Source organism: Bacillus cereus group sp. BfR-BA-01311 (assembly GCF_022664295.1).
Classification (GTDB): Bacteria; Bacillota; Bacilli; order Bacillales; family Bacillaceae_G; genus Bacillus_A; species Bacillus_A cereus.
Genome location: NZ_JAKUHC010000002.1, coordinates 1 through 461,373 on the forward strand (window position 1 = coordinate 1; position 461,373 = coordinate 461,373).

Below are 461,373 nucleotides of genomic sequence, written 5' to 3' on the forward strand. Positions count from 1 at the left end.
GTTTACATGACTATTTGGACTAATATAATGATAGTCTCCCTTTTCCATTCCTAATAATTCAAGCGCACGATTGGCAATGACTTCATTTGCATTCATGTTCATTGAAGTACCCGCTCCGCCTTGGATTGGATCTACGATAAAATGATCATGCCATTTTCCATCAAGAATTTCTTGAGCAGCTTCTGCGATCGCGCCGCCCTTGTTCAATTCCAATCTTCCTACATCTGTATTCGCAAGCGCTGCTGCTTTTTTTACAATTGCGAACGCTCTAATTAAACTTTCATGAATTTTATACCCTGTAATCGGGAAATTTTCAACAGCGCGTAAAGTCTGAATTCCGTAATATGCCTCAATAGGTAATTCCTTTCCTCCCAAAAAATCATTCTCCACTCGCACGTTCTTGTTTGTCATTGCCATTTTAATTTCTCCCCCATATTAAATGTAAAACCTAAATAAATCATATGAAGTCATTACCAATCCTTATCAGATTTTATTGTTAAATCGTAGGCTAAAGGCTCTTCAATAATTTTTTTAATCTCTTCTAATTTATTAGTTTTCCCAAGCGCCCACATCAATTTTGCTATGATGGCTTCCGTATTCATATCTCCAGACAATATTACTTGATGTTGCGCCACTTTCCGTCCTACTTCATAGAGAAGTATGTCTTCTCCTTCTTCCAGGCATTGAGTAGTAATCACTACAGCAATCCCCATTTCAGTCAACTCTTGAATTTTCGAAAGCAAGTTCCTTCCTTCAAAAGGTAATCCACCGTTTCCAAAACTTTCAATAATAATCCCTTTATACAAATCTTTTAAACAATCAAATACCTCAGGCTTTGTACCTGGATACAATTTCATAAGAAAAACATCCGTACATAAATTAGTATTTATTGAAAGTTCACTATGTGAGGAAGTTGGCTTCCAATGATATTTCACTTCATCTTCATTTACCTCAGCAACATATGGATAATTCACACTTTCAAATGCATCATAACTTTTTGTTCGCATTTTAACTGCTCTCGTCCCAATAATCACCCTACTATCAAAAACAATAAACACACCGCCAACATCCTCACAGGCAAACCTAAGAGCATCAGCTACATTTTTCTTTGCGTCTGTCTTTTTAAAACTAATAGGTACTTGTGAACCTGTTAAAACAACTGGTTTTCTTAAACCTTGCAGCATATAAGATAACGCAGAAGATGTATAAGCTAACGTATCCGTTCCATGTGTAATCACAAACCCGTCATAGTCATCATAGTGATTAAAAACAGCATTAGCTATTTCTTTCCAGTGCTCAGGTTGCATATTGGTACTATCAATATTCATTAAGATTTTGCAATCTATTTCTAAGTTTCGAGAAGACTTCGAAAAATAATTCAATAATTCCTCAGCGGACAATCCTGGAACAAGCCCCTCATTCCCCTCCACAGATGCAATTGTCCCACCAGTTGCAAGTAATAAAATTTTCTTCATACACAACCCCTCCATAAAATAAACAACGATATATCGTTCGCGTAATGCGTATTTATATTTATCATTATAGAACTTAATTTGAATTAATCAAGATTTTGTATTCAATACGCGTACTTTTTTTCTATTCTTGATTCTTTTTCTATGTTATAATTAATTTAATAAAATTAGATGGGGTATGAGACGAATGCTGGAACGTTTATCTAAATTAAGAAAAAATCAAAAATGGTCCTTACAAGAGACAGCAGATCGACTTGGGATTGCGAAAAGCACCTATGCCGGGTATGAAAATGGTTATAGATTACCTTCATTACAATCTTTATCAAAAATAGCCGATTTATTTGATACATCTGTAGATTATATATTAGGCCGAATTGATCATTCACATCAAAACAAAGATGTAATTGATATTACAAGACTCCTAAACGATCCAGATCCAACACTTTTAATAGATGGAGAAGCACTGTCAACAGAAGAGATAATAGATTTTATTGCTTTTGTGAGAAGTAAACGAGAACTAAGTTCCAAGAGAATAGAAAATATTGAACCAACATGTAAAAGTTGATTCAATAAAAAACGAAGACACTGTACTCTTTAAACTTAGAAATACTTAGACAATTAATTTGCAAACGGTTTATATAATGAATTCTTAGCAGCTGGCCTCACTCGGGGACTTATACTTGGAAACAATCCCATTGGTTATATGATTCAATTATTTTTCATCATTTGTGTAGTGGTAGCAGCTATTTCCGGAGGTTTCACATCCAATAAATCAATTATCATGAAACAAGGATTTCTCGCTATTTTAGCGTTGCTTGCCCTTTTATCTGTCATATAGAACTAAAACTTTTCAATAAAGGAACTCACTTTTGAAGAATACGCCATTCTTTCTGTAAATTTATAAGAAAGAATGGCGTTTTTGTATGTCTATTTCTGTATCGAAAGAATTTGAAAGTATAACAGAATTTAAACCAGAATTAGCAAAGTATATAAAATACTATAATCATGAAAGAATCAAGGAAAAATAAAAGGAAATGAATCCCGTATTGTACTAGGCTCATTCCCTAGAGGCTACTTAATAAACCGACCTTTCTAACTTTCGGGGGCACAGTCTAGTTGAAGTGCTACAAGCAACGAATTTACTATTTTAAAGTTAAGTGTTTAACCTTGAAGTACTTAAATTCTTTTTTCCAGACAAAGCATACATTATATCTTGATGCTTTATTGTCCTCTCATAATTATGTGGTATCGGGAATTTGTTTCGGTGTTCTTTTATTATAATTATGATTACTATAAGTGATAAAGCTACAGGTATAAAAACGATTAACGAAGCATCTTAATGTTTATGAAATTCTTTGTTAATCGTTTCTCTTCTCCCTAATCTCCTGCGAGACTATATTTTTTTACTAAAATTTTCCATATCTTATTTGATTTATTCTGTAACACCAGATTGGGTTACTTTTACATCAGCTGTTACACGAAAACGTAAATGTTTATAGGATTCTTCCCATTCTTGACTGTTCCATTTTCTTACGTGAGTTCTACCAAGCTTTCTAAGTCCTATAGGATCTGTGTCTTTTTTAATAAATCTCTTTATCAATGTAGTTGCTTTTTTTTCTATTTCTTTTTCCATAATTTTTTCTAATTTTTTTATTTCTTTAGGATTATCTAGATTTTTTGTTTTTGTAAATTCTTGAATTTCAGCTTTAACTTGAATATGAGCATTTACGAATGGATGCTTACTATTCCCCTCCATCTTATATTTTGTTCTAGCTTTTATATTCTCTATCGTGGCGTAAGTATTTGAGGAACCAGGTAGTTTGAATTGGTATGTACCTTGTTTAAAATTATCTGTCAACAATTTAAATACAAATAAATCTTTAGGGTTTACTTTATCAACCATTTTACATCTTTTAAAAAGTGCTATTCCATCTAACTCCAACACATTACCTTTTTTAGATATTATCGGTAAATATGAATCTCTCGCATCATCATTAAGTTGGTTTAAAAACATAAAAAAATTTGTTTTTGGCTGCGTTCCATTATCCATATTTTGCTCCAGTAAAGAGGATAGATAGGAAGCAATTTCTTTTTCTTCAGAATAGTTCCCCTTTAATAGTGATTCCCCTTTTACATTTGTAATTGCTAAATAAATTGCATTTCCTACACTAGGATTTCGGTTCAAAGTCTCTAAAATTTCCTGCATTCCCTTATCAATTATTTTTTCATTAAATATAATAACACGCAATTGCCCCAACTCTAGAGGTCCAGAAGATTTTTCGGATGCTCTTGCAAGAACTTCTCTACCAGTCTGGCCTGATGCTGAATAGATTTTCGTTTCACCTTCCCCGCCTCCTTTATAAGCTGAAATCGCAAAGGTTCCTTTTAGCTTACCTTTTGCTTCGGTATCATATGCCGCAACTTGAACTAAGTCAATGTCATCCACAATTTTCGTTTTAGCACAACCTATTAAGAAGACACTTACTATAAGGAAAAGTATCCATCGCTTCATGTTTATCTCCTTAACTTTATTTTGGCGGTTTGAATTAGCCATAATATAGGTAGGTATACATATATATATACAAAGCCAATTTGACCTGTCCAAGTATTTAATAAGTTAATTTTATTACGGTTATTCAAGAAAAATGATAAAACAAAGATGAACAGGATGATAACTGGCAAAACATATTTTTGCTTTATTCCCAGTGCCTCTTTTATACCACGACTTACTCCCCATAATGTAAAGGAAACATTGGGTAATATAAAAAAAGCCCAAACAGAAACAATAATGTATTCAAACCGCTCTATAAAGGGAAATTGTATAATTTTAATCATGCTTAAATATGCCCATATCGCGCTCGCTAGTTGTTTTTCACTAAAAAACGCAAGAGTTAAAATCATAAGGTATGTGTAGACAATAGTCGTTACTAAATTTGCATAGTGCGCATATTTTTGAGACGTTCTTGCCTTTTTAATAAATGGGTAGTATAACAATAACATTTCAAATCCAAAAAAACTAAACATATTTCCTTTCATTCCTTTCATAATTTCTAGGAATGAATGCTGTGCAATTGGAAATAAATTTTGGAAATCTGCATACTGCAAAGGATAAAAAAATGTGAAGATTAGAATGCTTGGGATAACGATTCCAAAGAAGCCGATTCCAGCAACTACACGAAATCCTCCAGTCACAATGTAATAACATAGACCCAAAAAAGCCCCTGCTATAATCCAAGATGAAATGGAAGGAAACATCCAAACATGTACTACTTCTATATAAGTATGTAGTGTTGTTGCACCTAACAATACAATATAAGATAAAAAAATGAAGTTGAACAATCCACCAATCCATTTTCCAAGTACGTCTTGATTGATTGCAATGATATCTCCATTACCCTGATTTAAAATCTGATATATAATCCAAATCATAAGATTAACAGATATTCCAAAAAGCAGCGTGCTAATCCACGCATCATTTCCAACTAATTTTGCACTAATCCTTTCAAAACCAAGCATACCAACCCCCATCTGTATAGTAATAATTAAAAAAAACACCATATATGGAGAGACTTGATACTCAATTGGGACCTGTTTCATAATGCTCCTCCCTGTTAATTTCAATCATCAAAATCATTTCGTGATTTGATTTTATTTTTCTCTACCTCTTCTGGATTAAAACGAAAACGCTGTTTAGACCTTGAAAAAATAGGACGTCGGAACATCGCTGAGATTGGCATACGTATAATGCTGTCTTTCCAATCTGTAGGGCGTGTAGGATAAAAAGGGAACAAATAAGGACGTCTTAATGATTCTGTACGTAATAGGCGTGCTAAAAGTAAAGAACTTGTTAAAACAATTCCTAATAAGCCCAACAGGTGTGCAGCTATTATAAAAGGAAAACGAATTACTCGAATTGTATTACCAATTCGATATATTGGTGCTGTAAATGAACTAAGAGCTGAAAGTGCAACAATAATAATAAGTACGTTACTTGTAAGACTTGCCTCTACCGATGCTTGTCCAATAACAATACCCCCTACTATACCGACAGTTAGACCCACTTTAGTTGGTAAACGTGTCCCCGCTTCTCTCAGTAATTCAATCGTTATTTCTAAAAAAAGTGCTTCAATGACTGGAGGAAAAGGTACTTTACTTCTCGATATGATCAACGTTTCAAGAAGTTCTTTTGGAATTAGCTCATAATGATATGTTAAGATCGAAACATATAATGGAGTCGTTAAAACAGAAAAGATAAAAGCAAAAATCCTTAACAGTCGAAAAAATGAGGCCATAATCCAAGGCATGGTATAATCTTCTGTCGTAGAAAAAAAGTCAATTAATGTTGTTGGAAGAGTGATAGCATAAGGCGAGCCATCTACAAAAAGTGCAATTTTCCCTTCTGCTAATACAGCTGCTACACGGTCCGGACGTTCTGTATTCAAAAATTGAGGGAATATAGAATTCGGGTTGTCTGCAATTAACTGAATCAAATAAGTACTATCCAAAACATGGTCTGTTTTTATTTGGCTTACCCGTTTTATAATTTCTTGTAGATTTTGATCATTTACAATTCCCTCAATAAATACAATTGCAACAGTTGTGTTAGAGAGCGCGCCTACTTTCAATTCCTTCATTTGTAAATAGGGTGTTGGAAGCTTTCTACGTACCAAATTTAAATTCACATCTAAATCTTCGACAAATGCGATTTGCGGACCCACAATATTGTATTCAATTTCAGCTTTTGTAATATCCCTTTTTTCTTTCTTTGACACATTTACTAACAAACAATTTAATTTATCTGTATCAAACTGAATCAGTATATAGCCATTTAAAATACTATCCTGAATATCTTTCATTTGATTTGTTATTTTTGAATTCTCAAAGGGTAAGACAGACTGAATATCTTGTAACGAATCGAAGCTCTTCTCTTTTATATAAGTCAAAACTTCTTCATGAAATATATTTACATCGATTAATGTTCTAAAATATGAAATGACTATAGAGGATTTATTAGAAGCAATTTCCAACGTTATAAAATCTTTAGATTTTTTTAGTAATTTCATTAAATCCTGCAAAGATTCTATTGGGTAAACAGATATTCTTTCATGTGGTTTCAATTGATAATACCCTTCCTTTCAGAAAGAAACTATATATAGTTTTCAGGAAATTGCAGTTTTTAAAATTAGAGATGGTGATATGTAAGTATACTTATTGAATTAATAATAACGCCTTTGAAAATAACTTAACCAAAATTAGTTAAAAAAATGTATTACAAGTAAATATCAGAAATATTTTCAAGAAGAATTACGATATTAAAAACATCCTTTCTTTTGGTTCTAAAGAAAGGATGTTTTTATAACAAGCTTTTTCAAATGTCTATTCTATAGGGTACAATTTTACCAGTGTTCTTCTCTTTATTATTTCATTAAGTAACATTAGCATTATATTCTGTATGGTTTCTTAAAAATTTCAGTAAAAGAATATATTAATTTTGAAGTGTACAAATAGGGAGAGTGACTTCAACTATAGTCCCCTTATTCACTTCACTCTCAATAAATACCTTTCCCTTATGTGTTTCAATGATTTTATAACAGATCATTAACCCTAAGCCAATCCCCTCTTCTTTAATACTATAAAAAGGTTCTCCGAGATATGGTATACGTTCTTTTGGAATCCCACACCCTTGATCGATAAAACGAATGCTTACTTGATTATTATCAAGTATATTTAATTGAATGAGAATTTCCCCTCCCATCGGCATAGATTCAATTGCATTTTTTAATATATTAACAAATACTTGTTTTAATTGATTTCCTTCACATGAAATCAATGGAATACCAGGGTTAAGATCGATTCTAAATTTTATATTATTCATTATTGCTTGAGGTTGTAGTAGCATTAAAACTTGATCCATTAGCACACTCATATTATTAGGTTGCATTTTTACCACCTGTGGTTTGGCTACCGCCATAAATTCAGTTGTAATGCTCTCTATACGCTCAATCTCTGATGATATTATATTAATATAACCCTGATTATTCTCATTTTCCGTTGATTTTAGTAATTGCATGAACCCTTTCATTGCAGTTAATGGATTATTAATCTCATGAGCCATTACAGTCGCCAATTGTCCTACAACAGCAAGTTTTTCAGATTTCCGTAATAATTCTTCTGTTTTTAGCCGTTCAGTGATATCACGAGAAATACTTAGGAAAACCTTTTTACCATTTAAGTTAAAAACACGAACACTAAACTCAGTTGTTATTACTTTTCCTGTTGGAAAAACATATTCATCTTGCAAAGTGAAGGAAGTTTCTCCCTTTTTAATTTTTTCTAATAGCCTTACGATCATTTGAGAATCTTGTGGTACTATATTTGAAAATGATAATGAGAGCAACTCTTCTCTACTATATCCAAATCTTCTACACCCAACAGGGTTTACCTCAATAAATCGACTTGGAGCATTCTCTTCATTTAGCTCTACTACATATACCGCATCAGTTGCTTGTTCAATTAGTGCACGGTACTTCATTTCACTATCTCTTAATTGCTGGTGTAATCGATGTCGTTCTCTTTCTGCTTGTTTTCTTTCAGAGATGTCTCTACATATTGCTGATAAAGCTATCACATTTCCTCTTACATCTAATATAGGAGAAACTGTCAGACTGACATCAAGAAGACTCCCATCGTTACGTTGTCTAACAGTTTCTAATCTAGTAACCACAGATTCTCCTGTTAGAATTTTCCGAATATTTTTAAGTGATTCTTCCATTAAAAAATCTGGTACACAAGGTAATCTCTTACCTATGATTTCTTGTGATGACCAACCAAATATCTTTTCATAAGCTTTATTCGCTTGTAAAATATACCCTTCTCGATCAGAAATGGTAATAGCATCTAGATTGTGCTTTATAAATGATTCTAATAATTCTTTGGTAGCTCTTAATTCTGATTCTACCTTTTTCCTTTCGGTTATATCAACTGTAGAACCAACAACTTCAATAACTTGTCCATTTCGTTTAATTGGCCTAAGCGCAATAAGAATAATAGTTTTATCATTTGGCCAAGGTAATTCAAATATAATTTCTTTTCCTTCCCATGCCTGGAGATAGTACTTCATCAATTGTGGAACTAAATGTGGAGGAATAATAGAAGCATCAATAGTACGTAAGCTTTTTCCTACCACCTGTTCAGAATAAAATCCGTTTTGATAATAAAACTGTCCATCACATAAAGTGTGTATAAAGTGCTTATCCACTTTTTTAAATTTAAAAATTCCTCCTTGAAGCTCATGTACGGTATCTGTAAGTTCTTGCTTCGATTTTTTTAATTCTCGATTCATTTTAGATAAGTCCTGTGTTAAATAATACAATCTCTGGTAGGCTTCCATAAGAAATAGCCCAATTAAAAGTCCTAACGCTATATATAATAAGCCTCCTGTGTAAAGTAATGTAGTGTTAAATAATACCCCAACTAACCACTTTATTCCAATAAAAACAGAAAAATATAAAGATGCACTTTTAAAAGGATGTAGTTTTTTTACATAAATTTTAAAAGTAGAAAATAGAATCCCCATACATAAATAAGCAATCACAGGAGGTTCCCAATACTCTCCAATGTAAAAAATACGCATTAATATTATGCTAATTAGCGTAATCCAACCAGCAATACGACCAAAGTAAATAAAAGATAGAATAAGAGGAACAACTCGAAGATCGTAGGAAAATCCCATGTATGGAAAAGAAAAGAACATTAACGTAACTGCAATAATCCCTCCATAGAGCTTTTCGAAATATCGACTAGAATTAATTGTAAACACTTGAATAAATATTGCTGCGCTAACTAATAAAGAAAAAATAGAAAGGTTGATGAAATAATCTTTAATAATCATGTAATGTCCCTCCTTGCATTAAGTGTATTCGACAAAAAAGCTAAAAATCCTACAAATTGTATAAACAGTTCAAATGCATAAATTTTAAACTAGGATAAAATCTGGAAAATTTAATGAAAAATAGTTCAAAAAAGATAATAGTAACCGTTGACTACTATTATCTTTTTTCTTTAAGTTATCGTAGTATGTCTGAAACTCTAAGGGACGTGGTATGTCATTTCATCAAACAACAATTATATACTGATTCATGAATATAGGAACTTCAACAGTAATTTTTGAAAAATAACATAAAAAACAAAACTATCTTTGAAAATGGAAAAAATCTATATGAATGTCAACTAATCTATGTACAAAAACGTTCACTTAATTTTGCATAAAGTCACTCCACTTAGGAAGCTAAGTAGTTCCTCAAGGTCGATAAGAACACCTGTAGATGCTTCAGGATAACTACATAATTGTATGAGTAATGTACTTGAAACCTTTCGGTAAAGCCATCCACATAATGCAAGTAACGCCTTGGTTCAATATTTACTTTTTCTTGAGCTAAGTATTCTATGACATAAGGAGAAATATGCCATTACAATTTTTCAATTAACTTGTTGTCTAGTTTATTGTCCAGCTCCAATTACTTCGTTACTTTCAGATTCAGTTCATTATATTTTGTACTTTGTCTTTATACACAACATATTCTTTACCATTCACTACTGCTACTACCGCAAATTCATCATTTGGATTGAATGAAAGCCAATCAGCCCACATGTTAGTATTAGCTCCTCCACTCCACATATTATGAACAGTGTTTTTAGTTAAATTCATAACTTTATAAGACGCATTTGGCGCATTTGTTCCAGTCTTTATTTCAAAAGTGTATGCGTTATGAATCTTTTTATAAAAGTAGAAAACGTTTGATGGACGAAGCTGATTCAAAAAATCCTGTTCTTTTTTCTCTGCAATTTTTATCCCTTCTTGCAAAGTGACAACATCTGTTTTTAATGTTTTCCAACTGTTTTTCGCTGCATTTAAGCTAGGGGTTAAGAATTTATATTTATTTTGATCAGCTTTTTGATCAGCTTTATCAATATGTCCCAGTACACCCGAATATTGAGAATCTAAATCCTCCCATTGCGTAGACATATAGGTAAGAGCAGTGATAGCACTATCAAGCATACTATGCATATCACTAATATTATGAAATGCAACTCCAACTACACGATTCAATGTTATTTTATAATCTACAGTCTGACGCAATTTTGCTAATTCAGGTTCTAGCCAACCTAACTTACCTCTTGCATCACCTATCATTATGCCACCAGCAATCAAGGTTGGAATAAAGGGAATTTTCACCATGTCTAACCCCTTAGATTCTATATCTTTCTGATATTTTACTTGTCCTAAAAGGTCCTCTAGACGCTTTTGGTCAGCCTCCACATCGGCACCTTGGTTTTTTAAAATCGATTGCAATGTCTCTTTATGACTTCCAAATGTTCTAACATCTTCTCCAATAGCATTTTTTAATTGCATTAATTCTTCTATTAATGCTTTTGTAGACTTTTGATTTTGTTGAATTCCTCCCTGTAAATCTGTAATCCCTTTTTTTAAAGTATCTCCATTTCCAGTATTGATCGCCTCTACTAATGTTTCATAATAATTTTCAAATTTTGTATCGTATCCTATAATGCCTGTCAATGTATCTAAAAGCTGTTTTTTTACTTGTGTATTCCATGTAACAGCATGTGCTCTTGCATTCTTTTGATCTTGTACAATTTTACTAGGTAAATCCGCATTTCCATTAATAGTTATTCCTTCAAAACTCACATCTGGATTATGAATTAGCAAATAAGAATATTCATTCATAGCTTTTGCAAATAAACCAGCATCTTGCAAAGCTTTTTTCATCTGTTCTTCATTTGCTGAAAGAGATATATTTTCAATGTTCGTTTGTTCAATTTCAATTGCAAAAGTTTCTAGTGGTATGACTGCATAAGTAGTTGTTATAGTTAAAAACGCTGATATAGCGAGTAGTTTATTAGGGATTTTTTTCATCATTTCGTATTCCTCCTATATAAGGTATGGTTTCAAGTTCTAATCTTATTAAAAAGCGATGTCTTTCAAAATGAGTTCTACATCTTTTATCAGTATCGTTTGAACTTTCTTTAGCAGCCTTCAAATCATTAAGTATTAAAGAAAATGTATATAATCTACTTCAAATTAACCGATTCTGTTGCAAATTTTAAAAAAGCAATTAAACTACAAGGTTATTTTTTATTCGAATCATACTTATATATAATTGAAAGGCGAAGTCTTTAATGAGACTCCGCCTTTCTGTTATATAAGGATTTATTAATTATTACTTTTCTGTTTAACAGTGTAATCATAGACTTTCCATGTTTTAGTTCACTTTACAACAGAATTAATATTTCCCTATTTTTGTGGAGTAACAGTTTCCACTTTTAATTCCTTTATTCCTTCTTTTAATGTAACAGCATCTGTTCGTAATGTTTTCCAACTGTCTTTCGCTGCATTTAAATTAGGTTTTAAGAATTTAAATTTATTTTGATCGGCTTTTTGAGCTGCATTCTCAATATGCCCTAGAACGCCCGAATATTGAGAATCTAAATCATGCCACTGCGTGGACATATAAGTAAGAGCGTTAATGGCATCATCAAGCGCCTTGTGCATTTCATTAATATTACTGTAAGCAACTCCAACTACACGATTTAAGGTTACTTTATAATCCACGGTCTGACGTAATTCTGCTAATAAAGGCTCTAACTTACCTAAATTATCCCTTGCTACTCCCACTATAATACCACCAATTATTGGTAGACCCAAAATAGCACCCTTCATTACATTAAACCCATCAGATTCTAATTGTTTATAATAGTTTACTGATCCTAATACTTCTTCTAGACGCTTTTGATCGGCATCAACATCTGCACCTTGATTTTTTAAAATTGACTGCAAGAGCTCTTTATTACTTCCAAAAGCTCTAACATCATGTCCAATAGAGTCTCTTAATTTAGTTAATTCTTCTATTAGTTGTTGTGCATACTTTTGATTTTGTTGAATTTCACCTCGCAAATCTGTAATCCCTTCTTTTAAAGTTTCTCCATCCCCTGTATTAATCGCTTCTACCATTGTTTCATAATAATTGTCAAATGTTGTATCGTATTCAACAATACCATTCAATGTATCTAAAAGCTGTTTTTTTACTTTCGTATCCCAAGTAACAGCATGTGACCTTGCATTCTTTTGATCTTGTACGATTCTACCAGGTAAATCTACATATCCATTAATGGTAATTCCCTCAAAATTCACATCAGGATTCTTAATTAACATATAAGAATAGGCATTCATAGATTTTGCAAATAATCCAGCCTTTTGCAAGGTCTCTTTCATTCTCGCTTCATTTGCAGAAAGAGCCGTATCTCCATTATTCGTTTGTTCAATTTCACTTGCAAAAGTTGTTACTGGTGAAACTACATTAGCGGTTGTAATAGTTAATAGCGTCGATACAGCTAGTAATTTATAAGGGATTTTTTTTATCATTTCATTTTCCTCCAATTTAGGTTTTATATTTCAGTTCTACTCCTGTTTAAAAGCAATATCTTTTGAAATAAATTCTGCATCTTTATGAATATCATTCCAACTTTCTTTAGCGGCTTTTAAATCATCTGGTATTAAAGAGAATTTGTGGTCTTGCATAGAATCGATATTATCCAGTAAATCTGTATAATTTGCGCCCATTGTATTCCATTGCTTTTGAATATTTGTTAGAGACAATATCGCTTGATCTACAGTCTGATATAAATATGCCAATGTTTCTTTCGCGTTAGTAAGCGAAAGAACTGCTTGATTAGCACGATCTGCTTTCATACTTAATTCTCCGATTTTGTTAGAAATTTCATTATAAGAGTCCATATGCTTAGATGCTGTGACACCAGCCGCAGTTCCTAGACCGATACCAGCTGCACCAAGAGCCGAGAGTCCACCAACAACAGCCGGTGTTGCTGTACCGCCAGTTACAACAATAACTACCGCTCCCCCAATAGCTGCAATAACTAAAATAGCTGCTCCCAATCCACCACCAATTGACCATGCTAATACATCATCAAAATGTTTTTTCTGAGTAGAACGAAGTTGCTCAATTTCAGCTTGAAGTTGTGGAATCGTTGCCTGTTGACCTGCTAATATTGCAGTTAATCCACCTTTCCCATCTGGACCACCAACATTATTTTTAAAATCTGTAGAATTTTGATATAGTTTCCCTTTGAAGTCTTGTAGCATCTTAATCACATCTGTAACTTCTTTTGAATTTGTATTGATTGTAGTAATTAAATCATTTATACCCTCTTTTAGACCTGCCTTATCTTTCTTTTGTACAGTTTCTACTAATGTGTCGTAATAATTTTGAAATTGTTCATCGTAATTTACAATATTACGAGCAGTTTTTTGAATCTGTGGCTTCGCTGTATCTAACCAGTAATTTGCATTGATTCGTGACAGCTCTTGATTAAGGTGAATATTTTTGAGCAACTCTCCCCCCTCTGAGCCTAAATCGATATTAGATAAATTTACATTTGGTTGCTTAATCATTGTTTTTGCGTATAAATCCATTACTAGAATATGAGACCCTGTTTCAGCCAATGCTTTCTTCAGTCCTTCGGGGCCTAATGCATAATTGCCTACTTTTTGTTCTTGAGCGGTCGTTTCTTGTGCAAATGCATGAATAGTGTTACCGGTAGTAGCAGTTATAACAGTTGCTAATGTAGCTAAAGTTAATACTTTGAATGGAAATTTTTTCATAACTATTCTCCTTCTTTCGCTAAATGCTTATAATCTTTATGAATTCCCCAAAAACGAAATATTAAAATTTATATACTTGTTCTTCAAGGTAACTTATTACATTTTTTAATTGTCTTAATGTATCTTTTTGAGACTGCTCGCTAGTTGTATCAACATTAGTAGATAATTTTGTAATGCTATTTTTTATTAGATTTAAATCTTCTTTATAGCGTTTTAGTAGATCAAGTTCTACATCTACTTGATTTGCAAACGTATGCAAATCATTTTGTGTAAGAAGAAGCATTGATTTTTGTAAATCAGCTATTGATAATTTCGTTGTTAAATCATATATCTTTTGATTTTGTTTCTCTAAATCATCTAAATATGCTCGCTGTTCTGCTGTTAATTTATTTACTTCAGCAAAAACGCCAAATGTTTTCTTAATCTTTTCGGTATCAATGACCTTCATCAGGTCATACTCTTGTGTTTTTGCTGCAGCTGCGGCTGCTATTTCACCTTGTTTGCTTTTCTCAATTGCTTCACGAGCTGCTTTTTTTGCTGATTCAATCTCTAGAGCAGTTTTACCTTGCTCTGTTGCTTCTTGCACTGCTTTTTTCTCAGCTTCTAGAATAGAGTTGTTAATTTCTTTTCCTTTGTTATACGCTGCCACCCCTGCTTGCGCAGCTGGTTCAATAATTTCTTTTGAAAGACTATAAACTTCTTTGAATATAGCAAATCCCTGTTCATTTAAAGCCCCTGGTATTAATGCAATTTGCTGTAAATCATTTTGAATTGCTTTTTTGGTATTTAATATTTCATTTTTTAACTGATCTATTTTTCCTGTTCCATCTGTACTTAGTATGCCTTGCGCAGTTGCCACATCAGTATCAAAATCTTTTAGTTTTTTATCAAGCTGTAATTTAAGATCTGTTAATTCATTGATTTGCCGTTGCGTATTTTCTTGATTCGTCATAGCCATTTCTTGAAGTACTTCAAGTCTATCCGAAAACCCTTCTCTATCTTCTTTATTGTCTACAAACGATTTTAATGTCGGGTAATAGCTATTAAATTTTGTTACAAATCCTTTACTTTTTGAATTTAATAGGATTAACTGTGGATAGAGTTCCGATGACCATTCCTTCATATCTTGTTTGATTAGGAATTGATTTGTATTTAAAGCTGTGACTTCCTCTAACTGTACATTAGGACTCGTTAAAGATTGATCAATATACGTTTGAATTAATTTAGATTGCGCACCTAATTTTCGTAATGAAGAGGAAATATCCATGCCTTCCTGTTGAGTTTCCGCTTGAACGATTGGTGTTGCGAGAGTATTGATAGGAATATTTCCTCCAGTTACAATGGATGTGACTAATAATCCTGTAATTATTTTAGTTTTCATTCTGTACACTCCTTTACCATTGTTTTTATAACTTAATTCATATAACTTGTACGACCTCTCTCTTTGTAAACTAGTTAAGAAGGAGAAATCTTTCAGATAGGGTAATATCGTTAGTTTTTACTTCTAATAGGATGTAAGGATTTTACTTATCTCTCATTTCGATACTCTATTTTTTCAAATATAAATAACAAAAATTTATTAACTATATTTGAATCAAGCACCCTATGAATAGTAAATTATTAATTCTTCCCTAGAATTGCGGTTTAACCTACACAACCGCGAGAATCAATAAACCAATGCTTACAGTTAATCTTGCCATAACATTGTTTAATTTCAATTTAATAATATATCTCTTAGTTTTGTCAGCAAACTCCTTACTAGATAACAAAAGGTGAAATTATACTGTACATCGCTTATACTTTTATTGCGGAATAACTTCACTTTTGTTATGCAGAAACTTAGGACACGTTTATTACAAATTTGATTCTTGACCTCTTGTAAATAAATACACTATTCAGAAAAATATACTCTACATAATGTTACTTACAACTTCACTATAATTCCTATTAGCGTAACCTTCTCCTTTCTGTCTGGTCATACCAGTTATGTTGTTCATTAAAACATTAAATTTTTAATGCGTAAATAGAAAAATTTTGTCGATTACGCTCGATAATTTACTGTTAAATAAAAATATGAACCGGAAAAAATTATATAAATATAGTTATTCGTAAATTTCATTTCTGTAATTGTAATGATTACAAATTAATGTGTATACGGTTAAAAATAACTATTTTAGCTCAACCAAGAAATTTTATTTTAGAAAAAATACTTATAGAATAATATAATAGGGCTTTTTATACTTTTTTACCTTTATTTAGTTATGTATAATTGCATAAAATGTAGATATATTTAGTAATATATGTTATATTGTTGATTTTTTTACAAAACATTTTAATATCATTATTAACAAATATACAATATGAAGATATTAGTCTATAAACTTAGGTTTTAAATTACAAAAAAGCTGCAAAGCTTACTTGAAACACTTTGCAGCCTTCTGTCTTTTTGTTTTCTTTAGCAAAATAATGGTTAGTGAATTTTCATTTTTGGGGATACTTATACCCATGTTTAAGTCTTTACATTGGAGACAGCAGATAACAAGCTTATATTACTGTATATTTTTCACGGTACTGCCTAGGAGTCATACTAGTGATTTTTTTGAAAACTCTTATAAAATAACTTTGGTCATTAAAGTTAAGCCAAGCACAGATATCTGATAACGAATAAGTAGTGAGTGTTAATAATTTCTTTGCTTCTTCCACTCGTTCCCTTTGAATATATTCGCTTAAAGTAATTCCCATTTCTTTTTTAAATAGTTTAGACAGATAAGTAGGCGTAATTTCTAAATGATTAGCAAGTTCATTCAGAGATATTCCATCGTAAACATTTTTATTAATATGTTTTATACATGTAGTAACCGCGTAAGAATACTTTTTTGCATTGTATTCTTTCACACGATCTGCAAAAGTACGTAAAGCATCCCCTGACAATCGCTTTACAGATTCTACATTATCTAATTGTTCCAGGGTTTGTATATATAAAATACTATGAGCAAAAGCAATATCTGGTGGCAGGTTTCCTTCTATTGCATATCGAGTGGCTAAGGTAATCGCAATAATTCCAAGGTTTTTTTGATTCCTGAGCGGATCCTCTATTAGCATAAGCTCAACATCTGCTTGCGAAACCGCATACATATACTGTATTAACTTTTTTTTATTCCCTTCTTTAATAGTCGAAAAGAAATCATTTACTAATGCCATATTGTGCGTTTTAGGTTTGTTTTGTCGACGTTTTAAAATATATAAATCAGGTTTCACATTTTTATTAGGAATTTCCTCTAGTACTTTATTTTTTTCCAAGACAATATCTACATCTAACTTTTCATTGAAAATCATGTAATGTAATAAAATTCCCATATCAATTAATGTAGTTTTTTTAATCTCAGATAAACACTGATAATATGCAAGTCTTTCTTGAATGTTATCATTTGCTTTAAATTCTTTCTGAAATTTTATGATCATATCATCTGAATCTTTTGGATGTATAGTAGGACCGATTATAATAGTCCCTTTAATATCATCATGATTTTCTATATGAATTAGAACAAAATTTTCAAGATAGTTGTTACTTCGGAAAAGTGGCAAGTTAAAGGGATCGTTTTCTTGATAAATATCAGTAAGATGTTCTTCTTTTGAAGAATAAAAAGGACTACAAACATTATCAGATGTAGAATGATATAAAATCTTTCTGTCTGCAGATAAAATATGTACAGGGGCATTAAATGCTTTATGTGCAAGATCACACAAGTGTTGTATATCGATAGAAGTATTCATTACATTCTCCTTTATAGATCCATAAAATATATTCTGTTAGATATAATTCACGACAAATAATACTATAAAATATCAAATTAGTACAATTCACAACAAAATATTACTATATCTTTTTTATAAAAATCATATATTATTTAATTGTAGTTAGCATCTAAACATCAGAGTAGATAAGTAAATGAAATAAGTTAAGTTCTTTTCTTAATTCTACAAGATATAATTATTGAACTTGAGAAAACAGTGAAATACTACAAAATACAGTGGTAGTCAATGCGAGGACCAAGCTGGAAAAAGATTTAAAATACAGCGAAAGTAACAGGAGATACTGTACCACCGCAAGAAACAACAGTCAAAGTTCCAATTCAATCACTTATACAAATTGAATTCAAAAAAATAAATACTGCTAATTTAAATATGAAACTGAAAAACTATTTTGCTCCAAATTTTAAAAAAAGATAATAAAGAAGTTGTGAAATTGGAAACAGATGAAAGCGATACGGCTATTTTTGAAGCACTATGCTTTGAAAAGTACAAGGTGGAGGAAATTCAAGTACTCAACTAAACATTTAATTGAGAGAAAGGTCTTTTCATCAACTAAAAATAAAAAAACGAATGGAATTTTCAAAAAAATGACACTATATTACTGGTCGCAACATTAGTTTACTTTCCACAAAAGAGGAAAATATATATAGACTTTACAAATACTAAAAATAGCAAACTAGATAGTTTTAGTACCGCATCACATAAAGTGAAACTTTAATCAGTGGGGGTTTTGTTCATCCCCACTGATTATTAGCCCACACCAATCGGGCTTTTACGGGCAGCCCGCCCCCCACCTAACTTCTTTGCTTCCGCTGAATTTTGAGGTGGGGGTCTTACTGCCCGGCAAATAGCGAGATAAACTTATTATTAATTTCCAAATACAATAGTTGTTAATCAACCAAAAACTTCAATAACCAAGGTGCACAGTAAATTGACATCAAAACAATTCTTACTACAATATCAGGTTTTGCTTATTCTATAAAAAAAGAAATATCACTTAAAAACTATTCCTTTATATCGATTTAGACATAAAACATTTTATTATATCGGCTTAAGTATTATGGAATTAAAATTGCAAATAACACCAAAACTCTTTAAAGGGTTCATACATCGCTCGTATCGAATTTATCACCTTTCGATACCTGCGTCATTAACATAACTAAAAAATATTGTTACAAAGGAATCTGAGAGGTTTTTTCAATTTCGAAATTTATTTTTTTGTAAATTAAAGGAAAAATAATCCGTATATATACGGATTATTTTCTTAGTGTAGTCTGTATTGACCTGTTAACTGTTTTTCAGCCATTCGAACTAAGCGTTTTGTAATCTCTCCACCGATCCGAACCATTTGCAGATGATGTGATGTATCAGGTCCCAGTGTGACCCCTAGTTCAAAAGCACTTTCATACTTCATTTGCTCAATAGTACTTGTAGTAGCAGAAATAAGAATTTCATTTGTATTACTTTCGCATGAGCAACCTAATTTATTCCAGTATTTTTATAGGAACCCTTTCCCTCCCCTTATTCCACCAATTAAATTTGAAACACAAATGTACATTGCATTTCAATATAACAATAAAAGCTACAAAAGCTACGAATTTACTATTTTAAAGTTAAGTGTTTAACCTTGAAGTACTTAAATTCTTTTTTCCAGATAAAGCATACATTATATCTTGATGTTTTATTGTCCTCTTATAATTATGTGGTATTGGGAATTTGTTTCGGTATTCTTTTATTATAATTAAAGTTTGAAGTTCTATGCTCAATACTTTTGCGAGGACATGATAGTTATATCCATTGTTTAACAGAGAAATTATGTCATAAAACATAGTTTTTCCACCCACTAATTTTACTAATTTATTCTTTAACTCATCCCCTTTTTCTTTAGCTTCATCAATTTCTAACAAAATAGATTTTTTATTTGTCTGCTTAATGTATTGAGTATACAACTCTGGGAATTCTTTTTGTACTTCTTTGTTTAATACTGGTTTATATTTAATCATATAAGTAACTTGTAACAAAGAGCGTTTTAACAAACTATCTTCAATGAGATACGCTACTTTATTAAATAAATGTACATATTCCTCAATATTGGAATAACTATTAAAATGAGCTAATACTCTACTTTTTATACTAAAAGCCTTGCCTACATAAATAATATTGTCATTATAATCTTTAATGAAATAAATACCACTGTCAGATTTTTTTAATTTATTATCAAATTCTTCTATACTCATAAAATGCAATTCACTCATACTTCTCTCTCCTTAGCAGTTTTAAATCGTAAAAAACAAGCAAGGTTTCTAAAAAAGTACTTAGCTGCCCTAGCATCTCTTATTTTATCTCTTGCTAAATGTCAAAAAACTGTTTCTATGTTACTCAACTATCAATATGATTATTAATAAAATTTTCGATCGTTATTATCTCGCAATTTTATCATGTAATTTCGAGATCGTTTCCTCATTTAAATTACTGTGTTTTATCGAATAAAGGAAATATACTACTACCCCAATAGTAATCCAAATACTAAAGTACACCCATGTCCTTAACGGTAAATTTAGCATTAAAAACACACAGCATACAATTGCAACGCATGGTAATACAGGTACAAAAGGCACCATAAATCCACGTTTTAAATTTGGGTGTGATTTACGAAGGATAATAACTGATAGACAAACTAACGCAAACGTCACCAAACTACCGATATTAACTAAATTAACTAATTCTTTCAAATCAATAAACCCAGCTATTATAGAGCTCCCTATTCCTGCTAATCCAGTTATAAAAGTGGGTGCTCCAGTTTTCTTATTAACTTTCGCAAATGATTTCGGTAACAATCCATCGCGACTCATTGCAAAGAATACTCGTGTTGCCGCATACATATTGGAAAAAATAACAGCCATAAGGCCAATTACAGCACCTGCAGCAATTGCACCAGCGACTTTTCCTTGTCCTACCACTTCCATTACATAAGCCATTGCCTCAGGGACATTTAATTCTTTATAGGAAACCATTCCTGTCATAACAAGGCATACCATAACATAAATAATTGTACATATGATTAATGATGCAATAATACCGATGGGAAGATTACGCTTCGGATCTTTTACTTCTTCTGCTGAAGTTGCTAATATATCAAAACCTGTGAAAGCGAATAAAATAGCTGCTCCACCCGTAAAAACCCCACTTAAACCGTATGGTGCAATTGGTATCCAGTTCATTGGTTTTACATAGAATATACCAACTGTAATAAACAACAAAATCATACCAATTTTAATCAATACCATTATATTATTGATTCGTTTACTTTCCCTTGTACCACGGGATAACATCCATGCTAATATCAATGTAATGATTACTGCTGGTAGATTCACAATACCACCATGTGAAGGGATCGTTACTAGAGCTTTAGGTATCTCTAATCCAAACCCTTTTATTAAATTGTGGAAATAGCCTGTCCATCCAGCAGCGACAGCCGCTGTTGCCACGATATATATTAACAGCAATGACCAACCTACTAGATGAGCAACAAACTCACCAATTGTTGCATATGAGTACGTATATACACTACCAGACGCCGGGAGTGTAGAAGCAATTTCCGCGTAACATAATGCTATAAATCCACATATAATTGCTGCAAGTATAAATGAAAAAATAACCGCTGGACCAGCATCTCTTGCTGCTACTAATCCAGTTAACACAAGAACCCCCGTTCCAACTATCGAGCCTATCCCTAACATAATTAAATCAAATGCTCCTAATGTTTTCGTTAAAGTCTTGCTTTGATTATGCTCTAACAATTGTGTAACGGATTTCTTTTTTAGTAAATTACTCATATTTTCTGTATCCCCTTTAAAATAAGGTTGGTTCTTCTCGTTAGTGTTGTATATAAATTTACTTAGTTATTAGATAGTCTTATAATATTTCTTTTACGTTAAATAGATTTGAAATATTATATAAATTCGCTTCTCACTTACTAGTTAAACTAGACATTTCCATAGATTTTTTCGTACAACGTTTCATAGCTGAAATGATAGCTGTTCTTAAACCTTTTTCTTCTAATGTTGCTACAGCTTCTATCGTCGTTCCCCCTGGAGAACAAACCATATCCTTCAATTCACCTGGATGTATTCCCGTTTCCAATACCATTTTTGCAGAACCTAATACAGCCTGAGCCGCAAATTTATAAGCGTGTTTTCTCGGCATACCGTCAAGTACAGCAGCATCTGCCATGGCTTCTATAAACATATACACATATGCTGGAGAAGAACCACTAATAGATGTAACAACATCCATTAATTTTTCATTTACGACCTCCGTCTGGCCGAAACTATTAAATATATTTAGTACCTCTTTTATATCTTTTTCTGTAACCATTTCATTAAAAGATAATGCAGACATTCCTTCCCCAACAAGTACCGGTGTATTCGGCATTACTCTAATAACCTTTAACTTTCTATCAAATTCATTCTCAGTGCTCTTAATACTTTTTCCTGCAGCAATAGTTACAACAATTACATCATTTTTTATTTGGTTTTTTATTTGGTTAATTACCGATGTGTATAAGTCTGGTTTAATTGATAAAATTAAAATGTCGGCACTGTTAGCAACTTCATTATTGTTAGTAGTTATAGTTATGCCATATTTATCACTAGCATTTTTTAAATTACTGACGTTTAAATCTGAACAAATTATTTGATTTGGAGACACTATATTTTTATTAATCATCCCACCTATCATAGCAATACCCATGTTTCCACATCCGATAAATCCTATTTGTTTATTCATAATAATTTGATCTTGCTCCTTCTATTCTAAACTTTATTGATTTTGAAATTATTATTCTAAGTTAGGGCTATTACAATTACTGGGTTTATCAATAGAATTTAAAAATTCTCCTTCCTATAATGAGTTATGTTTTCGTATGTACTTTACAAGCATGCATTTTAAAAAATGAAGCGACTTTCTATTCATAGAACTATTAAAAACAATAGTAAAATGGTGATACTTTTTCGGAATTAATATTCTTTAACTATTCACCATTTTAAATAGAGCTTACATATTCCTCTAATAATTACTTATTTTCAAAATTTATAGTTACGCTCAAGAAAATGTATTTAAATTCCAAATAATTATCCCCATAGATAATATGAAACAAAGTAATGCAGGAATTGCCATTAAAATAGATTGTTTTGCTCGAAAAATATGAGCATAAATGGCTCCGACCATGAGAACTGCTAATAACGTATTTGCTCCTAGCGCTAAGTATTGATTCCAAATACCACCGATTATACCTATTGCTCCAATAATTTCAATAAAACCAATTATAGACATAAACCATAATGAATATTGATATTGTCGCCAATGTTCTACCTGAAAAGATATACGGAAAATTTTTATGAATCCCCCTACTACAATAAAAATTGCTAAAACTACCTGAAGAACAATCATCATTTAAACTCGCTCCTTTTAAGACTTTGTTAATTTTCATACTTCACAAGGAATAAATATATGCGTTTTACAAATATCAGAAAGGGAGATATACATAATTTAACTTTTTATACGCTAAGAACTAAGTAGATAACCTTTACTACATAATATTTTCTTAAGAAAAATATTTATTTTAATATATTTACCTCTTTTGTTAACCTGAATAGATTGTTTTTAATTTCAGACATGCTGATATTTTTTCTTGAAACACCGGTTTCCACTGCAGCACGTGCGACAGCATATGCTACATGTGGCACCACCCTAGGATCAAACGGATTTGGAATGACATAGTTGACATGAAGCTCTTCTTCTGAAATTAACTCAGCTATTGCATAAACAGCTGCTAGCTTCATTTCTTCATTAATTTCTTTTGCTTGTACATCTAAAGCTCCACGAAAAACTCCGGGGAAAGCTAGTACATTATTTACTTGATTAGGAAAATCAGAACGTCCTGTACCAACTACTAGTGCTCCTGCTATTTTTGCTTTATTAGGCATAATTTCAGGTGTAGGGTTAGCCAAGGCAAAAATAATAGGATTATGATTCATAGAACGAATCATATCCTCATCAACTACATCTGCAGCTGATACTCCAATAAATACATCAGCATCAATAAGGGCCTCTGCTAATGTTCCCCGCTTCTGTTCTATATTTGTAATACGAGCTATTTCTTCTTTAAGCGCATTCATTCCAATAGGTCGCTGTTCATATATTATCCCTTTTGTGTCACACAAAATAACATTTTTTACATGCATATGAAGTAACAGCTTAACAATCGCTATCCCAGCAGCACCAGCACCATTCACAACGATTTGCACATCTTCAATTTTTTTATTTGTTAACTTAAGTGCATTAATTAGGCCAGCAATCGTTACAATAGCTGTACCGTGTTGATCATCATGGAAAACAGGAATATCACAAGATTTTCTTAGGCGCTCCTCAATTTCAAAGCATTGTGGTGCTGCAATATCTTCTAAGTTTATCCCACCAAAATTTGGTTCTAATAATTTAACAACCTCAACAATCTTATCCGGATTATTAGTGTTTAAACAAATAGGAAAAGCATCGATCTCAGCAAATGATTTGAAAAGTAAAGCTTTTCCCTCCATCACTGGCATAGCTGCTTTAGGTCCAATATTCCCAAGACCTAATACTGCAGTTCCATCAGATATAACTCCAACTAGATTCCCTTTCATTGTATAATCATATACTTTGCTTTCATCTTTATAAATCTCTAAGCATGGCTCAGCAACACCTGGTGAGTAAGCGAGACTTAAATCTGTTGAATTTTGTACTTTAACTTTAGAATAAACACCAATCTTCCCCTGTTTTTCTTTATGCATTTTTAATGCTTCATCTCGTAAAGGTGACATATAATTTCGCTCCTATAATTAAGTTAAGAGTTCATTAACTCTATCTTAAACTTGATATTGTATGATATAAGTAAGACTTCTAATATAATCATTATTTATTTTTATAACCTTTTAACATATCTTTTGCATAACGATTGGGGTATAAAGTATTTAACATATTGTATGGACTTCCCTTCCAATATCTTCTTAATGGTGTCCATAACTTATGTTTAATTAACCATCTTTGTGTGTAAATAGATAGTAATTGCCCCTCTGTTAGTTTTTCCTTTTCTTCAATAGTCCACTTCAGCGCCTCTAATGCTTTTTTTTCAGTCCAAAATCCGGTAGGTGTGAATTTATATTCCCATTCTTTATTTTGACCAGGATATAAGTCATTGATCATGGCGTACGGACTGTTATTCCAGAATATTTGACAAGGAGAAATTAAATTATGAATAGTAAGCCATTTTACACTGTAAACTTGTAATAATTGAAAAGAAGTTAATTTTTCTTTTTCTTCAATAGTCCACCTTAATGCTACCAATGCTTTTTCTTTAGTCCAAAAATTGTTAGGAGTCATACTAAATTCCCACTCTTTAAATTTATTAGGATATAAAGAATTTATCATTGCATAAGGACTACCATTCCAATACATAACTAATGGTGCACTGAGTTTATTTTTCTCTAACCATTTTTTACTATAGAATTTGAATAGTTCTACTTTACTTAGTTTTTCTTTTTCTTCAACAGTCCATTTTAATGCTTCAAGAGCTTTTTCTTTAGTCCAAAAATTTAATGGTGCCATACCAAACTCCCACTCTTTAAATCTATTGGGATATAAGTCTTCAATCATCTTATAGGGACTATTATCATAACTATGTTTGAGCGCGCCGAGTAATCGATATTTTATAATTAAAGGCGTATTCCATTTTTGTTTAATATCCTCTTCATTCCATTTTAAAATTGTTTCAATTAAATATTTTGTGACCCTTTTAGATAGCTCTCTATTGCTATCTTCTTTCCATGTATTCGGTGGAAACCTACTTCTTTTACCGTCTAATATTTCTTGATAGATTTCTTCTATTTGCACTGCTTTCGCTTGCACTTCAAACTCCCTCCTATTCAAGACATATAGCGATTCCTCTTTCCTAACGTTAAATAACACGCCAATAGTAACTATTGTGATTTACTTTTATAACGCAAAAGAAATGTATAGGGTAAAATCATTTCTTTAATTTATAATAAGAAGGACATAAAAAAACAAAAAGTTACAAAAGTTTTTAAATTAAAATTTTTGTAACTTTTTGTTTTGATGCAAATATAATTTCAATTAAGGTATCTCACCGTTTTAAACTTGACGCTCCATAATCTTGTATAGTTACATTTATATGATATTTAATCGGTACCTTACTAAATGTTCGATCCCAATCTTTTTTGACTTTCTCCCATGTTCTCGGGTGTTTAATTCTTAATTGGTTGCCAAAACCCGCAATATCGACTTGGTATTCTTTTTGTATTTTTTTTGTAACATGATGTACTAAGTGCTTTACCTCTTTTTCAATAGCTTTTTCTTCCCTTTTTAAAAATTCATTTTCAAAATCTTTTCCTGATTGCATCCAATTTTCAGACAAACGCCCTTCTGATTCAATGTTTACATCAAAGGAAATATTATTTCCGTTAACATGTGGTATGATTTTGCTTTTTATTGACTTTATTTCGTATATAATGAGTTTCTTTGATTCTTTATCAAAAGTTTTTACCACACCACCATTCCTTTTTCCGTTTATCCATACTACTCCTTCCAATTCCTGTTCATTTAAAAAGCCCATCAACTTTTTTGTCTTCCCTTTAATTACAGCAGCTCCTGCAAATTTCGTTTCTCCTTTTATCGAGATTACATTTTGCAATAGAAAGCTGGACCCTGACCGCATCTTTCCTTCCAATTTAGCGAGTGATACAGGAGGTAAAATCCTTGTTGTTCTCTTTCGATTATCTGCAATTCCAGACAAACGAAATGCTGGGATTTCTCCTTTTTTGTTTGATTCCAGTACCTCCTTCGCTAGACCCTTGCTAATTAAGATCATACAGCTAAGCCGAACTTCATTGTCGCGGAGATACTGTTCAAGTAATTGTTCTAAACTGTATGTACGTACAAGACTATCACTAATAACAATGTTTTTTAAATGTGGGCTGAACATTGCGCTCTCTCTTTTCAATGAAAACTCACGAACAATTTGATGAATGGAATCACCGGTCTCAGAAACATTTATATAACGTTTTTGTTGTCCGTTTCCTTTACTTTGTGCTTGCGAACTGACAATTTGATAAGTTGCTTTTATAAGATTTCTTTTAGGATAACCTCCTTCCTCATCCTCTTTCTCAATTGTTGAATCCTTCCCTTTATCTAGTGCTATACCTGCAGTTAAACTCAACTCTTCTACTTCTTTACTGCTCCAACATCCTGTTAAAAATAGAAGCAAAAGCGTACATAACAAAACCAAATAGAACCGCATATAATTAAATTTATTTTTCACACTACTCCTCCTTTTAATCGCTTAATAATAAGAAGAAGCAGTGGCAGTAAACCAAATAAAAATAAAGCAGCATTACCGAGCATATCCCCCAGTTTAAGCAAATCATTTATATTTTTCGAAGTCATAGCAATGATGTAAATGATTGGAATCAAAGCAAAAATAAACGGATGAATACTCTTTTTAAAGAGTTGTGCCAATCCTAATGCAGCTGCATAGTAACTAATTGTATAGGTAGCAAATATTTGCATAATCCATATTACAAGCAGTAAAGATTCAAAACGTTCAAATATTAAACCAGAAATTTCAAAACTGCGCATAAGGTCAATTGTCGGCCATGTTCTTGTTACAACCCCATCAATTGATAATGCACCAATGACCATTACAACAGTTATTACATAAAAGATTAACGGAATAGAAATTCCAACTAAAATAGCTTTTACTGCTTTCTTTCGTTGTTCCATAAACACCAAAAGAATTAACATAATTTCTGGACCTGTATATGCGAGAGACGTTGTTTTTACCCCATCTAACACCGGTTTAATTCCCAAACCTAATACGGGACGGAGATTATCTATCTCGAATATCCCTATACTCATAAAAGAAATGAGTAAAAAAATAAAGAAAGTAATAGGAAATATTATTTCAAACATCCGTGCAATCGAGTTAATACCACTCATAATCAAATAGAGACCTATCCACATAAAAGGCATAACAATAGCCCATGTGGGGGTTCCTTCTAGCAAAAAAAAGCTTATTACTTCTGCCATTGAACGAATTTGAAAGGCTGAAGTTGTAAGAAAATACCCTATAATAAGAAAACTAAGCAACCTGCCTATCCATTTCCCTACAATATCTTGACTGTATTGATAAAATGTTTTATCTGGAAACTGCTGACTTAGTTTGACCATAATTACTCCTGAAACCATTGCGAGTATCCCACCTAATATCACACTTAACCATACATCTGGTGTTTTCACTTTTTCTACAGATGCTCTGGGCAGAGTGAGGATTCCTGTTCCCAGTATGTAATTTACAATAATAACAACTGCTTGTGCAGTTGTTATTCGGTCTTTAGGTATAGTAATCACTGAAGGCCACTTCCTTTCGTCATCAGCTACCTTTTGCGGTTAGTTTTTTTGGTATGCATTATTTTCGGTCGACGTCTCATTATTTTTAATGGCATGCGAACCATAAAATCTTTCCAATCACTAAATCGGTACGGAACAGCAGGGCTAGTATAAGGAACGCCAAAACTTTTCAGTTTCACTAAATGACTGCAAAGTAAAAGAAAGAAGAGAATAACTCCATACAAGCCAAATATCGCAGCACAAAACATAGCTACAAAACGAAGAATGCGTAACGTAATTCCCACACTATATTGCGGAATAGTAAAAGAAGAAATAGCTGTTACCGCAACAACGATAACCATTATTGGACTAACAATTCCTGCTTCTACGGCAGCCTGACCAATTATTAAACCGCCCACAATTCCCATTGCAGGTCCAATTGGTTTAGGCAGACGTAAACCCGCTTCTCGTAAAACTTCGATAGCTACTTCCATAATTAACGCTTCTATTAAAGCGGGAAAAGGAACTCCTTCTCGCGATCCGAGAATAGAAATAGCGAGCTTAGTGGGAATTAATCCTGGATGAAACGAAATGAAAGAAATATACAGTGCTGGAGCAAATAATGAAACAAAAGCTGTCATGAAGCGTAATAAGCGGAGAAGCGTACCAGGAAGCCACCTTTCATAATAATCTTCTGGTGATTGCAGCAGCATACTAAATGTAACTGGAGCAATTAAAACAAATGGTGTTCCATCTAACAAAATAGCTACTCGACCTTCCATCAAAGCACTAATAACACGATCAGGTCGTTCTGTATTTTGAATCTGCGGAAAAGGACTGAGATAATTATCTTCAATAAGTTGCTCTATATAACCAGATTCGAGTACACTGTCTATGTCAATTTTCTGAATTCTGTTTTTTATTTCATCCACCAATTCTGTACTAGCAAGATCTTTAATAAATGCGACAACTAACTCTTTCTTTGCACGTTCTCCTACTGGTAGCTTTACTAATGATAAGCTCTCATCCGCACAGTGTCGTCGCAAAAGTGAGGTATTATCACTTAATACTTCAGTAAAACCGACCCGTGGCCCTCTGACTAATGCCTCCGATACTGGTTCTTCCATGTTTCGTTTATTTGCTTTTGTTGTACCAAGAATAAACACATCTGCTAAACCATCAATTAAAAGAGCTGTTGAACCTATCAATACTTTGGGTATTAAATCTTTTATGTAATGGACTTCTGCTACTTCACTAATTGTAAGAACTTTATTTTTAATATATTCTTTTGAAACAGTCCCCTCCACATAAGAAGATTCATTTTTATATTCATCAGAAAAATCATCCATTAGTAATTTCATAATATGTTTGTCAATTATCTCTTTATCTGATAGACCATCAACAAAAACGATCCCAGCCTGAATATCTGTGCGTCCAATATTAAACTTCCGAAAGCGAACATCAGAATTATGTCCGATTTGTTGCTTTATAAGTTCTAAGTTAGAGGCAAAATCATTTGTGAAATGAACGTTTGCATTTTGAGATGGTTTATGCTCTTGTTTCGTTTTACTTTGAATATTATTTTTTTTCACTTGTTTGTCTCTTGACTTCCACCAACTCATTCTTCCCACTCTTTCTCTGACATACGAACCCAATGAAAAAATCTTGAGATAGTATACGGAATTAAAAACAAGATAAACGCTTGTACAAAGACTTTCCAATCTGGAAGATAAGAAGTAATTATGTTCCACATTTTTATCACCCAATTTATATACTCTGCTAGGATTGAGATTTCTAAAAAACGATATGTACTTAATAAAAAATAACAATAAGATTAAAGAGCAGAAAAGCGAGACATTATGCTTATTTAGTACCAATAACCTAATTAGTATAAAAACATTTCTGACCTAAAATACCATTTCCAATTATAATTTGTTAAATATTATCTCCTTTTCCCTTATTTATATGCCCGCATTTGAATTTCAAATAATATAAGGATCAATGATATTTCCTCTTAAAGAAAAAAAGATGCTAGAAGATAGCATCTTTTTTTCAATTCAACTTACTATGTATTTATATTTTATTGTGAAAATACTCGTTTTTTTTATGAATATTAATGTTGAAAAAAATAAAAACTACATATTCTTTTGTTCTAAGTTCCTACACTTCTACCGAATCGATACGGAATTTTCTGATTTTAAAACTAATATGAAATAAAGGAGAATAAAAAGAAAAATTATATAAAAAAATAACATTAAAACAATTATCAATCTATCAATTGAAAATAATAATTAGCAAGAGTTTATCATCTTAACTCCAGGTGTATTCGTTTTGCTTCAAAATAAAGAACTTGAATAAATTTTTTCGTATCAATACGAGCAGGTAATGTTGGTTCATTATTCAATTCTGTCATCTTTCTCCTTACGGTAGTAAAATCAAAAAATCTAGAAGCATAATTTTCGAACTTCGGGTTTAAAAAATCAGTAAGTCCAAGGGATGCTAAATGGTTTAATGATTGATAAATTGCTCTCCGAATCCGTTGTTTGGAAGCTTCTATGAACCTTTTTAATTCGGCATCTTCAGCTGAATCCCCAAGTTTTTTTTGAGCCAAATTCATAAAAATCTCTTTTAGTGAGGGAAAGCCTTGCTCCAACGTGTTATCTTGTTCATATTTATATAAATAATCTAGCATATCCATTAAATCTTTACTTCCACTTTCACTGGCTATTCCTAATTCAGACAAAAGAAAATGAATGGAATTTTGAAAATGATTGAAAGTATTTAAATGTTTTTCACTACGGTATTTTTCTTGCGTACTTAAATTACTATCCAATTTTAGTACCATATTAAGCGATTCTTGAATGTTTTTTATTGATTTTTCCAAACGAATTCGTTCAATGACTTTCCGAACAACTGTTAATACTTCAATCCGGTTAATTGGCTTAATAATATAGTATTCAACACCAAGCGAATAAGCTTCAGCAATTAATTCTTTTGATTCTACTTGAGAGACCATGATGATTTTCCCTTTAAACGAAGGCTTTATTTGACGAATTGTTTTTATTCCATCTTGATTCGGCATTAACAAATCGATAAATAAAATGTCTATATTTTTAAGGATTACCATTTGTTGCTCTAAAGATAAACCATCCTCAGCTTCCCCTATAACCTCCCCAAGATCTTCATCCTCGATAATTTGAGCCAACATTGAGCGAACCGCTTTTTCATCATCTACTATATAAAAATACATAGAATCACCCTTTCGAAATTATATGATCAATCCCTAATCTAATTATAAAAATTGATCCTTTTCCTTCGGTTCTGTCCTCAAGCGTAACATCACCTTCAAGTTGTTCGACCATTTCTTTAACATACGATAATCCGATACCTGTCGATGGGTTGCCTAAATCATCATATTTAGAAGTAAACCCAGGCTCAAAAATTGAATCTTTATATTTTGAAGAAATACCAGGACCATTATCGCCTATTTGAAATTCAACAAAATGGTGGTCTTTATTAATGTCAATTGTGATGGTTCCCATACCTTGGATAGCTTCTACAGCGTTTGTAACGATATTATTTATAATAGATAAGATTGTGTAAATATGATAATGAGGATGCACACCATCAATTTTATACACAAATTGGATGTCTTTCTCTAGCAACCGTGCATATTTCGTATTTGCCCGTATAATGATATTTACTAGTTCATGCACAGACATATAATCTGTAAAACTTTCATCAGAAATTAATTTTGAAAGTCCCGCAAAAATACGTTGGTTATCCTTTTTAACGTCATGGACCTCACCAGCAATTTGTAATGCCTGTTGCCTTAAATCCTCAAACTGAAAATCCATCTGTTTGTGCTCAAAGGAGTCTAAGGTTTTATATAAATCATAGGATTTTTTTGTTATATTCTCAGCATCTTGTAATGTTTTCTTTAAATGAACAGCATCTTCATATAAATTAGAGATGAGCATGAGCATGTGTTCATTTTGCTTCTTTATATGTCTCTCCCTTGATTGTGCTTCATACAATTTCATCATATTGAAAAAGCTTAGAACTATAAAACTATGGGAACATGCGATAACAATGATCTCATTTATTGCCTCGGATGTGATCGATGTTTTTAATACGAAATATTGAATCATTAATTCCACACAGTCTGACAGTATTTCAATCATGCAACCAATAAAACCAATCATTAGTGGTTGATGATAAAAACGTTTGATTTTTGCTAAATGAAAGAGATACGAATAAGTAAAATAAAAGAAAAAACTAGGATAGTGAGTATGAAAAGCGGCTAGCCAATCCATATTTCCCTTTATAATGACATCCATTGAGATACGAAATACTACCACGACTATCGCTGTTAAAAAACCCGGTAAAAATGCTGGAATTCGTCGAAACAATAACAAAAAAAAGAAAAATGTTGGTGCGCCAAAGCTCATTCTAAATGTTTCATTTAAAGGAAATGACTTTATTTCACCTACTAAGGGTACTGTAAGTATCATTAAAACGAGAATATAGATGTCTTTTTTTACTAAATTACTAAGATTCAAAATAATCACTTCTCACTTTCGCCTAACAGTCAGTATACAAACCTATTTGCATTAATACAATACTTACTCTATTTTTTTCAAAAACTGATAAATAAGATATAAACGAAAGCATTATAGATTGTGAGTATTCATTACACCCTTCTACTTTAGAAAGATACTTTATAACTCAAAAATGTTCAGACACAATATAAGGTCTGAACACTTTTGGACTCGCTCTAACACCAAAATATCTGTGCTCCTTTTTAAAATATACTTAAATCCCATTCTTTTGCAATATGTTCTAACAACATAATTCCTGGTAAACTATTCCCATAATCATCAATGGCTGGTCCGTAAATACCAATACCACATCCATCTTGAAACGATAAATCCTTCCTAGATTTTGAGGGAACAAGTGTCATAATTCCGCCCGATACCCCACTCTTAGCTGGTAATCCAATGAAAGCAGCAAATTTTCCGGAAGCATTGTACATTCCACAAGTAAGCATTAAAGCTTTTGTTAACCTAGCTACTTCTTTAGGGAGCACTTGTTCTTTGCGAATAGGATGATATCCATCATGTGCTAGTATAAGCCCTATTAAGGCAATATCTTCTGTATTTATTTCAATCGAACATTGTTTTAGGTAAACCTCTAGTGTCTCCTCCACATCTGATTCTAGAAAACCATTCTCCTTTAAATAGTATGCTAATGCTCTATTACGATGAGCCGTTTCCCATTCTGATTGAAATACTATTTCATTAATAGCGGGACGCTTCTCTATCATTTTTTCAATTAATACGTATAGAGATTCTAATTTTTCTTGCACCGATGTCCCTGGCAAAAGTGAAGCTATCGTAATTGCTCCAGCATTGATCATAGGATTAAAAGGTTTTCCTGGTTTATGTATCTCTAAACGAATAATTGAATTAAAGGCATCTCCAGTTGGCTCTACGTCAACTCGTTCTAATACATAAGAAATACCGCGACTTAAACAAGCGGCTATAAAACCGATTACTTTTGATATACTTTGTAATGTGAAAGGTATCTCCCAATCTCCTGATTTTATCATTGTTCCATCTGGCTTTACTATACAAATACCTAACTGCGATACATTTATTTCCCTCAGAGCAGGAATATAACTGGCGCTTCGTCCCTTAGCTGCATACGTTCGATAATGAGCTACCCATTGATCTAAGCAAACTTTTTCTTGACTCTCAACTTGAACGCTAGAATCCTTTATCATTTAATCATATTCCCCCGTACTATTAACTTTATATAGAATAATTTTTTCTTTACTATAATCAATAATATTTGCACTAGAACCAAGAAAAATATTCAGACATATTGCAGTCTGAATATCCTTCTTATTACACACTTTTCTTTTTTGAAGTTTTCTCATAACTATCCCAACATTCAATATTTTCAAGCCCTTTAATGTTTTCTTTATAAAAAATAGGATCTTTACCAGCTTTTTTCTGGTTTATATAATCTTGTAACGCCGCAAATGCTACTTTTGAAAGTAAGGTAATAGCAATTAAATTAATAATAACCATAAAGCCCATAAATAAGTCCGCTAAATCCCATACAATTTGAATCTTTGCAACAGAACCAAATACAATCATAGCCAACACACTTATTCTGTATATCATTAACCACACTTTACTTGTATGTAAGAAGCGAATATTTGTTTCACCATAATAATAGTTGCCAATTAACGCACCAAATCCAAATAAAAAAACAAAGATAGCAAGACAACCCGATGCCCAAGGACCTATGTGTTCACTTAATGCTGCTTGTGTAAGTGCAATACCATTTAATCCCGGTTGTTTATATGCATCAGACAGCAAAATAATAAAGGCAGTGCTAGTACAAATGATCAGTGTATCCGTTAATACACCAAATGCTTGAATCAGTCCTTGTTTCACCGGATGACTTGTTGTTGCTGTTGCGGCAACGTTTGGTGCACTTCCCATACCAGCTTCATTTGAAAATAAACCACGTTTAACTCCATTCATAAGTGCTGCACCAATTGAACCGCCTGCTATTTGTTTAAAACCAAATGCGTTTTGAACAATAAGAGAAAGAACTTCCGGCATTTTTGATATGTTGGTAACTACAACAAATAATGCAACTCCAATGTATAATACCGCTAAAAATACCACCTTGTATTCAGCCATTTTTGCAATACGTTGTACACCACCAAAAATAATCGCAGCGAAAGCAATGGCCATGATTATCCCAACTGTTAGACGATCTGTACCAAATGAGTTTTGAAAAGCAATTGTAACTGTATTTGATTGTACTGAATTGAATACAAGACCAAAAGTAATTGTGATTAAAATAGAGAATAATACTCCCATCCAACGTTTATTCAACCCTTTTTCCATATAATAGGATGGACCACCGCGAAAACCAGTTTTATCTTTTACTTTATATATCTGTGCTAATGTGCTTTCGACAAAACTAGATGCCGAGCTGATAATAGAAATAATCCACATCCAAAATACAGCTCCAGGACCACCTAATGCAATTGCAATCGCAATTCCTGTAATATTCCCTGTTCCAACGCGGGCTGCCATACCAATACAAAACGCTTGAAAAGGAGAGACTTGATCTTTAGCACCACTTTTTCCCTCCATTAATACACGGACCATCTCTTTTAACATTCGAAACTGTACAAAATTCAATTTAAATGTAAAATAAATTCCGCAAATAACAAGCATAATAATTAACAATTTAGACCATAAAAAATCATTTGTTGATCCGACTAACTCTACAAAAAATATTTCCATATTATCACTCCATACCAAAAATTTATCTATCATAATCTATATAAAATCACCTATATTCCTTGGCATAAATACCTCATTCATATTCAAATACAACAAGGATAAAAATTTTCTATATGAATAGAATTGGCCTGTTTAAACAAACATCGCAACACGCAACTACAAAACTGAATCTTCTAAAAACTTACCGTTTATACACACGATGCTCTATCCCCTTTCTGCAAAACTAATATTTTTATCCACTAACATTGTTGTACTACTATGTTTGTTTCGTTTACCGGTGATTTAAATCATAATAATTAATAGTGATTAAGTGGTTTTTTGTTAAACTTCTCAAGAACATGGAAATATCTCCTTTCTCACTACTAATCTCAAAAATAGGCTAGGTAAAAACTTCGCGAAAACTCTATAAAGCGCTTTCACTATTCAACTAAGAAAATCTTGTCTTTAATTTATAATTAAAAGTACAGAATGTTACGAAAAAGTACAGATTTTTATAAAAACAAAAAATATTTTAAGTTTTTTCCATCTAAAAAACACTGAGATTTTGTGAATTTTATACAGTATCCAAACGTCGCAGATTCTGTTCTACCTAACCTTTGACAAGCCTCTATTTTCTTCATAAAAACATGCATACTTTTTCTCTTTTAGAACTTCTTATAAAGTATTTGAAATCAAGAATCAATAGAATATTATAAGAATATTAAAAAAATAAAGCATTTAATTTATTTATGGTATCATACAAAAAACATTTGTTTTCTCAATTAATCCCCCTAGTGAGATTTGTTGAATATCTATTATTAAATGTATATTTCCTTTGCGTTTCATTCTACTAACATAGATTACAGGTGGTGTATTGTGAAAGAAATAGTATTCGTTCAAAGTAAAAAAAGACTCCTTATGAAATTCGAATTTTTAAAAAAGGATTTAGTACTTACCATTTCACTGATACTAGCAATTGTAAGCTGCTTAATACATTCGCCAAAGATCGAATATATTAACTTTGAAGTGTTAATTAGCTTATTTAATCTAATGGTGGCCATTAAGGCCTTGGAACAGCTAAAGATATTAGACAAACTTGCCGTTGCGATTTTAAATAAATGCAATAACAGCAGGTCAATATCTATTATTCTAATTTTGTTATGCTTTATTTGCTCCATGTTTGTAACAAATGATGTCGCTCTCCTCACTTTTGTTCCAATAACACTTGTCATTAGTAAAAAAACACAAATGAACATGATGGATACAATCATCCTGCAAACAATTGCGGCAAACATCGGCAGTAGCTTGATGCCTATGGGAAACCCACAAAATTTATACTTATATTCTTACTATGGAATTAAGCTCATCCCATTTTTAGGTTCAATCCTGCTTTTAGCTGTACTTGGAATCAGTTTGTTATTTATATTTACTCAAAAACTTCAAAAAACAAATTTAAAAATAGAACTACCTGTTATTACCGTGAAGAATCGAAAAAAAGCTACCATCTGGATTTTGATACTTATCACTATCATTGCATCTATTTTTGGTGTCATTAATTATTACATTGCGCTAATAGTTACATTGATGGCAGCATTTACGTTAGATAGAAACTTACTATTTAAGATCGATTACTTTCTTCTAATAACCTTTGTCTGTTTTTTTATTTTTATCGGAAACATTTCCCATTCCGATGCGCTGGAGACATTTGCTCGCGCTAATTTAAGAGGAGATACTTCAGTCTTCTTTAGTTCCATATTCTTGAGTCAATTGATTAGCAATTTTCCTACTTCAATTCTTCTATCAAACTTTACTTCTGATTGGAAAGCTTTATTACTAGGAGTAAATATTGGAGGGCTTGGAACAATTATCGCATCTTTAGCCAGTGTAATTTCCTATAAACTATTCACTCAGGCCAATGGTAAAGAGAGTAAGGCGTATTTAATTAAATTTAGCATTTACAACTTTTCATTTTTAATCATACTTACATGTATACAATACTTTATCTTTAAATTTCTAAAAATTTTTTAAAAAATTGATTACTTTAAAAAAACCCAAATATCTCAGCATTAAATTGAGAAATTTGGGTTTTAATATAGGTATGTTTAAAGAGATACAACAAAGTTACCATCAATTTAATATTTTAAAATGTTCTCAAAGCGAAAATCTTTTAGCTTTTACGTTATTTATTAGAATTCAGTTCATTTTTTATGTACTCAGTTATATAATAAATGACTGAATTTATAGGGTAATAACTTTCAATTAATAATAGAAATATAACTTATTACAATGTTATTTCATTTTTGAAGTCCTCTTCACAAAATCCTTAATGTCCCTCAATTTTTTTCCGCTAATATTATCTTTGATCGTTGAATCTATGTCATTTTCAATATAAAAAGTTTTATTCTTAACCTTTGTTTCAAATTTATATTTATTTTTATCCCAATTTATTAGATTGCTCTTTAGGTGTGCAATATTTCTTACATCAAATTCAATCATAAAAGGTTCTAAAGCTGGATAAAAATGTCCAAGTTTATTATTTTCTTTTAAAAAAACTATATATGTCTCCTCGGATTTTGGTTTTATATACAATGGATCTTTATTTTCTACTTTTTTAGTAAACACTTTCGTAGCACCTTTCAGAATGATTCCATTTTTATCAATGATTTCATTACTTTCCTCTAATACGAGATTTTCTGAATATCTATGATTTATTAAGATTTCATTCTTTACATAGTCCCCTTTTAAGATTTCTTTGACATGAAAACTAAACAAATGGCCTTCAACATCTTCACTTTGAATCTCATGTGATGAACTGTTTGCCATATTCCATTTAGAGTATAAGCCGTCATATTCACCTAGTACAATAACGTCTGCTTCTTCAACCATTTCGCTTAAATGATTTGTAGTTTTGAATGTCTTATTTAATACTATAGTTTCAGAATTCGATGACACGCTAGACACTCCTGCCACATCTATACTGGACCAAATTGTTTTACCAATAATAATTAAAAAAGTAAATATGAATAAACATAGACACCATTTCATTGCTTTATATTTATACATTATAATAAAGTCTCCCTAAATTATATTTTCTCAATACAAAATATTCTAAATGTTAATTAAATATTAATCCAAAAGAAGAGAATGGTGCTATAATTCTCTTGTTAAAAATAATCTTTGGAGGGATAATATGAATTTTAAAAAAGGGATTACTGCATTTTTATTAGGTACTGTGTTTGTTTTTTCAAGCGTTGGCGTTTCAGAGGCTTATGTAAAAGAAGGATGGAAGCTGCCTTCAAAATCAGCTACATATAAATGGGGAGACAGATTAGACGATGGTTCAAGTATCATCAAATCTGGTTGGCAAGCTGCCGATTCAGCCTGGTACACTGCTTCTCGTATTAATTTTACAGTTTCCTCTTCTTCTGTGAACACATTAAACTCTTGGTTTGAAAGTTCCTCTACTTATTATGGAAGAATGAAGACATCTTATAATACATCCACTAAAAAAGTAACGAAATTTGCTGGTGATATTAACGCAGGTAATACAAATATTACAAAATCAAATGTTGCTAAAAGTACAGGAGTCCATGAGTTTGGTCATGCAATAGGAATAGGTCACAACAGTGGTACTTCAATTATGAACAGCAATCGTAATCGTACTACTATGCATGTCCCTCAAACTGACGATAAAAATGGTGTAAATGCAATCTATTAACAGAAAAAGGAGATGATTTCTTAATGTTAAGTAAAAAAGCAAAAACTATGGTAATTGCAATACCTTTGGCTACAGTAATTGGTTTGGGAGGATATTCAGCATTTAATAGTCACTTCTCCCCTGTTGCTGAAGAAGATAAGAATACCGAAACTGTTATTCTCAGTAAAGATTTCCCTGCTACAAGTGATTTAAATCAAATGATTAATGAAGCAGATCTAGTTGTAATCGGTGAATATGAAGGTCTTGACTCTAAGTGGAATATGGCACGTAATCCAAGTAATCCATCGGAAGAGGACAAAGAAAATTACGTTGAAGGACATCTATATAATTTCAACATTTCCGAAACAATTAAAGGTGTGAATGAAAATAAACAAATAAAAATCAATCATCGTTTCGCTGAAACTGTAAAACTTGAAGATTCTAATGCAGTTGTTGCACCAGATGGCACAGTTACAAAAAAGGCTACTAAGATAACTACTAAAGAGGTGCAAAATAAGGATCCTTTATATATCGAACCTATGGTTAATAAAAAATATATGATGTTTTTGAAGAAGGATCAATTATTTGGTAACTACTACGGAGCAATTGAACCATTCGCAATTACCTTTGATGAAAATAACAAAGCAGACCTTCAAACAAACATAGAAACTATTAATGAAAGTAAAATGTCTTCCAAAGCACAACTTGCAGGAAAAACAATTGTATTAAAAAATGAAATACATGAAACTATTACTGACAATATTAGCGGTAAGACCCTTGATGAATTAAAAGAACAAGTAAAACAAAAAAACAAGTAATAATTATAACTTATATTGATTTTCCCTATTTCATAAGATAATTAAAATTAATTTATAACTGTTATTACAGATTAAAGAAAAATCATTTTTTTCACCCAAAAGCAAAGCAACTGCCTATCAAATTTTTTAGTAGGCAGTTGTTCAATTATTAAAATAAAGTACCATACTGTTTAATTAAATACTATTTCCAAAACAAAAAAGTAAAGGTTTTCAATTCACTTGAGCTTTCTTGTCTCTAATTCATATATTCTTCTAAATTTATTTTTTGTATATCCCCAAAAAAAATCCTACATAGCGCATGTACCAAGATTCATCTGCATAACTAGTTACATTCTCCTTTTTCTATTGTTAATAGCTTCACAATAAAAGCTGTTAAACGGAAAAAGTGGGAAGTCTTAAATTAGACTTCCCACCTTATATAAATTTACAATTAGTGACAATACCCATACAAATACAATAGTATATATAATAATCACTCATTATATGTGTTGCTCTTTTAACCGGCCAATGTAACCCCTTAGCCATCCTTCATGATTGACTTGATTGTTTCTAGATACTTAATCCCTCTATACTCTTTCAAGCGGTAATCCATTCCGATGGAAATTACAAATGACAAAATTTATCCGTTTTTCCTACTTTCTAAATTCAGCAAGTAAAATGTTTTTAAAAACTTCCGGGTTATTAAGGTTTAAACTGTTCGAATTGATAGCGAGTGTATGTTTACCTTCAAGTGTTCCACCAGCAAAAGTGGAAAACCCTGGAACGGCCCCCCTGTGTCCCCATACCGAGACACCGTTCGGAAGCTTAATTTCAAGTATTCCAAGACCATATCCGGTTCCCTCTCTATTTGTAGGGACTGTAGTAAGCATTTGTTTTAGTTGCTGTTCCTTCAATAATTTGCCACCTAGTAAGCAAGAGAAGAATTTGTTTAAGTCGTCAGCAGTAGAAATCATATCTCCATCCGAGCTACCTGGGTTAATATAAGTAACATCTTTTAGCTCACTCGCTCCGTCTAGTTGCAAATAGCCACGGGCATGCTTGGTGCCTGGAATCACGCTTGAATTACCAGGTAGAAATGTATTTGACAAATCAAGCGGTTCAATAATCCGATTTTCAACCTCTTCCGCATAGCTGTTTCCTGTTACTTTTTCAATAAGGATTCCTAGTATTACATATCCTGTATTTGAATAAGACCAACCCTTTCCTGGGGCAAAGTCTGGGGGAAGTGAAATCCCCATCTTTACAAATTCTTCAGCCGTATACGATTTTTTTATATCCGTAATATCAAAGTCTTTTGAATTTATATAGTCAGCAATACCACTTGTATGATTCAATATTTGCCGGATCGTAATCTGGTTACCATCATATCCGTTTCCTTGAATAACACCAGGTAACCATTTTTCAATGGAGTCGTCTAGATTCAAACGGTTCTCTCCAGATAATTGAAGTAGAACTGTTGCAATGAACGTTTTCGTCACACTGCCAATGCGAAAGCGAAAATCTGCTTTCATTGGTTTCTTAGTTTTCAGATCTGCTACCCCAGCACTATAACTCCAAGTTTTACCCCCCTTAGAAATTTTAGCGAGTATTCCCGGGTATCCAAGTTGCAGTTCATCTCGCATTGCTTTCTTAACGGAAGTACGATCGCTTTTCGTACTTGTTTGTAACGAACTAGATACATTTTGCGTAGATTCTGCTTTTACAATTGATGTTGGTGTTATGTATAACAGGGAACTTCCACCTATTAAAAGTGCTAGACTTGCACATGTAATTTTACTGCTTGTTTTCATAAAGAATTCCTCTCTTCTATTAAAATCGTATTGATGGTTAATAACTATGTCATATGCTAACCACACAGCTATCAACTCTCCCAATGATAAAAGTCAACACTGAATTTGCAATCAACGCACTAATCATTATTTTCACAAACACCATTGTGTTCTAACAATCTCTAAATCACTCTTTTTCCACATACATATTAACCATAGAAATTACTTCTTTTCCTTAAAACACTCTTGTTACTGATTATTTGTTTTATATGTAGGCCGTACTTGTTCCCCCCCTTCATGCCTCCTTATATTTTTATCCTACACAATGAAAATCTCTTTTTTCTTACCTATTCCTTACAAATTCCTTACATACAAAATCACTTCTACAATAGGATTGAAGTAGCATCTGTGCCCGAAAGCGCAAAAAACACCGATGCTTTTCGCTTCAGTGTTTTTGCGCTTTACATATTGAAGATTCGTTTTACTCTTAACAGGTTAAACTGCTAATTTTTTCCAATGCGATTATTCTGCTTGCTATATAGAACAAATTTCATTGTGTTATATGAAACACTATGAAATTTGTCATTAAGGCACATGATTCTAAATTTATTGATGTACTTGAGATGGACTCACTTTTTGAATTTGAACAAGTATATCAAACGCTTTACCTAATGATATATCAACAGTTTTTGGTATATCAGGCCCTTCGGTAGTTATTCCAGCGAAAATTGGATGTTGTTCGTTTAACCAAGTTTTTGTCACGCCGTTCGCCTTACGTAAATCAATAAAAAATTGATCTTTTTTGACCTGTCCAAAAATGTAATTATAACTGTTTGGATCATCCGATTTTAATGTTCCATAGGGGCCAAATTCACCATTGCTATTCTTCACATTGTATTGTCCTTCATAAACTGACGTTCCAATAGATACGTACCGTTTTCCGTAATATTCTGCTAAATGCTGCCCTGCTACTTTAGGGTATATAAAAGAAAGCATATTTGTTTTCGAAACGTGTCCATTATGTCCCCATACAATGGTTTTTCCTAAATGTTCTTCAGTCCACTTCGCATTTTCATACATTGCAATATCATGTTTCAAATAAAAATCCGCTGGTTTATCAGGAGGTGTCGCTAACATTGTAGTAAACTGTTCAATAATACGAGCATTTTGCTTTATCCATGCAAACTCTTTAGATTTCCCATTTAAATAGCTTTTATTTTCCTCTAATAAAGCACTAATTTGTTTAGCATCTAAAACATACTTTTCTTTTTCTTCTTTCGTAAGGCTTTCAAAAGTATTCATATCCTTTGTTACAGGAATAAGCCCTTTTATCTTCTCTTCTACTCTAGGCAACAGTTTTGAATTGTTTGCTTTAATATATTCTATTATATTATTATAAACATTTTCGTTTACTGATTGAATGTCCATCCCGATGACACGTACTTTCGATTTATGTTTTGGATTAGCATTATATTGCCGAATCCAATCAAGTAAATCTAGCATTTCTTTCGTCTTAAATACAGGTGTTAGATGTTGGCTTGGGTTTCCCTTACCAGTAAGAACATATTGATCAAGTTCCAAGGCCCTGTCCCATCCCTCTTCTAAAACTAGATTGGTAAAGCCCTTTTCAGATACTAAATACTTAACAATGCGGTGTTTCATTGTAAAAACTTCATGAGCCCCATGCGTAGCTTCACCTAAACCTACAATTGAAGCTGAACCTACCATATTCTTAAGTGGTTTCAAATCATTAAGAGATGCAGTTGGATTAGTTGTTTTTAAAGGCTTTGCATGTGCTTCTAACCATTTCGCTATTTGATTTGTATTGTAGGGAGCTGTAACAGAAACCTCTGTTTTCGAATCTGCATAAGTATTTCCTACAAAATGAGTCATTGTTATAGCAGAAGCAACAATTGCAATAATTATTTTCTTTTTCATAAAAAACCTCCTGAAATATTTACTTATAGCTTTTTGACATACTCTGCCAACTTCCGTTTAAAACATTCATTTTCTTATTACTGTTAAGATACATTTATTCTAGTTCCTAAAACTCACTTATTTCTTAATAGGTTCTTAAGAAATTCTTAATTCACTTATACGAATATAAAACTAAATAAGCTTCAATTCATTGTATTGTAAATTCCTCATTGCATAACATTATAATGTACAGATATTCGTTATAAATGATGTTATCTAAAGTATTCAATTTCAGTATGTATTATTAACGTAGTTAATATATGGTTAATATGATGTTCCAAATTTTGATTGTTTGTAGTCTCTTTATCATAGGGTTAATTTAGGGGTTATTTTTTGTTCACTTCATTTTTTTCGGCACTCTGCATCTAGACGGTATACCCATTGGCCACAGTTAGACTATTTCAAATCAAAAAACTAGATTACCTGCACACTAAAGAGTATAGCGCACAGGTAATCTAGTTGTTTTTGAGATTAATAAAAAACTAATTTATCTTTTGAATTCTTCCATCAATAATAGACTGAATTGGTTCTTTTGATTTTTTTATATAATCTACTAATGCTTCAAAATCAGTTGGTCCTGTTTCAGCATCTTTACCGTTTTTAAAGGATACAAATCCATCTCCACCTGAAGCTAGAAATGCGTTCGCAACGACGCTGTAAGTTTTAGAAGGAATGATTTCTTCTCCATTTGCTAAGCGAATACTTGTTACTTTTTCTCCATTAGGCTTGTTCACATCCCAAGTGTATTGGATACCTGAAATTTGAAGCATTCTTGTTATATCTTTTTGCCATTGTTGATTTAAAATATCACGAATGTCTTGACCTGTTAAATTTACTTTTATTAATTGATTTCCGAATGGTTGAATACCATATATCTCTCCCCATGTAATATCACCAGCATCTAAGTCATTACGAATACCACCAGGATTCATAAGTGCAATTTGGGATTGCATTGTTGCACGCTGGGCATCAGCAACTAAATTTCCGAGAGTAGATTCACCAGCCGTATTGAGTTTACGATCTAGTGGAGCAATAGACTTACCTACAACTTCATTAACAAGAGGTGCGATTTTTGCTTGATATTTCTCCATCTTCTTCTTTATTTTTTTATCAGGCTCCATGCCTTCATGGTAAGTTGTAACAATTTCTGCTTTTTTCTCAACAATATCTTGTGTCTTACGATCAATCTTTACATCAACATCAGCAAAAGCCATACCATATGAATTTGCTTGTACGACAAGTTTATTATTAACAGTTCCATTTACATAAGTGTGGCTATGGCCACCAAAAATAACATCGACTTCTGGATCAGTCTCATTTGCTAATCGGACGATATCACCATTTGTTACGCCGTTCCCATCTGTTGTACCTCCGTTATGTGCAAGAACAACGATAGATTTAACGCCTAGTTTTTTTAATTGCTTTACGGATTTGTTAATAGCTTCAACTTCATCTGTAATTTCTACATTCTTTAGCATAGTAGGCATAACAAGGTTAGGAACATCCGTTGTTACGACTCCGATAAAGCCAACAGGCACTCCTTGTACCTTTTTTATAGTGAATGGTGGTAAAAATAGACGCCCGGTGGATTTATTATAGAAATTTGCAGCAACATATGGGAATTTTGCTCCTTTAAAATTACCTGTTTTCTCATGGTATCCACCATAAATAAGGCGGTTCATTTCTTCAACACCTTCATCAAATTCATGATTTCCTATCGTTCCAACATCGAATTTCAAATCATTTAGAAATTCAATCGTAGGTTCGTCTTGTAATAATGCTGAAACAGGAGTACTTGCTCCAACAACATCGCCAGCATGTACCTTTAATGTATTCGGATTTTGTTTTTCACGATCACGTAAATAAGCCCCTAAGTACTCAATTCCCCCTGCATCTTTATTGTTAATTTTTTTTACAGTGTCTAGTTGTCCATGAAAATCGTTAATACCGAGCATTTGTACATCTATGTAGCGGTTTTGTTCTGTACTTGCTTGGATTGAAGGCGCAGCAAATACACTAGTAAAAGTAACTGTACTTAATGCTAAAGCAACTGGAATGATTTTTTTCAACATAAAATTTCTCTCCCCTAATTAAAATCTGACATAATACGATGTTATTTTAATATATTAAGAGAATTATTTCCACAAAAATTCTACCAATTATAAAAATTAATAAGATTTTATTGTTTTCTGACAAGATATTTCTTCCTCAGAAAAATGTATATTTCTTTGTTTTGAGGATTATTCAAAATATTATCTTGATAGTAATATAACAATACTTCTAAGAAATCTAAAAAACTCTAATCAATATATTTTAGCTGTTAAGAAGAGTATTCACTCCAAAATTAATGGAGATTTATCAACCTAACATCTCAATATCACCATTTAAAAAGATGCTCCTGGATTTATCCAAGAGCATCTTTTATAAAGCTTTATTTTTTACTTATTTATAATTTATCAACTAACAATTATATAGTTGTAATCAGTCATTTAAAAATAATAGGAGTGCTTCATTAAATTCTTTAGCATGCGTTGCATTTAGCCCATGTGGACCACCCTTTATTAAGGCTACTTTAGAATTAGGAATTGCTTCATGTGTTAATTTCCCACTATATTCATATGGTACAGTTGCATCAGAATCACCGTGAATAATAAGAGTAGGTATATTAAACTTCTCCAAGTCTTTTCTAAAATCTGTCTTACTAAAGGCGGTAATACAATCAAGTGTTCCTTTAGGTGATGCACTGGCTGCAATATCCCAATTATATAAACGGAATGGTTCACTAACTAAATCTGTTCGATTACCAGCCGCGAAAAATCCCTTAGTAAATTCATCAAGAAATGCAAGGCGGTCATTTATCACACCACTTTTGAATGCTTCAATTGTAGCATCATCTAATGCCCCTTCAGGATAATCCTCTGATTTGTATAAATATGGAGGAACTGCTCCAGCAAAAACAGCCTTTTCAATACGACCTGTTCCATACGTACTAATGTACCGGGCTACCTCGCCTCCACCCATAGAAAAACCAACAAGTGTGACATTTTGAAGCTCTAAATGTTCTAATAGTTGATGTAAATCAGAAGTAAAGGTATCATATTCATACCCTTCCCACGGCTGAGATGATTGTCCAAATCCTCGACGATCATATGTTATAACTCTGTATCCAGCCTCAACAAGAGCGGGAACTTGGTATTCCCAAGATCGACCACTTAACGGCCAACCATGAATGAGTACAACTGGTTTTCCTGTGCCATGATCCTCATAATATATCTCAATTGGTTCTTGCTTTTCGGTTCCTACAGTAATTTTAGCCATGCTTCTACCTCCCAAAAATATTCTAATATGTATCCTTTTCTTCTATAATCTGGATGAATGTCATAACCTATTCATGCACGTTTATGTTGTGAATTCTAAGTATGAAACTCTATTGTTCCAATGCATTCATTTTCTCCTTTTGGAACAATCCCCCCTCTAATACCTTTTTCATCATAAAATAATTACTGAACATTACTCCTATTCAATTGTAATAACAAAAATAGGTGACTATCAATATCGTTCTATCTATAGGATGTATAGGTAAAACCAATCTATTTTATAGTGAAAACAACTATAGTTACGACCTATGAAAATTATAGATAATTTAGAATTGATTAATGAATCAGTTTTCAAATACTATAAATTTGTATAGCACTTCATGTTCTGTGAATGCTGCTATAACCAATATTATTGGTCAGCTTAGTTATAAACGAAGAAACTTATGATAGTATCCGACTATTTAAACTTTCTTCGATTACTTAATTTTTAGGAGGAATACATAATGACTGATCTCTATTCTCGTATTAACAAAGATGATGCTGTTGTGCTTTTAGTAGATCATCAAACTGGTCTTATGTCTGGACTAGTACGTGACTATGGTGTTGATGAATTCAAGAACAATGTTTTAGCTCTTGCTCATACTGCTAAGTTTTTTAATTTACCAGTTATTTTAACAACAAGTTTTGAAAACGGGCCTAATGGACCTTTAATGCAAGAATTGGTTGATCTCTTTCCTCATGCACCAAAAATAGCTCGACCTGGACAAATTAACGCATGGGATAATGATGATTTTGTAAAAGCAATCGAAGAAACTGGAAAAAAACAACTTATCATCGCAGGCGTAGTTACGGACGTTTGTGTTGCTTTCCCGGCACTTTCCGCTATAAAAGCTGGATATGAAGTATTTGCTGTTACTGATGCTTCAGGAACTTTCAGTAAACAAGTTGCAGATGCTGCCAATACACGTATGGCACATAGTGGCGTGCAACTTATGAACTGGTTTAGCGTAGCTTGCGAATTACAACGCGATTGGCGCAACGATGTCGAAGGTTTTGGCAATTTGCTTGCTAGCAATCTTCCAGGCTATCAAAATATAATTGGAAGCTATAGAGGAGCTCAGCGAGATCTTAGTAAACAAAATGCATAAATGTATCTCAAGGAAATAGCTTTAAATCACCTTTTTTAAAGTAGATAGTATAAATTTAGTGCTGATTAAATCAGCACTAAATTTAAATTAAAAAGTATAGTAGAGCTTCAATTGACAGAAGATACATTACTTTCAATAAACAATTGAAAAAGGAGCGTTTTATTATGAGTAATTTAGAATTGTTAAATCCGGAGAACAGTGCCTTAATTTTAATTGATTTTCAACCTCAAATGACTTTTGGAGTTGCAAGTATTGATAGACAAACATTGATTAATAACGTTATGCTACTTGCTAAATCAGCAAAAACTTTTAACGTACCTACTATTCTTACTACAGTTGAAACACGCAGCTTTTCTGGTTATTTTTGGCCACAAATTCTTGATATATTCCCAAACCATGAAATTATAGAACGTAGTTCAATGAACTCTTGGGAAGATCCGAAATTTGTTGAGGCAGTTAAAGCAACCGGTAGAAAGAAATTAATATTTGCAGCACTTTGGACTGAAGTTTGCCTTGCATTCCCTGTGCTTGAAGCAATTAAAGCTGGCTATGAGGTATATGCAGTTGATGATGCTTCAGGTGGTACTAGTTTGACAGCACATAACGCTGCTATGCGTCGTGTAGAACAAGCTGGTGCAATTCCAGTGACAGCAATTCAAGTTTTACTTGAATATCAACGTGACTGGGCACACAAAGACACTTATGATGCTGTAATGGAGATTGTAAAGGAACACACTGGTGCTTATGGTCAAGGTGTAGAATACGCATATACTATGGTGCATGGCGCGCTTCCAAGCAGGAAAATATGAAACAAGAAGGAGTAGCTGTCGAAGAGACTTATACAGGGAACACGATGGATGCCGGCAATCCAGTAACAACGATTGTTACATGGGAAATTCAAGAAGGTAGAGAAGAACAGTTTGAAACATGGAGACATGAAATTGAGGCTGCGGCTACTAAATTCCCAGGACATTTAGGTGTAAATCTAATAGTCCCAAGTAACGAATCCAGAGAGTATACTGTTATTTTTCGCTTTGATACGTATGAGCATCTACGTACTTGGCAAGAATCAGATGTTCGCCGGGATTTGTTAAAAACGGCGGAGCAATTTCAAGCCACTAATCCAACTTACAAAACTGAAAGCAGTTTGGCTTATTGGTTTGTTACTCCGAAAACGCCAGTTCCACCACCAAAATGGAAAATGTCTATCGTTACCCTTCTGGGTGTATGGCCTCTTAGCATGTTAGTTCCTAAAGTGATAGGACCTATTATAAAACATATGAATCCTATTATGTCAGCTTTTTTTGTTTCTGTATGTATCGTGTCCTTGCTATCATGGGTAGTCATGCCGATTTTCGGTAAATTATTTCATCCATGGTTACAAAATAATAGAAAGTAGACGAGGTGTGAACATGAATTTACCGGATATGATCTTATATAACGGGAAAATTACTACCCTTGATCCATCTCAGCCTGAGGTATCTGCTATCGCCATAACTGATGGTTTAGTCACTGCAGTAGGTGGAGATGAGCTTCTTAATAGTGCCACGGAAAAAACAAAAAAAATAGACCTTAAAAGAAAGAGAGCTATTCCAGGCCTGAATGACTCCCATATACACGTGATTCGTGGTGGTCTGCATTATAATATGGAATTACGTTGGGAAGGCGTGCCATCACTTTTTATTGCTCTAGAAATGCTCAAAGAACAGGCAAGGCGTACACCTGCTCCTCAGTGGGTAAGAGTAGTTGGAGGTTGGTCTGAATTTCAATTTAAAGAGAGACGGATGCCAACATTAGAAGAGATTAATGCTGTTTCTGAAGACACGCCTGTCTTTGTGCTACATCTTTACGATAGAGCACTTGTAAATCGTGCAGGGCTACGTGCACTGGGATACACGAAAGATACCCCAGACCCTCCAGACTGTTTAATTCAGCGGGATAAAAGAGGTAATCCAACGGGCCTTTTAATTGCTAACCCTAACGCTTCTATTCTTTATTCAAGTTTGGGTAAAGCTCCAGTACTTAATCTTGACGACCAGATTAACTCAACTCGCCATTTTATGCGTGAATTAAATAGATTAGGTATTACAAGTGCCATCGACGCAGGTGGTGGTTTCCAAAATTACCCTGATGACTACAAAGTTGTTGAACATTTAGCCGAGAAGGAACAATTAACTTTGCGTATTGCTTATAATCTATTTACGCAAAATCCTAATCATGAATATGAAGACTTTGCTTCATGGGCAAAAATTGTTTCTCCCGGTCAAGGAAATGATAAGTATAAAATGAATGGTGCCGGAGAAATGTTAGTATTCTCGGCAGCCGATTTTGAAAAATTTCAAATGCCACGGCCCGAACTAGCTACAGTAATGGAAGCCGACTTAAAGAAAGTAATTTCTCTATTGGTGGAAAACCGTTGGCCATTCCGTTTACATGCAACTTATGACGAGTCAATCACACGTTTCTTAAATGTATTTGAGGAAGTTAACAGAGAAATTCCTTTTAATGGGCTACGCTGGTGGTTTGATCATGCAGAAACAATCTCAGATCGTAGTATGGAACGTGTTAAGGCTTTAAATGGCGGTATTGCCATCCAAGACCGCATGGCTTTTCAAGGTGAATACTTTGTTGACTTATACGGAAAGGAAGCTGCAAAGCATACTCCTCCGATTTATCGTATGTTAGACCTTGGTATACCTGTTGGCGCCGGTAGTGATGCAACCAGGGTTTCCAGCTATAACCCTTGGGTTGCTCTTTACTGGATGGTTGCTGGAAAAACCATTGGTGGGCTTTCCATATACGATGAAAAAAATAAACTTGATAGAAAAGTAGCCCTGGAATTATATTCAAAAGGAAGTGCGTGGTTCTCTGGTGATGAAGGTAAAAAAGGAACCCTGGCAGTAGGTCAGTTTGCTGATATTGCTGTATTGTCTGCTGACTACTTTACTGTGCCGGAAGAAGAAATCAAAGACCTTGAATCATTACTCACCATTATGGGTGGGCAGGTTGTTTATGGAAATAATGAATTTAAAAACTTATCACCTGAATTGCCGCCAGCATCACCTGATTGGTCACCGACGGGCGTTTATGGTTATGGTGGTGCTAACCTAGCCAACACTATACTTTCTCACGATTCTCATGATAACAAGTTACATAGTTGTAGTAACCCTCTCCATCAACACACTCATACCGTAATAGGAAAAGATGGAACTAAATGGGGTATTGGTTGTACTTGCTTTGCTTTCTAAATCAAAACCACCGGTATAATGCCGGTGGTTTTCTTTCTACAATAAGGATATGTAAATTTAAAATAGTAGTGTATATCCCTAATGGAATCTGTTACTATGCGATAAGACCGAAGAATTAATTAACTTAACTTGTTTTTGACAGCCTTCTCTCCTTGCAAAGTCTTTCCTTTTTTCCTTAATTAAAAGTCAATGGTATCCCCTTTTGATCGACTACACCACACATATAAATCCACTGCCCTTTGACTTTAATATAGATCTTAATTTTTCAATTGTTACACTAAAATCATTATTATTTCTATTACACTGATACTTTTTGAGAATCATTTAACTTCTGCATAAAGATACGTGCTGCAAAACTTAAAAATTTATCATCAAAGTGAATAAGATTAATATCTTGACTTGGTGTTGGATCAGTAATACGAACTATGCTCAAAGTATCATTATTAACAAAATTAACCAGTGAAAGAGGTATTATGGCAACCCCATGTCCATTGTATACAAGGCTCAATAGAGAAATAGAAGATTTTGTTTCTATATTTGCTTCAGATAAAGATAACCCTAAACTCTCACAATATATCTTAATAGATTCACGACAACTACATGAAACCATTACTCTACTGAGCCCTACTAATTCTCGAAAAGAAACAAATGATTTTTCATTCAAAGGATGATTTTTTGGAATGACAAGAACGAGCTCTTCACTATACAAAAGGGTGCTTGTTAATGTGTCTGGAATTTGAGCACTACGTGTAATCCCGAAATCAATATTTTTGTCAACGATTTGATTTACAGCAACTTCGGATTCTATAATCTTTACTACAATGTTGGGATAATGTTGTTGAAACTTCATAATATAAGGTGTTAAATAAGTGAGATCCTCTAATAAACCTCCTATAGTAATCACACCTCTTTTTACACCCTTTAATTCAAAAATTTCATTATAAACGTCATCAAATTGTTGCATGATAAATTTTCCTTTATCAAATAGCAGCTTACCCGCTTCTGTCATTTTGATACCTCTTCCAACTCGATGAAACAAGGGTGTATCAAGTTCACCTTCTAAAACTCGTATTTGTTGACTTAAAGTCGGCTGTGAAATACCTAGAACTTCCGCAGCTTTAGTGAAACTATTATTATTACAAACTTGAATAAAATACTCTAAATGACGTAATTCCATTCTTGATACCCACTCTCCGCTTTATGAAAGATTTATAATTTAAAGGACGATATGTATACGTTAACATAACAACTTTATTTCATATTATACCGATTGAAATTACACGCTTTATTCATTTTGTATTATAATAAATTTACTACCATTTATTAATTTTTCCTCCTATTTATTTAAATTATATTTAATTAGGACATTACTAATTCGAGATATATTTCTAAAAATTTATAGTTCGAGTGCATAATACCCTAATTTTTTCAACTTTTCGATTATCATTTTTTTCTCAATATAGTCCAAACCACCAAATATTTGCTGAATCGCCTCTTTATGCTGAGGAAAAATAATATCCATTAGTTCAATACCTTCTGAAGTAATTGACGCATACGTGACACGGCGGTCTTTAGGACATGGTTTTCGTATTAAGAACCTCTTCTTTTCCAACTTATCCACTACATACGTGATACTACTACTTGCAAGTAATATTTTGTCTCCAATTTTTTGTATAGGCTGATCGCCTTTACTATACAGTAGCTCAAGCACTGCAAATTCAGTTGGATTAAGTCCATAACTTTTTATATCCTCTTCAATACGCTTAGTAATTGACTGTACTGCCCTTGATAATATAACAAATAACTTTAAAGATAAGCTCTCATCGTTAATCATGCTCATAATTACCAATCCCTTACAAGTTATCTTGAATTCGAGATTCATTATATTATCGTCAAAATATTATGTCAATCATTCATTTTAGCTTTATCAATCTATTTATAATTTATTTCTCAACATATGACATATGGAATTAGAAGAAAACAATTGTTAATATATAAGTATCTCAATTACGTTATTTCTTTTAAAGAGAGCTTGTTTTTAATCGCAAGTTCTCTTTTGCCATATTCTAAATTGAATCCGGACAAATTTCAGAGTATATGATATAGTTTTTAAACAAAGATTAGAGCTCTCCTACAGGAAGGAGAGCTCTAATCTTTCATATAAATATTCACCATTTTTATCATTGCGAGGACATCAAAACTTTAACTTGATGGGGATATGGTGCTATCTCAATTAATAAATATTACAAACCATATATCTATCATATTTTTTATAAACAGGATTAATTAGATTTAAAAAAAGATTTCTTTTTCTTTACTCGTAATAAGTCACCTGTCCATCCTTTGAATCGCATATACATATACATACCCGCTGTTGTGAAAATAATAAATAAGAGAGCGATTAAATAGCTATATTTCCATTCTAGTTCAGGCATGTATTTAAAATTCATACCCCATAATGCTCCTAAGGCTGTCAAAGGCGTACTCACAGCAGTTAATACAGTAAGAGCTTTCATAATTTCATTCCCACGATGAGAAGAAACAACTTCTTGTAAATGAATCATCGTGTCTAATTCTTCTTGGTACTCTTTAACAAGTTGTAATCCACGCTCTAATTTTACGTGTGTTTGTTTATAACAAAGGGTGTTTGTTAGTTTTTCTAACCAAGCTTCTTTTAGGCCTTGTAACACTTCTTGTATTAAGCGAAACACATGTGTGTTCATAAATAATTCATGACGAATATGATAAATCCTTTCTAAAACTGCTATGTTATTATGATGATAAAAATCCCATAATACATTTCTGAAATTGTTTTCAAAGTAGTCAACCTTTCGCAAATAATGAGATATAAACATTGATAAGATAGCACATAATCCTTCAGCGGAACTATTACAATTTTTTGTACCCATAGAGAAATTATGTATTAATTTTTGGAAATCCTCTTCCTCTTTTTCCTGAACTGTTATCAGTATTCCATGAGCTACGAAATAATGAAGAAATTTTTGAATTTTGGCGTCCTTTTTATCTTGATCATATAAAAACGAACCATATACACAAGTTTGACTTGGTGATAACGTATAAACATATAATCCATTTTCACAAGGAGAACTTATTTTCTTTACAAATTGAGCGAAATAAGATGTTACATCACGAGGGATTATAGAAGAAAGTTTTTCAAGCTCACTAGTTTTCACATGATACCAACTCCATTTCGTCATTTTTATGCATTCCATATTATTCTTCCTTTCTAAATAGTTTTATGTTTGATTGAATCATATCCGTAATACGCAATTTGTATGTAGGTATTCATGTCTTGGAGGAAAAGTTTTTAGATCATCTAAATTACAAAATAAATAACATAGGAGGTCTTATTCTTTTAAAAGGAAGACCCCCTATATATTAGTTATTTTTATTTTCAATTTTAAACATTTCCTCTATACAATCACTTTTTATCTTTTCTTATAAAGAATTTATTATATGTGGAAAAGAAGCTACATAATTTGGTACGTCTATTCAACGAACTCCATTTCATTCGTTATTATAATTTGGATTCATATGCAGATTGATTGGTGATGTCGTCAAATACTTGACTCCCAATAATGTAGTATCCATGGAGTGCAGCCTCTTTCGAAGCGTCTACCATACGGAAAGAAGAAATTTCACTTTGCATTTTTTCAATTCGTTTTTTGTGGAGATCTACTATTCCTCCTGTCCAAATAATAGTGTTATACTGTTCTAACTTAAATTGTTCTTGTAATACACGCATGGCGTCTTGGAAGTGTGCATCCAACTCTTTTTGAATCAAAGTATGAATTTGACTTGTCTCATGATTTTCTTCTCGACATTCATATCCTTTTTCTAATATGTTTGGCATGTCGTTAATATGCAATTGATTACTTTCACCCTCATGATTCTGCACGATATTCTTAATATTTTTCAAAGGCTTGCTACATCCTAGTTCCGCCTCATAATGATTTAAAATGACATTCTGTTTCATATCTGTCATTTCTACTGTACGAAATCCGCCATCAATAATTAAGATGCGATCTCGTTCCTGAATAATTCCCTCTTTTAAGAAATAGGCATGTAAAGCGACTGGTTGCTGAAGAATCAAAGCATTTTCCACCGTAATATGAATAAATTTCCCATCAATTTGTACGGAAGTTTCTTTTTTTAGTGCACGTTGTAATTGCTCATGCTGACTACCAAAACAAGTAACGGGAAGCCCGGTAACAACTAGAGGTAACACGATATTTTCTTTATAATCCTTTGCAATGCAACCAAATATTTGTTGTTTAAATCGTTCGCTTTCATAATAATTTTCTATTTCTTCGTCAAATGGAGGAAGAAACGAAGCGTCAGATTGATGTGCTTCATTTCCCATGTAGTATGCAAAATCTAAGTCTATAAAACTTACCTTTGTTAAATCTTCACTTTCAGCATGATTAGGTACAGGGGCTAGTGTGGAAGCTTCACTCTTGATTGTCATCTCAGAATCTACATCCTGTCGATATGCCCTTTTGGTAAAGCCAATTCCTACATCAATTGCATACAGAGATTTCATACTTTTTTCCTCACTTTCTATTTTTAGAATTAAATCTAGGCACTCTCTTCTTTCCCTTCTTTCACATATTTCTTTTCATTTTTCGTTTTTTCCCCGTCTAAGTTCTTACTATTTTCATTTATTTCGTAATCCTTTTCACCTGTTTTCTTTTTATTATTTTCGTTTTCTGTTAAGTCTTTAATGGTAGAAATGACAACTGGTGTGGCTGTAAGCAGTTGTGGTAATGTTTGTTTTGCAACATTAGCTGCAGTTACAGAAAATTGTTTACTTGTCTCAGTTACCTTCTCCAATGTTTCCTTTATGTTTCCTTCTTGTAGTTTTTCTTTTACGCTTTTTCCTTTTGTTTGTATAGCTTTCCGATTTTCTTTTTTTAATAGGGAGACTATGACTCCGGTCGTAATTCCAATCACAGCATATTTAAATATTGTATGTTTCATTTTTCTCATCCTTTTCTATTTTTATTTTCTTCCATGCTACAAACTAAAATAATTCCCTTACCTATTTATCAGATGTTGCAATCTATTACAGAGAATGATAGTTTTGCGGCTGCCTAGCATTCGCCATTGGTACTTCAGCTGTTACTAGGAGTAAAATCTTCCCTTGATCTAGTTTTTCTTCATATAAGTTAGCTTCCTCCTTCGACAACCCCATTTCTTCCATTTGATTTCGAAGTTCGTCCCCTTTTTTGGAGAAAAAGTTGATAATACTTGTTCCCAATCCTTGTTCTTTTACTCCAATCGTATTTGTGTTTGTATCATCCGCAATCCTTTTTGTTATATGTTTTTCATGTGCTAAAACATAAATGTCATCGTGGCGAACCCCTTGCAATTCTAGCTCTTTTACTTTCATAACTACTTCCTGTTCATTTTGATATTCATAAACTACCGTTTTTCTTTCATTCGTATGCATCGTATCTTTCCTCCTTTAGATTTTTTATTTTTTTATTTAGTTGTTATGTAATATGTAATACACCTATTTTAAAGATGTTAAACCTAAATTTTCAAAAAATTTTACACAATAGGTTATTCATGTTTTTAATATCAAAGAAATGTCACAAGCACTTTGCTTTGATAAAAGCGCTCCAAATAACGATTTGTTTGGAAGGTAAGCCCATTGTTTTATAGAAATCATAGCAAAATAAAAAAGCACTCCTTTTCAAAGAGTGCTTAAAAAAAACATACAACCTAATCAAAATATTTCTATTTTGATTACGGAAAGAAAGTCCTTATTAAAACATATGGTTGCTAATTTAATTGCGATCTGCCTTGCACCCAAGCAGCAATATCATTTATAACATACTCAGGGATATTAGCAGGACTATAATATTCATCTGGCTTACTTATTTCCCCATCACCCTCTGTAAAGAAATGATTTAACTTTGGATATAGTCGATAATCTACGTTATCTCGTTCTTTTAATTGTTCTTTCCAAAGAGGAATTTCAATTTTTGATTGAACTTGATAGTCTCTTTCTCCTTGAATAATAAGAAGCGGTGTCTTTTGTTCTTTTGACATTTCTGCCGCTTTAATTTTCCGTATAGAATCCCAAAATACTGCTGACCCTAAGTAAAAATCTTTTGGGGGATTCTGACCAGAGAAATTGGGATCATTTAATAATTCAAATTGCGATTTGTAGAATTTATATTGATCCAGGTTCATTGCTCCAATAGAGAAAAGGTACTCAAATTGATCTAAAACAACGTCTTGGATCGTACGAGCTGGCCCTCCCATTACAATTGCTCCAGCAATATTTTTATTTTGGTCTTTTTCAATCATTTTCGGAAGCATCATTCCACCTTGACTATGACCAAGAATATATATTTGATTCTTATTTATTAGAGGCTCATTTTTAAGAAATTGAGTTACAAGAAGAGCATCATCTGTTGTCTCTTTATCAACTGTATAAAAGGGACTGAATTGTGTTTTCAACCCATGTTCATACGTTCTTTTATTATAGCGAAGGACAGCAATTCCCTTCGATGCAAGACCTTCAGCTAAATCGCGAAATGGTTTTAAAGCAAACGCTGTTTCATCCTGATCAGTTGCTCCTGATCCTTGAACAAGAATAACCGCTGGAAAAGGCCCCTTTCCTTTTGGAACCGACAATGTTCCTGGTAATGGAAATGCACCACTTCCAACTACTACTTCTTTATCAACAAATGACTCAGGCTTACTATATGATGGACGCTCTGCAACAGGACTAAACGACATGCTGAGTTGAAAATCGTCTATTTTTCCAGATGGATCTAGTTTAATTAGTAAAGGTACAGTCATTTTTTCAAAAACTAATTGAATCTCCACATTTGTATGAACAGGATTTGTCTCTTTTTGTGTAACCTCTCCAATTTCTATAAAAGAACCTGCTTGTAATTGAACTGGCAGTCCCTCCCAATAGCTCTTCAACCATTCTTCGGATATTATTTTCTGTAATGACCTTGAGGTTAAATCAAATGCAGATTTATAATCTTCACTATTCATATGGCGAATAAATGAAAGAGTAGTAGATATAATAGGATTTTCATCATCACTATTGTCTACTTTTTTTATAGTTGTGTTTGCTTCCTTTAATTTCGAACTAAATTGGTAGTTAAACGGATAATTATATGTATCAGGATATAAGCTTGTTTTCAATATTTCCGTATTCCGTCCCTCATACAAACTTGAAGAACTCGTAAAATTTTCAGGTGAAATTACTTCCTCCGCATATGAGACTGAGGGAATTGCTATTGTAAAAATTGCACTGACAAGTAATAGCTTATTACTTATTCTTCTTTTCTTATCCATAATTATTGATTCTCCTTTCAAAATTAAAAATTTCTAATACAATATGCCAACTATAAGGAAAATAAAAATTATTAAAGAGATTAATAATCTATTTTACGATCCCCCCTAACTAGTTAAAAATCTATCATTAACAAACTTCAATAAAAAATGCCTTCCCCCTCTTTTTTTATCATTAGATTTTTCAGTGACATAGAAGCACAGCGCTGCATTACATGTAACTGACCCATGGGGTTCTCTATTCTAAAAGAAAGCAGCACCCCACAAGATATTTTCTTTAATTGTTCTCACTCTAATTTATTTAGATAATTCTCTTATTACTGTAAGATACATTTATTCTAAATCCTAAAACTCACTTATTTCTTGATAGGTTCTTAAGAAATATCAAAAAATAAAGAAAAAAGTTATTTGGTTATTCATTCCGCAAGCTTAATGCTCAAGTTAGTTTTTTTCACATGGTAAAACTTTATTAAGAAAACTTTAAGGAATTTCCCTCTATATTTATAAGAATTTTTTTCTATACTGAATCCTGTAAATGAACAAGAGGAGAAATGACCATGAAGAAGTTTGTAATTTGCATATTAGGAATAGGCCTTCCTATATACTTACTACCTTTCATATTACGCGGGGATTTAGACAGATTTAATCCGATTGCTGAAGAAAAAAATGTATATGCCGTTGCGAAAGGATATGGTGTTCCGGATTATCATCAAAAAGGAAAAGCTATGTACTCACTAAAAGCTGTTGATGAATTAAGCAATGAAAAAGAATATAATGTTGGAACGAACACGCCTAATGATTTTATAAGAAAAACTTACTTAAAAATTCATGTAAAAGGAAAGTATGTGTATTCTTACGATATTATTTCTAAAGAGGATATTCCGGAGAAAATAAGGGGACAATTGGAGATAGCAAATAAATAAAAGAGCCAATTCGTACGATTTGGCTCTTTATTCTCTCTCCCATCTACCGTTTGGATAATTCTTTCGGTAGATTTATTAAATTCGTTATCATTGTTTCAATAACCATTCTTCAATTACTTTCACTGTTTCATCTCGTTGTGCTTTTGCCGTAATTAAACTCGCATTATCACCTTTTTGCTCACCATACATGCCAAAATGAGCATGATTGCCCCCTTTTATCATGTGCATAGTTGTATTCTTTGACATGAACTTTTTATTGTTCTCTATTTTTTCTACAGTTGCTAAAGCATCTACTTCCCCGTAAATTGATAACATCGGAATCGACTTAGTAGAGAAGTCATCTGCAGGATACGAACCTAAGAAAATAATCCCGTCTACCTTTTCTTCATGTTGAAAGGCATACCTAGAAATCATAGCTCCGCCCATTGAATGCCCCGCAACATACCATTTTTGAACTTCAGGATACTGTTCAATTACACTATCTACCTCATTTATTCCAAATATCGCTAAGTTTAATGGTAACTTAGGCATTACTACAAAATGCCCATCTTTTGCAAGAGCTTCTCCTAAGTAACTATAAGCCTCGGCTTCTACTTTAGCTCCTTGATAAAAAATAACTCCTATATTTGCATCTTTCTCTCCAAAAACTATATAATCTTCATCTTTTTTATCATCTACTAAAGACAAAGCCTCTTTCGTTGGTTTATAAGTAAACTGAGACCAAGTTAAAAAAGTAATACTTCCAATCATTAAAATACCTAATACAGAGTACAGAACAATTTTTATCCATTTCTTCACACATATGACCTCCCTAAGATGTGTATATTCTATACTTTAGATTATCATTAATAAACATAAAAACTCGAGCATTTTCATTGTGCTCAAGTTTTCATTTACGTCTTTAATTTATACTATAAATTGTCCAAGATAAATATGTAGCAAATGCAGACCATAAAAAATATGGGATTAGCAACCATGCCGATACTTTAGATAAATTGGAAGAAAACATAATGAGAAGTAACGTAGTAATAGCGACTAGTAAACAATCTACTGTTGCTAAAAATAAATTTTTTTCACTAAATTGAAAGTAGCTGAACGCTTGATTGAACATATAATTTAAAAGGAAAATAAACCAAAATGTTTTTGGCTTGAATCCATAGTTGTTGTAAATAATTGCAACTGATAATGCAATAAGTCCAAATAATACAGCCCATATCATTCCGATTGTCATACCAGATGGTGTCCAAGACGGCTTTTCTAACGCATCATACCAAGTACGATCAATAGGGAATAAAACACTAGAAACATAAAACAAACCATATGTTAGTAAAAATACTATAATACTAGATTTTTTCATAAACATTCTCCTTTTTACTAGAAGATTATAGAAACTTTATATGATTAGTATGTCCTTGTAATGGATAAAATTCTAATATTAAAATTCAAAATACATATTGTTTAACCTATTTCATACAAATTCTTTCATACTTTTATATGCACAAAGGGCTCTCTCCCGTGCTGCCTTATGATCAACAATCGGAAAAGGATATGTATCCCCAAGTTTTATATTGGATTTTTGTAAAATATGCTCAGGTGCTTCCCAAGGCTTATGTATATATTTGTTTGGGATATCTCTTAATTCTGGTACCCATCTTCTTATATACTCTCCATTTTTATCAAACTTTTCTCCTTGTGTGATTGGGTTAAAAATACGAAAGTACGGTGATGCATCTGCTCCACTTCCAGCAACCCATTGCCATCCCATTGTATTATTTGCAATATCAGCATCTAGTAGTGTATCCATAAACCATTTTGCTCCTTCTTGCCACGGAATTAACAAATGCTTTACAAGAAAAGAGGCTACAGCCATTCTTGCCCGATTATGCATAAAACCTGTTTTCCATAGTTCTCGCATTCCCGCATCAATAAACGGATAACCAGTTTTCCCCTTTTGCCATACTCTTAATAACGCCTCTTCCTTATCCCACGGGAAATTTTCAAAGCTCTTATTAAGAGGTTTATATACTGTAAATGGATAATGATATAGTAAATAATAAGAAAACTCTCGCCAAATTAATTGACGTATAAAACTATTAACTTGTTTTTCAAAAAGACTACATTGTCTTTCGGTACTTTTATTTATTAAGTAGTGATACATTAACTTCACTGATATTTGGCCAAATGAAAGATATGGCGCCAACATCGAATGAGCATTTTGATCTGGAAAATCTCTTCCTTCACTATAAGAGGCTAATTTGCTAGAGAAAAATTTCTTAAATGCTTTATATGCCCCTTCTTCTGTCGGATCCCATATTGCTTCCATATGAGATGTCCAAGGTATAGTCGGCAACAAGTGTAATTCTGAAACAGATAAGCTTGCTGGTAAAGAGTTTCCCCACTTTATACTCTGCACTTTACTAATAGGCTTAGGTATTACCTGCTTTTGAAATGCATTGTAAAAAGGCGTAAACACCTTATATTCAGTGTTATCTTTCTTTTTAATAATCCACGGTTCTAATAATAAATGCGAATTAAATTCTTTACAGACAATACCCTTATCCTCTAACATCATTTTCATTTTTTGATTAGATTGTAATCTGTCCGGATCATAACAAATATTCCAATATACAGCCGTTATATTTAATTGTTCTATGAGAGAAAGTATTTCTTCCTCCGTACGTCCTTTACGAATTATTAAAGTAGAGCCCAATGCCTCAAGTTGCTTCTTTACATCTATTACAGCATGGTGCAACCACCACTTTGACGCACTTCCTATTGAAAAAGTTTCCTCTTGTATATATACAGGAAGAACCTCACCAGACTGAACAGCCTCAAATAGAGCTGGGTTATCATATAAACGAAAATCTTTTTGAAACATAACAATAATTTTATTTTGCATGGCTATCCCTTCTGATTTTTAAAACATAATAAATTTTATTATACAACAGCGATTTATACATAAGAATTTATTTGTCTTTCATAAATTAGTTAACTTTTTCAACTATCTTATTAGTAGGAATTTTAACAACCGTTTCTTTTTCCCCTGTTCTATCAATCTTGAAACCATGAACTTTAACATCAGACGGTACTAGTGGATGATGACAAATCATATCTATACTCTTCTCAATATTTTCACTAACATTTTCTTTTCCACTTAGCCATTCATCAAGGCTACCACTTGAAAATTCAGGCATGCAATTTTCAAAGAGATAGTCTAGTTCCCTGTTATTTTTTATGGAATCACGTTGAATTTGTAGATTAACTACATCAGTTTCTTTATCCTCTATTCCTACAACAAAAATTTCTTCAACATTTTCTTGATAAATAGCAATAATAATAGATCTCATTATATCTCCATAAGGATGTACAATTACAGAATCGTAGCTGTGTATAGTCAACATGTTTTCTTGTTGAATGTTAGTTACTTGTTGGATAATAGGCTCTATTTCATGTTTAATGTCTGTTAACAATAAAACTTTTTTATTCTTTGAATTCATATGGAGCACTCCTTCTTCATTATTGTATTTATGAAACTTTTAAGCTAGTAACAATAGTTGATAATTCATTACATGATTGTTACCAGTTTTTCCAGCGTCCCTTTGGATCAACACTTGCAAGTCTAACCCATCCATTTTGAACTTTTTCTCGAAATGTGAAATCATTATTTAGCAAACGTTCTATATATTGACTAGGCGCTTGAATTACAATTAGTAAACGAAGTGGTGAATGATACGTCTCACTATCTGACTGCATAACGGATTGCCAAGGTAAGCCTGGCAACAAATCACTTGCATTTCCCTGCATAACACCAAGACCCGCCGTTACAGTTTGGGTTGTTTTGTTTCCACTACCATAATAATGAGGAGCTACAGTTGAAGCGTAATATTGTAGATTTATCCACTGAGCTACTGTTCCTGGTCCTGCAATAATGTTAGCTAATATATCGCCACTTTCATCCTGTTTCCAATCATAATTATGAAGGAAAGCCCTACCTTCTAAGTCACAATCCTGAGTTAATTCTCGTTGCCCGATAATAAAAGATGCATTACGAGCTAATCCCCATTCTGGACGTATTTCACTCCAATCTTCTGCAAATCGATGTGCCTCTTTACTCGCATTTTTTATTTTCGTTTTAAAATTTGGTAATTGCGTTAAACGCTCTCTATTTGCATGTTGGCTCACATTTGGCATAATCGATTCGATACAATCAAATGCTTCTTGCGCAGTTTCCGAAAGTTCTGGGACGTAAATCCATTCCAATTCGTCCACTGTTGTTTTATGTTCAGCTGCTGCAAAAATGGTATCCTCAGGAATTTTAATACCTTCAGCAAACAACGCCTCTCTCACTTCTGGAAGATTACATAAAGTAGCAAAAACTCTTGCATTGAATCCTCCTGCTGCTCCGCCACAAGCACCACACTCAAGTGCTGCAGCATAAGGGTTGTTCGTACTTTGACTACTATGTCCGCACATTACAACTAAAGGAGCAAATTTTTCTGTCAGTCCCACCATTTTTAAAGCTTGACGCACATAGTTCACTTTTTCTTCTTTCGTAAAACCGATAGGTATCTCGCCCTTTGTGTCATGAACATGATTAAGCGAGAATGTTGTATCAGGTTTTTGTAACATAGTTTTACGAAGGTTACGAATGAAACCACCAACTCCTCTTGGGACAAAGCATCTTGTCACCATCTGTAGACCAAGTAAAGGACCACTTAACTCAGGTAGCGCCATACTTGTCAGTACGTTCTGTTTCATCGTTTTAAAAGTATAACGTACCGAACTGCCTACCCTCTTACGTTGCTCATAAGATTTAAGTTCATTTTCATTTGTGAGCTCTTTTATTTGATGTTTCGGTTTGAGTATAACTGGCAAAGAAGGATGGTTGTTATTACTACCTAGTTCACTAGTTGCAATTGGTAACCCAAAGAAACCAGCTATTCCAAATGTTTCAAACGGACCTAATTTTTCAAGGTGGCGACGAAACGGTTCTGAACGTACATCAATACAGAATGCTAATTGAGCTACTACACGCTTTTTATCATTGGTTGCACGTTGTGTAGAAGCAATCTTCTCCCTTAATTGCTCTGCATGCGTTTGTTCCCAAGCTTCCAGCCAAAGTTTCTTGCGAATATTTTCATCAAAACGATAAGCGAATACTAATAATTCACTTTGTTCAGTAGCAGGCATTTGTAACCATTCCCGTGTTGAAATATTCCCCCAATAAATCCAAGAAGCTATAAGTGGGACGATCGAAACTTTTTTCTCAACCTTTTGATTTTTTAAAGGTAAATAAGGTTTTACAATAGCCAGCTCCATAGAAATTCGAACTGCTAAATATTCTATGAGAAGTTCCTGTTCCTGAATTGATTGTTGTGAGCGCCATCGTATCATTCCTGCCCACCCAGGCAAAGAAAGTAAGTGCCCTTCAAGGTAAGATTGTATGTTAGATTCAGAAATTCCTAGTTCAGATAATGCTCTCGCTAAAGCTACTTCGGCATCTTGTGGCCAATTTTTTAAAACTTTACGCTCATTTTTACTGAGCGCTGGATCAAATTTAATAAGGTGTTGCCATGCGCGATAAAAACCTTTCTCTCGATTTGGCATCGTCCAATTTGATCCGGATTCATCAAGATATAATTTACACCATTTAATGATATGATAATTAAGAACATCAGATAGGTTTTCACTATTTTGACTCTCTATAAGCGAACTTATTGGCTGCATAACAGAGGCTTGCATACTTGCTGTATTTATATAATTCATTTCTTCTGCCAATTTATTTACTTCTGGCGATGATAATAGACTAGAAGGTAATTTTTCTAACTTTAAAGCTGCTTGGCAAAATCGCTCTGCTTTCTCTCGCGGAATATGAAAAGATTGTGAATCCAGCCAACGAGACAAACTCATTTGTAAAAGTGATTCCTCAATCTCACCTTTCGCTTTTGCCGAATGAATCATGGAGGCACTAGGATAGATATCCACATTACGAGCTTCTTTTAACCAATTTGCGACTTGTTCAAATGATTGCTTTTCAAGTCCCATCCAAGGGTGGTGAGCTGCAAACGTAGAGATAGGCCAAAGTGGCGCAATAACTCGGCTAGCAGATGCAACTAAATCATTTATATTATTTTCTTGCATATCAATGTTTGTATCTTTCTTTAATATTGACGATATGCTCATCACGAATTACCTCCCTTTGATACATAATGTTTCAGATAGCTTGGGTGACTTTCTACTGACTTTCGTCTCGCCTCACCTACTCGAACTAACCAAAGATAAAGTACAGCGAATAAAGTAGAAGATTGATGACGAGTAACGAAAGTACTAATAACACTACTAAATAGTAAAATACATATAACAAAGATAACGGCTGGAGCTGAAGGTTGAACACTTTGATAAATATCAGTATGCAACCATTTATAAAGAGAATTATGAACGGTAAAGTAAATGAGAGAAAATCCAATCAAAACAATTACGCCAGCAATTCGTCCCATTCTTCCCTCTCCAAAAACAACAAGCTGTTTCCATGAAAAGTATAGTGACCAGCCTAAGATTAACGCACTAACTAGTTGATACCCCTCTCCAGAAGTCATAAACCAGAAAGTAATTGCTATAAATAATCCTAAAACACGCCCAACTATAATCCATAAATTGGACATCTTTTCATTAGACTGATTCACTACCCCAAAACGTTGCACGGAAGAACCAGCTTGTAAAAATAGTGTAGCTTTAAACAAACCATGTAAAATTAAATGAATAATAGCCGCTAAATAGGCGCCTAATGCACATTGAATAAGCATAAATCCCATTTGTGCAATAGTTGAACCTACTAGCTGACGTTTATAATCAACTTGGACTAAACTAATTCCTGTACCTATTAAGATAGAAATACTAGAGAAAATTAGTAAAATTATTTGTGCAATATCATCATGAAAAAGAGGTGAAAATCTAGTTAACATGATACCGCCAGCATTTACTAAACCCGCATGCATAATAGCAGAAACAGGAGTTGGAGCAACAGCAGACTCAATTAACCATCTTTGAAAAGGCCATTGTGCTGCTGGAATCATCACCGCTAATATAATTAATAAGTTAATTCCTGTTCTCTCCAATGTTCCATGTAGCACTACATTTTCATTCGTTAAAACTGATGTTAACTGCCACTGTCCTGTTACTTGAAAAAGCCAAATGATAGCTGATAGTAAGGCAATCCAACTTATTGTAAATAGGTATCCAGAGATTTTAGTTGCTTCACTAACTACTTTCCACCCTTTATTTAGCCCTATAAGTAGAACCAGTCCTATAAGCGTTGCTCCCCAACAAATGAGCATTAAGCGAAGATCATCACTTAACCATGCAACCGAAGATACACCTGTAGTAAATGTAAAAAGTGCAAAGTATTTTCGATATGAGCGATCTCCCATTAAATAACGTACAGAGAAACGCTGAATGATTAAACCAATTGTAAGAACAAAGAAAGCCATTAACCAAGCTAAAGTATCTAGATGCCAAGGCCCCACAACTCTATCTCCATTGTTATTAACAAGTGCGAGTAAAGAAACCAATGAAGGTAAAGCAGCGATACCAATATGGATATGAACAAAACGTAAAGGTATCCTTGCATTTAAAAATAATAATCCACTTAGCCAAGAAGCACTAAGCGCCATAAAAAATAAAGTTAACAGTGTTGATGAACTCAGCGAAATTAACATGTTAAATACTCCCTTCTAAGCGAAAATAGCCTATAAAAATTCCTTTTCATTACGATAGTTTTTTTAATTTCAATTTTCATTCACTCTTTTTAGTACATCGTTTTTTCCCATAAAAAAAACCGACAACTTCCATAATTCAATGATTTTATATCATCATTGAATTATGGAGATTGTCGGTTTCACTTCAACTAACTTCAATAAAGTTTTTTGAAGAGCTCCCATTTTATAGAGGATAGTAATGTATGTATTACTCCTATTAAAAATAACAGTATATCTCTGATCTCCTAGATTATGCAATCAATATATCAATTTATGTTATGCGCTATCTTTCAATTAAGAAACTTTTTCATTTAGTCAATATTACATATTAAAAAAATGCTAAAGCCTTAATTATAGCAAACAGTTAAAATAAGCATCTATTAATTTTTTAAAACAATTATAAGATAAACTATATTAAGCAATTTGTCAATTTATTTATCATTTTTTTTGAGCGTTATTCCAATTAAAATTCAGTATACGTAAATAATTTCAAGTTATTAATTATTATCATGTTAATAAATTTAAATAAAGCGCAAAACTTTTAGGTTTCTTAATTATCTCCCACTAACCCTACGGTGGTTTTAATTTTTAAAATTTTTCCTCAAGATTATGAAACAATTTAAAAATCATTACTCGTTCACCAGTACGGGAGCTTATATCCGTATGAAAACTTTTCACTTTTTCTCCAGTTAATTCTAGTATAATCTCTTTCAAATCTTCAATTCCAGATTCAACTAGCTCCGAACGATTTTTCTTTATCGTTAGCATACCGTCTTTTGTTTCGCAAACCGTATATTCAGCTGGCGTTAAAATACCTTGTAAATTTACGATAATCATATCCCGTAATATATCTGTCTTAACGGATATAGACCCGCGTCCTAGGTAGTCCTTTTCCCAGTGAGTAATTGCTTTGCTTATCTCTGATTCAATAGAGCCTTTTGAGTTTTTCATCTTTGTATCCTCCTTCAATAAAATGTAATTACATTTATAATTACAATAACAATATAATAATCTGGATTGATTTTATTTTCAATTATTGAGAAGAATTTATAGGAATCGTTGTCATGTATCCTTTAGTATTAAGGTGAATTTTTATATTGTAATATACATTTTTTGATTATCCCCCGACAAAATACTCTTACTATAAAGACTCTGTTGCATAGATTTCAAAAAAGGACATTCCGGAGAAAATAAGAAAACTCTTGTAACGTAATATACAAACAAAAAATCCTACACTTATGAATAGGATTTTTCTCTTTTTATATTAGTCAAAAAACTAAAATTATACCTGCCCTCCAAACATATTACCGATTGAGTTTATGCATATTTCCTTCGAATTTTGCCAACCACCAATAACAGTAAAGGAATCCCTAGCTCATAAACGGGAAATGCAATTGGAATTACGAAAAATATGTAGTAATAATGGGTAAATGTTTGGATATTTTTAACTGACACAGCTATGATGAACGAAATAGGAGCAAGAACTAACGCTACTTTTCGCCAATCCTTCAAATGAAATATTTGTGCTGTTCCATAACAAGCGATAAACATGTATAACGCCAATTTCACAAAAATACTAAAAAACCAAATAATAACTATCAAAATATCCACATTTTGAATGAACTCCATGACAGATATGTATCGGCTCAAATCGTAAACCGGATACAAAAAACTTGAAGATAAATTCGGACCGAATGTTAAAATGACCGCTAATGTTCCAATCGTTACCATGAAAACGGCTAATCCTACCCCCAACATCGCCCTTGATGACGCTTGCTCTGGTTTATCCATAAAGAAAACGAACATCATCATCATAACAGCCTCTCCAAAAAATGCGGCTACAGGAGTATAGGAACCTTTAAGGATGGGAAGCCAGCCAGAATCGTGATAAATAGGCCGCATATAATCCCAATTCATATTGCCAACATTCAAAATGATTACAAACGTTATCATTAAAAGTACAATTGGCCCTATGATTTCACTTAAACGTCCAATACCTTCCACCCCTCCTTGGTAAATGATAAAAATGAGCAATAACATCGCAGTAAAGACAATGACCCACAAAGGTGTATTATGAAACAAAGCGATAATAATGAATTCACCAAATTCACGGACGGTTATCCAAATTATCATGTACCACCCAAAGAAGTAAGGAATCATCAGTAGCTTTCCTAGCCATTTACCAAGAATAGTTTGACTAAATTCAATGAGAGTTTGTTTCGGATAAAGCGAACCAAGTGTAGTTGCCAAAAAAGTAAGAGCAACCCCTATCAATCCTGCAATCAAAATCGAGATCCACGCATCTTGTTTGACAGTACGAATCGTCGCTGGAATAACTAGAAGGAGTGATTGTCCCACTTCAAAAGTGAACATCATCCAAAAGATTTGCCTGCCAGAGATTTTCATCGAATTTCTCACACTCTATATTCCTCCTTATTTTTTCATTTCATTTTTCTTCAACTGCAACGGTGGTCCAGTCAGTCCTACTCGCCGAATAGTAAGCTTTGTATGAAGAGAAACCTCCACTTTTCGAAATTGTTTACTCCAATTCTTTTTTAACTCTTTCCATTCGGATGGATATTTTTGATGAATGGCTTCTCCAAATCCAAAGATATCGGTTCCGTATTGTTTTTGAACCTTTTTAATAGTTTGGAGAGCTTCCTTTTCGGACTGTTTTTCCAATACATGTTCTAAAAGAGTAAGATTTTTTGGCTGCGAAAGATCTAAATTCGTATTGTTCTCCTGAATTGTTCCTTCACCAGAAAAAACAATGTCACACTTAATTGTGTCCCCTTGTATAGTAGGTATGATTTTTCTATTGATCTTTGTCATATATAAACTTGCACTACCATTTCCTTTAGAGGCCGTTGCTGTAACTGTCTGTTTACTTAAACGATTCACTATCCAAAGAGTAGTTAACCATTCCTGCATGTTCAAGTATCCTACCAATTTGAAATCGTTGTTAAATATAGCACCGCCTACAATTTGAAACCCTTTGACCTCAGTTTTTCCTTTTTTATGAGACACATTTAGTTTAATAACGGGTAAAATCGGAGTGATTCCATCACTCGTACCAGCAATAAGAAAATTTAATAAAGACATATCTCCCGCTGCCTCTATTTGCATATGCTCTTTAAGTGCCCCAAGTGCCGGGATAGACTCTAAAGGGATGGATGCTTTCAGAAAATCTTTTGCAGTATTCCCTTTTATGACAAACACACCTGCTCGTAATCGAATATCAGGATCGCGGCTATATGCATCTAAAACTGGAGCAAGACCACTTTTAGCCATTTTTTCTCCAATCAATATTACACGCTGGTGCCCTCGAAAAATTTCTCTCGACATTTTTGTTTGCATCATTTGTATAGCTTCATGTGTATCCCTTCCCGTTCCCGATTCTGTAAAAAACGCTTTTCCTGCATTACTTCTTCCGCTCTGTCCCATCCCCATTTTTGATGGAATAATAAACTGAGCACTAATTTCAATCTTATTATTCTTCGCTTGATCAAGTCCCCATCCTAATTCTATTGCCAAATCATTTAATTCTGTCCGATCCCAACATCCCGTCAAGAAGCATAAAGAAATGACCAGTATCATACAGAGTGCCTTGTGCAGGCTCATTCTGTTTCCCCTCCCCGTTTCTCATCTGGCTTTTGTCCACCTGGAAAACGGACTTTCTCTTCACCAGATACCATTATTGGGCGGTGGGTCATATTCCAACGAGGTGTTCGGAGAAAAACATCCTTTAAATCACGAGGAGTTTGTGGTGCAACTGGACTTAAATACGGAATGCCAAAAGAACGAATGTTAGTTAAATGAATCAAAATCGCAAGGGTACTTATTGCAACACCGTATAGCCCTAGCATCCCTGCCAATAACAGCATCGGAAAGCGTAACATCCGGTAAGCTGTTCCTAAGTTGTAGCGCGGGAACGCAAATGACGCAATACCGGTCGTCGCCACAACAATGACCAAAGGTGCGGAAATAATACCTGCTTGCACAGCAGCTTGCCCGATAACAAGTGCTCCGACAATACTAACTGCTGATCCAACAGGTTTGGGTAACCGAACCCCCGCTTCCCTCAAGCCTTCAAATAAAAACTCCATCATTAGCGCTTCTATGACAGCCGGGAACGGAATGCCTTCTCGCGCAGCTGCAATACTAATAAGCAAATTTGTCGGAATTAATTTAGGATGAAAGGTTGTAATAGCAACATAGAGAGAAGGAAGAAATAATGAAATATTAATTAATATTAAACGTATCCATCGAACAAAAGTTGTGTAGATGGAGCGTTCATAATAATCCTCCGCTGCTTGTAGACCAGTCCAAAATGTCATAGGAACAATCAAAACGAAAGGTGTGTTATCTACTAAAATGGCGACTTTCCCCTCTAATAAACTTGCACAAACCGCATCTGGCCGCTCAGTATTTTGAATTTGTGGAAAGGGTGAAAAGGGTTGGTCCTCAATAAACTCTTCAATGAAAGCTGACTCCAATACTCCATCAATTTGAATTCGCTTTACCCTTTGGCGAACTTCATCCAAAACCGAATCAGGTGCAATTCCCTCAATATAAGCAATTACCACATCTGTCTGTGACAATTCCCCAATCGAATAAGGTTCCATTTTTAGTTTTTGGCTTCGAATTCTTCGGCGAATCAGGCTCGTATTGACCCTTATCGTTTCCGTAAACCCGTCCCGAGGGCCACGAACAGAGATCTCGGCAGCCGGCTCTTCAATACCTCGTTTTTCAAAACCTTTTAAATCAGCGACTAGAGCTTGACTTTCTCCTTCTGTTAAAATGACGATATTCGCTTTCAATACTGCTTCTATAACCTCACGAACTTTAGAAATTGTCTTTACTTGAGAAACCGCAATTAGCTGATTTTGTATAATTTCTCCTACCGAATCCACACTCTTTACTCCACTAGGCAGACCTTCAAACATCATTGGTTTCAAAACAACTTGTTCCACAACTTTAGTGTCAACTAATCCATCTATATAAATAAAAAGAATTTTATTTTGACTATCTATGATTATTGGACGAAAAACAATATCGGAACAATTTTCAAAAACTTGTCTCAAAACTTCTTCATTCGCAGATACACTCTGCTTGAGTCCGCACTCTTGATCATTTTGGAGCAGCATACTTGCACTCTCAAGTTCCTGAATATCTTTTCTCAAACGCTTTCTACTAAGTTTTTTCATCATACTACCCCATTTATCGAGTGGTTTATGTTTTGAACCCAATTGTTAGTAATTTCTTGACAGAATAGCTTTAAAAAACCGTTCCACTAAATGTTTTTTGTAAGTAATCATTTATCTAGAAAACAAAAGGAAAATATCCCCTCTATATCCTTCTTAAAATTTCCTTACACATGAAAATTATTCAATTTTTTCTATAAGTTAGTTATTCTAAAATGAGGTATCCATAAAGTAACTTGTAAATTCTGCTTTGTTAAATTGGTAGTAATAAGCTTATAGAAGCGAGCAAAAAAAGCATGTCCTGAAGAAAGATAAATCAGAACATGCTCTTAATTTATTTATTTGATACTATAGACGTTGATCTTTCTGGAAGTTTAGTTGAAAATGATCCGCTTCATTGTATACCCCGAATTCATATCCTTTTTCCTTATAAAATTTAATAATTTCCGGAAGCGCTTGTAATGTCTGTAGTTTTTCATGCATTAGAACTACTTCCACATCTTCTGTTGTTGTACGCTTTACATTTTCTATAATTTGCTGTGGGTTACCTTTTAATTTCCAATCATTTGAATCTATCGTCCAATCCCAAACTTTTATTCCTGCTTCTACAATTTTGTTACGAATGTCCTGCCCCTTTAATCCTGGTGCAGATCCATATGGGGGACGGACTAGTTTAGGAGTTGTACCTGTAATATTATGAATAAGAGCTAACGTTTCTTTCATCTCCGTTACAAATTGTCCTTTTTTGTATAGCTTATCACTATTATGTGTCATACTATGTGCACCAATATAATGTCCTTCTTTTACTGCTCGTTTTACATTTTCCTGAAAACCGGTATTCTGTAAATTGCTACCTTGCATAAAAAATGTCGAAGCAACATGTTGCTCTTTTAGTACATCTAAAAATTTGCCAGTTAATTCGCTAGGACCGTCATCAAATGTTAAATAAACAACCTTTCCTACTGGTTTTCCATCAGCTCTTTTCTGTTTTGCCAGCGATGTGTCTTCTTTCTTTCCTTGTTGTTGCGTATTAGCTAGCCTAATATTTTCATTAGCTACCCCTTTCGCTGGGATAGAGTTCCATTTCCCTATTAAAAAGAACGTGAAAAAGGTCGTTGCTAAAACAACTCCTAGAGATAGTATTGCCTTAGTTACTACACTTGTTTTTTTCTTATTTTGTGATTCTTTCATTATGTTTCGATCCTTTCCCTACTCATTTTCATATTCATTATTTATGCAGCTAAACATTAACTTCAGCTGATATTTACAATAAATAGATTAATAGAGGAAGGCGAAGATAAAATGCAGATAATGTCGAAATTAGTTAAAGAATAGCCTATTACATCCACTCTTTAAAAAAATATTTGTTTCTCTACTACAGTTAAATTTGAAAACTGGATATACATCCAAAATAAAAAATATTACTCTTTCTAAATAACATTTTCACATCAAGATAATAGCATACCGGTATAAAGATAAAATACAGAGATGGCCGTACTATTGAAATTCTATTATAATTTTGTAATTGGAATTCATTTGAACCAAATGAAGAACTAGAAGAAATATTATTATGTGGAGGTACTCCGATGAACCTTGTAATTAGAGAGTTAGAAACAAATGATTTAGATAATCTCCCGGAGATTGATGACAGTTTTATAGTGAATGCTCGGTTAATTCTTTCTCTTTCCAAAGGAAATAGACGCATAGAATATACAGTAGAAGACGTTCCAAGTTATGAAAAAAGTTATTTACAAAATCAAGATGATAATGAAGAACTGGCTTACAATGAATATATAAATAAACCTAATCAAGTCATTTACATAGCTCTGTTACATAACCAAATCATTGGATTAATGGTATTAAAAAAGAATTGGAACCACTATGCTTACATAGAAGATATAACGGTAGATAAAAAATATCGTACACTCGGAGTTGGTAAAAGATTAGTTGATCAAGCAAAGCAGTGGGCAAAAAAAGGCAATATGCCAGGTATCATGCTTGAAACGCAAAATAATAATGTCACAGCATGTAAGTTCTATGAAAAATGTGGATTTGTAATTGGTGGGTTTGATTTTCTTCTTTATAAAGGTTTGGATATTGAAAATGATGAAGTTGCGATTTATTGGTATTTGCATTTCAAATGAAACTGTTTTAAACATGAAACAAAGTCAAAATAAAAACCCCAACCTCTCTATATTAAAATTGAGAAACTGGGGTTAAGTTACTTAACAATATTTTTCATTTAAAACAAATAACTAATTAATAATCCTGCTGATAATAAGAAGCCGAAAATCGTATTTGTCATCGCTGTTGATTTCATTGCGATGCGCATATATCCAGGATCCTTTGCCCCTTTTTGGAAACTTTGAATTGCAGAAATTGGCTTTCTCAAACCTAGGAACATAACTAATGCCCAAGGGCTTATATAACCCATTAATACAATTACGGCAATCCATAAATACGCAATGAAAAATGCTACCGCTAGTGTTACCACAGCTTTCTCTCTCCCAAGGAGGATTACTAATGTCTTTCTTCCACCTTTAATATCTTCTTCGATATCTCGGATGTTATTTGACATATTGATTGCACCTACTAAAATTCCAATTGGAATGGAAATCAATACACTTTCAATCGTTACAGTATTCGTTTGAATAAAGAAAGCAATGAGTACAAAACATGTCCCCATTAACAACCCAGAAACTAATTCTCCAAACGGAGTGTACGCAATTGGTAATGGACCGCCTGTATATAAATAGCCAACCGCCATTCCAATTAAACCGATGACGACTAACCACCAGCTGCTATTCATACAAATATAAACTCCAATAATTGCTGCTACTACATACAATAAAAGGGCAACTGTTAACACATTTTTTGGCTTCAATCCATGACGGACAATTCCGCCACCGATGCCAACGGATTCAGCGGTATCTAATCCACGTTTGAAATCATAGTACTCATTAAATAAGTTCGTTGCTATTTGCAGCGCTAAACATGCAAGCATCATCGCAATAAATAAAAGCCAATCAATTTTGGCAACATAAAGTGATGCCACTGTCCCTAAAATTACAGGAGAAAACGTCGCCGTTAATGTATGCGGGCGCGTCATCTTCCATATTAATTTAGCGGAACTAATTTCCTTTTCATTCCCCATAACTCTGTTCAATCTCCCTACATTTTAAGTATAAATTACTAGCAGTATCTTTCTATCTATTTCCTGCCACGCATCCATTCATTATAGCAATAAATGATTATCCTTTCTAACAAATCAACTTTTAATAAAGTAAAATTTATAAAATGAAACTTTAATCAGTAGTAACTTCTTGTTTTTGTTCACTCGAAACGAATTCAATTGTAAATGGAGCCCCTTCTTCTATCGCTCTTTTCAGTACCTCAAACGGTGCGAATGAGACAAGTTCTCCAAAACCATCAAACAATACAGTTTGTATTTTCATTTTTAGAACACCTCATATGTTTTGTTTTATAAATCCCAAAGGAGAAGAAAGGTTATCTACAAATTAATAATGAAGACAACCTCTCTCCCCTTACTCTATAAACCTTCAAATGTTCCTCTAACTGCCTCGCATCTTCTAATACACTTAGCGTTTTCTTCACAAAATTCCAATTCAAACTACCGGATAACCATAACAATGAAGAAAGTCTCTTATAATCATTTGGTGTTACAATATTATGTACCGTATACCCTTCTAAAAATGAACTAGCAACACTTGAGCATACTTCATGAGACTGTATTCCTTCTGTTCGCGAGTACCATTTTATTAAAAAGGCTAGTCCTTCAATACGATCAACATATCCAATTGATTCAAAATCTACAATTCCTTTTACACATTGACTTGAGTCCCATAAAACATTCAAAGGATTTAAATCTGTTTGTACAATAAACTGTAAATTACTCGTATATGCGCAATCTATATGATATGTAGCAAGATTTATGTACTCCCGTAATTCCTTACATGCGCTTACCTTACTTTCTAACATATCAATAAACTGGGCATACCCATCTAAATGGGATTTCTTTTGAAAAATCGAGCTTTGAAATGTACTAGAAATATCATGAATCTTTCTTGCCTTCTTTCCAAACGATTCTGCAATAGATTCTGTGCAGTGTGTAAGATGCTCTCCTTCAATCCAATTAGACAATACAAATCGGTACTGTTCATCATTCCAAGTGACTAATGTAAATGACTCCCCTGACGTATTCTTGTTAATTTGCATAAAAGGAATTCCATGCCCTCGTAAATAATAGGTAAAGCGTACTTGCTCTTTCAATTGTTCATTTGATAACGCTCCAAAAGCTGGATTGATTATTCGATTGCTATTCATAAACCGTGCGGAATATCGCTTTCCATTTACCATGATTTTATAGTGTAAATCTGTATGCCAGCTATTTATATGTAATTCTTCTTCTATTACTAATGAACGGATTTCTGTAAAATAATTCATTAATACATCTTTTATTATGTGCTTCACTTCCTTCTCTCCTTTCATACAAAAAATTAACGTACATGCAATCCATTCTATTCCCCATAACAAAATGTATTTCACTTCATTAAGCATAGCTAGGATATTTCAAATAGGAAATAGAATTATAGAAAATAGTAGATGGGGGGCATATTATTGAAGAGATTAACATTCGGTATGATTGGAGCATTAAGTATCACCTTATTAATTGGATGTACAAGTAATTCAAATGAAACGAAAGCTTCCAATAAAGAAGCATCCACAACAGTGAAAGAAAAAGAAATTGTATATGAAAACGTTATGTTTGAACAAAAAGAAGTGAGAAAACTTGAGATTAGTCCTGTAAATTCAAAAGGGAGTAATAAAATAGTAAATAAAACAAATATGAAAACAATTTTTACAAGTATGGAAAGCGCAGAGAAAAAAACACTCCTTCTAGATCAAGATGCAAAAAAACATATGCATTCAAAAATGAAGGTTACTTATCAAGATAAATCTATGCAGGAATTTTTTGTTTGGATAGAATCGGATGGTGACATCGTAATGGCAAAAGCGAGCGATGAAACACACGGTGAAGGTTATGATTTAAGTGAAGATAATTCTAAAAAAATCATTCAGTTTTTCGAAAAGGCATCCCAGTAATAATTATACAATAGATAAAAAGCCGCATTTGCGGCTCATAAACTTATTGAACTAACGAATACCTTACCGTTTAATCGCATCCACAATTAACGATGGGCAACCAAGTTTATCTCCTTGATTTCTAGGATCATATCTTTTTGATCGGAAAATAACGCCATCATTTGCATCCCATTCTTTGTAATAAAATTGCCCATTTTCATCGCAATATTCCAGTAAAACTATTTCAAATCCAGCTGTTTCAAACATTTTCGTTAATGTTTTATAATTATAAACGATTTTATGGCTTGCAGCTGGATGGTCTTTCGGGCCAGGTCCGCCTACTTGCACTATATTTTGATATGTTTCATCTTGGAAAAATGCATCAGGGACACCGCACCGAATATGGCCTGACGGTTTTAAAAATTTATAACAAATGCTAGCTGCTTTTACCCCTTCTTCAAAAGTAAGGTGCTCCCATACATGCTCTGCTAAAATAGCTGAAATGGAGTTATGTTCAAATCTTGCTTCCCACATTGTTTCAACTAATAAATTAAGATCATCTTCTTGCGTTTGAATCCAGCCCGGATTGTTATTAAATGCCCCAGCTGCCACTACTACTTTCATTTCGTCTTGTTTTATTACCATTATTTTCACCTCGTATGAATTTTAAGTCATTAGATTTTTCGTAAAATCGGATTTGCATGTCCTTTTCTTACATGTATGAATTAAAAAAACTACTTCTATATTCAACAGATTATTCAAATAGAAAATAATATCCTACATAATTAAATACATTTGTAAACCCTACATTTTCCACAACTGCAACAGAAGGCTTGTTCAATTCCATACAGTCCCAATATGGAATAATATCATTCTCCAAACAATCTTTCACAAAACTATGCGCTATCTTTTGAGCTAATTTTCTCCCTTGGTGACCTTTTATCGTTTCAATATCTATACAATGTATATTTTCAAAGACGAACCCTGAAAAACAAACACTCACAATTAAATCATCATAAACAATGCAATAGCCAATCCCCTCATTGAAAAAAGAATCCGGTGAAGACCAAAACTCTAAAATTTTTGATTGTAAAAAATCAATGTTCTTAAATGTATTATTATTATTTTCATAGAGAGCTTTACTCATTTTCAGTACAGTATATCTCTGTTCAAATTTAGGCTCATGATGATTTTCATAATCCTCTTTTCCTAGCATATACACTCTTTGATTCCAACTCTTTAATTTACGATGCTGAAATATTCTTTCGATTGTTTTATTCCACTTCGAATGATTCCCGATTCCTTCAAAGCAATCTAATCCTACTTTCCTCGCCTCAGGTACTATTACATGATTAATAAAACGATTCACTTCTTTATTAAACTCTTCATTTTCAGCATCTCCAATAAAGAAGAAGCCATCATTATTACCTAACCAAATGAGTCCCGAATTAGGAGAAGTCACGTTATCTACAAATATACGACCAGGATTCACTCCTGCAATTACAGCACGTACCTCTAATTGACCTTGTTCATTCACTAAACGATTACACCTATAAAAATCATCCTTGCTTAGTTCACAGATCATACGTTACACCCCTTTTTTAAACTGTTCTATTCTAACTTTACCATTTTACATAATATTCTGTATTTTTACTAAGAGTAGTTTTAAAGCGATGCGATAAGTAAATGAAATACATAATAAAAAAGAGCCAATCTCCAACACAATAGAAGATTGACTCTTTCCTTTATTTACTCACCTGTTTCAGAAAATCGTTTTATACGTTCACCAATTTCATCGCGAACACGTTGAAATTCAGACCATTCTTTTCCTGCCGGGTCATCAAATCCCCAGTGAACACGATTTACGTGCGAAGGTGTCGAAGGACAAACAGAATCCGCATGACTACAAAGTGTAACGACTAAATCAGCATTATTTAAAATGTTTGTATCAATCATATCTGATGTTTGATTTGTTATATCGATATTCACTTCATTCATTGCTTTAATCGCATTGGGATTCACTCCATGTGCTTCGATTCCTGCAGAATATACATTCCACTTACCTCCTAAATATTGTTTACCCCACGCTTCTGCCATTTGGCTTCGGCATGAATTTCCTGTACATAAGAAATAGATTGTTTTTTTGTTTTCCATGTTGTTTTCCACCTTTGTTTTTAAGTTGATTGATCATTAAAATATTTACGTTTAAACCAAAAAGCGACATTTACAAGTGCAATCATGACAGGTACTTCGACTAACGGTCCAATGACAGCTGCGAATGCTGCGCCCGAATGAATACCAAACACACCAACTGCTACAGCAATTGCTAACTCAAAGTTATTACTACCTGCTGTAAATGCTAACGTTGTCGTCACCGGATAGTTTGCACCAATTTTTCTTCCCATAAAGAAAGAAATAAAAAACATTACAATAAAATAGATTAATAACGGAATCGCTATTCTTACCACATCTAGTGGCACGCTAACAATCATCTCTCCTTTTAAAGAGAACATAACGATGATTGTAAATAGCAATGCAAGTAATGTAAGTGGACTAATTTTAGGTATAAACACTTTTTCATACCACTGTCTTCCTTTTAACTTAACTAGTACAAAGCGTGTCAACATACCTGCTATAAAAGGAATTCCTAAATAGATACATACTGATTTTGCTACTTCTATCATTGTAATATCGACAATAGCACCTTCAATCCCTAACCATTCTGGAATTACAGTTACAAATACGTATGCATAAACTGAGAAAAAGAGCATTTGGAATACCGAATTAAAAGCAACTAAACCTGCCGCATACTCTTTATCCCCATCAGCAAGGTCATTCCAAACAATGACCATTGCAATACAACGTGCTAACCCAATCATAATGAGACCAACCATGTATTCTGGTTTATCAGGAAGAAAAATAATTGCTAACACAAACATAAGTACCGGACCAATAATCCAATTTTGTACTAAAGATAGCACTAACACTTTTACATCTTTAAATACTCGGCCCATTTCCTCATAGCGAACTTTCGCTAACGGTGGATACATCATTACAATTAAACCAACAGCAAGGGGAATAGACGTCGTTCCAACCTGTAATGTATTCAGTCCGTCTACTACACTAGGAAACACAAACCCTAAACCAATCCCAACAGCCATCGCTAGAAAAATCCATAGTGTTAAATATCGGTCTAGAAAAGATAAACGTTTCATTTTATTTTCCATCTCCTATTAACAACAAGAATTTTTAGCTACCTCATTTGAAGTCGCGCAACAAGATGACTCTTCAATTTTGTGAACATTACTATCTGCTTTCGTATAAAAGAATTCCCACTCATTCCCATCTGGATCTGTTACCCAAAACTTATCTTGCACTGCATAGCAACAAGTCGTATCCATCTCATCACGCGCGAAGAAACCTTCTTTTTCTAATCGTTCTTTATGCAATGTAATTTCTTCAGCTGTATCCACTTGGAAACCAAAATGATTTACCTGATTTCCCTTCACTTCATCTCGTACGTTCAGCGTAAAATTAAGTCCTGGCGTCTCTAATAAAAATTTTGCATAATCTGTTTTCACTTTAACTGGTGAAACACCAAATACCTTTTCATAAAATTCAATAGACTTCTCTAAATTCGTAACGTTTATACCGACGTGAACATACCTCATACCTTATTCCTCCTTTTTATATATTATTAATCAATTTTTTTTGATTAATAACTCAAAATTTTAACAGCAACTACCTTTCCCTGTTTTTCTAAAGATACAGCACAATTCTTCTGATAATAAATTATTCACTTCCGCATCATTTAAATCATAATAACTCCACGTACCTTTTGTTTCTTTTACAATCAAACCTGCATCTAATAAAATTTTTAAATGATATGATAATTTAGATTGCGTCATTTCAAAAACTTCTGTTAAATCACATACACACGTCTGTCCTCGCTGGCAAAGTTCATACATGATTTCTAAACGTTTCTGATCCGCCAACGCTTTAAACTTTTTCTCATAGAGCTGAAAATTTTGTGCCACTGTAGTTCACTTCCCTTCATCAACTTTTTTTGATGTTTATAGTATATACGTAGATGAGTTCTATATGCAACTTATTAATCAAGTTTTTTTGATTTATCTAAAAAACTTCCTCGCATCATATCTTTATTACAATAAAAAAAGACCATAACCTTTTCAAAAATGAAAAACTATGGTTCTTTTTACAACTTAATAGTTACAATATTTCTGAGGAATGGAGTCTCTATAACTGTTTTAAATTTTAATTTGATCATTATAGAGTAGTGTCCCATCACCCTCAATCTAAGAAAAACAAATACCCCAAAATGAGAAAAATCGATATAACTCTTGTTTTTGGTGCATATTCATAAAAAGCACGTCAACCTTTCTCATTAACATAAGAGAATAGTAACGTGCTTTTAATTTCAAAAATAGTCTAAATCCTTAAGTTGATGGTTGTGGGGCGGGACCCCAATAAGAACGGTATCTAAGGTTGTATGAGAGGTGTTAATTCCATTCCAATGGCCTCAGCCGGCGATTAACTCAAATACCGATTTCGGATGACCCCCATGTGATGAAGTTCGTGTCCCGCGATGCCGTACGCGAGGGCGCGCGCCGTAATGCTTAGGTTGTTGGCTGTCCCCTTGCGGATCCACGCCTCCGCCGGTAGCCCGCGCAGCAATGTGATCGTTGATTGCCGTACGGCCCGGTAGTCTTCGGCCAATTGCGCCGTTGTCCAGCTTCCGAAAGGAGGCAGGAACAATTCCTGATCGAAACCGGTCAGAGGCGTCTGGTCCCCTCTTGCGAACCGGAGCAGGCGGTAGGTCATGACTCGTTCCGCGTCTGCAATGTGGCCCACGACTTCTTTCAGCGTCCATTTTCCTTCCGCATACCGATATGCGGCCTGGCTTTCGGTCAACGATGCCAGGAGCTCGGTCATTTGCTTTTCCTGGGCGAGCAGAATGTCGATGATGTTACCGTCCGGCGCCAAACGGATATATTCGCCGGAGCTCCCGGCGTATTCTTCTTCTGACGGTCTTTGATTCATGCGTAGTCACCTCTTTATGTAGATATAGAAAATTATAGCGCTCGTCTATGTCTAACAAATTCGCGAAATGATAGAACTTCCCTTCTAATAATTGAGGATAAGCAACTATTTAGTCGGTCGCCACACTATCCGGATTCGTTAGCACAATAAGCAATGCTAATCAATGATGCATAAAAATTATCTGTTATACAATATTTCGAAGTTATTAATATATATTGAGTTATTCCGAAACATACATAAATACATTTTGTCGAAACTATTTAAAAAGAGGAATTTCTCTAACTGAAGAATTAATAATTGTGTTACCAATATGTAAAAATCTCAATTTAAAACTAAAGGAGAATAAAATGGGACAAATAATTGTATCGATGTACCTCTCACTAGATGGTGTCATGGAGGAACCAGCTTGGACTGCTCCATATTTCAATGAAGAAGTAGCAAAGTTTCAATCCGATTTACTGTTTGAAAGTGAAGCTCTTCTACTAGGGCGAGTAACCTATCAAGGTTTTGCAGCTGCCTGGCCTTCTATGACTGATGAAGAAGGTTTTGCTGATAAGATGAACAGCATGCCTAAATTTGTTGCCTCAACAACATTGGAAAAAACCGAATGGAATGCAAATCTTATCAAGGGTAATATTGTAGAAGAAATATCGAAACTGAAGGAACAGCCTGGTCAGAACCTTTTAATTTATGGTAGTGGTGAGCTTATACAAACATTGATGCAACACGACCTCATTGATGAATATCACTTTATAATCAATCCCGTTATCGTAGGGAGCGGAAAGCGTCTCTTTAAAGACCAGAGTAATACAAAAGCATTAAAACTTATAGAAACAAGAACGACCAATTCAGGTGTCGTTATTCTTTCCTATCAGCCGGAGAAAAAAGAATAATTATTGATAAATTATATAAAAAAAGATTGACTCTTTCAGATCAGGAAAAGTTAAAAATAACTTCCAATAACGAGAATAATGTAAATAAGCTGTCCATGTAGACAGCTTATTGTTTTTTTGCTTAGCGTGCAAAATTCGCGTCTTGTTCGCGGGACCCCAAACAGTACGATTTTATTTCAAAGACACAACGATCTTACTACACACTTTTTATTTATCCCACACTCTCATCTGCTAGTATTACTATTTTTTATTACTAATGTTGCCGTTTCACTCGGATGGCTAAGAGGAAAATGATGGCCATATGGAACAAAATCAACCTTACCAAGATGCGATGGAGCAGAATAGGCTCTGTCATAATCCCCCCAAATAATGTGAAGATTATACTTTGTTACTTCATTGAAATCACCTTGATCGTTTTTCAGTAGTAAACTGTTAAGCTGAACCGTAGTATTTAAAATTCTAGGAGAAGTAAAACTTTTACTTATCTTTTCAATATAATGTTCAGGGATGCTCTCCGTACTTTCAAACAAACCATTACTTAATAAATAACGCCCTATCAAATTAGTAGTTGCCAGTTTTAATGTCCATTTGTTCATAACTTGAGGAACATTTAGCGATTTAGCATTTTTTTTAGCAACAGGTGGCTGAAGTAAAGTGATTGAATACTTCTTATCTATGTACTCTTGTACCAATGCTTCCAGAAGAATAAACGCACCGAATGAATGTCCAATTAGATGCGCACCATTAGTAGCTTTCTCCAATAACTTTTTCACTACATTCAAATAGATATCTAGAAGATTTTTCTCTCGTTTAAAAGGAGAACGTCCCAAACCTGGAAGATCCAAAATCCATACAGGTTGACCAGTTTTTTCATGAAGCTCTTGTGCTAAAGGAAATAAATCCTCTCCATCACTCAATAAACCATGTAATAAAATAAACGGTTTACCCGTTCCTTGTAATTGGTAAAGGGTAGTGTTATCGCATAATGTTCGTTTAAATAAATGATTATGCCGGCCATTTTGATACATCATTCGATAATCCAGATCTGCTACTACGGCAGGGAAAAATTTCATTACACTCGTCTTCTTAAACCAATCTCCTCCCATAATTTTTTTCGCTGAAACATTTGAAAATTTTTGTTTTGTAATAAAATTCAGTCCATCAGAAGGAATTTTTGTTATTTTACTTCCTCCACTATTCATAATTGCTTTCATAAATGGCATTGGAACAGAGATTTTTGGTGCCCTCATATTCATACTTTCCGACATAATACTTAATAATTCAGCAATGTTCTGATCGTGCTGTTTGTCTTCAACAAGTGTATATGTTTGAATAGTCGGTTGCTCCAATCTGAAAACCTGCACAATAAACTTCGCAAGCTCATCGTTTGAAATAAGTGGTAACCTATATCCCTTACCTCCAGGAATCACTGGCATGAGCCCTCTTCGCATACTCATTACAAGCAAACCTAATCCTGCTATCTGCTCTGTACTCCCTGTTTTACTACTACCGACTACAGTTGGCGGATTAATTACAGAAAGCGGATAACCTACTGCTGATGCCTGCTGACGGATATAAAGATCTGCTAAAAATTTTGTTCTCTCATATGGATTTTTTATTTTCAAATAATTGTTTCCTTCTTTAAACACATCAATTGCAATCTTGCTATTTTTATCATCAAAGGGACTCATATAACCTACAACATGAATAAATTGTTGCAAACCCTTCAATTGATGAATACTTTTAGCTAATTCACTAATATGTTTGGCGCCATTTAAAAATACGGAAGCTGCCTCTTTACTTGTCGCTTGAATATCCATGGGGCCTCCTGCATGAATAATCACATCCGTTTTCAATACCCTCTCCTTATCTTCAGCACTTAGACCTAAATCTATTTTCGTCAAATCACCTTCAATAAAGTGCATAACTTCCTTTTTTAAGATGCCTCTTTCTTGAAAAAGGCGTGTTGCTTTATTTTTCGACCTCACTAAAAGAAGAATTTTAACATCCTCTTTGGCTAATTCTTTTACTAATTGTTTTCCAATAAAGCCTGTTCCACCAGTTAAAAATACTGTTCTCATATAAAATCCTCCCTTTAGTACTACTTAGTACTAATTTGATGTAAAAAAAATGCTTCTTTTATCGAAGCAATTTTAAAAAATGATCTGCTGTTTTCGTGATTACAGTTGCATCCTTCAATGTTTCTGAAATAAATAACGCTCCTTCAAGATTTGTAATAAAAAGTGATGCAACCTCATCAATATTAATCGTATTTCTAAATTCTCCATTCTCTACCCCTTGTTTAAGTAATAGAGAAACTTTCTTTTGTAATCCTGTAAAAAAAAGACCTATTTTTTCTTTTATTTGCGTGGCCTGTGTAGGACTTTGAATATAAAGAGTAATAAATGGACAGCTTCCCTTATACTCTCTCGATTGAACTCCTTGTGATAATTGCTTTAAAAACAGTTGGATACGATCTTCAACTAAAAATTGGTTCTGAGAAAGTACGTCATCAATTGCAGATTGATACATTTCAATCCAATAATCAACGACCCCTTCTAATAATACTTCCTTATTAGAAAAGTGATAATACACATTAGACTTTGAAACTTTGCTTACACGTACCAATTCATCCATACTTGTATAAGCAAACCCTTTTTCTAAAAATAATGTTGCAGCTACTTCAATCACACGTTTTTGATTCATTAATTTGATCTTTGTCATAACTAGAACTATATAGTACTAATTTAAACATTGCAAGTATTTATGTTAATTTTTAAAAAAGTTTGATTAAAAAAGTTCCACTAACATTGATTTTACTGCAAAAAAATCTTATTTTGAATAAAGTTGAACTGAACCCCGAAATTGTTCATTCACTATCGTCTAATAGGGGGCACCATACATGCCCGTCAACTTAAGAAAAAGAAATGCCCCCTGATTCAAGTTGCCTAGCGAAAAAATCACGTTTTAATAGACTTCTTTAGTATGCCTATCTTTCTATAAATTACTAGATTAGCTTGATGGCTATGGAGTAGTGACCCTATAAACAAAACCCACCAGAAACATCTAAAATCTGCCCCGTTACCCAGCGGCTATCAGAAGAAGCAAGGAATGCTACTGCATCTGCAATATCTTCAACTTGCCCTATTCGTCCGAACACAGATGAGTTTGTAGCAAAATTTCGTATTTCTGGATTATCTAGCAATTTTGCATTGATATCTGTCTTCGTATATCCAGGCATAATTGTATTCACTGTTATACCTCTTTCTCCGAGATGTTTAGCTAGAGGAAGTGTCATCGTATTTAATGCACCTTTACTTAAACCGTATGCAATAGACCCTGTAAAACCAAGTCTTACTTCAGCTGATGAAATGTTAATAACGCGCCCCTCTGCTCGTAGTAACGGTAATGTTTGCTGAATTAAGAAGAATGGTGCTTTCATATTTACAGACATAATTTCATCAAAAACTTCTTCTGTCGTATTTTCAATCGTTCCTTGTGTACCTATCCCTGCATTGTTTACTAAAATATCAATCTCTGATGTACCAACTTTTATTTGTAATTCATTCTTTAACTGTCTTACTAGCTTTTTGACACCATCAATTGAATTGAGTTCAGCTTCAATTAAGAACGCTTTTCCTCCATTAGATTCAATCTCACTAATTGTTTCATCTGCAGCTGCCTTATTTCGGCCGTAGTGAATCGCTACTAATGCACCGTCGTTTGCCAATCTCATCGCAATCGCCCGACCAATACCGCGACTCGCCCCTGTTACTATCGCTACTTTCCCATCAAGATTCTTCATTTTTTCCATCCTTCCTAAATTTCCGTTTAATAAAAATCTATACTTATATTTTCATGTAAACCCCAATCATTTTAAATATAAATTTATAGGTAATTTAGTTCCTTTACTTATGATATTATAGTTATAAATCACAATTTACTTTAGAAAATAAATCAAGGGAGATACCCCAATGCAAAATGCAGTAAAACTGGATGAAATCGATCACAAAATAATGAACTTGTTGTATGAAAATGCGAGAATTTCCGTTTCAGAAATAGGACGAATTATATCCATGACGCAACCTGCTGTAAAAGAGCGTATTAATAAACTTGAAGATCAAGGAGTTATAGCGGCTTATCGAACGAAATTTGAGCCTGCAAAAATTAATAAAAACATTCAAGCATTCATCATGTTTAAAACGAGCCAATGCTCTGATTTTATTCAATTTTGTAATGCCGCTCCTGAAGTAACAGATTTATATCGAATTAGTGGGGAGTTTAATTATATGATGAAGGTCATGAGCGATTCGATGGATTCTCTCGCTACATTTTTAGACTCTTTAATGCAATTTGGCTTGTCATCTCCTTTAATTGTTTTAAAGAGTGAGTTTGAGGAGAAATTGTCATTCTAATAAAGGATACGTATTATCCTCCGCTAACAGTAAAAGCTTTTCCTTTATGAGAAAATCCAACAAAATTAATGATTAGTAACAAAAAAAGAACATTGATTTTCAATGTTCTTTTTTATATCTCTACTTATTATTTAGATTGCTATTCGAAAAAAGTACCTTAATCCCCTTACCCTTGATTCCTCTGCGCCTCTCTAAACTCCTCCTTCACCTTCTCTAACAACCCTTCTTCCGTAATTAATCGATACGCCGTATTTGCTAATGCTTTTGCCGATGTAATTAATGCTTTATCTCCAAGTTCTGAACGTGCTGCTTCTCTAAATTCATTCGTATGTGCAATTAAATCATCTGGTCCGATTTTAATGTACGGATGAATTGTCGGTACGACTTGACTTACGTTTCCTGCGTCGGTTGAACCGATTCCTACTCTTTCTTTACGATTTACATCTTCACCTAATAGTTCTAGTTCTTCCGCTACAATATCGTTATATGTTTTTGTTACGAGTAATTCATCGATTTCATTTTGGAATTGATGGATTTTTACTTTCGCACCTGTTGCTAACGCTGCTCCCTCAGCAATGTTTCTTACTTTTTTTGTTACTTCCGCGCATCTTTTTCGCGTTGCTGCACGGATGAAGAACCTAGCCGCGGCATAGTCAGGAATAATGTTAGGTGCTTTTCCTCCTTCTGTAATGACACCATGAATTCTCACGTCTGACGGAAGTTGTTGGCGAAGTGCATTAATACCGTTATAGAGCTGAATAACCGCATCTAATGCGTTAATCCCTTCTTCTGGCGAAGCTGCAGCGTGAGCTGTTTTTCCGTAAAAATGAAAATCAAGTGGATCGACTGCTAGTGAAGGACTCGTTGTCGCTGTTTTTCCGCTCGGATGAATCATAAGCGCCGCATCAATGTCTTTAAATAAACCTGCCTTTACATAACTTGATTTCGCGCTACCATTTGGCCCGCCTTCTTCTGCTGGCGTACCAAACACGACAACTTCTCCGCCAATTTCTTCAAGTGTTTCTGATAATGCAATTGCTGCTGCAACACTAATTGTGCCGATTAAATTGTGACCACACGCATGGCCAAGTCCTGGTAAAGCGTCGTACTCCGCTAAAAATGCAATTGCCGGTCCTTGTTTTCCAGAGCTTTTTCGCGCGATAAATCCCGTTTCATGTCCAGCTATATTGTGCTGTAACTGAAACCCTGCACTACCTAGTAATAAACTTAACGTTCTAGATGCATAAAACTCTTGGTTACCAATCTCTGGATTCGCATGAATATCATGACTTGTTTCTATGTACTTTTCCTTATTTCTTTCGATACTCTCTTCAATTGTTTTTCTTTGTGACGTTACTCCTGTAGCTCCCATTGTTCTTCCTCCTTTTATTTTCACGTAAAAAAGCCTCTTTCTAAAAGATAGAAAGAGGCTTTTGTATATACAGTCAAAATGAGCTTCTTTCTTATCTTTCAAGTTACCTTGCTGGAATTGGCACAGTATTCATAACGAATCCGCTGCCGAGGTATCATAGGGCCAGTCCCTCCACCTCTCGTGATAAGAATTTTCATAAAATTATATTAAATTATTTTTTATTCTAAGTTCATTCCAAGTAAAAGTCAAGGAATTCCTATCCGAATTTACCGAATATCTAAAAATCCTTTTAATACACCAATTGTCTCAGGTGCTTGCAGTCTTGCACATACGTACGGATATTCCGTACTACCTTCAAACATCATTTGAGATGTAAGCGGTGCGCCTGCCCAGAAGATTTCATCATCGATTACTAGGAACGGGGATGCTTTATTTTGTCTTTGTAACTTTACATTTTTCAGTGGAACTGGTCCGTCACTATACACTGTTATTTGCGCATTTGTACGCATTAACGCTTGCCATACTCGCTTATCCACTTGTTTTGTACTTGGAAGTGAAATAATAATTTTTCGTTTTGCTGCTAAAATATCTTTTAATAGCCCTTTCGTTTCCTCAAGATTCATTTCCATAAACCAACGTAAACGTTTCGATATTTTTCGTTCCCACAATTGTCTTGATGTCGTGCGATCATACACATCTCCGTGACGTTCTATATGAGCTGTTAATTGTGATAACGCTTGTTTTCTCGAAAGGTTTTTACGCATATAATGGCAATCTGATAATTGAATGAACTTCCCTCTCGCCCTTGTCACTGCTACATTGACGAGGCGATGGTTTTTATGGTCAAAGAATAATACGCCAGGTCGTTCTTGCGGATAACTGTCAACCGTATCAAAGATCATCATATCTCTTTCAGAACCTTGGAACTTATGAACTGTCGCCGCTAAAACTGGTATGTTTTGATATTTCGTTCTCTGCAACATTTCTCTAATACACGTCGATAAAAAGCGTGACTGCGCCCTGTAAGGTGTCACAATACCAATTGATTGAACACCGTCTAACAATCCGATTAACATCATTTGCATTGCTACTAAACCAGACATAATGTTAAAACGTGAACCAGAAGCAGCATCTTTTAACGAAAAAGCTCCCATTTGGCTCGTATCAAATAAAACACTCGCTTCATTTGCAAACGGCTGCAATTGCGCAAGTTCTTTACGCTCTGAAACAGACGGATGATCGTATACTCTATTTTTATAAATAAACGAATTCGTAAACTTCGATATATCCGCATGCATACGTCTTTGTTCCTGCAACATAAATAGGTTTGGGTGTGCTTCTGATTTATTAACAGACTCAACAATTCCAGCATGGTAAAACATATCTTCCCCAAGCCATTTGCGAACAAGTTCATGATTTGCCATCGCAATTGGAGGTAACTGTAAAAAGTCACCGCAAACGACGATACGTTTTCCAAGTGAAGCAGCTAATGCAATTTGCGGAACGAACGCCATACTCACCTCATCTACGACAACTAAATCAAATGTACGCTCATAAATTAGCGCATCAATAGCACATTTCGATAAAGTTGCGCCGATTACTTTCGCATTTTCAATATATTCTTTTTCTACTTCTTTAATTTTAGCCTTTTGCTTTCGAAGATCACTTTCAATCTCCTGCATACGCTTCTTATCAGAGGACGTTGCCTTATACGATAAGATTTTTTCACGAAGCTCTTGGCGTGTTTCTTCCAAGTAGAGTCTTTCCTCACCCCATGATCCGTTCGTCGTTTCAACTAACTTAGATGCAAGTAACGTTTCATGATTTCGTATATGTTCATGTTGACTATAACCGTAACGAACAATTTCGCCAGGCGTCCATTTCTTTTTCTTCTCAATTTGCTTCGTTACTTCACTCATTAATACGTCTACTGCCGCATTACTATGAGCTAACACAAGTACCGATTTTCCTTTTTGATAATGGGCCGAAATAATACGTGATAAATTGTAAGACTTCCCTGTTCCCGGCGGTCCCCATACGTACGTTGTCGGATTATAAAACGCGCGATATGCCAGTTCATTTTTTGGATTTTTCATCTTCTCAATATGTTTCGGGCTGCTCGTCCCATCAACAAGACGCTTTATACGATTACGTTTCAGCTTATCTTTACGTGCTTCTTTCAATCGCTCTTGCAGTTGCTCTAAAAGTTGCCACGGTTCACTGTATAAAACCGCTTCTCTTATTTCACCTTGTATATAATCATTTAATTTCAGTTCTATTTCTAATCCATGTACAGATAATACTTCTCCTGTCGCTTCCTCACCATCGAACTCAATTCGAATCGGTGAACCTTCAGGTAAGCTTACTTCCGAAATAAGCTGAAATACGTATACTGTACTTTCATAATCTGTATATAAAAAACGACCATTCATGATAGAAATTTTACTACCACCTATCGTTTTCCAATGTTTAATTTCATATGCTAATGCATAATGCCACTCTTTCATCGTTTCCGATAATGAAGGAGTTTGAGTAGTTGTATTCATCGTATAATCTCCTTCCTTCTCCCCAAACATACTTTCTCACTATACCATATAACACGCTAAAATTTGTAAGGTTTTTATCTTGCTTATTTTCTTAATTTTCAATAATATATTGTATATAATTTTCAGAAAGAAGGAATCTACATGCCAGTTAGAAGAATAGAACACGTTGGACTTATGGTTGCAAACTTAGAAGCATCTATCTCATTTTATGAAGAAGTAGTCGGCTTACAGCTCCTTAAACGTATGGGGCACCCGAACCCAGACTTAAAACTCGCTTTTTTAGGTGTGGAAGAATCGAAGGAAACGATACTCGAACTCATTGAAGGTTATAACTCTTCTCTTCCGGCAGAAGGAAAAGTACATCACATTTGCTTTAAGGTAGATTCATTAGAGGATGAAATTGAAAGAATACAAAAACACGGCGTAACCTTTTTACTAGGAGAAGAAATCGAAACATTACCAGATGGAACACGTTACATATTCTTCGCTGGCCCTGATGGAGAGTGGATTGAGTTTTTTGAGACGGAGAGATAAAGTGAAACTTTAGTCAGCCCACAATAAACGGGATAATAACTTTATGATTCACATAAGGAGTAGAAACTGATGAATACAGTTTTTATTATCGTTTTTTGGGTACTTATACTATTTCCACTTCTTAATATAATTCTGATAAAGAAGTGGAATATAAGTCCCATTGATCTCATGGGGGTATTTGGCAATTTAAAAATGCTGTTTACTTATAGCACTTTTACGAATGCAAAAATAGCCAAAATACGCAAGCAGTTTTGCATAAAAACTTGCATATTTTAGGCTGTTTAATTGTACTCCTTATTTTGTTAAAGTTACCGTCAGTTCAATTCCAAAGATCTCAGCTGACGATTAACTCAAGTACCGATTTCGGATGACCCTCATGTGATGAAGTTCGTGTTCTGTATCCGCTACACTATCTGTAGCAACAGTTGCTATCTCATTTTCTTCAATACTTGACATTGCTCGATTTATAGCCTGTTCTAGCTTTACGTTCTTCTTGTTCATAGCTGTTACTAAGCGTTCTATAGTTGCTACATCTTTATGATAAAAAATTCTAGAATTATTATTGCTACATTCTTTCATTTTATTAATTAGTATGATATACCATCACAGCACCAGAAAGACTAATATAAGCTAGTATCATCCATACGTTATCATTTCTAATCTATCCTGTTTAGAAATGATAACGTTTTTTTGTACTTAAAGGTATTAAAATTTCTTAAGTTGATGGGAATATATAGGTCCCCTATATGGTGGAGATAAAATCGTAGCGGATAACAAAGGAGAAAAACTAAACGGTCTAAAAGTATTGTATTTTAATATTGAAATTTTAAAAGTAGCCAACTATATAAAATGTAACACTGACGTTCCAGGGGATTATGTTGAATACAATAATGAGGAAAAATGGTTTATGTCTATATTATTTTCTCTTCCAATTACTATATCTTTTTAGCATACTATTAACTATAAGGAGGGAGTGCAGAAATGGAAGAAAAGAAAGTGACGTGGTTAGAACTCTTTTATGATTTGTTATTTGTGGCGGCAGTGACGGCTGCGACTCATGTTTTACTTCATGTTGAAGATGGTCAAATCCATGCAGAGTATTTGGTAAAATTTGTCTTAATTTTTATTCCGATTTGGTGGGCTTGGGTAGGGCAAACCATCTTTGTTAACCGGTTTGGAAAAGATTTATTTCATCAAAGAATTTTTTTGATCCTGCAAATGTTTTTTGTCCTAATAATGACATCAAGCTTATCAGCTGATTTTGATCCTTATTATCTTTCTTTTTTAATTGGCTATATTGGCTTAAGGGTCGTGACTGCAATTCAATATCTTGTTGTCCAGCGTATAGAAGAGGGGGCTCGAAAAAAAGCAGCACTCTTTTTAGGAAGATATTTTGGGATTGGAATCGTTATTTCGTTATTATCCGTCTTTTTTGATTCTTGGATTCGATATGCTGTGTTATATTTTGGGATTCTTATCGATATTATTGTCCCACTGCTTGGAAGGAAGTGTTTAGAAAAGGTTCCTACAAATACAGCCCACTTGTTAGAGAGATTTGGTCTATTTTCCATTATTCTCTTTGGGGAAGCTCTTGTAAGCACTCTTGTGGTCATTCAACCTAAACAAGGAAATTGGGATTCAATAAGCTTTGCGATCATTTCATTTATCCTCATTATTTCGATGTGGTGGCAATATTTCGATAACATGGAGAAGAAACTCGACAAGTCTAGACAAACTTCTGGTCAAATTATTATTTACGGTCATCTATTTATTTTAATGTCTTTGAGTATGGTTGCAGCATCCATTAGATTATTATTTTTACATGAGGTCTATTATTCTTTTATCTTATATTTTGTTTTTGGTTCTGTATTGCTCTATTTCCTGTCAACTACAATTGTTTTTCATCAATACAGGTTTGAACAACACCGCTTGAACATTTATCATTTGTGCTTGTTTTTAGGAATTTTAGCAGTCTTTTTTGTTATTAATTTAATTATAGTAGTGCCGAATATTGTGATAATAGGACAATTAACCTTATTTTTTATCATCTATGCTAAATTAACAAGCACATAAATAAAAGAATCAAATAAATTAGTATCAAACTATAATACTGGTTTATATATATTGGTAAATTTTATATTTATATTAAATCTTATAATTCACGGTGACTCTGATGCAACTGTACCTTTTGAGTTAAGTGGAAACGCACATATGATTCCATTCCTGATAGTAAACTTGCTCTAATACAAGTTGTCCTCATGGATTAAACGCAACTCCTACAAAAGAATTTAATGAAGTATTATTAACATTTTAAAAGAATAATCTTTGAGGAACTACCAGAGGCGGTTCAACAGCAATATCAAGAATAATAACACGAATTTATCGATTAGGGTTTTCCAAAAAGAGTAGCGCTATGCCTAATCTTTTGGAAAACCTTCTTTACATAGTTTTTTTAGGTCTCTTAGGGGAATCGTCACAGTGCTATCAAGTTAAAAAATACATTCTTCCCATAAACGAAAAAACGAACTGAACTTCTATGGACAACTATGAAAGAATGAAATTTTCGTTTTGGGGATAATTCAAAATCTTAGGTTGATGGCGATGTGGCAGTACCCCAAATCCAACATCTCTAGCTAGATTCTGTAAGGTATTTGGTGATAAAAGACTCTTAATCTCCTGTGCAAATAATTGTAAGTCGTCAGATACAGAATTAGACATAAAAAAACGTCATCCTTTCCTATAATTCTACCGTAAGAATAACGTCTTTATGGCGATATGGTGGTATACCTACTTAATTTAGCTTATTCTCCATTTTCGGGGATTTGGGCAAAATTACCCCACAAAAAAACAGCGAACCCTTCGAATATGTGGGTTCGCCATTATAAATCATTTATTTCACGTCTAATTTTTCTTTCACCTTCCCAGGAAGCTCGTCTTTCTTCACCTCTTCCCAAGCAGTTACACCTTTTTTATCGGAGTGGAATACGCGTAAGAATGCTTCTTTACGAAGCTCTTTAAATCCATTAAATTTCACTGTTTTTTCATTACCATTTTCGTCAAATCCTTGTAATTCATAATTATACTCTGTGTATTTATTTCCTTCTTTAGATACCCCTGACTTTATTTTCGCATCAGTTGTAATTTGAACATAGTATTCATCTTTTCCCATACGATTCACATCGCAACCAACTAACATTGTAGCAAATACAACTAGAATACTAAAAAGTGTAATATATCTTTTCACGTCATTCACCTCATGTGTTTTTTATTATGCTGTTATCATAACCCCTTTTTATTTGAGAAGAAATTCAAGAACATGACATGAAGATTACACTTTTGTAAGATAATAAAAAGACGACTACAATAGCTGCCTTTTTAATCAACATCACAACAATCACTTGCATTGTAGTCTAACATTTAAATAAACCAACCCATATAAACACAAAAAAGAGGAGTCACCCTAAGGTGACTCCTTACCTAAGATAACTCCCAAAATATAAGTTATACAACACCCTTAAAAAAATAAATAATTTACTCCGGTTGCTATGATAGAGAATCCCATAATAATTGCTATTACAATACTGTGACGTACACGATTCATAACGAAGATTGCAATATACTCTCGAATCATCGCATTTGGGCAATAATAGAAGGCTGTTTTTGAGCCAATTCCTTGGCTATTTAATCCTACTATTTTAGCGTATAATCCGGCGCGAAACACATGGAAGTTGTTTGTAGAAAAAATGCAGTTATACCGTGTTCCTTTTAATGATTCCATAATTCTCTTTGAAAAAAGCATATTTTGGTATGTTGTAGTAGAACGGTCCTCTTTTATTGTATTCTCTAGAGGAATCCTATTATTCACAGCATACTCCTGCATAGCTTTCGCTTCAGAAATATTTTCATCTGATCCTTGTCCACCAGAGAAAATAATCTTAGGTGGTGAGGAAACTGCTTCTTGTTTCTTATAAAATTCAATAGCTCTATTAATTCTGCTAGCTAAAAGTGACGTAACCTTAAATATTTAGAAATTTAAAAAGCCCCCTAATATTGTTAAAGGGGCTTTACTCATACGAATGATAATTTTTATAAATAATTGCTAAATAGTGAATTTACATAAATGCTTTTAGAAGCTCTTGAACTAATGGGATTGCTCCACCTATAAATTTTAAAACTGCCATTGCGATTTCCATATTATTTCCTCCTCTTTTGTTAATACTGGGATGTGATTAAACTTTATACCTTCATTATAGTAAACGCTTACATTTGTAACAATACATTTCTGTATGCAATATTGCATATTTATACGTTTTGACAATATTTGACCTCTATTAGCCATTCTTTAATGGTACCATAACGAAGTGAGAGTCTTTAAGGGTTCTCCTTAATAGGAGGAAATATGGAAAAAGTTCAAGATATTTACAGTTATATAAAATTTAAAAGTTGGTTTAAACAAGTATTAGCTGTAGGAGGAATATTAGGATTCTGCTACTTGGTGTTATATGGTTTTTGTTTTTTAGTTGATATGTAAATATTATACAACGATACTAGTGGAGTCTTGCCTACAGAGGTAAGACTCTTTTATTGTACTTGAGATGAACAAACTACATACAATAGCTTTCAGGTTCTTCAAATTTCTCTGTATGGTTCTTTGTTCCTCTATGTTCTAGACCCACTATTTCCTATCATTGAATACAAATGAACTTCCATTTATATTGAAAATACAATTTTATTGATAAAAAATGTCTTTTTACTAGATACATATTAAAAAGAAAAGTATAAGTTGTATTCCATTTCGGTACAATCTTTTTATCTTTGAAAAGGACTTAAATCTTATTAATAGATTTGAGTCTTTTTTGTATACATCAATCTCTATATAACCATATAAATATAATATATTAAAAATAATTTAAATGCAAGAATACTTGTAGAGGAACCGCCAGCACTTCGAAAAAAACAAGCTAAGCCAAAAAATACAATAAGCTGCCCATATGGACAGCTTATTTACACAATTTTCTTTATGGGAAGTACACTTAAGGTCATTTTTAACTTAATAGGAGTCTAATATCTCAAGTTTCTTAGCTAATACCCAGCTATTTAGGCCTAAAGATGCATAAATATTGTAATAAAAATAATTCCCGTTTCTCAATGTTTCCTATAATTCTTTAGTATCTTCATAGAACATAGGCCAACCTTGCATTAAGATATTATATATATATTTCTTACTACAAATATGGACGGTATAATCCTTGTTGCAGTTTTAATTTTAATCAGGTCTATTGTAATTACACAGATTGAAATATCTATTCAATTTTAAAAATAGTAAAGGAAATGTATATAAAAAGATCACTTGTCTTAGAAACAAGTGATCTTTTTATTAGATAAACTGCAACTTGCTAACAGCAGGTAATTGTTATCCTATTCATATGTTCAATAGATATCATAATACATTTTTTAGTTATATAGACGGAATTGTTTCTAATGAAATGAGACCAAAAATATTTCAAAAGGTACCATTAATTATTTAATGCTTTAAAAATGCAATTTTGAACCTTTCGAAGCACTAAATTAGATAGATTTTAATAAACTTCAAACTTTGTCTGCATCAGGATCTCACAATTGAGTCTGAGTAATTAATGCTGTCAACATAACAAAAGAGTCCTGATTGAAACAAACTCTTTTATGAGTTTTTACAAGAGTAAACTTTTAAGCACATAATTACATTTCTATTATTTATTTTACCACTTGTACAGATGCTGGTTTCCACCCTTGATTCTCTACCCAATCAATATTAACCTTATATTTTTTATTACTTTGTTTATCTCGTACATTACCGTAGGCTTTATTATTACCATTATTTCCAATAAAATCGAAAATCAATTGGCTCTCTGGAACATCAACAGCATAAGAGATTGCTTTTTTCATCTCACTCCAATCTACTGTTCCTTCTTTAAATTTCATATCAGGTTTTGCTCCTTGCTCTGTACCAATTGGCTTCCATGAAGGATTAGTTTGAGGATCCTTTTCTTGAGATACCGTTTTTTCTTCCTCTTTATTTTCGTTCGTTTTTACCGATTTTTCTACTTTTTGTTTCCCTTCTAACTGTGCTGCTTCTTTATCTTCGCTTTTCTTTTCTTCTATCTTTGCTATTTCTTTATCTTTAGTTTTCTTCTCTTCTAACTTTGTTGCTTCTTTATCTTCAGTTTTCTTCTCTTCTATCTTTGCTGTTTCTTTATCTTCAGTTTTCTTCTCTTCTATCTTTGCTGTTTCTTTATCTTCAGTTTTCTTCTCTTCTATCTTTGTTACTTTCTTTTCTTGAGCAATTGCTTTCGTTGATGTATTAGAAGGGGTAAACAATTGGTATGTCACTATACCAACTGTCACTAATACCAAAGTAAATGCAATATTAAAAATTGCCTTTTGACGACGATTCTGTTGTTTTTCTTGAAATCTGCTTACTTGTCCCATTCTTCAAACCTCCGTGTTTACTTTCTCCTCTACTCTTTATGTATTATCCCTAAAATTCTTAATATTTTTATTAAACAATAGAAATAAACTACACTTTCCATACAGGATTTCATATCATAATAAAATTTGTGTTTTTTCAAGTATCTGACATATGTTATTCAAAATAGTTTAATACATTAAAAATTGATAAGCTTCTGCACTTAAGAAACCTTCAATTTTATTCAAAGGTGATTCCAATTACGTCCACATTAGATCTCCTGTAGAAAGCTTTTTAACAATTAAACCTCTTCTTCCCTTATTAATAATTTTAAAATTAAATTTCCCTCTATAGTATAATAAAGATGTTTCGTTTTCTAATGGGGTATGTCGTAAAATCAAAAGAGATTTTATCTCTTTTACCTTCTTTTCAGAGTAAAGTTCACCACTAGGAAATTCTATTATTCCTAATGTAATCTTTAATTCGCTCTCATCAAAAGCCCACTCTTTATTAAGTTCTCTTATCTTTTGTATAAAGCTTCTTTTAGTTTGTCCTATATAGAGCAATGTTACATTCTTAGCATATACTCTAGAGATTGCAAATATCCCCTTCTTAGAAGCTTCTTCCCTATTATAAAAGTCATTTATACTATACATGCCATACCACTTAATATGTACTGTTTCTATGAATCTCACCTCATTTTTAGACAATATTATAATTTCTGAATGTTCAAATTATTACGGGTACATATGCTTGATTACTTGAATTATAAATTGTGCTTTTCAATAATACATTTTATTATTACTAATTTCAATAATGAAGAAAAAATACAATATTATAGTTTAATTACAAAGCTGTATAAAAACAAAGTGATGTCATGCCACATATTTTCTTTTTTTACAATTTCAAACTATCGTGAACAAAATTTTAAAATTTATGAAATAAAAATATAATGTGTATGTACATACACATTATATTAATTGAAGAAAAAGAGTAGAAATTTAATCTCTCTACGCTGTTAAAATTATTCAACTCCAAAAAAACTGTACATCTTCTAGAGATACTAATTTTCTAGTTTTGATGTTTTTATAGTGCTTGAGAGTGATATTATTCAAGCTTTTTCATTGAGAATGCATAAATACAAACAAAACCAGTAATACATCTTTTCTGTACCGTACTGGTTTTGTTTAAGATCATCTTAAATTATAGCTAGTTCACCGAGATTGCAAATTCCGATTTCGGTGCCCCAGCGAATACGATTGTTCCGTTCTTCGGCAGTTTCGCCTTGTTATTGCCACTCACGATGCTAAAGTTGACACAAACTCCCTTCTCATCATACACCGCAAACGAACCCTTTGGTGGCAACGTCACGGTCATTCTTTTCTCTGCTGCCGCTTGCGGAATTGTAAACCATTTCGCATGTCCATTTGCTCCCAGCGTAACTTGGGATGATTGGCCTATATCAATTGGTTTTACATTTGATTCACTTACGTATAACAACCCAGCCATCTTCATATATTCATTTCCACCTTCTGTATAGAAGTGTGTTTCCGTTGTATCACGGCCATTCATTACGGGAATTTGGAGCTGATGCGTTGCGGTATTCGGACCTGTAATTTTTCTGCCCCCCCAATAACCTGCTGGGCCTTCCTTGCGAGTAATTTGTGTACTAAGAAGTTTCGGTTGAACGAGATATTGAATAGAACTAAATTTCTCGTTTACAAGATAGAACTTGACACCTTCCCTCTTTGCCCATGCAGCAGCGGTTTTCTTCGATAGCACGTTGTCTTCTAGTTTCTCAGCTAAATAGTGGGTCATCACACTTTGCCCTAAACCTGGATGCGATTTATATGCGCTCTCCTTCAAATAAGTTCTTCCATTTTTCTCGGTTACGAAGTTGAGCTTTGAAGTCCCCTTCTCATTAATAAAGCTTCCATCAGTAGTATATACATATTTTTCTTCTGGATTAGATGGTAAGAACAGTTCTCCGTTCTTCGTAATTTCAATTGTGAAATGAGTTTCGCTATTGCCATAAAACCCTGCTTTCTTTGCTACGCCTTGAGGCATTTTGACTTTGACCGGCTTACCAAAGGATTTGTTCGGCTTGATTTCCTTAATAGTACCTTTTTCTTTAAGCGTAGCGAGCAGTAATTCAGTTGCCATTAGTTGATTTGTAGAGCTCCGTCCACCAGATGTCAATACAGCCGCTGCTATTTTCTGTTCCGGAAGCACGACTAATATAGCATGTTGCAGTGCCGTATCGCCGCCCTTAGTCAAAGCTTTGATCCCATATTCACTGAATGGGTATAGTTTCACACTATCCCAGCCAAGACCATAGTTAAAAATATTCTCGCCAGCCCCCGGCCACATTCCTTTTTTATATTCCTCTTGCTCCATCGCCTTGACTACCTTATCAGAGAGGATTCCTTTTCCCTGTCCCATAAATAGTTGTGAGAATCGCACCATATCTTCTGCCGTAGAAGATATGCCTCCCGTACCAATAACATTCACCGATTCAATTGGAAGTTGTCCTTGGTACGCCGGGAAATATAGTCCAGCCCGATTTTCATCCCTCCATTTGTCCTGCGGTGTTTTCGTATGATTCATCTTTAAAGGTCCTGTAAAGTTTTGATGTAGAAATTCAGTAAAACTCATACCACTAACTCTTTCCACCAAAATTTCGGCCAGCGTAAAGCCATCGTTACAGTAGACCGAGAAAGCACCAGGGTCCGCCTTCAAGTTTTGATTTGACAATTGCTGTAACAAGGTATCATGGGCATAGGTATCATTATCGTTAAATAAAAATGCATTACCTAACGTAGAACCTTGTAATCCAGAGGAGTGATTCAATAACATACGCGGTGTAATACGTTTGTATCGACCGTCCTTCATCTTAAAATCAGGAACATAGCGGACAACAGGAGCATCCAAATCGACTTTTCCTTCATCGACCAGTTTCATTACAGCCGCTGTTGCATACATTTTACTGACTGAACCAATCCCGTATAAAGTATCTTTGGTTAGCGGCTTTTCCCCTTCCATATCGTTCTTGCCAGCCTGACCCGACAAAATAAGTTTTCCATTATCAATTAGTGCATACTGCACGCTAGCTGCCCCATGGGACTTCGTAAGTAGCTCCGCCTTCTCTGCTGCAATCTTCTTCAGTTCCTGACTAGCTACTTCTTCACCAGTTACAACAGTAGTCTTACTTTCAGAAAATGCTTTCGTTCCTGTTGGTAGAATCATAGTTACCGCTAATGCAGTGGCTAACACACCAGTTAGCTTATTTTTCATCACGGAATTACCTCCTTAAATAATTGATCGTTTTCATCATTCATTTGTTTAACTATGAAACTATGATAAATTTTACCCGTTTTTACTTTTAGACTACTTGCTAAATTCAGCAAGTAAAATATTTTTAAAAGGATCAGGAGTATCAGCTTTAAGGCTGTTCAAATTGACTGCCAATGTATGCTTGCCTCCAAGTGTGCCTCCAGCAAAAGTTAAAAAGCCAGGAATGGTTCCTCCATGCCCCCATATCAATTCACCGTTTGAAAGCTTCATTTTGAAAATTCCAAGCCCGGAATCGCCAAGCTCATCTACTCCTGTAGGGACTGTTGTAAGCATTTGCTTTAGTTGCTGTTCTTTCAATAACTTGCCCCCAAGTAAATAAGAAAAGAATTTGTTTAAATCATCAGCTGTAGAAATCATATCTCCGGCCGAGCTCCCCATACTTGGGTTATAATAGGTAACATCTTTTGGCTCACTTGCTCCGTCTAATTGGATATATCCACGGGCATGCTTGGTTCCTGGAATGACGCTTGAATTTCCAGGTAAGAATGTATTCGCTAATTCAAGTGGTTCAATAATTCGATTTTCAATCTCTTCCGCATAGCTGTTCCCAGTTACTTTTTCAATAAGAATTCCTAGTAATACATATCCTGTATTTGAATACGACCAGCTCTTTCCTGGAGCAAAATCTGGAGGCATGGATATTCCCATCTTTACTAATCCTTCAGCAGTATAAGATTTTTTTGTATCCATCATATTAAAATCCTTTGACCTTGTGTAATTAGCGATACCACTTGTGTGATTCAATAATTGCCGGATAGTAATCTGTTTATCATCATATCCATTTCCTTGAATGACACCAGGTATCCATTTTTCAATAGAATCGTCTAGATTTAAGCGGTTTTCTCCTGCTAATTGAAGTATAACTGTTGCAGTGAACGTCTTTGTCACGCTGCCAATTCGAAAACGAAAATCTGTTTTCATTGGTTTCTTAGTACTCAGATCAGCTACACCAGCCGCATAACTCCATGTTTTTCCACTCTCAGAAGTTTTAGCAAGTATCCCTGGATATCCTAGTTTCAATGTATCCCGCATTGCCTCTTTGACGGAATTATGATCTCTTTGGGTGCTTATTTGTAACGAACTAGATACATTTTGAATGGACTCCGCTTTTACACTTGAGGTTGGAGTTGTATAAAACAGGGAACCTCCAGTTATTAAAAGAGCTAAACCTGAACATGTAATTTGACTATGCTTTTTCATCAAAATAATCCTCTCCCCTATTCATATTGTATAAATAGTTATTTGCTGTTTGGAACTAATCACACAGCTTTCTTCTTACCCCACTGCAAAAGGACGACATTGAATCTGTAATGTCTCTTTTCCTCCAAACAAGTCTTATTAATTGATTTGTTTTTTATAGAAATATATAGTATTTTTCTCCTCTCACTCTTCTTTACATTTTCATCTTACACAAGGAAAATCTCTTTTTTCTTACCTCTTCCTTACAAATTCCTTACGTTCAAAATTACTTTTATAATTGATTATTTTTTATTTTAATAACATTTAGTTGTATTAATTTGATAGGAATTTGACTTCACATAAAAGTTTATTTATTTCGAAAAATGAATTTAAATACAAATTTACTATTTAATATTCAACACCTCACCTATACATGTCCTAACATAAGTTTCTATCATCTATATGTATTATTTATTACAACAGCTTTCACGCTAAAAATAAGATATTTCAAAAAAGAGAAATATAGGTATCTCAACAAGAGATTACCAATATAAACAATGTGAAAATGTAAGAACCCCTGTATTACTGCTGATTTCCCTCTAACTAATACAGTTTCAAACATTAGACACAAATACTACATGTAATGTTGAATTTATTACCTATTCAAAATTCTGTTTGTTCATTTTTTCTTAAAATACAAAAATATTTAACTTATAAATATACAAGCTATAATAGGGACGTCTAGGGATAACCTATTAGCACCTTAGAAAATATCAACTTTCTAAAATTGAACAAGATGAAAAAATCACTCAAAGAAAGGTGTGTAATCAAAAAGAAAATTCATTAAAAATTCTTTAATAGTAAAAGACATCGCATTAGCTATGCCTTAGCAATGTCTACAATGTTGACGAGGTTATTGAAGTGATGTAAAGGGATGGAAGACAGATGTCTTACGAATTAAAAGCAATAGTTTTAGAGGAATTCTGGACATACTTACAATTTTTTAATCCTTATTCACTTAAATACACCCATCTACAATCAACAGATTTTGAAAGCGTTAACAAACATTGGGTTTTAGATTCAATTAGAGAAGAACACACGATTTGAGGAACTTGTAGGAGATTCATTTTCCAGAACGACTTATATTCCTAAGACTTAAGAATAGGATACAAGGAGGATTTATTATATGAATGGGAATACTGCTAAAAAAATAGAATTGCAATCTGAAAATACTGTGATTACAAACGAGAAATATTTGGATCCTAAAAAGTGGCATAAGCAAGATACTACGTGGGCATTGAGCCTTTTTGGGACAGCAATTGGAGCAGGAGTACTCTTTTTACCAATTAATGCAGGTTCAGGTGGTTTATTATCATTATTACTCATTACATTACTTGCCTATCCAGTTATGTATTACTCACATAGAGCGCTTGCTAAAATGATATATGCTTCCAATTCTGCCGATGAGGGAATTACGGGTACAATAAGAGAGTATTTCGGAAATAAGGCGAGTATTATTTTTAACATCGTATACTTCGTCTCAATTTATACAATTGTCTTGATGTATTCAGTTGCACTTACAAATACTGCAAGTAGTTTTATTGTGCATCAATTACATATGAAAGAGCCCTCAAGAGCCATTTTATCGCTTGTCTTAGTACTGGGTCTTATCGCTATACTAAATTTTGGTCAAGATATCACTGTAAAAATTATGAGCTTGCTAGTATACCCTTTCATAGCTTCTCTACTATTTATCGCAATATCCCTAATTCCTCAGTGGAACACATCAATGCTTAGTTTTTCAGATGTCTCTACTGCTTCAACCGGAACAGGATATTTGGGAACGATATGGATGATACTACCTATCATAGTGTTTTCATTTAACCATTCTCCAATGATTTCGTCTTTTGTGATAAAACAAAGATCTACGTATGGAATAGAAGCAACTGATGCTAAATGTGCTCAAATACAAAAAGTTTGTTATATCATGACGTTCGTTGTTGTTATGTTCTTCGTTTGGAGCAGCGCACTGAGTTTGACTCCAGATGATTTAAAAGTGGCAAAAGAGCAGAACTTATCAATCCTATCCTATCTCGCTAATGAACTTAATTCGCCAGTAATTACGATTGCAGCTCCTATTATTGCTTTTATGGCTATAACAAAGTCTTTCCTTGGTCATTATATAGGATCATATGAAGTAATGCGTGATATGATTATCAAATTTGGTAAAACACGTGGACAAGATATAGAAGAAAAAACAGTTAAGACAGTAATTCTTACTTTTGTCGTATTAACATGCTGGTATGTTGCTTATGCAAATCCAAGTATTCTTGGGCTCATTGACGCTCTAAGCGGTCCATTAGTTGCTGCTATCTTATGTCTATTACCAATGTATGCGATCCGTAAAGTACCGGTATTAGCTAAATATAGAGGTAAAATGAGCAATGTATTTGTTATTATTGTAGGAGTACTTACTATTCTAGCAAGTATTAAGTCATTATTCTAATTTACTATTTTTTGTTCTTTTGCAAAATATAATGAAAGACGGAGACTAGTCTGGTTCTACAGTAGGTGCAACTATTTTATCTATCTGAATGTATACTTTAATGAATTTTCCGAAAGTCATCTCCCACCTACTCACTGAGCTGTGACCCTTCACGCTCCTTGAGTAAGGAATCTTCTTGGTTAAAATCAAAAAAAAAACACCCCACTTAGTTAAGTGTCCAAGTGGGGTGTTCCTACTTTGTATAGATTATGCTTATGAAATATTCCTCTTCTAAAACAGCAAATTGTTTCATTCATAATTGATAGACATATATAATAGGAATGAGTCGTAAATGAACACGATAATACCTAGTAGTATCCCATCTCTTGTACTAGATTCTGGACTAATCGATGTAAGTTAAAATAAATCAAGTACAATCACTAATAATATAAGAAAACTTGTAAAGAGTGATTTTTTTGAATTCTTTTTCATATATTCATGTTGCACATTACTGCTCATGGATAGATACCCTTACATGACCGAAGTGATAATAAAGAGCATCTATAGCGGATTCTCTCGCATGTTTTCACCCCCATGGATCAAATCATATCCAAGAATGCAAAATCTACCTATTGTTTGTACAAAGAATAGAATACGTATCGTGATGGAAACTGGTCGAAGAATGTAGAAATTACAGATAGCTATCTATATGCTACCTTTTATGTACTTAATGAAATACAACGGTTATGTGCAACCCATCTCATAGGTAAATGGTTTATGTAAAAAAGACAGTGATTTATCCACTACCTTTGTTGTATTATCCAATTGGATTCAGTCACCATATAGTATTAGATGCGTTGAGTTTGGAAAAAACTATCTAATATACATTGAATCAGGCACAGACATTAAATAATAGAAAAGGTCGCCTACTATTCCACTAGTAAAAATAATAAATCCCATATAGCGTATACCTTTAATTTTTGACCGTAATCCAATGAATGCTGCTATTAGCCCAGTTAAAGAAAATAGAATCCAATATAGTTCGGTTGGAATGGGAAGATATTTATCTCCATCAACCCCCATACCCCAAAAAACATAAGGCAGTACGACAAAAGAAACGCTGAGTAATCCCATTACACTGGCTAGTAATTTGCGATATTTAACACCAGTAATAATTAGATAGATCCCACCGACAAAACCGCATAATACAAGATAAGGTACATAGAGAATCCAAAGAAAACTTAAGATAATCATATATAATTTCCTCCTAATTTATTTTCACTCATTATAGTTTTAAGGGGTTATTTAATTGTCTGAATCGGTTGCTAGTGTATCAAGTTGTTCTAACGCTTCTTCAAGATCGAACGAATTAAACCACCGGTAATCATGTTTGTCTAAAATACGATAGTGCTGACTTATTAGATTTTGTTGTAAACGAAAGTTCCCTTTTTCTTGAATCTGTTTCCACCACACTTTTCCTCCCAATGTTTTTTCTTTGAATTTGCTAGTGCTATTGTGGGCCATTGTCTCGATTACTACTAATGGATCATCCCCAAGAGAAGACTGTAAAACCTCACTATTCCTAAACAATGCACAAATAGCAACGGTATTGGTCCAACCTGCATTTGTTCTCCCTTTCTCAATTTGAACAAGCGTTTTTTTTGAAATGCCGAGAACTTCAGCCATTTTATCTTGTGTATATCCTTTTTCAGTACGTATTAACTTTGCTTTCGTTGAAATGAGTTCAATTATAAGCTCCTTATTCACTTTCTCCCCTCCAAGGTAACAAATGTTTATTTTAGTGTAATTTTACACTAAAATAAAACCCATTTTCAACTCCCACCTCTAAATCTTCTAAAAAATAATCGAAAAAGCTATAAAAATGCTCATTCTACAGTTATCCATGAGAAGTTAGCTCGGTTTGGAGTGTTAGAAAATTCTTAGCTGGATAGCGATGTAATCATGCCCTTTTTTAGATTCATACTATCAGTATATCTAAGATTAGGAGATCACTTGCAAGAGTCTTGGAAGTATTGCAACCGTGCTGTGTTATAATTCTAAAGTACTAACATTTCAAGTAGGACTTATAGATGTCGGTTTGACATATGAAATGTAAAACCAATCTGTTATTTTGAGGGTTCAGGCTACCAGTATTTAAACTAACATTCACACTAAAAGAAGTACAAGGAGGAAGGTATATCTATTAAAATAGTGAGGTATACCAAATTAGAAATGAACATTAAATTTAATAAAAAAGTAGTAGCATTCACGGCAGGATTAACGGTATTATCTTCACCATTGGTATCGTTTGCAGAGGAACAACAATTAGTAAACAATAAGCAACCTACAAACGTTCAGGAACAAAGTAAAACAACATCAGATGAACAAGCTTTAAAAAGTATTGAAGCTAGTTTTGAAGGGGTAGATGGACGTGGTGGAGGTACTGTCGACAAGAAAAAAACAGACAGTCTTCAACGTTCAGAAGGTATTCATGAAGAAACAGGTACATTAACTGTGCCTAGCAATTCAAACAGAATAAAACGTAGTCTGTCTCCCATATCACCTAGCACCTCTAGTACAATAAACGGTGTTCCATTCACTGAGTGGATTGTTCCAACAGGGAATGATAATATTCGTCCGCAAAATTACATGAGTCCAAAGTACATTACAATTCATGAGACTGATAATACTAGTGTAGGAGCAGGTGCTAGAAACCACGCTCAATACCTATATAACCAAGCAGTAGGGAACACAGACCGAGCTGCATCGTGGCATTTTACAGTAGACGATAAAGAGATTTATCAACATCTACCATTAAACGAGAACGGATGGCACGCCGGAGACGGTGATGGTCCAGGTAATAGAGAATCCATTGCAATTGAAATCGCAGTTAACAGTGACGGTAACTATAGTAAAGCAGTAGATAATGCTAAGAAACTTGTAGCTTATTTAATGAAAGAAACTGGTGTACCGTTAAATAACATTGTAAAACACCAAAAATGGAGTGGTAAAATCTGTCCTGCTAATATGATTAATAATGGACAATGGGATGCATTCGTAAATGGCGTTGGTGGGTATTATAATAATTTTTATCAACCAAAAGATGACATTACTGGAGGTTGGTATGAAGAAGCTATTCGAGAGTTAAATAGAAGAGGTATTATGATAGGGGAAGGAAACGGAGTTTTCGCACCTAATAGAGCGATAACAAGAGCCGAATTTGCTCAATTAATCTCTAAATCTCTAAACCTGCCAGCTGGAGATGCTTCATTTAAAGACCTAAACGATGCAAATACAACTTTACGAGATGGTATTAAACGTACTGCAAGTGCAGGTATCATTCAAGGTAGAGGAGATGGTTATTTTGACCCAAACACACCTATTACAAGAGAAGAATCAGCAATTATTGTAAACAAGGCTTTACAGTATAAAGGTATATGGGGACCAGTTGTAAACCTACCATTCTCAGACAAAGACCAAATTATTTATAAAGAAGACGTACAAAGACTGTATGGTCTAGGTATTGTAAGAGGTAAGGGTGACAATCAATACGATCCTAAAGGAACAACAACTCGTGGTGAAACAGCAACATTCATTCTAAATATGCTACAAGTAATTGAAAATGGTAGTGTTGAAAAGGTAATTGGAACGGCTCAAATTAATGGTATTGGAGTAAATGTTCGAAGCGGATCAGGTACAAACTATTCTATTGTTAGAAAGACAAGTAAGGGCGAAAAAGTTACAGTATATGAAGAAAAGAACGGCTGGCTAAGAATTGGAACAGGGCAGTGGATTTATTATGACTCTAGTTATATCGACTATAATAGATTATAAAAGACTTAATAGTTAAAAGAACAGAGTATATTTGGATATATAACTACTCTCAGGTTGTGAAGAAGACTTTCTCCACAACCTGTTTTTGTGTCTGGCCCCCTCTTTACCTACCAATACTGATAAAAAGAGGAAAAGGAGAGATTCATTATGATGGGTGCATCGAAAAATTACCGTGATCAGCGTGTATACAATTTAAAAACTAATGTTTTTCTAATAATTACGTAGGGATCACCGTACATGCCTATCCAGCTCATATTTTGAAATACCTCAAAACGAAATTTTGTTATAAGTTAGCACAAAATTTCGTTCTGGGGGTAGTTGTATTTTCTTAGCTTGATAGTGATGTGGTGCTACCCTTATATGGACTAAATATCATAAAATGTTAATTTTCTTTTACTTACCTATATATTCAATCGCCATCCAGCCATTTTTGGGTATGTTCGATAAAACGTTTTGTCGCTGGTAATGCGTGTTTAATTGAAGTAAGTGACAACCCAAGCGATCGTTTAGGTTTGTCTTCCAATTCCACAACCGTAACATTTTCGCATTGTCCTTGTAATGCGAGTTCAGACATGACACTGATTCCAAGCCCGTTCTCCACCATCGCGACAATCGCATGATCATCACCGGTTTCAAATTGGATATCGAGATGAATCCTAGCAGCTTCTAATACTTTCCTAACATCGTAACCACATGAAGAAGCAGGCATAATAAAAGGTTCTTTCTCGAGCTGATCGTACTGAATTATAGATTGTTTACTTAATGAGTGATTTTTAGGAAGGACACATAGCATTCGATCTTTTCTTAGTGGAATAGATTCTAGATGGCCCGACGACGGTAGTGACATAAAACCTAAGTCAATCACCCCTTGTTGAATCCACGTTTCAATCATTCCATAATCACCTTCCATTAATTTGATTTCAATTCGAGGATATTCCAAGTGAAATCGATGAATGATTGCAGGCAACCAGTGAATAGAAACGCTTGTAAAGGTTCCGATGCGCAAGGTTCCTGCCACTATCCCATTAATCTCTGCAACAGTTTGCTTCAATCGCTCATTATGATTTACTACTTCACGAACATGCGTTAAAACACGCTCACCATTTTCTGTTAATCGAACACCTGTTTTATTCCGGGATAACAGTTGAAAACCATACTCCAATTCAAGACTTCTAATCGCATGGCTGACACCTGACTGAGTCACATTCAGTGCTTCGGCCGCTCTTGATAAGTTCCCCATTTCAACCGTCTTCAGAAAGATTTCTAACTTAGTCAGACTCATCGATTCTCCTACTTTCTCATGTATGAATTTTGTTCAAGTATAACATTACATATATTCGTTTTACTAATACTTGAATCACAATTAAACTAAGTACATAAAAATTTTAAAGGAGAACTAAAAATGAAACCAATAAAGGCTAATCTTATGATCTTACTTGTTACAATGACCTGGGGTACTTCCTACCTTTTTATGAAAGTCGGATTGGAAACTGTCCCTTCATTTTCTCTTGTTGCATTACGCTTTGGTATTGCTTTTTTGGTTTGTGCTGCTGTTTTTTTTAAACAATTTCGTTCAATTCATTTTGTCACCTTAAAATACGGCTTTATTCTAGGATTTTTACTTTTCGTTGTATCTGCTTCAGTCATCTTAGGTTTAAAAACGACATCAGCTTCAAATGCTGGTTTTCTAGCCAGTTTGACCGTAATCTTTATCCCTTTATTATCTATCGTTCTGTTTAAGGATCGACTGAGCTACAGACTAATCATTAGTTCCCTTGTTGCAATGACTGGAATTGGTTTACTGACTTTGAATAATCAATTAACACTTAATTCTGGGGATTTACTCTGTATACTCGCTGCTCTCTTTTATGCTTTTCATATTATTGTCACCGGAAGGGCGGCTAAAGTTGCCAATACATTGCAGCTTGGAATTCTTCAGTTGGGATTTGCAGGAGGGTTTGGCGTACTCTCTGCCCTGATTTTCGAAGAGCCGCAACTTCCATCCACTAAAGAAAGTTGGATCGCTGTACTAGTATTAAGTGTATTCTGCAGTGCTTTTGCCTACATCATTCAGGCGATGGCACAGAAATACACAACACCGACACATACAGGACTCATTTTTTCATTAGAACCTGTATTTTCTGCACTATTTGCATACCTGTTCATGAACGAAGTATTGTCACTCAAAGGGTATATTGGAGCATTACTTATTCTAAGCGGTGTTATACTTGCTGAGATAAAAGTAAAACGAAAATCTACATTTAAAGCAAAAAAGAGAGAGATGGAATGCACAGAGTAATACTATTAATCTAAATTTCTATATATAAATATTTTTATCAAAGATAAAATTCTAGTACAAGTAAGCATTTATAATCAACCTTTGTTTCAACCCAACTTGCAACACGTTTGTGGTATCCTTGCTCAAATCATAATAAACATGGTATATCCAGCTGCTTAAGTCTTTTAATATAATAATTAAAAAGTGGATGTGCATAATCGCATATCCACTCTCCCCATCTATATACTTACCTTCGCTTCTCCAACATCTTGTTTTTTAATTATATCTAAGTAAAAATGTGAAACAGTTGTGTTGTAATAAGGAGAAATGAAAATAAAAGATAGATTAAATGTAAACATTCCTATAAAGGCGGCTAATAAAAACCAACCAATAAATGATAACCAAAGAACAAATAACTTTGACTTTTGTCCTTTCATTATTCTTTTACTTTCCCTCAATGCTTCACTTGCTGTATAATCAGGATTCTCTATTAATATGTAATAAGACATAGAATAAGAAAAATATTTAATAATACCTGGAACGATTAATAATAGACTCCATAAAAAAAGAAAAATTGCCTGTAACAGACCCAATTTTATTGACTTAAACACGTTGTTCTTCTTAAATCCCAAAAATACATCATCTACTTTAGCATCTTCACTTTTACCTAAATGCAAGGTGAAAACAGAGTATCCAAATTTAAAGATACCTTGTATGGAACTGTAAATAAAGAAACAAATAATTCCTAAAAATATATAACTTAGAATAAATAAAACTAGTGCAGTTGGATCTACTTGTGGTTCCCCACTAATCGAATAAATTAAGAACACATCCAAACCAATTACTCCAATAAATAAGCCAACTAATAAATACATGAAACCCGCGATTGCTGATGCACTAAGAGTGGGTACAAAATAGTTTAAAGCTGATACTCCAATCCCCAACCCCCATTTACCATCTAACGAATTAAGTGCTGCCTTCTTTAAATTTCTTTTCATACTTGTATTCCCTCCTTTTCTTATTTTCCTTTACTGAAAAAATAAAAGAACTTGCAGCAGGCCCCGCTACAAGTTCTTTTAGCTAAATTCTTTAGCTAATCAAAACAAATTATTTATTCTACACAATCGGGGATAATGCCTAAAATATGGTTTGTTAACATCATTATATAACATAATTATGAATTTTTGTATAAAAATTCTATATTTTTAGACAAATTACATCCGTTTTTTACTTGTTTTTAATTTTTATCTTCAAGATACTCTATAAAGTCATCATTTTCTCTTGTTAGAGGTAAATTTCCAACCTGATTATACAAATGAATAATAGGTAGCACTTCTAAAACCCAGTTTCTTAAACGAATCATTTTTTTAGCGTCTTCCGAGAAATTAGCTTATGAGAATTCACTGACTTCCTTTTCATTAGAAGGATAAAATTTAAATTTCTTAGGTTCGTTTATTTTTTGTAACTCTTCATATAAATTAAATGCAATATTGCCTTCCAGTTTACTAACATTGGTATCTTCTTTTATATCAATTAGTTTGCTTTATCTATTAACTCTGTTCTTAATTTTAAAATAGTAATCACATCACTTTTCAAACGAAAATAATTAATTAAGTTTTTACACTTTCTCAATATTACAGTATAAAATTTCTTATATAATTAAATTATTCTCTTTATTTATTTTATGTATATGTTCCCTTTGAACCCTACTATTATAGGGTTCCTTTTTTATAATCATATATTTATTAATTAATTTATCAATTTCCTGACTTAAACGGAGGACTTTCGTATGACTAAAGCCATGTTTATTTACCAGTTCTACTAATTCTAATTTTTTATTTTCTATTAGATTATTTAATTTCGCTACTAACATAAACTTTTTTCTTTCACACTCCCCCTGAGCAAAATAAAAAGAGCTGCTCCCAGCTCTTATATACTAAAAATCTTTATTATTGCAGTTTAAAATTTTCCATATTCTATTATAAATGAATATACATAAAGCTAACAACAATAATTGTTAGTGTATTAATAAAAAGTAGCAATATTTAATTACTGTTACAGCTTCTTGATACTTTTCTCGGGTTCAAATTTACACTACTAGATAAAAAAATCCTGCATGTTTCAAACATGCAGGATTTTTTCTATTCTTCGTTTTTCATAAAGTAAGAAACAAAACGGAGAATTTCAAGGTATAACCATACTAATGTCATCATGAGCCCTATTGCGCTATACCACTCCATATGTTTTGCTGCCCCGCTACGTGCACCATTTTCAATCGAATCAAAATCTAGTAATAAATTTAATGCAGCAACGAAAATCACAACGGCACTAATAATGATACTGATTGTCCCACCTTGGTGAATGTAAGAAACAGTAAAAACAAAGGTGTTTAGTAAGAAGACAATCAAATACATAATTAAAATGCCAAGTGTTGCAGCTGTTAAAACAGTACGGAACTTTTCAGTTACTTTTATTATACGAGTAGCATATAATACTAACATTGCAAATAAAATCGAAATGGTTAATAATACAGCAGTTAAAGCAATAGAATTTCCAAAACGCATTGTATAATATGCAGAAATACTTCCTAATAAAATTCCTTTTACCACAGCATAAATCGGTGCGCAAACTGGTGATATTCGAGGAATAAATATAGCTAAAAATGCAACTATTATATTAACCACTGCTACTCCAATTAATACCGACATTTTCATTGTACCTTGTGTTACCTGTAAATATGAATAGACAGACGCTGCAAGAAGTAAGACAAGCATAACGAATGTTTTTCTAACGGTTCCACCAATGGTCATCGTAGAAGTATTTGTTTGCTTTTTATGAAAAGCGTTCTTTTTTAACATTGGATTAGATGTTTTCATTATTTCCTCCTAAAATGTGTTTTGCGTATAAAGTGAATTTTTTATATCTCTAGTTTCTTATCGATGATGCGGCCAGTAAGCGCTACGAAGAAAATTATTAACAAACAGCTAAATCCTAGGTCAGTAATAGTACTCCACTCACTAGGATAAAAGGACGTATCAATAAAGCCATTCTGATCAATAAACTCATTGTTTTTTATAGTAACTACATATTTCTCTAATCTACTTAAAATATCCATTACTACTGTTTGGATTGTTACAAAAATAGCAAAGAAAATGATAAAGAAAAGTATCTTACTCACCGATTCCTTAACAGGAAACTGTTTTGTAATAACTATGATGAAATAACCAGAAACTAACAAAAACATGAAATCGATTCCCCACGAAAAAACAGCAAATACATGATGAAAGATGCCATATTCATATAACATATAAAAATCTTGTTGAAGACTCTCAGTCACTTTACTACCATTAGTATTTAAGGAAAAATAATACAAAAAAATTAGTCCTATTACTAGCAAAATAATAAATACGAGTGTGAAAAAAAATAAATTTGCATATATATTTCTTTGAGATGATATAGCTGTGTAGCGAATCATAGAATTTTTTATCGTTTTATTAAAAGATGACAACGCTAGTAAAAAAATAGAAAACGAAGCCATACATAATACTATTAGAAATATGGCTAATGTTATATCCTGTCTAAACGAATTCATTATTTTTAATGAACCTTTCACATGAAATAAAAGTAGCAAAGAAAAAGTGATAAAAACAAAATAAAAGATGGCTATGCTTCTTTTATTACACTTATATAAATAATGAAAAAGTGAATTCATTACTCAAAAACCTCCTTAAACAACTCATGTACTGCTTTCCCTTGATGAAAACGGATTTCCTCTACATTTTCATGTAATACAATATTTCCTTCTTTTAAAAAGATTACCTCATCAAATATATTTTCGATTTCTTCTATTAAATGAGTTGAAATGAGAATGGTACAATCTTCTCGGTAAAATTTAAGAATTAAATCTAATACATGTTTTCTAGAAACAAGATCAATTCCACCCAATGGCTCATCTAATATATATAACTTTGCTTTCCTTGAGAAAGTTAAGATAAGTTGTAATTTTTCCACTTCACCTTTGGATAAAGCAACTATATGCTCTTCTAATGGCATTTTAAATTCAGTTATTAATTCCATTGCTTGGTTTAAATCAAAATCAGGATAAAAATTCCGATAGAAAGCTACAGCATCTTTTATCGTCATCCACTCGTCAAAAACAGGACTATCAGGCATAAATGAAACAATTTTCTTTGTTTCTATTCCTACCTTCTGACCTTCAATTGTGATAGTTCCTTTAGAAGGATAACGCAAACCAGCAATCATTTTTAATAATGTTGTTTTTCCGCTACCATTATCACCAACAAGACCAATAATTTTCCCTTCAGAAATTGTTGCACTTAAATCTTGAAGCACTGTTTTTAAGTTATATCTTTTCCACAGATTCTCAATTTTTAATAACTCTGTCATTCGTTTTCCTTCCTTTTCTTTTCTAATGAAGAATGGAGGATTGGAAGAATTTCTTCTTTCGTAAATCCTAAATTGTCCATTCCATTTATAAAATTATCAAGCAACTCTGTTGCCATTTCTTTGCGTAGTTCAGTAATCATTTCTCTCTCACTCGTTACAAATCTCCCTGTTCCTCTTCGTGTCACAGCAATACCTTCTCGTTCTAGCTCTTGAAATGTGCGTTGAATTGTATTTGGATTCACTTGTAATTCACTGGCTAGTTCACGTACAGCTGGTATTTTATCACCCGGTGCTAAACGACCTGTTACAATTTCTTTTTTAATATATTCCATTACCTGAATATAAATCGGGATATTAGGAGAAAACTCAGTTTTCATTTCTCCCCTCCTCAGTATTAGTGTACTAGATGAATAATACACTAATACTGATTGTGTGTAAATGGTAATTTTCTCAAAAGATATATAGTAAATAAAAGACGATATATTTAGTGAATTAGTGTAACCAACTAAGTCCCATAAACGATCGTTTATGGGACTTTACTAATTTCTACCTAAACAGAGAAAAATACTATTCAAATTAAGTTGCAAAACTCATTACCAAAACAAAAGCTCCTAACATATTAGTCATGTAAAATATGTTAGGAGCTTGATATTTTAAGTGTTTTTTGGATTTAGGCCCTGATAACGTACGAAATTCGCTTTGTGTTGGCGCTATCCCATCGCTATCAAGCTAATATTTTATAGTACCCCCAAAACGAAAAAAACCACTTTGTATTAAAGTTGCAAATAATTTTTGCTCTCAAGTATTTTTCTTTTTTTAGTTGTTAGATGAGAATCATATATCTTAATAGGTTTTTTGTATTATAAAAAACCTATTAAGATATTAAACACAAATACCTATAGGTAATATTATATAAAAAATAAATGCGATGAAGAGAAGAGTAAATAAAGTGAATTCTATACAGAGAACCCTGGTAGCTGAAAAAGGGTTAGAATTTCTTTATTGAAGCAAGCCTCAGAGTAGCACGTCGGAACCTTTTAGGAGGGGGTTATGTGGCGGGATCTCCCGTTATAGAGCTAAGGTATAAGCATTTTTAAATGCCGTACCTGATAAAGTTAATATGGCGACATATTAATAAACTAGGGTGGCACCGCGATGATAAATCTCGTCCCTAAGACTTCAAGTCGTGGGAGTGGTATTTTTTTATTTTGTTTTAAGTGTTGCATTCTATCTGATTATATTTTAGGAGGAATTCAATTGAGTTTTAACAAAACATTGGAAATTTGGCGGTATCCATCTATCTTATTGTTTAATATTGGTGTTTCAAGTGTTGGAAGTTAGGTTTACTTTATTGCTCTAAACCTAATCGTTCTTAACATAACAGAATCAGCAATTACTGTCTCTGGTTTATATATTATTAGGGCTTTATCAACATTGTTTACCAATATTTGGTCAAGAAGTCTTGTAGATCGTTCAAATAAAAAATGTCTCATGATAGCACTAGGTTTATTTTTTATACGAGCCCCCTCACCATCAATTTAAGAATTAAAAAAGAGGGGATTATCCCCCTCCTTTTTACGCTTGCTCCGACTGTCGGAATTATTTAATAAAACCACGATTCAACTTAGTTAACTTTTCATTGATGTTAAAAATTCTTACTCTAATATCTTTAACACCAGCTGCTTCAAGTCTGTTCTTGTGCATTTCCGCGTATTTTTCAGCATCTTGTTTTTCTTCAAATACATAAATGCCTCCAGCTTCTTTTGTTTCTTCATTCTCAGTCCATATTTTCCAGTGGAATCCTTCTTCTTCGTTAATACTATTTGCTAAATCCCAAAATCCTTTTTCCATTTCTTCACCAAAAGGACCTTCAAACGGAAAATCAACTTGTAATAAATATGCCATTTTCACTCACTCCTATTTTTAATATAAAATTCTTCCCATTCTTTTACTGATTATGATTCAAATGATCATAATGTCTAAATTCGTATTGCTATTATTATTCAAGCACTAATTGGAGAATCCCCCTATTTGTAAACTAATCACAAAATGATAGTAAATTGAACGCATAAAGTTTAATAGTTTTCGGTTATGTTTAGAAAATGTGATATAAACTTATCCCTAAACTAAGGACAAACAAAACAAGCGCAGGTATCGCTTTCTTAAAAGGATCTCTCGCTAATACAGTTAGCGTTAATGCGGCTGCAAGCATCGTACCTCCTAATAACAAGCCTGCCCATAAAGCTACTGTTGAAATCCAAATTCCTATCAACATTCCAATCGCTCCTACAATCTCAAAAGCTCCAGTTAAGAAATTAAAAAACGAAGGTAAACCAAATCGTTTGAATTCATCTGCCATTTTCCCGGATATAATTTTCGTTCCTGTCATTAAAAAGAACAGAAACAACACTACTTTTACAATATTGATGAAAATTAAAATAGTAATCACACCTTTCTTATTATTTGATAAAAACTCAGTATTATTCAGGTAGTAGTCACTACCTTTACCCTATTTCCTGAGATTACCCGTATGGAAGTCGCTTCAATTTACATTACCCTTTTCAATATTAAAGGGCTGAAAATTATATGCTATAGCATATATAATACAAAAATTTGACTGGTACTAGGCAAAAAAGTGAACCTGAATCAGATATCATACAAAATAAAGCTATCTTCCCATTCGTCCAAACGAAATTACATGCTATAGCACATATAATACCTAAAACAAAGTTTGTTCCTTACGAATAGCATAGCATCAATAAGGAACAAATATTAATAGTGTGTATCATACAATTTGTTTAATAACGATTGTAATACTTTAATTTCTTCCTCGCTCAAATTACTCGTAACGAAATGGTGAGCGTCTTTCACTACAGGCAAGATTGTTTTCTTTAACTCGTCACCTTTTTCAGTTAAAAAAAGGTTATGTGAACGCCTATCTTGGTCATTCAAAGCCTTCTTTACAATCCCTTTTCTCTCCATTGACTGTATCATTCTAACGACAGTAGTTTGATCTTTATCAATAGCTTCCGCCAACTCTTTTTGAGTAGTGCTCCTTTGGCTACAAAGAACACTAATAATCCCCCACTGCTCTGGCGTAACTCCATACGGCTTTAATTTCTTTGTAAAATAATTGGTCATTTTCACATCAGTACGATGAACAAGATAGCCTATTAAATCATGTAAGTTCATATATCACCTCTATAAATTAAGATATAAAAGGATATAGCATACCAGTCAATCATTCACAATGAATGTATTTGTTTCACCATATATATGCTATGGCATATATATTAAAGTAGATCATTTTAATTGTCAAATGATTTACCTATTGTCAAAATCAATTTCATACATTCCTCCGGTGATTTTTGCTGCTTATTTCTTTTCCCTTCTACAGAAGCCTCTTAGATCCCACAGTTTCATATAATCGTAGTAATTTTTATCGCCTCATCCTCTTTCTGTATATATTGTTCTTATCATATTTTATAAAATATGATAAGAACAGATAACTACACATCTTTAAGGATACCTCATCCAGTTCTTTTTGTTACAAAATAAGCAGCATAAATACAATCCACATTAGAAAAAACATCAAGAAAAGACACTCCAAATATGGAACGTCTTCTTTCACTATGCCCATCAACTTAAGAATTTGATAGTTTCCCAAAACGAAAAAGATGAGTGTATTGCTTAACTTACTAGCGATGTAGCAGTCCCCTATTTAAAATAGTAAAGTATAAACATGAAAAAGCTCCTAACAAATTTTGTTAGGAGCTTTTTCAAATACGCGATATTTATTTAATCTTCATTATCGATTTCTATTGTACCCGTTCTAGCACTAACCTTTAAAATATTTAACAGATTATCAGGTGTCTTGATTTCCACTTCATATTCAAATTTTGATTGTGCTAAGTTGTCATCTTCTAATTCGAATTCTTTTTTCACATTAATAATTTCTCCATTTGTATGAGCTAAAGAAATTTCACGAACTTGTTTCTCTGTGTAGTTTTCATTCTTTTTTGCATAATTGTAACCCATGCCATAATATCCACTAATAATAGCAATACCACTTACTAAAATAGCAATTACACTTATCATTATTTTCTTTTTATGTTTTAACATTTCCATCCACTCCTTAATGATTAATCCTCTATTCCAAATCTTGCTTCAAGTGCATTTTCTGCTTGTTCTAATTGATCTTCCAGTATATCGTGTTCTCTTTCTTGCGTTTGATATTGTTCAACAGTTATCGTTCCAGCGTGATAATCTGCTTCTAGCTGATTATCAGATATATCTATCTTGTCATCCAATTGGTCAATTTCTTTTTTTGCTGCTAAGTACGTATTTAGGTTTTCTTCTTTTGCTCCAACTGGTTTCGTGTTATTTGCCTTTTCGACAATAGATGTGACTTCGTTTTTGAAATCTTGTGTTTGCTTCGTATCATTCGTAGCAGGCCCTATTTTGCTTGGTTCTTGTTGTAATTGAGCAACTTCTTTTTGTAATTTATCATTTTCCACTTTCAGTTGTTGTACTTCTGTATTGTTATCAGCTTGAGTAGAACAAGCTGTTAAGAATAAACAGGACATTGCTCCAATCAGCATCCATTTTCCCATTCTGTTTTCCTCCCTTTACATGTGCACCTTATCCTTGCCTTTATATTACTGAACAAACATTAAAGGAAGATTAATGTACAAAAAAATAAAGTGAAGGCTTTTACAGGCAGTTAATCCCTACCTACCTCGCATTCACCGAATTTTGAGGGAGTAGTCTTACTGCCCGTTAATGTGAGATAAAATGATATAATTAACTAGTTTCTAATCTTCCTTTAATGTTTTTGAATTATAGTGATACATACTAATAAGAAGAAAAGGAGAATGTTAATGCGAGTTCTTATCGTCGAAGATGAACAAGACTTACAAAATATATTGGTGAAACGATTAAATGCAGAACATTATAGTGTCGATGCATGTGGGAATGGAGAAGATGCCCTGGATTATATAAACATGGCTACCTACGATTTGATTGTACTTGACATTATGATTCCAGGAATAGATGGTTTACAAGTATTACAAAGATTACGCGCGGACAATAATGCAACTCCTGTCTTGCTTCTTACAGCTAAAGATACAATTGACGATCGTGTAACAGGACTCGACTTAGGTGCGGATGATTATTTAGTAAAGCCGTTTGCTTTTGATGAACTGTTAGCAAGAATTCGAGTGTTAATGCGAAGAAAAACAGGAAATACATCTAATGTATTTGAAATCGCTGATCTAGTGGTAGATTGCAATATGCATAAAGTAACACGAGGAGACCAAGTTATCACTCTTTCCAGTAAAGAATTTGCTATTTTAGAATATATGATTCGTAATAAAGAAGTTGTGTTGACACGAGATAAAATTGAGCAACATGTGTGGAATTACGATTATGAAGGTGGCTCGAATATTATTGATGTTTACGTCCGCTATCTTCGCAAAAAAATTGATAGCCAGTTTGAAACGAAGTTAATTCATACAGTACGAGGAACTGGTTACGTATTGCGAGTAGAATCATGAAAAGACTATCAATAAAAATGAGAGTAACTCTGTGGTATACGGGGCTAATTGTAATTATTATGGCACTCGTGTTAGCTTTTATTTTAACTTCTTCAGATAAAGTTTTGCTTTTTAATATGAAAGATCAATTGAAGAACACAGTAAAAGAAAGCATGGAAGATATCGAATATAAGCATGGGCAGTTAAAGATTGACGATGATTTTGAAACCTTAGAAGATGGAGTAAATATTAGTATTTATAGTAAACAAGGTGAGCTGTTGGTAGGACATAGTCCAACAAGCTTTAATAAAAAGATATCGCTTAAATCCGATGAAATACAAACCATTAAAGACGGCAATAAAGAATGGATAGTATATGATTTTCTCCATAATGCAGGCGGCGATGAGCAAGTCTGGGTTCGTGGAATAATGACTATGAACCAATTATCCTCAACGATGAATACGCTTATCGTGGTAACAATCATCTCATTCCCATTACTTATTCTTATTGCGGCATTCGGAGGATATTTTATTACGCAAAGGGCGTTTCGACCTGTGCAACAAATGAGTGATTCAGCCAGTAAAATTGGTGATGGTAAAGACCTTTCGAAGAGAATTAATTTACAAGGTTCACCGAAAGACGAAATGTATCATTTAGCACAAACCTTTGACAAAATGTTTGAGCGATTGGAGACATCATTCGAAAGTGAAAAACAATTTACATCTGACGCATCTCATGAATTAAGAACACCAACATCTGTTATTATTTCGCAATGCGAATACGCTTTATCGCAGAGAAATAATCCGAAAGAAATGGAAGAATCGTTAGAAGTAATTTTAAAACAATCACGTAAAATGTCCGCTCTAATCTCACAACTCTTATTATTAGCACGAGCTGACCAAGGAAACCATAATACTTTCCAATTTGAATGTATCAATATGAGTGAATTAACGGAAATCGTTGTAGAAGAGCTTTCATTAATGGTTCAAGAAGCTTCGGTTGAAATAACAACTAATATAGAGGAAGACCTATTTATTAAAGCAGATCAAACATTGATGATGCGTTTATTAATGAATTTACTAACGAATGCGATTGCTTATAGTAAAGCGAGCGGAACTGTGCATATGCAACTATTCCGTGATGAAACCAACATAATAGGTAAAGTCTCCGATAATGGCATCGGCATCAGCGAGCAACATATTACTAAAATATGGGACCGCTTCTATCGAGTTGACGCAGCACGAACATCTTCAAACATCGGAAACACAGGTTTAGGATTGTCGATGGTAAAATGGATTGTCGAACTACATGGAGGAGAAATTGCGGTTGAAAGTAAATTAGGAGAAGGCAGTACTTTTACATTTAAACTACCAATTGAAAAAAGAGCATAATTTATACGTGTCTGTCGCTTCAGAATAAAGATTGATTCAAAGGCTCTCTACAATCCTTATGTAAAAATAACTGAAGCATTTTAAACATCATCGATTTTATCATTTTGGACAACCTATTCTGTTAAATTAATATACATGCGAAAAAACTATCAAAATAAAACCCCAGAAATCCAATGGTCTCTGGGGCTTCATTATATATTTAGCTCTTTTTGCTTTTTGTTTTGTTTATGTCTATAGAGCAATTTACGACTTATTAGAGAAATCACTAATAAGGTCAGAATTAATAAGATAAGTTGCATAAATGATAAATCAAAATATTTAGCACCTGTAACGATTAAAAGTGTAGAAATCGTGCCTTTTACAACGAAAAAAATAATAACCCATAACCCGCCTTTTTTCCAGTTCATTTTATATTACCCTTTCCTACGTTTAAATTCTTAAAATATTTAATGATAGTTCGTAAATATGACAACTTAATAGAAATCTATTATATTAACAAAAAATTCATGTCTAATTAAATGCGACGATTCTATATTAAGTGAAAATGATATTCATTGTCAATTTTATTGATTATTTGAATACTTATTCTTAATCTCTTTCTACTTTGTTTCTTATTAACAATACACTTTTGTATTCAAACAAAAACACCTCCATTACATTTGCACACTTAGTATGCGAATGCAAGAGGTGTTTTTTCATATACCATCAGGTAAGATTTCCAGTTTTGTTTATTTCTTGATACGTAGCTATTTTTTAGTACACGATAACTGGATCATACGTGTTCAAACTATCATAGACAGTTTTTGCAACATTAGGAAGAAGGTTCACACACCCACCTGATCCTCCTGTTAAATAAGCGTTATTTCCCCAGTCTTTTCGCCAGCCGGCATCGTGGAATCCTTGACCACTATTTGTGAATGGAACCCAGTAATCTACTTTAACCGCATAATCAGCTTTCCCTACTGCGCTACCTCTTAGCGTGTATGGTGTTCGTTTATATAGAACGTACCACACACCTGGTGATGTATCTTCACCAGTACTATGTTTACCAGTTACTACATTTGTTGTAACAACTAATTTTCCATCTTTGTAAATCCAAATTTGTTGCTCTGCAATTGAAACTTCCGCATACGTGTCTCCGATGCCATTATTCGCTGTTGTTTTATAACCGATACCTTCCTTCTCCCAACCATTTCCGTGAATATTAGAAGCAGAAAGCGATTTTTCGCCTTTCTCAAAGGCTTGTTGAACTTGTTTAGTTTCTTTTTCAACATCTAGTGCCCAGCCGTAGCCTTGCCCTTTTACTGATATGACTGAACCAGAATGCGTTTTAAATGAGAAATCTTTATTTAATGTTGATTTGGCATTATTAATTTCAGTAATTTTTTTCTTAATGTCGCTCGCGTCAATTGTAACTTTCATATCCTTTGACATAGAAGCATTTTGAATTAAATCTTTCGCTTTTAAAGTATAAACTTCATTCTGCACTTTATACTCAACAGACTGCCCAAGAAGATTCTGTAGTGCTTTCTCCTCTTTTTTGACAATCGGATCGTCTTCTTTAATAGGTTTTATGTATGCAGACTTCAGATGAATTTCGCTTTTATATTTTTGCTTATCGTAATCTTTCAGTAGACTAGTAACGTCATACTGTTTTCCTTCAACACTTTTCGAAATAACAATTTTTCCTTGTTCTAGCTTCGCCATAGCATCTTGAGGCGCTTTTAATTTTTCATTCATAGAGATGAGCGTTTCTTCTACAAGTTTTTTCATCGTTTCACTACGATACTGATCTGCCTTCTCTGGTAGTAATGAATAATTTTCTCCCTTTGAGGAAGGGAAAAATGTCCACTGACTTTTTAATAGTTTCTTAACTTGAGGCAAATCTTTTTCCGTAAGTTCCGTTTTTGTATCTTTTTCATCTAAAATTTGTTGTTGATCAACATAGACTTTGTTTGCTAGTCCAGATGTCTTTAATTTCTGTATTGCCTGATCAGCGCTCAGACCACCAACTTTTGTGTCATTAATTGTAACATTCGAATTGAAGTGAGTTGCCTGATAATAACTCATTCCCCCAATAAGAAGTGCAATTACACCAATACCCGCTGCGATAAACTTCCAATTTGTATAACGTTTTTTTGATCTTACTCGTTTTTGATCAATTTCTTCAACTGATTCATTTGTTGTATTGTTGTTCATCAATCTTTCCCCCGTATGCATTAACGTCAAACGATTTTCAACTAAAATCATAGACTAGTGTACCTTATTTTTCCTAAAATTTCATTATTTCCGACCACATTTTATCGCAATTTAATGATTTAATTTAGATTTTTTAATAGTACGATGCATTGAACAGTCACTTACAAGTAATAAATCATTCAAAAGTGTTGCTTCCTTATATCTATCAATCTAACAGAATAAGTTGCTCCCAAAACGCTGCAAACGAACTAAATTCTCATGAATAACAGTTTGTATTCATATTTGGATACTTCAACATATTTAATTGATAAACATGAAAATTCCCCTTTAAGAAAAATATAAAAAATCAGACAGTATACTTGAATTGCTCTTCGCAAGAGAATATACTAATAAAGCAGGCTATGACGTTCCTTCCTTCTAACTTCTTTGGCGAAATAGGGATGTTACTTTCCTGCTAAACACATAGGCTATGACAATTCTTCCTTCTTTGTAGAAATTTCAAATTGTTTTAGAGTTGTCAATTTCCTATGAAAATAATTAGACTATAAAACCTCTTTCTTCTTTGGGTTTGAATAAACTTTAGTTTATCAACCATTGATGTAGAGGTTTTCTTTTCTTAATTAACAAATTACCACTTAACAACTAAATGTTATACCCCTAATTTTTCACTAAAAAATAGCTTTATACCCTCAGTGCATTTCTCTACAATTAGTGTGTTTATGCATGTAAAAATAAAAATCTACCACTGAAAGGAGGACAGTCAGACTATTCCCCTCTTTTATAAGGAGTGAATAGCTGGCGTTCTCATGAAAAACTCTATTTACATAAGAAGAAGTTTAAAAGTAATTATAAAAAGAGAAGAAAATAAACTACCGAACATGTATTTAGCCACTGCTTTAAAAAACTTGGAAAGTTTAGGATTTACTTTTTCTGAGCCTTTAATAGAAGAGTTGCAAACACTTTCGGTTGATACATTCACATCGTTTTACAAAGAGTTGGTAAAACATTTAAAAGAAATGGTTGGTGCACATATTCAGTTTACTCCTATGTATCCAAACTTTCCGCAACAAATGATGGATTTAAGTGACGCTGATTTATACATCAATGCCGTTATTCACTATGTGACGTTGCGCCTGCCTATATCAAAAGTAGAAGAACGACTTCCTCTTTTAGATAGCGTTGATTTGAAAGTTATTGACTTAGGAAGTGAAGAAGATTTCAATCAAATGATTTCTCAATTGATTCGTGCAAACAGCTCTATTTCCTCAACTGATAAGACAGATGTAGAATGGGCTATTACACACACTGAAGATGTTTCCTGTTTTCTACCTAATGTAATTCCTCATAAGGAAAATATGTCTTTTATAATTGGAGTTTTATTAATAAACAGAAAAATATCAGCCGATGCTGCTGCAAAGTATTTTAAAACAGCAACTGATGTTCTTCGCCTTGCAGTTGCTTTATCTGAAGGTGATGTGAGTTTAGCATCCTCCGTTCGATTCAAGAAGTTTAATCGAGTAGAAAGACGCTTCCTTTTAGGATTGTTAGAGCAATGCGGAAACATTACCGAAGATATGATTCGATACAAAAAACGTTGGATTCGTTTAGGTGAAATTCTTCATCCAGCAGAATATCATACTCGTTTCCCAAAAACCCACCGAGCATTTGAGATGCTTCGCAACAACATTAAAGTTGAAACATTTAATGGAAAAATAGAAGCAGCTTTGTTGAATCGTGATATCATGACAGCGAAAAATCTTTTAAAAACTCGCCCGGGGGAATTTGCCAGACGCTTGGATCATTTAATCCGTTTATGTAGTGATACGTCAACAGATGTTTTCAATATTCTCGAAGAGTTTCTAAGTATAATAGGAAATGTTTCTACTCCTGTATTACTTCAACTCACGGCTCATTTTAAGCATCGAAATGATAAAAATGAATTTCGCACCTTTTTTCCAAAGGGAAATGTAGCAAAAGCTATAGGTATTGAAAATACACTTCCATTTATCTCAGAGGATATTTGTTTAATGATTGTAAAAATGTGTGAAGATACTTTAAAAAATCGCTTCGCAGAACTTCCAAGTCTCGGAAAAGTATTTTTGGATGAACAGTTAAAAAATCACTTAGTTCCCTTCTCTCAACGTTCAGCCAGCAAAGCGCTTCGCACATTATCTCGAGGAAGTAAAGTAGATTTGCCAGAAGGAGATACGATTCGTTTTTTCCTATGGTGGAAAGAAGGCTATGTGAATGGACAACATACAGGACGTGTTGACATTGATTTGTCTGCTGCAATGTACGACGAAGATTGGCAATACAAAGAACATGTATCCTTCACGAACTTACGTTCAAAAAATTTCAAAGCCTACCATAGCGGAGATATTACTTCTGCACCAAAGGGAGCATCTGAATTCATTGATTTCGATATTCCGTCTGTGCTGAAATATGGTGGACGCTATGTAGTTATGACTTTGCTTTCTTACACAGACCAACCATATAAAGATTTACCAGAATGCTTTACTGGTTGGATGGTTCGTCAATATCCTGGTTCAGGTGAAATATTTGAACCTTCTACTGTTCAAGATAAAGTGGATATTACTGCCGACACCCAAATCTCTATTCCAGTTATTTTAGACTTAAAGGAACGAAAATTGATTTGGACAGATTTGTCTCTTACAAGAGATCTAACTTATGATAATACCATCGAAGCTAATCAAAAAGGTATGATACTAGTTGGAAAGGCTTTAACTAATTTAGTTAAACCGAATTTATATGACTTGTTCCGATTACATATTGAAGCTAGAGGTGAACTCGTTCAAGACATCGAAGAAGCAGAAACTATTTTCTCTTTGAATAAAGGGATTACTCCTTTCGATATCGAAAAAATAATATCTGATTTTATAGCTGACTCAAAAGGCTAACTACATTACAAACATTGATAATGTGTGGAAAATATCGATGTATAATGTCTATGTGAAACAGGACCTAATAGATGTATATCAGGTCCTGTTTTTTATTTAGTAGATACTAAATAATCTGGTTAATCACTATTCATCTAAATACACTATACTAATAAAGTGAAATTTATTCGAAAGAAGTTCATTAGTTAATATGTATCTAATTAAGAAACATTCATATACCAGCCCAAACATCTTTTCCATATCGCCCTTCATCTTGCACACGATCCAACCAATTTCTTGCTTCTTGTTCACTGACTTCATGAATTTCTTGATATGCTTGACAAAGGGTATCTTCTACATCCGGAGCCATTTTACTTCCATCACCACATATATAAAGATGAGCTCCATTATCTAATAACGAAATTAAATTGATTCTATCTTGTTTTATCAAATGCTGTACATATGTTTTTGGATGTCCCTCTAAACGAGAAAAAGCTGTGTGTAAAGAGATTAATCCATCTCTTTCATCATTTTCTAGTTCTGTACGATAGAGATAATCTTTTTCAGGATGACGACAACCAAAATATAGATGCGCTTGTCCTAAGTTAATACCTTGTTGCTTTTGAACACGACGCGCTTGCAAGAATCCACGGAATGGTGCAATTCCAGTACCTGGCCCAACCATAATAATTGGTGTTTCTGGATCTTTAGGTAATTCAAAGTTTGATTGTGGCGTTCGAATGAAACAGATAATCTCATCTTTATTATGACGCTGAGCTAAGTAATTAGAAGCGACTCCTTCATATGTCCCTTCCCCACTCCATGCAGGCGCATTAACAACACCGACCGTAATGCTCAGACGATTGTGTGCAACGAGTGGAGAGCTTGAAATAGAATAGTAACGCGGTTTGAGCGCAGGAAGAAGTTCTAAAAAGCGTTCAAATCGGATTTCACAAGCCTCATACTTTTCAAGAAGGTCCAACATTGAAATCCGTTTCTTTAATATTTGTTCATGGTAAACTCCTTCTTCTAATAATGCTTCCAATTCTTTTTTATGAGGAGGACATGCTGTGAATGTTACCATTTCTCGTATTTGTGCTCGAGTGGCAGCTTCTTGAACTTCAACACTATAACTAAGAAGGTCCAATAAACTAACAGGACTGTCTAAAGGTATGTGATTTATACTTCGTCCACTTGCACTCAGTATAACTTGATCCTTCCCATTTAACCCAAAACGTTTTAAAATTCGGTTGATATTTTTCTCGCTATTAACTGGCAACACTCCAAGGTGGTCTCCTTCTTTATATGTAGCGCATTCTGGCAAAGATACCTCGATATGTCGTGTACTTCTATCACTGCTGGGTGATTGGAGTTCACGATTTTCTAGTATAGATGCATAAACTGCTTCATATGTTCGTGCAAGAGGAGATCCTCCAAGACGACTGACAAATTGTAGACTCAAAGTACTGCGCTCTTTTTCCATATTTTTGTTGAGTTCCAATCCAAATGCCTTCATCGCATCAGACCACATACTTTGTTTCCATTGCTCAAGCTGTTCCTCGAAATCACCACTTGCATCTGCTTCTCCGCGTTTAGAAAATCTTGTTGCTCCTTTTTGAGCCATCTGCTCATCAATGTATCTTGGAATCCGTTGATAGGTACTAGCCCAATTATGATCTCCACAACCAAAAACTGCGTATTGAACACCTTTTAGCTCATCTGGTTTTAGTTCCTCCAACCATTGCACAAACTGCCCTGCATTACTTGGCGGTTTTCCATTATAAGAAGAAGTCACAATAAGTACCGCTCCTTCTTTTGGCAAACTTCCAATTCGATCATTAAGAGCTACCACTTCCGTTTGAACCCCTTCTAAACTAGCTGTATCTGCTAATTCTCTTGCAATACCTTCTGCCACACCTGTATCCGAGCCGTACAGAACAAGAAGTGAAAGATTATCGGCCCCAATAATAGAAGGTGTCTTCTGAACGTGCTGCTTAATTTCATCGTTTTTCAGCTTGTCCTCTGTAGGTGCAAGAACAGTAGGATGACTAATAGTTTGTTTTCGGGGTAGAATCCTAATCTTAAAATCACCGGGCTTTAGCGTTAATGTTTGTTTTACATCCAGCTGATAGTTTTGATAATCGATTAATTCAAAATGTTGAAGAAGCATTCCCATTACAAGAGTGGCTTCATGAAGTGCAAATTGCATACCGATACATGCTCTCTGGCCATTTCCAAATGGCTTATAAGCATGATGAGGAACCTTATCTAGCTCTTCAAATCGTTCAGGTTGGAATTCTTCCACATTGTCTCCCCATGCATCTTTATCCCTATGCAGCTGTGGAATAAGAACAGAAATACGATCTTCTCCTTTCTTAATTGGGTATTTCCCACCAATCACTGTATCTTCTTTTGCATAGAGACTGAATGCTGGAGCGGTAGGCCATAGACGTAGCGATTCATTTAAAATCATCCGTATATACTTCAGTTTCATAACTTGTTCGTATGTTGGAGTAGGATTTGTCAAAACACGGTCTACTTCTTCATAGGCTTTTTTCAACTTATCCGGATTCTTTAATAAAAAGTAAATTGCAAAAGATAACAATCCACTTGTTGTCTCATGTCCAGCTATTAAAAAGGTAATAATTTGGAAACGAATATTTTCATCATCTAATTTTTCACCAGTTTCCGGATCTGGCACATTTAACATACGGGAAAGTAAATCATTTTCTTCCTGATCTCCACTACTTTTACGTTCAGCAATAATATTATCTACTAAAGAAAACATAGATTGAATATCATGCTGAAATTGACGTTTCGTTCTCCACATAAGTTTGTCTTCTATATCCAGCCGCTGCAATTGGTGCATCGCCTCATCTAGAGCACGGGTCATGCTAGTAATAAAAGGATGAGGGGTCTCACGATAAAAGCTATTGAATCGGTAATTAAAACCACATAGACCAATTGTATCTAACGTAAGGCGAGTCATATCCTCCGGAACATCTACGTTTTCATTCGGATTAAGCCGTGCCCATTTTTGAACGAGTTGTACAGCAAGATCGACCATCATGGCATGGTAATCTTTCATTGCCCGTTGGCTAAATGTAGGCATCAAAATATTATGAGCTTTTTTCCAGTTAGGCTCGTGAGTCTCGCTAGTAAATAATCCGTCTCCAGCAAAGGCACGAACTTTTGCTAAAGCACCCTCTATACTTTTATCGAACCGTGTTTCGTCACAGACTTCTGCTACCAATTCATGTCCAGAAACGACAATGATGGTATCACTTAAAGTTTGAATTTGAAAAATGGGACCATACTCTTCCGCTATCTTGATAAAGGATAGGGTCGGTTTATCTTTATCGATTAATGGGAGATTACCCAGCGGTCCATATGTTTTCGGCTGAGGAATATCAGATACTTTTTTTTCCATTTAAAACACCCTTTCAAAAAAGCATGAAATAAAGATATGTAATTGATTACCTTATTTTATCTTTTCCCTAACTATTCATGATTATGATATTGCGTATAAGCTTGGCAATTAGATTTATAACTTGTAGAAAAATACTAAATTAAAATGAAGCGAATAAATATAGTTGGAGCCTTTTAATGTTGGTATTAAAAGATAATCTAAACTTGTAATGTTTATAAGAAATTGCAAACGGATCTCATCTCTTGTATTTGTTCATAAAAATGATTATTTTGATTCATTTTCTTCTAAAACACCCCAAAATAGAGAAGTTGACGAGCTTAAGATTGTAGTATTCGAAAAATCAGTAGTTTAGTTAAACCAATACGATAAGCAAGTATACCGTGCTACTAATGAAAGAGGACCTGATATGAACATCAGGTCCTCTTTCACTACATAATTATTTCCCTGCTTCTTTTAGTTTTTTCTAGCTTTAAATACCGGCGCCTTAGCAGCAAAAAAACTTGTAGGAATCTTTATCTAGCGTTTTATTCTTCTCTACCGATTTAACTTCTCGACGGCTTCCGCACTTGTATCTACACGTTTAACGAAAAAAACTAATAGTAGCGCAACAACATTCATGCCAAGCGCTACATAAAATGAATATTGAATTCCAGATAATAAAGCCTTCTGAGTTACTATTGCCTTCGTAGTTTCTGTAAAGGTTGTTGGATCTATATGAGACATTAAACTTTCAGCTTTTGTTTTTGTTACAGAGTTCATAATCGTAACAAGAATAGCAGTACCAATCGAACCGGACACTTGTTGAGCTGTATTATTAACAGCTGTACCGTGCGGATTTAAGCGCGTTGGCAATTGATTAAGACCATTTGTCATAAGTGGCATCATCACCATCGCCATCCCAAACATTCGCAGTGTATAAATAAGAATAATATGTGTATGACTAGAATCAATTTGCAGATTTGCCAACATATAAGTTGAAGCAGCTGTAATGGAAAGCCCTACTATGCCAAGAATCCGAGGGCCATATTTATCAAATAGTTTACCTGTAATTGGTGACATAACCCCCATTATTACTGCACCTGGAAGCATCATCAGCCCAGAGCTCAGCGGCGAAATACCACGGACGTTTTGTACATAAGCTGGTGTTAAAATCATACCCGAAAACATGGCCACCGCGTTAACAATTGCAATTACAGACGCAAGTGCAAACATTGGGTACTTGTAAACACGTAAATCCAATAACGGCTCATCCATTTTTAATTGACGAATAATGAAAGCAATTAGGGCAATAGCGCCTATGATTAAAGTTGTTAAGACAACTTTATTCGTCCAACCATCGGAGCTTGCAGAACTGAATCCATATAACAAACCGCCAAAACCGAGAGAAGATAATAGTAATGAGAGATAATCAAGTTTTGCATTTTTATTTTGTTTCATGACATTCTCAGATTTCCAAATCCCTAACAGTAAGCTAATGATTGCTAACGGTAAAATCATTTCAAAAAGCAAACGCCAGTCATAATACTCTACAATATAACCTGATAGTGTCGGCCCAATTGCTGGAGCTGTAATCATAACTAGTCCAAAAATCCCCATTGCTGTTCCCCTTTTTTCTCTCGGAAAGCTTACTAGCATAATATTCATTAACAAAGGTCCCATAACTGAAGAGCCTGCCGCTTGAACCATCCGACCAGTAAGTAATAAACCAAAATTCGGCGCTACAGCCGCTAAGGCAGTACCAAGAATAAAAATCACCATAGATGTAATAAATAGGCTCCTATTTGAAAAACGCGTTATTAAAAATGCTGAGGCCGGAATTAATATACCACTTACAAGCATATACCCTGTAGAAAGCCACTGGATCGTTGAATAATCTTGAATGTTTAAATCTTTCATTATTGATGGCAAGGCTACATTTAAAAGGGAGTTATTTAGAAATGAAACAAATGCCCCAATAAAAAGGATTACAAGCATTACATATGGTGGTTTTCTTTTATGTAATGTTTCATTCATATATTTAATTGCCCCTTCATTATAAATTTCATTGATTCGTTTAAATCGTTTACATATTTGCACAAGAAAATATTACCCTTGCAGTATTTTGCCAAACTCTTCGAATGGATATTCTCTTTTTAGCAATTCCACTTGCTCAACATACCATTTTAAAATCTTTTTGTTGATTAAACCTTTATAAAAATGTTTGTTACCGGAATTTAAATTAGGCTGAAATACAAAAAGAAGCAACTGAAAATACCCTTCTAAAATAAATTGAAACTTTAAATCAATGGGAATTTTACAGGCAGCGAGAAAAATCAAAAAGACCACGCACCCATTCCTTTAAATACAGGCTTGTAGATCTAGTTATGTAACCATCCATAAAAAAGAATATTACATAGGCTAAGTCTAACATTACATTTTTAAAGTGAGGGGAATTAGCGTATGCACCAATATTGGTATTTGAAGTCACAGGGAAACGGGGAACAATATAATAACAAAATTTCATTATATTCACAGCCCGAAATAACTAAATTTGAGGTAATGAATGATTTAAAGCCTCCTGAGAATTGGAGTTACCGAGTCTATCCAGTTAGTTGGGATTCATCAGCCAATTATACGGGGTTCAATCCCCAACCACCTCCCTTCTCTTGGGGGCAGCAGCCAATTAATTATGCAGGGATAATACCACAAGGTCACCCTGCTAATTGGACTCCATTACCAGGTCATGCAGGTTTTAATTTTCAAAAACCTCCCTTCCCCTGGGCGCAACCATTCAATCATACAGGGATGTTCGCACAAGGTCATCTTGCCGCTTTACTATCGCCGCCAGCCAAGCCTTTTCATTTCAATACCAATAACTCGGGTGTTTTTGGTAATCCTTCAGGCTGGGGTGGTCCGTGGGCCCCAATGGGATGGGGAAATAATGGAGGTAACGGTCAGCTTGGAATGCTTGGAAACTTACTTACAGCAGGAAAAGGCACCATGAGTGGAATAGGAATGATCAGTAGTTTAATCGGGATGGGGAAGTTCTTCTTTTAGTTAATTAGAACAGGAGAATGTGGCTGTAGCTTTAATCAGCCACATTTAAGGACAGTAATCTCCCACCTAACTTCCTAGCATAGCATTCGCGGAAATTTTAGGTGGATATGTATTGTTACAAGTTACTGTTTTACTTTGAGTACTCCTTTACTTTCTTATCAAGTGCCTTACTATAAGCATCTTTGTTTTCCTGTGATAACTCATAAATTGCTTTTTTCCAATGCTCTCCGTCTACACCTGATAAAAATTCAGTACCTTTCATTGCAGCTTCTTGAATCTTCTGTTTATCTTCTTTACCAGCATCCTTAATTAACTTCGTTGCTTTTCTTGCCTCTGTTACCCCTTCTTGTATGGATTTGTGAATGTCTTTGTATGTATCAGGTACTTTTATGTGTTCCATATTATCTAAAATTTTATCTATCTCGTTTGATGTTTTTAAAACAGCTTTTGCTTTTTCTTTATCCTTTAAGGATTCTCCTAAGTTTAGTAATAGTTCATCCTTCTTAAATTGGAACTCTACCACTTGCTCACATATGTAGTACGGATACTGTTGTTCGGAAATTACTGTTTTCGTTATTGCTTTACTAGTTTGCTCAGTCTTATGAGTAGAATCTTTATCTCCTACCTCGCATCCGACTAACAGCATAAATGGAACTGCTAACGTTACTAGTTTCTTTGCTCTCATTATGTATTCTCCTTGTGGAAAGTATTGTAAGTAATTAACATATCAAACTATAACATACATTACATTATGGTTCACTTCCATTACGCTTTTAAAATGTAAAATAAGAATACACCCCATAAGCCACAAATAAGATTAATAGAATAGAAATGCCAAGTACCGTATATATAATCCATTTTAAATTTGAATTCATATCATCCTCCTACCTCTCAATAATTCCAGTATATAACAAAAAAGCATTGGATACCCAATGCTTTTTACACTTACGCAAATAAAGAAGTATTCGCATATAAAGCTGGTGAACCACCTGAGTGTACGAATAAAATATTGTCTTCCTTATTAAATTTACCTTTTCTAATTAAGTCGATTAATCCCGCTACCGCCTTACCTGTATACACTGGATCAAGTAAAATACCTTCTGTTTTCGCAAGTAACTGAACTGCCTCTACCATTTCTGGCGTTGGTAACGCATAGCCTGGCCCTACATATTCATCAAAGCACGTAACAGCGTCGCGCGAGATAAAGTTTGGAATACCAACATGTGCTGAAGTTTCATCTACAAGTTTTGCTACTTTCTCTTCTTGCTCAGCTTTTCCTCTACTTACATTAATCCCGATTACAGGAATATGGCTTTGTGTTCCAGAAAAACCAGTAATTAAACCAGCATGCATACCGCCGCTACCACTTACACAAACAACTGAACTGAAATCAATTCCTTGCTCAAATGATTGCGCCATAATTTCTTGCGCACAAGCAACGTATCCCATAGCGCCTGTAGGGTTTGATCCACCAACTGGAATTACATATGGTGTATTTCCTTTTTCACTTACTTCTTTTGCTACTTTATGCATTTCTTCCATCAGGTCTGCTCCGTTCGGTACAACAATGACGTTTTCAGCACCTAATAAGTGATATAAGAAATAGTTTCCGTTAAAGTCTCTCTTCTCTTCTGGCTCAAGCCCTTCCTCTAATACAAGAATACATTTCATTTTTTCTTTTACCGCAGCAGCAAGTGTCAGGCGGCAATGATTTGACTGAATACCACCAGCTGTAATTAACGTATCTGCACCATTTTCCTGTGCATCTGCAACTAGAAATTCTAACTTTCTCGTCTTATTGCCACCGGCTGTTAAACCAAGTAAATCATCTCGTTTAAAATAAATAGTCGGACCACCAAGTGCTTCAGAAAAGTTGTTTAACTTTTCAATTGGTGTATATGATTCTGTATATTTTTTCCTCGGGAATTTAGCTAAATTCATTGTAACGCTCCTTTTGTACTTCTTTCACAATATATGTAACGTTACTATTATTACACGTAAAAATGGTGAAGTCATCTTTCTCGGTTAAAAATGTATTAGAATTTCATTTTGATAAGTAAAACCGTATTAATGATTTTAACTTAATTACGGTACATGAAATTTATATCAACGATTTTTTAAATATATCGTTCATTACTTACAATATATCAACGATTTTTCAAATATATCGATCGTAACTTGCAGTATATCAACGATTTTCTTAATATATCGATCTATCGACAAAAAACGACAGACAGGCAACCCCTTTCTCATCAACAAAAAAAGAGCCCACACATTCAAATGCAGACTCCCTCCAATCACTTATTTACCGAAAAACGAAGTAACTGCGTTAATCCCGCCTCTAAATTCATTTCACCTTTATGGCGTACGTATACAGTTTTATCTCCATCAAATTTCGGAGGATTTGCTTGACTATACGTATGCCACTCATTCGTTCCTTCTATAGAATACTCCATATATTCATTTGCACCGACAATTATATTTTTACGATCATCTGCCATTACATTTGGTGCCATCTGCGCAATTTTTGAATCACTAATTAATAACTTCTTTATATCCTTATCACGTTTGTAATCGTAAGCTGTCACAATTACATCGTTACCATATGCTTTCACTTGTAACCCTTGTTTAAATGAATAGCCATCTGGAGCAGTTTTCTCTCCTCCATTTGGTCCTGCTGACATCCAGCCTGTTTCAATCCCGCCCGTATTTACAACAGTGAAACCTTTTTCATCTCCGCCTGTAATTTTCTTTTTACCAGCCCAGTCAGGTAAGTTTAAATCCCAATGTGTATGACTCGTGAAGAAAACAACTTGCGGATAGTCTTTTAATATATCGTACAACTTATCGATGTTTAAATAATCTTGTAAGTACGGTGATTGTCTTGATCCAGATACTGTATCAGGTAAAACGTGATGAGAGAAAATAAAGATTGGCTTATTTTTATCTTTTTGACTATACTCTTCTAAATTTTGTTTTAACCAACCTAATTGCTCATCACTCATATATACTTCGTCCCACATTTTTGAATCGTGGTATTTCATATATTTTTCAGTTCCTAAAAATAAAAGTGGATACCCATCTAATTCTTTTTTATGATATACCTTTTCTTGTCCACTAAATTGTAAGTAGCGACCAAATAGTGTTTCTTCCGTTACACCATTTGGCCATGTACTTTGAGAAAGTTTCCCATCCGCTGTCCATTTACCAGCATAAAACTCATGATTCCCAACAGTAGACCATACATTTTCTGGATGCTTATTTTTATTTAACACACGCTTTACATCATCATATTGTGACTGTTGTCCAGTCGGCGTTATATCCCCATTCATAATAAGCGCTCTAGAAAGTGGCGTCACTTTGTTCATATCTTTTAGCACATGATCAAAATCCCCTAAATCACCTTGAATATCACTAATAACATTAAAAGTTGTAGCTGATTTTCGGACTTGCTCTTTCCCTTCCGCATGTGCTGAAAATGTCGGTAATAATGCTGCCATAACTGCTAACGAAGCAACTGTCTTTTTCATACAAATTCTCCCCCTAATAATAGAATGTACAAACTGACATGTTCTGCTTTCTCTTAGGTGCTTGTCCAATTCACATTATAAGGAGGGATTGTAAAGATAGATGGAGTTAAAAGTTAAGTGTTTTTTAAGAGATTTTGTCGTTTTTTGCACTCCACAATTCGCGATTCACGCCAATCTAACTTTCTAGTCTTTTACATTACATACATGTAAATTTTGATGTTAAATCTTTTCGTTTCATACGTTGTTTTTATTACTTTTAATTTTCGGGGAAAATCCACTAATTAATAATGTTATAATCCATACCATTATTAGAATGAAATTTATTGTATTACCGGAATTCAAACTAAACACTCTCCACAAATCGGCAGCACAAAAAACGAGAACAGCAGTAATAATAAGTAAAAATGTCCTAACTACTAATCCGATGTAAGATTTCTTCTCTTGCTTAAAAATGAACGTTCTTCTACCTTTGTACAAACTAATCACAAACAGTAGCAAATATATACTAAATGTGGCGCCAATAACAATTGATGTAATGAAGTTAGTTTTTCTCTGCTCAGCTAGAGCGAAGTAACTTTCAGGTAATTTTCCAGTTTCATATTCAATCCATGCGTGGTAAATATCCTGTCGTAAGTCTATACCACCTTCACCATTTGTAAGGATTACCAATCCATCCTTTGTATTAGGAATGAAACCATAAAAAGAATGCCAGCCACGATTGTCACCAGAATGATAAAGTAATTTCCATTGATTAGATAGTTTTTTTTCAAATATACCTAAACCATTCTCCCCTAATATCGGCTTTTGCATTTCCTCAACACGTTCACTTTTGATGACACCATTCCCTTTATTATTTGCATCCATGCTTGCAAGTATCAATGCCATCATATCGGTAACATTTGTCTTAAGACCTGCAGCAGCCTGTTCGGTAAATTGGTAACTAGGGAGCTCCTCTCCAAAATAACCATAAGCTTTTGAAAGGTTATGGTTTTCAGGACGTTGTAAAAATGAACTAGATTTCATTCCTAAAGGTTTCATAATTTGTTCTTCCATATAACGATCAAACGGTATTCCGGTAACTTCTTCAATTACAAGTTGTAAAATTGTATATCCGCCACCAGAGTAAATTGTTTCTGAACCTGGTTTATTGGTAACTTCCACTGGTTCATTAAGCCATCCTTTTCCAGACAGAGACTCCTCAATAGAGTCAAGATGTTTCCCTTGTGCAACCCCGAGATATCCTTTATGTGGAGACAGCCCTGCTGTATGACTTAACAATCTTCTTATCGTAACTTCATTATTATTAAACTCTGAATTAGATAATTTCCATTTGGTCAGATATTTTCCAACGGGATCATCTAGTAATAAACGCCCTTCATCTACAAGGTGCAAGATTCCCCACGCTGTAAGACTTTTAGATATGGAACCAGCCTGAAACAAAGTATCATCACTCACCGCTTTTTTTGTCTTTTTATCTACATAACCGTAGTTAAGTGTATAAGCAATACGTCCCTCATGCACAATTCCTATTGCAACCCCGGGTACCTCATAATCCTCCTGCCATTTTGGTACCTGTTCATCCAGCTTTTTTTTGAAATCCTCTATACTCCTATCAGTCAGCGTGCCCGATTCTGCCCTCACCACATTTGTAAACCATGCTTCATTCGTAATAAATATGCAAATAATTAAACATAAAATACTTTTGCATATTATCGATGCTTTTTGTCTATTCTTCATTTGCTCCGCCCCTTTTTTCAGAATATTCTATCCGTTAATCAGAGTATCCTATTCACATATCTAGTTCTATCGATTTTCATTACTTAACCTTACAAAATTGTAATAAAAATCAAAGATCTACATGCTTAGGGGTTTTACTGTTCTTTATTCGAGGGCAGGAAATTTAATACAAAAAAGACACAGAGATTCCTCCCCATGCCTACTAATTCCTTACTTCTTCACCGCATGCACATAATGCACCGTCTCAAAAGCTTCTAAATAATCGTTTCGTCCTTCAAAATATAATGCATTAATATCCTCTGGTGATAAATGCTCATAAATGAGTAAGCCCGCCTTCTCTAACAGCGCTTCCATTTCGGCATAAGAAAAACATGATTTCATCGGTTCTTCGCCTACTGCAGCCATTTTCACCATGTTTTCAACTCGATTGGACAGTCCTTTTTCCGTAAATAAGTTTTCATCTGGATAATCAAAAACGATAGAGCTTCCTTCTGGAACCATCTCGAATAGACATTCTATTAAACTGGAAAGTTCCTCTTTCGTTAAATAATATGAAACACCTAAAAGGCTAAAGAAAGTCTTTTTATTTTCAAATCCTTCATTGCGTAACTGTTCATAGGAAAATCCTTTCGTAAAATCCATTGAAACAAAATGAAGGTTTTTTGGAACTTCAAGTTCTGTTTCTTTTATTCTTTCCTTCTTAAACACCTGCGTAGAAGGATGATCCACTTCAAATACTTCTATTTTATTTTCTAATTCTCGGTGTCTAAAACTGAACGTATCTAATCCCGCACCGAGTATAACGTATTGTTTCGCTCCCAGCGTAATCTCGTGTAGTAATACTCTTTCACAATATGCCGCACGTGCTAAAGGTGTTGGTGATAACTGAACTTGCGTAATCCATTTTAATATTTCTTTTGGATTGTCTTGAAACTGCTGTGCAATGTCTTTATTGAAAAAGTGAATCCCTTGAACCATGTTCGTTTCAATATCTTTACGTTCTTTTTGTGAAATGAAATCTTTAGCTACATAATCATCAAAGATTTTAGGATTATCAAATTCACTATGATACGCCCTTCCGAAAGCTGATACTAACGACGTTACACTTGCTTCACCTTGTTTCACGCACATACACTCTCCTTCATTTTCACAACAAAAATAGGGTTCCCCTGGCCAGGAGAACCCTATTATACACCTTATTTTTATATTGGTAAATTATAGCATAAATAAGTTTTTTTGTCAAGCTCCCAGCCTACTAACGCTCCAATAATTTGTGTAATCTCTAGCAGGAAGATTTCGATCTACACCGAATATTCCAGTTCATAACAATACAAATGGAGGGCGTCATGAAAAGATTAGTTATCATTACAGTTGGAAAAACTACATTTGCTAAAGAGTACTCCCCTACCCCAAATAAGAGATTATAAAAATTACATAATCATAGATTATTATGCAAATACTTCCTCTAGACGGCGCAGATGGTATATAATGATGGAAGAATCTACTTCTATATGCTCATTTTTACACAAAACAGTTCATGCATATGAAAGAAAAGAGGTACAAAAATATGAAAACAAAACAAACAATCGCTGCGTCTACACTAGCTTTAGCAATGATTGCTGGCGCAAACTCTGCTCATGCGGAAGTAAATGATGCTACTTCTCAGCAAAGTACGGGAGATCGATTAGCTGAAATTAAGCAACATAAACAAGAGTTAGATGCGAAATTGCAGCAACACAAAGAAAACGTGGATCAAACATTGAATGAACTTAACAAGGTTAAGGAAAATGTTGATACGAAGGTGAATGAACTACATGAACGTAAACAAGTTGCTGATGAAAAAATTAACGAGATTAAACAACATAAACAAGAGTTAGATGCAAAACTTCAGCAAGACAAACAAATCGCCGAAGATAAAATCGCTGAAATTAAAGAGCATAAAAAACAAGTAGAAGATAAAGTTGCTGAAGTAAAAGAGCATAAACAAAATATCGATAACAAAGTGAATGAGATTAAAGAACATAAACAAACTGTCGATGAAAAAGTGAATGAAATGAAGCAACATAAAGAGAACATTGATCAAAAGGTTAATGAACTTAAGGAAGTTAAAAAACAAGTAGATGAAAAATTAGCTGAGTTAAAGAAAGCGAAACAAACTGCTGAAGACAAACTCGCTGAACTAAAAGAAAACAAGCCGAATACTGGTAACACGTTAGAGGAACTTAAGAAAATTAAAGGCAATTTAGACAGTCTTTCCGCTAACTTAGAACTAGCTAAACAAGATGTAAAAAACAAACTAGCTGAATTACAAAAGGCTAGAGAAGATTTACTAAATAAAATTAACGAAATTAAACAATCGAAACAAACTGTTTCAGACGATTTAACAAAGAAAAAACAAGACTTAGATATTAAAATCAACGACTTTAAGCATACTGAGAAAAAAATTGACGACAAATTAGCTGAGTTACATACAACGAAGCAAAATGTTGATAACAAGATTAATGAAGTATCACAGTCTAAACAAACGCAAGCAGATAATGGTACTAAAAACAATAACGCTAAAGAACTTCCTAACGCTGGTAGCGAGCAATCAAACAATATGGCTCTAGGAATGCTATCTGTATTAGGCGGGATTTTATTACTTACTCGTAATAAAATTAAAACGTTATTCTCTAAATAAATCCATTAAAAAAAGGAAAACCGCACATACATGTACGGTTTTCCTTTTTTTATATTAACTGTCCATCTCGAAGCGTCAATATACGATCACATACATCAAGCATTCTTTCATCATGTGTAATCATAATTGCTGCTTTTTGGCTCTCTTTCACTTCACGTTTCATCATTTCTACAACTTCACGTGCGCGTTTTGAGTCTAAGCTTGCCGTTGGCTCATCCGCTAATATTAAATCTGGGTTGTTCATGAACGCACGAGCGATTGCTACCCTTTGTTTTTCCCCGCCAGATAGTTGATTTGGATAATGATTCTTTCTTTCTCCTAATCCAAATGCCGCTAATAAATGATCCGCACGCTTTTCTGATTCTTGTTTACTTTCTTTTTTTAACTTAGCAATGTAAAGTAATTGTTCTTTCACATTTAAATATGGAACAAGATTTGCGAACTGGAAAATGAAGCCGATTTTTTTCAAACGAATGTCTGTCATTTCCTTTTCTGATAGCTTCGTAATATTTTGCTCACGAATGTAAATATCCCCTTTTGACGGTGATAATAGTGCACCCGCGATTGATAATAATGTACTTTTCCCTGATCCAGAAGGACCGACGATTCCGATAAACTCTCCAGCTTTCACATCAAGCGACATCGGATGAAGGGCCGTTACTTCCGTATTCCCTTCTCCGTACACTTTACTTACTTTGTCTAATTTCAATAATGAAGTCATTACATCCCGCCTCCAATTGCTTCTAATGCATCAACTTTTAATACTTGGTATAACGAAATAAGTGTTCCTAAAATACTAATTACGATAAAGATTGCTGCGTATTGTGCAATCATCGGTGTTGTTAATAAGAACGGCATACCCGCTGGTAAAATTTGTTCTAACCCTTGTACAAGAACGATACTAATTACCATCGCAACGACTGATAAGAATAACGCCTGTACGACTAAGCTATTTGCTAAATATGAGTTCTTTGTACCAATTGCTTTTAATACACCTAATTGCTGTGTTTTTTGTAGTGTAATAACATAGAAGAATACACCAATTAATAACGCAGCGATCACAAGTAAGAACGCAATGATCATCGTTAATGTTCCTTGCTCTTCTTTAAATCCTGGAATACTTTGCAGTACTTCTTTTTTATCAATAACGTGAGCATTTTTAATTTCTTTATCTGTGTTAAGTGCAATTGCACTATAATCTTTTTGGTTTGGTTGTGAAATAGATCCCCATACGTCTTCATTTACATAAACGACTGGTGTATGGCTAAACATTTGATCTTTCGTAAATCCGACGATTGTAAATTCTTTCTTTGAAACAGGATCGATAATTGTATCTCCAATATCGATTCCCTTCTCTTTAATCGATTCATCAGCAACCATCTCGTTGTTTGCTGTACCTAATTTCTCCCCTTTTACAATGTTCGGTTCTAAAAATGAATCTCGTTCGCTTGAGAAAATAGCGATATCAACCTTTTTCGAGCTATCTTTCTTTTCATATGTTGAAACTTTCACACGAAACGGAACTGCCTCTTTGTCACCTACTTGATTTACTACGTTATCTACATCGTCTTTCTTAATTTGTGAACGAAGTAATTTATTTTCCGCATCATCTGCTAAAACGAACTTATTTGCCTCCATATTTTGAATCGATGAAGCATTATCATATGATAATCCATTTGCTAATCCTGAAATAACAAGGACTAAAAATGATAATAACACCATAATAAGTCCGATTAATCCGTATCGTAATTTTGATTGTTTTAATTCACGCAGAGCTAAAAACATTTCGCTCGCTCCTTCCTCTTTCTTTCTATGCACTTATCATAAAAAAGAAATATGAACGGAATATGAACAGAAGATTACAGAGAGTAAGATTTAATTTTCAGAAAGTATTGAAAATAATTGAAATCCTTGATACAATTCAGTCAAATAATCTTGACCGAGTAATTTCATTTAAGGAGTTGATCATTTTGAAGCCCGTATTAACACTAACTACTTATAGCCAACTAAAAGCATTAAGCGATCCACTACGTTCCGAAATGATGATACGTCTATGCGAACGTCCTTATACTGGACAATTACTATCTGAGAAATTCGGCATTTCAAGGGCGAAAATTCATTATCATTTAAAAGAATTAGAAAAGAATGGTCTTATAGAGATCGTTTATACAGAAGAAAAGAATGGGATTGTTCAAAAGTTTTATCAATCTGTCGCGAAAGGCTTCACCCCTGCTGCAGATCTATTACCTCATTTAGAAATATTAAGCGAATCAGGTCGCCAAATCTTTTTACAAATGATAGAAAGAACGAAAAGCCAAATTCTCGCTGCACCAGAAGAAGCTTTTACATTACGAAATGCAAGTGAAGATCCAGCTAAGTGGAATTACGTTTCATCCTGCTGGGAATTTGATGCTACGCCAGAACAATTTCAAGTGTGGGTAAAAAAGTTTTATGAATTAATGGCTGAATTAAACGAAATCACAAAAGGTGCAGATAAAGACCCGAATAGTAAACCTTATTATATTTCTACTACTGCACTTCAAATCGCTGAGAGAACAATGCAGCAATTTATTAAAAAAGAAGAAAAATCGTAATACGATTTTTTTTACATAAACGGTCAAATTTATTTTACCGAATAAATTTATTATAAAGGAGTAGATAAAGTGGACATATTAAAAAACCGGAATTTCCTCTTATTATTTTTAGGGAGAATTTTTACAAACATAGGAGATAGTTTGTATTATGTAGCAGCGATGTGGCTCGTATACAAATTAAGTGGTAATCCTTTTTATTCTGGATTAGCTGGTTTTCTTACATTATTACCTTCTGCACTTCAATTTCTTACTGGTCCATTCGTTGATAGATGGTCCATTAAACACACCCTCGTCATCACACAAGTTTTGCAATGCATTCTTATTTTAATCATTCCTATTACACACTACTTCGACCTATTAACAGTCCACCTACTACTCATCATCATGCCAATCGTAGCCTTTATTGAACAATTCGCCTATCCCGCACAATCAAAAGCTTTACCACTTCTACTGCATAAAACACAATTATTAAAAGGAAATTCACTCTTTTCATTTGCGTATCAAGGCATTGACTTAATTTGTACGACTCTTTCTGGCATATTAGTAGCACTATTTGGCGCAATCACTTTATATGTAATCGACTCTTTTACATTCGCGATTACTGCCCTATTGTTCTTTTCATTGAAAATGCCAAAGCAAACTGAAGCAGGCACAACACTTTCAACCAAGCAATATTTCTCTGATTTAAAAGAAGGGTTTTCAATCGTCTTTCGTTCATTAATGGGCGTCTTCTTAATCGGTTCCGTTGTCGCTAATTTTTCAATCGGTATGACGATGGCCATACTCCCTTCTTTCGCTGATTCTTTAGGTGGTGTGAAATTATATGGTTTCTTCTTAGCTGCTATATCAGCAGGTAGTCTCATCGGTGCATTATTCAGTTCATGGGTTGGCAAACGTAATGTTGGCCGTGTCTCGATTATTAGCTTTGCGACTGGCGCTTTCTTTTGGTTTCTCTCAACGGTTGTACCGTTTCAATGGCTATCCATTTTTTTATTCGGCTTAGCTTGGATACCAATTGGTGCGACCAACATATTATTTGCGACTATTGGTCAAATTGTAATTCCAAATCAATATCTTGGGCGTATCAATTCAGTCACACGAAGCATGGGCACAATTGCTATGCCACTCGGCTCTTTAATTGGCGGATACACTGCGAATGTATATAGTAGCCAACTCATTTTCGCGCTTGCTAGCATTGGGATTTTATTCATTTCCCTCGTATGGCTACTTCATCCGAAATTACGGGCTTTTCCAAAAGCTGATGAAATTACAGCGGATACTTTTGAGCTTCGGTTTAAGGAAGAACGCGGGAAAGGTGCGGCTTTATAGCAAACCAAACATAACCCCGTTCTAAATTTGGGACGGGGTTAAAAATATAATAATAAAGTCGTTTGAATATCTAAAATTTATTCAACAATAGCACCAACTAAAAGGTTCCGTTAACGCTTTGATGGCCATGCCCCCTGCATTTTCCTTAATTGAATAATTTGGCCTGTATGATAAGCCTCATGAAGCATGATGTCCAGTAATTTACCTTCAAGTGAATTTTGTTCAAGCTCTCTTTCAGAAATTGCACTTAATACCTGTCTTAAATTACGCTGAGCATTTTCAGAGCGTTCAACGACTTCCTTCCATTCCGTATCATTATTAGATTGCTTAGTAAGATAAAAGGTGTCATTACCGTCAAGATTATGTGTCCATTCACGTCCTTCCAAGTTTGCAGCAAGTCTTTCTTTGTAATAAGTGAGATGATTAACATTCTCCCAAATGGTATTCGTTGTCTCTCCAGCTGGTTTCCACATAGCCTGTTCAGCTGTAAGTCCTTCTATAGCATGTTTAAACGGTGCATACCAACTCTCTTTATCGAATGTTGAATCTAGTGTGTTTAATAACAAGTCAATTCGTTTCAAAGTAATTTCCTCCCTACACAGTTCAAGTTTTAATACACTCCCTCTAACTCTGTAGAGATTCTACATTTTTAAATAAACTTCCTCCTAATCTTATTCTACAAACAAGTCCAATTATGGAATAGGATTACTCACATCTTTAAAACAACTCTTTTCACTTTACACATAGACTAACGAACAAAAAAGAGGCCGTTCCGAAACAGCCTCTTTCATCTATTTAGGAAGCTCAACCCGAACGGTCGTCCCTTCTCCCTTCGTACTATACACTGAAACGTTTCCATGATGCAGTTCAACAATCTTCTGCACGATCGATAACCCTAAACCGCTACCTTCTACATTTCTTGCCCTTGCTGTATCTACCTTATAAAAACGATCAAAAATACGCTCCATTTCTTCTTTTTCCATGCCGATTCCGTTATCGGATATAGAGATTATAACGCTAGACTCTAACTCTTCGACAAAAAACTCAATGGTCCCACCATCGTTTGAAAACTTAATACTATTCGTAAAGATATTACTCCATACTTGATGAAGTAAGTTTTCATCACCTTTTATAGTGATATCCGGCACATCAAATTCAACGGCAATATCTTTCTCGCGCCATTTCCACTCAAGCATAAAAATGACGTCTTTAATTTGCTTCTGCAGATTGAATTCTCTTATTTGCAGAACCTTTTCCTCTTTATCTAATGAAGCGAGCGTAAGTAACTGTTTACATAAACTAGACATTCGCTTACTTTCGCCCTCAATAATTTGTAAGTAATGATTTCTTTCTTCCTCACTCATCTTTTCTGTTTGCAACGTTTTTGAAAAACCTTGTATGGAAGAAAGTGGCGACTGAAATTCATGTGAAACGTTCGAAACGAATTCTTGTCTCATTTCATCTAGTTCTTTAATACTCTTCGTCATCTTTTGGAAGCTTGTAGATAACGTTCCTATTTCATCTTTTCGTTTTACATCTAATTCAATTTCATATTCCCCACTCGCAATTTTTTGCGTAGCGTTCGTAAATTTACGGATTGGGCGAACGATATAACCTGCTGCAATCGCTATAAAGATAATACTTAATAGTACGATAAACCCAAGTAATACCGCTAAGAAAATTCGCATCTCGCCAAATTGGTTCTGAATGTCAGGACGAATAAATAACGCGTACTGTTTATCACCGTGCTTTACCGGTACACCAACACTATTTATTAATTCATTATCGAAAAATCCTGTAATAAAAAGACGCGTTGGATACGTAGAAACACCATTAAACGTTTCTCCTTGCAATACTTTATGAACAGTAGCATCGCTAATAGACGTCTTACGAAACGCATTGCCGATACGCTTTCCATTCTTTTGATCATCGACAATATAAATTTCATACCCTAACTTTGCGATAGAATGTAAGTACGCCTCTTGATTTTCTTCACTTTGCTTTTCATATAACGATTTAACTTCTTCAGCATACTTTAAAATCTTTTCACTATTATACGGTTTTAACTTCACTTGATAATATACGTTCGTTAATAAAAAGCCGATAATACTACTAAGTAGCATAATGCCGACCGTCATAAATACAAATCTAGAATATAGTGATTTCATCTTATTTCAACTCCAACTTATACCCGAGGCCGCGCACCGTTGTAATTTGAAAATCATCCGTTCGTTTTGAGAAACGATCTCGTAGTCGCTTCACATGAACATCAACTGTTCGTTCATCTCCTTCAAAATCCATTCCCCATACTAATTCAATTAATTCTTCTCTTGAAAATGTTCTCCCAGGATAACTAGCTAGTTGTGATAATAATTCAAATTCCTTTAAAGGAAGTAAAATCGTCTGGCCGTTACACTTTACTTCCACACCTTTTCGATCAATTGTCGTTCCGTGCAACGTAATAATATCTGCACTCAGCATTTGATAACGACGTAATAAAGCTTTCATACGGAAAATGACTTCAGCTGGCTCAAATGGTTTTACGATATAATCGTCTGTACCAGAAATGAATCCTTTTTCTTTATCCACTAACTGGTCTTTCGCCGTTAATAAAATAACAGGAATATCATGATACTTCCGTATTTCTTCACATAACGTATAACCATCAACAAACGGCATCATAATGTCTACAATCGCAAGATGAATATTTTCCTTCTCTAATACGTCTTGCGCTACCTTTCCATCTTCAGCTTCAAAAACTTTAAACCCCTCTTTTTCTAAATGGTAATGCAATAACTCTCTAATATGTTTATCGTCATCAGCTAATAAAATATGTATCATCTTCATTAAACCCTCTCTCGTTCATCCTTCTACATCACTACATTAAAAAACAATTAGATTTTTTGCAAGAAAAAGAAAAGGATTCCTTAGAAGATACTCTTGTTATCATTGTGGTCAGCTGCTTTATTTTTCTTATAACTTGGTAATGTACTCTGGTGTACGAATAAGTGATCTAATACTTTTTTAGTAAGTGGCATAAAGGAATTCAGTAATAGCCCACCTAAACAAACAGTTAATATAGTCCCAACACCAATTGGTCCATGTAAAATCGTTGCCATTATTAAGAATATAAGGTAAATACATGTTCGTGATATAAAGATATTCGTTCTCGTTAATTCTTGTATGATTAAAGTTAATCGGTCAATTGGAATGGGAGCAAAATTTGTTTGTAAATATATTGCAGTTCCTAATCCTGTAATAACTAATCCGATTCCAAAATAAATCATTTTACTGTACCATATTTCAGGTGTAATTAAATTGCGTAATAAAAATAGCCACACATCAATACCAATACCCGTTATGAATGCTGTTAACAACCCTAGTACCTCTGGTCTTTTTCTTTTTAATATCGAATTACAACATATTAATAATAAAGCTATTATTATTTCCCAGCTTCCCACAGTAAGCCCCACATTTAAAGAAAGTCCTACTAAAAGTGCATCAAAAGGTGAAGTACCAAAATCTGATTGTATTGTGAAAGAAATACCAAGGGTTAATATTAAAATTCCTAATACATAAAAAACATACTTCACTTTAATCAACCTCTTCATCGTTATTTTTGTTGCATTTACAATAAAAATATTTTATATTAAATGTAACTTCAAATTGTTGCATTTGCAATAAAAATAAAAGATAAGGAGTTCATTATGAAAGAAATTCTTCGTGAAATTGGCATGATTGCAAGGGCATTAGATTCTATTAGTAATATAGAATTTAAAGAATATGAGCTTACAAAAGGTCAGTATTTGTACCTTGTGCGAATATGTGAAAACCCAGGAATCATTCAAGAAAAGCTATCTGAGATGATAAAAGTAGATCGTACAACCGCAGCCCGTGCTATCAAAAAGCTTGAAATCAATGGATTTATCGAAAAGAAAGAAGATGAATCTAACAAGAAAATCAAAAAACTTTTCCCAACAGAAAAAGGGAAAAACGTCTATCCTTTTATTAAAAGAGAAAATGATTATTCAAATACTGTTGCATTAGAGGGATTTTCGGAAACAGAAGCGGAAACTATTTCTAACCTCCTTCAAAGAGTAAGAAAAAATATAGAAAAAGATTGGGAATTTGTAAAAAAGGGAAATAAGAGAAATTATTGATTATATAAAGGAGCGAACTATTCAAATGACTACACATACAGAAAAGTGCACCCTTAAAGATATACACAGACTTCAAGAAATTAGTTATGAAACATTTAATGAGACTTTTAAACATCAGAATTCACCCGAAAATATGAATCACTATTTGGAAAAGGCATTTAACTTAAAACAATTAGAAAAAGAATTATCCAATGTCTCTTCTCAATTCTTTTTTGTCTACTTTAACGATGAAATTGCTGGATATTTAAAGGTCAATATTGATGATGCTCAGTCTGAAGAAATGGGCAATGAATCACTTGAAGTAGAGAGAATTTATATAAAGAGCTCCTTTCAAAAACATGGTCTTGGTAAATATCTACTAAATAATGCTATTGAAATTGCAATAGAACATAATAAAAAGAATATTTGGCTAGGCGTATGGGAGAAAAATGAAAATGCTATTGCTTTTTATAAGAAGTTAGGTTTTGTACAAGCTGGCTCTCATTCCTTTTATATGGGCGATGACGAACAAGTTGACCTTATAATGATTAAAACACTCATATAACTTTTTTTGAAAGGTGGGCTATTATGTATATTCCAAAGTATTTTAAAGTCACAAATGTTGATGAAATTTGGGATTTTGTTCAAAAAAACTCTTTTGGAACAATCGTCACAACAAAAAAAGAAAAACCAATCGCAACTCATTTGCCTTTTGGATTAACTAAAAAAGGTGATGACTATTTTATTACTGGACATATGGCTTATGGGAATCCTCAGTGGAGAACATTTGAAACTTGTGAAGATGTTCTTGTAATATTTCAAGGACCACACTCTTACATCTCTTCTTCTTGGTATGAACATGCAGAAGTTCCAACATGGAATTATCAAGCGGTTCATATATATGGTAAAGCAAGTATTTTAGATAAAGAGGAATTAATAGATGAATTAACAACAATGCTGAAAAAATATGAAGAGCAACGTGAAAATCCAGTATTATGGGATAAACTTTCCCCTATTCTGTTAGAAAATGAACTGAAAGGCATAGTTGGGTTTAAAATTAAAGTAGGAGACATCCAGGCTGCATATAAATTAAGTCAAAATCGAAATGAGACGGATTATATTAACATTATTGAGAAATTGTACGATGAAGAAAATCCAGATGCAAAACAAATTGCGGAACTCATGGGGAGTAGATTAAAAAATCGCATATAACCCATTGTTATTCAACTCTCACATTTCAAAATTAAAGAACAGACTGAAGCGCTTTATCGGCGGTTTTCTTTAGAACGTAAAAGATTGAACTGAAAGTGACTGGCGTTTAATTAAAAAAGAATCTATTTTGAAAAAAGATTATTCAAAATAGATTCTCACGTTTTAGTATTAAGTTTATTTTAATCAAAAACAATTTTTAAGCCTTCGAAATATCAACAAATCCTTCTCCGAACACATCACGAACATCGTGTATAGCGATGAAGGCAGCCGGATCTGTAGTTTGAACAATCCGCTTTAGCTTCACTACTTCTTGCTTATTAATAACAACATAAAGAATTTCCTTCGGCGTTTTCGTGTAATAGCCATGACCTGAATATACAGTAACCCCTCTGCCCATTAAAGTCGTCACCTTCCCGGCAATTTCATCTGGTTTATCAGAAATAATTGTAATGGCCTTTTTCGGATTTAAGCCTTCAATTACAAATTCCATTACTTTCGTTCCTACATATAACATAATAATTGTCAGCATCAGTTTTTCTGCACCAATGATGAAATAAGATGAAAACGCAACGATTAAATCGAAGAACAGTAGACCATAGCTAATACTCCAGCCTAAATACTTATGCGTCATTCTTGCTAAAATCGTAGTACCTGCAGTTGTTCCACCAACGCGAATGATAAGACCAATACCACACCCGATAAATATTCCACCGAAAATGGCATTTACGAGCATTTCATCAGAAGCAATTGTCCATCCTTCTGTTAAATGAAGAAATAGTGAGTTCGTAACTACAGCGATAATCGTATAAATTGTTGTAATCTTATTTAAAAATTTATAACCGACTATTAACAAAATCGCATTTAAAATTAAGTTAACTAAACCTGGTGACCACTCAAATAAATAGTACGTAATAATCGTGATACCTGTTACCCCGCCCTCACCAAACTCGTTCGGAATAACAAATAAATTGACACCTAACGCAAAAAGAAATGCACCGATAATAATAAAAATAATGTCTGTCGTTCTTTTTTTCATACAGTACCTCACTTCTTATGTAAATATTTATTCTGCCATAAACTCTCACTATTATATCGTGGAATATTCAAATCGAACAGTGGTTTGTTTTTATTTTAATATAAGATAAAAAATCAACATTATTTATTATGTACTGCAAATAAAGTTTTGATTTCACCCGTAATTTACTCTTAAAAAGAAATGCTGAACATTGACTTGCACAAATTTCAAATAAAAAAGTACCCATCTAATTGTCATACACAATGATAATTAGATGGGTACTGCATGATACATTTAGTTTTTACATATATTGTTTGGAGAAAATTGCAAATAACGACTTATACTCGCCTTATTAAGACCAAATCCATACATCATCATTATTTTCAACGTTCGTCTTTGCTTCATGAACTTTTTCAATATGGTCAACTGTGTTCCAGTTAATAGAACTTCCGCCCCAGCCTACATACTTCATATCAATTTCCACTTTCTCACCCACATTAAATACTTGTCCCTTTGTTAAGAAAACATCAATAATATCTTTCTTCCCATTTAACGATGGATACTCAACTACAACATATTTAGTAGCACCGTCTCCCTCATCTTCCATCGTTCCTACTTTTGATACTTCTCCAATTACATAATTAGGTGAGCCATCTTCTTTCATGTGCATACCTAACTTGTTTGTTGTATTTTCAACTGCAGTTGCAACCATATATTCTGTAAAATTACGCATCATAGATCCAGTAGCTTTTACTTCATCTCCTACTTTCACGTTTGAAAGTGAATCAATATACACACTAACAGGTTCCTCATATTGCTTAGATTTTACAACAATCACACCGTTATCTACTTCTACTACTCGTCCTTCTAACGTCGAGAAATTCGATTCAATAGAAGCTGCACTCGCTTTTGTTAGTTCTAATCCTGGTACATTTGTTCCTGATAATGCTGCGATTCCTAAAGCACCTGCTAAAATTATTTTTTTCATACCCATATGTAACATCTCCATCCATGATGATTTTATTTTTTTGATTGGTATCGACCAACCTGTAATCATTATAGTTACAGGTTGTGAAAATAACAACCGTTTTCCTCATGCAATGTTGCATACTGTGATTTTCAAATATAAATTTTAACCAAAAATGTTTGTAGATTATTCCTATATTCAGCACTAATACTAAATTCTCAAATTACAGCAGGTGAACTTATTGGAGGCGGAGAAACTAATGTCATGTACAATGTTCTTCAACTCTACGGTTTGTATAGCCGTAGTTCATTACATTATGTAGGAGCGGGATTCATATGTTAATAAAACCAAAGAGGTTACAAGCAGGAGATATCGTGGCGACAGTAAGTCCTTCATGGGGAGGCGCAGGTGATTCTGAAATAAGATGGCGATATGAGCAAGGAGTTAAAAGATTAGAAGAAGTTTTCGGTCTTACCGTTATTCCAATGCCAAATAGTTTAAAAGGTAGCGAATTCATTTATAACAACCCACAGGCTCGTGCAGAAGACTTAATGACAGCATTTAAAGATACACGCGTGAAAGCAATTATCGCGAATATTGGCGGTGAAGATAGCATCCGGTTACTTCCCTATATAGATTTTAATGTGATACGCGAAAATCCGAAAATTTTTATGGGTTACTCTGACGTTACTATTTCACATTTATTTTGTCATAAAGCAGGCCTTTCCTCTTTATATGGTCCAGCAATTTTGACCGATTTTGCCGAAAATGTAGAGATGGATCCATACACAATTGAAATGGTAAATCGTACTCTCTTTTCAAATGAAACGATTGGCGAGATTCAACCAGCTCATGAATGGACAAGTGAGCATTTAGAATGGATTACAATAAATAAGGATACAAGACGTACGATGCAGCAAAACAATGGATATGAGCTACTTCAAGGCTCTACCACTGTACAGGGGCGCTTAATTGGTGGATGTATTGAAGTATTGGAATTTGCAAAAGGAACGGAACTTTGGCCTGAGAAAAAACATTGGGAGAATAGTATTCTCTTCTTTGAAACTTCTGAAGATCATCCAGAACCAAGTTATATAAAATATTGGTTACGAAATTATGCAGCACAAGGCATTCTACAAAAAGCAAAAGGAATCATTTTTGGTAAACCGAAAGACGAAAAGTATTATGAAGAATATAAACGAGAAATACTGAAAGCTATGAAGGAACATAATTTAGAAGCTTTGCCGATTCTTTATAATTTAAATTTTGGCCATACTGAACCGAAGTTTATTTTACCTTACGGTGCGATGGCAGAAATTGATTGTGAAAATGGATCTTTCTCTATTTTGGAAAGTGGAGTGGAATAAAGTGAAACTTTAATCAGTGAGTGTTCCATTCACATCGCTATCAAGCTAACATTTTGAAGTTCTCCCAGAACGAAAATTTATTCTTTTCATAGGTATTCAAGGATGTAAAGCAAATTTTGTTTTTTGCATATCTTCTACAGGTTCTTTTTGTAGTATTTGGTTATTTTTAAATTTACCATCATTCAATTGAGCAATCATGAAATTGGCTACATCAATCCCTGTAGAAAACATACTCCCTTGTGGCATATCGGTTGGTCTAGTTTGATAAAATGGAATGGCATTACCTTTAGCATCATATCCTGTTGCAAGTTTTTCTTTAATAAAATTAGTCATAACAAAACTGCTATTATGCATTTCTAAAGGGTAAAAAAACATTTTTGGCCATAAACCTCAGCATAGTCATCAACAAAAACTGGTTTGCTTTCTTTTTCCTTAACATTTGTTTTGATTTTAGTTCGAACGGTATCCTCTCTAAAATCACTCTCAAATAAAAACCATAGTAAATCTATTAGATGAATTCCCAAATCTCCCAAGGCTCCACTAGTTCTATTACTTTGAAAATCATCTCGCCAAGTAAACGAAGTTCTCCTAAAAGCGCTATTTTTTTCAAAATGCAATCTTATTACTACCATTTCCCCTAATTCTTCATTTTGAATTAATTGCTTTAAAGCCTTAACATAGGATAAGTAGCGATAGTTAACCCCCATTGAAGCGACTAGATTAGTATTTTTTGCTATTGTCATCATGTACTTTGCTTCCTCACAAGAAATCACCATAGGCTTTTCACATAAAACATGTTTGTTTTTTAATAATGCTTGAACAGCTTGAGATTTATGACAAAAATTCGGAGAAGATATTATTACCTCATCAACTACTTCTAGTAACTCTTCATAGCTATTAAAAACCTTCCCACCAAAATCCCCTACCAATTTATCGGCATTCTCAGAATTAACATCATACACTCCAACTAATTTACAATTATCAATAGTTGATAATGCTCTAGAATGAGCTCTTGCAATACTTCCTGCACCTATAATCCAAATATTCATTATATGAACATCCCCTTTTAATTAATAATGTGCTTTAAAGTATTTAAAATTCCAATCGAGTATTCACCTTGAGCTAGCATTGAGTGTGTTTTTTTGGCCTCTTCTGTTGCATTTTCTACTAAATAGCCATGCCTTACAGCTTGTAGCATCCTTAAATCATTCCCACTATCTCCAAAAGCAATTGCTTTTGTTTTATCTAGTTCGTACTTGTCTAAAATAAATTTCACTATCTCATCTTTACCTGTTCCAAGTGGAATAAAATCTACATCATAGCAATTTTCTGGATCACCAGCTAATGGATTACATTTGTTAATATTAACTCCAACTTGGAATATCTCTCCGATTTCTCCTATCTTTTCTAAATTCTTTGCATCAATAAATTCATTTTGCTCTTCATAATAAAAATTAAATTTGTACTTAGAACTTCCTAATTGTGTCTGAGGTCTTAAAAAAATTTCATATTTTGATTCTAGCAATTTAATAATTCTTTCAATCTTCGAAGAATCAAAACCACCCTCTATAATTCTCTCTTCCCAAATTTGATCATCTATAGTAGTCCCGTTGCTATCAAAGTACGTTATTTCTGTACCTAATCCACTCGCCACAAAATGAGGAAAATACTGTATACCACCCTTTTTCATTTTTTCAACAATTGATTCTAAACTACTTCCCGTTACCCAACCAATTACTAAATCCCCTTTACTTCCTTGTTCATACAAATACTTTTCTAACAATTTCATATTGCTTCTTTTAGAATCATCCATGTTATGAGGATAATAAGTTTCATCAAAATCACAGAACACTACATATTTAGGCTTTTTAACCAGTGGTAGTCTTTCAAAATTTAAAGACTTTAAAACTTCATTATTTATTGACATTGAATAATCCCTCCAAAACGAAATTTTGCTCTTCTAACATCATATTTGGATGTAAAGGTAGATGTAATATTTCTTTATGAACTTGCTCTATATTTAACAGATTATTTCCCTTTACCCACTTGGTATTTTGCATATGAGATAATACTGGATAATAAATATCTGTTTCAATGTTATACAATTGGTACAATTTATTTTTCAACTCGTCTCTTCTTCCATTTTCAATTCTAATCGGAAAAAGGTGCCAGACATTATCTTCTGTCATCATAGGTAGCTTTATTAATTCTCTATCCTCTAAATCCTTCAACTCACGAATATATCGTTGAGCTAAATACGCTCTTTTTAAATTGTTGCATGATAAATACTTAATCCTTTCCAAACCAATAGCTGCTTGCAAATTATCAATTTTAGAATTGAATCCAAAGTCTAATACCTTTTTATTTTTTTATCAATTTCAAATCCATGATAACTATATTGATTACAACGTATTGCAAGATTTTCATTATTAGTAACTATTGCACCAGCTTTACCACATACACCAAAATTCTTGTATGGATTAAAACTAAGGACAATAATATCTCCATATTCTCCAAGATTTGAAGAACCAATAGCTTGACATGCTTCTTCAATAACTCTTAATTGATATATATCCGCGATTTCACAAATTTTTTTCATTTCACACTGCTTACCATACAAATGCACAGGTAAAATGCATTTAGTTTTTTTGGTGATAGCTTCTTCTATTTTAGATGGATCAATACAATAACTCTTCTGATCTATATCTGCAAATATAGGTTTTGCTCCGACCGCTAACACAACATTTTCAGTAGTAGCAAAACTATTAGCTGGCATAATTACTTCATCTCCCGGCTGAATACCAATAGATAACAATGACACCATAAGGGCATCTGTACCACTGCTTGTTGCAATTACAGACTTTTTATTTAAATAACTTCCGATTACTTCTTCTAGTTTTTTTGAAAATGGTCCACTTGTGAATTGACCTGTCGGTAAAATATTTTTTAAAACTGCTATAATTTTTTCAACCTCATCTTGAGAAATCAACCGATTAACTGGCATAAATTATATTTTCTGTATATTTTTTCTGCTATAATTGAACATATCTTTTTCTATATCAATATTCATTTTCAATTTGTTTTCCCTAAATAATTTCTCTTTCATCTTGTGATTCGGTAATATATTACTAATTTCAAATTCTTTTTCTTTTGTCCCCCCCCTGTAAGCACTTTAATAAAGCTAAATTGGCTTTACTATGTCAAGAAATTATAGTAAGAGTTTTCACGTTAAATTACCTCTAAGAAATTATTTTGAAAATCATGAGTAGACTATATTTTATGTTATCGATTACATGTCAACATATTTTTTACGGAGGGTTTCTCTATGGTAACAATTAATGAAATAGCTAAATTATGTAATGTATCAAATGCTACTGTTTCAAGAGTTCTAAATAATCATCCTTATGTAAATTCAGAAAAACGTGAGAAAATAATAAAAGTAATGAAAGAATTCAACTATACTCCTAGTTCTTTAGCTAGGAATCTTAGGGTAAATAAGACACAAACCATTGCTCTATCAATTCCAAATATAGATCATCCCTTTTTCGGGAAATTAGCTAGAGAAATTTCTAAAGAATTATTAAAACACAATTACAAATTGCTAATTTATCAGACTTTTTATGAGAAAAAAATAGAGCTTGAATTACTTTCATTACTAAAGAATAAAGCTGTAGATGGTGTAATTCTCGCATCTCTAGAAAATAGTTGGGAAAATATAGAGCATTATTTAGCTTATGGGCCTATAATACTTTGTAATGAGTATGAGGAAAATGCACCTATTCCGATAATTTGTTACGATGAATTTGAAGCGGGATACAAAGCTGTTAAACATTTAATAAGCAAAGGTTATAAAAAAATTGGCTTTTGTTTTGACTCTCTTAATAGTCAAGCACAATTAAAACGCCAACAAGGTTATCTGCATGCCTTAAAAGAAAAACAATTACCATTCAATAAAAATTGGCTATTTGGAGATGCAATTACTATTAATGATGGATTTAAAATTTTTGAGAAGCTAGATAAATTTAAAGATAAACCTACTGCATTATTTACTGGAAATGATCAAGTTGCTGCTGGAGTCATTAAAGGAGCTACTATTAGGGGGTATTCTATCCCAACTGACTTAGCTGTTTGTGGTTATGATAATCAATTAATTTGTACAGTTACAACCCCAACAATTAGTACTATTGATATTCCAATTGTTGAACTGAGTAAACGTACCGTTAACGAGATACTACTATATATAAATACAGATGAATCTATTAAACGTAAAATTATTGAATACCCTACAAACTTAATTATTCGTGAATCTACATAATTAAATTAAAGTTTTTGCTTAAACTGATGTGATTAATAAAAAGAGGTCGTAAATAATAATGCGTCCTCTTTTTATCATTTTAGGTATTAAATTCTACGTACATTCGACATAAATTGATTAGTTTTTATGAATTTTATTGAAAAAATTGTAAAACGCCTCCATTTCCCCTTCTATTTTGCTATGATAGTTACAATTAAATAGGATTAAGATATTTCTATAGGATGGGGGAGTATATAGTGAGTGTTTCAGTAAAGGGAAATGAGCAATTAACCTCTCTATTGAACGACTGGTATCGATCTATGCTATCTCAACAAGTTGTAAAAGCTACTAATCTAAAAAAGAAAATTGATGAAAAAATTACTAAGTTAAGCATTGAGTCAAATCAAGAACGTCAGGATCAAAATTTGTTACTATATTACTCACTACTTGAATTTCGTTACACAGTCTTAACAGATAGCCTCGGTATTCAACAAAATAGTTTTGATGCTATTAGTGATTATGATATGCCTACAGACCATTTTCTACGCTTCTACTATCACTTTTTCAAATCCATTCATTCCACTTTTATATCAAGTTTTACTGAGGCAGAGGAACATTATAAACTGGCAGAAAAGATACTAGTAAACATTCCAGATGAGATTGAACATGCTGAATTCTACTATAGAATTGCTACTTTTTATCATCATACCTATAACATGCTCACTGCTATCGAATACGCAAATAAATCGAGAGCAATCTTTTCGAAGTATGAAGGTTATGAAGTAAAAACAGCCTTTTGTAATAGTTTGTTAGGGGGTTGCTGTATCTATTTAAAGCAGTACGAACAGGCAGAAGAATATCTACATTGTGCAATTGAATTACTACAGAAGAATAAGGAAGAAGATTCCTTGTTATACGTAAAAAGTACTATGGGGTGGCTGTATTCTGATCAAAGTATGTCTACGTTAGCTATTCGTCACCTTTCAGAAGTAACAGAAAAAATCCCTACACACTTCAAAGCTATCTTCCTACAGGCTAAGGAACATTATAAATTAGGAGAACAATTAGCAGCTAGCAAACTCATTGATAGGGGATTACAGATCTGCAGAGGAATTCATAACGAAGAATACTCATACCACTTCTCTATTTTAAAAAGATTAAATGAAAATATTCCACTGGAAGAATTAGAAAAAATCATTCAAGAAGGAATCTTATACTTTGAACAAGAAGAATTATGGGAATATGTTGTCGAATACGCCGAATTATTTGCCACAAAATGTAGACAATTAGAGAACCACCAAAAGGTAAGTGATTATTTCCATATTTGTTATCAAGCAAGACGAAAATCAATTGAAAAAGGAGTGTTAAAATAATGAAAAAAATCAGCCTATTATTATCGGGTATTGCTTTTATTGGGATTCTAACGGTGGGAATTTCTCCACTTTCTAAAGCGGATCAGTTTGCTACTCATGGACATTACCCTGTTCCTACATATAGTGTTGGCAATCATGGTGGTGCACCACAACAAACTTAATATAAGTGTATGTAAAGACCCTTCATTTGAAGGGTCTTTACATATCAAAATATGTATTGTTCTTTTTGGCTACGCCAAATCAAAATTCTTCTCTCGCCTATCACCCTGCACTCTCTTAAGGCAGGATCATTCTTTCGGAAAATCCGTTAAATAATAGAAATAGACTAACTATTATATCTATCAACTCTTTATATGCAATATTACATGCGAAGTGCCTTAAATATTTTGTTATACTATGTATGTGGATTTTTCATCCAAAAATCCTCTCAAACGCATATTTATGTATATGCCACCCTAATTGATGAAAGTGAGAAGAATGTTTATCATTTTTCTCACTTTTTTTATTTAAATTATGTGCTTGTACTTATTCTTTAGTTATTTTAAATAATAAAAGCTCAAAAAGAGAATTCACTTTTCAAATCCAACCTATCGAATCAATTATTGTCTAATAATACCACACCATCTTTATCAACTCATTTTAGAATATTTGAACAATAATTTTATATACAAGCTCTGCATAAATTATTCATTTTCCTTTATATAAGGCCTGCATTTTTACTTCTGATAAATTATCAAATATTGAATTATTATACACAAATCAAAAAACACAAGGTATTTTGTAGAATTTTGTCTATCAATATGTATGTACACCCTTATGTAGTGGATATAGACTGTGAGGTGTAAGGAGGTACCTTACAAAATAATGAAAAGGAGATTATAAAATGATTAGATTAACAAAAGTCTCAAAGTTAGTATTTACAACATTAATTGTGGGAAGTAGTTTAAGCTTCTTTGTGTCGTCACACAGTGTACAGGCTGACACCTTAGATCATAATTACCAAGACACTCAAAAATTCATACCACCTTCTAGTGCTAGGCAAACATTGGAACAAAAAAACAATATTGTTCCAGAATCAAAAGTTATTAAAAACCATTATGTAAAATATTCTAAAGCACATTTCCAAACTAAAGAAAGTATACCAAAAGAGATTTATTATTCTTCAGAAGGCTTTAAAGGCTATATACAAGCAAGTACCGTTTGGGATATGGGAGATCATTTCGCAACACTATATTCCGGAACCGTTATTCGATGTTAGACTTTTAATCCCTTCTCTCCTAATGCTTATAATGATCAATAGCTCACTACCAATACTGTAATAGCTATTGTTCAAAAAATAAACCACAAAATCTTTTGATTTCATGGTTTATCAAATATAAAGATAATGCTAAATATATACTCTAACATTACCTTCCCCAAAGTTAATTATAGAGTATTTTCTCAAAAAAGACACTCTTGTAGTGTCTTTTTTATATTATTTTGATTTATTCCCATCTTACTTTTGTTAAACTCATATATGTAATAATGCATATTTTTTTGATTGCATATTATGATATGCTCTCATTGTGAGCTGATACATAATTTCTTTAGATTGGAAAACTAAAACCTCGTTTACCCAATTTTCGCGCGCCTTATGGCGTCTTTTTTTTGCTATTGAAGTAAAAAAATAGGACCGTAATATCATTGTTAAAAAAATTGTATACTTCAACAAGAATTCCACCTACTAACCCTTATTTTTTGCGGTTATTTATTTGTTTCAACATAATAATTTTTCATCTCGTATATGCAATAGACAATGATAGCTAAACTCCAACTGACACCATAGTAATCATGTGTGTAGAAGTCATAGCCTGCCTTAATACCTTTTTCCATTACAACTAACGTAAATCCTAACGCCACCCACTTGTTAATTTTCATCTTAATATACGTTATCGCTATAATTATTAAAAATAAAATATTTGTAAGGTAGTTTATCATTAGCTCATATTTTTGAATGTATACTGCCATTATACAAGCAACGATATTACTCGCAATGCCCAAGGCAACCACGGTTCTCCAAATCCTGTCCGAAATTCCCACTCCTGATTCAGTCCCTTCCTTAATCACATTCTTTTCCTTAATTCGTTCCTACACCCTATTCAAGGTATGCTGTATTATTCTTGTCTGATGAATATCTCATTATCTTTTCATATAGAGCAAACAAAATTTCCACTCATAATTTTTTCTTTCTTAGGCAAACTAGTTTTAAGCCGTTTGAACTAGCGGCTTCACTCTTCTGGTAATGGGGTAGTAAATTTATAGTAATTGACTAACTCATTCAGTCCATTGGCACTGGCAGGCGACAAAATTGTTGTCTGCCATTTTCATGTATACTTTTTCTTATTCCATTCCAAACCATATGTTTGCTGTACTGCTTTTGAAAAGAACGGTATTTGATTTTTGAATAAGTAAAAAAGATACAGCTCAGCCCACTTTTGGAATAGGACTTTTTCTTTTTACATATACTATTTTTGAGCCTTTTTACCAATACGTGTCCTATTGGTGTCTTGAATTCCTCCTAAAGGGGCGGCAGATACGACTGCATGCCCTTTTTATTTATACTGCTTTTCTATACCAATAAAACAGTTAAAAAATAAAAATGCACTATCACATATTTTTTCCAGTTCAGATTATGTTAAAATTTCTTAAGTTGTTTATTTCATAGTTGAATTATGATTTCATATCTAATTCAGCAATATGTGAGCTGTATCCCAAAAGAAAAGACACTCAAAAGGTGTCTTTTCTTCTTTTAATTTAAAAAACATTTTTCTTTTTTAAAGATTTTCTGTCTTGTTCTTAATTTTGTCAAAATCCTCATATAGCTATCAAAAACATATATGCTATTATGTTTTTAAGAAACTATATGTTCCCTTAACCCTGTATCCGACCCTGTATTTTTACAGGGTCTTTGTTTATTTTATTTACTTTCATTAGTTTATAAGAGTTAATACACATCCCATTTCAATTAAAATCGTTTAAATGTTAGTTAGTATTTGAAATGATAAATCTATTAGCTTTTTTGACAATGGTAATCTAATACTAGATTCCTAAATGTATACTACACTAAACATCAGTTAATACTATACATATAGTGTTAACTATCTTAATTGAATATTAGTAATAGTAAGTATAAATATTATCAATTTACTATATATTACATTTATGTAAAAATAGATGTATGTTAAGCTTTTTCAAAATCTTTCCCCTAATAAAGATTTGAAGTAGCATTTCATGATTCTCCTTACTGTTAATATGCCTTGAAAAAGAACCCAATAGGGTTCTTTTTCTTCTCATTACATCCTCAATAATTACTTATTTAAAATACAAAAAGAACTGACAATTTGAACTGTCCCCCAAATCATGGACACTTAAAAAAGCCCCATGATTCGGGATTTTTGTGTATTTTTATCAAAAAGGTTCTTTATCCAAACATGTAGAATTAGCACATATACAGTTTTTTATAAATGAAGAGGTGATTGTGTTGAAGTATTTAACAAAATCAAAAAACTCATCAGCAGGTCTGAGAGGGTATTTTGAATCCTATCCGTTAACTTCATTTTTCGTGATGGCATATTTATTCTCATGGGTTGTATTAATTCCATTTATCTTATCCCAATGGGGTATTTTCCCTAAAACAAAAGCATTTCATATTTTCTTTTTTGCCAATGCATTTGCAGGCCCTATGTTAGCAGCATATATCATGTTTCGAACTCTTGAAGGCAAAGAGTCATGGAAAAAAGTTAGAAAAAGCATTCTAACTACTAAGATCGGTTTGAAGTGGTACTTGTTTACTCTCATCGTTATCCCAACTACAATGTTTCTGGGGATGGTTATAGTAAATGGAGAGATACCAACTTTCCGTGACCTTAATTTTGAATTTTTTATAACCTATCTCTTCTCTTTTGTAGCAATTTTCTTTCTCGGTGGGCCTTTACCCGAGGAAATCGGATGGCGTGGTTTCGCTCTGCCTCGATTACAATTGAAATTTGGACCGTTAAAAGCTACATTACTACTTAGTGTTTTGTGGACTTTTTGGCATCTTCCACATTTCTTAACAGCTGCACAAAGGGGTGGCCCGGGTTCTGACCTTTCTCTCCTATATATTCATTTGCCAATTTTTATTTTACTATGTTTGCCAATCTCAATCATTCTTACTTGGGTCTATAACTGCAACCACGGTAACTTATTTATAATCATGCTAATTCATGCGAGTGTAAATACGTTTAGTTTAGCACAAACTCATTCCACCAACCCTGTTTTAAAAAATACGGATATATTTGTAGTGATAGGATTGGGATTTGTCGCTTTACTTATTCTTATTTTCACACGAGGTAATCTGGGGTATAAACAAACTTTTAATGAAGTAGAGTTCAGTAACAATAAAAATATAAGTAAATAGAAACAAAAATCATAGAATAATAGGTTGATGACAATAGTGTACCGCCACACTGCTAACAAGTTAACAATCATTTTCTTCTTCAAAAAACGCGCTTCTTTTTTCAACCTGAAATACAATTGTTTGCAAAGAGATTCTCCGGATATTTGGTATCATATACCTTGGATAAATTAGATAGAAAAATAGGGTCTTTTCAACAGGAAAATAATTTATAGTGGAAAGAATATATTTATATTGATTATAATAATGTGTTTTGAATTGTACATTTAAGGAGGCGTTGTCGATGAGAAAATATTTCTATTTGATTGGGCAAAAAAACAAGAGGATAACGTATCACTAGCACATAAACTACGTGCTTCCTCTTCAATATTGGAAGGAGAGTATCAGATTGAATAAGATTTATTTAAAGGCTATTGACAAAAATAATTGGGAAGAAGCAATTAAACTTTCGGTTAAAGAAGAACAACAAACATTTATAGCATCCAACCTTTATTCTATCGCAGAAGTTCAATTTCTAGATAATTTCTATACAAAAGGTATTTACCTTGAAGAAAAAATGATTGGATTTACTATGTTTGGGATAGATCCTGAGGATAATAATTATTGGATTTATAGACTTATGATTGATGAAAATTTTCAAGGAAAAGGTATAGGTAAACAAGCTATATATCTGGTAATTGATGAGATAAGAAGAAATAATAACGCAAACATTTCTAGAATAATGATTGGATATGCCCCTGAAAACCTTACAGCTAAATTTGCATATAAAAAAGCAGGATTTACTGAAACTGAATTATCATCTTGGGGTGAACAGTTAGCTAAGTATTCCTTATAAGCAATTGAATTCTGTACATTCACTTTTAGACTAATTAAAGAAAAGAGTTTGATAGTATAGTAATATAGATAGGAAATGATTAAACTTTTTTATAAAAGAATAAACCAACTGAGAATATTAAGAGCGTGTTTTGATTTACCTTTTTCAAAACACACTCTTTTATTCCGAGATATCATATTAAAAGAAAAGAACAAATATCGGGAATTATATACTCCCTCCTGAGGCTAATTCGGTTTTATTAGCTTGATAATGTTGTAGCTATACCCCTTGAACTGACAAATTATGAGTGAATGTCATTTTTCATCTTGTATTCTAACTAACAAGTCGTGAAATTCGTTTCTTCTTCCATGAAAGTTTATAATATCCATATTGCAAAAGTAAACTTACAATAAATGCAGCTGGATATCCAATCCATATTCCTTTTATACCAAGATTTGTATGATAAGAAAGGTAATAAGCAACTGGGACTTCTACAAGCCATATTGATACGACACCAATTATAGTGGGCCATAATACAGTTCCACTTGCTCGCATTGTCGCACCAATAATTTGAGCATGACCGAAAATTAAGTAACTCCAAAGCGTAATCATTACCAAACTATGTGCAATTTCGATTGTATTCGGACTCGTTAAGAATAACGATAAGATTTCTCTTGAAAACAAGTAAATAAAAGCGATTAATATACCACCAATTATATAGTTCATAACGATTCCAGCACGAATAACTTCCTGTAATCGATTAAATTGCTTTGCACCAATGGATTGCGCAGCGAAAATGGATACTGTAATTCCGAGACTGACTGCAGGCATCTGAACATAACTTGCAACCTGGTTTACAACCCCATATGCAGCAGTCGCATCCGAACCGAAACGATTCACAAATGCGATTACCGCAATCTCAGATAATGAAACAAGAATCATATTAATACTGGCTGGAATTCCAAGGCGTAATAATAGTTTTAACAAACCCCAATCCATACGAAGATATTTCCGTACTGTCTCATCTAATTGCAATGGATGATTCTTCTTCTTTAAATAAAAAATCATAACAATAAATGTTATAATGGTTGAGATAACAGAAGCATAAGCAGCTCCGTACACACCAATTTTGGGTATTCCTAGCCAACCAAAAATTAGAATAGGTAATAGCATTATATTTAAGACTGTACTAACAATTAAGAAATAAAACGGTGTCTTAGAATCTCCTGTACCCCTAATAAACGTTGTATAGGAGAAATATAGAAATAAAACTGGCATAGAAATAAATAAAATACGTGCATAATGCACACTCATATCAATTATATTTTCTGGCGTACCCATAAGACGCATAATGTTCAGAGCAAATACATTTCCCACTATTGCCAAAATAACTCCTATTATAAAGGTAAATGTCAACGTCGTACCAACAATGGCTTTTAAACGTTCTTCATTACGGGCACCAAATGCCTGACCAATTAAAATCGAACTACCTGACCCAATTCCAATTACAAACGAAACCAGTAAGAAGAATAATGGAAAAAATGCTGAAATGGCAGCTAATTCATTCACACCAATCCATCGCCCTACTACCACCATACCAAATAATTGTCCAACTGATTGTAATATGTTACTTAAAAGCAAGGGAACTAGAAACATAGACATTGATTTCCATGTTGCTTTCTCTTCCTTTTGTTGATTTTTTAATCTTTTACTTTCTTGAATACTATCTATCGATGATTTCATATTTGATTTCCCCTTTTATTTGGAGGATTTATATCATTTTGAGAATAATACGTTAAAAGTGAAAAAAATTTCAAGTTAACGTTATAATCTTATCTACATATTTCCCCCCTACGTAATAATGATTTTTGAGAATTTGTTTGTCATTCTTTTTTCTACACTTCTCCCTTTTGATTTACTCTTCAACATGTGCAACAGTTGGATTAATTTTCCTTGACCCGTTTATTTTAATAAAATTATTTATATTATTAAATGTAATAAACAATTAATAAATAAAATTGGTATAAAAAATGATTTTTGTAATTAACAAAGGTCATTTTTATTTTTAAATATTGTAATTACTTAATAGTAGTTTATTTAAGAGTTACAAAATAAATATTCTTCCCTTGATTTGGTCTTCGTTATAGCGGTTAACATAGATTATTGCTCTTTTATATTATATATTTTTTAATAATTTGTCTAAAATATAACTAACCGGTTTTAGAACAAATTGGTTACCGAGTAGTTAGCTTTTGCTAACTGCTTTTTATTAATTAAGTATGTTCCAAAATGATGAATTCCTAACTATTAGGTTAGCTCGTGCTATCTACAAAAGGAGTTTGACGTTTTACTTAAATACTACAAAGATACTCTACTCATATATTTTTCAATAAAAAAAGAGAGATATATAATCTCCCCTTCTAATCCATAAACTATATAATTAGCGAGTGAATCCTCCACCAAATTGTTGTTCAGCCATTGCCACTAGACGTTTTGTGATTTCACCACCAACAGATCGGTTTGAACGAACTATTGCGTCTGCACCAAGTTGTACACCAAACTCTTGTGCGATTTTTCATATTTCATTTGATTGATTGCACTTTCAGCACCACGAACTAATAATTCGTTACGGCTTCCACTATTATTGTTTGCCATCATTACGTATACTCGTTAATTTTCATGTCTATACTGTTTAGAGAAGGTATTCCATGCCATTCGGATTGCCCTCCAGCACATGATAAGTTTATAATCGTTCCTATAATTAGGAACGGTCTTATTTCATTCAACTATCCTTTTTAGTTACAGTAACTGTTTTTTTAATAAGCATTACTACACAGTTTCTTCTGTTCAAGATAAATTTTCACTAAAATCATTCAAATTCTCTTCACTATTTAATACATATGTTTCATATAATAGTCTTTAATATTCATTCATACGATTAAACCATAGTCTTTTATTTTTATAACTTTTACACTTAATTCTAATACACCCTTATTTGCATGATTAGAATGTGCAGCTTCATGTTGTCCAAAATAGCTTGTATTCTGCTCCATCTAAATAAATTAAAAGTTATAGCATGTATTTTTAGCTAGGGGTAACGATAACATTTCAGAAACCTCATGCTAAGCAAATTCGGATAAGAAAAGTGTCTCTGTTACACCCTGTACCAGAGACAAACTATTTACTTTTTCTTGATAACTAAACTTTTCACAAAGAAAGAATTTAAACAATTTATAGAATTAATACTTGAGAAAAAATAGGAGCAGCCTATCGTGACAGACTCCTCCTGAAATATACCCCATGTATACATATTGGATATGAATTTATTTTACAAATAATGAATATTCACCATTTTTATCATCAAACTTATAAACATTCAAATAATATTTCCCTGGTTTCGCTACGAATTTCCCCTTTATAGTATTTCCTTCATCTTCACCACAAGCTACGTAATTTTGCATGTCTGATTCATGATAAAGTACCCATGTCATCCCAATATTTTGTTCATTTACCACAGAAATATCTACTTCTTTTGGATCTGTAACATTAAACGTATAAACATCTGTTTGATCAGGAGTAATCAGATTTCCTTTTACAAGCGTATTAAACGGGAGTACCTTCTCCTCTTCATAAGATTCACCTGTTTGCGGATCTTGTTTTATAGTAACTTTTGTCTGTTCTTTGCTTTCTTTTCCTCTACTATCTTTCACTGTTAGTTCCACAGTGTATGTTCCTTTTTCTCCATATACATGGGTAGGATTTGCTTCTGTACTTGTTGTACCATCTCCAAAGTTCCATAGATAAGAAGTAACTTTTCCATTTTCACTTGTTGTACCATCGCTATGAAATTGAATCTCTTCATTTACTATCCCGCTGTATGGTCCATTCATATTTACTATAGTATTTGTTTTTTCCTTTTCCTCAGTTGCAACACCATGAAAAACAATATCATATTCAAACTGGTTAGCTGCATTCACACGATAGTTTACAAAATAGGCTGTAACTGTTTTATAACCACTCCAACCTTTTTGGGATAACTGCTCTAAAGTTCGATTTACTTGTTTACTCATCGTTTTCCAATCTTCAGACTCACCTTTTGATGTACCACCTGTATACTTGCCTTCCACGGTAAATGTATTAAAGAATTGCGACTCATATTTTGTAATTTTGGCATCTTTTATATTTGCTACATCCACAATTTCGTTTTTCACTTCAGCTAGCGGCTTTGGTGCGTGTTGAATTAAATAATCATTTGTTACTTGCGGTACATTATATTTATCTTGATTATCAATCAACTGCTGCATATATGCTTGATATTCTGCATTCAATTGTGTATTGTTGCTCAATGATTCACGATATGAGTCATAATTTTTCACATCGTTTGCACGGATTAAATCTTGAAGCTTATCAAATGTTTCAAATTGATGATTATACAAATATGACTGTAGTGCAAAGGAATACTTATAAAAGTCCCATGATCCATATTTTGAGAACAAAGTTTGCTTTGCTGTATAACGGCTTGCTGGATCAGATGATAAGCCACTTATCATACTTTTACGCGGAACAACATTATTTGTACGTGTAGATCCTGCAAAAAATTCTGCATTCCCTTCTTGGAACCAAGTTAATCGTTCATTTTGATACATTTCTCCGCTTCCAAATAAACCAGGAACCTCATATCTTCCTTGTAAATAGTGAGTGAACTCATGACGGAACAACTCTTCTAAACTATAAATACTCTGCTTTGGCGTACGCTCATATGTAAAGAAAGTCCCCTTCTCTTCAATATAAATTCCACCGTTGTTTGTTTCATATCCATATAATTGTCTATTTAATTGATATTCATCTGGATTATTATAAATTACTATTGTTAGTACATCATCAGCGTTACCCGGTTCTAGCGCTTTATCATTACCAATTACACGGTGATATTGTGCCTTTACTTCTTTGGCTGCCCAATATAATTTCTTAATTTTTTCTTCTGTTACTTTATCTCCCGTCTTGAAGACAATTGATCCGTCATCAAATGTATATGTTTTAGGTAGGTATTGTCGTTTCCCTTCTTCACGTATTTTCTGTAGATCTACTGCATTTCCACTATAATCTTTTCCACCATAGTTTGTTTTCATTTGTTCTACTGCTACAAAATAAGGTCCACTTAGACGAGGATACAAGCTCATCGCTTGTGTAATAACTTCCAATCCTTTGTTTGAATTACTATGAAATTTCCCTAAACGACCTGCATAATAAATACCATTATTAATTAGCCAACCATTTTCATTTGTTATATTCCCCACGAGAGCAATTCTATTAACCTCATTTATAAAGTTATCAATCTTTCCATACCACATTGTTTCATTAGGTTGCTTATTCGTATCCTGCAAATAAGACTGTATATCATAATCAATTCCTTTTATAATTTCATATATGGCTTGTCCTTTCGCATAATTGCTTACATACGTTGAAAGGTTATCATTATATTGTTTTAAAACATTTACTGCATACTGTATTGTTTCAGTATCACTAGAGGCATTACCAATTAATTTTCCATATGCAGCTACTACTCTATCTTGCTCAGCTGTACCTAATGTGAAGTTTGGATTTTTCGCAATCGCTTTCAATGCTGGTAAACACTTGTCATGGAAGCTTCTCTCTTTTAAATAACTTAATTCATTATTATAATATCCTACATAAAAAGCAGAACGTAATACTTCAACAAATGTTTCAATGCCCTTTGAGTTTTCTTTCGTAAACGTCTTTCCTCGTTGTCCTAATTCATTAATAATAACGTTCATGCGTTCTTTATTCTGATAAAATGCTTTCGTATCTTGATTGAATTGAAATAAATCCGTAATTTGATTCCAAGAAATTTTTGATAATGTATCAATGAGTTCGCTATTAGGCATTTTATTCAGTTCTGCCAGAGTATAGCTTTGCTTTAATTGAATTTCATCACGTTTCATAACCAGAGTAGGACGTTGTGAAAAATCTCCTATTTTTAAACGTTCTTCAAAAGTCAAAGTTTCGTCCGTTTTTGTAGCATGTACAATTTCATCTTTTGAAGTTTCTGTCCCCATTGGTTTCATCTGTAAGATATTATAGGGTGCTGTTTCTTCTGCTGATACCTGTGTTTGAATACTTCCAAATGATAATGCCATCGTACTAATCCCAATCATCATTTGGGTAAATTTTAAATTCTTGTTCATTACATTTCCTCCATTTATATATTCCATCCAAAAATATAACATTTTATCTTAATAAATCATTATAATATGTATTATTTCATATTTTATTACATGAATTTCCTTATAAACTGATATTAAATAAAATATTATAGAAGTTCTTTCTTTTTCATCCTTACTCATGAATTGGGTATATCTTTTGTTTGAAATTTACGGGTTCATCGCAAGAAACCAAACTCTCTGGCAAGATTTCATAAGATATTTGGTGATAAAAAGCTTTGGATTTCTTAAGCAAATAGTTGTAATTCAATGGATACAGAAATAGACATACAAAAACGTGATCTTTTCTTATAATTTTACAAAAAGAATAACGTATTTTTTTATAAAAAATACTCGTCAAAGTGTAAAATAAAAAGGGCTATCTCAGCCCTTTTTGTTTTATAAATCCTCTATATTATATTCAGTATATCCCTCATAATAGTAACTACTATTAATACTTTTCATGAATATTTCATGACTATTTATTTCATCTACTAATACATTTTGGAGTAAATGCTTAATCTCAATATCTTTAATTGGGCTGCGTTCCATTACAGTAAATAATCTTCTTTATCAATTTTATTGCAGTCGACCACCTGATGAAATTCATTTTTAAAGATTAAATCTCCCCATATTCTTGTCGCTCTATCGTTTCCTTCTCTAAAGGGGTCGGCTATATTCATTTCAACTTAAAGAGAGTCTGTGTTTTGACACAAGCTCTTTTTTATTGCATTTCAAATATATTCAACAAGGTGAGTCTTTTTCAATTACAGCAATATAGAAAAAAGTCTGGTTCTGATGTAAAAACTTCAAAATAACCGCAATTAATCTATAAAACTCGGACATACCAATGAAGAAGCATTCAAACGAATCCGGACTGTTTAAATTTGATTATAAAACTATTTTTCTCTAGCAAAATAAAGCAAGGCTATGGTCGGAAAAGCGATTCCTATCCATAATGTTAGATTCCATCCTCCTAAGGCATATGCCCATCCTCCAATAAAGGATCCAACAGCACCTCCTAAAAAGAATATAGCCATAAATAGCCCATTTAATCGACTACGAATTTCTGGACTCAACGAGAAAATTAAACGTTGGCTAAGCACAAGGTTTGCAGATACTCCCATATCCAACAGAATTGCAGCAATTACTAAAACAGCTATTCCTATGGGCGAACTACTTTGAATAATAAGTGGAAGTAATAAAGAAATAATAACAATAGTGAGAGCTATCCCAGTGGCGGGTCGTGTCCAGCCAAGATCAGCTAGACGACCACCTATTGGAGCGGCTATTGCACCTGTAATTCCGACAAGTGCATATAATGCTATGGCAGTCTGAGAAAAATGAAAAGCAGGACTAGATAATAATAATGGAACAGTGGTCCAGAATAAACTAAAAGCCCCAAATACACAAGCATGATAAATGGCGCGACGGCGTAAAATTGGAGTAGTACGTAGCAGTTGCCACATTGAATTAAGTAAGGCTATATAATTTGTTTTCGCCTTTGGTTTCCTAGTAGGGAGTACTTTCGATAATACAAACGCTAAAACAATAATTACAGTAGCAGATAAAGCAAATATTGCATTCCATCCCCACATATCGGCTACTAGACTAGATATCGGTCGCGCAAGCATAATACCTAATAACAGACCACTCATGACATTGCCAACTACGCGACCGCGTGCATTCTCCGATGAAAGATATGATACAAGAGGTACGAGTACTTGCGCTGCGACCGAACCCAGTCCAATAAAGAATGAAGCAATTAACAACAAGGTTGCGCTTTTTACAAAAACCATAGAAATGAGTGCAAATGCACTTAAAAATAACAATATAAGTATCAATTTTTTATTCTCAACAATATCCCCCAAAGGCACAAGAAATAATAAGCCAACAACATATCCAATTTGAGTTAGCGTTACAATTAATCCAGCGCTACTATTAGAAAGCCCAATTTCATTACTAATTACCCCAATTAAAGGCTGTGCATAATAAAGATTAGCCACAATAATACCACATGCAGTTGCTAAAAGAATGACTAAGCCTGATGAAATATCCTTATCAATTGCTTTATTTTTAAAATTAGACATAACTATTTCCTCCCATACTTTTATTTCAAAATTACTAAATCACCTTGGCAAGTACTACTGCGATGCCATTTTTTATTGTAATAAATTAAGTTTGAGCTACTTTCCATTCTGCTTTTAAAAGGTCTAATTTCTTCTCTTTTTTATCCCCCTTATCTAAATGTTTTAGCAATTTAATTTGTGATTTTTGGAACCTAAATATATCCATAACATTACAAGATGTTAGTTAGTTAATTAATAAACTAAACGTTCAGTTTATTAATTAACTAAAATATATACTAAACGTTCAGTTTTGTAAATAGGCTATTTTGTTTTTTGTTCGTATTAAGTATACTAAACGTATAGTTTAGGTTTTGAAAGGAATGATTAATGTGCAAGGTAAAAGAGGTCGACCACGTAATATTGAAACCCAAAAGGCCATACTTTCTGCGTCCTATGAGTTATTATTGGAAAGTGGCTTTAAAGCAGTCACAGTCGATAAAATTGCAGACCGTGCTAAAGTCAGCAAAGCTACGATTTATAAATGGTGGCCAAATAAGGCTGCTGTGGTAATGGATGGTTTTCTTTCTGCTGCTGCTGCTAGATTGCCTGTACCTGACACAGGTTCAGCATTGAATGATATTTTAACTCACGCTACAAGTTTAGCCAGTTTTTTGATCAGTCGAGAAGGAACTATTATCAATGAGTTAGTTGGTGAAGGGCAATTTGATTCGAAACTAGCAGAGGAATATCGTGCTCGATATTTCCAACCACGTCGACTGCAAGCAAAGCAACTTCTGGAGAAGGGAATTAACAGAGGAGAATTAAAAGAAAACCTCGATGTTGAATTAAGCATCGATCTCATTTACGGGCCAATTTTTTATCGGTTACTAGTAACCGGTGAGAAGTTGGATGATTCCTATGTACATGACTTGGTTATAAATGCATTCGAAGGGATACGTTTGAAGTAATTAACATATAAACAAAGATTTAGATTTCCACTGTTTCCTATACTGATGTAACTTGTATTAACTTAATAAATAAAGTATCTAATTTTTTAAAACTGTTGTATATGGGATCGTCCCCGTATGCATCAGTTTTAAAACAGGATTAATCAACAAGCTAATCACGCTTCCTTTTTGATTTTTTGCAGGTTGTAATGTTTATTAGTTATTCATTTTTCATTTGAAAATAGATTAAAACCACATAAGAACCCTGAATTTGTATTGTATACAGTTTACCTATTCTAATTAGTTCTCATAAAATATATTCTGTTTACACAGGAATGGATAGGTTTTAATCTCTTCTGAATCTAAGGTTTCATCAAATAAATGAATAGCTGTAATTTGTCTACAATCGTAGGTATGATAATAATATGTACTAGACTCCATACACATTGTGCTTGTATAGATGGTATTGTCTAATATCCCTTCTTCCGTGATTACTCCACCCTTAGGAACTTCGCAATTTGATAAGATATGAAAACCGACTGATATTCCCTCTTCTTTTGAATCGTGATATATTTTAGATGTTGATATCATTGGATTTAAGTAATAATTACTTAAAAAATTAATAAATAAAAACCCTCCACAGCTGCAATTCTATCCTCATTTTTATTAACCAAATCGTACTGTAAATCATTTGTGAGCATTGCATATTTCATAATAATCCTACCTCCAATTAGCTAAGAATTTAATTTTTCTAAAATACAATGTCCATTATTCCACCAGTAGTAAGAATATGTAAAATGTTATTTTATCTGAATTTTCTAGATGATTTTCTGAAAATTAATACCTAATAGGACTCTATTTCCTATTAGGTATTAATTTAACGCTTTTTATTTTGAATAATCACTCATATGTAATTAAAGTTTTTCACTCTCTGTAAAAAATGATTTATGTTCTACTGGAGAAGAAAGCACTATTAAGGTTGTAGGCTTTCCATATTCTAAGCACAAATTAATATAGTCTTCGAGTGTATGTACAGATTCCGTCACTACCTTTGTTAGATAACTATACATACCGGCAATACGGTGACATTCAACCACATCCGAATGTTCCATTGCAAACTTTTTATATTTATTGCAATCCCTTGGTTCCATCAAAACAAACGCAGTAATATGTTTTTTTAATTCTTTCGGATTAACAATCGTGCGATAACTTATAATTACTTCCTGTTCTTCTAGTCTTCTAACTCGCTCTGTAACAGAAGGAGAACTCAAACCTACCAGTTTTCCTATTTCAACCATACTTAAACGTGCATTTTCCTGAAGATGAGAAAGAATCTTTAAATCTGTATCATCCATTGCTTGGCCTCCCCTTGATTAATTAAGAAAATATTTAATAATTCTTAAATTCTTTAAGAAAATTATAATTAATACATAAATTATAGCATGTTATCTTTTTTTTAAACTTTATATAATTAATATCAATTAACGAAAGAGAGGCTGAGAATCTTGACACAACAATCATTGAAACGTTCAATTACTTGGGTACAGGGGACCGCATTAACCATCGGAGCTGTGTTAGGTTGTGGAATCCTTATTTTACCTTCAATTACTGCAAATAGCGCTGGACCAGCTTCAATTTTATCTTGGGTTATCATGTCTATATTAGCTTTTCCTATTGTAGCGACTCTAGCGCGTCTTGCTAAAATGATTCCTAGTGCTGGAGGAATTACAGCTTATGTTCAAATGGCATTTAATGCAAATACAAGTGCCATCCTAGGCTGGATTATGTTAGGTTCTATTCCTATTGGAGTACCTATTATTGCTTTAACAGGTGCCCATTATATTGGATATGTTTTTCCAATAAGCAATCTTAGTGTTATAGGAATTGCAGCATTAATTTTAATTACCTCTTTGCTCCTACATATAAAAGGGATAGAACTATCGTCAAAAGTTAGTGTGTTTGTAATTTGTATTATTTCACTTTTAATAGTTGTCGCTGTTATCGTTTCTATACCATATGTAAAATTAAGTTCTTTTACACCATTTGTACCAAACGGGTGGTCTTCCGTTGGCGCTTCTTCTGTAATTATCTTTTTCTCCTTTGTAGGGTGGGAAATGATAACCCCATTAGCTGAAGAATTTAAAAGACCTGCTAAAGATATTTCCATTAGTTTATTTTTAGGAGCAATTTGTATCTCCATTATGTACATTGCTATATCTTTTGTAACAATAGGTACTCACTCATATGGTGATAAGAATCAGATAGCTTCCCTTAGTATTCTAATATCAAAAGGATTAGGACCAATAGGTACCTATATAACAACTATCTTAGCAATTTTCATTTCGTTTAGTGCTGTACATGCTAACATTGCAGGTTTTTCAAGGATGATTTACGCTCAAGCTAGAGAAGGACATTTCCCTTCCTTCTTTGCTAAGTTACATTCTCAATTTCAAACTCCAATTAGGGTATTACTAGTTTTAGGAGGAATTTTTAGTTGTATTTTAATTTTTTATGGTATGACACGACCAAATTTAGAAATGCTTCTTAAAGGTCCTAGTGTAATATTTATTACCTCATATATTTTTACAATGCTAGCTGCTCTTAAATTATTAAAAGTGCGTGATATTGGTTGGTGGATGGCCTTCCTATCTCTAATTATATGTATTATTGTATACTCATTTAGTGGTTGGGCTATTTTCTATCCAGTTATCTTATCAATTATTGGTTGGATTTATATAGTTATAAATAAGAAGTATAGTACTATAACCAATCATCAAATAAATATATCAAATGAAAAGTAGTTTCTACTCCTATAAACTCATACCATAGATTATATACCGTTATTAGCACTATCCAGGTTGGAATAAGTACAGTTTCAGCTGACTTATAATTAGATCAATGTAATTTAATAAAATATGAATGATTAATAGAAGTTATTTTTCATCTTTCAATTAACAACCCTTTTTTATAACGTACCTCTGCAAAGAAACGTTATAAAAAAGGGTGATTGATTATGTGCAGACCCTCTTTCCCCTTACTTCACATATACATAAGTTTCATTTGCAATTACAAAGTAGGTTTTATCCTTACTGTTGTATATTTTATATTGTAGCGAACCTGCACCAAAACAGTATAAATATAGGTTCTCGTGCAGTTTTTTTCAAACTATAATAAACTCCGGAAAACCAACTAAGGAGCATAATAGATGAGATTTGTTAAAGAAAAGTAGTTTGAGAAAGATAATATGTCTGATATTCTAAAGGAACGTGGTATTTCAATTTATCCAACGACCATTATGCACTAAATTCGTGAATATGAAAATTTTATCCGTTATATTTGAAAAACAGCATAGCAAAAATACATTTAGAAATGGATGAACTATATATAAATGTCAACTAATCTATGTAGAAAAACGTTCACTTAATTGTGCATAAAATTACTCAACTTCGAGAGCTAAGTGATTCTTGAGGGATGATAAGAATATCTGTAGATGCTTCAAGGTAACTACATAATGGTGTGAGTTATATACTTACAATTTCGGGTTAAACCATACACATAAAACAACTAACTCCTTTGCTCAATATTTTCTTTAGCTAGGTGTTCTAGAGCACAAGGAAATATATGTCGTTGCAATTTCCCACTTAACTTAATGTCTAGTTTAGTGTACCACCTCCAATTACTGCGTTACTTTTCGGGTTCAATTCATTATATTTTCTACTTTATCTTTATACTCAACATATTCTTTTCCCTCCATCACCGCTATCACCGCAAATTCATCATTTAAAACCATTCAACCCACATGTTTGCATTAATCACTCCACATATAGTGATATATTTTATGCTACCTAGCCTTATCTCCCCTTCATTACTTCCTCTTCAAGTTGATTTCTATATGTAAGCATAGCAATTATCTTTGTACGATTTTTTTCATCAGATTCAAATTGCTCAATTGTTACGTCACAACGAATCGTATCCCCACTAAAAACAGGACGCAAAAATTCAAAATCCATCTTACGAGCTAATACGTTATAATCACCGCCGATTTTTGTAGAAAGTGTTGAAGTTAACAGTCCTTGTACAACAAATCTCCCTTGCTCATCTGGTGTAACATGGTGCGCCCCCTCATCCCTAGAAACCTCTGTGAATAAAGCAATATCTTCTTTCGTAAAAGTTCGTTCAAAGGTGATTTTTTCGCCTACTTGCAATTTCATCCATACCCCTCCTCAAAAAAACTTGTAAAATAAGAAAAACCGAAACTAAAAATCATTTCGGTTTTTCTAACTAAAGAAGTCTATTTATTTTAAAGAATGAACAAACAACCCACTACGAAGTTTCGGTTCAAACCACGTTGATTTCGGTGGCATGACTTCTCCGGCATCTGCGATTGCTAATAAATCTTCCATAGATGTCGGATATAATGCGAATGCTGCTTTGTATTCGCCGCTGTTCACAAGGCGTTCTAGTTCTTCTAATCCGCGGATTCCTCCGACAAAATCGATACGTGAATCAGAACGCGGATCATGTATTTCAAGTACTTGGCTTAATAAATGATCTTGCAGGATAGATACATCTAAACCTCTAACAAGATCATTCGCATCAAATGTTTCTTCTTTCACAGTAAGCTTATACCACTTCTTATTTACATACATACCAAATGATTTGGGCTCATTTGGTTTATACGGAGAAACAGTTGCTTCTTCTACATAAAAGTACTGCGTAATTTGATTTAAAAACTGTTCCTCTGATAAGCCATTTAAATCTTTCACAACTCGGTTATAGTCCCAAATCGATAATTCATCATGAGGGAATAGAACCGATAAGAAGAAATTAAATTCCTCTTCTCCTGTGTAATTTGGATATTGTTCTCTTCGCATAAGTCCTACTTTTGCAGCTGATGCAGAACGGTGATGCCCATCTGCAATATAAAGATTAGGAATATCTTCAAATGCGTTTACTAAAGTCGTAATTACATCTTCATCTGCAATCTTCCACGCAACATGCTTAACACCGTCTTCTGCTGTAAATGTATAAATTGGCGCATGCTCTTCTTTCCAGCTTCTAATTAAATGCTTTACTTCATCTTTTGTACGGTACGTTAAAAAGATAGGACCTGTATTGGCGTCACACACATCTACGTGGCGAATACGATCTAGCTCTTTTTCATGACGTGTTCTTTCATGTTTTTTAATTGTATCATCTTCATACTCATCAATAGATGTACAAACAACAAGACCTGACTGCGTTCTTCCTTGCATCGTCAGTTCATAAATATATAGCGCTGGCTCTTCCTCTTGTATGAACACTTCTTCTCGTATAAATTGCTTTAAATTGTCGCCCGCTTTTTCATACACGCGATCATCATACGGTGACAGTTCAGGATCTAAATCAATTTCTGCTTTATCAACATGCAAGAAAGAATATGGATTCCCTTTTACAACTTCCCTTGCCTCTTCACTATTTAATACGTCATACGGTAAAGCTGCCACTTGTGCCGCTTTTTCCTCTACTGGACGAATGGCCCGAAACGGTCGTATTTTTGCCACATTCCTCTCTCCTTTACACAATCATTCGAACGGCTACAACACCTGTAATTTTGCTTATATTTTCTACAATATTCTCTTTTATTATATCATCAATTCCGTTATCGATATCAATCATTGTGTATGCCCAAGAATGTTTACTACGATTAATCATATCGGCAATATTAATATGATGTTCCGCTAAGCATCCTGTAATTTGCCCTACCATATTCGGGACGTTTTGATGCATAATTGTAATGCGTTTCTTTCCGATATACGGCAGCTCAACATTTGGATAGTTGACTGAATTACGTATATTTCCTGTCTCTAAATATTCACGTAATTGACGTGCTGCCATTACTGCACAATTTTCTTCTGATTCAGACGTAGATGCTCCAAGGTGAGGCGTCGCTGTTACATTTTTCATCTTTATTACATTTTCATTCGGGAAGTCCGTTACGTAATGTGTAATAATATCTTCTTCTAATGCTTTTTGAAGAACCTTTTCATCTACAAGTTCTCCTCTAGAGAAATTAAATAGACGCATCCCTCTTTTCATCTTCTCTACAGCGTGTTCCCCAATAATCCCCTTCGTTTGATTCGTAAGAGGAATATGCAATGTAATATAATCACATGTTGCAAAAATTTCATCAAGGCTAAATGCTCTTTGCACATGTGTAGAAAGACGCCAAGCTGTTTCAACTGAAATGTAAGGGTCATATCCGATAACATCCATCCCTAACGCTAACGCATCGTTCGCAACTAAAGCACCGATTGCGCCAAGTCCGATAACACCTAGACGTTTCCCTGCAATTTCTGATCCAACAAATTGTTTTTTTCCTGATTCAACAAGCTGTGGTACTTCTTCACCCTCTAAGTTTTTCGTCCAACTTACACCATTAATAATATTACGTGAAGACATAATAAGACTGGCAATAATGAGTTCCTTTACAGCGTTTGCATTTGCCCCCGGCGTGTTAAATACTACAATTCCTTTTTCTGTACATCGCTCGACAGGAATATTATTTACACCAGCGCCAGCTCTTGCAATCGCCTTTAAGTCTTTTGAAAACTCTTCTTGATGTAAAGAGTAGCTACGAAGCAAAATTCCATCTGGATGATTGATTCTATCTCCTACTTCATAACGTTCTTCAGTAAAAACTTGCAAACCTTTTTCTGCAATTTGATTTAACGTTTGAACACGAAACATATCCCCATCTCCCTATCTATTCTCAAGCTCAAATTCCTTCATATAATTTACTAATTGCTGTACGCCTTGTACTGGCATCGCATTGTAAATACTAGCGCGCATACCACCGACTGATCGATGCCCTTTTAACGTAACAAGTCCTCGTTCTTTCGCTTTTTGTAAAAACTCACTGTTCAGCTCTTCTGACGGTGTTGTAAACGGAATGTTCATAAGTGATCGATACGTAGGATCAACTGGTGAAGTAAACAATTTTGATTCATCTAAGAAATTATAAAGAAGTGAAGATTTCATTCTATTTTGTTCTTCAATCGCAGATACTCCGCCTTGCTCTTTCAACCACTCTAGTACAAGTTTCGTTACGTAAATACTAAAGGACGGCGGTGTATTATATAAGGAGTTATTTTTACTGTAAGTTTCATAATTTAACATTGTCGGACAAGAGCGATCTGCTTCCCCAATTAAATCTCTTTTTATAATAGCAATCGTTAAGCCCGCAGGTCCTAAATTCTTTTGCGCCCCCGCATATATAAGACCAAACTTCGAAACATCATATCGCTCTGATAAAATATTTGAGGACATATCCGCAACGAGCGGCACTTTTTCTACATGTGGAATGTCCACATATTTTGTCCCCTCAATTGTATTATTCGTTGTAATATGTACATAATCTAGTTTTTCATCACTTAATAAACCGTCCAGTTTAGGAATCGTAGTAAACTTCTCTTGCTCGGAAGAAGCAATCACTTGTACTTCCCCAACTTTTTCGGCTTCTTGCAATGCCTTTTTAGACCATGAGCCAGTTAGTACGTATCCAGCTTTTTTATACGTATTCATTAAGTTCAACGGTATCATAGAGAATTGTAATGACGCACCGCCTTGTAAAAATAAAACTTCATACTCATCAGGGATGCTCATTAATTCACGAAGTAAGTTACTCGCTTCCTCTATAATACTTTGAAAATAAGAAGATCGATGACTCATTTCCATAATAGACATGCCTGTCCCGTTATAATTTAATAGCTCCTTTTGCACTTTCTCTAAAACTGGCAAAGGGAGTATTGATGGTCCTGCTGAAAAATTATAGACTCTCTCCATTACCCTCATAACCTCCCTATTTCTCATCGGATTATTTTTTAAACTTTCTGAATTATAACCTAAAATATAATATGTGGTCAATTTGTTTTCTATTATTAGGGCGCAAGACGCGATGGAATCGCTTGCAAGTGCAGACTTTTTTATGGACATATAAAAAAGTGTTAAGTACATAATCGTACTTAACACTCTAATAATGAAAGAATAATAGCTAATCGTTCGTAAAGAACCGATCAAAAATTTGATAAATAGCAGAGAGACCAATGAGCCAATAAATAGTGTCCACAAGCGCCGGCATAGAACCAAACCATTTCTCAACTACATTGTAATCTAACGCTACAAATAACCAATTCAAACCGCCAAGAATCACCAAAATTACTGTAAGGTAAGACAAAAATTTCATTATGATTGCCCCCTAGGTGATAAGATGGTGAAAGGCCTTTCACTAGAAATATATGTAGTAAACTTTAAAACTTACCTATTTTATAAAATTTATTTTCTGTACCACCCGTTAATAACTGCCTCTGCTTCTTTACTATGTATTTGATACGCATGTGTACTATCATTAGAGCCAATAAACCAAATTGAAAAACCTTTAAAATATGGTTTCGGTTCTAATACATCGCGGTAAGCACGCCATCCATTTAATTGCACATCCTTCGAAAACACATTTGAAACATCTGGATTCCATGGATTTTGTAATCCAAGTTCACGTGCTGGAACGTTAAATCCACCGAAGTAAACTGGCTTTCCTGTTGCATTATGTAATTGTTCCAATTGCTGAACAACATTTTGCCCACGATTATATACTGTTGTCGCAAATAAACTTTGCTTCACTTCTTCATATGTTGGATTTCTTTTTCCTGAAACTTCAAACCAACTGTCTATGCTAACAATATCCACCTTTTTTAAATACGGGCGATTGATTTTCTCTTCAAACTTCGCTTCATAAGAAGGGTCCCAGCTTGCTGTTAACCACCAGTTCATTTGATACAAAACATTTCCTTTATACTGATTACGAACAAAATCAATTGTATCGCTCCAGTATCCTTCTGCATACTCCATATTCACGAAATTAGAAGCAATCTTTAGTCCATACACATTGTATTTACTTGTAATGGAATTAAAAATATCTTGCAGAATAACCGTCTTCCAATTCCAGAAGAAATCATTAATGTTACTTGGGTTCCATTCTGTCTCTCCAACATTCCCCTGCTGAATATACGGGAACGGTTCCACTATAACTTGAATATTACGCTTTAATAATTCTTGAATTAAAATAATAGCTTGTTGCTTTTGCGCTTGATTAATTACCATGTTCGTAGAAGTCACATTTGGGATATCTACTTGAATCGGTACATTTACTGTATTTAAATTTAAACGCTCTACATCAGCTAACACTTTCGCTACATTTCCAACTTCCCATACTGTTACGTTTCCTGATTTGATTTTTCCAGATTGAACAGTATTTACATCTGCCTGTACATTTCCTTGAAAACAAAAAGAAAACAACATAAGAAACACTCCTAAAAAACTTATTAAACTCTTATTTTTCTTCACAACTTTCCCCCTATAATTTTTGGCTTTCTTGATTATTTTATACAACGTTTCATATATATTCCACAAAAAATCCAATAAATTTTTATTGATAAAAATGCTATTCATCCTTTATTCACATCTTACTCATACTAAGCTCCTAAAAATAGTAAGATAAATAAAAAAGGAACGGATTTCCGCTCCTTTTTTATCTTTTTACAATTATCAATCCATTTCCCTTTTAGGCTCTACCAACATGATATGGGATTCCTTTTCAGTGAAAGGTTTATGCTCAACGCCTCTCGGGACAATAAACATCTCGCCTTTAGAAATTTTCACCTGTCCATCACGAAAATCGATGAACATCTCCCCTTCAAGCACAATAAATAGCTTATCTGTATTAGGATGCTCATGCCATATAAAATCTCCATTAGCTTTAAAAAGCTGAATTTGATCGTCATTCATTTCACCAATCACTTGTGGATACCAATAATCGTTAATTTTAGATAACTCGTCATTTAGTTTAATAGGTTGGTAATGGATAATAATCTCTCCTCACTTTCAAATTCCACTATATTACAGTAATATAAGTAAAAAAGTCGTTATTACGCTTAAAAAGAAAATGCTCCGGCCAGAACTTTTCATTCAGATAGTACAAAGGAGTGATTTCAATGAAAGTACTTTCAATCCAATGTTTCCTTTAACTCTCCATAAGTATAGAACAGTGATTTTCAAATAAGAATGGACCCATGTTGACATTAGTATGGATTATTGATGAACTTCTCGCGATATTTAGTAGGCGAAATGCCAACTCGCTTCTTGAAAACTCTACTAAAATAAAAAGGGTCTGCGATTCCAACAGCCTGCGCAATTTGTTGTACAGGCACATCACTTGTACATAACATTTTTTGAGCCATCTTTATACGATAGTTCAATAAATATTCTGCTGGCCCCATACCTGCATGCTTTCTAAACACGTAAGAAAGACGATTTCGATTAACATTATTTTGTTCTGTAAGTGTATGAATTGTAATATCTTTATAATAGTATTTACGAACGTAACTAGATATTCGTTCGAATAAAGTATGCGACTCATAATTGCTTTCTCTATTGAAAACACTTAATAAAGCTTCATTCAACGCTTCGCGAAACAGCATTTCGGTCTGAAACATCGAAATGCCTCCACGCTGATTATATACATCCCAAAGACGCATAAGTAATTCGACAAGACGAGGAGATTGTCCTGTTAATAATTCAAAATGCTGATGAGTAAAGCCAGAGTCTTCTCGTTCTGAATTGCTTATCCGATATAAAACAAGAATATATTCCCAGTTTATTTCACCAAGCATTTTATGGGCTAATGTCATTTTTGCACCCCCATGTATAACTTTTCCTGGGGAAAGAGTATACGGCGTACCATTAAATTGAAATTGCGTCTTCCCTGTAATTGGAAATACAAATCCTGGGAAAGAATCTGTAGACTTAGCAAAAGGCACACCTGGATTTTTAGCATAACGATATACTCCTTCTACTCGGAAAGGAGTATTGGCAAGATACTCTGCTAACTCATTCACGTCTAACTTCACAATACACGCCTCATTTCAATAATAGTTTTCTTGTAATTCGCGAGATTAATTGGTGTACATTCTGGGAAACGCTAAACTAAAAATAGTACATACAACTTAACAAGATCTGTTTATTAACCTATAAATATATTGTTTTTCATTTATTGACCAAAGTATCCTCCCTATATTATTGATAATGATTTTCATTGTAGTTTGATAAAAAAACATTTGTCAAGTTGGCTGGCCTAGAAAAATGATGAAACAAGGGGGATAGAGGAACAGTTCTGTTGCAAATAATACCTAGTCTTTGTTAACTAATTCCCCTCAAAACTGGAATGATCATGTTAATAGTTGTAATGACTTTATTAGTTACAGCACTTACAGCATGTGGAAATAATCGTAATCCTGAAGAAGTTGCTACAGCGTATTTCGAAGATGGAAACAGCCTACTATCAAATTAAATGATAGTAGGCTGGCTGTTAAAATTATTTAAGAACTGGGTTATGTTCTAAATGATAAGCTTTCATTATCAAAAAGAGTATTACTAGTTCCCTCCACAAACAAAAACACCCTATCACTTCGGTTCTAAATTTAGCACCTTCCCCTCTATCCCCTCCGTATTCAATGTAGTCGTATGATACGTGCCATTTACCCAATCATCTATTTGATCATGATACCAATCGCTTCTAAAATGGCCCGACTGTCCTGGCCCTACGATATGATAACCGTTTGACATATCTTTCGTATCAATAATGAATCTCCAAGACGCCCCGTGATTTACAATGCCGTTTTCGCCGTAACTCGCTGCTTGCACGGTAACTTGGCTCCCACCAATCGGAACTGGTTTCTCACGATTAAAAGCGAGTAATGCTAACATACTCGATGATTTCGAAATTGGATGTGTAAAAGCGAGTTGATGGTAATCGCCCCACTTCCACTCTCCAATATCGGGTCCATATTCCTTCTGCAATTTCTTCATTACATTCTCGTACGATGTATGCACAACTTTTGTGAAACCTCCGTACTTCGTAAACCAAACGCTATTTTCTCCCGCTACTTCTTTTCGAATCAATTCATCAACAACTTGTGACTTCCCTTCAAATAACTCCATTACATCTTTCGGTATTTCTTTTGAAAATAACGTATTTGAAATCTCTTTCATTAACAAATGGAATATTAATGGTGCCGCTTCATCTTTACTATCGTAAAAATTCCACTTTGTTAATTGGTCTACGCCTTCTTTCTCTACCTCATTTAAAGATGCTTTATTTAACTCTTTTAAAAATATAGGAGTAAACTCTTTCCCATATAAATTCTTTTGATCCATTTGTAACTCTTCTAAATCTTTCACCGTATACTTTTCCTTCTCTTGCAAAAATTCTTGAATACGCATTTGCCTATATGGCTGCGCCCACGTATTACTAATATGATACGGATAATCATCATCAACAATTTTATTATTCGCAGTTGAAATAAACCCTTGTTTTGGATTAATTACTTTTGGAAGTTGATCAAACGGGATATACCCTTCCCATTCATATTCATCTGTCCATCCTGGAACAGGTAAGCTACCATCACCTTTTTTACGCACTGGTATATTTCCATTCGCTTTATAAGCAATTGTGCCGTCGTTTGATGCAAACACAAAGTTTTGGGTTGGTGTATGAAAATCTTGAAGAGCGGTTTCAAACTCATTCCAGTCTTTTGCTTTGTTCATATTTAATACAGCTTTTAACTCAGCTGACGGTTCTAAAGCTGTCCACTTTAAAGAGAATACTGTTTTCGTTTTCTCCTTCCCCTTATCCGCAAACTCTGAAATTACTGGTCCATGCCTCGTAATCGTAACGTTATAAGGAATTGTCTTCCCGCCTTTTACTTTAATAGACTCGTCTACAACGGTAGCTTTCTCCCATTTATCGTTATACAGAAATTCATTTTCATTATTAGGATTTCTCTTCTCAATATATAAATCTTGCACATCAGGCCCTGTATTCGTAACACCCCACGCTATTTTGTCATTGTGTCCTAATATAACACCTGGTACTCCAGCGAAAATAACGCCACTCACATTTAAACCTTTCATTTCAAGTCTCGTTTGATACCAAATAGAAGGCGTCGCAAGAGATAAATGAGGATCATCTGCTAAAATTGGCTTACCTGACGCACTCTTCTCACCGCTCACAACCCAGTTATTACTACCGTTAAACTCCGGCGGAATTATCGTTTTTGAAAAACTTTGTGCTACGTCCACATTTGTATTTTTCAGTTCAGCTAGCAATCTAGGAGTATCTTTCGGATATGCAGGAAATAGCTCATTCGCTTGCTCTTTCGGAAGATTTTTCAGCGCCCAATATCGAAATGCCTGTCCGTGCCAATGTCCTCCTAAGTCAAACGCCATATACTTCCCAATCGTTAAAGTATCAACAATTGACCACTCAGCAGGTTCATAACCTAATATAGTAAACTCAACTGGTAATTTCTTTTCCTTTTTCGCCTCACGTATAAAAGCGTTCACCCCATCAGCAAATGACTGCAGGGCATCTTTCGCTTCTCCATTATATTGACTAACTGAAGCTTCGGCCGCTCGCCGTAAACCGAGTGTTCGAAACAATTTATCTCGGTCAACAGCTGCTACCCCAACAACTTCACTTAACATACCAGACGCTTGTCTTCTACTTAAATCCATTTGAAACAACCGATCTTGCGCTTGTACATATCCTTGTGAAAAATATAAATCATGTGCATTTTCCGATTTAATATGCGGGACACCTTTACTATCCCGCTTCACCGTAACAGCGTGTTGTAAATCCTCTAGCTTTATCGTTCCATCTATCTTTGGCATAGATTTCAGCGTATATATGTTCAAAAAAATCGCAGCGGAAATAACTAACAAAAGAACGATACTACTAGCCCAAATAAAAATTCTTTTTCCCCTTTTTCGTTTCTTCTTTATAACGACTTCCATATAACCACCCCTTTCTCACACTATTCGCTTCTTTTTGAGAAAGAACCTTTTAAAGACATTGAAAAACCCCCTTCATTTTCCTACCAATGAAGGGGGTTTTTCTTATCGTTCGCTACGCCAACTTTCATTATGCCCAAGATTTGAATCTGTCGCTACTTGGACATTATATAACATTTCACTAAAGAAGCGTTTATCTACTTCTTTTGGTACAATGCGTCTTTCATCATCAATCTCATCGTATTCATATGAACCACGCTTCACTGTACCTGCTTTATAAAATTGAATGTCAAATACACATACATCTTCTTCATCTTCATAACCAATCGGAGCTCCGCTAAATGACAATTGCACGCCTAATCCGGTACGAGTATCTTCTTTGTAAAATGTATAATATACACCGCCATCTTGAACAGACCCACGGATCCATCCAAGCTTCGTCATCTTACCGAATAACGAACGACCATTTAGTAAAATACCGCCAAATCTCTCAATAGCACTCTCATCATTCTTTTCTACTACAAACACTGGACGCTCAATTTGTAGGAACGGCTGAACAATTCCCGCACTTTCTAATTGCTCTTTCCATAATTCCTTCTCCGCCCCAGACAATTCTAACGGATGAACGAAACCAATAACAGTGCCAGATGAAAGTTCATAACTCTTCCCGTCAATTGTACAGAACACGCCACCTTCTGCATAACGGAATGCCTTCAGCAACTTCCCTTCCTTATACTCACCCCAAATGAGTGAAATAGAAAATTGCTTCATAATTGGATTATCCATAAATACAGATTTCCATGCATTATGTGACCAATAACGCTTTAACGAAAGTGCCGCTTCTAATCGTTGTTTTTGCATTGAAAGAGTAGTTCGGAGTTCCTTCTTTAAAGAGGCTAATTCTTTTTTAGCCTCTTCAGCCTTTTCTACATCATCTTTTGCATTCGGCTTTGGAAGTGACTTCATACATTTTCCTTCTTCTGTCTCTAATTCAATTTTTGACTCTGTAGTTAAAATGGCAGTAAAACTTCGATTCCCGAAATCAATTATCTTTTCACCCTGTATAGTAAAGCCGAGGTCCGGCACCAATTGATCTTCCAGCTCTTCCTCTGTTATACCACGTGTTTTCGCAGCAAGACTTAGCGCTTCTTTTGCTGCATTACGTACTTGCTTATGTTTATATTTAAATGCTATTGCATGAATAGACATAAGTGCAAGCTTAGATGAAGACAAACCTAAAGCACGAACGGCATCCGCTGCTATCTTTCCTCTCATTTGAAGCACCCATTCATCAATTTGCTTTATAAGTATGTCGACCATTTTGTCGTCACTATACATTCCGTATAACGAAAGAATTCCACGCTTCTTCACATCTGCGTCTTGAGAAATCCATATTTGATATATTGTTTGCACACATTCTTTTAAGTCCTCTTCATTTAAAGCTCTACCAATTACTTCTGCCGTTTCTTTCTTCTCAATAACAGCATCTGAAATATACTGTTGTAAATAGGCTAACGGAATTGCAGCATCAGCAATTTCATCAGAGTCACGTAAACGGATTTGTGGCTCATCCCCAATCAATTGCAGAAGTGAATTTCTTGTTTGTTCAGTTAAAATACGTGCACATAGTTCTTCTATTTTTTCTTCCTCCGTTTGGAATAAAAATGAGAATTTTCCTGCGAAAGATTCATTTTTACTTTCTTGCAAAGCTTCCTGTACAAGTTTCGTATATTTTTCAAGCTTATACTCTATTAGTATTTTCATCACATTTTCACGAACAATCTTCTTTTTATTATGAAGTTCAACTGCTACATCTGCTGCAGCTTCCACATCTTTTGAAAGCAGTTTAACTACAGACTCACGCATTTTTTTAGATGAATCTCCTAAGCTTTTAATTAAAATTGGACGCATTTTAATCATGTTATCCTTTGCTAACTCTTCTAAAATATATGCTTTGGCCACAGCAGAATACTCATCAAATCTTTCAATGATGTACGCTTGTTCTTTTACAATTACACAAACAAGCGCTTCCTTCGCCTTATTTCTCTCTTCACTGTAGCATGCAGCTTCTTCAACTGCATAAGCCATAAGCTTTTCCTTACTTAACCCATACGAAAGCAGATCTTCTAATACTTGTTTCGGTTCTACTCCTCTGACAGAACATTCGTAAAGAAGTTCGTATAAATTAACACTATCATCATCTCCAAACTGTAGTGTAAGTACAGCTTCCCTCTTCGCTACATCATCTATATCCCAAAGAAGCGCAACCTCTAACACCGGCATAACCCAATACATACTCCTATATTTCGGATTTTTAAGTATTTGCTTCATATCCTCAAGTGACAATTTCCCTTGTAAATAATCACGATATGTATCCCGCACTGTAGACAATTTTATTTGCAAAGCAGCAACAAAAAATTCTTCTCGCATTTTCCCTATATTTAGCTCATATCCTTTTTCAGCTAACGTTCGTGCGATGATGAGATAATTCATTTTACTTACATATTGCAAAGTATGTTGAATACATTCAGGATCTTCCTCCAACATAAAGCATAGCAATTCATATTCATACGTCTTACAAAAATCCTCACTGTTCAAATCATGTTGCCTTAGACGATGCGCAAAAAATCTTTCCTTAGAAATCCAAAACTGTGTACAAAAACTTTGAATTTCTTCATATGTTTCTCTATTTACACTACCAGTTTTTTTGTAGTTTTGAGACTGACCGAGAGTGTGACACATATAACGTGTTGCATAGTTTATAAAACCCCAAACATTTTTCTTCGCCAATATTTCAATATATCGCCTCGCAACATCCGAATATTTATGAACACAAAATAATAGCCGCCAAATATGTTCCGGTAAATTCCCACCTATAAATACTTCACTATCATCTTCACCTTTTAAATACCGTTTAACTGCTTCAACCTTTTCCTTTTCCCCTAGCAGTTTCAATATAAATTCTGTATGTTCTTCTAACCTTTCATTCAATAAAGAACTATATGTACGAAACTTTTCATAATCTACATCAAACATTATGAGAAGTAATGTTAATTGTTGCTTAGTTGGTAAAGTATGTAATTGTCCCTCTATATAGTTCGGACTCTCTTTTGTTAACTCTCTAAGAAAAACATCTGCTTCATTTACATAACTTGAAATACTGGATAAATATTTACATGCGATTGCTACAAGTTTGTCCAAAGGAAGTGCACTTTTTTCTAAATAAATCTTCATTTTAGAAAAACTGACATGCGCAAAACGGACTACAAGAACATTTAATAATTGCTCCTCGAGTATATGGTAAAATAATCGAAAAAAATCCGGATCTTGTTTATGCACTTTCCTAAAATCGTTTATAAATCTCTCCGCAAAATCACTTCTTTTTTGATCACGAATTGTCGTTAGTTGAATATTTTTTAAAATCTCTTCTTCTTTTGTCTGTAAATATCGTTGTGATAATTGTTTCTGTTCTTCTGTCATATTAATATATTGAAACAACTCAGATGTACTAGTAGTCAAACTTTGTACCCCCCGCATCTTTTTATCTATTATAAAAATACCCTTATTTAATGGTAGTATAGCATAAAACTTACAAAAAACGAACGTACATTCTATATTAAATTAATGTAAATTAAAATACACTACTCAACATACATTTCCTTCTCTCTAAACTTCCCATTACAGACTTTTCCCCACTAAAATCCTTTAACTTTTTGCTACACCAATTCTTCAAAATCCCCTTCACATAAGCTAACGTTTTCTTATTATTTTCAAACGCAATTTTAAGTGCCTCTAACACTTTCTCTCCAGAAAGTCTTTGTATCCAATTCTTCAATTCCTTCACAATATATGGGGATAAACTACTAATATTTTGTTCATAAAACTTATAAACTTCACTATTTGGAACGTCCTCTTCTATGGTTTCCACCTCTATCTCTTCCGCTTCTTCTTTCTCTTCAATAACTACTTGTGAACTACTATTATCCTCTTCTTTTGGCATACCAAAATGCTGCAATAATAATGGAATCTTGTATTCTTCTTCAAGGCATTTACGTAAAAATATATGTATGAACTCATTACTTTTTATAGTCTTTAACTCACGTAATACGCACTTCTCCACATTCGTATTTGAAATAGGGTTATAGTGTAACCAGTTTATTATGAATACCTCTTTCGTTTCCGTATCATATAGAATCTTTCCATACTCAACAAACCTGTTTAGCAACTTCTCAACAGTCTCCATACTATAACCTGTTTCAAGCTCTGCCACACGCTTCGGTAATATGTAGATACCACATTGCTTCGTTTTCGTACCAGTTAACAAATATATGTAAAAATAACGCTCCTCTGGCGTTAAATCTAATATGAATTCATCTTGCCAAAAGTTCACCTGCACATTACGGTATACCGCCATATGTTTCCCTCCACTCTTTGCTAGTAAATAGGAAGATTTTAATCCTTCATTATAAAAATAGGCATGCGGGAATGGTTTTGGCATTCGAATTACATTTTTTTTTACTACTACAACGCCGGTTTCATTTTTTCGTGCTTGTTTTGTTCTTGTAGTTGTTTTTGTTTTTGTTTTTGCTTTTGTTTTTTCTTAGTGATTTATTACTTGGTAGGGGCTTATGAGGGGCTTGGAAGGGCATTCTACATTACAATCTATCAAATACAATTGTTCTTCCTACTAAATAGGAGCTATTCCAAATTATTATTTTGGATAGCTCCTTTCAAATTCTTCTTATTTTTTACTTCTACCAATGTCAGCTTCTACATACAATTTCTTCTGCTATTTGCGGGCAGTAAAACTCTCATTTCAAAATTTGGTGAATAAACTGCTTGATGTAAGTGCGAGTGGCCCTCACTGATTAAAGTTTCCTTTTATTTTTGCATTGAATCTAACATCTTCACAATAAAGGCAGCCGCCTGACCACGAGTTGCTGTGCCTCGAGGATTAAACTCATTATTTCCAATACCATTAACTACCTTTAAGCTGTATAATCGTTGAACCGATTCTTTGTATGTTATTAAATGCTTATCTGTAAATGGTAATGCTACTAACTCACCTGTAATTCCTTTATATCGTAATGCTTTGTCAATCATAATAGATACTTCTTCACGAGTAATTGGTGAGTTAGGATCAAAAATCCCTTCACCACGACCATTAATAATTCCTGCACTTGCACAACGTTTAATACCGTCATGAAGTGATGGATGTGCCTCATTGATATCTACAAATGACTTATTTCCCTCTGGTAGTTTAAGAGCATTCGAGATTAATTTCGCAAACTCCGCTCTCGTTACATTTCGATATGGAGCAAATACACCATTGCCTTCGCCTTGCATAATACCTAGACTGTTTAATTTACGAATATGCCCTTCAAACCAGCCACCTGTAATATCATCTTTTGGTTTTTGTACTTCTTCCTTAGGCTTTTGTACTTCTTCCTTTGGTACATTGTAGTTAATTTTAATCCAACTTGGGTCATAGAAAATCCATTCTCCATTACCTACTTTATACCAACCATTTTTAACCGCTAATACTTTGTAACGATCTCCGTTTGAAGCTTTACGTACAACACGATGTTCAATGCCCGCATCACTACGTACATTGATGCCACTACCATTTACCACTAGTTCCATGCTAGGTTCAGCTGGATTATTTTCATTTGGATTAAATGAGTCATTTTTATCTTGTAAAGGCGTATCAATCTGCGCATTTATATTTGCATACCACTGAATTCCTTGTACGAAACCAGCCCAATTACCTCGTGAAATTAAAATATCAGGACATTTTTTCCCACTCCATTGTTGATGCTTGTATATATGATCTGCACCAATTCCTTCTTTGTTCATTAAATAACCTGCAAGTCGTTTTGCATTTTCTAACGCTTTATTGTAATCACCGTCTTGGTTAACCGCAATCTCGATACCGATAGACTCCCTGTTTCCTGAACCATCTCCATCTCCTGCATGCCAACCATTTTCGTTTGTTGGTAAGTGTTGATAAATTTGTTTATCATCTACAGTAAAATGCCATGAAGCTGTTCGGAAAGTGCCTTCAGTTGCTTGCTTGTATAAATATTTCGCATGATTTTCAGCATTAGCACCAGCGGCTGTATTTGCGGTCTCATGGATTGTAATGTAACGTGCTTTCATCGGATTCGCAGGACGAATATCAGGATTTCCTGCTGGAACAATCCACTCCACAAATGGAACTCCTGCAAGTGTTCCATATTTCTTCGTACTCTGTGCACTATATTGAATACCTCTTGGCTTTGCAACAGGTTTCATTTGACGATCAGATCCATCATTTCGACCATCTACAGATTCAAATGCCTTTTCAATGTTTGAAATAGCTTCCTTTTCTGCTACTTGTCCCTTCTTAGCATCTTGCATTTTGTTTAATTCTTCTGTTTCATCATGTTTATGCTTATATTCTTCTAAAAGCATTTTTTCATTTTCAGATACTTCTGCTTCGTTAATTTGTACATGATCAGGAACTTCCAACTTGAAATTAGAATAATTTAATCCGCTCGTTCCGTGTTCTCCTTGGGCAATATTAAGTTGATCAGTTTGAGATTTGTTGATCTCTTCTGCTGATGCTGATAAAGGTACGCTCCCTAAAATCACTAGACTTGTTGATAGTGCGATTACTTGTTGTTTGATTGTCTTATTCATTATTATAATAAATACATACACATTCCCGCCGTGTATGTATCTCAACCTCCCTTTATTGTCACATTAATTTTTTAAAATATGAATCTACTATGTACTTCCAATGCATTTTCTTTTTATTTATATATTTAAATTACCATATTTTATACCCGTTAAGAAAATATTTATATGTCATCCCTACAGATGAATTTCATCTAACATACTTTTTATAAAATTCATCAACAAACATTATTTTACAACTAATTACAAATACCGTCAAAATAATCAATTTAAACTTAGACAAATAACTGGCATACAATTTTATAATAAGAGATCCTATACTATCGAAATACATCTATTCCAAATTCCCTTTAACGTTTTCAACAATCTCATTTATCGTATTCCGATCAAACTTATCACTAATTTCATATGACTCACGATCTCCTACGAATTGCACGCCTACGATATCATTGCGATCCTTACCGTATTGCACTTCAATAATAGATCCACGCTCTATTTGTTTCCAAATGAGACCTGCTTTATCTTTATTATCTAAAATAATGCAGTCTTCAATATTTTCGTCAATCCCAATTAACTTATTATCATCCATATATCCAATCTCGTATTGTTGCCGTTCTTTCGCTTTGCCACTTACTAATATACCTTTGCTACCATATGAGTAATCCATATAGTCCTTTTTCTCCGTTTGTACCGCTTTCGGCTTTTGTGTTTCAGCTTTTTCAGCAGCCCCACAACCTGTAATAAGACTGATTGGGATAACCACTATTAATACGAATCTAGTAAATTTTTTTATCATTTGTAACCAACCTCATATATTTAATGCAAAACTCCATTTATTACTCTATTAAAGAATAACATGATATTAAGTAAACAGAACGAAAGATAACATATTCTTTACATACCCACACTTTAATGAAGGACTAGGCCATTTAAACCTAGTCCTACATAACTTTAACTTTGCTTCACATACTTAATTGTATGAAATGACGTCTCATTAAATAATTGCAAGTTTTCCCCATCATAATCTTGAACTTTATATGCTATTTTCTTTTTTTGAATTGTATCTTCTACACCGTCTACTAAACGTTTATTGAGATGTAAATAGATTGTAAAAGCTTCCTTATCATATTCCCAAGTTCCTTCAATATAATTCTTTTTATTTGGATACTCACCTTTACCATACGTTTCAAATGTCTTATCACCTTTTAAAATGAGTGACATATTGAAACCGTCTGTTCCTTGGAATCCCCAATTACCGATTAATTCCGTACCATCTTTCACATTCTTCATAACGTTATCTGTATTAATTCCAGCTTTCTTATCTAACTCTTTCAAATCTTTCATAGATACTGTACCGTCACCGATTTTAATATCCCCTTCAAGATCTTTGAATGCCTTAAGCCAGTAAATATCTCCTTCTTTCACTAACTTTTCAGATTTCTCTATTAACTCTTTATCAGTCTTATCACCTTTTTCTCTTTTTTCTTTTCTGGTGAAGACTTCATTTATTAAAGAAAAAGACTCTCTAAAATAACTAATTGCTTTTTCAAAATCTTTTTGTTGGTTTACATACTCTGTAGGGGGATCTATCGACTCAAATTTATCTAACACTTTATTTAATTCTTTCACACTATCTACTATATCTGATTTCTTTTTCTTACCGTCAAAAACCTCTCTTGTAATATTGTTATGCTCCGCAAACAACTTATCAAACTCTACCCCTAATTTATACACTTTATTAGGATAGTCTTCCTTTGAAACTTTTTCTTTCTTACTATTAGACTTCGATTCTTTTACTTTAGACTCTTCCGTTTTCTCCTGTTTAGAAGTGTTCGTTTTCTCAGAAACTCCACAACCAAATAACAACATGACCGGAACTGCTACCCCTAGTAGTTTCTTTGCATTCATGACTGATTTCTCCTTCTACTTGAATAGATTACTCTTGCTATACCCATCCTCTTTTTTTATCTTGTAATTAAAGTTACAATCGCAATAACTCCTAGAATCGGTCCCCAATATTCCATTTTTATAAAAAATAATGAGTGCTTTTTGTTAAACATAACTTTTTCACCAGTTTCGGTATCTATATAAACTTTCCCATCTGGCTTATTAATATATTTACCTAAATACCAAGACATAATCCCTGATATAATAAACATTACCGCCATTGGCCAACTATGGTCTTGAAAATATGTAGCGTCCCCCGTTATAGATCCAAAGATAGCCTTACCCAAAAGAGTATTAATAATTACAATAATTGCGACTAAAAAACCCCAACCAGACCAAATAATCATCTATTTCTCCTCCTAAAGCGTACAACTTTGTACTTTATGTTAATTTGAACTGCAAACGAAAACGTTTAAAAAACCGAATATTCAGACGTTAATAATTATATTTAGCTTACATTCGATTCTAACTTTAATGTTCTAAATGCAAATGAACCAGATATAATTTGTAAAATTGTCGGAATAAGTAAAAAGAATAATGACATAAATAACATAACTATAGGAATCACAATCATACAAACTCCATAAACTTTATTATTAACCTTGTTTACTAAACACGATAAAATGAACAACCCTATTTGAACCGTTAAAATAATAGAGTAATAAGCTAAAAGTTCGTAATCAACACCTTCCATAATATTAAACGCTACAACTATTAATATTATAGAAATAATAATTCCCAAAATGCCACCAATTAAACCTAATACAAATTCAGGCGTTCTTTTCAATTCAATCCCCCTTTTATGAACCACTAACTGCTTGTATATTTTTCCCATTCAACATCATACCAAATATTTATTGGAAAAACTATACAAATCATTTTTATTCTACTGTACTTTACTTCTAACTATAGATAACTTGTAGCAGTTACAAAATTAAAACCTTCACAATTACTTATTGAATTGTCATATTGAAAATTATAAATTAAAACGATAGAATTATAGGATTTCTTTAATTTAACTTCTTCCTTAATTCGAGAGAGTATTTTATCATCATATGAACATCCCGTTAATAACATAGAAATGTCATCACTTGCTTCTTCTAACACTTCCTTTTCAATAAAATCCTCATCTACATCAATCATATCAATATTAAAATCAACAAAAAAACTCGCTGGTATAGCGTCTCCTTCTTCATCATACGTAACATCTATATATGTATCCAACTGATCTTGCGTTTGCATATTACCGAACCATATTGAAACCATTCCTTGTACTTCCATTAATAGCGTCCTCCATTATGAATATATATTCTCATTCAACTTACGCTTTAAAATTCATGATTTTTATAAAAACCATTTCTTCTTTCCTTTCAGTCAAATAGGATTATTCGGAAATTCATTGTCATACTTATGAATTAGCGCTTTATCATTTTCATTAATTGGTACTTCACCTAAGTATTTATGTTTCCAAATAATCATTTGATCACTAAAACTATATTCTGTTTCGAGCCAATTGGTATAATCGAAATGCATGTTAAATTCCCCACTATGTTCCAGAAACATTGTAAAAGAGTACCAAAGCTCTTGCTGATTATCTTTGAAAACATTTCTTAATTCCTTACTCAATTTATATAAAAAATCTTCTTTCCTTTCAAACTCCTCTTCATCAACTTCGTATTTAAAAGGAATTTCTACACTATACTTATAATTTTCTTTATTTCTGAAGTTGTTATAGAAAAAGTAAGTTCCCCCTCCAGCTTCTGATATTTGTGCATAAAAATAAAATTTCTCCCATTCTTCTGGAATCATGGCATAAACCGTTTCCGCTATCTCTCTATATAATCGATTCAATTTTATTTCCAATTAAATTCCCCCTATTTAATTTTCATCACTTACTTTTTCTATATTATACCATTCTTTTAATTAGCTCTTTATTTACACTAAAGTGTAATGTAGTTCATCTAAAAATCAAACCAAGTTTCGATGCCTTTAGAAAGTAGACATACCTCTTAAATACAATTAGTATTAAAATAAGAAATATGAAAGACTTAAAAAGGCTCTTACATGAAGGAAGGAAGTGCACAACTTTGGATTTTAAAACAGTTATGCAAGAACTTGAGGCTCTAGGTAAGGAACGAACGAAAAAAATATACATATCTAACGGTGCGCATGAGCCAGTATTCGGAGTAGCTACAGGTGCTATGAAACCAATCGCTAAAAAAATAAAATTAAATCAAGAATTAGCCGAAGAACTTTATGCCACAGGCAACTACGATGCTATGTACTTTGCAGGTATTATTGCCGATCCAAAAGCTATGAGTGAGTCTGATTTTGATCGCTGGATAGACGGGGCATATTTTTATATGCTATCTGATTATGTAGTGGCAGTAACTTTATCAGAGTCAAATATCGCACAAGATGTTGCTGATAAATGGATTGCAAGTGGGGACGAGCTTAAAATGTCTGCAGGCTGGAGTTGCTACTGTTGGCTTTTAGGAAATCGCAAAGACAATGAATTTTCCGAAAATAAAATTTCCGATATGCTTGAAATGATGAAAGATACAATTCATCATTCTCCAGAACGAACAAAATCCGCTATGAATAATTTCCTAAACACCGTGGCAATTTCATATGTACCACTACACGAAAAAGCAGTCGAGATTGCAAAAGAAGTTGGTATAGTTGAAGTCAAACGTGATAATAAAAAAAGCAGTTTGTTAAATGCTTCTGAAAGTATTCAGAAAGAACTTGATAGAGGAAGACTTGGTTTCAAGCGTAAGTATGTAAGGTGTTAAAAATATGAAGGTGTCAATCTAGGAGAGATTGACACCTTTTTTGTGGACATTACTAGACTAACGGAGCTGCAAGTTAAAGGGAACCAATCATTCATCTCCCGCTATACATCTCAACCTTCTTCTTTCAACTTATATACCCTATCTCTTTTCTCATCATCTTTGATAAAAATAAGTTTTCCTTCTGTAACAAAACCTTCTAATAGTAAACATACTTGTCCATATGCTTTAGGCTTATTCGTAGTGAATCTTTCATCGGGTATTTTACCAGATCGTATTAATCGTTCACATAGCTCAAGCGCACTTATTTCTTCAGAATCAATTAATTCTAAAATATCTTTTTGTAATGGTGATAAAGGGGCTGGTACCTTACATACCTCAGCTACCTCCACCTTTTCTTTTTCTTCTTCAAATAAATCTTCAAATGAAATTTGATTCATTACATCTTTTCCTTTCTAACGATTAATTTGTATAACATGAACTGAATCCTATAGCGTATTTATTATTATGTATTACTTACCTTTTTTCATAAATCTCAAACTCATGTACATCGTTTCATATAGTATGTTTTGATTATACCAAATATACGTTCTGTCTTCTATTGTAGAATTTTCATAACAGAAATGAAAGTAATAGTAAACATTTCTCTTCTCGTTAGTTATATAGAAAACTATGTAAAAAGTTTACATAATAAAATTATAGTGATCTGTTAAATTTCTATGCAAAAAAGAAGCACTTGTTGCCTCAAGTAGACAATCAAGTGCTTTAAGTTCATATGTTTTTAAGTAACATTAAATTTTTAAATTTTATTGTAACAGTTTGACACCTTTTATATGTCGTGACAACTACTACGTTAAAACTTACGAGTTTGTACGAGTTCGTTAGTTTTATGTCTCTTCCATGCGTTTAAATGTCATCTCGCCTAAGCTCGCACCTCTTTTTCTGTTCTATCATTGTACGTAACACTCCATGATGGTACAACCATCATGGAGTATCTATTTTCAAACACCCTATTATTTTTTCTATCCACTTCACATAAACTTTATTTTTTTAATCATGTAATTTATTTAAAAAATCAGTAAATGTATCTGCAATGTAAAATACATTCTCTCTTGCACGTTCTTCCACTTGTTCTTCTGTTAATCCTTCTTCTCGCAGCAACATTTCTTTTTCACCAGCATTTTCACGTTCCCAAAATACCACAACAGGGTTATTTTTGTCATTTTTATAGTCAAAACATATTAAATTTCCCGCTGGGTCAAAAGCAAAAGGAACTAATTCTGTTGGTAGTGTATCCTTGTAATCATCAAATACTTCCATAATATTTTCATCATCTTCCATATCGTAACTTAATAACGTTCCAAAAACCTTTCTTTTCCCTTCAACTTCAAACACCTCTGGACTAACATGCGCTCCATTATTATTCATCACACATTCTATATAATCTAAAGGAAAATTAATGTTCAATTCCTGTTCAACATTCTTTACATCTTCTCGTATAATAGGTTCATCTGGTGATCTCCATTGTACCTTACTCATCTGATTCCATCCCCCCATAATGCATTTCCACCTAAATGGTTAACTTTATGCGTTTTAGACACTACTAACTGCATTTTACCAGGTACTTGATGATCCATGTCTATCTAATAAAAAAGCACTCGTTGCCTTTAGTCGGCAATCAAGCACTCTAAATTCAAATAATATTTTCTAAGAGTTTAATTTATTGATTATATAAGACACACACGGAACCAATAGCAATTTTTCAACAATATTATTTTGAATTAATAATTGTATTAAACGGTTCTTAATTCAAATACCCTCTATTTTAAGCCCTAAAATCAGTTAATCAGTACTAGATATTTTCAATATATCCCCTAATTCGCCTAACAGTTCTATGTTTTTTAAAGCCAACTCAACAGGTATGTCTTTCATTAGCACGAATGGTAATTGTTTTGATCCTTTTAATAAGTCAAACAATCCCTTTTTGATGATAAATACCTCTTGTATTTTCCTTAAATCCATAGCCCCTCCTACTGGTGGACTTACCAATATAAGATTACACAGTTTTTCCTTAAACACTTCCTGTTCTTCGTCCACACAGTCAATATCTATCGCTCCGTCATTTATCCACTGTATTAAATTCTCACTTACTGTGGTTGCATAATTCGGATCCATAATCCCCGAATCAACTTGTACTAACTCTGTTGCGTTTTCATTTACAGTCATTAACAGTATTTTGCCTCCACCATTACTTCCTACAGCAACATAACCCTTTGCATATTCATGGACTTCATATGTTTTATTCATTTCATCTATTATATCCACTCCAAATATAACGACTCCATTATCGGACACAAAACCATTTGTATGCTTTAGTAATTTTTTATAAGCATTAGGGAGTATTAATCCCATTTCCTCTTCAATTTTTTTAATTTCATTTTCATCAACTGGAGAATATAATTCATAAGTCGACAATTTTTGAACATTTATCATTTAAATCCTCCTAATCCATCAAAATATCTATATGCTTCTCGCATTACTTTTTTTGCTACTTTTAAATCTACACCCACTTCAATCATTTCTTTATAGCTAATATTAAATTCGTATATTATATCCGTACTAAAACCTTCATTCCTTCTTCTAGCTCTTTGAAGAGCGGATATTATAGCATGTGGTTCACCAGAGGTAGATTTGAGTAATATTGATGGTGCTTGTCGACTGCTATAATTATTACCGCTTGTTTTATCCCATATCTTAGCCCATTCATCTTGTATTGCATGATGCGCTTGTACCAATCCATCATTTTTGGTATTCCGAAAACCTAGAGCACGATTCTTATTTGGACTCATTTTTTTATACAAGTCAACATCTTCAACAATATAACCTCCATTTTTAAGTTGACTCCTAGTGGACCTTTGCGGAAATGCAATACCAGCCCTTTCATTAATATTAGCATGGAGCTGTTCAGAAGTTAATTCGCCATATTTCCCTCTCAAATATTCTAATCTGGATTCTCCCGTACCCTTAACCCCACCACTCTCCAAATTCGAGATCCTACTCTGAATACTCGCCTTTGAGGCATCATGGGCTTCTTGGAATTTCCCGCCATAGTTCGTTCCAGTTCTAGCGACACTTCCATCTAGTAGCATTTCTACACCTTTAACGAATGGGGTTACGGAGTCCATACCTTTTGCTAATGTATTTTCAATTATATAATACTAGTAATTTCTGTTAGCTTTAATTCATAAAAATAACTTTTATAAATTTATGGTATACATTTCAATTAAAAAAGCACTTGTTGTCCCAAATAGACAATCAAGTGCTTTAAGTTTCATATGTTTTTAAGTAGCATAAATTTGTAAGATTTATAAGATCTGTAAGTTTTGTATTAACATTACGACACCTTTTACATGCCATGACAACTACTAAGTTAAAATTGACGAGTTTGTACGGGTTCTTAGTTTAATATACTTTCCATGTGATTATATTCATCACCCAGTAAAATGTCATCTCACCTAAGCTCGTACTTCGTTTTTTCGACGTACAATGAATTAGAGAATCTATTCAAAGTTGTATAAACTCTACCTACTAAATTAGGATTTTTTTGTTTATATAAAAACTTTGCAACAGAACCTTGAAACTAAACTTCAAATCCAATTACTATCCATTCATCAACTATGTCCCAAAAATTCATATTATATCTAGGCTCTTTATTCGTCCACCATAAAGTCGCATTATCATTATTAGAATTCTTATAATCTACTGCAACATAACCACCCGTACCACTTTTAAAGAAACCAAAAGTAGTTTGTAAATCAATTTGTAAAGGTTCTTCTAACTCCTCAATAATACCCCATTCATCATCATCAAAAAAAGTTACATTTTCTAAAGGAACTAAACCCATAGATTGACTCGCATAAAAATAGAAACCATTATGAACAGTTCGATAAAAATTTCGTATTGTTGAAGGAATCTTATCCCAAGATTTTTCTAATTCTTCATTATTAAACTCATCTTTGGGATTTCCCCCTTCATAATATAGAATTTCCTCATTATCTGTTTTAATAGTGTATAAAATTGAATATCTACCATTTGTGTTCATAAGCTCTACTTCTTCAAGGTGCCTAGACAAATAAGAAATAGTGTTTCTTAATTCCACTCCTACTTGCTCTTTCCATATCGATAAAATACTCTCAACTCTCTTGTCTACGTTTTCTTCTTGAAACAATTCATACCATGAATTTGGTATTTTCCCACTATCAAGTTTATTAATCTCATGGCATGATATAAGTTGTGCATTTCTTTTATATTTTCTTAAAAAACCAAGTTTTTGTTCCATAATTCTAGCTCCTTTATTTATCTATATCCTTTTTATTTCCTTCAACAAAATCATCAATTTGTTTTTGTAATTTCATTTCTAATTCTTTTTCCTTCTTTATCATTTCTTCTCTAAACTTAGGATCAACTTCAATTTTTTCTTTCTTATAAATTGTCCAATCAGAATAAGATTTAGATCCCTTAGATTTATTGGCTGCTTCACTTAATCCTAGAAAATTCTCTTCATTGTTTAAAACCTTAAGTTGTTGTTCTTTCGTTAATTTATCGAAATTTTCCATCTTTGCTATATTTTTCATTGACACGATATGATCAGCTTGAAGTCTATCTGTAATATACTTACCAGGTAAAGCAGGGTCAGGCGTTCCTATTTTATCCTCAATGCCCTCATTAACTTTTTCCCGTAGCTTTGCAGTAGGCGTTCCATCTCTTAATTCATCATATAATTCCTTTGAGATTCTTCTTTCCCCGTATCGAGGCGGTGTTCCAATATCACCCGTAACCTTAACCCCACCACTCTCCAAATTCGAGACCCTACTCTGAATACTCGCCTTTGAGGCATCATGGGCTTCTTGGAATTTCCCGCTATAGTTCGTTCCAGTTCTAGCGACACTTCCATCTGGCAGTATTTCTACACCTTTTACGAATGGGGTTACGGAGTCCACACCTTTTGCTAATGTATTTCCAATTATATAATACCAGTAATTTGGGTTAGCCTTAATTCACAAAAATAATTTTTATAAATTTATAGCATGCCTATCTATAAAAAAGCACTTGTTGCCTTTAGTAGACAATCAAGTGCTTTAAATTTATATGTTTTTAAGTAGTATTAAATTTGTAAGTTTTTTAGTAACAGTTCGACAGCCTTACATGTTGTGACAAATCCTAGGTAAAACTTACAAGTTTATATAAATGCATTCTACTTGTAGTTATTGCTTAATAAATATAGAATACATTGTTTTATTCTCCTATTAACTTCTTCCTCATTTTATGTGTTTCTAAATCTGCTAATCTAACAGGAATAGGTAAATGACTCTCATTATTAATACAGTTCATAACAATTTCAGTACTTGTATCTAAATCAATCCAGTTCCCACAAGAAACAAAAATAGGTTAAACACTTTGTCGTACTTAAAGTTCAACCATAGATTTCTATTGTTCATCCTTAAATTTCAATTGTGAAATGAGACTTTCTAAACTATTAGTTATTCGTTTATACTCATTTAATTCGAAATCTTCAACTAAAATTTCACCTGTATTGTTGTCTAGCACTATTAACATGCCATTTGATTCAAAACCAATTGGGATAAATTTAAAAATATCCTCTTTAGATTCTGCATAGTCTTTGACAAGTGAAATAAAATAATCTGGTTCAATCCCTGGAATAACGGGGTGCAAATTAATATTATAAGAAGAAACCCATCCCGTTAATTCTAAAAACCAATATGAATTGAAATACTGCTTCACCGAATCATGTAACTGAACGTTATATTGACTTTCAATTTCATCAAAGGAAAATTCCACTCCCTTCTCTATTGGTTTCCAAGAAATATATCCATATTCATCTTCTTCACCCGAATATATAAATTCATCTACATCTTCATTCCATGCTATTTGCGGTAAGGAATTGTTGTACTCCATCCATTTATCTATAAATTTTTCAAAATAGTCTTTCATAACCTCTTTCATATTAGAAATCACTCCTTAATAAGTTTCTGTAGTAACTCTGAATAAATTTTATCTTTCCCCCATATCCCTGCCTCTTTTTCTATATTATGAATTCCACCGGAGCCTGGGTGTAGTTTTTGGGGCACTGGAAATGCTTGTCCACCTCCACCAATATGATGATGAACTAATTTGTCCCCCCTAACACCTTTAACATCATATTGAGAGAAATATTCCCTAAACACCTTATCTTTAACAGGACTATCAGTAAAAGGATTCCTACCTTCTATTATTGCTCTATTATTCGGGCTGAATGCTTCTGGATGTCGATCAAGGAGTTCACTCCAAAAATACTTTAAATCACGTCTCCATCCTTCTGCATTAGTGTACTTTTCGCCTTTCCCAACAAAAGGCATCTCAACGACTGTACGTTGATCTGCAATATAAACTGGATCTATATTTTGAAGTTCTACACCACGATATGTTCTAATAGGATTATCAATATCACCCGTACCCTTAACCCCACCACTCTCCAAATTCGAGATCCTACTCTGAATACTCGCCTTCGAGGCATCATGGGCTTCTTGGAATTTCCCGCTATAGTTTGTTCCAGTTCTAGCGACACTTCCATCTGGCAGTATTTCTACACCTTTAGCGAATGGGGTTACGGAGTCCACACCTTTTGCTAATGTATTTTCAATTATATAATTTTCACGACTTAATCTATCTAACAATCCTTAAAAATAATCTATATTGATTTTCACTTATTTATCAATCTCTAATATCTCTAAGAAAAAAGCACCCGCTACCAATCATAGGTTTTCGAGTGCTCAAATGTATATAATCCCCATCATATTTAAATCATTTTTAAGATTTGTTCCTTCACATTTTCATCAAATTTGGCTCCTTCTACCTTTGCTCCTGTCCAAACTACATTGTCAAGTTTAGCACCGGTAAAATTCGCGCCCGTAAAATCACCATTTAAAAGGGTCGCTCCCGTTAAATCTGCGTCAGTAAAATCTGCATTTCTAGCGTTTACTTCTGATAAATTAGCATCTTCTAAATATGCTTTTTCAAAGTTACCTTCTGTAAGATTCGCGTTGCTGAAATTTGTTCCTGTACAATCAGCCTGTTCCGCATTGATTCCTGCCAAATTTGCATGGCGAAAAGTAGCATGATTTAATATCGTTCCAACTAATTCTCCATATGAAAAATCAACTTCATCAAAACATGTTTCAAAACAACTACTTATATTTACCTTTGCATATTTCATATTGGCTTTAGAGAAATTAGCTTCACCAAATCTACAATCTGCAATATGTATTTCCTCTAAATTACAGCTCCTGAAATCAGCAAACTCAAAATCACAATCAAAAAAAGATGCTCTCATTAGTGAAGAAGCTCTTAAATGGACTTGTTTTGCCATGATTCCCTCTGCCATCACCTCTGACAAATCTGAAAAAGTAAGATCTAAATCACTCATATCTAGTCCATCTATAACCTCATCATTGTATTGAGATCTATTTAATATTTCCATGACTCTTATTCTATCATTACCATTCTCATTCATTATTACGATCTCCTTTCATTTAGCTTTTCAGATAGTCCTTCCAAGCAATATTTGGAGAATAAGTTACACCCATTTGATCTTCATCAAAACTTGGTATAGCCATTACTTGTGCTGGTTCCAAATACTTCATTACTTGTAGCCAATTATCAAGTAATGTATCACTATCACTCCCTAATGGATTATTTAAAATATCAATACAAAGCCCACCCCAATCTAGCTCAGATACCACAGCTGGACTATTTTGTAATAATTCCTTATCAAACATTTCTAAAATATGACCACTAAAGTATGTTCTAGCGCCTATCCCTAAGGGACCGTTAGGAAGAAACCTAACCGGTATTGGCTGGGAAGATATTTCCATCCACATCTGTAAACGTTCACGGTCGGTATTCCACGGATATGATAAAGGCCAAAAAATTTGAGTTACTCCGTAACTTGGTTTCGCAGCTTCTGCGATTTGATCAGATAACTCAAAAAAAGCAGACCATAATTTTTTAGGTATTGATTTATGAAACTCAAACTCTAAAAATGAACGATGGCTCCAGTTAACTTGAAAACGTCCTGTGTAGTTCACAGATTTATCACGATACAGGTAAACTTCTGATACTATACGCTCTGAAACTACTTTTTCCAGAATTTCCTGACGGTTATATTCTACCCGTACCGTTTCACAGTTGCCCCAATGAGTAGGAGCAAATTTTTCATTTGACTCAAACACATCCAAAAGACGACCTAATACTTCTTCTTCGTTAAAAGATACTGTAGGATACATTGTAATTGAGAAAAAATCAGGTTTCATGTATATCCTCCTTAATACTAAAAAATATAGTCACATAATAATTTTTATTCATAGTTTTTTCCATCGCCCTCCACCAGGTAAACGTGAATTGCCCTCCCATTTATGAGTCACTTTTCCACTACTTGGGTCAGTATAGTAAATCTCACTCTTTTCTCCTAAAGGCCCACTTGGTCTTGGTTTAGGAGGAATTCCATTCAAATCGGGTTTATCACTTGATATTGTCACAATATGACTTCCACTTTTATCTTCGAGCATCTCTCTTTCAGCTCGCATTTGACTGTCATTATGAATAACGTATTCTTTGTCACTTATTTTGTGTTTGTGATCATGAACTAAATCGATTTCATCCTTAGCATTACGACCTATACTATCCGGACGCGTAAGATGCCCTTCACTGGATGTATACGTAACAACCTTGCCAGAGTTATTGTCCTCTAATGTACGATTTAGGTGTTCTCCCAAAGCTTTTCTCCCTTTTATTTCTTCTTCTCTTCCTCGCGCTTTGGCTTCATCTATTTTCATTCGATAGTATTTTTCTCTTTCCGGAGTTAACTTAATTTTGTTTGGGTTTGTCTTACTACTATCACCCGTACCCTTATCAGATGGATTTACAAATTCAATATCTTTAGGAAAAGACCTCAATGGTATGTACGATAGGAATAACCTTCAAGATTAATTTTTCCATTTGCATAAAAAAACAGCAGAGATTTCTAGTACCTATCTCTACTGTTTTTTCATTAACTTCCAAAACGAACTAATTTTTCATACTCTGTTATGTGTATTTATAACAAATAGTAATGCTTAAATTGCAACATCTTGGTATCCTACCCTAGCTACTTCTTCATTTATTAGACGAATACCTACCCCATTTTCCATGTCCCATGTACAATCAAATGTTAGTCCAATATATCTGCCTTCAAAGCGTCTAGCAGATGGGACATAAATCCCCACTAGCCTGATCCTTTCAAGAAGCTGATCAATCGTTTCAATTAAAGGATAATTTTCATTATATGAAACATCATACCCAAGCTCATGTCGTTTTTGCTTGTAATAATCTAAAATTGGTTGCAAAATACTTTGTTGAAGATGCCCCCAATTTTGTATTAAAGAATTATACGAAGCATACTGTTTTTCACTAAATTCACCATCTTCTTCACCATCTATCATCAAAGCAATATCGGCTTCTTTGCCGCAAAACTCAATGGTAGTATCTCTACTCCAGACATAATCATATTCAAGCTCACCAAAAACTTCATCATTTATTTTCATTTTAAATTTTCCCCTTTCTATTTATTGGCAAATTCCCCTGGCTTAAACGCTCCTGCATTTATCTCTCCTACGCCGCCAAGATGCCCAAATTTGCCATTTATTTCTGATGGTACAAGTTGGATAGTCTTCACATCATTTAATTCGTGCCACGTTAACTTGTATTCTTCTCGATAATCTGCAATGTCTCCCGCTTTAATTTTCCCAGGAGTCATTCCAAATTTGCTTGCCAACTCTGGTGAATTGTTAAGCTGTTCAGCCAACTTTTGATCTGCTTGTTTAAAATTAATAGTTCTAGCTTTTGTTCCGTGCTTGCCGGTCCCGCCTAACATGTATTCAATTTCAAATTGCGCTTTTGCTACTGGTGAAAAATCAGGAACTCCATTTTTATACTCAATTCCATTAATACCAGCTTCATTTAAGATTTTCTGTAACGTAGGATCTGGTGGTGGTTTTAGGGTACATAAAGACTCACCTCTAACCCCTTCAAAAACGACATTTGAATTCGTTTCTGCGGGTGTTTGCTTGAATCTTGATTCATATGTACTGGCAAATTCCTCTTGCTTGAAGGCTGGTGGAACTTCAGCCTCTCTATTACCCGTACCCTTAACCCCACCACTCTCCAAATTCGAGACCCTACTCTGAATACTCGCCTTTGAGGCATCATGGGCTTCTTGGAATTTTCCGCTATAGTTCGTTCCAGATCTAACGACACTTCCATCTGGCATTATTTCTACACCTTTAACGAATGGGGTTACGGAGTCCACACCTTTTGCTAATGTATTTTCAATTATATAATACTAATAATTTATGTTAGCCTGAATTCATAAAAAATAATTTCTAAAAATTTATAGCATGTCTATCTAATAAAAAAGCACTCGTTGCCTTTCGGAGACAATCAAGTGCTTTAAGTTCATGTATTTTTAAATAGCATAAATCTGTAAGTTTTTTAGTAACAGTACGACACCTTTTATATGTCATGACAACTACTACATTAAAACTTACGAGTTTCTATCAGTTCGTTAGTTTAATATGCATTCCATGTGTTTTGAAGTATGCACTTTTTAATAGCCTACTTTTTTTCCACTGCAAATACACTTTATTTTCTATTCATCTACATATATGATTGTTATCTTTAACCAAGTACCACATTTTTTAGCATTCTCATGTATAAAGTATAGTTTTAGCATTTATAAAGTTACTGTAATCCATTTCGTATATTTGCTTAATATCTTAAATTATTAATTACAACATATAAAAGTTGGTAATTAAGGATTCTTCAATCCATTAATAAAATCCTTAAAGCTATCAGCTATTTTATACGTATTTTCTTCTTCACTAGACTGTGGAAAATAAAAAGAATGATCCCAATAATATACACCATGGTTTTCAGTATCTGTAATAAGTACAATTAACCCTGAACTCGGATCATCTCCTATGATTAAACTGGTCGGTAACATATCTTCTTCAAACTCTTCATAGCATTCACTTAAATCAAAAGTTTTTTTTACACCTATACCATACAAAACATCTAAAGGGATTTCCTGATTTAATTCTTTAACAAAAAATTTACTATACCTAACTTTCGAAGTACCTCCGTTATATTCACTTAAAAATTTTTTATAATCTTCCGGAAGTAAAAATCCTAAAAACTCTTCTAATTCTTCAATTGATTCTTCAGTTGCTTTACCAAAAGCATTTAAATTCATTTATTTCACTCCTATTTAATCTTTTAACTTCTTAGCTAATGACATTCCACCCATATGTCGAAATCTTCTATGCATCTCTTTACTAACTTCTTGCATTGTTGTTAAATCTTGATGATGGTGCCATGTGTTTTCATCTAATTTTGGTCCATTTGGAGCTAATTCATCAGCTTTAGCAAAATCAATGTCATATCTATTAAATTCACCTATCGGAACTTCTTGTCTTACCAACCCAGCAGATTTAAAGTCGGGAAAACCTCCAGGATAAGAAACTCGATTTGGAGGAATCTCCCAATCAATATAAGTCCATATTCCTTCCTCACTAATTTCGATTTTCCCACCTTTTTTCTGCCATTTTTCAGGATTTCTAGAATATAAGGGTTTAGTAGATAATTGTTCCTCTGTAAATTTCACTATTTCTGGATTTTCACCCGTACCCTTAACCCCTCCACTCTCCAAATTCGAAATCCTACTCTGAATACTCGCCTTTGAGGCATCATGGGCTTCTTGGAATTTCCCGCTATAATTCGTTCCAGATCTAACGACACTTCCATCTGGCAGTATTTCTACACCTTTAAAGATTGGGGATACGGAGTCCGCAACTTTTGCTAATGTATTTTCAATTATATAATTTTCACGACTTAATCTATCTAACAATCCTTAAAAATAATCTATATTGATTTTCACTTATTTATCAATCTCTAATATCTCTAAGAAAAAAGCACCCGCTACCAATCATAGGTTTTCGAGTGCTCAAATGTATATAATCCCCATCATATTTAAATCATTTTTAAGATTTGTTCCTTCACATTTTCATCAAATTTGGCTCCTTCTACCTTTGCTCCTGTCCAAACTACATTGTCAAGTTTAGCACCGGTAAAATTCGCGCCCGTAAAATCACCATTTAAAAGGGTCGCTCCCGTTAAATCTGCGTCAGTAAAATCTGCATTTCTAGCGTTTACTTCTGATAAATTAGCATCTTCTAAATATGCTTTTTCAAAGTTACCTTCTGTAAGATTCGCGTTGCTGAAATTTGTTCCTGTACAATCAGCCTGTTCCGCATTGATTCCTGCCAAATTTGCATGGCGAAAAGTAGCATGATTTAATATCGTTCCAACTAATTCTCCATATGAAAAATCAACTTCATCAAAACATGTTTCAAAACAACTACTTATATTTACCTTTGCATATTTCATATTGGCTTTAGAGAAATTAGCTTCACCAAATCTACAATCTGCAATATGTATTTCCTCTAAATTACAGCTCCTGAAATCAGCAAACTCAAAATCACAATCAAAAAAAGATGCTCTCATTAGTGAAGAAGCTCTTAAATGGACTTGTTTTGCCATGATACCCTCTGCCATCACCTCTGACAAATCTGAAAAAGTAAGATCTAAATTGCTCATATCTAGCCCATCTATAGTTTCATCATTGTATTGAGATCTATTTAATATTTCCATGACTCTTATTCTATCATTATTTTTCTCATCCATGATTACAAATTCCTTTCATTTAACTTTCCAGATACTCCTTCCAAGCAACATTTGGAGAATAAGTTACAACCATTCGACTTTCATGAAAACTTGGCATGGCCATTACTTGAGCTGGTTCTAAGTATTTCATTACATGTAACCAACTATCAAGTAACATATCTATATCGGCTTCTAATGGATTTTGTAAAAGGTCTATACAAATCCCACCCCAATCCAGCTCTGATACGACAGCTGGGCTATTTAGTAATAATTCCTTATCAAACATGTCTAAAATATGACCACTCAAATATGTTTTAGCGCCTACCCCCAAAGGACCGTTAGGAAGAAACCTTACCGGTATAGGTAAGGCAGACATATTCATCCACATATGTAACCGTTCACGTTCTGTATTCCATGGATAAGACGCTTTCCAAAAGATTTGCGACACCCCAAAACGTGGTTTTACAATTTCTGCGATTTGATCGGATAACTCAAAAAAAGCAGACCATAAACTTTTAGGTATTGATTTATGAAACTCAAACTCAAGATATGACCTATGACTCCAGTTAACTTTAAAGCTTCCTCTATAGTGCACTGCTTTATCACGATACAAATGTACTTCTGATACTTTACGTTCCAAAATCACCTTTTCAAGAATTTCCTCACGATTATATTCTACCCGTACAGTTTCACTGTTACCCCAATGAGTAGGAGCAAATTTTTCATTCGAATCAAACACGCTCAAAAGACGACCTAGTATCTCTTCCTGATTAATCGATACTGTAGGATACATTGCAATTGTAAAATAATTAGGTTTCATTTAAATCCCCCTTAATACTAAAAAGTAAAGTTACATACTTATCTATATTTTTATCCATATACCTCCACCAGGGATATCTGGGTGCGCTTCCCACTTATGTGTCACTTTACCACTATTTGGATCAGTATAGAAAATGTCACTCTCTTTCGCTAAAGGCCCACTTGGTCTTGGATGAGGAGGAATCCCATTCAAATCGGGTTTATCGCTTGATATTGTCACAATATGACTTCCATTTTTATCTTCGAGCATCTCTCTTTCAGCTCGCATTTGGCTGTCATTATGAATAACGTGTTCTTTGTCACTTATTTTGTGTTTGTGATCATGAACTAAATCGATTTCATCCTTAGCATTACGACCTATACTATCTGGACGCGTAAGATGCCCTTCACTGGATGTATACGTAACAACCTTGCCAGAGTTATTGTCCTCTAATGTACGATTTAGGTGTTCTCCCAAAGCTTTTCTTCCTTTTATTTCTTCTTCTCTTCCACGCTCTTGACTTTTCTTTAAATTTTCACGCTTAACATCCCACTCTTTACGTTCTAAAGGCTCTTTTGTTTCTTCACAATGACGATTATACCTAATGTTATCTGCTTCCTTATAATCCCCCCGTGCTTTGGCTTCATCTATTTTTATTCGATAGTATTTTTCTCTTTCCGGGGTTAGTTTAATTTTGTTTGGGTTTGCGTTACTACCACCACTACCCTTAGCAAGTTGATAAGCATCATCCTTAGCTGCCGTACTTGCCTTTGAAAACTTTCCAGCTACTTCTCCAACAGTTGAAGATTCTATATAAGGAAGCTTCATTCCTATTCCAGTATCCACCATCCTAACTGCTACTGGAATAGGAGTATTTTTCATAGCATCTAGTGCATTTTTTAAAGTCTTATTTTCCTTAAGCGATTGTACCACATTTTTACCCAAATTTGGATTAAAACCAGGCATTCCTTCTTTGAATTTTAATAATTTGGCTAAATCAGCTAATTCACTCGTCCCTTTGAATGCTTTTACTCCTTTTCCTACCGCTCCAACAACTGGGATTGCATCTAATCCGCCAAAAATGATGTTTCCTACCCGCTCTTCTTGGCTCAATTTCCGGTGTGTTCCCCAGTCTTCTCCGTCGATACCACTTTTTATTTGTACAGCGCCGTATACTACTGCGGCAGCGGCCCCGAGTGGTGGACAAAGGATTGTTGTGATGATGATTCCTACGCCTATTCCTATGTCTCGCACCATTTCTAGTTTTTTCTGTTCATCTTCTATCGATTTGTATTCAAACCCTCGTGTGGATGGGACCACTTTCTTGTATTCTTCATAATTTAATTTTGCATCTGGATTTTGTTTTTTTAGTTCTTCGTACTCCGCTCTCAGTACGTTATCAAATGCAGGTGAATCTTTAAAAATATCTTCTACTGTTATTTTATCTTTCTTCTTCTGTATTGTTTGTGGTACACTTCCGTAGCCCGCATGCGCACCTGGTAATACTGTCGTTGTTGTAGAGCCAATTCGGTTATTTGTTTCAAAACTGAGAATAGATGTATCTCTCATTTTTTGAGCGAATTTATCCATTTCTACTAAAAAAGGTTTATCTATATGTTCAGAGACTAATCGACCTGCTTCTCCGCAATATTTTTGTAATGTCGAATAGCTATCAAGTAATTCCCCGATTTTTTGCGATTGATCTTTAGGATTAAAATGTATACTACCATCCGAGTCTAAATCTCGTATTCTTCCATCAATTCTTTTTAATGATTCATTTGCTTCCCGTAATTTCATGAGTGCATCTTTTGTAATTCGATTCATACCATCCCCCATGTTTTGCCATGGTTCAGGTCTATATTTCACATCCATCTCGTTTTCATCCCCCCAGCCGTATGGTGATTTCTACAACTTACTTAATATTTCACGTAATTGTTCGTCCTTTTCAAGCATTTCTACACATACATTTCCTACAACTGTCGCTGACCTAGAATAGTGTTCAGCCAATTCTAGTGTTTTGTGTAATATATCAGGATATTTTTCAATTACTCTCATCGCTTCACCTTTTTGATAAAAATCACAGCTTAATAAACTCTCAATATTCGTTCCAATGACGTCTACATGGATTTTATATATATTTTCTAACTTCATTACTATATCAAGTAGTTCTTGAAAATTAACTAATACTTCTTCTCCAGAACCACTATCTCCCATTGATACTTGCATTATTGAATACCTCCTAACGAGAATTGTCTCGGGTCAATTAACTTTTTATATGGCATTTTTAACACGTCATACAATTTCTTATTAACCGCATAGAGGCTCACCCAGTCATATCGATTACGTTCTACATCTATTTGAACGTAATCTTCTCCTTCAGTGAAATATAAGAAACATTCCCATTTTCCTCCTCTATTACTACGAGGCCTCGTATACGTTTCTATCGCTATAACGTCTTTATTTGATAAATCTTTTTCCTCAAATGTTTGTTGTTCTGCCTCTGTCATTCTCTTTGAGAAAAATGTATCTTCTATTTCCCTCGGTTCTCTCAATAAGAAAGGGATGCGTGTTAATAATGAAAAATATACGTCTGGCTTTGGTATGTAGTCGATCTCGTATTTTTTATTTGGTTCTATTTCCGTTAATACAGCCACTCGGTCTTTATCCTCTTTTAAAAAGCCAATTAATACATTATTCATTCTCGTGTATTCATGACAATTTTCATATTCCTTTAATAGTTCAATTATTTGAAAAGCTGCAGGGGTAATTCCATTTTCACTTGTAAGTAGGCCTTTTTCTTTTAAACTCGTAGTTGCTTTCGTGACACATTCTGCATCAAGTAAAATAATTGCGTCACGGTTTGGCAATCCAAATATATCCGTAACTCCAGCTGCACCTGCGAGAACATATAATTCAGCAGGTGCAAAACTCATTTCTTTCCCCATTCTTTTATCCCTCGTTTCTCCATCACAGTTGTTTTATCGCTCTTACTTCCGATTTATCTCCGTACGTTTGAATGCTTTTATCTAACTCTTTCAAAGCTTTCGTATGCCCCTCAAATGCCTCTACCATTTCTGAATTATATTGAATGATTAAATCAAGATAACTTAAAAATGCATCTCTCGTTTTTCCATTCCATTTCGCACCTGTGACATATGCTTTTAAGTCTTTCGCTTGGTTTAAAGAATCCTTCATACCATTTTCAATGTTTTGTGCGTAAGAAATGGCACTTGCAGTGTTACTTCCTATAATTTCAACCTCTTTACCACTCATGTTAGTTCCCCCACATTCTTTGTATGCTTAATGGATAAAGTTTTCAAATTCCTTTTTCTTTTCTTCAAAAGCCTTGGTCGCTGCAGCGTATGCTGACGCTTTCTCCGATTCTGCTTTCGCTTTATATTCCAAATACTTTGCATAAGCTGTACTTTTTGCAGATCCAATATCGCTTAATGCACTTTTAAAATAGGATAATACTGTATTTAAGTCTTCATCCTTTTCATGACGTTTTTGTTCAAATTCAACTGCCGGAATTTTATTAGCTTCTAAGCCATTACTTTTACTCTCATAATCTCTCTTCGCTGATTCAACCTCTTGAATGAATTGCTTTAACTCTCTTTCTTTATCTTTTAAATAATCATGTAAATCATCATACCGATCTCGTTTCCTCGCACTTTCTGTAAAACCAGACGCATTTAAAAAAGCATTGTACAATTCATCTAACATCTTTCTCCCCCTTTAGCACAATAACTATGTAGTTAAATTCGTATATTTAAACATGAATATTCATTACATTAAGAATTAACAAATAATTATTTTTACATATTGCTATTTTATCAAAGGGATTTTAACATTTCCATATTTTATGAATGGCTTTCGCATTTTTCTTCAATAAAGTGAAACTTTAATCAATATGACTATGTATTTATGTGCAGAAATAATAAAAAACACTGCCAGGCGCAGTGTTTTTTATTACTACCTTTTATCCAATTCATTCGTATTAAATCCTTGCTTGAGAGTAAGACCAGTTCTTTCTTATTTCATCAACAACTATTTCTGGATAATCCCAATGAAGCGTACGAGTAGGCTCCCTGATTCGTTATACTATTCCTTAGGCTGTTTTATTTCTATATTCATTCCAATATTTTGGCTCAGTCGCGCTTAAAAGAACAATAGAAAAAGGATCTGATATGAATATCAGATCCTTAACTTTAATTTCTTAATACATACATCTTTTTACACGATAACTGGTTCATACGTGCTCAAATTATCATACTCAGTTTTTACAATACTAGGCGGAAGGTTAACACATCCTCAGATTCACCTTTTCTTGTAGCAGTGCATAATGTTTAATAAAATTAAAGCATATTTTTACTTACCAGACTTAATTTTTTCGTTATATTCTTCTAAAGTTAACCCTTTTTCTTTTAGATAAACAGCAACTTCTTTTCCTACATAACGATAGTGCCATGGCTCATACTTAATGCCAGTAATATTCTCTTTATCTTTTGGATAGCGGAGAGTAAATCCATATTCTGCAGCATTCTTATCTAACCATTTGAATGCATCGGTAGTTTCAAATTTTGCATTTAAATCCTCTACAGTATTCTGCCATTCAACTGAAATAATGTCTAACGCTAATCCAGTATGATGTTCACTTGCACCAGGATACTGAAGATATTCCAATGCCTTAGCACTAGCCTCTTTATCCGACAAGCCTTGAGATTTATAGCTTTTAACTGAAGCATCATAATAAGTTTGTTGTAATTTTATAGCTCGATAACCTGATCTTAAATAAAGATTGATTCCCTCTTTTTTTGCAGCTGCTACCATATCCTGATAGGAAGTTGCAATTCTACTATCTATTTTCATATTTGGCTTCGCATTTTGGGTGATACTTGTTAATTCAATTCCTAGTTCCTTTGATAACATATGCTCTCTATTTACAAGGATAATTCTCCAATCATTAACATCAGAGATAGGTAAAACATCTTTTTTCTTCGCATGTATTTCATTTTTATTTTTATCGTTATTATTAGTAGTTGCCTGAGATGTTTGCTTTCCACTACAAGCAGCAAGACTCCATCCCATTGCTAATACCAATGCTAAAATTATAAATTTTTTAATTGTATCTCATTCCCTTTTTGTTTATTAGTCTTTATACCAATTTCCCAACACGTCTCTAGGAATCTCCTTGAAATCCTTCAAAGAAACGGGGCCGACAAATTTTTTAATTCCATGTTTTTTAGAATTTTCATCCGAATAATCTTTTAAAAATTGAATTTTAAATTGTTTCTTACCATCAGCATAGTCGGTTACTGTCGGTACGATTGCCGCTTGTCGTATACCAAAAGTTTTATCTTCATACTTAACAAATTGTACATAAGATAATCCTCCAACCAATGTTTCTAGTTTTTCTTGCGCAGAAATAAGATTTCCAAGAGAATAATAGATTAGCGTTTCATGTCCATCTTTATTTTGTTTCCACTCAATTGGTTGAATTACATGTGGATGATTTCCAATTACTACATCTACACCTAAATCTGTTAAATATTGAGCAACTTCTTTTTGTTGCTTTGAAGGTGTTGAGGTATATTCTACTCCCCAATGCACCATAACAATCACCATATCAGAGCTACTCTTCGCCTTTTCCACATCATTTTGTATCGCTTTTTTATCAATTAAATTTAAAGCCCAAGACTTATCAGCTGGAATTTTAATTCCATTCGTACCATATGTATAATTGAGTAACGCAAAACGAATACCATTTTTTGTAATCGTTTTTATTTCATTACGCTCGTTTTGACTCTCATTAATACCTACCGGGATAACATCCGGATATTTCTTCCAGTATTCTCTTGTATTCGCAACACCTTTAATACCCATATCCATAGCGTGATTTGTCGCTTGCGTCACTATATTGAATCCAGTGTCCACTAAAGATTGGCCTACTTCTTCAGGTGTATTGAAAGTCGGATATCCCTGTACTTTTAAATTATTTCCGGCAATCGGAGTCTCCTGGTTCACTATAGCAAGATCACTTGATTTAACAGCTTTTTTGATATTTTCATAAATATAATTATAATCATATGAACCGTCTTTTTGTTTGCCATCTTTAATTACTGCTTCATGATATAAATTATCACCCGTTGCTATTAAATTCACAACCGATTGTACTTTTTTATCTTCCGTAAAATTAGGAGACTGTTGGATAGGACTTTTATCTACCCAATTCGGTGCTTTTAATGATGTATCTATATTGGATTCAGCCGGTGGTAATGAAGCTTTAGATGTCTTAACATCTGTATTACCACAAGCGGTTAAAAGCACTAAAAAAATAAGACATACTAAAAAAAACTTTTTACTTTTCTGTAAAGTATCTAACATGTGATCCTCTTTTCTGTTTTATTCCTTATAACCAGTTCTAACAAATCATTCTTTACAACAACGTATTTGGGTTTTACCCTTAATTATGGAAGGACACTCTATTACACCTGCTTTGAAATATACTAATAATTGTTTTCCGCTTTCTAGCAATCTATCGATTCCATCAGAAATGATAGATTGCTAGAAAAACATAATCCATCAGGATGTCGACTAGTTTGATATACCTGTTCCAATTGCAGTAACTCGTTTAATATTTAAACAAGATAGGAGAATCGTTCATATAGCCTCTTCTCTCGCTTTATGTTTAAGGTGCCTCCAAAAAAAGGGATCGTTGCTGTACCCCTTTACATAGTGCGAAATTTTTGCAACTAATTTCTTTCATTCAAGCGACAAACATTATACCGATAACAATAAGTAAGACCCAAGAACTTATTTTACCAATATACGAAAAAAGTAGCAATCTTTTGCCCCATATAAAGAAGCCAATTAGGAGAAATGAACGAGAGATTCATTCTATTCAATTCCTTCATTGATTAATAAAAAAACAAGCCACCCAACTATTGGATGGCTCTATACTATAAAAAGAATTTGTTATTGGATTACTTCAATTTTCCTTCAAAAACAATCTTCCTACCGCACGGCTCAACTACTGTTTTGCCGTCTTTCTTTACTTCATGAAAGATTGGCTCTTCCATACGACGAGACGGAGCGTAGCCTTCTTGCTCCATACGTGCTAAGCAGTCTGTAATTGTTTCATTTTCAAGTACTTCAAATTTCTTTTTATTAGGTTGTTTTGTCATGCCCTAACCTACTTTCTATTTTTCTTGATGCGAATTGATTTTTCATGTAGACCATATATAACATTGCGAGAATTCCCATTATAATCATAACCGCAATAAAAAAGCTTGTATACTGTATTTTTTCTATAAATACGCCACCTAATACAGGTCCCATAATACTTCCTAAACTAAAAGCAATTCCGGATAATATATTACCTGCCGGTAGTAAATGTCTCGGTAATAAATCTGTCATAAATCCAAGTCCTAACGAGAAGCACGATCCAATGACCATACCCGCTAACAACATGCAGGCAAAGACGATCCAGTAATATTGATCAAATACGGCGGCAAGTAGAAAAATGCCCGTACTTATGCTAAACGTCCACGTTAATATACGGTCCCTTCCGTATTTGTCACTTAATATACCGAGCGGAATTTGTGTAATAATACCCCCAACTGCAAATGCTGGTAATAAGAAGGATACATCTGAAACAGACCACCCTTTACGAAGTGCGTATACTGGTAAGTTACTGTTTAGCATTGCTTCAAGTACGCCATATGCAAGTGGACCCAGCAGTGCAATCCATCCTAATCCAACAACTTGTTTATAACGAGAAAATGATGATTCACTCTTCACTTCTCTTTCATCTTGCGCTGGGAATGCATTTTTTGTTGGAAGTAGTAAAAGCCAACCTATTAAACAAAGTATAGTAGATATAATAAATGGTGTTGCAAGACCGTACTGCACAGTGCTTGCTAAATACGGACCAACGGCAAAACCAATTCCGAAGAATACACCGTATATCGATACTTGTCTCCCTATTTTACTTGGGTCTGATGTTGTCGTGATCCATGTTTGTGTTCCGACATGAAGCATATGATCTCCAACTCCAACTAGAAATCTAAGGATAAACCATACCCAAAATGAAAATGTTTGTGTAAAAAAGAATAATGAAATAATAACGAGAAACCCACCTATAACAATAATCGGCTTCATTCCAAACCTTTGCATCGGTTTTTCAAGAAACGGCGAAATAACTAATATCCCAATGTACAATGCCGTCGCATGAATACCATTAATACTTGAACTAACCCCTTCTTGTTCAAAAATCATTGCAATGGCCGGTAAGAGCATTCCTTGTGACAAACCCGAGATTGCTACAATCCCAACCATAATCCAAAAAGTAAAACGCATTGACATCCTCTGTCCCTCTCCTTCTCACGCTTCCACTTTTCATTATAAACTGTTTCTTCAAATGCGTGTACGAATATTCGCAATAAAAAACAAGCTAAAAGAATGAACCTTTTAGCTTGTTATCTTATCCTTCCCAAACTTGCGCTTTCACATTGTAATGAAAGTGTTTAAAATATGGATTTTCATAAAATGAAGGTCCATATAAGTAATGTTGCATATGAGCTGTTAGTGGCTGCTGCATTTGTAAAGGAACTACAGCTGGTGAAACTTGCATATACATCGGATCTATCATTATTTTTGTATAGATATGATGATTATATGGCGAATAAGCGATTAAGGATGGTTTATGCATTGATAATCTCCCCTTATACATACAAATGTTATAGTATATGCAACACTTCTCATTTCGGGGATTATTTCTGTTCTAACCAATCCTCTACATGTTTTATAAATACATCTAAACAATCAATAAACGGCGAGTGTCCGCAATCTTCTAATACCTTCAACTCTGCATTTGGCAAATGTTTCGCTAATTCCTCACCGACTACTTGCGGTACGACATAATCTCTATCACCTTGTATGACGAGTGTTGGCGCTTTAATACGATGAATTTGTTTACTTCCCTCTACAACCCCATTATGTTCATCTGAAATATTAAATGTAATGAGCGCATAATTCACATCTACGAAATTACGTTGCGTTAACATATCATCTAAATACTTTTCATAACGATCCGGTTCAGGTTGATTATGTGTATATATTAATAGATTCCATACTGTACGGTAATATAGTTTGTTCATATTTTTTATCGCATCTAATACTGGAGCGATTTGTACTGGATCTTGCGCAATTTCTTCTTTCGTCTTTACTAAACTTGATACAATCGGCTGCCCATTCGTATCTTTTTTAAAGATTGGGTATCCTTTCATTCCTACTGATTCTACTAAAATTAACTTTTCTACAAAAGTTGGGTGATTCGCTGTAAATTGCATCGCAACGCCACCACCCATTGACCAGCCCATTAATGAAAATTTCTCTAGCTTTAACTCGTCAATAAATAATTTTACATCGTCTGCAAAGTCTTGTAATGAATCTATCGACTGATTATACGTTGATTGTCCAAACCCTCTTAAATCAAGAGCGTAAATATGGTATTGATCTTGCAACTTTTCAATAACTAAATCCCAATGTTGTGACGATGTCATGTTCCCGTGAATGAGTACAAGAATATCTGTATTTCGCCTTCCAACTTCCTGATATGCAATCGTTTCTCCGTTCGATAGTGAAACAAACTCCATTGTTGCAGGCTTAATCATCACAAGTTCCCCCATTCTATTTAATAGAAAGAAAATTCTTTACTTAATTAAAGAATAGCACGTAGAATATACGTTCGCAACATAAAACCTATAAGAATTTTTTACATAAATCAACATGTCTATTACTAGACAATTATTATAAAAAAGTATATAGTTAGCTAGGTAACTAATTTGAAAGGATCAAAATACATGGACGAAAAACAACATTTTTTTCACATCGTCAGCCAGACTTCTCGGAAGTTTACGAAGAAATTTAATGAACGTGTATCTCCAACAGGGTTATTTAGTGCGCAATGGGCTGTTATTTTCCGCATTAATCAAACTGGTTCTTGTACGCAAACAGAATTATGCCAGTATTTAAATGTTGAATCACCAACGATGACTCGTACGTTAACACGTATGGAAACGATGGGATGGATTATTCGTACAGAAGGTAAAGATCGCCGCGAGAAGCTCATTTCTTTATCCGAAACAGCGATAAAGATGATTCCAGTATGGCAAGAAGAAGTTGATACTTTCGAAGAAAAAACGCTAGAAGGTATTAATGAAGATGATTTACATCAAGCATTTCAAGTGTTACAACAAATTATTAAAAATTTAGATTAAATTGGAGGGATGACGATGCAAAGTGAGAAACTTTGGACGAAGGATTTCCTCGGAACTTGTTTTAGTAGTCTATTTCTCTTCTTAACATTTTACATGCTTATGACTACTCTGCCTGTCTATGTTATAGACGGCCTAAAAGGAAAACCTGAGGAAATTGGTTTAGTTGCAACTGTGTTTCTTATTTCTTCTGTTTTATGTAGACCATTCACAGGAAAATGGCTCGATGATTTAGGAAGAAAGAAAATATTATTTATTTCACTTTCATTATTTTTAGCCGCTACTGTTATGTATTTCGGTGCGCAAAGTTTATTCTTATTACTTGCCCTTCGCTTCTTGCACGGTATTGGGTTCGGGATGGCAACGACAGCTACTGGTACGATTGTAACTGATGTTGCGCCAGCTCATCGACGAGGCGAAGCGCTTGCATATTTCGGCGTATTTATGAGTCTGCCGATGGTAATTGGTCCTTTTTTAGGTTTAACAATTATTTCTCATTTTTCGTTTACTGTGTTATTTATCGTTTGTTCCGTATTTTCATTACTTGCATTTTTATTAGGACTACTTGTAGATATTCCGCACGAAGCACCTGTTAGCAAACAAAAACGTGAAAAAATGAAATGGAAAGACTTAATCGAACCATCTTCTATTCCGATTGCACTTACAGGATTTGTTTTAGCCTTTTCTTATAGTGGTATTTTATCCTTTATTCCTATTTATGCGAAAGAACTCGGTTTAAGTGAAATTGCAAGTTACTTCTTTATTTTATACGCACTTGTTGTTGTCATTTCTCGTCCATTTACAGGAAAGATTTTTGATCGCTTCGGTGAAAATGTACTCGTTTACCCTGCTATCATTATTTTCACAATCGGAATGTTCATATTAAGCCAAGCACAAACTTCATTTTGGTTCCTTGGCGCAGGTATGCTAATCGGTTTAGGTTACGGGACATTAATTCCAAGTTTCCAAACGATTGCGATTTCTGCCGCTCCAAACCATAGACGTGGTTCTGCGACAGCTACGTATTTCTCATTCTTTGATAGTGGTATTGGTTTTGGTTCTTTCATTTTAGGTATTGTCGCAGCGAAATCCAGTTATCATAATATGTATTTTATCGCAGCTATTATCGTTGCGTTCACTTTACTTTTATATTATGGATTACACGGACGAAAACAAAAATTCAAGAAACAACCTACAGACGGAAAAATTTCCGCTTAACGTTAATAAGGAAAGTAAACTTCCCCGTTTACTTTCCTTATTTTGTATTTCTTTCAAGACGAGCGTATACTTATAGTAGAAATAAAAAGGAGGGCCATATATGAAACTAAAAAAATCTCCCCTACTCTTACTTATACTAACATTCATATTTGTAATTACAGGGCTTGGGTTTACTTACTTCAAACATAATAAAACGACCCCATCAAAACATAATGTGACAAAAGAAAACTGGTTAAATGACCCTTACTTACGTTGGTCATATACCCATATGAAAGAATTCACTTTAGTTAATGACGTAAAAAACAATCCTGACCAAATTGCTCACTTCCCTTCCGCATTGCAAAACTTAGACGATTTTGCTGTGGAGCGTAGATTCGGAAATACAACTCCTCTAAAAAAACTTTTAGATGATAACAAAACGGATGCTTTTGTCGTTGTACATAATGGACAACTTGTTTACGAACGATATTTCAATGGGTATAAACAGAATGAACCTCATGGTATGGCATCATTAGCAAAAGTCTTTACCGGGGCAATTATACAATCTCTCGCTGAAGAGAATCGTATCGATTTAGAGAAAACAGCTGACACTTACATAAAAGAATTAAAAAACACACCGTTCGGTAATGCCACACTTCAGCAATTAATGGACATGCAAGTTTCAGCTGAATATCCTACTCATGGATATGAGCAACCTGGGCTAGAAAATCAAGATGCACAATTATATTTAGCTAGCAATATTTTACCCCGCGGCAAAAATTACGACGGTCCGATGAAAATTTATGATATGTTACGGGAAGCCGAAGAAACTGCACCGCCTGGTTCTTCCTTTTCTTACAATAACGGATCAACAGAAACGCTCGCTTGGATTATTAGAACTATTACTGGTAAATCACTAGCTGAAAATGTAAGCGAACGAATTTGGTCTCAAATTGGTATGGAAGAAAACGCATATTACGTTACAGATGAAACAAAAATAGAACAAGCTAGTGCTGGATTAAATGCAACTGCTAGAGATATGGCGAGATTCGGGCAATTACTATTAAACAACGGGGAATATAACGGAAAACAAATTCTCCCTTCTTCTATTACAGAAAGTGTAAAAAATGTACAAGAAGGTGAACTTGAAATTAGTAGTGGCGCTTCTATTTCTTATCATAATCAATGGTGGATTCCCCACAATGAACAAGGTGCTTTCGAAGTGTTAGGTAGTTACGGACAAACACTTTACATCGATCCGAAAACAAATATGGTAATCGTTCATTTCTCTTCTAACGCAACGCCAAGTAATGAAATACATTCGGTTTACTCAAATATGTATATTGATATTGCACATCATTTAGAAAAGCTTCCACAGTAGTGGAAGCTTTTTCTTATTTCGGTGTTTTATTTGAATCCATTATATTATTCCAGGTTTAAAAGCATTCGTAAATCTACTATACTCATCATGGTTATTCATCATTAAACTTTTTATTAGCAATCCAATAAAACGTTACGAAGAGTGTCAATAAAATCCATACTATAGTTAGTAATCCATTGATTATTGCGTTTGAATTTACTCCCCCCGTGACTAACATTTCCATTGCATACTTACTCATACTGGCTGGATTAAGCTGATCCATTATTGGATTCAAACCGACGATTACTCTACAAGCTAAAAGGAAAACAATTGAAATTAATGCAATCATACCTTGACTTTGAAAAATAGCACTTATCATTGTTGTGAAAGATACGATAAAAAGAACCCAAATTAAATAAAATAGTAATCCAGTAATTAGGTGTGCGAATGGAACAACAGTAAAAAGATAATTTACATATATATAAGAAGTAACGAATCCAATTGTTACACTAAACGCTACCATTAAATAGTTCGACACTATTTTCCCACCTACATATGAAGGAACAGTAACAGGCCTTGTTAAAATAAAGGCCAACATACCATTAGCTTTATCTGTTTGAATAGCACCCATCATAGAAATCACTAGAATCATAAGTCCAAGCTGATCAAACTGGGATCCCAAAGTACTCGCTAATACTTCGCCCCCTTTTTGCGTTGCCATACTCGAATCAATGGTAATTCCCTGTCCTCCACCTAACGCTTCTAAAATTGATGGCAAATAATGAGTTACTATCGGTTGTGTTGCGCCTAAAAATATAAAAACAATTGGTAGCCAAATAATCTTGAAATCACGTAACATTTGAACACATTCTTTTTTTATCAATACAATTGAGTTATTCATTTTTGCACCACCAATTTCAAGAAGATTTCTTCTAAAGTATCGTTGCTCATTTCAAATTTAACGATGTTCACTTTATGTTCGAGTGCATTTTGCAATAACATATTTTTATTTATTTCAATGCTTTCAACCTTCACTTTGATTTTAAGCCCAACCACTTCAACGTCCTTCACATACGGTAATTTTTTTACAATTTCAATCCACTTTTGATCTTTAGCTGTTATTTCAATCATTAATTTATTTTCACTATTACGATGTAAAAGTTCCGTAATCGTTGTATCTTCTATTTTTGTTCCATCTTTTATAATGACAAATCGTTCACAGATTTCTTCCGCATCGCCTAATATATGGGTTGACAATAAAATGGTTGTATCTTTTTTTATTTCTTCAATTAAATTCAATACTTCCCGTCGGCCGATTGGATCTAATGCGGATACCGGTTCATCCATGACAATAAGTGACGGTTTATGCAATAATGCTTGTGCAATACCAAGTCGTTGTTTCATTCCACCAGAAAATGTACTAACCTTTGCGTTTTCTTCGTCCTTTAGTCCAACTTTCTCCAAAATCTTTGGAATCGACTTTGACAATTCTTCTTTTTTCAATCCCGAAAGTTGGCCCATAAAGGTAAGCGTTTCTCTCGCTGTCATCCAATGGAAAAAATTAGGATATTGCGGTAAATAACCAATTTCACTTTTCATTTTTGATATTTTTATCCCATTCAATAAAACTTCACCAGCAGTTGGATGAATAATATCCGAAATTACTTTTATTAATGTGGATTTCCCTGCTCCGTTCGGTCCAATTAATCCGACGCATTCCCCCGCTTGCAGTTCCATCGAGAAATTATTAACCGCAATTTTTCTTTTAAATACTTTTGTTACATTTTTAATCTCTAATTTCATAATTTCTCACTATCCTTTCTCCCTATAACGAAGTAGAAAATAGGTCCCAATACATTAATGAAAAGAATAATGAACGTCCATACAAGTACATTTTTTCTTGTTTTTCTATGTCGGTATAAATCAATGAATGCAATGAAAACTAAAAGTACCCCCACTGCAATAACTGGCAATATAATGGGTAGAAAAGTCATAATATCAATGTCTTTAAGATCATTCAATCCATAATGTAGTTGCATTATTGTCATTCCTCCCTAAATTCATTCTCATTATTGATAATGATAAAACATAAACGAATGAATTGCAAACTTTATTCTCATTATTTATAATGAGAATAAAAATACATAATAAATAAGGTGAGCGAATGAATAATAAAGTTGAAATTTTAATGCATCCGGTAAGAATGAAAATTTGCCAAGTATTAATGAGAAATAAGGAAGATGGGCTAACACCATTAGAAATGGTAAAAATCATTAAAAATGTACCACAAGCCACACTATATAGACAGCTACAAACTATGGTTGATTCTGGTATCGTCCATGTAATTAAAGAAAAAAAGGTGAAATCTGTTTCTGAAAAATATTACGCAATCAATGAAGAAGATGCAAAAATTGAAGGAAGTGAATGGAAAGGATTATCTGATGATGAAAAGTTAAACTACATTTCCTATTATCAGTTATCACTTATGACACAATATCAAAGTTACCTTAAGAAATTAGAGGAACAAAACAGTCAAGAAGATACTGCTACTTTTTCTGTAGTAGAATTAAAGCTAGATGAAGAACACTTTGGAAAATTTCAAAACGAACTTAACGAATTAATGATTAAATACTACAATAGCCAAAGTAAAGGCGACGAAATAGAGACTCCGGTTCGGACTGTCGCTATTACAATTATTCCAGAAACTTAAATTTACTCGATATAAAAATGCAAATCAATAATTTGAACTAAATCCTGAAAACAGGATACCTCTCAAAACACCTAAACCATCTGCTTCCTATATTCTCTTTAGGGGCTAGGTGGTTTAATTTTTCTTGAATTCACACACAAATGTAGTAATGAATGTATTACTTTTGTTATCTTTTATAAGTAAAAAGCTTCATCTTTTTAATGAAGCTTTCTATCACTTTATTAAAAAGATAATAAATTAATCGTTTCCTTTAAAACACTTCCCTTACAAAGATTGTCTGTTCATATTGGTCGAAAATTTCTTCTATAGATGAAAATAAAGTTTCTTCCGGTATGATGAACTTTATTTTTTGATCATTTTTTAACATAAAGGAAATTGTTCCATTATCATTAAAACCTGTATGAAACGTTCCTCGTTTATTTAATAGTACCTCTTCAATTATATTTATTTCAATTGAAAAGTTATTCTTTAATTGCAAGAGTTCATGTACATCGCCAGTATGTATTTTTGCATCTATTTCAGTTTCTAAGTTTAATTGTTTTTTCTCAATTTTTTTGAACCAAAACAAAAACAATAGCTCTGAAATACCAGGTAATTGTTTTTTATAAGCATGTCGGCTATGAAACTGTCCGCCAATCTTTATAAAATATATACAGTCACCTGTAATAAAAACTTTATAATATATATCTGCCGTAAACATTTTAGGCTTTAAAAGATAAAAACTTTTGATCATAATTCCCCCATCAATTTTAAATGTATTTGTATAAACATTTTTAGCTAGATTTGTGCTAAAACATATTTCTCATGTAATGCAACACTATTGTATTGAATCTCCTCTCCCTTTGCAACAGTTGCTTTGAAGCCAGCTAGTAACCTTTCTCTATACTATCCCTATAAGTGCTACCCCATTTCCAACCGTTTTTCTTCTAGTATATTAAAAGCAGAATTTGATACGAGGCTCTATATCAATCTATCAATAAATTACCACTCTGTAAATATCTGAATTTTCTTTATATTGAAGGTTATCTCCTAAACAACCTCGAATAATTGTAATACATATACATAAGGAGGTTGATCTATTTTGTTTCGTTCCTTTACAAATGGTTGCGTCGCCTTAGTGCAACGCTTCTTGCCAGAACCGTTTATTTTATCATGTTTACTAACTGTTTTCGTTATCTTCTTTGGTATGTTTGCGACTCACCAAACACCTGTAGAAATGATTAATCACTGGGGTAATGGAATTTGGGGACTCCTCGCCTTTTCTATGCAAATGGCACTTGTACTCGTGACTGGATCTGCTTTAGCAAATGCTCCTCTTATTAAAAAAGGATTAACGAAAGCTGCCAGACTACCAAAAACAACTGAACAAGGCATTATTGCCATTTCAATTGTAAGTTTACTCGGTGCATACATAAACTGGGGCTTTGGAATTGTTGTATCTGTTTTATACGCAAAAGAAGTGGCAAGGCAGCTGGACGGATTAGATTATAGACTAGCAATCGCCTCTTCTTACTCTGGATTTCTCATTTGGCATGCCGGTCTTTCTGCCTCTATTCCTCTTACGTTAGCAACAGGCGGTGAAACGTTAATTAAAACGACTGCTGGAAGTATTAAAGAGGCGATTCCAATAACAGAAACGTTATTCTCACCATACGCTCTCGTTCCAGTTATTATTTTTCTCATTACGATGCCTCTCATTAATAAAGCGATGCATCCAGATGAAAAACATACGATTACAGTAGATCCTAGCGTGTTCCATGAAGAAGCTGCTGCTCAAGAAGTAGCAAAAAATACGTTCGCTGAAAAGATGGAAAATAGCATTATTATTACACTTTGCGTTGGATTGTTAGGTCTCATTTATATTTTCAATTACTTTTATACGAAAGGTTTTAACCTTACTCTCGATATCGTGATTTTTATGTTATTAATTGCAGGTCTTATTTTCCACCGTACTCCGATTCAGTATATTCGTGCTTTTTCAGACTCTACGAAAAGTGCTTCTGGCATTTTACTTCAATTTCCGTTTTACGCAGGAATTATGGGCATGATGATTGGAGCAAATAGTGAAGGACTTTCACTTGGAGGAGCTATTTCTAATTTCTTTATTAGCATTTCAAATGAAACGACTTTTCCGCTCTTTACATTTTTAAGTGCTGGCATTGTTAACATTTTCGTTCCATCTGGCGGCGGTCAATGGGCTGTGCAAGCACCAATTATGATTCCAGCTGGCGCTGAACTTGGTGTACCTGCTGCAAAAACAGCAATGGCAATTGCATGGGGCGATGCTTGGACGAATTTAATTCAACCTTTCTGGGCATTACCAGCATTAGCGATAGCTGGTTTAGGTGCTCGTGACATTATGGGATTTTGTGTTGTGAACTTACTATATGCGGGTTTTATCATTAGTCTATGCTTCTTATTTATTTAAACGAAAAGCTAGTTTTATACTAGCTTTTTTACATAATAAATCATTTATTTCCCATGCAATTTATAACTGTCTTCCACTCTATGTCCGTAAGGTGTAATGACTCAAATGCAAAAAAATCTTCGCAAATTTTTCCGATCAGGTGTGGATGTTCCCTCAAAAAATTCCACTGTAACGCTTTAGGAAGAAAATATGTTTCATATTCTTTACTTCCCCTTACTATCTCATCTACTTCTCTTTCACAAATTCCTCTTATTAAATACTCATTTCTTAACTCTATTTGAATTTGCTGAAATGTTTCGCTGCATTTTTTCAATTGAAGTAAACACGTAACATACTTCCGAAAAAGTTCGCCATCATACTGAACACAGTTTATAATACGATCGACTTCATTCATAATGCACGAGCCTTTTCTTCTATTTGTAATAACCATTTCTCACGCTTTGATACTTTACTCGTTTTCACAGATTGAAACACTGACCGTTTTATATCGCGAATGCCACAAAAACGTAAAATACCTCTCTTCATCATAATCCAATCTGCTGATCGATATAACAATGCGACGTACCATAGAGGCGAGTCTAACGTATTAATAACCCATGCTTTTTTCCCTTGCAATAATCCTTTCGGCAGAGCCCCTTCATATTTATAAGCAAATCCAGCTACGAAAATACGATCGATAAATCCTTTTAAAATTGCTGGCATCCCCCACCACCATATTGGATAGATGAATAGAAGTGTATCTGCTTCTTCTACTAACGTTCTATACCGAGCTGTTTCCTCTTCATTTACTAAATCGCGTCTTTTCTTCTCTTCATTAAATACGAGGACTGGATCAAATTGTTCTTTGTATAAATCAAGTACGGTAACTGAATGATTTGTTTCCTGTAGTCCTTTTTGCACATGATTGAAAATCGCCGCGTTAAAACTTGAAGGGTTAGGATGAGCATATATAATTAGTACGTTCACTACAAAACAACTCCCTCTATACGTTAAAGTTTCCCCTTCTTTAATAACTTCTCTACAATTTGTACGTTTTTCGAACTTTGCAACAATCGATTTAATAATATAAGTAACTCTTCTTTTTCTAAATCTTTCAGTTTCTCTTTAACTGCACTCTCACCAGCACCTTGCATATCATAAACAACTGCCACCATATGTTTACAATAATTTTCATAGGGACACTCACAGTTACTTTCTGAAAAATCTTCGAGATCGATAACTACTTCATAATTCCCTGCATTTCCAGTAACGAAAGCAAACACTTTTTTATCTTGTATTTCAACATCTTCTACATGCCCATCTTCATAATATTCATATCCCTTATCTACAATGTACTTTGGGATCCATTTCGTTATATCTTTTAATAAGTAAGCGTACATAATTGTACCCCTTCCTTTAATTCCCTTTTGACTTCAAAAATCCTGCATGTTATTCTAATTACTGTTAAGTAGCAAGTCTACGTGACAAAACGACTGACACCTATTCGGCGAAGGTGTCTCTTTTCATTTGCAGCCGATATGAATTGCCTCTTTCAGGCACATTCAATTTTTGACACTACACACTCAACACCATTCCCTGTATCAGGCTGCTTTAGCAGTCTTTTACTCTACATACTCCGTTATTTTAAGAAAAAAAGAGAGCTTAGCTCCCTTTTCTCGCCTTATACAATACCCCTTTTTCAGCATAGAGATATTCATCAGCTAATGTAATTTTCCCATCCAGTTTTAGTTCGTCTAATAATCTTGATAAATAAAATTGATGCAACATCTTTTTCGTGAATTTTCCTTCATGATGCGAAACGATATGTTCTTGAATATCTAACAATGATATCGGCTTATCTTGCTCTATCATATATTCATAAACTGTACTACGCAGTTTTACGTATTTTTCGAGTGTCACAGTAATGCGCAACCCCTTTCTTCTTAATATAAGTTTTCGTAATCGGTTTTTTTGCAATAAAAAAACCTCTCCGATAAGAAGAAGTTACGTATATCTTCGTCTTATCTCCCAGAACAAATATGTTCTGCTGGAATTAGCACCTGCATCGCGGTTGCTGGGTTTCATCGGGCCAGTCCCTCCACCTCTCTGGATAAGAAAATATTCACTTAATTCTTACTATACGTAATTCCACTTTAATTGTCAAACAAATATAATAAATATAACAAATTATATTTTCTTCCTTACTGTTCATACTACCCATATACGAACATGCAAGGAGGATTATGAAATGCATCAAAATGCTCGCGGATATGTACAAGATTCTTTTCAATCATTACAAGAAGCTAAAAATTGTTTAGAAGAAGCGCTCGAAACAGTTGAAAAAGATTTTAATCGCGCTCGTATTGAACAATCACTTTATGCTGTTGAACAAGCTATTCAACGTTGCGAGTACACCGTTCACATTTTAGAAAAAGATTAAAAACTTCCCATCAATTGATGGGAAGTTTTTTCAAATGGCATACTTCATAATTATTGCCGTTATGATTAAAAAATATACAGAATTAGCAATTTCTAAAATTCCTACTTTTATAATAGAAATTTTTTTGCCATACAACACAATTGCTCGAATGACACTTGGTATAAAAATAAGAGAACACCACGGATTAATCACAAATATGATTATCGTTAATACGATATGATATCCCCAAGATATAAGACGATACTTCGGGTTATTTTTTTCACGAATCATCGTTTTCACATAGAACGTACTACCTAAAAAGTATAAAAATGAAATAAGCGCAATGAATAATGCTGTATGATCGATTTGCTTCATTGAAAAGTAATAACTAATTAACCCACCGATACAAAACACAATAATCGCACAAATATCATTTAATAGTGCTCTTTCATTTTTTTGACGAGCGTAATACATATTCACTATAAATAATGGAATCATTACTATTACGAATAAAAGAATTCGCCACTCATATAATAAAGAAATCATCCCAAATAGGAACGCAATAATAAAATAAATAATGGCAACTTGTAAAAACTCTTTTTTTCGTCTTTGCTTTATGTACGTAAGAAATGGGTACGTAGCTAAATAGATAAAGAACCACGCTAAAAACAATGGAATATGATAAATAGTAGGTTTCCCAAGTATGACACTTAATAAAAAAGGAATAACAAGCATGGCCCATGCACCATGTTGCTTCGGAATAACTAACTTCATTAACTATACACCTCCCTTTTGAAAAAAGTTCTCACCTACAATTATACAAATAATTTTATATAATAGCGGATGCATATTGAATCGATTTTTTGACAAAAAAATGCTCCTTACATTATGTAAGAAGCATGAAAGAGGCAAACGAATATGTAAGTCGCGACCCTACCTTATATGAGTATGCTTTTCTATGTCACGTTATGCTCATCTAATATACCGTATTTCTTTTTAAATCTTGTAAGAATCGTAATCCATGAAGTACTAAATAGTAATAAGAAAATAACATTCGAAATCGCATGGCTCAAATCAAAGTAAAAACTTGCGATATAATACGAAATGACAGTTTCCCATGTTGCTTCTCGTATAAAACCGAGAAGGCCCCAGAAATTCATAATCCAGCCAAATAAAAAGCCAACAATTACTCCGTAAAGAAGTCTCCCCCATAGCTTTTTCATAAAAAATGTATTACGAAGTAAACCTGCTATAAAACCAATCATGCCCCACGAAAACATTTGCCACGGTGTCCATGGACCTTGTCCTAAAAAAATATTAGATACGATTGCTGCTGTAGCACCAATCATAAAACCAGTTTCACTTCCAAATACAATTGCAGAAACGATAATGACAAAAGAAGTTGGTTGTACACTTGGTAAAATAGAAAATGGCACCCGGCTTACTGCTGCAATTGCCGCTAATACAGCAACGAGAACAATTTCACGTGAAACAAACGCCTTTCTTTCAAAACGGATATAGAAAGGTAACATAATAACCGCTAATAGAAACAAACTACTTAACATGTAATAACCGTCCATGACAAGTGTCGTAAAGAGTAATGTGCCGATTATTACTGCAAAGATACATATTATGAATGCAACATATTGTTTGGACAAGCTTCGTACACATCCTCCCACGTTAATGCATATGGCAATTCTTTTCGAATGAATCGATTAATAGATGTTGTATAAAAGAAGTTGCCGCTAAAAAATTCTTTCGGTGCATCATTCATAATGACTGTTCCATCAAATAACATCATACATTGATCCACGTATTTCGCTGCAAACTCAATATCATGCGTTGCCATTACAATTGTTGTACCTTCTTTTTGCAGCTTCCTAAATAGTTCTCCTACTCTTTCTTTCTTCCATGGATCCAATCCCTTTGTCGGTTCATCAAGTAATAATAACGTTGGCTTTGATAATAACGTTGTACATAACGCAAGTAATTGTTGCTCTCCTCCGCTACAATCATGCGGATGGCGTTCTTTAAGCGAGTACAACCAAAACTGTTTTAGCGTATCTTCTGCTATTTCTTTTCCTTGTTCTCCATATAATTCACGCGCACGTTCATAAACCTCGTCCCATACTGTATCAAATGTAAAATGGTAATACGGATGCTGCGATACATACCCAATACTTTTAAACCGTTCTTTCGAATCGATTTTATGTATCACTTTTCCGTTCCACTTTACTTTTCCTCTTCTCGCTTTTTGTAATCCTGCTAAAATCGTTAACAGTGTAGACTTACCTGTACCGTTCTTCCCAACGAGCGCTACCCATTTTCCTTTTTCAATCGAAACTGATAAATCACGTAAAATAATCGGACTATTTTTTTCATATTGGAACGAAATATGCTCTGCGCTTAAAATTACCTCTTGCTTTTCACTTTGTGCTATTGGCTCATTTATATATGATATCGCTGCAAAATCATTCATTTTCATTTGCGCCTCTCGCACTGTAAACGGAATATCCCTCACATTCCACTCTAAAAATAGCCTTGGAATTTGCGGAATAAATGGACGGAATGTTTCTACTCCCCACATATCCATAATAACAATTTTAGGACTACCATCATACATAATACGGCCATTATCCATACAAACAACGCGTGTTGCAAGCGGGATAACTTCATCTAAACGATGTTCACTTAAAATAATCGTAATTCCAAGTTCTTCATTAATCCGTTTTAATAATCCTAAAAACTCTTTTGCAGCGATTGGATCTAACTGCGCTGTCGGTTCATCTAATAATAGCAATTTCGGCTGCATAACTAATACCGCAGCTAAATTGACAAGCTGCTTCTGCCCACCAGATAACGTGTGAACAGATTGATGCAATAAATCTTGAAATCCTAAAAAGCTAATAAGCTCTGCTATTCTTTTTTGAATAATATGTGATGGTAATCCGATATTTTCTAAAGAAAATGCTAATTCTTGAATCACTGTATCCATAACAATCTGGTTTTCTGGGTTTTGAAATACCATCCCAATTTCTTGGGCAGATAACAAATCAGCTACTTCCTCTATTAAAACACCCTCATAAAATATCTCTCCAGAACGCGTACCAATTGGAAGTAACTCCTTTTTAAAATGTTTTAATAACGTCGTCTTCCCAGATCCCGATCCTCCAGCAAGTGCAATAAACTCACCTTTTTGAACAGAAAGAGAAATATGCTGTAACGCTTTTTTATTTTCATCAGCATATACAAATGATAAATTGTTTATTTCTGCATGCGCCACCATATCCATTCCCTTCCTTCCATCATAATTGGTAAACTAATAAACAGTGTAAATAATACAAACATCATTCCATCGTATTGCTGGAATAAAATAGATTCGACTTTCGGATAAATAATCAATTTCCCTCCGCCATAATTACTACATACAATAGCAGCTATAAATAAAATGATTAAATAATTGAGCGTATACCAATCACGCCTTTCCATTCTATAGCGAATATACGTCGTACGCTTCGTTACACCAAATCCACGAGCTTGCATAGAATCTGCCGTTTGCAGTGCATCTTCTAATGAACAAATTAATAATACTTGCAGCAATTGCATACCATTTTTGACGCGTTCTATTATCGAACCTGAATCTACCTGCACACCTTTCGTTTTTTGGACGAGTGTGATTTTCTTTAATCGCCTTATAAACAAAGGAACAAATCTCACTGTAATCATCGTTAACAATGCAACTTTCGGTGAAATTCTTGAAAACAAATATAAAAATTTATGACTGGAAATAATATCATTGTATGACGCAAACGTAAACATAACTGCAACTAGTAATAACCCCATTACTATTCCAAACATAATCGCCTCAAGCTTAATACGGCTATCACCTAACCAAAATAACGTAGTTCGACCTCTATGCGTTAATAACGAATTAAATAAAATTACCATAAAAAAGAAAACAATTGTGCTCGGTAGCATCTTTCTTATCTTTTCGCTATTTCCTTGCATCACATTTAACATAATAATTAATACTATTGCTCCAATTAAAAAAAGAGGATGAAGACACATCATACATAGTATCATCACCCCGATATAATAGAAAAAATTCACAAAAGGATGTAAAGAAGAAAAACTTATTTTCATAGCCCTTTACCGAATGCCTTTCTTATTGTAATACGTATACCCACTCAATTGTATCTCCTGGTTTTACCGTAGCTACACCAGCACTATGGTTTGGAAAAGCACCGTTCACACGATATTTCCATCCACTAGTATCCGCAATATCTTTTTCATATAAATCATTAATACCTTTTACATAAATACTATCTCTAGATCCGCTTGCATCAACATCTAATCCTGTACGTTGTAATACTTTATACACAGTATCGCCATCTTGTACATCCATCTTTTTCGCACCCATTATATATCCGTTATTTCCTTTTACCGAGATTGTTACTTGTTTTGCTTGTGGTTTCGGTACTGGTACTGAATCTGTTTTTGGTGGTTCAGGTTTTGGTACTGCCGGAGTCGGTATCGTTTTCTCCGCTTTATTCGGATCAACTTTTTGCTCCTGCTTCGGTGTTTCTTTCGGCTGATTCACAACCTTTGCTTCTTCTTTTACTTCTGGTGCTTTCGGTTGTTGTTTCTCTTCTTGTGCTTGTTGCTGCTCTGGTTGCTTATTTACAGCCGGCTGTTCTTTCGGTTGTTCCTGTTGTTTCTCTTCTTTCTTTACCTCTGGTTGTGCCTGCGGCTTTTCCTCTTTCGCCTTCTCTTCTACTTTTTGTTCTTGTTTCTCTTTCTGCTCTTCTTGCTGCTTTTGCTCTGATTCAGCTTGCTTTTCTTCTGTTTTTTCTTCCGGCTTCGCTTCATCTTTTTGTACTTCTTGTTTCGCTACCTCTTCTTGCTTCGGTTCTACCTTCTTCTCAGGCTTTACAGCTGCCTCTTCACATCCGGCAAGTAGCCCGAGCGAAAGCAGTAAAGAAATGAACCATTTCACCTTACTCATCCTATCTCTCACCTTTCATACGAAAATTAGGAGCAAATAATTGCTCCTAATTTTTTGTTAAGCTGCTTTACGTCTCCATAATACATATGCAGAAGCAATACATAATACACCCATACCTACTTCTGTTGCTGCACTATGAGAAGATGCTCCTGTTTTTGGTAGACTGTTACCGTTTCCGATTTTTTTATTCTTAACCGGTTCGTTATCTACAACTACTTTTAGATTTTCATCTTTTGTTTCTTGTTGTACTTGTTTTTGTTCTTTCGGTTCTTCAGTAACTTCTTTTTCTACTACATTATTTTCTGGTTCAACGACCTTTTCTGGCTCTTCAATCGGTTTTGGCTTAATTACATTACCAGCGTCTACATTAGACCAATCATAAATAGATTTTCCCATTTCCTTAAATTGAAGTAATGCTAAAAGAGCCTGTTCTGTAGCCATTCCGTTACCATTTTGATCACTTGGTAACCATTTAAATTCACCATTTGAAAGTTGATATGATAATAGGTTTTGCATTGCCTTATGAAGACGATTTTGATCTACATCTTTAACAAGCGATAATCCAATAATTGCTTGCGCAGTACTATTTGAATTTTCTTGTCCATCAGCTGAAAAACCACCATTTTGCAGCTGTTCGTTATATAAATATGCAACAGCTTTTTGTATAGCTGGTTTCACATCTGATCGCTCTTGATAAGGAGCTAATGCTGATAAAACCATACCTGTTACATCAACGCTACTAGCACTATCTTTACTACCTGAACTATTATAAGTCCATCCACCGTCTGTATGCTGATTATTTAACAGTGCTTCAACTAAAGCAACTCTGTTCCATTTTGATTCAACTGGAATCTCATACTTCTTCGTATCAAATGCAAGTAAAGCAAATGCATAACCTGTAACAGAATTCACTTTATCTGACTCATACAATTTTTGAACTAAATTATGCCCACCTACATTTTTAGGGTCTGCACTCATTGCATTCATCATAATAATTGTTCTAGCTAAATCTGTCGCTGAAAAACGATTAATGCGCTTTTCTACTTTTTCAGTTACTGACTTAACATAATTTAATTTTGCCTCAATTGGCACATTCTTTCCAGAACGAGAAAGCGCTACAGCTACCCAGTCACTTTCAATTCCATCTTGTAACATCTTATCTGATGTTTTAGAAATGGCTTCGTTTAATTGTGCACTTGGATCTTGAATGTTCTCTTGCTTTGGTTGTTCTGGTTTTTCATCATTTGTTTTTGTACCATCTGGTTTTTCTTGTTTTGAACCATCCGTCTTTGGTTCTTCTGGTTTTTCTTGTTTTGGATCATTCGTCTTTGGTTCTTCTGGTTTTTCTTGTTTTGGATCATCCGTCTTCGGTTCTTCTGGTTTTTCTTGTTTTGGATCATCCGTCTTTGGTTCTTCTGGTTTGCCACCGTTAGTTTCTTCTGTTTTACACGTTCCGAACTTATCTAACGTTTCTTTCAATGTTTCCTGGCTCATATTGCTCCAGTCTGAAACAAAACGGAATACAACCACATCACCAGACTCTAATTTATAACTATCTGCCCCAACTTGTGCAGATGTATCATTTACATCGTATGTCCAACCACTTGTAGCCCCGGCCATTAAACCATCGATGCCTTTTACATATGTTCCAAACGACATCGTTTCAGATTCTACTTTGTCCCCCATGACCTTTTGCAGCAAACTTAAAGCTGTTTCCCCATCTTTAATTTGCTCTTCTTTCGGACATAACATAATGCCCTTTTGTGATTCCCCAATAATTGCAAGTTTTGCTGTATTTCCTTCAGCAAACGTAATATGTACTGTATTCGCAAAAGAAACAAATACAAGTGTCACTGCCATTAACGACGTAAGCAGCCACTTTTTCAACATTGCCATCCCAAAATTTCCTCCCTTACTACCATTTACACAAAAAAAGGCCCTTCAAGGGCGTGCGATTGACACTCTCTTTTTGTAAGTGTCGAACAAAAATGTACAACACCTCCTACCCGCATTATTCGCGGCTATATTTGTATAGGAAAAATAATTTTGTTTATGAACGTATCATTGTGATAACATTCACTTTTCTTGGCACAACTTACTTCCATTTAAGTTATCGTAAAACGATAAACCTATACATTCTGTAAATTTTAAATTTCTGTATTATTTTACTATTGACAAAGAATTTTGTCCATGCTTTATCGGATTTATTTTCTAAGAATAATAACTTATTAACTCTTAACGATGTAAACTCTTTTCACTAATAATGACGCCATCTTCATCCGCATAGACATATTCATTTGGATTCCAATCCACTTGTCCAAAGTGCAATGAAATATTTCGTTCTCCTTTTCCTTCTTTCACACTTCTATTTGGCATCGTTCCTAACGCTAAAATACCAATATTAATATTCTTTAGTTCACTAGAATCACGAACATACCCATTCACAATAATTCCTGCTAGCTTTCTTTCTTCCGCAATAGCTGCCAAATTATCACCAAGTAACGCACAATTAGTAGACGCTCCGCCATCAACAACTAATACTGTTCCTTCTGGTAATGTTTGCAATCCTTCCTTCACTAGTACATTATCATCTTTCACTTTTACAGTTGCAATTTTCCCGTGGAATTGTTCTTTCTTCCCAAAAGACCGAAAAGACTGGCGACATATTTGTAATTCCTTTTCAAATTCATCACATAGATCAGTAGTTTTCCACATCTTGTTCCCTCTTTTCCTTTTTCTTTCTACATAACATATTCTTGGCTTATTATCGTTTCCCTGTCTAATATTGCAATAATTTGTACGTGCGGGAAAAGGATACAAAAACTATTGCCTTAAGAAGCTACCTTTATTATAATCTATTTCACAGATTAAATTCAGAATATTAAAAATTAACCAAGTGAAGAAGGAGGGATTTTATGCAAATACAAACTGAGGCAAAAAAACAACCTAGTAAACCAAAGTTTAAAATGCCTGATGCGTACGTACTACTATTTTTTATTGCCTTACTTTGCGCCATTGCTACTTATTTCGTTCCTGCTGGAGAATTTAAAAGGGTCACAAACGGGACTGTTACAACAACAATACCAGGTAGCTATCATTCTGTTCCGCAATCACCTGTAGGATTTGTTTCTTTTTTTACCGCTATTGAAAAAGGAATGACACTTGCTGCCCCTATTATCTTTCTAATTTTATTTACAGGTGGAGCCATTGCAATTCTTGAAAAAACAGGTGCTCTTGACGGTTTAATCTATCATGTTATTAACAAATTTCGTAATCAGCAATTACTTTTCATATGTATTGTCGCCGCACTCTTTTCCATTCTCGGAACGACTGGCATTATCGTTAACTCAGTTATCGGCTTTATCCCTATCGGTATCATCGTTGCCCGCACATTAAAATGGGACGCTATCGTCGGTGTAGCAATTATTTATTTAGGCACTTATGCTGGTTTTAATGCTACTATTTTATCCCCCTCACCTTTAGGCATTTCACAAAAGATCGCAGAACTTCCGATGTTTTCGGGAATTGGTTTACGCACAGCAATTTATATATCTTTTTTACTTGCTACCATTCTATATATAAATTGGTATGTAAAGCGCTTGAAAAAACCGAATAAAGGAAGCATCCTTGGCGACAACTGGTTTCCAAGTAACGCTCTTTCAAACGAAAAAGAAGCAGAGAAAAAGGAAGTTCCTTGGACGATACGTCATAAATTAATTTTACTCGTTTCAGCTTTATCATTAATTGCATTTTTAATAGGCGCTTTTCGTCTACATTGGACGGACGCAGAAATGACCGCTACTTTTATTTTCATAGCAATTACAGCAGGAATAATAGGTGGCATGAAAGCAAACGATATCGCATCCACTTTTCTAACTGGCTGCCAAAATCTTATCTACGGTGCTTTAATCGTCGGAATGGCTCGCTGTATTTCAGTCATTTTAGAACAAGGCAAATTACTTGATACTATCGTTAACCAGCTCGCACAGTCTCTTGAAGGACAAAGCCCTGTATTTGGCGTTATCGGTATGTACGTAAGTAGTGCTGCATTACATTTCCTTATTTCATCCGGGACAGGAGAATCGGTTATTTTTATTCCGATATTAGCTCCATTAGCTGATTTCATGCACATTACACGCCAAGTTACAGTACAGGCTGTTATGCTCGGAGAAGGTGTAGTAAACTGCTTAAATCCAACTTCCGGTGTTTTAATGGGCGTTCTCGCAGCAAGCGGGATTTCTTATGGAAAATGGATTCGTTTCATGGCTCCACTTGCACTCATTTGGTTTATCATTGGACTTGTTTTTCTTATTGTTGGGGTGAATATTGAGTGGGGACCTTACTAAATACTTAACTAGATAAATAAGTACTATCGTTCCATATAAATATCTATTCTATTTCCCTCACTAGTCCTATAAAAATCATTTATTCTAGTAAAAATATAAGAAGGGATTGATCATAATGATCAATCCCTTTTATCAAAATATAATACCTTTAAAAATCTTAGTTCCAGATTTTATTTACCCATTCTGGATGATCAATAAAAGGGTTGCGGTTATGTTGATATTTTGTAAAAATCACTTCATTACGCTTTCGCTCTAAATCATCGACCGGGTCTTGTTCATTCCATTTTAATAAGACAGATAGTTTCCCCATGTATGGATCTTTATTGTTATTCACTTTTTCATTTAGTTCTAAATCTATTTCGCCGTTGTCTCCCTCGTAACGAACAGCCATATAAAACAGCATTCTAGCAATATCTCCTTTTACACTATCACGAGGTTCCCAAGAATCACTATCATATTTACATTCTGTCGCTTCAGAATGATTTACACCACCGTTATCAAAATCTAGATTTCCACGTGAACTATTTACAGATACATCCGTCGCTCTTAAATGATGTAGATCTGTTCCAGGTCCTGCAGTCGTTCCAAAGTCACCGTGAGATTTTGCCCAAACATGCTCTCGGTTCCAGTTATTTACTCCTGATCCATTCGTAAGTTTCCCTTGCGAACGACCAGTATATAAGAGTATCACATTATTTTTATTATTCGGATCTTCATCAGTATCTCTTAACGCGTCCCAAACCGCACTGTATGATAACTTTGTATGATTATCAATAATATTATGCAATTCCTTCTTTAATTCTAACCCCGTTTTTCCTATTGCGTTATTATAATATGTATCGTCATAATTTTTTACAATAATCTCCTGTGCTGATGCAGGAACCACTTCACCATGTATAGTATCTGTGAATGATAGAGATGCAGAACCTAAAATAAAAAATGAAGATAGTGTAACCATAGCAATCTTTGTATTTCGAAACTTCATATACCCATTCCCCTTTAAAATATAATTTAAAGCTATTCACTAAAAAGTGCTTTCTAACCCCCGAAACCTTTTAGAAACCCATACCCCTTTTCTGTTTATTTAATACAAGACTCTATCCAGTCTGTATCACTTCTAAACTTTTTGTTTATTCACATTCAAAACAATTTCACTTTTTACAAGGAATATCCTTTTCTTATAAAGATTATTAACATATTCTTTACAACTAAAAAGTAGTTTAATATTAACTTATAAATTTAAATTTATTTATGCAATAATGCATATTTGATAATTTGTTCAAAAGCATTTAAAGAAAACTGTGCTCAAATATATAAAATTTAATATAGAAATTAAAAATCCGATGCTAATATGAATTCTTTTCTCTACAAATAAAAAAAGAATGTGTCTCACACATCCCTTTTTTTCATTCCCATTTGTAAAAGGATTCTAAATCCCTTCAAGTCTCACTATTTATTTCGTTATCTCACCAAACTGCGCTCTCGTCACTTTCGCCAAGTCATCCACTTTTAGCTCAATTTGCACGCCAATTTTCCCGCCACTTACAATGATCGTTTCAAGCGATTGAGCACTCTCATCAATGCATGTTGAAAATAACTTCTTCATCCCAACTGGTGAACAACCGCCGCGAATATATCCTGAAACTTTCGTAATATCTTTTACAGGAATCATTTCAATTTTCTTTTCACTTACTGCTTTTGCGGCAGCTTTTAAATTCAGTTCCTCATCTACCGGAATAATAAACACATGATAATTTTTACTATTTCCTTGAGCGATTAGCGTTTTATATACTTCTCTCACTTCTCGTCCAATTTTCTCGGCTACTGATACGCCATCAATTTTCCCATCTTCTGGGTCATATGATATCATCGAATATTCAATTTTTTCTTTATCTAATATTCGCATCGCATTTGTTTTATCTTTTTTCATAGTGATCTCCTTAAAAGGTTATTTCATATTATTAAGTTTTATTATACACCCTTTTCCATTTCTCCTACATAACTTCACGTATATTTCAAAACTAAAAATATTGATAATTCAAAAATCATCTGATATAATTTGGAAAAACTTACGTTAAGGAGAGATTTGTAATGCGAAATTTTAATACTTCTTTCCAACTTCATCATCATACGTAACGCCGTGTATCCGAAGAAAAATTTTTCTTCGTGGGTACAGGGCTTTTCCTGTTGACCCACGAAGCGTTCATAAAGCTATGTGGGTATTTTTATACCTGCATAGCTTTTTTTAATTTGAAAAAGGAGTGATTATGATGGAAATGAGAAATGTAAAAGGAACGAAAGACTATTTACCAGAGGAGCAAGTGCTGCGAAATAAAATTAAAAGAGCTTGTGAAGATACGTTTGAACGATACGGATGCAAACCTTTAGAAACGCCGACGTTAAATATGTATGAGCTTATGTCTTACAAGTACGGCGGTGGCGATGAAATATTAAAAGAAATATATACACTTCAGGATCAAGGAAAACGTGAGCTCGCCTTACGATACGATTTAACTATTCCATTCGCAAAGGTTGTGGCAATGAATCCGAACCTCCGCCTCCCTTTTAAACGTTATGAGATTGGGAAAGTATTTCGAGATGGGCCAATTAAACAAGGAAGATTTCGTGAATTTATACAATGCGACGTTGATATAGTTGGTGTTGAGTCTGTCATGGCAGAAGCTGAACTTATGAGTATGGCGTTTGAACTGTTCCAAACGTTAAACTTAGAAGTAACGATCCAATATAATAACCGAAAATTGTTAAACGGTATCCTTCAGGCCATTAACATCCCTACTGAGCTAACGAGTGACGTCATTTTGTCATTAGACAAAATCGAAAAGATTGGGATTGATGGTGTACGAAAAGATGTATTAGAGCGCGGAATTTCTGAAGAAATGGCTGATACGATATGTAATACTGTATTATCTTGTCTACAGCTTACAATTGCTGACTTTAAAGAAGCTTTCAATAATCCACTCGTTGCCGATGGAGTAAACGAATTACAACAATTACAGCAATATTTAATCGCTCTCGGAATAAATGAAAATACGATATTTAATCCGTTTTTAGCGCGAGGACTCACAATGTATACAGGTACTGTATATGAAATCTTTTTAAAAGATAGATCGATTACATCTAGCATCGGTAGCGGCGGCCGTTACGATAACATTATCGGAGCATTCCGTGGTGATAATATGAACTATCCAACAGTCGGTATTTCATTCGGTTTAGACGTTATTTATACAGCACTATCGCAGAAAGAAACAATCTCATCTACAGCGGATCTATTTATCATCCCACTCGGGACAGAGTTACAATGCTTACAAATTGCCCAGCAATTACGTTCTACCACTTCCTTAAAAGTCGAACTAGAACTAGCAGGACGCAAATTAAAACGTGCCCTTAATTATGCCAATAAAGAGAATATCCCTTATGTGCTTATTATTGGGGAAGATGAATTTAGTACAAACACTGTTGTGTTGCGGAATATGAAGGAAGGTAGTGAGGTGAAGGTTCCGATTTCTTCTTTAAGTAATTATTTATAATACGAACCACCCTCGTTTGGGTGGTTTTTCTATTTTATAGATACCTAACAATTAGTTTACATAAAATTATTATAATCTATTAAAAATACAAATAAAAAATATCCAATTACCTATTATTTTTGGTAATATATAGATATGAATTGTTTTAGGAGGATTCACTTTGAAAACCTACATTCAAGCACTAAAGTGGACTACAGGGATCTATCATCTTTTATTATTTCCTTGTTATTATGTACTTCCAAGTCTTGTTAACCTATATGGGTTACCTTTACTACTATTGATTGTTTTACATATCAATACTATTTTATTAGCTAAAAAAGAAGGCATGAATACGTACCCTCATTATATCGGTATTATCGTTACTCTAGTTGCCTTCTTTCCTTATATAGACATCTTTCTACATATGATAGCAGCCATTTTCCTTTTATTAGATGCTGCTTCTACGAATGCAAAAGAAGTGTATGATTCATAGATGGATAAAATGAAACTTTCATCCATTGAGTTTTGAAATAGGTCAGCAAAAAGGGTTTACTTTTTAAGTAAACCCTTTTTTAAATTCCCCTCCTTACTCCCGACCAATAAAAGAATATTCTGTTTAAATTTTATAAATTTCTAAACATTTATAAAACATTCAAATTAACATACATTTTAGTTATGTAAAAAATCTAAGTTTTAAGGAGATGAATCCATGCTGAAAAAGTTGGTAGCAGGTGCATTATTAACTGTTTCGTCGTTAACTGGAGGACTGGGATCAGTATCAGCTAGTACCGAAAAAAATTATACGATTTCCTCTTTCGAATATGTAACTGTAGATGAAAAGACTGTTGATTCGTCTAACAAATTGAGTGCTCCATCAAAGGAAGACGTAAAAATAACGTTAGTTCTACCGAAACAAAATCAAAATGGAGACTGGTTATCTTATGGATTTTCGAGCAAAGAAAGTTTAGAGTCTTTTATTGAAAAAGATAAACAAAGGTTGAATAATCCAATCACTCCCCTTGGTGTTGGAGGAAGCGGACCTGGTAGTACAGACTTCTATAAACGCACAAATCAAGGTAGCGAGTATTTTTCTCTAAGTAGTGGTTATAAAAACTTGTCTGCTAGTTGGCAAAATCAAATTGTTTCTGTACGTACAGCAGCTCCTACTGCTAGTTATTCAACAACACTATGGGAACGTACTTCAACTGACGGATATGGAAAAGGTGTTGTTTTTAAACATGCTGATTGGTATGGTCAAACTGCAAACTTAAATAACTTTCCAACTTCAGCAGTTGAAGTTAAAAAGTAAAAAACATAGAAATAAAAGGTGTTTTCACGTATGGAAACACCTTTTATTTCTACAACTATTTCACATAACTCGTCTATACCAATTTCAACTCTTAACTATTATTTTTCGTATTCCTACTCTCCAAAACTTTCTCCATATTATGAGTTGCCCATTCCATCATTAATAGAATCACTGGACGTAGTGATTCACCAAGCTCAGTTAACGAATATTCAACTTTAGGTGGCACTTCACGGTATACTTCACGATGTATAATGCCATCAGCTTCAAGTTCTCTCAGCTGCAGCGTTAACATTCTTTGTGTGATATTTGGTTTTAATCTTTTTAATTCATTAAACCGCTTTGTACCATCTAATAAATGATACAAAATTACCCCTTTCCATTTCCCTCCAATCACCTCAACCATAGCTTCAACTGGACAAGAATATTTATTTAAAAATGGGTAATTTATATTATTTTCGTTTGGACAATCCATAATAAATCCCTTCCCTTATCAATAGTATCTTTTTTGATACTATACCACATAAATGTGCGTACTTGTATCTATGTTACTTTAAAAATATAATTTACTTACAAAAATAAATTCATGAAAAGAGGAACTTTTATGACAAATACAAACGAAATTACAAAAGAAAAGATTATGGAGGCTTTTCATTTCAGACATGCATGTAAAGAATTCGATCCTATGCACAAAATTTCAGAAGAGGATTTCAAATTCATTTTAGAAACAGGCAGATTATCTCCTTCTTCTTTTGGATATGAGCCTTGGAAATTTATTGTCGTACAAAATAAAGAATTAAGAGAAAAACTACAACCGTATTCATGGGGCGCTGGTGGGCAACTTGCAACAGCTAGTCATTTTGTTATTGTTCTTTCAAGAAACATTAAAGATATGCATTATGATGCAGAGTATATTAAATATATGATGAACGATATTATTGGATTGTCTGAAGACACTCAAAAAATTAGATATGAATTCTTCAAAAAGTTCCAGGAAACAGATTTTAACTTATTACAATCCGATCGCGCTGTATTTGATTGGGCATCCAAGCAATCTTATATCGCTTTAGGTAATATGATGACGAGCGCAGCTCAAATCGGTATTGATTCTTGTCCAATAGAAGGATTTGATAAAGAGGAAGTAGATTCTTTACTTCGTCAAGAAGGCATTATACAAGGCGATAATCTCGAAGTATCAGTTATGGTTGCCTTTGGTTACCGTAAAGAAGAGCCAAAGCGTGATAAAACAAGACAGACTATGGATACAATTGTTGAATGGATTAAGTAATATAGCACAGACAAATAATGCTCCTACTAGCTGGATACTTATACAAAAGAACTATCAGTCGTTTTTCTTATGTATGAATTTGGTTTTTCATGGAAAGATATGTTAGTATGTATACAGTTTGAGTGCTCTATTTTTAGAGTCGAACAGGAGGAGAATGAATATGTCTGATATTGAAGTTGGCGAAGTGTTTACTCTTAGTGATGAGAATAACGAAGAGCAAGAAGTAGAAGTACTTGGAGCGATGGATGTCGAAGGTGCAGAATATATTGCAGTTGCCTTTGTTGAAGATATCCAAACAGAAACTGAGGAAGACATTGATATTTTCTTTTTAAAAGTAGAAGAAGATAATGAGTTTTCATACATTGAAAATGATGAAGAGTTTGATAAAGTATCTGCTGCGTTTGAAAAGATTTTGGATGAGCAAGAGCAAGAATAGTATGAATGAAAAACACGAGGACGGATGTATATCCGCCCTCTTTTTATTTATTACTCATCCAGAGACTCACGCAGTAATTGCAGTACATCTTTCATCGCAAAAGGTCCATCTTTTTTAACATGTTCCGCAAATTCTGAAACGAGACGTAATGTTCTCACACTTTCGATTGGATGCTCTCCTGATGCACTTTCAGCTGAAAGCATAACTGCATTCGTCCCGTCCAGTACAGCTTGAAACACATCAGTCACCTCTGCCCTTGTTGGAATAGAATGATCTACCATAGATTGAAGCATTTGTGTTGCTGTAATGACATATGTATTCGTTCGATTACATTCCTGAATCATCATTTTCTGTAAAAGCGGAATGCATTGATACGGTAACTCTACTCCTAAATCGCCCCTTGCAATCATAATTCCATCTGCTTCTTTACATATATCTTGAAAATTCTCGATTGCTTCCATCGTTTCTATTTTTGCAATTACATTAGGTGACGTTTCTTTATACTGTTGTATAAAATCTCGTATTTCTTTTATATGACTAGGTTTTCTTACGAAAGAACACGCGATAAAATCAACATTCTCTTCTAAAAGAAACTGAATATCTTTTTTATCTTTCTCTGTAATAGCTGGTAAACGAACAGCCGCATCTGGTAAATTAACTCCTTTATGAGATGAGATATTGCCACCTGTTTTTACCTTCGTTTCTATTTTATCCGTACTTATCTTTTCAACAATTAATTCAACTTCTCCATCATTAATTAAAATTCTACTGCCTACTTTTACATCATTCGCAATTCCTTCATAATCAACACTCGCTTCTGTATTACTCCCTGTAACTGGTTGTGTATGTAAAATAAAAGAATCTCCTGCCTGAAGTGTAATTTGCTCTCCCTTCACTTCACCTAATCTTATTTTAGGTCCTTGTACATCACCCAAAAATTTAATAGAGTCATCTAATGATTTCACTAAACGAATGATGTCTTTATGACTTTCATGCGTGCCATGCGATAAATTCAGTCGAACAATTTTCATACCATTCTTTATTAACTGTGCTAACGTTTCTTTATTATTACTTGCGGGTCCAATTGTACAAATTCGATCGATTGTCATTTTTGTCACCATCCTTTTTTTAATAAGTTTCCCATATGAACTTAAAAATAACAGAGATTCTGACATGAATAGATTTAAATTTACATGAATTTCATAAAATTAAACCTGTATCCCTTGCTGGCTAAGCATTAGAAGATATATTCGCTTTTTGCAAATGAAGACATGTTGAATCGAAAGTAAAAGAAAAGTTAAGTATGGGATAAACCATTGAGAGTTTCGAAATTTTCATATATTGTATGAATTGAGTTCGAACTCAAAAATTTAAAAAGGTGGGAAAATTAGTGAATATGAAAAAATCTTTATCGGTGACAACTTTAGGGTTAGCGGTTTTAGGTTTTGGTTTTACTAATAACGCAAGTGCTTCAGAGGTCGATACTGTAGACAAGCAGCCCGTTTTAGTTGACTTTGATACAATTCAATCAACAAAAACATCTAGTGTTCCTAGTTTGATTCTTGCAGCTGCACCTAAGAATGACTCTAACATTAGCGTATATACTCCCTTTTTTGGTAACCCATATGCAGTTGCTAAATCGAAATCAACTACGACCGAAGACTATGTTTATGCAAAAGCAAGAACTTTCAATGGCGATGGCTCATTAGTGAATACGAAAAGTAATAGTGCAAAAAAATCATCATTTGTAAGTGCTACAGCGACCAACACAAGCATTTATTATGGAGATGATTACGCTATCGGTAATCATACCTATAAATTAAGTGGTTATAATGATGTGAATCACGAAACAAAAGCTTTCTGGTAAGAAAGAGAAAAAAGATATGCATCTTGCATATCTTTTTTCTCTAATATTTTACATATATTGAGGTGCTATTTATGAAACAAATATATATTATTTGCGGTGTTTTACTTATTTCATTACTTACAATTTATATTTTGTTCAATACTTCATTCATACAACCTCATCCACCTTCCATAGAAAATAAACGAGAGCAACAAACCAATACTGTTTCTTACGGATTGAAGGATAATCAAGGCCAACATATTAACAATGGTAGTACAATTACTAGTGAGGATAATAAAATTAATGTAACATTATCATTCGTACATACTATTAATGAAAACCGAAAATATGGATTAATTGTTCTAGAAGATTACGAACAAAAACCTTTTAAAATAGAAGATACTACTAATGAAATATCACACTATTTTTTTGATATGAAACCAAACAGTTCAATTACTACGAAAATCTCTTTACACACTTCTCCTAATGCAAGTGAATTAACCTTTTTAATAATTAAAAAACCTGAATACAAATTAAAAGATAATAACTTAAATAAAGCAGCTATTTTAGAAGATATTCTAAGTATGCGATATTCAATGCATCCTCTTCAAAAAGAAAACGAAAAAATAAAACTCTCCCTTATAGATCCAGATGCTATTTTAAAAGATGGTCTTTACGAACCATTATTTGTTACGAACCGTGAAGAGAACTTACAAACTGTCTTCTTTGAAAAGGAAGGCAAGCAATTAATTTTATCAAACGGTAATGAAACAAATGATGAAATGACTTACGCAATCGTGGCTTTTAAAGATTGGAAACAAGTTGAAATATTTAACAATAGAAAAGTCGTTTATACTAAGGTTGCACCTGAAACGAGGCAAATCTTTAATTTCACATTGCCTTCAGTGGATCAGGAAAGTAATTTGCAACTCGTCGCTTTTCCATTTCCTTATAAAGTTAGCGAAGAAGATTATATCAGTCAACAAGCATTCAGTTCCTTTCGCATCGTAATTGAAAATGAAAATAAATAAGTTATACTGTGCACATTACAACAACCAAAAAAGGCCTACTCACACGAGTAGGCTTTTGAAACTACGAAAGTTTCGTCAATAACTGATTTAAATCTTTTTTCGTTTTCGTCGTTAAAGATTTCATTTTATTAATATCAATTTTTTCTTTCTCCGCTCCTACAATTAACGGATACATACTTTGACCGATCGTTTTAGAATCCGTCGGATGTGATGCTTCTAGCTCTTTCTCAATTACATCCCACTTTTCATTAATTTGTTTACCAAGCTTATTCACTGTTTCTAATTTTGGATTAGCAGCTAACTGCTTGTCCAAGCTATCAATTAATGCCACAACTTCTTTAACGTTCGTTTTCACAGCAACACTTTTCTTCGGATCTTTCGTTGTCTTTCCATCTGAATTTGTACTTGTGCTTTGATCTGTTGTTTTCCCGCTAGTCGTTTGATCATTCGTTTTTCCTGTCGTCTCTTTTTCTTTTGTTTTTACATTTTCGTTTTGAGTTGACGTTTTGCCGTTACTTTCTGTCCCTGATGATTCTTTCGTATTTTTTGCATCCTTATCTGTTTTTTCATTTGAAGAAGTATTTGTTTCTTTTTCAGTATCTTTCGTTGTTTTTGACGCTTCATCTGCACTTGTCGTTTTTGCTTCTCCATCATTTTGCGCAGTTACTTGCTCTTTCTTTTCCGTTTCTTTATCTGCTGAAGGACTACAAGCTGCCATAGTAAGCATTGTACCAATTGTTATCGATGCGATAGCGACCTTTTTCATTTTCATATAAATCCCCCTATGTTTTACATAATTTATCCTCCCCTTTACGATTCGATTCCCCCTTAAAAAATCCCTTTTCATACGAATTATCATCTTTCCGACAGTAATCTTCATAATAATACGTACAAAAACTGATAAACTCATTTTAATATTCGAGTTTCTTCTACTTCATTTTTCTACTCGCAAGTAAAAGAAAAAGAGTATATTGTCACATTAAGAATTACTATCTTCATATGACGATATACTCTTCTATCAAATTTTTATCTTTCTTGACATTTTATTTATACAAAAAAATAAAATTTTCTTTCGTTTTTTGTTTCTCAACATTTATTAACATAATATTTTTATGAATAACCACCATTCGAGTGAATGACTTGCCCAGTAACCCATTTCGCTTCTTCACTTACTAAAAAAGAAATTAAGCGCGCAGCATCCACCGGTTCTCCTACTTTACCTTGTGGGAACTTCCATACTAAATGATGCTTCAGCTCCTCTGTAATCCATCCTGTATTCGTCGGTCCTGGATCTACAGCATTCACTGTAATCCCCTTCTCCATCGCAACTGGTGCTACTGACTTTGTAAATGCTTCAATTGCCCCTTTCGTTGCTGCATATGCTAGTTCATCTGGCATTGGACCTACTGACTGTCCTGAAGTAAGATTAATAATACTCCCGCCCGTTTTAAGTGAATAATGTTTTATAAACAATGAACTTAATAGCATAGTAGCCCGAACATTAACTGTATAATGTTTATCCAACTGCTCTACATCTAATTCCTCAATCCTCGTATGAGTAGAATATACTGCATTATTAACTAGAATAGATGGATCACCTAACCGTTCTGATACCATATAAAACAAACGAGTTGGCGAATAAGACTGCGATAAATTGATTTCTGCCATTTCACATCGAACATCGTAACTTTCAATTTCCTTTTTCAGCAAAAAGGGTTCTTGATCACTCATTCCCCATGGCATCGCTTTATCATACTTTGGCCAGTACGTGAAAAAAATATCTATCCCCTTTTGAGCAAGCACCTTGCATACAGCTGCACCAATTCCATTCAGACGAGTTGCCCCTGTTACAATTGCTATTTTCTTCACCTTTTTCTCCTCCATCTATACACAGATCCCCTGCATGAATACAGAGGATCTATCTTCTTATTGAATATTTGACAGTATACGTTCAGCACCTAATTTTAACATTTTAATAAAGATATAATTTACAATCGTAAACATTACAAATAAAACGATAAACATAACCCACAGTCCGACATGAAGGAAGAAGTATAATACACTTACTCCCCCCACAATAATTAAAGCTATTAAAATATTAGCTAAAAAATTCCACAAAGTTGTATATCGACTTTTAAATAATTTCTGCTCTGTATCCCAATGAATATCTGCAGTTTGTGCGTCCCAGCGTGTTCCGATTAAATTAATTAATAACAACCCGTTCGCACTTAGTAAAAACCACAGTATCATAAAGACTGGAGAAATCCCAGCTACAACTGCCATCGTAATACCGAATACTGCTAAAATGATTACATTAATTAACCAAGCAGTGATTGCTTTCGCAAAAAAGATATCCGAAGCCTTTACTGGTAAATAACGATTCACAAACCAAGAGCTTCCATCTCGCGAAAATGACGTTGTTGCAATGACGTTACTACCCATTAAAAATAACGATGCACAAAGGCCAACACCAATTGCAAATCCTGTTGTCTTTGGATTGTTAATATACTCTGTAATAAACTTTAAGTTTCCATCTTGCACAAATAAAATAAAGAACAACATAATTGGCATAACGAAAGTTTGTACAATGCAATTTAAGAAAAATTGTGGTGTACGGAATAACGTTTTAAATTCTTTTTTCACATATGCTTTCAAATGTGAACTTTGTACCGTAGATTTCTGTAAGCCTTCTGCTGAAATGACTTCTTTTTTTGCTGTACTCGTTGAAAGTCCAATAACCCCTTTTAAATATGTACGCTCTGCAATGTAATAAAACAACACAAAAAATACAAATGAAATAACTGCAAAGATTATTACATATAAAGGTCCCTTCCAATTTGCATTTTCTACTAATGCTACTGCTCCAAAATATGTAGTTGGAAAATAGTTTGTCATTTGTACTAAAAGAGAAGACTGGTTGTTTGCAAGGTAATCCGCAATTGCATCTTCAGAAAACGAACTTTTATTTTTCCACTGCAAAAATACGTTAATTCCTACAATAAATAGTATACTTACGATTCCAATAAATATATTTCCTCGGTCTTTATTTTTCGCTATATTTGTATACCTCATAATAACTGTCATCAGTAACGAAGCTAGTACTAACGGCACAATTGGGAAGAGTAAGTAAATAAAAATCATATATATATAATATGTAATAAATGCGCCACTTTTTAAACCGTACGTAATGAAGATTGGTAATAAAATAAATGAACTCATTACGTATTGTGTAATTAATACCGTTAAAAATTTTGCCGAAATAATTTGCGCTGGTTTTAATGGTAATGGTAATAACATTTCAATGTCATTGCTGTAGTAAAATACAGTTAAAATGTTCGTTATACTCATTAAAAATACCCATATACTCGCAATCGCAAGTCCCATTGCGATAATCATTCCTGGATCTTGCCCTAAATGTATCATTCCCTCATACATTGCATGCGTGATAGAACCAAACAGTAAAAAGCCGACAAATAAAATAGCTGCAAATGAAAATACATACGCCCATCGCTTCTTCTTATCTGTTATAAAATCTGCATAATTTAATTTCAATAATACTTTCGTTAACGTCCAAATTTTACTCATTGCCCGTCATCTCCAAGAACATTTTTTCAAGTGATTCATTGGATTTAAAATGATCTCTCATTTCATCTAAATTTCCTTTAAACTGCAAATTCCCCTTATTAATAATAGCAACCCGGTCACATATTTTTTCCGCTACTTCTAATACGTGTGTAGAGAAAAATACAATCTTTCCTTTATCCGCATGCTCTCTCATCATTTCTTTTAAAATATATGCAGATTTCGGATCAAGCCCAGTTAATGGTTCATCTAAAATCCATACATCTGGCTCATGTACGAGCACACCAATAATAACGATTTTTTGTCTCATACCGTGCGAATAACTTTGAATTTGATCAGATAAAGCATTATAAAGATCAAACTTCTTCGCTAAAGACTCTATTCGTTCTTGTCGTACTTCTTTCGGCACTTCATACATATCGGCCATAAAGTTTAAATATTCAATTCCTTTTAATCGTAAAAACATATCTGGACTATCTGGTACATAACCAAACGTCTTCTTCGCTTCCATCGGCTCTTCCATAATATTTTTTCCGTTAATCGTAATAATCCCTTTATCCAACCCGTGAATACCAGTAATCATCTTAATTGTCGTTGATTTACCCGCACCATTCGGTCCTAAAAATCCAAAGATTTCGCCGCTAGGTACAGATAAACTTAAGTCTTTTACTGCATAGGTAGACCCATTATAACTTTTTGACACATTCGTAATTTCAATCATTCCATCCAATCCTTTCCTTAATTACCAAATAACTATATTGATATTATAGCATAGTTCTATTTTAAGATTTTTACATTTTTCAGTATATTTAACCTTTAAAATAAATATACACCCCTAATCCAACAACTAAAACGACAGCTAGTATAATATAAATCATTGTTAAGCGTTTAATATTCCCCTTTGTCGCTTTGCTATAATTTGCATCACCATTCCGCCCAATTAACACCGTCGCAATGACAGTAATCACTACAAGTAATACAACGATCATGATCCAAGTTAGCATTTCTTCCTCCCCCTCCTTACAACCATTTTACAATATTATCCTCTTTATTTCGCAGCATATTTCCTCTTTTTACTATTATTATGAAGCAAACTGGAAAACTATTATTACCATTCCTATCCAAATGTGATATATTTGTAACATAACGTGACTTATTTCTAACAACGTAAGGAGGACCTATCATGAAAACAACTTGGATAAAATATTTAGGATTTCTCGGTTTCTTCGGTTTCCTCGGATTTTTTTATGAAAAAGGATTGTTTACTATGTTCTGTTTCTTCTCCTTTTTCACATCGTATAGAACAGTTCAACACGATGAACTGTTTGAACAAATTGTCAATAAATCGTGTCGCAATGCATTTATCGTTACATTACTAACTACTGCTATCATTATATTTATTGAAATGTTATTTCCAAACTCTACGCTACAAGAGATTGATATCGCTCTTATTTTCGGCACACTCATTCTTACATTCGGTTTTTCTATGTTCTTTTTCGATAAACCTGTTGATGAAATGGAAGATGCACCATGGCGTTCGTAACGAAGATAAAAGAATACCGCGCAAAATTGAACATGACACAAGAAGATTTAGCGAAGAGCGTTAGTGTGCGACGTGAAACAATTAGTCATCTCGAAAAAGGTAAATACAATCCTTCCTTACAACTTGCTCACGATATAGCGAAGGCACTACATAGTACGATTGATGAGATTTTTATTTTTGAGGATAAATAAAAAAATACCGTCATTCTTTCCAAGAAGAATGACGGTATTTCTTATTGATTATCCATATAAAACCGCATGAAATACGCCTAATAGTAAGTATCGATCCTGCATGTAATCTTCATCATATACATTCATCTCAATGTAATACATATCTTCCTCAAGACGAATATTCCAATCTGCAATTACATAGCCTTTTCGTAATAATTTTCCCATTCCAAATGAAGTTTTATGAACAACATATTCTTCTGCCTTATATGTAAAGGTAAATAAGAAATTTGCATCCAATAACTTTCCGTCACATACAAGTATTTCATGCTCTGCATCATGATTATCTTTGTACGTTACTAAAATCCTTCTTTGGCGCTGCCTACTTACATCCTTTGCAATGACGCGAATATTGTCCTTACTATCCTTTATTTCATAAATAATATTACTACCAATTTTCGGAATAAAATCCAGCACTCTCATCAGCGTATTTTTATAATAGCCCCTTACTATACCTACTTGCTCACTTCCATTATAAAACTCTATCGGCGTCGTATCTGCTTTGCTATCACACGGTCGTTTGTAAGAGAGCTGCATCATTCGCTCTCCTCTTAAGTACTGATCAAACGTCACAGGATATTCTATCATGCGCAGTTCTTTATTTAACTCATACAAATAGCGTTGAACACTCTCTATTAATGTTATAGTAGCTATACGCTCTTGAAGTTCAAATTCTTGCCAGCTGGAAAAAACATTCCATTGATTATGATCCTCTTCGTAGAAGAAACTAAGAATTACCTCTTCACGGTCAGCCGTTTCATATTTCATAGGCACGTTCTGCCCATGTTGAACTTGTTCCATCCACTGACCTAAATAAATCCCCAGCTCTGCAACCTTCATACATGATTTTTGAAAAAATACGCTGTCACTCGCGCAAATCGTTACATCTCCTTCGATAAAGCCCTTTGAATAAGCATCATACCGTGGCTCATCCTTCTGCGGGAGATTCTTGTCTAACTCAAATAAAAACGTTAACATCCTTTATTCACCTCTAGTTGTTACACTAATCATACATGACATCGCATCACGCTAGGAAACTATTTATATACGCATATTTAATTCACGCATTATAACACGTGAATGACCTTGTATAGTAGCTCTATGTTTTTGTTCTATATCTTAGTATATGAATTTATATGAGCGATTTTTCAAATATATCTATCACAACTTACAATATATCAACGATTTTTCAAATATATCTATCACAACTTACAATATATCAACGATTTTTTCAATATATCTATCACAACTTACAATATATCAACGATTTTTTCAATATATCGATTTTTCGACAAATATCAGCACAATTAAAATGAAGCTACCTTTTCTTCCGCCACTTCTACAATTTCTAAAATTTGTAGCAGACTCTCCACTTCATAAGTCGGGTTAACATCTGTCCCGTTTTCTTTCAAACTCGGATTATACCAACACGTATCAATGCCGTAATCTTCTCCGCCTTTCATATCAGAAGTTAACGAATCTCCAACCATTAGTACGCTTGATTTATCCGTAATCCCAAACTTCTCAAACGCATAATCAAAAATCTCACGTGCTGGTTTTTGATGACCAACTTCTTCAGAAATAATAATGTGATCAAAGAAATTACATAAAGGCGAATTTCCGATTCTTGATTGTTGCACCTTCGTATATCCATTCGTAATAATACCTAACTTGCAATCTTGTAGATTTTCACATAATTGTACTGCGCCTTCTATAAGATGTACTTCTTTCCCTAAGTTTTCAAGATATACATCACTAAATTGCTGTGCATCTACGTCTATATTATGAAGTGCAAATAATTGTCTAAATCGATCTACTGCTAATTCACTTAGCGTAATCATTTTATTTTCTAAATCTCTCCATAATCCATTACTAATCTCTTTATAGCTTGCAAGATAATCATTATACCCTGTAGGCATATCAAACTGTACAAACGCATTATGTAATGCGTGTCTTTCCGTTTCAGGGAAATCTAATAATGTATCATCTACGTCGAATAATATAACTTTGTATTTCATGATGTTCTCCTCAATTCCTATTTTAAAAGCTTCGTTCTCATTGTTTAAAATTTATTTAATTCTTTTAACTAAAGCACACTTTAATTCAATTTTTATATAACTAAAACTACACCTCTGCGTTTAATAACTTATAATCATTATTAAAATAAGCATGTATCATGTGTCCACCAAATAAATCTCCATCATGATATTCACAGTATATATCATTTTCTCTAATTTCAATTTCATAGAGCGTAATTGCTTTTGCAAATTTTTCTTTCGTTATATCATATTCTCCTGCATCTACAGCATCCCAATTTAAATGTTCATCATTCTCATCATACTCAGGCCAAAAATCATTTTTGTAATTTATCAATTTTTCTGCTATGGCTACTTTAGCCTTTTTATCAAATTCTTCTATACATAAAAAAAGCTTCTCTGCCCTTTTAATCATCTCATTAACATCTACATATTCATTTCTAATATCCAATTGCCAATGTATTTCCCCATTTTTTTGCTGATATGCTTTACATGTCTCATTAAAGGTAAACAATCCTATTAATTCACTTTTTATTGATTTCCCCATCTCCTAATTTCCTTTCTATTATGATAACCCTCCATCAAATACATAGACATTTTCTTGCTTTTTCCCTATAGTTCATTATAGAAATCATTATAAATCACACGACTTTACCGTCACTTAACATAATAACACGATAGTAATATAAGTTTATATATTTCATTATGAGGCGCTTAACCTGCTCTTTATTGAATACACCATTATCTTCTATTTTCAACTACGCTATAAGTAAAAGGAGGCTAATCCGCTCAGCCTCCTTTTACTTATTAGTCTTCTAGTAATAACTCTTTCATTTCCTCTAACGACTCTTTCGTAAAGCCAAGGGCCCTTTCAGCGTATGCTTCAACTGATCCGTATTGCTTTTGAATTTCACCAATCGCAGCTTGCAAGTATTCAGCACGTGCTTCAAACATTGCACCTAATATCGCTCTGCTCTCATCGTTTTGTAATTTCGCACCTAAAAAGGCCATCATTTTTTCATTTAGCTTTTCACGGAATCCGTTACTTAGTAAGTAGTCTTCCATTACTGTTTTTTCTGGTACACCTAGTAAAAGTAGTAATAATGCTGAACCAAATCCAGTACGATCTTTTCCAGCTGTACAGTGGTTTACTAACGGTAAGTTTTCCGGGTTTTGCGCTAAGTTTAAGAAGCTTACGAACGCCTCGTTACCACTTACGAAATCTTGATTCATTTTCACAAGATACTCACCTGGTTTTCCTAACATAGAAAGGTCACCAACTTGGAAAAACTCATTAATATTTAAGTCTTTCGCTAAGTCTTGCATAACTGGTAAGCACACTTGACGAGCACCTGTAATCTCAGGATTTGGCTTATGCTTTACCTCAAAGTCTGTACGATAGTCACAAATTAACTTTAAACCAGACTTTTGTAAATAGTCGATATCCCACTCTGTTAGTCCTGCTAATTCTTCAGAACGGTATAATTTGCCCCATTTCACTTTACGTCCATCTGTCGTTTCATATCCACCCATATCACGGAAGTTAAACGCACCTTGTAATGGCAATCTACGCTCAGCTACTGTCACTGCTTGTCCATTACTTCCTACTAGTCTAAAATATGGACGTTCATTTTCACTCGGGTTTTCAATTGTATATGATAATTCTCCATTTACAGTTGCAAGTAGTTCTCCATTTTCTTCAATATGATCTGGTGAAGTACTCCAATAAATACGAACTTCTTCTATATTATTTTCCCACTTTATTTGTAACGTATTGTCTTCATTTCTTTCTACAGTTGCTTGTAGCCAATGTCTTTGCTGCTCCATTCTTTCACCAACGCTTTCTCTTATAGTCAAATCTTACTCTATTTTATTATAGGAATAACTACTTTGTCGTTCTCATTTTTCTTTTTATCTTACAAACAGGCGAAAAGTTCTTTTACTTGTTCAAAATTTGTACATGGATTACCGCGAAATACGTATGCGATTTGTTCATTACCTAAATCTTCGTATACAACTGTTCCGCGATTAGGGTGCGGATAAAACTCTAACCCGTTTATAATTTGTTTTTGGCCATAGTTCATTGTCCATGAAGAAATAGGATAATACGCTTTGTTTTTATGTCTACAAACCCAAAGTGCATATAGTTTATTAACTTCGTCCCAGTATACATACTGCGTTTCGTCATTTCCGAAACCGACCGATTCAAGTTTCCGATTTAGTTTTTCATGAATTAACAAATTTACATAGGATACGTCATCTGGAGCATTCCACTCTCTACATCTTCCTATCTCACCCATTTCACTTCTCTTCGCTTGAAAGCTTAATAAGTGAAATGATGTATGTAATATCGTTTTCCCAAGCTCCATATTTACTGGTTGTAATTCAAATAGAAATCGTTCCATTTCGTCTTGGTTTACATATCCATGATCAACAGAAATTTCAACTTGTGTTTTCCATATAGATGTAACGTAACTTTCTTTTCCTTTATAATTTATACCTTTCCAATACACAAGCCCTTTATATTGAAAACAATCTCCTTTTGCTTGAGAAATACAGCTATCCGGAAATACTGGTTCCATTATATCGAGAAAAAATTCCTTTACTCGAAACATCCCAGTTGGAGTAACAACCTGAAACCAAAAAGTTCCCCACTTTTCACCTTCATAACGTTCTGAAACTTTTTCAACATTCCAGCCTTCTAACAATACATTTGGATACAATAACACGAATGAATGCATGGATTGCTTTAACATATATAGTCCCCTCCCGCTATACGAGTTCGAGAGTATACATCATTCATCCTCCTAAAACTTTCTCACATATCTCTCAGTTGAACTAAACAACTGACATCCATTCTTTTCAAAAACATCCTTCATCCACTCATTTTGCATATTTGTCTCACCAATATAATAAGATGCACCTATTTCCTTTAAGACAAACATCGCACCTGCAAATAATGCGGCTTCATATCCCTTATTACGCACATTTGGAGTAACTGCGAAGTACATAAGTTTTCCTTCTTCTAACGTACCTCTTTCAATATGCGGGATTACAATTCCTATCGGCTTTTCATCGACACTCGCTGTTAAGCAATGTTCTTTCCATTGCTCACCAATTTCTTGTAGCATCATGTGCACAAATTGATCATGAGCGACTGGTTCTCCCGTCGCTTCATTCCACAGTGAATAAAAAGCCTCTTCTCCAACTTCTTCAATAAGCTTAAAATCAATTTCACTTTCTACATCTTCTACTTCGTATATATCTTTAAATACAATCATGTTTTCAGTAACATATTCAAATGAATACGTTTCAAAACATTTTTTATACACATCATAATTTGGACTTTTTGAAGAGATTTCAAAATGTAGTTTTTCTAATCCATCTTTTTCAGCTTCAGCAACGTAATATTGCACCATCTCTTCTAATTGCTCTTCTGTAAAAACCTCTGCATTATTTTCTTTTATCATAATAGAAGAAGCACTTCTTCTTATTTTAAAATGTTTTTCTAACTGTTCTATCGTCGTCATATTCTTCCCTCATCTATATCATACTCGAATTTCTAATCGTTCTCCTTGCATGAGCAGGATTGTCCTTGAATATATAGAATACTAGAAAAGATCGCATCTTTAAAGTGCGGAGGAGGTTCTCCATTGGATATTACAGCATTGCAACAACAGTTAGAGCTTATACAACAAAATGACTATACGCAACTGCAACATATAGACGTAAATGAGTTAACTTTGAACATGCTTCAGTATATCGGAACGACTGATAGCTACGTTCGTTACCAACTTATATATAAATGTTTTGCACATTTCATTCATCATGAATTCCTTATGGACGATCAGCTGAAATTACTTCTGCAAACTTGTTTAAGTGATGAGTATTTATATTGTGACATTTACTCCCCACATACAGATGGGGTTTTCACACGTTCTTACACTGTTTCGTTAATTGCGTTAATACTCCAATTCGCTAATTCGCACTACTTTTGTACAGAGGAGGATATTGAAGAAATAAAAAATAAACTCATTACATACACAAACTTAGAAACGGATTTTCGGGGCTATATTGAAAATAAAGGATGGGCTCATTGTCTTGCTCACGTATCTGATGCCTTTACTGAAATTGTTCATAATACGTATACAACTTTTGAATGGTACGAGGAGTTAATTCATTGTTTATTAAATAAAATCTTTATTCCATCTGATCTTTTTCATAATAACGAAGATGAGCGCATCGTTACTCCATTACTAGCAATGCTGTATCATGATTTTCCTCAGAACGATTTAATTTCTATTATTCATAAAAAAATAAAAAGGCTTCCTCAAATTAGAAAACGCCTTTCGCTTAATGAGTATTGTATTTTATGTGCTAATATTAAAACCTTTTTACGCACATTATTTTTCAGAACGAAAGATGACCATAACTTAGCCTTTACAGCACGTAAAACAGAAAGAATGTTAAAAGAACTTCCTAACTATTATTAAATACAAGGAGCAATGACATGGGTTATATTGAAGATATGAGAAATCTAGTAGGAAATCATCCACTTATTCTAATAGGATCACACGCCATTATAGTAAATGAAAAAGGTGAAGTATTGCTGCAACTCCGTACAGATTTTAACCGCTGGGGCATTATTGGCGGTGCCTTAGAATATAACGAAACATTAGAAGACGCTTTAAAGCGAGAAGTGTTTGAAGAAACTGGACTTATTATTAAAAATCCAGAACTATTCCGTACATACTCTGGACCAGATTACTTTCAAATCTATCCAAACGGCGATCAAGTACACGGTGTACTCGTTGTTTATATTTGCCGAGAATTTTATGGTGAACTTGTATGCGATCAAAGTGAATCAAAAGAACTACGCTTCTTTTCACTTGATGAATTACCTAATAATCTTCCTCCTGTTATCGAGAAGATTATTACAGATTATCTAAAAAAATAAGGGAACGCTTAACGTTCCCTCTCAAATCCAATCCGTTTTTTAATTTCTGCTAAATTTATCTTCGCAATAGCGCGTGCCTTCTCAGCACCGTTTTCTAATGCTTCATATAATAAATCCGGCTCATTCATATACATTGCGTACTTTTCACGAGGTCCAGCTAACTCTCGATCTACAACGCGAAACAACGCTTTTTTCACATCGCCCCATCCGATTCCAGTCTCATATTTTTCACGTAATGACTGTACTTCGTCTTCTGTCGCAAATTCTTTATAAATTGTAAATAAGGTTTCTAGTTCTTTCGGTTCATTTGGAAGTGAAGAATCTGTTTTGATTTTGAATATTAATTTTCGTAGTTTTTCTTGCTCTGCAAATAATGGGATTACATTTCCGTAACTTTTACTCATCTTCCTTCCATCAAGACCAGGTAAAATAGCTCCTTCTTCTTGTATGACATACTCCGGTAGTGTAAATGTCGTGCCAAATGTATGATTAAAATACGTCGCAATATCACGCGCAATTTCAATATGCTGAATTTGGTCTTTTCCGACAGGTACATGTGTAGCTTGAAATAGTAATATGTCGGCTGCCATTAAGATCGGGTACGTATATAACCCCATATTCACTCCTGCATCGACCTCTAACCCTGCTTCTTTATTTTGCTCCACCTTCGCTTTATACGCATGAGCACGGTTCATAAGACCTTTCGGAGTTAGGCAAGCTAAAATCCAAGCTAATTCTAGAATTTCCGGTACTTCTGTTTGCCGATAAAAAACAACATCTTCACCAAGTCCAAGTGATAACCAAGTAGCTGCTACCTCTTTCGTATAACTGCTGAACTTTTCTGAATCATGCACAGCATTTAATGCATGATAATCAGCTATAAAGTACAATGCTTTTCCTTCATTATTCTTTGACATTTGTAATGCAGGTTTAATCGCACCAATATAATTCCCTAAATGCGGATAACCTGTCGGCTTAATTCCTGTTAACATTATTTTTTCACTCACACTAACTCCTCCTTTCGCAAAATAAAAAGAGCCCCTCATCCTTAAAAAAGGACGAGAGACTCCCGCGGTACCACCTTAATTAGCTATCATTAGCTCACTTCATACTTCAATAACGTGAAGTAACCGTCTTTACCTACTCATTTCAGTTAGAAGCTCCAGAGTCCATTCCATATTCATCCCTTACTGATTTCCACCACATATCAGCTCTCTGAAAAGTTTCGAATATGTACTCTTCTCTTTCATTGCTTTTTCGTTATTTTTTACAGTTTATCACATTTCACTTCCAAACAAACCCTAATTTTCTATTTTATATAGCAGGAATTTCCACTTCAATTGTCTAATGTTATATAGGTTTGTTGAAATATTCGAAACAACTTTGGAGGTTTTTTCATGGTAAAATATATATCAATTTTAGGTTCAACAGGATCCATCGGCACATCTGCATTAGATGTCGTTTCAGCTCATCCTGAACATTTTAAAATCGTCGGTTTAACCACAAATTATAATATCGATCTTCTTGAGCAACAAATCAAAACGTTTCAACCTCGTATTGTAAGCGTTGCGACAAAAGACTTAGCAGACAAGCTTCGTACGCGTATTTCAGCAAATACAAAAATCACACACGGGACTGATGGCTTAATTGCAGTAGCTACTCACCCTGATTCAAATCTTGTATTAAGCTCTGTTGTAGGTGTTTCAGGATTACTTCCAACAATTGAAGCATTAAAAGCGAAGAAAGATATCGCTATTGCTAATAAAGAAACTTTGGTTGCAGCTGGACATATGGTAACTGAACTAGCGAAACAAAACGGATGTCGCTTAATTCCAGTAGATAGTGAGCATTCAGCTATTTTCCAATGTTTAAACGGAGAAAATAATAAAGAGATTGAGAAGTTAATTGTAACAGCTTCCGGTGGTGCTTTCCGTGATAAAACACGTGATGAAATGCAAACATTACAAGCAAAAGATGCTTTAAAGCACCCAAACTGGTTAATGGGCGCAAAACTAACGATTGATTCTGCCACATTAATGAATAAAGGGTTCGAAGTAATGGAAGCGAGATGGCTATTTGATATTCCATATGAAAAAATTAATGTAATGATTCATAAAGAAAGTATCATTCATTCTTTAGTAGAATTTATTGATGGATCAGTTATGGCACAGCTCGGTGCTCCTGATATGAGAATGCCGATTCAATATGCGTTTCACTATCCTACTCGGCTACCTTCTTCCTATGAAAAATTAAATTTATTAGAAATCGGTAGTTTACATTTTGAAAAACCAGATTTAGAGAAGTTCCCTTGTCTACAATACGCATATGAATGTGGCAAAATCGGTGGTACTACTCCCGCTGTATTAAATGCAGCAAATGAAATTGCGAATGCGCTATTCTTAAAAAATGAAATTGCCTTTTTCGATATTGAAAAAACAATTTACAAAACAGTTGAAGCTCATCATAACGTAAAAGATCCTTCACTAGATGCTATATTAGAAGCGGATCAATGGGCGCGCCAATATGCAAATGAATTGTTAATAAAAAAGCGCTAAAACAGTTCCCACTGTTTTAGCGCTTTTTTTCACGTATTCAACTTAACAAATCTATAACCGTGCGTAACTAATACTTTTAATATCGCATATCCTGGAATGGCTAAAATAATGCCCATAATCCCGAATAAGTTTCCGGCAGTTAAAATGATAAAAATGATAGTAATCGGGTGAATATCTAACTTTTTACCCATGACTTGCGGAGAAATAAATTTACCTTCTGCTAATTGTACAACCATCATAACGATAATTACTTTTAACACCATTGCTGGCGAGTCGATAAATGCGATAATTAACGCTGGTGTAATCGCGATAATTGGTCCTACGTACGGAACGATATTTACAATCATCGCTAAAATCGCAAGTAATACCGCATATTTAATACCAATAATAAGATAACCAATTAATAGCATAATACCGATAAACAAGCTCACGATAATTTGTCCTCTAATATACGAGCTAATCGCATAATGCATATCATCTAGTATTCTCATTGCTGCTGGTTGTCTTTGCTCTGAAATAAACTTTAAAAAGTGATTCGGCAATTGCTCACCATCTTTTAAAAGATAGAACAATATAAATGGAACCATTACAAATGTCAAAACAACCTCTGTAATAGTACTCAAAAATCCAGTTACATTCCCAGTTACTGATGATAATGACTTTGTAAAATCAACTGTGTATTCTTTTACCATATTCGCAACATTAATATTTAAATTCTCCTGAATTTTACCGAGTAAATTACTTTCCCCGAATCTACGTGCTGCTTGTTCAATCTCATGGCCAAAATACGGTAAGTTATCAATTAATGCATCAATTTGATCTTTAATAATAGGGATAACCGTTACAACTAAAAATACAAATAATCCTAGTACGATTAAATATATGGAAGCTATCGATACGATTCTTGAAACACCTTTCTTTTCTAAAAGCGAAACGAATGGATGCAAAATATAAAATAGCACGCCTGCTAATAGTACTGGGAAGAAAATTGTTTTTAAAAATACGATAAACGGTGTAAAAACAAATGATATTTTTGTTAGCAATAAAATATTAATGAACAATAACGCAAATCCAAGTAATACCGCCAAATAATTTTGTTCTCTAAAAAACTTTCTTAACTTATCTCTTTTTCTTATATTTATTTTCTCCAATGAAACCACCTCTTCGAATGATGAAAAGCCCTTATTCAGGGCTCTTCATCATAATCTATATCTCTATTTCTTTGCAGCTTTCACTACAAATGATACAATAAGAATTAACACGATTGCACCTAATAATGCCGGCACGACATGAATCCCACCAAATGATGGCCCAAAGGATCCAAATAATCTACCACCTAACGAAGCACCTAATAGACCTGCGATAATATTTCCGAACATACCACCTGGGAAATTTTTACCGGTTATAGAACTAGCAATTGCACCTATAATAGCACCAACTATTAATGTGATAATCCATCCCATTTTTAGTCCTCCATTTCTATTATAGTTTGTATGATTCAATACAAACATATGTATTTATCATTGCTAATCATATTTCACTATAGAAATATATTTACTACTATTTTACATATGGAGATACATATATTATATGCAAAAAAGAAAAATATTGTCAAACTAACCCATAAAGCAATTATATTCATATACCATATTTAAAGGAGGCTTCATTATCTATGATTCTTAAGTTAAATTCCACTTCTTTTGAAGTAGCAACCTCCATTTTACAGGTTCAAATTCCAGCTTATAAAGTTGAAGCAGACTACTTGAATAGTACTGCCATACCTCGTTTATATGATACTGTAAACGATATTCAAAATTGCGTTGAAACATTCTATGGATATTTTTCTGAAAATAAACTTGTCGGTTTTATTTCTTTTGTACAAGAAGAAAAACTAATCGATATCCACAGGTTAGTTGTATCGCCCGATTTTTTTCAAAAAGGAATCGCAACGAAACTCCTAATTTATATATTTAACATGTTTCCCTCTTCAATGACATACATTGTACAAACAGGTAAAGCGAATACCCCTGCTATTACTTTATATAAAAAACACGGATTCATTACAGTATCAGATACAATACTTCCTGACGGTATGATTCTTACGCAATTAAAAAAGACAGAATACACAAAATAATTTGACTCGTTCGCTCCTTTATGTTATCTTTTACTTTATAAAACCTTTTGCTGAGTCCAAATTTTGGAGCGGGGGAACCATTTTTGTAGCTATGCTACTTGGGGCGAATCTTTTTTAAGTAGGGAAACTCTCACTTCCCGAGTCCGACAGCTAACCTCGTAAGCGTAATGGGAGAGGAAGGTGCTTTTTGCCTATGTTACACATTTTGCCTCCTTAATTATAAATATGGGATCGATATCAAATAGTCACCTATATTTATAGAAAAGGAGAATGTATTATGTTACGTTTATCTGATCACGCAATTAAAATGATGGAGCAAAGACTCCGGATTGAAAAACAACGCACATATCAAGCAAATAAAGTTGTAGATAACTTACATCACAAATACTTCTTTCAGCATATTTTTCAACCGAAAAGATAAAGAAACGGTTCATTTAACATTAAAAACACAAGGTGTGTCTAAAAAGACATTCCTTGTGTTTTTTATTTTTCTTATAATATTCTCACTACATTTAAACTTGCCGTAATTGCACCTGCTATGGTCGTTACATGCCCTACACCTAATGGACCATTTTGTAATACTAACGTTGAATTAGCACTCGTTACATTCACAAGAAGTGTATTTGAAATGGCTGGTTCGATTACTACAGTTGATGTCGTTACGTTTTGTATAAAACTCCCTGTTAGTTGCGTTCCATTTAATAGCAATCTCACAGATACTGTCTCATTCCCACCAGTCGCGTCCCCTTGGAAATAGTAGCTTACTAAATATATTCCTGGCGTCGCTACTGTGACTGTCGTAGCACTAGTTAACGATACACCAGTTCCATATACAGTGGATCCAGAATTAATTGGGATAGTGGCATTTGCCGCAATTGTACTTGTTGATGTAGAAAAGAAATATCCGCCACCTGTCGATATAGCAGATGATCCTGTTGCCCCTGTCAAGCCAGTAGGACCCGTGGCACCTGTTGGGCCTGTTACTCCCGTTCCCCCTGTTGCTCCAGTTATTCCTTGTATGCCTTGTATTCCGGTCGGTCCAGTTGCACCAGTCACTCCCGTCGGGCCGGTTGCTCCCGCCTGCCCTGTTATCCCTTGGGGACCTTGAATTCCTTGTAGACCTTGGGGACCCGTTTCTCCCGTCGGGCCGGTTGCTCCCGCCTGCCCTGTTATCCCTTGGGGACCTTGGATTCCTTGTAGACCTTGGGGACCGGTTACTCCCGCCTCGCCTGTTGCTCCCGTTGGACCCGTTTCTCCTTGTGGTCCTTGAATTCCTTGAGGACCTTGGGGACCCGTTTCTCCAGTTGGACCTGTTGCTCCCACCTGCCCCGTTGGACCTGTCGAGCCGGTTACCCCTTGGATTCCTTGAGGTCCAGTCGGGCCGGTTGGACCAATCGGACCTTGGATTCCTTGTATCCCTTGAATACCCTGTGGGCCGGTTGGACCTTGTATCCCTTGTATACCTTGAATTCCTTGTGGGCCAGTTGCACCTGTTGTACCAGTCGGGCCCTGTGGACCTTGCACCCCTTGTATTCCTTGAGGACCGGTTGGGCCTATACTTCCTTGTGGTCCTTGAATACCTTGTATTCCTTGAGGACCCGTTGCACCTGTTATACCACTCGGACCTTGTACGCCTTGCACTCCTTGAGGTCCGGTTGGGCCTTGAGGACCTTGGATTCCTTGTAGCCCCTGTAAACCAGTTGGACCTGTCGCTCCCCTTACTCCTTGCTCACCTTGTATGCCTTGTATCCCTTGAGGGCCGGTTGGACCGATTGGCCCCTGTGCCCCTTGCACTCCTTGTGGCCCAGTCGGACCGGTTGGGCCGATTGGGCCTTGGATTCCTTGTAGACCTTGGGGACCTGTCGGGCCGGTTACTCCTTGTATCCCTTGTGGACCTTGAATACCTTGATCACCCGTTGGACCTGTTGCCCCCATTGGTCCCTGCACTCCTTGCAAACCTGTTAAACCGGTTGCTCCTGTTGGACCCTGTATTCCTTGCACTCCTTGAATCCCAGTCGCTCCTGTTGCTCCGGACGCCCCGGTTGCTCCCGTCGGACCGGTTGGACCTCCTGGTGACCCTGCTGGGCCGGTTGGACCAGTTGGACCTCCTGGTGGACCAGTTGGACCAGTTGCTCCAGTCGGGCCAGTTGCAGAACCTGTCGGACCAGTTATCCCAGTGGCTCCTGTTGGGCCGGTTGGACCTGGATCACCTTGTAAACCGGTTGGACCAGTCGGACCCATTACACCTTGCACTCCTTGTATTCCTTGTATTCCTGTTGGACCTACCTGCCCCATTTCTCCCTGGGGACCTTGTAAACCTTGAACACCAGTTATCCCTTGTGGACCCATTGGTCCTTGCTCCCCTTGAATTCCTTGAGAACCAGTTGGCCCTGTTGGACCAATCGGACCCTGTATTCCTTGTATTCCGGTTACACCTTGTAAACCACTACCTCCTAAATTCCCTTGCACACCTTGTATACCAGTATTTCCAGTTGGTCCAGTCGGACCAATTTCCCCTTGCACTCCTTGTATTCCTTGTATTCCTGTTGGGCCGGTTGGACCGATTTCTCCTTGCATTCCTTGTATGCCTTGTATTCCTGTTGGACCTGTTGGACCGATTGGACCAGGAATTCCTTGTATCCCTTGAATACCAGTTGGACCAGTCGGACCTCTTTCGCCTTGTATTCCTTGAACACCTTGTATTCCCTGTGGACCTCGTTCTCCCATAGGCCCTTGATTACCTTGAGAACCTTGTGGTCCAGTTAAACCAGTTGGGCCGGTCGGACCATTTTCTCCTTGTACCCCTTGCACTCCTTGTATTCCTTGAGGGCCGGTTGGACCGATTGGACCTTGTACGCCTTGTATTCCTTGAGGGCCAGTTGGTCCACCTAAAGCACCGGTTGGACCGGTTGGTCCAGTGGGCCCCGTAATACCTGGCGGTGGAAAAGGAATAGGTGCTTGAAACTTACTACACTTATCTTGATTCTTCACAAGCATCTCCCCCGTTATAACTAACGTATCAAACTATTTTTAATATATTTAAACTAGCTGTTATCACACCAGATAATGTCGTTACATGCCCGATAGCTAATGGACCATTTTGTAATGACAAGGTGGAATTTGAAGAAGTAACTTGAATTATCATCGTATTAGAAATCGCTGGTTCCAATACAAAACCTGCTGTAACATAAAAAATAAAACTCCCTGCGACTTGTGTTCCGTTTAACGTCAGCCTTACTGAAATTGTTTCATTCCCACTAGTTGGATCCCCTTGAAAATAATAACTTACTAAATATATTCCCGGCGTACTCAACGTTACAGTTGTTGCACTTGTTAAACTAATTCCTGATCCAAAAATTGTAGAACCAGAATTGATTGGTATTAGCGCATTCGCTGCAATTGCACTCGTTGCAGTGGAAAAGAAATAACCGCCCCCACTAGGTAAACCAGTCGCTCCAGTCACTCCTACTATTCCCGAGAAGCCTATTGCTCCTACACTACCAGTTGCGCCTGTAGGTCCAACCGCTCCGTTTTGTCCCTGACTACCTTGTGCTCCAACTGGACCTATACTACCACTAGCACCTGTCACTCCACTTGCTCCAATTGGGCCTTGCAAACCTTGAACTCCTTGTATACCTTGTATTCCTTGCGGACCCGTTGCGCCTGTATTGCCTGTCGTTCCCGTTATTCCTTGTATTCCCGTAATTCCTTGCACTCCTTGCACACCTTGTGGGCCAGTTGCCCCAGTTGCTCCTGTCGCTCCAGTTTCACCAGCTTCACCAGTAATTCCAACATTTCCTTGTGGGCCTTGTGCCCCTTGAATACCTTGTGCCCCTTGGACTCCTTGAGGGCCTGTTATACCGACTTCCCCTGTATTTCCTTGGGGACCTCTAATTCCTTGTGCACCTGTTGGACCGATAATTCCTTGCACTCCTTGTAATCCTTGCACTCCTTGCGCTCCTGTTGGACCCTTTATTCCTTGTAATCCTTGAGGACCTTGCAAACCAATAGCTCCAGTCGGACCTATTATTCCTTGCACTCCTTGAGGACCTTGTGCACCTTGTGTGCCTGTCAATCCGGTAGTCCCTTGTATCCCTTGAACCCCTTGAGGACCTTGTATTCCAGCTGCTCCTGTTTCTCCTTGTATCCCTTGAACTCCTTGTATACCTTGTGCTCCAGCAGGACCAGTTACTCCTCGGATTCCTTGTGCACCTTGAGCTCCTTCCGCTCCTGTAACACCAGCTGGACCAGCTACGCCTTGTATTCCCACAATTCCTTGTGCACCCGTTGGACCTATTACACCTTGAATACCTTGAATACCTTTAGGACCTTCTGCACCAGTTAGACCAGTTACTCCCAGCGGACCTTGTATTCCTTGAGAACCTTCTACACCCGTTGGACCGGTTATACCTTGGTTACCTTGAGGACCTTGTGCCCCTTGTACTCCAACTGCTCCAACTACACCTTGGGAACCTTGTGCTCCCCTTAAACCTTGAGGACCTGTTGGACCGGTTATACCTTGCACTCCTTGCGCTCCAATTGGTCCTGTCCCTCCCCTTACACCTGTTGAACCAGTCGCACCCGTTGGACCTGTTGGACCTCCTGGTGGACCAGGTGGACCAGCTGGTCCAGTCACCCCACTAGAAGGGCCAATTGGACCGGTTGTTCCCGTCGGACCGCCCGGTGGTCCTTCTGAGCCTTGAATACCAATGCTACCCGTCGCTCCTGTTATACCTCTTATTCCCTTTACCCCTTGAAAGCCTGTTGCTCCCGTTATACCTTGTATTCCTTGCACACCTTGTGGTCCTTGTAAACCTATCGCACCTGTTATCCCCTTTATTCCACTTATACCTTTGGCACCTTGCATTCCAGTAGAACCAGTTGGACCCACTTCACCTTGTATTCCTTGTGCTCCTTGCGGGCCTTCCTCTCCAGTAATTCCTTGTATCCCTTGGAAGCCGTCTTCTCCTTGTATACCAGTAGCCCCTCGCTCTCCTTGTATTCCTTGAACACCTTGAGGACCTTGTGAACCAGTTACACCCGAGACTCCAGTTACGCCTCTCTCTCCTTGCATTCCTTGTGCCCCTGTTTGTCCTCGCTCACCTATTTCCCCTTGTATTCCTTGTGTACCTTGTATTCCTTGACTACCAGCAGGACCCGTAGCTCCTTGTATTCCTTCTAATCCTTGTACTCCAACATCACCAATTAAACCTTGGTTTCCGATTAATCCTTGAGCACCTTGGAGACCAGTTGGGCCAGTTATACCTTGCTCTCCTGTATCACCAATAGCTCCTTGTATTCCTTGTGCTCCTGTTGTCCCTCGGGGACCTTGTATCCCGCTGATACCTCTTGAGGACCTTGGGGCCCAATCGCTCCCGTCGGTCCAGCCACCCCTGTAGGACCAACAGGACCTTCATGCCCTCCAGTTGGACCGATTGGACCACTATTACCTGTCGGACCAGTTGCTCCTATAAGCGGAAGAGGCAGTGCCACTCCGAATTTTTTGTAATTTCTATGATGACGCACAACAACCCCCCTCCCCAAAAATAATTACACTTTTTATATGAAATGCGTTTTTATAACAAAAGTACACATTTAACCTCAATTTTATTAAAATAAAGAAGCCTATCATTTGTTTGAAATGATAGGCTTCTTTTATAAAAACAGTTTACTTTCTAGCTTTAATAATAAAAGTAGTCGGCACCATTCTAGCTTTATATAAAGAATAATACTTCGTAGACGGCTCAGCTAGTTCTCCACCAAACGAGCTTGATGGTTCAGGCTCTTCTATTCTCTCAATTTTAAATCCCGCTCTATTTAACTCATTTATGTATGTACTTATTTTTCTCTTATATAATGTCGCTTGTACATTTTCTCCTTTAAATGTTTCAAACGTAATGGGCGTTTCCTCATGATAAGAAGACTTTATAGCAACTTCTTCTGTACCATACTGTAAGTTTGAATATACTGGGTGCTCCCAACTCAAATAAAACTTCCTCCTGGCTTTACATATGAATAAATCAGTTCCAACGTTTTTCTTAAATCCGAAGTCCAACCTAATGCATAACTGGAATATACAATATCAAAATATCCTTTCGGAATATCTCCTTCTTCTTCCATTGCTCCGCATACTAACTTTGGATTCCAACCCTTTAACGTCTTATTCGCTATTTCAATTTGTGCACTCGAAAGATCAAGCCCCCATAATTCCTCTGCCGCCTGTTCCGCCATATACTGCAACGAATGTCCACTTCCACACCCAATATCAAGAACCTTTTTCTTTCTAATTGAATCGGATAAATGAATCTCATCTTCAGACGCTGTATACGGACCATATTTAGGTAAACAATCCACTTGAAAGAAATAAGGGGCAACTGTATCCCAACAATTTTTATTTATAGCTAACATTTGCGTACCTTTCATATTCTACATTCCCCCATCCATTTTTCTTTCTCTAATATTAATTACATATCATAACCAGATCGCCCTTTTCTCTTCGCCCGGTAGTTTTTCACTTTCGCAATCGTACCGCATGCTCTTCCTCCTTCTTCTCCAGCATACATACCGCACCATCTTTTACTTCCATTTCGCGAATGATCATAAAATACCCAGCGACAATCTGGACATGCTTTTAACCTTCCCCACACATTTTCTTGAATTGACATTAACACAATGCTTAACACTTTTGTATACACATTCTCTTCATATACTGGTTCATATGTAATACCTTTCATATCATCCTTTATATGTACATGAAATGGGTATTTCTCTAACCATTTTTGCAATGATCCTTCGCCTTCAATTGTCATCCGAATATCTTCTCGAAAATCTCTTAATTCCTCTATCGTATGAAACGGAAACTCTTCATGAAAATATTTATTCATAAATTGCTTTATATTATCTTCTGTTTGTAGCAAATCAATTGCTTCTCTCGTATCATTTGGTATTCTCCATGTATTTAAAAATTCTCGAATATACTCTAATTCACCTGGTGCGTTCTGGTTCAATTCCTTCCACCTTCTTCTTAAAATTTACTTTTTTCTGACTTTATGTATAATTATAGTATAAAATCGTTAACCATCAAATTATTTTATTGGTTACATAATTAGGAGGGTTTCTGTGAAAAGTTTCTCAACACCGATACGTTTCATGCTTATTTCTTCATTTTTTATGTCTTTTGGGTATTTTGCAGTGTACGCATTTTTAGCTATTTATCTATTAAACTTTCTCCATTTTTCAGCTGTTCAAGTAGGAACAGTGTTGACGGTTATGACAATTACATCACGAGTTATCCCTTTATTCTCAGGATTAATTGCTGATAAAATAGGCTATATCATTATGATGATAGTCGGATTATTTTTAAGAGGAATCGGATTTATCGCTTTAGGAATATGCTCTGATTTCTATACAATTTCTATTTCTTCTGCACTTATTGGCTTTGGAACTGCATTTTACGAACCTGCTGCCCGCGCCATTTTCGGCTCACAACCAGCCCATATAAGAAAAAATTTATTTACATATTTAAACCTTAGTTTTAATTGCGGTGCAATAATCGGACCAATTGCAGGAGGTGTCTTACTCTTACTCGATCCAATCTATGCTTTCTCTCTAACAGGATCCCTTATGCTATTATTTGCTTTCATCTTTTACTTACTTAAAAATCAATTCCAAGTCACTTCTGAAAATACATCTATTACATTAGGAATACAGGCTATTTTACAAAACAAACCTTTCCTTTTGTTTTCATTTATCATGATCTTCTTCTATATTATGTTTACTCAGCTTACTGTCGCACTTCCACTTCATATGAAAAACATTAGTAGTAGCAATCAGCTTGCTACATTAGTTATTACGATAAATGCAATAACAGGCGTCATATTCATGGTTTTATTTCGCAAACTATTTCACAAATACAACACACTTTCGATTATTAAATACGGTGTTTTATTAATGGGAACTTCCTTTTTACTCATCCCTTTATTTCAACAACCATATTGGCTATTTATTTGTGTAATTTTATTTACAATTGGTGAAACGCTCGTATTACCAAACGCTGATATCGCTATTGCGAATTACAGTAATGAATCATATACAGCTACTTATTTCGGATTTTATCAACTATCACTCGCATTTGGTTTTATCATCGGTAACTATACCGGGACATCGTTTACATCCAACTTAAACAGAATGTTTACACCATGGCTTATTTTCGGCGGAATAGGACTTATTGGTTTTATTTCTCTTCATATTTTAAATATTAAACAAGGGGACTCTAAAGAGGATATATACCTGTGTAATGAAACGAAACATCTGTAACACATTACAATTGAGAAGGTACTTTTAGACAAGCGACCTATAATAAAAAGATTCGACCATCATCTTTGACAGTCGAATCTTTTTATTTTTCATATTCAAGGTGATTATGTCTTTTACAACCAAATAAATAGCAAGCCCCTATATAATCAGTTTCAAACTCTAATCCTGGAACGTATCCAGATTTGATACGTTCTACCATTGTTTTATAACAATTATTCTCTTCTGTATATTCCTCAATTAACTCTTTCTTATCATTTTCTGTCCAGTTTTCTTCTACTTCTTCATTCTGAACATCTTCTATTTCTGCTGTTTTCGCTTCGATAGATTCCCGTATAACTTCATTTATACGGGAGAAATTATTCGTTTTATATAGAGCATACACAAATCTACCAATCCAATTAGGACTTTTCCAGCATTCTTTGTATCCCTTTTCGAACCATTCAATTGCTTCTTTATAGCAATTCAACTCAACATATAAATCTGCTACATTAATTTCCCCTAAAAAATTATCAGCTTCCCTGTTAAAAGTATCTAACTTCTCTTTTGCTTCTGTCGTTCGTTCTAAATCAATTAAACATTTTACATAGCTATACATGATATAGTCCGAATCCCCTGCAACTCGTAAAAAAAATTCCGAAGCTTTTTCCAGCTCTCCAAGTTTATAATGAGCTACAGCTACATTATGATATGCTTCATCCGATGGTTGAATCGAAATAGATTTTTGTAATACTTCCTTCGCTTCTTCCCACTTTTTTTGTTTTATATAAATTTCCCCTAAGATGTTATAGGGAAAGTATGAAGAAGGATTCAACTTAACAACTTCTCTTATTAATTCAAGAGCTTTCTCATCATTCTCTTCCTCATAAAAGTACATCCAAGCCAGATTATTGAGAGATTGTACATCTCTAGATTTATGTACTGCTTGTTGAAATAGTTCCATTGCTTCCTCATATTTATTTTGTTCAAACATTTCAATTGCCTTCTCATTAATGTTCAAATAACTACCTCCGAAGTGAATGAATTCATCTATTCCCTATCATTATTGTAAAATGTAAAAATTGTAATTTCTATAAAAAAATTTCTTTCTCTCGTCTACATTTCGATTGAAATAGAAGCTAAAACACAAGAATTTACAACAATCAGTAAATTCTTCAATCTCCCTTAAATTGGATATACACCCTGTTTTAATTTACATATTATGGTACAATTAAGGGGGTACTAACTAAACATTTACGCTCCACACTAGTAATCTAGCAATACCAAAATCAAAAATCACATAGAATGGAGGGGATGTTATGAAAAAGAAATTACTTGTTCTTCTATTCACTGGAATCATATTATCAGGATGTTCAACTATAGCAGAGAATTCTTTAGAAAGCGGGAAAGGCAGTATGGAATTATTAACACCAACGATCACAGCAAAAGATAATGAATTAGAAATTAAAACTAAAGGCATTGATGAAAATAAAGTAACTTTTATTTATGTTGCTAATAAAAAAGTGTTAGAACAAAAGCTAAAGAATGGTGAATCCTACAAGCTTAACATTAAAGATATCGAACACGCTCATCGGACAGACTACAAACCAAAAGTTCAACTTTTGCAAACGAAAGATGATAATGATGATGGAGAAATAGTAACCTTCAAACAAGTTAGATATACAGTTAAAAACTAATTTTAAAGTTGTTTCATTATAAATGTAACGAACGAAAATATACTTTTAACAGTAGATAAATGTAAGGGGTGCTAACATGAAAAAACGATGGATTTCTTGGTGGATTGGTAACCTATTTTGGATTATCGTTTTTGGAATATGGGCCGCTATTATTTGGTTACGAGAGGTTGATGGTGCTGGTGTTATTCAAACACCTGAAATTAAATCCATATCACTTATCGTTATATTAATCGCGTTTATCATACCGGTATTTTTTCAAGTTATATGGCTAATCATTAATTTGAGGATGAGTAGAAAAAATAATTATACGATTTAGTTTTTCAATTAACAATAAAAAAGAGAGGAATCTACATCAAAATAGATTCCTCCCTTTTACATTTGGACTTATACTGCACTTTTAATGCAGCACTACTCCTCTTTTTTACGATGCATGTTCATCTTTCTTCTTCATTAACGCTCTTTTCTTCATCGCCTTCGTTAAATATCCACCCTTAAACGAGCGAATTTCATACGAAGACATAAACGCTTTCGGTGCAATTTCATTAATGATTTCTAAAAGCTCTTTCTCTCTAGAACGCTTTGCGACGATATCTAAGCGATAACGTATAGAATTAATACCTTCGCCTTCAAATACTGTAACGCCAAATCCAGAGTGACGTAACTCATCTACTAATTCATTACAACGGTCTAGTAAACTAACTTGATACGTAATATAACCAATTGCTAATTTATTCTCTATATAACCGCCTAATAACAGTCCCGCACTAAAGCCAATGACATAGGCAACGATGTTCATCCAATTTGATAAATCTTGAAACACAATACCTAAACTGACAATGTAAATAGCTCCTTCTAACAATCCAACACCAGCAGCGGATCTTGTTTGATTCTTTACAAGCAAAATCGTACGGATTGTTAAAATTGGAACGTAAATAATTTGAAGCACAAAAATAAGTAGCGCTTGTAACATTGGTATCCACCTCTTTCAAAAAGTCTTTTGTCATAATAACATACATAACCTTTAGAAATCGATGGGTTTTTAATTTTTTTTTTATTATTTTTCATACTATTGAAAAACGCAAAAAAGAAGCGTATTATATTTGTCGTTAATTTGATTACTTGTATCATATCGCTAAACTAAAAAAGGAACCTGATTAGGTCCCTTTCATCATAGCTCTATGTTTTTTGAAGCATGTTCTCTTTGCTTCTCTTCTTCTTTCACTAACTGCATATTTGCATAAGCTAAATTTGCAATCATTAAAAAGTGACCACCTAAAATACCTGTACCGAATGCCCACATTTCCATTTCATGCTCAATTTCATACATGATGATAGCTCCTAAAATAGCAGCTGCAAATCGGTTTAAAACTCCTAATCCAGGAGCCTTTTTCTTCATTACGATACTTTTTCCGAGTTTCTCCACTCTGCGAGCTAATAACCAAAGACAATAGGCGCTTACTGCTAATCCAATACCGAACCCTGTCACTTGTTTTCCAAACGGAGTAATCGTCCACATAAGTAGTAAACCACTAAAGATCACATACAATTGTAATCGATATACACGTAAGGCTTCTTGAATCAAAATATCCGCTCCTAAGTTCTCATTTTTTGTACTTTAGAAGAAAAGCAGCAACTTACACAGTTGCTGCTTTCTCTTCTTCTTGTTCTTGTTCCATCTTACGAATTTCAACACGTTTAATTTGGTAAGCGTCTTTTTCTAACACTTTAAATTCATAACCTTCCGCCTCAACGTGTTGTCCTTCTTCGATTTCATGATTTTGCATCATAATCCATCCACCGATTGTATCCACATCATCTTCTTCGATGTGTAATCCAAATAAATCTTTCACTTCTGAGATAAGCACTTTTCCATCAACAATAATATGTTGCTCGTTCACATGTTGAATTGGTGGTGCTTCATCTTCATCATATTCGTCACGAATTTCGCCGACGATTTCCTCCAAGATATCTTCAAGCGTTACAATTCCAGCTGTTCCTCCGTACTCATCATATAAAACAGCCATCGGAATTCGCTTCTTCTGCATTTGAAGTAATAAATCGTGAATTGGAGTCGTTTCCATCACTTCAATAATCGGACGCATATACGAGCGAATAGATGATAAATCTTTTTGATCCTCGGTCATATATCGAATAAAGAAATCTTTTACGTTGACCATACCGATAATATCATCTTTATCTTCTCCAAAAATCGGATAACGTGTGTATCGCTCATTTTGGATTACTTTCATGTGTTCTTCTACTGAATCTTCCAGGTAGAAACCAACGATTTCTGTTCGCGGTACCATAATCTCTTTTGCAATACGATTATCAAATTCAAAAATATTATTTACATACTTGTATTCAGCTTGATTAATTTCGCCACTTTCATAGCTATCTGAAAGGATAAGACGTAATTCTTCTTCTGTATGAGCTACTTCATGTTCAGAAGCCGGTTTTAAACCGAATAAACCAGTTATCACACGAGCTGAACCGTTCAATACCCAAATAAACGGGTACATCACTTTATAGAACATCATTAGTGGAGCTGCAAATAATAATGTTACTTTTTCAGCCTTTTGAATTGCCATCGTTTTCGGAGCCAATTCCCCAACTACAACGTGTAAATACGTCATTAACATAAAAGCAAGACCAAATGTTAATACTGATGAAATAGAAGGATTTAAGTTCCATTTCTCAAATAACGGGTGTAATAACTTTTCAATTGTCGGTTCACCTAACCAACCTAATCCCATAGCTGTAACTGTAATACCTAATTGACAAGCAGATAAATATTCATCTAAATTTGTTGTTACCTTTTTCGCTGCTAAAGCACCGCGTTTTCCTTCCGCAACAAGCTGATCAATACGACTTGAACGTACTTTTACAATCGCAAACTCTGCTGCTACGAAAAATCCAGTAAATGCGATTAAAATCGCAACCATGACTAAATTAAATATTTCCAATGAATCCCCTTAGTTAAAAAACTAAGGTGTCCACCTCCTGTATACTATAATGTTTTCTTATTTGTTTGTTAGAAAACATAGCCCGATACAAAAATTAAAGAGGTCGGATTTCACTTATTCTATAATAATAGAGCAAGTGTCTGTATTAAAGCTGTCGTTTGACCTGATAAAGATTTCGATATTTTTTCACGTTGTGAATCAGTCAATTCATCTAAAAGCGGTTTTAACTCAGTAAGCTCCACTTCTAATCGATGAATATGGTCTGTCACTTCATTCACTTGTTTCGAAACGTGTTCATTGATACCGAGCAGCTTCTTCTTCTCCTCGATTTTCTCTTTAATCTCACAAAGCGGCATATGCATTTCTTTGCACTTCTCAATAAATTGTAATGTCTCAAATGCTGTTTCGTCGTAATAGCGATAATTAGATTGAGATCGCTCCGCTTTTAAGATACCTAGATTCGTATAATAATCAATCGTTCGTTTCGACACGTGAGCCATGAGAGCCAACTGTCCGATTCGATACACCTTCCCAACGATCTTCCCCCCTTGTTTATATTACTTACATCATACAATACATAAACTGTACAGTCAAACGTGACGGTTTATTATTGACGATTTATACCAAATTCCAAGCTCCACCCTACTATTATCCAATACGAGTCACTCATACAATAAAATTACTAAACTATTACCTAATCACTACATTGTCTGTACCTTTTAACCTTTCTTATTTAAAAGCATATCCTACTAATAATGATTGCTTGTATAGGAGGGAATTAACATGAAAAAGACAATCATTTCTCATTTTTATAATGAAGAATACCTACTTCCATGGTGGCTTATGCATCACACGAAAATATTCGATCACGGCATTTTAATTAATAGAGGGTCTACAGATCGTTCCGTAGAGATTTGTAAACTATTAGCACCCCACTGGGAAGTACGAAATTCCAGATTTCTTGAGTTTGATCCAACTAATACTGATATTGAAGTGATGGAAATTGAAAGAGAAGTTTCAGGTTGGAAAATCGTTTTAAATACTACTGAATTCTTTTGTTGTAATAATACTGAAGATTTTTTTTCATCTCTTCATACACTAGGCCAAAACATGTATGCGATTAGAATGATTTTAATGATAGATAATCACAATTATAATTATTCAAAGCCTAGATATTCTATCCCCTTAGTCGAACAGCGATACCACGGTGTCTTCCCTTACAACCCACAACTCGGATGTGCTTGGAGATTTATTCACAATCATCTAGATGGTGCATATTTACCTGGTAGACATCATTCGCGGCACGGATATATAATTTATGACTATCCTTCATTTATTTTAAAATTTTATTTTAGCCCTTGGAATGAACAGTCAAAGGCAAGAAAATTACAAATTACACCTACCCTTTCAAAAAGGGGTGTTCAAATGGGGCTTCAAACACATTACGGTCAATCTCCTGAAGTACTAGAAATACGTTTTTTAGAGCTTAGTAACCTAACACAAGACCTCCGTAATAACCCTGAATACCAAGAATTATTCCCAAAATTCAAACCGTAATATTTTCTACATTGTCATCGCCTCAAACAATTTCATTCGCTTAATCAAAAACAATCTCATTTGCATAAAACATGAATACTGTATAAATAATAAATTTTTATTTTAGGAGGAAAAAATGAAAGCTGTTATTCTTGCTGGTGGGTACGGTACAAGAATTGGGGAAGAAACACATTTAAAACCGAAACCTATGATTGAAATTGGAACAAAACCCATTCTATGGCACATTATGAGTTTGTATAGTCACTATGGGATTACTGAGTTTATTATTTGCTTAGGCTATAAAGGATATGCAATTAAAGAGTTCTTTCTAAATTACAACTTACACATGTCTGATTTCACAATACAGTTAAATGATAATACAATTACTAGCCATTCTCATCGTGTAGAACCGTGGAAAGTTACACTAATCGATACTGGTGTAAATACCGAAACGGGTGGCCGAGTGAAAAAGATTCAAAATTATGTCGGAGACGAACCTTTCTGTCTCACTTATGGTGATGGATTAAGTAATGTAAATATAAAAGAACTTATTACATTCCATAAAAAACATGGAAAAATGGCTACTGTTACTGCCGTACAACCTCCTGGTAGATTTGGTTCTCTCATATTAGATAAACAGTCTGTAACATCTTTTCAAGAAAAGCCATTAGGTGATGGCGGATGGGTTAACGGGGGATTTTTCGTTTTAAATCCTGAAGTTTTCAATTACATTAGTGGAGATAAGTCTGTTTTTGAAACAGACACTTTAGTTCAGTTAGTAAACAAAAACGAATTGGCCGCATATCAACATTCTGGTTTTTGGCATCCAATGGATACATTGCGTGATAAAAATAAATTAGTCGAGCTATGGGAAAGTAATAACGCTCCATGGAAGGTTTGGTAATATGGCTTCATCATCTTTTTGGAATAAGAAAAAAGTATTTATTACGGGACATACTGGATTTAAAGGCTCCTGGCTCACCCTTTTCTTAAGTTCTTTAGGGGCAGAAATAGTGGGCTTTTCTTCGCATCCCCCATCCATTCCTAATCTTTTTGAACAATGTAACGTAGCGAAAGAGTGTATGACAATTCATGGCGATATTACTGATTACGACTCTTTATTCCACGCCCTAAAACAACATAATCCCGACATAATATTTCATTTAGCAGCTCAGCCAATCGTAACCGCTTCATACAAAAATCCTATCGATACATTCAAAACGAATGTTTTAGGTACTGTCCACGTGCTAGAAGCAGCAAAGTCCGTCGAAAGCGTACGTGCCATTATTAATGTGACAAGCGATAAATGTTATGAGAATGATGGTAGTGGCGACCGAGCGTTCGTGGAAAAAGACCGGCTAGGAGGTTTCGATCCTTATAGCGCTAGTAAAGCTTGCGCTGAATTAGTCGCAACATCTTATCACAAATCTTTTTTTCACACGAATACTACTTCGCTTGCTTCTGTAAGAGCAGGTAACGTTATTGGTGGTGGTGATTGGGCAGAAGATCGATTATTCCCTGATATCATTCGGGCATATTTGCACAATCATACTTTGTGTATTCGAAACAAATATGCCGTCCGTCCGTGGCAACATGTTTTAGATCCTCTACATGGCTATATCCTTTTAGCTGAGAAACTTTGGAACGATGCTAAATATGCAGAAGCATGGAATTTCGGACCGATTAATGAACCTAACAAAACCGTAAATGATGTCATTCAATCCGTAACGAAATTATGGAATAAACGACTCACCATCCATTCTCCCTCTACGAAAACTCCTTATGAATCACCAATTTTAACACTCAACAGTACAAAAGCAGTAAACAAACTCGGCTGGACCCCTAAGTTATCAACAGATGATTCTATTGCTTGGACTGTTGATTGGTACAAAAAATATGCATCCGGTGAAAATATAGAATCTTTCACGCGACAACAAATCGATGCATTCAAAAATTTATAAGGGGGCTATAAAATGGAACAGAAAAAATGCCGTTTTTGTCACTCATTACTCACAAATACTTTTTTAGATTTAGGTGTTTCCCCTCTCGCTAATTCATTTGTAACTCCAGAAAACTTATATAAAATGGAACCATTTTATCCGCTGCACACATTTGTTTGTCACTCTTGTTTACTCGTGCAGCTAGATGAATTTGAATCTCCGCACAATATTTTTCATGACTACTTATACTTCAGCTCTTACTCCTCAAGCTGGCTGCTACATGCTAAAAAATATGTAGAAATAGCGATTAAGCGTTTCAACTTAACGAAACATTCAAAAGTGATTGAAATTGCAAGTAACGATGGGTACTTATTACAATACTTTCAAAAAGAAAATATCGAGGCATTGGGAATTGAACCCGCGAAAAACGTAGCAGAAATCGCTATCGATAAAGGAATTCCTACTCATGTGAATTTTTTCAGTAATGACTTAGCAAAAAAATTACCACAAGCAGATTTAATCATCGCTAATAACGTATTAGCACACGTTCCGAACTTACATGATTTTGTAGCAGGTTTAAAAACGTTATTAAAACAAGATGGCACGATAACAATTGAATTCCCGCACCTATTAAACCTCATATCTTTTAAGCAGTTCGATACTATTTATCATGAACACTTCTCCTACTTCTCACTTATAAGCCTTCAAAAAGTTTTAACTCATCATCATTTACAAATTGTTGATGTGGAAGAACTTTCAACGCATGGTGGTTCCTTACGGATTTTTGTAAACCATCTAAGTGCCCAATCAACTATCCATTCCAATGTTACAAAATTAATTCAAAAAGAAGTTGACCACGGGTTAGATACATTAGATTGCTATCTCCTTTTCTCTAAACAAGTGGAACAATTGAAATTAAATATTTTAAAGTTTTTTATTGAAGCGAAAGCTTTAAACAAACAAATTATCGGTTACGGTGCTCCAGCTAAAGGAAACACCCTTTTGAATTATTGCGGGATAGGTAAAGAATTTCTAGCTTATACAGTAGATAAAAATCCTCACAAACAAAATCTCCTTTTACCAGGAACTCGTATTCCAGTAAAATCTCCAGCAGAAATTAAACGTACAAAACCGGATTACATTTTCATACTTCCTTGGAATTTGAAAGACGAAATTATGAAAGAATGCTCTTTCATTCGTGAATGGGGCGGTAAATTTTTAGTGACGGTTCCAGAAGTTGAGGTGATCGAGCCATGAAGAAAGTTGTTGTGACGGTTCCAGAAGTTGAGGTGATCGAGCCATGAAGAAAGTTGTTGTAACAGGTGGTAGTGGCTGGATAGGTAAATATGTTGTACATTCACTTATACAAAAGGGATATGAAGTGCACGCCACGTATAATAAAAATAAACCCTCTCACCTCCCTTGCCATTGGCATAAAGTAAACTTGCTTCGCGATGACGAAGTAAAACAATTCATTTCGGATGTTCAGCCTAGCCATCTCATTCACCTTGCTTGGGAAGCAGTGCCACCAGCATGCTATGTATCTATTAATAATTACTATTGGCTAAAGTCTAGTATTTCATTGATTCAACACTTCACAACATGCGGTGGAAAGCGTGTTGTCGTTGCAGGTACTGGCGCAGAGTACGAATGGTTTAACGGCGTATTATTTGAAGATTCACCGCTCCTTTCCTATAAAACCCCGTATTCTTTATGTAAAAATGCACTGCACTCCTGGCTAGAAACGTATGCACAACAAACAGGCCTCAGCATGTGTTGGGGCCGCATTTTTCATATGTATGGACCTCACGAACAAGGTAATCGGCTCGTTTCTAACATTATCACTTCCTTATTAAAAAACGAGGAGGCACTATGTACACATGGAAAACAATCGAGAGATTTCCTCCATGTGAGTGACGTCGCTGACGCTCTCGTAACAGTATTAGAACATGGCGTTACAGGCACCATCAATATCGCTTCAGGTCAATCTGTACAAATTAAAGAACTAACTTCTATCATCGCTAAAAAAATAGGAAAAGAACATTTAATTAAACTAGACGCGATTCCTTTCTCTAAAGATGAACCTTTATTTGTCGGGGTTAGTGTAGAACGTTTAAAAACTGAAGTAAACTGGAAACCAACATACGATCTAAATACAGGAATTGAAGAAACAATTTTATGGTGGAAATCATTTATACAAAAACATAACGATATGCATCATTAAAACGTAAATCCTTCGTTCCTCTCGCTAATTCCTTATACCATTCTTCTAATCTTTCCGACGTAACAATATGTTGCGTCCCCATTCCCCCATGCTTACTAGCTTCAGAAAGAGTCGGACCAATTTGTAACTTTCTCTTTCTCATCGCATCGTTCCACGGACTAAACCCAAACCATAGTATACAGGCAAGAGGTGGATAAATCATCGATTCATGCGCAGATAAATGTCTTCCAACCGTATAACTTCCATGCTCATGATTATGAATAAATCTACCTCTTCTCCATAACGGCCAATCTTCTGGTAAATAACCATGAAATCGCTGTTTCATTAAAGGTATTCCAAAGTTAAGGTCCGGATAGTTGTAGTTAGGATCATCAACCATAATAAGCCCTTCCAGCCAATACATCCTCCCCCCCAATTCATTTAGCGATTTCCAAAACTGATTTTTATCTTGCACGCAAAGAAACTCAGTCGTATTTAAAATCATTTTCCATCCTTGTACTTCTTGTTCTATCCTCATCACTTCATGATCTGTCGCATATGCATCAAACTCTGGATTTACAGAATCTCGCACCTCCCAATGCGGTGCGAATTTTTTACAAATCTCAACCGAACGATCCGTAGAACCTTTATTAATTAAAATGCCATGATCAAACAGTTTCGTATGATGTATAAGCCACCACGGCAATAAATACTCTTCGTTATAAAAATGAGAAATAACAGTTGTAGTTATAACAATCTCCTCCTCTTTCTCTATTAATCTACTTTTTCATCCTACTCTTAATATACTTATCTGCTATGTCATTGGTTTCTTTTATTTTAAAAATATGTTTTTCTACCATATACTACGCTTTCTTAGACAGCCACTATTTCCTAAAGAAACATCCCAATAAACTGAAAATTAAGTTATAATATCATTATAAAATATGAAGGAGGAATGCACCTATGTACTACAACACTTCATTCGAAAACGATCAACCTGTAGGCCGTCTATAAACTAAGACGGGCTTATAACACGTGCACCATGCCTCGTCTTAGGGAACTCATATTACCCTAAAAATAGACGGAGGTACTTTACATGAAACAAACAATTTTAGGAGCTATATATTTATCACTAGCAGCAAGTATATGGGGCGGTATGTATGTTGTTAGCAAATACGTACTCGATTTTATCCCACCACTAACACTCGTTTGGCTACGCTTTATTATCGCTTTTGTTGTTTTGTATGGCATTTTAAAACTAGCTGAGAAAAAGCAAAAGAAAAAAGTAACCATCCGCAAAAAAGATTGGCTCCTCTTCGCTTGGATTGGATTTATCGGCTATTTCATTTCGATCACATGCCAATTTATCGGAACAAAATTATCCGACGCCCATACAGGCTCTTTAGTCACATCAGCTACACCTGCATGTATGGTTATATTTGCAGCGCTCATTTTGAAAGAAAAACTAACCGCTCGTAGACTTTTATCTACTATAATAGCGACAATCGGTGTCATAATCGTAATCGGATGGGATATTGAAGTTGGCTCCTATTTTATCGGTACAATCATATTAGTTGGAGCCGCTATTACGTGGGCTTTACTATCTATTTATGTAAAAATTGCTTCAGCCAAATTTTCATCTTTAGTGATTACAACGTACGCCATCTTCTTTTCACTCTTTTTTATTACACCTTTTATGATATGGGAATTTCAATCAAACCCTATTGAACATATGAATATGTACGTACTATTAGGCATACTTTATTTAGGAATCGTCTCAACAGCAGGTGCCTTTTTCCTTTGGAATAAAGGATTAGAATTAATGGACGCTAGTATCGGTTCCTTATTTTTCTTCTTCCAGCCTATCGTTGGGTCATTGCTTGGTTGGTTACTATTAAATGAGACATTAAATAGTAATTTTTTTATTGGTGGTATTCTTATTATATGTAGCGTTCTTATTACTACTTTTGAAAAGAAATAAAAAGCAGGCAGAGATTCTTAATCTCTGCCTGTTCGCATAATTGGATCTTGGTCGTGAAAACCAATACAAATCGGTATATTATTTTGCACTTCACTACGTACACTTATAAAACTACACAGCGTTTTAGCAATTAAATATAAAGTTATCCCCATTGCTTTTTCACTTGTATCAAAGCCATTTTCCTTATACATATCTGCTAATTCTACAGACCCCGGCCCCTCAATATTATATGTCCATTCAGATGCCCAATCGTCATCCCCTTCTTCCATTGAAAAATACTCCTTACAAATATAAAACTGACTATCCCATTCGTTATCAAGGTCATACTCAAAATAAATCGCTTTTGCTTCTTCATTAGTAGCCATTTCTACAGCTGCATCCAAACCTACTCGAATACTTTCCTTATATGACTCTAAATCAATTGCTTTAATTCGTTCTGCATATTCTGTAGACGCCAACATGCAACAAATATCATAATACTTCGCTTCTATTTGCTCTACTGCTAACGAAAAGACATCCTCTTGCATCTCTTCTAAATACTGAAATATATCCACACTAAATACTCCTCACTCTTTACGCACTCCAATGCGATGGACGAGACAATAATTTCGGTAATTTCGTATGTTTGTCCCCTCTCGCAGCATTAACTTGAACTTGCGTCAGGAAAATACTATTAGTAAAATCAGCCCCGCGAATATCTGCATCTCGTAAATCTGCTCCAATGAGATCCGCCCCGCGTAAGTCTGCACCATTTAAGTTAGCCGCAATTAAATAAGCTCCTCTTAAATTTGCACCTTGTAAATTTTTCTTTTTCAGATTCGCTCCCATAAGGTCTGCTCCGCGGTGTATGATTCGTTTCTTACGCGCAGTATTCATTTCCTTCCATACTAATTCGCTCGTTTCTAAAAGAAGAATGTTCACCTCTGCCCTATGCATTGGAACATTTATTTTCATTAACTCATCTGGACTTAAATTCGCAAGTCGCTCTGTCTCCTCAATTGCGGTCTCCAGCTCTTTATAAATTGGCTGCGTCGCCTTCAATAAAATAGCCTCATTTAAATACCAAAGCATTTCATGAAGCTGATGCATAACTGGAAAAGCATCATACATTTTTCTCGCATGCTTAGCATCTTTCCTCCAATCAATCCCTTTAAACGTACCCTGAGAAATCTTCTGCCCAGCACCGAAACACTCAAATACTGTACAACCTTTATAACCTTTTCCTCTAAGATTTTTATGTATACTACATTTAAAATCTGATTGTAAATTGGAACATGGTTTACCACCATCTTTATTCACTGCAAAATCTACCGATGCTGCAAACGGTAATGCAACGCAACATAGACCGAAGCATTTTTCGCAGTTTGCTTTTAAATGATCGTTATGATTAGTCAAAATCTATACCCCCTGTTGTCTTTTGACTATTTCATAATATTCCAACTGTAATAAATAATCAATTTTAAAATAAACCAGCATCTTTCGTTTCAATTCATAACTTTATCATTCGATTTCCTTTCAATTGAAAAGGACTATTTCTATTTAATGAATTATAATTAAATTATAAATTTTCTAACTAAAAAGGAGACTTATTATGGCACTAGAAATGAAAACAAACTGTCAAATTTGCGATCAATCGCTCGAACAAGATTCTGAAGCATACATTTGTGTATATGAATGTACATTTTGCGCACCATGTACAGAAGAAAGACATAACGTTTGTCCAAACTGCGGCGGCGAATTAGTACGTAGGCCGAAAAAGAAACAATAAAAAGCAAAGCGATATCGCTTTGCTTTTGTTTAGGCATCTGAAATTATATATTTAAAAACTTCACACAAACAGGCTCTGGCACAACAACATCAGATTGTAAAAGTGTTAACTTACCTGTAGATTCATCTCTTGAAAATAACACAAGATTATGTGACTTTTCATTTGTAGCAACAAGGAACTTTTCAGTAGGATCTAATACAAAGTCTCTTGGCCAATTTCCTTCTGTAGATGTATGTTCAACGAATGTAAGCTGACCTGAATTTTGATCTACGCTATAAACAGCGATACTATTATGACCACGATTACCTGCATATACAAAACAGCCGTCAGAAGAAATATGAATCGCACTTCCTTGATTATTTTCATCAAACTCTTCTGGAACAGTAGAAATATACTGTAATTCTGTAAAGGATCCTTCTGTAGGATTATATGTTAACACAATAACCTCTGAACTAAGCTCCGTCATCACATACGCATACTTTCCATTCGGATGAAAAGTAATATGTCTTGGACCACTTCCTGGATTTACAGATAAACGATTCACTTCTGTTAATGTACTATCTTTTACTTCATACGTAATTATTTTATCTATCCCTAAATCAACGCCCACTACATATTTTTCATCAGGAGTGCACCCCGCGTAATGTGCATGTGGTTTTTCTTGTCTTTCTTTATTCGGACCTGAACCTTCATGTGCCATAATAGATGAAGCAGGATTTACAGTTCCATTTTCTTCATTTATTTCAAAAGACTCAATCGTTCCTTTATGGTAATTCGCTGTAACTACTGTATGATTTCCACTATCAACACTAATATGACAAGGAGAAGCACCTTCTACTACTTGTCTATTTTTCGCTTTTAGTTCTCCAGTATGACTATCAATGGAATACGCAGCTACACCGCCAGATTCGCCTTCCTTAACAACGGAATAGAGATATTCATTATTTCGGTTAATCGTTACATATGTAGGGTTATCCAGCTTAGCGGCAAGTGTTACATTACTAATTTTTTTTGCTTCTACATCTAGCGTAAATTTATATATTCCTTCGCTATTTTCTTTCGTGTAAGTTCCAACATATCCAATAAACTCTTTGTTATCCTTCATTTTCATAACCCTCTCTCCCTATATTTTTCGTTCATCATGCTTCTTAAAATATTTTATGTTGAAAGAGTATCCTAAAAAATCGGAGTACCTCTTTATACGTTACCATATTTTCTTGGTAAATAGCTTTTAAACCCACTTTTTTTGATACGCTGCTATACTTTCATATTCTTCTTCCAATTGACGGGACAGACGGATATAGATTGGCGTTAAATCTTTATATTTTTCCACACTTTCCATGTTTGGTTCATGGTGGAAATTCGCACCTACCATTTCAGAAACTACATGCAACGTATCTACTTCACCTAAACTATATAAACCGAGGATTGCAGCTCCTAAGCAAGAGCTTTCGAAACTTTCTGGAACATATACGTCTTGATGGAAGATGTCCGCCATCATCTGTCTCCAAAGTTCCGATCTTGCAAAACCACCTGTCGCTTGAATTTTTTTCGGTTCACCAATTAGCTCTTTTAAAGCGAGAAGAACCGTATATAAATTATAAATTACTCCTTCTAAAACAGCACGGATAAGATGTTCTTTCTTATGATGCAATCCGAGTCCAAAGAAAGATCCTCGTGCATTTGCATTCCATAAAGGAGCTCTTTCCCCTGCTAAATAAGGGTGAAATAATAAACCGTCGGACCCCGGATTCACTTTTGCTGCTATTTCAGTAAGCACTTCATATGGATCTTTCCCTAAACGCTTTGCAAGCTCAATCTCTGAAGTGCCCAATTGGTCACGAGCCCATCTGAAAATCATACCGCCATTATTAACTGGTCCACCGATTACCCAATGGTCTTCAGTTAACGCATAACAAAAAATTCTACCTTTTGGATCTGTTACAGGACGATTTGTTACAGCACGTATCGCACCGCTTGTACCAATTGTAACAGCCACAACGCCAGGATCTATTGCATTTACACCTAAATTAGATAGTACTCCATCACTCGCTCCTACTACAAAAGGCGTAGAAACAAGTACATTCATCTCTTTGGCAAGCTCTTCATCTAATCCTGTTAAACTGTGCGTTGTTGGAACAAGTTTAGAAAGCTTTTCATCTGTAATTCCCGCAACATGTAAAGCCTCTTCATCCCATTTTAAAGATTTCAAATTAAACATCCCTGTTGCTGACGCTATAGAATAATCAATTACATACTCTTTATATAACTTGTAAAAAACATATTCTTTAATAGAAATGAATTTATAACTTTTTGCGAATAACTCTGCCTGCTCATTCTGTAACCAAACTAATTTCGAAAGTGGTGACATCGGATGAATTGGTGTCCCAGTACGAAGGTAAATTTCATGACCATTCATATCATTCTTTATTTTCTCCGCCCAGCTTGCACTTCTATTATCTGCCCAAGTGATACATCTCGTTAACGGCTCTCCCTTTTCATCTACGGCAATGATACTATGCATTGCCGAACTAAAAGAGACACAAAGAATATCACTTGGCTGTACACTACTTGATCGTACAGTTTCTTTAATCGTATGTATTACTGCACGAAAAATTTCTTCTGGGTCTTGTTCCGCTGTTTCAGGCGTAGGAGAATATAAAGGATATTCAATTCCATGACTAGCAATAACAGATCCATCAGTAGAAAATAGAACGGATTTTGTACTAGTTGTCCCAATGTCTACACCAACCATATATTTTGAGCTCACCATTTCTTCCTCCTAACAAAAAATTGTTACAGTATCCCACCATAAAAATACATACCTTTTATCTATTGATAACGTTGTATGCCACAATTATCTAAATAGAAACATCTTTATCTTAAACAAACATATCGAGTAGTAAAACTCCTCCAAAAGCGATAAATGAAAGTAACGTTTCTAATACAGTCCATGTTTTAAATGTTTCTTTCACTGTTAACCCTAGGTATTCTTTTACCATCCAAAAACCAGCATCGTTTACGTGTGAAAACATAAGTGCTCCTGCACCTGTTGCAATAACGAGTAACTCTAAATTCACACCTGTCGTATTTTCAACGATTGGCGAAACGATACCCGCTGCTGTTGTTAAAGCGACTGTCGCTGACCCTGTCGCAATTCGAATTAATCCTGCTACTATAAATGCTAATACAATTGGGGATAGAGCTAAATGCTCAGACATTTGAGCAATAGCATTCCCTACGCCACTATCGATAAGAATTTGCTTAAATCCCCCGCCAGCACCAATAATCGCAACAATTGAACCGATTGGTAATAAGCTATCTTCTGTTACCTTCTTAATAGCCTTTTTATCGATACCTTGGCGAAATCCAAGAAAATAAAACGCTGCAAAACATGCAATCAATAGTGCAATGATAGGACTACCGATTAATGTGACAGTCTTCATCAAAGTAGTAGAAAGAGGCACATAAGGAGCTGCTGCAGCTAAAACCATTAACATAACAGGTAACAATATAACTAAAAATGAAACTCCTATTCCTGGTAATTTCGTTGATTTTGTATTTACACGAATCAATTCTGGCTCATTTTCAGGAATTACACGTTTGTGAATCCATTTCGCAAATATAGGACCTGCAATAATGGCTGCAAAAAATGTAATAATGAGTGAATACATTAGTACCTTCCCAAGATTCGCTTTATAAATACCAATTGCTACAATTGCCCCTGGATGCGGAGGAACAAGGCCGTGTACGACAGATAGCCCAGCAATTGCTGGTAATGCTATCAATAAAATATTTTGTTTCGTTGTTTTATGAATTGAAATTACTAACGGTAGTAATATTAAAATACCTACTTCAAAAAACACCGGAATTCCAATAATAAAACCTGCAATTAACATAGCCCATGGTAAGTTTTTTATCCCAAAGGATTTAATAAAGAACTCTGCCACTTGCATTCCAGCACCTGACTCTGCCATCATTTTCCCTAAAATTGTACCTAATACTAAAATACCTACTAAATGCCCGAGAACACTTCCAACTCCCGTTTCATAAGCACTTACTATTTTATCCATTGGCATTCCAGACATAATTGCTAAAAACAAACTTGCAATCGTTAAACTAATAAACGCATGCCATCTCCACCACGATACCCCTAAAATAACAATTACAATTGATAATAATGTAATAATTAAAAGGTACATATTCATACTCAATCCCCCTTTATGTAAACCCTTTCATAAATACTATATAATTAAAAGAACCTATATAGTTCTTACTTGAGTAAAAGATACCTTTTCATATTGCTATACGTTTAAAAGCATCTTCACATCATAGTGATTTATATAAAAAGAATCTCCCTTATCAGAGATACATGTTACCTACTCTCTCTGATAAGGGGATTTCTCTTTCATAATTATAATGTTATTGTGATAAACGCTACGCGTAAGTATATTTTCCTTCTTCAAAAGTGAATGACACTTTCTTCTCTTGCTATTTTCACGTAGTAAGACGCCAAACTCGGGATCCTAATTAAACGATGAAGTTACCTAGGAATCTGTCCTCTCATAAAAAGCAATTTTCGGAAAGCCTCCCCCACTTTTATATATTATAATTTAGGTGCTTTCGCCCAATCTGCAGCGAACTTTTCAATACCTTGATCTGTTAATGGATGCATAGCAAGTTGTTCAATTACTTTATAAGGAATTGTTGCAATGTGAGCCCCTGCCATCGCTACACGAGTTACATGATCTGGGTGTCTAACAGACGCCGCAATAATTTGTGTATCTAATTGATGAACATCGAATAATTCAGCAATTTTAGCAACTAATAATACACCATCTTCAGAAATATCATCTAAACGTCCTAAAAATGGAGAGACGTACGTTGCACCTGCTCGAGCAGCTAAAAGTGCTTGGTTCACTGTGAAAATAAGTGTAACGTTCGTTTTCACACCTTTTTCAGTAAGGTAGCGACAAGCTTCTAATCCTGCTAACGTCATCGGAAGTTTAATTGTAACTTTTTCATCGCCGCCGTTAATCTTAATCAGTTCCTCTGCTTGAGCAATCATCTCTTCAGCTGTAACAGCATCTGGCGTTACTTCTGCCGAAACAGACTCAACTTTAGGTACTGCCTGACAAATTTCTGCGATACGGTCTTCAAACTTAACGCCCTCTTTTGCTACTAAAGAAGGATTCGTTGTAACACCAGCTAAAACTCCAAGTTTATATGCTTTTTTTATGTCCTCAAGATTTGCAGTATCAATAAAAAACTTCATGATTTATTCCCTCCATTTTTTAAACGTCAATGAGTTAAATTTTTAAGATATTTATTTCTTTTCTACTGCATGTCCGCCAAATTCATTGCGCAGAGCTGCTACAACTTTTCCTGTAAATGTATCATTGTCTAATGAGCGGTAGCGCATTAATAGAGACATTGCGATAACAGGAGTTGCTGTTTGAAGATCTAATGCTGTTTCTACTGTCCATTTCCCTTCACCAGAAGAATGCATAACACCCTTAATTTCATCTAGTTTTGCATCTTTAGAAAATGCATTTTCTGTTAATTCCATTAACCATGAACGGATTACTGAACCGTTGTTCCATACTCTTGATACTTTTTCATAATCGTAGTCAAATTCACTTTTCTCTAGAATCTCAAATCCTTCACCAATAGCAGCCATCATACCGTATTCAATTCCGTTATGAACCATTTTTAAGAAGTGACCACTACCAGCTTTTCCAGCATATAAGTATCCATTTTCTACAGCAGTATCACGGAAGATAGGTTCAACGATGTCCCAAGCTTCTTGATCTCCTCCGATCATATAACAAGCACCATTACGAGCGCCTTCCATTCCGCCAGAAGTTCCTGCATCCATAAAGTGAATGCCATCTTTCTTTAGTTGCTCATATCGGCGAATAGACTCTTTATAATGTGAATTACCCGCTTCAATTAAAATATCTCCTTTTGATAAAAGTGGTGTAACTTCATCGATAACAGAATCTACAACAGCGTGTGGTACCATAACCCAAAGAATTCTTGGTGATTGTAATGACTGAACAAGTTCATTTAAACTAGATGCACCTGTTGCCCCGTACTCTTTCATTTCTTCCACTGCACTTGCATTTAAATCAAATGCTGCTACTTCATGTTTATGATCCATTAAATTTTTCCCTAAGTTTAATCCCATTTTACCTAAACCAATTAATCCTACTTGCATAATATAATTCCTCCTCAAATCATCTTTTATTAAAAATTCATATCACTACAATCTGGAATACCTTGCAGCACTGATATGTACGGAAAGGTATTCACAGTCATAGCTTAAGAATTCAATACATTTTTAGTAATTTGAACAACATTTTCTGTCGTAAATCCAAATAGATTCATGACTTCAGCCCCAGTTCCTGAAGCTCCAAATGTTTCAATCGATAATATTTTTCCTTCTTGTCCTACATAACGTTCCCACCCGAGAGATACACCCATCTCAAGAGATACTCGTTTCGTTATAGAAGACGGAAGAACGGATTCTTTATATTCGTTCGATTGGCGATCGAATAACTCCCAGCTCGGCATTGCAACGATGCGAACAGAAACTTGTTCTTCTTCTAATTTTGCTTTCGCACTAGCAGCTAAGGATACTTCAGAACCTGTCGCAATTAAAATTACATCCGGATTTTCATTTGTTTGTGTTAATACGTAAGCTCCTTTAGAGAGATTCTCTATGTTCGCTTTCGTTTCATTAAACACCGGTAAATTTTGACGGCTCAGTACTAAAACGACTGGACCATCCGTTTGCTGTAAAGCATACGCCCAAGCACTTGCTGTTTCATTTGCATCTGACGGACGGATAACTGTTAAACCAGGAATTGCTCGAAGCGCTGCCAATTGTTCAATTGGTTCATGCGTTGGACCATCTTCTCCTACAGCAATCGAATCATGTGTAAATACGTAAGTAACAGGTAAATTTTGCAGTGCAGCCAGTCGAATCGATGGACGAAGGTAATCATTAAATACAAAGAATGTACTTACGAAAGGTTTTACTCCTCCGTGGAGAGCCAGTCCATTCGCTGCCGCGCCCATTGCATGTTCACGTACACCGAAGTATATATTTCGTCCAGCATATGATTCTACTGCATATACTGCTTCACCTTTTATATCTGTCATCGTAGAATGAGAAAGATCCGCACTTCCACCGAAAATAGAAGGAATCGATTTCACATAATGATTAATAGCTTCCCCACTTGCAACACGAGTGGAAATCGTTTTTTCAGTATCAAAAGATAGAATGTCTTTCGCTTCAATTAAAACATCACCTGTAATCGCTTTTTCTAATTCATCTGCTAGTGCAGGGTTCGACTCTCTGTATGAGTTGAACTGCTCATTCCAGTCATTTTCTTTTTCAATACCTTTTTGTTTCAGTTCATTAAAATGAGCTGTTACTTCTTCAGGCACAAAGAAGTCTTCCTCATAGTGCCAACCATACACTTGTTTTGTCGCTGTCGCTTCTTCTACTCCAAGCGGGTTACCATGTGCTTTGTTCGTTCCAGCAACTTTTGGACTTCCATAACCTATAATGGTTCTAATTTCTATAAGAGTAGGTTGATCCGTATTTTCTTTCGCTAATTGAATAGCTTTTGTAATAGCATCGACATCGTTTCCATCTTCAACTCTTACATATTGCCAATGTACAGATTCTGCCCTTTTCTGCATATCTTCAGAGAAAGCAATGCCTAATTCACCATCAAGTGAAATTTCATTTGAATCATACAGTACAATTAACTTGCCAAGTTTCATATGTCCTGCCATTGACATCGCTTCATAAGCGACACCCTCCATTAAGTCACCATCTCCGACTAAAGCGTACGTATTGTGATCTATAATAGAGTGACCATCCTTATTGAACTTCGCTGCTAAATGCGCTTCTGCCATTGCCATTCCGACAGCATTAGCAATCCCTTGTCCTAACGGGCCTGTCGTCGCTTCAACTCCAGGAGTATGACCAAACTCAGGATGTCCTGGTGTTTTACTATTTAACTTTCTGAAGTTTTTCAAGTCATCAATTGAAACGTCATATCCAGCTAAATGAAGTAAGCTATACAGTAGGCTCGATCCGTGTCCCGCTGATAAAACGAATCGATCACGGTTAAACCATTCTGGGTGATTAGGATTGTGATTTAAATGATTCGCCCATAATGCATAAGCCATCGGTGCTGCTCCCATCGGAAGACCTGGATGACCTGAATTTGCCGCATTAATAGCATCAATTGATAATGTACGAATTGTATTCACTGCTAATTGATTTATGTTTTGTGTCATAGTAATCGTCCCCCTACATGCTTTCATGAAAGAAAGTACTTATTTTTCCGTCTCTTGATCTAACCACCATTTAAATCCACTTTCTTGCAATAATTCATTAGACGCATCTGGACCATATGAACCAGACTCATATTCATGAAGTGGTAATAAGTTCTCCTCGAATGCTTCAAGAATTGGTTGTACCCATTCCCATGACAATTCAACTTCTCTCCAATGTGCAAAGAATGTAGCGTCTCCACTCACCGCATCATGAATGAGTCTTTCATACGCTTCAGGTACTCCCACATCCGCTTGCTCACAAGTAAAGTTAATACGCATCGGTTCAATTTCTCCATTTTTCAATGGATTTTTACTATTTAACTGTAATGAAACGTTCTCACCTGGACTAATTTCAATTATTAATAAGTTAGGTGCTGCATTTGGATTACTATCTTGATATTGCTGTTTTAACGTATTTTTAAATTCGATTACAATACGAGTAGACTTTTCTTTCATTCGTTTTCCTGTTCGTATATAAAATGGAACGCCAGTCCAAAATGGATTATCGATCCACAGGCGAGCAGCAACAAATGTGTCTATGTTAGAAGAAGGGTTTACTCCTGGCTCCTCTTTATACGCTACAACTTGTCCGCCTTTTATTTCTCCTGAAACGTATTGACCGCGAACGATATGGTTTTGAACGTCTTCTTTTTTCACTTTACGAAGCGTCTCCATTACCTTTCGCTTTTCCTCTCGAATTTCACATGCATTAACCTTTTCCGGCAGATTCATAGCAGTCATCATTAATATTTGTAACATATGATTTTGAACCATATCTCGAATGGCTCCTGCCTGGTCATAATATCCTGCCCTTTCTTCAACCCCAACTGTTTCACTAGCTGTGATTTGTACATTCGCTATATGTTCTTTATTCCAAATCGACTGGAGAACAGGATTTGCAAATTCTAGCGCTTCAAGGTTTTGAATCATCGGTTTACCTAAATAATGATCAATACGGTATATCTCGTCTTCTTCAAACGTGCGACTAAGCTTATCATTCAGCTCACGAGCAGATGCAAGGTCGTGCCCAAACGGTTTCTCAATCATCAGGCGTTTCCATCCATCTGTTTTATCAAGTCCGCTTTCCTTAATATTTAAAGCAATCGTCTCGAAAAATTCAGGAGCAACTGAAAGATAGAACATTCTATTACCTTTTATATGTAGTTCTTCTTCCCTTTCACGAACGACTTGTAATAATCTCTCATAGTCTTCCGGCTTACTGACATCTAATGGACAATAGCGAAAATTATCTAAAAAACCTTCCAGTTCCGGAGTACCTTCTTCCCTCTGACGAGAAAACGTCTCTATTGATTCTTTTATTCTTTCTTGAAAATCTTCGTGAGATACTTGACGTCTTCCAAGCCCGATAACGGATATTTGCTTTGGAAGCTTTTGATCTCTATATAAGTTATATAGTGCGGGGTAAATTTTGCGTTTCGCTAAGTCCCCTGTCGCTCCAAATAAAACAAAGGTCATTGATTCCAATTTCAGTCCCCCTCTTGTTGTATAATCCTTGTCAATATTTTAAAAATGAATTGTACAGAAGCCCCTGTTTTTATAAAAAAACAAAGAGTTATCAAATTCCAATTCCTTTTATACCTTTCGCTTTCTAATTGTCCCCAATATTAATAGTGCCAATTCAAAGCGTTTCTACTACAACGTACTTATTTATAGAATTTTGCAAAACATTTTATATCTAATTACTTTTAGTAATTAAATAATCTTACATCTAGTATATTAACCACATAAATTATTATCGTCAATAAATATGTCTTAAATTAAATACTATTTATTTCGTAATACTTTTCTAAGTTTATCCTGAGTTACCATTCATTTCTAAAGATAATGATCGATATAATAAATATCAGTTTCATCAAAATCTTCAATTAATTCCCCGTTAAACTCGTGAGCAGATGTTATATGATGCCCAAAAGGCTTCTCTATAATAAGACGGTTCAATCCTTTTGTAGTCCACAATCCACTTTCCTTAATATTTAAAGCAATGACATCAAATACTTCTGGTATAACAGATAGGTAAAACATGCGGTTTTCAGGATTGTTTAATTCTGTTTCACGCCTCTTTACAAGGCTCAACAAATCTTGATAGTCCTCTATATTCGCTGTATTTAATTGACAATAACGAAATGTGCTAATAAATTCTTCTACTCCTGATTCATCATCAGTAGATTTTCTAGAAAATGTAGCAAGGGATTGTTCTACCTTTGTTTGAAATTCCACATCTGACATTACCTTTCTACCAATATCGATAATCGAAATAGATTGCGGTATATTTTCATTACTAAATAGTTTGTATAAAGCAGGGTAAATTTTGCGTTTCGCTAAATCCCCTGTCGCTCCGAATAAAGTGAAACTTTAATCAGTGGGGGTTTTGTTCATTCCCACTGATTATTAGTTGAACCAATCGGGCTTTTACAGGCAGTTGCCCCCACCTAACTTCTATGATATCGCTGAATTTTGAGGTGGGGGTCTTACTGCCTGTTAATGCGGGGTAAAAGAAATGTCATTGAATCCATTTGCTATCTCCCTTTTTAAAACAATTGCTAGAAAAGAATATATTAGCTCATTCGCTACTTAGCACAACGCTCTCTCTAAATCCTCATACTTTACCAATGTTTCTTTAATACAATTTTGCCAAGAGCACGTTCTGACTCACTTATGTGGTGTGCTTTTTTTACGCCTTCTACATGTAAAGGCAACACATGCGTTACAACAGGTTTAATCTTCCCGCCCTCAATTAATTCTGTAATAAGAGAAAGTTCATATCCGTTAGGTTCAGTAAATATATGGTCACTCTCAATATTTTTCTCTCTTGATATCTCGGTTTGCGGAATTTCCATACCTTTCGGACCATAAATAGACGCTAACTTTCCATTTGGTGCAAGCACTTTATAACTATTCTTTAGTATATCTCCGCCTAATACATCAAATACAATATTGTAATTATGCAAAAGCGAAGAAAAATCTTCCGTTTTGTAATCGACGACAGTATCAGCGCCTAGATCCTTTACAAACTGCATGTTTTTTGTACTAGTCGTAGTTGCAACATGTGCACCGAAGCTTTTGGCTAGCTGAATAGCAAACGTACCTATCCCGCCAGATCCAGCATGAATTAAAACCTTATTACCCTTTTGAACATTAGCGAATTTCACTAAACTTTGCCAACTTGTTAAACCTACTAGAGGGATTGATGCCGCTTCCTCAAAAGATAGATTTCTCGGTTTTTTCGCTACATACTTCTCATCTACTGCCACGTACTCTGCATACGTACCATTTCGTTCAATATCTGGACGACTATATACTTCATCCCCCACTTTACATCCTGTTACGTTTGGCCCTATAGCAGCAACTACACCTGCAACATCCCATCCTAAAACGAGCGGGAAGTCATAAGAAATTACGTCTTGAAGTAAACCTTCACGTATTTTCCAATCCACGGGGTTTATACCAGCTGCATATACTTCAATCAGTACATCGTTGTCTCCTAATAAAGGTATTTTCATTTCAATTTCTTGTAGTACACTTTTATCACCATATTGCATAAGTCCTATCGCTTTCATTCTTTCCACTCCTTTACAATGCAGGGTAATGAGGAAGTACTTCTTCCCCTAGCTCATCTAACACTTCGTCAGCTGGGCGTTGACCATCAAATAGAGCAAGGAATAAATGATTCACACCAATACTTTTATATATATCAAGTAATTCAATTAGTGCCTTACGCCCTGTACGGTAACCTAAACGTATCGGTGTAGGACGTTCATTTGGATCTTCAGATAAATCTAAATGCATCGGTTGTATAAATGGTTTGAATACATCTGGATGATAATCCTCTACTAGTTCTCTCCATTGTCCAATTGCTCCCGCCTGATGCACCGGACTACGTGGATAATACATCCATCCATCTCCATGTTCAGCAAACCATTCCATATTTTGCTGACTAAAACCTGTAATAAAGGTTGGAACACGTTTAGACGGTTTTGGAACTAAATTCGCACCATGAACTTCTCCTAGTGTCGACTGGATAGACGGGAAGTTTTTATACAAAATCTCTTCCAAGTAAGCAAATGCTTCTCTAAACTTTTCACCTCGTGTTTCATGACTAACACCTAACGCTTTGAAATCGGCACGTCTGTCACCGGATGAAACGCCAAGCATAATTCTTTCTGGAAATAGTTGATCTAATGTAGCAATTTCTTTTGCTACACGCAATGGATGACGAAGTGACAACACTGTTGCCGACGTTCCAAATGCAATTTTCTTTGTCTTGCTTGCTAAATACGTCAAATAAATCATCATATCGTAAATTTGACCTGTTGCAGGATCACCAAAATCAGGGTCTTGCAGCAATACATCGCGAAGCCATACACCTGTAAAACCGTATTGTTCCGCTTTTTGTACTAACTCTACTTGTTTTTCCATCGTTGGAGCATGAAACTGATAATTTTCAATCGGAATGTGAACTCCTAACGTAAGTTGATCTTTCGCAAACATACGATTATATCCAAAATGGTTCGCAAACTTTTCCATGTGTTTCACTCACTTTCCCTCATTCATATAAATCTATACTTTTCATATTTCTTCTCAAAATTTATAAGCAACACTGCAACACCACATTGTTGCCGATTGTAATCGTTATAACTTTCTTTGTGCTACGAGTGTTATTATAAATCGGCCATAACATGAATAACAGTACGTACTTTAAAGTGATGTAGGCACTTTAAAGTACCTATACTAAGTGAGTAATAATAAACATAATGAATAAATCGTGCTGCAAAAATAACATCTATCCTTTCTTCAAAAAACTTTACAGTTGCTTTTGCAAATACGTTTCATTATTTCACGTACTTTCCCTTTCTTTATATAAAATTGTTACTAACCAAATTCAAAATATTATACTTATTTTTCGTACTTTGCTATGCTATAACCACGAACAGGAGGTATAAACTATGAAAGCACAAATTATCCATTCTTTTGGGGATTCATCTGTATTTCAATTAGAAGAAGTTTCAAAACCAAAACTTTTACCAGGTCATGTTCTAATTCACGTAAAAGCAACAAGTGTAAATCCAATCGATACAAAAATGCGTAGTGGTGCCGTTTCAGCAGTCGCTCCTGAGTTTCCAGCTATATTACACGGCGATGTAGCTGGTATTGTTATTGAAGTAGGAGAAGGTGTTTCGAAATTTAAATGTGGGGATGAAGTATACGGATGTGCCGGAGGTTTTAAAGAAACTGGAGGTGCACTTGCAGAATTTATGCTTGCTGATGCACGATTAATTGCTCACAAACCTAAAAATTTAACAATGGAAGCAGCAGCTGCTCTACCATTAGTTGCAATTACAGCTTGGGAATCTTTATTTGATCGTGCAAATATTAAACCTGGTCAAAATATTCTTATTCATGGAGCTACTGGTGGCGTAGGACACGTAGCCATTCAACTAGCTAAATGGGCAGGCGCTAAAGTTTTTACAACCGCTTCTCAGCAAAGCAAAATAGACATCGCCCATCGTCTAGGAGCCGACATAGCTATTAATTATAAAGAAGAATCTGTTCAAGAATATGTACAAAAACATACGAACGGAAACGGATTTGAAGTTATATTTGATACAGTAGGCGGCAAGAATCTTGATCATTCTTTTGAAGCTGCTGCGGTCAACGGAACTGTCGTAACAATTGCAGCTCGTTCAACCCATGACCTCTCTCCTTTACACGCAAAAGGACTCTCTCTGCACGTTACTTTTATGGCGTTAAAAATATTACATACAGATAAACGTGACGCTTGCGGGGAAATTTTAACTAAACTAACGCAAATAGTAGAAGAAGGACACCTTCGACCATTGCTAGATTCTAAACTTTTTACGTTTGATGAAGTTGCACAAGCACATGAATATTTGGAGTCAAATAAAGCAATTGGGAAAATAGTGTTGAAAAACGTTTGGTAACTTTCACTAAATAATACAAATAACAGCGGGATTGCTTCGCCTTATCTTTGTCTTAAGAGGCGTGCCACAATCTTAAAAGCTTTCCATCCTTTACAACAAGTAAAAAAAGAACAGCCGAATTTTTCTTATAGTAGAAAATTCGGCTGTTTGCATGTCGCAATTTGCTTTTTATATATTTCCATTAATAGATAAAATACAACTCATTTGCCTTACCATCTTTACCTTCAACAGAATATTATGTTGTTTTTAATTTTTTAAAACACACTACGTACTAATCCCCCGTCTATTCGCAACGCGGAACCATTAATTGCTGAAGAAAGTGGGCTGCTTAAGAAAGTGACAAGATTGGCAATTTCTTCTGGTCGAATAAGTCTTTGAATAATAGAGGTTGGTCGATTCTCTTTCATAAATCGCTTCTCAGCTTCTTCTATTGTCAATTGCTCATTAGGATAAAGACTATTTAACATAGTCTCCACTCCTTCCGTTAAAGTCGAACCGGGCATTATAGTATTAACAGTCACATTCGTTCCTGTCGTCAGCTCAGCTAAACTGCGAGAAAGTGAGAGTTGCATCGTTTTAGTCGCACTATAATGAGCCATTTCTTGAGATGGCATAATAGCTGCTTCGCTAGCAATAAAGATAACTCTTCCTTCTTTTCTTTCAATCATTTTTTTCAAATACGAGCGAGTAAGTCGAACACCACTCATAATATTGACTTCAAACAATTTAAACCAATCTTCATCAGGGATATCAAAATATTCTACAGGTTCAAAAATTCCTAAGTTGTTAATAAGAATGTCTACTTCAGAGTACTTTTCAATCACATTTTGGCACCCTTGTTCTGTTCCTAAATCAGCTACTACAGGTTGAAGAATAGCATCCGGATACTGCGCTAGAATTTCGTTTATCGTTTGATTAACATTTTCTTCACGACGTCCATTAATAAGTACAGTAGCTCCTTCCGCTACTAATGAAGTGGCAATTGCTTTTCCAATCCCTGCCGTAGATCCAGTAACCAGTGCTGTTTTTCCTTTTAATTGCATATGCATATAGATCCCTCCAAATTCATGTGCTACATGATTGACTTACGTTGGAATACATAATTACGTTTATATTGTGGTTCACTTCTCTTATCTTTAACAGAAAATAAGCAGATCCACCCTTTTTTCAAAAAAGTATAAACGAAAATTATGTAGCTATTCCACTCTGTACTGAACTAAAAATCAAAATTATCAGTATTTAGATCCACTCAATAATTCTAATTCAAATCATTCTAATGTAAAAAATCACATCAACAGCAGAGTAAAGCTAAAACCAACTAATAAATACCATTATGATATATATTAACGATAAAGAAAATTACGCACTTTAAAGTTCCATAGGAACAAAAAAGTGCCCTATAAACTATAATTTCTAACTCTTTATATTTGCTAAAGTAGTATCTTTTTTTATCATAGAAAAGGTTGTAAAATCACACATTCTTACATACAGTTATAGGATTATTTTTATCCTAATTAACTAAAAACCATATAACACATTTGTAAAATAAAATTCTAAAAAAACCTTGCAGAAAAATTCTACAAGGTTTTTGCCTATACACACAAATTAATCACTATATTAAAATAAAAGGGTTTATAATTCATCGCAATATTATTAAATATAAGCTGCTTTAAAGGCTTGTTGGACAGCTTGTACTTCTAATGAGTCTTTACCATATAAGTTCGTTGCTACACGAATACAAGCTTCTTTTAATTCTTTAAAGTTAGAAGTCATATTTAATTCATCCGTATTTGCATAATAGAAAATATCAAACATTTTATCTTCTCCAATGCCATGTACGTTTACTCCATTATGGTTTCCACCACTAGCAATCAAGTAAGCTACTTTATTAATAATGCTAGAGTTCGTGTGTACACCACCATGATCGTGGTCAGCATCAATAGGTAAGTTATTATAATGTCTATAGTCCTCCGGATATCTAGAAGAGATAGATGATGGGTTTTTCATATCTCTAAAAATACGACCTGATTGTTCTCCCATTGTCCAATTGAACTTTCCGTTATTAGCATACTTTTCAACTGCTACTCCTAAAATATCAGATAGAGCCTCATTAATTGCACCAGCTTCTCCTGCATACTCAAGTCCAGACTCATTTCTTGTAACCGCGTGTGTAAATTCATGTCCTGCCACATCAAATGCTCTAACAATTGGATCTCCGTATACTAGCATAGCTCCATTACTAAATGCATTAAACCACTGCTTAGGATTTCCTTTATTCGTACCATTTGTGTTCCAACCATGAACGACAGAAATTACTTTTTGTCCGTTATTATCAAAGCTGTTACGGCCATATTTTTCTTGATAAAAATCATATACTTTCGTTGCTAAATAATGAGCACTAACTGCTTTAGGATCAGTAAAATTTGTAGAATTACTTGTTACTAAATCATCGAGATAACCCCATACATTTCTTATATAATTATTATAATCTTTATAATTAGCAGTATATGTTTCAATTCCCTTACCACGAGAATAATCTGCAAGCATGTACGTTCCATCACTTCGCTGCGTAATTCCAAACGTACGATTAATACCTAAGTCATCTTTTCCTGTACCTGTTAATCTTGAAGAATCTTGTGATTTATTTGCTGTCGCAGATTGGACAATACTACTATCTACTTGTATACCCAATTTTTGAACGAGTTCTTTTAATAGATTACCACCAAAAGCATCAATTAATACTGTACCAGATACATATTCAGGTGTAGATGCACTAAAAGTAATTTGATATGCGTTTGTAGCTTTATTTGTATTTTCATCTACATATACCACTTGTTTAATTTCTGGTTCTTCAATAAATGTGAGATTATTTCCATAGATGTTGAAAAGCTGTTTTTTTGCATCCTCTTCTGATAAAGTAATAGGTTGTTTCAAATCTTCCTGTTGTTGTAGATCTTGGGCACTATCCCCTGAAACGCTCGTAAGTACACCATCATCATTAATATGTGCTGTTAGTTGATATCCGTATACATCACGTCCTTCATACGTTTGTTGAAGACGTACCAATGTAGTACCATCATAAGATTTACGACTTTGCGTAACATTATAATTAACTTTGGATTCCGTATTAACTTGCTTTGAGGATAATGCTTGTTCTGTTTTTCCTTTTAGCGCATCCTTTGCTACATTTTCTGCCGATTTTTGAGAAGGTGCTGTTAAATTACCTGTTCGGAACGTATCTTCCTTTGTTTCTACTTTTAAATCTTCTGTTTCCGCATGTACTCCTCCATAAGGCATAATCGCCGATAACACCACTCCTGTAGTTAAACCTACCTTTACGAAATTATTCATATTTTTACTCCTTTACAATCTTATTATTAAGTTAAATAAATGTATTTTACAATTTTAAGCATAGATAAAACTTTTAACTATAGCCAATCGATTTTACATCCCTCTATATACATAGGTTAATAGATTGGTTTGCTACTTTTTAGATTCATTTCATTTCTCAAAAATTACTCATTATATAAGCTATCTTTATATTTATTTATATACGTTATTTTTTGTGGTTCTGATAACATATTTATCGCCATCCACGCATTCTTTTTCATTTCTAATTTTTGCATTGGTATCTCTTTTAAAACGGGATTACTTATAATTCCTTCCATTTCTTCATCAATTCTTTGCATAAGATTTTCTTCTGGATTATTTTTCAAATAAGTATTTTTCAATCCCCATTTTGTCATTATAAATTCATTCGTTTTATTCATAGGATTAATAATAGTAGCTGTACTAGTTAATCGTTTTTTTATTTCATCATGATAGATTTTAATTTTATATCCTTCTTTTAGTGGAATGGTATCTTTTACAATCGTTACATTTGTCCCTTCCATTTCCTTCGTATAAATTTTTTCACCTTTCTCATTAAACAACTCTATTGATGCATATTTTTCACCTGCATAATAGCTATGAGGCGTTTTAGTAGTAACCGTAAAAACAGCTTGCTTTTGCTCTAAGTCTGTATTTAATTCGGCAAACTGGTCATCTCCTAATCCTAGGAATTGAATCGTTTCATTTACCAAATTGCTCACTTTCATTTCGTTAACATCAATCGTTAGACTATTATCCTTTTCCTTTACATAGGCATAATACGAACGGAAATGATACATTCTATCCATTTTCTCACCTGAAATTTCAACCGTATAAACCCCATTTGGTACGTCTTGTAAATTGATATCTGCTGTTTCAATTGTTTTTTCTTGAACAACTGTATTCCCTTCTTTTAATTTAATCTTTCTTCCTTTCAATGTATCTATTTCATTTGTATTTAAATGGATATGCAAATTCCCTTTTAGTCCAAGCGAAGCAATTTGCTGATTCGTAACTATTTCAAAGTTAGAGTTTATCGGAATATCAGGATCAACTAGAGCTCTCGCCTTAGCTAATTGTGATTCAGGCACTATATACGCTAAAGAAGTAATTGCCGGATAACCTTTCGCCCTATTCATCTCTATTTGTTTATGATTAAGCTTAAAGCCCCATCTTTCAAAAACGGGTGTAAAATCAACTTGTACATTCTCGCTATAATACTGATTCATTAAATCCGGTAAAGAATAATCCCCCTTTTTGAAAGCAGCATTGCTAGCTAGTTTTCGATAACCTTGATACATTTTTGCAAAAGCTTCATCGCCAGCTTTTTGTTTCGCCATCGTTAAAAGAATAAGTTTTTGTCGCAAATCTAAATCATCATAATTTTTATTTTCTTTCATTAAAGCATTGTATAAATTCCGTTCTACCTGTTCCTTCTTCCCAAAATTAAATAACCAACCAACTTGATCTGCTTTTTTGCCGTATTTACTATATTGATATTGAACACCAAATAGATTATTAGAAACTTCTCCTGTAAATATTCCTTGATTATCAAAACCAGCTTGGTATCCATGAGCGATTTCATGTAAAGTTCCCCAACTTAGTTTATCTAACCACATCTTTGTACTATCTGAACTATTCGCTGTCCAATTTGCGCCATAATAGGCACCGCCAGCACCAGATATATCTGCTTTTAAGAAATAACGATTTTGACTTTTTTTATTTTCAACCGTTGAGCCATCTAAACCAATAATTGAATCATACATCGCAAAAATATCTTCATAATATGCAATTAACTCATCCAACGATTGAAAATCTTTTAAAGATCTTACTAACTCTTTATCTTTTTTAGGTACAAATAATTGAAAACTCTCCCCTTGAATTAACGCATACTCTCCATCAAATTGATCCCATGTACTAAAAAATTGAGATACACTTCCTTGTTGTTTATAAATGGGAAGAGGTTTAGTAGCACTTTCATTCCCTACTTGGTACTCAAGTACAGCGTGCTTTTCACCATACGGAGTATCTATGAAAGGAACTAAAGGCGTATCACCTTGAATGGTAATCCACTCATTTCCTACTTGTATGGATTTTTCATTTTTAGAGTCATTAGACAATAAACGTAATGTTAATTTGTCTTTAAAATTAGGATTCGTTTGTCTTACCTTTAATGGTGTATTTCTCTGCAAAATAAATCCTAAATCTTGTCGATCGTGATATTTACCCTTACTTATGCCCGCCTGAAATATCCAAGTAGGCTCTTCTAAACTAGTAATTTCTTTTACATTTGTTCGTTCATCAGCATGTAAGTGTATATTTCCTATGAGGAAAAACATTGTATACATGATGCCTATAACAAGTAGCCTTTTCATTTACATATCTCCTTTTCTATTTTTTATATACAAAATACAATAAAACCCTCCTTCTTTACTTATAACTGTCGTCAGTAAGTTACTTATTAGTGTAATTATTATAGTTACATTAGCTCATGATTATCAATCATTAAATATATGTAATTTTGCATATATGGATATAAAACCGAAATTTTTGAAATACCGTGAAATGATCCAATATTATTTCATACATTATTCAATAAAAAAACACACGAAGCCCCTTAAGTCTTCATGTGTTTTCATACATGTTATTACATTTGTAATTGAATAAATTATCTTATTCTGTAATATTAAATTTTGAAACCAGTTCCGTTAATTCTTCCACCTTTTCTTTCATTTTGTTAGATTGAATTGATATTTGTTCAATTGATACAGCTTGTGATTGAATTGATTTTACTGTTTGAAGAGTCTCTTTTTTTACATCCGTTGCAGTTTCAGAAACTAGCGAAAGAGAAGCATTTACTTCTTCTGTACCAGCAGACATCTCTTCTGTCGCTGCGGATACTTCTTGAATTTGACTTGTAATCTTATCAATATCTCTCATAATAGACAAGAAGGTTTGATTCGCTTTGTGGGCAGCTTCTTTTCCTTCTACTGCCTTCTGTTGGCCTTTTCGCATGACATTAACTGTATCTTGAGTATCTTGTTGAATGGATTTTATTAAATGATTCACTTCCTTTGCAGATTCTTTAGATTGCTCAGCCAAGTCTCGAACTTCTGCGGCAACCACTGCAAATCCTTTCCCATTCTCTCCAGCACGTGCCGCTTCAATAGCGGCATTTAAGGCAAGAAGATTCGTTTGTTCGGCAATATTAGTAATTGCAGCGAGAGCTGTATCAATCTGTTGTGTATGTGTAACAAGTTTATTTATTACTTTTGATGTTTCCTCGACAACATCATGTACACTATTCATTTGAAGAATAGAGTGATTTATCACTTCACTACCGATATTTATTCGTTCTGTAGTCGTTACTGCTACCTCAGCGACTACTGCTGAAGATTCAGCTACAGTTTGCACCCCTGTTGTAATTTCTTCCATTGAGGATGAGCTCTCCTGAATACTAGTTACCTGTCCTTCTATTTTTGTTTTTACTTCTAAAACAGTCTGTACAACCTCATTTGAAATACTAGACGCTCGATTTGTATCTTGTAATACGCTCTCCGTAGTAGAAATAACCTCTTGTGTTGTCATCTTAACATTCGCAATTAATTGTTGAAGGTTATCTAACATACTATTAAAAGACTGAACAATATGCCCTAATTCATTATTTGCTTTATAAGGAGTACGTGTTGTTAAATCTCCAGCTGCTACTTTTTCCATATCATTTTGTAGTAACACAAGTGGTTTTCGGATAGTTAATTTAATAATATATCCAATTAATATAATTATTAAAATTGCTAAAAGCGAAATACTAACAAACATTATCATTGTATTTTGAGCACTATTATTATTTTCCTTCTGTAAAAGCTCTGCATTATTACTATTATATAAAATTAATTCACGAATTGATTTTATTGATTTTTGCATATTAGGTTCAATCTCTTTTAGGTAATATGCATATGCTTCCTCATTATTAGATTTCCCTAATTCTTGCGCTTTCTTCATTTGAGTTCTTAATTTATTAAATGTTTCATAAAACGTGTTATATAATTCTTTTTCTTTAGTAGAAATAACTTTAGCCTCAAACTGCTTTAAAAGATAATCATTTTCCTGACGAATTCCGTCCATTTCTGTTATTAATTCATTCATTCTTTTTTCATCTTTTGATACCATAATTTCCATAAAGTTCATATTAACATGATAAAAATTAGATTCTACAATACCAATCCACTCAATTGGTAGTAAATTATCCTCATACATATTAGAGGAAGTACTTTTCCCTCTTTCTAATCCCCAAAACCCTATTAGGGATAATACTATACATGCAATACTTGATATAGTTATTAATATGTTTAGTTTTGTACCAACCTTACTGTTTCTTAATAATTCCAATTCACTTTCTCCATTCTAATATATAGTTTAAGTAATGTATTTTATAATAAGAATCCCAAAATTACGATGTTTATTTTGCGATATGCAATTTTGCATATCATCCACTACTAAATCAAAATAACCTAACATTGTAATTTTAGTTTTCTGAAAATCCATGATTATGAACACACCCCATTAATTCTTGAACTTCTCATCCAAAATATCCGCAAATATTGCAGCAACAGAGGAACCTATCCTTGAAATATAAATTACGCTTCCATACTAGACTAGCTTAAAAATATTTTTCTTATTGCTCATTTTTCTATTTCCTCTTTATCAAAAGTACTCCTAACACATCACACTTTAAAGAAACGATAGTATTCCCTATAATCCAAAAAAAATAAGGAAAGACATAACACCTATGTCTTTCCTCTAAAATTGTAACACTCAATATGCTCTTGGCTCTATTTAATTTTCTAATTAAACCTTTACATATCTTTCTTTATAATATTTTCTAACTCTGTCCAACTTGTAATACGCGGGATGTTGAGATGTTGATTGTAAGAAGTAGTTTTTGCATACACATTTATCGGTTTTCCTATTAACGTTTCTAAGACTGCCGGCTTATCATCAAAGAAATAGTTTAATTTTATTTCTTGTATGAAGTGTATTTTTTCTTCATCCTTCATTCCATAGAAAAAGCGATCTTCATGTACCGGAAAACCTTTTTCTATTAACCATTTTTTTGTTTGCTCTCCATGCTCTTTAGGTCGCGCCGTTATATAGTAAATTTCATGTCCCTGTCTTTCTAATTCTTGTAATGTCTCTACTGCATATGGAAACGGTGAACAAGAAGTATAATAAATCTCATCCAGCAAACTATTCCACATATGACTGCCTTCCTCCGAAGTCATGCCAAATGCTTCATGAATTTCAATTGTTTTTAAAGAATGAAATACATCCAATCCTAATTTTTTGTTTAATTTCTTATTATATAAATGAAAAGCATGCTGCCTTAAATCAATTAATGTATCATCGATATCAAATCCAAACTTCACTCTTCATCGCTCCTTTCTGCAATCCATTTATCGGAACATATAAGTAGCTTTTATTCTCCTTATATTTTCCGATATTCTGGATAGCCAATAAATCTATAATCTTTTCCAACCTGGGTAAATGATACATCCTTAAATTCAATTGCATCTTGCATTTTAGTAATACCAGTCCCCTCTACAAAGCTAGGCGCCAATCTGCCCCCAATAATTTTTGGTGCGACATATAATATAAGTTTATCCATCAATTTATTTTCAATAAACGAAGCATTTACCTCTCCACCACCTTCAATAAGCAGGGAGGAAACTCCTTTTTGCCCTAAAACATCAAGCATTTCATGTAAGTTTATATGCTTTTCTCCGCTAGTAACAAATACTTTAACTCCTGCATTTTCTAATGCTATCTTTTTTTTCGCTGCATGATTACTTGTTGTAAATATCCAGGTAGGAGCTTCTCCATCTGTAACAACATTAGCTTCCATCGGTATGCGTAATGTCGAGTCCAATATTATTCGAATTGGATTTCGTCCATTTGGAATACGCGTTGTCAATGATGGATTATCCTTTTGAACAGTATTCGCTCCTACTAAAATAGCCGCATTTTCGTTTCGTATTTGGTGTACTTCTTGTCTTGCTTCTGCAGATGTAATCCACTTACTATCCGATGAAGACGTAGCGATTTTCCCGTCTAATGTAACTCCTGATTTAATCGTTACAAATGGACGCTTTGTCAAAATATATTTATTAAAGACTTCATTCATTTTTTTAGATTCTTCTTCACACACTCCTACAAGTACTTCAATACCTGCATCTTGTAGAATTTTAATTCCACGTCCAGAAACAAGCGGGTTTGGATCAAGTGTAGCAACTACTACCTTCTTAATTCCTGCTTGTACAATTGCTTCAGCACAAGGCCCTGTTCTACCATGATGAGAACAAGGTTCAAGAGTTACATAGATTGTAGCACCACGTACCTGTTCTCCAGCCATACGTATCGCATGTATTTCGGCATGTGGTTCTCCGGCCTTCATATGTGCTCCGACCCCTACAATTCGATTATCATTTACAATTACAGATCCAACCAATGGATTTGGAGTCGTTTGTCCCTTCATAGCCTTGGCATTTTCTAGTGCTAGCTTCATATACAATTCATGCTCAAGCATGTAAGTGTCCCCCTTCAAAATGTCCAGAACGCTGAATCTTCGTTTGCAAATATTTCTCATTAAACTCTGAGATATCACCCCATAACGGTTCACGACTCGTAACATTTAATCCAGCTTTTTGTAACGCTTCTAATTTTTTTGGATTATTTGTAATAAGTTTTACAGGTTTTGAGCGTAGCGCTTTTAATACTTCAATTGTATCATCATAGTTTCGAACATCATCTTCAAAGCCTAGGTTCAGATTAGCTTCTACTGTATCTAACCCATTTTCTTGCAAGAGGTACGTCATTGCTTTACTAAACAAACCAATTCCTCTTCCTTCATGATTCGCTAAGTAAAATAAAGCACCTGAACCATGTTCTGTAATCATTTGTAAAGACTGCTTTAATTGGAATCCACAGTCACAACGTTTACTACCAAAGATATCACCGGTGTGACAAATACTATGCATACGAATTAGGGCATCTTCAGAATTCTCAAAATCACCATATACAAGCACACTAGATTGCTGCATATCAGCTAAATTAATAGATGAGAGTTTTTTGATAATTCCTTCTACACTATTTATAACCTCACTACATTGTAACCAAGAATACCATTGGAAAATTTTAGTCTCCCCATATAAATTAATTGGCAATTTGATAGGTCCTACTAAATAAATATCCTTTCCATCTTGATGTATAAATTGAATTTTATCTTCTAACATATGAATTGTATCTGTTGTAACCATTAGGTACCTCCTAGTATTGAGAATCTCTAAAAATCCTCTTCCATTGTTATATTTTTTATTGTTTAACTTACACAACGTAAGTGTTTTTACAGATGCTATTCTTTTTTCTCTCAGCTTATATGCAATATGTATCATTACAACTTTGGCCATTTAAAGAAAAGAGTTTTAGTTACATAAAACAACTTAGTTACTTTATGTAAGTGAGTATACATTCGTAATTAATTTACGTCAAGTAATTAATTATAAAAACATTTGTTACTAATAGTAAGATGTTATATAATTTGTTTTAGGAGGTGAAGGAAAATGAATGATTCTACATTATGCCCTCGCTTTGAAAAAGGAATGAAATTTTTTAGCCAACGATGGACAGCACTAATTATTTACCAACTTTTTTCTGGATCTCAGCGCTTTTGTACGCTTGAATCTTCTCTTCCTGTTAGCGGAAGATTACTTTCAGAAAGATTGAAAGAATTAGAACTAGAAGGAATTGTCGAACGTAAAGTCTTTCCTGAGACACCAGTTCGTATAGAATATTCTTTAACTCAAAAAGGATTTGCTTTAGAAGCTATTATTCGCGGAATAGAAGAATGGTCACAGGAATGGATAGAACTTGAGGAATAACATAAAAGCTTTTTCGTATATAGTTTTAAGTAATCAAATTACAGATACCTATTATTAAAACGCTAGTTTTTCAAGCATTTATGAAAAGCTAGCGTTTTTTAATGAATAAAATAAAATTTAAGAAATGAAACAAGATGATCAAACCGATCACCTTGTTCCTTTAAAGATTAAAATAGTAATTTTAACAACTTTTATTAATACATACTCGATTAACAGAAATAATAAATAGAATTTTTGTAACTAAACAGTTTTATTTTCGCAATACAGTTAGCTTATCCCGCTATTTGCGGACAGTAAGACCACCACTGATTAAATTTCCATTTTATTGCATTTGAATATTACTTATGAAATTTCACACGCTCTTCAAGTGGTTGGAATTCTTTTTCACCTGGTGCAGCTGTTGGATTACCAAATGGCATTTGTGCAATTAGTTTCCAATTAGCAGGGACATTCCATTCTTGTTTTACCTCATCGTCAATTAATGGATTATAATGTTGTAAAGATGCCCCTAATCCCTCTGCTTCTAAACCTGTCCACACGACTAATTGGTGCATACCTGATGCTTGGTGTGACCAAATTGGGAAGTTTTCAGCATATGCAGCAAATTTTTCTTGAAGCGATTTAACGATAGCCTCATCTTCAAAGAATAGTACTGTTCCATAACCAGCTTTAAAAGAATCCATTTTTTGTTGCGTTCCTGAGAAATCTCCATCTCCAACTACTTTTCTTAATGTTTCAGTTGTAATATCCCATAATTTATCATGAGCTTCACCAAATAATACAACTAATCGCGCAGTTTGAGAATTGAAAGCTGATGGAGTATATTTCACAGCAAACTCCACAATTTCTTTAATTTTTTCATCCGATACTTGTACCTCTTTGTTAATTCCATAGTAAGTACGTCTTTCTTTCAGTGCAGTATAGAAATCTTTTGTCATAATTCATTTCCTCCTAAGTTTTAATATTCTTCAAAATGATACATTGCGAAGATAATATGAGTTGAAATGAGTTCATTTTTGAACCATTGAACACCATAACACCAATTGCTAGTCATTCTGAATCTAAACCACTGCTTCTTGCTTCAGTTTCCCTAAAAAAACACTTATAAGCATCATTGATACAATCTAGTGATCATTCGGTATTATTTTACCCATTCTCTATTCATGTATCCTGCTTGTTTCATATTTACACAAATATGAAAATAACCTTAAATTGCTGGTCAAAAAAGCCAGGTAGCATGAATAACACATTACCTGGCTTTTTACATTTTTAATTTAAATTCAACTAAACATTACCAATGAATAGTAATAAAAACTATACCTGTCACTTATTTAATAATTAACATCTCATAAGGATGTTGTCCCATAAATCTATTCTCCCAAGGAATCTCTAATGATGTCCAATTTGAACCACCGTCTACTGACTGATACACTCCTTTATTGCTAAACAGATAAAACGTTCCATCACTTGTTGCCTTTAATACTGGTATGATTGTGCCTTTAGGAGTTGGTAAACCTACATTCATTTCTGCCCAAGACTGATTTTTTTCTTTCTTATAAATAAATGATTCACAATTTCCATTATTGTAATCATGCGCTACGTGGGGATTTGAAGATGTCGCGATAATAATATTTTCTGGATCATTTGGGTTAACTGCCATTTGATATGCGTAATGATGCTTTAGCCCGCTACACATATAGTTCCAAGTCTTACCTCCATCATTACTCTCCGCATACTCTTGACCTGGTTCTTTCAAGAATGAATCACCTAACACCCCGTATAAACGATTTGGCGCATCGCCATGTGATTTAAGAATGTGAATATCTTGAGGATAGTTCCCCTCTTTTTCCTCAGTCCATGTCTTACCTCCATCTACACTTTTAATTAATCCGCCTACCTCAATAGTCGTATAAATAGTTTCTGGATTATTAGCATCAATTTCAATATGTTTTACATGGTGTGTATATGTTCTTTGAGGAAAGAACCATGATGAATATGATGGCATTTGTCGATAATCTGTTAGCAGCTCAAAACTGTCTCCTCCATTTTTGGATACGAACATTGCACTCGGTTCAGTTCCTACATATACAATCCCGTTACCGTCATCCCCCTTCGCTGGAGATACAGAAACTGCTGTAATAGCTCTCATATGAATAGCATTAGCTGGGAACACTTCACCAAATGAAGGCAACGTACCAATTGCTTCCCATGAACTTCCTCCATCTTTACTTCTCCATAATCCCCTATCAAAAGTACCACAATACATTCTTTCTTGGTCGTATGGATCTAAAGCTAAAGCAACTGGATTCGCACCTACAAACTGCGATTGGACGCTCCATGTTGAGTCTTTTTTTTCTGCGATTACAAGTTCTCTATCAAACGCTAATATGAATTTTTCCATAACTAAAATCTCCTCGTTTCATAATATATCTACTGTATTATTTAAATTTTTACCGTTACAAGTTATGAGATAACACTTATATGCTACAGCATATAAAGGTTAAATTTTATAAGCAATATGTGATTAAAAACTTACATTATATAATTTGTTAACTTCACATCAGTATGATGAACAAGATGTCCTGTTAACTCATATAAGTCCATATGCCACCTTCAAATAAATCGCATTTTATATGCTATAGCATATATAATATAGAATGCATTATTTTATGTCAAACTTTAATACTGTTAATCAGTTCTTTAGATCGCCTAAAGTAATTTAAAAGTCATAATATAAACAGAAACATTTTATTGAATAGAAAATAAAAAAAGAGTGCAATTTTTGCACTCTTTTTACTCATTTCTATTAGAAATCAAAGTTATCAGGATCTGGACCAACGCGATGATTTTGATTTAACGCATCGATTTTTTCCATATCTTCTTTCGTTAATTCAAAGTTAAATACATCTGCGTTTGCAATAATGCGGTGTTCTTTCGTTGATTTTGGAATTGTGATTACTCCATTTTGAAGATCCCAACGTAAAATAACTTGCGCTGTTGTTTTACCGTGTTTCTCAGCAATCTCTTGTAATGTTTCGTTATCTAATAATTGACCTTGCATTAGTGGTGACCATGCTTCCATTTGAATACCTTGTTCTTTACAGAAAGCTTGTAGTTCTTTTTGTGTTAAACGAGGGTGGTATTCTACTTGGTTAATCATTGGTTTAATTTCTGCATCTTTCATTACATCTTGTAAGTGATGGATTTGGAAGTTACTTACACCAATTGCACGTACGCGCTTTTCTTTATACAGTGTTTCTAGCGCTCTCCACGTATCTTTATATTTCCCTTCTACAGGCCAGTGAACAAGGTATAAATCTAAATAATCTAGCTTTAATTTTTTTAAACTCTCTTCATATGCAGCAATTGTTTCTTCATATCCTTGATCTGCATTCCAAACTTTTGAAGTGATAAATAATTCTTCTCTTGAAATTCCTGTTGCTTCAATACCTGCACGGATTCCCTCACCTACTGCTGCTTCATTTCCATAAATCGCCGCTGTATCGATGCTGCGGTATCCTGCTTTAATTGCTGATTTAATCGCTTCTACAAGTTCTGGTCCTTCTTCTACTTTAAATACACCTAAACCAAACCAAGGCATTTCCACACCATTACTTAATACTGTTTTACTTTGTAAATTTTCCATTTTATTTTCTCTCCTTTTATTTTACTTGATCTCTTTTTTCTAATGTCATACTCCATGCTGTTAAAATAACAGCACCTACTACCATAATGCCGCCTACCCAAGCTGTATGAATTAACCCTAACGAGTTCGTTACAATACCACCTAAATAAGCACCAAGGGCAATCCCAGCATTAAACGCCGCAATATTAATTGCCGATGCAACATCGACAGCACTCGGTACAAATCGTTCAGCTAACATTACGACATATACTTGTAACCCTGGAACATTCATAAATGCGAATAGCCCCATTAAAATAATTGTGATTAACCCAGCTACCTTAAATGGCGCTGTAAATGTTAAAACAAATAATATAATCGCTTGAATAAAGAACATGTAAAATAGCGCTCGAATTGGATTATGATTCGATAATTTTCCGCCAATCACATTCCCTATCGCAATGGCGATTCCATACACTAATAAAATGATCGTAACCGTATTAGCTTTAAATCCTGTTACCTCTTGTAATAACGGAGATAAATACGTAAATGTTACGAATGTTCCCCCATATCCTAATGCAGTAATAATGAAAACTAGTAACAGTCTTCCGTTCGTAACCAGTTTAAATTGATCGCGGAATGATACAGACGTACCTTTTTTCATATTAGATGGAATGAGAATACTATTTGCGATTAAAGCAATAATTCCAATTACTACAATTGCTAAAAATGATGTTCTCCAGCCAAATTGTTGACCAATAAATGTTCCAATTGGTGCCCCTGTAATAGTCGCAACTGTTACGCCAGTAAACATAATCGCAATCGCGCTAGCCCGTTTATTTTCTGGGACAAGTGCCGCAGCAATTGTTGAACCAATTGACATAAACACACCATGCGAAAGTGCAGAAACAATTCGCGCAATAAGTAATACAGTGAAGCTTGTTGCGACAGCTGCGATTCCGTTACCAATAATGAAAATAATCATAATCCACATTAATAACGTTTTTCGTGACATATTAGCTGTTAATGACGTTAATACTGGAGCACCAAACGCTACACCTAACGCATATAAAGAAACTGTTAAACCAGCTGTTGTCACCGATACATGTAAATCTTTCGAAATAGATGGTAATAAACCGACACTAACAAATTCAGTTGTCCCAATCCCGAACGCACTAATTGCTAGCGCTAATAATGCAAATATACTTCTTCGATTCGTCTGAACTTCTGAAGACGATGCTGTATATGAATTCAATTGAGTTTCCCCTCTTCCCTATAATTCCTATCATAATAGTGCGATAAAAAAGCCTTTTTATCTTCTAAAAAACATATTTAATCTCTACAAACGCTATTATGAATGGTTTCATTCTTTTTTTAAAGAACGCACTTTAAAGTACTATAGGTACTTTTTAGTACCGTAAAGCTTGTCTCTCTCTTACATGTACTATTATGAAATATATTCAATACAATGAATAGTACGTACTTTAAAGTGCTGTAGGTACTAAAAAGCAACATAGTTAGTTACCAGTACCGTAAAGCTTGTTTCTCTCTTACATGTGCTATTATGAATGATAATCACCCTAATAAAAAGTACGTACTTTAAAGTACTATAGGTACTAAAAAGTAACATTTATATAACCTAGCTTATTTTGCTCAAAAATCGAAATCTACATTCCATGAAAAAGACTTTCAAATGAAGAAATACACTTTCCCGTAGAGGCAACTTTAGAGAACATTACTTAAACATTTAAAGGATCATGTTCATTACCACAGACAAATAATAAAAAGGCAAAAACGAACAGAAATGTGTTCATTTTTGCCTTTTTTATTTAATGATTAAAATGTACGACTTTTGGAAAGGAAATCTGCATTAGCTCCTGTTACACCACTTTGTCCCCAGTTCCCTGGAATCATTTCACGAATAAGAATTAGCACTTTATCCAAAGGTGCATGAGTATATTTAGATGTTACTTGTGTAAGTTCGTTTACCCACTTATCCTTTGTCTCTTGATCAAATGTATTCCATATATCAATCTTAATAATAGCCATTCCATTAACGTTACGACCTGGTGTATCGTAAGACTCTTTTGTCTCCCAATCGGACACCCTACTTTTCTCAGCAAAGGTAGCATCACTTGCTACAGCCCCAGCTTTCCCCCAGTTTTCTTTCTCAAGTTCCGTTATCAACACTTGAATTTTGTCAGGGACAATTTTTAATAGTTTTATTGTAAGTTCCGTTACACTATAAATAAATTCCTTCTTTTCTTCTGTTGACATGGTTGGCCAAGTATTTAGCTCGATTAATGGCATAGTATTGCCCCCTAAATTTAATTATCTATTGACTAGTTACAACTATTGGTTCAAATGATTTTTAACTGCTCTTACTACCAATTCGTGATCTTCTTCTGGTGGTAATCCTGAAACTGTTATCATTCCAATAACCCCTACGTTTTTTATCCTGATAGGAAAGCATCCACCAAACGCAGCATATTCCGAAGTATCTAAAAGATATTTTTCATTATATGAAATTCCAGTTATTTCACTTTGTATCTGCATATAATACGAGCTACGATCATGCAGGGAAACGACTCGTTTTTTACGCTCAATCCATTTCGTATTTTCCGCATTTGTCCCTGTCATCTTGAAATGAAATAATTGCACACCATTTTTCGTTATATCAACAGCAATCAATTTCCCCTCTCGCTTTGCTGTTTCAACGATAAATAAACCTAGTTGCAAGGCATCTTCATTTGTAAAAGAGGAAAATTGAAGCGTTTCCTCCTCTTTTAAAATTTGTTTACTTATTTCATTCAAATTTGAAGTGCTCATATCTTTAACCTCCATAATTGTTTTATGCCACACCGACATTTTTTCGAAATTATTAGGCCATATAGTACAACCCTTCAATCAATCTGATTCTAAATAAACTGCTGTAACATCGTTGGTAACTAGTAGTACCGTAAAGCTTGTTTTCTTCTTACTGGTGCTATTATGAATGATATTCAAAGTTATAAAAAGTACGCACTTTAAAGTGCTATAGGTACTTTAAAGTACTATTCTACTTATCCCTATCTTACAGAGACTATTATGAAATATATTTAACATCTTAAAAATGTATGTACTAAAGAATAATATTTTTAATCACTAACTTTTTTGCTCAATGGTTGTAATTCATCAGATACAGAAATAGACATACAAAAACGCCATCCTTTCCTATAATTTTAAAGAAAGAATAGCGTATTCTTTTCAAAAATGAGTTCTTTTATTGAGAAACTTTGATTCTATATCATACATAAAAGGGCAACCAGTGCTAAAACAGCTGGAAGTCCTTGTTTCACAATAATTGATTTATTAGATGTGAAACCTCCGAAAATAGCTGCTACCACCACACAAATCACGAAAAATAATTGGACCATATAACCAATTGGATTGAGTCCAAGTACAAGTCCCCAAATGAGACCAGCCGCTAAAAATCCATTATATAAACCTTGGTTTGCAAACATAATGGCTACGTTTCGATCTCCTTCTAAATGCTTCGGTAATTTGAAAGCACGTTTCGCTACTTTTGAATTAATAAAAAACATTTCAAGGATCATGATAAACAAATGTTCTAATGCTACGATCCCGACTAAAATAGCTGCGATTATTTCCACACTATTCTGCCCCCTACACTCTCTATTCTTTAATATTCTCTACATTTTTTTGCATCTGTAATAGAACATGAATAAGTATTTTGCGTTCTTCTCCACTGATATTTACGAACATTTCCTTCATAAAATGTTCCTTTTCTTTCTTGTCAAAATATTAATTGATATATCAATTATTGATACATCAATTAATATACATCCCTCTTTTTATTTTTGCAAGTTTTTTTGCTCAATTGGTTTTATTTTGTTCTAGCAACTTTAAACCAATTCAAAACATCAGTTCGCATTTCTAGAAATCATAATTACTTTAAGTTCATTCTGACAATCATATTTAACTAAATATATAAAAGAATTGAGTTATATCTCCATCAATTTATAAAAATTAATTTTTTTCTAAAAACAGATACTTTACGTTTTTTATAGTAATAAAAATCATTTTTTTGTTTCAGAGGCAATCCATTTTGTTAGCCTGATGTGCATAAAATAGCACCCATATGGAGAACCAATTATCTTTCAAGAAAACGGCTTGAAATCTGGATTTGGTACAAGAGTTGCCTACTTCCGTGATCCAGATGGTACTAATTTAGAGCTAATTGCTCCAAAAGGTCCATTTAGACGTGAATAATAAATTAATACCGAAACAGCCACCTTATCTGAAAGGTGGCTGTTTGTTAATAGATTGAATAAAAAGGACAAACTCTCCAACTTGAGAAGTTTGTCCAAAAATAGATATTTCATATTCCACTACTTTGACACTAAAATCAACAATAGTGAATTAGAATAATGACTTAATACTTGCTAAAACTGTAAGTACACCTACAATAATAACAAATACGTTGCTCATTTTCCCTTTGTATTTAGCTAGTACTGGCACTTTTTGAATCGCATACATCGGTAATAGACATAAGATAGCAGCAACTAAAGGACCGCTTAGAGAATCAATAAGTCCAAGAATACTTGGATTTGTATAAGCAACAAACCAGCATGATAATACAACAAAAGTAAGAATTATTGTCTTAATTGTTTTTTCTTCAATATCTTTTCCACGTGATTTACCAAACTTAATAATCATGTCACGCATTACTTCAAATGCTCCTATATAATGGCCTAGGAAAGACTTTGTAATAGCCACAAAAGCAATAATTGGAGCTGCAATAGTGATTACAGGCGAATTAAGCTCATTAGCAAGATATGAAAGAATTGATAAGTTTTGTTCTTTTGCCATTTTTATATCATCTGGAGTCAAGCTCAATGCGCTACTCCAAACGAAGAACATAACAACAGCGAATGTCATAATATAACAAACCTTTTGTATTTGCGCACATTTAGCATCAGTGGCTTCGATTCCATACGTAGCTCTCTGTTTCACAACAAATGATGAAATCATAGGTGAATGATTAAATGAGAATACGATGATTGGTAGAATCATCAATATCGTCCCAAAATAGCCTGTTCCTGTTGAAGCAGTTGAAACAGCTGAAAAACTAAGCATTGACGTATTCCACTGTGGAATTAAAGATATTGCGATAAACAGTAGAGAAACTATGAAAGGATACACTAACATACTCATTACCTTTACAGTAATATCTTGACCAAAATTCAGTATAGCGATAAGACCAAGAACTAATACAAGTGATAAAATAGCTCTTGGAGGTTCTGGCATGTGCAATTGATGCACGATAAAACTACTTGCAGTGTTTGTAAGCGCAACCGAATACATTAGTACGATTGTATAAATTGAACCGAAATATACGATGTTAAAAATGATACTCGCTTTATTTCCGAAATACTCTCTAATTGTACCTGTGATCCCCTCATCAGCAGAATTAGAAGCGTATATCATTTTAGCAAGTGCCCTATGTGAGTAGTACATAACTGGATATGCAAGCAATGTAATTAGTAGTAAAGATAATAAACCACCTGAACCTGCATTAATCGGTAAAAAGAGCACCCCTGCTCCAATTGCAGTTCCAAATAGACTGAGTGCCCATGTAGTATCCTGCTTATGCCACTTTTTCGGATCTGCATATTGCTCATTTTTTAGTGCGGTATTTTCAGCTTGAACTTCTATTTTCTTTGCAGTATTCCCGTTCATATAATAACTCCCCCTTGTATCTATTCCTGCATCTCTCTTTGCACCTAACAAATATTCCCTTTTTGGAAAATGAATTCCTTACAAGTTGCCCCACATTGTATGTCCTTCATCATAATGAATCCAAATTGAAACATTCGCTAATTAGCGTCCTAATATAATTGTTAGCGTTCACAAAAAAGTTTACTCGTAATATCCGCTCTTTATATAAAGAACCCTTAAGAGAACAATATAGAATAGACTTCATAAATACGTTGCAACATTTCTAATAACAGTGTATTACTTTAATGGTTTCTCTTTTTTACTTTTAACAGTAATTTTAGCTAAACCGGCCTCTCTTCATTTGCGAGGCATTTCTTTCTCAATTCTATACATTACTTTCATAACTTCGGTAGCACTGATGATATTGCTCACACAAGCCACTGAAGCACATTACATACATTTCGCCTCTAATCACACACCTTTCTTACTAATAATCGCATTTTTTATATTTTCTCCAGAGATAATAAAATTTCTCTCGACGCCCTCATTATAACGTGTATATTTATAAAATTAATATTTTTATATTTTCAGAAATATTAAAGCGGAATAATTTTATATGGATAATATTTTACAGTTAGCATGTAGCCATTGTTTTTATCGCTTAAAGCTGAATTAGTTAGTAAAAAAATACAATAATACATTGTTTTTCTAGGTGACTTATTATAAAAATACTTATATCCCCTTTTATCAAAAAATTTTATTTTAAACATAAAAGATATTCTAATAAATAATTAATGTAGGTAAAAAGAAAAAAATCCCAAAACATAAAAACCAAATTTTAGGATATATATTATTAATATTGAATTCATATACAATTTAAAAAGCTACACTGAGCAAAAAACAAAAAAGCTGCCCCATATGGACAGCTCATTTACATAATTATCGTTATCAGGAATACACAAACAAATCACTTCAATACCATCTTAATTGTAGTTTGTTCGGCTCTTCTTCAGGGATATCTCTATGCTTGTAATGAATCGTTTTTACATCATTTCCTTTTATGCGAAAAGTAATTGTGTCCCATGAGGCGGATTGTGTGCACCCTCAAAAGTTTAAATTTTAAAATCCCTCATTAACTAGCTCTTTTATCGAGTTTAATTTTGAAGAAAGCTCGATAAACCATTCTTCATCCCCTGTTAATAATGCAAGATCTATAAGATAAAGGATTTGTTCCTTATTTATTACCTTTGATTCAGGGAGTTTGTTAACGTGTTTACTAAAGAGTAAAATCGCTTCGTTTATTGTGTACTGGCCGTCACGTTTCACAATACTAACTGTAACTATATCCTCTACATCATCAAGTGATACAATATAACCAACTATTAATTCACCTTCATTTGATATTCCACGAACCCAATCTCCTACTTTTAAAACATGATTATTATTTGACATCATACCGTTTCACCTTCCTATAAATATTTTTTGTGACGATAAAAAAGATATAAAAACAAATTATACTGTAATATTTTTCATTACATTTAAGTGTTAAGAACTCACGGCTATATAATAATTAAGCCGCTTAACGCTCTTGATTGATAAGGTCAACAACTTCTTTCATTGTATAATTCTTTAAGTATTCACCTAGATGCTCTTCAGCACCTAAGAAAATAGCGAAAAGAACTTTTCGCATGTTCGAACCTACAACACACTGATTGTTTGATTCTGGACACTTCGGCTGCAAAGCACCTTCAGAGGTTATCTGATAAATATGCCAAAGATTAATTTCATCTAAATCGCGAGCGAAAATAAAACCGCCACCAGTCCCCTCTTTCGATTGTATAAACTTATGTTTTTTTAACAAACTTAGTACTTTGCGAATGCGTACTGGATGAACACCTGCACTTTCTGAAATAGCATTACTTGTTGACATCCGGTCTGGCTGTAAAGCTAAATAAGTTAAACTGTGTATGGCCAAGGTAAAGTCGCTGTTCATGATTTTCCTCCTACGATTAAAAATATTGTTTCTCATATATTAACATACTGTAGCCATAAATATTACAGATTGGTTAGAACGTTAAAACATGTGGAATGCTTCTTGCCATAAAAAATTAATTCCCTTATATTCTATCCCGTCCCACCTATATCTGATAACTTCATTTAGCTTTTTAAGTTAAAAAGAAATTAAACACTCCACTGTTTCTTCACTTGTTCTTCTGCCAACTGTTCAATTTTTGTCCAAATCGTATCTTTACTCACAATAACATTTGTTTGATAATTTCTATCTTTATAATTAACTGTAACACATACTTCAATCATCTTCTGCTTCCTCCTTTCAAGAAAATTTCTTATTTATATTTAATACCTGAAAAATTTTGAATTTAGTTATAATCTCTAGCATATAAATTCATTTTTTTAAATAATTAAGTTTAAAAACCCCACTGTTTCTTCACTTGTTCTTCTGCCAACTGTTCAATTTTTGTCCAAATCGTATCTTTGTTCACAATGACATTTGTTTGATAGTTTCTATCTTTATAATTAACTGTAACGCATACTTCTATCACCTTCAGTTTCCTCCTTTCAAAAAATTTCTCTTTCATACTATTACTTATTAATTAGCCAACTTTTGCAGTTCAATGTTTAAAAATGTTCGGACACTACGTGGTAAAAATTTGCGGATTTCTTCTTCGTTAAAACCAATTTGCAATCTTTTTTCATCCAGCATAATCGGGCGACGCAACATTAGTGGATGCTCAATTATTAATGTATAAAATTCATTTAGCGAGAGCTCATCAATATTTATATTTAAGTCCTGAAAAGTTTTGGATCTAGTTGAAATAATTTCAGTAGCACCCTCTTCAGTTAAACGAAGAATCGATTTAAGCTCATCAACTGTCATAGAATTTGATACGATGTTTTTTTCAATATAATCAATTTGATGCTCTTCAAGCCATGCTTTCGCTTTTCGGCATGAAGCACAGCTTGCTGTTGTATATAGAATTACCATATTTAACTCACTCCTTTAATGTTATTAAACGTACATTTTAAATATCGCTTATTGAAATGTATTAAAAAAAATTACAGTTTAGAATCAAATTCACATAATGTTAATTATTCAGCAATGTTTCATTTATCTCTATTATTCATGCTACATTTTACAGACGTTAACAACTCACTTTTAAAAATCTTACTGTAATTTTAAACTTTACAGTTCAATTAATCAACTGTTAAGTCTTGAATTAATTTTAATAACACAACAAATTATTCTCCTGTAAAATTCCCCATAGCATGATGGCTCCTTCAAAGCACATTTCACGCATTTCTTGCTTACAAGTGCTATTATGGATTATATTCATCCTAATAAAAAGTACGTACTTTAAAGTGTTATAGGTACTAAAAAGTAACATATGCATTTTCAAGTGCCATTCTGCTTATTTCTCTCTTACATCGGTTATTATGACCGATATTTAGCACAATAAATAGTACGCACTTTAAAGTGTTATAGGTACTAAAAAGAAATAATTTTAGTATTGCAACGGATGTAGGCTCACAACTGTAATCTAAATTCATCAAAGGAGTTTTTTTTATGAAGACATACAATATTCCTGTAGAAGCGACTTTAGAAGTTATTGGCGGAAAGTGGAAAGTTGTTATCCTTTGTCATTTAAAAAAAGGAACAAAAAGAACGAGTGAATTAAAACGTTTAATGCCTGGTATTACGCAAAAAATGTTAACGCAACAATTACGGGAACTAGAAGAAGATGGTGTAATCCAAAGGAAAGTATATGACCAAGTACCACCGAAAGTAGAGTACTCTCTAACGGATTACGGTTCTTCTTTAGGAGCTATACTCGATTCCCTCTGTTCCTGGGGAGAAGTTCATCTTGAAAAAACCGGGAACACATCCATGCTGATTACAGCAGATGAATCATAACTGTAGAAGACATAAAATAGGTTGAGGCAATGCTTGCCTCAACCTATTTTATATCTCTTTATAATTTTTTTGCCGTAATGACTGTTTCAAACTCAAAGGTTTCCGGTAGATGATCTGCATAAGAATATTCAAAAGTTCGTCCATCCGTTAAGTAAGCTACTTGCTCAACTCGCATTAGGAAATCCTGATTTGTTAAGTTCATAAACTGCTTTTCCCTATCATCTGGGCGAATCCCTTTAACCCTGACAACAGATGTCCCTACTTCAAGACCAAGTTTATTTTGAATATGTGAGTATATCGACTCCTCTAAAACAGAAGCTTCAACACCTGGGATAACCGAAATTGGCATCCATGTATGCTCCATAATCGTCGGAATGCTGTGAATGATGCGGAGGCGAATGATTTTATAGACGAAATCACCAATTGAAACTCCCAATTTCTCAGCAACTACTTCATCAGCACCTACAATCGCAAACTCGATAATTTTACTTTCTACCTCACTACCGTAAACAGCTTTCGTACCTGTTAAAGTTTGAATCATTCGTGCCTTTTCCTGCTGATGCCAATCTTGTACCACTGTTCCACTTCCGCGCCGACGGATAATGTAGCCGTCTCTTACTAATAGATCCAGCGCTTTTTTAATCGTAAGTGCTGAAACATCGAATTCTTCAGCAAGGACGGAGCTACTCGGAATTTTTTCGTTGATTTTATATTCACCGTCTAAAATTTGCTGTTTAATCTTTTGATAAATGCCGAGGTATTTTACTTGTGTTGATCCGCTTGCCATTTCCATACCTCCTTTATACTGCAAACTCTCTTCTATTCATTCAAATGTAAAGCCTCAAGTTTGTAAACTGAAGGTGATGGGGCAGCAAATCCGTTTTCCAAGATTTCAATATTCGTTACTGCTTCTTCATCTTTCACAAGTTTTGGTGCACCATTTACAATTGTGTCATACGCTGCATCATAGAAACGACCGTAATCACCAAGCGGCGTTTTAATTTGTTTTTCAATCCAGTCACCATTTGCATTACGATACTTAGCAATTCCATAATACATCGGCGAATCTTCACCAAATCCTGCACTCTCAGGCATAATACCCGCTTTCAAATCATTTTCCTGCTGATCTTCACCGTATTTAATAAAAGAGCCATTTGTTCCATGAACGATAAAGCGTGGATAATCTTTTGCTACGATATGGTTCGTTTTCAGCTTAATCTTCAACTGATTTCCATAATGTAGACCAACATCGAAATAGTTATCAACCGCACCTTCCACTTCATTATTACGAATATCGTATGTCACTGTATTTGGACGGCCGAATAGTGAAATCATGCGGTCCATCGTATGAATACCTAAACTGTAAAATGAACCTTCTTCTTTTGGAGCTTCATGAGTGATTGAACCAGGACGGAAATAATCAATATGTGATTCAATCTCAATAATATCACCAAGGAATCCTTGTTCAACTACTTGCTTTACAGCTAAAAAATCACCATCAAAACGACGGTTTTGATAAGGCATAACGACTACACCTTTCTCTCGTCCTAATGCTAATAATTCTTTCGCATGTTCTACTGTATCGCAAAATGGTTTTTCAACGATAACTGATTTTCCGGCTAGTATAACTTTTTTTGCTAATTCATAATGCGTATGTGCTGGCGTACAGATCGTCACGACTTGAATTTCTTTGTCATTCAACAATTCGTCCAAATCAGTAGTGAAGTAAACACCTCTTTCCTCATATGGAGCCGCTAATTCTTCATTTATTTGACGTACAAAAATCGTTTTTACTTTTATATTATTACGTGTATTTAGATAAGGTAGGTGATAACGGTTAGCTGATTTTCCAAATCCAATAAAGCCCATTGTTAATGTCATGTTCTTCAACTTCCTTGCTCATAAATTTTCGTTTCTACATTTATTATATATTTTTTCTTTAAAAGTATATAGTTTTAATTTTAAAATTATATACTAAAAAGTCGAGATAGAAATCATTTTCTGATTCCCATCTCGACTTTACGTTATAGACTTATATCCTATCATCATTTTATTTATACTCAATGACTTGAGAGCTACTTGGTTACATGCTCTTATTCATACATATACGAACGTGTCATCGGAATTGTGTCATTAATCCCTTTTGTAAATACAAATTGATGTAAATCAATATTACCTGTAAAGAACGAAGCTGCACATGCATTTAAATATAAACGCCACATGCGGATAAATCGCTCATCTTTCGTTTTACGAACTTCCTCTAGTACGTTTTCAAAATTTCGAGCCCAATGTTGTAATGTTTTTCCGTAATGTCTACGTAAGCTTTCTACATCCACAATAAAAAATTGTTCGTTTGTCATGTTCGTGATTAATTCGTTCACAGCAGGAACATACCCACCAGGGAATATATATTTTTCAATCCAACCATTCGTAGCACCACCATTAGCCGGAGAAGTAATGCAATGCAGCAGAGAAATCCCGCCATCATTTAATAATTTGTTAACTGTTTCAAAGTATTGCGTAATGTTGTCTTTTCCTACATGTTCGATCATACCTACACTAACAATTTTATCAAATTTATGATTCTTAATATCGCGGTAATCAAGTAAAGATACTTCAACTAAATCCGTAAGTCCCTCTTGTTTAATTCGCTCAGAAGTCTTAGCATATTGTTCCTCACTTAACGTTACTCCCATCGCTTTCACACCGTACTGTTTAGCGGCAGCTGTAATGAGTTCACCCCACCCACAACCGATGTCTAATAGCGTATCACCTTTTTGAAGGTTCAACTTTTTCAAAATATGATTCACTTTATTATGCTGCGCTGTCGTTAAAGAATCTTGCTCATTTTGGAAATATGCACAAGAATATGTCATTGTTTCATCAAGCCATAATTTATAGAAATCGTTCCCAATATCATAATGATGAGCAATATCATCTTTATTTTTTTGTTTTGAGAAATTCCATTTACTTTTGAAATATTGCAACTTACTATCACCTAAAAAGCTATCCTGCCTTTTATAAATAGATTGAATTGCTTTTTCAAGGTTACCCTCTATTTCAAGATCCCCATTCATATATGCTTCACCGAATGCAATAGAAGGATCCTTAGCGATTTCTTTTTTTGAAAGTGGCTTATGGAATGTTATGTGAAATTGAGGTTCCCCTTCGCCATATTGGATTGTTTCTCCATTCCAAAGTGTAATTTGAACTGGATCTGAAAACAGATTTTTGAGTATTTTTTTATAAAAAAGTTCTTCAACCATAAAAACATCTCCTACTAAAAAATTGAACAAAAAACTATACTAGTTAATAAGTCTTTTTGAACATAGCTTAAAATCGTTATTGTACTGACTTCTTGCTACGAGTGTCATTATAAAACGGTTATATTATGAAGCATAGTACGTACTTTAAAGTGATGTAGGCACTTTTAAGTACCCATGACTGAAACAGGTCCTCAAAAATTTTACTTTTCATCATAACAACTTTCTAAAGTTTTAAAACGAAAAACACCACCTCGTCATTAGGTGGTGTTTTCAATATTACATATAGAGATTTCACTTAACTTCTGTGTTTTTTCTATCTATGCATCGTTCTCCCCATACGGTCAATTGATTTAATACATTTTGCAAAGACCACCCATAATCAGTTAAGGAGTATTCTACTCGGGGTGGAATTTCTTTATAGATTTCACGTGTAATCACACCATCATCTTCTAGCTCACGTAATTGTTGCGTCAACATTCTAACAGAAATTTCAGGAATTAGACGCTGCAACTCGCTCGTTCGCTTTGTTCCTTTCGTTAAGTGACATAAAATGACGACTTTCCACTTTCCCCCGATAATTTCTAAAGTTGCTTCTATCGGTATATTGTATTGTTTCACACGATCTCCCTCCTTTTTTCTAAATTTCTTCTCTATTGTTGCGTAAAAACAAATAATTTTCTATACGGCACATTTTAGTTCCTACAGCACAAAAAAGTACCTATATTACAAAAAAGTAATTATGCTGCGTAAAAATCTCCCTCTATACAAAAAGAAAAAACGAACGTATTCTCGTTCGTTTTTTCTTTCTTTATTCAGCTGCTGTTATAAGCATAGATGTGTTCCCATTCTTTTCAAGATGATTTTCTCCCCAGTTACAAAGAGTATCGAGTATAGAATCTAAAGAATGACCGTAATCAGTTAAAGAGTACTCTACTTTTGGTGGCACTTGGTTATACACTTTTCTCTCGATTACACCATCTTCTTCTAATTCACGTAATTGTTGCGTTAACATCTTTTGTGTAATACCAGACATTAATTGTTTTAATTCGCACGTTCTCTTTTTGTCTTTCTTTAAATGACAAAGGATAACTACTTTCCACTTTCCACCGATAACCTCTAAAGTTGCCTCTACAGGAATATTGTATGTTTTCATATAAAAATCTCCTTTAATAATTTTATAAGACAAATAAGCTAAAATATTTAAATATTTCTTTTAAGTATCTATAGCACCTTAAAGTACGTACTTTTTACCCTGTTAAACATGTTTCATAATAGCATACGTAAACAGCAGATGAGTAGTACGGCACCAAAAAGTACCTGTATTACTTTTTAGTATCTATATCACTTTAAAGTACGTACTTTTCATTATGTAAAATACATTTCATAATAGCATTTGTAAGAGTTGAGTGAGTCATGCAGTGTTAGAAATTACCTGTTAGTACCTTTACTTTAAAGTGAGTATTTTTCTCATACATTTTGTCAGACGATAAAATGACATGTTTTCATTTTCACATCCATTCACAATGAATAAATATTTTTCAAATACATTTTAGGAGGATATCTATAATGAGTAAATTACTAAAAGAAAAAATCGGGTTTGGTACAGCACCACTAGGAAATATGTACCGTAATATCCCAGAGGAAGAAGCAATCGCTACAGTGGATGCTGCTTGGGAGAATGGCGTTCGTTACTTTGATACAGCTCCACTTTATGGATCTGGCTTAGCGGAGATTCGTCTTGGTGAAGCACTATCAAAAAGAAATCGTGATGATTACTTTTTAAGTACGAAAGTAGGTCGAACTATTTCGGATGAATTAGAAGATCCATCTGCACGTGATTTAGGTGAAAAAGGCGGGCTTTTCGAATTTGGTCGCAAAAATAAAATGATCAATGACTATAGCGCAGATGCAACACTTCGTTCTATCGAGCAAAGTTTGAAACGTTTAAAAACAGATCGTCTAGACTTTGTTTTCATTCATGATTTAGCACAAGACTTTTATGGTGATGCGTGGATTTCACAATTTGAAATTGCTCGAACAGGAGCATTCCGTGCGCTAACACGTTTACGTGAAGAAGGAGTCATTAAAGGCTGGGGGCTTGGAGTAAACAAAGTAGAATCAATTGAACTTATGCTTGATTTAGAAGAAGCGAAACCAAATATATCCTTATTAGCTGGTCGCTATTCATTATTAGACCACGAACGTGCATTGCAACGAGTAATGCCTGCAGCTGTAAAGCATAATATGGATATTGTTGTTGGTGGCCCATATAGCTCAGGTATTCTTGCTGGCGGCGCTCACTTCGAATATCAAAAAGCATCGCCAGAAATTATTGCAAAAGTTGAGAAAATCAAAGCTCTTGCAGATCGTCACGAAATCAGCATCAAAGCTGCTGCACTACAATTTTCACTAGCCAATCCAGCAGTTGCTGCCGTTGTTCCTGGTGCAAGTAAACCGGAACGAATTGTAGAAGACCAAAACGCCTTAAATACAGTAATTCCAGCAGCATTCTGGGAAGAAATGCGCGAACAAAAACTAGTAGCACCTAATGCACCACTACCAATCAACGTAAAATAATAATGAAACTTTAATCAGTGAGAGCATCCCCCACTGATTATTTACCCGTAAATACCGGGATGAAAAGGAGCGTAATGAATATGGCACATACTACTACATCTATGGAAATTTTCGGTTCACCTGAACAAGTATGGCAATTAATCGGAGGTTTCAACTCCCTTCCAGACTGGTTACCTTATATACCTAGCAGTAAATTAACTGAAGGCGGTCGTGTACGTCATCTAGCTAATCCGGATGGGGATACAATTATAGAACGATTAGAAGTATTCAATGATAAAGAGCGCTACTACACGTATTCAATCATGAATGCACCATTCCCAGTCACTAATTATCTATCTACAATCCAGGTGAAAGAAGGTACTGAAAGTAACACATCGTTAGTAGAGTGGTCTGGTACATTCACTCCTGTTGAGGTTAGTGATGAAGAGGCAATTAATCTGTTTCATGGTATTTACAGCGATGGACTGAAAGCATTACAGCAAGCATTTCTAGATTAATTCATGTAATTGATTGAGACGAAAAAGTAAATTAACAGTCAAATATTCGATTTTTTTAGTTAAATTCATTATGAAAGATAAACAAATACAAATTTCATGCCTGCTTGTTATTGACAAGAAATAAAAAATACTACCTCCAAATGGAAGGTAGTATTTTTTTATTAATCAGGAAAAACAATTAATCCCTCTTCTTTTTCCTCCTGTTTTAAATCTTCTTCTGGGAAGGTTACAGTTGAATTTTTATCACCTGTTCTTTTTGTTTCTTCACCTGGAAATACGAAAGTTGAATTTTCTTTTCCTTCATTTTTTTCTACGTTATCTGGAAATACCATAGGATCATTGGTAGTCAAATCACTATGAAATCCAAGGTTAGACAAAATCGCTTTTAAATCTGGTAAAACCCCTATTTTATCAGATGATGGGTTATTAGACTTTGTGCCTGTATTAGGATTACTTAAAATTGCTCTCAATTCTTTTGGTGTATATGCCTTACCTAAATGTTCTTTAGCAATCCCTTGAATCGATACAGCAGCCCCAGCAATTATAGGCGAAGCGCTAGAAGTACCACGGAAATTAGAAGTATAACGATTAATTATGTTCTGATCTGTAACTTTTTGTCCTTTACTATTTTGATTTTGATATGTATCTAATGTATCAACATACTCTCCCCAACCATATACATCAATTCTACTACCATAGTTAGAGAAAGCTAAACGTTTATGAGGAACTCTTGCAGTAGATGCTCCAACTATAATAGCTCCTGAATCTTTAAAGTCTGGACTATTTCGATTTAAAATCTGCTTACCATTACGGTCTTTAAATTCATCTAAATCAATCCCACCATTACCAGCTGCTTCTACAATAATAATGCCTTTATCTGTACCTTTGCGAATTGCGTTAAATATACTCGGGTATACTTCTACTGGTAAAGGGTCATCTCCATATCCATCATATTTAAAGGATTCTTCTATTAATAAAACATCTCCAGCCTGTAAAGAATCTACGGCACTTAAAATAGCATCTCTTACATCGATTCTCCCATTATCTCGGATCACTGAAATTACTTTTGTCTTTGCTTTTGGTGCAATCCCAATGTTCCCAATCCCATTGTCAGCTGCCGAAACAACACCTAGAACTGAAGTACCGTGAGAAAGATCATTACTCATTTTTCCAGACATAAATTCAATATTTTGACCGACTAAATCTTCATGATTTAATAACCAGCCTTCTTCCAAATCTACAAAAGTTGCTCCCTGGCCATTTCCTCCTTTAATTCCCCAAGCATAAGGAGCATTAATTCCTAAAGGTGCCTCTTCAAGATATCCCTGTCTTGAAAATCTAGGTTCATCATAAGGATTGACTGATAATACAGGCAATCTCGAGCCAGTTGTTGTGTTTATACTCTTATTAGAACGAACTTGTATTTTACTAGAATCGTCATTAGCAGCATATACTGTATTTGTTACAAATGTCGTACCTACCCCAGCAAAAGTTGTAATTGCAAGTGATGATATTAACATACCTTTAAATTTTTTCATTTTTCCACCTCTAGTTTTCTATTAGAAATAACATATTTAATAATGTGTATGAACTGAAAAGCATTTTATCTTATTATAAAAATTAATAGATTTTATAGCTTTTTGATTTACATAAAACTCCCTTCATTCTTGTAATTCAATGTGGACATTTCAAAATAACAAACTTACTGTAACTATTATAGTTACACCATTATTAATTTTCAACTACGAAATATAAATTTTTAAAAATAAATTTATATTACTTTAAAACAGCACTAGCCTTTTACCCACATAAAGTGAAACTTTAATCAGGTTTTTTTGTTCATCCCCCACTGATTATTAGCCCTCACCAATCGGGCATTTACGGGCAGTTAATGCGGGATAAAAATGCAAAATATCTGTCCAAATTACAGCAATCAATAAGTTTATGGACTACGAAAGAAATACGAAAAAGCAAAGCGATATCGCTTTGCTTTTTTTATAAAATCCCTTTTAACTTTTCACCAATTAACTTCGCTACATACTCATAACCTTCTGGCCCAAAGTGTAATCCATCTTTTTCATCATTTTCTACAAACCTTTTATAATTCAGTTCTTGAATCATTTCAGCATACAAATTTAGAAAATAGCTTCCTGTTTCTTTTGCCACTTTCTCCACCACGTCTGCATACTGACAGAGCACTTCATTTGTTCTATTATGCTGCCTCTCTTCATCAACTGGCGCAGGGCTAATAAGCAGCACTTTACCTGACGAAATATGGTTCACAATCTTCTCTAAGTTTTCTTTATATGCTTGTAATGACACTTGAGAAAAAGAAACTGCATCATTCGTACCAAGAAAAACTGTTACGAAATCTGGTTTATATAATATTACATCTTCTTCAATCCTATTTAACGCATCGAATGTATTATCACCTGGAACACCTGCATTCACTACTATCCAATTCGGAAACATCTCTTGCAAACGTGGTGTTAATCTCGGCATTCCATCAAAAAATGTTTCATCAGCTGTAATACTATCTCCAAAACATACTAACGTTTTCATTAAGCTACTCTCCTTTTACGTATGAAACAACTTTCCTTCTATTGCTTTTATATATCTGTCAGCAGAACGTTCAACTGCTTCATTTGCATTTTCTTTTACTACTCGATGAAAAGCGTTGTATAAACGATTAAACTGTAACGGCTTCACTCGATTCACCATTTCTTCCACTTTTCTCGCTGGTAATGGAATTAAATTTGGATAGCTATACATAAAACTTACCCACCGCTCATCCGCTACAACTTGAATAATATCACCTGTTAACAAAATCCCTTTTCCATCATTACCTTCTTCCCAATGCAATACAGAACCACCACTAAAATGTCCTCCAAGACGATGTACAGTAATCCCATCCGCTAATTGTAAAGACTCACCAGACCAATAAATAATACGACTACTTGGGCGCATCACCCATTCTTTATCATCTTCGTGTATATAAATTGGTACATCAAATATCTCTGCCCATTCTACTTGCGTTGAATAATAATGAGGATGAGACAATGCAATCGCATCTAATCCGCCAAGCTCTTTTATTTTCGCAATTGTCGTTTCATCTAAATATGTAATGCAGTCCCATAGCAATCGATATGACTCTGTTTTCACTACAAATGCCGTTTGACCGATCGCAAATCCTGGTTTTGTCGTAATACTATAAAGTCCATTTTCCTCTTCAATTATTTCATTTTTATATGTATCACCTGTTTGTAAGTTTTCTAGCGTCGTCCAAGACTGCCCTTTCGGATTCACATATTGCCTCTCTTCATCACAAATATGACAACTCACCGGTTCCTCTACACTCGCTGCATACTGCACACCGCACGTTGTACAAATGTAATTTTTCATCATAATTCCCCCTATCCCTAAATTTTTATTAAGCTGCTTTTTGTTGATAATAAGCTGCTTTTTTATTTTCAATTAATAAACTTATAAAAGTAAGTAAATAGACAACTGGAAATGACAATAGAATTACAGTAAATCCTTTTTCGCTTCTGAAACATTCATCTCACTATCTCCCCAAAAATATTTGTACTATAAAGTCACCTCAACCTCGCCCATCCAATAACGCCAAGCTGCTAAATAATCCTCTAAATCTTTCGGGTGGTGCCGTAAACATGTATCTATACGCAAATATAATCCTATGACTATCTCTTCATATAAATCACGGTCATTTTTATGAAATACACATTGTTTCATCGCATAACCAATCGTTTCTTTTGTTAAATCTTCCGGAGTTGAACAGAACGCATAAATTAAATCATATATAGGATCTCCTAACACTGGTAAAGGATCAATTACACCGTGCAGTTTATTCTCTTGAAATATAAAATTATGAAATCCAAGATCACCATGCAATAAAAATGGCTGATTTATTCCAGTCCCCCTACTTGGACTATTTGCTAACTTAAAAACCGTTCTATACTCTTCCTCACTTATGTAACGTCTTACATTTTGATGAGCTTCCATCACATTTGTTGTTAAAAATTTATTCCAAGATTGGACCGGATTTTCTTTCCATCCCCAGCCATCAATCTCTGTAGCTACTTCATACTTATTGATAACTTCCTTTACAAGTTTACAAAGAACACTCCGTTTGTGGCTTAGTTTGCAAGAAGTTGTGCCCTCAAGGAAGGAATAAACAATATAGCGATTTAAAGGTTCCTTATATAAAAGCTTTGGAAATAATTCTTCAGTTTTATAAAACTGAAGAAAATAAGCTTCTTCACGTATGACATCCGATTCATTCAACTTTACAACATATTGCTTATCTAACAAATATATAGTACTTGCCGTTCCCCCGTTTAACACTTTTACACTATTTGGATAATGTGAAATCACTTTCTCCTTAACTAGTTGTGCAGTGATTATTGAAATGTCCATTCTCTCACCCTTTAAATCCGAATATTCCCTTAATTCAAAAGACAACTTTACTATTATTTGACAAACATAAGGGAATTCCTCCTAAAAATCTTAATATAACAAAAGATAATTTTATTTCATTGCAACTGCTTCCTTCAATATTCCATCATATAGTTCATTCCATTTATGGTAATGCGATGTAATTTCTTCACTCCAAATGATCTTCATTTAATCTAGTAATTTCTATTGAATTATCTCTTTCTTTTAACTTATGAGCCAAACTTTCTACACCAAAAACTTCTGTAAACGTATGACTGCCTACAATTAAATTAATCCCTTTAAATTTCGCATGTTGCACTGTATATAATGTTTTTTCACCTGTTATGTACGTGTCACACCCTTTTTCTAATGCACGTTCAATCAAATTTGTATTGTTTCCTGCACCGGTTAAAATCGCAATCCGTTTTACTGGTTTATCGTGATTTCTCCAGCTCTTCACTTTCTCTTCCATTCTTTCTTCAAGTTTTCCAACTAAGTTTGAAAAAGGAATCGCTTCTTTATATTCTCCTATTTCCGGTAGTTCTTCTTCCTCATACGTAGAATATTCCAGTATTGTATCTATCCCAACTTCGTTAAATAACGAAGTACACGTGCCAAACTTTACAAAATCTAACGGCAAATGAATTCAAAAATGATTCATTTCATATTGCTTCAATTTCTCAATACAAGCCTCTTCCATACCAAATAAAAAACTCCACGGCGCATGATGTGTAACTATCATATCGACCCCATTTCTATACGCTTCTTCAATAGTTTCTAACGTTAAATTTGTTGTGTAACCGATTTTGTGAAATTCATCTTTACTTATATGAGTAAAACCATATTCATCATCGCCGTATTTATGAAGATGCTCTCCAAATAGTGATGTTATATGTTCGTTAAACTGCTTTATATTCATTTTATTTCTCCTTTCATTTACTTTTATATTTCAAAAATAAGGAAATACTAAATAAAAACGTTACATACATATAGGAGGACACCATGAAACCTGAATTTTTAAAAGCTGTACATGATGCCATTGGAAACGTCGAACATATTCATATAGAAGAAAGCGGTGCTGACAGCTTACTTATCCATCATGATGATGCACAGCAATTACAACAAGTCGCTAAAACGCTAGAAAATAACAATTTTCGCTCTGCTTTAAGAACAACTGGAGATGCTTCGTATATTGAAGTGTTGAACAGATAATGAAAGTCCGGATGTATGCCGGGCTTTCTTTTTTATATTAAAACTTCAAACTCTTTCACATACACCGCTGTTCCAGCAATATCTATTTGTAACTTTTCGTTTTCTATCCCTTTCGTTACATAAACAGTTACACGACCATCTTTATTTATTTCCTGTCCTTGCTCAACGATTAAACCCAATTCATGTTCAAAATCTTTCTCTAAATACTCCGCATAATACGCTCCCATTACACCTGAAGCTGTTCCTGTCACTGGATCTTCAATCGTCCCAGCATAAGCTGACGAGAAATGACGGCCATGCATTTGTGCTAGTTCATCATAAGTTTCTAGACAAATTGGGTGAATAGAAGCATTAGGTATTTCTTTTAATACCGATGGAAATGCAGCATTATTAGGTTTCATTCTCTCACACGCATCTAGATTTTTAATCGGCACAATTACAGTCCAGTTTCCTGTACTTCCATATACTATCGGTAAACTTACATCTAAATCATTTACTTCTAAACCAATACTATGAGCTAATTCTTCTTTTGAACCTGCAAAATCTTTAAACTGAGGTGCTGTCTGCCTCATTTTAATAAAGGTTTCTCCATTTTCATTTACACCTATTTGTATCGGTAAAATCCCTGCCTTCGTTTCAATCGTAAGGTTACTTTTCTCTTCTAATAAACCTTTTTCGCGCAAGGCATATATCGTCCCTACTGTCCCATGACCACATAAATCCATTTCAAAACCAGGTGTAAAATAGCGCATTCTTATATCTCCTACTTCTGAGGAAAGAACAAAAGTTGTTTCGTTATATCCAACTTTTTCAGCAATAATTTGCATTTCCTCTTCCGTTAATCCATCTGCTTCTAATACAATACCTGCTGGATTACCCATACTCGGTTTATTCGTAAATGCGTCATAATGAAATACGTTTATAGTCTTCATTTTCTTTTCTCCTAACCTTCTTTAAAAATTTTATAATAAAGCTCTATCTCCGTTTTCAACGAACAATTATTTCTCCAAAATATTCTCTGCATCTTTTCATTTGAAGTATGTGTGCTTCCGATGTAATAAGTAGCCCCTATTTCCTTTAACATATGTAAAGATTGAAGATGCAGCCGGGAAGCAATTCCTTTCCCGCGATAATAAGGCATTACTCCAAAGTAAAATAATCGCCCTTCACTTTCTGTTCCAGTTTCTATATGCGGTATGGACATACCAATCGGCTCATTTTTATCATAAAAAACAATACATGACTTTTCCCAGCCCTTACCTAACTCTGTTTGTACAGAATAAAAATGTTCATCGATAGTTAAAATTGAAGTTTGATTCCCTGAACCCGACATACATTGTTCCCAAATATATTTAAAATCTTTTTCCGATAACGTTCCTTCTGCTATTGATCGATATGTATATTGTCTTTCAAGCTCTTCTACATTGTTCAATTCTCTACATACTTCTATCTTTGCGGCATACAAAGAAAAACCGGCATCAAGTAACACTCTCACACTTGAGTTATGACTACTAAACCTCTTGTTTAATACAATACTCGCTCTTTTTAACTCCCAATTAAAACAAACCTCTTCAAATCTACTTATCTTTTCTTTATATGTTTGTACGTTATACAAAACGTCTTCTTCGATCTCTTCAATCGTTACTGCATTTGGTAAGCCATTTAATACTTTTTTAGAAGGGCCAAACAGATTCTGAATGATTGCAAGATCGTATATCACCATTTTAATTCCCCTACACCTGGCTCAATAAACTTGCCTGAAACATCCTCGTTTGAATCTATTACCCAATCATATATATTTTTTGCTCCTTCAGCGGGAGTCATATTCGCATCAAAAGCACCAATGTCAGTCTTTAATTTTCCAGGGTGAATAGCAGTTACATGAATTCCTTTATCCTCAAACTCTTGTTGTAAACAGAGCGTTAACATATTTTGTGCAGCTTTAGCAATTCGATATGAATATGAGAACTGACCTTGTGGAAACTCTTTGTTCGCCATTTTATGCAATGAACCTAACCGAGAGGACACATTTATGATTCTCGGATGATCCGATTTAGCTAAAGCCATATATGTACCTTTTACAGCTCGAATTACACCTAAGCAATGAATATTAAATAAGTCCGTTAACTCTTCTGAATTTGTATGTAAAACCTCAGTCTCCTTTCCAGTAATTCCTGCGTTATTGATAACTAGATCAATATACTCTGTATATTCCTCAATCTGATTTTTCATTTGCTCCGTACTCTCATCAATCGATAAGTCTGCCAATATAGGAAAACATCTGCAACTAAACATTTTCTTCAATTGCGTTACCGCAACCTCAGTTCTAACTAACGGATAAACAATATGTCCATTTTCATGAAACACTTTTACTAACTGTAACCCTAATCCGCGATTTCCACCTGTAATTAGAACTCTCATATATTCATCTCCTTATTTTTAAAATAAATAAGAAAATCCATCCACTTACCATTCTCTAATGAAAACGCCTCTCTCTTGCATTCAAAAGAAAAACCGGCTCTTTCCGCAAGACGAACGGATGGCTCATTATCAACACGTATATGTAATTCGATTCTATGAAAATGAAGACGATTAAAAAATAACGATACTGCAGCTTTCACACTTTCCATGCCATATCCGTTTTTCCAGTATTGATTATGTATGGAATATCCCATCATCGCCCATTGATAGTCCATACGTAAAATTTTAATCAGCTCTAGCTTACCAATATTAGCTCCGTCTTCTTTACGAAAAATACCTAATACGTACATCTCATCTCGATGCGCTGCTTCATCAAAGCCCCTTATCCATTCCGTGAACCATTCTTTTGTTGATGATGCCATAACTTGATAACCATCATCATATTTATACTGCGATGATAACCTCTTATTAAATCCATCTAACCAACTTTCATAATCATCATTTTGGAACGGACGGATCATCAGTCTCTCTGTCTCTACCTGTAATAGCGGCAGCTTCATTTACATCTCTTCCCTTGATTAATATTTGAATATTCTTTATTATCTTACACAAAATACAAAATCTAGTAAATTATTATGTTTTTGATAAACAAGGTTCTATTAAAATACAAAAGGAAACCCTGTTCTAAAGGGTTTCCTTTTGTCATCACACTACCAGACTTATCTGTGATTTAAAACCTTGTATTCTGTCTTTAATATTCCATACACATCAACATCTTCATATGTATTTAATAAAAGTCTATTTTGTCTCAACGTGCCTTCTTTACGTAAGCCCGACTTCTCCAACACCTTAATCGATGATCGGTTTCTAGAAATAGCAGATGCCCAAATTCTATTTAAACCTAATTCGATAAAGCCAAATTGAATCATTCTGTTTACAGCCTCAGTTGCAAAACCCTTTCCCCAATAATTCTTACCAATCCAATAACCAAGTTCACCTCTATTGTTACCCTTGTCAATTCTTAGTGTAATTGTACCTACAATTTCTCTTGATTCTTTAGAGACAATTCCTAAAGGATATTCGATTCCTTTCCTTATAAGTTCTGGTTGCATATCAACCCAATCTTGCGCGAACTCTAATTTATATGGGTGTGGAAGCCCAAGAATATTAGCTAATTCCTTATCATTAGCTAACTCTTTAATTCTAAACACGTCATCATTAGTAAAAGGTTCTATACATAAATGCTCAGTTTCTAATTTTATAGTCATAGTTTCTCCCCCTAGTACTGAAATTAGTTAGCTCCCTTTATTTTCAATATTACACTAAAAAACATAAAAGGTTTTAAATATTTACAATATCCACCAACAGAATCATAAACAAAAAATCCAGTTATGCTTTATACATAACTGGATTCCTCATCATTTAATCGTTTTTATTTTACAAGTATATTTTCTCTTAATTCCCTTTTCAGTACTTTCCCTAAAGCATTTTTCGGTAATTTGTTCATAAATACAACTTTGGGTATTTTATAGCTTGCTAGTTTTTCTTTACAATACTGTATAATTTCTTCTTCCGTTAAAAACGTTTGCATGTCTTTTACAATGTACGCTGTCGGAACCTCTCCCCAAAAGTCATCTGGAACTCCAACTACTGCAACTTCTAAAACACCATGTATTTCATGAATAACATCTTCTACTTGATCTGGATATACGTTGTCACCACCGCGTATAATAACGTCTTTATATCTTCCCATAATATGCAGGAATCCATCATCATCTATCATGCCAGCATCGCCCATGTTAAACCAGTTATCTTTTACTACCTTCTTTGTCGCCTTTTCATTATTCCAATACCCTTTAAACATGTATGGACTTTTCACATGAATCTCTCCAACTTCATTTGTTGTTAGTTCATGTCCTGTTTCCGGATGAACAATTTTCACCTCTACATTTTTCAAGGTCTTTCCTACAGAAGACATCTTTTCTTTTCCCATCATTGGATGCCATGAGGTTACAACCCAACCTTCTGTACTACCATAACCTTGCACCATATATATTCCTTTTTCCATATATTTTTGAATGAGTGTTTCTGGCACTTTTGTACCACCGCTTTGTGCTACTTTAAAGGTTGAAATATTACGTTCTTTTTTATTTAATTCATCAAGCATGTAACTATAAACAGCAGGGAACGCAAGCATCGTAGTAATTTTCTCTTCTTCAATCTTATCCCAAATAATAGCAGGATTCGAATCAGCTAAGAAAATCATCGTAACGCCATGATAAATACAATTTAAAATAGAAAGCACGCCACTCATATGGAACAATGGATGCACAGATAAAAAGCGTTCACCTGCTGGTATTTCTCTTTGTCCCGCAATTTCAGCAAAATAGTGATGTAAGTTTTTATGTCCAATTACACATGCTTTCGCCTGTCCAGTCGTTCCTGAAGTAAATAAGTAAATGGCGTCGTCTTCTTCATGAACTTCTACGTTCGGTTCTGTCGTTGGCTGTTTTTGCAGCTCTAATTCAAATGAACCAAAACCTTCTTTTGTCGTTTGAATTACATAAGGAATTTCTTTAACAGCATCAACATTTAATAACACTTCACTAAATTCTTCATCAATAACTAACACTTTTAATTTCGCTTCTTTTACAATTGTTTCTAATTCATATACAGTAAGCTGATGATTTAGCGGAATAAATACCGCTCCAATTTTTAAACTTGCCATCATAACGCTTGGAAATGGGTGATTATTTTTGCATAGTATTCCTATACGATCTCCTCTTTGCACACCATTATGTAACAAATAATGTGCAAGCTGATTTACTCGTTCATTATATTGCTGAAACGAATATCTTTTCTTCCCTCCTACAAGCGCTTCCAAATTTGGTGACTGCATTGCTCTCTTTTGTAATAATTGTCGCATCGTTCTCAAGTAAAACTCCCCTTTATATATGTTAGGTTTTTTATTTTACCAGATTAACTATTAATTTACTAAAGATTACACTTAGTGAATATAAGAAGAATATAAAATAGCCATTTACTTCACAAGTAAATGGCTATTTTTCATTATATATTAGAATACTTCTTGTTCATTACATATTGCACATACTCAGGTGCACTTTTATCAATCTCTTCATCACTTAGTTTATATTCTGCACCATATAAATAAAAGGAAGGTATAAATTCCATACCTGTATATAGGCATGTAGCTTGGAATGGTTTCGTCAACTCATCCATTGTAATCCCACTATTTTCATAGTCTTTTTCTAATCCACCTATAGAAATAGCTACACCAAATTCTTTCCCTTTCACTTTATCTCCTTTTGATCCGTACGCGAATCCATATGTTAATACATCATCGAACCATTTTTTTAATAATGGTGGTGAACTGTACCAGTAAAGCGGAAATTGGAATATATATCTGTCATGTTCTACTAATAACTTTTGCTCTTCTTCAATATTAAACTCCCAATTTGGTGCCACCTTATATAATTCATGCACCGTAATTTCATCTGAATGTTTCTCAAGTTCTTCTATCCATCTTTTATTAATTTTTGATTTTTCAATATGAGGGTGTGCTACAATTACAAGTGTTCTCATCATTTTCCAGCCCCTTTATAAATTAATCAATCCTTTACGTATTAGTATGAATGCATTACATATAATTGAAAAGTACGTACTTTCAGGTGCTATAGGAACCTTGAGGTACCTTTGGAGGTGTTATATGAATCAAAATGATAACTGCCCAATTGCAACGACACTCGATGTAATCGGCGGAAAATGGAAAGTTTATATTTTATGTGTTTTAATGGATGGAAAAATGCGAACAAATGAAATTAAACGAGAAATTCCAAACCTTACACAAAAAGTACTTACACAACAACTTCGGCAACTTGAAGCAGATGGGATTATCCATCGTACTGTATATCAAGAAGTACCACCAAAGGTTGAGTACACACTAAGTGAGCACGGAAAATCTTTAATGGAAATTATGAATGAACTATTTGAATGGGGAAAAGGTCATCAGCTCAAAAGATTAAATGACTAACAGAACATTGCCGTCTTTTTTAAATTTTCTACATTCATATTAGTAGTTTAATATTTCTACTGAAATTTTATAATAGAGATACTCCAATAGCTCGTAATTTAGAATCCCAAATCTTTCAGAAGTAAAAATTAATAACTTTCATCTATAAATACTCTTTATAACAAAAGTATCCTGTACTGTTCACCTAATTTTTAATTCAGACACTTTTTTATTGATTGAACCGCACTCAAGTTTTTAGACAGATAATTAACAATTTGAGGTGCGGTTTTATTATACCTAGGAAAATACAGGCTATCTCATAGTCATAGTACCCCCCCCCCTCCCTATATTTTACACTACACATTGATCACCGCTAATCTTTTAAAATATCCTCCCTATGAATGTAGGGAATAAGTGGTTTGATATGTGCTCTATTTTAAGGATTCACTTCATATAAAGGAACTTCTTTAATAATAATTATTTTAGTTCCACTCTTTTTCTTAACTGTCACCCTAGTAACTGGTCGATAGAGTTTCTTTTTGGGGAGCTTACTGCCTAGTTTTATAAATCGGATAACAGCTTTCATCGCTTTTTAAAAATCAAGACAGTAGACAAAATACTTTGCAAAAAGTGCCTGTACAAGGCGATTTTTTACATAGACTTACCAAATAGCATTTTTATTAAAAAACTTCTCACATTTAAATTGGACAAGCATATTTTATTCTATGGGGACTCCCTACCCATAGAAAACTACCTTTCTAATCTAAGAGCACGCATATATGTGTGCTCTTAGATTGTTTAAAATGAAATAAAGAGTTTATTAATTCACTATTGGAAAAGCACCCATAATAATATCTTTATATTTATCTAATTTTTTTAATTTTTATAAAACTATATTATTTTGGAGTTGGTTAATACGTTACAAAAAACTGACCGTGTAATCATTATGGTCCCTCCATTTTCACAAGTGTTTGTTACATTTTACTCATCATCAGGGGAACTTCTTTCATCAAAAGTCTTATCTAATACCTCTTCATACCCTGTATCAATGTATGCACTTAATGAAATTGAAAGCGAATTATTTGAAGTCAAGTTAAAACCACTACTACTTTAGTAAAACTACGAATAGTGGAAAGGCCTTTACAACTCCCACAAGAAACTACAGCAGTAGTATTTTAGCACCAATAGTACAAGTCTTTAATGCAAATGCTATTACATATCAATTATGAAAGCTATCCAATAGCTACTGCTGCATACACGCTATATCGCATTAACTACACCCTTACTATGAAAACTCTTCTCAGGAACTTCATTTTAGTTTCCAAGGAAACTAAAATGAAGTATAATTATATACGTACAATAGATATCATTTATAAATCTATTTACATTTTGTCGCATTAGCTCTTAATCACTTAAATAAATGGAGGGCATAGCATGGAAAACTATTGTGATGTAGCAGTAATTGGTGGAGGTCCAGTTGGCCTTATGACAGCATGTGAATTAGCTATTCAAGGTATAAACGTTGTCGTTTTGGAGAGAAGAGTGGATCGCATACGAAATTCTAGAGCACTAACGCTACACCCCCGCTCACTAGAATTGATGGCTATGAGAGGCATTGAAGATCGATTTTTATCTAGAGGAAAGAAATTAGATACAAGTCATTTTGCTGCCTTAGATACAAGATTAAACTTTAGAAATTTAGATACCGACTTTCCATATACACTTTTTATTCCCCAATCTATTACAGAAGAAATATTAGAAGAACGTGCACTAGAATTAGGTGTAGACATTAAACGTGGGCATACTCTGAAAGACTTAAAACAGTATGAAACATTCATACAACTAGAAATAGAACAAAGAGAAACAATATATAAAATAGAAGTTTCATATGTAGTAGGAGCTGATGGCGCAAGAAGCATGGTTCGTGAATTATCAAATATACCGTTTAATGGAACAAACACAACAACTACTGCTATATTAGGTGATGTTATATTAGAAGATATACCAGATACTCCATTTTTATCTACTTCTAATATAAATGGGATATTAATGATGGTGCCTATTGAACCTAATTTATTTCGTTTTGCCATTGTTGATCCTAAGAATCAGGCAATACCCGTTCATGTTGCTGTTACAGAAAAGGAATTCATAGATAGTATTTATAGTATTACAGGTGAACATATTCAAATTAAGAGCACAATATGGCTTTCTCGCTTTGGGAACGCAACCAAACTAGCAAATACTTATCAACATAAGCGTGTATTCTTAGCAGGGGATGCAGCACATATTCATTTCCCTGCTGGAGGACAAGGTTTGAATGTAGGTTTACAAGATGCTTTTAATATAGGTTGGAAATTAGGGCTCGCAATAAAACAGACAAAATATGAAAGCCTATTGGAAAGTTATCATATTGAACGACATGCTGTGGGAAAACAATTTTTCAAAGAAGTACAAGCGCAAGAACAATTAATGATAAACTTTTCAAAAGCAGGAATGGAATTAAGAGAGTTATTTTCGTACTTACTTACATACCCCGAGATAAATAAAGATTTAGCTGAAAGAGTAAGTGGTTTAGGGGTTATGTATTCGTCAATAAACAACCCAGAAAGTCATCCATTAATAGGAAAAAGATGTACAAATCTCACTATTTTCTCTCAAAACAAGAAAAGTTGTAAACTCTTTGAATTAATGAAAGATGGTAAATTTATTTTATTAATACACCCTTCTTATATAGATAAGATAAATAAAATGAATATTGATTCACACATAAAGATAGTTGTAGGAGAAATACAAGATTCCAAGTTAAAAAATATAGATACCGTTTTGATTCGACCAGATGGTCACATAGCCACCATTGAGTATACCAAGATAGATGAATGCGAATAGTCCGGAAAAATAATTATTAATTGTATTAGTGATACAAGATAAATTCATTTTTATAAAACGAGAAGAATCCTATTTATTTAGGATTCTTCTCGTTTTGCACATCTCACTATTTATAAAAACATGTCTACAAAGGAAGAAACACTAAATTTACAATTAACTATAAAATTCTGTTCCGAAGGACTACCAAAAAAACCACCTATATACTCTCATGTTCAAAAATATTTGTCTCTATTTCATATAAAGTAATATAAGCATCCATAAAGATAAAGCACCAAGGATAGCAAGCATTATACGAGTAGATAGTACCCTTACTTCAAAATTGGTTTTCTTGGACGGTTCAGGATATGCAATTACATAAATCCCTTTTAATAGTGCGAGCCATGCAATAAGTGTAATGAGTCCCTGCCAATTAAGTGTCCAAACATTATGTAGGATAACAGTACCTAACCCTAGGAAAATTGATAGAAAGCCATACATAATTCCAAATCCCCTGTCTTCTACCACTAATTTTTCTTCTCTAATTTTAATTTATTAACAATGTAAGATACCAATGTATTCAATGGAGTAATAATAGTCTTAGATGTTTTATACTCAACTTGCTTAGATGCATCAACCATAGATAATTGAGCAACAGAGATAAATTTCTTTTCATCTTTAATGATTTGATTTAAGAACTTTGTAACTTCTTGGTTGTATTCTTTTTTTAGTCCTTTCATTATCAATTCAAAAACACTATTTATGACAATAACCTCTAAATCTAAAGATTTTTGAAGGCTATTAGCATGATGTTTAAGACGTTCTACTGTGCCTTCAACAGTTGCAGGATTTGTAAAAACAATTGTCTGAGGTTGCTGTATATTGCATATGTAATCAAAGAAAGGTACATCAATTTTAATAATTGGCACTGATATTGAGTCTTGGTCTTCATGTAAAATTGCAATATAATTTGTACAAGTAATAAGGATAGCATCAACATTACATTGAGCAATCCATTCTATTTGCTCTTTAGCTTTAAATTGAGCATCTGATTCTTGAAATTTTTCATTGGATGTAACCTGATACATTAATGCCGGGTCAACAAAATGGATTAATTCAATGTTAAATGAGGTAAGTGCCTTTTCTATATATTCTATATTTGAATAATGGGCATGTAAGCATCCTAACCTTTTTCTCAAATTCATTCCACCTTTATTATATTTTCGCTTATTCTATCAATATGCGAATCCACGTGTCTACTGAAATTGAGACCTTTCCTTACATTCTATAAAATGCACCTTTAACTGAACAATTTATTTTCACTAAATAGTTCCTTAATTGATTTTTTTAATAAATAAGGTAACAAGTAATTTTGCAAAATCTAGGATGCAGAGGATTTAAGTTATATTTTTTTGCATATTGAGCATGTTAATCTTTCCACTTAGGAATTAAGCCTGTGTGGACTTACTTTGACTCCAGACCTATTGCTAGTTTGTCAAACGTTTAAGGTAATCAAAATTTATAAAGATAGCGTATAAATTGAAACCAAAACATTCTTCCTTTTATTACAGATATTAAAAAATATAGTATAAAAATTCCATTTTATACTATATTTTTTAACAACTATTTTATTTATTAAGGAACTTTACTTCAGATCTTCACTTGTGTAAAAACCTTAAAAATTCTCTCCATAGAATTGCTTTCCTATCCTCTTCTTAATTTTGACGTCTAGAAGTCAGCATTTAAACTAAACATGCTAATATTGATTTTGTGCGATTGTCAGTTACCTCATAATAAATTTCTAATCCTTTCCGAGTACCTGTAACCATTTTAGCAGCTTTTAGTTTAGATAAATGTTGACTAATTGTACTTTGAGGCATTTCCAAATCCCCATACATTGTTGTTACATTAGTAGGACCTTTTGCAAGCATTATTTTTACTAAAGATAGACGAACTGGATGCGCCAATACCTTTAACACCTCAGCGATTTCTTGAAACATTTCTTTTTTTTCTTTCATCTTATTTCTCCCCTTTTATATACATATTTATCTTATCCATATATATAATTCGAAGGTATATATGTTTTTGTGTCCGTCATTTAAAAAAAATATAAAAAAACTTTAATCCGAAACTAAAGGATTAGCTTAACATAATGTCTCACTATTAATGATGAATAGGAATCTCGTTATAGAAGCAGCAGTTTTTATGCTACAACTCTACATTCAACTAACTAAAATCAATGAAAAAAAGAGCAGATAGTCTGCTCTTTTATGATGCCTCCTTATGTTCCGTGGAATGTTTAACACTCCCCAGTCTCTTTAGTTTATTCCACCCTACCGCTACTCCTCGAAGCGATGAGAATATCGATTTAATGACAACATAAGTCATAAATTGACGGTAAATAAAACGTTGTAAAATTAACCATGCCAATGGTTTTGGGTTCTCTTCCTCTAATTTAAATGCGAACAGAGAAGCGAGAAGATCCATTAAAAAGAATACAAAATAAAATCCTAAAACTTTTAGTGGATCACTACTAAATAACCCCATAATCATTAATATATCTGCAAAAGGAGCAATGAATTGCAGAACATATTGGAATAACCACATGTTAGGCAGTGCAATAAACCCTAATGTTTTATGTTTTGGATTACATAACGCTTTTCGATGTTTCCAAAGACATTGAAGTGTACCATATGACCAACGATATCGCTGTTTAATGAGACTTTTCACATCCTCAGGTGATTCCGTAAAAGCATGCGCTTTTTCTTCATATACAATTCTATGCCCTTGACGTAAAAATGTAATAGTAAGATCCGTATCTTCTGCTAATGTATCTTCGCTTAAATATCCAGATTCAACTACATTCTTCTTGCGCCACGCCCCAATAGCTCCTGGAACTACTGTAATACAATTTAACTCATCAAAAGCTCTACGTTCTAAATTAAACCCTGTAATATACTCAACATGTTGCCAAGTAGTTAACAAATTCCGTCTATTCCCCACTTTGACATTACCTGAAACCGCAGCTACATTTTGATCTTCAAAGTGTCTAACCATCAGAGAAATGGCGTCTTGCGCAATAATAGTATCCGCATCTAAAGTGACAATGATTTCTCCTCGCGATTGTTGAAACCCTAGGTTCATTGCCGATGATTTCCCCCCGTTTTCTTTCTGAATGAGACGAACTTTAGGGTGTTTATAAAATGTTTCTTGCATTACTTTTGACGTACCATCTGTCGATCCGTCATCCACAACAATAACTTCAAATTCTCTATAATTACTATCCAAAATTGAGTGAATCGTCTTAGCTATCACCTTTTCTTCATTATATGCTGCTATGACAACACTAACAAAAGGTTGATAGGACGAATTAATATAGCGAGATAACGTTTTTCTTTTCTGCTTCCATGCAAAATAAATTAAGAATAAAAATCGAAAAATCCCTAATCCAATAGCAATATAAAAAATAGTAGTTAATATATGCTTAAAATATCCAGCTCCTGAAAAGACAGCTTTATTGTAAAGTAAATATTGCTTCCCCTCAGAAGAAACAGGAGGCATAATTTCATCTCGTTCTTTATTCATTAAATCTGAAATTGTTACAAAACTATATCCATTCTTTTTTAGATCTTTAATAATGATCGGCAGCGCCTCTACTGTATGGGTACGATTCCCTCCCGCATCATGGAGAAGAATAATATTTCCCTCTCCCTTATAAATGGGATTAAGAGCACGTCTTACTAATTCATTTGTTGATGGTGTTGCCCAGTCTTCGGGGTCAACTTTTTCCGCTACCATTGTATAGTTCATATTTTGTGCACGTAAAATAGGCAATATTTCATTTGATGAATCCGGGTTAGCATCCGCTTCATATGGCGGTCTAAATAAAACCGTAGAATGTCCAGTTACTTCCTGAATTAAACGTTGCGTCATATTAAGTTCTACTTTCGTTCGTAGTAAAGACGTATCAGCTATGTTAGGATGCTTGAAAGTATGATTGCCAATTTCATGCCCTTCATCATATATTCTTTTTACAATACTAGTATTTAGTTGTGCGTTTTCACCAAGTACAAAAAAAGCAGCTTTTATTTGATTCTCTTTTAATATATCTAAAATTTTTGGCGTATATTTCGGGTCTGGCCCATCATCAAATGTTAATACTACTTGTTTCCCATTTGGTTTTCCATATCGTTGCACTTCATATGCAGATGGTAAGGATTGATATACTTCATCTGTAATATAACCATCTTTGCCTACTTTAAAATCTCTCAATCCATTTTTTCTTTCATTCTCAATCTGTAAAATTTCACCTTGTCCAGAATAATTTACTTCATCTAAACTATTGATTTTATGTAATACATTAGGATTTTTTTGTACCTCAATAGGATTTTTTAAAACTTTCCATATTGTAGGGTCTTCTGCTCCTAGTCTCCATAATGCAAATCCCTTTGCATTATTGTCCATTGCGATTTTCACTTGATTATAGAGAGTAACACCGTCTAAGAACCAAGCAGTATGTTCTTTCTCTCCTGTTTTATATCTAAAATAAGGGTTCCCACTCATCTTATCCCATTGAATTTTCATATTTGAATCATGAGCCATTGCCATAACCTCTGAGAAAGTTAAAGACTTCGCAGCTTCTTTACTATTTACTTCCCAATCATACCCATAGTTACCGAAAGCAACTATAAGTTTATTAGACGGAATATTCAGTTCTTTCAATGTATGTTGGAACCATTTATTTGAAGCAATTGGTCCTGGCTCTCCCGCTCCATAGTGCTCATCGTACATCATTACAATTATTCGATCTATTATTTTTGCTAACGCACTATAATCAAAAGCCTTATCATTAGCTGGAACATCTTGTGTAACGAGTAAATCATGTTTATGAAAGACCGTAGTAAGTTCTTTCATAAAATTTGTTAAGTTTTCTCTATCACTTTCAGGTACGGCCTCAAAGTCAATATTAATACCTGAAAACTGATTTTTTTTAACTTGGCTTACTAAATCATTAATAAACTTTGTCTTTACATCGTTTGAGGAATTCAGCAACTTATGAATTAGCCCACTATCAGGACCAGAAGCTTCCTCAGTATAGTTAGTAAGCAAAGGCATAATCTTCACTTGATTTTTTTCTGCCAACTTTACTATCTCAGGTTTTATCTCACTTCTAATCGTTAAATCTGCTTTTAAATGATACCACTCTGGTACTAGTGTGGTTAATGAATCGATATTTTCTTTTAAAGAAGCGGTACTATTTTCATCCCAGTTTACATAAAAACCATACACTTCTTTAGGTTGTTTACTATCCTTCGGCGAATTCACCAAATTTTCATTATCCTTCGTTCCGGTATTTGGGTTAAATTCTTCCTTCTTTAACTGCTGATCACTAAGTTTTTGATTAATTGGTACAAGTTTATTATCTTGTTGTACAGCGGTATTCATATTTGGAATTTCTGGTGTTGAAAAAATGCTTTGAAAGAAAAAATAAAATACAACACTTACACTAACTATTGAGATACATAGAAACGAAATAAAGGCTATGTTTCTCCTTCCTTTCGGATCATAAAAAACAGGTTTTTCTTTATCTTTTTCTTGTTGAATGTTTTTCTCCATTATATTTTTCACATACTCCTTCTTAATAGAACTATAGAATAATAAAGTGCAACTTTAATCAGTGGGGATTTTGTTCATCCCCCACTGATTATCAACCCTCACCAATCGGGCTGCCCGGCAAATAGCGGAATAAATCCTTTTAACTTTGAAATGAATCTCTCACTTTCATATTCTATTGATTCTTCTTTTCATTCCCCTGCTGGTGGCCTCTATTTTCTTGTTGAGACCCCCTACCATTGTTCCCTTGTTCGTTTCCATCATTTTCTTTCTGAGACCCTCTTCCATTGTTCCCTTGCTGATTCCCATTATTTCCTTGTTGAGGATTTCTTCCATTGTTCCCTTGACCATTTCCATTATTTCCCTGTTGAGATCCTCTTCCATTGTTCTCTTGCTCGTTTCCGTTATTTCCCTGTTGAGATCCTCTTCCGTTGTTCCCTTGACCATTTCCATTATTTCCTTGTTGAGATCCTCTTCCGTTGTTCCCTTGCTGATTCCCATTATTTCCTTGTTGTGATCCTCTTCCGTTATTCCCTTGCCCATTTCCATTATTCCCTTGTTGAGATCCTCTTCCGTTGTTCCCTTGCTGATTCCCATTATTTCCTTGTTGAGATTCTCTACTGTTATTCTCCTGTTGATTCCCTCTATTTTCTTGCTGAGATCCTCTTCCATTGTTTTCTTTTATTTGCTTCGATGGCTGTTCCTCTGTTTTCTTTTGTTCTTTCTGCTCTTGCTTTTCATATTTTTTTTCTTTTACAGGAGACAAATCCAGTGGTGCATCAGGAGATAACTCCGGTTGTGATTGCACCTCTTCTTCGTTTTCTACCGGATTAGACGGGGTGGCAGGAGGCGTAAGTGATTTGTTCTTCTCATTCTCTTGCTTTATATAGACACCTGTGCCAATTCCAGCTTTTCTAGCATTCTCTCGTACTTGCATTGTGCTACTTTGATATTCAACTGTAATATGTTTTAGCTCATATTCTTTCTTTAATTCTTTCATTGCCTTTTCCAAAAGTGGTTCTAGTGCCTTGTCCTTTGCAACAGCTGTTAGCATAACTTGCTTATCTTTCGTTAAATACTTATCCTTTTGACTTTGCTTTATAATAGTACGTATTACTTCTTGCAATTGTTTATTTTCCCATTGCTTCAATTCTTTTAAAATACGCCTTCCATCATCATTACAAGCCTGCAAATCTATAACACGAAAATCCTTTGTTACGCTCACCTCTAAACTTGGATTTATATCAACTGAGACGTAAGCAAATACTTTTTCTTCTGGTTGGTTGTAGAAAAACAGCACTGCAAATAGAAAACAAGCAACAAGTATTGATGCAGGCTTTAAAAAGGAAGGGATCGAAAAATACGATGCTTTTTGTTCTTGCTCATCAAATGAGATTTCCTCCCCGATTATGCAAGAATCCCCCTTTCTTTTACACGTAATAAACTCTCCATTTGGTGTTAAAACAACTACGCTATGCTTTTTTATATCCATCACAATTCCTTTATTCATCATGCTTCCCTCCCCTTATATAATCAAGAATGTATGTATAGTTGTTTGCAAAGATAATACACATTGCAATGATATATTTTCTATGACGCTCCAATGTTTTGCGACTTACCCTAACACGCGGTTCAATATGTTTAAGCGGTAACTTTTTCTTTCGGAACAGCTCTTCCATCATTTCCTCTTCTTTTATAATAATTTTTACAATTTCTATTAAGTGCTCACGCGTATCACGATGCTTAGGAGATTCTTTAGCAAGCTCTGAAAATGTGATTTTAAACTCAGCTAGCACACTTTGAAAATGAAGAATTTCCTCCTTACGGTTACTATTTTCCATCTCTTTCATATACTCCGTAAGCGACACTTGCATTTCTAACATTTCCTCTTGCTCATCTTCTTTTAAAAAGACAAAGTTATGTTTAGACTCCTTACGTATATAGTCAATTACATCTCTTTTTATAAGAAGATCAGCAAACGCTAAAAAGGATTTTCCTTTTGTATAGGAATACTGTTCAATTGCTTCGTTAAACGCAAACAATCCAATGCTATATTCATCATCCTGTTCTGTAATATATCGGCGGCAGACAGATGAAATTGATTTTCTAATAAAAGGCTGATACTGTACGATAAATGCTTCTTTATCTTCTTCGTTGTTTTGTATGTTACATACGATATCTTCTATTTTCGGTTTTCTTAAGATCTTCATTACTAAACTCAACACTTGTAATCTCCCAGCCTCCTTCAAATAGCAAAATGGCCACTACACAAGTGACCATTTAACCAGATTTTCTTGGTACTTTTCTTCGGTCTTGTTTTCTTGCTGTCAGTTATATTTTTCGATTCTAACTTTTTCCAACATTTTCTTAATAATTTTCCTTTTCTCTCGGCACTGAAGTTAAGTTTTTATTTTTATCTACTTTCTTATTTTCTACCGTTCGTTTTGTTTATTCTTTTTCTATTTTATCTGCAATCCTTGAATAACTCTCCTCTATACCATTGGTAATTTCATCCTTTTATTTTGGATGCCCACTTAATCTAGTAATTTTATTAATATTTTTATATTCTTTCATAGCCATTTTTCTTCTATTTATTTTCTTCACTATACATATTCGGAGGAGTACAAAGTTTTATGGGGGTCAAAAAATATTTTTATAAAAAAATACATATTTATTTCAAAAATAAAAACCATCAAATTGATGGTTTTCTTATAATATCTATTAAATTAAGTTGGATTCTCATTATATCTAAAAAAGTACTAGCTATCCTCTGCCGCTTTTCTCCATTTTTATCTTTCTTGGTTATCATAATATGTCTTATCTGCGTATTTTCTATCATTTCCTTTTAGATAAGCTAATATTACTTTTGGATTTTTAAGTAAAGTCCAGTCTCCATATGTATCAAATCTTCTGCATGAAGTTATCATTCCATTTTTAATAGTACCGAATTTCTTATTTTTTTTCTTTCCCCATTCTTTTAACCGTTTAGCGAAATCTGCATCTTCTGCCATAAGCATGTTTTCATTAAATCCGTTGATTGCCATAAAGTCTTTTCTATAGCACCAAAAAATCCCTACAGATATAGCTCCGTACTTAAAAAGTAAGGGGATTATGATTAGCATTGCGGAGAGAAATATTCCTAAAGATATTCTTTCAAACTTCCCATTTACCCCACCACCAATGTATGTACCTGAAGTTAAATATTTATCTACATTAGACAACATAGACTCTGTCATTATCGTATCAGCGTCTATAGTGACGATTATTTCTCCACTAGCTATTTTTGCCCCTGCATTCCGGATTTTAGATAAGTTTTTATCATTATTTTTCAATGTAACACAATTATAAGATTTTGCTATTTCCTCTGTTTTATCTGTGCAACGATTTAAAACAACTATAACTTCCGTTTGCTCTTTATATGCCTCTGATGCCTTTGCAATTGAATCTAAACATTTTCTAATGTACTTTTCTTCATTGTGTGCAGGAATTATAATAGAAAACTTCATATCTTTTTTCAAATTGACTCCTGAAGATTCATTTGTCTCAGTCATAATATTCCCCCCTTATTTTATAAGGTTAATATCTACTATACATAAATTATATTAATATTTATTAGGTTATATTATAGAAACTGAAGGTAAAGAGGCTTTTACTGTCGACGTTCAAAAGCAAGACGTACAGCAAGCCCCGTTAAAACACTTGCCATCATAAGAAATAAAACAAAGAAAGGCAGCGAGGTATAGGTCCATTTTTATCTTCATGACTGGAATTATACTCCTTACCAAACTTCTAAATGAAATGTATAGCTGAGTAGTTACCTTATTTTTTCAAAAAACATTCCGATTATTTCTTTTTCACTTCTTCTACAAATTCCCATGTCTCTCCGTTATCTTTTGATTGATAAAGTGCACTACTATCGCCATTGTAGTCTCCATCTGCCCCTTGTCCAACTAACATATTAAAAACCCCATCTTTCTCATATGGCATACTAGGAGAATCAAAAGGACTTATTGTGGACTGTGTATGTTCTAATTTTACTTCATGCGGCGGATATTCTACCTTTTTGAAAGATACTCCCCCATCATCTGTGCGATATAACTCTCCTTCATTACCAGAAGGTCTAATTGCTCCTAAAAACCCAAGTTTATCATTTATAAAAGTGATTCCTGATACACTACCAATCCCCCCATTAAATGGGTCTGGATTGATAACCTCCCATGTTTCCCCTTCATCACTAGTCTTGCTTAATGAATAAAAGGCGCTCCCTAATGCTTTATCTGTCATATTTAGTTTATAACCAACTTCTTTCGATAGGAAAAACTGTTCTTTTGCATTCTTTAAATCTTGTTGTTTCTTCTCTTTAAGCCTATCTTCTTTTGGAGGCGTCTTTGATTTACTCCAACTTGCGTCACTTATTAAATTATATCTAGCAGGGACTAGCTCTTGCTCTTTTCCAGGGACAAATATAGATACAGTATATCCAATGATATCAGAAGCTGCTTCTTTAACACTCTGCCCCTTACCATCCTCGGTAATATTAATAATTCCCTCTTTATTGGATCCCCAATTTCTTTTCCCATAATAAATCAACCCATACTTACTTTCATTCCATTTTTTTACTGTTTGCTTAACTGGAATCGCCTTAACCGTTTTAATTAAAGGTTCTACTAATTTATCATCATTATAATCAGGCTTTGCGTATCCGTCTCGTATTATAGTAATATCTTCTGATTTCTTCTTATTATAAGAGATTAAATAAGTTTCTTCTTTCCCATCAATATTTTTCCCATAAACAAATGTATCAAACGCTGTGATTGTTCCATCTGAATGAAATGTAAGATCAAAATCAGTTGCCATATATAATTTCTTTGGCAAAGGATATTTTTTATTTATATCTTCAAAAATACCTTCTACTCCAGATTTATATATATTATTATGTTTAAGTTTAACTGACCTTTCATGTTTTAACTTTTCTATAAACCATGCCAATTTACCATTGTAATTTATTGCACTTTTATAAATCTGCATCCCATAAAATGATGTAATTGCAACAATAATGATAATAGAAATAAATCTCCATGCTATTGAATTAGTTAATTTTTTAGATTTATATTCTCTATTTTTTATCAACCGCATTGTAGTAAATGTAGTTATGGATATAAAAAGTACTATACATAGTAACATAATGTAAATATTATAATTCATTCTTCCGTACTTACAGTATAAGGCCAACTCATAACAAAAAATCCCGTATACAATTATTAGTATTGGATTTGTTACTAATGACAGAAATATCCTTTTTTTATTTTCTCTAAATATAGAAACCACTCCTAATTACATGAATTACTGATATTAAGTATACTTTATTGTAAAGTAACAAAAAAGCTATTTAATCTTGCCGCAAAAAATACAATAGACATCTTTCTATTAAAGCCGTTTACAAATCTAGTTGTTTCATAGACAATGAATTTTTGAATGAATACTAAAGTTGCTTCATTTATATGAATTACAAATCCAAGCATGATGCTTAATAAAAAAATAAATCCTGCCATACGCCCCTGCGTAATGGAACGAGAAATAAAATAAATCAAAATAGGACCAGGTGAACAAACCATACTAAGTGAAACAAGCGCAAAAGCTAGCAAAGTACTCAAGCTGACCATATACCTTCCTTCCTTATCTTACATAAAATTTCCTATTGTACATTTTATCCTGATTGGGGAGAGAAAAAATTAATATAAACCGATGCAGCTAAGTAACAGTATCGGATCAAATGTAGTGTAATCACATATTTCTCATTCTCTTAATTAAGGACTAGAAATAACCTATCCATAGAGCTACTAAAGCCACTACGAATAAAGCAAAGTAACATGTAATATTTCGAATCCACTTTTGTATATCATCAAAATACTTTTCTATAAATGCAGTGTAAATAGAAAGCATAAGAAGTAGCACAATGAAAGTAAAAGATCCCAATTTATCGTTAAATTTTTCATTAGTAAATGTACTTACATGAAGGAATAGAAAAACAAACGTTACTATGAATAGCTCAAATAGCCTTTTTTTATTCACCCCACCACCTTACAGTAATTCCCTTTTATTTCATTTTATCAGAACATACTGTGGAGCAGCATATGAATATTATATTCATGTTAAAAAGGCCAACAATCCAAGATTGTTAGCCTCTACTTCTCATATTCGTACCTTTTATCACTTTACTTCCTAACAACTGGAATCCATATTTCACCAAACACTAAGCCGTTTGTTTTCCCCATCTCAACCGTCGTATTTGGTCCACCAACATAAGCAAACTCATTTGCATCTGGTAAAGCTTGACCGAAGGCGATGCCAGTCAACTTATTACTTAGCTCTTCAGCCGTTTTGTCCTCCCCTTTCACTACTAAGTATTCTCCCCCCGGAAACTGGATTACTCTAGATTCTTCTTCTATTTGTGCTTCTGTCATGACACCCGCATAATACATCATTTTGTTATTCACAGCTTCGCTCACAGAAAAAATGTATTCATTTGTCGCTAAAGCTTTTAAAGTGTCCAGCCTTCCATCTTCTTTAACAGCCGACCAAAAGTCTTCCTTTTCTTTATTTATTCCAGCAAAGTCTGTGTATTCACTCTTAATTTCAGTTCCAATACCTAACACAATAAAGCTATCTTTTTCTTCTATAGTATAATTTTTCATATGCAAAACCTGCCTCTTTTTTTATTAATCAAACGATTTATCTTTTCATCTGATACGTTTATAATATCTTTAAATCATGTCAAAAAGTGATACTGTTTAGGAGACCAAAATGAAAAAAGTTGAACGGATTAATACAATTATGCGATATATCAACAACCGCTCCCACTTTACAATTTCTGAAATCATACAAGAATTTAACATATCACGATCGACAGCTATTAGAGACATTAGAGAAATTGAAGCTATGGGAATGCCACTTGTCGCTGAAGTTGGGAGGACCGGGGGATATTTTGTTATGCACAACTCTATCCTGCCCGTTGTTCGCTTTACTGATAATGAAGTGAAAGCTCTTTTTATTGCCTTTATGGCTACGAGGAATCAACAACTTCCCTACCTAAAGAGTCGTCAATCTTTAGCTGAAAAACTACTAGGACTCATCTCAGAAACCCAGCAAGATGACCTCGTTCTTTTAAATCAACTCTTGATGTTTGAAGGGACCAACCCTCATAATCCTGATTTACTTGAGCTTTCTGATCTCCCTCACCCTATGTTAGAAAAACTCATTCAAATACTTCTTTTGGATAGACATTTATTGATTTCCATTAAAGAAGAGAAAGAAATCAAGTCTTATTCCATTTATCTATTACACCTGTATCAAGAAAAAAGTCAATGGATCATTGAAGGGTTCGACTTAAAAGAAGAAAAGGAGAGGATGTTTCCTGTCGATCATCTCATCCATATCGAACCATACACGACGAAAAAAAAGCTAAATAAGAAAAAGATTTTAGAAAAACTAAGTAAGAAGGATGAAGTGATTAACCTTGTACTTGAACTTGGTCCAAAAGCAATTGCTCAGTTTAAAAAATACCACCCTTTCAAAATTTCAATATCTTATACAAACCCTTACCAATCTACAGCCATTTTAAAAATATTTATCGATGTTCACAATTTTGATGAAGTGACAGAGATGACAAATTGGCTGCTTTTCTTAGGGGATGATATTACAATTAGGGAAATGCCTGAAGAATTATTAGCAGGTTTACAAGAACGATTATGTTTATACTCCCCATAAGCATTGATTGGTTACACCTTAAAATATTGAGTTTAATTCGTTACGAGTTATCCATATTTTCTATCATGAGTGCGTAACAAATAATAAAAGCACGGAAAATCTTCCCGTGCTTTTTCAAATATATTATTTCGGAAGATTTAATTCACTTATCCTAACTGACGTTTAAATGCTTTACTGGCGAAGAAGTAAGAGATGACCATTATACCTACGCACCAAGCGAGCGCAATCCAAATATCGTTTCCAACAGTTCCTTCATATAAAAGAGCACGAATCGCATTCACGATTGAAGTTACAGGCTGATTCTCTGCAAACACACGAACAATTTTTGGCATCGTTTCGGTAGGCACAAAGGCCGAACTAATAAATGGAAGAAAAACTAGCGGGTACGAGTAAGCAGTCGCTCCTTCCATAGACTTCGCTTTCAATCCTGGAATGATAGCTAGCCATGTTAGCGCCAGCGTAAACATCCCAAGTATCCCAGCTACCGCGAGCCACTCTAGAATATTAGCACTAGAACGGAAACCCATTAAGAGTGAAACAAGAATAACTACAACGATAGTAAGTACATTAGCAACAAGAGAGGTTAAAACATGAGCCCACAATATCGATGAACGCTTAATAGGCATCGTAATGAAACGTGCCATCAGCCCACTCTTTACATCCGTAAAGAGTCGCACGGAAGTGTAAGCTACACCGGATGCGATAGCCATTAGTAAAATTCCCGGCAATAAATAATTAACGTAGTTTTCCATTTCAGTTTTTATTGCGCCGCCAAACACGTAGACAAATAATAGCATCATCATAATCGGTGTAATCGCCACTGTAATAATTGTATCCGGACTGCGCATAATGTTACGCATTAAACGACCTAGTAATACACCTGTTTTACTTTTCATTTACATCTCCTCCTTTTTGCCAATGATCGCAAGGAATATTTCTTCCAATGTCGGTTGCTTCTCGATATACTCCACTTTTGCCGGTGGGAACATCTCTTTTAGTTCAGTAAGAGTACCTGTCGTAATAATTTTTCCGCCATGCAAAATAGCGATACGGTCTGCTAGTTGTTCGGCTTCTTCCAAGTACTGGGTCGTAAGCAAGATCGTTGTGCCGCTACCGGCAAGTTCCTTGACTGTATCCCATACTTCGATTCGCGCTTCAGGATCAAGTCCAGTCGTTGGTTCGTCAAGAAAAATAACTGCTGGCGCCCCGATCAAACTCATCGCGATATCAAGTCGGCGCTTCATCCCACCCGAATACTGATCTGCCCTCTGATTAGCCGCATCAGTCAGGCTAAATCTTTCAAGCAAATTGTCAGCGACTTGAACGGGATTGGAAACACCACGTAACTTAGCGATCATTATCAAGTTTTCTTTCCCCGTCAACATGCCGTCTAAAGCTGCAAACTGTCCTGTCAAACTGATACTTTGACGAACTTGATCTGGTTGGCGCTGTACATCAAATCCGCAAATGCTTACCTCACCGCCATCTTGCTTCATTAGCGTCGAAAGGATGTTGACCGTTGTCGTCTTTCCCGCTCCATTTGAGCCTAGCAGTGCGAAAATTTCGCCACGCTGTACATCAAAATCCACTCCCTTTAACACTTCTTTGTCTTTAAAAAATTTTTTTAATCCTTTTACAGAAATCGATGCATTGCTCATGCTTTTTCCCCCTTACAAAAATAAATTACCTATACCCTCTATTTAGTATCACTGATATTCTGTACCACTTAGTACTGAGTTAAAAATATAACTGAATAGCGATGGCGGTAGTTCACATTTATGACCAGCTAATCAGTCAGTATTACGTATTGCATTTATTTTTTTCTCAATTTCTTCATAATACTTTCATTCAAATCTTCACGATATTTGGAGACATACGTTTTAGCGTTTGCCACTAGTTCGTCAGCAAAAGATGCCACATCTTCCCCAGTAATATCTAGCACTTGTCTACCTTCCGCTGCACCGGCTTCAAACAAATCGATTAATTCGTACTGAATGTGCAGCATATCCATCCCGTTTCCGGTCGAAAAATTCCACATATAGTTTTGAATTTTCTTAAACACAAACTGATAGTCCTCTGGCAGTGCTGCAACACGTGCCATCATCATTCTGTACTCTTTTTTATCACCAATTAATTTTTTGAATATTTCCAACATGTTATTTTCCTCCTTTTTTATAAAGCAGAACAAGAAACTCTCCAAATATGAGCCGAAACATTTTATATTATGAGGCTAGTTTGACTTCAAGACGTTAATTTTTGACGATACAAAATCCCATTTTCTCCAAAATAATTCAAGCTCCTGACGGCCAGCTTCATTTAATGAATAAAACTTACGAGGCGGCCCCATATCTGATGGTTTCTTTTCAATATTCACAAGCTTTTTCTTCTCTAATCGTACGAGGATGGTATAGACCGTTCCTTCCACGACTTCGGTAAACCCAAGATCATTCAGGTGGCGAGTAATCTCATAACCATACGTTTCACGGCGGCTAATGATTTCCAGCACACACCCTTCCAGTGAACCTTTCAACATTTCAGTTAAATTTTCCATGTTCTGATCCTCCTTTACCCCCTATTCTGTCTGACTTATATTCAGTATTACAGAGTACTAAGGCGAATTTTTCACTGAACAGTTTTTGTGAACCCGAACTATTCAGTATCACTTATTACATCTACATTGTATGACTAAGTAGTCGTGGATGTCAACTTTATTTTCAAAAAAATTAAAAATCCGCTTTACCCTAACCGGATACAGTCTACTTTTTTGTTGTAAGGACCATCACACTAGCAAAACAGAGCTAATTCAAAGTGTAATTTAAATCAGCTCTGTTTTATTGTTTTTATACCGATATATCTTGTTTTTTCACAATACAAATTGTTTCTCACTACCATTCCCATTGCATATAAAGCATAAAGGCAAGTGCGATCAGAGAAAATTTCCAGAGATTATCCGTACATGATACGAGCCCCTAAAATATAATTCTGCTAGAAATTTTTTCTCTATACTCTTTTTTATTTTATTTCTGATAGTTGATTTACAACACTATCTAAAAATTTTTCTACCTTTTCTTTTGATGTATCCGGCGCATGATAACCAATCGTAAATGTAAGTCTTCCATTATAAGAGCTTGCTCCCATTGAAAAGAATGGTGCATACATAATAGGTGTTGCCATATACCCGTCCTCAGCTTGAATTTGACCAAACTGAATAGGTTCCTCAGCGATCACTCCCAAATTTGTCAGTAATGGCAACGCCATCCCCATCTGTACAGCCTGTTCATATTGCTGATTATACATTTCCTTCACTGTAGATAGCTTCATTTCTGCCAGTAGCTCCATTCCTGCTGCTGAAGAAAGACCTGGATTTTGAGACTTTATTTTATCCATTGATTGTTTAACTCGAATAAGAGTCTGCTTAAATGTTTCATCGTCTTCCATTTTAATCACTGGCATTTCCATACCGGATAAGTTGCAAATAGCACCAGTTGTATTATTAGGCAGATATCGACGTAAATCAATTGTCAAGCCAATCATTTTTTCTGCAGTGCGAGGTTCTGCATACACAGTGAAATGTGATAAAGCTCGGAAGTATGCAGTCATGATTACATCATTCAAGGTAGCCTGTTGTGCTTTTGTCCATTGGGTTAAACGTAGAGTTTGCTCATGGCTCAATCGCCGTACGGACATTTGGGGAAATTTATTTTTGTTAGGTTGAGATGGAAAAGACCATAACGATGCCTGTTGTTCTTGGTTAGGACGATACGCACTTTTTATGTCCGATATTCCAGCGTATTTGAATACATGTGATTGATCTCGACAACTCTCATTTTCCTCATCAAATTCCTTTATAATTTGCTTCTTAAACCGTCCCAATGAAAGGTGCGTATATATTGTTCCAAGTAATTTAATATATTCCTTGACTCCTGCACCATCTGAACATAGATGAGATAATTTCACAACTAAAATATCTGTTGTGATGCCCCGTAATAATTTCGTTTGAACCATTGGCCCCTGTATACGATCACCAGGTTCCTTAATAAAATCTATTGCCATTATTTCAAGTTCTTGATTATTTCCTTCTGCAAAAAAGCAAATAGATGAGTTAGTGTCAGATGAATGTTCCTCCCAGTAAGGAATATCATTTTCTACAAACCGGCTGTTCAAAACTGGTTGCAATTGCAACGTTATCCTTACTGATTCTTCAAGTATTTCCTTGGATATACCTACAGGAAAATAAAGAACTGCATTAATTTGTTGATCTGCAGAATAAAGACCTAATACATAATTCATTCGATCTTGTGGTGTTACTGAATACTTTCTTTTCTCCATAATTCCGTCCCCCTTTAGGACTTTTTGTATAAACCTATTTTCCATATGCTTGTAATTTTTCTAGTCATTTTTCTTCAAGAGCTAATAACGCTTATTTTTCGAATTTTTAACAAAATCATCTTCTCCGTATTGGTTTCATTCTTTTTGCAGGTGATATATCCATTATTTCATTGTTATTAGCATTGCCTAACCTTCCAATATAACCAAACAAAAATAAATTAAGTTTACATATACATAAACATTTTATTATAACGTCTACAAATTATCAATACGACAAATAAATCATTTTTATGTCTGTCAATAAAAAACAATATATTCAAGGACCACTTCATAATAAAAGATTGATAGGCATGTATATGTACCCATATCACTATCAAAATAAGAATGAGAATTTTTTCAAAAAAAATAAGCTGAAAATATTGATTTTACAGTAAAAAAAGCCCCTCCATTTTGAAAATGAGTAGGGCTATTTCCAATTTGAATTTTATAAAAGAATGATTATCATAAATAATATTTTACTTTTTAGTCTACCTTATTATTTTTAATCCATTTCCCTAATAAATGAATGGATTTTATTCATATAATTTGAGGTGGTATCGTTGGTTTTTAAAAATAGAAAGCTTATTTTCAAATCAAATGAAAAAGAGGTGAAATTATAGATATTCATGTAGAAATTTCGTTTTGGAGATACTTAAAATCTTAAGGTGATGGGCATGTGGTGTTACACTTTAAAAGCTTTATAAAATTATAAAATTTATAGATATAGCAGATTTTCTTTATTAATAATCATTTGTATGTACGTTTACTCACACACATACAAATGATTTATAAAGCCACAATTAAATGAAAACATCTTTTCCGTTACGATAACATCATAGCCATGTCTTCTGCTGCATTTGTAATTAGTTTTAAACCAAATGTTTCTTGTAATACATCAAGCACACCAGGTGAAATAAATTCAGGCGCCTTTGGACCGATGCGAATATCTTGAATTCCAAGACTAAATAAGCCAAGCAAAATAGCAACCGCTTTTTGTTCAAACCATGATAGCACAATACTTACTGGCAATTCATTCACTTCACATTGGAAAGCATCAGCTAATGCAGCTGCTATTTTCACTGTAGAAATGGAATTATTACACTGTCCTAAATCAATGTAACGCGGAATTTCCGTACCAGGTACAACACCGTAATCCACATCATTAAAGCGGAATTTGCCGCAAGAAGTCGTTAAAATAACCGTTTCTGGCGGAAGTGACGTTGCTAATTCACGATAATATTCTCCGCCTTTTCCTGGAGCATCACAACCTGCGATAACAAAGAAACGCTTAATCTTTCCTTCTTTTACTGCATCAATAATTTCTGGAGCTAATGATAATACTGTATGATGATGAAACCCTGTCACTAACTGTTCTTCCGACTCCATATGTACTTCTGGAAGTTCTAGTGCTTTTTGAATCAATGGTGTAAAATCGTCATTTTCAATTTTTTGTACACCTTCTAAACCTGCAATGTCATATGAAAAGAATCGATCAGAGTACGATCCTTTAATTGGCATAACACAGTTCGTTGTAGCTAATATGGCACCAGTAAATTTTTCAAAAAGGCGTCTTTGATCATACCATGCCTTGCCGATGTTTCCTTTTAAATGTTTATATTTTTTCAGCTGCGGATATCCGTGTGCTGGTAGCATTTCAGAATGTGTATAAATATTAATGTCTTTTCCTTCTGTTTGCTTTAATAGTTCTTCTAGTGCAAATAAATTATGACCCGTAACTACAATTGCTTTACCTTCTACACGATTTTGTGTAATTTGTACAGGCTCTGGCACACCAAAATGATTCGTATGTGCCTCATCTAATAATTCCATCACCCGTAAAGCAGATTTCCCCACTTTCATAGCCATATCAATATGCTCTTGTTCGTTAAAGTTAGAATTTGTTAATGTCATATATAAAGCTTCTTGTGTTGTTGCATCTACAAATGCATCCGTATACCCTAGCTGAGCAGCATGTGTGCGATAAGCTGCAATTCCTTTTAGCCCAAACACAATCGTATCTTGTAAACTCGCAATCGTTTCATTCTTACCACAAACACCCATTACTTTACATCCGCCTATTGGCGTTTGTTCACATTGATAACAAAACATATCATCCCACCCTCTCCCAATCATTCATTACACCTTAAGCATAATACCCATTGAAAAAAAGTGATGTGATATCAATCACAATAATATATAAAGATTTGTGACAGTTCATATTGTCGACATAATATTTTTATTGACACTAAAAAATATGCATTAGTGTGCACACATCTTTCGATACTTTTAAATAGCTAATTAATTGGGAGAAATATATACAACGAAAAAAATTTTTGAATCCCATGTACAAATAGTTGCAATTCATCACATATGAAAATAGACATACAAATACGCTCTACTTTCTATCATTCAATAGAAAGTAGAGCGTATTTGTCATTTTAAGAAACTATCATTTTTTATTAAAGTCTTTATTGTAAACCTTTTTATTTACAATACATTTACATTATCTTAACATTACTTACATTATTTATATGATATATTTATATAGAAGCTACTTAAGAAATTTCATATACATTTTATCTTTATGATCTCTTACTCTAATCAATAAAAAGATCATGTTATATTTTTATAACAGGGGTGGATTACGATGACTGAAACTTTAAAAACACTTATAATGCTTGATGCTACTTACGTTGTTATAGCAATTATGACAGTACTAGTATTTGTATACTTGGAATTAAAATCTCAGTAATATATGCTGACGTAATCGACAGATTCAGCATTTAAATATAGTTAGAAGAAAGAGAGGAGAAAATTATTTCTCCTCTCTTTTGTATTTCTACAATTTCTTATTTTAATAAATCCAATGTATGTAAAAGTAATCCCCTGTCTCCTACTTCTCCATGACCAGGTACTACCAAATTTATATTTCTATATCGCTTCAGCATATTCTCAATCGATGTGGACCATTCATTTACGTACGCATCCGCAACATTTCCTAAATTTTTAGCTTCGGCAGATTTCACTAAACAGCCTCCAGCTAAAATTTTATATTGTGGCACCCAAACAACAATATTATCTTCTGTATGTCCTTTCCCTGGATAGAACGTTTCTACTTTTGTATTGCCAAACTTCAAACTCGTAATTGTTTGTAAATCTCCAAGCGGCTCTTCATATCCACTTTTCTTTGCTAGTTCTGCGGTTAATGCTGTACTATGCGCTTTAATGCCTCTTTCTTTCAACGTTTTTATTCCGCCAATTCGATCAGCGTGCGCATGTGTAATAATGACATCCGTTACGCGCTTCTGAAATTTCTTTTCTACCATTTCTATTAGTTCCTTCGTTAATTTGTCATCCCAAGAAGAATCAACAAGTACTAACCCTTTAGAAGTATTAAGAACTAGACCGTTCGAAGGAACTGCTTCTCCATTAAAAGAACCTAACTCCGTATGAACCCATACATTCTTGTTTAACTGAGATATTGAAATGGTTCCCGTCTCATTTTTTATTACTGTTTTCTCTACCTTTTGTGATGCTTGTACAGAAGAAATTGTGCTAACAAATTGAATTGTTCCTAGTAAACCTACACATAATCCTACTTTTAACAACGTATTCTTTTTCATGTCATCAACCCTTTCTTTCAAACCAAATAATTATTACCTATATTAGACAATTTATCTCAAATGTTTGTTCCATCTTCATTTGCATATTTTTATGTAATTAACAAAAAAGCGTACAAAATTTTGTACGCTTTACAACTTAATCTTTCATTCCATAATTCTCAAACTCTTCCTCATTCCCATAAAATACATTCAAATCAATATACTTTTCTTTTCCATTTTTCTATTACACTTAAAACCAAAATTATATTTTGTTAAATTATAACATTCGGACTATAATTTATTTATAGCCCATTAACGGAGGTGTTTGCAATGACTCTCTTCGCTTCACAAACATTATTTATAGTAGCAATCATTTCATTTGCACTAGCTTATTTCATCGGAGTAAAGCAGTACACTTGGCTCTTATCAGGATTCAACGAACGCCGCGTGCCTGATAAAGTGAAACTATCAAAAATAGTAGGTCTTTATAATTTAATTGCTGGTGTCATTGCGACAATCGGTAGTGTCTTCACTACGCCTAATGTCACAATCGTTATTCCTATCATTATAATTGGACACTTTATTATCGCCGCTTATGTAAATACACGCATGGTGCAGTGAAAAAAGATCACCCAAATGGATGATCTTTTTTATAATTTATTAACATATTGCTTCGCTTCTAGTAAGGAAAAACCAAAAGCTTCTCTTACTCTCTTAACTACTGTAACTTTTTTGCCTTCTTCTACAAGCTGGCGTAGTTCTTTATTAATTTCAGGTTCTCTTTCTACAATTCCCATTTCTTTCGTAATTAATTGTAATCTATCTTCAATTCTCTTTAAATGCGCATCATTTTTCTTTTCAATTGTAGTTAATTTTTCAGCGATATAAATGAAACCAAAGGCTACTATCAGTATAACCATCCAGAATTCCATGAATGTTCCCCCCTTACTAACTTTCATTTGCTTTAATCCCACTAACTTATGTAAATTTTACCACAATAAACATTTAATGTATAATATCACTATATCAAACTGTTAATAAAACCTATTATTTTAGGGGGACACTTTATGAAAAGATTTTTAATACGTTACTTCAATTTGTAGTTCTTTCAAACGTGCTACATTTGTTATTTGATATAGTTGGTTGGCTTGTTTTCAATGCACCAATTAAAAACAAACAAATCATCATTTCTTTAATAACAATCTCATGGGTTATGTACATGTACCGAGACAATTTTTTTCAAAAGTTCACTTCAAACTAACTAAAAAAGAAAACACTTCATTGGTGAGGTTGTAAAAACGTTATCCTTATAATGAAAATAAAGAAGCTGTTCCTTCCAGCTTCTTTATCTATATAACATTTTTCGCAACAATTTTTATATGTTCTGGTGCGATAATCTCCGTTATACTTTCTTGGAAATCTTCCCGCAACATTTCTTCCAAATGTTCTAACTGCACTTCAACATGAGTGCATTCTAAATTATGTATATTTAACAGTGCATAATGATCTTTTTTCTTAATTACTAAATATTGATTTTCCTCTGTCACAAGTACAGAACCTAATCGGACTCCTAGTAAGCGTTGATCATCAAACTTCATAATTACTTCTCCTTCCCTCATATAAACAAAATTACAATGAAAATAATTACATTTATGGAAAAACACGCTTATTTAGACTATATCATAATTTACTAAAATAGAAATATCTTTTTCTGTTTTAATAAAAATCCCTATTTTTTCATATATTTCGATACAAAAAACTTTCTCAATATTAAATTTGAATTTTCAGTTTTTAATTCTATGAAAATCTATTATAATAAAGTTAATAAATGTTTGACCTCTCCTAATTCATGTACATATGGATGATCAGTAGTTATTGCTACTGATCTATTTTTTTGATTTCAGAAAGTACATACTCTGCATCCTTTCCTACACCACAAATAAGTGCGGAACCCCTTTGAGATTGCCAAGGTAAACCGATATAATACAATCCTTTTACTGGACTGATTCCCTTTATATGATTAGGAAATCCTTTCTCATTCACTGCCTGTTCAATTTCAATCCAATTATAATTTTGTACAAAACCAGTTGACCATATAACGCTTTCTGCACTATAAGTATCACCATTCTGAAACATAATGTTATTTCCTGATGCACTTACTACTTTTTCTTGCCGTTTGATTGCTCCATTACGAATAAGTTTCTTACCTTCAAAACCGAAAATAGGGTCCTTTCTCTTCTGAAACCATCTTCCCCTCTTTGTATTTATTTCAGCGTACAATAAACCCACTTTTTCTAGCAGATTAAAAATACTTTTTCTAAAAATTTGTAACGGTAAAAACGTTAAAGGATGACTAATAGACACCGTAACTTCATGAGTCTTTGCCAGTTCTACTGCAATTTGCATTCCTGAATTCCCACCACCTACTACTAGTACTTTTCCCTTAGGAATTTGTGATGGTGATTTATATTGTGATGAATGTATTTGAAAAATATGTGATGATAGATTTGCTGAAACTGAGGGAATAAACGGTTGCTGAAAAGCACCTGATGCGATAATAACTTTTTTCGTTTGTAAAATTTCTGTAGGAGTATGTAATTCAAATATTTCTTTTTCTTTCTTTATTTTTAGAACTTCCGTTTGTAATTGTACCGGTAATTGAAAATGTCTTGCATATTCTTCTAAATAAGTTGCAATTTCATCTTTATATGGAAATTCATTTTTTTCACCTATTAACGCCATACCCGGCAAGCTACTGTAAGACCTTGGGGTAAAAAGCTGCAAAGAATCATATTGATTTCTCCATGAATCACCAACTCGTTTTCCTGCCTCAAGTAATAAAAAATTATACCCTTCTTGCTTCAAGTAATATCCCATTGTTAATCCAGCTTGACCCGCCCCAATAATAATTAGATCTTTCATTCTAATCCCTCCTCTTCTTAAACGTATGAATACTTGTTCATATATTCATACGTTTCCATAATCATAACATTTTCTTTTTATATGATTCAATATCTACTCAAAATAAAAAAGAGCAGTTCACTGCTCTATGAACTACTCTTCATTCCATTTCTACAATTTTTCCTCGTATAGTGTAATTCTATTTGAAAACGGATCAATTACAGTTAATTCAATTGTACCCCAAGGTGTTTTTTCTATATTCGGCTTCGAATAAGCATATTCTTTACTTAATACTACAGAATGATAATCCTTTACATCATCTATTTTGATCCGAATCGCACCACCTGGTGAGGCATCACCATGATGTTCTGATAAATGTATCACAGCATCCTGTAACGAAATTTGCAAATATAATGGCATATTTTCCTCATACCGATGTTCCCAATCCAGTTTAAATCCTAAAAAACCTAAGTAAAATAGTTTTGCTTTTTCAATATCAAAAATTCTAAATATAGGTGTTATCATTTATACTCTCCTCCTATTTATAAACATCTGCTGCCAATTCTCCCAAAACTTCCACGTTTACTACTTCAAAACAACCATCATTCTTCTTTATTATCTCTTTATCACAAAAAACATTTAATGTGCGCAACAAATGCCGATAGCTCGTTCCTAACAATTCCGCTGTTTCCGTTAAATTCCCACTAAATACAATTCTATTTCCGTGCTGTACTGCCCGTTCTCCTGCTGCTAACATGTAACTCGCAAGTCTATTTTCAAGCGGATACAATAAATTAATTGTACTATTTTTTGAAAGTCGATTTAACTTATGTGCTAACGATCCACAAATACATCTTAAAAATTTCGCATCATGAAATAGCTGATTTCTCACTTTTCCTAATGGTAAACCAACACAATATGAATCTGCCATTACTTGTACATTTGAAGTAATCCTTTGGGAATGAATTAACTCTACATCTCCAAGTAACTGCAAACTATCATAAAAACACAGTAATACGGATTTCCCGTTACTTAATGTGTTAAACGCTTTCGCTTTTCCTTCAACAAAGAAATATAAATAATCTATCTCTTCATTTTCTCTACAAATAAACTCATTCTTTTTAAAAAATATAAGTTCCATATATGGCTTCATATCATGACTAAAAAATGAATCAATATTATTTTTCTTCATATACTCTGCTAATTTAATAGAATTACATACTTTCTTCATAGTTCCCCACCTTTACAACTCATCCCCATTGTAATCAAAATTTTCTTCTTCCACTATGACATATGTCATAACAATACACAATTTCAGCATGATACAGTCATTACAAATATGAAATACAAAGGGGATATTACATTGTATAACTTTCTTTCTGTCTTTATTGGTGTGCTCATCGCCGTTATGCTTCCATTGAATGGAATTTTATCTGAGTTAATTGGCAAGTACACAGCAAGCGTGGTCATTCACCTTGTCGGTTTAATTGCAGTTATCTTCATTTTAATCATAAACAAAAATAAAATTCGTTTCGATAAAAGTATTCCACTTTTTTTATATAGCGCTGGAGCGATTGGAGTATTCACTGTTCTTTTTAACAATATAAGTTTTTCCGTCCTTGGTGCTTCTATTACGATCGCATTAAGTTTACTCGGTCAATCTATTGCTTCCATCGTTATTGATCATTTCGGCTTATTAGGAATGAAAGTTGCAAAGTTTGAAAAGAAAAAACTAATTGGATTATGTTTCATCTCTTCTGGAATTATAATCATGACAATTTATTAATGGGGGCAAGAAAATGTTATATATTACGATCGCTATTTTAGCTGGTGTTTCTATCGTTGTTGCTAGAATTATTAACGCGAATTTAGCAAAGGAAATTGGAAACTGGGAAGGCACGTTTTTCAATTATATTACTGGATTATTTTTCTCTATGTTATTTTTAATTTTCAGTTCAGATTCATTGTATATCCCTATTCATAAGTTGCAATCTATTCCTATCGCCGTATACTTAGGCGGATTAGTAGGAGTTATCGTTATTTCATTATCCAACTATATTACTCCTAAAATATCAGCCTTTTATTTAACATTACTCATCTTTATCGGACAATTATTTGCGGGGACTATTATTGATTTCTTCCTGACAAATGAACTCTCAATTGGTAAAGTTATCGGTGGCATTTTCGTATTAATTGGGCTCACTTACAATTTACTCATAGATCGCCCGATAAAAACTGTGAAGCATAACCAAGTTCAACTATAATACTTTACGCTTACCTATCATATATTAATAGAAAAGCTCTTCACACGAAGTAATAGAGAGGAGAAAATCCTATTAAAAAAATTATTTTATTGCTAGGTAGCGTATTAATTATTTCTGGAATTGCATGGTTTATAAACTCGGGAAAATCTATTCAAGATCTCTATACTGCAAATAAGCCGAAAAAGAAAGCTACTATTATTTCAAGCTCGCGAGATCCAAATGAGCCCCCTGTTTTTTTAGGTAAACAGGAAATAAAAGATATACATGTCGAATCAATTAAAACAAAACAGGATATCTTTCTCACAAAAACAGATGAATTAAAAACGTTTATTAACAGTATAAATACCGCAAAAAAAGGTAAATTAACATTAGATGAAGAAGGATCAGACTTAATAGATTGTGATATGTGGATTACTTTCGAGGATGGAACTTATAAAAAATATTTCATATGGGTAGTTGATCATCACAGCAGCGAAGTGATGATTGCTCAGCAAGATACTCCTGATGATGTAAACCTTACGTACTATCAGTTAAACGAAGAGAGTTCAAAAAAAGTTTATAATTTATTTAAAAAAATTATTTAAACGAAAAAGTCATGAGCACGCGAACTCATGACTTTTTGCACTATATATACTCAGGGAACACTCTACAACCCTTTTCCTGCTCTATATCATGACCAAAGAAAACAATTGGTTTCTCTTTCGCCACAACTCCTTTTAAACGTTTAATTGAAGATAAAGCTAATTCTGGATCAAATCCTGCGAACGGCACTTCATCTTCAAAATTCTCTTTCGTGTACGATGCATCAATTGTTAATAAAACTGAACCGGATTGCTCCGTCTCAATGAATAACGACTGATGGCCTGGAGAATGACCTGGCGTATACAATAATTGAACACCTGGTACCACTTCATAATCCCCTTCAATAATTTTGTAGTTCAAATGCGGTAATATACATTCTTTCATATATTCTTCTCTATGAAGTGCTGCCTCATATTCCGTTCGCTGCACAATAATCGGTGTATTTGTAAAAGCACCGTTTCCTCCTGCATGATCAAAATGTAAGTGAGAACTAATAATATATAAAAGGTCGTCCGGCTCATACCCTACACGCTTTAATATATTCACGATTCTATCTTCTTCAGTCATTTTCGGTAAAATCTGTCCTTCAACAAATGTACCGTTAAAAAGCCCTTCATTATTAACTGCACTTTCTGGCATACCTGTATCTACTAAAATAGGCCCCTCTTCTGTCTCCAAAAGATAACACCATACAGGTAAGTTCAATAAATTCCCTGGCGCGAGTGTACCATTAACAGAAGAATGATCTAACATACAACGACCTGCTGGGATGAAATAAAGCTTCTTTACTGTCATTATGTATCCACCTTTACATTTAGTTTGGGATAAAGTAATACAATAAAAAATTCTTCTTTTTAGAAATAAACTCCTTCTAGACTATCAGTACAGCTTACATAAAAATGAAACATTAACACCGATTAACGCTGAAAACTAAAAGAAAGCACATGCACTACTTGAAAGCGGGCACACCATTGGGAAAATCGTATTAGAGAGATTTTAATCATGATAGTGACAGATAGTATGTGAAACTATATTAACGATTTTTCGAATATATCTATCATAACGTACAATATATCAACGATTTTTCGAATATATCTATCATAACGTACAATATATCAACGATTTTTCAAATATATCTATCATAAATCAAATTATATCAACGATTCGTCAAGCTATATCGACTTATCGACAAATAGCAACAATAAGAAAAGGCTGTTCCAGATGAACAGCCTTTTCTTTATTTACTTGAAATCTCTTTATTATTTTGAACGTCTAACGGAGCTCGCTTTCCTATTCCGAAAGCATAGAAACTAATTGTAACGATAGCTAAGAAAATAATACCTACAACTAATGAAATACGAGTATCATCGTTAAACCACATTCCGATTAATACCATAATTAAAAAGGCAATCGTTAAATAGTTTGTTACAGGAGCAAATGGCATTTTGAATGGATGATCTTTCATCTCTGCTCCCTTTTCTTTTCTAAAATTAATTTGACTAATTAAAATGACAAACCATGGTACCATACCAGGAAGTACACTCGCACTATATACATATACGAATAAGTTTTTCGGTGCGATGTAACTTAAAACAACACCAACCGCCAGACCGATAATTACGCCAACTGTACCAAATAAAGGTACACCATTTCCAGAAAGTTTCGTAAAATATTTCGGTGCTTGTCCATTTACACCTAACGTATAAAGCATACGACCAGCACTATAAATACCACTATTACAACCAGACATTGCTGCTGTAATAACAACAAAGTTAATAAGTCCAGCTGCTGCCGTAATACCAACCTTCGCAAAAGTTGCTACGAACGGACTACCAATTGTACTTAATTGATCCCACGGATACACAGTTACAATAACGAAAATAGCACCAATATAGAAAATTAAAATACGCCAAATTGTACTTTGAATCGCTCTTGTAAGTGTCTTCTTCGGATCCTTCGCTTCACCAGCAGTAATACCGATTAATTCCACACCTTGATATGCTCCCACTACAAGTGATAAAGCAAAGAAGAATCCTGAAAAACCACCTGTAAAGAAACCGCCATTTGACCAAAGATTTGATATACCAATCGCTTCTCCGCCGTTACCAATTCCAAAGAAAATAAGTCCAAATCCCGCAATAATCATTAATAGAATCGTAACGATTTTTATCATCGCAAACCAAAATTCAAATTCACCAAATGACTTAACAGAAATTAAGTTAGCTGCGCCAAGAATAACCATTGCAATTACACCTGGTATCCAAGCTGGTAAGTCCGGGAACCAATATTGCATATATGCTCCAACCGCAATAATTTCTGACATCCCAACGATTACCCACTGGAACCAGTTACTCCACGCTGTCATATAACCAGCTAACGGGTGAATATACTTATGACCGAACGTCGCAAATGAGCCTGTACTTGGCTCCATATACAACATTTCTCCCATGGCACGCATGATGAAGAAGATGAAAATACCTGCAATTGCATAAGCAAGCATTACTGACGGACCTGTCCATTTAATTGTACTGGCTGACCCCATAAACAAACCAACACCAATCGTTCCGCCTAAAGCAATCATTTGAATATGACGTGCTTCTAAACCTCTTTTCAATTCTTTGTTTGCCACTTCACTTCCCCCTCTTAGATGATTCATAGCCGCATTTTAACACAAGATGCTTTCCCCTAATTCCTTTCGGCCCTGAAAATGATGAAGCAAACGTCATTTTACACTAGCTTTAAAGCTATCCTAAAATCGTTTTGCGCTCCTAATAAAATTCTCAAAACCTTTCATCTTCCAATATTCTATAAATCTTAAAATTACTTACCTTATATTAATTCATTAATCTGAAAAATTCAATTATTTTTTCAATAAATTATTATACATAAGTCTGATTAATTTTTAACTAAATTAACAATAAAATACATCTATTCAATATGATTCCGGCATGTATATTATTACAATATAAATAACCGAGGAGAGTATTTCTTCCTCGGTTTCATATCTCAATACTTCAACCTTTATAGTTAATAACGTAATTCCCCACACATTCGATTTATATACCAATGAGAAATTTAATATATTAATAAACTACTAACTTCTTTACCCCAGCCAAAATATAAAAGAGTCTCATTAAAAAATGAGACTCTTTTACAATTTCATATTTAAATCGATTTCGAAGTTTGCTTACCAAAGATAAATACCCTAGTAAACACTACCATTATAACTACAATAACCAAAAAATAAAGTGGCATCACTAGTAACGAGCCTGTATGCAGCTGACTCATTCCCAAAATTGTCATCGTTACAATTACATAGTACCCTAAACTAAACAATGCACCTGCTGTACCAATGACATCTTGAAAATCTACTAACGCTAAACTTAAACAGTTAGGTAACGCTACTCCAATCCCTAATAACAATATAAACATTGCTATTAAAAATACAACCATATATATTACATTCGGATTTAATCCAATAAACGTAATAACAGATAAAAGGATAGCTCCCCCTGTCATTACGAAACAACCGATATATATAATTTTCTCTGGTTTATAAGTAGCAAGTAAACGTTTTGAAATTTTCGCTCCAACAATAGAAGCAGATGCAACAACAATTCCTAGAAATCCATACATACTAGGCGATAATTGAAAATATTCAATAAAGATAAACGGCGCTTCTGCATAATAGCTAAATAAAACACCATTTGCTCCTCCAATTAACAGCCCATATGTTACCACTTTCGGATTTGTAATTAACCTCTTCGAGACTGAAAATACATTTATTTTATTCGTTACTGAGACCGTTTTTGTTTCAGGGAGAGAAACAAACGTATACAGAAAAATACCGATACTCATAACTACTAAACTTAAAAATACTATTTTAAATCCAAACATTTGATCAAGAAAGCCACCAATTAACGGTCCTATCGCTGGTGTAAAAGCAATGACTGCCGAGATTTGAGCAAACATAACATGCCTCTTATGCCCTTCTACACTTTCACGAAGAATCGTTTGCGTCACAACTGACCCTGCACTTGCTCCAAACGCTTGAATAAAACGACTTACCAATAAAACTTCAATGGAATTTGCAATATAGCATAAGAAACTCCCAGCGCCATATACGACAATTCCAAGTAACATCGCCCGGCGACGACCAATTATATCTGATAACCACCCAATAAAAAATACACCTAACGCAAAACCAGCAAAATACACACTAAGTGTTAACTGCACCTCATTATTACTTACATGTAACGCCTTTGAAATATCAGGTAACGACGGTGTGTAAATCGTTTCACTAATTTGCGGAAATGCGACAAGAACAATCATTAACAAAAGTGATGGTACTGAGACTTTTTTCATTTTTCATACCCTCCTATAACTTTGAAAATCTCAGAAATAAAAAGACTTTCCTTAGCTACGGAACAGGAGGGGCCATTATAGAAATCCGTTCATAAAACAACAAAGAAAACACCTCAATTACGTATGTTAATACTTATAGGAGGGTAATATTAACATCGATTTTTAAATATACTTTTTCAATTATATTACATACTGCGTTTCTTTTACTAGTGCTCGGCCTTGGAGGATTGTTAAAAAGATAACTTGATGCAGTCACCTTTTTATGGAATAATTAGAAATAGTTTGAATTCGCAAGTTTAATTATTAAACGATAGACTAGCATATTTTAATGTCACAAGCTTACAAACTGGAGGCCTTTCGTAATGATTGAAATTTTAAGGACAGTAGTAAACTTTCTAATTTCTCTATTCTCAGGAGAATTACCATTTGTATATTATGTATGGATTATTACCCTATTCCTAATTCAAATAACCCAATCTACTCTAAACTATAAACTCTTTAACAAGAAAGGCAATTTCAGCACTTATATATCGGAAGGATTACTTGCTTTTATTATTTTATTGTTTGGAGGAATATTAGTATCTAAGTTACTTGCTTACATAATAGACGATCCTACTATTAGTATGACGAATTTAACACATTATTTTGTTTCTCTTATCATATTAACTATATTTGTCGTAATAACCTGTGTTAAAGACTTTATAGAGACATCTATAAAGAATAAAAATATATCTCTTTTGAGCTTTTTAGTAATTTCCTTAATAACAAGCATACTTTCATTCAAGTTTTTATCACCTTTAATTGAAGGTTCTTTTTCTCTTTCTAAATCTTTTATAACTACTTTAATCATTCTTGTAACTATATCAATCCCTCTATTAATTTCCTTAGAGGATAAGTATGCAGATGAAGGAGAAACGGAAAATTTATAGTTTCTCATTTACATAAAAGAAAGAGGGAGCTCCCCTCTTTCTTTTAAATCATCCCTTTTAATATCAATCCTAAAACTGACATTATTATCGCGCTAATAATAATTCGCAAAATCCAAGTTGTGTTTGTACTTATTTTTTCTAATTGCTTATTGATTGTTGCTATATCTTTCTCATTAATAGTAGTACGCGTTTCTAAAGCACGAATGTCTCTCATAATTTCTTTTTGCTCCGCCTTGAGACTGTCAATTTTAGCGTAAACATCTTCCATATATTCACACCCTCTGTTCATCTTAATAGAAAAATCTATATATATTATGAGACAACCCTCTTACCTGTGAATACATTGCGTACATCCGCGTACCAAATTATTTGTACAATCTAATTGAATTATTCATATGTTTCCTATCTTCTATATAAATCAGCGTTAAGATAAATTAAAAAAGGAATCCCTTGTTTATTTAACAACAAACAAGGTGCAATCCAACATTCGGGAGCACCTACGATAATTTCTATTGTTTTCATATTTACAACTCCATATAATCAGTATGATTTTTTGAAGAAGCCACTTTTTGAACTGTTTAAAGTATACTAATATGAATACGAAATAGCTGTATTGATAAACTCTCTAGAACAATAAATATACTGGCTGAAACGGATCTATATCCAATATTTTTTCCGGTAACATGAATGGTTATTTCTGATAAATACGTTTGTATATCATTGTTTTCAAAAATTTCATCCTCAACCTTTACAATATCTGCTTCACAATCTACTTCTTTAAAAGTTTTCAATAATTTTGTTTCCAATAAACTACAATCAAAATTCTCATCTTTTATTACGGCAAATTTAACCTTCATATCGATTTCCCCATTTTTAACAAACTAAAATCATTAAATCAATATAAATATATATTATTCTATTAAATAATTCAAAATATACGCTTCTCATATACATTATTAAAAATCAGTTCTAAAGAATTAAATGCAAAAAGAAATTACATATACAAATCCCCTATTTCAACTTAACTTTGTGTAATAATGCATATTTCAAATACATTATTTCCTTTCACTCATACTTTTATCATTGAGTTTTTATTCACAAATTCGTAACACATATATATGAGTTATTATGCTAAAATTAGTTTATTCACAAGAAGAAGTTATTCTTAATAAATCAATCATTTTTAATACCCTGTTTAAAGCCTTGCCCCCCTGCAAGGCTTTTTCCTATTTAACTAGAGTAGTAGTTTTCGTTATGCATCTCTCCCCTTTGTTCCTTACCCTACAAATAATACTGAATGTTTATTTTACTTTTTCAACATCCTTACTCGCTCTGTTCGAGAGCTCTTTACCAAATATTCAATCTAATGATAAAATTGACCAAATTAATATTTTCATCCATAACTGTATCAAAAAGTACACTAAAGAAAAAATAGCACTCTCACGATTAAGTAAACGCGAGCTTTTTTCTTCTATCTACTTACTATTTAAGGTTAATAGTTTAGTAACAAGATTTAAAAATTCGACTTAAATTCATTAATGAATGGAGAGGTTTATATGAAATTAAAAGACAAAGTAGCAATCATAACTGGTGGTGCAAGTGGAATTGGCGAATCTACTGTTCGTCTTTTTATCGAAGAAGGTGCAAAAGTAGTTATTGCTGACTTTTCTGAACGTGGAAAAGAACTATCAGATGAATTGAATGCACATGGATATAATACATTATTTATTAAAACCGATGTAACAAAAGAGGCAGATATTAAACAGCTAATTCATGAGACAGTAAGTACATACGGTAAATTAGATATTATGTATGCCAATGCCGGCGTTGCTGATGATGCACCGGCAAACGAATTATCCTATGAAAAGTGGAAAAGAACTATTGATATTAATTTGTCTGGGGTATTCCTTTCTGATAAATATTCGATTGAACAATTTCTTAAACAAGGTACAGGTGGTGTCATCGTTAACGCTGGTTCGATTCATAGTTTTGTTTCATTACCTACACCAACAGCATACTCCTCTGCAAAAGGTGGTGTGAAACTATTAACTCAAAATTTATGTACTGCCTACGCTAAATATGGAATACGTATTAACGCGGTGTGCCCTGGTTATATTGACACCCCTTTACTAGGTAGTGTTAATCCTCAACAGAAAGAATATTTAGCTTCACTTCATCCACAAGGCAGACTTGGAACACCAGAAGAAGTCGCTAAAGCTGTCTTATTTTTAGCAAGTGATGATGCTAGTTTTGTTAACGGCACAACACTTCTTGTTGATGGAGGCTATACTGCACGTTAATTTAAAAATTTTGAAGCACCCTAAAAAATATATAGTCTTCAACAAGAAAAAGCGCCATCACAAGTGACGGCGCTTTTTCTATGTAAGAGCAACTAGAAGATATCCTTCTAGCCTACTCCCATTTATAAGTCCAAAACTGTTCAAGTTGCAGCCATTTTAATGTTGCTGCATCTTTGTTTTTTATTTTTGCATGCGTGTCTTCAAGCATTGCTTCTGTTTGTGAACGGTGCGCACCTAATGCAGTTAATTTATGATCAAATACTTCACTAATGTTATTTACAACATCCGGTTCTCCTAATACTGCTTCACGATTTTTCGTAATCGCAACAGCATGAATAACTGGGCGCTCTTCTTTTGGCATACGTGATACAGCGCGAACGACAGCGCGGCCAAATGCATTATGATCTGGATGTACACCGTGCTCTGGATAAAATGTAATAATTCGAGATGGATTTACTTCTTGAATGATTGCTTCAATTTTGTCAGCAACGAAATCAACATCTTCAAATTCTAACGTTTTATCATGGAAGCCAAGCATTCTTAAATCTTTAATACCCATCGCTTCACAAGCATCTTTCAATTCTTTCTTACGGATATGTGGAATCGTTTCACGGTTAGCGAATACGTTCTTACCCATGTTACGTCCCATTTGTCCTAGAGTACCACATGCATATGTTACAGGTACTCCTTGATCTGTTAATAAGCGAATTGTCCCTCCCGCAGCATATGCTTCATCATCTGGATGCGGAAATACAACAAGTACATGTCTCTCCATAAGTTTCCCTCCTTCTTACTTAAATGGTGTTAAGCTTAACTCAAGTGCAACTGCTAGACGACCTAAATTATCATGTCCAGCTAATAATAAACGCTCTTGATCGTCTACTTCCCAGTGCGTAATACCTTCAGCATATACCCAACCGTGATCCATTTTCAGACCAACTCGGTATGGATTTGTTCCAGTTATCTTCCCGCGTTCAAAACGGATAATCGCATTTCGAATGAAAGCACCAACTGTCATCATCTTTTCATTTATGTGTGATGCATACGCTCCGTTTGTCGTTTCTAAATGAATATATACATCTTTATTTACAAAACGTTCAATTTCATTTTGAATAAGAGAACTATCTTTTACTATTTCCATCGGAATTCACCTCTTTAAACCATTTTACGCAAAAATAATGTAAATTGCTATCTCTATATTAGAGGACAACGCTCACTTTTCCTAATAATTTGCACTGTGTTTTTTATATTTTTTATATGATATGTAAAAAATACATTTTTTCCTTCACTTTGTTAAATAGTTTTCTTTCTTTTTTGAATTTGCTACAATATATTTTATCCCGTATTATTGCAGCGAGATACATTTCGACAATTGAATACATAATTTAAAGAAGGTGACATGATTGGAACAGTCAGCACATGAAGTAGCAAATTGGCAATATTATTTTGCAATTGCCGTATTTTTAATCACGTACGGATTTATTATTTCTGAGAAATTGAATCGTGCTGTAATCGCACTATTCGGTGCTGCTATTATGATTATTTTTGGAGTTGTAGATTTACATACTGCTTTCACATCACATATTCAATGGGAAACGATTACCCTTTTAATTGGGATGATGATTCTCGTACATATTACGAGTCAATCAGGCGTCTTTGAATTTGTGGCCATTAAAGCGGCAAAAGGAGCTGGCGGAAAACCGATTCGCATTTTATTATTACTATCCCTATTAACTGCTGTCGGATCAGCATTTTTGGACAATGTAACGACTGTTTTATTAATCGTTCCTGTTACATTATCCATTACACGTATTTTAAAAGTAAATCCTGTGCCTTATTTGATTTCAGAAGTGCTGTTTTCAAATATAGGCGGAACAGCAACATTAATCGGTGATCCACCTAATATTATGATTGGATCAGCAAACAAGCATTTAGACTTTAACGCCTTTTTACTTAACTTAGCTCCAATCGTAATTATTATTTCTATTGTGACACTTGGCATTATTTACTTCATGTACCGTAACAAACTAAAAACAACACCTGAACAAATCGAAAAACTAATGGCATTAAATGAAAAAGATTATATTAAGGATCAAAGCCTCCTTTTAAAATCTATTTCGATTTTAGGACTAACTATTTTAGGCTTCGTACTTCATTCGATTATTCATGTAGACGCTGCCGTTATAGCGATGACAGGCGCTACACTTCTTATGTTAATCGGCGTGAAAGAACATGATATTGAAGATGTATTTGCCCACGTTGAATGGGTAACCATTTTCTTCTTCGCCGGACTATTCGTTCTCGTTGGCGGGTTAATTGATATCGGACTTATCTCTTCACTTGCAAAAGAAGTAATCGACGTAACAAACGGTGACATCGGATTTGCAGCTATACTTATTTTATGGGTATCTGGCATCGCATCTGCAACAATCGACAACATCCCATTTGTCGCAACGATGATCCCTCTTATTCAAGACTTAGCTACAGGACTCGGACTATCTGTCGATTCTCCGCAAATCGAAGTACTATGGTGGGCGTTATCTCTTGGAGCTTGCTTAGGAGGAAACGGAACGCTAATCGGAGCATCTGCAAACGTAGTCGTTGCTGGTATTGCAAAACGTGAAGGACATGCTTTCTCTTATATGGACTTCTTAAAAATCGGTTTACCATTAACTATTGTTGCACTCTTGTTATCACATGCTTATATATATTTACGTTATTTAATGTAAAAGTTGTATTGCATGAAATTATATCGTCAAATACAAAAGGTTTGCAGCATCCGTGCTGCAAACCTTTTTTCATCACCAAAATATACCGATAATTGCTAAACCGCCTAAAATCATACCACCAATTTGTCCGACAATTGTTGGTGATAATTGAACACCTTTTCTCACTTCAACAACTGGTCTTTCGTGCCTTAGTTGCTGCACTTCACTTTGCAGTTGGTGCACACTTCCGTGTAACTCTTTAATAAGTTCTTTTAATTCGGCGACCTCTTCATTTACTGGTTTTTCCTTTTCTAAATTCATTTTGCATGACTCCTTATAAATTCAATCTACACACTGTGAATTTTCGCCAATTACCATTATATCTCCTGCATACTACATATATAATTTCGAATGTACTTTCTAACCTTGCCGCTCTATCCATTCATCCCGCAATATCCCCATAATCATACGGTCAAAACACTTCCCATCTCTTTGAACCGCTTCTCTCATACAGCCTTCCATTTCAAAACCCATCTTTTTATACAATGCAATGGCAGGTTTATTATACGAAATAACATCGAGACCGATGCGGTGTAAATTCAATTCATAGAAAGCATACTTTAAAATAAGATGTATTGCTTCTTTCCCATATCCTTTTCCTCTATCATTCGCATCTCCTATACCAATGGCTAATAAACCTGTTCTGTTATTCCACTCTATACCATGAATCGCCACAAAACCAATTAAGCGATCTTCTTGAACTGCCCTTACCATGAAAGAAACACTATTCGATCTTCGTCCTTTTAATAACCCATCACTTGCTATTTCATTTAAAGATTGCGGGAATGCTACATCTGTATCAACATTTCTTAAATATTCACTATCTTCTTGCCACATAGCCATTACTTCAGCATCTGTTTCTCTCATAGCTGATAATTTAATCGTTTTATTTCGAAAAAGATTCATTGTCATTTCAAACTCCCCCTTTTTTAATAACGGGGATACTTATTTTAGCCTATTTATCCCCTTGTTCCATAAACTGCTTTATAAACGGGATACTTACAATAAGCGCTGACATTGGCACATCTCCTCTACGTTAAATTAAATTCATTGTATAATTTTTCATTTATTCTAACAATAAAAAAAGACCCTCTAAATTTAGAGGATCTTCCTAACGACGAATCGATATTATTTCGTAAACATTTTCTCCGCTTCATCCATTGCCATTTTGTTTCCTAAAGCAGAATAGTCAAGCCATGGTTGGTCATTGATAATGTATACGTGCTTGCCTTTAACTGCTTTTAAGTCTTTCCAGATTGGTGTTTCTTGAAGTTGTTTAAATGCAGCTTTTGCTTTATCGTCTCTGTTTACAACAACGAAAATAGCATCTGCATCAAAGTCAGGTAATACTTCTTGTGAAATGACTTCGAAAGGACGGTTTACATCGATTTTCTCTACACCATTTGCAGGTTGTAACCCTAGGTCTTGGAATAAAATTGGTCCCATCGGTCTTTTCGTACTAAATACACGCAATTCTTTTGCAGTAACGCGAATTGCCATTACTTTTTCGTTATTACCTAGCTCTTTATCTATTAAACCTTTTACTCGTTTTGATTGCTCTTCGTAATCTTGAATATATTTATCTGCTTCTTTCTCACGGTTTACAAGTTTACCAACTTGTTTTAAATGCTCTCTCCACGTACCTTCATCTAAATTGAAAGAATGTGTTTTTGCAATTTTTTCGTATTTCGCTACATCTTTACCAGCATATTTTTCATCAACATAAATGTCAGTTGGCTTTAATTGAAGTAACGCTTCCATATTCGGATCTGTTACAACACCAAGCTTCTTCGTATCTTTCAACTTCTCTTTAGCGTGCGGTAAGAAATCTTTTAAATCTCCACCAATAACAGAACCTACTGGTGTAATTCCTAATGCAAGTAAATCATTTGTTAAATGAATAGACATTGAAGCAATTTTTGGATCATTACTTTTTTCCGTTTTTTTCGTTGCCTCTTCATTAGCTTTCGTTTGACCACATGCTGCTAATACTAAAATACACATCATGCTAAATAAAATAGTAAGTTTCTTTTTCATATGTTCTCCTCTTTGAAGTATTTATTTTGTTTTTGTAAGTAAATAAAGAAAATACGGTGCTCCTAAAGCTGCCACTACTACACCAGCTGGAATAGAATTTGGCTCAAATATAGAACGACCTATCGTATCTGCTAGCACTAAAATAATCATTCCGATAATGCCAGCTAAAGGAAGAAAGTGTTGATATGTAGTACCTACTAACTTCCTTGCGATATGCGGAGCAACTAAACCGATAAAACCAATTCCTCCTGCCATCGATACACTTGTGCAAGATAATCCAACCGCTGTAGCTAAAAGTAATAACCGTTCTTTTTGAACAGAAACACCAAGTCCTGCTGCTACACTATCACCTAGTGACAATGCATTTAACGTTTTAGATTTTAGCCACGCATAAGGGGTTAGTATGAAAATCCAAGGTAATAATGCAAGGACATGAATCCAATCCCTTCCCCACACGTTACCAACTAGCCATCTAGAAGCGAATGTATACGTCTCATCATTTAACTTGAGAGAGAAAAATAGCGAAATTGCACTAAAGCCAGCTGAAACTGCAATACCAACGAGAATAAGTCTAATGGGAAGTAAACCTTTTGACCGATCACTCGCAAGTAAAATAATAAGAAATGCAGCTAATACTCCTCCGCCAAATGTAAATAACGGTATTAAAATGGATGCACTCTCATTAATAGAATGAAAGAGAGTAACAAATACGATAAGACCGAAAGATGCACCTGAATGCAACCCTAAAATACCAGGATCTGCAAGTGCATTACGTGATAACCCTTGCAAAATCGCACCGGAAATACCAAGACCGATACCGGCTAACATCGTGATTATTATTCTTGGCATACGATAATCATATAGCACGGTTGCACTCTCAAAATTACCATAACCCAAAAGTGTTTCAATTACTCTAAGTGGCGCTATACTCAGTGTCCCTGTATTTAAACTAATTAAAATTACAGCGATACTTATACATCCGAAGATTGTAGTTACAGTAATAGCTCTCTTTTTATCCGTGTTAAAAAGATCTTTCATTTATAACTCCCTCCCAACTTTACGTGCTATATAGAGGAAGAACGGAACTCCAACAAGAGCTACCATAATCCCTATCGCAAGTTCCTTAGGAGGATTTACTGTTCTTGCCCCTAAATCAGCTACAACTAATAACATAGCTCCTAATAATGCTGACATAGGAATAATGAGTCTATAATTAACACCAACTAATTTTCTAGCAATGTGCGGGATAACTAGTCCTACAAATCCAATAGAACCAACAGCTGAAACAGAAACACCTGCCAGAATAACTACTATAATCATCCCTAGTATTCTCGTTCGGTTCGTTTTCACTCCTAAATTTGTAGCAACATCATCCCCCATTGATATGAGTGAAATAGATCTCCCTAGCATTGTCGCGAAAATAATCGTTATAAGAATAATAGGAACTAAAAATTTCAAGTGTTCCCACTTAACCCCTGCAACACCACCAGCATACCAAAACGCTAAATCTTGGCTTAAATCATAATAAATCGCAACACCTGAACTTAATGAATGTAAAAGCGCTGCCATAACTGCTCCAGCAATCGTTAATCTCATTGGTGTTAACCCGCCTGATGTTGCTGATCCAATAACAAAAATAAGTACTGTACTTAAGACTGCTCCAATAAAGGAAACAATCATTAAATAGGAATACGGCATATGCGGAAAAAAAGCAAAACTAAGTGCCACTACAAACATCGCACCTGCATTTATTCCGAGTACACCTGCATCAGCTAAAGGATTTCGTGTTATACCTTGCATAACAGCACCAGCAACCGCAAAAGCTGCCCCTACAACTGCTGCACCAATTACTCTCGGGAGCCTTAATTCATAAATAATTTGGTGCTGCGTTAATTTCGGATTGTAATTCAAAATCGCTGCCCACACCGTTTGTAAATGTATATCTTTTGCACCAAATGAAATGGCTAAAAATATAGATCCAATTAAACATAAAATTGTTAAGCTCATGAAACATATGAACTTAATATGTATCCAGCGGTTATTACCAGCATGTACAGTAGACTTATGTAACATGTTTCATTTCATCCTTTATATTCAGTTGTTTTTTATAATTATTTTTTATTTATAATTATTATTGATAATAATTATCATTTTCATTTAGATATTATATCCCCACTTTTTTTAAATAGCAAACTATTTTTTCACTTCGCTAAATATTAAAATACTCATTACAATTCCCTTCTAAAACTTACAAATACATGCAAAATAGACTACTGGATTATTTTTTAAATTGTAGTATACTTATTAATTATTTTGATTTTTCTAATAAAAATCCCGAAGGTGACACAATGTTCTATATAAAACAACTACTACACTTCACTTACGAGCAAGCATTATCTTGCTTATTCCCAGTCGTTATTTTCTTAACACTAGCCCTTTCAAAAATCGTTTCTATTCCAGGGTTATATCGCTATGATTTCATACTCATCGCATGTCTTCTTATGCAGTGGATTATGTACAAGACTGGACTTGAGACGAAAGACGAATTAAAAGTAATTACTGTCTTTCACCTCATCGGCCTTTTACTAGAAATATATAAAGTTCATTTCGGTTCATGGAGTTATCCTGAAGAGGCGTATTCAAAGATTTTTGGAGTTCCGCTTTACAGCGGCTTTATGTACGCAAGTGTCGCAAGTTACATATGCCAAGCGTGGAGAAGGTTACATTTACAAATGCATTATTGGCCGAAAGCTATTTTTACCGTGCCATTAGGAGCAATGATTTACTTCAATTTTTTCACGCATCATTTTCTATACGATTTTAGATGGTTCTTAACTTTACTTCTATTCATCGTTTTCTTTCGGACATTTGTGGAATTTTCATTACGAGGCTTTACATATAAAATACCACTCGTTCTCTCCTTTTTCCTTATCGGTTTCTTCATTTGGATTGCAGAGAACATCGCAACATTTTTCGGAGCATGGCAATATCCAAATCAACGGGAAGCATGGAATCTCGTTCACTTAAGCAAAATTAGTTCATGGTTTTTACTCGTTGTTATTAGCATTATGATTGTCACGCAGCTCAAACATTTGAAGGAATCAAAAAGATAATGCTGATTATGTAAAAACAGTTAGCCCATCACTCATTAGAGAGTGATGGGCTAACTGTTTTTAGTAATATTTTTTAAACCGTCCTTATCAAGGGAGTTATAATTTACAAGAGTATAAGCAATTACACATTATGAACTGCTACTGGCAGAAGATGTTGCTACAGATGAAGCGGCAATCGTTGCCATCATGGCTGCCTGTTGTGCTTGTATGAGGACTTCTATCATTGTTTGTAAACCTGTGTTAGTAGCTTTACTTTCCTCACCTTTCTGACTTACGAACAGTTGAATAGCAATAAGAATAGTTGTATCTGTATGCCAACGGAACAATTTATCCCCCTGCAATTTTTCAATAAATGCTCGAATAGAATGAATCTCTTTTTCTCCGTCCTCGAGTAACGCTAGTAGCCCGATAGCTGGGTAATGCATCTGTTTTACTTTTACCTTTTCTTGCTTTAACAAATTCCATATATTTGTATATTTTGCAACTAATAGTTCTTCCCTGACATCCTTCTTTAGTGAAAGAATATGACTCAAAAATTGAAGATCATTCCCTTTACGCAAACCAGCTGTCGCTAGTTTCTGATAAAGACGTTCCACTCGGTCCATAAGTGTTTCTACATGCTCTGATTGTCCTGCTAATAAAACTGCGAGCGGATAATCATTTGTACTTGTAAGAAAGAGGTGATCCTTTTTCATGCGTTTATATACTTGCATCGAACGCTGAATGTGCGCGCCATGCTGTTCATTTTCTTCTGTTAAAAGCACAGCTGCTGCGAGATAAGTAAATATACTCCGGCTAAAGCCACCAGTGACCAATTGTTCATATAAATCTAAAAACTTCCGAAAAGCTTCCTTGTAATCTGTAAAGTGAATATCTAATGTTGCGGCCACTACAAAACGATGATAAGACTTTAAGTATGAAAACATCCCTACCTGATTCTTAATATAACTACTAATTTCTAAAAAACGTCCGAGATCAAACAATTTATCACTACCTGCATACATAGCAGCAATCATCATTCCTGTTCGAGAATCACTCGTTTTCCATTTTAGTTCTCCCTTTAACTGTACATATGTATGTTTATATTGCTCCAACTTTTGCTCTAATGTAATCATAGTATTCACCCCTATTTCTAGTTCTTCTCTATTATTATACGTATATTCCACATTTAGGAATATACGTATAATAATCACAACATAAAAAATTATAAAATTCTCTAATCCTTCAAGAAGTTATACAAAAAAGGTAGATAATAATTTATCTACCTTTTTTGTATATATTATTTAACATTACAACTGTATTGCTTGTTATATGCAATTAAGACTAAAGAGCTTTAATAATACGTTCCATCGCCTTCATTTGCCCAATATGATCAGCTTCATGATAAAGCATCATACCGTAAAGCTCCCCTACTGTTTCCAATCCTAGGAATGGCTCTGGCAGTTTATTTTCAAATGCTTCTGCTGGAATTTCGTTAATACGTTTTGCTTGTTCTTTTAATTGAGCCGTTAACACTTCTAACGATGGTCCTTCTGTCGTCCATTTAGATGGTCTTGATCCATATCCAAACATACCTGGATATTCAGTTGGCAATTGTTTAAATTCTCTTCCGAACATGAAAGTCTCTGCTGCTGTTAACACGTGACCGATATGCCAACGAATTGTATTGTTAAAACCCTCTGGCTGCGTATCCACAGTTTTATCATCTAACGTTTCCATAAATTTAAGTAACGCCCCGCGCGTTATTTCAAATTGTTTTAAACCCACTAGTCTATTCATTTTATCGTTCCCCTTCTTGATGTACAATTTATTATGAACTAAGAATGTTCAACTTATTAAAGTTTCACCTTGTTTAATCTATCAGAAACAAATAAGAAATACATCTAATATGCTTATTAAAAATAATAAAAAGGTTCACTCCTCGTAAATATAGAATTACTTACTATGTTAATAAAAGAGGAGTGTACTTGCATGTTACATATTTTAAAACAACAATATAATCTTATTAGCTCTACAAGAGAAACTCTATTTTCGTTTTTGGAAGAAATCCCAGTAGAAAAATTACATAGCACAGTTTCTAATTTCGGAAGCGGTAGCATTATAAAGACTCATATTCATGTAGCCGATTGCTATCGATACTGGCTTGGATCATTCGCATTCAAGCAAAAAAGAGCAGATTTTTCATTTGCTAGCGATTACGAAATTGAGCATGCAAATGTGGAAAAAGTTCGCGCTAGATTTAAGTTAGTAGATGAGACTGTACAACGTTTTTTAGATGAATACAATGACCGTTGGCTCGAAAATATAGCAAATGAAGTGAAATGGCAAAAAGAACCTTGGAGCACAACTCCGCTATGGCTTTTAACTCATACGGAGACGCATGAATTTCACCATAAAGGACAAATTGTATCTATGGCTCGTCACCTTGGATATACTCCTCCTAATACAGACCTTAGTTAATACATTCGTGTTCATTTAAAAGCGGAATGAGCAGCAAGAATAATAGTATGATCAAAAAACTCGTTGATACATTTTGTTGTGTATAAAACATTTATTATTTGTTTTAGGTATACCATGCCATTATAAAATTCATGTAACATCGAATTAAGATTCATATTTTTTATGTAACTCATTGAAGAAAGTTAAGTATTTATACATTCAATTACTAACTAAAGGAGAAAATTATAATGAGATTAGAGAGCGAGAGAATTTATTTAAGGCCTCTTTGTCAGCTAGATGCTCCTATTATATTACAAAGTACAATGGATGATGAAATAAGATATATGACTGGAACTAAGTCCTCTTTTTCATTGGAGCAAATTACGAAACATATAGATCATATAAATAATGATTCAAGTCGCTATGATTTCGCTATTTGTTTACAAAGTACTGACAAGATGATTGGAGAGTTGTCGATTTTAGATATCGATGAGGAGAACAAAAGAGCAGGATTCAGAATATCAATGCTTTCAATAGCATTAACAGGACAAGGCTATGGAACGGAAGCTATTAAAATAGTTTTAAGATTTGTTTTTGAACAACTATCATTAAATCGTTTACAGTTAGAAGTATTTAGCCATAATTTACGCGGAATTAAAGCTTATAAAAAAGTTGGTTTTGTAAAAGAAGGAACCTTACGTCAATCTTTATTTTATAACGATACATACTCAGATGAAATTATTATGGCCATACTTAAAAGCGATTATATAGAGAGACCTTTGTAAATGGATGCAGTTAATCTATTAAACAAATTTAAAGAACCTTACCACAATAAAATGCAGTAAGGCTCTTTCATTTTTATATCAAATAACAGCTCTTAAAACATGTATAATCGTATTAATACCAAATAGTCTCCGCATAATTATATGCATCACTATTCGGAATTGCATGTTTCCCTTGTGCTTGTGCCTTTCTTGGATCTAAATCATATACCATTGGTGTATAGCATGATGTTTGCCCTTTATTTACAACACCATTTCCTCCAGCACTTCCGCAAGTGTATGCCTTTCCATCTGTTTTTCTAACAATCCTTGCATCAGCTTCATTATTATAAACTGCCAGGCGAGTTACAGTAACTTTTGCCCACGCTGTTTTACACTTCGTGCTAAATTTTAATTCTACATAAGAATTTGAATCAATCCACTTCTTTTCTTTCGTTACTGCGGATTGATCACAGCTGTTATAGTAAGGACTTTTCCCATCATATGAATGATCTTCTGCGTATACTTTATCGCTATTAGTCGTGCTAAACATACTAGTTACAATGAGTAAAGATAGCAATAAACATGCACTCGTCTTTTTTAAAAGTTTCATATCATTTCACTCCTTTCTTAATAACGTGCTGTTTTTCCGTAACCGTTATTAAACGTAACCGCTTCAGCATCTGCTGTGTATCCAAAATCTGCAGTTAAATCAAATACCATTCCTGTATACGTGCTCGTTTGACCTGTTTTTATTGTGCCGTTCCCCTGATTAGAAGTGACTGATTTTTGGAATACACCATTTTTATATTTATTCACAACAGCGTACGCATACACTCCTCCAGAAACAGCTGGTGCTGGTTGATCTAATACAAACTTAGCCCATGCTGCATGACATCTATTGCTATAACGTAAATACACTGTCCCAACCTTTTTACTCCCTTCATACACCGCTGTAGACTTTGCATTAAATCCATCTGCATCACATGTTGTACTGCCTCCGTATACTTTCGTTGTTGCTGGATTTTTTCCGTCATAATAACTACTCAGATCGGTAGCTGCAAATGTGCTTCCTTGAAAAGTAAATAATACCCCTACACTCGCTACACTTAACACACATACTTTCATTAACTTTTTAAACATTTTAAATCTCCTCCCTCAAAATAAGTACATATAATAAAGACAATATCCCCCTATGTACGCCCCTCCTTTCATGCTTCCTAGAGGCATCTTACAGAAACGAAAAAATGTTGTAAATTCCCTTACGTTTATTGGAATATACAAAGAAATTTACTTATCCTTTTAAGAAAAAAAGTTGAGAAATACACATTTTATAGCATCCTTTATTTCAAACATAAAAGAACCGATACTTGTTACATGCAAGCATCGGTTCTTTATACAAAATTGCTATTTTTTCTTTTATAGAAAACAAATATTTCTCCACTTAATCCGTTGTAAAAAACTCTCTTGTTACATCAATAAATTGCTGCAGTGGCACTGTCATCCATTTGTCTTTATGCCAAGCGATTTGCGTATAAATCGGAGGAATTGTTTCTTTTAAAACTAACTCCTTTATCGTCCCTTCTCGCATATCTTTTTCTACTACTATGGTTGGTAACACAGCAACACCTAAATCTGCAATGACGCATTGTTTAATTGCCTCGACACTAACAAACTCAATCTTATTTGCTGGATATATGTCTTTCGCACGAAATAACTCCTCAAATAAAGTCCGATATGAGCACCCTAGTTCTGTTAATAAAAGTGTTTCCTTCTCTAAATCTTTTATAGAAACGGAAGTTTGCTGGAGTAAATGATGCTCTGGAGCAGCTACTACTTTTAATTCTTCTTTCATAAGCGGCTCCACATGTAAAGCATCTTCTGTTTTACATTCATCCAAAATAAATGCAAGATCGACTTTTCCCTCCATTAATTGTTCCTTCGCATCTTTATTAGAATGTGCTGGTTTAAATATAAGTTTTATTTGAGGAAATTGTGCTTTAAATCTCTTTAATATAGATGGAAGCCTATATGTACACTGACTTTCTTGTGCACCAATCGTTAACGTACCAGCTATTTCTTCATCATCTTTCACAGCCATTTTCGCTTCGTTACTAAGTCCAATCATCTTATCAGCATATAATTGAAACTTCCTCCCTGCTTCAGTTAAGAAAAGACGTTTTCCTAATCTTTCAAATAACGGCGTACCTAGCTCAGCTTCTAACGTTTTAATTTGCGCTGTTACGCTCGATTGAGCAAAGTTTAATTTCTTCGCAGTTTGTGTAAAGTTCAAAGTATCCGCGGCTATTTTAAAGGTAATTAATTGTTTTATCTCCATTTATCATCCCTCTTTTCAATCGATATTTCCGATTGATTCCATCGAAATAATCCTCTTTGTCTATTGATATTTGTATTGTATGATAAAGAACATCTATAAACAATATAAATGGAGGTATTCCATATGAAAGCACTTTGTTTCGAAACATTCGGAGACGCTAATGTTCTACACTATAAAGAAATACACGATCCAATCATAAGTCCAAATGAAATTCTTGTCCGCACGAAAGCAATCGGATTAAACTTCGCTGATATTTATAGACGCCGCGGCGATTATCATCTTGCTGGCAATCCGCCTTATGTATTAAGTTATGAAGGAGCTGGAATTGTTGAAAAAGTAGGAGCTGACGTTACTACTATCAACCTAGGAGACCGTATTGCATTTGCGGACGTCCCATTTGCAAATGCAGAACTAGTTGCCGTTCCATCTGAAAAAGTAATCCCACTACCAGATTCTATTTCTTTTGAAACAGCCGCTTCTGTCTTATTACAAGGATTAACTGCACATTATTTAACGCACGATAGCTATCAACTAAAACAAGGTGATATAGCTTTAGTACACGCTGCAGCTGGTGGCGTCGGTCAACTTCTTATTCAAATGATTAAACTACAGGGCGGAACAGTAATTGGTCTTACATCATCAAAAGAAAAAGCAAAGATAGCTACATTAGCTGGTGCCGATCACGTATTTTTATATACCGAAGCATGGCATATGAAAGTACTTGAAATGACTAATGGAACTGGAGTAAATGTTGTGTATGAATCAGTAGGTTCTACATTAGGGGAAAGTTTTAACGCTACTAAAATTGGCGGTACTGTCGTATTTTACGGAATGGCTGGTGGTAATCCTGCGCCAGTTGATCCGCGTATGCTTATGGATACTTCAAAAACTTTAACTGGTGGAGACCTTTGGAACGTGCTTACTACTTTTGAAGAACGTAAGCAGCGCTCTACTCAATTATTCGATTGGATCACTAGTGGAAAAGTAAATATCGCGAGTCCTACTACATTCGCCTTACAAGATGGTGCTCTTGCACATAAATTATTAGAGAGCAGAAAAAGTACAGGAAAGATTTTATTAATTCCATAATCATTCCAATAAGAAAAGGAAGTTAGATTTCTCTACCTTCCTTTTCTTATTTCTATTGGAGATTTAATTATATTTCAACACTTTCTTTCCCTTTTGCAACATAACTCATATCTCCAACAGACTCGACTGTGTATGTTCCATCTTGATATACAATTTTCGTCACACTAGCATTTTCCACTCCAAGTTTTGTTTTGCTACTGTCTAACATTTCTATTAAGGTAGTAATCAAAAGCCCATGAACGACAACTAAAACGTTACCGCCACCATTTCCAGCAGCTTCTTCACTAATTTTATCTATCTCTGTTTTTATACGAGTAGAAAATAAGTCCCAATCTTCCGCCTGTTTCGTAGGATCTGCTACTCTAATAAGATTAATCACTTCTTGAATAGAAAACTTCATAAGTTCTTCTGGTGATGCAACGCCTGCAGCTTTTCCAACCACATCCCACATATTCTCAAGTTTTTCACCTTCAAAAATACCGAAATTTAATTCTCGCAAATCTTTTCTTTGCTCAAGTTTTAATTTTGATTGCTCACTATATTTTAATACTAAATTAGCAGTTTCAATTGCGCGGCCGCTATCACTACTATATGCATTCATAAAATGAATATCTTTTAATCCTGTTCCTAAATTTGTGGCAACTTCAACACCTTTTTCTACTAAAGGAGAATCTGCCCAACCTTGCGCGCGATGATTCGTATTTAATATTGTTTTACCGTGTCTTGTAACATATAACGTCACTACATTCTCATTGCTATCTGTTTCTCGCTTATTCATTTCATTCTCTCCCTTTACGTTTCTATATCAATTTTACCACCTCAATTATTCATTGAGCAAAATATACGTCAGTAGATCCGCTTAATAAAAAAAGCTATCTTTCTGTATATCCATACAAAAAGATAGCACCTTTTATGATTACATTTCTTAACCGGTACTCCTACTCAGCAAAAGCACTCGAATATTGTACAATTCCTTCTACACCTCGAAGAGCATTTTCTGTTAATCCCATTATCATAAATACCTCTTCAGGCACTTCAAACGGTGCTTTTACATTTCACTCACTTGCTTTCTTAAAACCAAATTTCGGGTAGTACTCTGGATGTCCCAATACTACAACTGATCCGTATCCAAGTTCTTTCGCTTTTTCTAATGCAGCTACAATCAGTTTTCCACCAATTCCTTTTTTCTGATGACCCCTAGCAACTGAAACTGGTGCAAGCGCTAACGATTCTACAGAAGTTCCATCTTGTTCTATTGTAATTTTCGATAACATAATGTGACCAACTATATCTTCATCTACCGCAACAATTGATAACTCTGGAACAAACGCGTCACATTCTCTAATACGTTTTACAAGTTCATGTTCTGTTTTATCACTAAATTCTTCCTTTAAAAATGCTTCTTTTACGACTTCTTCTGTTTTTCTATAATCATTTTTTTGTTCTTGTCTAATCGTTACCATTTTAACTTATCCTCTATTCTTTCTTATTTCTTTTTGAATTTTACGCAGTGCTTTTTTCGATCCGCGCTCAATATCGTGTTGCATTTTTCTTTCTTTATAATCAACAAATAGTGTATTTAAATCGTATCCTTCTGGATATAACTCCTTCGCTGCTACTTCTAAAGTAATACGTTTTACATTTACTTCAACGAATTCACCGTTATAATATACAACAACGTTATAAAAATTATCTTTTTCCTTATAGATGATACCAAAATCATCATGATCCAATAAATTAACACGATCGCCTATTTTGTACTCATAATGAGATTCTCTTTTTTCTTGTACGAATTTCGGTTTTCTAATTTTACTTTCATTCACTTTTTCTAAAGCGTACTCTTTATTTCCCATGTACTCTTTCGCCCTTTTCAGTACATGTTCTTTTACGTTCATTTTATTCGCAATCCAAAGTGCATTACTTTCTCCTGATTTTCCGATAACTAATTTATAAAGCGGCTCTAACGTTTCACTATTAAACTGCATCGCTGCATTCATAAAGTCATCATGCATTTCTGAGAATCGTTTAATTTCTCCGTAATGCGTACTCGCAACGGTAATACATCCCGCAAAGTACAACTCTTCTAAAATAGAAATTGCAAGTGCTGCACCTTCATTTGGCTCTGTACCGCTCCCTATTTCATCAAATAAAAGTAACGTATTATTATTTGACATCCTCATAATCTCAGAAAGATTTTTCATATGAGATGAAAATGTACTTAGTGCGTTTTCGATACTTTGATTATCACCAATATCTACAAATACATTTTCAAAAATAGCGATTTCTGTCCCTTTATCTCCTGCAATATGAAGACCTGACATTGTAGCTAATGTTAACAATCCAATCGTTTTTAACACAATTGTCTTTCCGCCCGCATTCGGCCCTGTAATAATTAAACTACGATACTCTTGACCAATTTTAAAATTCAAGGGTACAACTTGCCCTGTTAAAAGTGGATGCTTACAATTCACTAAATGAATGTAGCCATGATCATTTAACTTCGGTTCTATTCCATCAATCGATTTACTAAACTTCGCTTTCGCAAATACCATATCATACTGACTAATTAGCTCCATGTTAATCTTTATACTATAAATATTTTCTAATACCATCCCTGATAAAGTCGCTAAAATTTGATATTCTTCAACCGCTTCTTCTGCTTTCAAACCTGCTAGTTCTGCATTCAATTTCGTAACCGTATGCGGTTCTATAAATACAGTAGAACCTTTTGCCGAGGCTTCAATAATACTTCCGGCAACTTGGTTTTTATAGGAAGATTTAATTGGAATCGTATAACGGTCATCCTTTTTACTAATAAAGAATTCCTGAATGAATTTCTTATTTGCACTACTATTTAAAAACTTCGTTAAACGTTCTTTTATTTTCCCATCTACAGAATCGATATTATTTCGAATTCGTTTTAACTCTTTACTTGCAGCTGCATCAATACTATTTCCTTTAATTGAAAAGTTAATTTCCTCTTCAATACTTTTATATTCAGTCATTGAATTTGCATAAGAAGCTAATACTGGTGCAAAAAATTCTTTATCTAACATAAACTTTTTAATCTTTCTACACCCACGTAAAAAGTCTGAAACACTTACTAATTCTTCTGGATCTAAAATCATCCCTTTTTCTAATTTTTGAATTGTACTAGCAATATTAGAAATGCCGAAGAAAGGAACATGCCCTTCTGCATCTAATATAGCTCGTGCTTCTGTCGTTTCATTCAACCGATTTCTCACTACTTTTATACTCGTACTCGGCTCTAATTTGTTTAATAATTCCTTACCTAATCCACTTACACAATAAGATTTCACTATATCCTTTAATTCGTTATATTGTAACTTTTCAAAAGTCATCGTATTCATTTTGTTTCTCCTCACTATGATTGATTTTTATCATAAATGAAGATACCTACTCATTAGATTCCAATGAGTCATATATAAAATTCCATAATTATACAATAAAAACATATACAAAAAAGCTGCGGGGATACCGCAGCTTTTACATTTACAAGGCATGTGTAATAACGTATGAGGAAATAAGCCATAAAAAATAGATGGCAGTCCCTTATTACACGCTTTATAAAGTATTGTAGGTATCTTCATAGGTTTTGAAATAAATGCATGACAAAATTAGGGGTATGATGTACATAAAAATCCCCTGGTCTTATCCGATTTATTTCATTAAATTTTTCCTATTTAATACCTACCGCACTCACAAAAAGCACCTCTCATTAATTTATATTATAGTCATTGAAATCTAATTTATTGAAATCATCATACTATATGTTACGTGAGAAGTAAAGGTGTCATACTTTAGTAGTACGTAACTATAAATTTCAATATTGCTTAAATTAGGTCTATATTCGCTGAAGAGAAATTATAAGAAGCGCCTCCGCTATTGCGAATGTCATTTCCTTCCCCAAATACATTTAATAATTATGACAAGCTATGATAGGAGGTTTACTATATGAATGAAGAGTATAGTATTTTACACGGACCTGCTCTGGAACCAAATTTAATCGGTCCCACACTACCATCAATTCCACCATTTACATTCCCCACCGGACCTACTGGAATCACAGGACCTACCGGCGCGACAGGTTTTACCGGAATTGGAATAACTGGTCCTACCGGAATCGGAATAACTGGTCCTACCGGGGTTACAGGTCCTACCGGAATCGGAATAACTGGTCCTACTGGGGTTACAGGTCCTACCGGAATCGGAATAACTGGTCCTACCGGGGTTACAGGTCCTACCGGAATCGGAATAACTGGTCCTACCGGGGTTACAGGTCCTACCGGAATCGGAATAACTGGTCCTACTGGCGCAACCGGTTTAGGGATTCTTCCCATATTTGGAACAATAACTTCTGAAGTAGGAATCGGTTTTTCAGCAGTAGTTAATACAAATATTAATTTTACCATTCCAGGACCTGCTAGTGGAACTACCCTAAATCCATTAAATAATTCTATTACAATTGATACCACTGGCGTGTACTCTGTATCCTTTTCAATTGTATTTGTAATACAAGCTATATCGTCTAGTATATTAAATCTTACAATAAACGATTCCATTCAATTCGCAATTGAAACGCGAGTTGGTGGTGCTTCTGGGGTGAGAGCTACATCCGCCAGAACTGATTTACTACCTTTAAATCAAGGGGATGTTCTTCGAGTACGAATAAGAGAAGCCACGGGTGACATTATATATTCCAATGCCTCTCTTGTTGTTATAAAGGTCGACTAGCTCTTTTATTACAATAAAGATTTATGAAAAATAAAGTGAAACTTTAATAAGCCCTCACCAATCGGGCTTCCCACAAATAGCGGGATAAATATGCACAATATAAAAAGAAGAGGAAAACTTATATTTCAGTCTACCTCTTCTTTTTCATCACCAAATTATTGTTGAACATATATGGAAACTGATCCTCCACTTACTTGGAACTGCCCCCATCCGTCCTTATTAATTGTTACAGTATTTGTTTGATTACCCGTAATATCGTACCATACTTCCCCTGCGTTATTCTTTCCAACATCCATCCACTTCGCCCCTCCTGGTCCATCAGAGATTAATGTTGCTAAACCAGAATTAGCATGTACACTATCACCTTCTCTTGTCCAGCCAATCACATCTGGATGATCAAAATAATCACGTTGCGTACCATATGCAAAGTTTTTTCGTGCCGTCAAAATCGGATCAATTTTGTCCTTTAACGCTGGAATTTCATAGTTACTATTTCCTTTTGTACCATAGTAATCACCATAGAAAACAGAAGGATATCCCTCTGCACGCGTTAAAATAAATGCATATGCCAACGGTTTGAACCAAGGGCTCACTACAGATTCCAATGACTGACCAGGCTGTGAATCATGATTTTCAACTAGAGTAACCGCAAGTGTAGGATGATTCGCAACTACCGTTCCTTTTAAAATATTTCTCATATCATAATTCCCATTTCCTGTTGAAGCATAGTGAAAATTATAATGAAGTGGTGCATCGAACACAGATTGATTATAATTGACCTTCGCTAAATAATTATTTAAAGTCTGGATATCATTTTGCCAATATTCAGCTACTGTAAACATTTCTTTCCCCGTTTGCTGTCTAACGTGATTTACCCAATCGCGCAAATATTCATGATCAATATGTTTAACAGCATCTAAACGAAAACCATCTAAATTTAATTCATTCGCATACCACGTTCCCCATTTTTTCATTTCATTCGCAACATCTGGATGATCAAAATCAAGATCCGCATACATCAAATAATCATAATTCCCATTCTCGCTAGACACTTCCCAGTCCCATGCTTTACCTATGCCCCTAAATTTATAAATTCGGTTTAATTTCCTTCCTTCATCCCAATCCGTTCCATCAAAATGATACCATTTCCATTTGAAATTAGAATAAGAATCTCCACGTCCTGGAAAGTTAAATCCCGTCCACGCACTAATTTCATAATCACCTGATACTTCATTATTTCGATTGTTCGGGTCTACCTCAACTGCTGTTACAGTTTCTGTATAATCAGCCCCACCTTTATGATTCATAACTACATCACCGTATACATCGATGTTTTTCTTATGTAAAGCGTCAATTGCAGATTTCAATTGTGCTTTCGTCCCATATTTCGTCCGCACTGTGCCCTTTTGATTGAATTCCCCCAGATCATATAAATCATATGCTCCATATCCTACGTCATTTTGCGTAGTTCCTTTATATGCAGGTGGTATCCAAACAGATGTAATTCCTTTTTCCGCTAAATTTTCAACATCAGTACGCAAACGATTCCAATGATTCCCATCATTCGGAGCATACCACTCAAAATATTGCATTAACGTTCCATTGTTAACTGTGTCTGCATATGCCTTACTCCCCTCATATATACTAGGTAAAAACATAACAACTGACAATCCGACTATTGTTATTCTTTTAAACATCTGTACACCATCCCCTTCCAAGAAAGCGTTTGCATAGTTTATCAGAATTATTATAATATTCGTCCCACCGTTAGTAAAGTAGCAATCTCTCACTCTCCCATATTATTTTTAATCTAATTTCAAATATTCAACGTAGTTTTAATTTCACATCCTATTCAAGATTGTTTACAATTTACCTATAAAAGCATAACGGAGGGATTTCGATGACAGACTTTCAAAAACAATTTTTCGCACGATTACATATAGAAGAAAAAGACACAGTTTCATTTGAAGATTTATCTAACATTATGTACGCAATGGCACAAACTGTTCCTTTTGAAAACTTAAATATTCTCGAAAAGAATTTTAAAGAAATATCAAAAGAAAATTTGAAAGAGAAAATTTTAGTAAATAACCGTGGCGGTCTTTGTTATGAACTCAATCCTTCTATATATTACTTCCTGAAAGATTCTGGATTCGATGTTCATCTCGTTTCAGGAACAGTTTATAACGCTGCAAACTCCATATGGGCTGTTGATTCTGGCCATATCGCAACCGTTTTAACACATCATAATGAACTTTATTTAATTGAAGTAGGATTCGGATCATACTTACCTCTTGCCCCTGTCCCTTTCTCAGGTGAAGTCATTCACTCTGTTACAGGAGATTATCGTATTCGTAAAGAAATGACCGAAAAGGGAAACTACATTTTAGAGATGCGAAAAAACAATGAGTTCTTGGATCAATCTTCTGCTGATGATTGGACGTTAGGATATGCATTTTATATAGAAGAAGTGGATGAAGAAAAAGCAAATACAGCACAAAAAATTATCGTTGAACATGAAGGGTCACCCTTTAATAAACTACCTCTTATTGTAAAACTAACTGAAGATGGGCATGCCTCTTTAACGAAAGATAGTCTTACAGTAGCGAAAAATGGTAAAAAAACGAAAGAAACCGTTACAGACATGCAATTTACAAACCTTTTACATTCAAAATTCGGAATTACACTATAAGTATGTAAGCCTTGTTATTTTAGCAAGGCTTTTCAATTTTCAGCAGGGATTTTTTGCAATTTGTTGTATTTCATAGTTATATAGAAATATAACTACATGTTTAGAAAGGAAATGATTATGACAGAACTTAAAGATCGATTACAAGTAGCTGATATAGAAAAATGGGATTTAACAGACATTTACCATACAATTGAAGATTGGGAAAGTGATTTTCATAAAATTGAAGTATTAACGAAGGAATTACACGAGTTTAATGGCAATATTCACGATGGCAATAGTTTATTAGCTTATTTAACGAAGAGTGAAGAAATTTCTAGCATAATATCTTTAATGTTCGCTTATGCACGATTACAATCTGACCTTGATACACGCGATACTGACGCGCAATCTCTTGTCGATAAAGTATCACAATTACACGTAAAAGTAAGTGCAGCTAAATCTTTCTTTTCCCCCTTCTTACTTAGCATAGACGAAAGCACATTACATTCTTACATAGAAGAAACAGAAGGGTTACAATATTATAAAGAAGACTTGTTTGAATTATACCGTTATAAAAAACACGTATTGAATAAGGACCAAGAAGAAATTTTATCACAGATGGGTGAAGCTCTTTCTTCTCCACAGCACACATTTGGTATGTTAAATAATGCAGATATATTATTTGGTGAAGTGACGACTGACGATGGAGAAAAAGTGAACTTAACACGCGGAATGTATGCAAAGTTAATAGAAGATACGAATCGTGAAAAGCGTAAAGAAGCTTATAAAGCATATTACAAACCATATGTTCAGTTAAAGAATTCCATCGCATCTACTTTATCCGCTGCTATTAAAAATAATGTTACCGTTTCGAAGCTAAGAAACTATCCATCAGCGCTAGAGAAATCATTATTTGGCGATATGGTTCCGAAAGAAGTATATGAAAACCTTATTGATACAACGAAAAAAAACATTCAAACATTACATACATACAATGAAATTCGAAAAGAAAAATTAAACGTAGATGAACTAAGACAATACGACTTAGGCGTCGATTTAGTAGAAGGTGCAAAACAAGACATCCCATATAGTGAAGCATTTGACATTATGATTGCATCACTAGCTCCTTTAGGAGAAGAATATATTGAGACATTAAAAAGTTTTAAAGATAAACGATATATAGACGTAAGAGAAACACCAGGAAAACGTTCTGGTGCTTATAACTTTGGTGTATATGGTGTTCATCCTTTCATTCTTTTAAATCATCACGATGATTTAAATAGCCTGTTCACTCTTACTCATGAATGCGGGCACGGTATGCATACGCACTATTCACATGGATACCAACCAAGAATTTCTGCACATTATTCTATCTTTGTGGCAGAAGTCGCTTCTACAGTAAATGAAGTGTTATTAATTCACTATTTATTAAAAGAAGCAAAAGAAACGAACGTGCGTAACTATTTAGTTAACCATTTTATTGAAAAATTCAAAGGTACTTTCTTTACACAAATTATGTTTGCAGAATTTGAAAAAATCACACATGAAATGGCGGAACAAGGTAAACCATTAAATGCACAAGTATTCAGTGAAATTTATGAAAAACTATTTAAAGAATATAACGGTGATTCACTTGTATTTGATGAAGAAGTAAAATACGGATGGGCTAGAATCCCTCATTTCTACCGCCCGTTTTACGTATACAAATATGCAACTGGATTCGCATCTGCCATTCAAATCGCTGATAAACTATTAAGCGGTGATCCGAATGCTCAGAAAAATTATATTGAATTCCTTAAAGGTGGAAGTTCAGACTACCCATTAAACTTATTGAAAAAAGCTGGCGTCGATTTAACAACGCCAGAACCGATTGAAAGTGCATTGAAACAATTCACTCAACTTGTTGAGGAGTTTTCAACATTATAAAAAGCATGCAGAGTATATGCTCTGCATGCTTTTTATTTGAATTACTCTATTCTATATGCTGCTGCGTCACACAATGAATCATACCACCGTATGCATACAATTCGTTAACATATATACCGACAATTCTTCTCCCTGGAAATTGACCTTCAATGATTTGAAGCCCTAATTTATCATGTTCATCACCGTATATAGGTACCAATACAACTTCATTACCAATGTAAAAATTTAAGTACGATCCTTTACAATCTGCTTCTTTTACCAATTTTCTTGTTACTGGTACTGGAATGAGCTGAAATGGCTTGCCATCTATATTTCTTGCTTGTCGCAATTCTTGATAATGCTTTTCGTACGCCTCCAAAAGATATGACTCTCCTTCACCGAAAGGATCGTATTCATACAATATCGTATTTTCATTTACAAACCGTGCCGCGCCATCAATATGATAATCTGTATCTTCATCATAATTATCCTCTCCGCGTATACCAGTTATCCATATAAAATTCGTTACTCCTAAATATTTCGTTAACTCCATTTCAATTTCTTTCTGACTTAGTGTAGGATTTCGATTTTCATTTATAATAGACGTTTCCGCCGCCATTAAGGTCCCGTTTCCGTTTATCTCAATTCCCCCGCCCTCTAGACAGACACTAGATTCAACTTTTGGAATGCGATACATTTCACTTATTTTATTCGGAATATTAGCGTCGTTTTCGTACGGATATTTATCTCCCCAACCATTAAATATCCAGTGCGTTAGATAGCGGTTCCCTTCTTTATCTTTTACAAAGATTGGTCCGTTATCTCTTATCCAAATATCATCAGTTTCTTGAATTAAGAAATCAATTTTATTCATATTCACGTTAGCTTCCATTAACTTCGATTGGACATGTATTTTTTCTTCTTCATCACATACAACAATATGGACATTTTCTCCATAGTGAAGCTCCTTTGCCATCGATATCCAAATATCATCTAACTTAGCTCTGTAACCTTCACCCCTATGTGTTTTATCATGTGGCCATTGGAGCCATGTACCTTCATGTTTCTCCCATTCCGCAGGCATATAATACAAACTATTTTCTATATTTCTCATACGTGTTCACCCCTTATATGAATGTATGTCCAGTCTATACTTTGACATCGTGTTAAGGTCAACAGGAATATATTCATTTACTTGTAGCAACTTTATAAGGTGACTCTTTATTTCTCCTTGTGATACACTACTTCTCCTTGTAAAACCGTCACTAAAACTTTCGCATTCGGAATCTTATCGGCACTCATTTTAGTAATATCTTCATTTAGTAATACCATATCAGCTGATTTGCCTACTTCAATCGAACCTGTAATGTTATCAAGACCTAGCGCTTTAGCTGGCTTAATTGTATAGGCATCAATAGCTGCGTATACATCAGACAAGCCCTTTTCATCAATGCTTAATGCATTTGAAATCGTCACAAGTGGATTCAGTTCGTTTACATCCCAATCACTACTAAGTGATACATTCGCACCGGTTTTCCAAATTCGCCCTAACGGCATAATTCGTTTCATTTGCTGATTTGTAAAATACGTACTTGCCCAGCTTTGTTTTGGATCTTCCGTAAAATCATGACCTACTTGAAAATCAGCGCTAATACCTAACTTAGCAAAACGATCTATATCACTATCTTCTACCATTTCCACATGCGTAAGTGTATAAGGCTGGTTTGCACCTTCTTTTTTCGCTGCTTCAATCGCATTTAAACTCTCTCTTACCCCAGCATCTCCAATTGTATGAATAAGTGCACCGTAACCAATTTTATTTAATTCGGTTAACCACCATTTCATTTTTTCTTCTGGAATATAATTCAACCCATACGGAGTTCCTGTAAACCATTCAAATTTATATTTTTCTAGTGTTTTGGCAGTGCTATTAATACTAATTCCATCACTATACATTTTCACTTGATTAATAAGCATACGGGATGACACATCATCACGCTTAATTTTTTTGAAATACTCCATTTGTTCTGCTTCGTTTAAATTTGGATATACCCATGGTCGAAGTACTACGCGTGACGTTAGCTTTTTTTCGTCATTTACTTTATTCCAAACGTCTAACCAGCCTCGCTTCCAATAAAGACGTCCATCACCAACTGTAGTAATACCATTCTTTGCAACCTCATCTAAACCGTCTAATAAACCTTCATAATTTTTTTCAAACAGATTTGGTTGAGAATTCCATGCTTTTTCCATCACGATATCTCCTGCTGTATCATAAAGAATACCAAACGGTTCTCCTGTCTCGGAATCCCGAATAATCCTTCCACCTTGTGGATCTTTTGTATCTTTATTTATTCCAGCTAACTCGAGTGCCTTTGAATTAACCCATACAGAATGGGAGGTTCTTTCCATAATTAATACTGGATTATTAGGAAATAACTCATCAAGAACTTGTAATGGGGTTTGTTGCTCTGATTTTTCGTCCATATCTTTTAACAACGCTTCCAAACTGAACCCCGTTCCACTTATCCATTCGCCATCTTTCACACCTTTTTTACAAGCCTTTAAATACGAGCGTTGTTTTTGCAGAGAAGCATCTGGTGAGACACTACAATTTCCTGCTGCTGGTGATTTTGCTTCAAATATATGATTATGATTGTCCACAAAACCAGGAAGGATAAAACGTCCTTGTAAATCCACCACTTTCGTATCTTCATTTATAAATTCCTCTACATCCTTGTTTGAACCAACAAATATAATTTTCCCCTCTTTAACGGCTACAGCCTCTACGATGTCTTGCTTTTCATTTGAAGTATAGATTGTACCATTTTTAAACACTACATTTTTAGGTAACTGACTTGGTAGTACAGCGCTACCACTCTCACCTTCTCCTACTCCAGCAGTACATGCGGAAATCCATACCATACTTAGAACGAGACAAATAATCATGATTGTTCTTCTCATATTCTCTCTCCTTTTTATTATGATAAATTGCTTTCATACATAGAATAAGGATTGACATAATGTTAATGTCAATCCTTATTCTCATTCTATTTTCGTAACTAAAAAACAAATTTGTGTCACATACTCTTCTGCTAAACAATCACATTCAGGTCCCTTTATATAAACCTCATATGGCGAATTAATTATCACATACCCATTTCTTTCAATCCATTCTTCTAACGCTATATAAGCGTAACCTATATAGTCATAACTTCCATAATGCATAGTAGTAACGATATGATGTGGACTTAGTTGTTTCATTTCATACTCTGGTGCTACGTCTTCATCATTCCCCTGCATAACCGGAATTCTTAACTCAATATCACTGTTACTTGGAATATATTCTTCATCATAAAAGACTGCAGATGGAGAACCGACTATTTGAAAGTTATTTTTTTGTACCTCTTCATATAAGTCATAAAAATAATCATCCATATCATCTATATCTATTTTTACTCTTTGAGTAATTATCGTTACTTCGTTCCTCATTCCCATTAATATATCGTAACTTCTATGGCGAGCAATATTTAGACTACTATTCACCATTACCATTTCATTCATTTCTGAAATAACCTGTAAATTTTGCTTCACTTCATGAGACAACTCGATAATTTGTGATTGTATATGTTGAACAAACGAATCTTGATCCGATGACTGCAAAACAATTTTAATTTTTGGAAGAGGAAATTTATACTCCCTTAGCTTTTTTATTTTCAATGCTACTTCCAGCTGCTCTTGTTCATAATACCTATACCCATTAACCGGATTCACATATGCCGGTTTTAATATCTCCTCTTTGTCATAATGTCTTAACATCCGCGTACTCATTTTACAAATCCGAGAAAACTCAGCGATGGTATACATATCAATACTCCTTGAATATATTTTCTTTTCATTACTTATTTATTAAAACCAATCAAAAATCTTCTTCATTGAAAAATCTTCATTCTGATTTTTCAATCTTCTCATTTTTGAAGGTAACAAATGACTTGGACAATACCACGTTAAACAATTCATCGCGCCTCCCATTGTTGATATTTCTCCTACATGAATTTGAATAACTTGTTTCTCCGTATACTGTTGAATATATCGTAAAACTTCCTCATCTTTAGCTAGTCCAAACTTAGGAACATAAAGAGCATCACATGATTCTAACATATTTATATACAACCCTTTTGCTGATGCTATCTCTTGATCATATTGTCCTTTCTCTGTATATGATGAAGGAACAACTATAAATTCAGCTTCTGGCATTTGTTCTTGAATAATCTCTTCAACACTATATCTAAATTCATGATCCCCTAAAAAATCACTAATAAACATTGTATGTTCATCAATAAATTTAACCATTCCGTCTGCGTGTGCTAGTACATCCCCTTCTTCAGCAGGAATAATAATAACTCGGCTCACATCTAAATCCCATTCTAACTGCTCAATAATTTCCTCTTCTGTCCAATCATCGTTATCATCAAATATACGTTCTGTTAATATTACGGTATCTTTTTTATTCCAAATAAGATTACCACCATCTAATATTAATGGGGATTTCACATATTCAAAGTCATTCTTTTTCAACCATTTATTAAACTGTTGATCTAAATATCGCCCTTGATCATCTGGCAAATAATTTGGTCGATATTTAAATTTAACTAGATGATTTGTGACAACCGGTGCAACATCTCTTAGCCAAATATCATCATACTCAAAACAGCTCGTATGAAAGTCTTGTTCTTCAACAGATAAAGATATAAGTTGATCCGCAATTGATTTCTTTTCATTTAAACATTCATTAAAGTAAATCAAGTCTTCATAAAATGGTTGATAATATTCATTTGATTCGTTTGGTATTGCAGTAAAAATAATGCCATTATGTTTTTGTTCCATATTATTTACCTCGCTTTTTAATAGTAGTTACATAACTGATTTTACAAAGCCAACTATTCCTCAATTTATGTCTTTTTTCATTACAACTCATGCAACATGTACATTTCATGAATGGATTATAGCATGGAGAAATATTATATATTTATATAAAAAATATAAAGCTGACGTTAAGCCTTAAATTGACTCTTGACAATTTTTTTTAAATACCATATTTTAAAACAACAATAAATGATTAAATGATTTTTTTATCAAGATTCAAACCCATTACTTCTAATAGATCATTTTGATTATATAGATTCACCAAATGCGCTTCTACTCCTATACAAATTCCTTCTAGCGGAAGATCATTTGGATCCTGACCAAAGGGATCTTCAATTTCAACCCCTATTGCTTCAATACCTATGAATGCAAAACTTATAAACGTAGTCGCAAGTACTGTAAACCATCCGAGACTATCAACAAGACCAATCGGTAAAGTTGCACAAAATATAATCAATAAAATTTTTATATGAGCAAAATATGCAAAAGGAATAGGTGTTGTTTTGATACGATCACATCCACCCACAGATGTAAGTAACGTATTCAAATCTGTTTCCATACTAATTATCGCATTTGGATGAATTTGCCCCGTTTTCAAACCTTTTGATAGTATAGTTTTCAACATAAAAACTATACTAATCGGTAAATGATTGGACTCAACCAAAAATGCTTTTTCCTTCTCAGAACAGACAGCAAGCAATGATTTCACTTCAGATAAATCTTTTTCCTCTCTCAAGTGTCCTTTCGCTAACTTTGGAAATGCAATTAATAGATGTAAAAATTTTATTTTTTCCTGCTCCATACTCTTCCCTTTAGAATCCCAATGACACAAAAAACTAATTGCTAAATTTCTAGTACAAGCACCAATCGCGCCAAACAGCTTTCTACCTTCCCAGTACCGATCATAGGCAGTATTCGTACGAAACACTAATAGTAATCCTAAAGCTCCTCCGACGATTACCCAAGGAGTCTGATTTATATTTATTTCTGTATAGTAATAATTAATCACAGCTACTATCGTTGAAATACACGTATATAATACGATTTGTGGGAAAATATCTCTTATAATTGTCCCTTTTAATGTAAATATTTGATGTAAACTATTTTGATTATTGTAATGAACCATATTTACAAAAACCTCTTTCTCTATTAACCTTTTATTCTTTTAAATCATGAAAGTATACAATTAAATAATAGAATCATAAACCCTATCATTATGAGGCTGGTTAAGATTATTTCTTTCAATACCGTTACTCCTTTTTTGCAAAAAGATAAAATATCTTATTTAATTCAACAACAAATGTTTACTATTCTAAATCCCGACGCATCATTTTAGAATTCGCAATGAACAATGCACTAATTAATACAAAGATTGCACAGGCATATAACAATAAATCTAACGGACTATCGTGATCTATAATGATGAGACGCACAATAGCTGTTATACCTATATATATAAAATATCGTAATGGAAAATGAAAATTCATTTGAAAATACTTTATAATCATTACGATGAACTCGAAGTACAGAAAGAATACGACGATACTATCAATTAAATGATAACTAGATTCATTACCATCCAATTTCAGTTCTTGCATAAACTGAATGACTTCTTTCATAAGAAACACACTTAGAACAACCCCTAAGCAAATTAAAGCTACATTTAAAATGTACTGTAAAACGATAGGGAAATACGAAAACACTATTTTAAAATTCTTTAACACAAACATTTTTCTCCTTTACCATATAAAACGAAAAGCGAATATACACTACAATTCATTTATCATTATATTTAAATTTATTTTTATAAATAATAAGGAATGACAAAATAGGTAATAAGATTCCACCTATTTTGTCTATATAGCAGCACAACGAAATTACAATTAATTACTTCAATGCAATTGGTTGTTGTTGTGTCACACAATGTATCATACCGCCGTTTTTATACAACTCCCTCACATCAATACCGACTACTTTACGATCTGGGTATAACTTCTGAATCGTATCGTTTGCGATTTTATCATTCGGATCATTATAATTAGGCACTAATACAACTGTATTCCCAATATAATAATTGATATACGATCCCTTATAATCGAGAGTTTTTCCATTCTCTAAAGCAACCTTTTCTTTACTAAGCGGCAAGTATTCATACTTATATTTCTGTCCTGAAGCATTTTTGGCATCTAACAATGTATCCATATCTTTATTGGATAAACCCCATTCAGCTAGGTCATCTTCTTTCATCGTTACAATGGTAGATTTATTATGGAATTTAGCAAATCCATCAATATGAAAATCCGTAATATCTAAATTAGGTACTCCGTCTAACCAAATAAAGTTTGATACCCCAAGATCACTTATATATTTTTCAATCTCCTTTTCTGATAAATCAGGATTTCTATTTTTATTCGTTACCGCACTTCGAGTTAATAACGCAGTCCCATTGCTGTCTAATTCAATTGCGCCGCCTTCAAGGACAAATTTCCCCCAATCAATTCTTTCAATTCCTGATTGTTTACTCACATTCTTACGTATTTGAGCATCATTTTTATAAGGTGTTTTCTTCCCCCAACCATTAAATGCTGGATCTAATATTTTGAGATTTTTATTGCTGTCATAAACAAAAATTGGTCCACTGTCCCTCGCCCATACATCATCAGTAGGCGAGATAAAGAAATCAATCTTCTCCATATTTAACCCTTCATCTGTTAAAAGGTTATTGATTCTTTCTTTTTCTTCCTGGTCATATGCAACAATGTGGACTTTCTCACCCTCAGTTAAAGCACTTGCCATCTTAACCCAAATAGGTTCAACTTCCTTCTTATACTCTTCACCATATGTGTATTCATGTGGCCATTGCAGCCATGTACCTTCATGTTTATCTTTTTCATCTGGCATCGTATATTTCCCAGCATTTTTCTGTACCTCTACTTTTTCCCCTTCTTTCCCTTTAACATTTTCATTGTTACCCTCAAAAGAGCATCCACTAATAATTGTTGTAGATAATGTAGCTATTAAACAAAACTTTATTGCTTTTTTCATTTTTTCAACCTCCTGTTCTTGTCTCCAATAATATAAAGCTTCACATAGTGTGAAGCTCAAGCTTTTTTATCAATGTAAAAATTACCAATTGTTCTTTGCATTACTTAGCATTTAACTACCTATTTAGATTTATTCATATGTCAATCACCTTTCTTACCTATTTACCCCGCTATTTATGTGCAGTAAGACCCTCACCTCAAAATTCAGCGGAAGCAAAAAAGTTAGGTGGGGGCCCTGCTGTCCGTAAAAGCCCGATTGATGAGGGCTTCTACTCAGTGGGGATGAACAAAGCCCCTCCACTGAATAAAGTTTCACTTTATTCAGTAAGTAAAACTTTACAAAATAAAAAAATCGGTATTGATAATTACATATCAATACCGATTTTTTATAATTATTTTCCTTCTATTAAATCATTCGCCATTTTCCTAAATTCTTGATTAAATGCGTCATTCATACCATTTTGGACGTTAGAAAATAATATGACAAACGTTCGTTTATCCCAGTTAAAATTATTAAAAGTGTTCCAGCCAGCTAATACACCGTGGTTATGATAATAATCTGGGTAAATATAGAAACTAAATCCATATTTTCTTGCAGGTGATGCAGAAAACATATCTGATACACTTTGTTTAGAAAGTAGTTTACCATCCATAATAGCTTCATCTAACTTTTTCATATCTTCAACAGTCGTATACATTTCACCACAACCATACAGCCAGTTCATTTTTAAGCGCGGCGTGGCTATTAACTTATTATCTTTTTTCGTATACCCTTCTGCTAAGAAAATATCTTCTGGAAGTGTTGCGCCCATTCCAGATTCATTCATTTCAACGGGAGTCAAAATATTTTCTTTCACATATTCAGCAAGTGGTTTATTCGATATTTTTTCTACAATATATGCAAGCACCATATAATTATAATCTGTATATTTCCATCCTGTCCCTGCTGGAAATTGTAACGTTTGTGCCCCAATCCACGTTACTAATTTTAACCGTGATGCTGCGTCAACACTACCTTGTCCCTGTTCTGGTAATCCAGACGTATGTGTTAACAAGTTTCGTAACGTAATGTTTTTATCTGCCGGAAACGATGGGATATATTTATTTACATTGTCTTCAATGTTCAACTTCCCTTTTTCTTTTAGTTGCATAATAGATATTGCAACAACTGTTTTCGTAATAGAACCAATGCGATATTTCGTTCTTGGCGTTGTTAATACTTGATCTTTCACATTCGCATAACCGTAGCCTTTTCGTAAAATGACATGACCTTTACTTGCTACAAGAACACTCCCATTAAATCCTTTATCTTTTAAGTACTGATCTAGTTTTCCAGCTGCAATTTCATAACGCTTTTTCTCATTCGCATCAATTTCCTGCTTAACATCTTTTTGCTTACTATTTACATTAGAAAATGCCTTTGCATCATATTTTTTTCCTTTATTTGCATGTATTAGTGTAACAATACTTCCACAAAAAACTGCAAAAATAAAGAAAACGATTAACCATTTCTTTAACATACTAGGAACCCTCTTTTATCTAGTTTCACTTAACGTACATCCATTCTATTTTATATCTTTTAATTATCAAGTATATTATAATATTATTTAATATTCACTCTGTTAAAACTAGATTCCTTTTTCTCATTTTCAATTTTGACTACTCTCTATTGTATTTCTTTCTTGCAAAATTTCCAACATACAATCGGATGCATTACACTATAATTTCAAATTCTTTTGTAACATTTGTTACATACTAAAAAGAATGGAGATGTAATATGAAAAACACCGATAAACGCAATCGTTTAGATGATAAGATGTTTCATTATCGGATAACAAAAAACAACATGGTATTAATTGAATATTACGGAAAACAGATTATGGTATTAAAAGGAAATGATGCTGAAAAATTTTTAAATAAAATAAATCATGCAAATAACGATAAAGAAAAACAGCTAATTATGGCTAAAATTACAGGTAATTTCAAAAGAGGTAATGAACGGAATTGAAAACGAATCTCATTTACATTTTGATTATACAACAAATAAAAAAAGAAATGTCGCTCATTCAACATTTCTTTAGACTTTCTTCATAAAAAATTTACATTGCTAACATTCCTTCATTTTCTATACTTCCTATATAAGCTAACCGCTGAAATAGGAAGTAATACAACTATGCATAACCACGCATACGTATATCCCTTCTTATCTACAATATAACCAAATAAAGCAGGCGCAGCAATAATGGCAATTTGATTTAATGTAAGTGCAAAACTCACTGTCATCCCTACCGATTCTTCACTTGCTGATTCCGCAACTTCAGTTATGAAAAGGCTAAACCATCCAATTGCAAAGAACCCTAACAATGCACTTACACCATACAATACATTCGTTATTGTATGTATGCTCATTACTAATATTAGAATGAAGAAAATAGAAATACAAACAGTTATAAATAAGAGGGTACGCCTATTCCCCTTATAAAATAAATCACTAGTAGCTGCTAATATAACCCTACCAACCATTCCAGAAAAGAACATAACGGAAAATACTTTTCCAGCTAAAATTGGCGTGATTGATTGTTCCAATACTAAAAATTTTATAAAGTGCGCAACTAACACCATTTGCAATGAAATCATACAAATGCCAGTTATATAAATTGCATATAACTCTTTTTTACACATCACTTCTTTTAACTGCATCCAAAAAGAAAGTTTACTACGTTCTTGTTTAACTTTCTCTTGAATATATGGTTCCTTATAAAATATAAAAAATAAAAACCCTCCAATTATACAAATACATGCAATACTATTTACCGCATAGGCCATATTATATTTTATTGTAAGAAACGGGATCAATACTCCCGCTAATGTACCACCAATCGGTATACCGGCTTGTCTAATTCCCATCGCTAACCCGCGATTTTCTTTTGAGAACCACTTCATTATCACCTTACTTCCTCCTGGCTGCGAAACACTATAAAACGTTCCTACTAATAAAAGTACAAAGAGTAACCCATTAAATCCATTGACCATATTAGTCAGTAAAAACGAACCTCCTAGTAAAAATGAACTTATCGAAATTAACAACTTTTCATTGTATTGATCAAGTAGCCGCCCGACAAAAAGCATACAAAATAGCGGTCCTATATTTACAACACTTACTAACAATCCAATCTCCGTATTCGTAAGTGCATATTCTTCTTTCCAAAATAAAGCAAACGCTCCAACACCATACGTTATAAGTGTCGCTGTTGTTTGAGCAACCGTCGCAAAAATTAACATAACCCACTTATAAGTACTATTCACCCTTTCTTCCATTAACACAATAATCCCTCCATCCCCTTCCATTGTATGAAAGTTCTGATATCATATAAAATAAAGATTTATCATGTAATTCATCAAAAAAAATGATACCTTTTCTGGAGGGATGATACTTGGATATAAAAGATTTAACTGTATTTTACGAAGTTGCGAAAGAAAAAAACATATCTCACGCAGCTAAAAATTTAAACTATGTACAGTCTGGCGTAACAATGCGTATGAAACAACTAGAAAACGAATTAGGTGTGCCTTTATTTTACCGAAACGGAAAAGGTGTAACTTTAACTTCTAACGGTGAGATTTTATTAACATACGCCAAACAAATTATCTACTTAATGGATCAATCTGTTAAAGCAGTTCAAAGTAATGGGATCGAACCAAGAGGCACTTTAAAAATTGGATGTACAGAATCTACAACCGCTGTAAGACTTCCATCTATATTAACGGCCTATTATGAGAAATACTCAAAAGTCGAATTGATTTTAGAATCAAATACGACGGAACAATTGATTAGGCTTGTACTAGAACGAAAACTGGACGGAGCGTTTATAGCTGGCTCTACTCAGCATGCTGAACTTCATACAAATATATTTCGTGAAGAAGAATTAGTTCTCATTAGCAAAAAGCCTTTATCTTCCTTTAAAGACATAGGAGACATGAATTTACTTGCATTTAGTCATGGGTGCTATTATAGAAATTTATTAGAAGATTGGCTTCAAGAAGAAGGAATTTCACCTAAGCGAGTATTAGAGTTTGGAACAATTGAAGCGATTCTCGCATGTGTAAAATCAGGTATGGGCATAGCAATTATGATGAAGTCTATTTTAAGTGGTCATAAACATGACATATCATTCAATCCTTTACCAAATAGCTTCAAAAAAGTTCCTACTACTTTTATTACTAGAAAAGATATATATCACTCTGCTGCATTACAAAAATTTATGGAGATGACTCACAATGCGTGAAAAGAAAATACGTGGTATGAAACGAAAAACAAACACTATGATAAAGCGAATTGAGGAACATACAAAACCGTTCCCTTCTACTTTCTATAACGATGAATATTGGAATATGCTATTGCCAGTTTCTCAAGCTTTTATCGATTCTTGTAAAACGGCTAGAAAAGTAAAACGATTATGTATTCAAACCTTATTAAATCAAGCAAATCATTTAATAAATATAAAACCTAGGGATACACATACATATCGAGTTGTTGTTTTGATTTCTATAAATAATTTTTGGGATTCGCAAATCATTATATTTAAAAATGAGGACTACTTTCATAATTTCTTTAATAGAGATAGTGAATTTCAAAAATGGATTCTTCTTTCAAATGAAATTGATTTTTGGGAGACATGGGAAATGTCAGTTTGTCATTCCTTCAAAACGCTTCACTTTCAAGAAATTATTTATGATGCAGATGAATGCTATGAAAAAGAGATTCTGTTTATCGGAGAGTTAGATTAAAAAGGGTATACCTAAAACACTGGTATACCCTTTTCCACTTATTTTTCCTTCAATACACTATGTAATCGATCCGGATAATTTGTAAACATTCCTGTAGCACCCCATTTGATTAACAGTCTCATATCTGGTTTCTCATTAATTGTATAAGGGTGAATTAACAGTCCATTTTTCCTAGCCATTTTCATATATGACTCATCAATAATTAGTTCCCCGTTATCATTACGTAAGTTTGGTCCAATACCAGCTGCATACTTTTTAATTTCTTGAAAATCATCATTTGTTACACTTTTCGGTTCATGTGTAATGCCAGACCATTCAACAATTTCATTGTTTTCATTTGGATAATACCAAAGCAATTGAACTAACGGAATATTTTCATTCATACTATGAATCTTTTTCAAACTATCTTTACTAAATGATTGAATCATAACACGGCTAGAAGACATGTTTTGGCCTACTAAATTATATTTTTGTAACAACGCCAACAATTTCTCTTCCATTCCTGGATACACATCTGGTGATTTTGTTTCAATATAATACTTCATACTTCTTCCATACTTTTGGAAGATTTCTTCAAGAGTTGGAACCTTTTGCCCAACATACTCTTGCTTAGCCTTTTCTGGATACGCTTTATTAAACCATGATCCTGCATCTAAACTCTTTATTTCACTTAACGTTTTATCGCGTACTTCGCCTGTTCCATTTGTAGTGCGATCAACTGCTGTATCATGCATTGCAATTAATTGGCCATCCTTTGTTAATTGAATGTCTAACTCTAAATAATCCGCTTTCATTTTTTTCACTAAATCATAAGAAGCAAAAGTATGCTCAGGTGCATGTCCACTTGCTCCGCGATGTGCAATATTTAAAAACTTATTCGTATTCCATTCATGCTTTCCTTCTGCTTTCGCATGAACAGCTCCCCCAGCAAAGATACTTCCAGTCATAAAGAAAATAACTAAAACGCTAATAATCTTTCTCATTCTTCTAACCCTTCCTACGTTGCAAATTTCAACAAGCTAATGAGATTTACACGAAACAGAAGACACACTTTCAATATTTTTATAAACCTATATTAAAATTCCAATCTTACAAATATACTTTCTCTATATTATTAATATAGAAAACTAGTATTATCCTATTTAATTTCTATAGCCCTCCTTTTCACATGTAACTCCCTATTTTGTACGGTTCATTCAATAAAAAAAGCCATAAATTATTTAGGCTACACTCCTGTATCCCTAAATAAATTTATGGCTTTTCTCAAATATCTCCGGCCTCTATTAACTTGTCGAATTTAATCATATCAAACCTATTGAAATTTGTGAATATTTTTTTCAGTGCAGTGAAGCACATAAAACAATATTTCCGTAGTTACTTAAAAATCACATAATAAATTTCCCATTACCTCGTCCAATACTATATCTGGATTTACTACCGCTTTTTCTGAACGCCATCCTATAAAGCCATCTGGTCTAATTAATACAGCACCTCCATTCTCTATACCATATAATTTGCTAAAAATATCTTCTGGAGCAATAAAGTCTCCACTTAAGCCAACACGATACCCTTTTATATTTATTCCTAATTTAGCTGAAACAGTATGTGCTGCCTCAGCCCAAGAACTATTTTCTACTCCTGTAAGTAATACAAAACTGTTACCGAATAAGTCTAATGTAGAAACTTTCTTCCCTTCATACGTTCCCCATAAATGTGGCGCTCGCGTTCCAGGTCTTCCGTTCAACTCTATGCTATCCATTCTATGTGGAGTGACTGAATTATTTATAATTGCCTCTGAACAATACTGATATCCAACTGTAACAGCTAAACCATCCATATTATTCAAACTGCCTTCCTCTCTATTCGCAGCACGAAACAGTAAACTACTTGCATAAGCTGTCGTTAATTTTGCAACAGAGTGTCTCTCTTCATGATATGTTTCTAACAATTTTGGTTTTGCCTTCCCTTTTATAACAGCCGCTAATTTCCAAGCTAAGTTATGCGCATCTTGTATTCCTGTATTTGAACCAAATCCGCCTGTTGGCGGCATAATATGTGCTGAATCTCCAACTAGAAAGACTCGATTTCCTTGAAATTTCATTGCTGTACTTTCGGCCGCTTCCCACGGTAAAACACTTAATATTTCTGACTCAACATTTGTACTTCCAATTGCTATTTCAATAATTTGTTTACAACGTTCCATCGTGAAATCCTCTGGTCCCTCTCCTTTTAATGGATCGTAGGCTACATGGTAAATCCATTTTTTTACGTTATCTACTGAGATCAGTGCACCAAGAACCTCTGGATGAAGTACCATAGAAAAACCGAATGCGTCTCCTTGTATAAACTCACTTAAGTCTGCTTCAAAATAAATATTCATATAATAGCCACCAATGGTTCCACGCCCCTCAGTTTTAATCCCTAACTGCTCACGTATTTTACTTTTCGCTCCATCTGCTGCAATTACATAGTCACAATGTATGACACTTTCTTTTTCTGTTTCACGATTTCGAATCTTTGCTTTTACCCCGTTTTCATTTTGTTCAAATGAAACTAATTCATGATAAAAAGATAGTTGCCCGCCTAATGTTTTCGCTTCTTGTAACATCATCTCTTCTAAAATAATTTGATAACATGCAGTTTGTTTTGATGGACTAATCTTTTCTATTTTTTGAAGTAACTCTTCATCGTTTCCGTATTGTGTCGCTCTCATTTGTTCCAATTCTTCTTTATTCGCCTCAGCTATTGTATGAACCGCTATTCTTCCTCGGCAGTTCTCTAATGCTTTACCTGCCAATTTAATTCTTTTTTCCAAGCCTAATTCTCGAAATAACTCCATTGTACGTAAAGTAAGACCGCCTGCTTTCGGATGAATGGCAGTAGAGGGATGCCTTTCAATAAGTAAGTACTCAATGTTATGTTTTGCAAGAAATAACGCAGACGCTAACCCAGATAATCCCCCTCCAACAATTAAAACTGGTACATAATTCGATTTCATATATTTCCCCTCCAAATCATTGTTCTGAGCTCAGTGACATAAATATAATCAAAAAAACATTAAAATATAGACTTATATTTCATTTTGAATTATCATATAGATAGATTACGCCCCAAAATTCCTTTTACCTTTTCATACATCTATAATCCACCTGAATTGTGTCTGTATGAAAGTGTAAAACAAAAGAATGTACTTTACGTTGAACCATGTTCTATCGTAAAATTCAAAAATAATACAAACATTATAAGCGGTCGTAACCTTATGGATTATATAAGGTTACGACCGCTTATTTTATTGTTACATCATTTTTTGTTTTTAAAACCTCATCTATTGTGTTATGTAGTCCTTCCAATCCCTTTTCTATCTCCCTATAATTTTCAACAATAAAAAATTCATTCGTCTCGATTTTCTTTCTCAATATTGCACCTCATACAACAATCATGTAGCATTACCGTATCGAAGTAATGGTTCATCATCTTAAACCTTTCGACTAATTACCTGGAGGCAAAGTGATTGAAATGAATAAACAAGAACAATTAAATATTATAAAGAAAGATTTTATTGATTCTCAAAAAGTATTATTGGCAATTGGTGATGAAACGCGTCAAGCTATTTTATTAGTACTAATGGAAACGGAATGTCAAACAGGATTACGTGTAGGAGAAATCACGAAGCAAACACACCTTTCCCGTCCAGCAGTATCACATCACCTTAAGATTTTACGAGAAGCTGGCATTATTTTAATGAGAAAAGAAGGTACAAAGAATTTTTATTATATTGATATACGTACAAAATTAGGTTTATTAAAAAATCTTGTATTAGATATTGAGAAGCTATTGCAAAACTTTTATTAAAACTTGGAGGTATAAGAAATGAAAGCAATGATAATTGATAGATATGGAAAAGTCCCAATGCGTATGGCAGAGGTACCTACTCCTGAAATTAATGAGTATGAAGTGCTCGCAGAAATTCATGCAGCTAGTATTAACCCAATTGATTTTAAAATACGTGATGGAAAAGTTAAAATGTTACTGAAATATGAAATGCCTCTAATCCTTGGGAATGACTTTTCCGGTGTCATCACGAAGGTTGGATCAAAAGTGACTCGTTTTAAAGTCGGTGATGAAATATATGCTCGTCCAAGAAAAAATAAGATTGGTACTTTCGCGGAGTATATAGACATTCATGAAGATGCTATTGCTTTAAAACCAAAAAATCTAAGTTTTGAGGAAGCGGCTTCGATTCCACTCGTTGGCTTAACTTCCTATCAAGCTTTACATGACATCATGCAATTACAAAAAGGACAAAAGATTTTAATTCACGCTGGATCCGGTGGTGTTGGTACTTTCGCTATTCAGCTAGCAAAAATAATGGGTGCTACTGTTACAACGACTGCTAGTGAAGCTGGTGCAAATTTAGTAACGTCTCTTGGCGCAGATGAAATTATTAATTACAAAACAGAAAAATTTGAAGATATACTAAAAAATTATGATGCGGTATTTGATACAATCGGCGGTGCAACACTTGAAAAATCATTCAATATTATAAAAAGCGGAGGAAACATTGTTTCCGTTTCAGGTATGCCGAATGCTCGCTTCGGTAAAGAATTTGGTTCAGGATTCTTTAAAACTCTCTTATTTTCATTAGCCAGTAAAAAACTTACTGCACTTGAAAAAAAGCATAATGCTCAATATTCATTTTTATTTATGAAGCCAAGCGGGGATCAATTACGTACTATCGCAAACTATATTGAAGCCGGAAAAATCAAACCGGTAATCGATCGAGTTTTCCCTTTTGAAGATGCGCAAAAAGCAATGGAATATTCAGAGTCTGGAAGGGCAAAAGGAAAAATAATTGTAAAAATTAAATAATAATAAAACCTCCATTTTTAAAAATGGAGGTTTTAAATTTGCTGTTAAATAGACATAGTGCAATGAAGTCCTTACAATAGATTGCAAGGGGAAATATTATATTATACTTTTAGTTAACTTTACAAAGAATACATACGTACAAATACATAACTGAAAATACAAAAAGGAGGAGATACAATGACTAAAAATAATGAAACAGGTTGGAATTTAGATAATAGTTATACGACTTTACCACAATCATTTTATACCGAAATCCCCCCTACTCCCGTAAGTTCACCGGAGTTAGTTAAACTAAACCATTCATTAGCGATATCTCTTGGCTTGACCCCTGAAGAACTGAAAAAGGAAGCTGAAATTGCTATTTTCGCTGGTAATGCACTCCCAGAAGGAGCTCATCCATTAGCTCAAGCATATGCTGGCCATCAATTCGGACATTTTAATATGTTAGGCGACGGTCGTGCTCTTTTAATTGGCGAACAAATTACTCCTTCAGGTGAGCGTTTCGATATTCAACTGAAAGGTTCTGGCCCTACTCCCTATTCACGCCGAGGAGATGGCCGTGCTGCACTCGGTCCGATGCTACGTGAATATATTATTAGCGAAGCAATGTATGCACTCGATATTCCAACTACCCGCAGTTTAGCAGTTGTCACAACCGGTGAACCAACCTATCGTGAAACAAAGTTACCTGGAGCAATTTTAACTAGAGTCGCTAGTAGCCATATTCGCGTCGGTACATTTCAATATGCTGCAGCTCGTGGTTCAATAGAGGACCTGAAATCACTAGCTGACTATACGATAAAAAGGCATTACCCAGAAATTGAATCTCATGAAAACCAATATACTGCATTACTACAAGAAGTCATTAAAAGACAAACCAGTCTTATCGCAAAATGGCAACTTGTTGGATTTATTCACGGCGTAATGAACACTGACAATATAACGATCAGTGGCGAAACAATTGATTACGGTCCTTGTGCATTTATGGACAATTACGACCAAGGAACTGTATTTAGCTCTATTGACACACAAGGTCGTTATGCATATGGAAATCAACCATATATGGCCGCATGGGATCTCGCACGACTAGCTGAATCTTTAATACCAATTCTGCACGAAGATGAAGAAGAAGCATTAAAAATCGCTCAAGACGAAATTTCGAAATTTAGCGTACAGTATGAAAAACAGTGGTTCCTTGGAATGAAAAAGAAATTAGGACTATTTAGCAACGAAGAACAAGATCACTCACTTATTGAGCAACTTTTAAAAATGATGGAGAAATATAAAGCGGATTACACAAATACATTCCGTTCATTAACTCTTGATGCTATCGAAAATACAGCTCTATTTGAAAGTCCTGAATTTAAAGAATGGTACAAACTGTGGCAATCTCGATTAGACAGACAAGAACAATCGAAAGAAAACGCCTACGAGATGATGAAAAATAATAACCCATCAATCATCCCGAGGAACCACCGTGTAGAAGAAGCATTAGAAGCAGCTGTTACAAATGACGACTATAGCGTAATGGAGAAACTTCTTGAAGCTTTATCAAACCCTTATGCGTATTCTACAGATCAAGAAGAATACTGCATTCCACCTGCACCGACGAATCGCCCTTATCGTACTTTTTGTGGCACTTGATTGTTTAATATGTAAAAAGATGCGTTCATATAAATTGTGTGAACGCACCTTTTTTATATCCCCCCACTCAACTAAAACTTTAAAATGCACATCCCCCGATGCCATTTCTTTAGTTCAAAACAAATTCTACACTATTCCAATAGACTTACTCGTAAGCTTGTTAAACAAATATTGAGAAATATAAAACATCATTTCTAAATATTTTTATTTTTGATACTATATTTTATAAGAATATTCAAAAAGTGAGGGGATTTCATGAACGTTCAACTACAAGGTAATGAACAAATTACAAAATTATTTAATGACTGGTATAGAGCTATGTTACAGCATCAAACTACCCATGCAACAAAAATAAAAAAAGATATTGAAAATACCATCTCTAATTCAGAAGAAGATACAAACCTACAATTGTATTATTCACTTTTTAATTTCAGATACAAAATTTTAACAGATGGTTTAAATATTAATAAAGATGATTTTAATAAAATTGATTCTTTCCCACTTCCAGAGAATGGGCTATTTTCTTATTATTATCATTTTTTTAAGGCTATTCACAATACAATTATTGGAAACTACAATGCAGCAAAACACCTTTTCGAGAACGCTAAAAAGCTGCTAATACACGTATCTGACGAACTAGAGAATGCTGAATTTAACTACCGCTTAGCTGCCTATTATTATCAAACATATCAACCACTAGTAGCAATCCAATCTGCAAATGAAGCTAAAGCGATTTTTTCAAAACATATAAACTGTGAAATTAATGTTGCTTTGTGTGATAACATCTTTGGTTTATCTTGTATTGATTTAAAACAGTTTGAACAAGCTGAAATTAGACTTGATTCAGCATTAAATATTCTACAGAAGTATTCAGAGGAGACTTTATCATTAAGAGTACGACATAATTTAGCTTGGCTATATGCAAGTCAAAACCTTTCAGAGTTAGCAATGCGTCATATTTCAGAGGTTACAACTAAGCAACCAAATCACTTTAAAGCACTTTTTGTTGAAGCACGTGAATACTACAAGCTTGGAGAATATACCCAGGCTAAAGAACTTATAAAAAAAGGATTAAACATCTCAAATAAACTAGAAAACAAAGAGTTTCAATATCGTTTCATGATTTTAAGAGAACTAAATAATAAAACTTCTATAAATGATTTAGAAATGATAATTTTGGAAGGAATTTCTTACTTTAAAACAGAAAACCTTTGGGAATGTATACAAGAGTACACTGATGTTCTAGCAAATATGTTTTATGAAAAAGAAGACCATATAAAAGCTAGTCAATACTTTTACATGGCCAATCAAGCAAGAAAAAAACATGAAGAAAAGGGAGCTTTGATATAATGAAAAAGATTAAATTGAGCATCATTGGCTTAGCTGTTATTAGCATCACAACTCTTGGGTTAAGCTTCACCTCAGAAACACCGAAAACACAGTTAGGATATGTAGCATTAAACATTGGGGACACCCCTGCACCACAAAGACCTGACCTTGTTCAATCCGTTGACGTAAGTAAAGACTACAACTCAACAACAACTGAAAAAGCACTTTAAAAAATGAAAGACCTTCAATTAAGAAGGTCTTTTTAAATACGCTTATTTAGAATATCTCCCTTTCATGTAGGCTTTATTTTCTCATCAACTCCGCAATCCTCTTACTCTCCTCACTACCAACTTTCTCAAGTTTCTCCACAACTAAATTCCGTCTCTCTACAGAATGATTTTGACTTAACTTCGCTTTTCCTTCTATTTTATTTATCTTTATTTTGAATCCAACTATTCCCTTACTTAATCCTCCCATATAATTTGAATCTACATCATTAAGTGAGTAGGTGCTCTCTGGATCTTCATATTTATTTACTAAATCTTGAAGAGAATCTACTAATGTCTTCTCATCTTCAACAATTTCTAATTCACCGTATACATGCACTGCAACGTAATTCCATGTTGGTACTGCATTGTTTGTTTCATACCATGACGGAGAGATGTAACTATGTGGTCCTTGAAATATAGCTAGTACTTGCTGAGTCCCAATATCTTTCCACTGTTCATTCGGTCGTGCGAAGTGACCATGTAAAGTAAGGGTCTCCCTATTTAGCAACAACGGCAAGTGCGTTGCATATGGTTCTCCGTTATGTTGAGAAAATAATATCGCAAAGCTATTTTGTTCCATTATTTCGTACTTCATCTCTTCATCTTGTATTGCGAAATATTTTGGTATGTACATAAGCTCCCTCTTTTCCGCTCTTTTCTATTTTATTTCCTATTATATTTAGTAACCGCATCAATCAACAGGGCCAGTTTGTATTTGTTTTATAATGGCAGCTTTCTATTTCAAAACAATAGGCAGCATGTATTCCATGCTGCCTTAGTTTATTTTTTCTAATATATTTGTAATAAATACGGTCTTACCTTCAATATAACTAGATCGATTTTTCGACTCTCTTGCTAACTCTTCCTTCAAGTTTCCATACTCATTAGCGACTTTAGTATGTTCACGAAGGTAATCTCGAAACGCTATATGCCTTCTCAATTCTTCACTATTTTTATCACACACATATAAATGATGTTCCATCCAAACTGTATTTCCCTCGTTCCATGGAACGAACGTATCCTTTCTTCCAAACGCCTCTCTTCCTTTAAAGCTCCATTCTAACTGATGATAGTACCCTATCTTCTCAAGTTTTTTTACTACCTCATGAAAAATTTCGTACTCTTCTATTACAACATCAATATCTAGTATTGGTTTTGATGCAAGCCCTTTAACAGATGTACTCCCGACATGTTCAATGGATAAAATGCTGTCTTCCATCACATCGTTAATGAGAGTTTGTAGCTTATTAAATTCACTTTCCCATTTGATGTTATATTCTTCGATAGTAATTCTCTGTTTCAACGTATCCCTCTCCTCAAAAGCAATTATAATCTTTGAATATGAGTATCCTTAAAATCCGTCTCATATTTCAATCCATATCCAAACATTCGATCCATTCCAATATGTGCTGTCCATATTAAGCCAATCATTATAACGGTATCTATCTTAAAATAGACACCTATTAGAACAATTAATATGGATATGATATATGTATGACATACGTTATATATTTTCGCACCAACGTGATTATTGATCCCATACGCTAACATGGATAAATCCGGCGCTAAAAGGAATACAAAAAATATAATCCAACTAAACTCATATATTGAATACATATAAATCGTGGCTAAAAATACAACCATTCCTTCAAAATGTACAATACGTTTTTGCATTATTTATCATTCCTATTTTTCTATATTTATTGATACATTTTCATCGCTGAAAGTGTTCTTTGCATTTTTTGACCAGATGGTTGCTAATATTGGCCCTGCAATGTTATGCCATACTGCCGCTAATACACTTGGGAGTGCAGCAGCCGGTCCAAAATGCAAAATACTTTCCAGCTATATTACTTATCGCTTCTAGTACTTTCATCCACTCAGCCCCTATCTTTTAATTGAAACACCTTATTCGGATTCAAAATATTTTGCGGATCAAGAGCTTTCTTTATTTTCTCCATTACAAATAATGCCGCCCCATGTTCTTCTTCTTGATACTTTCGTTTTCCGATTCCAACGCCATGTTCTCCTGTACACGTTCCTCCTCGTTTAAGAGCATACAAAACGATACTTTCGTTTATTTCGTCTGCCTTCTTTACTTCCTCTTTATCATTTGCGTCAATCATTAAGAGTACATGGAAATTCCCATCCCCAACATGACCGAGAATACCACCAATAAGGCCTACTTTATCTAATACCTCTTTCGCATGTTGAATTGCGCCAGCTAATTCCGAAATTGGCACACATACGTCTGTACTCATTAGCTTTTTACCAGGATAACTATGCACGTAAGAGTACGCTAAGTTATGTCTTGCATCCCACAGTTTATTTCTCGCTGCTGTTTCCATCTCAAACGCAATTTCTATACATTTATGATCAAGAACGATTTCTTTCGTAAATTCAATATCTTGCTTTAACCCTGCTTCATTGCCGTGAAACTCTAAAAACAGTGTCGATTCTTCTCTGTAACTTGTTTCATTGTAATAATTTACTTGTTTCATAGATAATTCATCAACGAGTTCAATTCTCGCGATTGGAATACCTGCCTGTAATATGTTAATTACAGCTTCTACTGCATCATTTATAGTTGGAAACGATGCCCTCGCAGCCATAACATGTTCTGGTATACCGTATACTTTTAAAGTTAACTCCGTGAAACATCCAAGTGTTCCTTCTGATCCTACGAAAATACCATTTAAATGATAACCTGATGATGACTTCACCGCTAAATTCCCGGTATGTATTACTCCTCCATCAGCAAGAACGACTTCTAAATCTCGAACTTGATCACGCATTACACCATACTTTACCGCTGTCGTTCCGCTCGCATTTGTAGCAGCCATTCCTCCTAACGTTGCATCAGCTCCTGGGTCTACACTAAAAAATAATCCATACTTTTTCAATTCTTTATTAAGCTGAGAGCGCGTCACCCCTGGCTGTACTCTCACAAGAAAATCCTTTTCTCTTATTTCAAGTATTTTGTTCATAAGAGAAAAGTCCATTGTAATTCCTTTTTCGTAAGGAATTACATGTCCCTCTAAACTGGACCCTACTCCAAATGGAACGACAGCTGTTCCGTGCTGACTCGCTATTTTCATTATCGCGCTAACTTCTTCGGTCGTTTTTGGAAAAACAACTACATCAGGTAAACTACTAACGTGGTAAGATTCATCTTTACTATGTAACTCTCGTACTGTCATATTTATTACTACTCGATCTTCAGGAAGTATGCCTTTTAATTCATTTACTACATATTCAATTGTTATTTCCATAATCAACTCTCCTTTTTAATTTTAAAACAAGTATACCATCTTTATGCAAAATAATTAGAAAAATAAGATTATTTAACCTGAACATACAAAAAAGAACCTGCAGCACACGCTACAAGTTCTTTTTCACTACATTTTAAACGATTTCTTTACTAACAACATAAACCAAATTAAAGTAACTGCCATCAATGAATGAGAAAACCCTACAATATAAGTTAACCCTTTAAAGTCAGCTCCATTTAACTGAAGAAGCCCTCTCGCTGCTAGCGAACCTAACATTAATGTTAATGCAATGTTATGTAAAACAAACCACTTATTAAACCCTTTCACTTCATGAAACGCGAATACTTTTGCTAATCCTAAAGCAATTAAAAAGAAGAAAAAGCCAAGTACAAGTGTATGTGTATGCAAAAGATTTAACAAAGTAGATCCTAAAATCCCTTTATACTTACCATACTCCCTAGCGAAAATCCCTGATAATAAACCGATAATCAAATACGTAAACGATGCATTATATAATTTCTTCATTATGTACCTCCTTGAGTAGAATGTGTAGTGTGTCATATTTAGTAATAATGATAGTTATATAGTAAAAACTCCTAGTCACCTAGGAGTCATTGTATAAGTATCTCACTCTTTACAATCAATCCTAATTATAAAATATCTCTCTATACAAAACAAACGAACTTTATGTGAACAAACACCCCCATTAAAATATGTTGCACTTTTGTTTTACACAATCCATACTAATTGTTATAACTTTTTAAAGGTGGTGTAATAATTGATAGTTCTTGAAACCGAACGTCTTAACCTTCGTTGGTTTGATATAAAAGACGCTCCTTTTATTCTTGAGTTAGTAAACGATCCTGCATGGATTCAGTTTATCGGTGACAAAGGAGTTAGAAACTTAGAAGATGCAAAAAATTATATTGTAAACGGTCCCATCGATATGTATAACAAACTCGGATTTGGCCTTTACTTAGTAGAACGAAAAGAAGATCTCACTCCACTTGGTATGTGTGGCCTTATTAAAAGAGATTCATTAGAAGATGTTGATATCGGATTTGCCTTTTTAGAAACATTCCGTTCAAAAGGATATGGCTACGAGTCAGCTTCTGCGATAATCGAATACGGTGTACAAAAGCTCGGCATGAAACGAATTGTAGCAATTACTTCTATAGATAACATTGCCTCAGGAAAGCTTTTAGAAAAAGTAGGATTACGATTTGAGAAAATCATTTCAGATTCAGGAGAAGATTTAAAATTATTTGGGTATAACGCATAGTAAAGAAGCTCGCCGTGAATGGTGAAGAAGTTAGTTCCGCTGAAAGTGTGTTTGCATAAAAAGAAATGAATTTAATTGATGCTACAAAAATTTTATTTTAAATCAAAAATATGTAAGAAAATAAGCACATCTTGTTATAAAAACAGATGTGCTTATTTTTTAATTTCTATGCATTTTTACGTTTTAAGAAAATCACTCCACCAACTATTAACAGTAATGCTCCTGCAGCTATAGAGATCCAACTTGTAAGATTAGTACCTGTTTGCGGTAACCATCCAATTTTAGATTGAATTTCTTTCTCAGATTGTGGTTGTTCTTTTACTTGCTCGTTAGGTTGCTCTGGTGTTGGCGTATTTTTATCTGAATTTGGCTTTTCTGGTTTAGGTTGTTCCGGCTTTACCTCTTTAAATTTCACTGTTTGTCCCTTATCTTCAATTTCAGCGTGAATAGCTACTAATATATTATCTTGATACAGTTCTTCAAATACTACTACTTCTTTACCTTGTAATGCAGAAGCATTAAATGTGAAATCTAGTGTGATAGAACCATTCTTCTCTTTAGCAGTAAACTTAGATTCTACTGTTACTTCTTTACCATCAACTAATAATGGCTTGTTTGTTGCTTTATCCATTAGTTTACCTTTTACAACGTACTCTTTACCTACAATTAAGTCTTTGTATTCCACTTTATCTTGGATTGTTACAGATTTAGAAGCATCTAACTCTTTAGAACCATCAGCTTTGTTTGTAGCTGTCGTTTTTACTAATGGCTTAACGAACTTAACTGTTTGACCTTTATCATTGATATCAGCATGTGTCGTAACAACTTTTCCGTCTTTCAGTAACTCTTCGAATACTACTACTTCTTTTTCTTCTAAACCAGTTGCATCAAAAGTGAAATCTAGTGTAATAGAACCATTTGCTTCTTTTGGTGTAAACTTCGTTTCAGCTGTTACTTCTTTACCATTTACAACTAATGGTTTATTAGTCTCTTTATTCATTAATTTACCTTTTAAAGTGTATTCTTTACCTACTTGTAGGTCTTTGTATTCCACTTTATCTTGGATTGTTACAGACTTAGACGTGTGCATTTCTTTTGTACCATCTGTTTTATCAGTAGCTGTTGTTTTTATTGAAGGAATCTTTTCATCTTTGACAATGTGTTTAATGATTTGACCATTCTCTTTAATTTCAAAAGAGAACGTTTCTTCATTTAATACATAACCTTTTGGCGCAACAGTTTCTTTATATGTGTATTTTCCAAATGGTAATTTTTCAAATTTAGCGATTCCTTTATCGTCTGTTTTTCCTTTTACTACTTCTTTTCCTGCTTCGTTATAAATCGTAAATTCTGCATTTGGAAGCTTGTTATTTCCATCAGCTACATCTACCTTTGTAATTTCTAGATCACCTTTGATAAGATGATTAACTGCCAATAACTCAATAATCTTCCCATGTTCCTTTATTTCGAACATAATTGGTTCTTTAACAAGAACGTAACCATGTGGAGAAGCCTTTTCTACAAATGAATATTTACCATACGCTAAATCTTTGACGTTAATCTCGCCATTTTTATCTGTCTTATATTCCCCAACTACTTTTCCGCTTGCATCTTTTAGCTCGAATGCTGCACCTTCTAATTTTTTACTAATATCTTCATTATCTACTTTTAGTAATTTTACACTACCTTTCACTTCGGTATTTTCCACTGTAAAAGTAAGTGTTTTATTGTGCTCTTTAATTTCAAAAGGATACTTTGTTTTATTTCCAATATATCCATTAGGTGTTTTTGTCTCTAAGAAATAATATTTACCATACGTAAGACCTTCAACGTTTGCAATTCCATTTTCTTTTGTTACTACTTTTTGCACTTCTTTTCCATCTTCAGTGAAGACTGTGAATTCAACATTTGGTAAAATCTTTCCTGAATCACTAAGCTTTTTAATTTCGATGCTACCTTTTACTTTGTTATTTACTATTTGGACAGCTCCTGTTTCTCCTGTCTTAACTTCAATAGTTTGTGGTTTATCATCTGAAACATAGCCTGTTGGTGCTTTAATTTCTTTTAATGTGTAAGTACCAATTGGTAAGTTGTTTAATTCTGCCATACCATCAGCACCAGTCGTGATTTTTCCGACTGATTCATTATTTGCATTAAAGACCTCAAATACTGCACCAGCTAAAACTTCTCCATTTTCTCCAACCTTTTTAATTTTTAAAGAACCAGCTGCTTCCCAATTTACTGCAAGATCACTACTAAGCTTTTCTTCATTTCTCTCTAATAGTACTGTAGCATTCTGAACAGTATCCGTACCACGGTAAGCAATTGCTTGAACTTTAGTTAAATTAGCAGCTACACTTAAATTAAATTCACCCGTTTTTGTATTCTTAGGAATTTGGATACGAAATTTTTCTCCAACTGAAAGCTGATCTTTCACTTCTCCATTTTCACTAACAATTCTAACTCCATTAGGTGCATTTTTCGCTACTACCTTATAAGAACCACTCTTAGCATTTGTTTGTACTGAATATAGATTTGTTTCGAAGAATTCACCCTTTAATTCTGCTTTTTGCTTTTCAGCAGGAATCACATTCATAAAAACATCTTGAGTCTCTTCACTATTATTAGCATTACTAATAATAGCCTTAGCTGCTTTTTCAACATTTTTATTCTCATGTTTTAATTCATTTACATCGAGTTGACCTAATGCATTCCAAACCGCAAGTTGCGTTGCATAATGCGCTTCATTTTTATTAGCTACTCCCAGCTGTTCAGCACTTTTTTGCGGGAAACCATTTAATAAGACTCTATATACTACATTATCTGTTTTCCCCATTTCAGGAAGATCTTCACCATTTGGTGATTTTAATCCAAGGGTTAAGCAATAAGCAATTTGACCACTTGAATTTTTAATCATTTCAGTGCGAATGTACTTACCTAGACTATTACTATAACTCCAGTCCATTGAATATTTCTCATGCGTCATAACCTCTGCACTAGCCCTAGGTAAAAATACATTAAGGAATAATGCCAGTACTGATAATAATGTAAAAACTCTTATAATGACTCTCTTACCCAATTTTGTAACCTCCCTAGAATAAATTAATCCGAGTGTATATCGCAATATCTAAAACATTCACGATCGACCCATTTATCATTATAAAACAATAAATTACAAATATTAAATAATTTTAATAAAATAGTCAAAAAATTTACACATTTTATTATTTATCAAGTTTTTTAACGAATTTACTATATACAAATTCTAAAACACGCCTACAATTTAAAAGACAAATATGTATGTTAAATATATAAATAGCAATTCCTTTACTCCAGTTATTAAGCTTTCCCCTATTAAAAAAATATCCTCTTCATTTTCTTGTTAACCTGAGTAACTTATACACCTCTTCTAATCTATTACACTCCTCCATTTAAATATAAAGGTGACTTCTCGTTCAAAGAATAAAGTGAAACTTTAATCCTCCCGATTCCCCTCTAACTTCTTTGCTTTCATTGAATTTTTGGGCGGGAGTCTTACTGCCCAAAAATAGCGGGATACATTATGCAATATTGCATTTGATAATCACTTTCATTGTAACTATAATGATTACAGTATTACTATTAATCCAATATTCTACATGGAGGTTTTATTATGTTTAAAAAAATTATTGTATCTTCTATGGCGCTTACTATGTTCGGTGGAGCTGCAACTATGCTAGAGGCACCTACTGCTCAAGCAGCTTCTTATAACTCAACGTCATCCTCTTACTTTGATGTCACTCCTGAAGAGGCCGTGGCTTTCTATCAATCTCAAGACTATAAAAAATTAAAAGTATTTTTGGATGACTTTGAAGCAAGAAACCCTTATACTCCAGGTGGAGGCTACGCTCAAGGGAGTGTACGTATGCAAAAATTCAACGATGCTCTTAGAGATGCAAAATTAACAAATGTCTATCAAGAATTTATTAGAATCTCATACTACAATCATTATCCAGAACCAAAATAATAACAACGGATTAAATGTTTATTATTTCTATAACTTAGCCTAATTTTAAATGTATAACCTAAAAATAATTACTAAAACCACTCATATAAGGGTGGTTTTTCTATTTCCCCATATAATTTAGCGGAATGTTACATCATCTTTATTTTAATATGTTTTATAGTAGACATTCTCTAGTTGACACAATCTAGTAGGTTAGCAATGGGAATATCAAAATATATTTATAATTATTTTCTGTTTAATAGCAAAAAACGAACACCCTCTCACAATTAGATAAGGTGCTCGTTTTCATTTTTATCGGTAATTCTCAATTCACTTTAGCTTCTTTCCAATAAGTAAAGATTAAATTAACTTAAAAACAAAGCGTTTTAAATTTAATTCATAGATCTTACTGAAACTTGGAATTGCCCCTTAGAACCATCATCATTTGAAACGTAAATTTTATATGTTCCATTCGGCAATGGAGATAAAGCATTCCGTACATTTGTAACATTAATTTGTTGTTCTCCAGGTTTTATATAACCACCAACAATTAGCTCTGTATTTGGACCTTTTACACTATATCCCATTGTATTTTGACCATTATTTTTCATAGAAAAGCTTAAGTCAGTACTCCCATCATATACGAAAGAAGTTACAGCCTCGCCACTATAATCCATTGTTTGGGTTAATAATAAGTCTGCAGAAACATGTTCAACTACATGAATTGGATCATTCGTTTTGTGTACTTCTTCAGCATAAGTATTATTCCCTAACACACCAAGTGTTAATGCTGAAACTACTCCACAACTAAGCACTAGTTTATTTAACTTCATTTTAAGTTCCCCCTTGATGTTTGTATTCTATTACCATCATACATCCTTTTTTAAGTGCGTTTTTATGTAATAATTCATATCTATAAACCTATATATTTTAACTTTCCGCCTTAATAGTTATTGAGAAAGCCACATAGATAAAGCTACAATATTACACTTCATAAAAAACTTATAAATTTTAAAATCTTTTTCTAACAAAGTTTTATACGAGGAAGTACCAAAATACTCAAATAAATAGCATTTCTATTTCAGATAAAATGTACTAATAAAATTTTTCTAAAATTTCACTTTGTAATTTGATATATTCCATGTTAATATAACGAAGGCTACAAAACAGGAGTCACCACACATATCATTTTCACAGAATATTCATACTTAAAGAACCTTATTTTATCAGTAACTCAATCCCAATTTTACCTATACAAAAGTTAGTTTATAATTTCATATGCACATGAATTTAAATAGATTTTTTATCTATTATTTTTTCTATTTTCCTTATCGATTTTAATACGAGTAATATAACAGCACTTTTCAAGTACCCTTCCTTTTTAGATAAAAAGTCTACTAATACTAAACATCTTTGTCCAACTCATACATAATTCTACTTACAAACTATCGGAGATGCAAAACTATGGGAATTTCTACTCTTTTATTAAATACCTTTATTATAATAATTTGTATCCTTAGCTATCACGTACTCTGGCTAGAGTTTAAAGAAAAAATAACATGTAATAATATGTTATTTTCTATCCTTTCCTCCATTGCTATTATTTTTTGTATGACTTTTCCTTTTCATTTACATGTGGGATTTATTTATGATTTACGTTTTATTCCTATTATATTAGTTTTTCTATATGGAAATACAAAAAACATTGTTTTTATAGGAATTTTATATCTTTCTTACCGGTTTTACTTAGGCGGAAATGGCGTTCTTCCATCATTTATTATCTTCACTATTATTTTGGGTATAACAATGCTCTTTCGTTACTTATTACCTATGTATTTTAAAGAAAAAAAGATATTATTAAGCTTACTTCTTATTTTAGTATGTACAGCTTCACTTTCTATTTGCGGTATTGTAACTCAAATAAATACAGGAGGTAAAATAGACTCTACTCTCATAGAATTTTTATTAAATTATATAGTCATTAATATTTTCACAGTATTATTATCAGTTTATTTTATAGAGGAAATGATTGAGAAATATAAAATGAAAGAAAAACTGCAACGGGCTGAAAAATTTTATATAGCTAGCGAACTAGCAGCGTCAATTGCACACGAAATCCACAACCCACTAACCACGGTACATGGATTCACTCAATTATTAAATGAAAAACATGCCTCTAAGCTATCTCAGGAGCAATACTTAGAAATCATGTTAATTGAAATGCAGCAAATACAATCTACTATTAATAACTATTTATCTTTAACCAAACCACAGAACACCCTAAAAGAGAAAATAGATATTAATCACATTTTAAATCAGGTGAAAGATACTATTTCACCACTCGCTCTGTCATACAAAGTTGAAATCAAACAAAATAGTACAGATTCCTTTTATATAAATGGGGACCCCGAAAAATTCAAACTCTGTCTAAACAACATCATCCAAAACGGAATTGAGGCTATGAAAAATGGTGGATTATTACAAATAAATATACAAAAAGTAAAAGAAAATATCATAATTGATATTATTGATTCAGGAATTGGGATGTCATCTCAACAAATAAAACGAATTGCTTTGCCATTCTATTCAACAACAGAAAAAGGAACTGGGCTTGGTACTATGATTGCTTATAGTATTATTAGAGAATTAAACGGAGATATAGAGATAGAGAGTGAATTAGGTAAAGGGACACGTTTTTCTATTAGTATCCCTTGCTAACGTGATAACAATTTTCTATTTAGTTAATTACATAAAAGGATCAGAGTATATCTATTGTTACAGATATACTCTGATCCTTTAGTTTAATTCAATTAAAAACACTTAATATTTATAACTTTTCTTACATCGTGATGAAATACTAGTTCATCGATTTTATCTCATTTACTGATTAGATTTGTTTAATGTAAATATAATATCTCGCGATACTTAATTTGTTATTATCATTAGGGACATTTCCTGCAGTTGTTTTTTCATTAAAGTACAGACCTTGTGCCATTCATTGAAAAAGACAACTCCCTTTTTACTACTTCACTTCCACCGTATAATTCCCTGTTCCACCACCATACTGATACACATGTAAATAATACTTCCCTGGATATGTGTAGTAACTACCTACTAGTTTATTCCCTTGTTGCTGAGCATACGTAACATAATTATTTAAATCTGCTGCAGAATAAAGTACCCAGTTCATTCCGATATTATTTTCATTCGTTACGTTAATTTGAAGGTTTTTAGCATTCTCCACATTAATTTCAAAGAAGTCACTTGTATCGCCATTTCCTAAACTAGCACGTAAAACTTGATTTAACTGCAGTTTGTTTGCTGTTTGGAATGAGTTATTCGGTTCTTTTTCTACACTGTTATCTTCTTTCTTTTGAACAGTTACAGTCGCTGTAGCAGTATTAGTTGCTCCTTTATCGTCTGTTACCGTTAATTTCGTCGTATACGTTCCTTCTTTTGTATATACGTGAGTTGGATTTTGCTCATTACTTACTGCTCCATCACCAAACTCCCATCTATACAAAGTAATTTTCCCGTCTTCATCTTTTGATCCGTCGCTTTTAAATGAAATTGCTTCATTTACATTTCCACTATACGGACCATTTATAACTGCAACTGGTGCTTTATTCTCTGCACCTTCTTCTGTATTAATACCGTGGAACACAACATCATATTCAAATTGTCCTGATGCATTCACGCGATAATTTACGAAGTATGCTGTTACTGTTTTATAGCCTGTCCATTCCTTTTCACTTAAACGTTTTAACGTATCATTAACGTTTTGTGTAATTGTTTTCCAATCTTCATATTCTCCTTTTGCTGTAGTTCCTGTATATGTTCCTTGTAGTGTGAATGTATTAAAGAACTGTGATTCATTTTTCTTCACTGATACATTTTTCAATTTTGCTTCCGCTGTTATTTCTGCCGCAATATCTGAAACTGGCTTCGATGCATGATTTGCTAAATAATCGTCTGATACTAATGGCACATTATATTTCTCACGATTATCAACTAGTATTTGCATATAATCTTGATATTCTTTATTTAAATTCGCATCTTTACTTAATGTAGAGCGATATGCATCATATGCTGTTACATCATTCTTCCTAATGAGATCATGTATTTTATCGAACATATCATATCTCTTATTGTACATATACGATTGTAAAGCAAAGGAATAATTATAGAAATCCCACGTTCCATACTTTGCATTTAACGTTCGCTCTGCCGTATAACGCTCTGCTGGATTTGAAGATAATCCTCCTATAATACTCTTTCTCGGTACAACATTATCCGTTCTCGTTGCCCCTGCAAAAAATTCAGCATTCCCTTCTTCAAACCAAGATAATCTTTCATTTTCATATATTTTCCCTTGTCCCCATAACCCTGGTACTTCATATCTACCTTGTAAATAATGCGTGAACTCGTGTCTGAATAATTCTTCTAAACTATAAATACTTTCTTCTGGCGTACGCTCATAAGTAAAGAACGTACCTGTTCCTTCTATATAAAGACCACCGTTATTCGTTTCATAACCGTACAATTGACGATTAAATTGATATTCTGCTGGGCTATTATAAATAACCATCGTTAATACATCATCAGGATTTCCTTTTTCTAAAGGTTGATCACTTTCAACCGTACGATGGAATTGTGCCTTCACTTCTTTTGCCGCCCAATATAAACGTTTTACTTTTTCTTCTGTCACTTTATCTCCAGCTTTTAAAACAATTGCCCCATCATCAAACGTATACGTTTTTGGCAAATATTTTTTCTTTCCATCTTCTCTTATTTGATCTAAATTCACCACTTTACCATTTGCATCTTTTCCACCATAATTCGTTGCGATTTGCTCAGCAGCTACGAAATATGGCTCCCCTAAATACGGATAAATTTTCATCGCATCTGTTACAACTTGTAACCCTTTCGTTCCTGTACTATGGAACATACCGAGTCTACCTGTATAATAAATGCCATTATTAATAAGCCAACCGTTTTTTTCTGTAATCGTTCCTATTAATGCAAAACGACTTAGTTCATTAATATAACTATCTATTTTCTGATACCATACTGTATCTTTCGGTTCTTTCCTCGTATCGTACAAATACGATTGAATGTCGTAATCAACACCTTGCATAATATCGTAAATAGCATTTCCAGCTGAAAGATTATCTACTAATGTAGAAAAATTATCATTATATTGTTTAAAAATCTTTGCAGCTGATGTTATCGTTTCCACATCGCTCGAAGCATTGCCTATCAACTTTCCGTATGATGATACCACTCTATTTTGCTCTAATGTACCCAGCTTGAAATTTGGGTTGTTAGCTATCGCTTTTAATGCGGGTAAGCATTTATCATGGTAACTCCGTTCATTTAATTTACTAAGTTCCGAATTATAAAATCCTAAATAAAATCCTGAACGTAATACCTCTACTAATGTCTCAATCCCTTTTGAATCATCCCTCGTATATGCTTGTCCTTGCTGCTTCAATTTATCAATAATCGCCTGCATCCTACTATCATTTTGATAGAATGCTAGACTGTCTGTATTAAACTGAAATAGCCCCGTAATTTGCTCCCAATCAATTGTTATAAGTAAATCTACTAACTGCTGATTACTTAATTGATTTAATTCAGCAATTGTATAAGTTTTCGCTACAGCTAATTGCTTACTTTCTTTTTTCACCTCAGGTGGTCTTTGTGATAAATCGGCAAATTGTAGCCTTTTCTCAAAAGACTTGCTTTCGAGCACTTTCGATGAATGAGCTAATTCTTGTACTGGTAGTTGTACACCGACTGGCTCCATTTTGAGCACATTTCGATAAGAAACTTGCTCTCCCCTAGTATCTTCTGCCAAACTGACCCCTTGAAAACTCCCTAACATTAAACTAGCAAAACTTACCCCTACTAACATTTTCTTTGAATAGCCTTTCATGCTCTCCCCTACCTTACATTTTTAGTGTCCCGCTCCATTATTTTACTATTTTCACTTTTTGTCCTGTATTGAGAAAAAATAAGGTAACGTTCACACATGTATCCATTCCATGTAAAATTAACGCTTGACTTTCCGTGCATTTTATATCAAAAAAGATAGATAATAGCAAAATTTCTGCTACATCTATCCTCGTTTTCAACACTATGATTTTAACTTTATAAACGTAACTTCCGGTAATGTTTGCATATGCTGAATAAACTCATTCTTTTCTTCTGACGATATATTTTTCAGCTGCATTCCTACCTTATAAACAGTTTCTGTACCTTGCTGTGAAGCTTCCACCTCATATGAGAGTATTGGGATGCCTTTCACTTGTAGTGTTTCTAATATTTGTTGTATCGCTTCATGTTTATTTACAAACATTTGCACTGTTATATTTTGTGGAAATAGAAATTGCACCTTAAAAATACGACTTACAATTTCTAAACCAATTAAAACGAGAATCGTCGCTCCAATGCCTACTACATACATTCCCGCTCCAATTGCTAATCCTATACCGGCAGTAGCCCATAAACCAGCCGCGGTCGTTAATCCTTTCACCGCCTGCTTTTGAATAATAATTGTGCCTGCACCTAAAAAACCAACTCCACTAACGACTTGTGCTGCAATCCGACTTGGGTCTAGAGACGTATGCTCTTCATACACAATATCTGAAAAGGCATATTTCGAAACAACCATTATTAACGCACTTCCTACCGCTACGAGGAAATGAGTCTTTAATCCAGCTTCTTTCGATCGAATTTCTCTTTCAATACCAATCATTGCTCCTAACAAGCCAGCAACACCGATTCGTATAATAAAATCAAAATCTACACTCACGGGCACTTCCCCCTTTCATTCATTATAGATAGATAAAACAAAAATTATCACAAACATCCATTTATCACCATGAAAGAATACCACTAAAATACACTTAATACTCCGACTGTTTTATGTTAATATTTTAAATATTAACATAAAATAAATAACTCCTGATTTTAAACCTTCACTAATTTTCTAAAAAACCAAAGGTGGATTGCATGAAATTAGGTTGAGAAATTTAAGAAAACGCTTTCATTTTGTTTCATAATTTTTTATAAAAAATACATAAATAAAGGAGCTTACTAACAATGAACGTCTCGTTACTTACACCTACTACTGATTTACAAGAAGAATACTTAGATTTCTATAACGAATGGAAAGATAGCGGCGAAACAATGATCCCGTGGGTTATCTCAAAAAATCCTGCCAACTTCCCAGCTATGGTTCAAGAACTTCTCGATGCGCATAACGGAATAAATATCCCTGAAACTTGGGTACCAGACTCTACATATTGGCTTGTTACAGATGAAAATAAAATTGTGGAAGCTGTTAATATACGTCATAGTTTAACCAAACATTTATTTAACGCTGGCGGTCATATTGGTTATGGCATTCGCCCTTCTGAAAGAAGAAAAGGTTATGCTACGAAGTTACTAGCATTATCATTAGAAAAAACGAAGGAATTAGACATCACGAAAGTACTTGTCGTTTGCGACGCAGTGAATACCGCTTCTGAAAAAACGATTTTACATAACGGTGGGCTTCGTGATGATGATTTCACTGAGGAAGATGGGAATGTAGTAAGAAGATATTGGATTGAGCTATGAATGATCACAAATAAGCGAGAAAGTGATTATACACTTTCTCGCTTATTTTACACTGCTTCTATTTCAAACTGCACTGTAATACCACTTGGATCTACCACCACAAACCCATTTGTAGTTTCATTTATTTCATGTTGTTTTTCTATTAATCTTTCTTTCACTTCATCTAACGCTTCTTTATACGGTAGTACAATCGTATACACCTTTAGTCCAGTTGCATGTACTGGTGGGTGTGGGTTGTTTACTCCGTTCCACGTATTTGCACCAATATGGTGATGATATCCCCCTGCTGAAATAAATAAGCAATCCTCTTCACGCTGTTGTACTTCAAAACCTACTGTTTCCACATAAAATTTATGTGATTTCTCTACATCAGCTATTCGTAAATGTACGTGCCCAACGACAGTATTAGCAGGCAAACCATCAAACTCATAATCAACCAGTGTTGCCAATTCTTTTAAATCAAGTGGTGTACTTCCTCCTGGCCCTTCTCCCCATCGTTCGCGCGGACGGTCTGCATAAATTTCAATACCATTCCCCTCTAAATCTTGCAAATAAAAAGCTTCGCTATATGTATGATCACTTGCACTATTAAACCTTGAAATTGGTAAAATTTCATTTGAATATGTATAACGCCCTTCTTGCTCATCCGGGCTGTCAATTACATTCTTATTACGAAGAACCCCAAATAGCGCAGAAGCAAAAGCTTCACGAGTCGGAACTAAAAAGGCTACATGATATATACCAGTCGTACGCGGTTCTTGCAGTACCCCGTCCTCTAACCTTTCAAGAACAAGTAACGCGTTCTTTCCACCTTTTCCAGATAAATATGCTTTATTCCCCTCTTGCTTAATTACCTCTAATCCTACAACATTCTCATAAAAAGCAATTTGACGCTCTAAATCTTTCACTTTAAATTCAACATGACCAATACGTGTTTTCGGATGAATTTGTACCATGAATAACTTCATCTCCTTATCCCTATATTTTCCCATTACATATAACCGTTACTATGAAGGATACAACTAAAATCATCCTATGTAAATAAGAAAAGTCAGAATTCACATACATTTTTATTTTCATAATAAAAAGCCATCTTTTCTAACTTTTAGAAAAGATGGCTTTTTAACTCTTATCTCATTTTATGTACTTCAGCAACTAGCTTTCCACCCTGAATGCCCATATAAAGCTTCACAGGTGCATCATTCGTATTTTCAAATACTAAATCTAAATATGGATATGCAATTGTAGCATCTCTTCCTTGTGGAACATAGCCTACCGTTTTAGAATGTGTAGTTCTCTCCACCATTTTCAGGCCAGCTTGATCTGCTGCATTGTATAAAGTTGAAGATGTTTGACAAACACCACCGCCATATCCATCTACTAATTTACCATCAACTATTTCTTTCCCTAATTGATATCCTTTATCTGGTGTTGTATCACCGATTAATGAATTAAAAGAGAAACGGTCTCCTTTTGCTAACACAACTCCATTTATGCTCGCTGCTGACAAACGAATATTCTCAATACGGCCACCTGTTGAACCACCTAAGTTCGTTTCATATCTACCAATTACCGTACCATTTCCTTGCGCATCACTTAATGTTGCGACTGGTTTTTTCTCCACGATCGGCAACTGATACGTAGCATCCCACATACCAACATTTAACAATTTATCTACTAATTCTTTTTCCATTAATTCATAAGAAGGTTTTCCTTCTTGCCAACTTCCATCAGGTGCTATACGTGAAGGAACCATTTTTTTATCGACGCTTTTTCCAACCTCACCAACAACCTTTGTTACAGACTTTTTAAATTTCGCTTCATCTTCAAAATAGCCTAAACTAGATAAATCTAATTTTTTCACTTCAGTACCAGTTCGACCATCAACTAAACTAATAGTATCCTGCACTTCTGCTTTAGCCTCTACAGTGTGTCCACCAATATCACTTACCAATGCAACATCACTTACTTTTGCACCACAGCCACTCATTATAGCTACACATAACACCCCAACTAAAATACCCTTTACTTTACGGAACAATATACTCTCTCCCTTTCCCCAACATCACTATTATGTATTTATTTCATTTCTATGTATGTTTTGTTACAATCATTTTACAATATGTTTATAAAATGTTACAAGTTATTTTTCACTCTATATAAATTACTCTTTTCTTTTATAAATGTCTATACATATTTACATAAAAGTTTGAGTTTGATAGAATTGTAACTTTTATGTAAACTCTCTCTTTTATCCAGTATATACCATTAAGCAAAAGAAATACAAATCAAAAACCCTCAAGTTATTTTTTATAAAGTGAAACTGTAATCAGTGAAGGTTTTACGGGCATCCCGACCCTCTTTATTTCCGCTGAATTTTGAAATGGGGGTCTTACTGCCCAGCAAATAGCGGGATAAAGAGAAATCCCGTCAACATAAATAGGTATTTGCCGTGCCACCGCTCCGCTTTTGCACATACATTATGGTGAATTCAACCTATTTTAAAGAAATGGAGGATGTTATTATGTATCCCTACAATCCATATGATCCATATAATCAATATGTGTACCAACAACCACAGTATGACTTACAAACACAATATCAATCTTATATAGATCAAGCAGAGCACACGAATCCATATGACCAAAATAGACAATTCCAACTTCCAATCTCTTTTCCTGGCACTGGAAATCGTCAATTAGAAAGACGCGTAAATGCGCTTGAACAAAGAGTACGTCAACTAGAAAATACAGTTGAGCGCCATACACGTAGACTCAACCGCTTAAACCAACGTTTACGCACAGTAGAAAACAGACTAAACATTCCATTCGCAGCATTAGAAGACGGGTTTTAATCGAGAAAATAAAGATTATATAAAGGAAGGGGCTTCCCCTTCCTTATATAAATTGACGAAAGTTTTTTCCATCTCTATACTGATAAGAGTTAATGAAATGAAACAAGGTGATAAATATGGATTTTGAAATAAATTATCTTTCCTTTTATGTTGTACAAGTAGAAGGAAAAGGTGAAGCAGTTGATAAACGCTACAAACATTTTCAAACTTTAGACGCTGAAGAATATGAAGATAGTTCCTTAAAAGAATTTTTGAATGGTGAGTTATTAAAAATATCGAAGCGAAAAGTAGAACGTCATGCAAAAACAGAACAAGCCCCAACAAAAATTGGTCGCTTTATTGTAGAAGAAGGGCACGAACTTGATTCAAACCCTCATTACAACCTTTTTAATCGTATTCGCTTTGCAGAAACAAAAGAAAACTTTAAAGATATGAGCGAACCTCTCGTTTATACATATCTTGACACAAGCGCTGTACGTGGTGGTGTATTTTTAATTGCTCAGGCAAAACTACGCAAATACTTTGATGATCCATTCGTATTCGTAATGAAATGCGACTTTGAACCAAAGGTTGCTTCTATTTCTGATGAATCAACACTGATTCGTAACGTTGAAATGGCCATCACAACAAAGAATATGAAATCTATCCAATATCCGTACATGCCTGAAGAAGGTATGGTTGAAGTAGGCGAACTAAAAATACACCAAGCATCACATGCCCGCTACTTTGAAGACTTCTTAAAATTCGTCGAATACGAACGCTCTATGCCTGAAATTATGAAAACACAAGTAATGGACATGGTATACGACCAAATTGAAGATGTATTTGAAGAAGGTACAGAAGAACGCGAACAATTCGACCAAGCGATGGAAGTATGGGCTGCCAGTCCGAAACGCGAAATTATGGAACAATTTTCAACCGAAGAAGTAATGGAAGCAACTGCTCAAATCGTCGAGCATGCTCCTGAAGTCGAATTAAAACTAAAAGCAGATCATATCTCTGTGAAGGCCCTGCTTGCTGATTTCGGGGATCAAATACATATTGCGAAGGTAAATGATCGATATGTACTTATGATTGAAGCAGACACACTTACATTTGAAAAAGGCTTCTCTCCTATTGAGTTTCTGAAGCCAGATGAGCTGCAAGATGTGATTGAGCGGATTGAGAATAAGCAGCAGTATTCGTTTGATCCGAGCGGTATTGAATAAAATGAAACTTTAATCAGTGGGGTTTTGTTCATCCCCCACTAATTATTAACCCTCACCAATCGGGCTTTTACGGGATAAATACTTCCATATAACTGTTGTTACTGGGCGCTTATAATAAGCGCTCTTTTGTTTATATTAAAAACCGATTCTACTAAGAATCGATTTTTCTGCTTTATAATAAAACATGTTTATTTTCAAATTTTTTTGATGCAAGATGACATTTGTTGCAGAATCAAATATATCCCTTCCTTGTTATACAAGCTTATTTCCATTAGAAATATCTACTTCAATATTTCTAGTTGACCAAGACCTTCTATAAGTTGTTAAGATGCAAATTTCACTTTACTACCTCAAATTTATTGTACTCGTAAAAAGATAATTGAAAACGATATTCCGGATGTTCTCTCACCCAATCGTAGGCTTCTTCTAAAATTTCCATTTTGTTTTGCAAGTCATTAAGTTCACTACATTCGTCCCTTTTCTGTTTGCACAGAGGGCAGAATCCATTCACTATTTCCGCACTCGTCGCCCTAATAGTTTTACTTTCTAAATCAACTACTAGACGAAGAATAACAGAATGCTCTTCTTTTGTAGTCACCTTCATTTCAGCAATCCGATCCTCATTCCAAAAGACACCGTTTAATTCCATCTTTACTGTGACATCTTTAATATCCAAGTCTACCACTATCACACCTCCCTTGTACAAAACTCAATCTTACTCTTCTATTTTAAACTTTAATACACCACAACTTAAAGAGATATTAAGTTTTTTCCAATTCTTCTTTACTATGAAAGAAAGTGTAGTTAATGCTAATTGTGTGGTAAATATTATCCCAAAAACTAAAACAGTTAAAATGTTAAAGATTGTTTCCATTAAACTACACTCTTTTCTTTATATATATATTTATTTTATTAATACGGTTTAAAACTCTTATTACGTCTTAACAATCCCAAAGCAATTATAATGCACAATCACAACAACAAGTTGATGCCTATTTAATATCAATACGCTGTTATTACATGTATGTAGTTAGAGGGGGAGGAGAAATTCATTTAACCTCTGTATTCTCCTCCATCTCAGCCAAATACCTAATCTGCCGTTCCGCTTTTCTCACTGCTGTACGAAAATGTTTTTTCAGGAGTTCTACTGTATTTTCACTTATATAATATCTTTCCGTTATACTTTCCCACGTGTCACCACTTTCAAATGTACTCCATTCAAAAGGGCGTTCTGTATTTTTCTTTAGTTCTTTAAACACCCATTTTCGCATCTTTTTTTTCGCTTTTTCTGTTAGTTTTCCGTTTTTTACAAGTTCAAGTTCACCATGTCTTTTGTATCGCTTATTGATATCTCTCTCGCTATATACTTTAAGAAGTATATTTGCTGTATTTTCAGCATCTGCTAAAGCACGGTGCTGTTTTCCTTCCCACGTTAAAGCGAGCTGTTCTACCGCAAATTGTAAACTTGGCGTATGTTCAAACAATTCCTCATATGCTTGGAAAACAAATTTTTGCAAATCAATTCTATTTTCTTTTTCTATACTTGGGCATTCAACACCATATAATGTACAATCATGAGATAGAAAACGATAATCTTCTTTTCCCCATGAAACAAATATAGAACCTTCGCCGATGAACTGAATAAATTTCTCTATAATTTGAGGGAATTTTTCTACACCCATTAAATCTTTTTTCGTAATACCGGTTAATTTTGTTGTATGACGAGTTAATCGTGCACTTGGTTTTACTAACTCCGAAAATTCTTCAATTATCTTCATTGTACCTATTTCTATTTTTACAGCTCCGATATCAACTATTTCTGATGGATCTTCTGATTTATACGGTCTGAAATTCCTTTCAATATCAAACACAATGAAATGTGTAGCGTTTTTCAATTTATTTACCTCTTTCTAAATTCCTTTTCACACAAACACTTTATTTTCAGTATTTATTTATTCATGTACTTTATACAAAAATACTCCGAATAAATAAATGAAAATTCAGTCTTGTTATGATATGTAAGTAGGAGGACATCTATAAAAATGCAAAAAAAAAGAAGGGCGAGCCCTTCTTTTTTCAAAAATTACTTCTTGTTTACGTTAGTAGCTTGAGGTCCACGGTTACCTTGTTCTACTTCGAAAGTAACTTCTTGACCTTCTTCTAAAGTTTTGAAGCCTTCGCCTTGGATAGCTGAGAAATGAACGAATACGTCTTCTCCGCCTTCAACTTCGATGAAACCGAAACCTTTTTCTGAGTTAAACCATTTTACTTTACCGTTTTGCATGAAAAAAATCCTCCTACAATGTACCTATATGTACATATTCATTTTCAACCACCTTACAATAATAAGCCAGATATTAAAAAACTGCAACCCCTGAGGAGATTTAACATTGCTATCCTCCTCGGAAGTTACAGCTCATTTAAATCTCTATATTATTAAAAGTAAAATGGTTTAAATATACTATATCATATCAATATAATAAAAGTAAAGTTTTTTTCTTAAATTATTTTTTGTTCCCACTGCATTGCTTTTAATTCACCTGATCCGGCTACTACATAACCATCTTTTTGATTAACAATGCGCCATCCGTGCCCTTTAACTGAATCACATACTGTAACAATACCTTCTTCAAGAAGCACACGGCACACACTACTAATCCCCGCCTTATTTTGCGTTGAAGTTGTATATAAAACATGTTGATCTACACTTAAGTCTAAATAACTACTTGCTTTCTGCTCACTTTGACATGTATGCCAATATATTTTTTCACTTGCAATACTTTCATCTATTTTACAATAAGAAATATTTCCGCTAACTCCCTTGCACGATCCACTTGCCGCTACTAAATAAGAATTGTGTAAAGTCAACGCGGAGATCATTTGATTCATCGCAATTTTAATCCTCTTTAATTTACGTGTCTTCAAATCAAAGAGCCAAACACCACCATATTTAGCATGTATTTTCGTACCAATAAATAAGTAATGTTTATATAAAAATAATGATCGAATAGACGGTGCCGCACTGCCATACTCAAGAAACGGATGAATAGTTTCCCATGTCAAACCGAAATTATTAGAAAGATACAGCGTTTTTTCTCCATGAGCAACAACAGTTCCTTGTACATTGCTACATACATTCCAACTCGTTGCTTTTGTTGGAAAACGCTGAATTGTCCAGTTCTCTCCACCATTCATACTGCGAATAAAAATCCCTTCGTCACCTACACCATAAACTACATTATCTTCGCTATGTAAATCCCTAATTCGTTTTTGAAAACCATTTAAAATTCGTTTCCATTCTCCGTCTTGTTCAACAAATAAGCCATTATATGTAGTAGCTAACAACAGTTTTCCATCTCTTAACTTTGTAATAGCAGTTGCACTTAACATTGTCTCCACGTTGACACTCCCATTCTTAGAACTTCTCAGCAAATGCAATTGCAAAATTACTGCATTTTTCAACATCCTCTTCATCTTCTGGAGCTAATTCAATTTTCAGCCCTTCTTGTACAAGCTCTGCACCGCGTTCCACAAGACGTTCTTCAAATATCGTTACCGCTTCACAAAACAGTTCATACGCTGTATCACCCGATCCGAATACCGCTACCTTTTTCCCAGCTAAATCTATATTTTCTAAGTCATCATGAAAATCTTCCGCTTCAAATGGTAATTCACCATCGCCCCACGTATAAGATCCTAAAATGATTCCATCATAAGCTAATAATTCTTCAGCGTCCATGCCTTCCATTTCTTGCAATACTACTTCATGATCAAAAGCATCTAAACTAACTTTAATTAAATCAGCAATACTCTCTGTATTTCCTGACATACTTGCATAAGCTATTAAAATTTTTGCCACTTTGGCATCCCCCTCTAACAATAAATGATTCTCATTCTCATTATATTAATAATGAGAATCAATTTCAATTGATTTTTTCTACTTTTATTTACATTTCACATTACTTATTTCAAATAAGGTGAAACTTTAATCAGTGAGGGTATTCATCCCCCACCTAACTTCTTTGTTTCCGCTGAATTTTGAGGCGGGGGGGCTTACTGCCCGGCAAATAGCGGGATAAAGTGAAAGTTTAATGAGTCCTCACCAATCAGGCTTTTTCAGACAACCCACAAAGAGCGGAATAAATAAAAAAGCACAGATGACTATACAATCATCTGTGCTTTTTTATTATTTTTTAAAAATACCAAAAGGCTTTCCTACTGGTAAAACAACTTTTCCGAAGTGTGTATTTAACACTGCTGCTGCTGAACCGTAGAAAGATAATAATGAAATAAGAAGTTCAGAATATGCTGCTAAATTATGCATTGCATGCGGCATAACACCTAAAGTACTTAATGAAAGACCGATAAATAAGAAATCAATAAGGACGAAAATCATAAATAATACTTTATGTGTTTCCATTGCACCAATTGTCATAAAGATTGTGAAAATCAAATATCCGATAAAGGCTACACCAAGCTGTTTTGAATCTGCAGCTTGTGCTAATTTTTCGCCAAATACTCCAAGTTGAATTAACCAAGTCATTCCAACACCTAGCCAAAATAGACCGTACGCACCGAATGCTGTTGTACCGAATGTATTGTTATGCTTTGCATCATGAATGCAAGCAAAGATTTGTGCAAATCCTCCTAAAAAGATTGCCCACGGTAATACAAGTGAAACGCCATCTGTTAAGCCTAACTTTTGAGATGATGCTACAAGTGTTACCATCGCTAATCCAAATAGACCAATTCCAGATGGATCCGCTGTTGTCATTTTCACATGATGTGTAGTAGTTTGATTGCTCATATAAACCTCCTGATTATAAACATACTCGAATACAATACTTAAATCAGAAGACTATGTCAATGGTTTTTTTTGTATGTTGTCAGACGTTATATTTTATAATGATTAAATATATTTCTGACCACTTCATAAGGTTTTATATTCACTTTTTCCAACTCGTTTATCGGTAGCCATAACGGAATATAATTTCCCCTACCTTCCAGCTGAAATTCCTCAGCTGTTCCGCTTCCGAACACTCCGCCTGTAATATAGGCAGCATAATAATATTCATTTCCTTTATATTTTACCTTTGCAATAAGGTGCTCCACTTGTATATGTACCCCTAATTCTTCGTATACCTCTCTTTTCGTTGCCTCTTCAGGCGTTTCACCTTCCTCAATCCCTCCGCCAGGAAAAACATAATATCTTTCCTCTTCTCGAATACGTTTTATAAGAGCGATTTTTCCTTCCTGTACAATGATAGCGGCTCCGCGATTTCTTATCATTTTATTACCTCAATACGAATCGCAACTGTTCCCCACTCTTTTTCTTGTTCTTTCGTATATATTTTGTATGTACTTTCTAACATTTCCTCTAAACTATCATTTTCACAATCCAATAATTTTTTATCGATTTGTTCATATATAGCTTTAAAGCTCTCGTATCGCTTTATTTCCGTTACTTTTACCGTCATCATTTCTGTTGTCTTAAGATTCGTAAATACGATTTCATCGTCTTTGTTTATTAGTTGACGTTTTTTATCGTATAGGCGTACTTCATATACTTTTTTCCCTGATCGAATTGACTGAAACGGTTTATTATATAAACCCATTTCGTATCGCATACATCCCACTCCCTTTTGTTCATTTCACCTATTAATACAGTTCACATTACTACATCTTGCATATAATATTCCATACGTATCACTTAATTGAGAAAGGAGGCTGAAGAAGCATGTTATATTTAAATCAAAAACCTGAATATAATAAATATGATATTGGTGATTATACTTATAGTAAAGTAGGGCCAACCATTTTTTCTTGGAACGATGAAACAAAATTAAAAATAGGTAAGTTTTGTTCATTAGCAGAAGAAGTCGTTTTCATACTTGGCGGTGAACATCGCGCAGACTGGATAACAACTTATCCATTTAATGCACTTTTTGATGAAGGAGCACATATTACTGGTCACCCTTCTTCAAAAGGTGATATCGTAGTTGGCAATGATGTATGGATTGGTTATCAATCCTGCATTTTATCTGGTGTTACAATTGGTAACGGTGCCATTATTGGTGCAAAAAGTGTTGTTACAAAAGACGTCCCTCCATATGCAATTGTGGCTGGTAATCCAGCAAAATTTATTCGATATCGTTTCCCGCAAGAAACAATTGACAAACTAGAGAATCTTGCATGGTGGGACTGGGACATTTCTGTTATAAAAGGAGCTATTCCATTACTACTTTCCGACAAAATCGACGAATTTTTCACCTCGCCCGAAAATGAATCTATATGATTAAAACAGAAAGAGCATCCAATTATTTTTCAGGATGCTCTTTCTGTTTTTATTTTTTATGTCCATGCAAATGATTACACGGAGAACATTGAAATGGAATCTTATCTAAGCAATTAAAGTTTGTTTCGCAAATTTGTTCAATCGTTGGAACAAATGGAATGACAACTATGTTACTTTCTACTATTTGTGTAACAGGTGGCAATACTGTGCCTACTTGATGTTCAAAACGAATACTCGCTTGATTTATATAATTTCCTGAACCATTTGGCGCGCTCTGTACTGCTACTTGGAACGAAACTGTCCTTGCTTCACCAGGATTTAAACTTCCGATAAGAAACCCTACTGCCGGGCTTACATTCGGCACTGGCGTATTATCAACCGTTACACTTCCAGGAACAAATCGAACACTACTATCTAACATATCTTGAAAACGAATATTTTGCATTACAGTATCACCCGTATTTGTGATGACTGTCGTAAACGTAATGACATCTCCAATTGTTGCTACCTGTAAATCTGTCGTTTTTACGACTGTCGTTGAGACATTTTGAGGAATAAACGGGATAACAACTGTATTACTATCACCTTCAACTACTACTGGCGGCTCATTCGGATTTACAGTTGCAAGCCCATTCGCTGTAGCAGTATTTGTAACTAAATTATTTACTTGCCCTCCTATTATTACAACTTGGAAATTAATAATTGCTGCATCATTTGGCTGAAAATCACCTAACGGAATACCAGTATTCGGATTAGCAAATGGAAGAGGTACATCATTTACCGTTACCGTACCATTTATAAATAGCGTATTCGGATCAATGATATCTGTTAACACAATATTGGTCACAGGAACTGTACTATCATTTATAACAGCGATTCCGTAAGTGACAACATCCCCTATCATTGCTACTTCAAAGTTTGCTCCTTTTGCAACAAATAAGATTGCAGTATTTACCGTCACTATAACTGTATTGCTTGTATCCATCACTGTAACTGGCGGCTCCCCTGGTACTAAAATATATTCTGCTAACGCCCCAGCAACGTTCACTACTGTACCACCATCCGGAAAACTTGTAATCGTAGCTTCATATGTTACAAGTGCCGTCTCACCAACTGGTATATCAGGTATCGTAAATCCAATCTGCGGATTTAACCCCGGTTGCGGAACCCCATTTATCGTTACACTATTTGGAACGAAATCAGCTTCCTGAGATAGCACATCGATAAATTGAACATTCATTGCATCAGCAGTACCAGTATTTAATATACGAACAGTATACGTTACCGTTTCTCCTACACCAACAACTGAATGGTCTACTTCTTTTAGCATATCTAAGCTGCCTCTATTTACCGGCGTAACCGTCGTATTACTTGAATTTGTAATTGTAGACGGAGGTTCTCCTGGAATCAATTCGAAATCACCCGTTACTCTTGCTGTATTCATAATGCTACTAGAAGGCGGAACTGCGATTACATTTACTTCAAATGTAATTAATACACTATCCCCTACTGCAAGATCAGGCAATGCAAAGCCTACAAATGGATCTAAACCTACTTGCGGAATCCCATTTATTTGTACACTTCCAGGAACGAATTCTAAACTAGGTGATGGAACATCGATAAACTGAACATTCGTTGCTGTTACCGTTCCCGTATTTGTAACTT

Annotated in this window: 421 protein-coding genes, 31 pseudogenes, 3 riboswitches and 2 other annotated features (1 of these 457 only partly in view); of the genes and pseudogenes, 114 read left to right on the top strand and 338 right to left on the bottom strand. The window is 34.1% G+C overall.

What is annotated here, in order from left to right; all coding sequences use genetic code 11:
• On the bottom strand, positions 1–417 hold a 417-nt coding region (locus tag MR136_RS05255; protein ID WP_242259271.1), incomplete at its 3' end, for a lyase family protein.
• A 53-nt stretch (positions 418–470) separates the two neighbouring features.
• Positions 471–1,475 (bottom strand): asparaginase, encoded by a 1,005-nt coding sequence (ansA, locus tag MR136_RS05260; RefSeq protein WP_000722302.1) that lies wholly within the window; start codon positions 1,473–1,475, stop codon positions 471–473.
• Between the two features lie 184 nt (positions 1,476–1,659).
• Between ansA and ansR the strand changes: the two genes are divergently transcribed.
• The 3 genes and pseudogenes from ansR to MR136_RS05275 all read left to right on the top strand — a co-directional run.
• On the top strand, positions 1,660–2,037 hold the full coding sequence (gene ansR / locus MR136_RS05265) for an HTH-type transcriptional regulator AnsR (protein ID WP_000893564.1): 378 nt from the start codon (positions 1,660–1,662) through the stop codon (positions 2,035–2,037).
• 57 nt (positions 2,038–2,094) lie between these two features.
• Positions 2,095–2,310: pseudogene (locus tag MR136_RS05270) on the top strand (DUF1304 domain-containing protein); the annotation flags it as partial.
• Between the two features lie 103 nt (positions 2,311–2,413).
• Positions 2,414–2,500: pseudogene (locus tag MR136_RS05275) on the top strand (IS3 family transposase); the annotation flags it as partial.
• 404 nt (positions 2,501–2,904) lie between these two features.
• Here MR136_RS05275 and MR136_RS05280 read toward each other — a convergent pair.
• From MR136_RS05280 to MR136_RS05320, 9 genes are all read right to left on the bottom strand, one after another.
• Complete coding sequence (locus MR136_RS05280; RefSeq protein ID WP_000832874.1) at positions 2,905–3,984, bottom strand: Ger(x)C family spore germination protein; 1,080 nt, start codon at positions 3,982–3,984, stop codon at positions 2,905–2,907.
• A gap of 2 nt (positions 3,985–3,986) precedes the next feature.
• Entirely contained in the window at positions 3,987–5,069 is a 1,083-nt protein-coding gene (locus tag MR136_RS05285; protein WP_000815828.1) for a GerAB/ArcD/ProY family transporter, read from the bottom strand.
• Positions 5,070–5,089: 20 nt separating this feature from the next.
• On the bottom strand, positions 5,090–6,589 hold the full coding sequence (locus tag MR136_RS05290) for a spore germination protein (RefSeq protein ID WP_071736082.1): 1,500 nt from the start codon (positions 6,587–6,589) through the stop codon (positions 5,090–5,092).
• A gap of 368 nt (positions 6,590–6,957) precedes the next feature.
• The gene (locus tag MR136_RS05295; protein ID WP_088338779.1) at positions 6,958–9,363 is read right to left on the bottom strand and encodes a PAS domain S-box protein; all 2,406 of its coding nucleotides are present in this window, start codon (positions 9,361–9,363) and stop codon (positions 6,958–6,960) included.
• 645 nt (positions 9,364–10,008) lie between these two features.
• Complete coding sequence (hblB, locus tag MR136_RS05300; RefSeq protein ID WP_242259272.1) at positions 10,009–11,409, bottom strand: hemolysin BL regulatory component HblB; 1,401 nt, start codon at positions 11,407–11,409, stop codon at positions 10,009–10,011.
• Positions 11,410–11,784: 375 nt separating this feature from the next.
• Entirely contained in the window at positions 11,785–12,912 is a 1,128-nt protein-coding gene (gene hblA, locus MR136_RS05305) for a hemolysin BL binding component B (protein ID WP_000591975.1), read from the bottom strand.
• A gap of 36 nt (positions 12,913–12,948) precedes the next feature.
• The gene (gene hblD / locus MR136_RS05310) at positions 12,949–14,169 is read right to left on the bottom strand and encodes a hemolytic enterotoxin HBL lytic component L1 (protein WP_000714435.1); all 1,221 of its coding nucleotides are present in this window, start codon (positions 14,167–14,169) and stop codon (positions 12,949–12,951) included.
• 61 nt (positions 14,170–14,230) lie between these two features.
• Positions 14,231–15,550, bottom strand: a complete 1,320-nt coding sequence (gene hblC, locus MR136_RS05315; RefSeq protein ID WP_088338781.1) for a hemolytic enterotoxin HBL lytic component L2 — start codon at positions 15,548–15,550, stop codon at positions 14,231–14,233.
• A gap of 1,163 nt (positions 15,551–16,713) precedes the next feature.
• Positions 16,714–17,943, bottom strand: coding sequence for a helix-turn-helix domain-containing protein (locus tag MR136_RS05320; protein WP_242259273.1), 1,230 nt, complete (start codon positions 17,941–17,943; stop codon positions 16,714–16,716).
• Positions 17,944–18,373: 430 nt separating this feature from the next.
• On the opposite strand from MR136_RS05320, the gene MR136_RS05325 reads away from it, so the two are divergent.
• Complete coding sequence (locus MR136_RS05325) at positions 18,374–18,502, top strand: hypothetical protein (RefSeq protein WP_003288606.1); 129 nt, start codon at positions 18,374–18,376, stop codon at positions 18,500–18,502.
• Positions 18,503–19,246: 744 nt separating this feature from the next.
• Here the strand turns inward: MR136_RS05325 and MR136_RS05330 are convergent.
• From MR136_RS05330 to MR136_RS05395, 15 genes are all read right to left on the bottom strand, one after another.
• Positions 19,247–19,432 carry an alpha/beta-type small acid-soluble spore protein gene (locus tag MR136_RS05330; protein ID WP_088338783.1) on the bottom strand — a complete coding sequence of 62 codons (186 nt, stop codon included), beginning with the start codon at positions 19,430–19,432 and terminating at the stop codon, positions 19,247–19,249.
• Positions 19,433–19,595: 163 nt separating this feature from the next.
• Positions 19,596–20,237, bottom strand: a complete 642-nt coding sequence (locus MR136_RS05335; RefSeq protein ID WP_088338784.1) for a GIY-YIG nuclease family protein — start codon at positions 20,235–20,237, stop codon at positions 19,596–19,598.
• A 165-nt stretch (positions 20,238–20,402) separates the two neighbouring features.
• Complete coding sequence (locus tag MR136_RS05340; protein WP_088338785.1) at positions 20,403–21,818, bottom strand: amino acid permease; 1,416 nt, start codon at positions 21,816–21,818, stop codon at positions 20,403–20,405.
• Between the two features lie 133 nt (positions 21,819–21,951).
• Positions 21,952–22,770 carry a pyrroline-5-carboxylate reductase gene (gene proC, locus MR136_RS05345; RefSeq protein WP_242259274.1) on the bottom strand — a complete coding sequence of 273 codons (819 nt, stop codon included), beginning with the start codon at positions 22,768–22,770 and terminating at the stop codon, positions 21,952–21,954.
• A gap of 315 nt (positions 22,771–23,085) precedes the next feature.
• A complete protein-coding gene (locus MR136_RS05350; protein ID WP_088338786.1) occupies positions 23,086–23,436 on the bottom strand; it encodes a DoxX family protein in 351 nt (116 codons plus the stop codon).
• Positions 23,437–23,600: 164 nt separating this feature from the next.
• Entirely contained in the window at positions 23,601–24,845 is a 1,245-nt protein-coding gene (locus MR136_RS05355) for an NAD(P)-dependent malic enzyme (RefSeq protein ID WP_000074778.1), read from the bottom strand.
• A 91-nt stretch (positions 24,846–24,936) separates the two neighbouring features.
• The gene (locus tag MR136_RS05360; protein WP_001148033.1) at positions 24,937–25,929 is read right to left on the bottom strand and encodes a DUF4046 domain-containing protein; all 993 of its coding nucleotides are present in this window, start codon (positions 25,927–25,929) and stop codon (positions 24,937–24,939) included.
• Between the two features lie 235 nt (positions 25,930–26,164).
• Positions 26,165–27,358 (bottom strand): Ger(x)C family spore germination protein, encoded by a 1,194-nt coding sequence (locus MR136_RS05365; protein ID WP_000790805.1) that lies wholly within the window; start codon positions 27,356–27,358, stop codon positions 26,165–26,167.
• Positions 27,355–28,446 carry a spore germination protein gene (locus MR136_RS05370; RefSeq protein ID WP_017673624.1) on the bottom strand — a complete coding sequence of 364 codons (1,092 nt, stop codon included), beginning with the start codon at positions 28,444–28,446 and terminating at the stop codon, positions 27,355–27,357. The genes MR136_RS05365 and MR136_RS05370 overlap by 4 nt, the downstream gene beginning before the upstream one ends.
• A 26-nt stretch (positions 28,447–28,472) precedes the next feature.
• On the bottom strand, positions 28,473–30,047 hold the full coding sequence (locus MR136_RS05375) for a spore germination protein (RefSeq protein ID WP_103622191.1): 1,575 nt from the start codon (positions 30,045–30,047) through the stop codon (positions 28,473–28,475).
• Positions 30,044–30,178: a hypothetical protein gene (locus tag MR136_RS28400; RefSeq protein ID WP_000267088.1), complete on the bottom strand. Its 135-nt coding sequence runs from the start codon at positions 30,176–30,178 to the stop codon at positions 30,044–30,046. The genes MR136_RS05375 and MR136_RS28400 overlap by 4 nt, the downstream gene beginning before the upstream one ends.
• Before the next feature lie 552 nt (positions 30,179–30,730).
• Entirely contained in the window at positions 30,731–31,675 is a 945-nt protein-coding gene (locus tag MR136_RS05380; RefSeq protein ID WP_000274085.1) for a response regulator, read from the bottom strand.
• Between the two features lie 4 nt (positions 31,676–31,679).
• Complete coding sequence (locus MR136_RS05385) at positions 31,680–32,996, bottom strand: sensor histidine kinase (protein WP_000584790.1); 1,317 nt, start codon at positions 32,994–32,996, stop codon at positions 31,680–31,682.
• 233 nt (positions 32,997–33,229) lie between these two features.
• Complete coding sequence (gene glsA, locus MR136_RS05390) at positions 33,230–34,210, bottom strand: glutaminase GlsA (RefSeq protein ID WP_000588662.1); 981 nt, start codon at positions 34,208–34,210, stop codon at positions 33,230–33,232.
• Between the two features lie 124 nt (positions 34,211–34,334).
• On the bottom strand, positions 34,335–35,759 hold the full coding sequence (locus MR136_RS05395; RefSeq protein WP_088338976.1) for an alanine/glycine:cation symporter family protein: 1,425 nt from the start codon (positions 35,757–35,759) through the stop codon (positions 34,335–34,337).
• An 855-nt stretch (positions 35,760–36,614) separates the two neighbouring features.
• Here MR136_RS05395 and MR136_RS05400 point away from each other — a divergent pair.
• Entirely contained in the window at positions 36,615–37,766 is a 1,152-nt protein-coding gene (locus tag MR136_RS05400; RefSeq protein WP_000659307.1) for an anion transporter, read from the top strand.
• A 261-nt stretch (positions 37,767–38,027) separates the two neighbouring features.
• On the opposite strand, the gene MR136_RS05405 is transcribed toward MR136_RS05400, so the two are convergent.
• Positions 38,028–38,801 (bottom strand): hypothetical protein, encoded by a 774-nt coding sequence (locus MR136_RS05405; protein ID WP_000280045.1) that lies wholly within the window; start codon positions 38,799–38,801, stop codon positions 38,028–38,030.
• A gap of 127 nt (positions 38,802–38,928) precedes the next feature.
• Here MR136_RS05405 and MR136_RS05410 point away from each other — a divergent pair, with 127 nt between their 5' ends.
• Positions 38,929–39,456 carry a matrixin family metalloprotease gene (locus MR136_RS05410; protein ID WP_001009605.1) on the top strand — a complete coding sequence of 176 codons (528 nt, stop codon included), beginning with the start codon at positions 38,929–38,931 and terminating at the stop codon, positions 39,454–39,456.
• 23 nt (positions 39,457–39,479) lie between these two features.
• On the top strand, positions 39,480–40,253 hold the full coding sequence (locus MR136_RS05415; RefSeq protein WP_000949362.1) for a hypothetical protein: 774 nt from the start codon (positions 39,480–39,482) through the stop codon (positions 40,251–40,253).
• 632 nt (positions 40,254–40,885) lie between these two features.
• On the opposite strand, the gene MR136_RS05420 is transcribed toward MR136_RS05415, so the two are convergent.
• The 4 genes from MR136_RS05420 to MR136_RS05435 all read right to left on the bottom strand — a co-directional run bounded on the left by MR136_RS05420 (position 40,886) and on the right by MR136_RS05435 (position 47,317).
• Positions 40,886–42,043 carry a serine hydrolase domain-containing protein gene (locus MR136_RS05420; RefSeq protein ID WP_088338305.1) on the bottom strand — a complete coding sequence of 386 codons (1,158 nt, stop codon included), beginning with the start codon at positions 42,041–42,043 and terminating at the stop codon, positions 40,886–40,888.
• 585 nt (positions 42,044–42,628) lie between these two features.
• A complete protein-coding gene (locus MR136_RS05425; protein ID WP_088338304.1) occupies positions 42,629–43,960 on the bottom strand; it encodes an erythromycin esterase family protein in 1,332 nt (443 codons plus the stop codon).
• A gap of 521 nt (positions 43,961–44,481) precedes the next feature.
• Positions 44,482–46,071, bottom strand: a complete 1,590-nt coding sequence (locus tag MR136_RS05430) for a bifunctional metallophosphatase/5'-nucleotidase (protein WP_063536788.1) — start codon at positions 46,069–46,071, stop codon at positions 44,482–44,484.
• 409 nt (positions 46,072–46,480) lie between these two features.
• Positions 46,481–47,317 carry a bromoperoxidase gene (locus MR136_RS05435; RefSeq protein WP_088338851.1) on the bottom strand — a complete coding sequence of 279 codons (837 nt, stop codon included), beginning with the start codon at positions 47,315–47,317 and terminating at the stop codon, positions 46,481–46,483.
• 502 nt (positions 47,318–47,819) lie between these two features.
• On the opposite strand from MR136_RS05435, the gene ycaC reads away from it, so the two are divergent.
• The 4 genes from ycaC to MR136_RS05455 all read left to right on the top strand — a co-directional run bounded on the left by ycaC (position 47,820) and on the right by MR136_RS05455 (position 51,712).
• A complete protein-coding gene (gene ycaC / locus MR136_RS05440; RefSeq protein WP_000131227.1) occupies positions 47,820–48,464 on the top strand; it encodes an isochorismate family cysteine hydrolase YcaC in 645 nt (214 codons plus the stop codon).
• Positions 48,465–48,628: 164 nt separating this feature from the next.
• The gene (locus tag MR136_RS05445; protein ID WP_000067162.1) at positions 48,629–49,273 is read left to right on the top strand and encodes a hydrolase; all 645 of its coding nucleotides are present in this window, start codon (positions 48,629–48,631) and stop codon (positions 49,271–49,273) included.
• A complete protein-coding gene (locus tag MR136_RS05450) occupies positions 49,270–49,863 on the top strand; it encodes an antibiotic biosynthesis monooxygenase (RefSeq protein WP_088338852.1) in 594 nt (197 codons plus the stop codon). Before MR136_RS05445 ends, MR136_RS05450 begins: the two co-directional genes overlap by 4 nt.
• 13 nt (positions 49,864–49,876) lie before the next feature.
• Positions 49,877–51,712, top strand: a complete 1,836-nt coding sequence (locus MR136_RS05455) for an amidohydrolase (RefSeq protein ID WP_135277764.1) — start codon at positions 49,877–49,879, stop codon at positions 51,710–51,712.
• Positions 51,713–52,010: 298 nt separating this feature from the next.
• Here the strand turns inward: MR136_RS05455 and MR136_RS05460 are convergent, their stop codons facing one another.
• From MR136_RS05460 to MR136_RS05490, 7 genes are all read right to left on the bottom strand, one after another.
• Complete coding sequence (locus tag MR136_RS05460) at positions 52,011–52,889, bottom strand: LysR family transcriptional regulator (RefSeq protein ID WP_063536793.1); 879 nt, start codon at positions 52,887–52,889, stop codon at positions 52,011–52,013.
• 219 nt (positions 52,890–53,108) lie between these two features.
• Positions 53,109–53,552, bottom strand: a complete 444-nt coding sequence (locus tag MR136_RS05465; RefSeq protein ID WP_063536794.1) for a MarR family winged helix-turn-helix transcriptional regulator — start codon at positions 53,550–53,552, stop codon at positions 53,109–53,111.
• A gap of 442 nt (positions 53,553–53,994) precedes the next feature.
• The gene (locus tag MR136_RS05470; protein WP_088338854.1) at positions 53,995–54,945 is read right to left on the bottom strand and encodes a magnesium transporter CorA family protein; all 951 of its coding nucleotides are present in this window, start codon (positions 54,943–54,945) and stop codon (positions 53,995–53,997) included.
• Between the two features lie 305 nt (positions 54,946–55,250).
• Positions 55,251–56,276, bottom strand: coding sequence for a ParM/StbA family protein (locus tag MR136_RS05475; protein ID WP_242259275.1), 1,026 nt, complete (start codon positions 56,274–56,276; stop codon positions 55,251–55,253).
• A 35-nt stretch (positions 56,277–56,311) separates the two neighbouring features.
• The gene (locus MR136_RS05480) at positions 56,312–56,713 is read right to left on the bottom strand and encodes a hypothetical protein (RefSeq protein ID WP_000683216.1); all 402 of its coding nucleotides are present in this window, start codon (positions 56,711–56,713) and stop codon (positions 56,312–56,314) included.
• A gap of 85 nt (positions 56,714–56,798) precedes the next feature.
• Positions 56,799–57,185, bottom strand: coding sequence for a YflT domain-containing protein (locus tag MR136_RS05485; RefSeq protein ID WP_000557320.1), 387 nt, complete (start codon positions 57,183–57,185; stop codon positions 56,799–56,801).
• 335 nt (positions 57,186–57,520) lie between these two features.
• Positions 57,521–59,059 carry an alpha/beta hydrolase gene (locus MR136_RS05490; protein ID WP_135277766.1) on the bottom strand — a complete coding sequence of 513 codons (1,539 nt, stop codon included), beginning with the start codon at positions 59,057–59,059 and terminating at the stop codon, positions 57,521–57,523.
• Positions 59,060–59,613: 554 nt separating this feature from the next.
• Between MR136_RS05490 and MR136_RS05495 the strand changes: the two genes are divergently transcribed.
• The gene (locus MR136_RS05495) at positions 59,614–59,979 is read left to right on the top strand and encodes a YxeA family protein (RefSeq protein ID WP_065382364.1); all 366 of its coding nucleotides are present in this window, start codon (positions 59,614–59,616) and stop codon (positions 59,977–59,979) included.
• A gap of 87 nt (positions 59,980–60,066) precedes the next feature.
• On the opposite strand, the gene MR136_RS05500 is transcribed toward MR136_RS05495, so the two are convergent.
• The 11 genes from MR136_RS05500 to MR136_RS05550 all read right to left on the bottom strand — a co-directional run bounded on the left by MR136_RS05500 (position 60,067) and on the right by MR136_RS05550 (position 74,128).
• Positions 60,067–60,777: an alpha/beta hydrolase gene (locus MR136_RS05500; protein ID WP_088338855.1), complete on the bottom strand. Its 711-nt coding sequence runs from the start codon at positions 60,775–60,777 to the stop codon at positions 60,067–60,069.
• A 103-nt stretch (positions 60,778–60,880) separates the two neighbouring features.
• The gene (locus MR136_RS05505) at positions 60,881–61,336 is read right to left on the bottom strand and encodes a TspO/MBR family protein (RefSeq protein ID WP_000749751.1); all 456 of its coding nucleotides are present in this window, start codon (positions 61,334–61,336) and stop codon (positions 60,881–60,883) included.
• Positions 61,337–61,447: 111 nt separating this feature from the next.
• Positions 61,448–62,878: a cryptochrome/photolyase family protein gene (locus MR136_RS05510; protein WP_061457423.1), complete on the bottom strand. Its 1,431-nt coding sequence runs from the start codon at positions 62,876–62,878 to the stop codon at positions 61,448–61,450.
• A gap of 85 nt (positions 62,879–62,963) precedes the next feature.
• Positions 62,964–63,476 carry a carbonic anhydrase gene (locus MR136_RS05515; RefSeq protein WP_088338856.1) on the bottom strand — a complete coding sequence of 171 codons (513 nt, stop codon included), beginning with the start codon at positions 63,474–63,476 and terminating at the stop codon, positions 62,964–62,966.
• Positions 63,477–63,555: 79 nt separating this feature from the next.
• Positions 63,556–66,162 (bottom strand): DUF2309 domain-containing protein, encoded by a 2,607-nt coding sequence (locus MR136_RS05520; protein WP_061457426.1) that lies wholly within the window; start codon positions 66,160–66,162, stop codon positions 63,556–63,558.
• Positions 66,162–67,694 carry an NADH dehydrogenase subunit 5 gene (locus tag MR136_RS05525; RefSeq protein ID WP_000908940.1) on the bottom strand — a complete coding sequence of 511 codons (1,533 nt, stop codon included), beginning with the start codon at positions 67,692–67,694 and terminating at the stop codon, positions 66,162–66,164. The genes MR136_RS05520 and MR136_RS05525 overlap by 1 nt, the downstream gene beginning before the upstream one ends.
• A 627-nt stretch (positions 67,695–68,321) precedes the next feature.
• The gene (locus tag MR136_RS05530; protein WP_000798162.1) at positions 68,322–68,684 is read right to left on the bottom strand and encodes a Na-translocating system protein MpsC family protein; all 363 of its coding nucleotides are present in this window, start codon (positions 68,682–68,684) and stop codon (positions 68,322–68,324) included.
• Positions 68,685–69,050: 366 nt separating this feature from the next.
• Entirely contained in the window at positions 69,051–70,139 is a 1,089-nt protein-coding gene (locus tag MR136_RS05535; RefSeq protein ID WP_031312238.1) for a GerAB/ArcD/ProY family transporter, read from the bottom strand.
• Between the two features lie 27 nt (positions 70,140–70,166).
• Complete coding sequence (locus tag MR136_RS05540) at positions 70,167–71,354, bottom strand: Ger(x)C family spore germination protein (RefSeq protein WP_000052112.1); 1,188 nt, start codon at positions 71,352–71,354, stop codon at positions 70,167–70,169.
• Positions 71,351–72,943, bottom strand: a complete 1,593-nt coding sequence (locus MR136_RS05545) for a spore germination protein (RefSeq protein ID WP_031312239.1) — start codon at positions 72,941–72,943, stop codon at positions 71,351–71,353. Before MR136_RS05545 ends, MR136_RS05540 begins: the two co-directional genes overlap by 4 nt.
• Before the next feature lie 342 nt (positions 72,944–73,285).
• A complete protein-coding gene (locus tag MR136_RS05550; protein ID WP_000665165.1) occupies positions 73,286–74,128 on the bottom strand; it encodes a polysaccharide deacetylase family protein in 843 nt (280 codons plus the stop codon).
• A gap of 395 nt (positions 74,129–74,523) precedes the next feature.
• Here MR136_RS05550 and satA point away from each other — a divergent pair, with 395 nt between their 5' ends.
• Positions 74,524–75,081: a streptothricin N-acetyltransferase SatA gene (gene satA / locus MR136_RS05555; protein ID WP_061457429.1), complete on the top strand. Its 558-nt coding sequence runs from the start codon at positions 74,524–74,526 to the stop codon at positions 75,079–75,081.
• Positions 75,082–75,179: 98 nt separating this feature from the next.
• On the opposite strand, the gene menA is transcribed toward satA, so the two are convergent.
• The 3 genes and pseudogenes from menA to MR136_RS05570 form a co-directional block, all read right to left on the bottom strand.
• Positions 75,180–76,091: a 1,4-dihydroxy-2-naphthoate polyprenyltransferase gene (menA, locus tag MR136_RS05560; protein ID WP_016124826.1), complete on the bottom strand. Its 912-nt coding sequence runs from the start codon at positions 76,089–76,091 to the stop codon at positions 75,180–75,182.
• A 157-nt stretch (positions 76,092–76,248) separates the two neighbouring features.
• Positions 76,249–76,392, bottom strand: a pseudogene (locus MR136_RS05565) (DJ-1/PfpI family protein); the annotation flags it as partial.
• Between the two features lie 52 nt (positions 76,393–76,444).
• Positions 76,445–77,428: a phosphotransferase gene (locus MR136_RS05570; RefSeq protein WP_061457513.1), complete on the bottom strand. Its 984-nt coding sequence runs from the start codon at positions 77,426–77,428 to the stop codon at positions 76,445–76,447.
• A gap of 147 nt (positions 77,429–77,575) precedes the next feature.
• Here MR136_RS05570 and MR136_RS05575 point away from each other — a divergent pair, with 147 nt between their 5' ends.
• Positions 77,576–78,061 (top strand): hypothetical protein, encoded by a 486-nt coding sequence (locus MR136_RS05575; protein WP_000826917.1) that lies wholly within the window; start codon positions 77,576–77,578, stop codon positions 78,059–78,061.
• 63 nt (positions 78,062–78,124) lie between these two features.
• Here the strand turns inward: MR136_RS05575 and MR136_RS05580 are convergent, their stop codons facing one another.
• From MR136_RS05580 to MR136_RS05610, 7 genes are all read right to left on the bottom strand, one after another.
• On the bottom strand, positions 78,125–78,685 hold the full coding sequence (locus MR136_RS05580) for a class I SAM-dependent methyltransferase (RefSeq protein WP_000234929.1): 561 nt from the start codon (positions 78,683–78,685) through the stop codon (positions 78,125–78,127).
• 109 nt (positions 78,686–78,794) lie between these two features.
• Positions 78,795–79,625, bottom strand: a complete 831-nt coding sequence (locus tag MR136_RS05585; RefSeq protein WP_000562831.1) for a GNAT family N-acetyltransferase — start codon at positions 79,623–79,625, stop codon at positions 78,795–78,797.
• A gap of 164 nt (positions 79,626–79,789) precedes the next feature.
• Positions 79,790–80,194, bottom strand: coding sequence for an arsenate reductase (thioredoxin) (arsC, locus tag MR136_RS05590; protein ID WP_000428364.1), 405 nt, complete (start codon positions 80,192–80,194; stop codon positions 79,790–79,792).
• A 20-nt stretch (positions 80,195–80,214) separates the two neighbouring features.
• On the bottom strand, positions 80,215–81,255 hold the full coding sequence (gene arsB / locus MR136_RS05595) for an ACR3 family arsenite efflux transporter (protein ID WP_242259276.1): 1,041 nt from the start codon (positions 81,253–81,255) through the stop codon (positions 80,215–80,217).
• Between the two features lie 18 nt (positions 81,256–81,273).
• A complete protein-coding gene (locus MR136_RS05600; RefSeq protein WP_001271013.1) occupies positions 81,274–81,711 on the bottom strand; it encodes an ArsI/CadI family heavy metal resistance metalloenzyme in 438 nt (145 codons plus the stop codon).
• A gap of 60 nt (positions 81,712–81,771) precedes the next feature.
• Positions 81,772–82,077, bottom strand: a complete 306-nt coding sequence (gene arsR, locus MR136_RS05605; RefSeq protein ID WP_002026021.1) for an arsenical resistance operon transcriptional regulator ArsR — start codon at positions 82,075–82,077, stop codon at positions 81,772–81,774.
• Positions 82,078–82,591: 514 nt separating this feature from the next.
• On the bottom strand, positions 82,592–83,101 hold the full coding sequence (locus MR136_RS05610; protein ID WP_001076305.1) for a DinB family protein: 510 nt from the start codon (positions 83,099–83,101) through the stop codon (positions 82,592–82,594).
• A gap of 347 nt (positions 83,102–83,448) precedes the next feature.
• On the opposite strand from MR136_RS05610, the gene MR136_RS05615 reads away from it, so the two are divergent.
• Positions 83,449–83,994, top strand: a complete 546-nt coding sequence (locus MR136_RS05615; protein WP_000529755.1) for a dihydrofolate reductase family protein — start codon at positions 83,449–83,451, stop codon at positions 83,992–83,994.
• 224 nt (positions 83,995–84,218) lie between these two features.
• Here the strand turns inward: MR136_RS05615 and MR136_RS05620 are convergent, their stop codons facing one another.
• From MR136_RS05620 to MR136_RS05630, 3 genes are all read right to left on the bottom strand, one after another.
• On the bottom strand, positions 84,219–86,075 hold the full coding sequence (locus MR136_RS05620; RefSeq protein ID WP_061457431.1) for an alpha/beta fold hydrolase: 1,857 nt from the start codon (positions 86,073–86,075) through the stop codon (positions 84,219–84,221).
• Between the two features lie 58 nt (positions 86,076–86,133).
• Entirely contained in the window at positions 86,134–86,700 is a 567-nt protein-coding gene (locus MR136_RS05625; RefSeq protein WP_001072324.1) for a TetR/AcrR family transcriptional regulator, read from the bottom strand.
• A gap of 334 nt (positions 86,701–87,034) precedes the next feature.
• Entirely contained in the window at positions 87,035–87,799 is a 765-nt protein-coding gene (locus tag MR136_RS05630) for an SDR family oxidoreductase (protein WP_061457432.1), read from the bottom strand.
• Between the two features lie 169 nt (positions 87,800–87,968).
• On the opposite strand from MR136_RS05630, the gene MR136_RS05635 reads away from it, so the two are divergent.
• Complete coding sequence (locus tag MR136_RS05635) at positions 87,969–88,409, top strand: Lrp/AsnC family transcriptional regulator (protein WP_001178562.1); 441 nt, start codon at positions 87,969–87,971, stop codon at positions 88,407–88,409.
• A 166-nt stretch (positions 88,410–88,575) separates the two neighbouring features.
• Here MR136_RS05635 and MR136_RS05640 read toward each other — a convergent pair whose 3' ends face one another.
• Both MR136_RS05640 and MR136_RS05645 read right to left on the bottom strand, forming a co-directional pair.
• A complete protein-coding gene (locus MR136_RS05640; protein WP_061457433.1) occupies positions 88,576–89,781 on the bottom strand; it encodes a M20 family metallopeptidase in 1,206 nt (401 codons plus the stop codon).
• A gap of 88 nt (positions 89,782–89,869) precedes the next feature.
• Positions 89,870–89,971, bottom strand: a riboswitch (SAM riboswitch).
• Between the two features lie 76 nt (positions 89,972–90,047).
• Entirely contained in the window at positions 90,048–92,357 is a 2,310-nt protein-coding gene (locus MR136_RS05645) for an AAA domain-containing protein (protein ID WP_061457434.1), read from the bottom strand.
• A gap of 111 nt (positions 92,358–92,468) precedes the next feature.
• Here MR136_RS05645 and MR136_RS05650 point away from each other — a divergent pair, with 111 nt between their 5' ends.
• Positions 92,469–92,861, top strand: coding sequence for a VOC family protein (locus MR136_RS05650; RefSeq protein WP_001145268.1), 393 nt, complete (start codon positions 92,469–92,471; stop codon positions 92,859–92,861).
• 390 nt (positions 92,862–93,251) lie between these two features.
• Here MR136_RS05650 and MR136_RS28525 read toward each other — a convergent pair.
• Positions 93,252–93,434 (bottom strand): annotated as a pseudogene (locus MR136_RS28525) (hypothetical protein); the annotation flags it as partial.
• A 408-nt stretch (positions 93,435–93,842) separates the two neighbouring features.
• Here MR136_RS28525 and MR136_RS05660 point away from each other — a divergent pair.
• Positions 93,843–94,934: a low temperature requirement protein A gene (locus MR136_RS05660; protein ID WP_098686017.1), complete on the top strand. Its 1,092-nt coding sequence runs from the start codon at positions 93,843–93,845 to the stop codon at positions 94,932–94,934.
• An 817-nt stretch (positions 94,935–95,751) separates the two neighbouring features.
• Here MR136_RS05660 and MR136_RS05670 read toward each other — a convergent pair.
• The 3 genes and pseudogenes from MR136_RS05670 to MR136_RS28530 form a co-directional block, all read right to left on the bottom strand.
• Positions 95,752–96,105 (bottom strand): YxeA family protein, encoded by a 354-nt coding sequence (locus MR136_RS05670; protein ID WP_000833211.1) that lies wholly within the window; start codon positions 96,103–96,105, stop codon positions 95,752–95,754.
• A gap of 270 nt (positions 96,106–96,375) precedes the next feature.
• Positions 96,376–96,879: pseudogene (locus tag MR136_RS05675) on the bottom strand (YdcF family protein); the annotation flags it as partial.
• 94 nt (positions 96,880–96,973) lie between these two features.
• Positions 96,974–97,161: pseudogene (locus MR136_RS28530) on the bottom strand (hypothetical protein).
• A 99-nt stretch (positions 97,162–97,260) separates the two neighbouring features.
• Here MR136_RS28530 and MR136_RS28405 point away from each other — a divergent pair.
• Positions 97,261–97,392 (top strand): hypothetical protein, encoded by a 132-nt coding sequence (locus MR136_RS28405; protein ID WP_255794473.1) that lies wholly within the window; start codon positions 97,261–97,263, stop codon positions 97,390–97,392.
• A gap of 1,202 nt (positions 97,393–98,594) precedes the next feature.
• Here MR136_RS28405 and MR136_RS05680 read toward each other — a convergent pair.
• The 4 genes from MR136_RS05680 to MR136_RS05695 all read right to left on the bottom strand — a co-directional run bounded on the left by MR136_RS05680 (position 98,595) and on the right by MR136_RS05695 (position 103,860).
• Positions 98,595–99,329, bottom strand: a complete 735-nt coding sequence (locus MR136_RS05680; RefSeq protein WP_103622179.1) for a YrrS family protein — start codon at positions 99,327–99,329, stop codon at positions 98,595–98,597.
• Between the two features lie 237 nt (positions 99,330–99,566).
• Positions 99,567–100,001, bottom strand: a complete 435-nt coding sequence (locus MR136_RS05685; RefSeq protein WP_002164503.1) for a hypothetical protein — start codon at positions 99,999–100,001, stop codon at positions 99,567–99,569.
• Positions 100,002–100,515: 514 nt separating this feature from the next.
• Complete coding sequence (locus MR136_RS05690; protein WP_061457438.1) at positions 100,516–102,600, bottom strand: serine hydrolase domain-containing protein; 2,085 nt, start codon at positions 102,598–102,600, stop codon at positions 100,516–100,518.
• A gap of 93 nt (positions 102,601–102,693) precedes the next feature.
• Positions 102,694–103,860 (bottom strand): serine hydrolase domain-containing protein, encoded by a 1,167-nt coding sequence (locus MR136_RS05695; protein WP_061457439.1) that lies wholly within the window; start codon positions 103,858–103,860, stop codon positions 102,694–102,696.
• A 1,165-nt stretch (positions 103,861–105,025) separates the two neighbouring features.
• Between MR136_RS05695 and MR136_RS05700 the strand changes: the two genes are divergently transcribed.
• Positions 105,026–106,345, top strand: coding sequence for an aromatic amino acid transport family protein (locus MR136_RS05700; protein WP_061457440.1), 1,320 nt, complete (start codon positions 105,026–105,028; stop codon positions 106,343–106,345).
• An 852-nt stretch (positions 106,346–107,197) separates the two neighbouring features.
• Here MR136_RS05700 and MR136_RS05705 read toward each other — a convergent pair.
• Together MR136_RS05705 and MR136_RS05710 are read right to left on the bottom strand one after the other, a co-directional pair.
• Positions 107,198–107,578, bottom strand: coding sequence for a hypothetical protein (locus MR136_RS05705; RefSeq protein WP_000584980.1), 381 nt, complete (start codon positions 107,576–107,578; stop codon positions 107,198–107,200).
• A 51-nt stretch (positions 107,579–107,629) separates the two neighbouring features.
• A complete protein-coding gene (locus tag MR136_RS05710) occupies positions 107,630–108,091 on the bottom strand; it encodes a helix-turn-helix transcriptional regulator (RefSeq protein ID WP_001031163.1) in 462 nt (153 codons plus the stop codon).
• A 465-nt stretch (positions 108,092–108,556) separates the two neighbouring features.
• On the opposite strand from MR136_RS05710, the gene MR136_RS05715 reads away from it, so the two are divergent.
• The gene (locus tag MR136_RS05715) at positions 108,557–110,158 is read left to right on the top strand and encodes an S-layer homology domain-containing protein (protein ID WP_061457514.1); all 1,602 of its coding nucleotides are present in this window, start codon (positions 108,557–108,559) and stop codon (positions 110,156–110,158) included.
• Positions 110,159–110,567: 409 nt separating this feature from the next.
• On the opposite strand, the gene MR136_RS05720 is transcribed toward MR136_RS05715, so the two are convergent.
• Positions 110,568–111,440, bottom strand: a complete 873-nt coding sequence (locus MR136_RS05720) for a LysR family transcriptional regulator (protein ID WP_000059808.1) — start codon at positions 111,438–111,440, stop codon at positions 110,568–110,570.
• A gap of 120 nt (positions 111,441–111,560) precedes the next feature.
• Between MR136_RS05720 and MR136_RS05725 the strand changes: the two genes are divergently transcribed.
• Entirely contained in the window at positions 111,561–112,457 is an 897-nt protein-coding gene (locus MR136_RS05725; RefSeq protein WP_017673650.1) for a DMT family transporter, read from the top strand.
• 218 nt (positions 112,458–112,675) lie between these two features.
• On the opposite strand, the gene MR136_RS05730 is transcribed toward MR136_RS05725, so the two are convergent.
• The 6 genes from MR136_RS05730 to MR136_RS05750 all read right to left on the bottom strand — a co-directional run bounded on the left by MR136_RS05730 (position 112,676) and on the right by MR136_RS05750 (position 117,220).
• Positions 112,676–113,434 carry a DUF975 family protein gene (locus MR136_RS05730; protein ID WP_000827978.1) on the bottom strand — a complete coding sequence of 253 codons (759 nt, stop codon included), beginning with the start codon at positions 113,432–113,434 and terminating at the stop codon, positions 112,676–112,678.
• Between the two features lie 653 nt (positions 113,435–114,087).
• Complete coding sequence (locus tag MR136_RS28410; protein WP_000959245.1) at positions 114,088–114,309, bottom strand: aspartyl-phosphate phosphatase Spo0E family protein; 222 nt, start codon at positions 114,307–114,309, stop codon at positions 114,088–114,090.
• 268 nt (positions 114,310–114,577) lie between these two features.
• On the bottom strand, positions 114,578–115,312 hold the full coding sequence (locus tag MR136_RS05735) for a Bax inhibitor-1/YccA family protein (RefSeq protein ID WP_061457441.1): 735 nt from the start codon (positions 115,310–115,312) through the stop codon (positions 114,578–114,580).
• Between the two features lie 41 nt (positions 115,313–115,353).
• Positions 115,354–116,148, bottom strand: a complete 795-nt coding sequence (locus tag MR136_RS05740; RefSeq protein WP_061457442.1) for a hypothetical protein — start codon at positions 116,146–116,148, stop codon at positions 115,354–115,356.
• Positions 116,148–116,843 carry an ABC transporter ATP-binding protein gene (locus MR136_RS05745; RefSeq protein ID WP_000137758.1) on the bottom strand — a complete coding sequence of 232 codons (696 nt, stop codon included), beginning with the start codon at positions 116,841–116,843 and terminating at the stop codon, positions 116,148–116,150. Before MR136_RS05745 ends, MR136_RS05740 begins: the two co-directional genes overlap by 1 nt.
• The gene (locus MR136_RS05750; RefSeq protein ID WP_017673653.1) at positions 116,840–117,220 is read right to left on the bottom strand and encodes a GntR family transcriptional regulator; all 381 of its coding nucleotides are present in this window, start codon (positions 117,218–117,220) and stop codon (positions 116,840–116,842) included. Before MR136_RS05750 ends, MR136_RS05745 begins: the two co-directional genes overlap by 4 nt.
• A 542-nt stretch (positions 117,221–117,762) precedes the next feature.
• Positions 117,763–118,019 (top strand) — a binding site (T-box leader).
• Between the two features lie 81 nt (positions 118,020–118,100).
• Between MR136_RS05750 and MR136_RS05755 the strand changes: the two are divergent.
• Positions 118,101–118,355: pseudogene (locus tag MR136_RS05755) on the top strand (MFS transporter); the annotation flags it as partial.
• A gap of 87 nt (positions 118,356–118,442) precedes the next feature.
• Here MR136_RS05755 and MR136_RS05760 read toward each other — a convergent pair.
• The 5 genes from MR136_RS05760 to MR136_RS05780 all read right to left on the bottom strand — a co-directional run bounded on the left by MR136_RS05760 (position 118,443) and on the right by MR136_RS05780 (position 121,456).
• A complete protein-coding gene (locus MR136_RS05760; RefSeq protein ID WP_000323764.1) occupies positions 118,443–118,748 on the bottom strand; it encodes a monooxygenase in 306 nt (101 codons plus the stop codon).
• A 190-nt stretch (positions 118,749–118,938) separates the two neighbouring features.
• Entirely contained in the window at positions 118,939–119,289 is a 351-nt protein-coding gene (locus MR136_RS05765; RefSeq protein ID WP_031312243.1) for a DoxX family protein, read from the bottom strand.
• Positions 119,290–119,615: 326 nt separating this feature from the next.
• On the bottom strand, positions 119,616–120,035 hold the full coding sequence (locus tag MR136_RS05770) for a MarR family winged helix-turn-helix transcriptional regulator (protein ID WP_001048563.1): 420 nt from the start codon (positions 120,033–120,035) through the stop codon (positions 119,616–119,618).
• 606 nt (positions 120,036–120,641) lie between these two features.
• Positions 120,642–120,965: a PepSY domain-containing protein gene (locus MR136_RS05775; RefSeq protein ID WP_000912138.1), complete on the bottom strand. Its 324-nt coding sequence runs from the start codon at positions 120,963–120,965 to the stop codon at positions 120,642–120,644.
• 20 nt (positions 120,966–120,985) lie between these two features.
• Positions 120,986–121,456 (bottom strand): hypothetical protein, encoded by a 471-nt coding sequence (locus MR136_RS05780; RefSeq protein ID WP_017673656.1) that lies wholly within the window; start codon positions 121,454–121,456, stop codon positions 120,986–120,988.
• Between the two features lie 267 nt (positions 121,457–121,723).
• On the opposite strand from MR136_RS05780, the gene MR136_RS05785 reads away from it, so the two are divergent.
• The gene (locus MR136_RS05785; protein WP_001264523.1) at positions 121,724–122,398 is read left to right on the top strand and encodes a response regulator transcription factor; all 675 of its coding nucleotides are present in this window, start codon (positions 121,724–121,726) and stop codon (positions 122,396–122,398) included.
• Positions 122,395–123,768, top strand: a complete 1,374-nt coding sequence (locus MR136_RS05790) for a sensor histidine kinase (RefSeq protein WP_017673657.1) — start codon at positions 122,395–122,397, stop codon at positions 123,766–123,768. The genes MR136_RS05785 and MR136_RS05790 overlap by 4 nt, the downstream gene beginning before the upstream one ends.
• Positions 123,769–123,959: 191 nt before the next feature.
• On the opposite strand, the gene MR136_RS05795 is transcribed toward MR136_RS05790, so the two are convergent.
• Positions 123,960–124,175, bottom strand: coding sequence for a hypothetical protein (locus tag MR136_RS05795; protein WP_001104104.1), 216 nt, complete (start codon positions 124,173–124,175; stop codon positions 123,960–123,962).
• 346 nt (positions 124,176–124,521) lie between these two features.
• Positions 124,522–125,967, bottom strand: a complete 1,446-nt coding sequence (locus MR136_RS05800) for a L,D-transpeptidase family protein (protein ID WP_061457443.1) — start codon at positions 125,965–125,967, stop codon at positions 124,522–124,524.
• Between the two features lie 806 nt (positions 125,968–126,773).
• On the opposite strand from MR136_RS05800, the gene MR136_RS05805 reads away from it, so the two are divergent.
• Positions 126,774–128,885 carry a TerD family protein gene (locus tag MR136_RS05805; RefSeq protein WP_242259277.1) on the top strand — a complete coding sequence of 704 codons (2,112 nt, stop codon included), beginning with the start codon at positions 126,774–126,776 and terminating at the stop codon, positions 128,883–128,885.
• A 211-nt stretch (positions 128,886–129,096) separates the two neighbouring features.
• Here MR136_RS05805 and cypD read toward each other — a convergent pair whose 3' ends face one another.
• From cypD to MR136_RS05820, 3 genes are all read right to left on the bottom strand, one after another.
• A complete protein-coding gene (gene cypD / locus MR136_RS05810) occupies positions 129,097–132,294 on the bottom strand; it encodes a bifunctional P-450/NADPH--P450 reductase (protein WP_017673658.1) in 3,198 nt (1,065 codons plus the stop codon).
• A 534-nt stretch (positions 132,295–132,828) separates the two neighbouring features.
• Positions 132,829–134,307, bottom strand: a complete 1,479-nt coding sequence (locus MR136_RS05815; protein ID WP_017673659.1) for an MDR family MFS transporter — start codon at positions 134,305–134,307, stop codon at positions 132,829–132,831.
• A 72-nt stretch (positions 134,308–134,379) separates the two neighbouring features.
• Positions 134,380–134,619, bottom strand: coding sequence for a hypothetical protein (locus tag MR136_RS05820; RefSeq protein ID WP_017673660.1), 240 nt, complete (start codon positions 134,617–134,619; stop codon positions 134,380–134,382).
• Positions 134,620–134,733: 114 nt separating this feature from the next.
• Here MR136_RS05820 and MR136_RS05825 point away from each other — a divergent pair, with 114 nt between their 5' ends.
• Positions 134,734–135,330: a hypothetical protein gene (locus MR136_RS05825; protein WP_242259278.1), complete on the top strand. Its 597-nt coding sequence runs from the start codon at positions 134,734–134,736 to the stop codon at positions 135,328–135,330.
• A 130-nt stretch (positions 135,331–135,460) separates the two neighbouring features.
• Here the strand turns inward: MR136_RS05825 and MR136_RS05830 are convergent, their stop codons facing one another.
• From MR136_RS05830 to MR136_RS05850, 5 genes and pseudogenes are all read right to left on the bottom strand, one after another.
• The gene (locus tag MR136_RS05830) at positions 135,461–136,015 is read right to left on the bottom strand and encodes a hypothetical protein (RefSeq protein ID WP_017673662.1); all 555 of its coding nucleotides are present in this window, start codon (positions 136,013–136,015) and stop codon (positions 135,461–135,463) included.
• Between the two features lie 260 nt (positions 136,016–136,275).
• On the bottom strand, positions 136,276–137,271 hold the full coding sequence (gene cuyA, locus MR136_RS05835; protein ID WP_001046614.1) for a D-cysteate sulfo-lyase: 996 nt from the start codon (positions 137,269–137,271) through the stop codon (positions 136,276–136,278).
• A gap of 356 nt (positions 137,272–137,627) precedes the next feature.
• Entirely contained in the window at positions 137,628–138,860 is a 1,233-nt protein-coding gene (locus tag MR136_RS05840) for a DUF4073 domain-containing protein (RefSeq protein ID WP_017673663.1), read from the bottom strand.
• 196 nt (positions 138,861–139,056) lie between these two features.
• Positions 139,057–140,597, bottom strand: a pseudogene (locus tag MR136_RS05845) (serine hydrolase domain-containing protein).
• Positions 140,598–140,807: 210 nt separating this feature from the next.
• Entirely contained in the window at positions 140,808–141,728 is a 921-nt protein-coding gene (locus MR136_RS05850; RefSeq protein ID WP_031312244.1) for a class I SAM-dependent methyltransferase, read from the bottom strand.
• 436 nt (positions 141,729–142,164) lie between these two features.
• On the opposite strand from MR136_RS05850, the gene MR136_RS05855 reads away from it, so the two are divergent.
• Complete coding sequence (locus tag MR136_RS05855) at positions 142,165–143,277, top strand: LPXTG cell wall anchor domain-containing protein (RefSeq protein ID WP_017673665.1); 1,113 nt, start codon at positions 142,165–142,167, stop codon at positions 143,275–143,277.
• A gap of 49 nt (positions 143,278–143,326) precedes the next feature.
• On the opposite strand, the gene MR136_RS05860 is transcribed toward MR136_RS05855, so the two are convergent.
• On the bottom strand, positions 143,327–143,998 hold the full coding sequence (locus tag MR136_RS05860; protein ID WP_000202606.1) for an ABC transporter ATP-binding protein: 672 nt from the start codon (positions 143,996–143,998) through the stop codon (positions 143,327–143,329).
• Complete coding sequence (locus MR136_RS05865; protein WP_006922800.1) at positions 143,998–145,062, bottom strand: ABC transporter permease; 1,065 nt, start codon at positions 145,060–145,062, stop codon at positions 143,998–144,000. Before MR136_RS05865 ends, MR136_RS05860 begins: the two co-directional genes overlap by 1 nt.
• 185 nt (positions 145,063–145,247) lie before the next feature.
• Between MR136_RS05865 and MR136_RS05870 the strand changes: the two genes are divergently transcribed.
• Both MR136_RS05870 and MR136_RS05875 read left to right on the top strand, forming a co-directional pair.
• Complete coding sequence (locus MR136_RS05870) at positions 145,248–145,871, top strand: ArsR/SmtB family transcription factor (protein ID WP_000805796.1); 624 nt, start codon at positions 145,248–145,250, stop codon at positions 145,869–145,871.
• 69 nt (positions 145,872–145,940) lie between these two features.
• Entirely contained in the window at positions 145,941–147,200 is a 1,260-nt protein-coding gene (locus MR136_RS05875; RefSeq protein WP_242259279.1) for an MFS transporter, read from the top strand.
• A gap of 110 nt (positions 147,201–147,310) precedes the next feature.
• Here MR136_RS05875 and MR136_RS05880 read toward each other — a convergent pair whose 3' ends face one another.
• The 4 genes from MR136_RS05880 to MR136_RS05895 all read right to left on the bottom strand — a co-directional run bounded on the left by MR136_RS05880 (position 147,311) and on the right by MR136_RS05895 (position 150,793).
• Positions 147,311–147,781 (bottom strand): DinB family protein, encoded by a 471-nt coding sequence (locus MR136_RS05880; RefSeq protein ID WP_017673668.1) that lies wholly within the window; start codon positions 147,779–147,781, stop codon positions 147,311–147,313.
• Positions 147,782–147,991: 210 nt separating this feature from the next.
• On the bottom strand, positions 147,992–149,368 hold the full coding sequence (locus MR136_RS05885) for a sensor histidine kinase (RefSeq protein ID WP_242259280.1): 1,377 nt from the start codon (positions 149,366–149,368) through the stop codon (positions 147,992–147,994).
• A gap of 1 nt (position 149,369) precedes the next feature.
• On the bottom strand, positions 149,370–150,047 hold the full coding sequence (locus MR136_RS05890; protein ID WP_031312246.1) for a response regulator transcription factor: 678 nt from the start codon (positions 150,045–150,047) through the stop codon (positions 149,370–149,372).
• An 80-nt stretch (positions 150,048–150,127) separates the two neighbouring features.
• Complete coding sequence (locus MR136_RS05895) at positions 150,128–150,793, bottom strand: YczE/YyaS/YitT family protein (RefSeq protein ID WP_017673670.1); 666 nt, start codon at positions 150,791–150,793, stop codon at positions 150,128–150,130.
• 114 nt (positions 150,794–150,907) lie between these two features.
• On the opposite strand from MR136_RS05895, the gene MR136_RS05900 reads away from it, so the two are divergent.
• The 3 genes from MR136_RS05900 to MR136_RS05910 are packed head-to-tail and all read left to right on the top strand — an operon-like array spanning position 150,908 to position 152,551.
• Positions 150,908–151,360: a MarR family winged helix-turn-helix transcriptional regulator gene (locus tag MR136_RS05900; RefSeq protein WP_000658986.1), complete on the top strand. Its 453-nt coding sequence runs from the start codon at positions 150,908–150,910 to the stop codon at positions 151,358–151,360.
• Positions 151,361–151,385: 25 nt separating this feature from the next.
• Complete coding sequence (gene paiA, locus MR136_RS05905) at positions 151,386–151,904, top strand: spermidine/spermine N(1)-acetyltransferase (protein WP_000207282.1); 519 nt, start codon at positions 151,386–151,388, stop codon at positions 151,902–151,904.
• Positions 151,905–151,927: 23 nt separating this feature from the next.
• Complete coding sequence (locus tag MR136_RS05910) at positions 151,928–152,551, top strand: FMN-binding negative transcriptional regulator (RefSeq protein ID WP_242259281.1); 624 nt, start codon at positions 151,928–151,930, stop codon at positions 152,549–152,551.
• A gap of 196 nt (positions 152,552–152,747) precedes the next feature.
• Here the strand turns inward: MR136_RS05910 and MR136_RS05915 are convergent, their stop codons facing one another.
• Together MR136_RS05915 and MR136_RS05920 are read right to left on the bottom strand one after the other, a co-directional pair.
• Entirely contained in the window at positions 152,748–153,587 is an 840-nt protein-coding gene (locus MR136_RS05915; protein ID WP_000747497.1) for a YitT family protein, read from the bottom strand.
• Between the two features lie 331 nt (positions 153,588–153,918).
• On the bottom strand, positions 153,919–154,560 hold the full coding sequence (locus MR136_RS05920; RefSeq protein WP_017673671.1) for a F0F1 ATP synthase subunit alpha: 642 nt from the start codon (positions 154,558–154,560) through the stop codon (positions 153,919–153,921).
• Positions 154,561–154,868: 308 nt separating this feature from the next.
• On the opposite strand from MR136_RS05920, the gene MR136_RS05925 reads away from it, so the two are divergent.
• Positions 154,869–155,900, top strand: a complete 1,032-nt coding sequence (locus MR136_RS05925; protein ID WP_017673672.1) for a S66 family peptidase — start codon at positions 154,869–154,871, stop codon at positions 155,898–155,900.
• A gap of 99 nt (positions 155,901–155,999) precedes the next feature.
• On the opposite strand, the pseudogene MR136_RS05930 reads toward MR136_RS05925, so the two are convergent.
• From MR136_RS05930 to MR136_RS05945, 4 genes and pseudogenes are all read right to left on the bottom strand, one after another.
• A pseudogene (locus MR136_RS05930) lies at positions 156,000–156,291 on the bottom strand (serine hydrolase); the annotation flags it as partial.
• Positions 156,278–156,949: pseudogene (locus MR136_RS05935) on the bottom strand (Gfo/Idh/MocA family protein); the annotation flags it as partial. The pseudogenes MR136_RS05935 and MR136_RS05930, both read right to left, overlap by 14 nt.
• A gap of 17 nt (positions 156,950–156,966) precedes the next feature.
• Entirely contained in the window at positions 156,967–157,827 is an 861-nt protein-coding gene (locus MR136_RS05940) for an HAD-IIB family hydrolase (RefSeq protein WP_061457455.1), read from the bottom strand.
• Positions 157,814–159,127: pseudogene (locus MR136_RS05945) on the bottom strand (DegT/DnrJ/EryC1/StrS aminotransferase family protein). Before MR136_RS05945 ends, MR136_RS05940 begins: the two are co-directional and overlap by 14 nt.
• 98 nt (positions 159,128–159,225) lie before the next feature.
• Between MR136_RS05945 and MR136_RS05950 the strand changes: the two are divergent.
• The 4 genes from MR136_RS05950 (at position 159,226) to MR136_RS05965 (ending at position 162,825) form a co-directional block, all read left to right on the top strand.
• Positions 159,226–160,215 (top strand): LacI family DNA-binding transcriptional regulator, encoded by a 990-nt coding sequence (locus MR136_RS05950; protein WP_000256370.1) that lies wholly within the window; start codon positions 159,226–159,228, stop codon positions 160,213–160,215.
• Positions 160,216–160,451: 236 nt separating this feature from the next.
• Positions 160,452–161,567: a response regulator aspartate phosphatase gene (locus MR136_RS05955; RefSeq protein ID WP_017673675.1), complete on the top strand. Its 1,116-nt coding sequence runs from the start codon at positions 160,452–160,454 to the stop codon at positions 161,565–161,567.
• Positions 161,567–161,728: a hypothetical protein gene (locus MR136_RS05960; protein ID WP_017673676.1), complete on the top strand. Its 162-nt coding sequence runs from the start codon at positions 161,567–161,569 to the stop codon at positions 161,726–161,728. Before MR136_RS05955 ends, MR136_RS05960 begins: the two co-directional genes overlap by 1 nt.
• A 722-nt stretch (positions 161,729–162,450) precedes the next feature.
• Entirely contained in the window at positions 162,451–162,825 is a 375-nt protein-coding gene (locus tag MR136_RS05965; RefSeq protein WP_000620456.1) for a hypothetical protein, read from the top strand.
• A 485-nt stretch (positions 162,826–163,310) separates the two neighbouring features.
• Here MR136_RS05965 and MR136_RS05970 read toward each other — a convergent pair whose 3' ends face one another.
• Complete coding sequence (locus MR136_RS05970) at positions 163,311–163,646, bottom strand: hypothetical protein (RefSeq protein ID WP_031312250.1); 336 nt, start codon at positions 163,644–163,646, stop codon at positions 163,311–163,313.
• A 1,441-nt stretch (positions 163,647–165,087) separates the two neighbouring features.
• Here MR136_RS05970 and MR136_RS05975 point away from each other — a divergent pair.
• Positions 165,088–166,005, top strand: a complete 918-nt coding sequence (locus MR136_RS05975; RefSeq protein WP_061457460.1) for a CPBP family intramembrane glutamic endopeptidase — start codon at positions 165,088–165,090, stop codon at positions 166,003–166,005.
• 385 nt (positions 166,006–166,390) lie between these two features.
• The gene (locus MR136_RS05980; RefSeq protein WP_001034039.1) at positions 166,391–166,837 is read left to right on the top strand and encodes a GNAT family N-acetyltransferase; all 447 of its coding nucleotides are present in this window, start codon (positions 166,391–166,393) and stop codon (positions 166,835–166,837) included.
• 312 nt (positions 166,838–167,149) lie between these two features.
• Here MR136_RS05980 and MR136_RS05985 read toward each other — a convergent pair whose 3' ends face one another.
• The 5 genes and pseudogenes from MR136_RS05985 to MR136_RS06005 form a co-directional block, all read right to left on the bottom strand.
• On the bottom strand, positions 167,150–168,478 hold the full coding sequence (locus tag MR136_RS05985) for an MATE family efflux transporter (protein ID WP_370658439.1): 1,329 nt from the start codon (positions 168,476–168,478) through the stop codon (positions 167,150–167,152).
• Positions 168,479–169,256: 778 nt separating this feature from the next.
• Positions 169,257–169,471: pseudogene (locus MR136_RS05990) on the bottom strand (small, acid-soluble spore protein, alpha/beta type).
• A gap of 668 nt (positions 169,472–170,139) precedes the next feature.
• Positions 170,140–173,022 (bottom strand): collagenase ColA, encoded by a 2,883-nt coding sequence (gene colA, locus MR136_RS05995; protein ID WP_242259282.1) that lies wholly within the window; start codon positions 173,020–173,022, stop codon positions 170,140–170,142.
• 414 nt (positions 173,023–173,436) lie between these two features.
• Positions 173,437–173,726, bottom strand: a pseudogene (locus tag MR136_RS06000) (protein adenylyltransferase Fic); the annotation flags it as partial.
• A gap of 210 nt (positions 173,727–173,936) precedes the next feature.
• On the bottom strand, positions 173,937–175,127 hold the full coding sequence (locus tag MR136_RS06005; RefSeq protein WP_242259283.1) for an MFS transporter: 1,191 nt from the start codon (positions 175,125–175,127) through the stop codon (positions 173,937–173,939).
• Positions 175,128–175,495: 368 nt separating this feature from the next.
• Between MR136_RS06005 and MR136_RS06010 the strand changes: the two genes are divergently transcribed.
• Complete coding sequence (locus MR136_RS06010; RefSeq protein ID WP_001161705.1) at positions 175,496–176,074, top strand: TetR/AcrR family transcriptional regulator; 579 nt, start codon at positions 175,496–175,498, stop codon at positions 176,072–176,074.
• A gap of 279 nt (positions 176,075–176,353) precedes the next feature.
• On the opposite strand, the pseudogene MR136_RS06015 reads toward MR136_RS06010, so the two are convergent.
• From MR136_RS06015 to MR136_RS06025, 3 genes and pseudogenes are all read right to left on the bottom strand, one after another.
• Positions 176,354–176,617, bottom strand: a pseudogene (locus tag MR136_RS06015) (linear amide C-N hydrolase); the annotation flags it as partial.
• Positions 176,618–176,682: 65 nt separating this feature from the next.
• Positions 176,683–176,766 (bottom strand): annotated as a pseudogene (locus MR136_RS06020) (cysteine hydrolase family protein); the annotation flags it as partial.
• 201 nt (positions 176,767–176,967) lie between these two features.
• The gene (locus MR136_RS06025; RefSeq protein ID WP_000342842.1) at positions 176,968–177,408 is read right to left on the bottom strand and encodes an Lrp/AsnC family transcriptional regulator; all 441 of its coding nucleotides are present in this window, start codon (positions 177,406–177,408) and stop codon (positions 176,968–176,970) included.
• Between the two features lie 150 nt (positions 177,409–177,558).
• On the opposite strand from MR136_RS06025, the gene MR136_RS06030 reads away from it, so the two are divergent.
• Positions 177,559–178,854, top strand: a complete 1,296-nt coding sequence (locus MR136_RS06030) for an APC family permease (RefSeq protein WP_242259284.1) — start codon at positions 177,559–177,561, stop codon at positions 178,852–178,854.
• A 1,050-nt stretch (positions 178,855–179,904) separates the two neighbouring features.
• Here MR136_RS06030 and MR136_RS06035 read toward each other — a convergent pair.
• The 18 genes from MR136_RS06035 to MR136_RS06120 form a co-directional block, all read right to left on the bottom strand.
• Entirely contained in the window at positions 179,905–180,264 is a 360-nt protein-coding gene (locus tag MR136_RS06035) for a hotdog family protein (RefSeq protein ID WP_000776357.1), read from the bottom strand.
• 84 nt (positions 180,265–180,348) lie between these two features.
• Positions 180,349–181,596 (bottom strand): DUF1015 domain-containing protein, encoded by a 1,248-nt coding sequence (locus tag MR136_RS06040; RefSeq protein WP_001989074.1) that lies wholly within the window; start codon positions 181,594–181,596, stop codon positions 180,349–180,351.
• Between the two features lie 13 nt (positions 181,597–181,609).
• On the bottom strand, positions 181,610–182,782 hold the full coding sequence (locus tag MR136_RS06045) for a 3-phosphoglycerate dehydrogenase family protein (RefSeq protein WP_000490228.1): 1,173 nt from the start codon (positions 182,780–182,782) through the stop codon (positions 181,610–181,612).
• A 12-nt stretch (positions 182,783–182,794) separates the two neighbouring features.
• Positions 182,795–183,877: a 3-phosphoserine/phosphohydroxythreonine transaminase gene (serC, locus tag MR136_RS06050; protein ID WP_000442921.1), complete on the bottom strand. Its 1,083-nt coding sequence runs from the start codon at positions 183,875–183,877 to the stop codon at positions 182,795–182,797.
• Between the two features lie 208 nt (positions 183,878–184,085).
• On the bottom strand, positions 184,086–184,277 hold the full coding sequence (locus MR136_RS06055; RefSeq protein ID WP_000670804.1) for a DUF378 domain-containing protein: 192 nt from the start codon (positions 184,275–184,277) through the stop codon (positions 184,086–184,088).
• Positions 184,278–184,366: 89 nt separating this feature from the next.
• Positions 184,367–185,434 (bottom strand): glycoside hydrolase family 113, encoded by a 1,068-nt coding sequence (locus tag MR136_RS06060; protein WP_048657067.1) that lies wholly within the window; start codon positions 185,432–185,434, stop codon positions 184,367–184,369.
• Between the two features lie 201 nt (positions 185,435–185,635).
• Entirely contained in the window at positions 185,636–185,875 is a 240-nt protein-coding gene (locus MR136_RS06065) for a cupin domain-containing protein (protein ID WP_000997182.1), read from the bottom strand.
• Between the two features lie 293 nt (positions 185,876–186,168).
• On the bottom strand, positions 186,169–186,996 hold the full coding sequence (locus MR136_RS06070) for a helix-turn-helix transcriptional regulator (RefSeq protein WP_017674149.1): 828 nt from the start codon (positions 186,994–186,996) through the stop codon (positions 186,169–186,171).
• A 553-nt stretch (positions 186,997–187,549) separates the two neighbouring features.
• Positions 187,550–189,940, bottom strand: coding sequence for a penicillin acylase family protein (locus MR136_RS06075; RefSeq protein ID WP_061457468.1), 2,391 nt, complete (start codon positions 189,938–189,940; stop codon positions 187,550–187,552).
• A gap of 102 nt (positions 189,941–190,042) precedes the next feature.
• Complete coding sequence (locus tag MR136_RS06080) at positions 190,043–193,456, bottom strand: DUF4132 domain-containing protein (protein ID WP_017674150.1); 3,414 nt, start codon at positions 193,454–193,456, stop codon at positions 190,043–190,045.
• 112 nt (positions 193,457–193,568) lie between these two features.
• Entirely contained in the window at positions 193,569–194,351 is a 783-nt protein-coding gene (locus MR136_RS06085) for a DnaD domain-containing protein (protein ID WP_017674151.1), read from the bottom strand.
• A 467-nt stretch (positions 194,352–194,818) separates the two neighbouring features.
• Positions 194,819–196,618 (bottom strand): S-layer homology domain-containing protein, encoded by a 1,800-nt coding sequence (locus MR136_RS06090; protein ID WP_031312352.1) that lies wholly within the window; start codon positions 196,616–196,618, stop codon positions 194,819–194,821.
• Between the two features lie 331 nt (positions 196,619–196,949).
• Positions 196,950–197,411, bottom strand: coding sequence for a hypothetical protein (locus MR136_RS06095; protein WP_017674153.1), 462 nt, complete (start codon positions 197,409–197,411; stop codon positions 196,950–196,952).
• 155 nt (positions 197,412–197,566) lie between these two features.
• The gene (locus tag MR136_RS06100; RefSeq protein ID WP_063246250.1) at positions 197,567–198,523 is read right to left on the bottom strand and encodes a DUF3994 domain-containing protein; all 957 of its coding nucleotides are present in this window, start codon (positions 198,521–198,523) and stop codon (positions 197,567–197,569) included.
• Between the two features lie 56 nt (positions 198,524–198,579).
• Positions 198,580–198,909 carry a hypothetical protein gene (locus MR136_RS06105; RefSeq protein WP_017674154.1) on the bottom strand — a complete coding sequence of 110 codons (330 nt, stop codon included), beginning with the start codon at positions 198,907–198,909 and terminating at the stop codon, positions 198,580–198,582.
• A 101-nt stretch (positions 198,910–199,010) separates the two neighbouring features.
• The gene (locus MR136_RS06110; protein ID WP_000831724.1) at positions 199,011–199,349 is read right to left on the bottom strand and encodes a DUF4064 domain-containing protein; all 339 of its coding nucleotides are present in this window, start codon (positions 199,347–199,349) and stop codon (positions 199,011–199,013) included.
• Between the two features lie 119 nt (positions 199,350–199,468).
• Positions 199,469–199,843 (bottom strand): immunity 22 family protein, encoded by a 375-nt coding sequence (locus MR136_RS06115; protein WP_242259285.1) that lies wholly within the window; start codon positions 199,841–199,843, stop codon positions 199,469–199,471.
• 93 nt (positions 199,844–199,936) lie between these two features.
• Positions 199,937–200,425 (bottom strand): antitoxin YezG family protein, encoded by a 489-nt coding sequence (locus MR136_RS06120; protein WP_017674155.1) that lies wholly within the window; start codon positions 200,423–200,425, stop codon positions 199,937–199,939.
• A gap of 224 nt (positions 200,426–200,649) precedes the next feature.
• On the opposite strand from MR136_RS06120, the gene MR136_RS06125 reads away from it, so the two are divergent.
• Complete coding sequence (locus tag MR136_RS06125; RefSeq protein WP_242259286.1) at positions 200,650–201,357, top strand: DNA alkylation repair protein; 708 nt, start codon at positions 200,650–200,652, stop codon at positions 201,355–201,357.
• A 110-nt stretch (positions 201,358–201,467) separates the two neighbouring features.
• On the opposite strand, the gene MR136_RS06130 is transcribed toward MR136_RS06125, so the two are convergent.
• The 31 genes and pseudogenes from MR136_RS06130 to phaZ all read right to left on the bottom strand — a co-directional run bounded on the left by MR136_RS06130 (position 201,468) and on the right by phaZ (position 224,640).
• A complete protein-coding gene (locus MR136_RS06130; protein ID WP_001071908.1) occupies positions 201,468–201,794 on the bottom strand; it encodes a DUF3895 domain-containing protein in 327 nt (108 codons plus the stop codon).
• A 243-nt stretch (positions 201,795–202,037) separates the two neighbouring features.
• Positions 202,038–202,245, bottom strand: a pseudogene (locus tag MR136_RS28535) (hypothetical protein).
• A gap of 159 nt (positions 202,246–202,404) precedes the next feature.
• Positions 202,405–202,893: an SMI1/KNR4 family protein gene (locus MR136_RS06135; RefSeq protein ID WP_031312353.1), complete on the bottom strand. Its 489-nt coding sequence runs from the start codon at positions 202,891–202,893 to the stop codon at positions 202,405–202,407.
• Positions 202,890–202,985 (bottom strand): annotated as a pseudogene (locus tag MR136_RS06140) (HNH endonuclease); the annotation flags it as partial. The pseudogene MR136_RS06140 and the gene MR136_RS06135, both read right to left, overlap by 4 nt.
• Before the next feature lie 211 nt (positions 202,986–203,196).
• Positions 203,197–203,847, bottom strand: a complete 651-nt coding sequence (locus MR136_RS06145; RefSeq protein WP_242259287.1) for an SMI1/KNR4 family protein — start codon at positions 203,845–203,847, stop codon at positions 203,197–203,199.
• The gene (locus tag MR136_RS06150; RefSeq protein WP_124749671.1) at positions 203,844–204,539 is read right to left on the bottom strand and encodes a hypothetical protein; all 696 of its coding nucleotides are present in this window, start codon (positions 204,537–204,539) and stop codon (positions 203,844–203,846) included. The genes MR136_RS06145 and MR136_RS06150 overlap by 4 nt, the downstream gene beginning before the upstream one ends.
• 455 nt (positions 204,540–204,994) lie before the next feature.
• Positions 204,995–205,693: an SMI1/KNR4 family protein gene (locus tag MR136_RS06155; RefSeq protein ID WP_000435835.1), complete on the bottom strand. Its 699-nt coding sequence runs from the start codon at positions 205,691–205,693 to the stop codon at positions 204,995–204,997.
• A 13-nt stretch (positions 205,694–205,706) separates the two neighbouring features.
• Positions 205,707–206,354, bottom strand: coding sequence for a hypothetical protein (locus tag MR136_RS06160; RefSeq protein WP_017674159.1), 648 nt, complete (start codon positions 206,352–206,354; stop codon positions 205,707–205,709).
• Between the two features lie 295 nt (positions 206,355–206,649).
• Positions 206,650–206,802 (bottom strand): annotated as a pseudogene (locus MR136_RS06170) (endonuclease V); the annotation flags it as partial.
• A 39-nt stretch (positions 206,803–206,841) separates the two neighbouring features.
• On the bottom strand, positions 206,842–207,378 hold the full coding sequence (locus MR136_RS06175) for a SecY-interacting protein Syd (protein WP_000665915.1): 537 nt from the start codon (positions 207,376–207,378) through the stop codon (positions 206,842–206,844).
• A gap of 8 nt (positions 207,379–207,386) precedes the next feature.
• Positions 207,387–208,088, bottom strand: a complete 702-nt coding sequence (locus MR136_RS06180) for a hypothetical protein (protein ID WP_000887068.1) — start codon at positions 208,086–208,088, stop codon at positions 207,387–207,389.
• Between the two features lie 122 nt (positions 208,089–208,210).
• Positions 208,211–208,924: a pentapeptide repeat-containing protein gene (locus tag MR136_RS06185; protein ID WP_001004769.1), complete on the bottom strand. Its 714-nt coding sequence runs from the start codon at positions 208,922–208,924 to the stop codon at positions 208,211–208,213.
• 19 nt (positions 208,925–208,943) lie between these two features.
• Positions 208,944–209,723 (bottom strand): hypothetical protein, encoded by a 780-nt coding sequence (locus tag MR136_RS06190; protein ID WP_103622676.1) that lies wholly within the window; start codon positions 209,721–209,723, stop codon positions 208,944–208,946.
• Between the two features lie 48 nt (positions 209,724–209,771).
• A complete protein-coding gene (locus MR136_RS06195) occupies positions 209,772–210,365 on the bottom strand; it encodes a hypothetical protein (RefSeq protein ID WP_017673908.1) in 594 nt (197 codons plus the stop codon).
• Positions 210,366–210,524: 159 nt separating this feature from the next.
• A complete protein-coding gene (locus MR136_RS06200; protein WP_017673907.1) occupies positions 210,525–210,992 on the bottom strand; it encodes a DUF6985 domain-containing protein in 468 nt (155 codons plus the stop codon).
• A 17-nt stretch (positions 210,993–211,009) separates the two neighbouring features.
• Positions 211,010–211,717 carry an HNH endonuclease gene (locus MR136_RS06205; protein ID WP_017673906.1) on the bottom strand — a complete coding sequence of 236 codons (708 nt, stop codon included), beginning with the start codon at positions 211,715–211,717 and terminating at the stop codon, positions 211,010–211,012.
• Positions 211,718–212,257: 540 nt separating this feature from the next.
• Entirely contained in the window at positions 212,258–212,698 is a 441-nt protein-coding gene (locus tag MR136_RS06210) for an SMI1/KNR4 family protein (RefSeq protein WP_001052204.1), read from the bottom strand.
• 15 nt (positions 212,699–212,713) lie between these two features.
• A complete protein-coding gene (locus tag MR136_RS06215) occupies positions 212,714–213,352 on the bottom strand; it encodes an HNH endonuclease (RefSeq protein WP_017673905.1) in 639 nt (212 codons plus the stop codon).
• A gap of 122 nt (positions 213,353–213,474) precedes the next feature.
• Positions 213,475–214,188, bottom strand: a complete 714-nt coding sequence (locus MR136_RS06220; protein WP_242259288.1) for a pentapeptide repeat-containing protein — start codon at positions 214,186–214,188, stop codon at positions 213,475–213,477.
• Between the two features lie 19 nt (positions 214,189–214,207).
• Positions 214,208–214,987, bottom strand: coding sequence for a hypothetical protein (locus MR136_RS06225; protein ID WP_000804110.1), 780 nt, complete (start codon positions 214,985–214,987; stop codon positions 214,208–214,210).
• 42 nt (positions 214,988–215,029) lie between these two features.
• Positions 215,030–216,838: a hypothetical protein gene (locus MR136_RS06230; protein WP_000382736.1), complete on the bottom strand. Its 1,809-nt coding sequence runs from the start codon at positions 216,836–216,838 to the stop codon at positions 215,030–215,032.
• Positions 216,839–216,871: 33 nt separating this feature from the next.
• Positions 216,872–217,192, bottom strand: a complete 321-nt coding sequence (locus tag MR136_RS06235; RefSeq protein ID WP_017673903.1) for a hypothetical protein — start codon at positions 217,190–217,192, stop codon at positions 216,872–216,874.
• Positions 217,192–217,911, bottom strand: a complete 720-nt coding sequence (locus MR136_RS06240; RefSeq protein ID WP_242259289.1) for a DUF5081 family protein — start codon at positions 217,909–217,911, stop codon at positions 217,192–217,194. Before MR136_RS06240 ends, MR136_RS06235 begins: the two co-directional genes overlap by 1 nt.
• A 22-nt stretch (positions 217,912–217,933) precedes the next feature.
• On the bottom strand, positions 217,934–218,239 hold the full coding sequence (locus tag MR136_RS06245; RefSeq protein ID WP_000014535.1) for a WXG100 family type VII secretion target: 306 nt from the start codon (positions 218,237–218,239) through the stop codon (positions 217,934–217,936).
• Positions 218,240–218,266: 27 nt separating this feature from the next.
• Positions 218,267–218,689, bottom strand: a complete 423-nt coding sequence (locus tag MR136_RS06250; RefSeq protein WP_006920446.1) for a hypothetical protein — start codon at positions 218,687–218,689, stop codon at positions 218,267–218,269.
• A 645-nt stretch (positions 218,690–219,334) separates the two neighbouring features.
• Positions 219,335–220,066, bottom strand: coding sequence for a M15 family metallopeptidase (locus MR136_RS06255; protein ID WP_000241986.1), 732 nt, complete (start codon positions 220,064–220,066; stop codon positions 219,335–219,337).
• A gap of 48 nt (positions 220,067–220,114) precedes the next feature.
• On the bottom strand, positions 220,115–221,350 hold the full coding sequence (locus MR136_RS06260) for a CapA family protein (RefSeq protein ID WP_242259290.1): 1,236 nt from the start codon (positions 221,348–221,350) through the stop codon (positions 220,115–220,117).
• Between the two features lie 599 nt (positions 221,351–221,949).
• Complete coding sequence (locus tag MR136_RS06265) at positions 221,950–222,150, bottom strand: NETI motif-containing protein (RefSeq protein WP_000166303.1); 201 nt, start codon at positions 222,148–222,150, stop codon at positions 221,950–221,952.
• Complete coding sequence (locus MR136_RS06270; protein ID WP_000062798.1) at positions 222,134–223,330, bottom strand: MFS transporter; 1,197 nt, start codon at positions 223,328–223,330, stop codon at positions 222,134–222,136. Before MR136_RS06270 ends, MR136_RS06265 begins: the two co-directional genes overlap by 17 nt.
• A 118-nt stretch (positions 223,331–223,448) precedes the next feature.
• The gene (locus tag MR136_RS06275) at positions 223,449–223,676 is read right to left on the bottom strand and encodes a hypothetical protein (RefSeq protein ID WP_000549500.1); all 228 of its coding nucleotides are present in this window, start codon (positions 223,674–223,676) and stop codon (positions 223,449–223,451) included.
• Between the two features lie 61 nt (positions 223,677–223,737).
• On the bottom strand, positions 223,738–224,640 hold the full coding sequence (phaZ, locus tag MR136_RS06280; RefSeq protein ID WP_000594877.1) for an intracellular short-chain-length polyhydroxyalkanoate depolymerase: 903 nt from the start codon (positions 224,638–224,640) through the stop codon (positions 223,738–223,740).
• Positions 224,641–224,829: 189 nt separating this feature from the next.
• Between phaZ and MR136_RS06285 the strand changes: the two genes are divergently transcribed.
• From MR136_RS06285 to MR136_RS06295, 3 genes are all read left to right on the top strand, one after another.
• Positions 224,830–225,246 carry a MarR family winged helix-turn-helix transcriptional regulator gene (locus MR136_RS06285; RefSeq protein ID WP_000343680.1) on the top strand — a complete coding sequence of 139 codons (417 nt, stop codon included), beginning with the start codon at positions 224,830–224,832 and terminating at the stop codon, positions 225,244–225,246.
• Positions 225,247–225,261: 15 nt separating this feature from the next.
• Positions 225,262–226,461 carry an MFS transporter gene (locus tag MR136_RS06290; protein WP_001190318.1) on the top strand — a complete coding sequence of 400 codons (1,200 nt, stop codon included), beginning with the start codon at positions 225,262–225,264 and terminating at the stop codon, positions 226,459–226,461.
• 100 nt (positions 226,462–226,561) lie between these two features.
• Positions 226,562–227,821, top strand: a complete 1,260-nt coding sequence (locus tag MR136_RS06295; protein WP_242259291.1) for a serine hydrolase domain-containing protein — start codon at positions 226,562–226,564, stop codon at positions 227,819–227,821.
• A 91-nt stretch (positions 227,822–227,912) separates the two neighbouring features.
• Here MR136_RS06295 and MR136_RS06300 read toward each other — a convergent pair whose 3' ends face one another.
• From MR136_RS06300 to MR136_RS06310, 3 genes are read right to left on the bottom strand one after another with little or no spacing between them, the layout of a single operon-like run.
• Positions 227,913–228,701, bottom strand: coding sequence for an ABC transporter permease subunit (locus tag MR136_RS06300; protein WP_001065773.1), 789 nt, complete (start codon positions 228,699–228,701; stop codon positions 227,913–227,915).
• Positions 228,698–229,603, bottom strand: a complete 906-nt coding sequence (locus tag MR136_RS06305; RefSeq protein WP_000764116.1) for an ABC transporter ATP-binding protein — start codon at positions 229,601–229,603, stop codon at positions 228,698–228,700. The genes MR136_RS06300 and MR136_RS06305 overlap by 4 nt, the downstream gene beginning before the upstream one ends.
• Positions 229,600–229,839: a PLD nuclease N-terminal domain-containing protein gene (locus MR136_RS06310; protein WP_001175971.1), complete on the bottom strand. Its 240-nt coding sequence runs from the start codon at positions 229,837–229,839 to the stop codon at positions 229,600–229,602. The genes MR136_RS06305 and MR136_RS06310 overlap by 4 nt, the downstream gene beginning before the upstream one ends.
• Positions 229,840–229,964: 125 nt before the next feature.
• On the opposite strand from MR136_RS06310, the gene MR136_RS06315 reads away from it, so the two are divergent.
• Entirely contained in the window at positions 229,965–230,510 is a 546-nt protein-coding gene (locus MR136_RS06315) for a transcriptional regulator (RefSeq protein WP_001060889.1), read from the top strand.
• A gap of 250 nt (positions 230,511–230,760) precedes the next feature.
• Here MR136_RS06315 and MR136_RS06320 read toward each other — a convergent pair whose 3' ends face one another.
• Entirely contained in the window at positions 230,761–231,243 is a 483-nt protein-coding gene (locus MR136_RS06320; protein ID WP_000597306.1) for a hypothetical protein, read from the bottom strand.
• Positions 231,244–231,591: 348 nt separating this feature from the next.
• On the opposite strand from MR136_RS06320, the gene MR136_RS06325 reads away from it, so the two are divergent.
• Positions 231,592–232,938: a short-chain fatty acid transporter gene (locus MR136_RS06325; protein ID WP_017673899.1), complete on the top strand. Its 1,347-nt coding sequence runs from the start codon at positions 231,592–231,594 to the stop codon at positions 232,936–232,938.
• 40 nt (positions 232,939–232,978) lie between these two features.
• Here the strand turns inward: MR136_RS06325 and MR136_RS06330 are convergent, their stop codons facing one another.
• The 4 genes from MR136_RS06330 to MR136_RS06345 all read right to left on the bottom strand — a co-directional run bounded on the left by MR136_RS06330 (position 232,979) and on the right by MR136_RS06345 (position 234,837).
• Positions 232,979–233,332: a hypothetical protein gene (locus tag MR136_RS06330; RefSeq protein ID WP_017673898.1), complete on the bottom strand. Its 354-nt coding sequence runs from the start codon at positions 233,330–233,332 to the stop codon at positions 232,979–232,981.
• Positions 233,329–233,904 (bottom strand): NAD(P)H-dependent oxidoreductase, encoded by a 576-nt coding sequence (locus MR136_RS06335; protein ID WP_001101572.1) that lies wholly within the window; start codon positions 233,902–233,904, stop codon positions 233,329–233,331. The genes MR136_RS06330 and MR136_RS06335 overlap by 4 nt, the downstream gene beginning before the upstream one ends.
• A 23-nt stretch (positions 233,905–233,927) precedes the next feature.
• The gene (locus tag MR136_RS06340) at positions 233,928–234,317 is read right to left on the bottom strand and encodes an SWIM zinc finger family protein (RefSeq protein WP_017673897.1); all 390 of its coding nucleotides are present in this window, start codon (positions 234,315–234,317) and stop codon (positions 233,928–233,930) included.
• A 262-nt stretch (positions 234,318–234,579) separates the two neighbouring features.
• Positions 234,580–234,837, bottom strand: coding sequence for a hypothetical protein (locus MR136_RS06345; RefSeq protein WP_000171476.1), 258 nt, complete (start codon positions 234,835–234,837; stop codon positions 234,580–234,582).
• 98 nt (positions 234,838–234,935) lie between these two features.
• A riboswitch (SAM riboswitch) is annotated at positions 234,936–235,034 on the bottom strand.
• 131 nt (positions 235,035–235,165) lie between these two features.
• Here MR136_RS06345 and MR136_RS06350 point away from each other — a divergent pair.
• Positions 235,166–235,357, top strand: coding sequence for a hypothetical protein (locus tag MR136_RS06350; protein ID WP_000554032.1), 192 nt, complete (start codon positions 235,166–235,168; stop codon positions 235,355–235,357).
• A gap of 30 nt (positions 235,358–235,387) precedes the next feature.
• Here the strand turns inward: MR136_RS06350 and MR136_RS06355 are convergent, their stop codons facing one another.
• The 7 genes from MR136_RS06355 to rraA form a co-directional block, all read right to left on the bottom strand.
• A complete protein-coding gene (locus MR136_RS06355) occupies positions 235,388–236,110 on the bottom strand; it encodes a YwiC-like family protein (RefSeq protein ID WP_061457486.1) in 723 nt (240 codons plus the stop codon).
• 182 nt (positions 236,111–236,292) lie between these two features.
• Positions 236,293–236,994, bottom strand: a complete 702-nt coding sequence (locus MR136_RS06360; protein WP_000043896.1) for an ECF transporter S component — start codon at positions 236,992–236,994, stop codon at positions 236,293–236,295.
• Positions 236,967–238,628, bottom strand: a complete 1,662-nt coding sequence (locus MR136_RS06365) for an ABC transporter ATP-binding protein (RefSeq protein ID WP_061457487.1) — start codon at positions 238,626–238,628, stop codon at positions 236,967–236,969. Before MR136_RS06365 ends, MR136_RS06360 begins: the two co-directional genes overlap by 28 nt.
• Positions 238,601–239,479: an energy-coupling factor transporter transmembrane component T gene (locus MR136_RS06370; protein WP_031312309.1), complete on the bottom strand. Its 879-nt coding sequence runs from the start codon at positions 239,477–239,479 to the stop codon at positions 238,601–238,603. The genes MR136_RS06365 and MR136_RS06370 overlap by 28 nt, the downstream gene beginning before the upstream one ends.
• A 22-nt stretch (positions 239,480–239,501) precedes the next feature.
• Complete coding sequence (locus MR136_RS06375) at positions 239,502–240,341, bottom strand: DUF4430 domain-containing protein (RefSeq protein ID WP_061457488.1); 840 nt, start codon at positions 240,339–240,341, stop codon at positions 239,502–239,504.
• Between the two features lie 57 nt (positions 240,342–240,398).
• On the bottom strand, positions 240,399–242,237 hold the full coding sequence (locus MR136_RS06380; RefSeq protein WP_061457489.1) for a DUF4430 domain-containing protein: 1,839 nt from the start codon (positions 242,235–242,237) through the stop codon (positions 240,399–240,401).
• Positions 242,238–242,576: 339 nt separating this feature from the next.
• Positions 242,577–243,056, bottom strand: a complete 480-nt coding sequence (gene rraA, locus MR136_RS06385) for a ribonuclease E activity regulator RraA (RefSeq protein ID WP_000266037.1) — start codon at positions 243,054–243,056, stop codon at positions 242,577–242,579.
• Positions 243,057–243,256: 200 nt separating this feature from the next.
• Here rraA and MR136_RS06390 point away from each other — a divergent pair, with 200 nt between their 5' ends.
• Positions 243,257–244,687 carry a YfcC family protein gene (locus tag MR136_RS06390; RefSeq protein ID WP_061457490.1) on the top strand — a complete coding sequence of 477 codons (1,431 nt, stop codon included), beginning with the start codon at positions 243,257–243,259 and terminating at the stop codon, positions 244,685–244,687.
• Between the two features lie 157 nt (positions 244,688–244,844).
• Here MR136_RS06390 and MR136_RS06395 read toward each other — a convergent pair whose 3' ends face one another.
• Together MR136_RS06395 and ybaK are read right to left on the bottom strand one after the other, a co-directional pair.
• A complete protein-coding gene (locus MR136_RS06395) occupies positions 244,845–245,672 on the bottom strand; it encodes an endonuclease I family protein (RefSeq protein WP_000672192.1) in 828 nt (275 codons plus the stop codon).
• Between the two features lie 468 nt (positions 245,673–246,140).
• Complete coding sequence (gene ybaK, locus MR136_RS06400) at positions 246,141–246,617, bottom strand: Cys-tRNA(Pro) deacylase (protein WP_000710847.1); 477 nt, start codon at positions 246,615–246,617, stop codon at positions 246,141–246,143.
• Positions 246,618–246,957: 340 nt separating this feature from the next.
• On the opposite strand from ybaK, the gene MR136_RS06405 reads away from it, so the two are divergent.
• The 3 genes from MR136_RS06405 (at position 246,958) to MR136_RS06415 (ending at position 249,523) form a co-directional block, all read left to right on the top strand.
• Positions 246,958–248,235 carry a histidine--tRNA ligase gene (locus tag MR136_RS06405; protein ID WP_017673891.1) on the top strand — a complete coding sequence of 426 codons (1,278 nt, stop codon included), beginning with the start codon at positions 246,958–246,960 and terminating at the stop codon, positions 248,233–248,235.
• A 160-nt stretch (positions 248,236–248,395) separates the two neighbouring features.
• Positions 248,396–248,707 (top strand): hypothetical protein, encoded by a 312-nt coding sequence (locus tag MR136_RS06410; protein ID WP_000860707.1) that lies wholly within the window; start codon positions 248,396–248,398, stop codon positions 248,705–248,707.
• A 216-nt stretch (positions 248,708–248,923) separates the two neighbouring features.
• Positions 248,924–249,523 carry a hypothetical protein gene (locus tag MR136_RS06415; RefSeq protein WP_000914423.1) on the top strand — a complete coding sequence of 200 codons (600 nt, stop codon included), beginning with the start codon at positions 248,924–248,926 and terminating at the stop codon, positions 249,521–249,523.
• A 91-nt stretch (positions 249,524–249,614) separates the two neighbouring features.
• Here MR136_RS06415 and MR136_RS06420 read toward each other — a convergent pair whose 3' ends face one another.
• On the bottom strand, positions 249,615–249,995 hold the full coding sequence (locus tag MR136_RS06420) for a winged helix-turn-helix transcriptional regulator (protein ID WP_000340581.1): 381 nt from the start codon (positions 249,993–249,995) through the stop codon (positions 249,615–249,617).
• A gap of 129 nt (positions 249,996–250,124) precedes the next feature.
• On the opposite strand from MR136_RS06420, the gene MR136_RS06425 reads away from it, so the two are divergent.
• A complete protein-coding gene (locus MR136_RS06425; protein ID WP_017673890.1) occupies positions 250,125–250,808 on the top strand; it encodes an NAD(P)H-dependent oxidoreductase in 684 nt (227 codons plus the stop codon).
• A 154-nt stretch (positions 250,809–250,962) separates the two neighbouring features.
• A complete protein-coding gene (locus tag MR136_RS06430) occupies positions 250,963–251,244 on the top strand; it encodes a DUF1292 domain-containing protein (RefSeq protein ID WP_002005464.1) in 282 nt (93 codons plus the stop codon).
• Between the two features lie 50 nt (positions 251,245–251,294).
• On the opposite strand, the gene MR136_RS06435 is transcribed toward MR136_RS06430, so the two are convergent.
• Positions 251,295–252,353, bottom strand: a complete 1,059-nt coding sequence (locus tag MR136_RS06435) for a pyruvate kinase (protein WP_000151079.1) — start codon at positions 252,351–252,353, stop codon at positions 251,295–251,297.
• Between the two features lie 281 nt (positions 252,354–252,634).
• Between MR136_RS06435 and MR136_RS06440 the strand changes: the two genes are divergently transcribed.
• Positions 252,635–253,111, top strand: a complete 477-nt coding sequence (locus tag MR136_RS06440; protein ID WP_017673889.1) for a hypothetical protein — start codon at positions 252,635–252,637, stop codon at positions 253,109–253,111.
• A 71-nt stretch (positions 253,112–253,182) separates the two neighbouring features.
• Positions 253,183–254,121 carry a hypothetical protein gene (locus tag MR136_RS06445; protein ID WP_017673888.1) on the top strand — a complete coding sequence of 313 codons (939 nt, stop codon included), beginning with the start codon at positions 253,183–253,185 and terminating at the stop codon, positions 254,119–254,121.
• A gap of 61 nt (positions 254,122–254,182) precedes the next feature.
• Here the strand turns inward: MR136_RS06445 and MR136_RS06450 are convergent, their stop codons facing one another.
• The 5 genes from MR136_RS06450 to MR136_RS06470 all read right to left on the bottom strand — a co-directional run bounded on the left by MR136_RS06450 (position 254,183) and on the right by MR136_RS06470 (position 258,707).
• On the bottom strand, positions 254,183–254,893 hold the full coding sequence (locus MR136_RS06450; protein WP_000782543.1) for a hypothetical protein: 711 nt from the start codon (positions 254,891–254,893) through the stop codon (positions 254,183–254,185).
• Between the two features lie 338 nt (positions 254,894–255,231).
• Positions 255,232–255,990 (bottom strand): SDR family oxidoreductase, encoded by a 759-nt coding sequence (locus MR136_RS06455; RefSeq protein WP_002178542.1) that lies wholly within the window; start codon positions 255,988–255,990, stop codon positions 255,232–255,234.
• A gap of 57 nt (positions 255,991–256,047) precedes the next feature.
• Positions 256,048–257,706, bottom strand: coding sequence for a putative ABC transporter permease subunit (locus tag MR136_RS06460; protein WP_000036870.1), 1,659 nt, complete (start codon positions 257,704–257,706; stop codon positions 256,048–256,050).
• A complete protein-coding gene (locus MR136_RS06465; RefSeq protein ID WP_017673887.1) occupies positions 257,699–258,424 on the bottom strand; it encodes an ABC transporter ATP-binding protein in 726 nt (241 codons plus the stop codon). Before MR136_RS06465 ends, MR136_RS06460 begins: the two co-directional genes overlap by 8 nt.
• An 88-nt stretch (positions 258,425–258,512) precedes the next feature.
• Positions 258,513–258,707: a hypothetical protein gene (locus tag MR136_RS06470; RefSeq protein WP_000958863.1), complete on the bottom strand. Its 195-nt coding sequence runs from the start codon at positions 258,705–258,707 to the stop codon at positions 258,513–258,515.
• A gap of 179 nt (positions 258,708–258,886) precedes the next feature.
• On the opposite strand from MR136_RS06470, the gene MR136_RS06475 reads away from it, so the two are divergent.
• Positions 258,887–259,246: a DUF3796 domain-containing protein gene (locus MR136_RS06475; RefSeq protein ID WP_061457491.1), complete on the top strand. Its 360-nt coding sequence runs from the start codon at positions 258,887–258,889 to the stop codon at positions 259,244–259,246.
• Positions 259,234–259,437 (top strand): helix-turn-helix transcriptional regulator, encoded by a 204-nt coding sequence (locus tag MR136_RS06480; protein WP_000896308.1) that lies wholly within the window; start codon positions 259,234–259,236, stop codon positions 259,435–259,437. The genes MR136_RS06475 and MR136_RS06480 overlap by 13 nt, the downstream gene beginning before the upstream one ends.
• Positions 259,438–259,485: 48 nt before the next feature.
• Here the strand turns inward: MR136_RS06480 and MR136_RS06485 are convergent, their stop codons facing one another.
• The 6 genes from MR136_RS06485 to MR136_RS06510 form a co-directional block, all read right to left on the bottom strand.
• Positions 259,486–260,451 (bottom strand): tubby C-terminal domain-like protein, encoded by a 966-nt coding sequence (locus MR136_RS06485; protein WP_242259292.1) that lies wholly within the window; start codon positions 260,449–260,451, stop codon positions 259,486–259,488.
• Positions 260,452–260,780: 329 nt separating this feature from the next.
• Positions 260,781–261,491, bottom strand: a complete 711-nt coding sequence (locus MR136_RS06490; protein WP_000875906.1) for a YjjG family noncanonical pyrimidine nucleotidase — start codon at positions 261,489–261,491, stop codon at positions 260,781–260,783.
• A 106-nt stretch (positions 261,492–261,597) separates the two neighbouring features.
• Entirely contained in the window at positions 261,598–262,056 is a 459-nt protein-coding gene (locus MR136_RS06495) for a DUF2262 domain-containing protein (protein ID WP_000520299.1), read from the bottom strand.
• A gap of 260 nt (positions 262,057–262,316) precedes the next feature.
• Positions 262,317–263,336: a tyrosine-protein phosphatase gene (locus MR136_RS06500; protein ID WP_017673884.1), complete on the bottom strand. Its 1,020-nt coding sequence runs from the start codon at positions 263,334–263,336 to the stop codon at positions 262,317–262,319.
• Positions 263,337–263,425: 89 nt separating this feature from the next.
• Positions 263,426–264,265 carry a hypothetical protein gene (locus MR136_RS06505; protein WP_017673883.1) on the bottom strand — a complete coding sequence of 280 codons (840 nt, stop codon included), beginning with the start codon at positions 264,263–264,265 and terminating at the stop codon, positions 263,426–263,428.
• A 51-nt stretch (positions 264,266–264,316) separates the two neighbouring features.
• Positions 264,317–265,039 carry a GNAT family N-acetyltransferase gene (locus MR136_RS06510; protein ID WP_000207418.1) on the bottom strand — a complete coding sequence of 241 codons (723 nt, stop codon included), beginning with the start codon at positions 265,037–265,039 and terminating at the stop codon, positions 264,317–264,319.
• A 123-nt stretch (positions 265,040–265,162) separates the two neighbouring features.
• Here MR136_RS06510 and MR136_RS06515 point away from each other — a divergent pair, with 123 nt between their 5' ends.
• Both MR136_RS06515 and MR136_RS06520 read left to right on the top strand, forming a co-directional pair.
• A complete protein-coding gene (locus MR136_RS06515; RefSeq protein WP_000355451.1) occupies positions 265,163–266,002 on the top strand; it encodes a DUF2785 domain-containing protein in 840 nt (279 codons plus the stop codon).
• Positions 266,003–266,019: 17 nt separating this feature from the next.
• Positions 266,020–266,466, top strand: coding sequence for an NUDIX hydrolase (locus MR136_RS06520; RefSeq protein ID WP_017673882.1), 447 nt, complete (start codon positions 266,020–266,022; stop codon positions 266,464–266,466).
• A gap of 8 nt (positions 266,467–266,474) precedes the next feature.
• Here the strand turns inward: MR136_RS06520 and MR136_RS06525 are convergent, their stop codons facing one another.
• On the bottom strand, positions 266,475–267,473 hold the full coding sequence (locus tag MR136_RS06525; protein ID WP_017673881.1) for a tryptophan--tRNA ligase: 999 nt from the start codon (positions 267,471–267,473) through the stop codon (positions 266,475–266,477).
• A gap of 44 nt (positions 267,474–267,517) precedes the next feature.
• Positions 267,518–267,725 (bottom strand) — a binding site (T-box leader).
• Between the two features lie 138 nt (positions 267,726–267,863).
• On the opposite strand from MR136_RS06525, the gene MR136_RS06530 reads away from it, so the two are divergent.
• The gene (locus MR136_RS06530) at positions 267,864–269,021 is read left to right on the top strand and encodes a 1-deoxy-D-xylulose-5-phosphate reductoisomerase (protein WP_017673880.1); all 1,158 of its coding nucleotides are present in this window, start codon (positions 267,864–267,866) and stop codon (positions 269,019–269,021) included.
• 29 nt (positions 269,022–269,050) lie between these two features.
• Here MR136_RS06530 and MR136_RS06535 read toward each other — a convergent pair whose 3' ends face one another.
• Both MR136_RS06535 and MR136_RS06540 read right to left on the bottom strand, forming a co-directional pair.
• A complete protein-coding gene (locus tag MR136_RS06535; RefSeq protein ID WP_000411483.1) occupies positions 269,051–270,172 on the bottom strand; it encodes an AI-2E family transporter in 1,122 nt (373 codons plus the stop codon).
• 63 nt (positions 270,173–270,235) lie between these two features.
• Positions 270,236–270,484: a GlsB/YeaQ/YmgE family stress response membrane protein gene (locus tag MR136_RS06540; RefSeq protein ID WP_000539732.1), complete on the bottom strand. Its 249-nt coding sequence runs from the start codon at positions 270,482–270,484 to the stop codon at positions 270,236–270,238.
• 209 nt (positions 270,485–270,693) lie between these two features.
• Between MR136_RS06540 and MR136_RS06545 the strand changes: the two genes are divergently transcribed.
• Together MR136_RS06545 and MR136_RS06550 are read left to right on the top strand one after the other, a co-directional pair.
• Complete coding sequence (locus MR136_RS06545) at positions 270,694–271,155, top strand: GNAT family N-acetyltransferase (protein ID WP_000601229.1); 462 nt, start codon at positions 270,694–270,696, stop codon at positions 271,153–271,155.
• A 38-nt stretch (positions 271,156–271,193) separates the two neighbouring features.
• Positions 271,194–271,336, top strand: a riboswitch (cyclic di-AMP (ydaO/yuaA leader).
• A gap of 96 nt (positions 271,337–271,432) precedes the next feature.
• Positions 271,433–271,576: a hypothetical protein gene (locus MR136_RS06550; RefSeq protein WP_000945243.1), complete on the top strand. Its 144-nt coding sequence runs from the start codon at positions 271,433–271,435 to the stop codon at positions 271,574–271,576.
• A 71-nt stretch (positions 271,577–271,647) separates the two neighbouring features.
• On the opposite strand, the gene MR136_RS06555 is transcribed toward MR136_RS06550, so the two are convergent.
• The 4 genes and pseudogenes from MR136_RS06555 to MR136_RS06575 all read right to left on the bottom strand — a co-directional run bounded on the left by MR136_RS06555 (position 271,648) and on the right by MR136_RS06575 (position 278,162).
• On the bottom strand, positions 271,648–274,152 hold the full coding sequence (locus MR136_RS06555; RefSeq protein ID WP_242259293.1) for a BC_3345 family exosporium-associated protein: 2,505 nt from the start codon (positions 274,150–274,152) through the stop codon (positions 271,648–271,650).
• Between the two features lie 22 nt (positions 274,153–274,174).
• Positions 274,175–276,681 (bottom strand): annotated as a pseudogene (locus MR136_RS06560) (collagen-like protein).
• Between the two features lie 142 nt (positions 276,682–276,823).
• Positions 276,824–277,578: pseudogene (locus tag MR136_RS06570) on the bottom strand (class I SAM-dependent methyltransferase).
• Positions 277,579–277,619: 41 nt separating this feature from the next.
• Entirely contained in the window at positions 277,620–278,162 is a 543-nt protein-coding gene (locus MR136_RS06575; protein WP_017673878.1) for a CGNR zinc finger domain-containing protein, read from the bottom strand.
• A gap of 112 nt (positions 278,163–278,274) precedes the next feature.
• Here MR136_RS06575 and MR136_RS06580 point away from each other — a divergent pair, with 112 nt between their 5' ends.
• Entirely contained in the window at positions 278,275–279,471 is a 1,197-nt protein-coding gene (locus MR136_RS06580) for an MDR family MFS transporter (RefSeq protein WP_017673877.1), read from the top strand.
• Between the two features lie 82 nt (positions 279,472–279,553).
• Here the strand turns inward: MR136_RS06580 and MR136_RS06585 are convergent, their stop codons facing one another.
• The gene (locus MR136_RS06585; RefSeq protein ID WP_061457495.1) at positions 279,554–280,468 is read right to left on the bottom strand and encodes a tetratricopeptide repeat protein; all 915 of its coding nucleotides are present in this window, start codon (positions 280,466–280,468) and stop codon (positions 279,554–279,556) included.
• Positions 280,469–280,766: 298 nt separating this feature from the next.
• Here MR136_RS06585 and MR136_RS06590 point away from each other — a divergent pair, with 298 nt between their 5' ends.
• Positions 280,767–281,144: a hypothetical protein gene (locus MR136_RS06590; protein ID WP_000728047.1), complete on the top strand. Its 378-nt coding sequence runs from the start codon at positions 280,767–280,769 to the stop codon at positions 281,142–281,144.
• A 76-nt stretch (positions 281,145–281,220) separates the two neighbouring features.
• On the top strand, positions 281,221–281,460 hold the full coding sequence (locus tag MR136_RS06595; RefSeq protein WP_000747695.1) for a DUF3923 family protein: 240 nt from the start codon (positions 281,221–281,223) through the stop codon (positions 281,458–281,460).
• 105 nt (positions 281,461–281,565) lie between these two features.
• On the opposite strand, the gene MR136_RS06600 is transcribed toward MR136_RS06595, so the two are convergent.
• From MR136_RS06600 to MR136_RS06615, 4 genes are all read right to left on the bottom strand, one after another.
• Complete coding sequence (locus MR136_RS06600) at positions 281,566–282,114, bottom strand: DUF2179 domain-containing protein (RefSeq protein WP_000938438.1); 549 nt, start codon at positions 282,112–282,114, stop codon at positions 281,566–281,568.
• A gap of 198 nt (positions 282,115–282,312) precedes the next feature.
• Positions 282,313–282,726 carry an ATP synthase subunit I gene (locus MR136_RS06605; RefSeq protein ID WP_000613883.1) on the bottom strand — a complete coding sequence of 138 codons (414 nt, stop codon included), beginning with the start codon at positions 282,724–282,726 and terminating at the stop codon, positions 282,313–282,315.
• Between the two features lie 52 nt (positions 282,727–282,778).
• The gene (locus tag MR136_RS06610) at positions 282,779–284,107 is read right to left on the bottom strand and encodes a hemolysin family protein (protein WP_000402275.1); all 1,329 of its coding nucleotides are present in this window, start codon (positions 284,105–284,107) and stop codon (positions 282,779–282,781) included.
• Positions 284,108–284,226: 119 nt separating this feature from the next.
• A complete protein-coding gene (locus MR136_RS06615) occupies positions 284,227–284,634 on the bottom strand; it encodes a MerR family transcriptional regulator (protein ID WP_000285639.1) in 408 nt (135 codons plus the stop codon).
• Positions 284,635–284,890: 256 nt separating this feature from the next.
• Here MR136_RS06615 and MR136_RS06620 point away from each other — a divergent pair, with 256 nt between their 5' ends.
• The 5 genes from MR136_RS06620 to MR136_RS06640 all read left to right on the top strand — a co-directional run bounded on the left by MR136_RS06620 (position 284,891) and on the right by MR136_RS06640 (position 289,807).
• On the top strand, positions 284,891–285,664 hold the full coding sequence (locus MR136_RS06620; RefSeq protein WP_000750969.1) for a glycosyltransferase family 2 protein: 774 nt from the start codon (positions 284,891–284,893) through the stop codon (positions 285,662–285,664).
• A gap of 115 nt (positions 285,665–285,779) precedes the next feature.
• Entirely contained in the window at positions 285,780–286,547 is a 768-nt protein-coding gene (rfbF, locus tag MR136_RS06625) for a glucose-1-phosphate cytidylyltransferase (RefSeq protein WP_000648807.1), read from the top strand.
• Between the two features lies 1 nt (position 286,548).
• Positions 286,549–287,604 carry a CDP-glucose 4,6-dehydratase gene (gene rfbG / locus MR136_RS06630; RefSeq protein WP_078421343.1) on the top strand — a complete coding sequence of 352 codons (1,056 nt, stop codon included), beginning with the start codon at positions 286,549–286,551 and terminating at the stop codon, positions 287,602–287,604.
• A gap of 12 nt (positions 287,605–287,616) precedes the next feature.
• Positions 287,617–288,840 carry a class I SAM-dependent methyltransferase gene (locus tag MR136_RS06635; protein WP_061457497.1) on the top strand — a complete coding sequence of 408 codons (1,224 nt, stop codon included), beginning with the start codon at positions 287,617–287,619 and terminating at the stop codon, positions 288,838–288,840.
• Between the two features lie 43 nt (positions 288,841–288,883).
• A complete protein-coding gene (locus MR136_RS06640; protein WP_017673876.1) occupies positions 288,884–289,807 on the top strand; it encodes an NAD-dependent epimerase/dehydratase family protein in 924 nt (307 codons plus the stop codon).
• Here MR136_RS06640 and MR136_RS06645 read toward each other — a convergent pair.
• Positions 289,776–290,561 (bottom strand): glycosyltransferase family 2 protein, encoded by a 786-nt coding sequence (locus MR136_RS06645; RefSeq protein ID WP_078421344.1) that lies wholly within the window; start codon positions 290,559–290,561, stop codon positions 289,776–289,778. The genes MR136_RS06640 and MR136_RS06645 overlap by 32 nt on opposite strands.
• Before the next feature lie 321 nt (positions 290,562–290,882).
• Here MR136_RS06645 and MR136_RS06650 point away from each other — a divergent pair, with 321 nt between their 5' ends.
• Complete coding sequence (locus MR136_RS06650) at positions 290,883–291,767, top strand: DMT family transporter (RefSeq protein WP_078421345.1); 885 nt, start codon at positions 290,883–290,885, stop codon at positions 291,765–291,767.
• 17 nt (positions 291,768–291,784) lie between these two features.
• On the opposite strand, the gene MR136_RS06655 is transcribed toward MR136_RS06650, so the two are convergent.
• A complete protein-coding gene (locus tag MR136_RS06655; protein WP_017673874.1) occupies positions 291,785–292,321 on the bottom strand; it encodes a hypothetical protein in 537 nt (178 codons plus the stop codon).
• 19 nt (positions 292,322–292,340) lie between these two features.
• The gene (locus tag MR136_RS06660; protein ID WP_017673873.1) at positions 292,341–293,162 is read right to left on the bottom strand and encodes a pentapeptide repeat-containing protein; all 822 of its coding nucleotides are present in this window, start codon (positions 293,160–293,162) and stop codon (positions 292,341–292,343) included.
• A gap of 196 nt (positions 293,163–293,358) precedes the next feature.
• Between MR136_RS06660 and MR136_RS06665 the strand changes: the two genes are divergently transcribed.
• Positions 293,359–293,535 carry a DUF1272 domain-containing protein gene (locus tag MR136_RS06665; RefSeq protein ID WP_001162789.1) on the top strand — a complete coding sequence of 59 codons (177 nt, stop codon included), beginning with the start codon at positions 293,359–293,361 and terminating at the stop codon, positions 293,533–293,535.
• A 43-nt stretch (positions 293,536–293,578) separates the two neighbouring features.
• On the opposite strand, the gene MR136_RS06670 is transcribed toward MR136_RS06665, so the two are convergent.
• The 10 genes and pseudogenes from MR136_RS06670 to MR136_RS06715 form a co-directional block, all read right to left on the bottom strand.
• Complete coding sequence (locus MR136_RS06670; protein WP_017673872.1) at positions 293,579–294,646, bottom strand: lactonase family protein; 1,068 nt, start codon at positions 294,644–294,646, stop codon at positions 293,579–293,581.
• Between the two features lie 120 nt (positions 294,647–294,766).
• On the bottom strand, positions 294,767–296,308 hold the full coding sequence (gene gntK / locus MR136_RS06675; protein ID WP_078421346.1) for a gluconokinase: 1,542 nt from the start codon (positions 296,306–296,308) through the stop codon (positions 294,767–294,769).
• 109 nt (positions 296,309–296,417) lie between these two features.
• Positions 296,418–297,743 (bottom strand): gluconate permease GntP, encoded by a 1,326-nt coding sequence (gntP, locus tag MR136_RS06680; protein WP_001057599.1) that lies wholly within the window; start codon positions 297,741–297,743, stop codon positions 296,418–296,420.
• A 398-nt stretch (positions 297,744–298,141) separates the two neighbouring features.
• Positions 298,142–298,810 (bottom strand): fructose-6-phosphate aldolase, encoded by a 669-nt coding sequence (gene fsa / locus MR136_RS06685; protein WP_063675558.1) that lies wholly within the window; start codon positions 298,808–298,810, stop codon positions 298,142–298,144.
• Positions 298,811–298,861: 51 nt separating this feature from the next.
• The gene (gnd, locus tag MR136_RS06690; RefSeq protein WP_001994033.1) at positions 298,862–299,755 is read right to left on the bottom strand and encodes a phosphogluconate dehydrogenase (NAD(+)-dependent, decarboxylating); all 894 of its coding nucleotides are present in this window, start codon (positions 299,753–299,755) and stop codon (positions 298,862–298,864) included.
• Between the two features lie 104 nt (positions 299,756–299,859).
• Positions 299,860–301,854 carry a transketolase gene (gene tkt, locus MR136_RS06695; RefSeq protein WP_078421347.1) on the bottom strand — a complete coding sequence of 665 codons (1,995 nt, stop codon included), beginning with the start codon at positions 301,852–301,854 and terminating at the stop codon, positions 299,860–299,862.
• Between the two features lie 39 nt (positions 301,855–301,893).
• Positions 301,894–303,378 (bottom strand): glucose-6-phosphate dehydrogenase, encoded by a 1,485-nt coding sequence (gene zwf, locus MR136_RS06700; RefSeq protein ID WP_017673871.1) that lies wholly within the window; start codon positions 303,376–303,378, stop codon positions 301,894–301,896.
• 351 nt (positions 303,379–303,729) lie between these two features.
• Positions 303,730–304,266 (bottom strand): annotated as a pseudogene (locus tag MR136_RS06705) (glucose-6-phosphate dehydrogenase); the annotation flags it as partial.
• Between the two features lie 251 nt (positions 304,267–304,517).
• A complete protein-coding gene (locus tag MR136_RS06710; protein ID WP_017673869.1) occupies positions 304,518–305,471 on the bottom strand; it encodes an NADP-dependent oxidoreductase in 954 nt (317 codons plus the stop codon).
• A gap of 13 nt (positions 305,472–305,484) precedes the next feature.
• A complete protein-coding gene (locus tag MR136_RS06715; protein WP_078421355.1) occupies positions 305,485–306,438 on the bottom strand; it encodes an LLM class oxidoreductase in 954 nt (317 codons plus the stop codon).
• A gap of 419 nt (positions 306,439–306,857) precedes the next feature.
• On the opposite strand from MR136_RS06715, the gene MR136_RS06725 reads away from it, so the two are divergent.
• On the top strand, positions 306,858–307,853 hold the full coding sequence (locus MR136_RS06725) for a zinc-dependent alcohol dehydrogenase family protein (RefSeq protein WP_017673867.1): 996 nt from the start codon (positions 306,858–306,860) through the stop codon (positions 307,851–307,853).
• 254 nt (positions 307,854–308,107) lie between these two features.
• Here the strand turns inward: MR136_RS06725 and MR136_RS06730 are convergent, their stop codons facing one another.
• The 7 genes from MR136_RS06730 to MR136_RS06760 all read right to left on the bottom strand — a co-directional run bounded on the left by MR136_RS06730 (position 308,108) and on the right by MR136_RS06760 (position 318,535).
• On the bottom strand, positions 308,108–308,902 hold the full coding sequence (locus MR136_RS06730; RefSeq protein WP_017673866.1) for an SDR family NAD(P)-dependent oxidoreductase: 795 nt from the start codon (positions 308,900–308,902) through the stop codon (positions 308,108–308,110).
• Between the two features lie 604 nt (positions 308,903–309,506).
• Positions 309,507–311,204, bottom strand: a complete 1,698-nt coding sequence (locus MR136_RS06735) for a M4 family metallopeptidase (protein WP_017673865.1) — start codon at positions 311,202–311,204, stop codon at positions 309,507–309,509.
• Between the two features lie 164 nt (positions 311,205–311,368).
• Complete coding sequence (locus MR136_RS06740; protein ID WP_078421349.1) at positions 311,369–313,597, bottom strand: putative mucin/carbohydrate-binding domain-containing protein; 2,229 nt, start codon at positions 313,595–313,597, stop codon at positions 311,369–311,371.
• 298 nt (positions 313,598–313,895) lie between these two features.
• Positions 313,896–315,611, bottom strand: a complete 1,716-nt coding sequence (locus MR136_RS06745; protein WP_078421350.1) for a methyl-accepting chemotaxis protein — start codon at positions 315,609–315,611, stop codon at positions 313,896–313,898.
• Positions 315,612–316,078: 467 nt separating this feature from the next.
• Positions 316,079–316,648, bottom strand: coding sequence for a 5' nucleotidase, NT5C type (locus MR136_RS06750; protein ID WP_017673863.1), 570 nt, complete (start codon positions 316,646–316,648; stop codon positions 316,079–316,081).
• 59 nt (positions 316,649–316,707) lie between these two features.
• A complete protein-coding gene (ribD, locus tag MR136_RS06755) occupies positions 316,708–317,805 on the bottom strand; it encodes a bifunctional diaminohydroxyphosphoribosylaminopyrimidine deaminase/5-amino-6-(5-phosphoribosylamino)uracil reductase RibD (protein WP_139365881.1) in 1,098 nt (365 codons plus the stop codon).
• Positions 317,798–318,535: a GTP cyclohydrolase II gene (locus MR136_RS06760; RefSeq protein WP_078421351.1), complete on the bottom strand. Its 738-nt coding sequence runs from the start codon at positions 318,533–318,535 to the stop codon at positions 317,798–317,800. The genes ribD and MR136_RS06760 overlap by 8 nt, the downstream gene beginning before the upstream one ends.
• A 303-nt stretch (positions 318,536–318,838) precedes the next feature.
• On the opposite strand from MR136_RS06760, the gene MR136_RS06765 reads away from it, so the two are divergent.
• Complete coding sequence (locus MR136_RS06765) at positions 318,839–319,156, top strand: winged helix-turn-helix transcriptional regulator (RefSeq protein WP_001000104.1); 318 nt, start codon at positions 318,839–318,841, stop codon at positions 319,154–319,156.
• A 338-nt stretch (positions 319,157–319,494) separates the two neighbouring features.
• Here MR136_RS06765 and MR136_RS06770 read toward each other — a convergent pair whose 3' ends face one another.
• The 7 genes from MR136_RS06770 to MR136_RS06800 form a co-directional block, all read right to left on the bottom strand.
• Positions 319,495–320,094, bottom strand: coding sequence for a nitroreductase family protein (locus MR136_RS06770; protein ID WP_000158938.1), 600 nt, complete (start codon positions 320,092–320,094; stop codon positions 319,495–319,497).
• A 389-nt stretch (positions 320,095–320,483) separates the two neighbouring features.
• On the bottom strand, positions 320,484–321,557 hold the full coding sequence (locus MR136_RS06775; RefSeq protein ID WP_078421352.1) for a WD40/YVTN/BNR-like repeat-containing protein: 1,074 nt from the start codon (positions 321,555–321,557) through the stop codon (positions 320,484–320,486).
• Between the two features lie 405 nt (positions 321,558–321,962).
• A complete protein-coding gene (locus MR136_RS06780; RefSeq protein WP_242259296.1) occupies positions 321,963–322,802 on the bottom strand; it encodes an aldo/keto reductase in 840 nt (279 codons plus the stop codon).
• 16 nt (positions 322,803–322,818) lie between these two features.
• A complete protein-coding gene (locus MR136_RS06785; RefSeq protein ID WP_017673117.1) occupies positions 322,819–324,033 on the bottom strand; it encodes an MFS transporter in 1,215 nt (404 codons plus the stop codon).
• Positions 324,034–324,614: 581 nt separating this feature from the next.
• Positions 324,615–325,088 (bottom strand): tautomerase family protein, encoded by a 474-nt coding sequence (locus tag MR136_RS06790; protein WP_017673116.1) that lies wholly within the window; start codon positions 325,086–325,088, stop codon positions 324,615–324,617.
• Between the two features lie 42 nt (positions 325,089–325,130).
• Entirely contained in the window at positions 325,131–325,646 is a 516-nt protein-coding gene (locus tag MR136_RS06795; protein ID WP_105559683.1) for a heme-degrading domain-containing protein, read from the bottom strand.
• 413 nt (positions 325,647–326,059) lie between these two features.
• Positions 326,060–326,431 carry a DUF1304 domain-containing protein gene (locus tag MR136_RS06800; RefSeq protein WP_000402483.1) on the bottom strand — a complete coding sequence of 124 codons (372 nt, stop codon included), beginning with the start codon at positions 326,429–326,431 and terminating at the stop codon, positions 326,060–326,062.
• A 484-nt stretch (positions 326,432–326,915) separates the two neighbouring features.
• Here MR136_RS06800 and MR136_RS06805 point away from each other — a divergent pair.
• Positions 326,916–327,050: pseudogene (locus tag MR136_RS06805) on the top strand (VOC family protein); the annotation flags it as partial.
• A 150-nt stretch (positions 327,051–327,200) separates the two neighbouring features.
• On the opposite strand, the gene MR136_RS06810 reads toward MR136_RS06805, so the two are convergent.
• The 7 genes and pseudogenes from MR136_RS06810 to spxA form a co-directional block, all read right to left on the bottom strand.
• Positions 327,201–328,520, bottom strand: a complete 1,320-nt coding sequence (locus tag MR136_RS06810; protein WP_001014168.1) for an aromatic amino acid transport family protein — start codon at positions 328,518–328,520, stop codon at positions 327,201–327,203.
• Positions 328,521–329,471: 951 nt separating this feature from the next.
• Positions 329,472–329,611 (bottom strand): annotated as a pseudogene (locus MR136_RS28740) (DUF3888 domain-containing protein); the annotation flags it as partial.
• Between the two features lie 7 nt (positions 329,612–329,618).
• Entirely contained in the window at positions 329,619–329,954 is a 336-nt protein-coding gene (locus tag MR136_RS06820; RefSeq protein WP_000987462.1) for an IDEAL domain-containing protein, read from the bottom strand.
• Positions 329,955–330,078: 124 nt separating this feature from the next.
• Positions 330,079–330,492, bottom strand: a complete 414-nt coding sequence (gene saiR / locus MR136_RS06825; RefSeq protein ID WP_001083465.1) for an Rrf2-family transcriptional regulator SaiR — start codon at positions 330,490–330,492, stop codon at positions 330,079–330,081.
• A gap of 188 nt (positions 330,493–330,680) precedes the next feature.
• A complete protein-coding gene (locus MR136_RS06830) occupies positions 330,681–330,815 on the bottom strand; it encodes a BA3454 family stress response protein (RefSeq protein ID WP_000573516.1) in 135 nt (44 codons plus the stop codon).
• Positions 330,816–330,925: 110 nt separating this feature from the next.
• Positions 330,926–331,060, bottom strand: coding sequence for a BA3454 family stress response protein (locus MR136_RS06835; RefSeq protein WP_000573515.1), 135 nt, complete (start codon positions 331,058–331,060; stop codon positions 330,926–330,928).
• A gap of 47 nt (positions 331,061–331,107) precedes the next feature.
• On the bottom strand, positions 331,108–331,503 hold the full coding sequence (gene spxA / locus MR136_RS06840; protein WP_000236189.1) for a transcriptional regulator SpxA: 396 nt from the start codon (positions 331,501–331,503) through the stop codon (positions 331,108–331,110).
• 579 nt (positions 331,504–332,082) lie between these two features.
• Between spxA and MR136_RS06845 the strand changes: the two genes are divergently transcribed.
• On the top strand, positions 332,083–332,430 hold the full coding sequence (locus MR136_RS06845) for a winged helix-turn-helix transcriptional regulator (protein ID WP_000860832.1): 348 nt from the start codon (positions 332,083–332,085) through the stop codon (positions 332,428–332,430).
• 48 nt (positions 332,431–332,478) lie between these two features.
• On the opposite strand, the pseudogene MR136_RS06850 reads toward MR136_RS06845, so the two are convergent.
• From MR136_RS06850 to MR136_RS06870, 5 genes and pseudogenes are all read right to left on the bottom strand, one after another.
• Positions 332,479–333,217, bottom strand: a pseudogene (locus MR136_RS06850) (GntR family transcriptional regulator).
• A gap of 32 nt (positions 333,218–333,249) precedes the next feature.
• Positions 333,250–334,311 carry an oxidoreductase gene (locus MR136_RS06855; protein ID WP_017673114.1) on the bottom strand — a complete coding sequence of 354 codons (1,062 nt, stop codon included), beginning with the start codon at positions 334,309–334,311 and terminating at the stop codon, positions 333,250–333,252.
• A 212-nt stretch (positions 334,312–334,523) separates the two neighbouring features.
• Entirely contained in the window at positions 334,524–335,696 is a 1,173-nt protein-coding gene (locus MR136_RS06860; protein WP_000229037.1) for a cyclopropane-fatty-acyl-phospholipid synthase, read from the bottom strand.
• A 291-nt stretch (positions 335,697–335,987) separates the two neighbouring features.
• Positions 335,988–336,314 carry a winged helix-turn-helix transcriptional regulator gene (locus MR136_RS06865; RefSeq protein ID WP_000816335.1) on the bottom strand — a complete coding sequence of 109 codons (327 nt, stop codon included), beginning with the start codon at positions 336,312–336,314 and terminating at the stop codon, positions 335,988–335,990.
• A gap of 190 nt (positions 336,315–336,504) precedes the next feature.
• Positions 336,505–336,849, bottom strand: coding sequence for a winged helix-turn-helix transcriptional regulator (locus MR136_RS06870; protein WP_000860820.1), 345 nt, complete (start codon positions 336,847–336,849; stop codon positions 336,505–336,507).
• Between the two features lie 413 nt (positions 336,850–337,262).
• Here MR136_RS06870 and MR136_RS06875 point away from each other — a divergent pair, with 413 nt between their 5' ends.
• On the top strand, positions 337,263–338,273 hold the full coding sequence (locus tag MR136_RS06875) for an aldo/keto reductase (protein WP_000040525.1): 1,011 nt from the start codon (positions 337,263–337,265) through the stop codon (positions 338,271–338,273).
• A gap of 80 nt (positions 338,274–338,353) precedes the next feature.
• Complete coding sequence (locus MR136_RS06880) at positions 338,354–338,770, top strand: SRPBCC family protein (RefSeq protein ID WP_000951521.1); 417 nt, start codon at positions 338,354–338,356, stop codon at positions 338,768–338,770.
• A 161-nt stretch (positions 338,771–338,931) separates the two neighbouring features.
• Here the strand turns inward: MR136_RS06880 and MR136_RS06885 are convergent, their stop codons facing one another.
• From MR136_RS06885 to MR136_RS06905, 6 genes and pseudogenes are all read right to left on the bottom strand, one after another.
• Complete coding sequence (locus MR136_RS06885; protein ID WP_000713610.1) at positions 338,932–340,308, bottom strand: S8 family peptidase; 1,377 nt, start codon at positions 340,306–340,308, stop codon at positions 338,932–338,934.
• A 457-nt stretch (positions 340,309–340,765) separates the two neighbouring features.
• Positions 340,766–341,332, bottom strand: coding sequence for an SGNH/GDSL hydrolase family protein (locus MR136_RS06890; RefSeq protein ID WP_017673112.1), 567 nt, complete (start codon positions 341,330–341,332; stop codon positions 340,766–340,768).
• A 15-nt stretch (positions 341,333–341,347) separates the two neighbouring features.
• The gene (locus MR136_RS06895) at positions 341,348–342,175 is read right to left on the bottom strand and encodes an MBL fold metallo-hydrolase (protein ID WP_078421035.1); all 828 of its coding nucleotides are present in this window, start codon (positions 342,173–342,175) and stop codon (positions 341,348–341,350) included.
• A 25-nt stretch (positions 342,176–342,200) separates the two neighbouring features.
• Positions 342,201–342,317: pseudogene (locus MR136_RS28745) on the bottom strand (DUF7010 family protein); the annotation flags it as partial.
• A gap of 41 nt (positions 342,318–342,358) precedes the next feature.
• Positions 342,359–343,207, bottom strand: a complete 849-nt coding sequence (locus MR136_RS06900) for an aminoglycoside phosphotransferase family protein (RefSeq protein WP_031312142.1) — start codon at positions 343,205–343,207, stop codon at positions 342,359–342,361.
• 187 nt (positions 343,208–343,394) lie between these two features.
• A pseudogene (locus MR136_RS06905) lies at positions 343,395–344,144 on the bottom strand (Nif3-like dinuclear metal center hexameric protein).
• An 83-nt stretch (positions 344,145–344,227) separates the two neighbouring features.
• On the opposite strand from MR136_RS06905, the gene MR136_RS06910 reads away from it, so the two are divergent.
• Positions 344,228–344,437, top strand: a complete 210-nt coding sequence (locus MR136_RS06910) for a hypothetical protein (RefSeq protein WP_000801653.1) — start codon at positions 344,228–344,230, stop codon at positions 344,435–344,437.
• A gap of 32 nt (positions 344,438–344,469) precedes the next feature.
• Here MR136_RS06910 and MR136_RS06915 read toward each other — a convergent pair whose 3' ends face one another.
• The 7 genes from MR136_RS06915 to MR136_RS06945 form a co-directional block, all read right to left on the bottom strand.
• Positions 344,470–345,369, bottom strand: a complete 900-nt coding sequence (locus MR136_RS06915) for a PhzF family phenazine biosynthesis isomerase (RefSeq protein ID WP_017673107.1) — start codon at positions 345,367–345,369, stop codon at positions 344,470–344,472.
• An 11-nt stretch (positions 345,370–345,380) separates the two neighbouring features.
• Positions 345,381–346,157, bottom strand: a complete 777-nt coding sequence (locus tag MR136_RS06920) for a GNAT family N-acetyltransferase (RefSeq protein ID WP_031312141.1) — start codon at positions 346,155–346,157, stop codon at positions 345,381–345,383.
• A complete protein-coding gene (locus tag MR136_RS06925) occupies positions 346,154–346,858 on the bottom strand; it encodes an SDR family NAD(P)-dependent oxidoreductase (protein WP_061457506.1) in 705 nt (234 codons plus the stop codon). Before MR136_RS06925 ends, MR136_RS06920 begins: the two co-directional genes overlap by 4 nt.
• Complete coding sequence (locus tag MR136_RS06930; RefSeq protein WP_017673105.1) at positions 346,855–347,418, bottom strand: GNAT family N-acetyltransferase; 564 nt, start codon at positions 347,416–347,418, stop codon at positions 346,855–346,857. Before MR136_RS06930 ends, MR136_RS06925 begins: the two co-directional genes overlap by 4 nt.
• 159 nt (positions 347,419–347,577) lie before the next feature.
• The gene (locus MR136_RS06935; RefSeq protein WP_017673104.1) at positions 347,578–348,126 is read right to left on the bottom strand and encodes a GNAT family N-acetyltransferase; all 549 of its coding nucleotides are present in this window, start codon (positions 348,124–348,126) and stop codon (positions 347,578–347,580) included.
• Between the two features lie 164 nt (positions 348,127–348,290).
• Complete coding sequence (locus MR136_RS06940) at positions 348,291–349,793, bottom strand: class I adenylate-forming enzyme family protein (RefSeq protein ID WP_017673103.1); 1,503 nt, start codon at positions 349,791–349,793, stop codon at positions 348,291–348,293.
• 134 nt (positions 349,794–349,927) lie between these two features.
• A complete protein-coding gene (locus tag MR136_RS06945) occupies positions 349,928–350,461 on the bottom strand; it encodes an NAD(P)H-dependent oxidoreductase (protein ID WP_002183793.1) in 534 nt (177 codons plus the stop codon).
• A 124-nt stretch (positions 350,462–350,585) separates the two neighbouring features.
• Here MR136_RS06945 and MR136_RS06950 point away from each other — a divergent pair, with 124 nt between their 5' ends.
• The gene (locus MR136_RS06950) at positions 350,586–350,909 is read left to right on the top strand and encodes a winged helix-turn-helix transcriptional regulator (protein WP_001072988.1); all 324 of its coding nucleotides are present in this window, start codon (positions 350,586–350,588) and stop codon (positions 350,907–350,909) included.
• A 1,413-nt stretch (positions 350,910–352,322) separates the two neighbouring features.
• Positions 352,323–353,774: an FAD-dependent oxidoreductase gene (locus tag MR136_RS06955; protein ID WP_017673102.1), complete on the top strand. Its 1,452-nt coding sequence runs from the start codon at positions 352,323–352,325 to the stop codon at positions 353,772–353,774.
• A gap of 228 nt (positions 353,775–354,002) precedes the next feature.
• Here MR136_RS06955 and MR136_RS06960 read toward each other — a convergent pair.
• The 11 genes and pseudogenes from MR136_RS06960 to MR136_RS07010 form a co-directional block, all read right to left on the bottom strand.
• A pseudogene (locus tag MR136_RS06960) lies at positions 354,003–354,287 on the bottom strand (hypothetical protein); the annotation flags it as partial.
• A complete protein-coding gene (locus MR136_RS06965; RefSeq protein WP_031312136.1) occupies positions 354,278–354,955 on the bottom strand; it encodes a hypothetical protein in 678 nt (225 codons plus the stop codon). The pseudogene MR136_RS06960 and the gene MR136_RS06965, both read right to left, overlap by 10 nt.
• A 537-nt stretch (positions 354,956–355,492) precedes the next feature.
• Positions 355,493–355,768 carry an ArsR/SmtB family transcription factor gene (locus tag MR136_RS06970; protein WP_000660065.1) on the bottom strand — a complete coding sequence of 92 codons (276 nt, stop codon included), beginning with the start codon at positions 355,766–355,768 and terminating at the stop codon, positions 355,493–355,495.
• Positions 355,769–356,018: 250 nt separating this feature from the next.
• Positions 356,019–359,366, bottom strand: a complete 3,348-nt coding sequence (locus MR136_RS06975) for a trifunctional glycoside hydrolase family 18/polysaccharide deacetylase/glycosyltransferase family 2 protein (protein ID WP_078421032.1) — start codon at positions 359,364–359,366, stop codon at positions 356,019–356,021.
• Positions 359,367–359,538: 172 nt separating this feature from the next.
• Positions 359,539–360,876 carry an anti-sigma factor domain-containing protein gene (locus MR136_RS06980; RefSeq protein ID WP_103622249.1) on the bottom strand — a complete coding sequence of 446 codons (1,338 nt, stop codon included), beginning with the start codon at positions 360,874–360,876 and terminating at the stop codon, positions 359,539–359,541.
• Positions 360,866–361,588, bottom strand: coding sequence for an RNA polymerase sigma factor SigI (gene sigI, locus MR136_RS06985; RefSeq protein WP_061457510.1), 723 nt, complete (start codon positions 361,586–361,588; stop codon positions 360,866–360,868). The genes MR136_RS06980 and sigI overlap by 11 nt, the downstream gene beginning before the upstream one ends.
• Positions 361,589–362,152: 564 nt before the next feature.
• Positions 362,153–362,914, bottom strand: coding sequence for a glycosyltransferase family 2 protein (locus MR136_RS06990; protein ID WP_061457511.1), 762 nt, complete (start codon positions 362,912–362,914; stop codon positions 362,153–362,155).
• Between the two features lie 292 nt (positions 362,915–363,206).
• A complete protein-coding gene (locus tag MR136_RS06995) occupies positions 363,207–364,691 on the bottom strand; it encodes a WD40/YVTN/BNR-like repeat-containing protein (RefSeq protein WP_370658438.1) in 1,485 nt (494 codons plus the stop codon).
• A 169-nt stretch (positions 364,692–364,860) separates the two neighbouring features.
• Positions 364,861–365,026, bottom strand: a pseudogene (locus MR136_RS07000) (LysE family translocator); the annotation flags it as partial.
• A 151-nt stretch (positions 365,027–365,177) separates the two neighbouring features.
• Positions 365,178–365,435 (bottom strand): DUF3963 domain-containing protein, encoded by a 258-nt coding sequence (locus MR136_RS07005; protein ID WP_061457512.1) that lies wholly within the window; start codon positions 365,433–365,435, stop codon positions 365,178–365,180.
• Between the two features lie 143 nt (positions 365,436–365,578).
• The gene (locus tag MR136_RS07010) at positions 365,579–366,058 is read right to left on the bottom strand and encodes a GyrI-like domain-containing protein (protein ID WP_031312134.1); all 480 of its coding nucleotides are present in this window, start codon (positions 366,056–366,058) and stop codon (positions 365,579–365,581) included.
• 109 nt (positions 366,059–366,167) lie between these two features.
• Here MR136_RS07010 and MR136_RS07015 point away from each other — a divergent pair, with 109 nt between their 5' ends.
• Positions 366,168–367,130 carry a helix-turn-helix transcriptional regulator gene (locus MR136_RS07015; RefSeq protein ID WP_061457523.1) on the top strand — a complete coding sequence of 321 codons (963 nt, stop codon included), beginning with the start codon at positions 366,168–366,170 and terminating at the stop codon, positions 367,128–367,130.
• A gap of 146 nt (positions 367,131–367,276) precedes the next feature.
• Here the strand turns inward: MR136_RS07015 and MR136_RS07020 are convergent, their stop codons facing one another.
• The 8 genes and pseudogenes from MR136_RS07020 to MR136_RS07055 form a co-directional block, all read right to left on the bottom strand.
• Positions 367,277–368,026 carry an ABC transporter permease gene (locus MR136_RS07020; RefSeq protein ID WP_017673094.1) on the bottom strand — a complete coding sequence of 250 codons (750 nt, stop codon included), beginning with the start codon at positions 368,024–368,026 and terminating at the stop codon, positions 367,277–367,279.
• A complete protein-coding gene (locus MR136_RS07025; protein ID WP_017673093.1) occupies positions 368,027–368,788 on the bottom strand; it encodes an ABC transporter ATP-binding protein in 762 nt (253 codons plus the stop codon).
• A 155-nt stretch (positions 368,789–368,943) separates the two neighbouring features.
• Entirely contained in the window at positions 368,944–369,285 is a 342-nt protein-coding gene (locus MR136_RS07030; protein ID WP_000889650.1) for a DUF1048 domain-containing protein, read from the bottom strand.
• 75 nt (positions 369,286–369,360) lie between these two features.
• The gene (locus tag MR136_RS07035; RefSeq protein WP_000429484.1) at positions 369,361–369,681 is read right to left on the bottom strand and encodes a PadR family transcriptional regulator; all 321 of its coding nucleotides are present in this window, start codon (positions 369,679–369,681) and stop codon (positions 369,361–369,363) included.
• 461 nt (positions 369,682–370,142) lie between these two features.
• A complete protein-coding gene (locus tag MR136_RS07040; RefSeq protein WP_061457525.1) occupies positions 370,143–371,459 on the bottom strand; it encodes a condensation domain-containing protein in 1,317 nt (438 codons plus the stop codon).
• Between the two features lie 861 nt (positions 371,460–372,320).
• On the bottom strand, positions 372,321–373,607 hold the full coding sequence (gene hcp / locus MR136_RS07045; protein ID WP_031312131.1) for a hydroxylamine reductase: 1,287 nt from the start codon (positions 373,605–373,607) through the stop codon (positions 372,321–372,323).
• 740 nt (positions 373,608–374,347) lie between these two features.
• Complete coding sequence (gene bla2, locus MR136_RS07050) at positions 374,348–375,121, bottom strand: BcII family subclass B1 metallo-beta-lactamase (protein WP_017673091.1); 774 nt, start codon at positions 375,119–375,121, stop codon at positions 374,348–374,350.
• Positions 375,122–375,257: 136 nt separating this feature from the next.
• Positions 375,258–375,338: pseudogene (locus MR136_RS07055) on the bottom strand (GH25 family lysozyme); the annotation flags it as partial.
• A 92-nt stretch (positions 375,339–375,430) separates the two neighbouring features.
• Here MR136_RS07055 and MR136_RS07060 point away from each other — a divergent pair.
• Complete coding sequence (locus MR136_RS07060; RefSeq protein WP_017673090.1) at positions 375,431–375,721, top strand: DUF3784 domain-containing protein; 291 nt, start codon at positions 375,431–375,433, stop codon at positions 375,719–375,721.
• Positions 375,722–375,750: 29 nt separating this feature from the next.
• Here the strand turns inward: MR136_RS07060 and MR136_RS07065 are convergent, their stop codons facing one another.
• On the bottom strand, positions 375,751–376,032 hold the full coding sequence (locus MR136_RS07065; RefSeq protein ID WP_017673089.1) for a hypothetical protein: 282 nt from the start codon (positions 376,030–376,032) through the stop codon (positions 375,751–375,753).
• Between the two features lie 83 nt (positions 376,033–376,115).
• On the opposite strand from MR136_RS07065, the gene MR136_RS07070 reads away from it, so the two are divergent.
• Positions 376,116–376,361 (top strand): hypothetical protein, encoded by a 246-nt coding sequence (locus MR136_RS07070; protein ID WP_078421640.1) that lies wholly within the window; start codon positions 376,116–376,118, stop codon positions 376,359–376,361.
• 88 nt (positions 376,362–376,449) lie between these two features.
• Here the strand turns inward: MR136_RS07070 and MR136_RS07075 are convergent, their stop codons facing one another.
• The 4 genes from MR136_RS07075 to MR136_RS07090 all read right to left on the bottom strand — a co-directional run bounded on the left by MR136_RS07075 (position 376,450) and on the right by MR136_RS07090 (position 379,232).
• Positions 376,450–376,698: a hypothetical protein gene (locus MR136_RS07075; protein WP_000666948.1), complete on the bottom strand. Its 249-nt coding sequence runs from the start codon at positions 376,696–376,698 to the stop codon at positions 376,450–376,452.
• Positions 376,699–376,978: 280 nt separating this feature from the next.
• Positions 376,979–378,022 (bottom strand): flavin-containing monooxygenase, encoded by a 1,044-nt coding sequence (locus tag MR136_RS07080; RefSeq protein WP_061457527.1) that lies wholly within the window; start codon positions 378,020–378,022, stop codon positions 376,979–376,981.
• A 150-nt stretch (positions 378,023–378,172) separates the two neighbouring features.
• Positions 378,173–378,526: a glyoxalase superfamily protein gene (locus tag MR136_RS07085; protein WP_000632406.1), complete on the bottom strand. Its 354-nt coding sequence runs from the start codon at positions 378,524–378,526 to the stop codon at positions 378,173–378,175.
• Between the two features lie 13 nt (positions 378,527–378,539).
• Positions 378,540–379,232 carry a cyclic nucleotide-binding domain-containing protein gene (locus MR136_RS07090; protein WP_000754832.1) on the bottom strand — a complete coding sequence of 231 codons (693 nt, stop codon included), beginning with the start codon at positions 379,230–379,232 and terminating at the stop codon, positions 378,540–378,542.
• Positions 379,233–379,340: 108 nt separating this feature from the next.
• On the opposite strand from MR136_RS07090, the gene MR136_RS07095 reads away from it, so the two are divergent.
• The 3 genes from MR136_RS07095 (at position 379,341) to MR136_RS07105 (ending at position 380,849) form a co-directional block, all read left to right on the top strand.
• Positions 379,341–379,787, top strand: coding sequence for a DMT family transporter (locus tag MR136_RS07095; protein WP_002039063.1), 447 nt, complete (start codon positions 379,341–379,343; stop codon positions 379,785–379,787).
• A 13-nt stretch (positions 379,788–379,800) separates the two neighbouring features.
• The gene (locus tag MR136_RS07100; RefSeq protein WP_000965811.1) at positions 379,801–380,265 is read left to right on the top strand and encodes a DMT family transporter; all 465 of its coding nucleotides are present in this window, start codon (positions 379,801–379,803) and stop codon (positions 380,263–380,265) included.
• Positions 380,266–380,354: 89 nt separating this feature from the next.
• Positions 380,355–380,849 carry a hypothetical protein gene (locus MR136_RS07105; RefSeq protein ID WP_061457528.1) on the top strand — a complete coding sequence of 165 codons (495 nt, stop codon included), beginning with the start codon at positions 380,355–380,357 and terminating at the stop codon, positions 380,847–380,849.
• Positions 380,850–380,889: 40 nt separating this feature from the next.
• On the opposite strand, the gene aiiA is transcribed toward MR136_RS07105, so the two are convergent.
• The 3 genes from aiiA to MR136_RS07120 all read right to left on the bottom strand — a co-directional run bounded on the left by aiiA (position 380,890) and on the right by MR136_RS07120 (position 385,212).
• Positions 380,890–381,642, bottom strand: coding sequence for a quorum-quenching N-acyl homoserine lactonase AiiA (gene aiiA / locus MR136_RS07110; RefSeq protein ID WP_000216574.1), 753 nt, complete (start codon positions 381,640–381,642; stop codon positions 380,890–380,892).
• Positions 381,643–382,084: 442 nt separating this feature from the next.
• Positions 382,085–383,476, bottom strand: coding sequence for an amino acid permease (locus tag MR136_RS07115; RefSeq protein ID WP_001284417.1), 1,392 nt, complete (start codon positions 383,474–383,476; stop codon positions 382,085–382,087).
• A 536-nt stretch (positions 383,477–384,012) separates the two neighbouring features.
• Complete coding sequence (locus MR136_RS07120; protein ID WP_061457530.1) at positions 384,013–385,212, bottom strand: multidrug effflux MFS transporter; 1,200 nt, start codon at positions 385,210–385,212, stop codon at positions 384,013–384,015.
• A gap of 362 nt (positions 385,213–385,574) precedes the next feature.
• Here MR136_RS07120 and MR136_RS07125 point away from each other — a divergent pair, with 362 nt between their 5' ends.
• Positions 385,575–386,141 carry a DUF5823 family protein gene (locus MR136_RS07125; protein WP_000570045.1) on the top strand — a complete coding sequence of 189 codons (567 nt, stop codon included), beginning with the start codon at positions 385,575–385,577 and terminating at the stop codon, positions 386,139–386,141.
• A 43-nt stretch (positions 386,142–386,184) separates the two neighbouring features.
• Here the strand turns inward: MR136_RS07125 and MR136_RS07130 are convergent, their stop codons facing one another.
• The gene (locus MR136_RS07130) at positions 386,185–386,409 is read right to left on the bottom strand and encodes a hemolysin XhlA family protein (RefSeq protein ID WP_000390461.1); all 225 of its coding nucleotides are present in this window, start codon (positions 386,407–386,409) and stop codon (positions 386,185–386,187) included.
• A gap of 310 nt (positions 386,410–386,719) precedes the next feature.
• A complete protein-coding gene (locus MR136_RS07135; protein ID WP_000865005.1) occupies positions 386,720–386,998 on the bottom strand; it encodes a hypothetical protein in 279 nt (92 codons plus the stop codon).
• A 699-nt stretch (positions 386,999–387,697) separates the two neighbouring features.
• Here MR136_RS07135 and MR136_RS07140 point away from each other — a divergent pair.
• Entirely contained in the window at positions 387,698–388,441 is a 744-nt protein-coding gene (locus MR136_RS07140) for an SDR family NAD(P)-dependent oxidoreductase (RefSeq protein ID WP_000768018.1), read from the top strand.
• A gap of 112 nt (positions 388,442–388,553) precedes the next feature.
• On the opposite strand, the gene bshB2 is transcribed toward MR136_RS07140, so the two are convergent.
• Complete coding sequence (gene bshB2 / locus MR136_RS07145) at positions 388,554–389,216, bottom strand: bacillithiol biosynthesis deacetylase BshB2 (RefSeq protein WP_000439483.1); 663 nt, start codon at positions 389,214–389,216, stop codon at positions 388,554–388,556.
• 15 nt (positions 389,217–389,231) lie between these two features.
• Positions 389,232–389,582, bottom strand: coding sequence for a YojF family protein (locus MR136_RS07150; RefSeq protein WP_000407045.1), 351 nt, complete (start codon positions 389,580–389,582; stop codon positions 389,232–389,234).
• A gap of 262 nt (positions 389,583–389,844) precedes the next feature.
• On the opposite strand from MR136_RS07150, the gene MR136_RS07155 reads away from it, so the two are divergent.
• Positions 389,845–391,170 carry an ArsB/NhaD family transporter gene (locus tag MR136_RS07155; RefSeq protein ID WP_017673085.1) on the top strand — a complete coding sequence of 442 codons (1,326 nt, stop codon included), beginning with the start codon at positions 389,845–389,847 and terminating at the stop codon, positions 391,168–391,170.
• 72 nt (positions 391,171–391,242) lie between these two features.
• Here the strand turns inward: MR136_RS07155 and MR136_RS07160 are convergent, their stop codons facing one another.
• The 5 genes from MR136_RS07160 to MR136_RS07180 form a co-directional block, all read right to left on the bottom strand.
• A complete protein-coding gene (locus MR136_RS07160; protein WP_017673084.1) occupies positions 391,243–391,470 on the bottom strand; it encodes a coiled-coil domain-containing protein in 228 nt (75 codons plus the stop codon).
• Between the two features lie 99 nt (positions 391,471–391,569).
• Entirely contained in the window at positions 391,570–392,121 is a 552-nt protein-coding gene (locus tag MR136_RS07165; RefSeq protein ID WP_017673083.1) for a GNAT family N-acetyltransferase, read from the bottom strand.
• A gap of 216 nt (positions 392,122–392,337) precedes the next feature.
• Positions 392,338–393,246 (bottom strand): iron-hydroxamate ABC transporter substrate-binding protein, encoded by a 909-nt coding sequence (locus MR136_RS07170; RefSeq protein WP_078421638.1) that lies wholly within the window; start codon positions 393,244–393,246, stop codon positions 392,338–392,340.
• A 21-nt stretch (positions 393,247–393,267) separates the two neighbouring features.
• A complete protein-coding gene (locus MR136_RS07175; protein WP_017673082.1) occupies positions 393,268–394,284 on the bottom strand; it encodes a FecCD family ABC transporter permease in 1,017 nt (338 codons plus the stop codon).
• Positions 394,285–395,319 (bottom strand): FecCD family ABC transporter permease, encoded by a 1,035-nt coding sequence (locus MR136_RS07180; protein WP_017673081.1) that lies wholly within the window; start codon positions 395,317–395,319, stop codon positions 394,285–394,287.
• 275 nt (positions 395,320–395,594) lie between these two features.
• On the opposite strand from MR136_RS07180, the gene MR136_RS07185 reads away from it, so the two are divergent.
• On the top strand, positions 395,595–396,359 hold the full coding sequence (locus tag MR136_RS07185; RefSeq protein ID WP_017673080.1) for a DUF817 domain-containing protein: 765 nt from the start codon (positions 395,595–395,597) through the stop codon (positions 396,357–396,359).
• Between the two features lie 128 nt (positions 396,360–396,487).
• Here MR136_RS07185 and MR136_RS07190 read toward each other — a convergent pair whose 3' ends face one another.
• Both MR136_RS07190 and MR136_RS07195 read right to left on the bottom strand, forming a co-directional pair.
• Entirely contained in the window at positions 396,488–397,474 is a 987-nt protein-coding gene (locus MR136_RS07190) for a DUF4003 domain-containing protein (protein ID WP_017673079.1), read from the bottom strand.
• 208 nt (positions 397,475–397,682) lie between these two features.
• Positions 397,683–398,138 (bottom strand): DinB family protein, encoded by a 456-nt coding sequence (locus tag MR136_RS07195; RefSeq protein ID WP_001081123.1) that lies wholly within the window; start codon positions 398,136–398,138, stop codon positions 397,683–397,685.
• Positions 398,139–398,330: 192 nt separating this feature from the next.
• Between MR136_RS07195 and MR136_RS07200 the strand changes: the two genes are divergently transcribed.
• A complete protein-coding gene (locus MR136_RS07200; protein WP_061457534.1) occupies positions 398,331–398,819 on the top strand; it encodes a DinB family protein in 489 nt (162 codons plus the stop codon).
• A 227-nt stretch (positions 398,820–399,046) separates the two neighbouring features.
• The gene (locus MR136_RS07205; RefSeq protein WP_017673077.1) at positions 399,047–399,583 is read left to right on the top strand and encodes a GNAT family N-acetyltransferase; all 537 of its coding nucleotides are present in this window, start codon (positions 399,047–399,049) and stop codon (positions 399,581–399,583) included.
• 112 nt (positions 399,584–399,695) lie between these two features.
• Here MR136_RS07205 and MR136_RS07210 read toward each other — a convergent pair whose 3' ends face one another.
• From MR136_RS07210 to MR136_RS07220, 3 genes are all read right to left on the bottom strand, one after another.
• Entirely contained in the window at positions 399,696–400,172 is a 477-nt protein-coding gene (locus tag MR136_RS07210; protein WP_061457535.1) for a DUF2690 domain-containing protein, read from the bottom strand.
• A 17-nt stretch (positions 400,173–400,189) separates the two neighbouring features.
• Positions 400,190–400,702 (bottom strand): YjfA family protein, encoded by a 513-nt coding sequence (locus MR136_RS07215; RefSeq protein WP_000473760.1) that lies wholly within the window; start codon positions 400,700–400,702, stop codon positions 400,190–400,192.
• 301 nt (positions 400,703–401,003) lie between these two features.
• Positions 401,004–401,897, bottom strand: a complete 894-nt coding sequence (locus MR136_RS07220; protein WP_017673075.1) for a LysR family transcriptional regulator — start codon at positions 401,895–401,897, stop codon at positions 401,004–401,006.
• A gap of 123 nt (positions 401,898–402,020) precedes the next feature.
• Here MR136_RS07220 and MR136_RS07225 point away from each other — a divergent pair, with 123 nt between their 5' ends.
• A complete protein-coding gene (locus MR136_RS07225) occupies positions 402,021–402,986 on the top strand; it encodes a quinone oxidoreductase family protein (protein WP_242259297.1) in 966 nt (321 codons plus the stop codon).
• Positions 402,987–403,053: 67 nt separating this feature from the next.
• On the opposite strand, the gene MR136_RS07230 is transcribed toward MR136_RS07225, so the two are convergent.
• From MR136_RS07230 to MR136_RS07240, 3 genes and pseudogenes are all read right to left on the bottom strand, one after another.
• Entirely contained in the window at positions 403,054–403,764 is a 711-nt protein-coding gene (locus MR136_RS07230) for a histidine phosphatase family protein (protein ID WP_016123107.1), read from the bottom strand.
• Between the two features lie 160 nt (positions 403,765–403,924).
• Positions 403,925–404,449: pseudogene (locus MR136_RS07235) on the bottom strand (GNAT family N-acetyltransferase).
• 6 nt (positions 404,450–404,455) lie between these two features.
• The gene (locus MR136_RS07240; RefSeq protein ID WP_001095187.1) at positions 404,456–406,357 is read right to left on the bottom strand and encodes an endonuclease MutS2; all 1,902 of its coding nucleotides are present in this window, start codon (positions 406,355–406,357) and stop codon (positions 404,456–404,458) included.
• Positions 406,358–406,961: 604 nt separating this feature from the next.
• Between MR136_RS07240 and MR136_RS07245 the strand changes: the two genes are divergently transcribed.
• Positions 406,962–407,741, top strand: a complete 780-nt coding sequence (locus MR136_RS07245; RefSeq protein WP_061457537.1) for an exosporium leader peptide-containing protein — start codon at positions 406,962–406,964, stop codon at positions 407,739–407,741.
• A gap of 155 nt (positions 407,742–407,896) precedes the next feature.
• On the opposite strand, the gene amyS is transcribed toward MR136_RS07245, so the two are convergent.
• Positions 407,897–409,438 (bottom strand): alpha-amylase, encoded by a 1,542-nt coding sequence (amyS, locus tag MR136_RS07250; RefSeq protein ID WP_017673131.1) that lies wholly within the window; start codon positions 409,436–409,438, stop codon positions 407,897–407,899.
• 203 nt (positions 409,439–409,641) lie between these two features.
• Here amyS and MR136_RS07255 point away from each other — a divergent pair, with 203 nt between their 5' ends.
• Together MR136_RS07255 and pepF are read left to right on the top strand one after the other, a co-directional pair.
• Entirely contained in the window at positions 409,642–410,433 is a 792-nt protein-coding gene (locus MR136_RS07255; protein ID WP_061457538.1) for an arylamine N-acetyltransferase family protein, read from the top strand.
• A 117-nt stretch (positions 410,434–410,550) separates the two neighbouring features.
• Positions 410,551–412,338: an oligoendopeptidase F gene (pepF, locus tag MR136_RS07260; protein ID WP_061457539.1), complete on the top strand. Its 1,788-nt coding sequence runs from the start codon at positions 410,551–410,553 to the stop codon at positions 412,336–412,338.
• 46 nt (positions 412,339–412,384) lie between these two features.
• Here the strand turns inward: pepF and MR136_RS07265 are convergent, their stop codons facing one another.
• From MR136_RS07265 to MR136_RS07300, 8 genes are all read right to left on the bottom strand, one after another.
• Positions 412,385–413,431 (bottom strand): agmatine deiminase family protein, encoded by a 1,047-nt coding sequence (locus MR136_RS07265; protein WP_017673133.1) that lies wholly within the window; start codon positions 413,429–413,431, stop codon positions 412,385–412,387.
• 107 nt (positions 413,432–413,538) lie between these two features.
• Complete coding sequence (locus tag MR136_RS07270; protein ID WP_017673134.1) at positions 413,539–415,281, bottom strand: amidohydrolase; 1,743 nt, start codon at positions 415,279–415,281, stop codon at positions 413,539–413,541.
• Positions 415,282–415,362: 81 nt separating this feature from the next.
• Complete coding sequence (locus tag MR136_RS07275; RefSeq protein ID WP_017673135.1) at positions 415,363–416,184, bottom strand: MerR family transcriptional regulator; 822 nt, start codon at positions 416,182–416,184, stop codon at positions 415,363–415,365.
• Between the two features lie 42 nt (positions 416,185–416,226).
• Positions 416,227–417,204 carry an agmatine deiminase family protein gene (locus MR136_RS07280; protein ID WP_000435528.1) on the bottom strand — a complete coding sequence of 326 codons (978 nt, stop codon included), beginning with the start codon at positions 417,202–417,204 and terminating at the stop codon, positions 416,227–416,229.
• Between the two features lie 232 nt (positions 417,205–417,436).
• On the bottom strand, positions 417,437–418,369 hold the full coding sequence (locus MR136_RS07285; protein ID WP_000233820.1) for a bestrophin family protein: 933 nt from the start codon (positions 418,367–418,369) through the stop codon (positions 417,437–417,439).
• Between the two features lie 181 nt (positions 418,370–418,550).
• Positions 418,551–418,967, bottom strand: a complete 417-nt coding sequence (psiE, locus tag MR136_RS07290) for a phosphate-starvation-inducible protein PsiE (RefSeq protein ID WP_000916574.1) — start codon at positions 418,965–418,967, stop codon at positions 418,551–418,553.
• A gap of 163 nt (positions 418,968–419,130) precedes the next feature.
• A complete protein-coding gene (locus MR136_RS07295) occupies positions 419,131–420,288 on the bottom strand; it encodes an agmatine deiminase family protein (protein WP_000709185.1) in 1,158 nt (385 codons plus the stop codon).
• Positions 420,289–420,679: 391 nt separating this feature from the next.
• A complete protein-coding gene (locus MR136_RS07300; RefSeq protein WP_000915192.1) occupies positions 420,680–421,807 on the bottom strand; it encodes a serine hydrolase domain-containing protein in 1,128 nt (375 codons plus the stop codon).
• A gap of 257 nt (positions 421,808–422,064) precedes the next feature.
• On the opposite strand from MR136_RS07300, the gene MR136_RS07305 reads away from it, so the two are divergent.
• Positions 422,065–422,295: a hypothetical protein gene (locus MR136_RS07305; protein ID WP_000798794.1), complete on the top strand. Its 231-nt coding sequence runs from the start codon at positions 422,065–422,067 to the stop codon at positions 422,293–422,295.
• A 110-nt stretch (positions 422,296–422,405) separates the two neighbouring features.
• Here MR136_RS07305 and MR136_RS07310 read toward each other — a convergent pair whose 3' ends face one another.
• Positions 422,406–423,635 (bottom strand): MFS transporter, encoded by a 1,230-nt coding sequence (locus MR136_RS07310; RefSeq protein WP_031312152.1) that lies wholly within the window; start codon positions 423,633–423,635, stop codon positions 422,406–422,408.
• An 86-nt stretch (positions 423,636–423,721) separates the two neighbouring features.
• Here MR136_RS07310 and MR136_RS07315 point away from each other — a divergent pair, with 86 nt between their 5' ends.
• On the top strand, positions 423,722–424,573 hold the full coding sequence (locus MR136_RS07315; RefSeq protein WP_000351691.1) for a LysR family transcriptional regulator: 852 nt from the start codon (positions 423,722–423,724) through the stop codon (positions 424,571–424,573).
• Positions 424,566–425,075: a DUF3916 domain-containing protein gene (locus tag MR136_RS07320; protein WP_001208333.1), complete on the top strand. Its 510-nt coding sequence runs from the start codon at positions 424,566–424,568 to the stop codon at positions 425,073–425,075. Before MR136_RS07315 ends, MR136_RS07320 begins: the two co-directional genes overlap by 8 nt.
• 38 nt (positions 425,076–425,113) lie before the next feature.
• On the opposite strand, the gene MR136_RS07325 is transcribed toward MR136_RS07320, so the two are convergent.
• The 3 genes from MR136_RS07325 to MR136_RS28415 all read right to left on the bottom strand — a co-directional run bounded on the left by MR136_RS07325 (position 425,114) and on the right by MR136_RS28415 (position 428,491).
• Positions 425,114–426,058, bottom strand: coding sequence for a glycerophosphodiester phosphodiesterase (locus tag MR136_RS07325; RefSeq protein ID WP_001226340.1), 945 nt, complete (start codon positions 426,056–426,058; stop codon positions 425,114–425,116).
• Positions 426,059–426,453: 395 nt separating this feature from the next.
• Complete coding sequence (locus MR136_RS07330) at positions 426,454–428,073, bottom strand: FAD-dependent oxidoreductase (protein WP_017673137.1); 1,620 nt, start codon at positions 428,071–428,073, stop codon at positions 426,454–426,456.
• Positions 428,074–428,359: 286 nt separating this feature from the next.
• Positions 428,360–428,491 carry a hypothetical protein gene (locus MR136_RS28415; RefSeq protein WP_001227549.1) on the bottom strand — a complete coding sequence of 44 codons (132 nt, stop codon included), beginning with the start codon at positions 428,489–428,491 and terminating at the stop codon, positions 428,360–428,362.
• 91 nt (positions 428,492–428,582) lie between these two features.
• Between MR136_RS28415 and MR136_RS07335 the strand changes: the two genes are divergently transcribed.
• The 5 genes from MR136_RS07335 (at position 428,583) to MR136_RS07355 (ending at position 433,147) form a co-directional block, all read left to right on the top strand.
• On the top strand, positions 428,583–428,927 hold the full coding sequence (locus tag MR136_RS07335; protein ID WP_000571870.1) for an ArsR/SmtB family transcription factor: 345 nt from the start codon (positions 428,583–428,585) through the stop codon (positions 428,925–428,927).
• An 18-nt stretch (positions 428,928–428,945) separates the two neighbouring features.
• A complete protein-coding gene (locus MR136_RS07340; protein ID WP_242259298.1) occupies positions 428,946–429,944 on the top strand; it encodes an NADP-dependent oxidoreductase in 999 nt (332 codons plus the stop codon).
• A gap of 177 nt (positions 429,945–430,121) precedes the next feature.
• The gene (locus MR136_RS07345; RefSeq protein ID WP_242259299.1) at positions 430,122–431,588 is read left to right on the top strand and encodes a protein adenylyltransferase SelO; all 1,467 of its coding nucleotides are present in this window, start codon (positions 430,122–430,124) and stop codon (positions 431,586–431,588) included.
• Between the two features lie 255 nt (positions 431,589–431,843).
• Complete coding sequence (locus tag MR136_RS07350; RefSeq protein ID WP_016125000.1) at positions 431,844–432,938, top strand: response regulator aspartate phosphatase; 1,095 nt, start codon at positions 431,844–431,846, stop codon at positions 432,936–432,938.
• A complete protein-coding gene (locus tag MR136_RS07355) occupies positions 432,938–433,147 on the top strand; it encodes a hypothetical protein (RefSeq protein ID WP_000721431.1) in 210 nt (69 codons plus the stop codon). Before MR136_RS07350 ends, MR136_RS07355 begins: the two co-directional genes overlap by 1 nt.
• Positions 433,148–433,220: 73 nt before the next feature.
• Here the strand turns inward: MR136_RS07355 and MR136_RS07360 are convergent, their stop codons facing one another.
• The 6 genes and pseudogenes from MR136_RS07360 to MR136_RS07385 form a co-directional block, all read right to left on the bottom strand.
• The gene (locus tag MR136_RS07360; protein ID WP_242259300.1) at positions 433,221–433,820 is read right to left on the bottom strand and encodes an FMN-binding negative transcriptional regulator; all 600 of its coding nucleotides are present in this window, start codon (positions 433,818–433,820) and stop codon (positions 433,221–433,223) included.
• 141 nt (positions 433,821–433,961) lie between these two features.
• On the bottom strand, positions 433,962–434,489 hold the full coding sequence (locus tag MR136_RS07365) for a GrpB family protein (RefSeq protein ID WP_242259301.1): 528 nt from the start codon (positions 434,487–434,489) through the stop codon (positions 433,962–433,964).
• A 23-nt stretch (positions 434,490–434,512) separates the two neighbouring features.
• Positions 434,513–434,860, bottom strand: coding sequence for a DUF4260 domain-containing protein (locus MR136_RS07370; protein WP_001172063.1), 348 nt, complete (start codon positions 434,858–434,860; stop codon positions 434,513–434,515).
• Between the two features lie 12 nt (positions 434,861–434,872).
• Positions 434,873–435,016, bottom strand: a pseudogene (locus tag MR136_RS07375) (bile acid:sodium symporter family protein); the annotation flags it as partial.
• Between the two features lie 50 nt (positions 435,017–435,066).
• Positions 435,067–436,458, bottom strand: a complete 1,392-nt coding sequence (locus tag MR136_RS07380; RefSeq protein ID WP_242259302.1) for an FAD-binding oxidoreductase — start codon at positions 436,456–436,458, stop codon at positions 435,067–435,069.
• 126 nt (positions 436,459–436,584) lie between these two features.
• Positions 436,585–436,983 (bottom strand): DUF2871 family protein, encoded by a 399-nt coding sequence (locus MR136_RS07385; RefSeq protein ID WP_000737893.1) that lies wholly within the window; start codon positions 436,981–436,983, stop codon positions 436,585–436,587.
• A gap of 253 nt (positions 436,984–437,236) precedes the next feature.
• Here MR136_RS07385 and MR136_RS07390 point away from each other — a divergent pair, with 253 nt between their 5' ends.
• The gene (locus tag MR136_RS07390; RefSeq protein ID WP_017673140.1) at positions 437,237–437,740 is read left to right on the top strand and encodes a GNAT family N-acetyltransferase; all 504 of its coding nucleotides are present in this window, start codon (positions 437,237–437,239) and stop codon (positions 437,738–437,740) included.
• Positions 437,741–437,906: 166 nt separating this feature from the next.
• Here the strand turns inward: MR136_RS07390 and MR136_RS07395 are convergent, their stop codons facing one another.
• Complete coding sequence (locus MR136_RS07395) at positions 437,907–440,819, bottom strand: VaFE repeat-containing surface-anchored protein (protein ID WP_061457554.1); 2,913 nt, start codon at positions 440,817–440,819, stop codon at positions 437,907–437,909.
• A 573-nt stretch (positions 440,820–441,392) separates the two neighbouring features.
• On the opposite strand from MR136_RS07395, the gene MR136_RS07400 reads away from it, so the two are divergent.
• Positions 441,393–441,746 (top strand): hypothetical protein, encoded by a 354-nt coding sequence (locus MR136_RS07400; RefSeq protein WP_000473483.1) that lies wholly within the window; start codon positions 441,393–441,395, stop codon positions 441,744–441,746.
• Between the two features lie 371 nt (positions 441,747–442,117).
• Here MR136_RS07400 and MR136_RS07405 read toward each other — a convergent pair whose 3' ends face one another.
• Positions 442,118–442,558: a hypothetical protein gene (locus tag MR136_RS07405; RefSeq protein ID WP_000773522.1), complete on the bottom strand. Its 441-nt coding sequence runs from the start codon at positions 442,556–442,558 to the stop codon at positions 442,118–442,120.
• Between the two features lie 631 nt (positions 442,559–443,189).
• Between MR136_RS07405 and MR136_RS07410 the strand changes: the two genes are divergently transcribed.
• Positions 443,190–444,443, top strand: coding sequence for a sensor histidine kinase (locus MR136_RS07410; protein WP_000513034.1), 1,254 nt, complete (start codon positions 443,190–443,192; stop codon positions 444,441–444,443).
• Between the two features lie 304 nt (positions 444,444–444,747).
• Here MR136_RS07410 and colA (MR136_RS07415) read toward each other — a convergent pair whose 3' ends face one another.
• Together colA (MR136_RS07415) and MR136_RS07420 are read right to left on the bottom strand one after the other, a co-directional pair.
• Positions 444,748–447,663 (bottom strand): collagenase ColA, encoded by a 2,916-nt coding sequence (colA, locus tag MR136_RS07415; protein WP_061457555.1) that lies wholly within the window; start codon positions 447,661–447,663, stop codon positions 444,748–444,750.
• 201 nt (positions 447,664–447,864) lie between these two features.
• Positions 447,865–448,542, bottom strand: a complete 678-nt coding sequence (locus MR136_RS07420; protein ID WP_000109728.1) for an MgtC/SapB family protein — start codon at positions 448,540–448,542, stop codon at positions 447,865–447,867.
• 290 nt (positions 448,543–448,832) lie between these two features.
• Here MR136_RS07420 and MR136_RS07425 point away from each other — a divergent pair, with 290 nt between their 5' ends.
• Positions 448,833–449,351, top strand: coding sequence for a GNAT family N-acetyltransferase (locus tag MR136_RS07425; protein ID WP_061457558.1), 519 nt, complete (start codon positions 448,833–448,835; stop codon positions 449,349–449,351).
• Between the two features lie 47 nt (positions 449,352–449,398).
• Here the strand turns inward: MR136_RS07425 and MR136_RS07430 are convergent, their stop codons facing one another.
• Together MR136_RS07430 and MR136_RS07435 are read right to left on the bottom strand one after the other, a co-directional pair.
• Positions 449,399–450,307, bottom strand: coding sequence for a VOC family protein (locus tag MR136_RS07430; RefSeq protein ID WP_017673143.1), 909 nt, complete (start codon positions 450,305–450,307; stop codon positions 449,399–449,401).
• A gap of 173 nt (positions 450,308–450,480) precedes the next feature.
• Positions 450,481–451,392, bottom strand: coding sequence for a VanW family protein (locus MR136_RS07435; RefSeq protein WP_000488973.1), 912 nt, complete (start codon positions 451,390–451,392; stop codon positions 450,481–450,483).
• 483 nt (positions 451,393–451,875) lie between these two features.
• Between MR136_RS07435 and MR136_RS07440 the strand changes: the two genes are divergently transcribed.
• Both MR136_RS07440 and MR136_RS07445 read left to right on the top strand, forming a co-directional pair.
• Positions 451,876–452,205, top strand: a complete 330-nt coding sequence (locus MR136_RS07440) for a hypothetical protein (RefSeq protein WP_017673144.1) — start codon at positions 451,876–451,878, stop codon at positions 452,203–452,205.
• A gap of 116 nt (positions 452,206–452,321) precedes the next feature.
• Positions 452,322–453,413, top strand: a complete 1,092-nt coding sequence (locus MR136_RS07445; RefSeq protein ID WP_000345046.1) for a DUF3900 domain-containing protein — start codon at positions 452,322–452,324, stop codon at positions 453,411–453,413.
• Between the two features lie 337 nt (positions 453,414–453,750).
• Here the strand turns inward: MR136_RS07445 and MR136_RS07450 are convergent, their stop codons facing one another.
• The 8 genes from MR136_RS07450 to MR136_RS07485 form a co-directional block, all read right to left on the bottom strand.
• Complete coding sequence (locus MR136_RS07450; protein WP_000227983.1) at positions 453,751–454,098, bottom strand: hypothetical protein; 348 nt, start codon at positions 454,096–454,098, stop codon at positions 453,751–453,753.
• Positions 454,099–454,462: 364 nt separating this feature from the next.
• Entirely contained in the window at positions 454,463–455,308 is an 846-nt protein-coding gene (locus MR136_RS07455) for an exonuclease (RefSeq protein ID WP_000786417.1), read from the bottom strand.
• 188 nt (positions 455,309–455,496) lie between these two features.
• A complete protein-coding gene (gene cspB / locus MR136_RS07460) occupies positions 455,497–455,697 on the bottom strand; it encodes a cold shock-like protein CspB (RefSeq protein ID WP_001179150.1) in 201 nt (66 codons plus the stop codon).
• A 215-nt stretch (positions 455,698–455,912) separates the two neighbouring features.
• Positions 455,913–456,812 carry a WD40/YVTN/BNR-like repeat-containing protein gene (locus MR136_RS07465; RefSeq protein ID WP_000449496.1) on the bottom strand — a complete coding sequence of 300 codons (900 nt, stop codon included), beginning with the start codon at positions 456,810–456,812 and terminating at the stop codon, positions 455,913–455,915.
• A 16-nt stretch (positions 456,813–456,828) separates the two neighbouring features.
• Positions 456,829–457,272, bottom strand: coding sequence for a flavodoxin (locus MR136_RS07470; protein WP_001062752.1), 444 nt, complete (start codon positions 457,270–457,272; stop codon positions 456,829–456,831).
• A gap of 327 nt (positions 457,273–457,599) precedes the next feature.
• Entirely contained in the window at positions 457,600–458,220 is a 621-nt protein-coding gene (locus tag MR136_RS07475; RefSeq protein ID WP_000070938.1) for an acetate uptake transporter, read from the bottom strand.
• Positions 458,221–458,306: 86 nt separating this feature from the next.
• Entirely contained in the window at positions 458,307–458,702 is a 396-nt protein-coding gene (locus tag MR136_RS07480) for an NUDIX hydrolase (RefSeq protein ID WP_000620822.1), read from the bottom strand.
• Positions 458,699–459,040, bottom strand: a complete 342-nt coding sequence (locus MR136_RS07485; protein ID WP_001268367.1) for an ASCH domain-containing protein — start codon at positions 459,038–459,040, stop codon at positions 458,699–458,701. Before MR136_RS07485 ends, MR136_RS07480 begins: the two co-directional genes overlap by 4 nt.
• Before the next feature lie 110 nt (positions 459,041–459,150).
• Between MR136_RS07485 and MR136_RS07490 the strand changes: the two genes are divergently transcribed.
• Positions 459,151–459,708: a CatB-related O-acetyltransferase gene (locus tag MR136_RS07490; RefSeq protein WP_000966303.1), complete on the top strand. Its 558-nt coding sequence runs from the start codon at positions 459,151–459,153 to the stop codon at positions 459,706–459,708.
• 49 nt (positions 459,709–459,757) lie between these two features.
• Here MR136_RS07490 and MR136_RS07495 read toward each other — a convergent pair whose 3' ends face one another.
• Positions 459,758–461,373, bottom strand: partial view of a DUF7507 domain-containing protein gene (locus MR136_RS07495; RefSeq protein ID WP_017673145.1) — the end only. It continues 5,857 nt past the right edge of the window; the window shows 1,616 of its 7,473 coding nt (coding positions 5,858–7,473); the start codon falls outside the window, past its right edge — the gene reads right to left on this strand; it ends in the stop codon at positions 459,758–459,760.

What these genes read in the sequence shown, in the direction of transcription:
- ansA (WP_000722302.1), bottom strand. Translation starts at nt 1,475, where the DNA reads ATGAAGAAAATTTTATTACTTGCAACTGGTGGGACAATTGCATCTGTG.
- ansR (WP_000893564.1), top strand. Translation starts at nt 1,660, where the DNA reads ATGCTGGAACGTTTATCTAAATTAAGAAAAAATCAAAAATGGTCCTTA.
- MR136_RS05280 (WP_000832874.1), bottom strand. Translation starts at nt 3,984, where the DNA reads ATGAAGCGATGGATACTTTTCCTTATAGTAAGTGTCTTCTTAATAGGT.
- MR136_RS05285 (WP_000815828.1), bottom strand. Translation starts at nt 5,069, where the DNA reads ATGAAACAGGTCCCAATTGAGTATCAAGTCTCTCCATATATGGTGTTT.
- MR136_RS05295 (WP_088338779.1), bottom strand. Translation starts at nt 9,363, where the DNA reads ATGATTATTAAAGATTATTTCATCAACCTTTCTATTTTTTCTTTATTA.
- hblB (WP_242259272.1), bottom strand. Translation starts at nt 11,409, where the DNA reads ATGATGAAAAAAATCCCTAATAAACTACTCGCTATATCAGCGTTTTTA.
- hblA (WP_000591975.1), bottom strand. Translation starts at nt 12,912, where the DNA reads ATGATAAAAAAAATCCCTTATAAATTACTAGCTGTATCGACGCTATTA.
- hblD (WP_000714435.1), bottom strand. Translation starts at nt 14,169, where the DNA reads ATGAAAAAATTTCCATTCAAAGTATTAACTTTAGCTACATTAGCAACT.
- hblC (WP_088338781.1), bottom strand. Translation starts at nt 15,550, where the DNA reads ATGAAAACTAAAATAATTACAGGATTATTAGTCACATCCATTGTAACT.
- MR136_RS05320 (WP_242259273.1), bottom strand. Translation starts at nt 17,943, where the DNA reads ATGAATACTTCTATCGATATACAACACTTGTGTGATCTTGCACATAAA.
- MR136_RS05335 (WP_088338784.1), bottom strand. Translation starts at nt 20,237, where the DNA reads ATGAGTGAATTGCATTTTATGAGTATAGAAGAATTTGATAATAAATTA.
- MR136_RS05340 (WP_088338785.1), bottom strand. Translation starts at nt 21,818, where the DNA reads ATGAGTAATTTACTAAAAAAGAAATCCGTTACACAATTGTTAGAGCAT.
- proC (WP_242259274.1), bottom strand. Translation starts at nt 22,770, where the DNA reads ATGAATAAACAAATAGGATTTATCGGATGTGGAAACATGGGTATTGCT.
- MR136_RS05350 (WP_088338786.1), bottom strand. Translation starts at nt 23,436, where the DNA reads ATGATGATTGTTCTTCAGGTAGTTTTAGCAATTTTTATTGTAGTAGGG.
- MR136_RS05355 (WP_000074778.1), bottom strand. Translation starts at nt 24,845, where the DNA reads ATGTCACCTTTACGAGATGAAGCATTAAAAATGCATAAAGAAAAACAG.
- MR136_RS05375 (WP_103622191.1), bottom strand. Translation starts at nt 30,047, where the DNA reads ATGAGTTGGTGGAAGTCAAGAGACAAACAAGTGAAAAAAAATAATATT.
- MR136_RS28400 (WP_000267088.1), bottom strand. Translation starts at nt 30,178, where the DNA reads ATGTGGAACATAATTACTTCTTATCTTCCAGATTGGAAAGTCTTTGTA.
- MR136_RS05380 (WP_000274085.1), bottom strand. Translation starts at nt 31,675, where the DNA reads ATGTATTTTTATATAGTAGATGATGAAAAAGCGGTTCGCTCAATGTTG.
- glsA (WP_000588662.1), bottom strand. Translation starts at nt 34,210, where the DNA reads ATGATAAAGGATTCTAGCGTTCAAGTTGAGAGTCAAGAAAAAGTTTGC.
- MR136_RS05395 (WP_088338976.1), bottom strand. Translation starts at nt 35,759, where the DNA reads ATGGAAATATTTTTTGTAGAGTTAGTCGGATCAACAAATGATTTTTTA.
- MR136_RS05405 (WP_000280045.1), bottom strand. Translation starts at nt 38,801, where the DNA reads ATGTATAAATATAAAGCAATGAAATGGTGTCTATGTTTATTCATATTT.
- MR136_RS05410 (WP_001009605.1), top strand. Translation starts at nt 38,929, where the DNA reads ATGAATTTTAAAAAAGGGATTACTGCATTTTTATTAGGTACTGTGTTT.
- MR136_RS05415 (WP_000949362.1), top strand. Translation starts at nt 39,480, where the DNA reads ATGTTAAGTAAAAAAGCAAAAACTATGGTAATTGCAATACCTTTGGCT.
- MR136_RS05420 (WP_088338305.1), bottom strand. Translation starts at nt 42,043, where the DNA reads ATGAAAACAAGCAGTAAAATTACATGTGCAAGTCTAGCACTTTTAATA.
- MR136_RS05425 (WP_088338304.1), bottom strand. Translation starts at nt 43,960, where the DNA reads ATGAAAAAGAAAATAATTATTGCAATTGTTGCTTCTGCTATAACAATG.
- MR136_RS05430 (WP_063536788.1), bottom strand. Translation starts at nt 46,071, where the DNA reads ATGTTGAAAAAAATCATTCCAGTTGCTTTAGCATTAAGTACAGTTACT.
- MR136_RS05435 (WP_088338851.1), bottom strand. Translation starts at nt 47,317, where the DNA reads ATGGCTAAAATTACTGTAGGAACCGAAAAGCAAGAACCAATTGAGATA.
- ycaC (WP_000131227.1), top strand. Translation starts at nt 47,820, where the DNA reads ATGACTGATCTCTATTCTCGTATTAACAAAGATGATGCTGTTGTGCTT.
- MR136_RS05445 (WP_000067162.1), top strand. Translation starts at nt 48,629, where the DNA reads ATGAGTAATTTAGAATTGTTAAATCCGGAGAACAGTGCCTTAATTTTA.
- MR136_RS05450 (WP_088338852.1), top strand. Translation starts at nt 49,270, where the DNA reads ATGAAACAAGAAGGAGTAGCTGTCGAAGAGACTTATACAGGGAACACG.
- MR136_RS05455 (WP_135277764.1), top strand. Translation starts at nt 49,877, where the DNA reads ATGAATTTACCGGATATGATCTTATATAACGGGAAAATTACTACCCTT.
- MR136_RS05460 (WP_063536793.1), bottom strand. Translation starts at nt 52,889, where the DNA reads ATGGAATTACGTCATTTAGAGTATTTTATTCAAGTTTGTAATAATAAT.
- MR136_RS05465 (WP_063536794.1), bottom strand. Translation starts at nt 53,552, where the DNA reads ATGAGCATGATTAACGATGAGAGCTTATCTTTAAAGTTATTTGTTATA.
- MR136_RS05470 (WP_088338854.1), bottom strand. Translation starts at nt 54,945, where the DNA reads ATGGAATGCATAAAAATGACGAAATGGAGTTGGTATCATGTGAAAACT.
- MR136_RS05475 (WP_242259275.1), bottom strand. Translation starts at nt 56,276, where the DNA reads ATGAAATCTCTGTATGCAATTGATGTAGGAATTGGCTTTACCAAAAGG.
- MR136_RS05480 (WP_000683216.1), bottom strand. Translation starts at nt 56,713, where the DNA reads ATGAAACATACAATATTTAAATATGCTGTGATTGGAATTACGACCGGA.
- MR136_RS05485 (WP_000557320.1), bottom strand. Translation starts at nt 57,185, where the DNA reads ATGCATACGAATGAAAGAAAAACGGTAGTTTATGAATATCAAAATGAA.
- MR136_RS05490 (WP_135277766.1), bottom strand. Translation starts at nt 59,059, where the DNA reads ATGGATAAGAAAAGAAGAATAAGTAATAAGCTATTACTTGTCAGTGCA.
- MR136_RS05495 (WP_065382364.1), top strand. Translation starts at nt 59,614, where the DNA reads ATGAAGAAGTTTGTAATTTGCATATTAGGAATAGGCCTTCCTATATAC.
- MR136_RS05505 (WP_000749751.1), bottom strand. Translation starts at nt 61,336, where the DNA reads ATGAAAAAATCTAGTATTATAGTATTTTTACTAACATATGGTTTGTTT.
- MR136_RS05510 (WP_061457423.1), bottom strand. Translation starts at nt 62,878, where the DNA reads ATGCAAAATAAAATTATTGTTATGTTTCAAAAAGATTTTCGTTTATAT.
- MR136_RS05515 (WP_088338856.1), bottom strand. Translation starts at nt 63,476, where the DNA reads ATGAATTCAAAGAATAAAAAAGTTTTATTGTTAACAGACATTAAACAT.
- MR136_RS05520 (WP_061457426.1), bottom strand. Translation starts at nt 66,162, where the DNA reads ATGAGCATATCGTCAATATTAAAGAAAGATACAAACATTGATATGCAA.
- MR136_RS05525 (WP_000908940.1), bottom strand. Translation starts at nt 67,694, where the DNA reads ATGTTAATTTCGCTGAGTTCATCAACACTGTTAACTTTATTTTTTATG.
- MR136_RS05530 (WP_000798162.1), bottom strand. Translation starts at nt 68,684, where the DNA reads ATGAAAAACTCAAAAGGCTCTATTGAATCAGAGATAAGCAAAGCAATT.
- MR136_RS05535 (WP_031312238.1), bottom strand. Translation starts at nt 70,139, where the DNA reads ATGAAAATCTCTGGCAGGCAAATCTTTTGGATGATGTTCACTTTTGAA.
- MR136_RS05540 (WP_000052112.1), bottom strand. Translation starts at nt 71,354, where the DNA reads ATGAGCCTGCACAAGGCACTCTGTATGATACTGGTCATTTCTTTATGC.
- MR136_RS05545 (WP_031312239.1), bottom strand. Translation starts at nt 72,943, where the DNA reads ATGATGAAAAAACTTAGTAGAAAGCGTTTGAGAAAAGATATTCAGGAA.
- MR136_RS05550 (WP_000665165.1), bottom strand. Translation starts at nt 74,128, where the DNA reads ATGAAAGAATCACAAAATAAGAAAAAAACAAGTGTAGTAACTAAGGCA.
- satA (WP_061457429.1), top strand. Translation starts at nt 74,524, where the DNA reads ATGAACCTTGTAATTAGAGAGTTAGAAACAAATGATTTAGATAATCTC.
- menA (WP_016124826.1), bottom strand. Translation starts at nt 76,091, where the DNA reads ATGGGGAATGAAAAGGAAATTAGTTCCGCTAAATTAATATGGAAGATG.
- MR136_RS05580 (WP_000234929.1), bottom strand. Translation starts at nt 78,685, where the DNA reads ATGGTAATAAAACAAGACGAAATGAAAGTAGTAGTGGCAGCTGGGGCA.
- MR136_RS05585 (WP_000562831.1), bottom strand. Translation starts at nt 79,625, where the DNA reads ATGATCTGTGAACTAAGCAAGGATGATTTTTATAGGTGTAATCGTTTA.
- arsC (WP_000428364.1), bottom strand. Translation starts at nt 80,194, where the DNA reads ATGGAAAACAAAAAAACAATCTATTTCTTATGTACAGGAAATTCATGC.
- arsB (WP_242259276.1), bottom strand. Translation starts at nt 81,255, where the DNA reads ATGAAACGTTTATCTTTTCTAGACCGATATTTAACACTATGGATTTTT.
- MR136_RS05600 (WP_001271013.1), bottom strand. Translation starts at nt 81,711, where the DNA reads ATGAGGTATGTTCACGTCGGTATAAACGTTACGAATTTAGAGAAGTCT.
- MR136_RS05610 (WP_001076305.1), bottom strand. Translation starts at nt 83,101, where the DNA reads ATGAATCAAAGACCGTCAGAAGAAGAATACGCCGGGAGCTCCGGCGAA.
- MR136_RS05615 (WP_000529755.1), top strand. Translation starts at nt 83,449, where the DNA reads ATGGGACAAATAATTGTATCGATGTACCTCTCACTAGATGGTGTCATG.
- MR136_RS05620 (WP_061457431.1), bottom strand. Translation starts at nt 86,075, where the DNA reads ATGAGAACAGTATTTTTAACTGGTGGAACAGGCTTTATTGGAAAACAA.
- MR136_RS05625 (WP_001072324.1), bottom strand. Translation starts at nt 86,700, where the DNA reads ATGAATCAAAAACGTGTGATTGAAGTAGCTGCAACATTATTTTTAGAA.
- MR136_RS05630 (WP_061457432.1), bottom strand. Translation starts at nt 87,799, where the DNA reads ATGAAGAATCTTGATGGGAAAGTAGCGATAGTAACAGGGGCGAGTCGC.
- MR136_RS05635 (WP_001178562.1), top strand. Translation starts at nt 87,969, where the DNA reads ATGCAAAATGCAGTAAAACTGGATGAAATCGATCACAAAATAATGAAC.
- MR136_RS05640 (WP_061457433.1), bottom strand. Translation starts at nt 89,781, where the DNA reads ATGGGAGCTACAGGAGTAACGTCACAAAGAAAAACAATTGAAGAGAGT.
- MR136_RS05645 (WP_061457434.1), bottom strand. Translation starts at nt 92,357, where the DNA reads ATGTTTGGGGAGAAGGAAGGAGATTATACGATGAATACAACTACTCAA.
- MR136_RS05650 (WP_001145268.1), top strand. Translation starts at nt 92,469, where the DNA reads ATGCCAGTTAGAAGAATAGAACACGTTGGACTTATGGTTGCAAACTTA.
- MR136_RS05660 (WP_098686017.1), top strand. Translation starts at nt 93,843, where the DNA reads ATGGAAGAAAAGAAAGTGACGTGGTTAGAACTCTTTTATGATTTGTTA.
- MR136_RS28405 (WP_255794473.1), top strand. Translation starts at nt 97,261, where the DNA reads ATGGAAAAAGTTCAAGATATTTACAGTTATATAAAATTTAAAAGTTGG.
- MR136_RS05680 (WP_103622179.1), bottom strand. Translation starts at nt 99,329, where the DNA reads ATGGGACAAGTAAGCAGATTTCAAGAAAAACAACAGAATCGTCGTCAA.
- MR136_RS05690 (WP_061457438.1), bottom strand. Translation starts at nt 102,600, where the DNA reads ATGAAAAATAAGCTAACTGGTGTGTTAGCCACTGCATTAGCGGTAACT.
- MR136_RS05695 (WP_061457439.1), bottom strand. Translation starts at nt 103,860, where the DNA reads ATGAAAAAGCATAGTCAAATTACATGTTCAGGTTTAGCTCTTTTAATA.
- MR136_RS05700 (WP_061457440.1), top strand. Translation starts at nt 105,026, where the DNA reads ATGAATGGGAATACTGCTAAAAAAATAGAATTGCAATCTGAAAATACT.
- MR136_RS05705 (WP_000584980.1), bottom strand. Translation starts at nt 107,578, where the DNA reads ATGATTATCTTAAGTTTTCTTTGGATTCTCTATGTACCTTATCTTGTA.
- MR136_RS05715 (WP_061457514.1), top strand. Translation starts at nt 108,557, where the DNA reads ATGAACATTAAATTTAATAAAAAAGTAGTAGCATTCACGGCAGGATTA.
- MR136_RS05720 (WP_000059808.1), bottom strand. Translation starts at nt 111,440, where the DNA reads ATGAGTCTGACTAAGTTAGAAATCTTTCTGAAGACGGTTGAAATGGGG.
- MR136_RS05725 (WP_017673650.1), top strand. Translation starts at nt 111,561, where the DNA reads ATGAAACCAATAAAGGCTAATCTTATGATCTTACTTGTTACAATGACC.
- MR136_RS05730 (WP_000827978.1), bottom strand. Translation starts at nt 113,434, where the DNA reads ATGAAAAGAAATTTAAAGAAGGCAGCACTTAATTCGTTAGATGGTAAA.
- MR136_RS28410 (WP_000959245.1), bottom strand. Translation starts at nt 114,309, where the DNA reads ATGTTAGTAGCGAAATTAAATAATCTAATAGAAAATAAAAAATTAGAA.
- MR136_RS05735 (WP_061457441.1), bottom strand. Translation starts at nt 115,312, where the DNA reads ATGAAAACATCTAATCCAATGTTAAAAAAGAACGCTTTTCATAAAAAG.
- MR136_RS05740 (WP_061457442.1), bottom strand. Translation starts at nt 116,148, where the DNA reads ATGAATTCACTTTTTCATTATTTATATAAGTGTAATAAAAGAAGCATA.
- MR136_RS05745 (WP_000137758.1), bottom strand. Translation starts at nt 116,843, where the DNA reads ATGACAGAGTTATTAAAAATTGAGAATCTGTGGAAAAGATATAACTTA.
- MR136_RS05750 (WP_017673653.1), bottom strand. Translation starts at nt 117,220, where the DNA reads ATGAAAACTGAGTTTTCTCCTAATATCCCGATTTATATTCAGGTAATG.
- MR136_RS05760 (WP_000323764.1), bottom strand. Translation starts at nt 118,748, where the DNA reads ATGGCATATTTATTACAAGTTGATTTTCCGTTTGAAGGTCCTTTTGGT.
- MR136_RS05770 (WP_001048563.1), bottom strand. Translation starts at nt 120,035, where the DNA reads ATGAACTTACATGATTTAATAGGCTATCTTGTTCATCGTACTGATGTG.
- MR136_RS05775 (WP_000912138.1), bottom strand. Translation starts at nt 120,965, where the DNA reads ATGTTAAAACATAAAAAGAAAATAATGATAAGTGTAATTGCTATTTTA.
- MR136_RS05780 (WP_017673656.1), bottom strand. Translation starts at nt 121,456, where the DNA reads ATGGGAAAATGGATGCTGATTGGAGCAATGTCCTGTTTATTCTTAACA.
- MR136_RS05785 (WP_001264523.1), top strand. Translation starts at nt 121,724, where the DNA reads ATGCGAGTTCTTATCGTCGAAGATGAACAAGACTTACAAAATATATTG.
- MR136_RS05790 (WP_017673657.1), top strand. Translation starts at nt 122,395, where the DNA reads ATGAAAAGACTATCAATAAAAATGAGAGTAACTCTGTGGTATACGGGG.
- MR136_RS05795 (WP_001104104.1), bottom strand. Translation starts at nt 124,175, where the DNA reads ATGAACTGGAAAAAAGGCGGGTTATGGGTTATTATTTTTTTCGTTGTA.
- MR136_RS05800 (WP_061457443.1), bottom strand. Translation starts at nt 125,967, where the DNA reads ATGAACAACAATACAACAAATGAATCAGTTGAAGAAATTGATCAAAAA.
- MR136_RS05805 (WP_242259277.1), top strand. Translation starts at nt 126,774, where the DNA reads ATGAAAAACTCTATTTACATAAGAAGAAGTTTAAAAGTAATTATAAAA.
- cypD (WP_017673658.1), bottom strand. Translation starts at nt 132,294, where the DNA reads ATGGAAAAAAAAGTATCTGATATTCCTCAGCCGAAAACATATGGACCG.
- MR136_RS05815 (WP_017673659.1), bottom strand. Translation starts at nt 134,307, where the DNA reads ATGAATGAAACATTACATAAAAGAAAACCACCATATGTAATGCTTGTA.
- MR136_RS05825 (WP_242259278.1), top strand. Translation starts at nt 134,734, where the DNA reads ATGCACCAATATTGGTATTTGAAGTCACAGGGAAACGGGGAACAATAT.
- MR136_RS05830 (WP_017673662.1), bottom strand. Translation starts at nt 136,015, where the DNA reads ATGAGAGCAAAGAAACTAGTAACGTTAGCAGTTCCATTTATGCTGTTA.
- cuyA (WP_001046614.1), bottom strand. Translation starts at nt 137,271, where the DNA reads ATGAATTTAGCTAAATTCCCGAGGAAAAAATATACAGAATCATATACA.
- MR136_RS05840 (WP_017673663.1), bottom strand. Translation starts at nt 138,860, where the DNA reads ATGAAAAAGACAGTTGCTTCGTTAGCAGTTATGGCAGCATTATTACCG.
- MR136_RS05850 (WP_031312244.1), bottom strand. Translation starts at nt 141,728, where the DNA reads ATGTGCGTGAAACAAGGTGAAGCAAGTGTAACGTCGTTAGTATCAGCT.
- MR136_RS05855 (WP_017673665.1), top strand. Translation starts at nt 142,165, where the DNA reads ATGAAAACAAAACAAACAATCGCTGCGTCTACACTAGCTTTAGCAATG.
- MR136_RS05860 (WP_000202606.1), bottom strand. Translation starts at nt 143,998, where the DNA reads ATGACTTCATTATTGAAATTAGACAAAGTAAGTAAAGTGTACGGAGAA.
- MR136_RS05865 (WP_006922800.1), bottom strand. Translation starts at nt 145,062, where the DNA reads ATGTTTTTAGCTCTGCGTGAATTAAAACAATCAAAATTACGATACGGA.
- MR136_RS05885 (WP_242259280.1), bottom strand. Translation starts at nt 149,368, where the DNA reads ATGAAATCACTATATTCTAGATTTGTATTTATGACGGTCGGCATTATG.
- MR136_RS05890 (WP_031312246.1), bottom strand. Translation starts at nt 150,047, where the DNA reads ATGAAGATGATACATATTTTATTAGCTGATGACGATAAACATATTAGA.
- MR136_RS05900 (WP_000658986.1), top strand. Translation starts at nt 150,908, where the DNA reads ATGAAAGAAATTCTTCGTGAAATTGGCATGATTGCAAGGGCATTAGAT.
- paiA (WP_000207282.1), top strand. Translation starts at nt 151,386, where the DNA reads ATGACTACACATACAGAAAAGTGCACCCTTAAAGATATACACAGACTT.
- MR136_RS05910 (WP_242259281.1), top strand. Translation starts at nt 151,928, where the DNA reads ATGTATATTCCAAAGTATTTTAAAGTCACAAATGTTGATGAAATTTGG.
- MR136_RS05915 (WP_000747497.1), bottom strand. Translation starts at nt 153,587, where the DNA reads ATGAAAAAAAGAACGACAGACATTATTTTTATTATTATCGGTGCATTT.
- MR136_RS05920 (WP_017673671.1), bottom strand. Translation starts at nt 154,560, where the DNA reads ATGGGTATGAAAAAAATAATTTTAGCAGGTGCTTTAGGAATCGCAGCA.
- MR136_RS05925 (WP_017673672.1), top strand. Translation starts at nt 154,869, where the DNA reads ATGTTAATAAAACCAAAGAGGTTACAAGCAGGAGATATCGTGGCGACA.
- MR136_RS05940 (WP_061457455.1), bottom strand. Translation starts at nt 157,827, where the DNA reads ATGTCAATAAATAATGAAGTTTTAAAGTCTTTAAATTTTGAAAGACTA.
- MR136_RS05950 (WP_000256370.1), top strand. Translation starts at nt 159,226, where the DNA reads ATGGTAACAATTAATGAAATAGCTAAATTATGTAATGTATCAAATGCT.
- MR136_RS05960 (WP_017673676.1), top strand. Translation starts at nt 161,567, where the DNA reads ATGAAAAAAATCAGCCTATTATTATCGGGTATTGCTTTTATTGGGATT.
- MR136_RS05965 (WP_000620456.1), top strand. Translation starts at nt 162,451, where the DNA reads ATGATTAGATTAACAAAAGTCTCAAAGTTAGTATTTACAACATTAATT.
- MR136_RS05985 (WP_370658439.1), bottom strand. Translation starts at nt 168,478, where the DNA reads ATGTCTATGTTTCTAGTTCCCTTGCTTTTAAGTAACATATTACAATCA.
- colA (WP_242259282.1), bottom strand. Translation starts at nt 173,022, where the DNA reads ATGAACAAGAATTTAAAATTTACCCAAATGATGATTGGGATTAGTACG.
- MR136_RS06005 (WP_242259283.1), bottom strand. Translation starts at nt 175,127, where the DNA reads ATGTCTAATTTTAAAAATAAAGCAATTGATAAGGATATTTCATCAGGC.
- MR136_RS06025 (WP_000342842.1), bottom strand. Translation starts at nt 177,408, where the DNA reads ATGGATGATACAGATTTAAAGATTCTTTCTCATCTTCAGGAAAATGCA.
- MR136_RS06035 (WP_000776357.1), bottom strand. Translation starts at nt 180,264, where the DNA reads ATGAAATTGCAAGTAGGCGAAAAAATCACCTTTGAACGAACTTTTACG.
- MR136_RS06045 (WP_000490228.1), bottom strand. Translation starts at nt 182,782, where the DNA reads ATGTTTCGTGTTCAAACGTTAAATCAAATTGCAGAAAAAGGTTTGCAA.
- serC (WP_000442921.1), bottom strand. Translation starts at nt 183,877, where the DNA reads ATGGAGAGAGTCTATAATTTTTCAGCAGGACCATCAATACTCCCTTTG.
- MR136_RS06055 (WP_000670804.1), bottom strand. Translation starts at nt 184,277, where the DNA reads ATGAAATTTTTGTCTTACCTTACAGTAATTTTGGTGATTCTTGGCGGT.
- MR136_RS06065 (WP_000997182.1), bottom strand. Translation starts at nt 185,875, where the DNA reads ATGAATGACGATCAAATTCAGCTTTTTAAAGCTAATGGAGATTTTATA.
- MR136_RS06075 (WP_061457468.1), bottom strand. Translation starts at nt 189,940, where the DNA reads ATGGAAGTCGTTATAAAGAAGAAACGAAAAAGGGGAAAAAGAATTTTT.
- MR136_RS06085 (WP_017674151.1), bottom strand. Translation starts at nt 194,351, where the DNA reads ATGGCGGTATACCGTAATGTGCAGGTGAACTTTTGGCAAGATGAATTC.
- MR136_RS06090 (WP_031312352.1), bottom strand. Translation starts at nt 196,618, where the DNA reads ATGAATAAGACAATCAAACAACAAGTAATCGCACTATCAACAAGTCTA.
- MR136_RS06095 (WP_017674153.1), bottom strand. Translation starts at nt 197,411, where the DNA reads ATGATAAAAAAATTTACTAGATTCGTATTAATAGTGGTTATCCCAATC.
- MR136_RS06100 (WP_063246250.1), bottom strand. Translation starts at nt 198,523, where the DNA reads ATGAATGCAAAGAAACTACTAGGGGTAGCAGTTCCGGTCATGTTGTTA.
- MR136_RS06105 (WP_017674154.1), bottom strand. Translation starts at nt 198,909, where the DNA reads ATGATTATTTGGTCTGGTTGGGGTTTTTTAGTCGCAATTATTGTAATT.
- MR136_RS06115 (WP_242259285.1), bottom strand. Translation starts at nt 199,843, where the DNA reads ATGGAAGTACAAGGAATGGTTTCAATATGGTTCGGTAATATGCAAACG.
- MR136_RS06130 (WP_001071908.1), bottom strand. Translation starts at nt 201,794, where the DNA reads ATGAATCAAATTTCATTTGAAGATTTATTTGAAGAAGAAAAAGAAAAG.
- MR136_RS06135 (WP_031312353.1), bottom strand. Translation starts at nt 202,893, where the DNA reads ATGAGTAAGGTACAATGGAGATCACCAGATGAACCTATTATACGAGAA.
- MR136_RS06145 (WP_242259287.1), bottom strand. Translation starts at nt 203,847, where the DNA reads ATGATAAATGTTCAAAAATTGTCGACTTATGAATTATATTCTCCAGTT.
- MR136_RS06150 (WP_124749671.1), bottom strand. Translation starts at nt 204,539, where the DNA reads ATGGACTCCGTAACCCCATTCGTTAAAGGTGTAGAAATGCTACTAGAT.
- MR136_RS06155 (WP_000435835.1), bottom strand. Translation starts at nt 205,693, where the DNA reads ATGGAACAAAAACTTGGTTTTTTAAGAAAATATAAAAGAAATGCACAA.
- MR136_RS06175 (WP_000665915.1), bottom strand. Translation starts at nt 207,378, where the DNA reads ATGAAAGAGGTTATGAAAGACTATTTTGAAAAATTTATAGATAAATGG.
- MR136_RS06185 (WP_001004769.1), bottom strand. Translation starts at nt 208,924, where the DNA reads ATGAATGAGAATGGTAATGATAGAATAAGAGTCATGGAAATATTAAAT.
- MR136_RS06190 (WP_103622676.1), bottom strand. Translation starts at nt 209,723, where the DNA reads ATGAAACCTGATTTTTTCTCAATTACAATGTATCCTACAGTATCTTTT.
- MR136_RS06200 (WP_017673907.1), bottom strand. Translation starts at nt 210,992, where the DNA reads ATGAAAATAAATGATGAAGTTTTTGGTGAGCTTGAATATGATTATGTC.
- MR136_RS06205 (WP_017673906.1), bottom strand. Translation starts at nt 211,717, where the DNA reads ATGCCAGATGGAAGTGTCGTTAGATCTGGAACGAACTATAGCGGAAAA.
- MR136_RS06210 (WP_001052204.1), bottom strand. Translation starts at nt 212,698, where the DNA reads ATGAATTTAAATGCTTTTGGTAAAGCAACTGAAGAATCAATTGAAGAA.
- MR136_RS06220 (WP_242259288.1), bottom strand. Translation starts at nt 214,188, where the DNA reads ATGGATGAGAAAAATAATGATAGAATAAGAGTCATGGAAATATTAAAT.
- MR136_RS06225 (WP_000804110.1), bottom strand. Translation starts at nt 214,987, where the DNA reads ATGAAACCTAATTATTTTACAATTGCAATGTATCCTACAGTATCGATT.
- MR136_RS06230 (WP_000382736.1), bottom strand. Translation starts at nt 216,838, where the DNA reads ATGGATGTGAAATATAGACCTGAACCATGGCAAAACATGGGGGATGGT.
- MR136_RS06235 (WP_017673903.1), bottom strand. Translation starts at nt 217,192, where the DNA reads ATGCAAGTATCAATGGGAGATAGTGGTTCTGGAGAAGAAGTATTAGTT.
- MR136_RS06240 (WP_242259289.1), bottom strand. Translation starts at nt 217,911, where the DNA reads ATGGGGAAAGAAATGAGTTTTGCACCTGCTGAATTATATGTTCTCGCA.
- MR136_RS06245 (WP_000014535.1), bottom strand. Translation starts at nt 218,239, where the DNA reads ATGAGTGGTAAAGAGGTTGAAATTATAGGAAGTAACACTGCAAGTGCC.
- MR136_RS06250 (WP_006920446.1), bottom strand. Translation starts at nt 218,689, where the DNA reads ATGTTAGATGAATTGTACAATGCTTTTTTAAATGCGTCTGGTTTTACA.
- MR136_RS06260 (WP_242259290.1), bottom strand. Translation starts at nt 221,350, where the DNA reads ATGTTAGATACTTTACAGAAAAGTAAAAAGTTTTTTTTAGTATGTCTT.
- MR136_RS06265 (WP_000166303.1), bottom strand. Translation starts at nt 222,150, where the DNA reads ATGACAAAACAACCTAATAAAAAGAAATTTGAAGTACTTGAAAATGAA.
- MR136_RS06270 (WP_000062798.1), bottom strand. Translation starts at nt 223,330, where the DNA reads ATGTCAATGCGTTTTACTTTTTGGATTATGGTTGGGATTGTAGCAATC.
- MR136_RS06275 (WP_000549500.1), bottom strand. Translation starts at nt 223,676, where the DNA reads ATGCATAAACCATCCTTAATCGCTTATTCGCCATATAATCATCATATC.
- phaZ (WP_000594877.1), bottom strand. Translation starts at nt 224,640, where the DNA reads ATGATTAAGCCTGCAACAATGGAGTTTGTTTCACTATCGAACGGAGAA.
- MR136_RS06285 (WP_000343680.1), top strand. Translation starts at nt 224,830, where the DNA reads ATGGACGAAAAACAACATTTTTTTCACATCGTCAGCCAGACTTCTCGG.
- MR136_RS06290 (WP_001190318.1), top strand. Translation starts at nt 225,262, where the DNA reads ATGCAAAGTGAGAAACTTTGGACGAAGGATTTCCTCGGAACTTGTTTT.
- MR136_RS06295 (WP_242259291.1), top strand. Translation starts at nt 226,562, where the DNA reads ATGAAACTAAAAAAATCTCCCCTACTCTTACTTATACTAACATTCATA.
- MR136_RS06300 (WP_001065773.1), bottom strand. Translation starts at nt 228,701, where the DNA reads ATGAATAACTCAATTGTATTGATAAAAAAAGAATGTGTTCAAATGTTA.
- MR136_RS06305 (WP_000764116.1), bottom strand. Translation starts at nt 229,603, where the DNA reads ATGAAATTAGAGATTAAAAATGTAACAAAAGTATTTAAAAGAAAAATT.
- MR136_RS06310 (WP_001175971.1), bottom strand. Translation starts at nt 229,839, where the DNA reads ATGCAACTACATTATGGATTGAATGATCTTAAAGACATTGATATTATG.
- MR136_RS06315 (WP_001060889.1), top strand. Translation starts at nt 229,965, where the DNA reads ATGAATAATAAAGTTGAAATTTTAATGCATCCGGTAAGAATGAAAATT.
- MR136_RS06320 (WP_000597306.1), bottom strand. Translation starts at nt 231,243, where the DNA reads ATGATCAAAAGTTTTTATCTTTTAAAGCCTAAAATGTTTACGGCAGAT.
- MR136_RS06330 (WP_017673898.1), bottom strand. Translation starts at nt 233,332, where the DNA reads ATGAATGAAGTCGATCGTATTATAAACTGTGTTCAGTATGATGGCGAA.
- MR136_RS06340 (WP_017673897.1), bottom strand. Translation starts at nt 234,317, where the DNA reads ATGTACGCTTACTTATTAAAAGATATAACGAAATGGATCCCAAAGTAC.
- MR136_RS06350 (WP_000554032.1), top strand. Translation starts at nt 235,166, where the DNA reads ATGCATCAAAATGCTCGCGGATATGTACAAGATTCTTTTCAATCATTA.
- MR136_RS06355 (WP_061457486.1), bottom strand. Translation starts at nt 236,110, where the DNA reads ATGAAGTTAGTTATTCCGAAGCAACATGGTGCATGGGCCATGCTTGTT.
- MR136_RS06365 (WP_061457487.1), bottom strand. Translation starts at nt 238,628, where the DNA reads ATGGATATGGTGGCGCATGCAGAAATAAACAATTTATCATTTGTATAT.
- MR136_RS06370 (WP_031312309.1), bottom strand. Translation starts at nt 239,479, where the DNA reads ATGAAAATAAGTTTTTCTTCTTTACATCCTTTTGTGAATTTTTTCTAT.
- MR136_RS06375 (WP_061457488.1), bottom strand. Translation starts at nt 240,341, where the DNA reads ATGAGTAAGGTGAAATGGTTCATTTCTTTACTGCTTTCGCTCGGGCTA.
- MR136_RS06380 (WP_061457489.1), bottom strand. Translation starts at nt 242,237, where the DNA reads ATGGCAATGTTGAAAAAGTGGCTGCTTACGTCGTTAATGGCAGTGACA.
- rraA (WP_000266037.1), bottom strand. Translation starts at nt 243,056, where the DNA reads ATGTGGAAAACTACTGATCTATGTGATGAATTTGAAAAGGAATTACAA.
- MR136_RS06390 (WP_061457490.1), top strand. Translation starts at nt 243,257, where the DNA reads ATGCAAATACAAACTGAGGCAAAAAAACAACCTAGTAAACCAAAGTTT.
- MR136_RS06395 (WP_000672192.1), bottom strand. Translation starts at nt 245,672, where the DNA reads ATGAAGTTTCGAAATACAAAGATTGCTATGGTTACACTATCTTCATTT.
- ybaK (WP_000710847.1), bottom strand. Translation starts at nt 246,617, where the DNA reads ATGAAAAAAGATAAAACAAATGCGATGCGAATATTAGATAAAGAAAAA.
- MR136_RS06405 (WP_017673891.1), top strand. Translation starts at nt 246,958, where the DNA reads ATGGAAATGAGAAATGTAAAAGGAACGAAAGACTATTTACCAGAGGAG.
- MR136_RS06415 (WP_000914423.1), top strand. Translation starts at nt 248,924, where the DNA reads ATGCTGAAAAAGTTGGTAGCAGGTGCATTATTAACTGTTTCGTCGTTA.
- MR136_RS06420 (WP_000340581.1), bottom strand. Translation starts at nt 249,995, where the DNA reads ATGGATTGTCCAAACGAAAATAATATAAATTACCCATTTTTAAATAAA.
- MR136_RS06425 (WP_017673890.1), top strand. Translation starts at nt 250,125, where the DNA reads ATGACAAATACAAACGAAATTACAAAAGAAAAGATTATGGAGGCTTTT.
- MR136_RS06430 (WP_002005464.1), top strand. Translation starts at nt 250,963, where the DNA reads ATGAATATGTCTGATATTGAAGTTGGCGAAGTGTTTACTCTTAGTGAT.
- MR136_RS06435 (WP_000151079.1), bottom strand. Translation starts at nt 252,353, where the DNA reads ATGACAATCGATCGAATTTGTACAATTGGACCCGCAAGTAATAATAAA.
- MR136_RS06445 (WP_017673888.1), top strand. Translation starts at nt 253,183, where the DNA reads ATGAAACAAATATATATTATTTGCGGTGTTTTACTTATTTCATTACTT.
- MR136_RS06450 (WP_000782543.1), bottom strand. Translation starts at nt 254,893, where the DNA reads ATGAAAATGAAAAAGGTCGCTATCGCATCGATAACAATTGGTACAATG.
- MR136_RS06460 (WP_000036870.1), bottom strand. Translation starts at nt 257,706, where the DNA reads ATGAGTAAAATTTGGACGTTAACGAAAGTATTATTGAAATTAAATTAT.
- MR136_RS06465 (WP_017673887.1), bottom strand. Translation starts at nt 258,424, where the DNA reads ATGATTGAAATTACGAATGTGTCAAAAAGTTATAATGGGTCTACCTAT.
- MR136_RS06470 (WP_000958863.1), bottom strand. Translation starts at nt 258,707, where the DNA reads ATGCTAACTTGGATCATGATCGTTGTATTACTTGTAGTGATTACTGTC.
- MR136_RS06475 (WP_061457491.1), top strand. Translation starts at nt 258,887, where the DNA reads ATGAAAACAACTTGGATAAAATATTTAGGATTTCTCGGTTTCTTCGGT.
- MR136_RS06480 (WP_000896308.1), top strand. Translation starts at nt 259,234, where the DNA reads ATGGCGTTCGTAACGAAGATAAAAGAATACCGCGCAAAATTGAACATG.
- MR136_RS06485 (WP_242259292.1), bottom strand. Translation starts at nt 260,451, where the DNA reads ATGTTAACGTTTTTATTTGAGTTAGACAAGAATCTCCCGCAGAAGGAT.
- MR136_RS06490 (WP_000875906.1), bottom strand. Translation starts at nt 261,491, where the DNA reads ATGAAATACAAAGTTATATTATTCGACGTAGATGATACATTATTAGAT.
- MR136_RS06495 (WP_000520299.1), bottom strand. Translation starts at nt 262,056, where the DNA reads ATGGGGAAATCAATAAAAAGTGAATTAATAGGATTGTTTACCTTTAAT.
- MR136_RS06500 (WP_017673884.1), bottom strand. Translation starts at nt 263,336, where the DNA reads ATGGAGCAGCAAAGACATTGGCTACAAGCAACTGTAGAAAGAAATGAA.
- MR136_RS06505 (WP_017673883.1), bottom strand. Translation starts at nt 264,265, where the DNA reads ATGTTAAAGCAATCCATGCATTCATTCGTGTTATTGTATCCAAATGTA.
- MR136_RS06510 (WP_000207418.1), bottom strand. Translation starts at nt 265,039, where the DNA reads ATGACGACGATAGAACAGTTAGAAAAACATTTTAAAATAAGAAGAAGT.
- MR136_RS06520 (WP_017673882.1), top strand. Translation starts at nt 266,020, where the DNA reads ATGGGTTATATTGAAGATATGAGAAATCTAGTAGGAAATCATCCACTT.
- MR136_RS06530 (WP_017673880.1), top strand. Translation starts at nt 267,864, where the DNA reads ATGGTAAAATATATATCAATTTTAGGTTCAACAGGATCCATCGGCACA.
- MR136_RS06540 (WP_000539732.1), bottom strand. Translation starts at nt 270,484, where the DNA reads ATGGGATGGATTATCACATTAATAGTTGGTGCTATTATAGGTGCAATT.
- MR136_RS06545 (WP_000601229.1), top strand. Translation starts at nt 270,694, where the DNA reads ATGATTCTTAAGTTAAATTCCACTTCTTTTGAAGTAGCAACCTCCATT.
- MR136_RS06550 (WP_000945243.1), top strand. Translation starts at nt 271,433, where the DNA reads ATGTTACGTTTATCTGATCACGCAATTAAAATGATGGAGCAAAGACTC.
- MR136_RS06555 (WP_242259293.1), bottom strand. Translation starts at nt 274,152, where the DNA reads ATGCTTGTGAAGAATCAAGATAAGTGTAGTAAGTTTCAAGCACCTATT.
- MR136_RS06590 (WP_000728047.1), top strand. Translation starts at nt 280,767, where the DNA reads ATGAAAAAGAAATTACTTGTTCTTCTATTCACTGGAATCATATTATCA.
- MR136_RS06595 (WP_000747695.1), top strand. Translation starts at nt 281,221, where the DNA reads ATGAAAAAACGATGGATTTCTTGGTGGATTGGTAACCTATTTTGGATT.
- MR136_RS06600 (WP_000938438.1), bottom strand. Translation starts at nt 282,114, where the DNA reads ATGTTACAAGCGCTACTTATTTTTGTGCTTCAAATTATTTACGTTCCA.
- MR136_RS06620 (WP_000750969.1), top strand. Translation starts at nt 284,891, where the DNA reads ATGAAAAAGACAATCATTTCTCATTTTTATAATGAAGAATACCTACTT.
- rfbF (WP_000648807.1), top strand. Translation starts at nt 285,780, where the DNA reads ATGAAAGCTGTTATTCTTGCTGGTGGGTACGGTACAAGAATTGGGGAA.
- rfbG (WP_078421343.1), top strand. Translation starts at nt 286,549, where the DNA reads ATGGCTTCATCATCTTTTTGGAATAAGAAAAAAGTATTTATTACGGGA.
- MR136_RS06635 (WP_061457497.1), top strand. Translation starts at nt 287,617, where the DNA reads ATGGAACAGAAAAAATGCCGTTTTTGTCACTCATTACTCACAAATACT.
- MR136_RS06640 (WP_017673876.1), top strand. Translation starts at nt 288,884, where the DNA reads ATGAAGAAAGTTGTTGTAACAGGTGGTAGTGGCTGGATAGGTAAATAT.
- MR136_RS06650 (WP_078421345.1), top strand. Translation starts at nt 290,883, where the DNA reads ATGAAACAAACAATTTTAGGAGCTATATATTTATCACTAGCAGCAAGT.
- MR136_RS06665 (WP_001162789.1), top strand. Translation starts at nt 293,359, where the DNA reads ATGGCACTAGAAATGAAAACAAACTGTCAAATTTGCGATCAATCGCTC.
- MR136_RS06670 (WP_017673872.1), bottom strand. Translation starts at nt 294,646, where the DNA reads ATGAAAATGAAGGATAACAAAGAGTTTATTGGATATGTTGGAACTTAC.
- gntK (WP_078421346.1), bottom strand. Translation starts at nt 296,308, where the DNA reads ATGGTGAGCTCAAAATATATGGTTGGTGTAGACATTGGGACAACTAGT.
- gntP (WP_001057599.1), bottom strand. Translation starts at nt 297,743, where the DNA reads ATGAATATGTACCTTTTAATTATTACATTATTATCAATTGTAATTGTT.
- fsa (WP_063675558.1), bottom strand. Translation starts at nt 298,810, where the DNA reads ATGAAGTTTTTTATTGATACTGCAAATCTTGAGGACATAAAAAAAGCA.
- gnd (WP_001994033.1), bottom strand. Translation starts at nt 299,755, where the DNA reads ATGCAAGTAGGATTAATTGGTTTAGGTAAAATGGGATTAAACTTAGGG.
- tkt (WP_078421347.1), bottom strand. Translation starts at nt 301,854, where the DNA reads ATGACACAAAACATAAATCAATTAGCAGTGAATACAATTCGTACATTA.
- MR136_RS06710 (WP_017673869.1), bottom strand. Translation starts at nt 305,471, where the DNA reads ATGAAAGCGATAGGACTTATGCAATATGGTGATAAAAGTGTACTACAA.
- MR136_RS06715 (WP_078421355.1), bottom strand. Translation starts at nt 306,438, where the DNA reads ATGGAAAAGTTTGCGAACCATTTTGGATATAATCGTATGTTTGCGAAA.
- MR136_RS06725 (WP_017673867.1), top strand. Translation starts at nt 306,858, where the DNA reads ATGAAAGCACAAATTATCCATTCTTTTGGGGATTCATCTGTATTTCAA.
- MR136_RS06730 (WP_017673866.1), bottom strand. Translation starts at nt 308,902, where the DNA reads ATGCATATGCAATTAAAAGGAAAAACAGCACTGGTTACTGGATCTACG.
- MR136_RS06735 (WP_017673865.1), bottom strand. Translation starts at nt 311,204, where the DNA reads ATGAATAATTTCGTAAAGGTAGGTTTAACTACAGGAGTGGTGTTATCG.
- MR136_RS06740 (WP_078421349.1), bottom strand. Translation starts at nt 313,597, where the DNA reads ATGAAAAGGCTACTTGTTATAGGCATCATGTATACAATGTTTTTCCTC.
- ribD (WP_139365881.1), bottom strand. Translation starts at nt 317,805, where the DNA reads ATGCTTGAGCATGAATTGTATATGAAGCTAGCACTAGAAAATGCCAAG.
- MR136_RS06760 (WP_078421351.1), bottom strand. Translation starts at nt 318,535, where the DNA reads ATGGTTACAACAGATACAATTCATATGTTAGAAGATAAAATTCAATTT.
- MR136_RS06765 (WP_001000104.1), top strand. Translation starts at nt 318,839, where the DNA reads ATGAATGATTCTACATTATGCCCTCGCTTTGAAAAAGGAATGAAATTT.
- MR136_RS06770 (WP_000158938.1), bottom strand. Translation starts at nt 320,094, where the DNA reads ATGACAAAAGATTTCTATACTGCACTGAAAGAAAGACGTACTTACTAT.
- MR136_RS06775 (WP_078421352.1), bottom strand. Translation starts at nt 321,557, where the DNA reads ATGGAAAAATTCATATTAGCGTTTGATAGAGAACTTGTAATCGCAGAA.
- MR136_RS06780 (WP_242259296.1), bottom strand. Translation starts at nt 322,802, where the DNA reads ATGGAAAATTTACAAAGTAAAACAGTATTAAGTAATGGTGTGGAAATG.
- MR136_RS06790 (WP_017673116.1), bottom strand. Translation starts at nt 325,088, where the DNA reads ATGCCATTAATCGAGCTAAATACTTGGCCAACCATGTCAACAGAAGAA.
- MR136_RS06795 (WP_105559683.1), bottom strand. Translation starts at nt 325,646, where the DNA reads ATGTCGGTGTGGCATAAAACAATTATGGAGGTTAAAGATATGAGCACT.
- MR136_RS06810 (WP_001014168.1), bottom strand. Translation starts at nt 328,520, where the DNA reads ATGAACGGGAATACTGCAAAGAAAATAGAAGTTCAAGCTGAAAATACC.
- MR136_RS06820 (WP_000987462.1), bottom strand. Translation starts at nt 329,954, where the DNA reads ATGATGTCAAATAATAATCATGTTTTAAAAGTAGGAGATTGGGTTCGT.
- saiR (WP_001083465.1), bottom strand. Translation starts at nt 330,492, where the DNA reads ATGAACAGCGACTTTACCTTGGCCATACACAGTTTAACTTATTTAGCT.
- MR136_RS06830 (WP_000573516.1), bottom strand. Translation starts at nt 330,815, where the DNA reads ATGATTGAAGTATGTGTTACAGTTAATTATAAAGATAGAAATTATCAA.
- spxA (WP_000236189.1), bottom strand. Translation starts at nt 331,503, where the DNA reads ATGGTAATTCTATATACAACAGCAAGCTGTGCTTCATGCCGAAAAGCG.
- MR136_RS06845 (WP_000860832.1), top strand. Translation starts at nt 332,083, where the DNA reads ATGAAGACATACAATATTCCTGTAGAAGCGACTTTAGAAGTTATTGGC.
- MR136_RS06855 (WP_017673114.1), bottom strand. Translation starts at nt 334,311, where the DNA reads ATGACATTAACAATGGGCTTTATTGGATTTGGAAAATCAGCTAACCGT.
- MR136_RS06860 (WP_000229037.1), bottom strand. Translation starts at nt 335,696, where the DNA reads ATGGTTGAAGAACTTTTTTATAAAAAAATACTCAAAAATCTGTTTTCA.
- MR136_RS06870 (WP_000860820.1), bottom strand. Translation starts at nt 336,849, where the DNA reads ATGAAAACATACAATATTCCTGTAGAGGCAACTTTAGAGGTTATCGGT.
- MR136_RS06875 (WP_000040525.1), top strand. Translation starts at nt 337,263, where the DNA reads ATGAGTAAATTACTAAAAGAAAAAATCGGGTTTGGTACAGCACCACTA.
- MR136_RS06880 (WP_000951521.1), top strand. Translation starts at nt 338,354, where the DNA reads ATGGCACATACTACTACATCTATGGAAATTTTCGGTTCACCTGAACAA.
- MR136_RS06885 (WP_000713610.1), bottom strand. Translation starts at nt 340,308, where the DNA reads ATGAAAAAATTTAAAGGTATGTTAATATCATCACTTGCAATTACAACT.
- MR136_RS06890 (WP_017673112.1), bottom strand. Translation starts at nt 341,332, where the DNA reads ATGAAAACGTTAGTATGTTTTGGAGATAGTATTACAGCTGATGAAACA.
- MR136_RS06895 (WP_078421035.1), bottom strand. Translation starts at nt 342,175, where the DNA reads ATGATGAAAAATTACATTTGTACAACGTGCGGTGTGCAGTATGCAGCG.
- MR136_RS06900 (WP_031312142.1), bottom strand. Translation starts at nt 343,207, where the DNA reads ATGGACATTTCAATAATCACTGCACAACTAGTTAAGGAGAAAGTGATT.
- MR136_RS06910 (WP_000801653.1), top strand. Translation starts at nt 344,228, where the DNA reads ATGAAACCTGAATTTTTAAAAGCTGTACATGATGCCATTGGAAACGTC.
- MR136_RS06915 (WP_017673107.1), bottom strand. Translation starts at nt 345,369, where the DNA reads ATGAAGACTATAAACGTATTTCATTATGACGCATTTACGAATAAACCG.
- MR136_RS06925 (WP_061457506.1), bottom strand. Translation starts at nt 346,858, where the DNA reads ATGAGAGTTCTAATTACAGGTGGAAATCGCGGATTAGGGTTACAGTTA.
- MR136_RS06930 (WP_017673105.1), bottom strand. Translation starts at nt 347,418, where the DNA reads ATGAAGCTGCCGCTATTACAGGTAGAGACAGAGAGACTGATGATCCGT.
- MR136_RS06935 (WP_017673104.1), bottom strand. Translation starts at nt 348,126, where the DNA reads ATGACTATAAAATTAGAAACTGAGCATTTATGTATAGAACCTTTTACT.
- MR136_RS06945 (WP_002183793.1), bottom strand. Translation starts at nt 350,461, where the DNA reads ATGAGAACACTTGTAATTGTAGCACACCCTCATATTGAAAAATCAAAA.
- MR136_RS06950 (WP_001072988.1), top strand. Translation starts at nt 350,586, where the DNA reads ATGAATCAAAATGATAACTGCCCAATTGCAACGACACTCGATGTAATC.
- MR136_RS06955 (WP_017673102.1), top strand. Translation starts at nt 352,323, where the DNA reads ATGGAAAACTATTGTGATGTAGCAGTAATTGGTGGAGGTCCAGTTGGC.
- MR136_RS06965 (WP_031312136.1), bottom strand. Translation starts at nt 354,955, where the DNA reads ATGAATTTGAGAAAAAGGTTAGGATGCTTACATGCCCATTATTCAAAT.
- MR136_RS06970 (WP_000660065.1), bottom strand. Translation starts at nt 355,768, where the DNA reads ATGAAAGAAAAAAAAGAAATGTTTCAAGAAATCGCTGAGGTGTTAAAG.
- MR136_RS06975 (WP_078421032.1), bottom strand. Translation starts at nt 359,366, where the DNA reads ATGGAGAAAAACATTCAACAAGAAAAAGATAAAGAAAAACCTGTTTTT.
- MR136_RS06980 (WP_103622249.1), bottom strand. Translation starts at nt 360,876, where the DNA reads ATGATGAATAAAGGAATTGTGATGGATATAAAAAAGCATAGCGTAGTT.
- MR136_RS06990 (WP_061457511.1), bottom strand. Translation starts at nt 362,914, where the DNA reads ATGACTGAGACAAATGAATCTTCAGGAGTCAATTTGAAAAAAGATATG.
- MR136_RS07010 (WP_031312134.1), bottom strand. Translation starts at nt 366,058, where the DNA reads ATGAAAAATTATACTATAGAAGAAAAAGATAGCTTTATTGTGTTAGGT.
- MR136_RS07015 (WP_061457523.1), top strand. Translation starts at nt 366,168, where the DNA reads ATGAAAAAAGTTGAACGGATTAATACAATTATGCGATATATCAACAAC.
- MR136_RS07020 (WP_017673094.1), bottom strand. Translation starts at nt 368,026, where the DNA reads ATGAAAAGTAAAACAGGTGTATTACTAGGTCGTTTAATGCGTAACATT.
- MR136_RS07025 (WP_017673093.1), bottom strand. Translation starts at nt 368,788, where the DNA reads ATGAGCAATGCATCGATTTCTGTAAAAGGATTAAAAAAATTTTTTAAA.
- MR136_RS07030 (WP_000889650.1), bottom strand. Translation starts at nt 369,285, where the DNA reads ATGTTGGAAATATTCAAAAAATTAATTGGTGATAAAAAAGAGTACAGA.
- MR136_RS07035 (WP_000429484.1), bottom strand. Translation starts at nt 369,681, where the DNA reads ATGGAAAATTTAACTGAAATGTTGAAAGGTTCACTGGAAGGGTGTGTG.
- MR136_RS07040 (WP_061457525.1), bottom strand. Translation starts at nt 371,459, where the DNA reads ATGGAGAAAAGAAAGTATTCAGTAACACCACAAGATCGAATGAATTAT.
- hcp (WP_031312131.1), bottom strand. Translation starts at nt 373,607, where the DNA reads ATGTTTTGTTATCAATGTGAACAAACGCCAATAGGCGGATGTAAAGTA.
- bla2 (WP_017673091.1), bottom strand. Translation starts at nt 375,121, where the DNA reads ATGAAAAAGAATACGTTGTTAAAAGTAGGATTATGTGTAGGTTTACTA.
- MR136_RS07060 (WP_017673090.1), top strand. Translation starts at nt 375,431, where the DNA reads ATGACTCTCTTCGCTTCACAAACATTATTTATAGTAGCAATCATTTCA.
- MR136_RS07065 (WP_017673089.1), bottom strand. Translation starts at nt 376,032, where the DNA reads ATGGAATTCTGGATGGTTATACTGATAGTAGCCTTTGGTTTCATTTAT.
- MR136_RS07075 (WP_000666948.1), bottom strand. Translation starts at nt 376,698, where the DNA reads ATGAAGTTTGATGATCAACGCTTACTAGGAGTCCGATTAGGTTCTGTA.
- MR136_RS07080 (WP_061457527.1), bottom strand. Translation starts at nt 378,022, where the DNA reads ATGAAAGATCTAATTATTATTGGGGCGGGTCAAGCTGGATTAACAATG.
- MR136_RS07085 (WP_000632406.1), bottom strand. Translation starts at nt 378,526, where the DNA reads ATGATAACACCTATATTTAGAATTTTTGATATTGAAAAAGCAAAACTA.
- MR136_RS07090 (WP_000754832.1), bottom strand. Translation starts at nt 379,232, where the DNA reads ATGAAGAAAGTATGTAATTCTATTAAATTAGCAGAGTATATGAAGAAA.
- MR136_RS07095 (WP_002039063.1), top strand. Translation starts at nt 379,341, where the DNA reads ATGAAATACAAAGGGGATATTACATTGTATAACTTTCTTTCTGTCTTT.
- MR136_RS07100 (WP_000965811.1), top strand. Translation starts at nt 379,801, where the DNA reads ATGTTATATATTACGATCGCTATTTTAGCTGGTGTTTCTATCGTTGTT.
- aiiA (WP_000216574.1), bottom strand. Translation starts at nt 381,642, where the DNA reads ATGACAGTAAAGAAGCTTTATTTCATCCCAGCAGGTCGTTGTATGTTA.
- MR136_RS07120 (WP_061457530.1), bottom strand. Translation starts at nt 385,212, where the DNA reads ATGAAAAAAGTCTCAGTACCATCACTTTTGTTAATGATTGTTCTTGTC.
- MR136_RS07125 (WP_000570045.1), top strand. Translation starts at nt 385,575, where the DNA reads ATGATTGAAATTTTAAGGACAGTAGTAAACTTTCTAATTTCTCTATTC.
- MR136_RS07130 (WP_000390461.1), bottom strand. Translation starts at nt 386,409, where the DNA reads ATGGAAGATGTTTACGCTAAAATTGACAGTCTCAAGGCGGAGCAAAAA.
- MR136_RS07135 (WP_000865005.1), bottom strand. Translation starts at nt 386,998, where the DNA reads ATGAAGGTTAAATTTGCCGTAATAAAAGATGAGAATTTTGATTGTAGT.
- MR136_RS07140 (WP_000768018.1), top strand. Translation starts at nt 387,698, where the DNA reads ATGAAATTAAAAGACAAAGTAGCAATCATAACTGGTGGTGCAAGTGGA.
- bshB2 (WP_000439483.1), bottom strand. Translation starts at nt 389,216, where the DNA reads ATGGAGAGACATGTACTTGTTGTATTTCCGCATCCAGATGATGAAGCA.
- MR136_RS07150 (WP_000407045.1), bottom strand. Translation starts at nt 389,582, where the DNA reads ATGGAAATAGTAAAAGATAGTTCTCTTATTCAAAATGAAATTGAACGT.
- MR136_RS07160 (WP_017673084.1), bottom strand. Translation starts at nt 391,470, where the DNA reads ATGAATTTAGAAAAGGAAAAACCAGTAAATGAAGAGGTCGCCGAATTA.
- MR136_RS07165 (WP_017673083.1), bottom strand. Translation starts at nt 392,121, where the DNA reads ATGACAATGAATCTTTTTCGAAATAAAACGATTAAATTATCAGCTATG.
- MR136_RS07170 (WP_078421638.1), bottom strand. Translation starts at nt 393,246, where the DNA reads ATGAAAAAGAAACTTACTATTTTATTTAGCATGATGTGTATTTTAGTA.
- MR136_RS07175 (WP_017673082.1), bottom strand. Translation starts at nt 394,284, where the DNA reads ATGAAAGATCTTTTTAACACGGATAAAAAGAGAGCTATTACTGTAACT.
- MR136_RS07180 (WP_017673081.1), bottom strand. Translation starts at nt 395,319, where the DNA reads ATGTTACATAAGTCTACTGTACATGCTGGTAATAACCGCTGGATACAT.
- MR136_RS07185 (WP_017673080.1), top strand. Translation starts at nt 395,595, where the DNA reads ATGTTCTATATAAAACAACTACTACACTTCACTTACGAGCAAGCATTA.
- MR136_RS07190 (WP_017673079.1), bottom strand. Translation starts at nt 397,474, where the DNA reads ATGATTACATTAGAGCAAAAGTTGGAGCAATATAAACATACATATGTA.
- MR136_RS07195 (WP_001081123.1), bottom strand. Translation starts at nt 398,138, where the DNA reads ATGAATAGACTAGTGGGTTTAAAACAATTTGAAATAACGCGCGGGGCG.
- MR136_RS07200 (WP_061457534.1), top strand. Translation starts at nt 398,331, where the DNA reads ATGTTACATATTTTAAAACAACAATATAATCTTATTAGCTCTACAAGA.
- MR136_RS07205 (WP_017673077.1), top strand. Translation starts at nt 399,047, where the DNA reads ATGAGATTAGAGAGCGAGAGAATTTATTTAAGGCCTCTTTGTCAGCTA.
- MR136_RS07210 (WP_061457535.1), bottom strand. Translation starts at nt 400,172, where the DNA reads ATGAAACTTTTAAAAAAGACGAGTGCATGTTTATTGCTATCTTTACTC.
- MR136_RS07215 (WP_000473760.1), bottom strand. Translation starts at nt 400,702, where the DNA reads ATGTTTAAAAAGTTAATGAAAGTATGTGTGTTAAGTGTAGCGAGTGTA.
- MR136_RS07220 (WP_017673075.1), bottom strand. Translation starts at nt 401,897, where the DNA reads ATGGAGATAAAACAATTAATTACCTTTAAAATAGCCGCGGATACTTTG.
- MR136_RS07225 (WP_242259297.1), top strand. Translation starts at nt 402,021, where the DNA reads ATGAAAGCACTTTGTTTCGAAACATTCGGAGACGCTAATGTTCTACAC.
- MR136_RS07230 (WP_016123107.1), bottom strand. Translation starts at nt 403,764, where the DNA reads ATGAATAAGCGAGAAACAGATAGCAATGAGAATGTAGTGACGTTATAT.
- MR136_RS07240 (WP_001095187.1), bottom strand. Translation starts at nt 406,357, where the DNA reads ATGAATACGATGACTTTTGAAAAGTTACAATATAACGAATTAAAGGAT.
- MR136_RS07245 (WP_061457537.1), top strand. Translation starts at nt 406,962, where the DNA reads ATGAATGAAGAGTATAGTATTTTACACGGACCTGCTCTGGAACCAAAT.
- amyS (WP_017673131.1), bottom strand. Translation starts at nt 409,438, where the DNA reads ATGTTTAAAAGAATAACAATAGTCGGATTGTCAGTTGTTATGTTTTTA.
- MR136_RS07255 (WP_061457538.1), top strand. Translation starts at nt 409,642, where the DNA reads ATGACAGACTTTCAAAAACAATTTTTCGCACGATTACATATAGAAGAA.
- pepF (WP_061457539.1), top strand. Translation starts at nt 410,551, where the DNA reads ATGACAGAACTTAAAGATCGATTACAAGTAGCTGATATAGAAAAATGG.
- MR136_RS07265 (WP_017673133.1), bottom strand. Translation starts at nt 413,431, where the DNA reads ATGAGAAATATAGAAAATAGTTTGTATTATATGCCTGCGGAATGGGAG.
- MR136_RS07270 (WP_017673134.1), bottom strand. Translation starts at nt 415,281, where the DNA reads ATGAGAAGAACAATCATGATTATTTGTCTCGTTCTAAGTATGGTATGG.
- MR136_RS07275 (WP_017673135.1), bottom strand. Translation starts at nt 416,184, where the DNA reads ATGTATACCATCGCTGAGTTTTCTCGGATTTGTAAAATGAGTACGCGG.
- MR136_RS07280 (WP_000435528.1), bottom strand. Translation starts at nt 417,204, where the DNA reads ATGGAACAAAAACATAATGGCATTATTTTTACTGCAATACCAAACGAA.
- MR136_RS07285 (WP_000233820.1), bottom strand. Translation starts at nt 418,369, where the DNA reads ATGGTTCATTACAATAATCAAAATAGTTTACATCAAATATTTACATTA.
- MR136_RS07295 (WP_000709185.1), bottom strand. Translation starts at nt 420,288, where the DNA reads ATGAAAAAAGCAATAAAGTTTTGTTTAATAGCTACATTATCTACAACA.
- MR136_RS07300 (WP_000915192.1), bottom strand. Translation starts at nt 421,807, where the DNA reads ATGTTAAAGAAATGGTTAATCGTTTTCTTTATTTTTGCAGTTTTTTGT.
- MR136_RS07305 (WP_000798794.1), top strand. Translation starts at nt 422,065, where the DNA reads ATGAAAAACACCGATAAACGCAATCGTTTAGATGATAAGATGTTTCAT.
- MR136_RS07310 (WP_031312152.1), bottom strand. Translation starts at nt 423,635, where the DNA reads ATGGAAGGGGATGGAGGGATTATTGTGTTAATGGAAGAAAGGGTGAAT.
- MR136_RS07320 (WP_001208333.1), top strand. Translation starts at nt 424,566, where the DNA reads ATGCGTGAAAAGAAAATACGTGGTATGAAACGAAAAACAAACACTATG.
- MR136_RS07325 (WP_001226340.1), bottom strand. Translation starts at nt 426,058, where the DNA reads ATGAGAAAGATTATTAGCGTTTTAGTTATTTTCTTTATGACTGGAAGT.
- MR136_RS07330 (WP_017673137.1), bottom strand. Translation starts at nt 428,073, where the DNA reads ATGAAATCGAATTATGTACCAGTTTTAATTGTTGGAGGGGGATTATCT.
- MR136_RS07340 (WP_242259298.1), top strand. Translation starts at nt 428,946, where the DNA reads ATGAAAGCAATGATAATTGATAGATATGGAAAAGTCCCAATGCGTATG.
- MR136_RS07345 (WP_242259299.1), top strand. Translation starts at nt 430,122, where the DNA reads ATGACTAAAAATAATGAAACAGGTTGGAATTTAGATAATAGTTATACG.
- MR136_RS07350 (WP_016125000.1), top strand. Translation starts at nt 431,844, where the DNA reads ATGAACGTTCAACTACAAGGTAATGAACAAATTACAAAATTATTTAAT.
- MR136_RS07355 (WP_000721431.1), top strand. Translation starts at nt 432,938, where the DNA reads ATGAAAAAGATTAAATTGAGCATCATTGGCTTAGCTGTTATTAGCATC.
- MR136_RS07360 (WP_242259300.1), bottom strand. Translation starts at nt 433,820, where the DNA reads ATGTACATACCAAAATATTTCGCAATACAAGATGAAGAGATGAAGTAC.
- MR136_RS07370 (WP_001172063.1), bottom strand. Translation starts at nt 434,860, where the DNA reads ATGCAAAAACGTATTGTACATTTTGAAGGAATGGTTGTATTTTTAGCC.
- MR136_RS07380 (WP_242259302.1), bottom strand. Translation starts at nt 436,458, where the DNA reads ATGGAAATAACAATTGAATATGTAGTAAATGAATTAAAAGGCATACTT.
- MR136_RS07385 (WP_000737893.1), bottom strand. Translation starts at nt 436,983, where the DNA reads ATGAAGAAATTATATAATGCATCGTTTACGTATTTGATTATCGGTTTA.
- MR136_RS07400 (WP_000473483.1), top strand. Translation starts at nt 441,393, where the DNA reads ATGTTTAAAAAAATTATTGTATCTTCTATGGCGCTTACTATGTTCGGT.
- MR136_RS07405 (WP_000773522.1), bottom strand. Translation starts at nt 442,558, where the DNA reads ATGAAGTTAAATAAACTAGTGCTTAGTTGTGGAGTAGTTTCAGCATTA.
- MR136_RS07410 (WP_000513034.1), top strand. Translation starts at nt 443,190, where the DNA reads ATGGGAATTTCTACTCTTTTATTAAATACCTTTATTATAATAATTTGT.
- colA (WP_061457555.1), bottom strand. Translation starts at nt 447,663, where the DNA reads ATGAAAGGCTATTCAAAGAAAATGTTAGTAGGGGTAAGTTTTGCTAGT.
- MR136_RS07425 (WP_061457558.1), top strand. Translation starts at nt 448,833, where the DNA reads ATGAACGTCTCGTTACTTACACCTACTACTGATTTACAAGAAGAATAC.
- MR136_RS07430 (WP_017673143.1), bottom strand. Translation starts at nt 450,307, where the DNA reads ATGGTACAAATTCATCCGAAAACACGTATTGGTCATGTTGAATTTAAA.
- MR136_RS07440 (WP_017673144.1), top strand. Translation starts at nt 451,876, where the DNA reads ATGTATCCCTACAATCCATATGATCCATATAATCAATATGTGTACCAA.
- MR136_RS07445 (WP_000345046.1), top strand. Translation starts at nt 452,322, where the DNA reads ATGGATTTTGAAATAAATTATCTTTCCTTTTATGTTGTACAAGTAGAA.
- cspB (WP_001179150.1), bottom strand. Translation starts at nt 455,697, where the DNA reads ATGCAAAACGGTAAAGTAAAATGGTTTAACTCAGAAAAAGGTTTCGGT.
- MR136_RS07475 (WP_000070938.1), bottom strand. Translation starts at nt 458,220, where the DNA reads ATGAGCAATCAAACTACTACACATCATGTGAAAATGACAACAGCGGAT.
- MR136_RS07480 (WP_000620822.1), bottom strand. Translation starts at nt 458,702, where the DNA reads ATGATAAGAAATCGCGGAGCCGCTATCATTGTACAGGAAGGAAAAATC.
- MR136_RS07485 (WP_001268367.1), bottom strand. Translation starts at nt 459,040, where the DNA reads ATGCGATACGAAATGGGTTTATATAATAAACCGTTTCAGTCAATTCGA.
- MR136_RS07490 (WP_000966303.1), top strand. Translation starts at nt 459,151, where the DNA reads ATGTTATATTTAAATCAAAAACCTGAATATAATAAATATGATATTGGT.